At 64.0% G+C, this 449,559-nt stretch carries 417 protein-coding genes, 8 tRNA genes, 6 rRNA genes, 1 other RNA gene and 6 pseudogenes (1 of these 438 only partly in view); 246 read left to right on the top strand and 192 right to left on the bottom strand.

Annotation, left to right across the window (positions count from 1 at the left end):
- The 12 genes from dnaA to ACSKT0_RS00060 all read left to right on the top strand — a co-directional run bounded on the left by dnaA (window position 1) and on the right by ACSKT0_RS00060 (window position 13,253).
- On the top strand, window positions 1–1,422 hold the full coding sequence (gene dnaA / locus ACSKT0_RS00005; protein ID WP_345448260.1) for a chromosomal replication initiator protein DnaA: 1,422 nt from the start codon (window positions 1–3) through the stop codon (window positions 1,420–1,422).
- 525 nt (window positions 1,423–1,947) lie between these two features.
- Window positions 1,948–3,072, top strand: a complete 1,125-nt coding sequence (gene dnaN / locus ACSKT0_RS00010; protein WP_059388865.1) for a DNA polymerase III subunit beta — start codon at window positions 1,948–1,950, stop codon at window positions 3,070–3,072.
- Window positions 3,073–3,165: 93 nt separating this feature from the next.
- A complete protein-coding gene (gnd, locus tag ACSKT0_RS00015) occupies window positions 3,166–4,050 on the top strand; it encodes a phosphogluconate dehydrogenase (NAD(+)-dependent, decarboxylating) (RefSeq protein WP_437771960.1) in 885 nt (294 codons plus the stop codon).
- A 23-nt stretch (window positions 4,051–4,073) separates the two neighbouring features.
- The gene (gene recF / locus ACSKT0_RS00020) at window positions 4,074–5,267 is read left to right on the top strand and encodes a DNA replication/repair protein RecF (protein ID WP_437771961.1); all 1,194 of its coding nucleotides are present in this window, start codon (window positions 4,074–4,076) and stop codon (window positions 5,265–5,267) included.
- A complete protein-coding gene (locus tag ACSKT0_RS00025) occupies window positions 5,254–5,808 on the top strand; it encodes a DUF721 domain-containing protein (RefSeq protein WP_437771962.1) in 555 nt (184 codons plus the stop codon). Before recF ends, ACSKT0_RS00025 begins: the two co-directional genes overlap by 14 nt.
- A gap of 396 nt (window positions 5,809–6,204) precedes the next feature.
- Window positions 6,205–8,280 (top strand): DNA topoisomerase (ATP-hydrolyzing) subunit B, encoded by a 2,076-nt coding sequence (gene gyrB / locus ACSKT0_RS00030; protein WP_437771963.1) that lies wholly within the window; start codon window positions 6,205–6,207, stop codon window positions 8,278–8,280.
- A gap of 63 nt (window positions 8,281–8,343) precedes the next feature.
- On the top strand, window positions 8,344–11,076 hold the full coding sequence (gene gyrA, locus ACSKT0_RS00035; RefSeq protein WP_437771964.1) for a DNA gyrase subunit A: 2,733 nt from the start codon (window positions 8,344–8,346) through the stop codon (window positions 11,074–11,076).
- Window positions 11,073–11,768: a DUF3566 domain-containing protein gene (locus ACSKT0_RS00040; RefSeq protein WP_437771965.1), complete on the top strand. Its 696-nt coding sequence runs from the start codon at window positions 11,073–11,075 to the stop codon at window positions 11,766–11,768. Before gyrA ends, ACSKT0_RS00040 begins: the two co-directional genes overlap by 4 nt.
- Before the next feature lie 113 nt (window positions 11,769–11,881).
- Window positions 11,882–11,955 (top strand) — tRNA-Ile (locus ACSKT0_RS00045).
- Between the two features lie 57 nt (window positions 11,956–12,012).
- Window positions 12,013–12,129, top strand: coding sequence for a DLW-39 family protein (locus ACSKT0_RS00050; protein WP_437771966.1), 117 nt, complete (start codon window positions 12,013–12,015; stop codon window positions 12,127–12,129).
- Between the two features lie 72 nt (window positions 12,130–12,201).
- Window positions 12,202–12,277 (top strand) — tRNA-Ala (locus ACSKT0_RS00055).
- A 67-nt stretch (window positions 12,278–12,344) separates the two neighbouring features.
- The gene (locus ACSKT0_RS00060) at window positions 12,345–13,253 is read left to right on the top strand and encodes a DMT family transporter (RefSeq protein ID WP_437771967.1); all 909 of its coding nucleotides are present in this window, start codon (window positions 12,345–12,347) and stop codon (window positions 13,251–13,253) included.
- A 15-nt stretch (window positions 13,254–13,268) separates the two neighbouring features.
- Here the strand turns inward: ACSKT0_RS00060 and ACSKT0_RS00065 are convergent, their stop codons facing one another.
- Together ACSKT0_RS00065 and ACSKT0_RS00070 are read right to left on the bottom strand one after the other, a co-directional pair.
- On the bottom strand, window positions 13,269–14,153 hold the full coding sequence (locus tag ACSKT0_RS00065; RefSeq protein WP_437771968.1) for a glycosyltransferase: 885 nt from the start codon (window positions 14,151–14,153) through the stop codon (window positions 13,269–13,271).
- Window positions 14,154–14,275: 122 nt separating this feature from the next.
- Entirely contained in the window at window positions 14,276–15,256 is a 981-nt protein-coding gene (locus tag ACSKT0_RS00070) for a hypothetical protein (RefSeq protein ID WP_437771969.1), read from the bottom strand.
- A gap of 153 nt (window positions 15,257–15,409) precedes the next feature.
- Between ACSKT0_RS00070 and ACSKT0_RS00075 the strand changes: the two genes are divergently transcribed.
- On the top strand, window positions 15,410–15,952 hold the full coding sequence (locus ACSKT0_RS00075) for a peptidylprolyl isomerase (protein WP_234752982.1): 543 nt from the start codon (window positions 15,410–15,412) through the stop codon (window positions 15,950–15,952).
- Window positions 15,953–15,973: 21 nt separating this feature from the next.
- The gene (locus ACSKT0_RS00080) at window positions 15,974–16,843 is read left to right on the top strand and encodes a rhomboid family intramembrane serine protease (RefSeq protein ID WP_437771970.1); all 870 of its coding nucleotides are present in this window, start codon (window positions 15,974–15,976) and stop codon (window positions 16,841–16,843) included.
- Window positions 16,844–16,857: 14 nt separating this feature from the next.
- On the opposite strand, the gene ACSKT0_RS00085 is transcribed toward ACSKT0_RS00080, so the two are convergent.
- From ACSKT0_RS00085 to ACSKT0_RS00140, 12 genes are all read right to left on the bottom strand, one after another.
- Window positions 16,858–17,328 (bottom strand): SRPBCC family protein, encoded by a 471-nt coding sequence (locus ACSKT0_RS00085; RefSeq protein WP_437771971.1) that lies wholly within the window; start codon window positions 17,326–17,328, stop codon window positions 16,858–16,860.
- Entirely contained in the window at window positions 17,303–17,707 is a 405-nt protein-coding gene (locus ACSKT0_RS00090; protein WP_437771972.1) for an ArsR/SmtB family transcription factor, read from the bottom strand. Before ACSKT0_RS00090 ends, ACSKT0_RS00085 begins: the two co-directional genes overlap by 26 nt.
- A gap of 550 nt (window positions 17,708–18,257) precedes the next feature.
- Window positions 18,258–18,608 carry a hypothetical protein gene (locus tag ACSKT0_RS00095; RefSeq protein ID WP_437771973.1) on the bottom strand — a complete coding sequence of 117 codons (351 nt, stop codon included), beginning with the start codon at window positions 18,606–18,608 and terminating at the stop codon, window positions 18,258–18,260.
- A gap of 300 nt (window positions 18,609–18,908) precedes the next feature.
- Complete coding sequence (locus ACSKT0_RS00100) at window positions 18,909–20,264, bottom strand: FtsW/RodA/SpoVE family cell cycle protein (RefSeq protein WP_437771974.1); 1,356 nt, start codon at window positions 20,262–20,264, stop codon at window positions 18,909–18,911.
- A gap of 140 nt (window positions 20,265–20,404) precedes the next feature.
- The gene (locus ACSKT0_RS00105) at window positions 20,405–21,442 is read right to left on the bottom strand and encodes a cation diffusion facilitator family transporter (protein WP_437771975.1); all 1,038 of its coding nucleotides are present in this window, start codon (window positions 21,440–21,442) and stop codon (window positions 20,405–20,407) included.
- Window positions 21,439–21,801 carry an ArsR/SmtB family transcription factor gene (locus tag ACSKT0_RS00110; RefSeq protein ID WP_437771976.1) on the bottom strand — a complete coding sequence of 121 codons (363 nt, stop codon included), beginning with the start codon at window positions 21,799–21,801 and terminating at the stop codon, window positions 21,439–21,441. The genes ACSKT0_RS00105 and ACSKT0_RS00110 overlap by 4 nt, the downstream gene beginning before the upstream one ends.
- Window positions 21,802–22,107: 306 nt before the next feature.
- Window positions 22,108–22,710: a DNA-3-methyladenine glycosylase I gene (locus tag ACSKT0_RS00115; RefSeq protein WP_437771977.1), complete on the bottom strand. Its 603-nt coding sequence runs from the start codon at window positions 22,708–22,710 to the stop codon at window positions 22,108–22,110.
- A 56-nt stretch (window positions 22,711–22,766) separates the two neighbouring features.
- Window positions 22,767–23,462, bottom strand: a complete 696-nt coding sequence (locus ACSKT0_RS00120; protein ID WP_437771978.1) for an alpha-ketoglutarate-dependent dioxygenase AlkB family protein — start codon at window positions 23,460–23,462, stop codon at window positions 22,767–22,769.
- On the bottom strand, window positions 23,459–24,079 hold the full coding sequence (locus ACSKT0_RS00125) for a methylated-DNA--[protein]-cysteine S-methyltransferase (protein WP_437771979.1): 621 nt from the start codon (window positions 24,077–24,079) through the stop codon (window positions 23,459–23,461). Before ACSKT0_RS00125 ends, ACSKT0_RS00120 begins: the two co-directional genes overlap by 4 nt.
- On the bottom strand, window positions 24,076–24,582 hold the full coding sequence (locus tag ACSKT0_RS00130; protein WP_437771980.1) for an RNA polymerase sigma factor: 507 nt from the start codon (window positions 24,580–24,582) through the stop codon (window positions 24,076–24,078). The genes ACSKT0_RS00125 and ACSKT0_RS00130 overlap by 4 nt, the downstream gene beginning before the upstream one ends.
- The gene (locus ACSKT0_RS00135; protein WP_437771981.1) at window positions 24,582–25,091 is read right to left on the bottom strand and encodes a methylated-DNA--[protein]-cysteine S-methyltransferase; all 510 of its coding nucleotides are present in this window, start codon (window positions 25,089–25,091) and stop codon (window positions 24,582–24,584) included. The genes ACSKT0_RS00130 and ACSKT0_RS00135 overlap by 1 nt, the downstream gene beginning before the upstream one ends.
- Window positions 25,092–25,133: 42 nt before the next feature.
- Complete coding sequence (locus ACSKT0_RS00140) at window positions 25,134–25,385, bottom strand: cell division protein CrgA (protein ID WP_437771982.1); 252 nt, start codon at window positions 25,383–25,385, stop codon at window positions 25,134–25,136.
- Between the two features lie 310 nt (window positions 25,386–25,695).
- Here ACSKT0_RS00140 and ACSKT0_RS00145 point away from each other — a divergent pair, with 310 nt between their 5' ends.
- Window positions 25,696–26,424: a class E sortase gene (locus tag ACSKT0_RS00145; protein WP_437774107.1), complete on the top strand. Its 729-nt coding sequence runs from the start codon at window positions 25,696–25,698 to the stop codon at window positions 26,422–26,424.
- Window positions 26,425–26,594: 170 nt separating this feature from the next.
- Entirely contained in the window at window positions 26,595–27,236 is a 642-nt protein-coding gene (locus ACSKT0_RS00150) for an aminodeoxychorismate/anthranilate synthase component II (protein WP_345448282.1), read from the top strand.
- Here ACSKT0_RS00150 and pknB read toward each other — a convergent pair.
- From pknB to ACSKT0_RS00185, 7 genes are read right to left on the bottom strand one after another with little or no spacing between them, the layout of a single operon-like run.
- On the bottom strand, window positions 27,233–29,203 hold the full coding sequence (pknB, locus tag ACSKT0_RS00155) for a Stk1 family PASTA domain-containing Ser/Thr kinase (protein ID WP_437771983.1): 1,971 nt from the start codon (window positions 29,201–29,203) through the stop codon (window positions 27,233–27,235). The genes ACSKT0_RS00150 and pknB overlap by 4 nt on opposite strands.
- A gap of 6 nt (window positions 29,204–29,209) precedes the next feature.
- A complete protein-coding gene (locus ACSKT0_RS00160) occupies window positions 29,210–31,021 on the bottom strand; it encodes a protein kinase domain-containing protein (protein ID WP_437771984.1) in 1,812 nt (603 codons plus the stop codon).
- The gene (locus ACSKT0_RS00165; RefSeq protein ID WP_437771985.1) at window positions 31,018–32,475 is read right to left on the bottom strand and encodes a penicillin-binding transpeptidase domain-containing protein; all 1,458 of its coding nucleotides are present in this window, start codon (window positions 32,473–32,475) and stop codon (window positions 31,018–31,020) included. Before ACSKT0_RS00165 ends, ACSKT0_RS00160 begins: the two co-directional genes overlap by 4 nt.
- Window positions 32,472–33,839 carry an FtsW/RodA/SpoVE family cell cycle protein gene (locus ACSKT0_RS00170; RefSeq protein WP_437771986.1) on the bottom strand — a complete coding sequence of 456 codons (1,368 nt, stop codon included), beginning with the start codon at window positions 33,837–33,839 and terminating at the stop codon, window positions 32,472–32,474. The genes ACSKT0_RS00165 and ACSKT0_RS00170 overlap by 4 nt, the downstream gene beginning before the upstream one ends.
- On the bottom strand, window positions 33,836–35,530 hold the full coding sequence (locus ACSKT0_RS00175; RefSeq protein ID WP_437771987.1) for a PP2C family protein-serine/threonine phosphatase: 1,695 nt from the start codon (window positions 35,528–35,530) through the stop codon (window positions 33,836–33,838). Before ACSKT0_RS00175 ends, ACSKT0_RS00170 begins: the two co-directional genes overlap by 4 nt.
- A gap of 3 nt (window positions 35,531–35,533) precedes the next feature.
- Window positions 35,534–36,016, bottom strand: coding sequence for an FHA domain-containing protein FhaB/FipA (locus tag ACSKT0_RS00180; RefSeq protein WP_059390255.1), 483 nt, complete (start codon window positions 36,014–36,016; stop codon window positions 35,534–35,536).
- 5 nt (window positions 36,017–36,021) lie between these two features.
- Window positions 36,022–36,765, bottom strand: a complete 744-nt coding sequence (locus tag ACSKT0_RS00185) for an FhaA domain-containing protein (RefSeq protein ID WP_437771988.1) — start codon at window positions 36,763–36,765, stop codon at window positions 36,022–36,024.
- 362 nt (window positions 36,766–37,127) lie between these two features.
- On the opposite strand from ACSKT0_RS00185, the gene ACSKT0_RS00190 reads away from it, so the two are divergent.
- Window positions 37,128–37,210: transfer RNA gene (locus tag ACSKT0_RS00190), tRNA-Leu, on the top strand.
- Between the two features lie 127 nt (window positions 37,211–37,337).
- On the opposite strand, the gene ACSKT0_RS00195 is transcribed toward ACSKT0_RS00190, so the two are convergent.
- Window positions 37,338–38,021: a TetR/AcrR family transcriptional regulator gene (locus tag ACSKT0_RS00195; RefSeq protein WP_437771989.1), complete on the bottom strand. Its 684-nt coding sequence runs from the start codon at window positions 38,019–38,021 to the stop codon at window positions 37,338–37,340.
- A gap of 139 nt (window positions 38,022–38,160) precedes the next feature.
- On the opposite strand from ACSKT0_RS00195, the gene ACSKT0_RS00200 reads away from it, so the two are divergent.
- From ACSKT0_RS00200 to ACSKT0_RS00220, 5 genes are all read left to right on the top strand, one after another.
- Window positions 38,161–39,552, top strand: a complete 1,392-nt coding sequence (locus tag ACSKT0_RS00200) for a flavin monoamine oxidase family protein (RefSeq protein WP_437771990.1) — start codon at window positions 38,161–38,163, stop codon at window positions 39,550–39,552.
- A 160-nt stretch (window positions 39,553–39,712) separates the two neighbouring features.
- Window positions 39,713–40,471 (top strand): LamB/YcsF family protein, encoded by a 759-nt coding sequence (locus ACSKT0_RS00205; protein WP_437771991.1) that lies wholly within the window; start codon window positions 39,713–39,715, stop codon window positions 40,469–40,471.
- Window positions 40,468–42,093 carry a 5-oxoprolinase/urea amidolyase family protein gene (locus ACSKT0_RS00210; protein WP_437771992.1) on the top strand — a complete coding sequence of 542 codons (1,626 nt, stop codon included), beginning with the start codon at window positions 40,468–40,470 and terminating at the stop codon, window positions 42,091–42,093. Before ACSKT0_RS00205 ends, ACSKT0_RS00210 begins: the two co-directional genes overlap by 4 nt.
- Window positions 42,090–43,820 carry an acetyl/propionyl/methylcrotonyl-CoA carboxylase subunit alpha gene (locus tag ACSKT0_RS00215; protein ID WP_437771993.1) on the top strand — a complete coding sequence of 577 codons (1,731 nt, stop codon included), beginning with the start codon at window positions 42,090–42,092 and terminating at the stop codon, window positions 43,818–43,820. The genes ACSKT0_RS00210 and ACSKT0_RS00215 overlap by 4 nt, the downstream gene beginning before the upstream one ends.
- A 33-nt stretch (window positions 43,821–43,853) precedes the next feature.
- Entirely contained in the window at window positions 43,854–44,540 is a 687-nt protein-coding gene (locus ACSKT0_RS00220) for a GntR family transcriptional regulator (RefSeq protein ID WP_437771994.1), read from the top strand.
- Between the two features lie 46 nt (window positions 44,541–44,586).
- Here the strand turns inward: ACSKT0_RS00220 and ACSKT0_RS00225 are convergent, their stop codons facing one another.
- Both ACSKT0_RS00225 and ACSKT0_RS00230 read right to left on the bottom strand, forming a co-directional pair.
- On the bottom strand, window positions 44,587–45,204 hold the full coding sequence (locus tag ACSKT0_RS00225; protein WP_437771995.1) for a hypothetical protein: 618 nt from the start codon (window positions 45,202–45,204) through the stop codon (window positions 44,587–44,589).
- A gap of 150 nt (window positions 45,205–45,354) precedes the next feature.
- Window positions 45,355–45,804 (bottom strand): DUF5997 family protein, encoded by a 450-nt coding sequence (locus ACSKT0_RS00230; protein WP_236813998.1) that lies wholly within the window; start codon window positions 45,802–45,804, stop codon window positions 45,355–45,357.
- A gap of 133 nt (window positions 45,805–45,937) precedes the next feature.
- Between ACSKT0_RS00230 and ACSKT0_RS00235 the strand changes: the two genes are divergently transcribed.
- The 4 genes from ACSKT0_RS00235 (at window position 45,938) to ACSKT0_RS00250 (ending at window position 49,230) form a co-directional block, all read left to right on the top strand.
- Complete coding sequence (locus ACSKT0_RS00235; protein ID WP_437771996.1) at window positions 45,938–46,741, top strand: ABC transporter permease; 804 nt, start codon at window positions 45,938–45,940, stop codon at window positions 46,739–46,741.
- Window positions 46,738–47,802, top strand: coding sequence for a sulfate/molybdate ABC transporter ATP-binding protein (locus ACSKT0_RS00240; protein WP_437771997.1), 1,065 nt, complete (start codon window positions 46,738–46,740; stop codon window positions 47,800–47,802). The genes ACSKT0_RS00235 and ACSKT0_RS00240 overlap by 4 nt, the downstream gene beginning before the upstream one ends.
- Window positions 47,803–47,871: 69 nt before the next feature.
- Entirely contained in the window at window positions 47,872–48,606 is a 735-nt protein-coding gene (locus ACSKT0_RS00245; protein ID WP_437774108.1) for a LysR family transcriptional regulator substrate-binding protein, read from the top strand.
- Between the two features lie 3 nt (window positions 48,607–48,609).
- Window positions 48,610–49,230 (top strand): LacI family DNA-binding transcriptional regulator, encoded by a 621-nt coding sequence (locus ACSKT0_RS00250; RefSeq protein ID WP_437771998.1) that lies wholly within the window; start codon window positions 48,610–48,612, stop codon window positions 49,228–49,230.
- 80 nt (window positions 49,231–49,310) lie between these two features.
- Here ACSKT0_RS00250 and ACSKT0_RS00255 read toward each other — a convergent pair whose 3' ends face one another.
- Entirely contained in the window at window positions 49,311–50,810 is a 1,500-nt protein-coding gene (locus ACSKT0_RS00255) for a SulP family inorganic anion transporter (protein WP_437771999.1), read from the bottom strand.
- A 6-nt stretch (window positions 50,811–50,816) separates the two neighbouring features.
- Window positions 50,817–51,920 (bottom strand): GTP pyrophosphokinase, encoded by a 1,104-nt coding sequence (locus tag ACSKT0_RS00260; RefSeq protein ID WP_059388901.1) that lies wholly within the window; start codon window positions 51,918–51,920, stop codon window positions 50,817–50,819.
- Between the two features lie 152 nt (window positions 51,921–52,072).
- On the opposite strand from ACSKT0_RS00260, the gene ACSKT0_RS00265 reads away from it, so the two are divergent.
- The 4 genes from ACSKT0_RS00265 (at window position 52,073) to ACSKT0_RS00280 (ending at window position 55,295) form a co-directional block, all read left to right on the top strand.
- Window positions 52,073–52,882, top strand: coding sequence for an alpha/beta hydrolase (locus ACSKT0_RS00265; protein ID WP_437772000.1), 810 nt, complete (start codon window positions 52,073–52,075; stop codon window positions 52,880–52,882).
- Window positions 52,883–52,951: 69 nt separating this feature from the next.
- Window positions 52,952–53,920 carry a carbohydrate kinase family protein gene (locus ACSKT0_RS00270; RefSeq protein ID WP_437772001.1) on the top strand — a complete coding sequence of 323 codons (969 nt, stop codon included), beginning with the start codon at window positions 52,952–52,954 and terminating at the stop codon, window positions 53,918–53,920.
- On the top strand, window positions 53,917–54,441 hold the full coding sequence (locus ACSKT0_RS00275; RefSeq protein ID WP_437772002.1) for a YbhB/YbcL family Raf kinase inhibitor-like protein: 525 nt from the start codon (window positions 53,917–53,919) through the stop codon (window positions 54,439–54,441). The genes ACSKT0_RS00270 and ACSKT0_RS00275 overlap by 4 nt, the downstream gene beginning before the upstream one ends.
- A 44-nt stretch (window positions 54,442–54,485) precedes the next feature.
- The gene (locus ACSKT0_RS00280; RefSeq protein ID WP_437772003.1) at window positions 54,486–55,295 is read left to right on the top strand and encodes an HAD family hydrolase; all 810 of its coding nucleotides are present in this window, start codon (window positions 54,486–54,488) and stop codon (window positions 55,293–55,295) included.
- Window positions 55,296–55,324: 29 nt separating this feature from the next.
- Here the strand turns inward: ACSKT0_RS00280 and ACSKT0_RS00285 are convergent.
- Window positions 55,325–55,486, bottom strand: a pseudogene (locus ACSKT0_RS00285) (response regulator transcription factor); the annotation flags it as partial.
- Between the two features lie 206 nt (window positions 55,487–55,692).
- On the opposite strand from ACSKT0_RS00285, the gene ACSKT0_RS00290 reads away from it, so the two are divergent.
- Window positions 55,693–55,941, top strand: a complete 249-nt coding sequence (locus tag ACSKT0_RS00290) for a hypothetical protein (protein WP_078107057.1) — start codon at window positions 55,693–55,695, stop codon at window positions 55,939–55,941.
- A 38-nt stretch (window positions 55,942–55,979) separates the two neighbouring features.
- Window positions 55,980–56,765, top strand: a complete 786-nt coding sequence (locus ACSKT0_RS00295) for a glycerophosphodiester phosphodiesterase family protein (protein WP_437772004.1) — start codon at window positions 55,980–55,982, stop codon at window positions 56,763–56,765.
- Here ACSKT0_RS00295 and ACSKT0_RS00300 read toward each other — a convergent pair.
- Both ACSKT0_RS00300 and ACSKT0_RS00305 read right to left on the bottom strand, forming a co-directional pair.
- Window positions 56,707–57,996 carry an RNA polymerase sigma factor gene (locus ACSKT0_RS00300; RefSeq protein WP_437772005.1) on the bottom strand — a complete coding sequence of 430 codons (1,290 nt, stop codon included), beginning with the start codon at window positions 57,994–57,996 and terminating at the stop codon, window positions 56,707–56,709. The genes ACSKT0_RS00295 and ACSKT0_RS00300 overlap by 59 nt on opposite strands.
- A gap of 7 nt (window positions 57,997–58,003) precedes the next feature.
- Window positions 58,004–58,354 (bottom strand): YciI family protein, encoded by a 351-nt coding sequence (locus ACSKT0_RS00305; protein ID WP_437772006.1) that lies wholly within the window; start codon window positions 58,352–58,354, stop codon window positions 58,004–58,006.
- A gap of 132 nt (window positions 58,355–58,486) precedes the next feature.
- On the opposite strand from ACSKT0_RS00305, the gene ACSKT0_RS00310 reads away from it, so the two are divergent.
- Both ACSKT0_RS00310 and ACSKT0_RS00315 read left to right on the top strand, forming a co-directional pair.
- Window positions 58,487–59,629, top strand: coding sequence for a glycerate kinase (locus tag ACSKT0_RS00310; RefSeq protein WP_437772007.1), 1,143 nt, complete (start codon window positions 58,487–58,489; stop codon window positions 59,627–59,629).
- A 263-nt stretch (window positions 59,630–59,892) separates the two neighbouring features.
- A complete protein-coding gene (locus tag ACSKT0_RS00315) occupies window positions 59,893–60,357 on the top strand; it encodes a GatB/YqeY domain-containing protein (RefSeq protein WP_437772008.1) in 465 nt (154 codons plus the stop codon).
- A 76-nt stretch (window positions 60,358–60,433) separates the two neighbouring features.
- Here the strand turns inward: ACSKT0_RS00315 and ACSKT0_RS00320 are convergent, their stop codons facing one another.
- Window positions 60,434–61,720, bottom strand: a complete 1,287-nt coding sequence (locus ACSKT0_RS00320) for a uracil-xanthine permease family protein (protein WP_437772009.1) — start codon at window positions 61,718–61,720, stop codon at window positions 60,434–60,436.
- 188 nt (window positions 61,721–61,908) lie between these two features.
- Between ACSKT0_RS00320 and ACSKT0_RS00325 the strand changes: the two genes are divergently transcribed.
- Together ACSKT0_RS00325 and ACSKT0_RS00330 are read left to right on the top strand one after the other, a co-directional pair.
- Window positions 61,909–62,514: a malonic semialdehyde reductase gene (locus ACSKT0_RS00325; RefSeq protein ID WP_437772010.1), complete on the top strand. Its 606-nt coding sequence runs from the start codon at window positions 61,909–61,911 to the stop codon at window positions 62,512–62,514.
- 187 nt (window positions 62,515–62,701) lie between these two features.
- The gene (locus ACSKT0_RS00330) at window positions 62,702–63,202 is read left to right on the top strand and encodes a 2'-5' RNA ligase family protein (RefSeq protein WP_437772011.1); all 501 of its coding nucleotides are present in this window, start codon (window positions 62,702–62,704) and stop codon (window positions 63,200–63,202) included.
- A 6-nt stretch (window positions 63,203–63,208) separates the two neighbouring features.
- Here the strand turns inward: ACSKT0_RS00330 and pgm are convergent, their stop codons facing one another.
- Entirely contained in the window at window positions 63,209–64,873 is a 1,665-nt protein-coding gene (gene pgm, locus ACSKT0_RS00335; protein WP_437772012.1) for a phosphoglucomutase (alpha-D-glucose-1,6-bisphosphate-dependent), read from the bottom strand.
- A 207-nt stretch (window positions 64,874–65,080) separates the two neighbouring features.
- Between pgm and ACSKT0_RS00340 the strand changes: the two genes are divergently transcribed.
- Window positions 65,081–65,701, top strand: coding sequence for a DUF4190 domain-containing protein (locus ACSKT0_RS00340; RefSeq protein WP_437772013.1), 621 nt, complete (start codon window positions 65,081–65,083; stop codon window positions 65,699–65,701).
- A gap of 82 nt (window positions 65,702–65,783) precedes the next feature.
- Here ACSKT0_RS00340 and ACSKT0_RS00345 read toward each other — a convergent pair whose 3' ends face one another.
- The 3 genes from ACSKT0_RS00345 to ACSKT0_RS00355 are packed head-to-tail and all read right to left on the bottom strand — an operon-like array spanning window position 65,784 to window position 69,511.
- A complete protein-coding gene (locus tag ACSKT0_RS00345; protein ID WP_437772014.1) occupies window positions 65,784–67,262 on the bottom strand; it encodes a peptide MFS transporter in 1,479 nt (492 codons plus the stop codon).
- Between the two features lie 49 nt (window positions 67,263–67,311).
- Entirely contained in the window at window positions 67,312–68,769 is a 1,458-nt protein-coding gene (locus ACSKT0_RS00350) for an amidase (RefSeq protein WP_437772015.1), read from the bottom strand.
- Window positions 68,762–69,511, bottom strand: coding sequence for a Type 1 glutamine amidotransferase-like domain-containing protein (locus ACSKT0_RS00355; RefSeq protein ID WP_437772016.1), 750 nt, complete (start codon window positions 69,509–69,511; stop codon window positions 68,762–68,764). The genes ACSKT0_RS00350 and ACSKT0_RS00355 overlap by 8 nt, the downstream gene beginning before the upstream one ends.
- Window positions 69,512–69,750: 239 nt before the next feature.
- Between ACSKT0_RS00355 and ACSKT0_RS00360 the strand changes: the two genes are divergently transcribed.
- The 3 genes from ACSKT0_RS00360 (at window position 69,751) to ACSKT0_RS00370 (ending at window position 71,419) form a co-directional block, all read left to right on the top strand.
- The gene (locus ACSKT0_RS00360) at window positions 69,751–70,077 is read left to right on the top strand and encodes a rhodanese-like domain-containing protein (protein ID WP_437772017.1); all 327 of its coding nucleotides are present in this window, start codon (window positions 69,751–69,753) and stop codon (window positions 70,075–70,077) included.
- A 31-nt stretch (window positions 70,078–70,108) separates the two neighbouring features.
- Window positions 70,109–71,056 (top strand): prephenate dehydratase, encoded by a 948-nt coding sequence (gene pheA, locus ACSKT0_RS00365; protein ID WP_437772018.1) that lies wholly within the window; start codon window positions 70,109–70,111, stop codon window positions 71,054–71,056.
- Window positions 71,057–71,185: 129 nt separating this feature from the next.
- Window positions 71,186–71,419 (top strand): hypothetical protein, encoded by a 234-nt coding sequence (locus tag ACSKT0_RS00370; protein ID WP_345448327.1) that lies wholly within the window; start codon window positions 71,186–71,188, stop codon window positions 71,417–71,419.
- A gap of 27 nt (window positions 71,420–71,446) precedes the next feature.
- Here the strand turns inward: ACSKT0_RS00370 and ACSKT0_RS00375 are convergent, their stop codons facing one another.
- Window positions 71,447–72,493, bottom strand: a complete 1,047-nt coding sequence (locus tag ACSKT0_RS00375; protein WP_437772019.1) for a diacylglycerol/lipid kinase family protein — start codon at window positions 72,491–72,493, stop codon at window positions 71,447–71,449.
- 111 nt (window positions 72,494–72,604) lie between these two features.
- On the opposite strand from ACSKT0_RS00375, the gene serS reads away from it, so the two are divergent.
- The 3 genes from serS to ACSKT0_RS00390 all read left to right on the top strand — a co-directional run bounded on the left by serS (window position 72,605) and on the right by ACSKT0_RS00390 (window position 75,951).
- Window positions 72,605–73,885, top strand: coding sequence for a serine--tRNA ligase (gene serS / locus ACSKT0_RS00380; RefSeq protein WP_437772020.1), 1,281 nt, complete (start codon window positions 72,605–72,607; stop codon window positions 73,883–73,885).
- Between the two features lie 83 nt (window positions 73,886–73,968).
- Entirely contained in the window at window positions 73,969–75,003 is a 1,035-nt protein-coding gene (locus ACSKT0_RS00385; RefSeq protein ID WP_437772021.1) for a hypothetical protein, read from the top strand.
- A 102-nt stretch (window positions 75,004–75,105) separates the two neighbouring features.
- Complete coding sequence (locus ACSKT0_RS00390; protein ID WP_437772022.1) at window positions 75,106–75,951, top strand: HAD family hydrolase; 846 nt, start codon at window positions 75,106–75,108, stop codon at window positions 75,949–75,951.
- Between the two features lie 39 nt (window positions 75,952–75,990).
- Here ACSKT0_RS00390 and ACSKT0_RS00395 read toward each other — a convergent pair whose 3' ends face one another.
- The 3 genes from ACSKT0_RS00395 to ACSKT0_RS00405 form a co-directional block, all read right to left on the bottom strand.
- Window positions 75,991–77,073, bottom strand: a complete 1,083-nt coding sequence (locus ACSKT0_RS00395) for an FUSC family protein (protein WP_437772023.1) — start codon at window positions 77,071–77,073, stop codon at window positions 75,991–75,993.
- 69 nt (window positions 77,074–77,142) lie between these two features.
- Window positions 77,143–77,742 carry a hypothetical protein gene (locus tag ACSKT0_RS00400; protein ID WP_437772024.1) on the bottom strand — a complete coding sequence of 200 codons (600 nt, stop codon included), beginning with the start codon at window positions 77,740–77,742 and terminating at the stop codon, window positions 77,143–77,145.
- 246 nt (window positions 77,743–77,988) lie between these two features.
- Window positions 77,989–78,477 carry an inorganic diphosphatase gene (locus ACSKT0_RS00405; RefSeq protein ID WP_344789058.1) on the bottom strand — a complete coding sequence of 163 codons (489 nt, stop codon included), beginning with the start codon at window positions 78,475–78,477 and terminating at the stop codon, window positions 77,989–77,991.
- A 136-nt stretch (window positions 78,478–78,613) separates the two neighbouring features.
- Between ACSKT0_RS00405 and dacB the strand changes: the two genes are divergently transcribed.
- The 19 genes from dacB (at window position 78,614) to ACSKT0_RS00500 (ending at window position 100,773) form a co-directional block, all read left to right on the top strand.
- Window positions 78,614–80,161: a D-alanyl-D-alanine carboxypeptidase/D-alanyl-D-alanine endopeptidase gene (gene dacB, locus ACSKT0_RS00410; RefSeq protein ID WP_437772025.1), complete on the top strand. Its 1,548-nt coding sequence runs from the start codon at window positions 78,614–78,616 to the stop codon at window positions 80,159–80,161.
- A 68-nt stretch (window positions 80,162–80,229) separates the two neighbouring features.
- A complete protein-coding gene (locus ACSKT0_RS00415; protein ID WP_437772026.1) occupies window positions 80,230–81,342 on the top strand; it encodes a zinc-dependent metalloprotease in 1,113 nt (370 codons plus the stop codon).
- A gap of 104 nt (window positions 81,343–81,446) precedes the next feature.
- A complete protein-coding gene (gene tilS, locus ACSKT0_RS00420; protein ID WP_437772027.1) occupies window positions 81,447–82,484 on the top strand; it encodes a tRNA lysidine(34) synthetase TilS in 1,038 nt (345 codons plus the stop codon).
- A gap of 31 nt (window positions 82,485–82,515) precedes the next feature.
- Entirely contained in the window at window positions 82,516–83,067 is a 552-nt protein-coding gene (gene hpt, locus ACSKT0_RS00425) for a hypoxanthine phosphoribosyltransferase (protein WP_059388924.1), read from the top strand.
- A gap of 289 nt (window positions 83,068–83,356) precedes the next feature.
- Window positions 83,357–85,426 carry an ATP-dependent zinc metalloprotease FtsH gene (gene ftsH, locus ACSKT0_RS00430; RefSeq protein WP_345448338.1) on the top strand — a complete coding sequence of 690 codons (2,070 nt, stop codon included), beginning with the start codon at window positions 83,357–83,359 and terminating at the stop codon, window positions 85,424–85,426.
- Between the two features lie 10 nt (window positions 85,427–85,436).
- A complete protein-coding gene (gene folE, locus ACSKT0_RS00435) occupies window positions 85,437–86,105 on the top strand; it encodes a GTP cyclohydrolase I FolE (protein ID WP_437772028.1) in 669 nt (222 codons plus the stop codon).
- An 8-nt stretch (window positions 86,106–86,113) separates the two neighbouring features.
- On the top strand, window positions 86,114–87,019 hold the full coding sequence (gene folP, locus ACSKT0_RS00440; RefSeq protein ID WP_437772029.1) for a dihydropteroate synthase: 906 nt from the start codon (window positions 86,114–86,116) through the stop codon (window positions 87,017–87,019).
- 29 nt (window positions 87,020–87,048) lie between these two features.
- Window positions 87,049–87,408, top strand: a complete 360-nt coding sequence (gene folB / locus ACSKT0_RS00445; protein WP_236814085.1) for a dihydroneopterin aldolase — start codon at window positions 87,049–87,051, stop codon at window positions 87,406–87,408.
- Window positions 87,405–87,944 (top strand): 2-amino-4-hydroxy-6-hydroxymethyldihydropteridine diphosphokinase, encoded by a 540-nt coding sequence (gene folK / locus ACSKT0_RS00450; RefSeq protein WP_437772030.1) that lies wholly within the window; start codon window positions 87,405–87,407, stop codon window positions 87,942–87,944. The genes folB and folK overlap by 4 nt, the downstream gene beginning before the upstream one ends.
- A gap of 3 nt (window positions 87,945–87,947) precedes the next feature.
- Entirely contained in the window at window positions 87,948–88,469 is a 522-nt protein-coding gene (locus ACSKT0_RS00455; protein WP_437772031.1) for a DUF3180 domain-containing protein, read from the top strand.
- Window positions 88,450–88,962 (top strand): PH domain-containing protein, encoded by a 513-nt coding sequence (locus ACSKT0_RS00460; protein WP_437774109.1) that lies wholly within the window; start codon window positions 88,450–88,452, stop codon window positions 88,960–88,962. Before ACSKT0_RS00455 ends, ACSKT0_RS00460 begins: the two co-directional genes overlap by 20 nt.
- The gene (locus ACSKT0_RS00465) at window positions 88,959–90,473 is read left to right on the top strand and encodes a PH domain-containing protein (RefSeq protein ID WP_437772032.1); all 1,515 of its coding nucleotides are present in this window, start codon (window positions 88,959–88,961) and stop codon (window positions 90,471–90,473) included. Before ACSKT0_RS00460 ends, ACSKT0_RS00465 begins: the two co-directional genes overlap by 4 nt.
- The gene (locus ACSKT0_RS00470; protein ID WP_437772033.1) at window positions 90,466–91,416 is read left to right on the top strand and encodes a Rossmann-like and DUF2520 domain-containing protein; all 951 of its coding nucleotides are present in this window, start codon (window positions 90,466–90,468) and stop codon (window positions 91,414–91,416) included. The genes ACSKT0_RS00465 and ACSKT0_RS00470 overlap by 8 nt, the downstream gene beginning before the upstream one ends.
- Window positions 91,417–91,418: 2 nt before the next feature.
- Window positions 91,419–92,321: a pantoate--beta-alanine ligase gene (gene panC, locus ACSKT0_RS00475; protein WP_437772034.1), complete on the top strand. Its 903-nt coding sequence runs from the start codon at window positions 91,419–91,421 to the stop codon at window positions 92,319–92,321.
- Between the two features lie 138 nt (window positions 92,322–92,459).
- The gene (locus ACSKT0_RS00480) at window positions 92,460–93,908 is read left to right on the top strand and encodes a DHA2 family efflux MFS transporter permease subunit (RefSeq protein WP_437772035.1); all 1,449 of its coding nucleotides are present in this window, start codon (window positions 92,460–92,462) and stop codon (window positions 93,906–93,908) included.
- Between the two features lie 603 nt (window positions 93,909–94,511).
- Window positions 94,512–96,034 (top strand): 16S ribosomal RNA (locus ACSKT0_RS00485).
- A 562-nt stretch (window positions 96,035–96,596) separates the two neighbouring features.
- Window positions 96,597–99,734: ribosomal RNA gene (locus tag ACSKT0_RS00490) — 23S ribosomal RNA — on the top strand.
- 145 nt (window positions 99,735–99,879) lie between these two features.
- A 5S ribosomal RNA gene (gene rrf, locus ACSKT0_RS00495) occupies window positions 99,880–99,996 on the top strand.
- Together the 16S, 23S and 5S rRNA genes form the textbook arrangement of a ribosomal RNA operon.
- A gap of 351 nt (window positions 99,997–100,347) precedes the next feature.
- Window positions 100,348–100,773 carry a CoA transferase gene (locus tag ACSKT0_RS00500; protein WP_437772036.1) on the top strand — a complete coding sequence of 142 codons (426 nt, stop codon included), beginning with the start codon at window positions 100,348–100,350 and terminating at the stop codon, window positions 100,771–100,773.
- Window positions 100,774–100,923: 150 nt separating this feature from the next.
- Here the strand turns inward: ACSKT0_RS00500 and istB are convergent, their stop codons facing one another.
- A complete protein-coding gene (istB, locus tag ACSKT0_RS00505) occupies window positions 100,924–101,682 on the bottom strand; it encodes an IS21-like element helper ATPase IstB (protein ID WP_124090085.1) in 759 nt (252 codons plus the stop codon).
- A gap of 171 nt (window positions 101,683–101,853) precedes the next feature.
- Window positions 101,854–102,888, bottom strand: coding sequence for an IS21/IS408/IS1162 family transposase (locus ACSKT0_RS00510; protein ID WP_437772037.1), 1,035 nt, complete (start codon window positions 102,886–102,888; stop codon window positions 101,854–101,856).
- Between the two features lie 294 nt (window positions 102,889–103,182).
- Here ACSKT0_RS00510 and ACSKT0_RS00515 point away from each other — a divergent pair, with 294 nt between their 5' ends.
- The 5 genes and pseudogenes from ACSKT0_RS00515 (at window position 103,183) to rrf (ACSKT0_RS00535) (ending at window position 110,084) form a co-directional block, all read left to right on the top strand.
- The gene (locus ACSKT0_RS00515; protein WP_437772038.1) at window positions 103,183–103,305 is read left to right on the top strand and encodes a hypothetical protein; all 123 of its coding nucleotides are present in this window, start codon (window positions 103,183–103,185) and stop codon (window positions 103,303–103,305) included.
- A pseudogene (locus ACSKT0_RS00520) lies at window positions 103,292–104,019 on the top strand (acyl-CoA dehydrogenase family protein); the annotation flags it as partial. The gene ACSKT0_RS00515 and the pseudogene ACSKT0_RS00520, both read left to right, overlap by 14 nt.
- 580 nt (window positions 104,020–104,599) lie before the next feature.
- A 16S ribosomal RNA gene (locus ACSKT0_RS00525) occupies window positions 104,600–106,122 on the top strand.
- 562 nt (window positions 106,123–106,684) lie between these two features.
- Window positions 106,685–109,822, top strand: a 23S ribosomal RNA gene (locus ACSKT0_RS00530).
- Between the two features lie 145 nt (window positions 109,823–109,967).
- Window positions 109,968–110,084 (top strand): 5S ribosomal RNA (gene rrf, locus ACSKT0_RS00535).
- Between the two features lie 208 nt (window positions 110,085–110,292).
- Here the strand turns inward: rrf (ACSKT0_RS00535) and ACSKT0_RS00540 are convergent.
- Genes ACSKT0_RS00540 through ACSKT0_RS00550 form a run of 3 tightly spaced genes read right to left on the bottom strand, consistent with a single transcriptional unit; the run spans window position 110,293 to window position 112,898 of the window.
- Window positions 110,293–111,126: an alpha/beta fold hydrolase gene (locus ACSKT0_RS00540; RefSeq protein WP_437772039.1), complete on the bottom strand. Its 834-nt coding sequence runs from the start codon at window positions 111,124–111,126 to the stop codon at window positions 110,293–110,295.
- A 31-nt stretch (window positions 111,127–111,157) separates the two neighbouring features.
- Entirely contained in the window at window positions 111,158–112,012 is an 855-nt protein-coding gene (locus ACSKT0_RS00545; protein ID WP_437772040.1) for an alpha/beta fold hydrolase, read from the bottom strand.
- A gap of 4 nt (window positions 112,013–112,016) precedes the next feature.
- Window positions 112,017–112,898 carry an alpha/beta fold hydrolase gene (locus tag ACSKT0_RS00550; protein WP_437772041.1) on the bottom strand — a complete coding sequence of 294 codons (882 nt, stop codon included), beginning with the start codon at window positions 112,896–112,898 and terminating at the stop codon, window positions 112,017–112,019.
- 77 nt (window positions 112,899–112,975) lie between these two features.
- Here ACSKT0_RS00550 and lysS point away from each other — a divergent pair, with 77 nt between their 5' ends.
- The 9 genes from lysS to dhaM all read left to right on the top strand — a co-directional run bounded on the left by lysS (window position 112,976) and on the right by dhaM (window position 123,681).
- On the top strand, window positions 112,976–114,505 hold the full coding sequence (gene lysS / locus ACSKT0_RS00555; RefSeq protein WP_437772042.1) for a lysine--tRNA ligase: 1,530 nt from the start codon (window positions 112,976–112,978) through the stop codon (window positions 114,503–114,505).
- Window positions 114,506–114,507: 2 nt separating this feature from the next.
- Window positions 114,508–114,684: a hypothetical protein gene (locus ACSKT0_RS00560; protein WP_172465751.1), complete on the top strand. Its 177-nt coding sequence runs from the start codon at window positions 114,508–114,510 to the stop codon at window positions 114,682–114,684.
- A 174-nt stretch (window positions 114,685–114,858) separates the two neighbouring features.
- Window positions 114,859–115,185, top strand: a complete 327-nt coding sequence (locus tag ACSKT0_RS00565; RefSeq protein ID WP_236814113.1) for a histone-like nucleoid-structuring protein Lsr2 — start codon at window positions 114,859–114,861, stop codon at window positions 115,183–115,185.
- 373 nt (window positions 115,186–115,558) lie between these two features.
- Window positions 115,559–118,051: an ATP-dependent Clp protease ATP-binding subunit gene (locus ACSKT0_RS00570; protein WP_284980636.1), complete on the top strand. Its 2,493-nt coding sequence runs from the start codon at window positions 115,559–115,561 to the stop codon at window positions 118,049–118,051.
- 151 nt (window positions 118,052–118,202) lie between these two features.
- Entirely contained in the window at window positions 118,203–120,305 is a 2,103-nt protein-coding gene (locus tag ACSKT0_RS00575; protein WP_437772043.1) for a prolyl oligopeptidase family serine peptidase, read from the top strand.
- 28 nt (window positions 120,306–120,333) lie between these two features.
- A complete protein-coding gene (locus ACSKT0_RS00580) occupies window positions 120,334–120,843 on the top strand; it encodes an amino-acid N-acetyltransferase (protein ID WP_059388339.1) in 510 nt (169 codons plus the stop codon).
- A gap of 491 nt (window positions 120,844–121,334) precedes the next feature.
- On the top strand, window positions 121,335–122,336 hold the full coding sequence (dhaK, locus tag ACSKT0_RS00585; protein ID WP_437772044.1) for a dihydroxyacetone kinase subunit DhaK: 1,002 nt from the start codon (window positions 121,335–121,337) through the stop codon (window positions 122,334–122,336).
- Window positions 122,337–122,338: 2 nt separating this feature from the next.
- Window positions 122,339–122,989, top strand: coding sequence for a dihydroxyacetone kinase subunit DhaL (dhaL, locus tag ACSKT0_RS00590; protein ID WP_437773937.1), 651 nt, complete (start codon window positions 122,339–122,341; stop codon window positions 122,987–122,989).
- Window positions 122,986–123,681 (top strand): dihydroxyacetone kinase phosphoryl donor subunit DhaM, encoded by a 696-nt coding sequence (dhaM, locus tag ACSKT0_RS00595; RefSeq protein WP_437772045.1) that lies wholly within the window; start codon window positions 122,986–122,988, stop codon window positions 123,679–123,681. Before dhaL ends, dhaM begins: the two co-directional genes overlap by 4 nt.
- Before the next feature lie 63 nt (window positions 123,682–123,744).
- On the opposite strand, the gene ACSKT0_RS00600 is transcribed toward dhaM, so the two are convergent.
- Window positions 123,745–124,140 carry a hypothetical protein gene (locus ACSKT0_RS00600; protein WP_437772046.1) on the bottom strand — a complete coding sequence of 132 codons (396 nt, stop codon included), beginning with the start codon at window positions 124,138–124,140 and terminating at the stop codon, window positions 123,745–123,747.
- 274 nt (window positions 124,141–124,414) lie between these two features.
- Between ACSKT0_RS00600 and ACSKT0_RS00605 the strand changes: the two genes are divergently transcribed.
- Window positions 124,415–125,083, top strand: a complete 669-nt coding sequence (locus tag ACSKT0_RS00605) for a class I SAM-dependent methyltransferase (protein WP_437772047.1) — start codon at window positions 124,415–124,417, stop codon at window positions 125,081–125,083.
- A 22-nt stretch (window positions 125,084–125,105) separates the two neighbouring features.
- Here ACSKT0_RS00605 and ACSKT0_RS00610 read toward each other — a convergent pair whose 3' ends face one another.
- The gene (locus ACSKT0_RS00610) at window positions 125,106–126,074 is read right to left on the bottom strand and encodes an A/G-specific adenine glycosylase (protein ID WP_437772048.1); all 969 of its coding nucleotides are present in this window, start codon (window positions 126,072–126,074) and stop codon (window positions 125,106–125,108) included.
- A gap of 162 nt (window positions 126,075–126,236) precedes the next feature.
- Here ACSKT0_RS00610 and ACSKT0_RS00615 point away from each other — a divergent pair, with 162 nt between their 5' ends.
- Entirely contained in the window at window positions 126,237–126,956 is a 720-nt protein-coding gene (locus ACSKT0_RS00615; RefSeq protein WP_437772049.1) for a hypothetical protein, read from the top strand.
- Here the strand turns inward: ACSKT0_RS00615 and disA are convergent.
- Both disA and ACSKT0_RS00625 read right to left on the bottom strand, forming a co-directional pair.
- Window positions 126,953–128,029, bottom strand: a complete 1,077-nt coding sequence (disA, locus tag ACSKT0_RS00620; RefSeq protein WP_059388344.1) for a DNA integrity scanning diadenylate cyclase DisA — start codon at window positions 128,027–128,029, stop codon at window positions 126,953–126,955. The genes ACSKT0_RS00615 and disA overlap by 4 nt on opposite strands.
- 270 nt (window positions 128,030–128,299) lie before the next feature.
- Window positions 128,300–128,524: a hypothetical protein gene (locus ACSKT0_RS00625; protein ID WP_437772050.1), complete on the bottom strand. Its 225-nt coding sequence runs from the start codon at window positions 128,522–128,524 to the stop codon at window positions 128,300–128,302.
- A 334-nt stretch (window positions 128,525–128,858) separates the two neighbouring features.
- Between ACSKT0_RS00625 and ACSKT0_RS00630 the strand changes: the two genes are divergently transcribed.
- A complete protein-coding gene (locus tag ACSKT0_RS00630) occupies window positions 128,859–130,472 on the top strand; it encodes a peptide chain release factor 3 (RefSeq protein WP_437772051.1) in 1,614 nt (537 codons plus the stop codon).
- A 1-nt stretch (window position 130,473) separates the two neighbouring features.
- On the opposite strand, the gene ACSKT0_RS00635 is transcribed toward ACSKT0_RS00630, so the two are convergent.
- The 3 genes from ACSKT0_RS00635 to ACSKT0_RS00645 all read right to left on the bottom strand — a co-directional run bounded on the left by ACSKT0_RS00635 (window position 130,474) and on the right by ACSKT0_RS00645 (window position 133,707).
- Entirely contained in the window at window positions 130,474–131,097 is a 624-nt protein-coding gene (locus ACSKT0_RS00635) for a Pr6Pr family membrane protein (RefSeq protein ID WP_437772052.1), read from the bottom strand.
- Window positions 131,098–131,161: 64 nt separating this feature from the next.
- Window positions 131,162–132,535, bottom strand: coding sequence for a DNA repair protein RadA (radA, locus tag ACSKT0_RS00640; RefSeq protein WP_437772053.1), 1,374 nt, complete (start codon window positions 132,533–132,535; stop codon window positions 131,162–131,164).
- Between the two features lie 41 nt (window positions 132,536–132,576).
- Window positions 132,577–133,707 carry an FUSC family protein gene (locus tag ACSKT0_RS00645; protein ID WP_437772054.1) on the bottom strand — a complete coding sequence of 377 codons (1,131 nt, stop codon included), beginning with the start codon at window positions 133,705–133,707 and terminating at the stop codon, window positions 132,577–132,579.
- A 282-nt stretch (window positions 133,708–133,989) separates the two neighbouring features.
- Between ACSKT0_RS00645 and pstS the strand changes: the two genes are divergently transcribed.
- From pstS to pstB, 4 genes are all read left to right on the top strand, one after another.
- Window positions 133,990–135,111, top strand: a complete 1,122-nt coding sequence (gene pstS, locus ACSKT0_RS00650; protein ID WP_437772055.1) for a phosphate ABC transporter substrate-binding protein PstS — start codon at window positions 133,990–133,992, stop codon at window positions 135,109–135,111.
- A gap of 140 nt (window positions 135,112–135,251) precedes the next feature.
- Entirely contained in the window at window positions 135,252–136,184 is a 933-nt protein-coding gene (pstC, locus tag ACSKT0_RS00655; RefSeq protein ID WP_437772056.1) for a phosphate ABC transporter permease subunit PstC, read from the top strand.
- Window positions 136,184–137,293 carry a phosphate ABC transporter permease PstA gene (gene pstA, locus ACSKT0_RS00660; RefSeq protein ID WP_437772057.1) on the top strand — a complete coding sequence of 370 codons (1,110 nt, stop codon included), beginning with the start codon at window positions 136,184–136,186 and terminating at the stop codon, window positions 137,291–137,293. The genes pstC and pstA overlap by 1 nt, the downstream gene beginning before the upstream one ends.
- Before the next feature lie 48 nt (window positions 137,294–137,341).
- Window positions 137,342–138,121, top strand: a complete 780-nt coding sequence (gene pstB / locus ACSKT0_RS00665) for a phosphate ABC transporter ATP-binding protein PstB (protein WP_059388353.1) — start codon at window positions 137,342–137,344, stop codon at window positions 138,119–138,121.
- A 216-nt stretch (window positions 138,122–138,337) separates the two neighbouring features.
- Here the strand turns inward: pstB and ACSKT0_RS00670 are convergent, their stop codons facing one another.
- From ACSKT0_RS00670 to ACSKT0_RS00680, 3 genes are all read right to left on the bottom strand, one after another.
- Window positions 138,338–139,351 carry an anion permease gene (locus ACSKT0_RS00670; protein ID WP_437772058.1) on the bottom strand — a complete coding sequence of 338 codons (1,014 nt, stop codon included), beginning with the start codon at window positions 139,349–139,351 and terminating at the stop codon, window positions 138,338–138,340.
- 1 nt (window position 139,352) lies between these two features.
- Window positions 139,353–139,970, bottom strand: a complete 618-nt coding sequence (locus ACSKT0_RS00675; protein WP_345450326.1) for a DUF47 domain-containing protein — start codon at window positions 139,968–139,970, stop codon at window positions 139,353–139,355.
- Window positions 139,971–140,208: 238 nt separating this feature from the next.
- Complete coding sequence (locus tag ACSKT0_RS00680) at window positions 140,209–140,868, bottom strand: hypothetical protein (protein WP_078106945.1); 660 nt, start codon at window positions 140,866–140,868, stop codon at window positions 140,209–140,211.
- A gap of 240 nt (window positions 140,869–141,108) precedes the next feature.
- On the opposite strand from ACSKT0_RS00680, the gene ACSKT0_RS00685 reads away from it, so the two are divergent.
- Window positions 141,109–141,181, top strand: a tRNA-Lys gene (locus ACSKT0_RS00685).
- A gap of 73 nt (window positions 141,182–141,254) precedes the next feature.
- Here ACSKT0_RS00685 and ACSKT0_RS00690 read toward each other — a convergent pair.
- Window positions 141,255–142,646 (bottom strand): CoA transferase, encoded by a 1,392-nt coding sequence (locus tag ACSKT0_RS00690; RefSeq protein ID WP_437772059.1) that lies wholly within the window; start codon window positions 142,644–142,646, stop codon window positions 141,255–141,257.
- Window positions 142,647–142,742: 96 nt separating this feature from the next.
- On the opposite strand from ACSKT0_RS00690, the gene ACSKT0_RS00695 reads away from it, so the two are divergent.
- The 9 genes from ACSKT0_RS00695 to ACSKT0_RS00735 all read left to right on the top strand — a co-directional run bounded on the left by ACSKT0_RS00695 (window position 142,743) and on the right by ACSKT0_RS00735 (window position 149,986).
- Window positions 142,743–143,351, top strand: coding sequence for a DedA family protein (locus ACSKT0_RS00695; protein WP_437772060.1), 609 nt, complete (start codon window positions 142,743–142,745; stop codon window positions 143,349–143,351).
- 204 nt (window positions 143,352–143,555) lie between these two features.
- The gene (locus ACSKT0_RS00700) at window positions 143,556–143,858 is read left to right on the top strand and encodes an urease subunit gamma (protein ID WP_236814155.1); all 303 of its coding nucleotides are present in this window, start codon (window positions 143,556–143,558) and stop codon (window positions 143,856–143,858) included.
- A gap of 9 nt (window positions 143,859–143,867) precedes the next feature.
- Entirely contained in the window at window positions 143,868–144,254 is a 387-nt protein-coding gene (locus tag ACSKT0_RS00705; protein ID WP_437772061.1) for an urease subunit beta, read from the top strand.
- On the top strand, window positions 144,251–145,996 hold the full coding sequence (ureC, locus tag ACSKT0_RS00710) for an urease subunit alpha (protein WP_437772062.1): 1,746 nt from the start codon (window positions 144,251–144,253) through the stop codon (window positions 145,994–145,996). The genes ACSKT0_RS00705 and ureC overlap by 4 nt, the downstream gene beginning before the upstream one ends.
- Before the next feature lie 19 nt (window positions 145,997–146,015).
- The gene (ureE, locus tag ACSKT0_RS00715; RefSeq protein WP_437772063.1) at window positions 146,016–146,495 is read left to right on the top strand and encodes an urease accessory protein UreE; all 480 of its coding nucleotides are present in this window, start codon (window positions 146,016–146,018) and stop codon (window positions 146,493–146,495) included.
- A gap of 192 nt (window positions 146,496–146,687) precedes the next feature.
- Window positions 146,688–147,356 carry an urease accessory protein UreF gene (locus ACSKT0_RS00720; RefSeq protein ID WP_437772064.1) on the top strand — a complete coding sequence of 223 codons (669 nt, stop codon included), beginning with the start codon at window positions 146,688–146,690 and terminating at the stop codon, window positions 147,354–147,356.
- A 16-nt stretch (window positions 147,357–147,372) separates the two neighbouring features.
- The gene (gene ureG, locus ACSKT0_RS00725; RefSeq protein ID WP_078106937.1) at window positions 147,373–147,990 is read left to right on the top strand and encodes an urease accessory protein UreG; all 618 of its coding nucleotides are present in this window, start codon (window positions 147,373–147,375) and stop codon (window positions 147,988–147,990) included.
- A gap of 122 nt (window positions 147,991–148,112) precedes the next feature.
- Entirely contained in the window at window positions 148,113–148,943 is an 831-nt protein-coding gene (locus tag ACSKT0_RS00730) for an urease accessory protein UreD (RefSeq protein WP_437773938.1), read from the top strand.
- Window positions 148,943–149,986: a HoxN/HupN/NixA family nickel/cobalt transporter gene (locus ACSKT0_RS00735; RefSeq protein ID WP_437772065.1), complete on the top strand. Its 1,044-nt coding sequence runs from the start codon at window positions 148,943–148,945 to the stop codon at window positions 149,984–149,986. Before ACSKT0_RS00730 ends, ACSKT0_RS00735 begins: the two co-directional genes overlap by 1 nt.
- On the opposite strand, the gene ACSKT0_RS00740 is transcribed toward ACSKT0_RS00735, so the two are convergent.
- Entirely contained in the window at window positions 149,983–151,008 is a 1,026-nt protein-coding gene (locus ACSKT0_RS00740) for a PHP domain-containing protein (RefSeq protein ID WP_437772066.1), read from the bottom strand. The two genes, ACSKT0_RS00735 and ACSKT0_RS00740, sit on opposite strands and share 4 nt — an antisense overlap.
- An 87-nt stretch (window positions 151,009–151,095) precedes the next feature.
- On the opposite strand from ACSKT0_RS00740, the gene ACSKT0_RS00745 reads away from it, so the two are divergent.
- Together ACSKT0_RS00745 and malQ are read left to right on the top strand one after the other, a co-directional pair.
- Window positions 151,096–152,309 (top strand): IS3 family transposase gene (locus tag ACSKT0_RS00745; protein ID WP_437771182.1). Its coding sequence is split into 2 segments (ribosomal slippage): window positions 151,096–151,357 and window positions 151,357–152,309, totalling 1,215 coding nucleotides; the frame shifts between segments, so codons are not numbered across the junction.
- A 493-nt stretch (window positions 152,310–152,802) separates the two neighbouring features.
- Window positions 152,803–154,995 carry a 4-alpha-glucanotransferase gene (gene malQ, locus ACSKT0_RS00750; protein WP_437772067.1) on the top strand — a complete coding sequence of 731 codons (2,193 nt, stop codon included), beginning with the start codon at window positions 152,803–152,805 and terminating at the stop codon, window positions 154,993–154,995.
- Between the two features lie 75 nt (window positions 154,996–155,070).
- Here malQ and ACSKT0_RS00755 read toward each other — a convergent pair whose 3' ends face one another.
- Genes ACSKT0_RS00755 through ACSKT0_RS00765 form a run of 3 tightly spaced genes read right to left on the bottom strand, consistent with a single transcriptional unit; the run spans window position 155,071 to window position 157,947 of the window.
- Window positions 155,071–156,141, bottom strand: coding sequence for a lactonase family protein (locus ACSKT0_RS00755; RefSeq protein WP_437772068.1), 1,071 nt, complete (start codon window positions 156,139–156,141; stop codon window positions 155,071–155,073).
- A gap of 32 nt (window positions 156,142–156,173) precedes the next feature.
- Entirely contained in the window at window positions 156,174–157,004 is an 831-nt protein-coding gene (locus tag ACSKT0_RS00760; protein ID WP_437772069.1) for an aldo/keto reductase, read from the bottom strand.
- A gap of 19 nt (window positions 157,005–157,023) precedes the next feature.
- Window positions 157,024–157,947, bottom strand: a complete 924-nt coding sequence (locus ACSKT0_RS00765; RefSeq protein WP_437773939.1) for an NAD-dependent epimerase/dehydratase family protein — start codon at window positions 157,945–157,947, stop codon at window positions 157,024–157,026.
- On the opposite strand from ACSKT0_RS00765, the pseudogene ACSKT0_RS00770 reads away from it, so the two are divergent.
- Window positions 157,853–158,086, top strand: a pseudogene (locus tag ACSKT0_RS00770) (hypothetical protein); the annotation flags it as partial. The gene ACSKT0_RS00765 and the pseudogene ACSKT0_RS00770 overlap by 95 nt on opposite strands.
- On the opposite strand, the gene ACSKT0_RS00775 reads toward ACSKT0_RS00770, so the two are convergent.
- Both ACSKT0_RS00775 and ACSKT0_RS00780 read right to left on the bottom strand, forming a co-directional pair.
- Window positions 158,025–158,996 carry an aldo/keto reductase gene (locus ACSKT0_RS00775; RefSeq protein ID WP_437772070.1) on the bottom strand — a complete coding sequence of 324 codons (972 nt, stop codon included), beginning with the start codon at window positions 158,994–158,996 and terminating at the stop codon, window positions 158,025–158,027. The pseudogene ACSKT0_RS00770 and the gene ACSKT0_RS00775 overlap by 62 nt on opposite strands.
- 30 nt (window positions 158,997–159,026) lie before the next feature.
- Complete coding sequence (locus ACSKT0_RS00780; protein WP_437772071.1) at window positions 159,027–159,872, bottom strand: aldo/keto reductase; 846 nt, start codon at window positions 159,870–159,872, stop codon at window positions 159,027–159,029.
- Window positions 159,873–160,036: 164 nt separating this feature from the next.
- Between ACSKT0_RS00780 and ACSKT0_RS00785 the strand changes: the two genes are divergently transcribed.
- The 3 genes from ACSKT0_RS00785 (at window position 160,037) to ACSKT0_RS00795 (ending at window position 161,581) form a co-directional block, all read left to right on the top strand.
- Complete coding sequence (locus ACSKT0_RS00785; protein ID WP_437772072.1) at window positions 160,037–160,960, top strand: helix-turn-helix transcriptional regulator; 924 nt, start codon at window positions 160,037–160,039, stop codon at window positions 160,958–160,960.
- Window positions 160,961–161,105: 145 nt separating this feature from the next.
- Window positions 161,106–161,312 (top strand): hypothetical protein, encoded by a 207-nt coding sequence (locus ACSKT0_RS00790; protein WP_437772073.1) that lies wholly within the window; start codon window positions 161,106–161,108, stop codon window positions 161,310–161,312.
- Window positions 161,309–161,581 (top strand): hypothetical protein, encoded by a 273-nt coding sequence (locus ACSKT0_RS00795; protein WP_437772074.1) that lies wholly within the window; start codon window positions 161,309–161,311, stop codon window positions 161,579–161,581. Before ACSKT0_RS00790 ends, ACSKT0_RS00795 begins: the two co-directional genes overlap by 4 nt.
- Before the next feature lie 80 nt (window positions 161,582–161,661).
- Here the strand turns inward: ACSKT0_RS00795 and ACSKT0_RS00800 are convergent, their stop codons facing one another.
- From ACSKT0_RS00800 to ACSKT0_RS00810, 3 genes are all read right to left on the bottom strand, one after another.
- Window positions 161,662–161,871: a dodecin gene (locus ACSKT0_RS00800; protein ID WP_184740694.1), complete on the bottom strand. Its 210-nt coding sequence runs from the start codon at window positions 161,869–161,871 to the stop codon at window positions 161,662–161,664.
- Window positions 161,872–162,184: 313 nt separating this feature from the next.
- Window positions 162,185–162,886 carry a FadR/GntR family transcriptional regulator gene (locus tag ACSKT0_RS00805; RefSeq protein WP_437772075.1) on the bottom strand — a complete coding sequence of 234 codons (702 nt, stop codon included), beginning with the start codon at window positions 162,884–162,886 and terminating at the stop codon, window positions 162,185–162,187.
- Window positions 162,887–162,914: 28 nt separating this feature from the next.
- Window positions 162,915–163,739 (bottom strand): alpha/beta fold hydrolase, encoded by an 825-nt coding sequence (locus ACSKT0_RS00810; RefSeq protein ID WP_437772076.1) that lies wholly within the window; start codon window positions 163,737–163,739, stop codon window positions 162,915–162,917.
- 119 nt (window positions 163,740–163,858) lie between these two features.
- On the opposite strand from ACSKT0_RS00810, the gene ACSKT0_RS00815 reads away from it, so the two are divergent.
- The 5 genes from ACSKT0_RS00815 (at window position 163,859) to ACSKT0_RS00835 (ending at window position 169,153) form a co-directional block, all read left to right on the top strand.
- The gene (locus ACSKT0_RS00815) at window positions 163,859–165,346 is read left to right on the top strand and encodes a four-carbon acid sugar kinase family protein (RefSeq protein ID WP_437772077.1); all 1,488 of its coding nucleotides are present in this window, start codon (window positions 163,859–163,861) and stop codon (window positions 165,344–165,346) included.
- 25 nt (window positions 165,347–165,371) lie between these two features.
- Entirely contained in the window at window positions 165,372–166,271 is a 900-nt protein-coding gene (locus ACSKT0_RS00820; protein ID WP_437772078.1) for an NAD(P)-dependent oxidoreductase, read from the top strand.
- A gap of 101 nt (window positions 166,272–166,372) precedes the next feature.
- Entirely contained in the window at window positions 166,373–167,839 is a 1,467-nt protein-coding gene (locus ACSKT0_RS00825; protein ID WP_437772079.1) for a GntP family transporter, read from the top strand.
- Complete coding sequence (locus ACSKT0_RS00830; RefSeq protein ID WP_437772080.1) at window positions 167,839–168,714, top strand: class II fructose-bisphosphate aldolase; 876 nt, start codon at window positions 167,839–167,841, stop codon at window positions 168,712–168,714. The genes ACSKT0_RS00825 and ACSKT0_RS00830 overlap by 1 nt, the downstream gene beginning before the upstream one ends.
- A 46-nt stretch (window positions 168,715–168,760) precedes the next feature.
- On the top strand, window positions 168,761–169,153 hold the full coding sequence (locus tag ACSKT0_RS00835) for a DUF1304 domain-containing protein (RefSeq protein ID WP_437772081.1): 393 nt from the start codon (window positions 168,761–168,763) through the stop codon (window positions 169,151–169,153).
- A 50-nt stretch (window positions 169,154–169,203) separates the two neighbouring features.
- Here ACSKT0_RS00835 and ACSKT0_RS00840 read toward each other — a convergent pair whose 3' ends face one another.
- Entirely contained in the window at window positions 169,204–172,086 is a 2,883-nt protein-coding gene (locus ACSKT0_RS00840; protein WP_437772082.1) for an aminotransferase class I/II-fold pyridoxal phosphate-dependent enzyme, read from the bottom strand.
- Between the two features lie 249 nt (window positions 172,087–172,335).
- Complete coding sequence (locus tag ACSKT0_RS00845) at window positions 172,336–173,337, bottom strand: Lrp/AsnC family transcriptional regulator (RefSeq protein ID WP_437772083.1); 1,002 nt, start codon at window positions 173,335–173,337, stop codon at window positions 172,336–172,338.
- Between the two features lie 146 nt (window positions 173,338–173,483).
- Between ACSKT0_RS00845 and ACSKT0_RS00850 the strand changes: the two genes are divergently transcribed.
- From ACSKT0_RS00850 to ACSKT0_RS00865, 4 genes are all read left to right on the top strand, one after another.
- The gene (locus ACSKT0_RS00850) at window positions 173,484–174,911 is read left to right on the top strand and encodes an MFS transporter (RefSeq protein WP_437772084.1); all 1,428 of its coding nucleotides are present in this window, start codon (window positions 173,484–173,486) and stop codon (window positions 174,909–174,911) included.
- Entirely contained in the window at window positions 174,908–176,119 is a 1,212-nt protein-coding gene (locus ACSKT0_RS00855) for an amidohydrolase (protein WP_437772085.1), read from the top strand. The genes ACSKT0_RS00850 and ACSKT0_RS00855 overlap by 4 nt, the downstream gene beginning before the upstream one ends.
- A 143-nt stretch (window positions 176,120–176,262) precedes the next feature.
- On the top strand, window positions 176,263–177,609 hold the full coding sequence (locus tag ACSKT0_RS00860) for an acyltransferase family protein (RefSeq protein ID WP_437772086.1): 1,347 nt from the start codon (window positions 176,263–176,265) through the stop codon (window positions 177,607–177,609).
- Window positions 177,606–177,962 carry a GNAT family N-acetyltransferase gene (locus ACSKT0_RS00865; protein WP_437772087.1) on the top strand — a complete coding sequence of 119 codons (357 nt, stop codon included), beginning with the start codon at window positions 177,606–177,608 and terminating at the stop codon, window positions 177,960–177,962. Before ACSKT0_RS00860 ends, ACSKT0_RS00865 begins: the two co-directional genes overlap by 4 nt.
- 251 nt (window positions 177,963–178,213) lie before the next feature.
- Here ACSKT0_RS00865 and ACSKT0_RS00870 read toward each other — a convergent pair whose 3' ends face one another.
- A complete protein-coding gene (locus ACSKT0_RS00870; protein ID WP_437772088.1) occupies window positions 178,214–178,621 on the bottom strand; it encodes a hypothetical protein in 408 nt (135 codons plus the stop codon).
- A 121-nt stretch (window positions 178,622–178,742) separates the two neighbouring features.
- Between ACSKT0_RS00870 and ACSKT0_RS00875 the strand changes: the two genes are divergently transcribed.
- From ACSKT0_RS00875 to ACSKT0_RS00895, 5 genes are all read left to right on the top strand, one after another.
- On the top strand, window positions 178,743–181,373 hold the full coding sequence (locus ACSKT0_RS00875; protein WP_437772089.1) for a SpaH/EbpB family LPXTG-anchored major pilin: 2,631 nt from the start codon (window positions 178,743–178,745) through the stop codon (window positions 181,371–181,373).
- Between the two features lie 239 nt (window positions 181,374–181,612).
- Window positions 181,613–185,149, top strand: coding sequence for a SpaA isopeptide-forming pilin-related protein (locus tag ACSKT0_RS00880; protein ID WP_437772090.1), 3,537 nt, complete (start codon window positions 181,613–181,615; stop codon window positions 185,147–185,149).
- Between the two features lie 44 nt (window positions 185,150–185,193).
- Window positions 185,194–186,687 carry a SpaH/EbpB family LPXTG-anchored major pilin gene (locus tag ACSKT0_RS00885; RefSeq protein ID WP_437772091.1) on the top strand — a complete coding sequence of 498 codons (1,494 nt, stop codon included), beginning with the start codon at window positions 185,194–185,196 and terminating at the stop codon, window positions 186,685–186,687.
- 99 nt (window positions 186,688–186,786) lie between these two features.
- The gene (locus ACSKT0_RS00890; protein ID WP_437772092.1) at window positions 186,787–187,746 is read left to right on the top strand and encodes a class C sortase; all 960 of its coding nucleotides are present in this window, start codon (window positions 186,787–186,789) and stop codon (window positions 187,744–187,746) included.
- A 62-nt stretch (window positions 187,747–187,808) separates the two neighbouring features.
- Complete coding sequence (locus tag ACSKT0_RS00895) at window positions 187,809–188,018, top strand: YegP family protein (RefSeq protein WP_437772093.1); 210 nt, start codon at window positions 187,809–187,811, stop codon at window positions 188,016–188,018.
- Between the two features lie 313 nt (window positions 188,019–188,331).
- On the opposite strand, the gene ACSKT0_RS00900 is transcribed toward ACSKT0_RS00895, so the two are convergent.
- The 4 genes from ACSKT0_RS00900 to ACSKT0_RS00915 all read right to left on the bottom strand — a co-directional run bounded on the left by ACSKT0_RS00900 (window position 188,332) and on the right by ACSKT0_RS00915 (window position 194,569).
- The gene (locus tag ACSKT0_RS00900; RefSeq protein ID WP_437772094.1) at window positions 188,332–191,322 is read right to left on the bottom strand and encodes an alpha-mannosidase; all 2,991 of its coding nucleotides are present in this window, start codon (window positions 191,320–191,322) and stop codon (window positions 188,332–188,334) included.
- Window positions 191,323–191,390: 68 nt separating this feature from the next.
- Window positions 191,391–192,296 (bottom strand): carbohydrate ABC transporter permease, encoded by a 906-nt coding sequence (locus ACSKT0_RS00905; protein ID WP_437772095.1) that lies wholly within the window; start codon window positions 192,294–192,296, stop codon window positions 191,391–191,393.
- Complete coding sequence (locus tag ACSKT0_RS00910) at window positions 192,293–193,246, bottom strand: carbohydrate ABC transporter permease (protein ID WP_437772096.1); 954 nt, start codon at window positions 193,244–193,246, stop codon at window positions 192,293–192,295. Before ACSKT0_RS00910 ends, ACSKT0_RS00905 begins: the two co-directional genes overlap by 4 nt.
- A gap of 33 nt (window positions 193,247–193,279) precedes the next feature.
- Window positions 193,280–194,569 (bottom strand): extracellular solute-binding protein, encoded by a 1,290-nt coding sequence (locus tag ACSKT0_RS00915; RefSeq protein WP_437772097.1) that lies wholly within the window; start codon window positions 194,567–194,569, stop codon window positions 193,280–193,282.
- Window positions 194,570–194,732: 163 nt separating this feature from the next.
- Between ACSKT0_RS00915 and ACSKT0_RS00920 the strand changes: the two genes are divergently transcribed.
- Window positions 194,733–196,019, top strand: coding sequence for a glycoside hydrolase 5 family protein (locus ACSKT0_RS00920; protein WP_437772098.1), 1,287 nt, complete (start codon window positions 194,733–194,735; stop codon window positions 196,017–196,019).
- A 34-nt stretch (window positions 196,020–196,053) separates the two neighbouring features.
- On the opposite strand, the gene ACSKT0_RS00925 is transcribed toward ACSKT0_RS00920, so the two are convergent.
- Complete coding sequence (locus ACSKT0_RS00925; RefSeq protein WP_437772099.1) at window positions 196,054–197,076, bottom strand: LacI family DNA-binding transcriptional regulator; 1,023 nt, start codon at window positions 197,074–197,076, stop codon at window positions 196,054–196,056.
- Between the two features lie 151 nt (window positions 197,077–197,227).
- On the opposite strand from ACSKT0_RS00925, the gene ACSKT0_RS00930 reads away from it, so the two are divergent.
- Complete coding sequence (locus ACSKT0_RS00930; protein ID WP_437772100.1) at window positions 197,228–198,925, top strand: EndoS/ChiA family endoglycosidase; 1,698 nt, start codon at window positions 197,228–197,230, stop codon at window positions 198,923–198,925.
- Window positions 198,926–198,972: 47 nt separating this feature from the next.
- Entirely contained in the window at window positions 198,973–199,428 is a 456-nt protein-coding gene (locus ACSKT0_RS00935) for a hypothetical protein (protein ID WP_437772101.1), read from the top strand.
- Between the two features lie 40 nt (window positions 199,429–199,468).
- Here ACSKT0_RS00935 and ACSKT0_RS00940 read toward each other — a convergent pair whose 3' ends face one another.
- Window positions 199,469–199,804 (bottom strand): hypothetical protein, encoded by a 336-nt coding sequence (locus tag ACSKT0_RS00940; protein ID WP_437772102.1) that lies wholly within the window; start codon window positions 199,802–199,804, stop codon window positions 199,469–199,471.
- Between the two features lie 118 nt (window positions 199,805–199,922).
- Here ACSKT0_RS00940 and ACSKT0_RS00945 point away from each other — a divergent pair, with 118 nt between their 5' ends.
- On the top strand, window positions 199,923–200,717 hold the full coding sequence (locus ACSKT0_RS00945; protein WP_437772103.1) for an SDR family NAD(P)-dependent oxidoreductase: 795 nt from the start codon (window positions 199,923–199,925) through the stop codon (window positions 200,715–200,717).
- Here ACSKT0_RS00945 and ACSKT0_RS00950 read toward each other — a convergent pair.
- Window positions 200,665–201,747, bottom strand: coding sequence for an FUSC family protein (locus ACSKT0_RS00950; protein WP_437772104.1), 1,083 nt, complete (start codon window positions 201,745–201,747; stop codon window positions 200,665–200,667). The two genes, ACSKT0_RS00945 and ACSKT0_RS00950, sit on opposite strands and share 53 nt — an antisense overlap.
- Before the next feature lie 214 nt (window positions 201,748–201,961).
- Here ACSKT0_RS00950 and ACSKT0_RS00955 point away from each other — a divergent pair, with 214 nt between their 5' ends.
- The 4 genes and pseudogenes from ACSKT0_RS00955 to ACSKT0_RS00970 form a co-directional block, all read left to right on the top strand.
- Window positions 201,962–202,417, top strand: coding sequence for an SRPBCC family protein (locus ACSKT0_RS00955; RefSeq protein ID WP_437772105.1), 456 nt, complete (start codon window positions 201,962–201,964; stop codon window positions 202,415–202,417).
- Window positions 202,414–202,956 carry a GNAT family N-acetyltransferase gene (locus tag ACSKT0_RS00960; protein ID WP_437772106.1) on the top strand — a complete coding sequence of 181 codons (543 nt, stop codon included), beginning with the start codon at window positions 202,414–202,416 and terminating at the stop codon, window positions 202,954–202,956. Before ACSKT0_RS00955 ends, ACSKT0_RS00960 begins: the two co-directional genes overlap by 4 nt.
- Before the next feature lie 32 nt (window positions 202,957–202,988).
- Window positions 202,989–203,192 carry a hypothetical protein gene (locus tag ACSKT0_RS00965; protein ID WP_345447984.1) on the top strand — a complete coding sequence of 68 codons (204 nt, stop codon included), beginning with the start codon at window positions 202,989–202,991 and terminating at the stop codon, window positions 203,190–203,192.
- A 7-nt stretch (window positions 203,193–203,199) separates the two neighbouring features.
- Window positions 203,200–203,598 (top strand): annotated as a pseudogene (locus ACSKT0_RS00970) (Clp protease N-terminal domain-containing protein); the annotation flags it as partial.
- Here ACSKT0_RS00970 and ACSKT0_RS00975 read toward each other — a convergent pair.
- From ACSKT0_RS00975 to ACSKT0_RS00990, 4 genes are all read right to left on the bottom strand, one after another.
- Window positions 203,485–204,771, bottom strand: coding sequence for a DUF222 domain-containing protein (locus ACSKT0_RS00975; protein WP_437772107.1), 1,287 nt, complete (start codon window positions 204,769–204,771; stop codon window positions 203,485–203,487). The pseudogene ACSKT0_RS00970 and the gene ACSKT0_RS00975 overlap by 114 nt on opposite strands.
- An 88-nt stretch (window positions 204,772–204,859) precedes the next feature.
- Entirely contained in the window at window positions 204,860–205,261 is a 402-nt protein-coding gene (locus ACSKT0_RS00980; RefSeq protein WP_437772108.1) for a VOC family protein, read from the bottom strand.
- Between the two features lie 9 nt (window positions 205,262–205,270).
- Window positions 205,271–206,638 carry a sensor histidine kinase gene (locus ACSKT0_RS00985; protein WP_437772109.1) on the bottom strand — a complete coding sequence of 456 codons (1,368 nt, stop codon included), beginning with the start codon at window positions 206,636–206,638 and terminating at the stop codon, window positions 205,271–205,273.
- Window positions 206,635–207,354: a response regulator transcription factor gene (locus ACSKT0_RS00990; protein ID WP_437772110.1), complete on the bottom strand. Its 720-nt coding sequence runs from the start codon at window positions 207,352–207,354 to the stop codon at window positions 206,635–206,637. The genes ACSKT0_RS00985 and ACSKT0_RS00990 overlap by 4 nt, the downstream gene beginning before the upstream one ends.
- 168 nt (window positions 207,355–207,522) lie before the next feature.
- On the opposite strand from ACSKT0_RS00990, the gene ACSKT0_RS00995 reads away from it, so the two are divergent.
- Window positions 207,523–208,026, top strand: coding sequence for a hypothetical protein (locus ACSKT0_RS00995; RefSeq protein ID WP_437772111.1), 504 nt, complete (start codon window positions 207,523–207,525; stop codon window positions 208,024–208,026).
- A 107-nt stretch (window positions 208,027–208,133) separates the two neighbouring features.
- On the opposite strand, the gene ACSKT0_RS01000 is transcribed toward ACSKT0_RS00995, so the two are convergent.
- Both ACSKT0_RS01000 and ACSKT0_RS01005 read right to left on the bottom strand, forming a co-directional pair.
- Window positions 208,134–209,720 (bottom strand): MFS transporter, encoded by a 1,587-nt coding sequence (locus ACSKT0_RS01000; protein WP_437772112.1) that lies wholly within the window; start codon window positions 209,718–209,720, stop codon window positions 208,134–208,136.
- A gap of 255 nt (window positions 209,721–209,975) precedes the next feature.
- Entirely contained in the window at window positions 209,976–210,779 is an 804-nt protein-coding gene (locus ACSKT0_RS01005; RefSeq protein WP_437772113.1) for a putative protein N(5)-glutamine methyltransferase, read from the bottom strand.
- 368 nt (window positions 210,780–211,147) lie between these two features.
- Here ACSKT0_RS01005 and ACSKT0_RS01010 point away from each other — a divergent pair, with 368 nt between their 5' ends.
- Window positions 211,148–211,375 carry a hypothetical protein gene (locus tag ACSKT0_RS01010; protein ID WP_437772114.1) on the top strand — a complete coding sequence of 76 codons (228 nt, stop codon included), beginning with the start codon at window positions 211,148–211,150 and terminating at the stop codon, window positions 211,373–211,375.
- Window positions 211,376–211,447: 72 nt separating this feature from the next.
- Window positions 211,448–211,708 carry a hypothetical protein gene (locus ACSKT0_RS01015; protein WP_437772115.1) on the top strand — a complete coding sequence of 87 codons (261 nt, stop codon included), beginning with the start codon at window positions 211,448–211,450 and terminating at the stop codon, window positions 211,706–211,708.
- A gap of 57 nt (window positions 211,709–211,765) precedes the next feature.
- Here the strand turns inward: ACSKT0_RS01015 and ACSKT0_RS01020 are convergent, their stop codons facing one another.
- Both ACSKT0_RS01020 and ACSKT0_RS01025 read right to left on the bottom strand, forming a co-directional pair.
- Window positions 211,766–212,833 (bottom strand): IS110 family transposase, encoded by a 1,068-nt coding sequence (locus tag ACSKT0_RS01020; RefSeq protein ID WP_437770106.1) that lies wholly within the window; start codon window positions 212,831–212,833, stop codon window positions 211,766–211,768.
- Between the two features lie 410 nt (window positions 212,834–213,243).
- Entirely contained in the window at window positions 213,244–215,754 is a 2,511-nt protein-coding gene (locus ACSKT0_RS01025; protein WP_437772116.1) for an ATP-dependent DNA ligase, read from the bottom strand.
- Between the two features lie 38 nt (window positions 215,755–215,792).
- Between ACSKT0_RS01025 and ACSKT0_RS01030 the strand changes: the two genes are divergently transcribed.
- A complete protein-coding gene (locus ACSKT0_RS01030; protein WP_437772117.1) occupies window positions 215,793–216,683 on the top strand; it encodes a non-homologous end joining protein Ku in 891 nt (296 codons plus the stop codon).
- Window positions 216,684–216,733: 50 nt separating this feature from the next.
- Here the strand turns inward: ACSKT0_RS01030 and ACSKT0_RS01035 are convergent, their stop codons facing one another.
- From ACSKT0_RS01035 to ACSKT0_RS01050, 4 genes are all read right to left on the bottom strand, one after another.
- On the bottom strand, window positions 216,734–217,000 hold the full coding sequence (locus ACSKT0_RS01035; RefSeq protein WP_437772118.1) for a DUF7218 family protein: 267 nt from the start codon (window positions 216,998–217,000) through the stop codon (window positions 216,734–216,736).
- A gap of 27 nt (window positions 217,001–217,027) precedes the next feature.
- Window positions 217,028–217,282, bottom strand: a complete 255-nt coding sequence (locus ACSKT0_RS01040; protein ID WP_437772119.1) for a hypothetical protein — start codon at window positions 217,280–217,282, stop codon at window positions 217,028–217,030.
- Between the two features lie 66 nt (window positions 217,283–217,348).
- The gene (locus ACSKT0_RS01045) at window positions 217,349–217,525 is read right to left on the bottom strand and encodes a CsbD family protein (protein WP_234754057.1); all 177 of its coding nucleotides are present in this window, start codon (window positions 217,523–217,525) and stop codon (window positions 217,349–217,351) included.
- A gap of 97 nt (window positions 217,526–217,622) precedes the next feature.
- Window positions 217,623–217,793 carry a DUF2207 domain-containing protein gene (locus tag ACSKT0_RS01050; protein WP_139359614.1) on the bottom strand — a complete coding sequence of 57 codons (171 nt, stop codon included), beginning with the start codon at window positions 217,791–217,793 and terminating at the stop codon, window positions 217,623–217,625.
- A gap of 328 nt (window positions 217,794–218,121) precedes the next feature.
- Between ACSKT0_RS01050 and ACSKT0_RS01055 the strand changes: the two genes are divergently transcribed.
- Both ACSKT0_RS01055 and ACSKT0_RS01060 read left to right on the top strand, forming a co-directional pair.
- Entirely contained in the window at window positions 218,122–218,601 is a 480-nt protein-coding gene (locus tag ACSKT0_RS01055) for a Dps family protein (RefSeq protein WP_437772120.1), read from the top strand.
- 31 nt (window positions 218,602–218,632) lie between these two features.
- A complete protein-coding gene (locus ACSKT0_RS01060; RefSeq protein ID WP_437772121.1) occupies window positions 218,633–219,583 on the top strand; it encodes a DNA topoisomerase IB in 951 nt (316 codons plus the stop codon).
- Window positions 219,584–219,678: 95 nt separating this feature from the next.
- On the opposite strand, the gene ACSKT0_RS01065 is transcribed toward ACSKT0_RS01060, so the two are convergent.
- The 6 genes from ACSKT0_RS01065 to ACSKT0_RS01090 form a co-directional block, all read right to left on the bottom strand.
- Window positions 219,679–219,957 carry an HPr family phosphocarrier protein gene (locus ACSKT0_RS01065; RefSeq protein ID WP_059388405.1) on the bottom strand — a complete coding sequence of 93 codons (279 nt, stop codon included), beginning with the start codon at window positions 219,955–219,957 and terminating at the stop codon, window positions 219,679–219,681.
- 33 nt (window positions 219,958–219,990) lie between these two features.
- Entirely contained in the window at window positions 219,991–221,712 is a 1,722-nt protein-coding gene (ptsP, locus tag ACSKT0_RS01070; RefSeq protein ID WP_437772122.1) for a phosphoenolpyruvate--protein phosphotransferase, read from the bottom strand.
- A 34-nt stretch (window positions 221,713–221,746) separates the two neighbouring features.
- A complete protein-coding gene (locus ACSKT0_RS01075) occupies window positions 221,747–223,795 on the bottom strand; it encodes a PTS fructose transporter subunit IIABC (RefSeq protein ID WP_437772123.1) in 2,049 nt (682 codons plus the stop codon).
- A gap of 2 nt (window positions 223,796–223,797) precedes the next feature.
- Window positions 223,798–224,805 (bottom strand): 1-phosphofructokinase family hexose kinase, encoded by a 1,008-nt coding sequence (locus ACSKT0_RS01080; RefSeq protein WP_437772124.1) that lies wholly within the window; start codon window positions 224,803–224,805, stop codon window positions 223,798–223,800.
- On the bottom strand, window positions 224,802–225,614 hold the full coding sequence (locus ACSKT0_RS01085) for a DeoR/GlpR family DNA-binding transcription regulator (protein WP_437772125.1): 813 nt from the start codon (window positions 225,612–225,614) through the stop codon (window positions 224,802–224,804). Before ACSKT0_RS01085 ends, ACSKT0_RS01080 begins: the two co-directional genes overlap by 4 nt.
- 191 nt (window positions 225,615–225,805) lie before the next feature.
- Window positions 225,806–225,997, bottom strand: coding sequence for a hypothetical protein (locus tag ACSKT0_RS01090; RefSeq protein ID WP_437772126.1), 192 nt, complete (start codon window positions 225,995–225,997; stop codon window positions 225,806–225,808).
- Between the two features lie 720 nt (window positions 225,998–226,717).
- On the opposite strand from ACSKT0_RS01090, the gene ACSKT0_RS01095 reads away from it, so the two are divergent.
- Entirely contained in the window at window positions 226,718–227,455 is a 738-nt protein-coding gene (locus tag ACSKT0_RS01095; RefSeq protein ID WP_437772127.1) for an ANTAR domain-containing protein, read from the top strand.
- A gap of 9 nt (window positions 227,456–227,464) precedes the next feature.
- Here ACSKT0_RS01095 and ACSKT0_RS01100 read toward each other — a convergent pair whose 3' ends face one another.
- Window positions 227,465–227,896, bottom strand: a complete 432-nt coding sequence (locus ACSKT0_RS01100) for an SRPBCC domain-containing protein (RefSeq protein ID WP_437772128.1) — start codon at window positions 227,894–227,896, stop codon at window positions 227,465–227,467.
- Window positions 227,897–228,032: 136 nt separating this feature from the next.
- Here ACSKT0_RS01100 and ACSKT0_RS01105 point away from each other — a divergent pair, with 136 nt between their 5' ends.
- From ACSKT0_RS01105 to ACSKT0_RS01125, 5 genes are all read left to right on the top strand, one after another.
- Window positions 228,033–228,650, top strand: a complete 618-nt coding sequence (locus ACSKT0_RS01105; RefSeq protein ID WP_437772129.1) for an alpha/beta hydrolase — start codon at window positions 228,033–228,035, stop codon at window positions 228,648–228,650.
- A 154-nt stretch (window positions 228,651–228,804) separates the two neighbouring features.
- Window positions 228,805–229,815: a LacI family DNA-binding transcriptional regulator gene (locus ACSKT0_RS01110; RefSeq protein WP_437772130.1), complete on the top strand. Its 1,011-nt coding sequence runs from the start codon at window positions 228,805–228,807 to the stop codon at window positions 229,813–229,815.
- Window positions 229,816–229,832: 17 nt separating this feature from the next.
- Window positions 229,833–230,570 (top strand): HAD family hydrolase, encoded by a 738-nt coding sequence (locus ACSKT0_RS01115; protein ID WP_437772131.1) that lies wholly within the window; start codon window positions 229,833–229,835, stop codon window positions 230,568–230,570.
- A 40-nt stretch (window positions 230,571–230,610) separates the two neighbouring features.
- Window positions 230,611–233,016: a glycoside hydrolase family 65 protein gene (locus ACSKT0_RS01120; RefSeq protein WP_437772132.1), complete on the top strand. Its 2,406-nt coding sequence runs from the start codon at window positions 230,611–230,613 to the stop codon at window positions 233,014–233,016.
- Window positions 233,017–233,206: 190 nt separating this feature from the next.
- On the top strand, window positions 233,207–233,980 hold the full coding sequence (locus ACSKT0_RS01125) for a hypothetical protein (RefSeq protein ID WP_437772133.1): 774 nt from the start codon (window positions 233,207–233,209) through the stop codon (window positions 233,978–233,980).
- Between the two features lie 242 nt (window positions 233,981–234,222).
- On the opposite strand, the gene ACSKT0_RS01130 is transcribed toward ACSKT0_RS01125, so the two are convergent.
- The 5 genes from ACSKT0_RS01130 to ACSKT0_RS01150 form a co-directional block, all read right to left on the bottom strand.
- Window positions 234,223–234,633, bottom strand: a complete 411-nt coding sequence (locus ACSKT0_RS01130) for a DUF6855 family protein (protein ID WP_437772134.1) — start codon at window positions 234,631–234,633, stop codon at window positions 234,223–234,225.
- A 98-nt stretch (window positions 234,634–234,731) separates the two neighbouring features.
- On the bottom strand, window positions 234,732–235,370 hold the full coding sequence (locus ACSKT0_RS01135) for a hypothetical protein (RefSeq protein WP_437772135.1): 639 nt from the start codon (window positions 235,368–235,370) through the stop codon (window positions 234,732–234,734).
- A 31-nt stretch (window positions 235,371–235,401) separates the two neighbouring features.
- A complete protein-coding gene (locus tag ACSKT0_RS01140) occupies window positions 235,402–236,742 on the bottom strand; it encodes a macrolide family glycosyltransferase (protein ID WP_437772136.1) in 1,341 nt (446 codons plus the stop codon).
- On the bottom strand, window positions 236,720–237,382 hold the full coding sequence (locus tag ACSKT0_RS01145; protein ID WP_437772137.1) for a DNA alkylation repair protein: 663 nt from the start codon (window positions 237,380–237,382) through the stop codon (window positions 236,720–236,722). Before ACSKT0_RS01145 ends, ACSKT0_RS01140 begins: the two co-directional genes overlap by 23 nt.
- Window positions 237,383–237,466: 84 nt before the next feature.
- Entirely contained in the window at window positions 237,467–237,613 is a 147-nt protein-coding gene (locus ACSKT0_RS01150) for a hypothetical protein (protein ID WP_306960266.1), read from the bottom strand.
- A 133-nt stretch (window positions 237,614–237,746) separates the two neighbouring features.
- Between ACSKT0_RS01150 and ACSKT0_RS01155 the strand changes: the two genes are divergently transcribed.
- The 4 genes from ACSKT0_RS01155 to ACSKT0_RS01170 are packed head-to-tail and all read left to right on the top strand — an operon-like array spanning window position 237,747 to window position 240,843.
- Entirely contained in the window at window positions 237,747–238,550 is an 804-nt protein-coding gene (locus ACSKT0_RS01155) for a hypothetical protein (RefSeq protein WP_437772138.1), read from the top strand.
- Window positions 238,534–239,283: a LamB/YcsF family protein gene (locus ACSKT0_RS01160; RefSeq protein WP_437772139.1), complete on the top strand. Its 750-nt coding sequence runs from the start codon at window positions 238,534–238,536 to the stop codon at window positions 239,281–239,283. Before ACSKT0_RS01155 ends, ACSKT0_RS01160 begins: the two co-directional genes overlap by 17 nt.
- Complete coding sequence (pxpB, locus tag ACSKT0_RS01165; RefSeq protein WP_437772140.1) at window positions 239,267–239,914, top strand: 5-oxoprolinase subunit PxpB; 648 nt, start codon at window positions 239,267–239,269, stop codon at window positions 239,912–239,914. Before ACSKT0_RS01160 ends, pxpB begins: the two co-directional genes overlap by 17 nt.
- Window positions 239,914–240,843, top strand: coding sequence for a biotin-dependent carboxyltransferase family protein (locus tag ACSKT0_RS01170; RefSeq protein ID WP_437772141.1), 930 nt, complete (start codon window positions 239,914–239,916; stop codon window positions 240,841–240,843). The genes pxpB and ACSKT0_RS01170 overlap by 1 nt, the downstream gene beginning before the upstream one ends.
- A 52-nt stretch (window positions 240,844–240,895) precedes the next feature.
- Here ACSKT0_RS01170 and ACSKT0_RS01175 read toward each other — a convergent pair whose 3' ends face one another.
- Complete coding sequence (locus ACSKT0_RS01175) at window positions 240,896–242,257, bottom strand: DUF445 domain-containing protein (protein ID WP_437772142.1); 1,362 nt, start codon at window positions 242,255–242,257, stop codon at window positions 240,896–240,898.
- Window positions 242,258–242,307: 50 nt separating this feature from the next.
- On the opposite strand from ACSKT0_RS01175, the gene ACSKT0_RS01180 reads away from it, so the two are divergent.
- The gene (locus ACSKT0_RS01180; protein ID WP_437772143.1) at window positions 242,308–243,207 is read left to right on the top strand and encodes a glycerophosphodiester phosphodiesterase family protein; all 900 of its coding nucleotides are present in this window, start codon (window positions 242,308–242,310) and stop codon (window positions 243,205–243,207) included.
- A 60-nt stretch (window positions 243,208–243,267) separates the two neighbouring features.
- On the opposite strand, the gene ACSKT0_RS01185 is transcribed toward ACSKT0_RS01180, so the two are convergent.
- The gene (locus ACSKT0_RS01185; protein WP_437772144.1) at window positions 243,268–244,005 is read right to left on the bottom strand and encodes a fumarylacetoacetate hydrolase family protein; all 738 of its coding nucleotides are present in this window, start codon (window positions 244,003–244,005) and stop codon (window positions 243,268–243,270) included.
- Window positions 244,006–244,189: 184 nt separating this feature from the next.
- On the opposite strand from ACSKT0_RS01185, the gene ACSKT0_RS01190 reads away from it, so the two are divergent.
- Genes ACSKT0_RS01190 through ACSKT0_RS01200 form a run of 3 tightly spaced genes read left to right on the top strand, consistent with a single transcriptional unit; the run spans window position 244,190 to window position 245,741 of the window.
- The gene (locus tag ACSKT0_RS01190) at window positions 244,190–244,684 is read left to right on the top strand and encodes a DoxX family protein (RefSeq protein WP_437772145.1); all 495 of its coding nucleotides are present in this window, start codon (window positions 244,190–244,192) and stop codon (window positions 244,682–244,684) included.
- A complete protein-coding gene (locus tag ACSKT0_RS01195) occupies window positions 244,681–245,433 on the top strand; it encodes an AzlC family ABC transporter permease (RefSeq protein ID WP_437772146.1) in 753 nt (250 codons plus the stop codon). Before ACSKT0_RS01190 ends, ACSKT0_RS01195 begins: the two co-directional genes overlap by 4 nt.
- Complete coding sequence (locus ACSKT0_RS01200; RefSeq protein WP_437772147.1) at window positions 245,430–245,741, top strand: AzlD domain-containing protein; 312 nt, start codon at window positions 245,430–245,432, stop codon at window positions 245,739–245,741. The genes ACSKT0_RS01195 and ACSKT0_RS01200 overlap by 4 nt, the downstream gene beginning before the upstream one ends.
- A 55-nt stretch (window positions 245,742–245,796) precedes the next feature.
- Here ACSKT0_RS01200 and ACSKT0_RS01205 read toward each other — a convergent pair whose 3' ends face one another.
- Window positions 245,797–246,417, bottom strand: coding sequence for a TetR/AcrR family transcriptional regulator (locus tag ACSKT0_RS01205; protein ID WP_437773940.1), 621 nt, complete (start codon window positions 246,415–246,417; stop codon window positions 245,797–245,799).
- 70 nt (window positions 246,418–246,487) lie between these two features.
- On the opposite strand from ACSKT0_RS01205, the gene ACSKT0_RS01210 reads away from it, so the two are divergent.
- The 4 genes from ACSKT0_RS01210 to ACSKT0_RS01225 all read left to right on the top strand — a co-directional run bounded on the left by ACSKT0_RS01210 (window position 246,488) and on the right by ACSKT0_RS01225 (window position 249,037).
- Window positions 246,488–246,811, top strand: coding sequence for a thiamine-binding protein (locus ACSKT0_RS01210; protein ID WP_437772148.1), 324 nt, complete (start codon window positions 246,488–246,490; stop codon window positions 246,809–246,811).
- A 42-nt stretch (window positions 246,812–246,853) separates the two neighbouring features.
- Window positions 246,854–247,537 carry an O-methyltransferase gene (locus ACSKT0_RS01215; RefSeq protein WP_437772149.1) on the top strand — a complete coding sequence of 228 codons (684 nt, stop codon included), beginning with the start codon at window positions 246,854–246,856 and terminating at the stop codon, window positions 247,535–247,537.
- 15 nt (window positions 247,538–247,552) lie between these two features.
- Window positions 247,553–248,056 (top strand): N-acetyltransferase family protein, encoded by a 504-nt coding sequence (locus ACSKT0_RS01220; protein WP_437772150.1) that lies wholly within the window; start codon window positions 247,553–247,555, stop codon window positions 248,054–248,056.
- Between the two features lie 90 nt (window positions 248,057–248,146).
- A complete protein-coding gene (locus ACSKT0_RS01225; protein ID WP_437772151.1) occupies window positions 248,147–249,037 on the top strand; it encodes a spermidine synthase in 891 nt (296 codons plus the stop codon).
- A gap of 76 nt (window positions 249,038–249,113) precedes the next feature.
- Here ACSKT0_RS01225 and ACSKT0_RS01230 read toward each other — a convergent pair whose 3' ends face one another.
- Window positions 249,114–250,010, bottom strand: coding sequence for a LysR family transcriptional regulator (locus ACSKT0_RS01230; protein ID WP_437772152.1), 897 nt, complete (start codon window positions 250,008–250,010; stop codon window positions 249,114–249,116).
- Window positions 250,011–250,139: 129 nt separating this feature from the next.
- Between ACSKT0_RS01230 and ACSKT0_RS01235 the strand changes: the two genes are divergently transcribed.
- The 8 genes from ACSKT0_RS01235 (at window position 250,140) to ACSKT0_RS01270 (ending at window position 259,380) form a co-directional block, all read left to right on the top strand.
- On the top strand, window positions 250,140–251,519 hold the full coding sequence (locus tag ACSKT0_RS01235; protein WP_437772153.1) for an MFS transporter: 1,380 nt from the start codon (window positions 250,140–250,142) through the stop codon (window positions 251,517–251,519).
- Entirely contained in the window at window positions 251,516–252,259 is a 744-nt protein-coding gene (locus ACSKT0_RS01240) for a 3-hydroxybutyrate dehydrogenase (protein WP_437772154.1), read from the top strand. The genes ACSKT0_RS01235 and ACSKT0_RS01240 overlap by 4 nt, the downstream gene beginning before the upstream one ends.
- A gap of 45 nt (window positions 252,260–252,304) precedes the next feature.
- Window positions 252,305–253,447: a diguanylate cyclase gene (locus ACSKT0_RS01245; RefSeq protein WP_437772155.1), complete on the top strand. Its 1,143-nt coding sequence runs from the start codon at window positions 252,305–252,307 to the stop codon at window positions 253,445–253,447.
- Between the two features lie 154 nt (window positions 253,448–253,601).
- A complete protein-coding gene (locus tag ACSKT0_RS01250; RefSeq protein ID WP_437772156.1) occupies window positions 253,602–255,038 on the top strand; it encodes a GH32 C-terminal domain-containing protein in 1,437 nt (478 codons plus the stop codon).
- A 45-nt stretch (window positions 255,039–255,083) separates the two neighbouring features.
- On the top strand, window positions 255,084–256,418 hold the full coding sequence (locus ACSKT0_RS01255) for an ABC transporter substrate-binding protein (protein WP_437772157.1): 1,335 nt from the start codon (window positions 255,084–255,086) through the stop codon (window positions 256,416–256,418).
- 46 nt (window positions 256,419–256,464) lie between these two features.
- Window positions 256,465–257,346, top strand: a complete 882-nt coding sequence (locus ACSKT0_RS01260) for a carbohydrate ABC transporter permease (protein ID WP_059388447.1) — start codon at window positions 256,465–256,467, stop codon at window positions 257,344–257,346.
- On the top strand, window positions 257,343–258,248 hold the full coding sequence (locus ACSKT0_RS01265; RefSeq protein ID WP_437772158.1) for a carbohydrate ABC transporter permease: 906 nt from the start codon (window positions 257,343–257,345) through the stop codon (window positions 258,246–258,248). Before ACSKT0_RS01260 ends, ACSKT0_RS01265 begins: the two co-directional genes overlap by 4 nt.
- 121 nt (window positions 258,249–258,369) lie before the next feature.
- On the top strand, window positions 258,370–259,380 hold the full coding sequence (locus ACSKT0_RS01270; RefSeq protein ID WP_437772159.1) for a LacI family DNA-binding transcriptional regulator: 1,011 nt from the start codon (window positions 258,370–258,372) through the stop codon (window positions 259,378–259,380).
- On the opposite strand, the gene ACSKT0_RS01275 is transcribed toward ACSKT0_RS01270, so the two are convergent.
- The 3 genes from ACSKT0_RS01275 to ACSKT0_RS01285 form a co-directional block, all read right to left on the bottom strand.
- Window positions 259,358–259,588 (bottom strand): helix-turn-helix domain-containing protein, encoded by a 231-nt coding sequence (locus tag ACSKT0_RS01275; protein ID WP_437773941.1) that lies wholly within the window; start codon window positions 259,586–259,588, stop codon window positions 259,358–259,360. The genes ACSKT0_RS01270 and ACSKT0_RS01275 overlap by 23 nt on opposite strands.
- Window positions 259,589–259,590: 2 nt before the next feature.
- Entirely contained in the window at window positions 259,591–259,842 is a 252-nt protein-coding gene (locus ACSKT0_RS01280) for a hypothetical protein (RefSeq protein ID WP_437772160.1), read from the bottom strand.
- A gap of 214 nt (window positions 259,843–260,056) precedes the next feature.
- Complete coding sequence (locus ACSKT0_RS01285; protein WP_437772161.1) at window positions 260,057–260,407, bottom strand: hypothetical protein; 351 nt, start codon at window positions 260,405–260,407, stop codon at window positions 260,057–260,059.
- Between ACSKT0_RS01285 and ACSKT0_RS01290 the strand changes: the two genes are divergently transcribed.
- On the top strand, window positions 260,406–260,816 hold the full coding sequence (locus ACSKT0_RS01290; protein WP_437772162.1) for a hypothetical protein: 411 nt from the start codon (window positions 260,406–260,408) through the stop codon (window positions 260,814–260,816). The two genes, ACSKT0_RS01285 and ACSKT0_RS01290, sit on opposite strands and share 2 nt — an antisense overlap.
- A 27-nt stretch (window positions 260,817–260,843) precedes the next feature.
- Here ACSKT0_RS01290 and ACSKT0_RS01295 read toward each other — a convergent pair whose 3' ends face one another.
- Both ACSKT0_RS01295 and ACSKT0_RS01300 read right to left on the bottom strand, forming a co-directional pair.
- Complete coding sequence (locus tag ACSKT0_RS01295) at window positions 260,844–261,479, bottom strand: LysE family translocator (RefSeq protein WP_437772163.1); 636 nt, start codon at window positions 261,477–261,479, stop codon at window positions 260,844–260,846.
- A 71-nt stretch (window positions 261,480–261,550) separates the two neighbouring features.
- The gene (locus tag ACSKT0_RS01300; protein ID WP_437772164.1) at window positions 261,551–263,023 is read right to left on the bottom strand and encodes an amino acid permease; all 1,473 of its coding nucleotides are present in this window, start codon (window positions 263,021–263,023) and stop codon (window positions 261,551–261,553) included.
- Window positions 263,024–263,320: 297 nt separating this feature from the next.
- Between ACSKT0_RS01300 and ACSKT0_RS01305 the strand changes: the two genes are divergently transcribed.
- From ACSKT0_RS01305 to ACSKT0_RS01320, 4 genes are all read left to right on the top strand, one after another.
- A complete protein-coding gene (locus ACSKT0_RS01305) occupies window positions 263,321–264,124 on the top strand; it encodes an IclR family transcriptional regulator (protein WP_437772165.1) in 804 nt (267 codons plus the stop codon).
- Window positions 264,125–264,346: 222 nt separating this feature from the next.
- Window positions 264,347–266,080: a urocanate hydratase gene (locus ACSKT0_RS01310; protein WP_437772166.1), complete on the top strand. Its 1,734-nt coding sequence runs from the start codon at window positions 264,347–264,349 to the stop codon at window positions 266,078–266,080.
- Between the two features lie 8 nt (window positions 266,081–266,088).
- Window positions 266,089–267,681, top strand: a complete 1,593-nt coding sequence (gene hutH, locus ACSKT0_RS01315; protein WP_437772167.1) for a histidine ammonia-lyase — start codon at window positions 266,089–266,091, stop codon at window positions 267,679–267,681.
- 193 nt (window positions 267,682–267,874) lie between these two features.
- Complete coding sequence (locus ACSKT0_RS01320; protein WP_059388455.1) at window positions 267,875–268,123, top strand: hypothetical protein; 249 nt, start codon at window positions 267,875–267,877, stop codon at window positions 268,121–268,123.
- A 123-nt stretch (window positions 268,124–268,246) separates the two neighbouring features.
- Here ACSKT0_RS01320 and ACSKT0_RS01325 read toward each other — a convergent pair whose 3' ends face one another.
- The 5 genes and pseudogenes from ACSKT0_RS01325 to ACSKT0_RS01345 form a co-directional block, all read right to left on the bottom strand.
- Entirely contained in the window at window positions 268,247–268,468 is a 222-nt protein-coding gene (locus ACSKT0_RS01325) for a hypothetical protein (protein ID WP_437772168.1), read from the bottom strand.
- A gap of 98 nt (window positions 268,469–268,566) precedes the next feature.
- On the bottom strand, window positions 268,567–273,426 hold the full coding sequence (locus ACSKT0_RS01330; RefSeq protein WP_437772169.1) for an NAD-glutamate dehydrogenase: 4,860 nt from the start codon (window positions 273,424–273,426) through the stop codon (window positions 268,567–268,569).
- A gap of 176 nt (window positions 273,427–273,602) precedes the next feature.
- Window positions 273,603–274,127: pseudogene (locus tag ACSKT0_RS01335) on the bottom strand (phosphogluconate dehydrogenase C-terminal domain-containing protein); the annotation flags it as partial.
- A 173-nt stretch (window positions 274,128–274,300) separates the two neighbouring features.
- Window positions 274,301–275,266: a formimidoylglutamase gene (hutG, locus tag ACSKT0_RS01340; protein ID WP_437772170.1), complete on the bottom strand. Its 966-nt coding sequence runs from the start codon at window positions 275,264–275,266 to the stop codon at window positions 274,301–274,303.
- A 74-nt stretch (window positions 275,267–275,340) separates the two neighbouring features.
- On the bottom strand, window positions 275,341–276,783 hold the full coding sequence (locus ACSKT0_RS01345; RefSeq protein ID WP_437772171.1) for an NCS2 family permease: 1,443 nt from the start codon (window positions 276,781–276,783) through the stop codon (window positions 275,341–275,343).
- Between the two features lie 114 nt (window positions 276,784–276,897).
- Here ACSKT0_RS01345 and ACSKT0_RS01350 point away from each other — a divergent pair, with 114 nt between their 5' ends.
- Complete coding sequence (locus tag ACSKT0_RS01350) at window positions 276,898–277,596, top strand: copper resistance CopC family protein (RefSeq protein WP_437772172.1); 699 nt, start codon at window positions 276,898–276,900, stop codon at window positions 277,594–277,596.
- On the opposite strand, the gene ACSKT0_RS01355 is transcribed toward ACSKT0_RS01350, so the two are convergent.
- Complete coding sequence (locus ACSKT0_RS01355; RefSeq protein ID WP_437773942.1) at window positions 277,593–278,213, bottom strand: FAD-binding protein; 621 nt, start codon at window positions 278,211–278,213, stop codon at window positions 277,593–277,595. The two genes, ACSKT0_RS01350 and ACSKT0_RS01355, sit on opposite strands and share 4 nt — an antisense overlap.
- A 396-nt stretch (window positions 278,214–278,609) precedes the next feature.
- Between ACSKT0_RS01355 and ACSKT0_RS01360 the strand changes: the two genes are divergently transcribed.
- Together ACSKT0_RS01360 and ACSKT0_RS01365 are read left to right on the top strand one after the other, a co-directional pair.
- Window positions 278,610–279,659: a universal stress protein gene (locus ACSKT0_RS01360; protein WP_437772173.1), complete on the top strand. Its 1,050-nt coding sequence runs from the start codon at window positions 278,610–278,612 to the stop codon at window positions 279,657–279,659.
- 38 nt (window positions 279,660–279,697) lie between these two features.
- Complete coding sequence (locus ACSKT0_RS01365) at window positions 279,698–282,436, top strand: PEP/pyruvate-binding domain-containing protein (protein ID WP_437772174.1); 2,739 nt, start codon at window positions 279,698–279,700, stop codon at window positions 282,434–282,436.
- Window position 282,437: 1 nt separating this feature from the next.
- Here ACSKT0_RS01365 and ACSKT0_RS01370 read toward each other — a convergent pair whose 3' ends face one another.
- Window positions 282,438–282,797 carry a metallopeptidase family protein gene (locus tag ACSKT0_RS01370; RefSeq protein WP_437773943.1) on the bottom strand — a complete coding sequence of 120 codons (360 nt, stop codon included), beginning with the start codon at window positions 282,795–282,797 and terminating at the stop codon, window positions 282,438–282,440.
- 328 nt (window positions 282,798–283,125) lie between these two features.
- On the opposite strand from ACSKT0_RS01370, the gene ACSKT0_RS01375 reads away from it, so the two are divergent.
- Window positions 283,126–284,178: a LacI family DNA-binding transcriptional regulator gene (locus tag ACSKT0_RS01375; protein WP_437772175.1), complete on the top strand. Its 1,053-nt coding sequence runs from the start codon at window positions 283,126–283,128 to the stop codon at window positions 284,176–284,178.
- A 27-nt stretch (window positions 284,179–284,205) separates the two neighbouring features.
- The gene (locus ACSKT0_RS01380; RefSeq protein ID WP_437772176.1) at window positions 284,206–285,126 is read left to right on the top strand and encodes a carbohydrate kinase family protein; all 921 of its coding nucleotides are present in this window, start codon (window positions 284,206–284,208) and stop codon (window positions 285,124–285,126) included.
- Between the two features lie 32 nt (window positions 285,127–285,158).
- On the opposite strand, the gene ACSKT0_RS01385 is transcribed toward ACSKT0_RS01380, so the two are convergent.
- Window positions 285,159–286,067, bottom strand: a complete 909-nt coding sequence (locus ACSKT0_RS01385) for a DMT family transporter (RefSeq protein WP_345447907.1) — start codon at window positions 286,065–286,067, stop codon at window positions 285,159–285,161.
- A 264-nt stretch (window positions 286,068–286,331) separates the two neighbouring features.
- On the opposite strand from ACSKT0_RS01385, the gene ACSKT0_RS01390 reads away from it, so the two are divergent.
- From ACSKT0_RS01390 to ACSKT0_RS01410, 5 genes are all read left to right on the top strand, one after another.
- Window positions 286,332–286,404: transfer RNA gene (locus tag ACSKT0_RS01390), tRNA-Glu, on the top strand.
- A gap of 84 nt (window positions 286,405–286,488) precedes the next feature.
- Window positions 286,489–286,562, top strand: a tRNA-Asp gene (locus ACSKT0_RS01395).
- A 50-nt stretch (window positions 286,563–286,612) separates the two neighbouring features.
- Window positions 286,613–286,685: transfer RNA gene (locus ACSKT0_RS01400), tRNA-Phe, on the top strand.
- Between the two features lie 569 nt (window positions 286,686–287,254).
- Complete coding sequence (locus ACSKT0_RS01405; RefSeq protein WP_437772177.1) at window positions 287,255–287,605, top strand: Gfo/Idh/MocA family oxidoreductase; 351 nt, start codon at window positions 287,255–287,257, stop codon at window positions 287,603–287,605.
- A gap of 5 nt (window positions 287,606–287,610) precedes the next feature.
- Window positions 287,611–287,964 carry a Gfo/Idh/MocA family protein gene (locus ACSKT0_RS01410; protein WP_437772178.1) on the top strand — a complete coding sequence of 118 codons (354 nt, stop codon included), beginning with the start codon at window positions 287,611–287,613 and terminating at the stop codon, window positions 287,962–287,964.
- A 388-nt stretch (window positions 287,965–288,352) separates the two neighbouring features.
- Here ACSKT0_RS01410 and ACSKT0_RS01415 read toward each other — a convergent pair whose 3' ends face one another.
- Window positions 288,353–288,871 (bottom strand): MarR family winged helix-turn-helix transcriptional regulator, encoded by a 519-nt coding sequence (locus ACSKT0_RS01415; RefSeq protein WP_437772179.1) that lies wholly within the window; start codon window positions 288,869–288,871, stop codon window positions 288,353–288,355.
- 134 nt (window positions 288,872–289,005) lie between these two features.
- On the opposite strand from ACSKT0_RS01415, the gene ACSKT0_RS01420 reads away from it, so the two are divergent.
- Window positions 289,006–289,689 carry a GTP cyclohydrolase II gene (locus ACSKT0_RS01420; RefSeq protein ID WP_437772180.1) on the top strand — a complete coding sequence of 228 codons (684 nt, stop codon included), beginning with the start codon at window positions 289,006–289,008 and terminating at the stop codon, window positions 289,687–289,689.
- A 40-nt stretch (window positions 289,690–289,729) separates the two neighbouring features.
- Window positions 289,730–290,665 (top strand): dioxygenase family protein, encoded by a 936-nt coding sequence (locus ACSKT0_RS01425; RefSeq protein ID WP_437772181.1) that lies wholly within the window; start codon window positions 289,730–289,732, stop codon window positions 290,663–290,665.
- Window positions 290,666–291,184: 519 nt separating this feature from the next.
- Here the strand turns inward: ACSKT0_RS01425 and ACSKT0_RS01430 are convergent.
- From ACSKT0_RS01430 to ACSKT0_RS01445, 4 genes are all read right to left on the bottom strand, one after another.
- Window positions 291,185–292,435 carry an IS256 family transposase gene (locus ACSKT0_RS01430; RefSeq protein ID WP_437773944.1) on the bottom strand — a complete coding sequence of 417 codons (1,251 nt, stop codon included), beginning with the start codon at window positions 292,433–292,435 and terminating at the stop codon, window positions 291,185–291,187.
- 631 nt (window positions 292,436–293,066) lie between these two features.
- Window positions 293,067–294,110, bottom strand: a complete 1,044-nt coding sequence (locus tag ACSKT0_RS01435) for an ABC transporter permease (protein WP_437772182.1) — start codon at window positions 294,108–294,110, stop codon at window positions 293,067–293,069.
- Between the two features lie 37 nt (window positions 294,111–294,147).
- Window positions 294,148–295,707, bottom strand: a complete 1,560-nt coding sequence (locus ACSKT0_RS01440; protein WP_437772183.1) for a sugar ABC transporter ATP-binding protein — start codon at window positions 295,705–295,707, stop codon at window positions 294,148–294,150.
- A 107-nt stretch (window positions 295,708–295,814) separates the two neighbouring features.
- Window positions 295,815–296,945 carry a sugar ABC transporter substrate-binding protein gene (locus ACSKT0_RS01445; protein ID WP_437772184.1) on the bottom strand — a complete coding sequence of 377 codons (1,131 nt, stop codon included), beginning with the start codon at window positions 296,943–296,945 and terminating at the stop codon, window positions 295,815–295,817.
- 366 nt (window positions 296,946–297,311) lie between these two features.
- On the opposite strand from ACSKT0_RS01445, the gene ACSKT0_RS01450 reads away from it, so the two are divergent.
- From ACSKT0_RS01450 to ACSKT0_RS01510, 13 genes are all read left to right on the top strand, one after another.
- Window positions 297,312–298,337, top strand: a complete 1,026-nt coding sequence (locus ACSKT0_RS01450; RefSeq protein WP_437772185.1) for a helix-turn-helix domain-containing protein — start codon at window positions 297,312–297,314, stop codon at window positions 298,335–298,337.
- 151 nt (window positions 298,338–298,488) lie between these two features.
- On the top strand, window positions 298,489–299,679 hold the full coding sequence (locus tag ACSKT0_RS01455; RefSeq protein WP_437772186.1) for an acyl-CoA dehydrogenase family protein: 1,191 nt from the start codon (window positions 298,489–298,491) through the stop codon (window positions 299,677–299,679).
- Window positions 299,680–299,741: 62 nt separating this feature from the next.
- Window positions 299,742–300,317 (top strand): flavin reductase family protein, encoded by a 576-nt coding sequence (locus tag ACSKT0_RS01460; protein WP_437772187.1) that lies wholly within the window; start codon window positions 299,742–299,744, stop codon window positions 300,315–300,317.
- A 9-nt stretch (window positions 300,318–300,326) separates the two neighbouring features.
- On the top strand, window positions 300,327–301,391 hold the full coding sequence (locus ACSKT0_RS01465) for a maleylacetate reductase (protein ID WP_437772188.1): 1,065 nt from the start codon (window positions 300,327–300,329) through the stop codon (window positions 301,389–301,391).
- Between the two features lie 9 nt (window positions 301,392–301,400).
- Window positions 301,401–302,318 (top strand): dioxygenase family protein, encoded by a 918-nt coding sequence (locus ACSKT0_RS01470; protein ID WP_437772189.1) that lies wholly within the window; start codon window positions 301,401–301,403, stop codon window positions 302,316–302,318.
- A 28-nt stretch (window positions 302,319–302,346) separates the two neighbouring features.
- Complete coding sequence (locus tag ACSKT0_RS01475; protein WP_437772190.1) at window positions 302,347–303,387, top strand: alpha/beta fold hydrolase; 1,041 nt, start codon at window positions 302,347–302,349, stop codon at window positions 303,385–303,387.
- 212 nt (window positions 303,388–303,599) lie between these two features.
- Complete coding sequence (locus tag ACSKT0_RS01480; RefSeq protein WP_437772191.1) at window positions 303,600–304,043, top strand: nuclear transport factor 2 family protein; 444 nt, start codon at window positions 303,600–303,602, stop codon at window positions 304,041–304,043.
- Window positions 304,044–304,938: 895 nt separating this feature from the next.
- Window positions 304,939–305,412: an Asp23/Gls24 family envelope stress response protein gene (locus tag ACSKT0_RS01485; protein WP_437772192.1), complete on the top strand. Its 474-nt coding sequence runs from the start codon at window positions 304,939–304,941 to the stop codon at window positions 305,410–305,412.
- Window positions 305,409–305,600, top strand: a complete 192-nt coding sequence (locus ACSKT0_RS01490; RefSeq protein WP_059388473.1) for a DUF2273 domain-containing protein — start codon at window positions 305,409–305,411, stop codon at window positions 305,598–305,600. Before ACSKT0_RS01485 ends, ACSKT0_RS01490 begins: the two co-directional genes overlap by 4 nt.
- Window positions 305,597–305,980, top strand: coding sequence for a hypothetical protein (locus ACSKT0_RS01495; protein WP_437772193.1), 384 nt, complete (start codon window positions 305,597–305,599; stop codon window positions 305,978–305,980). The genes ACSKT0_RS01490 and ACSKT0_RS01495 overlap by 4 nt, the downstream gene beginning before the upstream one ends.
- Entirely contained in the window at window positions 305,977–306,672 is a 696-nt protein-coding gene (locus ACSKT0_RS01500; protein ID WP_437772194.1) for a hypothetical protein, read from the top strand. Before ACSKT0_RS01495 ends, ACSKT0_RS01500 begins: the two co-directional genes overlap by 4 nt.
- Window positions 306,669–307,280, top strand: coding sequence for a hypothetical protein (locus tag ACSKT0_RS01505; protein WP_437772195.1), 612 nt, complete (start codon window positions 306,669–306,671; stop codon window positions 307,278–307,280). The genes ACSKT0_RS01500 and ACSKT0_RS01505 overlap by 4 nt, the downstream gene beginning before the upstream one ends.
- A 199-nt stretch (window positions 307,281–307,479) precedes the next feature.
- Window positions 307,480–307,785 (top strand): hypothetical protein, encoded by a 306-nt coding sequence (locus ACSKT0_RS01510; RefSeq protein ID WP_437772196.1) that lies wholly within the window; start codon window positions 307,480–307,482, stop codon window positions 307,783–307,785.
- A 118-nt stretch (window positions 307,786–307,903) separates the two neighbouring features.
- Here the strand turns inward: ACSKT0_RS01510 and ACSKT0_RS01515 are convergent, their stop codons facing one another.
- On the bottom strand, window positions 307,904–309,826 hold the full coding sequence (locus ACSKT0_RS01515; protein ID WP_437772197.1) for an alpha-amylase family glycosyl hydrolase: 1,923 nt from the start codon (window positions 309,824–309,826) through the stop codon (window positions 307,904–307,906).
- Window positions 309,827–309,912: 86 nt separating this feature from the next.
- On the opposite strand from ACSKT0_RS01515, the gene ACSKT0_RS01520 reads away from it, so the two are divergent.
- The 5 genes from ACSKT0_RS01520 (at window position 309,913) to ACSKT0_RS01540 (ending at window position 314,619) form a co-directional block, all read left to right on the top strand.
- The gene (locus ACSKT0_RS01520) at window positions 309,913–311,193 is read left to right on the top strand and encodes an ABC transporter substrate-binding protein (protein ID WP_437772198.1); all 1,281 of its coding nucleotides are present in this window, start codon (window positions 309,913–309,915) and stop codon (window positions 311,191–311,193) included.
- A gap of 87 nt (window positions 311,194–311,280) precedes the next feature.
- On the top strand, window positions 311,281–312,300 hold the full coding sequence (locus tag ACSKT0_RS01525) for a carbohydrate ABC transporter permease (RefSeq protein ID WP_345449584.1): 1,020 nt from the start codon (window positions 311,281–311,283) through the stop codon (window positions 312,298–312,300).
- Window positions 312,297–313,172, top strand: a complete 876-nt coding sequence (locus ACSKT0_RS01530; protein WP_345449583.1) for a carbohydrate ABC transporter permease — start codon at window positions 312,297–312,299, stop codon at window positions 313,170–313,172. Before ACSKT0_RS01525 ends, ACSKT0_RS01530 begins: the two co-directional genes overlap by 4 nt.
- Window positions 313,169–313,441: a hypothetical protein gene (locus ACSKT0_RS01535; RefSeq protein WP_437772199.1), complete on the top strand. Its 273-nt coding sequence runs from the start codon at window positions 313,169–313,171 to the stop codon at window positions 313,439–313,441. The genes ACSKT0_RS01530 and ACSKT0_RS01535 overlap by 4 nt, the downstream gene beginning before the upstream one ends.
- A 119-nt stretch (window positions 313,442–313,560) precedes the next feature.
- A complete protein-coding gene (locus tag ACSKT0_RS01540; protein ID WP_437772200.1) occupies window positions 313,561–314,619 on the top strand; it encodes a LacI family DNA-binding transcriptional regulator in 1,059 nt (352 codons plus the stop codon).
- A gap of 29 nt (window positions 314,620–314,648) precedes the next feature.
- Here ACSKT0_RS01540 and ACSKT0_RS01545 read toward each other — a convergent pair whose 3' ends face one another.
- From ACSKT0_RS01545 to ACSKT0_RS01560, 4 genes are all read right to left on the bottom strand, one after another.
- Window positions 314,649–315,518 (bottom strand): hypothetical protein, encoded by an 870-nt coding sequence (locus tag ACSKT0_RS01545; RefSeq protein ID WP_437772201.1) that lies wholly within the window; start codon window positions 315,516–315,518, stop codon window positions 314,649–314,651.
- 32 nt (window positions 315,519–315,550) lie between these two features.
- Entirely contained in the window at window positions 315,551–316,357 is an 807-nt protein-coding gene (locus ACSKT0_RS01550) for an exodeoxyribonuclease III (protein ID WP_437772202.1), read from the bottom strand.
- Between the two features lie 63 nt (window positions 316,358–316,420).
- Complete coding sequence (locus tag ACSKT0_RS01555; protein ID WP_437772203.1) at window positions 316,421–316,987, bottom strand: HdeD family acid-resistance protein; 567 nt, start codon at window positions 316,985–316,987, stop codon at window positions 316,421–316,423.
- 66 nt (window positions 316,988–317,053) lie between these two features.
- Window positions 317,054–317,638: a dihydrofolate reductase family protein gene (locus tag ACSKT0_RS01560; protein WP_437772204.1), complete on the bottom strand. Its 585-nt coding sequence runs from the start codon at window positions 317,636–317,638 to the stop codon at window positions 317,054–317,056.
- A 109-nt stretch (window positions 317,639–317,747) separates the two neighbouring features.
- Between ACSKT0_RS01560 and ACSKT0_RS01565 the strand changes: the two are divergent.
- Window positions 317,748–317,918: pseudogene (locus ACSKT0_RS01565) on the top strand (heme-binding protein); the annotation flags it as partial.
- Window positions 317,919–317,931: 13 nt separating this feature from the next.
- On the opposite strand, the gene ACSKT0_RS01570 reads toward ACSKT0_RS01565, so the two are convergent.
- From ACSKT0_RS01570 to ACSKT0_RS01580, 3 genes are read right to left on the bottom strand one after another with little or no spacing between them, the layout of a single operon-like run.
- Window positions 317,932–319,149, bottom strand: a complete 1,218-nt coding sequence (locus ACSKT0_RS01570; RefSeq protein WP_437772205.1) for an acetyl-CoA acetyltransferase — start codon at window positions 319,147–319,149, stop codon at window positions 317,932–317,934.
- Window positions 319,146–319,838, bottom strand: a complete 693-nt coding sequence (locus ACSKT0_RS01575; protein WP_437772206.1) for a CoA transferase subunit B — start codon at window positions 319,836–319,838, stop codon at window positions 319,146–319,148. Before ACSKT0_RS01575 ends, ACSKT0_RS01570 begins: the two co-directional genes overlap by 4 nt.
- A 26-nt stretch (window positions 319,839–319,864) precedes the next feature.
- On the bottom strand, window positions 319,865–320,581 hold the full coding sequence (locus tag ACSKT0_RS01580) for a CoA transferase subunit A (RefSeq protein WP_437773945.1): 717 nt from the start codon (window positions 320,579–320,581) through the stop codon (window positions 319,865–319,867).
- Window positions 320,582–320,790: 209 nt separating this feature from the next.
- On the opposite strand from ACSKT0_RS01580, the gene ACSKT0_RS01585 reads away from it, so the two are divergent.
- The 7 genes from ACSKT0_RS01585 to ACSKT0_RS01615 all read left to right on the top strand — a co-directional run bounded on the left by ACSKT0_RS01585 (window position 320,791) and on the right by ACSKT0_RS01615 (window position 328,281).
- Entirely contained in the window at window positions 320,791–321,567 is a 777-nt protein-coding gene (locus ACSKT0_RS01585; protein ID WP_437772207.1) for an IclR family transcriptional regulator, read from the top strand.
- Window positions 321,568–321,716: 149 nt separating this feature from the next.
- Complete coding sequence (locus ACSKT0_RS01590) at window positions 321,717–322,388, top strand: fasciclin domain-containing protein (protein ID WP_437772208.1); 672 nt, start codon at window positions 321,717–321,719, stop codon at window positions 322,386–322,388.
- Between the two features lie 74 nt (window positions 322,389–322,462).
- Window positions 322,463–323,857 (top strand): cryptochrome/photolyase family protein, encoded by a 1,395-nt coding sequence (locus tag ACSKT0_RS01595; protein ID WP_437772209.1) that lies wholly within the window; start codon window positions 322,463–322,465, stop codon window positions 323,855–323,857.
- 146 nt (window positions 323,858–324,003) lie between these two features.
- Entirely contained in the window at window positions 324,004–325,503 is a 1,500-nt protein-coding gene (locus ACSKT0_RS01600) for a CoA-acylating methylmalonate-semialdehyde dehydrogenase (protein ID WP_437772210.1), read from the top strand.
- Window positions 325,503–326,549: an enoyl-CoA hydratase/isomerase family protein gene (locus tag ACSKT0_RS01605; RefSeq protein WP_437772211.1), complete on the top strand. Its 1,047-nt coding sequence runs from the start codon at window positions 325,503–325,505 to the stop codon at window positions 326,547–326,549. The genes ACSKT0_RS01600 and ACSKT0_RS01605 overlap by 1 nt, the downstream gene beginning before the upstream one ends.
- Window positions 326,542–327,462, top strand: coding sequence for a 3-hydroxyisobutyrate dehydrogenase (gene mmsB / locus ACSKT0_RS01610; RefSeq protein WP_437772212.1), 921 nt, complete (start codon window positions 326,542–326,544; stop codon window positions 327,460–327,462). The genes ACSKT0_RS01605 and mmsB overlap by 8 nt, the downstream gene beginning before the upstream one ends.
- 39 nt (window positions 327,463–327,501) lie before the next feature.
- A complete protein-coding gene (locus tag ACSKT0_RS01615; RefSeq protein ID WP_437772213.1) occupies window positions 327,502–328,281 on the top strand; it encodes an enoyl-CoA hydratase in 780 nt (259 codons plus the stop codon).
- On the opposite strand, the gene ACSKT0_RS01620 is transcribed toward ACSKT0_RS01615, so the two are convergent.
- From ACSKT0_RS01620 to ACSKT0_RS01645, 6 genes are all read right to left on the bottom strand, one after another.
- A complete protein-coding gene (locus ACSKT0_RS01620; RefSeq protein ID WP_437772214.1) occupies window positions 328,278–329,111 on the bottom strand; it encodes a sulfurtransferase in 834 nt (277 codons plus the stop codon). The genes ACSKT0_RS01615 and ACSKT0_RS01620 overlap by 4 nt on opposite strands.
- 178 nt (window positions 329,112–329,289) lie before the next feature.
- A complete protein-coding gene (locus ACSKT0_RS01625) occupies window positions 329,290–329,970 on the bottom strand; it encodes a TenA family protein (protein ID WP_437772215.1) in 681 nt (226 codons plus the stop codon).
- An 88-nt stretch (window positions 329,971–330,058) separates the two neighbouring features.
- Window positions 330,059–330,568, bottom strand: a complete 510-nt coding sequence (locus tag ACSKT0_RS01630; protein WP_437772216.1) for a MarR family winged helix-turn-helix transcriptional regulator — start codon at window positions 330,566–330,568, stop codon at window positions 330,059–330,061.
- Window positions 330,569–330,595: 27 nt separating this feature from the next.
- On the bottom strand, window positions 330,596–332,326 hold the full coding sequence (locus ACSKT0_RS01635; protein ID WP_437772217.1) for an AMP-binding protein: 1,731 nt from the start codon (window positions 332,324–332,326) through the stop codon (window positions 330,596–330,598).
- 245 nt (window positions 332,327–332,571) lie between these two features.
- On the bottom strand, window positions 332,572–333,393 hold the full coding sequence (nadE, locus tag ACSKT0_RS01640) for an ammonia-dependent NAD(+) synthetase (RefSeq protein ID WP_437772218.1): 822 nt from the start codon (window positions 333,391–333,393) through the stop codon (window positions 332,572–332,574).
- Between the two features lie 183 nt (window positions 333,394–333,576).
- Window positions 333,577–334,599 carry a LacI family DNA-binding transcriptional regulator gene (locus ACSKT0_RS01645; RefSeq protein ID WP_437772219.1) on the bottom strand — a complete coding sequence of 341 codons (1,023 nt, stop codon included), beginning with the start codon at window positions 334,597–334,599 and terminating at the stop codon, window positions 333,577–333,579.
- A 184-nt stretch (window positions 334,600–334,783) separates the two neighbouring features.
- On the opposite strand from ACSKT0_RS01645, the gene ACSKT0_RS01650 reads away from it, so the two are divergent.
- From ACSKT0_RS01650 to ACSKT0_RS01675, 6 genes are all read left to right on the top strand, one after another.
- Window positions 334,784–336,139 (top strand): ABC transporter substrate-binding protein, encoded by a 1,356-nt coding sequence (locus ACSKT0_RS01650; protein ID WP_437772220.1) that lies wholly within the window; start codon window positions 334,784–334,786, stop codon window positions 336,137–336,139.
- Between the two features lie 12 nt (window positions 336,140–336,151).
- A complete protein-coding gene (locus ACSKT0_RS01655; RefSeq protein WP_437772221.1) occupies window positions 336,152–337,147 on the top strand; it encodes a carbohydrate ABC transporter permease in 996 nt (331 codons plus the stop codon).
- 95 nt (window positions 337,148–337,242) lie between these two features.
- On the top strand, window positions 337,243–338,064 hold the full coding sequence (locus tag ACSKT0_RS01660) for a carbohydrate ABC transporter permease (protein WP_437773946.1): 822 nt from the start codon (window positions 337,243–337,245) through the stop codon (window positions 338,062–338,064).
- A gap of 2 nt (window positions 338,065–338,066) precedes the next feature.
- Window positions 338,067–338,912 (top strand): sugar phosphate isomerase/epimerase family protein, encoded by an 846-nt coding sequence (locus tag ACSKT0_RS01665; protein WP_437772222.1) that lies wholly within the window; start codon window positions 338,067–338,069, stop codon window positions 338,910–338,912.
- The gene (locus ACSKT0_RS01670; RefSeq protein WP_437772223.1) at window positions 338,909–340,132 is read left to right on the top strand and encodes a Gfo/Idh/MocA family protein; all 1,224 of its coding nucleotides are present in this window, start codon (window positions 338,909–338,911) and stop codon (window positions 340,130–340,132) included. The genes ACSKT0_RS01665 and ACSKT0_RS01670 overlap by 4 nt, the downstream gene beginning before the upstream one ends.
- Window positions 340,129–341,040 (top strand): sugar phosphate isomerase/epimerase family protein, encoded by a 912-nt coding sequence (locus ACSKT0_RS01675; RefSeq protein WP_437772224.1) that lies wholly within the window; start codon window positions 340,129–340,131, stop codon window positions 341,038–341,040. Before ACSKT0_RS01670 ends, ACSKT0_RS01675 begins: the two co-directional genes overlap by 4 nt.
- A 74-nt stretch (window positions 341,041–341,114) precedes the next feature.
- Here the strand turns inward: ACSKT0_RS01675 and ACSKT0_RS01680 are convergent, their stop codons facing one another.
- On the bottom strand, window positions 341,115–341,756 hold the full coding sequence (locus ACSKT0_RS01680; protein WP_437772225.1) for an NADPH-dependent F420 reductase: 642 nt from the start codon (window positions 341,754–341,756) through the stop codon (window positions 341,115–341,117).
- Window positions 341,757–341,883: 127 nt separating this feature from the next.
- Between ACSKT0_RS01680 and pyrE the strand changes: the two genes are divergently transcribed.
- A complete protein-coding gene (pyrE, locus tag ACSKT0_RS01685) occupies window positions 341,884–342,468 on the top strand; it encodes an orotate phosphoribosyltransferase (RefSeq protein ID WP_437772226.1) in 585 nt (194 codons plus the stop codon).
- 68 nt (window positions 342,469–342,536) lie between these two features.
- Entirely contained in the window at window positions 342,537–343,586 is a 1,050-nt protein-coding gene (locus ACSKT0_RS01690) for a thioesterase domain-containing protein (RefSeq protein ID WP_437772227.1), read from the top strand.
- Window positions 343,587–343,604: 18 nt separating this feature from the next.
- On the opposite strand, the gene ACSKT0_RS01695 is transcribed toward ACSKT0_RS01690, so the two are convergent.
- Window positions 343,605–344,282 (bottom strand): tyrosine-protein phosphatase, encoded by a 678-nt coding sequence (locus ACSKT0_RS01695; protein WP_437772228.1) that lies wholly within the window; start codon window positions 344,280–344,282, stop codon window positions 343,605–343,607.
- Between the two features lie 18 nt (window positions 344,283–344,300).
- On the bottom strand, window positions 344,301–345,131 hold the full coding sequence (locus tag ACSKT0_RS01700; RefSeq protein WP_437772229.1) for an HAD-IIA family hydrolase: 831 nt from the start codon (window positions 345,129–345,131) through the stop codon (window positions 344,301–344,303).
- A gap of 133 nt (window positions 345,132–345,264) precedes the next feature.
- On the opposite strand from ACSKT0_RS01700, the gene ACSKT0_RS01705 reads away from it, so the two are divergent.
- From ACSKT0_RS01705 to ACSKT0_RS01715, 3 genes are all read left to right on the top strand, one after another.
- Window positions 345,265–345,966, top strand: coding sequence for a TrmH family RNA methyltransferase (locus ACSKT0_RS01705; RefSeq protein ID WP_437772230.1), 702 nt, complete (start codon window positions 345,265–345,267; stop codon window positions 345,964–345,966).
- 190 nt (window positions 345,967–346,156) lie between these two features.
- Window positions 346,157–347,176, top strand: a complete 1,020-nt coding sequence (gene fbaA / locus ACSKT0_RS01710) for a class II fructose-bisphosphate aldolase (protein WP_236814513.1) — start codon at window positions 346,157–346,159, stop codon at window positions 347,174–347,176.
- The gene (locus tag ACSKT0_RS01715) at window positions 347,176–347,595 is read left to right on the top strand and encodes a DUF3151 domain-containing protein (RefSeq protein WP_437772231.1); all 420 of its coding nucleotides are present in this window, start codon (window positions 347,176–347,178) and stop codon (window positions 347,593–347,595) included. The genes fbaA and ACSKT0_RS01715 overlap by 1 nt, the downstream gene beginning before the upstream one ends.
- A 105-nt stretch (window positions 347,596–347,700) precedes the next feature.
- On the opposite strand, the gene ACSKT0_RS01720 is transcribed toward ACSKT0_RS01715, so the two are convergent.
- The 3 genes from ACSKT0_RS01720 to ACSKT0_RS01730 all read right to left on the bottom strand — a co-directional run bounded on the left by ACSKT0_RS01720 (window position 347,701) and on the right by ACSKT0_RS01730 (window position 351,771).
- Complete coding sequence (locus ACSKT0_RS01720) at window positions 347,701–348,768, bottom strand: IS110 family transposase (protein ID WP_437770106.1); 1,068 nt, start codon at window positions 348,766–348,768, stop codon at window positions 347,701–347,703.
- A gap of 425 nt (window positions 348,769–349,193) precedes the next feature.
- Window positions 349,194–349,826, bottom strand: coding sequence for a uracil-DNA glycosylase (locus ACSKT0_RS01725; RefSeq protein WP_437772232.1), 633 nt, complete (start codon window positions 349,824–349,826; stop codon window positions 349,194–349,196).
- A 253-nt stretch (window positions 349,827–350,079) separates the two neighbouring features.
- Window positions 350,080–351,771, bottom strand: a complete 1,692-nt coding sequence (locus ACSKT0_RS01730) for a phospholipase C (protein WP_437772233.1) — start codon at window positions 351,769–351,771, stop codon at window positions 350,080–350,082.
- Between the two features lie 435 nt (window positions 351,772–352,206).
- Between ACSKT0_RS01730 and ACSKT0_RS01735 the strand changes: the two genes are divergently transcribed.
- The 10 genes from ACSKT0_RS01735 to ACSKT0_RS01780 all read left to right on the top strand — a co-directional run bounded on the left by ACSKT0_RS01735 (window position 352,207) and on the right by ACSKT0_RS01780 (window position 361,322).
- On the top strand, window positions 352,207–353,496 hold the full coding sequence (locus ACSKT0_RS01735) for an adenylosuccinate synthase (protein WP_364541104.1): 1,290 nt from the start codon (window positions 352,207–352,209) through the stop codon (window positions 353,494–353,496).
- Between the two features lie 395 nt (window positions 353,497–353,891).
- Complete coding sequence (locus ACSKT0_RS01740; RefSeq protein WP_437772234.1) at window positions 353,892–354,446, top strand: RNA polymerase sigma factor; 555 nt, start codon at window positions 353,892–353,894, stop codon at window positions 354,444–354,446.
- Window positions 354,443–355,279 (top strand): hypothetical protein, encoded by an 837-nt coding sequence (locus ACSKT0_RS01745; RefSeq protein ID WP_437772235.1) that lies wholly within the window; start codon window positions 354,443–354,445, stop codon window positions 355,277–355,279. The genes ACSKT0_RS01740 and ACSKT0_RS01745 overlap by 4 nt, the downstream gene beginning before the upstream one ends.
- 12 nt (window positions 355,280–355,291) lie before the next feature.
- Window positions 355,292–355,717 carry a CoA-binding protein gene (locus ACSKT0_RS01750; protein ID WP_236814520.1) on the top strand — a complete coding sequence of 142 codons (426 nt, stop codon included), beginning with the start codon at window positions 355,292–355,294 and terminating at the stop codon, window positions 355,715–355,717.
- 71 nt (window positions 355,718–355,788) lie between these two features.
- Window positions 355,789–356,631 carry a polysaccharide deacetylase family protein gene (locus tag ACSKT0_RS01755; protein ID WP_437772236.1) on the top strand — a complete coding sequence of 281 codons (843 nt, stop codon included), beginning with the start codon at window positions 355,789–355,791 and terminating at the stop codon, window positions 356,629–356,631.
- A 43-nt stretch (window positions 356,632–356,674) separates the two neighbouring features.
- Window positions 356,675–357,076, top strand: coding sequence for an MmcQ/YjbR family DNA-binding protein (locus ACSKT0_RS01760; RefSeq protein ID WP_236814524.1), 402 nt, complete (start codon window positions 356,675–356,677; stop codon window positions 357,074–357,076).
- An 82-nt stretch (window positions 357,077–357,158) separates the two neighbouring features.
- On the top strand, window positions 357,159–357,788 hold the full coding sequence (locus tag ACSKT0_RS01765; protein WP_236814526.1) for a hypothetical protein: 630 nt from the start codon (window positions 357,159–357,161) through the stop codon (window positions 357,786–357,788).
- Between the two features lie 209 nt (window positions 357,789–357,997).
- Window positions 357,998–359,407: an N-acetylglucosamine/diacetylchitobiose ABC transporter substrate-binding protein gene (gene ngcE / locus ACSKT0_RS01770; RefSeq protein ID WP_437772237.1), complete on the top strand. Its 1,410-nt coding sequence runs from the start codon at window positions 357,998–358,000 to the stop codon at window positions 359,405–359,407.
- Entirely contained in the window at window positions 359,404–360,429 is a 1,026-nt protein-coding gene (locus ACSKT0_RS01775; RefSeq protein ID WP_437772238.1) for a carbohydrate ABC transporter permease, read from the top strand. Before ngcE ends, ACSKT0_RS01775 begins: the two co-directional genes overlap by 4 nt.
- A complete protein-coding gene (locus ACSKT0_RS01780; RefSeq protein ID WP_437772239.1) occupies window positions 360,429–361,322 on the top strand; it encodes a carbohydrate ABC transporter permease in 894 nt (297 codons plus the stop codon). Before ACSKT0_RS01775 ends, ACSKT0_RS01780 begins: the two co-directional genes overlap by 1 nt.
- A 101-nt stretch (window positions 361,323–361,423) precedes the next feature.
- On the opposite strand, the gene ACSKT0_RS01785 is transcribed toward ACSKT0_RS01780, so the two are convergent.
- On the bottom strand, window positions 361,424–362,281 hold the full coding sequence (locus tag ACSKT0_RS01785) for a DUF1206 domain-containing protein (RefSeq protein WP_437772240.1): 858 nt from the start codon (window positions 362,279–362,281) through the stop codon (window positions 361,424–361,426).
- Between the two features lie 81 nt (window positions 362,282–362,362).
- Between ACSKT0_RS01785 and ACSKT0_RS01790 the strand changes: the two genes are divergently transcribed.
- Window positions 362,363–362,656 carry a DUF503 domain-containing protein gene (locus ACSKT0_RS01790; RefSeq protein WP_236814542.1) on the top strand — a complete coding sequence of 98 codons (294 nt, stop codon included), beginning with the start codon at window positions 362,363–362,365 and terminating at the stop codon, window positions 362,654–362,656.
- Window positions 362,657–362,737: 81 nt separating this feature from the next.
- Here the strand turns inward: ACSKT0_RS01790 and purL are convergent, their stop codons facing one another.
- The 3 genes from purL to purS are packed head-to-tail and all read right to left on the bottom strand — an operon-like array spanning window position 362,738 to window position 366,061.
- A complete protein-coding gene (gene purL, locus ACSKT0_RS01795) occupies window positions 362,738–365,056 on the bottom strand; it encodes a phosphoribosylformylglycinamidine synthase subunit PurL (RefSeq protein ID WP_236814546.1) in 2,319 nt (772 codons plus the stop codon).
- Window positions 365,053–365,808: a phosphoribosylformylglycinamidine synthase subunit PurQ gene (purQ, locus tag ACSKT0_RS01800; RefSeq protein WP_437772241.1), complete on the bottom strand. Its 756-nt coding sequence runs from the start codon at window positions 365,806–365,808 to the stop codon at window positions 365,053–365,055. The genes purL and purQ overlap by 4 nt, the downstream gene beginning before the upstream one ends.
- A gap of 1 nt (window position 365,809) precedes the next feature.
- The gene (gene purS / locus ACSKT0_RS01805; protein ID WP_028265707.1) at window positions 365,810–366,061 is read right to left on the bottom strand and encodes a phosphoribosylformylglycinamidine synthase subunit PurS; all 252 of its coding nucleotides are present in this window, start codon (window positions 366,059–366,061) and stop codon (window positions 365,810–365,812) included.
- Window positions 366,062–366,413: 352 nt separating this feature from the next.
- Here purS and ACSKT0_RS01810 point away from each other — a divergent pair, with 352 nt between their 5' ends.
- From ACSKT0_RS01810 to ACSKT0_RS01820, 3 genes are all read left to right on the top strand, one after another.
- The gene (locus ACSKT0_RS01810) at window positions 366,414–366,599 is read left to right on the top strand and encodes a hypothetical protein (protein WP_437772242.1); all 186 of its coding nucleotides are present in this window, start codon (window positions 366,414–366,416) and stop codon (window positions 366,597–366,599) included.
- A gap of 136 nt (window positions 366,600–366,735) precedes the next feature.
- On the top strand, window positions 366,736–367,026 hold the full coding sequence (locus ACSKT0_RS01815; RefSeq protein ID WP_345449533.1) for a DUF1540 domain-containing protein: 291 nt from the start codon (window positions 366,736–366,738) through the stop codon (window positions 367,024–367,026).
- Between the two features lie 305 nt (window positions 367,027–367,331).
- Window positions 367,332–370,481: a S8 family serine peptidase gene (locus tag ACSKT0_RS01820; protein ID WP_437773947.1), complete on the top strand. Its 3,150-nt coding sequence runs from the start codon at window positions 367,332–367,334 to the stop codon at window positions 370,479–370,481.
- 239 nt (window positions 370,482–370,720) lie between these two features.
- Here the strand turns inward: ACSKT0_RS01820 and ACSKT0_RS01825 are convergent, their stop codons facing one another.
- The 4 genes from ACSKT0_RS01825 to ACSKT0_RS01840 are packed head-to-tail and all read right to left on the bottom strand — an operon-like array spanning window position 370,721 to window position 373,118.
- Window positions 370,721–371,092, bottom strand: a complete 372-nt coding sequence (locus tag ACSKT0_RS01825; RefSeq protein WP_437772243.1) for a serine protease inhibitor — start codon at window positions 371,090–371,092, stop codon at window positions 370,721–370,723.
- On the bottom strand, window positions 371,089–372,132 hold the full coding sequence (locus ACSKT0_RS01830; protein ID WP_437772244.1) for a 3-methyladenine DNA glycosylase: 1,044 nt from the start codon (window positions 372,130–372,132) through the stop codon (window positions 371,089–371,091). The genes ACSKT0_RS01825 and ACSKT0_RS01830 overlap by 4 nt, the downstream gene beginning before the upstream one ends.
- Window positions 372,029–372,598, bottom strand: coding sequence for an SSI family serine proteinase inhibitor (locus tag ACSKT0_RS01835; RefSeq protein ID WP_437772245.1), 570 nt, complete (start codon window positions 372,596–372,598; stop codon window positions 372,029–372,031). Before ACSKT0_RS01835 ends, ACSKT0_RS01830 begins: the two co-directional genes overlap by 104 nt.
- Window positions 372,599–372,614: 16 nt before the next feature.
- Window positions 372,615–373,118: a MarR family winged helix-turn-helix transcriptional regulator gene (locus ACSKT0_RS01840; RefSeq protein WP_437772246.1), complete on the bottom strand. Its 504-nt coding sequence runs from the start codon at window positions 373,116–373,118 to the stop codon at window positions 372,615–372,617.
- 124 nt (window positions 373,119–373,242) lie between these two features.
- On the opposite strand from ACSKT0_RS01840, the gene ACSKT0_RS01845 reads away from it, so the two are divergent.
- Both ACSKT0_RS01845 and ACSKT0_RS01850 read left to right on the top strand, forming a co-directional pair.
- A complete protein-coding gene (locus tag ACSKT0_RS01845; protein WP_437772247.1) occupies window positions 373,243–373,452 on the top strand; it encodes a hypothetical protein in 210 nt (69 codons plus the stop codon).
- Window positions 373,453–373,626: 174 nt separating this feature from the next.
- A complete protein-coding gene (locus ACSKT0_RS01850) occupies window positions 373,627–373,806 on the top strand; it encodes a hypothetical protein (RefSeq protein WP_437772248.1) in 180 nt (59 codons plus the stop codon).
- 143 nt (window positions 373,807–373,949) lie between these two features.
- Here the strand turns inward: ACSKT0_RS01850 and ACSKT0_RS01855 are convergent, their stop codons facing one another.
- The gene (locus ACSKT0_RS01855; protein WP_437772249.1) at window positions 373,950–375,296 is read right to left on the bottom strand and encodes an aspartate kinase; all 1,347 of its coding nucleotides are present in this window, start codon (window positions 375,294–375,296) and stop codon (window positions 373,950–373,952) included.
- Window positions 375,297–375,548: 252 nt separating this feature from the next.
- On the opposite strand from ACSKT0_RS01855, the gene ACSKT0_RS01860 reads away from it, so the two are divergent.
- On the top strand, window positions 375,549–376,505 hold the full coding sequence (locus ACSKT0_RS01860) for an ABC transporter ATP-binding protein (RefSeq protein ID WP_437772250.1): 957 nt from the start codon (window positions 375,549–375,551) through the stop codon (window positions 376,503–376,505).
- Window positions 376,502–377,683 carry an ABC transporter permease gene (locus ACSKT0_RS01865; RefSeq protein WP_437772251.1) on the top strand — a complete coding sequence of 394 codons (1,182 nt, stop codon included), beginning with the start codon at window positions 376,502–376,504 and terminating at the stop codon, window positions 377,681–377,683. The genes ACSKT0_RS01860 and ACSKT0_RS01865 overlap by 4 nt, the downstream gene beginning before the upstream one ends.
- A gap of 4 nt (window positions 377,684–377,687) precedes the next feature.
- Here ACSKT0_RS01865 and recR read toward each other — a convergent pair whose 3' ends face one another.
- From recR to ACSKT0_RS01885, 4 genes are all read right to left on the bottom strand, one after another.
- On the bottom strand, window positions 377,688–378,287 hold the full coding sequence (gene recR, locus ACSKT0_RS01870; RefSeq protein WP_028265726.1) for a recombination mediator RecR: 600 nt from the start codon (window positions 378,285–378,287) through the stop codon (window positions 377,688–377,690).
- 162 nt (window positions 378,288–378,449) lie between these two features.
- A complete protein-coding gene (locus tag ACSKT0_RS01875) occupies window positions 378,450–381,461 on the bottom strand; it encodes a DNA polymerase III subunit gamma and tau (protein ID WP_437772252.1) in 3,012 nt (1,003 codons plus the stop codon).
- Between the two features lie 33 nt (window positions 381,462–381,494).
- Window positions 381,495–381,591, bottom strand: an RNA gene (gene ffs / locus ACSKT0_RS01880) — signal recognition particle sRNA small type.
- A 185-nt stretch (window positions 381,592–381,776) separates the two neighbouring features.
- Window positions 381,777–382,100 (bottom strand): hypothetical protein, encoded by a 324-nt coding sequence (locus ACSKT0_RS01885; RefSeq protein ID WP_437772253.1) that lies wholly within the window; start codon window positions 382,098–382,100, stop codon window positions 381,777–381,779.
- A gap of 310 nt (window positions 382,101–382,410) precedes the next feature.
- Between ACSKT0_RS01885 and ACSKT0_RS01890 the strand changes: the two genes are divergently transcribed.
- A tRNA-Ser gene (locus tag ACSKT0_RS01890) sits at window positions 382,411–382,495 on the top strand.
- 25 nt (window positions 382,496–382,520) lie between these two features.
- Here ACSKT0_RS01890 and ACSKT0_RS01895 read toward each other — a convergent pair.
- Both ACSKT0_RS01895 and ACSKT0_RS01900 read right to left on the bottom strand, forming a co-directional pair.
- A complete protein-coding gene (locus tag ACSKT0_RS01895) occupies window positions 382,521–383,729 on the bottom strand; it encodes an IS481 family transposase (protein ID WP_437771122.1) in 1,209 nt (402 codons plus the stop codon).
- 238 nt (window positions 383,730–383,967) lie between these two features.
- Window positions 383,968–384,867: a LysR substrate-binding domain-containing protein gene (locus tag ACSKT0_RS01900; RefSeq protein ID WP_437772254.1), complete on the bottom strand. Its 900-nt coding sequence runs from the start codon at window positions 384,865–384,867 to the stop codon at window positions 383,968–383,970.
- 125 nt (window positions 384,868–384,992) lie between these two features.
- Between ACSKT0_RS01900 and ACSKT0_RS01905 the strand changes: the two genes are divergently transcribed.
- Window positions 384,993–388,472: a proline dehydrogenase family protein gene (locus ACSKT0_RS01905; protein WP_437772255.1), complete on the top strand. Its 3,480-nt coding sequence runs from the start codon at window positions 384,993–384,995 to the stop codon at window positions 388,470–388,472.
- A gap of 58 nt (window positions 388,473–388,530) precedes the next feature.
- On the opposite strand, the gene ACSKT0_RS01910 is transcribed toward ACSKT0_RS01905, so the two are convergent.
- Together ACSKT0_RS01910 and ACSKT0_RS01915 are read right to left on the bottom strand one after the other, a co-directional pair.
- Window positions 388,531–389,442, bottom strand: a complete 912-nt coding sequence (locus ACSKT0_RS01910; RefSeq protein ID WP_437772256.1) for an oxygenase MpaB family protein — start codon at window positions 389,440–389,442, stop codon at window positions 388,531–388,533.
- Between the two features lie 108 nt (window positions 389,443–389,550).
- Window positions 389,551–391,017 (bottom strand): MFS transporter, encoded by a 1,467-nt coding sequence (locus ACSKT0_RS01915; protein WP_437772257.1) that lies wholly within the window; start codon window positions 391,015–391,017, stop codon window positions 389,551–389,553.
- 97 nt (window positions 391,018–391,114) lie between these two features.
- Between ACSKT0_RS01915 and ACSKT0_RS01920 the strand changes: the two genes are divergently transcribed.
- The 3 genes from ACSKT0_RS01920 to ACSKT0_RS01930 all read left to right on the top strand — a co-directional run bounded on the left by ACSKT0_RS01920 (window position 391,115) and on the right by ACSKT0_RS01930 (window position 393,596).
- Entirely contained in the window at window positions 391,115–391,495 is a 381-nt protein-coding gene (locus tag ACSKT0_RS01920) for a MarR family winged helix-turn-helix transcriptional regulator (protein ID WP_364540001.1), read from the top strand.
- A 131-nt stretch (window positions 391,496–391,626) separates the two neighbouring features.
- A complete protein-coding gene (locus tag ACSKT0_RS01925; RefSeq protein ID WP_437772258.1) occupies window positions 391,627–393,015 on the top strand; it encodes a peptidoglycan DD-metalloendopeptidase family protein in 1,389 nt (462 codons plus the stop codon).
- Between the two features lie 95 nt (window positions 393,016–393,110).
- Complete coding sequence (locus ACSKT0_RS01930; RefSeq protein WP_437772259.1) at window positions 393,111–393,596, top strand: glutathione peroxidase; 486 nt, start codon at window positions 393,111–393,113, stop codon at window positions 393,594–393,596.
- On the opposite strand, the gene ACSKT0_RS01935 is transcribed toward ACSKT0_RS01930, so the two are convergent.
- Genes ACSKT0_RS01935 through ACSKT0_RS01945 form a run of 3 tightly spaced genes read right to left on the bottom strand, consistent with a single transcriptional unit; the run spans window position 393,593 to window position 397,452 of the window.
- The gene (locus tag ACSKT0_RS01935) at window positions 393,593–395,269 is read right to left on the bottom strand and encodes an amidohydrolase (RefSeq protein WP_437772260.1); all 1,677 of its coding nucleotides are present in this window, start codon (window positions 395,267–395,269) and stop codon (window positions 393,593–393,595) included. The genes ACSKT0_RS01930 and ACSKT0_RS01935 overlap by 4 nt on opposite strands.
- Before the next feature lie 49 nt (window positions 395,270–395,318).
- Window positions 395,319–395,957 carry a TetR/AcrR family transcriptional regulator gene (locus tag ACSKT0_RS01940; protein WP_437772261.1) on the bottom strand — a complete coding sequence of 213 codons (639 nt, stop codon included), beginning with the start codon at window positions 395,955–395,957 and terminating at the stop codon, window positions 395,319–395,321.
- Between the two features lie 22 nt (window positions 395,958–395,979).
- Window positions 395,980–397,452: an APC family permease gene (locus ACSKT0_RS01945; protein WP_437772262.1), complete on the bottom strand. Its 1,473-nt coding sequence runs from the start codon at window positions 397,450–397,452 to the stop codon at window positions 395,980–395,982.
- A gap of 609 nt (window positions 397,453–398,061) precedes the next feature.
- On the opposite strand from ACSKT0_RS01945, the gene ACSKT0_RS01950 reads away from it, so the two are divergent.
- Window positions 398,062–399,003, top strand: a complete 942-nt coding sequence (locus ACSKT0_RS01950) for a phosphodiesterase (protein ID WP_345449501.1) — start codon at window positions 398,062–398,064, stop codon at window positions 399,001–399,003.
- A gap of 5 nt (window positions 399,004–399,008) precedes the next feature.
- Here ACSKT0_RS01950 and ACSKT0_RS01955 read toward each other — a convergent pair whose 3' ends face one another.
- Entirely contained in the window at window positions 399,009–400,592 is a 1,584-nt protein-coding gene (locus ACSKT0_RS01955; protein WP_345449499.1) for a stealth family protein, read from the bottom strand.
- 52 nt (window positions 400,593–400,644) lie between these two features.
- Window positions 400,645–401,553, bottom strand: a complete 909-nt coding sequence (locus ACSKT0_RS01960) for a hypothetical protein (protein ID WP_437772263.1) — start codon at window positions 401,551–401,553, stop codon at window positions 400,645–400,647.
- Window positions 401,554–401,734: 181 nt separating this feature from the next.
- On the opposite strand from ACSKT0_RS01960, the gene ACSKT0_RS01965 reads away from it, so the two are divergent.
- Window positions 401,735–402,034 carry a type II toxin-antitoxin system VapB family antitoxin gene (locus tag ACSKT0_RS01965; RefSeq protein ID WP_059388531.1) on the top strand — a complete coding sequence of 100 codons (300 nt, stop codon included), beginning with the start codon at window positions 401,735–401,737 and terminating at the stop codon, window positions 402,032–402,034.
- Window positions 402,027–402,761, top strand: coding sequence for a LytR C-terminal domain-containing protein (locus tag ACSKT0_RS01970; protein WP_437772264.1), 735 nt, complete (start codon window positions 402,027–402,029; stop codon window positions 402,759–402,761). The genes ACSKT0_RS01965 and ACSKT0_RS01970 overlap by 8 nt, the downstream gene beginning before the upstream one ends.
- A 62-nt stretch (window positions 402,762–402,823) precedes the next feature.
- On the opposite strand, the gene ACSKT0_RS01975 is transcribed toward ACSKT0_RS01970, so the two are convergent.
- The 15 genes from ACSKT0_RS01975 to ACSKT0_RS02045 form a co-directional block, all read right to left on the bottom strand.
- Complete coding sequence (locus tag ACSKT0_RS01975) at window positions 402,824–403,465, bottom strand: TetR/AcrR family transcriptional regulator (protein WP_437772265.1); 642 nt, start codon at window positions 403,463–403,465, stop codon at window positions 402,824–402,826.
- A 114-nt stretch (window positions 403,466–403,579) separates the two neighbouring features.
- The gene (locus ACSKT0_RS01980) at window positions 403,580–404,278 is read right to left on the bottom strand and encodes a DsbA family oxidoreductase (RefSeq protein WP_437773948.1); all 699 of its coding nucleotides are present in this window, start codon (window positions 404,276–404,278) and stop codon (window positions 403,580–403,582) included.
- A gap of 71 nt (window positions 404,279–404,349) precedes the next feature.
- Window positions 404,350–404,880, bottom strand: coding sequence for an N-acetyltransferase family protein (locus ACSKT0_RS01985; RefSeq protein ID WP_437772266.1), 531 nt, complete (start codon window positions 404,878–404,880; stop codon window positions 404,350–404,352).
- Window positions 404,881–404,998: 118 nt separating this feature from the next.
- Complete coding sequence (locus tag ACSKT0_RS01990) at window positions 404,999–406,333, bottom strand: MFS transporter (protein WP_437772267.1); 1,335 nt, start codon at window positions 406,331–406,333, stop codon at window positions 404,999–405,001.
- 115 nt (window positions 406,334–406,448) lie between these two features.
- Window positions 406,449–406,922: a heme-degrading domain-containing protein gene (locus ACSKT0_RS01995; protein ID WP_437772268.1), complete on the bottom strand. Its 474-nt coding sequence runs from the start codon at window positions 406,920–406,922 to the stop codon at window positions 406,449–406,451.
- Window positions 406,919–407,803: a TolB family protein gene (locus ACSKT0_RS02000; RefSeq protein WP_437772269.1), complete on the bottom strand. Its 885-nt coding sequence runs from the start codon at window positions 407,801–407,803 to the stop codon at window positions 406,919–406,921. Before ACSKT0_RS02000 ends, ACSKT0_RS01995 begins: the two co-directional genes overlap by 4 nt.
- A gap of 102 nt (window positions 407,804–407,905) precedes the next feature.
- On the bottom strand, window positions 407,906–408,904 hold the full coding sequence (locus ACSKT0_RS02005) for a sugar phosphate isomerase/epimerase family protein (protein WP_437772270.1): 999 nt from the start codon (window positions 408,902–408,904) through the stop codon (window positions 407,906–407,908).
- Between the two features lie 47 nt (window positions 408,905–408,951).
- The gene (locus ACSKT0_RS02010; RefSeq protein WP_437772271.1) at window positions 408,952–410,136 is read right to left on the bottom strand and encodes a Gfo/Idh/MocA family protein; all 1,185 of its coding nucleotides are present in this window, start codon (window positions 410,134–410,136) and stop codon (window positions 408,952–408,954) included.
- A gap of 9 nt (window positions 410,137–410,145) precedes the next feature.
- Window positions 410,146–411,282 carry a Gfo/Idh/MocA family protein gene (locus ACSKT0_RS02015; protein WP_437772272.1) on the bottom strand — a complete coding sequence of 379 codons (1,137 nt, stop codon included), beginning with the start codon at window positions 411,280–411,282 and terminating at the stop codon, window positions 410,146–410,148.
- Window positions 411,279–412,028 carry a sugar phosphate isomerase/epimerase family protein gene (locus tag ACSKT0_RS02020; RefSeq protein WP_437772273.1) on the bottom strand — a complete coding sequence of 250 codons (750 nt, stop codon included), beginning with the start codon at window positions 412,026–412,028 and terminating at the stop codon, window positions 411,279–411,281. Before ACSKT0_RS02020 ends, ACSKT0_RS02015 begins: the two co-directional genes overlap by 4 nt.
- A gap of 48 nt (window positions 412,029–412,076) precedes the next feature.
- Complete coding sequence (locus ACSKT0_RS02025; RefSeq protein ID WP_345451599.1) at window positions 412,077–412,970, bottom strand: carbohydrate ABC transporter permease; 894 nt, start codon at window positions 412,968–412,970, stop codon at window positions 412,077–412,079.
- The gene (locus tag ACSKT0_RS02030) at window positions 412,970–413,932 is read right to left on the bottom strand and encodes a carbohydrate ABC transporter permease (RefSeq protein ID WP_437772274.1); all 963 of its coding nucleotides are present in this window, start codon (window positions 413,930–413,932) and stop codon (window positions 412,970–412,972) included. Before ACSKT0_RS02030 ends, ACSKT0_RS02025 begins: the two co-directional genes overlap by 1 nt.
- 10 nt (window positions 413,933–413,942) lie before the next feature.
- Window positions 413,943–415,259 carry an ABC transporter substrate-binding protein gene (locus ACSKT0_RS02035; protein WP_437772275.1) on the bottom strand — a complete coding sequence of 439 codons (1,317 nt, stop codon included), beginning with the start codon at window positions 415,257–415,259 and terminating at the stop codon, window positions 413,943–413,945.
- Window positions 415,260–415,393: 134 nt separating this feature from the next.
- Window positions 415,394–416,194, bottom strand: a complete 801-nt coding sequence (locus ACSKT0_RS02040; RefSeq protein WP_437772276.1) for a hypothetical protein — start codon at window positions 416,192–416,194, stop codon at window positions 415,394–415,396.
- On the bottom strand, window positions 416,191–417,288 hold the full coding sequence (locus ACSKT0_RS02045; protein WP_437772277.1) for a Gfo/Idh/MocA family protein: 1,098 nt from the start codon (window positions 417,286–417,288) through the stop codon (window positions 416,191–416,193). The genes ACSKT0_RS02040 and ACSKT0_RS02045 overlap by 4 nt, the downstream gene beginning before the upstream one ends.
- A 176-nt stretch (window positions 417,289–417,464) precedes the next feature.
- Between ACSKT0_RS02045 and ACSKT0_RS02050 the strand changes: the two genes are divergently transcribed.
- Window positions 417,465–418,685, top strand: coding sequence for an ROK family transcriptional regulator (locus tag ACSKT0_RS02050; RefSeq protein WP_437772278.1), 1,221 nt, complete (start codon window positions 417,465–417,467; stop codon window positions 418,683–418,685).
- An 83-nt stretch (window positions 418,686–418,768) separates the two neighbouring features.
- A complete protein-coding gene (locus ACSKT0_RS02055) occupies window positions 418,769–419,965 on the top strand; it encodes an MFS transporter (RefSeq protein WP_437772279.1) in 1,197 nt (398 codons plus the stop codon).
- A 201-nt stretch (window positions 419,966–420,166) separates the two neighbouring features.
- On the opposite strand, the gene aceB is transcribed toward ACSKT0_RS02055, so the two are convergent.
- Both aceB and aceA read right to left on the bottom strand, forming a co-directional pair.
- On the bottom strand, window positions 420,167–421,819 hold the full coding sequence (aceB, locus tag ACSKT0_RS02060) for a malate synthase A (protein WP_437772280.1): 1,653 nt from the start codon (window positions 421,817–421,819) through the stop codon (window positions 420,167–420,169).
- A 148-nt stretch (window positions 421,820–421,967) separates the two neighbouring features.
- Entirely contained in the window at window positions 421,968–423,284 is a 1,317-nt protein-coding gene (aceA, locus tag ACSKT0_RS02065) for an isocitrate lyase (RefSeq protein ID WP_437772281.1), read from the bottom strand.
- Between the two features lie 183 nt (window positions 423,285–423,467).
- On the opposite strand from aceA, the gene ACSKT0_RS02070 reads away from it, so the two are divergent.
- Window positions 423,468–424,952 carry a helix-turn-helix domain-containing protein gene (locus ACSKT0_RS02070; RefSeq protein WP_437772282.1) on the top strand — a complete coding sequence of 495 codons (1,485 nt, stop codon included), beginning with the start codon at window positions 423,468–423,470 and terminating at the stop codon, window positions 424,950–424,952.
- 61 nt (window positions 424,953–425,013) lie between these two features.
- Here ACSKT0_RS02070 and ACSKT0_RS02075 read toward each other — a convergent pair whose 3' ends face one another.
- Genes ACSKT0_RS02075 through ACSKT0_RS02085 form a run of 3 tightly spaced genes read right to left on the bottom strand, consistent with a single transcriptional unit; the run spans window position 425,014 to window position 426,573 of the window.
- Window positions 425,014–425,604 carry a dihydrofolate reductase family protein gene (locus ACSKT0_RS02075; protein ID WP_437772283.1) on the bottom strand — a complete coding sequence of 197 codons (591 nt, stop codon included), beginning with the start codon at window positions 425,602–425,604 and terminating at the stop codon, window positions 425,014–425,016.
- 38 nt (window positions 425,605–425,642) lie between these two features.
- Entirely contained in the window at window positions 425,643–426,197 is a 555-nt protein-coding gene (locus tag ACSKT0_RS02080; RefSeq protein WP_437772284.1) for a DUF6036 family nucleotidyltransferase, read from the bottom strand.
- A 10-nt stretch (window positions 426,198–426,207) separates the two neighbouring features.
- Entirely contained in the window at window positions 426,208–426,573 is a 366-nt protein-coding gene (locus tag ACSKT0_RS02085; RefSeq protein WP_437772285.1) for an iron chaperone, read from the bottom strand.
- Between the two features lie 457 nt (window positions 426,574–427,030).
- Between ACSKT0_RS02085 and ACSKT0_RS02090 the strand changes: the two genes are divergently transcribed.
- From ACSKT0_RS02090 to ACSKT0_RS02100, 3 genes are all read left to right on the top strand, one after another.
- Complete coding sequence (locus ACSKT0_RS02090) at window positions 427,031–427,732, top strand: queuosine precursor transporter (RefSeq protein ID WP_437772286.1); 702 nt, start codon at window positions 427,031–427,033, stop codon at window positions 427,730–427,732.
- Window positions 427,733–427,977: 245 nt separating this feature from the next.
- Window positions 427,978–428,664 carry an ABC transporter ATP-binding protein gene (locus ACSKT0_RS02095; RefSeq protein WP_437772287.1) on the top strand — a complete coding sequence of 229 codons (687 nt, stop codon included), beginning with the start codon at window positions 427,978–427,980 and terminating at the stop codon, window positions 428,662–428,664.
- 2 nt (window positions 428,665–428,666) lie between these two features.
- Entirely contained in the window at window positions 428,667–430,193 is a 1,527-nt protein-coding gene (locus ACSKT0_RS02100) for a DUF6297 family protein (protein ID WP_437772288.1), read from the top strand.
- A gap of 60 nt (window positions 430,194–430,253) precedes the next feature.
- Here the strand turns inward: ACSKT0_RS02100 and tgt are convergent, their stop codons facing one another.
- The 4 genes from tgt to ACSKT0_RS02120 all read right to left on the bottom strand — a co-directional run bounded on the left by tgt (window position 430,254) and on the right by ACSKT0_RS02120 (window position 434,087).
- Complete coding sequence (gene tgt / locus ACSKT0_RS02105; RefSeq protein WP_437773949.1) at window positions 430,254–431,588, bottom strand: tRNA guanosine(34) transglycosylase Tgt; 1,335 nt, start codon at window positions 431,586–431,588, stop codon at window positions 430,254–430,256.
- Window positions 431,589–431,639: 51 nt separating this feature from the next.
- Complete coding sequence (locus ACSKT0_RS02110; RefSeq protein ID WP_437772289.1) at window positions 431,640–432,365, bottom strand: SRPBCC domain-containing protein; 726 nt, start codon at window positions 432,363–432,365, stop codon at window positions 431,640–431,642.
- Between the two features lie 61 nt (window positions 432,366–432,426).
- Window positions 432,427–433,458 (bottom strand): DUF6707 family protein, encoded by a 1,032-nt coding sequence (locus tag ACSKT0_RS02115; RefSeq protein WP_437772290.1) that lies wholly within the window; start codon window positions 433,456–433,458, stop codon window positions 432,427–432,429.
- A gap of 89 nt (window positions 433,459–433,547) precedes the next feature.
- The gene (locus ACSKT0_RS02120; RefSeq protein WP_059388553.1) at window positions 433,548–434,087 is read right to left on the bottom strand and encodes an NUDIX hydrolase family protein; all 540 of its coding nucleotides are present in this window, start codon (window positions 434,085–434,087) and stop codon (window positions 433,548–433,550) included.
- Window positions 434,088–434,411: 324 nt separating this feature from the next.
- Between ACSKT0_RS02120 and ACSKT0_RS02125 the strand changes: the two genes are divergently transcribed.
- Window positions 434,412–435,014 (top strand): YdeI/OmpD-associated family protein, encoded by a 603-nt coding sequence (locus tag ACSKT0_RS02125; protein ID WP_437772291.1) that lies wholly within the window; start codon window positions 434,412–434,414, stop codon window positions 435,012–435,014.
- Window positions 435,015–435,024: 10 nt separating this feature from the next.
- Here ACSKT0_RS02125 and ACSKT0_RS02130 read toward each other — a convergent pair whose 3' ends face one another.
- Window positions 435,025–435,543: a hypothetical protein gene (locus ACSKT0_RS02130; RefSeq protein ID WP_437772292.1), complete on the bottom strand. Its 519-nt coding sequence runs from the start codon at window positions 435,541–435,543 to the stop codon at window positions 435,025–435,027.
- Window positions 435,544–435,552: 9 nt separating this feature from the next.
- Window positions 435,553–436,749 (bottom strand): glycoside hydrolase family 76 protein, encoded by a 1,197-nt coding sequence (locus ACSKT0_RS02135; protein WP_437772293.1) that lies wholly within the window; start codon window positions 436,747–436,749, stop codon window positions 435,553–435,555.
- Window positions 436,750–436,859: 110 nt separating this feature from the next.
- Here ACSKT0_RS02135 and ACSKT0_RS02140 point away from each other — a divergent pair, with 110 nt between their 5' ends.
- Window positions 436,860–437,651, top strand: coding sequence for an SDR family NAD(P)-dependent oxidoreductase (locus ACSKT0_RS02140; protein ID WP_437772294.1), 792 nt, complete (start codon window positions 436,860–436,862; stop codon window positions 437,649–437,651).
- Window positions 437,648–438,901, top strand: a complete 1,254-nt coding sequence (locus tag ACSKT0_RS02145; protein WP_437772295.1) for an acyl-CoA dehydrogenase family protein — start codon at window positions 437,648–437,650, stop codon at window positions 438,899–438,901. Before ACSKT0_RS02140 ends, ACSKT0_RS02145 begins: the two co-directional genes overlap by 4 nt.
- Before the next feature lie 116 nt (window positions 438,902–439,017).
- On the opposite strand, the gene ACSKT0_RS02150 is transcribed toward ACSKT0_RS02145, so the two are convergent.
- The 3 genes from ACSKT0_RS02150 to ACSKT0_RS02160 form a co-directional block, all read right to left on the bottom strand.
- Window positions 439,018–439,350, bottom strand: coding sequence for an L-rhamnose mutarotase (locus ACSKT0_RS02150; protein WP_437772296.1), 333 nt, complete (start codon window positions 439,348–439,350; stop codon window positions 439,018–439,020).
- Between the two features lie 65 nt (window positions 439,351–439,415).
- The gene (locus ACSKT0_RS02155) at window positions 439,416–440,810 is read right to left on the bottom strand and encodes an MFS transporter (RefSeq protein ID WP_437772297.1); all 1,395 of its coding nucleotides are present in this window, start codon (window positions 440,808–440,810) and stop codon (window positions 439,416–439,418) included.
- Between the two features lie 262 nt (window positions 440,811–441,072).
- The gene (locus ACSKT0_RS02160) at window positions 441,073–442,128 is read right to left on the bottom strand and encodes a LacI family DNA-binding transcriptional regulator (RefSeq protein ID WP_437772298.1); all 1,056 of its coding nucleotides are present in this window, start codon (window positions 442,126–442,128) and stop codon (window positions 441,073–441,075) included.
- Between the two features lie 169 nt (window positions 442,129–442,297).
- Here ACSKT0_RS02160 and ACSKT0_RS02165 point away from each other — a divergent pair, with 169 nt between their 5' ends.
- The 3 genes from ACSKT0_RS02165 to ACSKT0_RS02175 are packed head-to-tail and all read left to right on the top strand — an operon-like array spanning window position 442,298 to window position 445,517.
- Window positions 442,298–443,467 carry a Gfo/Idh/MocA family protein gene (locus ACSKT0_RS02165; RefSeq protein WP_437772299.1) on the top strand — a complete coding sequence of 390 codons (1,170 nt, stop codon included), beginning with the start codon at window positions 442,298–442,300 and terminating at the stop codon, window positions 443,465–443,467.
- Complete coding sequence (locus tag ACSKT0_RS02170; protein WP_437772300.1) at window positions 443,467–444,681, top strand: dihydrodipicolinate synthase family protein; 1,215 nt, start codon at window positions 443,467–443,469, stop codon at window positions 444,679–444,681. Before ACSKT0_RS02165 ends, ACSKT0_RS02170 begins: the two co-directional genes overlap by 1 nt.
- Complete coding sequence (locus tag ACSKT0_RS02175; protein WP_437772301.1) at window positions 444,678–445,517, top strand: sugar phosphate isomerase/epimerase family protein; 840 nt, start codon at window positions 444,678–444,680, stop codon at window positions 445,515–445,517. Before ACSKT0_RS02170 ends, ACSKT0_RS02175 begins: the two co-directional genes overlap by 4 nt.
- Before the next feature lie 63 nt (window positions 445,518–445,580).
- On the opposite strand, the gene ACSKT0_RS02180 is transcribed toward ACSKT0_RS02175, so the two are convergent.
- Both ACSKT0_RS02180 and ACSKT0_RS02185 read right to left on the bottom strand, forming a co-directional pair.
- Complete coding sequence (locus ACSKT0_RS02180) at window positions 445,581–447,686, bottom strand: DUF6807 family protein (RefSeq protein ID WP_437772302.1); 2,106 nt, start codon at window positions 447,684–447,686, stop codon at window positions 445,581–445,583.
- A gap of 119 nt (window positions 447,687–447,805) precedes the next feature.
- Window positions 447,806–448,642: a DUF1684 domain-containing protein gene (locus ACSKT0_RS02185; protein WP_437772303.1), complete on the bottom strand. Its 837-nt coding sequence runs from the start codon at window positions 448,640–448,642 to the stop codon at window positions 447,806–447,808.
- Between the two features lie 290 nt (window positions 448,643–448,932).
- Here ACSKT0_RS02185 and ppc point away from each other — a divergent pair, with 290 nt between their 5' ends.
- Window positions 448,933–449,559, top strand: the beginning of a protein-coding gene (gene ppc / locus ACSKT0_RS02190; RefSeq protein ID WP_437772304.1) for a phosphoenolpyruvate carboxylase. 2,172 nt of this gene lie beyond the right edge of the window; only the first 627 of its 2,799 coding nucleotides appear in the window; it begins with the start codon at window positions 448,933–448,935; the stop codon falls past the right edge of the window.

Below are 449,559 nucleotides of genomic sequence, written 5' to 3' on the forward strand. Positions count from 1 at the left end.
ATGACGGTAGACGAAGCCAACCACGCCAACACGGTCGGAAGTTCCTGGCGGCGGGTGCTGAGCCTGCTGGAACAAGACGATCGCGTCACACCCCGGCAGCGTGGTTTCGTCATCCTTGCGCAGGCGCAGGGCCTGATCGGCTCCACCCTCCTGGTGGCCGTACCCAACGAACTCACCCGCGAGGTCCTCCAGACGCAAGTCAAGGACGCCCTCGATGATGCCCTCCGCAGCGTCTTTTCCGACGACATCCGGTGCGCGATCGACGTCGACACGGATCTGGTGCCTATCCACGAAGAGCCGGCCCCCGCCGTCGAACTCTCTTCCGCGAACGACCTTGCCGTGGAATCCAAGCCACAGCCCACCCCGCCGAGTACTTCGCACGAATTCGGCCGGCTCAACCCGAAATACGTCTTTGACACCTTTGTGATCGGTTCTTCCAACCGGTTCGCCCATGCTGCCGCCGTCGCGGTCGCGGAAGCACCGGCCAAGGCCTACAACCCTCTGTTCATCTACGGTGACTCCGGGCTCGGCAAGACGCACTTGCTGCACGCGATCGGCCACTACGCCCGCCGGCTCTACAGCGGCATCCGGGTGCGCTACGTGAATTCCGAAGAGTTCACCAACGACTTCATCAACTCCATCCGCGACGACGAGGGCGCCAGCTTCAAGACCACGTACCGCAACGTCGACGTGCTCCTGATCGACGACATTCAGTTCCTGGCAGGCAAGGACCGCACGCTCGAGGAGTTCTTCCACACATTCAACGCCCTGCACAACAACAACAAGCAGGTGGTCATCACCTCGGACCTCCCGCCCAAGCAGCTCGCCGGCTTCGAGGACCGCATGAAGTCACGCTTCGAATGGGGCCTGCTGACCGATATCCAGCCGCCCGAACTCGAAACCCGTATTGCGATCCTCCGCAAGAAGGCCCAGAGCGAAGGATTGTCTGCCCCCGACGACGCCTTGGAATACATCGCTTCCAAGATCTCCAGCAACATCCGCGAACTCGAAGGCGCGCTGATCCGCGTCACTGCGTTCGCCAGCCTCAACCGCCAGCCCGTGGATGTGGCCCTCGCCGAGATGGTGCTGAAGGATCTGATCACCGACGACGGTGCCCAGGAGATCACGGCCGACCAGATCCTGAAGCAGACGGCCGAGTACTTCAAGCTCAGCATGGAAGAGCTTTGCAGCAAGTCCCGTACGCGAACTTTGGTGACCGCGCGGCAGATCGCCATGTACTTGTGCCGCGAGCTCACGGACATGTCCCTGCCGAAGATCGGCCAGGAGCTTGGCGGCCGCGACCACACCACAGTGATCCACGCGGACCGCAAGATTCGCGAACTGATGGCCGAGCGCCGTGTGATCTACAACCAAGTGACTGAGCTGACCAACCGCATCAAGCAGCAGCAACGCGATTCCTAAGCGGCCACTACATACCTTATTAACAGGCACATGTGGATAAGCCTGTGGATACTTAAGGGGACAAACACGGTTAATGGGCTTAAAACCCTTAAGCCGTCTGTGGATCGTTAAAAACGGGCCTGGGGGTTATCCACGTCCACACCCTGTTTAAAACCCTTGTCACCCACATATGGTGAACAGGGCTTAACCGCGGAACTGCGGGTCCAGAGGCGGTTATCCACAGTTTCCACAGGGGTTGTTAACACTACTAATCCCAAAAAAATGAATTCCCTCAAATAACAATCTCCTTCCACCCACCCAGCGACGCAGCCCGTGGCTGCTTCGAACCACAAGCCAGCAAGCCGGGGATGGGTTAATGCCCGAAGTTCCGGCTAAGCTGTCTGCATCGCGTCCATCCTTGGCGCTGCTTTGTAGTTCGCTCGCTGCGGACCATGCAGCTTTTGGGTTCCGGGCGCTGGTTTTCGGGACTCCTGGGGGAGTTTCCGGTGGAACACTGGCAGCAGCAATGAAAGGCGGCACCCTTCCGTGAAGTTCAGAGTCGAGCGGGATGTCCTGGCAGAAGCCGTCACATGGACAGCCCGGTCCTTGTCTCCGCGGCCGCCCGTCCCGGTACTCTCAGGGCTCCTGCTCAAGGCAGAAGCCGGAACAGTGAGTCTCTCGAGCTTTGACTACGAGACCTCCGCCCGTCTTGAAATTCCAGCGGACATCACCACCGAGGGAACCATCCTGGTTTCCGGGCGCCTTTTGGCAGATATCTGTCGCAGCCTGCCCTCCGCTCCCGTCGACATCGAAACCGATGGAAGCAAGGTCACTCTCACGTGCCGTCGAAGCAGCTTCCATCTCGCCACGATGCCGGAATCCGAATACCCGCCGCTTCCGGCGCTTCCCGCCATCAGCGGAACCTTGCCCGGCGACGCCTTCGCCCAGGCTGTTTCCCAAGTCATCATCGCCGCAAGCAGGGATGACACACTGCCGATCCTCACGGGTGTCCGGATGGAGATCGAGGATGACATGATCACCCTCCTCGCCACGGACCGGTACCGCCTCGCCATGCGCGAAGTGCCCTGGAAGCCCGTCACTCCGGGAATTTCCACAAGTGCTTTGGTGAAATCAAAGACCCTCAACGAGGTTGCAAAGACCCTCGGTGGCAGCGGCGACATCCATCTCGCCCTCGCCGACGACGACAGCCGTCTGATTGGTTTCGAAAGCGGCGGACGCACCACCACTTCCTTGCTCGTCGACGGCGACTACCCCAAGATCCGGTCGTTGTTCCCCGACTCCACCCCGATCCACGCAACGGTCCAAACCCAGGAACTTGTAGAGGCCGTTCGCCGTGTGTCCCTGGTCGCCGAACGAAACACCCCGGTTCGCCTGGCGTTCACGCAGGGCCAACTGAGTCTCGACGCCGGTACCGGCGAAGACGCGCAGGCATCCGAGGAACTGGAAGCCCAGCTCAGCGGCGAAGACATCACAGTAGCCTTCAACCCGCACTACCTGGTGGAAGGCCTGAGCGTGATCGAGACCAAGTTCGTGCGTTTCTCGTTCACCACGGCACCGAAGCCGGCCATGATCACCGCCCAGGTCGACGCCGACGGCGATGACAAGGGCGACTACCGCTACCTCGTGATGCCTGTCCGCCTCCCCAACTAACTCGCACTTGTTGTCGTTCTGGGCGCCCAAAACGACAACTACTGCGAGTCAGTCGGGACAACACAACAACCAACGCAGAAAAGAGTTCACACCGTGCACATCGGACTGATCGGCCTTGGAAAAATGGGTTTCAACATGCGCGAACGCATGCGCAAAGGCGGAATCGAGGTCACTGGCTTCGACCGCAATCAGGACATCGCCGACGTCGCGTCCGTTGATGAACTGATTGCCGCCCTTCCGAAGCCGCGCCTGGTCTGGGTCATGGTTCCCTCCGGCGACATCACCAATGCGGTGATCAGTGAACTCGGCGAAAAGCTTTCTGCAGGTGACATGGTGATCGACGGCGGCAACTCACGCTTCACTGAAGACCAGAAACACGCGGCATTCCTGGACTCCAAGGACATCCGCTTCGCCGATTGCGGTGTTTCGGGAGGTGTCTGGGGCCTGCAGAACGGCTACGGGCTCATGGCAGGCGGCGCGGACGAGGACATCGAACTCGCCATGCCGGTATTCGACGCCCTCCGCCCTGAAGGCGATCGTGCCGACAGCTTCGTCCACGTGGGCGGCGTCGGAGCGGGCCACTACGCGAAGATGGTCCACAACGGCATCGAATACGGTCTGATGCAGGCCTACGCCGAAGGCTACGAATTGCTCGCGGCAAAGGACATCATCAAGGATCTTCCCGGCACCTTCCGTGCTTGGCAAAAGGGCACGGTTGTTCGCTCCTGGCTGTTGGACCTCATGGTCAAAGCCTTGGACGAGGACCCGGGCCTGGCCTCCATCGGGGACTACGTCGAGGACTCCGGCGAAGGCCGCTGGACCGTAGAAGAAGCCATTGCCAATGCGATCCCGGCGCCGGCAATCACCGCTGCGCTCTTCGCCCGCTTCTCCTCCCGTGAGGACAACTCACCAGCCATGAAGATGGTGTCAGCGCTGCGCAACCAGTTCGGCGGACACGCCACCCGTCCGGCCAACTAGGCCCCGGCCGACCAGCAGTACGCGTGTACCTCGAACATCTTTCGCTGACCGATTTCCGCAGCTACGCGCAGGTTGACCTCAAACTCGGCCCCGGTGTCACGGTCCTGGTGGGGTCCAACGGCATCGGCAAGACGAACCTCATGGAAGCCATCGGGTATCTGGCTACCCTGAGCTCGCACCGCGTCAGTACGGATGCGCCGCTCCTGCGCTTCGGGGCGGACCGGGCTTTGATCAGGGCGAAGCTTGTCCGCGGTGAACAATCGACGGTGGTCGAGCTCGAAATCAATACCGGCCGTGCCAACCGTGGCCGGATCAACCGCGGAAATCCTGTCCGCGCCCGCGACATCCTGGGCATTTGCCAGACGGTGCTTTTCGCCCCTGAGGACCTTGCCTTGGTCAAGGGCGATCCGTCCAACCGCAGGCGGTTCCTCGACGAACTGCTGGTCAGCCTCATGCCGGTGCACGCGGCCACCCGCAGCGACTACGACCGCGTGCTCAAACAGCGCAACGCCTTGTTGAAATCGGCCCGCACCGGGAAATTCACCACGGGCCACGAAGCAACGCTCGATGTCTGGGACCAGCATATGGCGCGGGCCGGCGCGGAACTCCTGCATGCGCGGCTGGAACTCGTGGAACGCCTCCGTCCGCATCTCAAGAGTGCCTACGCGCAACTAACGGATGGATCCAAGGAAGCGGGAGCGGTCTACCGCTCCACCATCCAGGGCGTGTTGGACGACGACGGCGGGCCCGCCGAGGGTCTCACTGAAGGTTCAGAGGGGGTTGAGGACCTCCGTTCGCTGTCCGTGGAGCAACTCACCGAGCGCTACGTCCAGGCCTTCGCAGCCTCGCGCCGCAAGGAGTTGGAACGCGGGATTTCCTTGGTCGGACCCCACCGTGACGAACTTGAATTGGTTCTCGGCCAGGCTCCGGCAAAGGGGTACGCCTCCCATGGCGAAACATGGTCCATGTGCCTCTCCCTGCGACTTGCCTCGTACTATGTCATGCTCGATGACACCCGTACCGGCGGTTCGGCTCCCATCCTCATCCTCGACGATGTCTTCGCCGAACTGGACGTGCAGCGCAGGCGTAAACTGGCTGGAATAGTGGCCGGCGCCGAGCAGGTTTTGGTGACGGCCGCCGTCGACGCCGACATTCCCGAAGAACTGGCGGGACGACGCGTGAAGGTTGTGCCCGGAGGCATTGATGGAGAAGGATAGCCCCGGCGGACGCCAGCCGGGCAGGGACCCTGACGAGATCGACGCTGCCCAATCAGCTTTGAACCGGATGCGCGACGCCGCTGCCGCGCGCGGCGAAATCCGCCGCGCTGCCCCGCGGACCGGCGCCGCGCCTAAACGCAAGGGCGTCCGCGACACCCGAGGATTCAGCCAATTCCACGGCACGGGCCGGGATCCGCTCGGCCTGGGGAAGGTCGTCGGGAGGCTCGTGGCCGAACGCGGCTGGACGTCACCCGTGGCCGTCGGCTCCGTGATGGCCGAGTGGGATGCCCTGGTGGGACCGGAGATTTCCGCGCACTGCACCCCGGAGAGCTTTACCGACACCACGCTTCATGTCCGTTGCGATTCCACCGCCTGGGCAACACAGCTCAGGCTCCTGAGCACCAGCCTCCTGGACATGTTCCGAAGGGAACTCGGAGACGGCGTAGTGACGTCGATTCAAGTGCTCGCGCCCACCGCACCGAGCTGGCGCAAGGGCGGCCGAAGCGTCAACGGGCGGGGCCCCCGGGATACTTACGGGTAACTTCCCGGGCGCCCGTGTCTGCGCATTTGCTTGAACGGCGCACAGGGGCGAGAAACCTCCCCGGACCGTACAGCTCCCTAGAGGGTGCCGTTTTGGCAGCTTGCAGATGGGGCCAGCGGCCTCCCAGAGCTACTTTCCTGATCATAAGGGCCGGGTTTTGCAAGGAACTGCGCCCAGTCACGATAGAATCGGCATAGACAACTGGGCGCCGGTGAACGTTGATTGGCTCCGCTGAACAGCAATGTAAAAGCGGATCCGCCAATCACGAAGTAGCCGGCGTTAGCAGTGACGTCCCTGTTGGCGGCTGCCGTATCCCTGTGGTGTGTCCTGACGGACGTGCTTCCTTGGTGCGGTGACGGCCGGCGACCATCGAACACGGAGGAGTCGAAAGCGCCTGTGGCTAACGACAATGCAGAGACCTTGGCAGTAGATCCCGCGAAGGAGAACGCCCATAAGCCTGACACCCCCTCGGGGTCGAAGGAGTACGGTGCGAGTGACATTACCGTTCTTGAAGGTCTCGAAGCGGTGCGCAAGCGCCCGGGTATGTACATCGGATCCACAGGCCCGCGCGGCCTCCACCACTTGGTGTACGAAGTGGTGGACAACTCGGTGGACGAGGCCCTTGCCGGGTACTGCAGCCACATTGAAGTGACTCTCCAGGCCGACGGCGGCGTTAAGGTCGTGGACGACGGCCGTGGCATCCCGGTGGACATGCACCCCACGGAGAAGAAGCCGACAGTCGAAGTTGTCATGACCATCCTGCACGCCGGCGGCAAGTTCGGCGGCAGCGGCTATGCGGTCTCCGGTGGACTTCACGGAGTGGGTATTTCCGTTGTCAACGCGCTTTCCCGCAGGGTCGACACCGAGGTGCGTCGCCAGGGCCACGTTTGGCGGATGACCTTCGCCGACGGCGGCAAGCCACAGGGCGGACTCGTCCAGGGCGAAGAAACGGACCGGACCGGAACGTCCCAGACGTTCTACCCGGACGGCACCATCTTCGAAAGCACCGATTTCGATTTCGAAACCCTCCGCGCGCGATTCCAGCAGATGGCCTTCCTCAACAAGGGCCTGCGCATCACCCTCACGGACGAGCGTCCCGTCGCGGGAGCAGCCGACGATGACTTGGATCTTGACGCGGTTGCCACCGACGGCGAAGTGGCGGCAGAACACCGCACGGTGGTTTACCAGTACGACGACGGCCTGCTCGACTACGTGAAGCACCTGAACTCGAACAAGAAGGTGGACGTCGTCCACGAGGACGTCATCGCCTTCGAAACCGAAGACACCGAGCGGCACATCGCCGTCGAGGTCGCCATGCAGTGGACCACGGCCTATTCCGAGAGCGTGCACACTTACGCCAACACCATCAACACGCACGAGGGCGGAACGCACGAAGAAGGTTTCCGTGCCGCGATGACGTCGCTCATCAACCGCTACGCGCGCGAGAAGACCATCATCAAGGAAAAGGAAGACAATCTCACTGGTGACGACATCCGGGAAGGCCTCACGGCCGTCATCTCCGTGAAGTTGTCCGAACCCCAGTTCGAGGGCCAGACCAAGACCAAACTGGGCAACTCCGAGGTCAAGGGCTTCGTCCAACGGGTCGTTACCGACCAGCTTGGCGACTGGTTGGAACGAAACCCGGGCCCGGCCCGCGACGTCATCCGCAAGGCTGTCCAGGCGGCCCAGGCCCGTATGGCCGCCCGAAAGGCACGTGACAACGCACGTCGCAAGAGCCCCCTGGAATCCTTCGGCATGCCGGGCAAGCTGTCCGACTGCTCCTCGAAGGATCCCGCGCGCTGCGAGGTCTACCTCGTGGAGGGTGACTCCGCCGGTGGTTCGGCCAAACGTGGCCGTAACCCCGAGACCCAGGCCATCCTGCCATTGCGCGGCAAGATCCTGAACGTGGAGCGTGCACGGCTGGACAAGGCCCTCGGCAACAATGAAGTCCAGTCCATGATCACGGCCTTCGGCACGGGAATCGGCGAGGACTTCGACATCTCCAAGCTGCGGTACCACAAGATCGTCCTCATGGCCGATGCCGACGTGGACGGCCAGCACATCACCACGCTGCTGATGACGCTGCTGTTCCGCTACATGCGTCCGCTGATCGAGAACGGCTTTGTCTACCTGGCCCAGCCGCCGCTGTACCGCATCAAGTGGTCGAACGCCCCTCACGACTACGTGTACAGCGACCGTGAACGTGACGCCAAGCTGGTCTCCGGCCAAGCCGCCGGCCGTCGCATCCCGAAGGACAACGGCATCCAGCGCTACAAGGGCCTCGGCGAGATGGACTACACCGAGCTCTGGGACACCACGATGGACCCGGACCACCGCACGCTGCTGCAAGTCACCATGGATGATGCCCTGGCGGCGGACCAGACCTTCTCCGTACTGATGGGTGAGGACGTGGAATCGCGCCGGAACTTCATTCAGCAGAACGCCAAGGACGTCAGGTTCCTGGATATCTAGAGACTTCAAAGCCCCTAGGAATATTCCAGTACTGACATATACCTGAAACGGAAATCATAAACTATGAGTGAAGAAACACCCGAGGTTCCCGCCGAGTCGGCCGGCATTCCGGAACCCGTGCTTGAGGGCGCTGTGCTGACAGACCGCGTAGACCAGGTGGACCTGCAGACGGAAATGCAGCGTTCCTACCTGGACTATGCCATGGCCGTTATCGTCGGCCGTGCGCTTCCGGACGTTCGTGACGGCCTGAAGCCCGTCCACCGCCGAGTGCTCTACGCGATGTTCGACGGCGGCTACCGCCCGGACCGCTCCTTCAACAAATGTGCCCGCGTGGTGGGCGAGGTCATGGGCCAATACCACCCGCACGGTGACACCGCGATCTACGATGCCCTGGTCCGCCTCATCCAGGACTGGACGATGCGCTATCCGCTGGCACTGGGCCAGGGTAACTTCGGTTCCCCGGGCAACGACGGCGCCGCGGCTCCGCGATACACCGAAACCAAGATGGCCCAGCTCGCCATGGAAATGGTCCGCGACATCGACGAGGAAACTGTCGACTTCCAGGACAACTACGACGGCAAGAACCAGGAACCCACCATCCTGCCGGCGCGTTTCCCCAACCTGCTGGTCAACGGTTCCTCCGGCATTGCCGTCGGCATGGCCACCAACATCCCGCCGCACAACCTTCGCGAAGTCGCCGATGGCGTGCAGTGGTATCTGGCCAATCCGACGGCGAGCCGTGAAGAGCTGCTTGAGGCGTTGCTTGTGCGCATCAAGGGTCCGGACTTCCCGACCGGTGCCACCATCCTCGGCCACAAGGGCATCGAGGACGCATACCGGACGGGCCGCGGCTCCATCACCATGCGTGCCGTAGTGAACGTCGAGGAACTCCAGGGCCGCACGTGCCTGGTAGTCACTGAGCTTCCGTACCAGGCAAACCCGGACAACCTCGCCATCAAGATCGCCGAACTGGTCAAGGACGGCAAGATCCAGGGCATCGCTGACCTCCGCGATGAGACGTCCGGCCGTACCGGACAGCGCCTCGTGATCGTTCTCAAGCGCGACGCTGTGGCCAAGGTGGTGCTCAACAACCTCTACAAGCACACCCAGCTGCAGGACAATTTCGGTGCCAACATGCTGGCGATCGTCGACGGAGTGCCCCGCACCCTGAGCCTGGACGCCTTCATCCGGCACTGGGTCGCCCACCAGATGAGCGTCATCGTCCGGCGGACCCGCTACCGCCTGCGCAAGGCCGAGGAAGAGGCGCACATCCTGCGCGCACTTCTCAAGGCCCTGGACATGCTGGATGAGGTTATTGCGCTCATTCGGGCCTCCAACACCACCGAGGCTGCCCGCGACGGCCTGATGGGGCTCCTGGACATCGACGAGCTCCAGGCCCGCGCCATCCTTGACATGCAGCTCCGCCGTCTTGCCGCGTTGGAACGGCAGAAGATCCAGGACAGGCACTCCGAGCTGGAAGCCATGATCACCGAGTTCAACTCGATCCTGGCCTCCGAGCAGCGCCAGCGCGACATCATCAGCCAGGAACTGGCTGAGATCGTGGCCAAGCATGGCGATGACCGCCGGACCCATATCCTCATGGGCTTCGACGGTGACATGTCCATGGAAGACCTCATCCCCGAGGAAGAAGTGGTGGTCACCATCACCCGCGGCGGATACGTCAAGCGCACCCGCAGCGACAACTATCGTTCGCAGCAGCGAGGCGGCAAGGGTGTCAAGGGTGCCCAGCTTCGCGGCGACGACGTCGTGGAGCACTTCTTCGTCACAACAACGCACCACTGGTTGCTCTTCTTCACCAACTTGGGTCGCGTGTACCGGGCCAAGGCGTACGAGCTTGCAGAGGCCGGCCGCGACGCCAAGGGACAACACGTGGCAAACTTGTTGGCCTTCCAGCCGGACGAGCACATCGCCCAGGTCCTGGACTTGCGCGACTATGAGCAGGCTCCGTATTTGGTGCTCGCCACCAAGAACGGCCTTGTGAAGAAAACGCGCCTGGAAGACTACGACACCAACCGCACAGCCGGCGTCATCGCCATCAACCTTCGCGATGAGGACGAGCTTGTCTCGGCGCAGCTTGTGTCCGAGACGGACGATCTCCTCCTGGTTTCCCGCAAGGGCCAGTCGATCCGCTTCACGGCAACCGACGAGGCCCTACGTCCCATGGGGCGCGCCACCTCGGGTGTGACCGGCATGAAGTTCCGCGAAGACGACGAACTCCTCGCGGCCGACGTCGTCCAGGACGGCTCGTTCGTGTTCGTGGTGACCGAAGGCGGATACGCCAAGCGCACCGCCGTGGAGGAGTACCGGCTCCAGGGCCGTGGCGGCCTGGGCATCAAGGTGGCCAAGCTTCAGGAAGAGCGCGGCGACCTTGTCGGTGCGTTGATCGTCAACGAAGAGGACGAAGTTCTCGTGGTCATGGAGGGTGGCAAGATTGTCCGCTCCGCCGTGGCCGGTGTACCTGCCAAGGGCCGTGACACCATGGGCGTCATTTTCGCGAAGCCTGACAAGAACGACCGCATCATCGAGGTGGCCCGCAACAGCGAACGCGGCCTCGAAGAGTCCGACGAGCAGGGCGAGGGCTCAGACGACGCCTCAAGCGTCAATAGTGTCGAAAATCCCGCCGGAGGAACGTCCGAGGCGGACGATGACGTAACGTTGGCTGCAAACGGCGGCGCCGATCAGGCGACCGCGACGGCCGAATCGGGATCGGCCGCAGGATCCGGCAATGGGTCCGGCGTCGAGCTGAACGAAGACAACACCGGAGGTAACGAGTGAGCAATTCGGACTCATATCCCAAGCCGAGTACGGGTGTCCCTGGAGGATTGCGGCAACCGTCGGCTACTCCGCGGGTAGACGCACCGGCCCGTCCCCAGCAGCGCCCTGCGGCATCCGCTTCCGGTGCGGCAGGAACTGGCGCGGAGAGGGTTCCGGGTCAGCGCCCGGCCGTCCCCGGTCAGCGCCCCGCCGTCCCAGGCCAACGTCCCGCAGCGAGCCAGCGTCCGGCGGGCCAGCGCCCCGCAGCGCCCGGCCAGAGGCCCGTGCAGGGCCAGCAGCGGCCAGCCCCCGGGGCTCCGGGGCTTGTGAAGCCGGCACCCAAGGCGAAAGTCCGCCGCGCCCGGCTGCTCGTCAGCAAGGTTGATCCGTGGTCCGTCCTGAAGATGGCGTTCCTGTTGTCCGTTGCCTTGGGCATTGTGACTGTGATCGCCGCAATCGTGCTTTGGACCGTCCTGGACCTCACCGGCATTTTCAACCAGGTGGACAGCCTTCTGGGCACTCTGGCAGGCTCGGAAAGCGGTGGCTTCGAACTCAAGAAGGTCGCATCGCTCGGACAGGTTGCCTCCTTCGCCACCATCATTGCTGTGGTGAATGTTGTTCTGCTGACTGCCCTGTCCATGTTGAGCGCAGTGCTTTATAACATTGCCGCAACACTCGTGGGCGGCATTGGCGTGACCCTCACCGACGACTAGCCCAAACGGTCGGAAAATGAGGGAAACTGCTGGAAAACAGTGGTGAAAATACCTCGATTTGAGATCGGGCCGGGATGTGCTGTAAAGTCATGTCTCGGCCCGAAGAGGTATCGGGGCGTATAGCTCAGGCGGTTAGAGCGCTTCGCTGATAACGAAGAGGTCCCAGGTTCAAGTCCTGGTACGCCCACGGAACCTGCACAGGTTTTGCTAAAGGTTCGGGAAACTGAACCGGAACGGGGTGCGTGTGAAGAAGTTGCTCGTAGTCGCAGCTGCAATCGCAGGCGTCCTGCTCTACAAAAAAGTGCAGGAAACCGAAGCCCGGAAAACGGTCTGGAGCAAGGCAACCGACACGGTTGACTAGCGAAGGCGCCCAGTCTGGAAATGGTGAAAACCATCGAAGGAACTAGGGTAGTATGGATGGGTTGCTTCTTATGGGGGCATGGCGCAATTGGTAGCGCACCTGCTTTGCAAGCAGGGGGTTCGGGGTTCGAGTCCCCGTGCCTCCACCATAAGAAAGAGTCCCGGTCAGAAATGGCCGGGACTCTTTGCTTTAAGCCGCCCCACTAAGGTTGTAATGTGAACTTCATTGTTGCTGCTTTGGGTGTGCTCGGCGTCGCATCTTCCGGACCCCTCATCGCCGGAACTCTTGGAGCTACTTCCGTGACCGCACTGGCCATCGCCTTCTGGCGCAACGCAATCGCCGCCGTCGTGATGGCCTCGCCGGTCCTGATCCGTGAACCGCGCCAGTTCCGCAAGATCACCCGCAAGGAGTTCACCTGGTCTGCTGTCGCAGCGGTGGCACTCGCCTTCCACTTCGCCTGCTTCATCACCGCGCTCCAGCTCACGTCAGTCGCTGCCGCCACCGCCCTGGTCTGCCTGCAATCAGCATGGATCGCCGTCTTCCAGCTCCTCCGCGGCACCAAGCACCGCTGGCCGGTCCTCGTGGGCCTGGGTATCGCGCTGGGCGGCGTCGCGGCCATCACGGGCTTCGATATGGGATCCTCCCCGAAAGCCCTCCTTGGTGACATCCTGGCCCTCGCCGGAGGCGCGCTGGCCGGCCTGTATACCTTGGCCGGAGGCAAAGCCCGCCAGAGCATGGGCATTGGTACGTACACGACGCTTTGCTACGGGATCTGCGCGGCCATCGTCGCCGTGCTGGCCCTCATGGGCGGCCAGCCGCTTGTAGGGTTCGACGCCGGCGGCTGGCTGGGGATCGTGGCCATCACCGTGTGCGCACAACTGGTGGGCCACACCGCCTTCAACCATCTACTGGCGACCATGAGCCCGCTTCTGGTTTCCATGATCATCCTGCTGGAGATTCCGGGCGCAGCCCTGCTCGCTGCAGTCTTCCTGCACGAGACCCTGCCGGCCGGTACTTACGCAGGACTCGCCTTGATCCTGGTTGGACTCGCGGTCGTCGTCGCTGGTCAGCGGCGCGGCAAGGGCGACGCTGAGGGCAAGATCGCCGAACTCGGTGCTGACTGAGCTGTATTCGCGCAGCTACAGGCCGCCGCGGCGGACGCCCTGACCTGCATTGGCCGTGTGGATGGCCCGGAGCAGCTTGGCCGGAAAGTAGACGGAGAAGAACACCACCATGGGGGCCTTCAAGGCCATCTTCTTGACGTTGTGGGCCTTGTAGGTCCGGTCGAAGCGGGTCACGTAATAGCGGTAGTCGCGCGGTGAATCCTCGAGCCTGCGCGCAGACATGCCCGACACCATCTGCGGCCAGTACTGCACCCTGAGGTCGTGGTCGGCAAGATGCAGGGAAAGATCGATGTCCTCATGCATCTCGTCCCTCTCATCCAGGCAGGTTTCCCCGCGGATGGTTTCCCAGGCGGAACGGCGAAGGGCCATGTTTGATCCAAAAAGGAAGTGGTACTGGTGCTTCGCAAGCCGAAGCATGAGCTGGCGCATTTTGTCGTCGGCCTTGAGTCCGAATCGACGCATGGGCATGTCGTAGTAGACCACCGGACCCGTTGCCGCCTGCACGGAGGGATCGGCGAAAGCCTTTTGCACCTGCTCAACCCAATCGGGTTCCACAACGGAGTCGGCATCGATCCGGCCGAGGATTTCCGAGGTGGCGCTATTGAGGCCAAAGTTGCGTGTGGGGATGAGTCCCTGCGCCTCGTCCTGGCTCAACAGGATGATGGGGCTTTCCGGGTATTCCTGCTGCATCTGCTGGACGATCTGTGCAGTGCGGTCCGTGGACCTGTTGTCCACCACGATGATCTCGTCCGCAGGTACTGACTGGTAAATGGCCGCGATCAGGCATTGCCGTATGACGCTTTCCTCGTTGTACGCCGGGATGATGATTGAAACGCTCGGCTTCACGGGTGCGACGGCTGCGCTGGTGGCTGCATCTACGAAAGATCTATCGGCTGGCATCTCCATAAATCTAACATCAGGGCGGTGTTCCTGGAGGAAGCCTCCGGTGACAAGTGGCCAAACAATTGAAGGGACCCCGGCGAACCGGAATCCCTTCAACGTGGAGCGAATATGGCCTTCGCCTAGGCCTCGTGCTTGCCGGCTTCGTCCGTGGCTGCCTGGTCCTTGGCCGCTTCGTCCTTGTGGAGGCTGGCGGCGATGTTCTTAACCGCGGTCTTGGCGTCGGTTGCCACCTTGGCTGCGGTGTCCGCAGCGTCCTCGACAACGTGCTTTGCCTTCTCAGCTACGATTTCGGCTTTGTCAGCTACGTTGAGTTTCACGTCGTCAACCGTGTCAGCTACCTTGGTGGCGGCCTCGTTGGCCTTGTCGGCAGCTTTCTCGGCTGCCGCTGCGGCCGGGACAGGTGATGGCGTAACCGGAACCGGAGTCTTCCACGGGTCCTCCACCGGGCGGCTGGCCTTCCACGCGGCGACGCCGGCCGCGGCAGCTGCTGCCACAATCGTGAAGATCAGAAAACCCCGCTTTTTGGGCTTGCGGGTCTTGGCGAGCTCTTTCGAGACTGTTTTTGACGCTTCCCCGGCAGCGGCTTTCAGCTGGGCCCCTGTGGCTTGTGCTTGTTCCTGCAGATTGTGAACCACTCCCGAGTCCACCAGCTTCTGGGCGACGGCGTCCACCTGCGCGGGCGCATTCTCAAGGGCTTGGTGGACCACCACGGAGGCTTGCCCGAGCTGCTCTGAGAGCTTGGGCAGGTACTCCTCAACAACTTTGTCCCGGGCATGGCTGAGCGCCGGGGTGGCTTTGTTAAGGGCTTCCTGGATCTTGGGTGAGGCGTCCTCGACAACGTCGTGGATCCTCGGTGCGAGGTTCGCCAAGCCTTCCTGGAGCTTCGGTGTGACGGTTGCAACGCCGTCGGCGAGGTTGTGCGCAGCCGACTTCAGGCCTTCCTGAAGCTTCGGCGAAGCGGTGTCGATTCCGTGCTGGATGCGGGGAACCGCCCAGTTCACAGCTGCTTCGACGCGCGGTGTCGCCCAGTCCTTGGCATTTTCGACACCATTCACAACGGTGTGTTCAAGTTCGCGGGCAATCCGGTCCGATTTCTTCACAACTACCTCCCGATCAACATGCTCGTTTGTTGTTAGCCTACGTCGCTTGTTCGGCACCGGCTATTCATCCAGCGGATTCATGGAAGATTTCACCTAGCGCGGAACCGCCTTCCTGGCCGCCCTGGCGTTGACCCTGCGTGAAACAATGGCGATATGACCATCGCAACCGCAAAAGCAACTTTCCACACGAGCCTCGGTGACATCGTGGTTGACCTCTTCGGCAACCACGCGCCCAAGACGGTCGCCAACTTCGTTGGCCTGGCCACAGGCGAGAAGTCCTGGACGCACCCGGAGACCGGTGAAGACAAGACCGGTACCCCGCTGTACGACGGCACGATTTTCCACCGCATCATCAAAGACTTCATGATCCAGGGCGGCGATCCCCTCGGTCGCGGCATCGGCGGACCGGGCTACAAGTTCGACGACGAGATCCACCCGGAACTCAACTTCAACGCCCCTTACAAGCTGGCCATGGCCAATGCCGGCGTCCAGATGGGCAAGGGCACCAACGGTTCCCAGTTCTTCATCACCACGGTCAACACCGACTGGCTTTTCGGCAAGCACTCCATCTTCGGTGAGGTTGCTGACGAAGAGTCCAAGAAGGTTGTGGACGCCATCGAGGCTGTCCGCACCGGCATGGGCGACCGCCCTGTTGAAGACGTCGTCATCAACAGTATTGACATCGTCCAGCTCTGATCCCCGGAGCCTGAACAGCATATGAGTTACGGAATCCCGGCGGCAGAGCCGTCAGCAGACATTCCGGTGTGCCCCAGGCACCCGGACAGGCCCTCCTATGTGCGGTGCCAGCGTTGCGGGCGTCCTGCATGCCCCGAGTGCCAGCGGGCGGCCGCCGTCGGGTTCCAATGCATAGACTGCGTCAATGAAATGAAGCGTTCGACGCCGGCAGTGCGTTCCGCCTATGGCGGCGCCGTCGCGACCGGCCGCCCCTTGGCGACGTACGTACTTATCGGGCTGTGTGCCCTGGTGTACGTGCTGCAATGGCTGATTCCCGGCGATGTCGTGGAGAATCAACTCGCTTTCGCGTCTGTCTACGCCGCTCCGCAATACGGGGCCTTCGAACCCTGGCGGATGCTGACCAGCGCTTTTGTCCACTCACAAGGCTTTGTGCTGCACATCGTTCTTAACATGTACATGCTGTGGATTTTTGGCCAGGTCCTGGAGCCCGTCCTGGGGCGTATCCGCTTCCTGGCCGTTTACCTGTTGTCCGCCATTGGCGGCTCTGTCGGTTTCCTGCTCCTGACGCCAGTCTTGCCTCCCACTGGAGTGGAAGGTGCGTCCGGTGCGATCTTCGGCCTCTTTGGCGCACTGCTGGTAGTTCAAAGCCGGCGCGGCGGAGACACCCGGCAGCTATGGATCCTTATTGCCATCAACGGGGTGATTGGCTTTGTTGTCCCCGGCATTGCCTGGCAGGCCCACTTGGGCGGCCTTGTCACGGGAGGCCTGTGTGCCGCCGTGATCGCCTTTGCTCCGCGTGGACCGCGCCAGGCGCTGCTGCAGTCCGCCGGCATGGCCCTGGTTGCCGGAATCCTGGTCCTGGCCACGGTCTTTAGGGCCACGGCGGGCTAAGAGTTCCCTAGCTTTTACCCCAGGAGCTCCTCCAAGCGGTCCATCGACTCTTTGATGCCCGCATCCATGCCGCTGGCTACTGCCATGTCCCGGGCCTCTACCGAGGGAAACACGGAACGCTGCACCACTCGTGTGCGGCCCCCGAGGTCGTCAAACCTGGTGGTATCCAACGTGACTTGCCCCGGGGCGCCGTCGAACTCGAAGGTCTGGATGATCCGCAATGGTTCCTGGACCTCGTGGAAGACCCCGCGGAAACCGAACTCGTTGCCCTCGCCGTCCACATGCGTGTAGCGGTAGCTGCCGCCGGTCCGAGCGTCATAGGACTCCAGTCGCATTTCCAGGCGACGCGGACCCAGCCATTTGACGACGAGTTCGGGATCCGTGAAAGCCCGGAACACGCGCTCCGGTGCGGCGTCGAAATCGCGGCTCGTGTCGATGAACGGCGTGCCCGCCGCGACGTCAATGGTTGTTGTGTTGGTCCTCATTGTCCTTCTCCTTTTCCGGATTGTCCTTTTGGGCTGTGTTGGCCAATAGTTCGTCCAGCCGGGCGAAACGTTCCTCTGCCTGGAGTCGGTAGTTCTCGATCCACCCGGCCAAGGGACCCAGCGCCGCGGTGTTCAGGTGGCAGGGACGGCGCTGCGCTTCCCTGCTCCTCGTGATGAGCCCTGCGCCCTCGAGCACTTGAAGGTGCTTGGAGATGGCTTGGAGGGTGACGGTGAACGGCTGGGCGATCTCATTGACCGTGGCATCGCCCAAGGCCAACCGCGCCAGGATCTTGCGCCGGACAGGATCGGCGAGGGCCATGAATGCCCTGTTGAGCTGGTCTTCCTGATCCAGCACCGCTGTACCCGTCGTGTTAGGCATATGTCTCCCCTGCCTGGCTCCTGGCTCAAGCATTGCGGGGTTTCCGAGCCTTCCACAGTACTCAAGCAAGTGGTTTATCAACTAGTTCATTGAATAATGTCAGCTTAAAACTGCGCGCTGAGTCCGTCAAGACCCCTTGGATATGTTTTCCACAGGGGTTATCCACAATGTGTGTAACTTACAAGCGTGTAGTTCGATGCCGGATGGACTCTTTGGAGCGAGATGGCAGGCGCTGCGTTTTCCTCTGGGGATTAACGTCCACATGTGTGGATAACTTTTGCCCACGTGCCTGTGGGTATGTGGATAAGGAGTGCGTTTTCCGGGCGCGTGTGGACAACTTCAGTATTAGGAGCTGCAACAGCGCAGTATCAACAGAGTTATCAACATTGTTAATAACTCACAAGGCTGTAGTTCGGTGTCTTTCCTGCATCTTGAGGCCCGCCGTTCTGGGAGTTTTCCACTCTATGGGCACAGCTTTTCCCCAACTGTGGATAACTTGTGGGTAGCTGCCTGTTGTTAAGTGTGTAACTCCGGTGACTCGTGCGCCGAGTCACCATAGCACCGTGAAGTCGCCACCCTCGGCTAAGTCGGACCAGAACTCGACACGAAGCCGGGTCTCTTCGATGGTGCGACGGGCTTCGCTGAGGAACTCGGTGGCGCAATATTCGGCCAGGTTGTTGCCGTAGCAAATGACGTCGGTTTGATAGACGGAAAATACGGGACTTCCGCTGGCTGCCGGGCTGGCGGGCAGAAATCGGTGCACGAAAAACGGGACGAGCACCGGCACGTCCGCAAATTTCTGTTTTGCAACCGCCACCGCAGCGGTCCGCGATGGTGGTCGCTCGCCCCACGACGCAGGCCAGAAGGCATTCTTCTCAACATCGAATAGAACACCCTCCAAGGGCCAATCCAAACGCCCGCGAATGATGTCCGGATCTCCGAGCCAATCGACCCATCCCTTTCCCCTGGGGACAGCGCTTTAGCAGGTCGGCATGATCTGGGTTGAAACGAATGCCAAAACGGCGTTCAACTTTGGCCAGCTGGGTCTCTGAGAGGCATGGGCCAAGATCAACGTGAGCACGGTGGAGGATGCCGAGAACCTCGTCGACTATAGATACCATTCCCAGATAATGCCACCGCTTTCAAGCCAATCCTGAACGCTCGCCGAGGCACGCACGGCAGCCTGGGTAGCGGGAGGGCGTCAGACCGGAACGTGTTCGGTCTGGGAAGCGACCGTCTGGGGCCTGCGGGCTGCGTCGCTGATCCGCAACAGCAGGGCGACGATGATCCAGTTGGCAAGGAGGGAGGACCCGCCCGCGGAGAGGAACGGCGTCGTCAGCCCCGTGAGGGGAATAAGGCGGGTGACGCCCCCGATAATGATGAAGCACTGGAGGGCCATGGAGAACGCCAGCCCGCAGGCAAGGAGCTTTCCAAAGGCATCCCGGATGCCCAAGGCGGCCCGGAATCCCCTCGTGAAAAGCAGCAAGTAGAGGAGAACGATCGCGAACAGCCCGATCAGGCCGAGTTCTTCACCAAGGGAAGCGATGATCATGTCGCTGTTCGCGAAAGGCACCAGGTCCGGGCTTCCGAGCCCTAGGCCTTTGCCGATCAGGCCGCCGTCGGCCATTCCGAAGAGCCCCTGGACAATCTGGGCGCTACCTCCGGGGAAGCGGGTGAAGACCTGGGGGTCGAAGGCATTGATCCAGGCGTCAATGCGCAAGCCGACATGGGAAAAGATCTTTGCTGCCGCGTATCCGCCCACAAGCATGAGCACGACCCCGAGGACGAGCCAGCTGGCCCGGCTCGTGGCAACGTAGATCATCACGATGAACAGTCCGAACAGCAGGATCGACATGCCGAGATCGTGCTGGAAGACCAGTACGCCCACGCTTGCTGCCCAGGCGGTGATCATTGGCCCGGTGTCCTTGATCCTGGGGAACTGGAGGCGTCCGAATTTCCTGCCGGCCAGCAGGATCAGGTCCCGGTTGGAGGACAAATAGCCCGCGAAGAAGACGGCCAGCGTAATCTTCACGATCTCGCCGGGCTGGAACTGCAGTGAACCGAGGCGTATCCAGACATTCGCGCCGTTGATGTCGCCGGCCGAAATGCCCGGCACGAGGGGAAGGATAAGGAGGGCGGCGCTGACCGCAAGTGCAATGAAGGTGTACCGGCGCAAAAGCCGGTGGTCCTTCAAAAGCCACAAAACGGCGGCCGCGACCAGGACCGAGACGATCGTCCATGTGAGCTGATTGGCCCCGGCAGTCGTACCGTTTGAGGCGTCCAAGCGTTTGATCATGGCGATGCCGAGGCCGTTCAAGGCCACGACAATCGGGAGGATCACCGGATCCGCATACTTTGCCTTGAACCGCAGGACGACGTGGAAGATCCCGGCCAGCGCCGTCAAGGTACCCGCCTGAAGCCAGAATCCAACGTCGAGGGCTTCCTTTTTGTCCACGCTGGTCATTGCAAGGGCACCAATGCCGACGCCAAGTGCCAGCACCAACAGCACCATCTCCACGTTTCGGCGAGGTTTCGCCAGAATCGCTTGCTGGCTCATGGGCATCTTCTTTCGTGGATCTCGGGCGGCCGGCAGGTCCGGTTCGGTGGCTCAAGATCGGGTCAGTGGCTCAACTTAAGGTTCAGTGGGCCATCTTAGCCGCAGCGGCTGGGCGGCGGTTGGGAACAGGATCCGGTCGATCAGCGGCCAGCTTCTGTAACGGTTTGTATCACCATGTCGTCGAGCTTAGGGAGCGCGTGCTCCAGCCGATGCCTGGCCTCGCTGACAGTTTCTTCCACGGCTGACAGTGGCGCGTTGGCGACAACGACAGTGGCGGCGCCCTGCAGGCGATGGCCGACCCAACGCAGTTGCAGCTTCGGCACGGAGAGTACTCCGGGTGTCGTTTCCAACGCCGCCTGGGCGCTGTCGAGCAGTTCGGGTTCTATACCGTCCATCAGGCGTCGTCCGATGCTGCGTACCGTGCCCCAGAGCAGGACGATGATGGCCGCCGAAATCATCAGGCCGACAATCGGGTCCGCCAAAGGGAAGCCGAGCATCACGCCGCCGGCGCCAAGCACCACAGCGAGGGAGGTGAATCCGTCAATGCGTGCATGCACGCCGTCGGCAACGAGCGCAGCTGACCCGATCTGCCGGCCGACCCTGATCCGGTAGACGGCCACAATTTCATTGCCCGCAAAGCCAATGAGTCCGGCCGCAAGTACCCACCACAGATTGTGCAGGGGTTGCGGATGGAACAGGCGATCGATGGATTGCCACGCGGCGACTACTGCGGAAAGCGCGACCACGCCGACAATGAACAGTCCGGCAAGGTCCTCCGCCCGCCCGTATCCATAGTTGTAGCGTCGGGTTGCCGCGCGACGTCCCAGAATGAATGCAATCCATAGTGGCACTGCGGTGAGTGCGTCCGAAAAGTTGTGGATGGTGTCGGCCAGCAATGCGACGGAGCCGCTGATGAGGACCACAAGGAACTGAAGGACGGTGGTTCCAAGGAGTATGAAAAGGCTGATCTTCAGGGCCCGGACGCCCTGTGTGCTGGACTCAAGCGCGTCGTCGATTGAATCGGCGGCATCGTGGGTGTGCGGGACGAAAAGCTCATACAGCCACCCCTTGAGCCCCTTGTGGTGCTCGTGCGAGTGTCCGTCGTGGTCGTGGTCGTGGTCGTGGTCGTGGTCGTGCACGTGGTCCTCGTGATGACCAACTTGCTGGTGACCGCTCATGCCGATTCCTGTTCTGCGCGGTGGTGTGCAGGGGTACCGCCCAGGGCGTGTTCTGCCTGGAATATTGCATCCGCGACCAACTGGCGGGCGTGCTCGTTCTCGAGGCGGTACATGACCCGGGTTCCGTCCTGCCGCGTGGAAACCATCCTCGCCAAGCGCATTTTGGCGAGGTGCTGCGATACTGCGGCGGGCGACTTCCCGACGATTTCCGCCAGCGCTCCCACGGCCATTTCGCCATTCCGGAGCGCCAGTACGATCCGGACCCTCGTCGCGTCAGCCAGCATCGCGAACACTTCCACAGCCAATTCAACATACTGGCTGTCGACGCCCAGCGAGCAAGGACTCTTATCTGCATTCATACGCAGATTCTTTCACATATCCCAGCCAAACCCACATCGAGGGCCTAGGATGGCGAATCGGAGGTCGATGAGGCGCAGCGTTCGGCGGGTCAGAATGAAGTTCTCAATACCCCGGGAGTGAACTCTCAGTGAACCCGCGGACACTATCCACAGCCTTGTGCACACTGGGTAAAACCTGAGGTCCAAGGCGTGAAGGCCCCGTTTTCACCTGAAAGTCGGGGATCCTGGCTTCATGTACATGGATGTCCACATGAATTGTCCACAGCTGTGGATAAAGTTACGCACTTCTGTGGAAAGCGGTGGGTATCAGAGCCAAACTCCGGAGCTGCCCCGACGGTGGCTGTCAAGAAGATGGGTATCGATCATCCCGATCGCCTCCATCAGCGCATACATGGTGGTGGGGCCTACGAAAGCGAAGCCCTTCTTACGCAGGGCCTTGGACAGAGCAATTGACTCCGGCGATTGGGTAGCGACGTCGGCAAACGTACGCGGTTCCGGGGTCGACGCCGGTTGAAACGACCACACGAAGTCCACCAACCCGCCCTCGCTCCGCAAGGCGATGGTGGCCTTGGCGTTGGTGATGGCCGCACGGATCTTAAGGCGGTTGCGCACGATTCCCGAATCCTGCATCAGCCGTTCGACGTCGGCCTCCGCGAAAGCCGCGACGCTTTCAGGGTGGAAGTCCAGGAAAGCGGACCGGAATGCCTCCCGCTTGCGCAAGATGGTGGCCCAGGACAGGCCCGCTTGGAATCCCTCGAGGCTGATGCGCTCATACAAGCCCCGTTCGTCCCGGACGGGCATGCCCCACTCGTGGTCGTAGTACTCGCGCATGAGCGGGTCAACGGATGCCCACGGCGGACGCGCAAGGCCGTCGTCGCCAATGATGGTGCCGTTCTCGGGCGGGTTCATAGTTGTTCCTCCACAGGGAGCCGGGCAAAAGCTGTTGTTGACATTGTGCCCCCGTCCTACGACATTCCCGTGACACGCATGGTGATGTTGATCCGCCCCCGCGGCAGCCCGCAGCCTTCGGGAGCGGTTCCGGGGAGAACTTTGGTGACTCCGTGGTACGCAAAACGGGATGCTCCACCGAACACGAAGAGGTCTCCTGAGGAGAGTTCGACGTCGGTATACGGCTTGGTGCGCGTCTCCGTGTTTCCGAAGCGGAAGACGCAACTGTCTCCGATGCTGAGGGAGACCACAGGGGCCCGGGACCTTTCGTCCTTGTCCTGGTGCATCCCCATCTTGGCGGCCCCGTCGTAGAAATTCACCAGCGCAGTGTCCGGCGTGTAGCCGGCGGCTTCGGCGGCGTCGCCGTCGGCCTCGAAGAGCGCTTTGCGGCCCAGACGCACCATCCAGTCAGGAAAGTCGAGGACCCGCCGCCCGTTGACGTCAAAGGCCTCGCGTGTGTATCGATAGGGCTGCCAGTGCCAGCCGAGGCAGACCGTCCGGACGGACATCGGGTGCCCGCCTGGAAGGACGGCGGCGCGCAAGGGGACGGGACCCCGCGTCCAGTCTTCGAAACGGGCTGCGATCCACTGTTGCTGCTCAAGGCTCAACCAGCCCGGAACGTGCACCGCGCCGGGCGCGATCTCCCGGGGACCGGCGTCGGGCGGGTCCGGCAACTCAAGCGGAAACAGCGGCTCTGTCCACCCTGAACTCATGCGGCCTCGAGCGCCAACAGGGCTCGTTTGGCTTCCATGCCGCCGAGGTAGTTGCCAAACGATCCATCGGATTTCACCACCCGGTGGCAAGGAACAATCACCGGCAGCGGGTTGGTGGCGCAAGCAGTGCCGACGGCGCGCACGGCTCGCGGACTTCCGGCCGCCAAGGCCACTTGCGCGTAGCTTTCCGTGTGGCCGTAAGCGATTTGGGGCAAATGTTCCAGGACGCTGAGCCGGAACCCGCGCGAAAGGCTGAAATCCAGGGGGAGGTCGAACTGGTGCCGGGTCCCGGCGAAGTATTCGTCCAGTTCGCGGGCAGCCGGATCCAGGCGGCTCGCTGAGAAAAGGATCCGCGGACTGAGCTTTTCCGCGAGCAGCTGCAGTACGGCGTCGTGGTCTTCCACTTCGAATGCCACGCGCACCATGCCCCGCTCGGTGGCCGCAAGGAGCAGTTTGCCGAGCGGGGAGTCCACCGTGCGGTAGGCAATGTCGAGGGCGTGCTGCTCCGCTGCAGCCGCTGCGAGGCGGTCGTGGAGCCGCCGCATGACAGCCGGCTCCACGGAATCGAGGGGTGCGAGGAGTTTGGAGACGTCCGGTTCGTCGTGGTTGATGGTCATGGGGTTTCTTCTTTCACGTTGCTCAAGGAGCTGTCGAGGAGAATGGCACGCAACGCCTTGACGCCGTCGGCTCCCGCTCGACGCGCGGCGTCGGGGGTTCCTCCGAGGAGCCCGGCGACATCCTTGTAGGGGAGCCCGGCGAGGTAGTGGTACGCCACCGCCAGGCGCTGCTTCGGCGGAAGCTGCCCGACGGCGTCGAGCATCTCCCGGTGACCGTCGCCGGGGATTCCGAGACCCGACGGTCGCACGGGCAGTTCCTCCACGGGAACCGGCTGGCGGTTCCTGGAGCGGACGATGTCGATGGATTTGCGGTGGGCGATGGTCACGAGCCAGGCCTGGACGTTGGCACCGGCCGGAAGTTCCGGGTAGGCCTTCAACGCGGAGAGGAAAGTCTCGGACCAGCCGTCTTCCGCGTCGTGGACGCCGAGAACCGCTCCGCACACGCGTAGGACCGTGGGTCCGTGCTCCCGGACGACCAGCTCGAACGGCTTCTTGGGCTCCATTAGAAGAGCTTGCTTTCCTTCGCCGCTGCTGGTTCTTCGAGTTCCAGGAGGAACCGTTTGTTATCGAGGCCGCCGGCGTATCCGGTGAGCTTCCCGTCGCGCCCCACCACCCGATGGCACGGGATGATGATGCTCAATGGATTGCGGCCAACTGCCGAGCCGACGGCCTGGGAAAGGTTGCGATCGCCCAGTTCAGTGGCCAGTTCTCCGTAGCTGACGGTTTCCCCGTACGGAATTTCTTCGAGCCTTGCCCAGACCCGCTGCTGGAACGGGTTCCCTGAAGCCTTGAACGGCACGTCGAACACGGTCCGCTCGCCAGCCAGGTATTCGCCGAGTTCAACGGCAGTTTGCTGGAACAGGGGATCCTCGGCCGGGACGGCTTCACCGAAGAATTCCGAAGGCGGCATATGCCAATGACCCTCGAAGAAAATGCCGGTCAGCTGATCGTCCTGGGCAGTCAGTGTGAGCCGGCCCAGCGAGGAATCAATTGTTGTGTGCCTGGTGGTCATGTCTAGTAGACGCTGCAGGCGGCGGAAATGTGAGGTCGCCGCTCAGGAACGCCAGCGCGTGGTCATGAGGAAGCCGACAATCGCGATGCCGAAACCTGCCACGATGTTCCAGGACGCCCATGCGGCCACGGGAAGCTGGCCGCTGGTGATGTAGAAGGTGATGATCCACAGCAGGCCGATGATCATGAGACCGAACATGACGGGCTTGTACCAAACGGGATTCGGCTTGTACTGCTGTGCGGTGGCCGCTTCGGTGGGGCGGGCAGCCCTCTTGCGGGGCTTGGACTCGGGCACGGATCCTCCTTGGCCGGCTGAATGAAAGGCCACGCGCCAGCTTGATATCCTGCAGGAAGGAAAATTCCAGCGGTCAACGCGCACGCGGCAATTCCGGGGTTCGTTCTAGCAGTCAAGTCTAGCCGGATTTCGGAGGCCGCTCGTCGTCGGGCATCCGCGCCTGCAAAGAGGAGATCCAGTGGCGCAGCAGCAGACGCAGCAAGCCGCTGCCGTGCCGGACGACGGCACAGGAACCGGCGCGGAGGGTCGCCGCACCAGGGGACACAAGCCGCGGTCGGCGAGGCGCAAGGGACGGTCGAGCACGGGCGACATTGTGCGCAAAATCGTCCAGATCGTGGGCGAGTTGCTCGTCACCGCGGGACTCATCCTGCTGCTCTTTGTGGCTTGGGAACTGTGGTGGACAAACGTCGAAGCCGACGCCAAGCAAAGTCAGGCCGTCCAGGGTTTTGCGAAGAGTTTTGCGGGACCGGTGGCGCCTGTTGCCCCTGCCAACCCTGCTGCACCGCCGGACTACGGGAAGCCCGTGGTTGGCGAGGCTCCCGAGCACGGCGGCATGATCGGCATCATGTACATTCCTCGATTCGGCCCGGATTATTCGCGGCCCATCATCGAGGGAACCGGTTCCGACATTCTGGACACGCTCGGCCTTGGCCATTACGGGACCACAAGCATGCCGGGAGCCCCGGGCAACTTCGCCGTCGCGGGGCACCGCCAGACCCATGGCGCAGTGCTGGACAACATCCATCTCCTGGTTCCGGGCGACAAGATATATGTGCAGACCAAAGACGGTTACTACACGTACGTTTTCCGCAACAACCAGATCGTGCTGCCTTCCCGGACGGACGTCCTTCTTCCGGTTCCCACACAGCCCGGTGCGACGCCCACCGAAAGCTACCTGACCATGACCAGCTGCAATCCGCGCTTCGGTGCGCAAGAACGCATCATCGCTTACTCCGTTCTGGAAAGCTGGCAGCCGGCATCCGCCGGGCCACCACAGGACATCGCCAAGCAAGTCGCCCAGACGGCCGGAAAGGGTTAAGCCATGTACGGATGGATCTTCCGCCACCTTCCGGGACCCCTCTGGGTGCGTATCCTGACATCAGCGGCCCTCGTGGCATGCGCGCTTGTCTTGATGGTCCAGTTCCTGTTCCCCTGGATGTCACAGTTCACTACTTTCACCGACTCAACGATTGGTTTAGCACAGCAGCCATGAGCACAACAAAAATCCTCGTCGTGGACAACTACGACAGCTTCGTCTACACCCTGGTCGGCTACTTGCAGGAACTCGGTGCGGAAACCACAGTGGTCCGGAACGACGACGTCACCCTCGCCGAAGCGATCGAGCTCGCGGATGCGCGCGACGGAGTGCTGATCTCCCCCGGCCCCGGAACCCCGGCCGACGCCGGAGTCTGCATTGAGTTGATCAGGTGGTGCGGAGACAACAACAAACCGATGTTCGGGGTCTGCCTCGGGCACCAGGCACTCGCCGAGGCCTACGGCGGGACCGTCACGCACGCGCCAGAGCTGATGCACGGCAAGACATCACCTGTGCAGCATGACGGCAAAAGCGTTTTCGCGGGTCTGCCTTCGCCGGTAACGGCCACCCGCTACCATTCCCTGGCGGCTGTCCGGGAAAGCATTCCCGACGTCCTGGAAATCACCGCCGAAACCGCCAGCGGGGTGGTCATGGGCCTGCAGCACCGTTCGGCGCCGCTGTGCGGTGTGCAGTTCCACCCGGAATCGGTGCTCACCGAAGGTGGCTACCTTATGCTCGGCAACTGGCTTGAATCACTCGGGATGTCCGGGGCGGCCGCCCGTGCAGCCACCCTGAGCCCCCTGATCCAGCGCTAGCCGCCCAGTCCGCCCAGGCCTCCGCCGCCCTTCGTGTCGCTCGGAGACGGCGTGGGGGTCGGAGTGGGACTCGGGGGCGGGGCGGGAGCCTTCGCGACAATCACGCTGATGGTCTTGCCCTGCTCCACGAGGGAATTGAAGGCATCTCCCTGGCCCGTCACCTTTCCAGGGGCTACTTGCGAATTCTCCTGTTCGGTGACCGCGATGGCCAGGCCGTTTTGCTTGAGCAGTGCCTCGGCATCGGCCTTGAACAATCCAATGAGTTGAGGCACGGCTACTTTGCCCGTGGACACCACCAAGTCAACGGTGCTGCCCACGCCCACCACGGCCCCGGAAGCCGGCTTGGTGCTGATGACGGAGCCCGCGGGGACCGTGGCACTATTGGCCAAGGTACTTGACCCGCCTACGAGTCCAGCCTGGCGCAGGAGGTCGCGGGCAGCGGCCTCGGTGAGTCCGCTCAGGCCTGCCGGGACGGTCGCCGAGACCGGCCCGTCTGAAACGTTCAGCGTGACTTGTGATTTCGGCGCCACTTGGGACCCCGCGCCGGGGTCGGTGCTGATCACTATCCCCTTGGGTACCTTGTCATCCGGGACATGATGAGACTCCGGGCTGAGATTGGCGCTGTAAAGCATCTGCAATGCCGTGGCCTCGGTCATGGTGGTGACCGCCGGTACAGCGATCAACGGGGGCGGGGCCGGCTTCTGGTTCACCGTGGTGTACACCCAGAATCCGCCGCCGGCCAAGACCAGCAGCACCAAAATAACCACCACTGCGGTCCACGCACGACGGCGGGACTTCTGCCTGGCGGTCCGCTCGCGTTCAAGGGCGAAACCAAGCGGCATGGCGCCGTCGTGCTCAGCGTCAGACTCCGATTCGGCTGCCTCCCGGGCCAGCATGTCCTGGTCGCCGGCGGCCTGGCCGTTGCCTGGCTCTCCGCTCAGGGTGCTGTCCAGGAATTCTGCGCCCATCAGGCCGCGAGCCAGGCCACCCTCCGGAATCTGCTGTGTCGACGGCACCGCCTCCTGAACGTCGGTGGGCGTTCCGGCGGCAACTGCCGGAACAGAAACGCCGTTCTTGGCCGCACGCAGGGCGCGCCGGAAGGCAGCAGCATCCTGGAAACGATCCGCGCGATTCTTCTGCAGGCCCTTGGCCAGGACACTGTCCAGTGCCTCTGAAACGGCCGGATTGAAGGTGCTGGCGGGTTCCGGGATCTCGCGGACGTGCTGGTAGGCCACCGAGACAGGGCTATCGCCCGTGAACGGAGGACGCGACGTCAGCATTTCAAACAGGAGGCACGCCGCAGAGTACAGATCACTGCGGGCATCCACGGTCTCGCCGAGGGCCTGCTCGGGCGACAGGTATTGGGCAGTACCAACCACGGCCTGCGTCTGGGTCATGGTTGCCGCCGAATCGGCCATCGCCCGGGCGATTCCGAAGTCCATGACCTTCACATCGTTTGACTCCCCGGTCACCATGACGTTGGCCGGCTTGATATCGCGATGGACGATTCCGGCCTTATGGCTGTATTCCAGAGCGGCGAGGACGCCAAGGATGAATTCGATGGCTTGATCGATGTCCAGTTCCTTGGCTCGGATCAGGTCGCGGACAGTCCGGCCGGACACGTATTCCATGACGATGTAAGGGACCCGGACGTCCTCGCCCGGGCCACCGGGCACGGTGTACTCGCCGGTGTCGTAGATGGCGACGATAGAGGAGTGGTTCAGGGCCGCCACCGCTTGCGCCTCGCGCTTGAAGCGGGCATGGAACTGCGGATCGCGGGCAAGATCGGCACGGAGCAGTTTCACCGCGACAGTTCGTCCGAGCACCGTGTCGACGCCCTTGTAGACATCGGCCATGCCACCACGGCCGAGCAATTCACCGAGTTCGTACCGCCCGTTGAGGACGCGGTGGGATGTCATTGGAGTGCTGTCCTCTCTGTGGGCAGGGGTGGAGCGTCCGGTTGGCATGGTGTCCTACGGGGTGGTCTTAGGGGAAGGAGACGACGGGTTCGTGGTCGGCTTGGACAGGTGATAGGTCACGACGGACCCGGCCGGTACTTTCTGCCCGGCTGCAGGATCGGAACTGACGAATGTTCCCGGCGCCTGGCCGGTTGCTCCGTCAACGGGGGCTCCCGTGACCCAGCGCAGGCCCGCACCTTCGATGGTGGCCTGTACTTGCGATTCGGTGGCTCCCTTGCCGATGGTCGGCACCGTGACCATCTGCGGTCCCTTGGAGTAGTTGACGGTGATGGTCGATCCCTTGGCCACGGGACCGGAAGGATTGATGTCGATGACAGTGCCGGGCGTGGATGGATCGAAGACCTGGACGCCGTTGACCGCGAGGCCGAGTGCATTGAGGTCCGAGCGCACCTTGTCGTACGGCTGTCCCTTGTACTGCTCCGGGATCAGGTTGATCGTATCGGGGGTGGACGTGGTGGGCGTGGGGCTGGCCGAGGTCTCCGTTGGGCTCGGAGTTGCCGAGGTTGGCGGTGCGCTAGAGACCTGGGCCGGAGGGGTGGTGCTCGCCGGTGCCGGCCTGCTGGGCGAGAACAGCCCGGATTGGGTCAGGATCGCCCCCACCACGGCGAGCAGAACGAGCACGATCAGTGCAATGAGCGGCCACGTCCACGGGCTGCGTTTCTTCCGCTGCGGCTCCTCCTGGTACTCCTCTTCTTCATGGATGTACTGGTTGTGCTCGCCGGCCTGATCCAAACTGCGTTCGGCGGCCAGGGCGTTGGCACGGGCCAGCGAATTTCCACCTTCGGCTGCGGCCCCTACCGCTGCGGCTCCGGCGGCTGCGGCGCCGACCACGGGGAGCGCCGACGTCGACGTCGACCGTGCTTCCCTCCCGTACGGCGAGGTGACAATGCCGGTGGGCGCGGTGGCGATGTCCGTGGGTGCGGTGATGGGGCCCGTGGCCGATTCGAACAGCAACATCCCGGGCACGGCGGCGTGTGCCTTGGCAATGTCGCCGGCACGGATCGCCTCTGCGGCTTCAGCCAGCTTGATGGCATCCGCAGGACGGTTCCTCGGATCCTTGGCGAGCATGGACATCAGCAGGGCGCGTACCGGGGTAGGCAGGCTTTCAGGCAGCGGCGGCGGGGCGTCGTTGACCTGGGCCAGAGCAATGGCGATCTGGGATTCGCCGGAGAACGGACGATGCCCTGTGAGGCACTCGTAGCCGATAATCCCGAGGGAATATATGTCCGAGGCGCCTGTTGCCGTTTGTCCGGTGGCCTGCTCCGGAGCCAGGTACTGCGCCGTACCCATGACTTGGCCGGTCTGCGTGAGCGGAACCTGGTCTGCCAGGCGGGCGATACCGAAGTCGGTGATCTTGACACGGAAGTCCGGCGTGATCAGCAGGTTGCCCGGCTTGATGTCCCGGTGCACCAGGCCCTGGGCATGCGCGGGGGCCAGCGCCCGGGCTGTCTGGGAAATGATGGACAGGGTGCGGTCCGGGGAAAGGACCTGCTCGTGTTCCAGCATGCTGCTCAGCGGCTGACCTGGTACCAATTCCATGACCAGGTAGGCGGAGCCGTCTTCCTCTCCGTAGTCGAAGACGTTGGCTATTCCCACGTGATTAAGCAGCGCAGTGTGGCGGGCCTCGGCGCGGAACCGCTGGAGGAACCCGGGGTCACCGGTGTATTCCTCCTTGAGTACCTTGATGGCGACGATCCGGCCGAGGATCTGGTCCTTTGCCCTCCAGACCTCTCCCATGCCGCCAATCGCAATGCGACTGGTCAGCTGGAACCTGCCGCCGAGGGTGATTCCTGACGTAGGCCTCACTTGTTCAACACCGCCTCAAAAATCTTCTTCGCGTTCGGACTGGTTAGCTTTGCGCCTGTAGACACATCAACGCCTTCCATGACAATGGTGACGGCTACCTGCGGGTCGTTGGCCGGGGCGAACCCGGTAAACCATGAGTTGTTCAAGCCTGAATCGCCGAGTTGCGCCGTACCGGTCTTGCCGGCCACCTGGACTCCCGGCACCGCGGCACCGCTCGCAATGCCCTTGGATACGACGTCGGTCATCCACTGTGTGATCTGGCTGGCGATATCGGGCGTGGTGGAAGTGCGCAGCGCCTCGGCCTTGGGCTCGCTGATGACGCGCAGGTCAGGTGCCCGCACAGTCTTGACAAGGTTCGGCTTCATCTGGACGCCCTTATTGGCAATAGCGGCGGTCATCATGGCGATTTGCAGCGGAGTGGCCCTGACGTCACGCTGCCCGACGGCGGACTGGGCCAGGGCCGCCTGGTCCAGATTTTTGGGGAAGACACTGACCGCGGACTGCAGCTTGAGCTGGTCCCCGAAATCCTGTCCGAAGCCGAACTTGCTGGCCTGGTCCGCGATGGCGTTCTGACCCAGGTCCAGGGCGATGCTCGCGAAGGGCGTGTTGCACGACTGTTCCAGGGCGAAAGGGAAATCGGCTGTGTTGCGGGTTGAGCAGTTGCCGCCGGCATAGTTCGGCAGCGAGGCGTTCGAACCGGGCAAGGGCAGGCTGTCCGGGTTCGGCAAGACACTGTCCTTGTTGTACTTTCCGGAGCTCAATGCAGCCGCGGTATCGACGAGCTTGAACACGGAACCGGGCGCCAACAGTTCGCCGGTGGGCCCGCTCACGGACTGGTTGAGGTTGATGCCGGGGACCTGGTTGATTTGATCGTAACCGGCCTTTTCCTTGGCGGGATCGTGCGTGGCGATCAGGTTGGGGTTATAGGACGGCTTGGAAACCATCGCGATGATGGCACCCGTCTTCGGGTTGGTGACGACAATTGAGCCGCGCTGACCGTCAGGAATGAGGTCGTATGCCAGCTTCTGGATCACGGGATCGAGGGTCAATTCCACCGAGGCGCCCTTCGGCTGGCTCCCGAGGAAAATCTGGCTCACACGGTCAAGGAAGAGCTGGTCGGAGCTGCCTGCCAACTCATCGCGGAGCTGCTGCTCGAGTCCGGTGGACCCGTAAGTCCTGGAGAAGTAGCCTGTGATCCCGGCGTAGAGCTCCGGTTGGGCGTAACTGCGCTGGTACTTGCAGGTTTCGTCTCCGGCGACGGATTCGGCGATCGGCTTGCCGCCCACGATGATGGCACCGCGGTCGTTGCAGTAGTTCGCCAGGACGGCGCGCTGGTTCCACGGATTGTCATTGAGGTCGCCGGCGCCGATGACCTGGACATAGCTGATCGCGCCAAAGAGCAGGGCGAACATGGCAACTGCTGCCATCCACGAATTGCGTATGGAATGGTTCATGAGGTCTGCACCGCCTCTGTGGGGGCATGGGTAATGGGCGTAGTGTCCACCGGGCCGCGCGCGGTGTTCGAAATCATGAGCAGCAAGCCCACGATGATCCAGTTGGCAAGCAAGGAGGAACCGCCCGCAGCAAGGAATGGAGTGGTCAGCCCCGTCAGGGGGATGAGCCGCGTGACGCCGCCGATCACTACGAAGCACTGCAGCGCTATGGCAAAGGACAGGCCACAAGCCAAGAGCTTGCCGAACGCGTCCCGCGCGCCAAGAGCCGCGCGGAACCCGCGCGTGAAGAGGAGCATGTAGAGCATCACGATGGCAAAGAGACCGATCAGTCCGAGTTCCTCACCGATGAGGGCCACGATCATGTCGCTGTTGGCAAACGGCACCAGATCCGGCCTGCCCTGTCCGAGCCCTGTGCCTCCGAGGCCGCCATCGGCCATGCCGAAGAGGCCTTGGACGATCTGTCCGCTGCCGCCCGGGGATCGGTCGAAGACTTCGGGGGTGAAGGCGTTCCACCAGCTGTCCAGGCGGAACGCGACGTGCGAGAAGAACCTGGATGCCAGGAATCCACCGCCAAGGATCAGCGCGACTCCGATGACGACCCAGCTGATTCGGCTTGTTGCCACGTAAATGATGACGATGAACAAGCCGAAGAAAAGGATTGACGTGCCGAGGTCCCGCTGGAACACGAGGATGCCGATGCTCACGAGCCAAGCCGTGATCATCGGTCCAAGATCCTTGAAGCGCGGCAATTGCATGGGGCCGATTTTTCGCCCGGCAAGCAGGATGAGGTCCCGGTTGGAGGAAAGATAACCTGCGAAGAATATAGCCAGGGTGATCTTGGCGATTTCGCCTGGTTGGAAAGTCATGGGACCGATCCGGATCCAGACGCTGGCGCCGAGCACCTCGCCAGCGGAGATACCGGGAACGAGCGGCAGCACAAGGAGAACTGCGCTGGCCGCAAGCGAAATAAAAGTGAAACGGCGAAGGAGGCGGTGGTCCTTGAGGAACCAAATCACGACGATTGACACGGCCATGGCCAGGAGGGTCCAGCGCAACTGGTTGTTACCCGTATCCTCGCCTGGCTGGTCCATGCGATGGATGAGGGCCAGTCCCAAACCGTTGAGGGCAACGACGATCGGAAGGATGATCGGATCGGCATATTTTGCGCGGAACCTGAGGATCATGTGAAAAGCGAATGCCGCCACGATCAAGAGACTCGACTGGAACCAGAAATCGCCGTCGAAAGCGGCCGGACTGTTGAGCCCGACCATGGCGCTGGCGCCGATTCCCACAGCGAGGGCAAGGACCAGCAGGACGAGCTCGACGTTGCGGCGGGGCTTGGGTGTGGTGATGGCCAGAATCATCGCGACACCGCGCACGTAGGGGCAGCCGTGGCCGTGGGTGACGATGTTGGCGGGTTCGAAGGACCCGGGCTTGCCGGACTCGGGCTTGCAGGCGTCGGGCTTGCCGTGGGGGTGGGACTCGCCGTCGGCTTGGCTGTGCCCGTGGGGCAATTGACGGGCAGCCCCGTGGTGCCCTTTTCCTGCAGGTTTTTCACAATTTGCTGGGCATCGGCGAGATCCCGCGCCGGAACGGTCTGGCGAACGACTTGTTGCGTGAATTCAGGCAAAGAATCCATGCGGATGCCCGTCGTGGCCTCTACTTTCGAGAGCTGGAACGGGCCAAGGCTCTGTGAAATGCCGTTGAAAATCGCGACGTGCTGGTTGAATTCACCGACGTAGTAGCGTGTTTGGGTCCACGCATAGCCGAGCCACAGCCCGGCGACCACGAAAATGGCCAAGACCGCGGCAATGGCCGGCGTCAGCCAGCGCCGTTTCCGGACGGCAAGCGGTTGCGGATCCTGGCGGTCCTGTTCAGCCTTGTGGGTCAGCACCGTGGCAGCCCGGCGTGCAACGCTGCGTCCGGCTATGGTCGGAATCGAACCCGTATCGGCCGCGGTCGCGGCGGCACCGACCAGTTCGTGGGGACGGCTTGCGAGTTCTTCGCGGAGGATCTCGGCTGACAGGTGCTCGCCAAGGTGCGGGTCCGTCGCCGTCGGAGGCTCAGGGGTCCCGGCGGCTTTTGCCGAACCCGCTACGGGACCCGCCGCTGCGGTGGGATTTGCCGCGGCTGCGGGGCTGTTGGCTCCGGACTCTTTGACCTGGGCTGCCGCATCGTTGCCGTGCGCGCTGTCCTTGCTCTGCGCGGACTTTCCGGGATCGGCCGCTTTCGGCGGCACTGGTGCTTCCCGGACGACGTCGACGGCGGCCGTGCTGAGGTTGTCGCCGGTCTCTTCCACGATTTCCAACAGCACCACGGTGACGTTATCGGGAGCGCCGTTGGCGAGCGTGAGCTCAACGAGGAGTTCAGCGCACTCGGCGAGGTCCTTGGTTTCGCGGACGACTTGCTCCACGACCGCGCCTTGGACGTAGTTCAGGCCATCGGAGCAGAGGAGCCAGCGTTCGCCCGGTACGACGTCGAGCTCGTCCAGGTCCAGCTCGGGGCTCGCGTCCACGTCGCCCAGAACGCGCATGAGGACGTTTTTGTGCGGGTGGGTCTCGGCTTCCTCGGGGCGCAGGCGGCCTTCGTCGATCAGCCTCTGGACGAAAGTGTGGTCCACGCTGATTTGCTCGAATTTGCCATTGCGCAGGCGGTAGGCGCGGGAATCGCCGATGTGCGCGAAGTGCAGCCGCCTGCCTTCGAGGAGCAGGGCGGTGACCGTGGTGCCCATGCCTGCGAGCTTCGGGTCCACGTGGACGAGCTCGGAGAGTAGGGAATTGGCAGTCTGGATTTCGTCTGCCAGGACTGTTTCCGCGCCGTCCGGGTAGGAATCGTGATCGAGGTGGATCATGTCCAGCACGGTGGATGCCGAGGCGACGTCCCCGCCCGCGTGCCCGCCCATTCCGTCCGCCACGACGGCAAGATGCCGGCCGGCATACGCAGAGTCGTCGTTCTTCGAGCGGACACGCCCGACGTCGGACCGCGCCGCGTAACGCATGATGAGGGGGAGGTCCGGAGGCAGAGCCTTGCCCTCGGAAGCTTGGGGGGAAGCCATGGGCTACGCCCTCAATTCGATGACCGTCTTGCCGATCCTCACGGGGACACCAAGCTCCACCGGCAGGGCGCGGGTCAGTTGCTGATCGGCGAGGTAGGTGCCGTTGGTGGAGCCAAGATCTTCGATGAACCATCGGCTGCCCTGGGGGAACAAGCGCGCGTGCCTGCCCGAAGCATAATCATCCTCGAGGACCAACGTGGCCTCTTGTGCGCGGCCCAGGAGAATCGGGCTCGCGGCCAAAGGAAGCGTGGTCCCCTTGAGCGGGCCTTCGACGACGACGAGCTGGTGCGCCTGTTGCTTCACGGGCTGGGGTGGCGCGGGGGCGAGCTCCGGGTGCTTGCGTACTTCGCGCGCCGTCGGAGTTCCCATGGCTGCTTTGCGGCCGATCACGAGATCACGACGCATGGTCGAGACGATGCTGAAGATCAAAATCCACAGCAACAGCAGGAAGCCGAAGCGGAGGGCGGTGATGGTCAGTTCACTGATGTCGCTCACGGGCGCCCACCAGAGGGCTGGGGGAGAAGTCTGAAGATGATCTTGGTCCGTCCCATGGTGATGGTGGATCCGTCAGTAAGTTCCACACTGCCGTCCACTTTATGGCCGTTGACGTAGCTTCCGTTGGTGGAACCGAGGTCGACGGCGCGGATGACTCCGTCGGCCGTCTGGATTTCCAAGTGCTTGCGCGAGACGCCGGTATCATCCACCAGGATGTCGGCCTCGGATGACCTGCCCAGCACGATGGAAGGCGCGTTGAGGGAATAGCGTTGTCCGCCGATGTCCAGGACAGGCTGGAGCCGGGTGGGCTCGCGGCTCGGCGCCGCGGGGACAACGGGCCGAGGAGCAGCCGGCGCTGCCGCCCGGTCGGATTTCTCCGTGCGGGACGTGATTTCGAAATGGCCTTCGCGCTGGGCTTCGTCGTGACGGAAGGAGATCCGTACCGGACCCTGCAGGATGTAACCCTGGCTGCGCACGTGCTGGATGACGACGTCGCACAATTCTTCGGCCAGGGGAGTTCCCCAGTCCTGGGCGCGCGCGAAGTCTTGATCGCTCAAGAGGACATCGAAGACGTTGGGAGCCAAGGTGCGGCCGGCCGAAATAGTGATGGACTGGTTGTCCAGTTCTCGGCGAAGTTTGCTCGCTATCTCCACCGGCTCCACCCGAGCCCGCGAACCGGTGGAGAAGACGCCGCGGACGGCCTTTTCGATGCCGCGCTCAACCCTGTCAAGCAAGCCCATGGTCTTTCTCCTTCCGCTTCGTTGACCCTGCAGTATCAGTAGCCAAGACGAATCCCCGCAGTGGCCGGAGCGCACGCGAGAAGCCTGTCTTCAACCCCGATACTACTGGGCAAGACTGTGAATGGCCTTATTCCACAACGGCTGGAACGCCGGAAAAGTTCGCCGGCCTGCATCATTTCGGGATGCTCCTCGCCGGATTTCCGTATGCTGTGGGCAACCGGCAATCCGTGGCGTCCCGGGGTTTTACGGCCTCGTTCTTGGTCGATTGGTGTTTTCAGCGGGTTGTCCGTTATGCTTGATCTCGCTGCTTTCGCAGGGGTAAGGCCGGGGAAACCAGGTACGGCCCGGGCGAAGGAAGTTGCGCGCGAGTGGCGGAACGGCAGACGCGCTGGCTTCAGGTGCCAGTATCCGAAAGGGTGTGGGGGTTCAAATCCCCCCTCGCGCACGCAATTCAAGGAACCCCGGTCTCTGACCGGGGTTCCTTTGTTTAACACCCAACTGACCCGTGTTGAACACCCAACTGACTCGCATTTGTTGTCGTTTTGACGGCTCATAACGACAACAACTGCGAGCTAGTTGGGCGATGCCCGGAGCGCGCCGAGCCCGGTGATCAGGGCATCCAAGCCCATGCTGAACGCGAGGTCGGACGGGTAGTTGTTCCGTTCAGGTCCAAGGCTGCGGACCGCCGAAGTGAAGTGCGGCGTGGAGTCGGCCAAGCGGCCGGAATCGAAAATGTCCGCCGGCGCGTTCGCGTCGAAAGCAGCACCGAAAATATAGGCCTCGAGGGCTACGATGCTTGGGATGATCTGCTTCTCCGGGAAACCCGCACGGAGGAATCCCTCCGTGACGGCTTCGTACATTGCGAGCGTCTGCGGGGCGTCCGTCACGGGAAGGACCGCGATCACCGAGATCAGCGGGGTGTGCCTTGCGAAGATACCGCGGTAGGAATATGCCCATTGCCTGACGGCCTCCTCCCAGGGGAGCGTGCTGAAACCGCCGAAGTCGACCTTGGACATCAGGTCTTCTTCCACGAGCTTGAGGACCTCATCCTTGGAGGACACATGGTTGTAAAGGGCCGACGGCGCTACACCTAGGGATCGCGCGAGGGCCGCCATGGTGAGGCCGTCGTAGCCCTTCTTGCTGATCAGTTCCAGCGCCGCTGCAGTGATTCCATCCTGGTCCAGGACCGCCGCCATTGGCCGTCCTGCCCTGCGGCGCGCTTTGGTCTCGCCCGGGGCGGGGGTGGGTTCAGGCATCGCTGACCTTTCTGGAGGCTGTGTCAATGCATTATTCCATTTGGGTCTTCACAGCCGGAGCCAAGCCAGCTACAGTTGAGATAAATGAACGTCATTCATTTATTGGTCAGCCAACGGGGACGGCCACAGAAAGGACATCATGTTGAATCTTGATCGCGACGTTGTAATTGTCGGTGCCGGTCCGTCGGGGTTGACGGCCGCCCGCGAATTGAAGAAGGCCGGACTCAGCGTTGCCGTACTCGAAGCACGCGACCGCGTCGGTGGGCGCACATGGACCGACACCATTGACGGGGCCATGCTGGAAATCGGCGGACAGTGGGTGTCCCCGGACCAGACCGCCCTCATGGGGCTCCTGGACGAACTGGGCCTCACGATGTACTCCCGCTACCGCGACGGCGAATCTGTCTACCTCGCGCCGGACGGCAGCCGCACCCGCTACACCGGGGCTTCCTTCCCGGTCAGCGAAACCACTGCAGCCGAGATGGACAAGCTCATTTCCATCCTGGACGGCCTCGCTGCCGAGATCGGCCCGGAGGAGCCTTGGGCCCACCCCAAGTCCCGCGAACTGGACACCATATCCTTCCACCACTGGTTGCGCCAGAACTCCACGGACGAGGAAGCCTGCAACAACATCGGCCTCTTCATCGCCGGTGGAATGCTGACCAAGCCGGCCCATGCCTTCTCTGCGCTGCAAGCAGTGCTGATGGCGGCTTCGGCAGGTTCCTTCTCCAACCTGACGGACGAAGACTTCATCCTGGACAAGAGGGTTATTGGCGGCATGCAGCAGGTCTCCCTGTTGATAGCCGCGGAATTGGGTGACGACGTCGTACTTAACAGCCCGGTCCGCACCATCAATTGGGAGCCGGCCGGTGAAGGCCATCGCGTCACCGTCGAGTCCGAGCGTGCAACCGTCAACGCGCGATTCGTCATCATGGCCGTCCCGCCGAACCTGTACTCCCGCGTGTCCTACAACCCGCCGCTGCCGCGCCGCCAGCATCAGATGCACCAGCACCAGTCCCTGGGCCTCGTCATCAAGGTGCACGCTGTCTACAGCACGCCGTTCTGGCGCGAAGACGGACTGTCCGGCACGGGCTTCGGCGCCGACGCCCTGGTCCAGGAGGTCTACGACAACACCAACCACGGGGACACGCGCGGCACCTTGGTGGGCTTCATTTCGGACGAAAAGGCAGACGCCGTCTTCGAGCTCAGCGCCGAGGACCGCAAGAAGAAGGTCCTTGAGTCCATTGCGAGCTTCCTGGGCGAGAAGGCCCTGGATGCCGAGGTCTACTACGAATCCGACTGGGGTTCCGAGGAATGGACCCGCGGAGCCTATGCGGCCAGCTATGACCTGGGTGGCCTGCACCGCTACGGCAAGGACCAGCACGCCAACGTCGGACCCATCTACTGGTCCTCCTCCGATCTGGCTGCGGAAGGCTATCAGCACGTTGACGGAGCAGTCCGGATGGGCCAGGCAACGGCCGCCAGGATCGTCACCGCCAACAACCGCGTCGCTGCGGTACCGGTGGCGTAGTCGATCCAATCCAAACGTGAGGTCTCGGCTCTTTCGCTCGTTGAAAGGGACGAGACCTCACTCTTGGAATCAGGGCAACCGGGCCCATGGGCAAGATTGTTGAACAATCTTGATGTTTCAGGCATGATAGTGAGGTATTCAACCTGAGACGGGGATCACAATGCCTTTTATTGACCTCAACAGCGACGTCGGAGAATCGTTCGGCAACTGGATCATGGGCGACGACGCCGCAGTCTTCCGTTACGTGTCGAGTGCCAACGTCGCCTGCGGATTCCACGCCGGAGATCCCAGCACTATCGCCAGCACCTGCCGCGAGGCCGTCGCTGCCGGGGTGACCATCGGTGCCCACGTGGGTTATCGGGACCTCGCGGGTTTCGGCCGACGATTCCTGGACTGCTCCGCCACGGAACTGGCCGACGACGTTCTGTACCAACTCGGCGCACTCCAAGCTTTGGCCCACGCGGCCGGTTCTGAGATCAAGTACGTCAAACCACACGGCGCCCTCTACAACGCGATCGTCCACCACGAAGTCCATGCCCAAGCAGTGGCCGACGCCGTCCATGCCTTCAGTCCCGGACTCCCGCTGCTTCTCCTGCCGGGCTCCGTCGCACTCGCCAAAGCCGAAGCGAAGGGGCTCCGCGGAGTAGCCGAGGCATTCGCCGACCGGGCCTACAACGCGGACGGTACCCTCGTGTCGCGCCGCGAAGAAGGCGCGGTGCTCCACGATCACGCTGCCATCACCGAGAACATGGTCCGCCTGGCAACGCAGGGCAAAATCGTGGCCCGCGACGGTTCTGTGCTTAACGTCCACGCCGAAAGCATCTGCGTACACGGAGACACTCCCGGCGCCGTGGCCATGGCAGCCGCCGTCCGTGAAGGACTCGAGGCAGCGGGCGTCACCGTACGGAGCTTCGCGTGAGCCTTACGGGAATACGATGGGCGGGCCCGCGCGCCCTGCTGGTGGAACTTTCCGACCTCCCTTCCGTGCTGGCGTTTCATTCCAGCTTGCTTGCCGAGCCCCTGCCCGGCCAGCTCGATGCGGTCGCCGCGGCAGCCACCGTACTTCTCAAGTTCGGCACGCATGCCGAGGCACTCGCGGCACGCACCGCCGTCGGGCATGTCGACCTGGGAACGGTGCCACGCGACAGTTCCCGCGACGTCACCATCGAAGTGGTGTACGACGGCGAGGACCTCGCCGAGGTGGGCATCCTCACCGGTCTGGGCCGGGACGGCGTCGTGGCCGCGCACACTGGACAGCTCTGGACCGCGGCTTTCGGCGGTTTCGCCCCGGGCTTCACGTATTTGCTCGGCGAGAACCACACCCTCGACGTTCCGCGCCGGAGCTCGCCACGCACCGCCGTTCCGGCCGGTTCCGTGGCGCTCGGCGGAACGTTTTCCGCCGTTTACCCGCGGCAATCCCCGGGCGGCTGGCAGCTGATTGGGCGTACGACGGCGGTCCTCTGGGATCTCGGGCGCGAGTCACCGGCGCTTGTTCGACCGGGAGACACTGTCCGGTATGTTGCCGTCCGCGAGGCCGTTGCGCTGACTCCAACTGGGCACGCGGTCCGCGAAGTGACCGGACCCGCGCTGGTGGTGGACTCACCCGGACTGCAATCGCTGGTCCAGGACCTCGGCCGCCCGGGACTGGGAGATCTGGGAGTTTCAGCCGCGGGCGCTGCGGACCAGCAGTCGATGCGCCAGGCCAACCGCTTGGTGGGCAACGAACCCGGTGCGGCGGTTGTGGAAACGGTGCTGGGCGGACTCTCGGTCCGGGCCGTCGGCGACCAGGTGATCGCTGTTGCCGGAGCGGTGGTGCCCTTGGAAACCCGCGATGCGTCGGGGACTCCGGCCCGCCGCGCGGCGATGTGCGCGCCCTTCGTTCTCCTGGACGGCGAAACCCTCAGCCTGGGAGAGCCTACGCTCGGGGCCCGCAGTTACCTTGCCGTCCGCGGCGGAATTGATGTGCATCCGGTGCTCGGCAGTCGCTCAAGCGACTCGATGTCCGGAATCGGTCCCTCGCCGTTGTCGGCCGGGACCCGCCTCCCCGTAGGGAAAGCGCCTATGTTCCAGATGGTCGGCGCTCCCGAGGAATCCACGCTCCGTCTGGGAAAGGGCTCCGCGGAACTCCGGATCACCTTAGGCCCTCGGGACGACTGGTTCGATTCCCGCGCCCTGGAGACGCTTACGGGGGAGGACTGGATCACCACCGAACAGTCGAACAGGATCGGTGTCCGGCTCAGGCCCGGAAGCAACCGTGCGCTCGAACGAAACCCCGACCGCGGCGCCGGCGAGCTCCCCAGCGAAGGTGCCGTTGCCGGCGCACTCCAAGTGCCACCCAGCGGACACCCGGTCCTGTTCCTGGCCGACCACCCGGTGACCGGCGGGTATCCGGTGATTGCCGTCGTCGTACCCGAAGACCTGCCGACGGCGGCGCAATTGCCGCCCGGCCACAGCGTGCGGTTCAGGATCGTGGACCCCGCAACCCTTGAACCACTTGAATCTGCCGCTACCGGCGCTGTCACCGAAGGAAACCAGCCATGAAGAAGGTCCTGATCGCCAACCGCGGCGAGATCGCCGTGCGGATTGCCCGTGCCTGCTCGGACGAGGGCTTGGAGTCTGTCGCCGTGTATTCGGATCCCGACGCCGATTCCCTCCACGTGCGGTTTGCCGGCGAGGCCTACGCACTGGGCGGTTCCACCGGCGCGGAGACATACTTGGACATCGCCAAGCTGATCGACGTCGCGCGCCGCTCCGGTGCCGACGCCGTACACCCCGGATATGGGTTCCTCTCGGAGAACGCGGATTTCGCTCAAGCCGTGATCGACGCCGGCCTCACCTGGATCGGCCCGGCACCGCAGTCCATACGGGAGCTGGGAAACAAGGTGGTCGCCCGCGAGATTGCCGTCCGCGCGGGGGCTCCGCTCGTTCCTGGCAGCGACGGTCCGGTGGCCAACGCCGCTGAAGTACTTGCATTTGCCTTGGAATACGGAATGCCGGTGGCGATCAAGGCTGCTTTCGGCGGCGGCGGACGCGGGCTCAAGATTGCGCGGCGCCTGGAGGACATCGAGGACGCGTTCGAATCGGCCGTGCGTGAATCCAAGGCGGCCTTCGGACGCGACGAATGCTTCGTGGAACGCTTCCTGGACCAGCCACGGCACGTCGAGGCTCAGATCCTGGCGGATATGCACGGCAACGTGGTGGTTCTGGGAACCCGCGATTGCTCGCTGCAGCGCCGCAACCAGAAGCTTGTGGAGGAGGCCCCCGCACCCTTCCTGAGCCCTGAACAGCGCATGCTCATCCACGAATCGGCCAAGGCCATTTGCCGCGAGGCCGGATACTACGGTGCCGGGACCGTGGAATACCTCGTGGCCGTGGATGGCACCATCTCCTTCCTGGAGGTCAACACACGCCTGCAGGTAGAGCATCCCGTCACCGAAGAAACGTCCGGGGTGGACCTGGTCCGCGAACAATTCCGGATTGCCGCTGGCGGCAGGCTTTCCCTGGTGGAAGACCCTGAGCCCAAAGGACACGCCTTCGAGTTCCGTCTCAACGCCGAGGATCCCGCGCGCGGCTTCCTGCCGGGGCCCGGCACGGTGGAGGTCTTCGAAGCACCCACCGGTCCTGGTATCCGCGTGGACTCCGGGGTTCGCTCCGGCTCGGTGGTTCCCGGAGAATATGATTCCCTCCTGGCCAAGCTGATCGTCCGGGGCGAGGACCGGCAGCAGGCCCTGCGCCGCGCCCGGGCCGCCCTGGACGAGATGCAGATCAAGGGTTTGCCCACCGTGCTTCCCTTCCACCGGGCGGTGGTCCGCCACGGGGCCTTCACCTCGGAGGACAAGCTCGGCGTGTACACGACGTGGATCGAGACCGAGTTCGCCGAGGAGTTGGCCGCGTCTCCCGAGATCGCCCGCGTGGCCCCCGGCTCCGAACGCAGCACGTTCACGGTGGAACTGGACGGCAAGGCGGTGCAGCTTGGGCTCCCCCTTCGCTTGTTCGAAGCGCTGATGAGCGGAGGTGGCGGTTCCGTCGCTGCTGTTTCGGCTCCGGTGGCCGACGAATCCGGTCTGGCATCGCCGATGTCCGGCTCGCTGGTGAAGTGGCTGGTTGAGGACGGTGCGGTCGTCGAAGTCGGACAGCCCGTGGCCGTGTTGGAGGCGATGAAGATGGAAACCACCGTCCCTGCCCACCGTTCCGGCACCGTGGCGCGTGGTCCGCACGGGCCGGGCACCGCGGTCGGGCGCGGGGAGGTGCTCGCGAGCATCGGCTGAGCTTGCCCGGTCGCCGTTCGGTAGATTTAGGGCATGCCCATGAACGCTGCGCTTCAAGGAATCGCCGACGCCGGCCACGCAACCCACGCCCACACTGGAGCGTGGGTTGCCGCCCAGCTTCGCCAGCGCATCTCCGATGGCTTGTTGCCGCCCGGCACGAAGCTCTCCGAGCAGGCTTTGTCCGAGGCGCTCGGCGTTTCCCGGAACACCCTGCGGGAGGCCTTTACAGTGCTCGCGGGTGAATCCGTGGTCCAGCGGATTCCCAACCGCGGCGTGTTCGTGGCAGCCCCCGGAGCAGACGACGTCCGCGAAATCTACCGGGTGCGCCGCCTGATCGAGCCGGCTGCGGTGTTGTGGGGCGACGTCCCGTCGGGAGCCCTGGACGCTATGGACGTCATCGTCGACAAAGCCCGGACCGCCCTTGCCGAGGGATCCGTGGCCGGCATGGCGGATGCCAACCAGGAGCTGCACAAGGCCTTGGTGTCGTTGTCCGGAAGTGCCTCCCTGGACGCATTGATGGAGAAGGTGCTGGCCGAGATGCGATTGGTCTTCCACGCCATGGCCACCACTCCCGACTTCCACGGCCACTACGTGGAACGGAACGCCGCTTTGGTTGCCCAGATCCGTAGCGGACAGCGTGAAGAGGCTGCTGCCGAATTGCGCCGCTACCTCGACGGTGCCGAGCACGAACTCCTGGTGCACATCGGGGCTGTTCCGTAAGGCGCCTGCGCCACCACACAATGCGACCACGCAAGGCGTGAGCCAGCTATGGAGCAGAAACGCCCGCCGCCGCTTCGGCTTCGGCCATCGCAACATCCAACTGCTCGACGGCGCGGGCATAGTCCGTCCCCGCTGTCGGGCGGCAGCGTTGGGCTTCCTGCAGCGCGCGCACCAAGGCCGCGGTCTGCGGAACGTTGACGTCGCTCATTCCGGGGAAGTCGATGCCCTTGGCGGGATCCAGTTCATATCTTTGCCAGCGGGCCAGGAGGGCATCGTGACGGGTCGCCGCTTCCGTGAAGCCGCTGCGGCTTTGTCGCTTTTGCTCCAGTTTCCGGCCGACGGCAAATGCCGCAACGCCCGAACCCATGCCAAGGAAAAGCATCGAGAGCCCGACGGCGGGCGAGGCCAAGGCGGGAATGACGACTGCGGGGACAATCACCACGAGTCCGGCGAAGATGTTCCAGAAGGTGGCGTCCGGCTCTTTGACGAGGTCCCGATCACGGTGGCCGAGGGGCCCCTGCAAGGCGGGGCGGCCGCCGTCGGGGGCTCCATGGATGACCCCTTTGCGGACGGTGTTGACGGTGAAGGCCACCGCGCACATGAGCAAAATTGCCCACAGCCCGATCTCCCAGACCGGCAGCTGGATTCCAGTTGTGGCGGGCAATCGGACCACCTCCACGCGAATGCGCACCCCTTTGAAATCAGTATGCGCCGAGGAAGACGCGGAGGCGAGAGCCCGAATCGCGCTTAAAAGCAGCAAGGCAGGACACCCTGTCCGGGGTGTCCTGCCTTGCTCGGCAAGTCCGGTTGGAGCTTAAGCGTGGTCCCGCTTGGAAGCCTTGGGCGCGTCCCGCTTGGCAGTGGCGTTGGTTTTGGCTTCTTTCGTAGCTTCCTTTTTGGCAGCTTCTTCCTTGATGCGCTTTGCCTCGGAGCGTACGGCTGCGTGCGTGGCGCGCTCGACGACGAGCCACTGCGGAGGAGCTTCGAGCAGTTCGGTGATTTCCGCCGTCGTCAGAGGTTCGGTGATTCCGCCGCGGGCGAGGCCGCTGATGGAGATATTCAGCTTCTGTGCCACCACGGGACGGGGGTGCGGACCCGTCCGGCGGAGCTCGGCGAGCCACTCCGGCGCGTTGGCCTGGAGCTCGGCGAAATCGGCGCGGGTGATTTCCGAATCCTGGAACTCCTGGGGTGTTGCAGGCAGGTAGATGCCAAGTTTCTTGGCAACGGTGGCCGGCTTCATGGACTGGGAGTTTGCAGAGGTCATGGTTCAAGGGTATCCGCCACCGCAGCGAAGTGGCACAGCCGCTGTTCTAGGATGAATCCATGCCGCACATAAGAGTCGCCGGGGCCGCCCGGAAAGTCCTGGTGACGCAAGCCTCGGCGTACCGCGGGCGTTGATGAACTTCAGCGGGATTCCACGGTGGGTCTATGGCCTTGCGGTACTGGGCGGTTTGTTCGTCCTGCTACCGCTGGCTGCCATGGTCGCAAAGGTCAATTGGGCGCAATTCATCCCGCTGGTGACCTCCGAGTCCTCGATTACAGCGTTGGGGCTCAGCCTTCGTACCTCTGCCGCGAGCACCGCGCTCTGCGTTGTCCTGGGCATCCCCTTGGCGCTTGTCCTTGCCCGCCGGCCCTTCCGAGGGCAGCGGCTACTCCGCGCCTTCGTCCTCCTGCCCCTGGTGTTGCCGCCGGTGGTGGGCGGCATCGCGCTGCTCTACACGTTCGGGCGGCAGGGGCTTCTGGGGAAGAGCCTTGAGGTCGCGGGCATTCAAATCGCCTTTTCGACGACGGCGGTGGTCCTGGCCCAGACGTTCGTCGCCCTGCCGTTCTTGGTGGTCAGCCTCGAAGGTGCCTTGAGGACGGCAGGCAACCGCTACGAAGCTGTTGCCGCGACGCTCGGCGCCCGCCCTACCACCATCCTGCGGCGCGTGACCGTACCTATGGTCCTCCCGGGACTCGCGTCCGGTGCGGTGCTTTCCTTTGCCCGCAGCCTGGGCGAGTTCGGGGCCACGCTGACTTTCGCAGGGAGCTTGCAAGGTGTTACTCGGACCCTGCCGCTGGAAATCTACCTCCAGCGAGAGACCGACGCAGACGCTGCCGTCGCCCTTTCACTCGTGCTCGTCGCGGTGGCGGTGATCGTCGTCGGGCTGTCTTACCGGCGTCCGCACCGCGCGGACATTCCGGCGGAAGCAGCCGCATGAGTTTCCACATCGACGCCACCGTCCGCGCCCGCAACCTGGACGTGTCCTTGAGCCTCGGACAGGCGGAGACCGTGGCGATCCTCGGACCCAACGGTGCCGGAAAGTCGACGTTCCTTTCCGTTGCGGCGGGGCTCTTGCGGCCGGACGCCGGCTCTGCCCGACTGGGGGACCAGGTCCTCTTCAATCTCGACGGCGGCAGCCGGGTATGGACCCCTCCGCACCTTCGCGGTACGGCGCTGTTGGCCCAGGAACCGTTGCTTTTCCCGCACCTGAGCGTCCTCGACAACGTGGCTTTCGGCCCGCGCAGCGCCGGCGCCTCCCGGACGGAATCACGCGAGACTGCGCGGCATTGGCTTGTCGAAGTCGACGTCATGGAGTTTGCCGGGCGGAAGCCCGGGCAGTTGTCCGGGGGACAAGCCCAGCGTGTTGCAGTGGCCCGCGCGCTGGCGGCCAGTCCCGAGTTGTTGCTCCTCGATGAGCCGATGTCCGCGCTGGACATCCACGCCGCCCCGCACCTGCGTCGGCTCCTCAAACGCGTGCTGTCCGGACGTCGCGCCCTGATCATCACCCACGACGTCCTGGATGCCCTCATGCTCGCGGACCGCGTGATCGTCATGGAAAAGGGCAGGATTGTGGAAGAAGGCGCCACCCGTGAAGTGTTCCGGCGTCCGCGTAGCCAGTTCGCAGCCGGCCTGGCCGGGGTGAACCTCATGGCGGGCACGGTCACGGAGGACGGACTCAGGACGTTCGCCACAGAGGAGCTTCCCGGACTGCACGTCGCGGGACATCTCGATGACGAAGCGGAACCGGGCCAGCCCGGCGTCGCGGCCTTCCCGCCGTCGGCCGTTTCCATCTTCCTGGACGCCGCCCACGGAAGCCCGCGCAACTCGTTCCCGGTTGCAATCACCGATCTTGAACCGCACGGGGACCACATCAGGGTCCGGGCCGGCGATTTGGCAGCGGACATCACGCCCTCAGCCTCCGCCGAGCTGGGACTCGAACCCGGCTCGCGCGTCCACTTCGTGGTCAAGGCCACGGCGGTCCAGGTCTACGCGGCGTAGCCTGGACCGGCGCTGCGTTGGCTACCGCCCGCGCGGTACTGTGAACTGGTGCCATCCGATCAAGAATCCCTGCCCGCCGTCGGTGCCCCCGACGCCTCCGAAGCTGAAACAAGCGCTCCCGAGGGGCTGACATTCGCTTACGTTGCCGGCGTGACGCCCGGGAAATGGATCCGGCGCTGGGAAGAGCGCATGCCCGATGTTCCGCTGCACTCGTTCATGTCCGACGACGGCGCGCAGCTGGAGGTTCTGCGCGATGGTTCCGCGGATCTCAGCTTTGTGCGCTTGCCCGTAGATCGCGATGGACTCCACGTTATTCCGCTCTACGAAGAGCAGCCGGTGGTGGTGGCCCCGAAGGGTCACGAAATCTCAGTGTTCGAAGAGGTCGCTCTGGAGGACCTCGTGGAGGAGAACTTCCTGGATGTCGCCGGTATGGGCGGGCCGGAGATGGCCATGCAAGTGGTGGCCTCGGGCGCCGGTCTCGTGATCCTGCCGATGTCCGTGGCCCGGCACTTCAGCGTCAAGGACACGGTGGCGCGGCGCTTGACCGGGGCCGAAGGTACGCAGATCGCCCTTGCCTGGCCGAGCGACTCCACGAGCGAGGTCATCGAGGAATTCATCGGCATTGTCCGGGGCCGGACCGCCCAGAGCTCGCGGCAGCCTTCGGCGCAGCAGGAGAAGCCCAAGAAGGCACCCAAGCCGGACCGGCGCGGCACCGGCGCCAAAAAGCCGGCGGTGGCTCAGCGCTATGCGCCGAACCCCGACAAGGGCCGGGGCAAGGGCTCCCGCAAGAAAGGAAAGCGCTAGGCGATGGGACTTGGAGCGAAGCCGACCATCCGGGACGTCGCCAAGAGTGCGGGCGTCTCCCTCACCACGGTGTCCTATGTCTTGTCCGGACGGCTTGGTGGGACCACCCGGATCAGCGAAGCAACACAAGAGCGTGTCCAGGCCGCGGCCAAGGAACTGGGTTACGTACCGAACCAGGCGGCCCGCGGAATGCGCCGCGGCAAGACCGACCTCGTGGCGATTGCCATCGGCGACCTGGAATGGCCGTGGGACCGGGCCTTGGCAACGGCCGCTGCACGCATTTTGCCCCAGCACGGCTACCTGCCCGTGATCCTCATCGGCGAAGGGTGGCGGCGGTTCATGCTCTCCGGCGGTGCCGACGGTGCCATCATCGGGGCTCTTCCGCCCGGGACCCTTCTTGACCTCACGGTGGGCGAGCTGGCCCGGCGCGGAGTAGCACAAGTCATCATTTCGGACACCATGCAGCCTGCCGGATTCGATGTCCTGGCACCTGGATCCGCGGGTGGGACTCCGGAACCGGAAGCCCTCGAAGGCGCCATCACCCTGCTTCTGGATCGGCTCGCCGGCCGCACCATTGGCGCGGGAACCATCAAGGCCGCGCCTTGGGAGTTCAAGACTCCGTAGCGCCCAACTAACTCGCAGTTGTTGTCGTTTTGGCGGCTCATAACGACAACAAATGCGAGTCAGTTGGGGGTCCGGGGACGTTAGTTTGCGTTGAGCTTGCCTGCCAGCCGTTCGCGCATCCGGATGCTGGCCGCGTTGAGGCCAATCAGCTCCACCTCCCGGCCGTGCTTGCGGTATTTCTCGGTAACGGAATCAAGTACGGCAACCGTGGAGGCATCCCAAATGTGCGAAGCGTGCAGGTCGATGACCACGTGGTCGATTCCCTCCGAGGAATCCTTCGCGTAGTCGAACTGTGTGTAGAGGTCGTTGGAGGAAGCGAAGAACAACTCGCCATCCACCGTGTAGCTCGCCACGGTCCGGCCGTTGAGCCCGAGTTCGCTCCGCTCGACCGTGGCGAAGTGGGCCACTCGGCGGGCAAACAGCACCATGGCCGTGAGCACGCCGGCCCCGACTCCGATGGCCAGGTTGTGCGTCGCCACCACTACAGCCACGGTCACGAGCATGACGCCGGTCTCGGATTTCGGGAGTCGCTTGAGCGTTGCCGGCCGGATCGAATGCCAGTCAAAGGTGATGAGGGAAACGAAGATCATCACGGCCACCAAAGCGGCCATGGGAATCATGCCCACCACGTCCCCGAGGACTACCACCAGCACCAGCAGGAACGCGCCGGCCAGGAACGTCGACAGCCGGGTGCGGGCACCCGAACCCTTCACGTTGATCATGGTCTGCCCAATCACGGCGCAGCCGCCCAAACCACCCAGGAAACCGGTGACGATGTTGGCAATCCCCTGGCCCCATGAGACCCGGGTCTTGTTGGAGCGGGTATCCGTGATGTCATCCACGAGCTTGGCCGTCAGGAGGGACTCCAGGAGGCCCACGAGCGCCATGGACAAGGCGAATGGGGCAATCGTTTGGAAGGTTTCCCAGGTCAAAGGCGCGTTGGGCAGGAAGAAGCCGGGAAGACTGTTGGGGAGTTCGCCCTTGTCATGCACAGTGGGGACGCGGATGCCGGCCAGCGCCGAGACGATGGTGAGGGCGACGACCGCCACCAATGGCGCGGGCACCGCCGTCGTGATTCTGGGCAAACCGAAGACGATCAGCAACCCCACGGCCACAATCGGGTAGACCATCCAGGGAACGCCGATCAGCTCGGGCAACTGGGCCATGAACACCAGAATGGCCAAGGCATTCACGAATCCGATCATCACCGAACGAGGAATGAAGCGCATGAGCCGAGTGACACCCAGGACCGCCAGGACGATTTGGAAGACCCCGGCCAGGATGACCGTGGCAATCAAGTAGTTGAGCCCGTGATCCTTCATGACCGGGGCAATGACGAGTGCTACGGCGCCGGTGGCCGCGGAAATCATGGCCGGACGGCCACCCACGATCGCGGTGGTGACTCCCATGGTGAACGACGCGAAGAGCCCGATCCGTGGATCCACGCCGGCGATCACGGAGAACGCGATGGCCTCTGGAATGAGCGCAAGCGCCACAACCAAGCCGGCCAATGCTTCCGTCTTGAGCCTGCGGGGCGAGCGCAGGGTGAAACGGAGGGACTGGAGCTGCTCGGGTGTCATGGGTCCTTAGCTGTTGGTTAGGCGGTACCGCTCAATCTGCTTGAGACGCCGCTGGAGGCTGTCCCTCCGGGGGTGGGGGACGACGTCGGGCGCCTCAGCGGTGAGGTCGATGTGTTCAGTGCCGTACTGCCACAGCAGGAGGTCATCCAGGAGGCGGTCCGGTCCGGGGGAGTAACGGTGGTCCAGGGCTTTGCGGACCTCGGTGATCCGGTTGGCGCTGAGGAGCCCGGCGAGTTCCACGGTCTTGTTCAGTCCGTGGGCCGCAAGAAGCTCCGCAGCCCAACCCCAGTCGTCATCAACTTTACGGTCAACATGCGGAAGCAGCGTCCGCCAAACGTCCCGCACACGGTTGGGCGTGAGGGGCATGGAACCTTCACCATCGAGATCCCAATAGCCGCGGACTTCCTCGTAGCGTTCGTGGAGGTCGGCGAAGGCGCTCTCGACGGTTTCCAGCATTGCCGCTGTGGCGGTGAACTGGCGGTCGAAATGCGGCGTCCAAGCGCGCGGATCCTCGGCCTTGAAGCGGATGTCGTGTTCGATTTCGCTCCAGGCGTGCGCAAAGACCGTACGGATCTGACATTCGAAGAAGTAGCTGCCGTTTGGCGGAATGTCCGGATTGAAGACCTGCTGGTACGCCTTCACGGACTCGTTCTGGATGGTACGGAGGATAAGGTGTCGGCTCGAATATCCGTAGGTGCCGGACTCGATGGAGCCGATGTCCTTCTCAAGGTCGCCGCGGCAATCGAAAAGCTGGCGCTGGCGCTTGATCAAGTTGGCAACCGCGGCGTTCTCGGCCGGAAGCTTGGTGATGACGCGCAGCCCCACCATGTCGTTCAGGGTCCGGAACGGGTCCGGGAACTTCAGTACCCGTGGACCCCCCTCCAGGGGCACCTCGGTGCGGGAAATCTTCTCCCGGAAAGATTCGACCGTCTTGGTGCGTCCCGTGACGAAGAGGGGCACGGACTCGCTGTTCTTGAGCATGTCCCGCAGGGTCAACAGGACGTCGCGGGTGACGAGTTTCAGGGCAGGACGGACGCGTTCGTAAAGCTCAACGTTCGCCTGTACTGATTCGCGCAGCTGAGGATCCAAGCTGTCCCAATTGCTAGCCATGCCTCCAGCTTACGGTGGAGGGACGACAGTGAAGCGGAGCCGGACCCGCTGGCGTTACCAGGCGCTCCTTTTGCCTGTGTCCGCGCGCAAACCACGACGGCTCCCCCTCCGCGGCGCTCCTCCGCGATAGGCTCGGCACAAAGGAGGACACGATGAAGCGGCACAAGTACTACTACGGTCAGCACTCCAGCCAATGGGGCGAGCTGTTCGTACCAGATTCGCTGCAGCCACACCGCACTCGACCCGACGGAGTGGTAGTGGTGATCCACGGAGGCTATTGGCGCTCCCAGTACGGCGCGGAACTCGGTGAGCCGATTGCCAGGGACCTCGCTGCGCATGGAATAGCCGCCTGGAACCTTGAATACCGGAGGGCGGGAAACGGTGGCGGCTGGCCGCATACCTTCGAAGATATCCTCGACGGGATCGACCATCTGGGCGAGATCGCCGGCAAGCATGAACTCAATCTGAACAAAGTGGTGGCGCTGGGACACTCCGCAGGCGGCCATCTCGCGGTCTGGGCAGCCGGGCGGGACAAGCTCTCCAAGATCGGCGCCCCGGACGCCGACCGGCAGCTCCATCGGCATGACAACGGCGCGGCAGTGCGCCTGACCGGCGTCGTGAGCCAATCCGGCCTGCTGAACCTGGCCGACGCCGAGCGGCTCAACCTGAGCAACGGCGCCGTCGACAACCTCATGGGTGGCGACTCGGTCAGATACCCCAAACGGCATATCTATGCCGACCCCATGAGGTCGCTGCCTATCGCCGTTCCGGTCTTCGCGGTCCACGCCGCATCGGACGAGGATGTCCCGTGCAGCCAGTCCGAGGCTTATGTTGCCGCAGCCACGGCTTCCGGGGGTGCGGCCCAGTTCCTCAAGGTGCCCGGCGACCACTTCGACCTGATCGACCCCAGGGCCGTTGCGTACAAGAAGTGCCGGGAGTTGGTGCAGCGGCTGCTGGTGTGACGGTTTGCTGAAAAAGTCACCGGCTGTCATCGCGAGACGCGCACCACATCCGCGTGGCAGAGTTGTCCCATGCTGACAGTCATAGGTGAAGCGCTGGTTGATGTCGTCCAGCGTTCCTCGGGAGTCGACGCCCACGTGGGCGGAAGTCCGCTCAATGTCGCCGTGGGCCTGGCCAGGCTGGACCACGCAGTCCAGTTCATAGGCCGCTTCGGCAAAGACGCCTACGGGGAATCGATCGCGGCCCATCTTCGCTCCAGCTCCGTCATGGTTCCGCTGCCGCCCGACGATAGTCCCACCAGCGTGGCCACCGCCCTGATCGACGACGACGGCGCTGCCAGCTACACCTTCGACCTCGCCTGGGAGCTTCCCGGCATCGCTGCGCGCCTCCCCTTCATGCTTCAAGGGACATCGCTCCTGCACACGGGCTCCATTGCCACTATGTTGGAGCCGGGCGCAGCGGATGTCCTTGGCGCCGTCGAGCATGCCCATCCGAACGCGACTGTCAGCTTCGATCCCAACTGCCGGCCCAGCATCATCAAGGACCGCGACTATGCGCGCGCCCAGGTGGAGCGTTTCGTGGCGCTTTCAGACGTCGTCAAGGCATCCGACGAGGACCTCGAGTGGCTCTACCCCGGCGTCGACGTCTTGGAATCGGCCCGGCGTTGGCTCGGTCTCGGCGGCAGTGGGGGACCCGCCGTCGTGGTCGTCACCCGAGGCGCAGACGGCCCCTGGGGTGTCACGGCCGCGGGCGAGGCCCACGTGGACACCCCAAAGGTAGAAGTGGCGGATACCGTGGGTGCGGGTGATTCCTTCATGGCCGCCCTGCTCTCCGGAATCGTTGATCGCGGACTGGCAGGGGCCCAGAACCGCGACGAACTGCACGCCATGCCCGCCGAAGTGCTCGAAGGACTCCTCAACCATGCGGCGCGCGCCGCGGCAATCACGGTCTCCCGGCCTGGCGCGAACCCGCCGACCCGTGCCGAACTCAACGCCCTAGGCGTCCCGGAGCCGAAGGCAAGCGTCGAAAGGCAGCCATGAGCTACGCCGACCTTCCACATGTCCCATCCTTCGATGTCACCAGCGGCTCGCTGAAGGACGGCGACGCACTCAGCCCGGCCCAGACCAGCAAGCGCTTCGGCGTGACCGGCGGCAAGGACGAATCCCCACAGTTGAGCTGGAGCGGAGCCCCTGAGGGCACCAAGGGTTACGTCGTCACCGTCTTCGACCCCGACGCCCCCAGGGCGGGCGGCTACTGGCACTGGGCCGTGGTCAACATCCCCGCCAGGACGAACTCCTTGCCGGCCGGCGCCGGCGTTCAGGGCAGTTCACACTTGCCGGCCGGCGCGGTTCAACTTAAGAACGACGCCGGGTTCCCCGGTTACCTGGGTGCCGCGCCTCCGCCCGGGCACGGACCGCACCGGTACATCGTGGCCGTGCACGCGGTCGACGTCGAACCACTGGGTCTCGACGCCCGCGCCTCCACGGAAGCGCTCGTCCGCAAGCTGGCAGCCCACACGCTGGGCCGGGCCGTCATCACGGGCCACTTCGAACGGCGCTAGCTTTGGGCAAACCCGCCGTCGACCGTCCCACGTAGACTGACATAATGCGGCTCGTAGCAAGTGACATTGACGGCACCATCCTCGGCCATGACGGCAAGATCAGCAGCCGCACCATCCGCGCATTCCATGCCTGCCGCGACGCGGGCATCGAGGTGGTGTTCGTGACAGGGCGGCCGCCGCGCTGGCTCTACCCCCTCCGCGAGCAGATCGGCCACAGCGGCATCGTTATCTGTTCGAACGGGGCAGTGGTGTGGGACCTTGAGGCGGACAAGCTGATATCGGCCAATGCCTTGAGCATCGAGTCCGTGCTCGAGGCCCGCCGGATCATCAAGCAGCTCCGGCCCGACGCACTGTTCGCGGCCGAAACACTCACTGGATTCCATCTCGAGCCTGGGTTCATCGAGAACGAGACGAGCGAGCTCCTGGCCGAGTTCACCCCCGCATGGTTGGACGAAACGCTGACCGCGGACGACGCCGTCGTGAAGTTCCTAGCCGTGACGCGCAGAGGTACCCCGGATGATTTCCTGGCAAGTGTCCAGCCCGCCGTCGCGCATCTGGTGGAAACCACCCACTCGGCGCCGCGGACCGCACTCCTGGAAATGTCGGCGCCCGGTATCAACAAAGCCGTCACACTCGCCGAATATGCGGCATCCCGGGGCATCGAGGCCGCCGAGGTGGTGGCTTTCGGTGACATGCCCAACGACGTCGAGATGCTGCGCTGGGCGGGCGACGGTTACGCGATGGCCAGCGGCCATCCTGAGGCGATCAGCGCAGCCGGCCAGCAAGCCCCCCATTTCGACGACGACGGCGTGGCCCAGATCCTCGAAGCGAAGCTCGCGTCACTCCGGGTCTAGCCCTGTACTTGGCCCACGTGCACCGGCCGTTAGTTCGGCGCACGTAGCCCGTGGCTGTGCGCCAGGGCAATGGCCTCTGTTCGTGAGCCCACTCCAAGTTTCCTGAAGATATTCCTGGCATGGAATTTAACCGTGTTTTCGCTGATGTGCAGCTTGGTGGAGATGGCCCGGTTGCGCTGTCCGGCCGCCAAGCAACTCCGCGCCGCCATCATCTAAGGCCCACTTTCCGGCCGGGCGCTCCCAACTAGCTAACAGTTAATGTCGTTTTCAGGCCTCTAAACGACAACAATTGCTAGTTAGTTGGGAGCGCTCACCCATTACACAGCTTCAGTCCAACTGCCGTTCAACTACTCCCCGTAGTCTCCTGTCGTATTCGATGCCGATCACAGGGGACATGATGGCCAAGAGAAAGACGACGGGGTGGCCCGAGGCCCCCGTTCGCCGCGCAGTGCCGGCCGAACATTGGAAGCAGTTGCGCCGCGGAGACCGCGTGAGCGTCAAGCTTGCGCCGGGGTTTGAGAACCCGGGCCAGGTGGACGCCGTGTCGAGCGACCATAGCGTGGTCTGGGTAAACCTCGACGGCGGCCGCGGCCGTACGCTGGTGCACTGCGGCGACGGCGTGGAGATCGTTCCGCAGGAATCCTGACGGGCTCGCGGGAGGCACAGCCGGGTTACGCTACCCGTGTGAGCCCGCATTTGCCCTTCTTCAGCCGCCCGGACGGACTATCCGCTCCGCTTGCCTTCGCGCATCGCGGATTTTCACCGGACGGCCTTGAGAACTCGGGCGCGGCATTCACGGCCGCGCTTGAGCTTGGCTTCACGCACCTTGAAACCGATGCCCGCACCACCGCCGACGGCGTGGTGCTCCTTTTCCACGACGACACCTTGGACCGCGTCACAGACTCCCACGGCCTCATCTCCAGTCTTAGCGCTGCCGAGATTGCCAAGGCCCGGATTGGCAGCCGCGAAGCAATTCCCCGCTTGGCAGACGTCCTGACGGAATTCCCCGAGGCCCGGCTGAACGTCGACGTCAAGGATTGGCATACCGTCAAACCCCTCGCCGCAGTCATCGACCAACTCAATGCACACGACCGGGTGCTGATCGCGAGCTTCTCCGATCGACGTCGTCGGACGGTCCTGCGCCTGCTCCGCCGCCGCACGGCGTCTTCAGCTGGAATCGCCTGCAACGCCGCCTTTACTCTTTTGGGACCGCTTCTTCCTGAGCGCTGGCTCCGGAAGATCCTGCACGACGTCGATGCCCTCCAGGTGCCGGTCCGCTACGGACCCCTGACGGTAGTGACGCCCGGTTTCCTGCGGCGCGCGCATCGGCTTGGGCTGCAGGTTCATGTCTGGACGGTCAACGATTCCGCCGAGATGGCCAGGCTGCTGGACATGGGCGTCGACGGTCTGGTCACCGACCGCGCGGATCGTCTGAAGTCGGTGCTGCTGGGCCGGGGGCAGTGGTGGTGAGCGCCCGGATGCGTACCGCCAGGAAGTCTCGCTCGGCGTCGTTATCCGTGCGCCCCTGCGCTTCCCGGTAGGCGGCGACAGCTTCATCGTTGCGTCCCAGGCGCCTCAGGAGCTCCGCCCGCACTGCGTGGAAAAGATAGTAGTTGTCCAGTTCAAGGATGTCGACGGCGGCAAGTCCCTCGGCGGGTCCTTCCACCTCCGTGAGGGCAATGGCCCTGTTCAAAGCGACCACCGGCGTCGGCTCCATGGCCAGGAGTTGTTCGTAGAGCGTGAGGATTTGGCGCCAGTCCGTTTCCGCTGGCCGTGCGGCATCGCTGTGCACCGCGTTGATGGCAGCTTGCAATTGGTACGGTCCGGGCTGGTTCCTCTTCAGGCATTGCCGCACCAACAACTGCCCTTCGGCAATTAAATCGGAGTCCCAGTGGCTGCGGTCCTGGTCCGCGAGGAGCACCAAGCCGCCGTCGGGAGTCGTCCGGGCCACGCGGCGGGCATTAAGCAGAAGCATGAGGGCCAGGAGCCCTTTGGCTTCGGGCTCATCAGGCATGAGTTCCATGATGAGCCGGCCGAGGCGCATGGCCTCGTGGCAGAGGCCTTCGCGCACCAGCCCCGCGCCCGAGCTCGCGGTGTAACCCTCGTTGAAGACCAGGTAGACCACGGTAAGCACCGACTTCAGCCGTTCCGGGAGCTCGGCGCCAGTCGGTACCCGGTAGGGGATATGGGCGTCGCGGATCTTTCCTTTTGCCCGCACCAGCCGCTGGGCCATGGTTGGCTCGGGGACCAGAAAAGCATGGGCGATTTCGGCGGTGCTGAGCCCGCCCAGGAGCTTGAGCGTCAGGGCCACTTGCGCGGCCCGGTTGATGGCGGGGTGGCAACACGTAAAGATCAGCCGAAGCTGGTCGTCTTGCACGGCGTCCACCTCGATTCCTTCGGGTTCATCGCTGCTTTCATCGCGGGGTTCATCGCGGTGCAGGAGGGCAGCCTGGGCGAGTTTCTCCCTGCCGGAGGCCTCGCGGCGGAACCGGTCGATGGCGCGGTTGCGGGCGGTGGTGATGATCCAGCCGGCCGGGCTTGGCGGCAGCCCGGCGTCGGGCCAGCGCGCTACGGCCTCGGCGAAGGCGTCCTGGACAGCGTCTTCGGCGGCGTCGATGCTGCCCAAAACGCGGACCAGGACAGCCACGGAGCGTCCATACTCTTCGCGGAATACTTGTCCGATCTCTGAGATATGGACCATGGGGAAACTATTCCCGGTAGCCCGCGAACGGCCGGACCTCGATAGGCAGCGTAGTGGCTCGGGCGGCTTTTCGTCCCCAGACAAGTGCCACGTCCAGGTCCGGGGCTTCGATCACCCACAGGCCGCCCACGTGTTCCTTGGCCTCTGCGAAGGGGCCGTCCGTCGTGAGTACTTCGCCGTCGTTCACCCGCACCACCGTGGAGGTGCTGGCCGGGTGCAGGCCACCCGTGAAAACCCAGGCGCCGGCGTCGCGCATCTCCTGGTTCAGGACGTCAAGATCGGCCATGATTTTGTTGAGGACTTCAGGCTCCGGGGCGGGGCCATCGGGCTGGTAGATGCTGAGCAGATAGCGTGACATGACTGTTCCTCCTTCGGATGTGGCGCCGGCACCTTGCCCGCGTCTCACCCTCTATACGAACGGCGTGGGCTGTTTTCGACATCTCCGCACACGAATCTGCGAAAAGCTTAGCCCCGCTGGCAGGATGGGAGCATGCGCATCCTGATTGCCCCGGACAAGTTCAAAGGTTCCCTCACCGCCGCCGAAGCGGCTTCGGCGATGGCCGAAGGGGCACTGCGCGTCTATCCGGATGCGGTGGTGACGCAGTTTCCCATCGCCGACGGTGGCGAAGGAACGCTGGAGGCAGCCGTGGCGGCGGGCTACGAAGAGCGGATCAATGCCGTCGTCGGCCCCATTCTCAAACCGGTGGGCGCCGCGTGGGCCATCCGGCAAAATGCATTCGGCGGAGCTACTGCGGTGATCGAAACTGCGCAGGCGTCCGGACTGGCACACATGGAGCCGACGCCGGAAAACGCCTTGCGTGCCCACAGCTATGGTTGCGGCCAGCTCATCGCCGCCGCCCTCGACGCCGGAGCCACCGAGATTGTGCTTGGCGTCGGCGGTTCCGCAATGTCCGACGGCGGCAGCGGCGCGCTGCGTGCGCTCGGACTCAAGCCCCTGGACGCGGCCGGAAACGTGGTTCCGCTCGGCGGTGGCTCGCTCGCCGAGGTCGTGTCCCTCGACGTCTCCGGTCTCGATCCGAGGCTGACCGCGGTGAGGTTCCGGATCGCCGTCGACGTCCAGAATCCCCTCTTTGGCAGCGACGGTGCGGCGCATGTTTTCGGCCCGCAGAAGGGCGCGGACCAGGACGCGGTGGAACTGCTCGACGCCGGCCTGCGCAACTGGGCGTCCCTGCTGCGTGACGCGGGCGGACAGGACGTCAACGTTCCGGGAGCCGGGGCGGCTGGCGGATTCCCGGCGTCGTTCCTGGCCTTCACCCAAGCGACGCTGGAAGGCGGGTTCGCACTCGTGGCGGGACTGACGGGGCTGCCCGAGCAGCTCGACGGCGCGGACCTGGTGATCACCGGCGAAGGATCCATGGACTCGCAGTCCCTGACAGGCAAGGCACCCATCGCTCTCGCGGATTCGGCGCACGGTCAAGGCATTCCGGTGATTGTGGTGGCCGGCAGGATCCTCGTGACCCCAGAGGAACTAGCCGGCCACGGAGTGGTGGCTGCGGCGCAGCTGCTCGACGTCGCGCAGCGTCGGGATGGCGTGCCCGATGCCGCGGACGCCGTAGCGAATGCCGCCAAGTACCTGGCATGGGCTACGAGCCAGGTTCTGGAAGGGGCCTAAGCTCCCCGTCCACCAAGGGACATGCCCCGCGTTGGATGCGAGGAGTGGACATAGTGCGAATATGCCCACTCGTGAGCGCCAGGGGGCATGCACAGAGTTTGATTGCGGGGCTGCTCGGCGTCGTCGGGCAGATAATTAACGTACAAAGCATGGCTCTGACCTCTGCCATGCACCTACGATGCGACGACCCCGCCCGGGACGCCGTCACCGCCCGCCGGGCTGGCAGCCGGCCAGCGCGGCACCATCGAATCGAGGAGCACATCATGTCCACCTTGAAAGAGCGGCTGCACGCAGACGTCGTCAGCCATATGAAGGATGGCAACCGCATCGCCCTGAACGCCACGCGCAACGTCCTCAGCGAGATTGACACCCGTGAGAAAGCCGGCCAGACGCCGATCCAGCTGGACGACGCCCAGATCACCACCATGTTGCAGAAGGAGGCTTCGCAGTATCACGAGGTCGCCCGACTTTACGAGGAGGCCGGAGAGTCCGAGCGCGCAGCCACGGAGATCGCGGACGCCGGGGTAATCGAGGCCTACCTGCCGGAACCACTGGCCGTAGGGGAAGTTGAGTCCATCGTTGACGAGGTCATCGCCTCGCTCAAGGCCGACGGCGTGGAGTTGTCCCTTATGCACATGGGTTATGTCATGAAGCCGGTCACCGAAAAGGTCGGCGGCCGCTTCGACGGTAAGGCGCTCAGCGAGATTGTCCGCACGCGCCTCTCATAGCCGGCAATGAGTCTGTACAGATCGTGTCCTTTAAACGTGCGCTTAGGGGACACGATCCGTACACAAACTCGAGAGGCTAGTGTTCCATCTCCGGCTCGGCAACCGTCCCGCGCCAACGGGCGAGACCCTTCATGCCGTGGTAGACCGCCAAGGCAGCGGCCGAACCGAGCGCGATGCCGGTGAACTTGAGTTCGCCGATGGTCCAGGTGTAATCCGCGATCCCGATAATCAAAGCGACGGCGGCAGTGGTCAGGTTGATGGGGTTGGAGAAGTTGACCTTGTTCTGCACCCAGATCTTCACGCCCAGAACGCCGATCATCCCGTAGAGCATCGTCGCTGCACCGCCCAGCACGCCGGGCGGAACGGTGGCAATCAGTTCACCGAACTTAGGCGAGAAGCTCAGCAGGATGGCAAAGGCGCCGGCAACCCAGTAGGCCGCCGTCGAGTAGACCTTCGTGGCTGCCATGACGCCGATGTTCTCGGCATACGTCGTGGTGCCGGAGCCGCCGCCGAATCCGGCGAGGACAGTCGCGACGCCGTCGGCCATCAACGCGCGGCCGGAGACGTCGTCGAGGTTTCGTCCGGTCATCGCCGCCACGGACTTCACGTGCCCCACGTTCTCGGCCACGAGAACCAAGACAACCGGTACGAACAAGCCCACGACCCCGAGGTGGAATTCGGGAGTCTGGAAGTGCGGAAGACCGATCCAGGAGGCCGAGTCCATCTTGGAGTAGTCCACCTCGCCGCGCGTCATGGCGGTGAGGTAGCCCACCACCACGCCCACGAGGATGCTCAGGCGGCCCAGAATGCCGCGGAAGAGGACGCTCACCAGGATGATCGTCACCAGCGTCACGAGGGCGGTGACCGGGGCCTTGTCGAAGTTCGCCTTTGCGGCCGGCGCCAAGTTCAGGCCGATCAGGGCGACGATCGCGCCCGTGACGATAGGCGGCATTGTCCGGTTGATCCACTCAGCGCCGAACTTCTGCACCACCGCGCCGACAAGCGCCAGTACGACGCCGGCAAGCACCACTCCGCCCAGCGCGCCGGGAACGCCGAACTGCTGTTGGGACGCCAGGATGGGGGCGATGAAGGCGAAGCTCGAACCAAGGTAGCTGGGTACGCGGCCCTTCGTGATGACCAGGAACAGCAGGGTGCCGATGCCGGAAAAGAGCAGTGTGGTGGCCGGTGGCATGCCCGTGATGATGGGCACCAGGAAGGTGGCTCCGAACATTGCGACGACGTGCTGCATGCCGACGCCGATGGTCAACGGCCACGCCAGCCGCTCCTCGGGTGCCACCACGTGTCCCGGCCGGATCGTCTTGCCGTTGCCGTGCAGCTTCCATTTGGTTCCGAGCATGCTCATCTACGGGAGCCTTCCCTGAAAGTTGTGATTGTCCGGGTGCAACCTTACCGCCCGGACGGCCTGCCGATTCCGCTGTGTGGAACGTCACGTGCCTTCATGGGAAGAGGCGCGGCGAAGTTGAAGTTGCAACCATGGAAAGCATAAGCGCCCGGCCGTCCACGGCTGCGGGCACAGCGAAAGGTACGCGAATGACGATCGCACACGAAGAAGCAGTGATTGACGCCGCAGCAGTAGACGCCATCTTTGCCGAAGCCCGCACCGCCAACTCCTTTGCCGGCGAGGTCTCCGAGGAGCAGGCACAGGCCATCTACGAACTGACCAAGTTCGGACCGACGGCGTTCAACTCCCAGCCGCTGCGCGTCACGTACGTCCGTTCGGACGAGCCCCGCGCCAAGCTCGTCGAGACACTCTCTCCGGGCAACAAGGCCAAGACGGCCTCCGCTCCGTTGGTCGCCGTGCTTTCCTACGACACTGCCTGGCACGAGCAGTGGGACAAGTTCCTCCCGGTCTACTCCGCGCCGAAGGCCATGTACGACGCCAACCCCGAGTTCACCGCAACCACGGGCAACAACAACGCCCACCTGCAGGCCGGCTACTTCATCCTCGCCGTCCGCTCCCTCGGCTTCGCCGCCGGCCCCATGACCGGCGCCGACTTCGCTGCGATCGACGCCGAGTTCTTCCCGGCCGGCGACCAGAAGAGCTTCCTCGTGGTCAACATTGGCCAGCCGGGTCCGGACGCCTTCGGCGAAGCCAAGCCGAAGTTCGCGTACGAGGACGTCGTCCGCACCGTCTAACCCTCGCTCACTTTTGACGTCCTTTTCGCCGACGCTCGCTCACTCTTGTGAGCGAGCGTTCGCGTTTAAGGCGGTATATCTGAGCGGGGGTTTTCGTTGACAACGCTCGCTCACTTTTAGGGCCTTTTCCGCCGACGCCCGCTCACTACTGTGATTGGGAGCGGCGTCACGGTGGCAAAATTTCCTTATGCGGAACCTGATTCTGGTGGCGTTTGTCGAAGCCGTGGCTGACGGCCTGGTCTTCCCGCGCAGTGACTGGCCGTTGCACATCACCTTGTTGAGGTTCGACGTCGAGCCCTCCGATGACAACGACGTCGCCGCGCGCCTCACCGAGCTTGTTACGGCTCCCGCGATGGGCGCCTTGGGGGCGGATCTCACGGTAGGGCCCGACGCCGGATTTGGTCACCAAGGCTCCATCCCGGTCAGCCTCGTGGAACACCATCCCATTTTGCAGGGCCTCCACGAGGAATTGTTCGACGCCGCGGCAAGCATCGGAGGCCGCGTGGCAACCCCGCACTACGTCATGGAGCATTACCGCCCGCATATTTCGCATCACGATGGCAAGCGCCCCAAGCCGGGTGACGCCGTCGTGCTCGACCAGATCGCGCTGGTGGACATGGCGCCGGAAGGCAACCACACCATTCGCCGAATCCTCAAGCTGTGGCGCCTCCCGGCGGAGCCAAACTAGCTTGGACTAGGAAATCACGCCGTCCACGAGCGCCTTTGCCTCGTCCTGGACCTGCTTGAGGTGGTCGGCACCCTTGAAGGACTCGGCGTAGATCTTGTAGACGTCCTCGGTTCCCGACGGGCGGGCCGCGAACCAGGCGTTCTCCGTGACAACCTTGAGGCCGCCGATCGAGGCGCCGTTGCCGGGAGCCTCGGTCAGCTTGGCAGTGATGTCCTCGCCCGCGAGCGTCGTGGCTGTGACATCCGCGGCGGAGAGCTTGCCGAGCTTGGCCTTCTGCTCACGCGTGGCGGCGGCGTCGATCCGGGCGTAGACGGGCGCACCGAACTGGTCCGTGAGGCCCTTGTAAAGCTGGGACGGCGATTTGCCTGTAACAGCGGTGATCTCCGATGCCAGGAGAGCCAACAGGATCCCGTCCTTGTCGGTGGTCCAGACGCTTCCGTCGCGCTTGTTGAAGGAAGCGCCCGCCGATTCTTCGCCACCGAAGGCGCCCTCGCCGGAGAGCAGGCCGGGGACGAACCACTTGAAGCCCACGGGGACTTCCACGAGCTTGCGGCCCAGTCCGGCAGCTACGCGGTCAATGATGGAGGAAGACACGAGGGTCTTGCCGACCACCGACTCCGGATTCCACCCTGTGCGGTTGCGGTACAGGTAGTCGATCGCGACGGCGAGGTAGTGGTTGGGGTTCATCAAGCCGCCGTCCGGCGTCACGATGCCGTGGCGGTCGGCGTCGGCGTCGTTCCCGGTAGCGACATCGAAGGCACCCGTGCCGGCCGAAGCACTGTCGGACATGCGCTTGATGAGCGAGGCCATGGCCGACGGCGAGGAGCAGTCCATGCGGATCTTCTCATCCCAGTCGAGGGTCATGAATGCCCACTGCGGGTCCACGGTGGGGTTGACCACGGTCAGATCCAGCTGATGACGCTCGCCGATCTCACCCCAGTAGTCCACTGAGGCGCCGCCCATAGGGTCCGCGCCGATGCGCACGCCGGCGGTGCGGATCGCATCGAGGTCCAGGACGGACGGGAGATCGTCCACGTAGCTGCTCAGGAAATCGAACTTGCCCGTGCCATCCGCCTTGAGGGCGTCGTTCAACGGAATCCGCTTGACGCCGCGCAGCCCGTTTTCCAGAAGCTCGTTGGCGCGGTTGGCGATCCAGCCTGTGGCGTCTGTGTCGGCAGGGCCGCCATGCGGGGGGTTGTACTTGAAACCGCCGTCGGCCGGAGGGTTGTGGCTCGGGGTGACCACGATGCCGTCCGCCTGGGGCTGCCCAGGACCGGCTTCGTTGTTGTACTTGAGGATCGCGTGGCTCAGGGACGGGGTGGGCGTGTAGCCGTGGCGCGCGTCGATCAGCACATTAACGCCGTTGGCGGCGAGCACTTCGAGGGCGGAATTCTGCGCTGGTTCACTGAGCCCGTGGGTGTCTTTGGCCAGGAAAAGAGGGCCGGTAATGCCCTGCCCGGCGCGGTATTCCACAATCGCCTGGGTGATGGCGAGGATATGCCCTTCATTAAAGGAGGCCTTGAGGCTCGACCCCCGATGCCCGGAGGTGCCGAAGGCAACGCGCTGGGCGGGATCACTCAGATCCGGCGTCACGTCGTAGTACGCGTCAAGAAGAGCGGTGATGTCTACAAGGTCCTGGGGAAGGGCAACAGTGCCCGCACGGCTAGCCATTGACCCAGCATGCCAGACCGTCAGGTGAGCTTGAAGTGAAAACCCACTATTGCGGTGCCTGTGACTTCGTATTTCCGCCAGACGGACGAAGATTCACTGCCCGTTTACCGGAGTGCGGCATGGGGTTGGGAAGCCGGGGCTCCGGAGCTTATGTGTGCCTTCGCTCGGCGGTAGGCTGAGCACAAAGACTCGCAAGGGGGATATTCCATGACTGACCAGCCAGCCAAGCCCGAGAACGCTCCCGAGGGCGACGAACCGCCCAAGGGCTACGAACCGCCGTCGTACATTCCGCCCGCATCCCAACCCGGCGAAAACCCGTACGGCGAGCAGCCGTTTGCCTCGCCGGCGGCTTCCGGCCCCTACGGCCAGCCGCAGCCGCAAGCGCCACAGTCGCAGGAACCGTACGGCCAGTCCCAGGGCGGTCAGGCTCAATACGGCCAGCCCGCCTACGGCCAGCAGCCTCCCAGCCCCTATGGACAGCCTGCTTCGCCGTATGGGCAATCTCCCCAAGGGCCTCCTGCATACGGTCAGCCGGCCAGCCCTTACGGACAGCCCGCGTACTATGGCATGCCTGTCGAGCCCAAGGGCTTGAGTATTGCGAGCATGTGCTGCGGCATCGCGGTCTTCGTGGGCTTGGGCTTCTTCGTCCTGCCCCAGATTGCCGCCGTGATCCTCGGCCACATGGCCCTCAAGAAGGAACCGGCCGGCAAAGGCATGGCCATTGCCGGCCTTGTCATGGGCTACCTCGGCATTGTTGGCGTGATCATATTCTGGGTCTTTATCGCGATTTTTGCCGCGACCGCTTCGCGTTACAACTACAACTACTAGCAACAACGACGGCGGCCGGTGCGCCTGGCGGAAAACCCACCAAACGCACCGGCCGCCGTCGCGGTTTAAACCGGCTACGTGACTAGCGCACGCCGCCCATCAATTTCTTGATGGCGGGGGAGCCGGCTGCCAAGGCCACTGCGATGACCACGGCCGTGCCGCCGACGCCGAGGAAGTACGGCAGTTCGTTGTCAGGGTTGTATAGTCCGGCCAGGATGCCGGCCAGCGCGGTGCCGAGGGAAACCGAGAGGAAGAACAGGGCCACCATCTGGGTGTGGAAGGCCTTGGGGGCCAGCTTGGTGCTCACGGACAGGCCGATGGGGGACAGGAACAACTCCGCCAAGGTGAAGAGGAACAGGATTCCCACAAGCACCAGCAGCGGGGTCTTTCCGGCCCCGGTCAGGGGGATGAAGGCCAGGAACGCCAGGCCCATGACGAAGAGTCCGGCAGCGAACTTGATGGGGGATCCAGGCTGCTTCGGACCAAGTTTTGTCCACAGGGCAGCCATGACGCCTGCAAAAACGATGATGAATACAGGGTTGATGGACTGTACCCAGGCTGCCGGCATTTCCCAGCCGAACAGGTTGCGGTCCAGTTTTTCCTCCGAGTACACGGCAATGAACGTGAACTGCTGCTGGAAGAGTGCCCAGAACGCTGCCGATGCGATGTACAGCGGAATGAACGCGACAACACGCTTGCGCTCAAACGGGGTGACCTTCTTGCTTCGGAAGATCAGCGTGAAATAGATCACCGAGGCGACAATGGCGGCGTAGGCCATGCTGCGGGCCAGGTTGCCAGGGTTCACCACACCGGTCATCAGCAGCACGGCGATCACGACGGCGATGCCCAGGAAGATGAGCCCGTAACGGCTCCGCTGTGCGGAGGGAAGGGGGTTGGGGACGCGGTGGGCTTCTTCCGGGAGCTTGTTTCGGCCCAGTGCGTAGATGGCGAGGCCGATTGCCATGCCGATTGCGGCTGCGCCGAAGCCCCAATGGAAGCCGCTGCTTTCCTGCAGCCAGCCGGTAACAAGCGGTCCAATGAGGGCGCCAAGGTTGATGCCCATGTAGAAGATGGAGAAGCCGGCGTCACGCCGTTCGTCCTTCTCCCCATAAAGGGTGCCGACCAGCGCGGTCGCGTTTGCCTTGAGGCCACCGGAGCCGATGCCCACCAGCACCAAGCCTGCCACCAGGCCCGGGATCCCGGGCAGGAGGGCAAGGGCGATGTGGCCGGCCATGATCATGATGGCGGAACCGAAAAGTACCCGTTCGGATCCGAAAAGCCGGTCCGCCAACCATGCGCCCAGGATCGTGGAGAGGTATACGCCTCCGCCGTACGCGCCAACCAGTCCGGCGGCGAGCGATTTGTCGATCGAGAGTCCGCCGTGGTCTGCGGTGAAGTACATGTAGTAAAGCAGGATGCCCTGCATGCCGTAGAAGGAGAATCGTTCCCACATTTCTACGGAGAAGAGGCTGGCCAGCATCTTTGGGTGGCCGAAAAATGACGTATCGCCCGCGTTTTTGGCGGGCGTCCGCGTGTCAAGAGTTGTGCTCATCTGATCCATGGTGACATTGACTTAGCGCATTGTCACATCATTTAGATGCCTAGGGCAACTATTCGCCGCGGTGGAGCGTCGGTTTTTGCTGCCCCTCAAGCTGCCTTGCGAGCCGCAGGAGAAGGAGCTCGGATCCCTGTTTTCCGATGAGCTGGATGCCCATCGGAAAGCCCGTTCCAGGCGTCGGGCCGGTCCAATGAACGGGCACCGTGATCGCCGGCAGTCCGCACACGTTCACCATGGAGGACCATGGCGCAAACTCGCATTGCTTGCGATAGTCGTCGTCTGCGTCGCCCGGCCAGTCGGGGGCCGGCCACTGTTCGCCTCCGGGAATTGTCCCGGTGAACCAGCCCACGGGCCGTGGCGTCTGTGCCAGTGACGGCGTCAGGACGAGGTCCCACTGCGCGTACTGGGTGACGGTGTCGTGGGTGAACTGCCGCAGGAAGCTGAGCGCCTCGTTGACCTTGCCTGCGCTCCGCTGTTGCGCCCGACGCCGGAAGGTCCGGGTCAGGGGCGTCAGCAGGGCTTCACGCTGGGGCAGGATCCGGGCGCTCCCGACGCCGGCGGTCCAGGCGGTCGTGAACGCTTCCGGATAGCGGTTGTCGTAGCGGATCTCGGCCTCGAGTACTGAATGGCCCGCTTCCGTCAGTAATTCGATGCCCTTGTCGAGGGCATCCAGGGCCTCCCGCTCAGGGGCAAGCGGAAAGGCGGTGGACCACGGGCTGTCGAGGCTCACGCCGATGCGCAAGGCCGTGGGCGCTTCCTCGAGGCCCGCGAGGTAGCCCCGGTTCGGCCGGATTCCGTGCGGGACGAGGGCATCCATCATGAGAGCGGCGTCGGCTGCGGAGCGCGCCAGGGGCCCAGCCACCACGAGTCGTGGCGCGTCTCCGACGCTTTCCCCGGACGGCACCAAGCCCCGGCCCGGCTTCAGCCCCAGCAGTCCACATGCCGCAGCGGGAATACGTATGGACCCGCCGCCGTCGCTCCCGGGCGCGAACGGAACCAAGCCCGCGGCAACCGCGGCTGCGCTGCCTCCCGAAGACCCGCCGGAGCTGCGGCTCAATGCGTGGGGATTGCGCGACGGCGGTGCGATGCGGTTTTCGCTGTAGGCCGTGAGTCCGAACTCCGGAACCTGAGTCTTGCCCAGTGAGATGGCACCGACGCCTCTAAGCGTCGCGGCAAGGGCTCCGTCCTCCGGAGCGGGCTTACGGTCCAGGGCTCCACTGCCGTGAGTGGTCACGACTCCCGCAACATCGGTGAGGTCTTTGAAAGCCAACGGCACGCCGTGCAGGAGGGGAAGTTCGGGACCTGCGTTGCGCTGGCGAACGTACGCTGCGTCCGCGGCCCGGGCGTCGAGCAGGGCCTGGTCTGCCGTCACCGTGACGAAGGCCCCAAGCGTATGGTTCAGCTGGCCGATCCTCGCAAGGAAGTGCTCCGTCGCCTGAGTTGCAGAGAGTTGACCGGCGGCCAAGGCTTGGCGCAACTCGACCGCGCCGAGTTCGTGGATGTCAGCCAAGGAAGCGGGACTCCAAGCGCTCCTCCACGGCGACGGAAACGGCGTCGGCCGAATCGCCGGGTGCAGCGGTGACGCGATAAGCAGCCTTGTCCCTGACTTCAGCAACCACGTCCACAAGTTCCGTGCCTCTGTAAACGAGCCCGACGCCGTCGTCGGTGCAGTGCGTTTCCCCCAGTGCGCCCTCTGCCACCAGTTGGTGGACAAGCGGGCGGCGGCCCGGCTCGGAGTCATAGTGGACACCGTTGGCGTAGGGGAGGAACCCCAGTCCGTTGGTCACGGCGCGCAATTCAGGGCCGTAGGAATCCGTGGTGCCGCCCTGGTACCAACAAATCGAGCCAGCGGACACTCCGGCCAGGACTACACCGTGTTCCCAGACACGCCTCAAAATACCGTCCAGTCCGTGCGCACGCCATACGGCCAGAAGATTGACGACGGAACCGCCGTTGACCCACACCACGTCCTGTTCCAAGAGGTACGCCTCGGGATCGCCGTAGTTGGGCATCGTGAAAAGGTTCAGGTGACTGAAATCGAAGCCCGAAACCCTCGCGGCTTGGTCCAATTCCGCGGCGAACCAACGCTGGTCTCCGGAGGCAGTGCCGATATGCGCCACTCGCGGCGCCCGTCCGCTCACTCCGGAGAGTTCGACGGCGTGGTGAACCAGGAGGTCGAACTCCAGCCTGGTGCGATGACCGGACTTATAGCCACCGGAGGTTGCCAGGATGGTGGGCTCGCCAGCAGCCATGGTGCCTCCTTTCCGCCCGTGGTCGGTCTCGATCGCCACAACAGCGAACATTTAGCGCCAACACTAGTGCCGCAGGGGCGGAGTGAGAAAGTGCCGACGGGCCCACGCCGCGAGGGTTCCTGCGGTGATGGTCCCGTAGCCGGCTGGGCCCACGCCGCGAGGGTTCCTGCGGTGATGGTCCCGTAGCCGGCGCGTACTAGGCTTGATTTGGAGATCTGAATCAACTGGAAGGGACCCACGTGAGCGATATCGAGACCGTGCCCGTCGGCGATGTTCCGGCGGACGCGAAAATCCTGGACGTCCGGGAGGATTACGAATGGGTGGCGGGCCACGCCGAGGGTGCGCTGCACATTCCGCTTGACCAGATTCCGGCCCGGCTTGACGAGCTTGATCCTGACGATGACCTGTATGTGATCTGCCGTACGGGCGGACGGTCCTACAGGGCGGTCCAGTGGCTGGTGGGACAGGGCTATACCGCCACGAACATCGCCGGAGGCATGGACATGTGGTTCGAGACCGGCCGCCCGATGGTTTCGGAGAACGGCCTCAAGCCGGTTGTCCTGTAGCCATAACGTATAACACCTAAGGAATATATACATGTCGGGATCCGCGCTCACCTACACCTTCCTCGGTCCTGAAGGCACCTTCACCGAGGCTGCCCTCCTGCAGGTACCCGGCGCGGCCGATGCCAACAGGGTGCCCTGCACCAATGTGAACACGGCTTTGGAGAGGGTTCGCCAGGGCGAAGCGGATGCGGCCATGGTGCCGATCGAGAACTCGGTGGAAGGCGGCGTGACCGCCACCCTGGATGCCATTGCCACCGGAACCGAACTGCGGATCATCCGTGAAGCCCTTGTTCCCATCACGTTCGTGCTGGTTGCCCGCCCCGGCGTGAAGATCTCGGACATCCGCCGGATCTCCACCCATGGCCATGCCTGGGCCCAGTGCCGGCTATGGGTCGATGAAAATATCCCGAATGCGGAATACGTGCCGGGATCCTCCACGGCGGCAGCCGCCGTCGGACTTCTCGAAGGCGAGGCGCACTACGACGCCGCCATCTGCGCCCCCCTTGTCGCGGCGGAACGGCCGGGCCTGAATGTCCTTGCCGAGAACATCGGCGACAACCCCGGCGCAGTTACCCGCTTCGTCCTTGTCAGCCGTCCCGGTGCACTCACAGAACGCACCGGCGCCGACAAGACCACCGTCGTCGTGCCCCTTCCCGAAGACCGCCCCGGCGCCCTGATGGAAATCCTGGACCAGTTTGCCACGCGCGGAGTCAACCTCAGCCGCATCGAGTCCCGGCCCACCGGCCAGTATCTGGGTCACTACTTCTTCAGTATCGATGCCGACGGCCACGCCTCCGACGCACGGGTAGCCGATGCCCTGGCAGGCCTGCACCGGATCAGCCCGGCCACCCGCTTCCTCGGATCCTACGCCCGGGCGGACGAGCAGAAAGCCTTGGTGGCCCCGCATACCTCCGACGCCGCGTTCGCGTCCGCACATGCCTGGGTTCGGGGCATTCTGGGCGGCGAGCCGGGCGCTTGACCGGCCCGAATCCGCTCCGCAAAGCGTTGGATAATTGACTCTTCAACCCCTATCGCGTGGATAAAACTGTGCGTATGCTTGCTTGATCCACAATTGATGGACGCATGCCCCTAACGGAGGGAGCGGGCCATGTCAGGAAATAGCAATGACACCAGCGGCCAGGGAATGATCGTCAACCCCAAGCCCAAGGCGGACAACCAGGACTGGGACGGCGACGACGCCGACCGCGCTGATCGGCTGCGCTTTGAGGAAGAACAGGCCATGATTCGCGAGCAATCGGAAGCGCGCGCAGCCGCCAAGGCATTGGCAGAACACAAGTTGGCCGAACACAAAGCAACGGAAGCGGCGAAGAACGCCAAGTAGCGCGTCGCGCTATTGCAAGGGCACTGCTTATTGCACGCGCACGAGGAGCGAACGCGGCTCCACCTTGACGGTGACCTTTGTGGCCTCGCCCGAGGGATCACCGTCAAGTTGCGTGGCCATAGGTTCGCTGCTGCTGATGACCACTTTGCCCGAGCGGTAGTAATTCATGACCGGCAGGTTCCGGTTGTGCTTGAACAGGATCTTTGTGTATACGGCGATCCAGCCGATGGCGCTGCGCGGGCTCATGACCACAACGTCAAGGACACCGTCGTCGATCATCGCACCGGGGATGAAGTCGATGCCCCCTGGAATCAGGCCGCAATTGGCGAACAAGACGCTTCGGATTTTCCGGGATTGCTCGGGCTCGTCGTCCATGGCAATGGTGACCTTTTTGCGCCGGCCGGGTAGGTGGCGGACGCCCGCCTCAGTGTAGGCGAGCCAGCCGACTGCCTTCTTGAGGCCGTCGTTGGTATCGCCCACAACCTCGGCGTCCAGGCCCATTCCGGCGATCACCAGGAAAGCATGCTCGGAAGAGGCGCCTGTCCGGTCGTTGTGGATCGCCATCCTGGCGGTGTCGATGTAGCGCTGGTGGCCGAAGAGCGCTGTGTGGACGTTGCCGCGGAGATCGTTGACATCCAGATTCACGTTGCGTGCCAGCAGGTTTCCGGTTCCCAGGGGAATCAAGCCCATAGCGACGTCGGTGTGCGCGAGGGTCTCTGCCACCACGCGCACGGTACCGTCGCCGCCGCCGACGAGTACGACGTCGGGCTTATACGCGAGTGCCGCCCTGGTCTGCGAATGGCCGGGGTCCGCCGCGGTGGTGTCGAAGAAACGGGGTTCGTCCCAGCCCGCAAGATGGCAGGCATCCCGGATGATCCTCCGCGCGTCCTCGGCCTTCGCCTTCACCGGGTTGAGGATCACGGCCACCCTTTGCAAGCCGGCTTCAGGCTTGTGAGCGTCTTCGTGCACAGCGCTGCGGGTATGCCTGGCCCTGAGCCGGCGCACGCCCCACCAACTGGAGACGGCGAAGACCACGCCCCCAGCCAGAATCACGTACAGGATCCAGTTGCTCATGGTGCTTCAACCCTATCCCGCTGCAGGTGCGGCCGTGCACGCCCGAAGGGGGTGCCTGCCGCCGTCGGGGGCTGGCCGCGGAGCTGCTCGCTCATTCGATACTCTTGTCTGGTGATCGACGTAAAAGACCTCAGCGAAAACCCGGACAAGTTCCGTGCCAGCCAGCGCGCCCGCGGCGCCGACGAGTCCGTGGTGGACGCGATCATTTCCGCCGACGCAGACCGCCGCGCGGCCCTGATCCGCTACGAAAACCTCCGTGCCGAGCAGAACGCCTTCGGCAAGAAGGTGGCACAGGCCAAGGGCGAGGAAAAGCAAGCGCTGCTGGCCGAGGTCAAGGAACTGGCGAACTCCGTCAAGGCTGCCTCTGCCGAAGCCGATGCCGCCCAGGCCAAGCAGGAAGAGCTGCTCCGCGTCATCCCCAACCTGATTGAGGACGGCGTGCCCGAGGGTGGCGAGGACGACTTCGTGGTGGTCAAGACGGTCGGCACCCCGCGCGAATTTACTGACTTCGAACCGAAGGACCACCTGGAAATCGGTGAACTCATCGGCGCGATCGACATGGAACGCGGCGCCAAGGTCTCCGGTGCGCGCTTCTACTTCCTCCGCGGCGTCGGTGCCCGGCTGGAGATGGCACTGTTGCAGATGGCCATGGACCAAGCCATCGAGGCCGGCTTCGTACCGATGATCACCCCCACGTTGGTGCGTCCGGAGATCATGCAGGGCACCGGTTTCGATGTAAAGCACGACGCCGAGATCTACCGTCTCGCCGAGGACGACCTTTACCTTGTGGGAACCTCTGAAGTGGCCCTCGCGGGCTACCACTCGGACGAGATCCTCGACCTTTCCGCAGGCCCCATCCGCTACGCCGGGCAGAGCTCCTGTTACCGCCGCGAGGCCGGTTCGCACGGCAAGGACACCCGCGGGATCATCCGCGTCCACCAGTTCAACAAGGTGGAGATGTTTATCTACACCACTGTTGAAGAGGCCGCCGCCGAGCACGAGCGACTCCTGGCCTGGGAAGAGGAAATGCTGGCGAAGGTCGAGCTCCCGTACCGCGTGATCGACACCGCGGCGGGCGATCTCGGCATGTCCGCGGCCCGGAAGTTCGACTGCGAAGCCTGGGTCCCCACCCAGAACGCTTACCGAGAGCTCACGTCGACGTCCAACTGCACCACCTTCCAGGCCCGCCGCCTCAACATCCGCGAGCGTGCGGTCAACGAGGAAGGCGTAGCGAAGGGCACCCGCGCGGTCGCCACCCTCAACGGCACGCTGGCCACCACCCGCTGGATCGTCGCCATCCTGGAGCACCACCAGAACCCGGATGGCTCGGTCAACGTCCCTAAGGCACTCCAGAAGTACATCGGCGGCCTCGAGGTCCTCCCCGTTCTGTAGCCGGCCTACCGGTGCACACCTGTCCTCCACAGCCGGGCTTGTCCACATAGAGCCAAAGCGCGGCTGACGCTGTGGAACGATCCATGGATAGTAATTCCATGGACATCCCTCCGCAGCTCATTGTCTCCGCCGAGCGGCTGGCGCTCACCGGCTCCACGGCCGTGATTCACCGGCCGTTCAGGGCGGGACGCCTTGTCCGGCTGAGGCGCGGGTTCTACGTGAAAACCTCCACTTGGGTGGAAGCGACGCCTGCCCAGAGGTTCGAGTGGTCCGCAGCAGCGGTCGGGCTGGCATTCGACCGGGCCGTCTTTTGCGGTGAGTCCGCAGCTGTCGTGCTCGGCGTCCCTACGCTTCGCCCCCCGGAGTTCGTCGATCTAGCCACTTCCTCGGAGCGAATCACGGGACGGCGGCCAGCAACGTTTGCGGTCCACGGAGACAGCGCGCTTGCCGAAAAGGCGCGGAATGCAGGCAACCATCCCATGCGCTACGTCCTTCGACGCGACGCGCAGCCCGTAGTTTCCGGCCAGTTTTCCTGCACAAGTCCGGTGCAGACGGCCATGGATGTCATGTGTTCCTCGTCCTTCAGCCGCGCGCTCGTTGTAGCCGACGGAATCGCACGAATGCTCTGGGAACAGGGTTTGCTGGGGCAGGATGCCTGCTTGATCGAACACCCTGGGATCGCCTTGGCGCTGGACGGGATCGTGGCTGATGCTACCAGGCACCGGGCAGTCCGGATCGCGAGCTTGGCTAACACGAAGGCCGAATCGGCAGGGGAGTCGTTCAGCAGGGCTGTCATCGAGTTGCTGGGCTTTGAGCAACCGCTCCAACAGCACATGATTGTTGACTCCGGCGAGTTCGTTGCCCGGACCGATTTCTGGTGGCCAGAGGAATTGATCGCGGGCCAATTCGATGGCAAGCAAAAGTACCCGGACGAGGACGTGCAGGGGGATTGGAGCGCGGAAGACGTCGTGAATCGGGAGAAACTGCGTGAGGACAGCATCCGTGCACTCGGGTTCACCGTCGTCAGGTGGAATTGGGCGGATTTGGAGCAGCCAGGCCGTCTTCGGCAGAAGCTCGTGCGCGCCGGACTGCGCCCTCGCGCCAAGGCTTCAGGTTAACACTCACACTGTGGACAAACGTGGGAGTATTCACCGCGTGTTAATCCGTTGCTGTGGTCTGCGTCCTAGCTGGTGTCGTGTGGGGTCTGCTTCACTGGAGGCATGACTATTTTGACTGGTACCTCAGTCGCTGGCATCGATGACCAGCGGAATTTGAATCACAAACTCATGATCGCGTTGGACGTCGACGGAACTCTCGTCGATCATGATGGCCACATGTCGCCAAGCGTCCGCGACGCCGCACGGGCAGTCGTCGACCACGGACACGACGTCCTGATCGCCACCGGCCGCTCGTTGAACGCCACCTTGCCCATCATTGAGCAGATCGGACTGGAAAGCGGTTATGCCGTGTGCTGCAACGGCGGCGTCACGTTGCGGCTCGACCCCCAGCTGGACACAGGCTACGAGATCATTCACAAAGCCACTTTCGATCCCGCCCCGGCATTGATGGCACTTCGCGAGCAGCTTCCGTCCGCCAAGTACGCGCTCGAGGACGAGGACGGGAACTTCCTCTCAACCGAGCGGTTCCAGGACGCCAGCTTCGGCGTGGAGGCAATCGGTGTCGATTTCCAGACGATGCTCGATGCCACTGCGGTGCGCGTCGTGGTGTTCAGCAGCGAGAACACGGCCGAAGAATTTTCCACAGCCATTCGCAAGATCGGGCTGTCCGGGGTTACCTATTCAGTAGGCTGGACGGCTTGGCTGGATATCGCCGCCGCCGGGGTCACCAAGGCCAGCGCCTTGGAGCAATTGCGCCAGCGGCTCGGCACGCACCCCCGCCACACGGTGGCAGTAGGGGACGGCCGCAATGACATCGAAATGCTCAGCTGGGCCGGGCGCGGTGTAGCCATGGGCCAGGCGCCTGAGGAAGTCATCGCCGTCGCTGATGAGGTCACCGCTTCGGTGTACGACGACGGTGCTGCCCTCATCCTGCGTCGCTTGCTGTAACAGCCCCGCGCAGCAGGCCGGCCGAGGCCGTGTCGTAGCTCAGGCGGCCTCGGAGACTGCGGTGATCATACGCCGCAAGCTCATGGCCACGGACGCGGTGGCGTTAACGGGCGCCTGGCTGGACGCCGCCTCCGCGACGGTGTCACTTAGTTTTGCCACACTGTCCCGGGCTTCGTCCAGGGCGCTCTTGAAATCATCGGCGTCCCCATGCCTCCATTGCCGGATCATTGCCGCAACGTCCTCCAGCGCCTCAGCCAAATTTGGTGGGACACCCTCCGGAATGACCGTTCCCGCGTTTTCTTCCCAGATCACGCTTGCCAGGACGTCAGTGACGTCCTGGACGTGGAAGGTCAGACGTTCCACCGTGCGCAAACCGGCCAGGTCGCCGGGCAGGCGCCCGGCTCGACGGCGGGATCGCGGGTTCGCTTTGGCACTCAACTTCGCCGCCTGGACGGCCGTCCGTACCGCGGTTGCGGTGCGTGCGAGCTCGCCGCTGCGGCTCGCCCAATCCTCATGGTTCGGCGGCCAGGACTCCGTCATGGCGCTTGCCATGTCCCTGAGCTGTTTTGAAAGTGCCCGCTGGTGTCCGTCGATGGCCGGATCGATGCCTTCAAGATGCAGGGGAGGAAAGACCAGCCAGTTCACCGCGAAACCGACCGCCACCCCCATCGCCATTTGCAGGACGTACGCGAAAGAGAATCCCTGCGCATTTGAATAACCCAGGACCAAGACGAACAGCGCCGCCATGGGAACCCATTCGGAGGCGCTTCCAAGCCTTGGCAGGCCGCCGATCACCACGCCCAGGCCGACGACGACGGCCACCGCCAGTGCGTTCGGGGTGGTGACTGTGGTCACTGCGAAGGCCATGGCAATGCCCAATCCGAGTCCCAGCAGGCTTTGCAGCCCGTGCTTGGCGGAAGCCGCGACGGTGGGGTGCATGCTGACCAAGACGCCCAAGGGCGCATAGTAAGGATAGGAAGCGGCTGTCCCAGGCATCAGCGGCGCAAGGTACCAAGCCAGCCCGGCCGCGACGGCCGTCTTTGCGGCAAACAGGAGGCGGTGGCCTGTGACAGCCTGTCTGAGAGCGGGAAGAAGCCTCCCAAGCTGTTGCTTGGAGATCATGGACTCAAGGTAGGCCGGGAGGAATGGGTGTGTCGAGGACAAGATGGCTGAAGGCGTGCCGACGCAAAATCAGTAGACCTCGAGGATCAACTGCAGCAAGCGTGCTGCGGCCGGCCTGGCGGCGTGCTCCTCCACCCATTGGGCGCGGGCCAGGGCCTTGCTCACGGCCTGGGTGCTGATCCCCAGTTCCTGGGCCACGGCCTTCTGTTGTCCACGCACGCCCGGCGTCAGCAGGTCCAGGACACGCCACTCGGCTGTGCTCCGATGCTGCACAATGTGCCCAAGGAGCCGCAGTACAGCCTCCGATTCGGCAGCGAGGGCAGCGATCGGCCCCTCGACGGCCACAGGGACGCGCTCTTTGCCATTCCGCAAGCGGTCCACGGCGCGGCGTGCGTAGACCAAGCCGTGTCCGGAGGCGTCTTTGATTTGCCTGGGCAGGGGTTCGTTGACCGGTCCGACGCCGATTCCCACGTACCACTGTCCGCTCCTCAAGGCGATGAGCGCCGAATCCACGGCCTCATGCGGGAATTCCACGATGCCCTGGACTTCGTCCTCCACCGAGCGGTCAAAGTCCAAGCACGCCGGGATGTGGCGCAGGTCTTTGAGCAGCTGCGGTACGAGGTCTCCGTTGCCGCGGCTGTCGCGTTGGTTGATGGTCAGCGTGAACATGGTGGATCAAACATTACCGGCAGGTAGCTGACTTTCAAGCGGTTAATCCAGAGCCAATTTCTCGTTACGAAGCCGGGTGCCCGGCGATTTTGAGCCGGACGGTTGCGCGTAGGGACCTACCCGTTAACGACGACGGCGGCGGGTGCGGTTCGCATGGAACCGCACCCGCCGCCGTCGTGCACGTGGGGGGCCCACGCCGCCAGGGTTCCCTGACCGAGCGGAGCGAGGTTAGGGTGGCGGTGGGGACTAGTGGGAGACCGGAACGTAACGCTTGATGGAAGCTTCCAGCTCAGCTTCGGCCGCGGCGCGGTCGGCCCACCCTTCAGCCTTGACCCACTTGCCGGGCTCAAGGTCCTTGTAACGGGTGAAGAAGTGCTCGATTTCCTTGATCAGGAATTCGCTGACATCGGTGATTTCCTGGATGTGGTCGAAACGCGGGTCGGCCGGAACGCAGAGAACCTTGGCGTCTCCGCCGCCGTCGTCGGTCATGTTGAAAACGCCGATGGGCCGGGATTCAACGATGACGCCCGGGTAGAGGTCGAAGTCCTGCAGGAGGACCAGTGCGTCCAGGGGGTCGCCGTCCTCGCCAAGGGTGTTCTCGAAGAACCCGTAGTGCGTGGGGTACTGCATGGAGGTGAACAGGACGCGGTCCAGGCGAACGCGGCCGGTCTCGTGGTCAACTTCGTACTTGACGCGCGACCCCTTGGGGATCTCGATCGTGACGTCGTGCTTCATGGAATGCTCCTTGACGGTATTGGCATGGGCGCGGCAACAGAGCAGCCGACGCCGCCGACTACTATTGAGGATATAGCGAGAGGCCCAAGTTTCTTGAAACGGTGGGGACATTCAAGACTTTGAGGACTAAAGCTGCATGAAGGGCGTTGACGAGGCGGGGGCTGAAAAGCAGGCTCCGGAACAGCAGGAGACTCCCGTTCTCAGACCCAGGAAGCCCAAGCCCGCGAGGCCTGCGTCGAAGGGCGTCGTCCGCTTTCTGCCGCTGGTCTTGTTGACCTTGGTCATTGCGGCATTGGCGCTGCCGATGGGCCTCGGGGTCGCACCCGGATTCTTCGGTCCCGGCTCTTTCGGGGCCGCCGCTACGCCCGCACCCAAGGTGCCGGCCTGGCAACAGGTCCCCAAGCAGTTGAGCCGCATCCAGGTCGTTGCCCCCTTGGACGCTTCCGCACCTGTCCCGCTGCCGGCCGATGTCACAAGCCAGCTCAATGCCCTCCTGACGCCCGACGGTGGGGGAGACTTCACCGGCGTCGTAGAGGATGCGTTGACCGGACTTCCGCTTTACGATCGTGACGGCGCCAAGAACCGCGTGCCGGCGTCCAACATGAAACTGCTCACGGCAGTCGCGGCGCTGCGGGCGATCGGGCCGGAGACACGGTTCAGCACGCGGGTCCTGGCTGGACCTTCGGCGTCGACCATCATCCTGAACGCCGGAGGTGATGTCCTGCTCGGCGACGGACCGTCCCAGCCGAGCGAGGTGCTTGGCCATGCCGGCCTGGATACCCTCGCGGCGGATGCGGCCAAAGCGCTCCAGGACCGCGGCGTGAAAGGCCCGGTCACCGTGCAATTGGACGATGGACTATTCACCGGTCCGGCTTTGAATCCGGCGTGGAGCCTCGACGACGTCGCTGCGGGCGAAACCGCGCCAATCTTTCCGCTCGCCTTGAACTCCGCCCGGACAAGCCCGGGTGCGACCACCGGTCCGCGTCCACAAGACGCCGCGCTCGCTGCCGCCGCGGCTTTCGCCGGGAAGCTCCAAGCCGCGGGCGCCGCTTCCGGATTCACGGTGGTCCCCGGTGTGGAACGCGCCACCGTTCCAGCCGGAAAGCAGGACGTCCTCGCGAGCGTGGTGTCTGCCACGGTCCGTGAGCAAGTGGACTTGATGCTGGAAACCTCGGACAACTACCTTGCCGAGGTATTCGGCCGGATGGCCGCGCTGTCCGCGGGAAAGCCGGGATCGAACGACGGCGCGACGGCGGCCGTGAGCGCCCAGGTGGCGGAACTGGGGATCGCCACGGATTCCATGCACTTGGCGGACGTGTCCGGCCTAGCTTTGGGCAACCAGGTGTCGGCACGGCAGTTCGCGGATGTGGTGCGGGCGATCACCTCGGGACCGGACACCCGTCTCCGTGCCGCCCTCGCCGGGTTCCCGGTGGCAGGGCTGACCGGGACGCTCGGCGACCGCTACGCTGACGCCAACACCTCCCAAGGGGCGGGACTGGTGCGCGCCAAGACCGGCACCTTGAATTCGGTGATCGCCTTGAGCGGCTACGTGGTGGACGCGAACGGCCGTCTTCTGGTCTTTTCCTTTATCGGCAATGGGCTGACGCCGGGCGCGGCGGGGAACAAGGTAGCGCTTGACCGGTCCGCCACGGCACTCGCGTCATGTGGTTGCCGGGCCGGCTGACGTTCGCCGCTGCCCGACGTTCGCCGCTGAGCGAACTTAAGGGTGCAGATTCAGACTGTTGTGTTCTGATGGTTCGTATGGAGTCTCAGCAGCAAGCCCAGTCCCTCATCAACTGGGAGCTGGCCGCCTCCACGGCCGCCCGGCTCGCTCCCCCCGGCCCGGTACTTAGTCCGGCCCAGATCGGCAAAGCCGTGGACAGCCTGCGTTTCAGCGCGGACATCTCGGTACCGCATGTGCATGACATCACCGGTTTGGAAGCCGCACGCGATCTCCGCGACTCCCATGTGCTGGTAGTTGACCGGGCGTCGTGGGCAAAGGCCAACACCCAAAGTTTTGCCGTGATGCTTCAGCCGGCCCTTAAGCAAATGCTGGATTCCCGGCGGGGCCCGGCGATGACACCGGCCGCGGCGGCCGCGAGCGGCGCCATCACCGGCAGCCAGCTCGGGGCTGTGCTTGCCTTCTTGTCGAGCAAAGTCCTGGGCCAGTACGATCCCTTCGCCGCGCTCGCCCCGGACTCGAAAACGCCGCCTGCCGGCCGGCTCCTGCTGGTGGCTCCGAACATCATCTCCGTGGAGCGTGAGCTCAACGTCGATCCTGACGATTTCCGGCTCTGGGTCTGCCTTCACGAGCAGACCCACCGGGTGCAGTTCGCCGCCGCACCCTGGCTCCGGACCCACATGCTCGAGGAAATCGAACGCCTCAGCGCCAATCTCATCGGCAATGTGGACTCCATCATGGACCGTGCCACGGCCGCCGCCCGGTCCCTGCGCGACCGCTCCACCGGTGCCGTGCCCGGCCGCGGAGCCATCCTGGACCTGCTCCAAAACCCCGAGGAAAAGGCCTCGCTTTCGCACCTCACAGCTGTCATGAGCTTGCTGGAAGGCCACGCCAACGTGGTGATGGACGCCGTCGATTCCTCCCTGATCCCTTCGGTGAAGACCATCCGGCAGCGCTTCAACGCGCGGGGCAAGGACCGCGGAATGATCGAGAAATTCATCCGCAACATCCTCGGCCTGGACGCCAAGATGCGCCAGTACAGCGACGGCGCCAAGTTCGTCCGCGAAGTGGTTGCCGTGGCCGGCATGGAGGGCCTGAACCGGGTCTGGGAATCGGCCGAAAAACTGCCCACCGAAGCCGAAATCCACGACTCCAAGCTGTGGCTTGAGCGGATGGGGCTGTGACCGGAGGCACTACATCGGGCCGGAGTGCAAGCATTAGCAACTCACCAAGCAGCGGACGACGGCGTCCCGGGCGTTTGGCGCCGGTCGTCGGCAAAGCACGGAATATGTTGCAGGACGCACTGGCCTCCGCGGGCTATCCCGAACGAATCCTGGTGGCATGCAGCGGCGGGCCGGACTCCTTGGCGCTTGCCTCAGTGGCGGCCTATTTTGCCCGTCGAGGGCATGTACACGGCCGCCCCGTGAGCGTAGCCGCCGTCGTGGTCGACCACCAGTTGCAGGAAGGCTCGGCTGAGGTTGCGGCACGAACCGTGTCGGTCCTGAAGGGCCTGGGACTCTCGCCCGTCCAGCTGCGGACCGTGGAGGTGGCAGCTACCGGGTTCGGGCCGGAGGCGGCAGCCCGGGACGCCCGGCACGCGGCGCTCGAAGCAGCCGCCACCGAACTCGATTGTGGAGCAATCCTGCTGGGGCACACCCTGGACGACCAGGCCGAGCAGGTCCTGCTGGGCCTGGCCCGGGGCTCGGGAACCCGTTCCCTCGCCGGGATGCGGCCAGCACGCGGCAAACTCCTTCGTCCTTTCCTCGGGCTTCACCGCGCAGAAACGCTCGAAATCTGCGAGGTCGAGGAACTCGAAACCTGGCACGATCCCAGTAACGCTGACCCTGCCTTCGCCCGCTCGCGGACCAGGGTTGAGGTGATGCCTTTGCTTGAGGACAAGCTGGGGCCCGGTGTGGCCGAATCACTCGCCCGCACCGCCGCGATCCTCCAGCAGGATGCCGACTTCCTGGAGCAGCTTGCCGCAGAGAGCTATGCGCGCCTCGTCAACCGGACCGACGACGGGGTCTGGCTTCCCGAAGACGCCTTGAGGGATTTGTCCCCCGCGCTGAGGTTCCGGGTGATTGCCAAAGCGGCTGCCGACGTCGGGGGCCAACAGCCCGGCTACGGGCGGCTTCAGGCGGCCGAAGCCTTGCTCCGCCGGCAGGGATCTGCGGGTCCCGTGCAGCTTCCCGGAAGCGTCAGCGCCTACCGCGTATCCCTGAGCGAATTGGAGCGGGAGGCCTCAGCCGGGGGAACTGCCGTTCCCCGCGAAGGGGGCGGCTGTGGGAAGCTAGTATTCCGGCATCAAAGATCGCCCCAACAGTAGCCGCACCCACGCATCAACACAGGAGCCATTGGTGGATTCAAACGACGTCCAGGCAGACCTCAAACACGTTCTCTACACCAAGGAGCAGATCCAGCAACGGATCGCCGAACTTGCTGCACAGATTGACAAGGACTACGAGGGCCGTGAGCTGCTGATCGTTGGCGTGCTCAAGGGCGCTGTCATGGTCATGGCGGACCTCGCGCGTGCGCTGCACAGCCACGTCAGCATGGACTGGATGGCGGTGTCTTCGTACGGCTCCGGTACCCAGTCCTCCGGCGTCGTGCGCATCCTCAAGGACCTTGATACCGACCTCATGGGCAAGGATGTCCTGATTGTCGAAGACATTATCGATTCCGGCCTGACCCTCTCCTGGCTCAAGACCAACCTCGAATCACGAGGCACTGCTTCCGTGGAAATCTGCACGGCTTTCCGCAAGCCAACGGCTGCGAAGGTCGAGATCGACGTGAAGTATGTCGGCTATGACATTCCCAACGAATTCGTCGTCGGCTACGGCCTGGATTACGCCGAGAAATACCGCAACTTGGACTTTGTGGGAACCCTCGCCCCGCACGTTTACGAATAACTCCTCTCGCAGCGAACCACCGCGGCATGGTTCGCGGAGTGAAAGCGGCCTCCTGTTCGGGAGGCCGCTTCTCGTTGTGCAGTGGTCCGGGGATCCTGAAAGAACCATGGATTTCCCCCGGGAGTTTCCGGAATTCCGCGATCATGTACGCCTAGAGGGAACTTTTGCCTCTCACTGTGCGTGAATCACTCCGAACGGTGTAAAGCTAGAAACTGACGCAGCACCACACGCGCGCAGAAGCTGCGCCGTGCAGCACTACCAGGAGGGACGGGGCGGAGCCCCCGAACAGATGAAAGCTAAGAGTTTCTTCAAGGGCCCGGGCATCTGGATTGTTGTCGTAGTCGGCTTGCTCCTGGTGGCATTTGCAACCCTTGCCCCCGGCGGATCCACTCGTATCGACACCGACAAGGGCCTCGCGATCCTCGCGCAGAGCGGCAAGGTGGACCAGGCCAAAATCTACGATGCCGAGAACCGCGTTGACCTGACACTGAAAGACAACCTTGTCATCGATGGCCAGGACAAGGGTAAGAACGTCCAGTTCTTCTACGTCACCGCGCGAGCCGGGGACGTCGTAAAGGCCGTCACCAACGCCCAACCGTCCGGTGGCTTCACGGACCAGCCCGTCGAGAACAACTGGTTCTCCGGACTGTTCTCGCTCCTCATCCCCGTCCTCCTGCTGGGTGTGCTCTTCTGGTTCCTCCTCTCGCGCATGCAAGGCGGCGGTTCCAAGGTGATGCAGTTCGGGAAGTCGAAGGCCAAGCTGGTCAACAAGGACATGCCGCAGGTCACCTTCTCGGATGTCGCTGGTGCCGATGAAGCCGTCGAAGAGCTCCAGGAAATCAAGGAATTCCTCGCGGAACCGGCAAAGTTCCAGGCCGTCGGCGCGAAGATCCCCAAGGGCGTGCTGTTGTACGGCCCTCCGGGCACAGGCAAGACACTCCTGGCCCGCGCCGTCGCAGGCGAAGCCGGCGTCCCGTTCTTCTCCATCTCGGGCTCGGACTTCGTCGAAATGTTCGTAGGTGTCGGTGCATCGCGAGTGCGCGACCTCTTCGAGCAAGCCAAGTCCAATGCGCCCGCCATCATTTTCGTTGACGAGATCGACGCGGTCGGACGTCACCGTGGCGCCGGTATCGGCGGCGGCAACGACGAGCGCGAGCAGACCCTTAACCAGCTCCTCGTCGAGATGGACGGCTTCGACGTCAAGACCAACGTCATCCTGATCGCTGCAACCAACCGTCCGGACGTCCTGGACCCTGCCCTGCTTCGTCCCGGCCGCTTCGACCGCCAGATCACTGTTGAAGCACCGGACCTGATAGGTCGCGAACAGATCCTGAATGTCCACGCCAAGGGCAAGCCCATGGCCCACGGCGTCGACCTCAAGGGCGTCGCGAAGAAGACCCCGGGCTACACGGGTGCCGACCTCGCCAATGTGCTCAACGAGGCCGCCCTCCTGACGGCAAGGTCCAATGCAAACCTGATTGACGACCGCGCCCTGGACGAGGCAATCGACCGTGTTATGGCCGGCCCGCAGAAGCGCAGCCGCGTCATGAAGGAAATGGAGCGCAAGATCACCGCCTACCACGAAGGCGGCCACGCCCTGGTGGCGGCAGCATTGCGCAATTCGGCCCCTGTCACGAAGATCACCATCCTGCCCCGAGGCCGCGCACTCGGCTACACGATGGTTGTCCCCGAGGACGACAAGTACTCGATCACGCGCAACGAACTCCTCGACCAGATGGCCTATGCCATGGGTGGCCGTGTCGCAGAGGAAATCGTCTTCCACGACCCCTCCACGGGCGCCTCGAACGATATCGAAAAGGCCACCGGGACGGCGCGCAAGATGGTCACCCAGTTCGGCATGAGCGAGCGCATCGGCGCCGTGAAGCTTGGCGCAGGCGGCGGCGAGCCGTTCCTGGGCCGGGACATGGCACAGGAACGCAACTACTCCGACTCGGTGGCGTACATCGTTGACGAGGAAGTGCGGCGCCTGATCGATCAGGCCCATGACGAGGCCTATGCGATCCTGACCGAGAACCGGGACGTTCTGGACCAGTTGGCGCTCGAACTGCTTGAGCGCGAAACGCTGAACCAGGCGGAGATCGCCTACATCTTCCGCGACATCCGCAAGCGTGACTTCCGCGAGGTGTGGCTCTCCAAGGAGTCCCGTCCGGTCCAGACCATCCCGCCGGTGGAATCCCGCGCAGAGAAGGCTGAACGTGAGGCACAGGAAGAGGCCAAGGCTGCTCGTCTCGAAGAGCCTTTGGACGCTCAGTCCCCGCATCCGCAGGGAGTCGGCAGCCAGGAGTCATTTACCGGCCAAGGACCGGACGCGGGCACCGACGTTTCGCATCAAGGCTAAGCTTTCTGCTGTGAATCACATCGACGACGACGACTTCAGCGGTGCCGCCAGTGACGACTTTCGCCGCACCTCCGGGGGGAAATCAGGTGGCCACGGCCACGGCCACCACTCATATAAGGTCGACCGCCCCCGCATCGAGGCGGCCGTCCGCGAGATCCTCATTGCAGTGGGCGAGGACCCGGACCGTGGCGGCCTGGTGGATACGCCGAAGCGCGTTGCCAAGGCTTACGCCGAGGTCTTCGCGGGCCTGCACCAGGATCCCGAGGACGTCCTGTCCACCACGTTCGACCTCGACCACGAGGAACTCGTGCTGGTCAAGGACATCCCGTTCTATTCCACGTGCGAGCACCATTTGGTGCCGTTCCACGGCGTCGCGCACGTTGGATACATCCCTTCCCACGAAGGCAAAGTGACGGGGCTGAGCAAGTTGGCCCGCCTCGTCGACATTTATGCCCGCCGCCCCCAGGTGCAGGAACGCCTGACCACCCAGATCGTCGAAGCGCTCGTGACCCACCTCAAGCCCAGGGGCGCGATCGTCGTCGTTGAATGCGAACACATGTGCATGTCCATGCGTGGCATCCGCAAGCCCGGCGCCAAGACCGTCACCAGCGCAGTGCGCGGGCAACTTCATGACCCGGCCACCCGCGCCGAAGCCATGAGCCTCATACTCGGAAGGTAACAAAGACCATGGATTCCCTCGCAGCAGCACCAGGAACGGGCCCGGCTACAAGCCCCCTGCCCATTCTCCGCAAACCCCGTCCAGCGGCCCGCTTCGCGGACCTCCCGGCCGACCGCACGCTCGTTATGGGAATTCTGAACGTCACGCCGGATTCTTTCAGCGACGGCGGCAAGCACCCCACGGCGGACACCGCCATCGCCCACGCATTGCGCATGCTGTACGCGGGAGCGGACATCATCGACGTCGGCGGCGAATCGACCCGCCCGGGCGCCGAGCCTGTCTCCCCGGAAGAAGAACAACGGCGGGTCTTGCCGGTGATCCAGGCACTCGTTAAGGCCGGGGCGCTCGTCAGCATCGACACGACGCACGCATCGACGGCGGCTGCGGCCGTGGAGGCCGGAGCCGCGATCATCAACGACGTTTCAGGGCTGAGCCTCGAACCTGAGATGGCCGAACTCGTCGCTCGTACCAAAGTGCCCTATGTCCTGACGCATCGCCGGGGCGACGCCGAGACGATGAACAGCCTTGCCGACTACGGCAATGTCGTGGAGGAAGTCATCGAGGAGCTCAAGGGCGTCCGGGACAAGCTCTATGCGGCAGGCGTCACGGAGGAGCAAATCATTGTGGATCCCGGCCTGGGCTTCTCCAAGGACGAGGACCAGAACTGGCAACTCCTCAAGTACATCGGCAAGCTGGATGAGCTTGGCCACAAGGTCCTGATCGGCGCTTCCCGCAAGCGATTCCTCGGGACGCTCCTGACAGTGGCCGGCAAGGCGGCAGCTCCTGAGGAGCGGGACCATGCAACCGCTGCCATCACGGCTATCAGCGCCGCGAACGGCGCCTGGGCTGTGCGCGTCCACGACGTCGGCCCCAGTCTTGACGCCGTCAAGGTCGCCGCGCGCATCAGACACTAAGTTTCGTGAACAAAGGGGGAGGAACCGGTTTGGACAAGATCACACTGACCGGGGTGACCGCCGTCGGGCATCACGGCGTCTTCGACTTCGAGCGCCGGGACGGACAGCCCTTCGTCGTCGACGCTGTGCTGTACACCGATTTCAGCAAGGCCGCGGAAACGGATGACCTGCAGTTCACGGCTCACTACGGTGAAGTGGCCGAGTACATTACGTCACTCATTTCGGGCGAGCCGCTGAACCTTATCGAGGCCCTCGCGGTGCGGATCGCCGAGGGGATTCTGGCGGGCTTCAACGTCGCCGCCGTCGATGTCACGGTCCACAAACCCAAAGCTCCCATCGAAGTCCCCTTCGGTGACGTCACTGTCAGTGTCCACAGGGAGCGTGCATGAGTTCCGGTTTCACGAAAGCCATCCTGGCCCTCGGCAGCAACCTGGGCGAGCGGAACGACACCCTGTCCACCGCCGTTGCCGACCTCGTTGATCGCCCGGAAATCCGCCTGCTCGGTGTCTCTCCCGTGGTGCAGACCAAAGCCGTGGGCGGGCCCGTGGGGCAACCGGATTTCCTCAACATGGTGATCGCCGTTGAGACCACCCTTGCGCCGCTGGAACTCTTGAAGCACTGCCACGACGTCGAACAAATGCACCACCGGGTCCGCGAGGTCCGCTGGGGCCCCCGCACATTGGACGTGGACATCATCCTCTACGGCGAACTCACGAGCGACGACGAAACGCTGACCCTGCCCCATCCGCGTGCTGCGGAGCGTGCCTTCGTGCTCTATCCATGGGCCCTCCTGGACCCTGCGGCGCGGCTCAACGGTGAAAGCGTCGCCGAGCTGGCCGCCAAGGCAGAGGACTTTCCCGGGCTTCGGCCTTTTGACGGGTTCGACGGATCCGGCAGCGTCGCTGCCGCGGGAGCGGTGGAATAGTCCATGAAGGCAATGCGTCCGCTTTTGTTGGCGATCATCGCCGTCGTTCTTGCCGCAATTGGTTGGCTGACCACCGTGCTCACAACGCGCTACAGCATGGCGACGCCGGTGCTTCCCCCTTCCGCGTTGGTGACTATGGGCTTCATTGCCGTGCTCACCTTGATCATGGGCATCCGGGTCCTGCGATGGCGCAACGGCAAGAAAAAGACCATGCTGAACCCTATCCTGGCCGCGCGAACCCTGATCCTGGCCCAGGCCTGCGCTTATGCGGGCACCGTGCTGCTGGGCTGGCATGCGGGAATCGTGATTGACCAACTCCGGCTTTGGAGCTTCCGCAGTGACCAAGGCATCTTGTGGCTCGCGCTGATCATGGGCGGCGGCGGGCTCATCATGACCGTCGTGGGGCTCGTGGTGGAGCGGTTCTGCCGAATCCCTCCGGAAGACCTGGAAGGCGGCCCCGGCGTCAGGGATTCACGTCGTGGCGAAGCCAAGGGCGAAGGCGAATATGCCTACCGCGGCGATTGATCCTCCGGGCATCCAGTGGCTGCGCGTATCGCCGAAATACGTGACGGTGCGGCTCGTCGAGTGGGCCATCCGCAACGTGATCACGATCGGCCTGTTCAGCCTGCCCTTGCTTTTCGTGGAACTCGGATGGTGGAAGTGGCCACCGCTGTGGCTAGCCGTCGCCGTTCCCGCGGCCTTTCTGCTGCTTGGCCTGTGGCGGCTCGTGTTGATCCCGAGGCAGGTCAGGGCCATCGGCTATGCGGAACGCGACGACGATCTGCTGATCCGCCGCGGCATCTTCTTCCAGCGGACCATGGTGGTTCCCTACGGCCGGATGCAGTTCGTCGATGTGACGGTTGGACCCGTCGAGCGGCTCTTGGGGCTGTGCACCCTCAAACTCCACACCGCCTCGGCTGGAACCAATGCCCACCTGCCTGGACTTCCCGCCGCTGAAGGCGCACGGCTGCGCGAGCAGCTTTCGGCCCGCGGTGAAGCGAGGCTGGCCGGGCTGTGACCCAGGAACAGACCGTGGCCGACGGCGACTGGCACCGCGTCCACCCGGCGTCGCCCTTCGTGCGGGGATGGGTGGCGCTTGCGGCGATCGTTTATTTCTTCGGCCGCGATACCTTTGAACGAGCCCTGCAAGGCCGCGGGACCATTGCCGACAACTTCAACGAACGCACGCTTTGGCTTCTGGCCGGCGGCGGCGTCGTGCTGTTGCTGGCTTTGGGGTCCTTCGTCCTCAGCTGGTATTTCACCCGGTATCAGCTTGCCGAAGGCTATGTCCGGGTCAACACCGGATTCCTGTTCAAACAGCAGCGCCAGGCTCGGCTTGACCGCGTCCAGGCCATCGACATCGTGCAGCCCCTGCTTGCCCGTATTTTCGGTCTCGCGGAGCTGAAGTTCGAGGTGGCCGACGCCGGCCACTCGGCGATGCGGCTCTCCTACCTCAGGCTCGCGCAGGCCAAACAGCTCCGTGCCACCATCCTGGGCCGGGCCGCCGGTATTGCTGACGGGAGCGAAACGGTCGATGTGCCCGAGGCGCCCGAACAGGTGGTGCTCTACGTGCCGCCTGGGAGGCTTGTCGGTTCGCTGATCCTGAGCGAGCAAAGCCTCTTCATTGTGCTCAGCGCCGTCGCTTCGGTCCTGGTGTCAGTGCTGACCGAGTCCCGGGCCTTCATCCTCTACCTGATACCAGCAATCCTCGGCTTGGGGACCGCCTACTGGCGCTCGTTCAACACGGGCTACAACTTTACGGCGGCAATTTCCCCGGACGGCATCCGGGTGCGCTACGGACTCCTGGATACCCGGGCCCAGACCGTGCCTCCCGGCCGCATCCAGGCCCTCAAGGTCACGCAGCCGCCGTTGTGGCGCATTCTCGGCTGGTATCGGATCCATGTGAACGTTGCCGGCTACGGTGAACACCACCGCAGCGAAGGCGAGCACCGGACCACGCTGCTCCCCGTCGGCCGGAAGCCTGAAGTGATGATGATGCTCTCGCTCGTCCTGCCCGATCCCGGTATCGCCGACCCTGAGCAGGTGTTCACAGCCGGGTTGACCGGCCTGGATTCCGGCGCCGGCTTCGTCACCACTCCCAAGCGTGCCTGGATTCTTTCCCCGCTGGGCTGGCGACGCAACGGCTTCCTTTCAACGGACACGGCCCTGCTGCTGCGCTCCGGCCGCTTGTGGCGGAAGTTGGTGATGGTCCCGCATCAACGAACCCAGTCGATCGCCCTCCACCAAGGTCCGTTGGCCCGGCTGTTCGGCGTGGCCGACCTCGTGCTGCATACGACGCCGGGGCCGGTGGCGCCCCGGCTCATCCAGGCAGCCACAGAGGAAGCAGTAGGTTTGTTCGACCAGCAGGCGGCCCGGGCCCGGAAAGCCCGCAAACTGCAAAACCTGGCACAGGGCAATTCCGAGCAATGGCTGGCGCAACTTCCGCCCGTGGCCATGCCGGCCCCGGCCCCGCCGACCACGCATGCCATGCAGCACGCACCGACCCAGGAGGAACCCCACCATGGCTAGGCCAGGACGACTCGGCGTAGGAATCATTGGCGCCGGCAAAGTAGGTGCCGTATTGGGTGCGGCCCTGCGCGGGGCCGAGCACGCCGTCGTCGGGGTTTCCGCAGTCTCGGAGGCGAGCCGGGAGCGGGCAGAGACGCTGCTGCCGGGGGTCCCGATCCTCGAAATCCATGAAATCGTGGAGCGGTCCGAGTTGGTGCTCCTTGCTGTTCCGGACGATGCCCTCGGCGAACTCGTGGCAGGACTGGCCAAGCTCGGAGCATGGCAGCCCGGTCAACTCGTGGCACACACTTCCGGCCGCTTCGGCGTCGGAGTGCTGAAGCCGGTCCGGGCGGCAGGTGCCATTCCGCTCGCCCTTCACCCGGCCATGACGTTCACGGGCATGAGCCTGGACCTGACCCGGCTCCTGGACTGCACCTTCGGGGTCACCGCCGACGCAGCGATGTTGCCCATCGCCCAAGCCCTCGTGGTGGAGATGGGTGCCGAACCGGTGGCCATTGCCGAGGCCGATCGCACGCTTTACCACGCAGCCCTCGCGCACAGCTCGAACCACATGGTCACCCTTGTGGCCCAGTCATCCCAACTGCTTCGGGACATCGGCGTCGACGCGCCCGAACGCATGCTCGGCCCGTTGCTCCGCGCCACCTTGGAAAACGCTCTGGCCTCAGGCGAGTCCGCGTTGACCGGGCCCGTGGCCCGCGGTGATGTGGGAACGGTGGCCGCCCATACGGAGGCCCTCAAGGAGTACGACGGCGGTGCCGGCGGCGATGTCCTCGTCGCCTACCGGGCCATGGCCCGCGCCACGGCCCGCCGGGCGGTCAATCGCGGACTGCTGAAGCAGGGCCAGTTTGGCGACATCAACAATGCCTTGGACGGCTCAGGCACGCCGGACAACGGTGAGGACCGTCCAGGCAACGACGCTGCCGGGACGCAGGAAGGAAACTGAGAATGGCCATCAAACTTGTGACCACCGCGGCGGAACTGCGGGCCGAAAGCGCGCGGTTGCTCGCGGAAAAGCGCGGCAGCTCGCAGGGCCTCGTCCCGACGATGGGAGCGCTGCACACCGGGCACGCAACGCTGGCCCGCACCGCCGTCGAGCAGAACGACGTGGTGGTGGCCTCCATCTTCGTGAACCCCCTGCAATTCGGCGAGGCCGCGGACCTCGAACGCTACCCGCGCACGCTCGATGCCGATATGGCCCTCCTGGACGCCGAGGGCGTGGATCTCGTCTTCGCCCCTTCCGTCGATGAGGTTTATCCCGGCGGAGCGCCGCTGGTCCGGGTGACCTCGGGACCGCTGGGCGAGAAATGGGAGGGTGCCTCGCGTCCCGGCCACTTCGACGGCGCCCTCACTGTGGTCGCCAAACTGCTGCACTACGGCCTGCCTGGCGGTCCAGCCGCCGACGGCGGTGCTGCCGCGTACCGTGCGTACTTCGGCCAGAAGGATGCCCAGCAGTTGGCCCTCGTGAGGAGGATGGTGGCCGATCTCAGCTTTCCAGTGGACATCGTGGCCGTGCCGACCGTGCGCAACGCGGAAGGGCTGGCGCTTTCCAGCCGGAACCGTTTCCTTTCCGAAGAAGAGCAAGAAGCGGCATTGGTGCTCTCCCGTGCTCTCCGCCTCCTCGAGTCCCGCGCCCTGGCGAACGAACCGCTCGAGCTGGACTCCGCCGTCGCGCTCGTTGAATCCCAGCCCCTGGTGAAGCTGGACTATTTCGACGTCGTCGACCCCCGCACGCTCGAACCGCTCGCCGAAAACTGCAAGGAAACTCCTTTCCGCGGTGAAGGGCTTGCGATCATTGCAGCGAAGGTCGGGCCCGTGCGCTTGATTGACAACGTGCCGCTGAGTTCCTGAACACTCTTAACTTTCGGATGCCCGTACGCAAACGTTTGGATTAAGCTGCTGACGGGAATGCGGCTGAGGCTTAGACTGTTGCAATCTTCACCGGTGCCGAGCACCGGAAACCATCGCACGCAAAGCTGAGGGATCCTCATGTCTACCGACGTCACATCAGACGCGCACGGCAAACCCAGGCCGGAAACGGCGACACAGCAAGCCAGTGACAGGATGTCGCGCGAGTCTGTCACCGTCATCGTCACGCTGCTTGTGGCCACCTTCGTGGTGATCCTCAACGAGACCATCATGAACGTCGCCTTGCAGCGGCTCATGACGGACCTCAACGTCGACGCACCCACAGTCCAGTGGCTCTCCACCGGATTCATGCTGACCATGGCCGTGGTCATACCCACCACCGGCTTCATCCTTCAGAGGCTCACCACTCGAGCTGCGTTCCTCCTTGCGATCGGACTCTTCAGCAGCGGCACCCTCCTCGCGGCGCTAGCCCCGGGTTTTGGAGTGCTCTTATTGGCGCGGATCGTCCAAGCGGGCGGCACAGCGATCATGCTCCCGCTGCTGATGACAACCATTTTGACCCTGGTGCCCCTGTCCCGCCGGGGTGCGGTGATGGGTAACGTGACCATCGCAATTTCGGTTGCGCCGGCGCTGGGCCCCACGGTTTCCGGCATCATCCTTGACCACTTCTCGTGGCGATTCATGTTCGTCTTCGTGCTTCCGGTGGCCTTGCTGGCCATGGGCATCGGTGCCAAGTTCCTCACGAACGTTGGCGAGCGAGGCAATGTGAGGCTGGACTTCGTCTCGGTGGTCCTGACCGTTCCTGCGTTCGGCGGGTTGGTCTATGGGCTGAGCCAGATCGGTGGCCACGCGGGAGCAAGTGCCGTGCCGATCGTTGCGCTGGTGATCGGTGTCTTGTGCATGGTGGCGTTCGTTTTCCGTCAGCTCAAGTTGCAGAAGTCCGACGCGCCCTTGCTGGACCTCAGGGCATTCAACTTCCGCATGTTCACGGTGTCGGTCCTGCTCATGGTGGTTGCCATGATGGCCCTGTTCGGCGGAGTGATCCTGCTGCCGCTCTACCTCCAGAACGTCCTCCACCTGCAGCCGATGGAGACCGGCCTGGCTCTCCTTCCGGGCGGGTTGGCGATGGGTCTGCTCGGGCCGGTTGTCGGCAGGTTGTTCGACAAGATAGGTCCGCTCCCGCTGACTGTGACAGGTTCCGTCCTGCTGGTAGTCACGCTGTGGCAGTTCTCGATGCTCACCGCGGATAGCCCCTTGTGGTGGGTCGTGGTCCTGTACGCAGTACTCAGCCTGGGCTTGGCTTTGCTGTTCACGCCGGCGTTTACCACTGGCCTCAACCCGCTCCCGCCCCACCTCTACTCGCATGGCTCGGCCATCATGAGCACGCTGCAGCAGGTGGCGGGAGCCGCTGGGACGGCACTCCTGGTTTCAATCTTCGCCGTGGTCTCGGCCTCGTCCGGCTTTGTCGCAGGGATGCAGGCCGCCTTCCTGACAGCCACTTTGATTGCGGTGCTTGCCGTAGTGCTGTCCACCATGATGCGCAAGACCGAGGGCGAAGCCGGGCACTAGTCCGCTTTGTTTGCTGGTGCGGCGCGTTGTTTGTGACGCACGGCATGTTTGTGGCTTGCGGCCCTAAAGGCTTTCAACCAGGTGGTGCTGGGCCCGAAATCGCCGTGTTGTAGCGGGTTTTGGAGCGCAGGATGGTGGTGCGGGGGTGATTTGCGCCGAGTCTTCGGGGTGTGTAAAGTAGTTCGAGTCGCCGCCGCTGATGCGGAAAAATTGCGACAGACTCCCTTCCAAATGGAAACCAAATTTCTGGTTCGCTTTTGTGCGTTCCGGTGTGGTTTCCGGGGGTCACGGATGATGTTTTGTCCGTTGCAGTTCCCGGGATCGGGAGTTGTGCGGAGAGAGCGCGTCTGGTAAGTTTGGGAAGTTGCTCCGGAGCGATCCTGGACCCTGTGGGGTGTGGGTGGTGCCGGGTGTGTCTGTTGTTTGAGAACTCAATAGTGTGCCAAGTTTGTTGATACCGATTTTTTATTAAATTGGTTGTTTTGGCTGGTTCTGTGTCGCTTTGGTGGCGTGGGGCTGGTTTTTTACAGCTGGTTTCAAATTTTGTGCAGCTCTTCTGCCGTTATTTCCGGTGGTTGTGGTTGTGTCTGTTTTTGTTTTACTTCAACGGAGAGTTTGATCCTGGCTCAGGATGAACGCTGGCGGCGTGCTTAACACATGCAAGTCGAACGATGATCTCCAGCTTGCTGGGGGGATTAGTGGCGAACGGGTGAGTAACACGTGAGTAACCTGCCCTTGACTCTGGGATAAGCCTGGGAAACTGGGTCTAATACCGGATACGACTGCTCCGCGCATGCGGTGGTGGTGGAAAGCTTTTGCGGTTTTGGATGGACTCGCGGCCTATCAGCTTGTTGGTGGGGTAATGGCCTACCAAGGCGACGACGGGTAGCCGGCCTGAGAGGGTGACCGGCCACACTGGGACTGAGACACGGCCCAGACTCCTACGGGAGGCAGCAGTGGGGAATATTGCACAATGGGCGAAAGCCTGATGCAGCGACGCCGCGTGAGGGATGACGGCCTTCGGGTTGTAAACCTCTTTCAGTAGGGAAGAAGCGAAAGTGACGGTACCTGCAGAAGAAGCGCCGGCTAACTACGTGCCAGCAGCCGCGGTAATACGTAGGGCGCAAGCGTTATCCGGAATTATTGGGCGTAAAGAGCTCGTAGGCGGTTTGTCGCGTCTGCTGTGAAAGACCGGGGCTCAACTCCGGTTCTGCAGTGGGTACGGGCAGACTAGAGTGATGTAGGGGAGACTGGAATTCCTGGTGTAGCGGTGAAATGCGCAGATATCAGGAGGAACACCGATGGCGAAGGCAGGTCTCTGGGCATTAACTGACGCTGAGGAGCGAAAGCATGGGGAGCGAACAGGATTAGATACCCTGGTAGTCCATGCCGTAAACGTTGGGCACTAGGTGTGGGGGACATTCCACGTTTTCCGCGCCGTAGCTAACGCATTAAGTGCCCCGCCTGGGGAGTACGGCCGCAAGGCTAAAACTCAAAGGAATTGACGGGGGCCCGCACAAGCGGCGGAGCATGCGGATTAATTCGATGCAACGCGAAGAACCTTACCAAGGCTTGACATGAACCGGTAACGCCTGGAAACAGGTGCCCCGCTTGCGGTCGGTTTACAGGTGGTGCATGGTTGTCGTCAGCTCGTGTCGTGAGATGTTGGGTTAAGTCCCGCAACGAGCGCAACCCTCGTTCTATGTTGCCAGCGCGTGATGGCGGGGACTCATAGGAGACTGCCGGGGTCAACTCGGAGGAAGGTGGGGACGACGTCAAATCATCATGCCCCTTATGTCTTGGGCTTCACGCATGCTACAATGGCCGGTACAAAGGGTTGCGATACTGTGAGGTGGAGCTAATCCCAAAAAGCCGGTCTCAGTTCGGATTGGGGTCTGCAACTCGACCCCATGAAGTCGGAGTCGCTAGTAATCGCAGATCAGCAACGCTGCGGTGAATACGTTCCCGGGCCTTGTACACACCGCCCGTCAAGTCACGAAAGTTGGTAACACCCGAAGCCGGTGGCCTAACCCTTGTGGGGGGAGCCGTCGAAGGTGGGACCGGCGATTGGGACTAAGTCGTAACAAGGTAGCCGTACCGGAAGGTGCGGCTGGATCACCTCCTTTCTAAGGAGCACCATTATCGCTCCCTGTCCGGCCGCATGGTTGGTTGGGGGGTGTGTGGAAGCAAAGCCCATTGCGCAGGCGTCTGTTCTGCGGTGGGTGCTCATGGGTGGAATATCAGCAGATAGCGGCCGGTTGGTTCTTGTCCGCCCCTAGTACGGATGCTCTTTGAGTGTCTTGGAACGGTGCGGGTGGGGGGTGGCCGGTTTTCGTGTTTGGCACACTGTTGGGTCCTGAGGCAACAGGGCCGTGGCGTGGGGTGCGTGGCCTGTGAGGGTTGCGTGGTTTCCGTGGTGCGGGTTTGTGTGTTTCTGGTTTCCTGGCTGCATGGTCTTCGTGCGTTCGTGGTTGTTCTTCGTCTTTGGTGGCGGGGGTGGCCGGGTGCGGGGGGGTGTGGTACGGGGTTGTTGTTTGAGAACTACATAGTGGACGCGAGCATCTGATACGGGCCGGCCTTCGGGTTTGGTTCGTGTCATACAGCAATTTCTTTTTATGAACCTGGATCCGGCCATGCTTTGGTGTGGCGGTTTCTGTGGTTCTCTCGAGAAGTTTTTTGATCTTGTGTGGTCAAGTTTTTAAGGGCACACGGTGGATGCCTTGGCATTAGGAGCCGAAGAAGGACGTAGGAATCTGCGATAAGCCTGGGGGAGTTGATAACCGAACGGTGATCCCAGGATGTCCGAATGGGGAAACCCCGCCAGACGCGCTTGCGTGATCTGGTGACCCGCATCTGAACACATAGGGTGCGTGGGGGGAACGCGGGGAAGTGAAACATCTCAGTACCCGCAGGAAGAGAAAACAAGAGTGATTCCGTTAGTAGTGGCGAGCGAACGCGGATGAGGCTAAACCGTTCCATGTGTGATAGCCGGCGGGCGTTGCATGGGCGGGGTTGTGGGACTTTCCGTACTGGTTCTGCCGGACCGGTGGGGTGAGAGCATGGACATAGGTGAACGGTCTTGAAAGGCCGGCCGGAGAGGGTGTTAGCCCCGTAACCGTAATGTTGTGTGCCGCCTGGAGAGGATCCCAAGTAGCACGGGGCCCGAGAAATCCCGTGTGAATCTGTCAGGACCACCTGATAAGCCTAAATACTTCCTAATGACCGATAGCGGACCAGTACCGTGAGGGAAAGGTGAAAAGTACCCCGGGAGGGGAGTGAAACAGTACCTGAAACCGTGTGCTTACAATCCGTCGGAGCAACCTTGTAGTTGTGACGGCGTGCCTTTTGAAGAATGAGCCTGCGAGTTAGTGTTACGTCGCGAGGTTAACCCGTGTGGGGTAGCCGTAGCGAAAGCGAGTCTGAATAGGGCGAGTGTAGTGGCGTGATCTAGACCCGAAGCGGAGTGATCTACCCATGGCCAGGTTGAAGCGACGGTAAGACGTCGTGGAGGACCGAACCCACTTCAGTTGAAAATGGAGGGGATGAGCTGTGGGTAGGGGTGAAAGGCCAATCAAACTCCGTGATAGCTGGTTCTCCCCGAAATGCATTTAGGTGCAGCGTTGCGTGTTTCTTGCCGGAGGTAGAGCTACTGGATGGCCGATGGGCCCTACAAGGTTACTGACGTCAGCCAAACTCCGAATGCCGGTAAGTGAGAGCGCAGCAGTGAGACTGTGGGGGATAAGCTTCATAGTCGAGAGGGAAACAGCCCAGACCACCAACTAAGGCCCCTAAGCGTGTGCTAAGTGGGAAAGGATGTGGAGTTGCGAAGACAACCAGGAGGTTGGCTTAGAAGCAGCCATCCTTGAAAGAGTGCGTAATAGCTCACTGGTCAAGTGATTCCGCGCCGACAATGTAGCGGGGCTCAAGTACACCGCCGAAGTTGTGGATTTCAGATAGTAGACAAGCCTTCGTGGTTCAGTCGTCTGGAGTGGTAGGGGAGCGTCGTGTGGGCGGTGAAGTCGCGGTGTAAACCAGCGGTGGAGCCTACACGAGTGAGAATGCAGGCATGAGTAGCGAAAGACGGGTGAGAAACCCGTCCGCCGAATGATCAAGGGTTCCAGGGTCAAGCTAATCTGCCCTGGGTAAGTCGGGACCTAAGGCGAGGCCGACAGGCGTAGTCGATGGACAACGGGTTGATATTCCCGTACCGGCGAAGGACCGCCCATGCCAAGCGGGGGATACTAACCGCCCGGAGCCTGCCCAATCACCCTTGTGGTGTGCGGGTTTTGGCCGAGCGCGGGACCTGATCCCGGGAGGTAAGCGTATTAACAGGTGTGACGCAGGAAGGTAGCCGGGCCGGGCGATGGTTGCCCCGGTCTAAGGATGTAGGGTCAGCGATAGGCAAATCCGTCGCTGTGTCTTTGATGACGTTCCTGAGATCTGATGGGACCCCCGTCATGGGGGGATCCGGTGATCCTATGCTGCCTAGAAAAGCATCGGCGCGAGGTTCCAGCCGCCCGTACCCCAAACCGACACAGGTGATCAGGTAGAGAATACCAAGGCGATCGAGAGAATTATGGTTAAGGAACTCGGCAAAATGCCCCCGTAACTTCGGGAGAAGGGGGGCCCCAACCTTGAACACCACTTGCTGGTGGGAGGGGATCGGGGCCGCAGAGACCAGGGGGAAGCGACTGTTTACTAAAAACACAGGTCCGTGCGAAGTCGCAAGACGATGTATACGGACTGACTCCTGCCCGGTGCTGGAAGGTTAAGAGGACCGGTTAGCCGCAAGGCGAAGCTGAGAATTTAAGCCCCAGTAAACGGCGGTGGTAACTATAACCATCCTAAGGTAGCGAAATTCCTTGTCGGGTAAGTTCCGACCTGCACGAATGGAGTAACGACTTCCCCGCTGTCTCAACCATAAACTCGGCGAAATTGCAGTACGAGTAAAGATGCTCGTTACGCGCAGCAGGACGGAAAGACCCCGAGACCTTTACTATAGTTTGGTATTGGTGTTCGGAGTGGCTTGTGTAGGATAGGTGGGAGACGTTGAAGCCCGGACGCCAGTTCGGGTGGAGTCATCGTTGAAATACCACTCTGGTCACTTTGGACATCTAACTTCGGCCCGTGATCCGGGTCAGGGACAGTGCCTGATGGGTAGTTTAACTGGGGCGGTTGCCTCCTAAAAAGTAACGGAGGCGCCCAAAGGTTCCCTCAGCCTGGTTGGCAATCAGGTGTCGAGTGTAAGTGCACAAGGGAGCTTGACTGTGAGAGAGACATCTCAAGCAGGGACGAAAGTCGGGACTAGTGATCCGGCGGTACATTGTGGAATGGCCGTCGCTCAACGGATAAAAGGTACCTCGGGGATAACAGGCTGATCTTGCCCAAGAGTCCATATCGACGGCATGGTTTGGCACCTCGATGTCGGCTCGTCGCATCCTGGGGCTGGAGTAGGTCCCAAGGGTTGGGCTGTTCGCCCATTAAAGCGGTACGCGAGCTGGGTTTAGAACGTCGTGAGACAGTTCGGTCCCTATCCGCTGCGCGCGCAGGAAATTTGAGAAGGGCTGTCCTTAGTACGAGAGGACCGGGACGGACGAACCTCTGGTGTGTCAGTTGTACTGCCAAGTGCACCGCTGATTAGCTACGTTCGGATGGGATAACCGCTGAAAGCATCTAAGCGGGAAGCTCGCTTCAAGATGAGATTTCCATGCACCTCGTGTGTGAGAGGCCCCCAGCCAGACCACTGGGTTGATAGGCCGGATGTGGAAGACAGGACTAAAGACTGTTGAAGCTGACCGGTACTAATAGGCCGACAACTTACACCACACAAACACGATCACTGCTTGCGTCCACTATGTGGTTCCCGAACAACAAACCCGTTGCTCCAGGAACCAAACAACTGAACAACAACACCACAATGTTGTAACCACGTATCTTCCCACCCCGCACCTGCGGGGACGGGTAACAGGGTTACGGCGGTCATAGCGTGGGGGAAACGCCCGGTCCCATTCCGAACCCGGAAGCTAAGACCCACAGCGCCGATGGTACTGCACCCGGGAGGGTGTGGGAGAGTAGGACACCGCCGGACAACCATTAACGGCCAGGCCCCGACACCACGTGTCGGGGCCTGACCCATTTAACCACCCCCGACCCCAAACCCCGGCCCGGCTGACGTGAGCGGGGGTTTCCGATCGGGACGCATAGGTGAGCGGGGGTTTGGGATATCAAACCCCGGCTCACCTATGGGCCGGTTCCCACGATCGCCCGCTCACCTATCACCCGGTTCCCACCAACGCCCGCTCACCTATGAGCGGGAAATCCCAAACGCCGGCTCATCTATGAACCTCCCCGAGATACAGGTTCGCGGCACCCGTAAATATCCGGCGCCGGCGCAGATTTGCCCGGCCATGACCTGCTCGTGCAGGCGCTTGGCGGTCTGATGAGTATCACCGGCCATCCGGAAGGAGAACCCAGCAAGGTTGGGGTTGCCCTGGTTGACGTCCTCACCGGGCAGAATGCCCTAGCGGGGATCCTGATGGCGCTGCGGGTACGCGACGCCACAGGGACTGGCCAGCAGGTACAGGTCAACCTCCTCTCCTCGCTCCTGGCAGCATTGGTGAACCAGGGCGCGGCCACCTTGGCCACCGGCAATTCGCCTGGCAAGCTCGGCAATGCACACCCCAGCATCGCCCCATATGAGACATTCCGCACTGGCGGCGGCACGCTCGCCATCGCGGTCGGCAACGATCGGCAATTTGCTGCGCTGGCGTCAGTCCTAGGGCTCTGGGGCTCGCCCGAGCAAGCGAGATTCCTCACTAACGAACGCAGAGTAGCGTCCCGTGAGGAGCTTCGTATTGTGATCTAGGCAGCCCTTCATGCTGACACTGCTGCGAATTGGCAATGGAAATTCCTCGTTGCAGGCGCTCCTGCGGGCAGGGTAAACAGCGTCATGTTAACGCCAACCGAAAATAGGGCCATTAGTGCCAATTGAAAACGGGGCCACGGGGTTGTGGTTCTATTGTGCCGTACTGGCGGCGGGTTGGTGTTTTTTGAGCCGGTAGCTGTTGCCTTTGAGGCTGATGACCTCGGCGTGGTGGACGATCCGGTCGATCATGGCCGAGGCGATGGTCAGGTCTCCGAAGACGTCGCCCCAGCGGGCGAACGGGAGGTTCGACGTCAGGATCATGGAGGCGTGTTCGTAGCGGCTGGAGACGAGCTGGAAGAACAGGTTCGCGGCGTCCTGATCGAACGGGATGTAGCCGACTTCATCGACCACCAGGAGGCTGTAGCGGCGGAGTTTGACCAGTTCCTGGGCGAGTTTCCCGCGTGAGTGGGCTTCCTGGAGCCGTGCGACCCAGCCGGTCGCGGAGTCGAAGAGGACCCGGTGCCCGGCCTTGGCTGCCTTGATGCCGATGCCAACCGCGAGATGGGTTTTGCCCGTGCCGGGTGGCCCGAGCAGGACCACGTTTTTGGCTTCGGAGAGGAACACCCCGGTGCCCAGGTGCGCGATGAGGTTCCGGTCCGCGGAGGGCTGGTGGTCGAAGTTGAACTCTTCGAGGTCCTTGTGGGCTGGGAATCTCGCGGCCTTGATCCGGGTCGCCGCGCCGGAGGCTTCGCGTTCGGAGACTTCACGGGAGAGGACCGCGGCCAGGTACTCCTCATGGGACCAGCCGGCGTCCCGGGCCTGGTCCCCGAGCCGGCGGAACCCATCACTGATCCGTGGTGCGCGCAGGGCGCGGGCGTAGTACTCGATCTGTGACGGTGTCCCGCTCATGAGGCCACCTCCAAGACCAGGTCCGGCTGCTGGCCGAGGTCGATGCCGAAGATCTCGTCATAGGCGCCAGATCCCGCACCTCTACTGCTTCCTCGGGCTCGGGGCGGTGGACTCTTTGGGTTCGGAAGTCTCGGCGCATCACCGCCGCGCGGGCCACATGGACCGGATCAGTCACCACGAGATGCCGGGCCCACGCCCGGACATGGGTGGCGATGATGACCCGTCATGGGTGACCCAGACGGTGTCCAGATCAGCGACGACATCAACGATCCGCCCAATGAACGAAGGGTCCACCGAATAGTCATTGGAGAACACCCGCACGTAGTAATCCCGCGGCAACCGCACCGCGTTGCGGAACACCGACTCCGGGCTCACCGGCGGCAGTTCCCGCATCCTTTCCCGGTCCAGGACGATCAGCTCGTCAGGGCGGCCGTGGCGGGACCGGGAGTACCGGTGGTTGGCCTTGGGCAGCCAGTCCTCGAGCTGGCCGTTGAAGTCCGCTGGTGAGCGGAAGTCCCGGCCCGGCATGAAGCATTGGCGGAAGAACCTGTTCATACGTTCGACCATGCCCTTGGACTCCGGATCCCGCGGCGGAAGCAGCTTGATCTCCACCCCCAGGGAACCCGCGAACGCGGCCACCGGCTCCGTCGGTTTGCGCCTTCCGATGCCGGACTCGTTGTCCCACAACAGCCGCGACGGAACCGCCTGCGCATCCTGCAGCAGAGTCCACATTCCGCCCAAAAGGTCCGGCGTCGTTCGCGACGGCAGCATCCGCGCCTGGATGAAACCCGAGAACGCCGAGGTCATCACCAGCACCGGCGGCGTATCGGACTGCCCCTCACCGACGGGCAGCGGCTCGTGCGGGAACCCCGGCTCGTGGACCAAACGGTCGGCCGGGTCCGGCGGCGCATATTCGGGCCGGATCGCCGCGACCTTCGCCCGGAACAACGACGCGGAACCGGACCAGCCAACCCGCTCCGCCAGCGTCGCGGCCGGCATCGTCGGCGTCTTCACCAACAACTCCCGCACCCTGGGAGCAAACGCATCAAAACTCGACACTCCGGATGCCCGCTGATACTTCGGCGCCCGGTCCGCCTCCAGCGCCCGGTCCACCGTTCCGCGGGAAACCCCCACGATCCTGCCGATCTCACGCTTCGAGTGCTTGCCTGTCGAAAACAGGTGGCGTATCTCCGCCCAATCATCCAAATTGATCACCTTCCATAATGGTCGGTGGCCCTATTTTCAGTTGGCGTTCCTGGCCCTATTTTCGGTTGGCGTTAACAGCGTCAGCGAGGCTTTCGATTCGGCTGAGAGCCTGGGACTGGAGCCGTCAATCGTTGTCACTGATCCCGCCACAGGCCGGGAATCCCGGCAGTGGGCCGATCCCATCCGGCTGTCCGCAGCAGCACCGAGCTACCGGCAAGTTCCCCGGCCCTTGGCGAGCACCAAGGGGCCACCTTCGCTGGCCATTCCCCAAACACATCCGTGAAAGGCGCATGAATGTCCGATATCAGCGATCTGATTGACTTTGATTCCCTCCTTAGCGCGGACGAACGTGCGCTGCGCGATTCGGTGCGCGCCTTCGTGAAGAGCGAAATCAAACCCCACATACGGTTCGGGTGAACAGAAGGCGGAATGGCTACAGGCGATGGCCGCGGGGGAAGCGATCGGCTGCTTCGGACTGACGGAACCCACGGCGGGATCAGATCCGGGTGGCATGACTACCTTCGCGCACCGCGACGGAGGCGACTGGATCCTCAACGGATCAAAGCGCTGGATCGGCCTGGCGTCGGTGGCCAAAGTCGCCATCATCTGGGCCCAGACCGACGACGGCGTCCGCGGCTTCGTAGTCCCAACCGAGACCCCTGGATTCACGGCTACCCCCATCGAGCCGAAACTGTCCATGCGAGCCTCCATCCAATGCGACATCGAATTGTCCGATCCGCGACTGCCCGAGAGTGCGGTACTGCCGAACGCCGTCGGGCTCAAGGGGCCCTTCCCCTGCCTGGACGAGGTGCGCTATGGAATCATCTGGGCGCCGCCGGCGATGCGTTCGAAGTAGCACTCGACTATTCCAAGGAACGCCTGCAGTTTGGCAGGCCGCTGGCCGGTTATCAGCTAACGCAGCAGAAGTTGGTTGACATGGCCCCGGAGATCAACAAGGGATTCCTCCTCGCCCTGCACCCCGGGCGCATGAAGGACGGCGGCACGTTGCAACCGGACCAGATCTCGGTCGGCAAACTGAACAACTGCCGCGAAGCCATCAAAATTGCGCGGGAAGCCAGGACCATCCTCGGCGGTGACGGAATCACGCTGGACCACTCACCTTTGCGGCATCACGGGTATGGCCGCCTTCCGTTAGGCGGGGCCCGACGGCGGAAACCGAGTTCCGTCGTCGCCGTGGCGTACCGATCAGGTTTGTCGGTCAGCTTGAGCGGGGGAATAGCAGTGCGTCAGCGCTGGATTTGCGCGGGGTGCGGAAGCCGTGTAATGTCTTCTAAGTCGCCGCGAGGGAGACAGCCTAGAGCTGGGAACCACGGGTGGCCAACCCCTTCGAATTGAGCCTAAAACGGCAGGTGCTTTGTGCGCTGAAATTCGAGGGGAATTCGAATTATTACCCTGAAATTGGTTGAGATACTGATTTGCAAAGTGGTAATGATTCGGGTAACTTTGGGAAGTTGCTCCGGAGCGATCCTGGACCCTGTGGGGTGTGGGTGGTGCCGGGTGTGTCTGTTGTTTGAGAACTCAATAGTGTGCCAAGTTTGTTGATACCGATTTTTTATTAAATTGGTTGTTTTGGCTGGTTCTGTGTCGCTTTGGTGGCGTGGGGCTGGTTTTTTACAGCTGGTTTCAAATTTTGTGCAGCTCTTCTGCCGTTATTTCCGGTGGTTGTGGTTGTGTCTGTTTTTGTTTTACTTCAACGGAGAGTTTGATCCTGGCTCAGGATGAACGCTGGCGGCGTGCTTAACACATGCAAGTCGAACGATGATCTCCAGCTTGCTGGGGGGATTAGTGGCGAACGGGTGAGTAACACGTGAGTAACCTGCCCTTGACTCTGGGATAAGCCTGGGAAACTGGGTCTAATACCGGATACGACTGCTCCGCGCATGCGGTGGTGGTGGAAAGCTTTTGCGGTTTTGGATGGACTCGCGGCCTATCAGCTTGTTGGTGGGGTAATGGCCTACCAAGGCGACGACGGGTAGCCGGCCTGAGAGGGTGACCGGCCACACTGGGACTGAGACACGGCCCAGACTCCTACGGGAGGCAGCAGTGGGGAATATTGCACAATGGGCGAAAGCCTGATGCAGCGACGCCGCGTGAGGGATGACGGCCTTCGGGTTGTAAACCTCTTTCAGTAGGGAAGAAGCGAAAGTGACGGTACCTGCAGAAGAAGCGCCGGCTAACTACGTGCCAGCAGCCGCGGTAATACGTAGGGCGCAAGCGTTATCCGGAATTATTGGGCGTAAAGAGCTCGTAGGCGGTTTGTCGCGTCTGCTGTGAAAGACCGGGGCTCAACTCCGGTTCTGCAGTGGGTACGGGCAGACTAGAGTGATGTAGGGGAGACTGGAATTCCTGGTGTAGCGGTGAAATGCGCAGATATCAGGAGGAACACCGATGGCGAAGGCAGGTCTCTGGGCATTAACTGACGCTGAGGAGCGAAAGCATGGGGAGCGAACAGGATTAGATACCCTGGTAGTCCATGCCGTAAACGTTGGGCACTAGGTGTGGGGGACATTCCACGTTTTCCGCGCCGTAGCTAACGCATTAAGTGCCCCGCCTGGGGAGTACGGCCGCAAGGCTAAAACTCAAAGGAATTGACGGGGGCCCGCACAAGCGGCGGAGCATGCGGATTAATTCGATGCAACGCGAAGAACCTTACCAAGGCTTGACATGAACCGGTAACGCCTGGAAACAGGTGCCCCGCTTGCGGTCGGTTTACAGGTGGTGCATGGTTGTCGTCAGCTCGTGTCGTGAGATGTTGGGTTAAGTCCCGCAACGAGCGCAACCCTCGTTCTATGTTGCCAGCGCGTGATGGCGGGGACTCATAGGAGACTGCCGGGGTCAACTCGGAGGAAGGTGGGGACGACGTCAAATCATCATGCCCCTTATGTCTTGGGCTTCACGCATGCTACAATGGCCGGTACAAAGGGTTGCGATACTGTGAGGTGGAGCTAATCCCAAAAAGCCGGTCTCAGTTCGGATTGGGGTCTGCAACTCGACCCCATGAAGTCGGAGTCGCTAGTAATCGCAGATCAGCAACGCTGCGGTGAATACGTTCCCGGGCCTTGTACACACCGCCCGTCAAGTCACGAAAGTTGGTAACACCCGAAGCCGGTGGCCTAACCCTTGTGGGGGGAGCCGTCGAAGGTGGGACCGGCGATTGGGACTAAGTCGTAACAAGGTAGCCGTACCGGAAGGTGCGGCTGGATCACCTCCTTTCTAAGGAGCACCATTATCGCTCCCTGTCCGGCCGCATGGTTGGTTGGGGGGTGTGTGGAAGCAAAGCCCATTGCGCAGGCGTCTGTTCTGCGGTGGGTGCTCATGGGTGGAATATCAGCAGATAGCGGCCGGTTGGTTCTTGTCCGCCCCTAGTACGGATGCTCTTTGAGTGTCTTGGAACGGTGCGGGTGGGGGGTGGCCGGTTTTCGTGTTTGGCACACTGTTGGGTCCTGAGGCAACAGGGCCGTGGCGTGGGGTGCGTGGCCTGTGAGGGTTGCGTGGTTTCCGTGGTGCGGGTTTGTGTGTTTCTGGTTTCCTGGCTGCATGGTCTTCGTGCGTTCGTGGTTGTTCTTCGTCTTTGGTGGCGGGGGTGGCCGGGTGCGGGGGGGTGTGGTACGGGGTTGTTGTTTGAGAACTACATAGTGGACGCGAGCATCTGATACGGGCCGGCCTTCGGGTTTGGTTCGTGTCATACAGCAATTTCTTTTTATGAACCTGGATCCGGCCATGCTTTGGTGTGGCGGTTTCTGTGGTTCTCTCGAGAAGTTTTTTGATCTTGTGTGGTCAAGTTTTTAAGGGCACACGGTGGATGCCTTGGCATTAGGAGCCGAAGAAGGACGTAGGAATCTGCGATAAGCCTGGGGGAGTTGATAACCGAACGGTGATCCCAGGATGTCCGAATGGGGAAACCCCGCCAGACGCGCTTGCGTGATCTGGTGACCCGCATCTGAACACATAGGGTGCGTGGGGGGAACGCGGGGAAGTGAAACATCTCAGTACCCGCAGGAAGAGAAAACAAGAGTGATTCCGTTAGTAGTGGCGAGCGAACGCGGATGAGGCTAAACCGTTCCATGTGTGATAGCCGGCGGGCGTTGCATGGGCGGGGTTGTGGGACTTTCCGTACTGGTTCTGCCGGACCGGTGGGGTGAGAGCATGGACATAGGTGAACGGTCTTGAAAGGCCGGCCGGAGAGGGTGTTAGCCCCGTAACCGTAATGTTGTGTGCCGCCTGGAGAGGATCCCAAGTAGCACGGGGCCCGAGAAATCCCGTGTGAATCTGTCAGGACCACCTGATAAGCCTAAATACTTCCTAATGACCGATAGCGGACCAGTACCGTGAGGGAAAGGTGAAAAGTACCCCGGGAGGGGAGTGAAACAGTACCTGAAACCGTGTGCTTACAATCCGTCGGAGCAACCTTGTAGTTGTGACGGCGTGCCTTTTGAAGAATGAGCCTGCGAGTTAGTGTTACGTCGCGAGGTTAACCCGTGTGGGGTAGCCGTAGCGAAAGCGAGTCTGAATAGGGCGAGTGTAGTGGCGTGATCTAGACCCGAAGCGGAGTGATCTACCCATGGCCAGGTTGAAGCGACGGTAAGACGTCGTGGAGGACCGAACCCACTTCAGTTGAAAATGGAGGGGATGAGCTGTGGGTAGGGGTGAAAGGCCAATCAAACTCCGTGATAGCTGGTTCTCCCCGAAATGCATTTAGGTGCAGCGTTGCGTGTTTCTTGCCGGAGGTAGAGCTACTGGATGGCCGATGGGCCCTACAAGGTTACTGACGTCAGCCAAACTCCGAATGCCGGTAAGTGAGAGCGCAGCAGTGAGACTGTGGGGGATAAGCTTCATAGTCGAGAGGGAAACAGCCCAGACCACCAACTAAGGCCCCTAAGCGTGTGCTAAGTGGGAAAGGATGTGGAGTTGCGAAGACAACCAGGAGGTTGGCTTAGAAGCAGCCATCCTTGAAAGAGTGCGTAATAGCTCACTGGTCAAGTGATTCCGCGCCGACAATGTAGCGGGGCTCAAGTACACCGCCGAAGTTGTGGATTTCAGATAGTAGACAAGCCTTCGTGGTTCAGTCGTCTGGAGTGGTAGGGGAGCGTCGTGTGGGCGGTGAAGTCGCGGTGTAAACCAGCGGTGGAGCCTACACGAGTGAGAATGCAGGCATGAGTAGCGAAAGACGGGTGAGAAACCCGTCCGCCGAATGATCAAGGGTTCCAGGGTCAAGCTAATCTGCCCTGGGTAAGTCGGGACCTAAGGCGAGGCCGACAGGCGTAGTCGATGGACAACGGGTTGATATTCCCGTACCGGCGAAGGACCGCCCATGCCAAGCGGGGGATACTAACCGCCCGGAGCCTGCCCAATCACCCTTGTGGTGTGCGGGTTTTGGCCGAGCGCGGGACCTGATCCCGGGAGGTAAGCGTATTAACAGGTGTGACGCAGGAAGGTAGCCGGGCCGGGCGATGGTTGCCCCGGTCTAAGGATGTAGGGTCAGCGATAGGCAAATCCGTCGCTGTGTCTTTGATGACGTTCCTGAGATCTGATGGGACCCCCGTCATGGGGGGATCCGGTGATCCTATGCTGCCTAGAAAAGCATCGGCGCGAGGTTCCAGCCGCCCGTACCCCAAACCGACACAGGTGATCAGGTAGAGAATACCAAGGCGATCGAGAGAATTATGGTTAAGGAACTCGGCAAAATGCCCCCGTAACTTCGGGAGAAGGGGGGCCCCAACCTTGAACACCACTTGCTGGTGGGAGGGGATCGGGGCCGCAGAGACCAGGGGGAAGCGACTGTTTACTAAAAACACAGGTCCGTGCGAAGTCGCAAGACGATGTATACGGACTGACTCCTGCCCGGTGCTGGAAGGTTAAGAGGACCGGTTAGCCGCAAGGCGAAGCTGAGAATTTAAGCCCCAGTAAACGGCGGTGGTAACTATAACCATCCTAAGGTAGCGAAATTCCTTGTCGGGTAAGTTCCGACCTGCACGAATGGAGTAACGACTTCCCCGCTGTCTCAACCATAAACTCGGCGAAATTGCAGTACGAGTAAAGATGCTCGTTACGCGCAGCAGGACGGAAAGACCCCGAGACCTTTACTATAGTTTGGTATTGGTGTTCGGAGTGGCTTGTGTAGGATAGGTGGGAGACGTTGAAGCCCGGACGCCAGTTCGGGTGGAGTCATCGTTGAAATACCACTCTGGTCACTTTGGACATCTAACTTCGGCCCGTGATCCGGGTCAGGGACAGTGCCTGATGGGTAGTTTAACTGGGGCGGTTGCCTCCTAAAAAGTAACGGAGGCGCCCAAAGGTTCCCTCAGCCTGGTTGGCAATCAGGTGTCGAGTGTAAGTGCACAAGGGAGCTTGACTGTGAGAGAGACATCTCAAGCAGGGACGAAAGTCGGGACTAGTGATCCGGCGGTACATTGTGGAATGGCCGTCGCTCAACGGATAAAAGGTACCTCGGGGATAACAGGCTGATCTTGCCCAAGAGTCCATATCGACGGCATGGTTTGGCACCTCGATGTCGGCTCGTCGCATCCTGGGGCTGGAGTAGGTCCCAAGGGTTGGGCTGTTCGCCCATTAAAGCGGTACGCGAGCTGGGTTTAGAACGTCGTGAGACAGTTCGGTCCCTATCCGCTGCGCGCGCAGGAAATTTGAGAAGGGCTGTCCTTAGTACGAGAGGACCGGGACGGACGAACCTCTGGTGTGTCAGTTGTACTGCCAAGTGCACCGCTGATTAGCTACGTTCGGATGGGATAACCGCTGAAAGCATCTAAGCGGGAAGCTCGCTTCAAGATGAGATTTCCATGCACCTCGTGTGTGAGAGGCCCCCAGCCAGACCACTGGGTTGATAGGCCGGATGTGGAAGACAGGACTAAAGACTGTTGAAGCTGACCGGTACTAATAGGCCGACAACTTACACCACACAAACACGATCACTGCTTGCGTCCACTATGTGGTTCCCGAACAACAAACCCGTTGCTCCAGGAACCAAACAACTGAACAACAACACCACAATGTTGTAACCACGTATCTTCCCACCCCGCACCTGCGGGGACGGGTAACAGGGTTACGGCGGTCATAGCGTGGGGGAAACGCCCGGTCCCATTCCGAACCCGGAAGCTAAGACCCACAGCGCCGATGGTACTGCACCCGGGAGGGTGTGGGAGAGTAGGACACCGCCGGACAACCATTAACGGCCAGGCCCCGACACCACGTGTCGGGGCCTGACCCATTTAACCACCCCCGGACAAAAACGAACCGGCTATCACCCGGGACCCCCTGTATGTGAGCCGGCGTCCCGCCGGGACCCCCTGTATGTGAGCCGGCGTCCCGCCGGGACCCCCTGTATGTGAGCCGGCGTCCCGCCGGGATCCCCTATAAGTGAGCCGGCGTTTAGCCCGAGAAGAAGTCGGAGAGCTCGGCGATGAGCTTGTCGGGAGCGCGGATCACGCCGTCGTGCCCGTGGCCGGGGAGGATGGTGTAGCTCGATCCGGAGAGCACGTCGTGGATCTGGCCGCACGCCACACCGAAGTAGGCGGGGCTCTTTTCCCCCACCACAATGAGCGTTTCCAGCGGCAGCTCAAGGAACGGCTCCGCGGGCATGTCCGCGGCGATGACTGCCTTGATCTCACGCACGCCGGCCTGCATGAGCTCACGCATCTGCTTGCCCATGGGAGTGCCCGCCGTCAGCTTGGTGACGAGTGTCAGCATGGACAGCGGCATCCGCGCGAAGGCGCCCTCCGTCTCGACGCCCTTCACGAGCACAGCGAGCCCGCGGTCAAAGTCTCCAGCCGCCGTCGCGCGCTCGTATTCGCTCGTCCACTCGGCCTTCACGCTGTGGTTGACGGAGACTGCGGGGTCGTAGACCGCCAGGCGTTCCACCGGCAGCGTGCGCGCCGCGTGCAGGGCCACTGCGCCTCCGAAGCTGTGGCCGAAGACATCGGTGCTGGCCGTGTGCTTCATGACTTCGGAAAGATCCCGGATGTCGACGTCGAGGGTGTAGTCCTCGGGCTGCGGCGACGATTCACCACGGCCGCGGCGGTTGAAGGTGTGGACCGGGCGGCCAAGGGCGGCACTGAGTTTCTGGGCAAACTTGGAGTAGTCTGCGGCGGTCACCATCGAGGCGGGCACGACGACGACGCCGGAGCCGCCATCGGCAAGCTCACCGCCCGTCGTGAAGAGCTCGAGGGTTCCGCCGTCGGCCGTTGTGATGTTCTCGCGCGTCATGCTTCGAGCCTAACGGAGCCGCGGGGTTCCGTCAGTCCTTGAAATAGCTGGAAAGGTCCGTCACGAGTTCCTTGACTGCGGCAGGAATGGATCCGTGGAAGCCTTTTGGCGATACCACCAGCGTGCTTCCGGGGACGGCTGCGTACAGCCGCTCTGCAGTGACCTTGTAGTATTCGGGGCTTTTGCTGCCCACGATAAATCGCGTGCTTCGGGGGAGGACGGAGAAGTCCCGCGGGCGCGCAGCTTCGTCGTAGGCGGCTTTGAGTTCCGCCACGCCCGTTGGCATGAGTCCCCTGAGGACCTTGTTGACCTTGGTGTGGGAAACGAGGGCCATGAGTCCGGCCAGGATGGGCTCCGGGATTCGCGCCAAGGCGGTGCCAGGCTGCATGCCCCTCTTCATCCTGGCCATGGCACGCCCTACATTTCCGCTATCCACGGATTGGGCAAAGCCGTCCAACCAGCCCATGTCCATGCTCCCGTCGATGTTCACGGCGGCGTCGTACACGGCAAGTTTGTGAGGTTCGTAGCTTGTCCCCGCAAACTCCTGCACGGCGTTCAGTGCCACGGATCCGCCAAGGCTGTGACCAAGGAGGTTCCTGGCGCCTGTGGCGTCCATGATGCTCCGCACGTCCGCAATCTCCGTGGCCATGGAGTAGTTTGCGGGTAGTTCCGTCGAGCTGCCGCGGCCCCTGCGATCGTAGACGTCGACTGCCCAACCTTCGCCGAGTCCGTTGGATAACGCCATGGAAAAAGGCCTGTAGATGAGCGCGGTCAGGAATGCGCCCCCGATGAGCACCACGCGGCGCTCTCCCGGAGCATCCACCGAGCCGTAACTGTACAAGGCGAGCTTGCCGCCGTCTGGGGTGGGGACCTCACGTTCTATCACCGCTTCATCCTAGGGTGACGGCGCCTTGTGCCAGGTAGCGGGCAATCCTCACGGCGAGCTGCTTGCCCGGCCGGAGGGGACCCTCGTGGAACTGGAGCGGCACTACCGAGAAGTCCACCGCCGGTATTGCAGCTGCAAGTTGCCGACCGGTTTCGGCAAAGTACGCCGGACTCCACCCGCCACTCAGCATCAGCGTTGGCGTTTTCAACTCCGCATAGTCCTGGATATGCGAGTCTGCGTCAATGATCGCGCGCATCTCCAACACCGCCGTCGGCAACAGTTCCCGCATCTCGGATCCCAACCTCGTCTTGGCGGAGAGGATGCTGATCACCCGCAGCGCCCCGAGCGGCAAATAGGAAATCGGGCCGGCCGTGCCCAGCCCCTGGACCAAATGCGCCCAGGCGTTGTCGAGCTGGCCCGCGGTGACGGCCTCCTCCAATTGCGGTCGCCAGCGTCCGTTCAAGTTACCGGAGAGGGAAACCGCGGCGTCGTAAGTGACGAGGCGGGAAATTGGTGCGCGCAGCGCCGCCTGGAGCGCGACGAATCCGCCATAGCTGTGGCCAACAACATCGGTGGATCCGCTCGCCTCCATGACGGAAAGCAAGTCGCTGGTCTCCGTCGCAGCAGAGTAGCCGGGCGGCTGCGGTGCCGACCGGCCGCGGCCGCGCCGGTTGTAGGAATGCACCGGCCGGCCGAGCAGGACGCTCAGGTTCCGGGCGAATGGCCAGTAAAGGGAATCGGTCACCAAGGTGCCGTGAACGAGCACGACGCCGGGCTCCTCCGTAGCGCTCGAAGCGCCGGGAATGGACGCTTCGGCTACCGGCCGGAAGGAGTGCACCTCGAGGTGGCCGCCGTCGTCGTCCGTTTCAACTGTCCATGTCTCCACAGCCCGAGTCTATGTTGCCGCAGGGGCGGGAGGGGAAGATAGGGAACTCTAAGGAATCCCCGGTAAACTTGTGGATTGTGACTTCCGCAAACACCCCATCCCCGCACCCCGCCTCCGAGCCAGCCGACGCCAGCGAACAGATGCGCATCCGCATGGAAAAGCGCAGCAAGCTGATTGAGCGCGGCACCGAGGCCTACCCGGTGGGTGTTGAGCGGACGCATTCCCTCGCTGAGATCCGCGAGAAGTACGCCCATCTCCAGGCTGACGAAACCACCGGCGACATCGTGGGCATCACCGGCCGCGTCGTGTTCGTGCGCAACACGGGCAAGCTCTGCTTCGCCACCCTCCAGGAGGGCGGTGTGGACGGGAAGGGCGTGCGCCTGCAGGCGATGCTCAGCCTCGCGAATGTCGGCGAGGAAACCCTCGCGGACTGGAAAGCGCTGGTGGACCTCGGAGACCACGTCTTCATCAAGGGCGAAGTCATTTCCTCCAGGCGTGGCGAGCTGTCCGTCATGGCCGACTCCTGGTCCATGGCCTCCAAGGCCTTGCGCCCGTTGCCGGTGCTGCACGCCGAACTCAATGAGGAAACCCGTGTCAGGCAGCGCTACGTGGACCTCATGGTCCGCGACGAAGCCCGGGAAATGGTCTACACCCGCGCAGCGATTACCCGCTCGGTCCGCGACACCCTGGACCGCCGCGGCTATGTGGAAGTGGAGACCCCCATCCTGCAGCTCGTCCACGGCGGTGCCACGGCCCGCCCGTTCGAGACGCACATGAATGCCTTCGACCAGAAGATGACGCTGCGTATCGCCACCGAGCTCTTCCTCAAGCGCGCCGTCGTGGGCGGAATCGACCGCGTCTACGACATGGGCCGCGTCTTCCGCAACGAAGGCGTCGACTCGACGCACAGCCCAGAATTCACCACGTTGGAATGCTACGAGGCGTGGGCGGACCAGTTCGTCATGGCCGAGCGTATGAAGGAAATCATCCTTAACGTCGCCGACGTCGTGGGCACCCGCACCATCCAGACTGACGCCGGAGAGATCGACCTCGACGGCGAATGGGCCTGGGTTGCCGTCTATCCGGGGCTCTCCGAGGCGATCGGCGAAGAGATCACCCCGGACACCACGGTGGCGGAACTGCAGGCGATTGCCGCCAAGCACGAGGTCAAGGTGGATCCCAAGTGGGACGCCGAAAAGCTCGTAGTAGAACTGTTCGGCGAGATCGTCGAACCCACCCTGCTCAACCCGACCTTTGTCTACAATTACCCTCCCTCCGCGCAGCCCCTTGCCCGGCCGCATCGGGAGGACGGCCGCCTGATCGAGGCCTGGGACCTCATCATCGGCGGCATGGAACGCGGCACGGCCTTCTCCGAACTGATCGACCCGGTCATCCAGCGCGAACGCCTCACGGAGCAGTCGCGTCGTTCGGCAGCCGGCGATGTCGAGGCCATGCAGCTGGATGAAGACTTCCTGCGCGCCCTTGAATACGGTGCTCCGCCCATGGGCGGCATCGGCCTAGGCATCGACCGCTTGGTCATGCTGTTCACCGGAGCAGGCATCCGGGAAACCATCCTGTTCCCACTCCTCAAGCCCGAAGGGCACTGACCATGGAATACATTGCCGTTCTTGCACCGTCCGTCGTTGTCGGACTTCTCTTTTGGTTTGCCATGAAGGCTATCTTCAACGCGGACAAATCAGAGCGCCAAGCAGAAGCCCGCGCCCAGGAAGAAGCCGGATTCGGAATTGCCAAGCCGGCGGGCGACGGCTCAACCCCTGCCAAATAGCTCTTTCTCCGGCCGCTCCAGAAGATTTAATAGTGTCTTTGGCGATCCCTTTGAGGATCCCTTTGAGGATGCCTTTGACTGAGCCTTTGACGGAGTGCCATGCGCTGGACGATAATCTTTAATTAGTAGTCTAGCTATTCTGCATATCCGACCCCTCCAAAAGAGAGTCTTTTCATGGCACAGAAAGTCAAAATTATCCTCGTTGACGACCTGGATGAGGGCTCCGCGGATGAAACTGTCCGCTTTGGCCTTGATGGAGTCAGTTACGAAATGGACCTGTCCAGTGCCAACGCTGCGAAGCTGCGGGACGCTCTGGGGCCATTTGTAGCTAAGGCGCGCAAGACATCGACCGGCCGTGCAACGCGTAGCCGCGTTGCCGCAGGCAGAAACCAGGACTCCGCACAGATCCGTCAATGGGCGCGCGACAACGGTTATACCGTAAACAGCCGCGGCCGCATTCAGGCCGAAATTCAGGAAGCCTACCAGAAGGCCAATTCCTGACACCAAGTATCAATACCCCGGCCCTACGGCCGGGGTATTGTTTTTTAACCGCAGGGCTTGCCGGGATAAGGATGTCGTTTGGCAGCATGGCGCCACTATTCCCAGAAGGTTTGGAGCCGACTGGGCATATCCGGTGGACAGTCACCACGTTTGCCGGGAAGAACGACGGCGGCCGGCCCGTGGGGGCATCGAGGGAAGCGCGGCGTGACCGTGGAAAGCCCTGGATTCGGTCTCCGCCGTGGTCCCGAGGTCCACGGACGAGTCGAGCGGACTTATTCCCGGAGCGGCCATGTTTCCCCTGTGGCGAACACGCCCCAAAATTCCAGCGTTGCCACGTAGCATCAAAGTACGTCGTAGCTAGGAGTGTGGCGAAATGTTTGAGAGATTTACGGACCGTGCCCGTCGCGTTGTTGTGCTTGCCCAAGAAGAGGCACGCATGCTCAACCACAACTACATCGGTACCGAGCACATCCTCTTGGGTCTGATCCACGAGGGTGAGGGCGTTGCCGCCAAGGCGCTGGAGTCCCTGAGCATTTCGCTCGATGGCGTCCGCGAGCAGGTACAGGAGATCATCGGCCAGGGCCAGCAAGCCCCGTCCGGCCACATCCCCTTCACCCCGCGCGCCAAGAAGGTGCTTGAGCTCTCGCTCCGCGAAGCCCTGCAGCTCGGCCACAACTACATCGGCACCGAGCACATCCTGCTCGGCCTCATCCGCGAGGGTGAAGGCGTTGCCGCGCAGGTCCTGGTCAAGCTCGGCGCCGACCTCAACCGCGTCCGCCAGCAGGTCATCCAGCTGCTTTCCGGCTACCAGGGCAAAGAAACTGCGGGTCCCGGCTCAGGTCCGGGCCAACAGGAAGGCACCCCCGCCGGTTCGGTAGTGCTCGACCAGTTCGGCCGCAACCTCACCCAGGCCGCGCGGGAAAACAAGCTTGATCCCGTGATCGGCCGCGAGCTGGAGATGGAACGCGTCATGCAGGTCCTCTCCCGCCGGACCAAGAACAACCCCGTGCTGATCGGTGAGCCCGGCGTCGGCAAGACTGCCGTCGTCGAGGGCCTTGCCCAGGCGATCGTCCGGGGAGATGTGCCGGAGACCATCAAGGACAAGCAGCTCTACACGCTTGACCTTGGTTCCCTTGTTGCCGGTTCCCGTTACCGTGGTGACTTCGAAGAGCGCCTGAAGAAGGTCCTCAAGGAAATCCGGACCCGCGGGGACATCATCCTCTTCATCGACGAGATCCACACGCTCGTGGGTGCCGGCGCTGCAGAAGGTGCCATCGATGCCGCCTCCATCCTCAAGCCGATGCTGGCCCGTGGTGAACTCCAGACCATCGGGGCCACCACACTCGACGAGTACCGCAAGCACATTGAGAAGGACGCCGCCTTGGAGCGCCGCTTCCAGCCGATCCAGGTCAAGGAGCCTTCCGTCGCGCATGCGATCGAGATCCTCAAGGGCCTGCGTGACCGCTACGAGGCGCACCACCGGGTGACCATCACCGACGGCGCCCTTGCTTCTGCTGCAACGCTGGCCGAGCGCTACATCTCGGACCGCTTCCTGCCGGACAAGGCGATCGACCTGATCGACGAAGCAGGTGCACGGCTCCGCATCCGCCGCATGACCGCCCCGCCGGAGCTCAAGGCCATGGATGAGCGCATCGCCGAAGTGAAGATGGAGAAGGAATCCGCCATCGACGCCCAGGACTTCGAGGGCGCCGCCTCGCTGCGCGACAAGGAGCAGAAGCTCATTGCCGAGCGCGCCGAGAAGGAACGCAACTGGAAGTCCGGCGGCATGGACGATATTTCCGAGGTGGACGAGGAGCTGATTGCCGAAGTTCTCGCGAACTCCACCGGCATCCCGGTCTTCAAACTCACCGAGGAAGAATCCAGCCGTCTCCTCAAGATGGAAGACGAGCTGCACAAGCGGGTCGTCGGCCAGGACGAGGCCATCCGTGCCCTCTCCCAGGCGATCCGCCGCACACGTGCAGGCCTGAAGGACCCCAAGCGTCCGGGTGGCTCGTTCATCTTCGCCGGCCCCACCGGCGTCGGCAAGACCGAGCTCGCCAAAGCGCTGGCCGAATTCCTGTTCGGTGAAGAGGATGCACTCATCACGCTGGACATGTCCGAATACTCCGAGAAGCACACGGTTTCGCGTCTCTTCGGTGCCCCTCCGGGCTACGTCGGCTACGAAGAGGGCGGGCAGCTGACCGAGAAGGTCCGCCGCCGTCCGTTCTCCGTGGTGCTGTTCGACGAAGTTGAGAAGGCCCACGCCGATCTCTTCAACTCGCTGCTGCAGATCCTGGAAGACGGCCGCCTGACCGACTCCCAGGGCCGGGTGGTGGACTTCAAGAACACGGTGATCATCATGACCACCAACCTGGGTACCCGCGACATCTCCAAGAGCGTGGCGACCGGTTTCCAGTCCGGCACGGACACCACCACCGGCTACAACCGGATGCGGGCGCGGGTCACCGAGGAGCTCAAGCAGCACTTCCGCCCCGAGTTCCTCAACCGCGTTGACGACGTCGTGGTGTTCCCGCAGCTCACGCAGGACGAGATCATCGAGATCGTGGACCTCTTCGTCACGCGCCTCGAGGGCCGCCTCAAGGACAAGGACATGGGCATCGAGCTCACCACGGCCGCCAAGGTCCTCCTGGCGACCCGGGGCTACGATCCCGCCATGGGTGCGCGGCCGCTGCGCCGCACCATCCAGCGCGAGATCGAGGACCAGCTCTCCGAGAAGATCCTCTTCGGCGAGCTCCACCCGGGTGACATCGTGGTGGTCGATGTGGACGGCGAAGGCGACGACGCCAAATTCACCTTCGCCGGCAACGCCAAGCCGCGCATCCCGGAAATCGCTCCGAGCGCCTAGGTTCAGGTTCCGCCGACTCAAAGGCCCCGCCCGCTCCCTTCAAGGAGCTGGCGGGGTTTTTGCGTTCCCGAGGTTCGTAATTTCTGAAATAACTGTTTCACTCTTAGTGAACCTTTTGTGATCTGGGGCACATCGCGTGTTGAATCAGAGCATGGATTCGAATGCCTCCGAGACCCCGAGCACGCAACCCGAAACTCCTTTCCACGATCTCGACTACTACCTCGCCATCCCCAGGGTCGGCGGCCTGGCTCTCAGTACGGACGGAAGCCGCCTGGTCACTACGGTTTCCACGCTCAACGCCAAGGGCACTGAATACGTCACGGCCCTTTGGGAGCTTGATCCTGCCGGAAAGAAGCACGCCCGGCGCATCACCCGCAGCGCCAAGGGAGAAACCGGCGCGGTGTTTGCTGCCAACGGTGACCTCTTCTTCACCTCAGCCCGGCCCGATCCGGACAGCCCCGAAGCGGATCCCGTGAGCGCGTTGTGGCTCCTGCCTGCCGACGGCGGTGAGGCCCGGGTGGTGCACTCCCGTGCAGGCGGAATCGGGGGCGTCATGGCCGCGTCAGCCGCGGACGCAACCTTCGTGACGGCCTCGGTCCTTGCCGGTTCCACCGATGAGGAAAATGACGAGGAGCGCCGCAAGAGCCGCAAGGACAACAAGGTGGCGGCCATTCTGCACACCGGCTACCCGGTGCGTTACTGGGACGCAGACCTGGGCCCGGCCCAGCCCAGGCTGTTCGCGGTGGAAAACGGAGGCGCGGCCGAGCCCGGGAAGCCCGCGACCGTGGACGCAACCGCACCCCTGAAGCTGCGCAATCTGACGCCCGACGTCGGCGGCAACCTCCGCAACACCCACGCGGTGGTCAGCCCGGACGGTAAGACGATCTATACGAGCCTGGCCAAGCCGCTCGCGAAGGCGGACACGCGCTTTGTGCTCGCCGCTGTCGATGTGGCCTCCGGCTCGATCAAGGTGCTCCTTGACCATGAGGGAATGAGCTATTTCCCCGGACCGGTCAGCCCCGACAACAAGATGCTCTCGGTAGTCAGCGAAAGCGACAGCACCCCCGGGCAGGCACCCCAGGTCAAACTCCACCTCTTGAATGTCGGGGCGGGAGAAACCCTTGACCTAGAGCCCCTCGCGCCCGCTTGGGACCGCTGGGGCAACCCCGCGGCCTGGCTGCCGGACGGGCACTCGCTCCTCGTCACAGCCGACGACGACGGCGCGACGCCGGTCTTCCGGGTCGCCGTCGGGGACGGTATGGTCACCAGGGTGACGCAGGACGCGGCGGCGTACACCGACGTCGTGGTTTCGCCGGATGGGCTGAGTGCGTTCGCGCTGCGCAGCTCTTATGAATTCCCGGCGGAAGCCGTCCGGATCGAGCTCGCCTCGGGCGACGTCGAGCGGCTCCCCGCGCCCGCTGAGCGCCCCGCGATCAAAGGCACGTTGGAGCGGGTGGAGACGAGCGCGGCTGATGGTTCGAGGGTTCCGGCCTACCTCGCGCTCCCGGAAGGCGCGTCGGGGGCGAATCCGGCGCCCTTGCTGTTGTGGATCCACGGCGGGCCGTTGGGCTCGTGGAATGCCTGGACCTGGCGGTGGAATCCATGGCTGCTCGTGTCGAAGGGGTATGCCGTGCTGCTGCCCGACCCGGCACTGTCCACCGGGTACGGCCAGCAATTCATCCAGCGCGGCTGGGGCGAATGGGGCAAGGCGCCGTATACGGACCTTATGTCCATCACCGACGCAGTGGTCCGGCGGCCCGACATTGACCAGACGCGGACAGCCGCCATGGGTGGGTCGTTCGGCGGATACATGGCCAACTGGGTGGCCGGGCACACGGATCGTTTCAAGGCGATCGTGACGCACGCCAGTCTGTGGGCCATGGACCAGTTCGGGCCCACAACGGACGCTTCGCAGTACTGGCTCAAGGAAATGACCGCAGAGATGGCACTGGACAACTCGCCCCATCTCCATGTCGGGAAGATCAAGACACCCATGCTGGTGATCCACGGTGACAAGGACTACCGAGTGCCGATCGGCGAGGGCCTGAGGCTTTGGTACGAACTGCTTTCCAGTTCCGGGCTGCCCGCCGATGAGAACGGTGAGACCCAGCACCGCTTCCTGTACTTCCCTGACGAGAACCATTGGATCCTGCAGCCGCAGCACGCCAAGGTCTGGTACGGCGTCGTGGAGCACTTCCTTTCCAGGCAGGTACTTGGACGGGACGTTCCTCTTCCTGAGGACCTGGGGCTTTAGGCGCCTTCGGCCTCGTAAGATTGTGGCTGTGACTTCGACGTTCAGTATCCGCCCTGCCCGCACCGGCGATGTTGCCGCGATCAAGCGGCTTGTAGCGCCTCTGGCGGAGCAGCGAATCCTGATGGCCAAGGAGACCGTGGCCTATTACGAGAGCCTTCAGGAGTTCCGGATTGCCGAATCTTCCGATGGCGAGGTGATCGGTTGCGGTGCCCTGCACGTCATGTGGGAGGACCTGGCCGAGGTGCGCACATTGGCGGCGGACGACAACTGGCGGGGCAAAGGCGTGGGTCACGTCCTTGTCCAGCAACTCCTGGAGGACGCCCGGGCCTTGGGGGTTGCGCGTGTCTTCTGCCTGACGTTCGAAGTGGACTTCTTCAAGCGCCACGGATTCGAAGTCATGGCGGACCAAACCGCCGTCGATCCCCAGGTCTACTCGGAATTGCTGCGTTCCCATGACGAAGGCGTGGCCGAGTTCCTGGATCTGGCCCGCGTGAAGCCCAATACCCTGGGCAACACACGCATGATCAAGGTCCTTTAGCTCCTCTTCTTCCCCTTGGCTCCTGTATGTGCCAGCCCGCACCTCTTTACGTATATCAACTTGATGGATAAACTAGTTGAGGCTCGGTTGCGGCGGGCCAACCATACTGTGGAGGCGAGAAATGAAGTACCACGTTATGTTTCCGGACTTTTCAGGTTTCCAAATTGACATGCCGCGTCCCGGCGCCACGCCGGAGTCGCGCAAGCAGGGCACCGGAGGTTGCATGCGGTCCGGGTGCACGGATCTTTGGCCCGACTCGATGGCCAAAGACGCAACACCCCAAGACTTCAGCATCGGTCGTTTGACGGTGGGCGGGCCGCCGCACTGACCGGGCGGATGCCGGAAGGTTCTTCAGAAGGGACAACCATTGGGGGTTGTCCCTTCTGCGTTTCCGGGTTCCGGAGTGTCCACGTACGGACCGTTCCCCTACCGTGCCCGGGGCGCTGGTAGTAGGGTCAAATCACCTACCAGCAACGCCCCAGGAGCGCGCCATGAAAAAGCTCATCAACGATCCCCGCTCGGTGGTGGACGAGTCTGTCGAAGGTTTCGGCATGGCCCATGCCGATCTCGTGGACGTCCATACGGACCCCATCTTCGTCGTTCGAAAAGGAGCGCCCGTGGCCGGCAAAGTGGCGCTTGTGTCGGGAGGTGGGAGCGGCCACGAGCCGCTTCATGCCGGCTTTGTGGGGCACGGAATGCTCGACGCCGCCGTGCCGGGTGCGGTGTTCACGTCGCCCACTCCCGACCAGATCATTCCGGCGACCGCCGCAGTCGATTCCGGCGCCGGCGTCATACACATCGTGAAGAACTACACCGGTGACGTGCTGAACTTCGAGACCGCGGCAGAGATGGCCCAGGCTGAAGGAATCAGCGTCCGCTCGGTTCTCGTCAACGACGACGTCGCTGTGGAGGATTCCCTGTATACGGCAGGCCGCCGCGGCGTGGGGGGCACTGTGCTGGTCGAAAAGATTGCTGGTGCGGCAGCGGAGCGTGGGGATTCGCTGGAGGCCGTCGCGGGTGTGGCGGAGGGAGTCGTCCGCAACGTGCGCACCATGGGCGTCGCCTTGTCCGGCTGCACCGTGCCGCATGCCGGGGTACCCAGCTTTGAGCTCGCTGACGACGAAATCGAAATCGGCATCGGCATTCACGGCGAACCGGGCAGGCACCGGATCGCCATGGAGGGAGCCGACGCCATCACCAGCCGCCTTTTGGACCCGGTCCTGGAGGACCTCGGGATCAAGTCCGGTGAAGAGGTGCTGCTCTTCGTCAACGGAATGGGCGGTACGCCCCTCAGTGAGTTGTACATTGTCTACCGCCGGGCGGCCCAGATCCTCGCGGAAAGAGGAGCCAAAGTGGAGCGCTCACTGGTGGGCAACTACGTCACGTCGCTTGAGATGCAAGGCTGCTCCATCTCGGTACTGCGGCTCGATGACGAACTGACCGCCCTCTGGGACGCACCCGTCCATACTCCGGCCCTGCGTTGGGGGATGTGACAGTGGGCCTGGGGGTCGAATGGGCGGTTCAATGGTTGACCCTCTCCGCTCGGCTCATGTCCGAGCATAGGGAGGAATTGATTGCGCTGGACCGTGCGATAGGCGACTCCGACCACGGTGAAAACATGGACCGGGGATTCCAGGCCGTCATGGAGAAACTTGCCCAGACTCCGCCCGAGACACCTGGCGCAGCCCTGAAGCTGGCCGCGATGGCGCTGATGTCAAAGGTGGGCGGGGCAGCCGGACCGCTGTATGGAACCGCGTACCTTCGGGCGGCCACGGCTCTGGGAGAAAGCGCGGACATTGACGCAGCGGCGCTCGCCGGAGCACTGACCGCGGCCCGGGACGGAATTGTTGCCCGCGGCAAGGCGGAGCTCGGCGACAAAACCATGGTGGATGCCTGGTCTCCGGCTGTGGAAGCGGCGGACGAGGTCCTGGTGGCCGGTGGAGATGCTGTGGCTGTGTTGGCTGCGGCGGCCGAGGCTGCCGAGGTGGGTGCCGTCACGACAGATCCGTTGGTAGCCCGCAAGGGCCGCGCAAGCTACCTCGGTGAACGCAGCGCAGGTCACCGCGATCCCGGGGCTGCGTCTTCTGCCCTGTTGTTGCGCGCAGCGGCTACCGCTGCGGGATTCCCTGAAGGGGCCGCTGAATGACGGTGGGCTTGGTGGTGGTCTCGCACAGCCGGAAAATCGCGGAAGGCGCGGTGGAGTTGGCTGCGCAGATGGCTACCGATGTGAAGTTCTACGCCGTCGGCGGCACGGATGATGGCCGGATTGGCACCGACCTGGAGAAAACGATCGCCGCATTCGAGGCAGGACTTGGGGAGGCTTCAGGGGATGGAGTGGTGGTCCTGACGGATCTTGGTTCGGCGGTTATGACGGCAGAATCAGCTGCCGAGTTCTGCAGCGAGCCGGAAAAGGTCCTCATTGCCGACGCTCCCTTGGTTGAGGGCCTGGTTGCCGCCGCGGTGGCCACCCAGGGTGGTGCCTCGGCGGCCGCAGTGAAGGCCGCCGCCGAGGCGGTGCGTTTCGGTCAGGAGCCCGTTTTTGAAGCGGCGGGGCCGGCAGAATCCCAAGGCAGGGGCGAACCAGCGGAAAGCGGCGAGTTCGAACTCGTAAACCCCATGGGAATGCACGCCAGGCCTGCGGCCAAAATCGCGGGCGGACTCGCCGGCATGGATGTCGAAGCAACGGTAAATGGCGTCGATGGCACCTCCATTATGGAACTCATGAGCCTCGCCGTGGGCAAGGGTGGCAAGCTCAAGGTCGAGGCGTGGGGCAAAGATTCATCGAAGGCCGTGGATTACGTCAGGCGGCTGGTGGAACAGGGATTCGGCGAGATTTGACGCCGCGCCGGGATGTCGCTTCGCGCCAGGATTTACCGCGCCGCGGGGGTTTGCGCGCGGTGTTCAGGACTGCCACAGGCCGCGGGCATCGAGCACGAGGCTTGCCGTGATGGCGGTCTGGCACTGCTCGCCCCACGGTTTTGCGCTTTTCGGCGTGAAGTTGAGTGTCCTGACGGGCAAGGTCTCGCCGTTTGTGTCCGCGCCGGTCACTTCGGCATCGATGGGCGAGGACGTCAGCGTTCCCATGTTGAGGAAGCCATAGCGGGTGCCATCCGGTGACGCGACGGCAGAGCATGACCCTTCGGGTTCCGGCCCGCAGGATTGAGGGAGCGGCACGCTGCCCGGGCGCAGCTCCAAATCGGCCTCGCGGCATTTCCCGTCCTGGCATGCCTTCAAATGGATGGCCTTGACCGTTGGCGCGTACTCTGCCGTGATTGTCAGGGAGACCACGGGGGCCATCGCAATTGCCGGACAAACGGTGACTTGAGGTTCGCATGCCGACCAGAGCGTCGCCGTCGTGGTCAATGCTATGGCGGCCCACAACCTGCGCATACTTGAGAATAATCCCGCACCGGGGACCCGGAACGGGATATCTGCAACTGGCAGGCACATCGTTACCGACATCTACGGATCGTTGCGGCTCCGCGACCTCAAGGCCTGGCCATGGGCGGGTTCGGCAGGGTTTTCGCAGGGCGCAAGGAATGCGCCGGCCGCAGAGAATAGGGTTCTTCGCATGACTGAACCCTCGGATCTGCTTGCCACTCGCGCCGCCTACAACACGGTAGCCGCCGATTACGCTGAACTCCTGCGCAACGAGCTCGACACCAAACCCTTTGACCGGGCCATGCTCGGTACGTTCGCCGAGCTCGTGCGTTCCTCCGGAGGCGGGGCGGTTGCCGACATCGGTTGCGGGCCCGGACGGATCACGGCGTACCTGGATTCCCTCGGGCTGGCGGCTTTAGGCATCGACCTGTCGCCGGAGATGGTGACAGTAGCCCGCAAGGACCACCCCGGCCTGCAGTTCGATGAAGGGTCGATGGAGGCCCTGGAGCTGGCGGACGGCACTCTGGGTGGCATCGTTGCTTGGTATTCGATCATCCATACGCCGCCGGCCCGTTTGCCGGGAGTGTTCGCGGAGTTCCACCGTACCCTCGTGGGCGGCGGCTTGCTGTTGCTCGCGTTCCAGGCCGGCGACGAGCCAAGGCATTTGGACTTCGCGTATGGCCACGAAATCGACCTTGACGCCTACCGCTTGCCCCCTGAACGCATCATGGAACTCCTCCTTCAGGCTGGCTTTGTCGTTGAAGCGCAGCTTCTCCGCGAGCCGGACGGCAGGCACGAGAAGACCCCGCAGGCGTATCTCCTAGCCCGCAAGCCAGCGCGCAAGCCAGCCACGTCGTAGCGGAAGCGGCGCAAAAGGAGGCCTAGGCCGGGAGCCGCAGCCCGCCGTCGTGCATCTCGGCCAAGCCGTCGCTCAGTAGCCCCTGGAGAGCGCGCTCCAGCTGCTCGGGGGCCGAATTCAAGCGGTGCAGGGCCGCCAACGGGACGGCCGCGCCCTCGGCGGCGAATCCGAGGTCAGCTGCGGGTCGTTCGAACAGTTCAGGAGCTACCGGCGACTCTGCCACTCGCAATACGGCCATGACGGCACCCCGCAGCTGCCGGTCTGTGCCGTGCCACGCCTGGCCCTTCGGCGTATACGTGGGCGGCGGTTCACCTGCGGCAAGCCACGCGCAGGAACCGCGGACGGGGCAGTCCAGGCACTTGGGGGAGCGGGCGGTGCACACGAGCGCTCCGAGTTCCATGACGGAAGCGTTCCAGCGGACGGAGAGCCCGACATCGTCGGGCATGAGTGATTCGGCGAGGCGCATCTCCGCCGCGCTGAGCGACGGCGCCGGAAGCGCAAGTCCCGAAACGAGCCTGGCATGCACTCGCCGGATGTTCGTGTCTACGACCGTTTCGCGGCGACCGAAAGCAAAAGCAGCCACGGCCGCGGCCGTATAGTCGCCGACGCCGGGAAGGCTCAACAGCGATGCATGCGTGTCCGGCACCCTGCCTCCATGCTGTTCCACGATCGCGACGGCGGCCGCGTGGAGCCTGAGCGCGCGGCGGGGATAACCGAGCCTTCCCCAATGTCGCACGGCGTCGCCCGAAGGCTGCTTTGCGAGATCCGCGGGTTCCGGCCAGCGTTCCATCCAGTCTCTCCACACCGGCAGGACGCGGACTACCGGAGTCTGCTGCAGCATGACCTCGCTGACCAGGATCCCCCACGGGCTGCAGTCCGGCGACCTCCACGGCAATACGCGCGCCACCTCGGAGAACCAGCGGTCCATGGATTGGTGCAAGTCCGTGAGGCGATGGGTGCCGGCAAGTTCAGCGGCGCCTGGCAGTGACATGGAGATCCTTGCTGCGGTTCGTGGCGGGCCCTGTTGGCGGCCGATTCCTGCCATCCACTGTAGTGGAGCCGGCCGGGAATGACGTAGGTCATACTGGCTCCGATCAGGCCCCGGCGGCGTGGTGCGGCACCATCCACGCCTTGCGTTGCCTAGCCTAGAAGCATGGTCAACAAGGGCAAGCAACCGCCGAGGGCGCGCACGTCGCCGTCGGCGAAAAGTGCTGCCCGGGCCGGAGGCGCAAACCGTTCGGCGAACGGGGTCCGGCCCCAAAGGCGACGGACGAGCCCTGCCGTTTACCGGCGTCGGAGGCTGGTTGTTTTCGGCGCGCTCCTGGTGGTCCTGGCGATGCTCGTGGCCGGTGCTGTGGCTATGAGTTCATCTCTTGCGGGCAAGGCTGATCCCGGCGCATCCAAGACCCAAGCGGTCGGAGCCGCCCCGGCGAGCCAGGCCCCTACGACGGATGCCATCGCGGCCACCACAACGCCCACGGCCACGCCGGTGTGCGACCTCAATCTGGTGACGGTGACGGCGTCCACGGACCAGCCTGCGTATCCGGCCGGGCAGAACCCCGTGCTGAGCATGAAGATCACCAATGGCGGGGCAGCACCGTGCCAGGTCAACGTCGGCACATCCCAGATGGAGTTCCTGGTGATGAGCGGCGAGGACCGGATTTTCTCCTCCAAGGACTGTCAAGCGAAGGGCGATGACCTCGTGAAGCAGATTGATCCGGGCAAGAGCGAGATTGCCAACTTCCCGTGGCAACGCAACCGGACGACCGAGGGCTGCGGCGTAATCTCGGCCAAGCCTGCCACCGGCACCTACACCTTCAAGGCCGTACTGGGAAACAAGGCGAGCACCAAAGCGGTCTTCCAGCTGGGTTAGAGGAACCTGTCCAGCAGGCTGGCTTCGGCCATGCGGCTGAGCCCTTCGCGGACGGTCCGGGCGCGCTGGTCGCCGATGCCGTCCACGGTCATGAGATCGTCGATAGTGGCGGCCATGAGGTACTGGAGTCCGCCGAAGTGCTCCACCAAACGGTCGGCCACGGCTTTCGGAACCGACTTCAGCCCGGACAAGAGGCGGTAACCGCGCGGCTGAACACCCGCGTCGAGCACGTCCATGCCCCCGGCGAATCCGATGATCCCGGCGATCTTGCCCAGATCGATCAGCTCCGCCGGGCCAAGATCCAGAAGGGCCTGCACCGCACCGTCGATGTCCTCGGGCGAGGCGTCGGCGCCGGCGTAGTCGCGGATGATCACGTCGCTGCCCGGGCCGCGGCCGGTGGTGAGCTCTTCCAACTGCAGCGAGAGCAACCTGCCGTCCTCACCCAACTCCAGGACATACTGAGCGATTTCCTCGGCAATGCGCCTGACCATTTCCTGGCGCTGGAGGGTGACAGCCACATCCCGGACGGTGACCATGGCCTCGATTTCGAGGGCCGATAGGGCGCTAGTGACCTGATCCAAGCGGGCGCTGTAACGTTCCAGGGTTGCGAGAGCCTGGTTGGCGCGGGCCAGGACCTTCTCGGAGCCCTCAAGCACGTGGCGCAGGCCGTTGACATAGAGGGCGATGATCTGCATGGACTGGCTGACCGAAATCACCGGAACTCCGGTCTGGATGGCCACGCGCTCGGCCGTCCTGTGACGCGTTCCTGATTCCTGGGTCTCGATGCTGGAGTCCGGCACAAGCTGTACCGCGGCACGAAGGATGTTCCCGGCGTCCTTGTCGCAGATGATTGCACCGTCCATCTTCGCGAGTTCACGCAGCCGCGTCGGGGAGAAATCGATGCCGATTTCAAAGCCGCCGGAGCAGATGGATTCGATGGTCCGGTCTGTTCCGAGCACAATCAGGGCGCCGGTGCGCCCACGGAGGATGCGTTCCAGGCCGTCGCGCAACGGTGTTCCGGGGGCCACCCTGCCCAGAGTCGCCTTGAGCGAATCTTCGGGGCTCCGAGCCATAGGTGTTCCCTTCAAAGGTGCACGCAGGCGCGCCCGCAAGTGTGCCGGTTTTCAGCAGTGAGTCGACGGGAGCAAAATGCCAGGTTTCCCGCAAGCTCAATGATAGAGGTATAGACCGGCAACAACCGCACGGGCAAGCCTTAAAGTGCCCCAAATTAGCTTATGTGGCGGGACCTTCGAAACGCGTTCGAAGGCGGCCGCGGCACCGCCATTTTCAGCTCGGTCCCTGGACCCTCAGTTCGGTCCCGGAACCTCGGTGACCCTTGACCCTCAGGGAGCCGTCCGAAGGTGTGCGAGCCGCTCAAGGTCGCGTCGCACGCTCTGCAGCGCCGCTTCCCGGGCGGCAGCCCTTCCCGTGTCCGGATGCGCTTGCCTCGCAGGAGGGTTGACTCCACCTCTGCCGGCGTTCGGCCGGTGCCCTTGCTGGTTCGCAGCGGGGTTCCCCGCGGGGGAGGGGCCGAAGGGATCGTAGAACAAGTCATTCCCTGGATTCATTGATGCCCTGTTCCTTTCATGCCATCGTCGGCTGCCTGGTTTTTCCTGGCGGATGGCTCCAATCCGGGCCGGACGCGTCCGCTATGCGTTCAAACTATCGGCAGGTGATTTCGGAGGTTTGTGCACTTCGTTTCGATCCTGTTAAGCGCTGGCCCGGGACCCTGCCTCCGGCGTGGTCCCGGGCTGCGATAAACTTGGTATCTTGGCTGGCGCGCAAATCGTGCCGCTCCCTGAGTTGGCCCCGGCCGGCGCGGGGCCAGTATCCAGCCTCCATCCCACGTTCGGCCCGTCGTTCCAATGCGGGCAACGCCCAGATCGCAGCGAAAGTAGCACCGTGTCCCAAGAAGTCCTGAGCCCCGCCCGAGTCCAGGAAATTCACCATGAGGCCTCCCGGCGTCGGACTTTCGCGGTCATTTCGCACCCTGACGCCGGCAAGTCCACGCTCACGGAAGCCCTCGCCTTGCACGCCAAGGTCATCGGCACCGCCGGTGCGTCCAGCGGCAAGGCCAACCGCAAGGAAACTGTTTCCGACTGGATGCAGATGGAAAAGGACCGCGGTATTTCCATCAGCTCCGCGGCATTGCAGTTCTCCTACCGGGATACTGTGATCAACCTGCTGGACACTCCGGGCCACGCCGACTTCTCCGAGGACACCTACCGCGTCCTGGCCGCCGTCGACTGCGCAGTGATGCTGGTGGACGCCGCCAAGGGCCTGGAAACGCAGACCATGAAACTCTTCGAGGTCTGCAAGCAGCGGAACCTTCCCATCATCACGGTCATCAACAAATGGGACCGCCCGGGCCTCGACGCCCTCGCGCTGATGGACGAGATCACGGAACGCACCGGACTCCAGCCCATGCCCTTGACGTGGGCCGTGGGCATTTCCGGCGACTTCCGTGGAGTCTGGGACCTGCGAAATGACCGCTTCGCACGGTTCGCGCGCAATAATGCCGGTGCCAACATCGCCATCACCGAGTACTTCACTCCGGAGGAAGCAGCCGAAACCCAGGGCAACAACTGGAGCGACGCCGTCGACGAAGCCGGACTCGTGATCGAATCGAACCTCGAGTTCAACATTGAGAGCTTCCACGCCGGAACGGCAACACCTATCCTCTTCAGTTCGGCGGCCCTGAACTTCGGGGTCAAGGAAATCCTTGACGCCCTGGTGGACTTCGCGCCTCCAGCCGCGCCCCGCCCCGACGTCGACGGCGAGCCCCGTTCGGTAGACGCTCCCTTCGCGGGGTTCGTCTTCAAGGTCCAGGCAGGCATGAACAAGGCCCACCGCGACCACGTCGCGTTCATCCGTGTGTGCTCCGGCGTCTTCGAGCGCGGCATGGTTGTTACGCAGACACGCACCGGAAAGTCCTTCGCCACGAAGTACGCCCAGCAGGTGTTCGGGCGCGAACGCGAAGTCATCGACGAGGCCTATCCCGGCGACGTCGTTGGCCTGGTCAACGCGTCCTCGCTGCGCGTAGGGGACAGCCTGTTCCTCGACGAGCCCGTGGAATTCCCCGCCATTCCGCTCTTTGCCCCCGAGCATTTCCAGGTGGCCCGGTCCCAGGATCCCAGCCGGTTCAAGCAGTTCCGGCGCGGCATTGAGCAGCTTGAGCACGAAGGCGTCATCCAGGTGCTCCGTTCCGACGTCCGGGGCGACCAGGCACCCGTGCTCGCGGCTGTCGGTCCCATGCAGTTCGAGGTTGTGGAAGACCGCATGGCCCACGACTTCAACGCCCCGATGCGCCTGGAGCGCCTTCCGTACTCGATGGCAAGAATCTCGACGGCGGAGGCCATGCCGGCGCTCGCCAACGTCCCGGGCGCAGAGGTGCTGCTCAGGTCCGACGGCGAATACCTCGCGTTGTTCAACGACGTCTGGGCACTGCGCCGGATCGAGAAGAACCACCCGAAGCTCACGCTGGTCCCGATCGGAACGCACAACCCGGCAAAATAGTTCAGTAACTCACTTGGCGTTCGAGCTTGTTTCCCAGTCCCAGCATGGCGAGGCTCACCGCAAGGAATCCTATGGAGATCGACACTGCGAAGACCGCCACACCGCCCCAACCGCCTGCGCGCATCGGGTCGATGAACCAGTAGGCGTACCAGTTGACGAAAGAGCCGCGGATCAGACTGTAGACGAGATACGCAACGGGGTAGAGCAGCCAGTACCAGAGGTGCTTGATGGCCAGCCTGGATCGCGGAGGCTGGAACAGCCAATCGGCAACCATGACAACCGGCATCAGGTAGTGGACCACGAAGTTGACCCAGGGGAGCAGGGAGCCGAGGTCCTGCCCCGCCAGGAGTGCGCCGAAGACGAGTCCCACGACGGCCATGGCGATCGTCGCAGTGCCCCGGGTGGCGTCGTCGAGCTCGCTGGGCCGCTTGCCAACCAGCACGCGGTAGCCGCTGATCAGCAGCACCACCGACGCGAAGATGTTGGACAGATTGGTGAAGTAGCTGAAGAAGTTCCACGGATCGAAGCCCAGACCGATGTGGACCGTGAGCTGCGTCCCCACCGCAACAAGGGTCAAGAGGCCAAAGAAGAGGCGTCCCCCAATGAGCACATTTCTTTTTGTCATGGGGACAATCTTCCGGTGGACGAGGCCAACCCATGCACCCGACACTCCGAAGCCAAGCCGGCCGCTAGGTGATCAGCAACTCCAAGGCCTCCGCCAGGTGTGCCACTTCGCGGACCGAGAAACCCTCCGGGACGGGGCCCGGTCCGTTGGGACTCGCCGGCACCACGGCGTGGGTGAACCCAAGCCGCTGAGCCTCGTGGATACGCTGGTTGATCCCGGGAACCGGACGGACCTCGCCGGCCAGGCCAACCTCGCCGAAGGCAATGAGCCGCTGCGGCAGTGCCTTGCGCGCCTTTGCCGAGGCCACGGCAAGCGCCACAGCCAGGTCGGTTGCCGGTTCGCTCAATTTCACTCCTCCGACAGTGGCCACGTAGGAGTCGTCCTTGTGCAGGATGCAGCCAGCCCGCTGTTGGAGCACGGCCAGGAGCATGGCGACGCGCGAGCTGTCCAGGCCGCTCGTTGCCCTGCGGGGTTGTGAGCTGGTACTTTCGGCCAGCAGCGACTGCACCTCGGCCAGCAGCGGGCGCCGGCCTTCCATGGTCACCGTGATGCAGGTGCCGGACACCGGCTCGCGTGTCCGCGATACAAAAAGCCCGCTGGGATCGGCTAGGCCTTCGATACCGGCCTCATTGAGGTCGAAGCAGCCGACGTCGTCAGTGGCACCGTAGCGGTTCTTGACCGCGCGCAACAAGCGCAAGCGCGAATGGCGCTCGCCTTCGAACTGGCACACAACGTCCACCAAGTGCTCCAGAAGACGCGGACCGGCAATGGAGCCGTCCTTCGTCACGTGGCCAACCAGCAGCGTGGTCATGTTGCGGCGCTTTGCGGCGGCGATGATGGACGCCGCGACTTCCCGGACCTGTGAGACTCCGCCAGCGCTACCTTCGACATCCGCGCTGCTGAGGGTCTGCACCGAGTCCACAATCAGCAGCTTCGGCTCAAGCTTCTCCACTTGCCCCAGCGCCTGCCCGAGGTCCGTCTCAGCCGAGAGATAGAGGGTGTGCGCGACCGCGTCGATCCGCTCCGCACGTAGCTTGACCTGGGCAGCAGATTCCTCGCCCGTCACGTAAAGGACGTCCTGCCCCGTGCGGGCGAACTTCGCAGCGACGTCCAGCAGGAGGGTGGATTTCCCGACGCCGGGTTCCCCGGCAAGCAGGATCACCGCGCCGGGAACCAGGCCTCCGCCCAGGACGCGGTCCAGTTCGTCGACGCCGGTGGGCAGGAAAGCGGCCGTGGTGCCGTCTACCTCGGCAATCCGGCGGGCCGGCTCCAAAACCGTTGTTGCCGCCGTCGTACGCGCAACCGTGGCGCCTGTTTCCTCCACGGTGCCCCACGCCTGGCACTCACCGCAGCGCCCCACCCACTTGACCGTGGTCCACCCGCATTCGGCACATTTGTACGCGGGCGTCTTGGAGGTGCGTGAGGTCTTGGAAGCCATGCGTACAAGGCTAATGGAGCAGTCGGACAGTCAAGTGCGCCTCACTGCAGGGGAGGAAGAACGTCCCGGGCTTCCCGGGGGTCCATGCCCGCTGCTTCGAGCAGGTCCACCATGAGCGGGCGGAAGAGCATCACCACTGTTTCACCCTCAAGCTTCTGGACGTGCAGCATTTTGGGGTGCAACCGGGTGGCAATGTCGGCCAAGTCCTGCCGCGCACCGCGCAGGTGGGCGCGGCGGGCGCCGTCGTGCACTTCGGCGAGGCCGAGCGAGAGCTCCTCGACCCCTGCGGAAGTGTCCTGCAGGACCTCCGAAATGCTGTCCGTCGCCTCGTCAGTCAACGCTGCATGGTTGATGGCGCTCGTGAGCCGCCGCGCGAACACCCGGCTGTTGCGGAGGGCAAGGTCGATGGAATCCAGCGACTCCTCAAGCATGGTCAGCTCGTCGCGGTGCCGACGATACGCCGGTGCAAGCGTGGCCACTTCTCCGGAGGCCTTGAGGGATTGGCGCATCCGGTCCACGAGGGGCTGGCAGTTCCGCCCCCGGATGAGGGCATGCCAGGCCTGGGTGGAGTCGCTGTTGATCAAGGCGTCGGCGCACTCACGCAGGACTTCCGAGAGTTCGTGCAGGAGTTTGCGGACGTCCTGGCGCGGCTCCCGGCGCGGGTCTTTCGGGACCAGCATTGTGACGAGGAGCGCGAAAACTCCGCCCACTACGGCGTCGATGCTCCGGGTGAAGGGTCCCCCGGACGGCGCGGGCAGTAAGACCACGAGAAGCGATTGCAGGCCCAGTTGGGTGGTGAAAATGGAGCCACCGTCCAGGAAACGTGCCAACAGGATCGAGAAAAGAAGGACGACGGCGGCTTGCCAGATCCCAGAACCCAGCCAGTGGAGCAGCAGATCACCGACGACGATCCCGAGGGTGCAGCCAAACCCGACTTCCACCACCCGGCGAAGCCGTGGATCCCGGGAGAAGCCGAGCGCGATCAGGGACGAAGTCGCGGCGAAAAGGGGTCCCGAGTGGCCCAGGATGTATTCGGCGAACGCGTAGGCACCCACTGCGCACACGGTCATCTGGACGGCTGGAACCAACGAGTTCCGGCTGCGGACGAGGCCGGTGCGCAGCCGCGCCCGCAGGAATTTCTTGCTTGCTGAAAGTCCTTGGGGGGCGGCCATGGCTCAAGTCTATTCAGGAGAGGCTTACGGAGTGCGGCTCGCGGGGGGAACCCCAAAGTGAGGGGCGTCACTTAATCCCTCATGATGCGCCAAGCGCAAGGGCGACGCTGTACATGTAAGCCAATGGTCCACAGCCGTTCACCTCCTGTTCACTTTGGACGGCCGATCCCGTTACCTGCGGCTCCTACCGTCAATAAAGGTACAAACACGTACGCAAATCTTTCGTATGCCGACTTTCTCCCTCGGCACGCATCAGAGAATCCCTGGAAGGGGTACATCCCAGTGAAGGCAACTCGCTTCGGCCGCAACGCGGCAATCGCGGTCCTCGCCGTCGGCGCCCTTGCGCTGACCGCTTGTGGTTCAGACAACGCAACCGGCGCCGCACCGGCAGCCACCCAGAGTGCCGCAGGCGTCAAGGTCACCGGCACCCTGACCGGCATCGGCTCCTCGGCGCAGGGCGCCGCAATGGACGCTTGGAAGACCAACTTCGCTTCCGCGAACTCGGGTGCCACGGTCCAGTACTCCCCCGACGGCTCGGGCGCAGGCCGTAAGGCCATCCTTGACGGCTCCGCACAGTTCGCAGGCTCTGACGCCTACCTGACCGACGCTGAGCTGGCCACTTCCAAGACCAAGTGCGGCACCGACGGTGCCATCAACATCCCGGTGTACATCTCCCCGATCGCCGTTGCCTTCAACATCCCGAACGTCAAGGACTTGAAGCTCGACGCCGACACCGTTGCGAAGATCTTCCGCGGCCAGATCACCAACTGGAACGACCCGGCAATCGCCGCCCTGAACACTGGCGTCACGCTTCCGGACCTGAAGGTCACCCCGGTCAACCGCTCTGACGACTCCGGCACCACCCAGAACTTCACCGACTACCTGGCGTCCGCTGCACCCTCCGTCTGGACCGACAAGGCAGCCGGCGTTTGGCCTGCTTCCCTGAAGGGCGAGAACGCCAAGGGCACCTCCGGCGTCGTAAAGACCGTCACCGACACCCCGGGTGCCGTGACCTACGCTGACGACTCCGCAGTCTCCGGCAAGCTCGGCACCGCGCAGATCAAGGTTGGCTCGGACTTCGTCAAGATTTCCGCTGCCGCTGCCGCCAAGGCTGTCGAGCTGGGCAAGCCCGTTGCAGGCCGCCCGACCGGCGACCTTTCCATCAAGCTCGACCGCACCACCACGGATTCCTCTGCCTACCCGGTAGTCCTGGTTTCCTACCACGTCGTCTGCACCACCTACGACAAGAAGGAAACCGCTGACCTGGTCAAGGCATTCGAGAGCTACGTAGTCTCCGACGCCGGCCAGCAGGCTGCTGCCGGCTCCGCCAAGTCCGCTCCGCTCTCCAAGGCGCTGCAGGACAAGGCAAAGGCCGCTGTTGACTCCATCAAGGCCAAGGCCTAAGGACCACAATGGAGTAGTGGTGCCGCGGACCGCCGCACCACTACCCTTGAATATCAACGTTCCCCGTCCCGCGCTGGTGAAACATCACCGGACGGGGCGGGGAACTTGGCCATTTTTGAGTGAATCTGAAGGATCGTGAAGTGACCACCAACTCCTTGACCACTTCCCAAGGTGCCGGACGCGCCGGGGACAAGGTCTTCTCCGGAGCCACCCTGGCCGCGGGATGCCTGATCCTCGTGGTTCTCTTCGGCGTCGCACTTTTCCTTGTAATCCAGGCCATTCCGGCGCTTGTGGCTCCGCCCGCGGACATCGAAGGCGGGCACGGCTTCTTCGCCTACATCGGGCCGATCGTGGTGGGGACCCTGATTGCCGCCTTCATCGCGCTTGTGATCGCAACCCCGGTTGCCATCGGCGTCGCGCTGTTCATCTCCCACTACGCGCCCCGCAGGCTTGCCTCGGGCCTTGGCTACGTGGTGGACCTCCTCGCTGCCATTCCTTCAGTGGTCTACGGCGCTTGGGGCGCGGCGTTCCTTGCCCCCCAGATTTCGCCCGCCTACGGCTGGCTGGCCAGCAACATGGGCTGGTTGCCGATTTTCCAAGGCCCGGCCTCCGCTACCGGCAAGACCATCCTGACCGCGAGCATCGTCCTCTCCGTCATGGTCCTGCCGATCATCACCTCACTCTCGCGTGAAATCTTCCTGCAGACCCCGAAGCTCCACGAAGAAGCCGCCCTGGCCCTCGGCGCGACACGCTGGGAAATGATCAAGATGGCTGTCTTGCCGTTCGGCCGCCCGGGTATCGTGAGCGCCATCATGCTGGGCCTCGGCCGCGCACTTGGCGAGACCATGGCCGTCGCGCTGGTGCTGTCCTCCGGCGTTTTGACCGCGAGCCTGATCCAGTCGGGCAACCAGACCATCGCCGCGGAAATCGCCTTGAACTTCCCTGAAGCCAGCGGACTCAAGGTCAGCACGTTGATCGCGGCCGGCTTGGTATTGTTCGTCATCACCCTGGGTGTCAACATGATTGCACGCTGGATCATCTCCAGGCACAAAGAATTCTCGGGAGCCAACTAATGACTGTCACAGCCCCTGTGGCGCGCAAACGCTCCGCACTGACCAAGGGCCAGTTGCCCGCTTTCGCACCGTACGTCGTCCTTGCGGTCGCCCTGGTGCTCGGCGCGGCGATCCTCGCGCTGATCGGCTTCAACGCCTTCGGCTGGGGCATAGTGTCCGCCATCCTCTTCGCGGTAGGCCTGGTCGGCTGGAGTGCCGTCGTCGAAGGCGGCCGCAAGGCGAGCGACAAGCTCGCCACGTGCCTGATCGTGGGCTCCTTCCTTGTGGCGCTGCTGCCCCTGATTTCGGTGATCTGGACCGTCCTCGTGAACGGCATCCCGGGCATCATCACCCCCGGTTTCCTGACGACATCCATGAACGGCGTTACAGGCACCCTGGACAACAAGAGCGTCGATGAAGGCACCAAGGTCCTTGGCGGCATTTATCACGCGCTCCTGGGCACCGTGCAGATCACCTTGCTCGCCACGGTGATCTCGGTTCCTGTGGGCCTGCTGACCGCCATCTACCTCGTGGAGTACGGCAACGACCGGGCCCTCGCCCGCGCCATCACGTTCTTCGTCGACGTCATGACCGGTATCCCGTCGATCGTCGCAGGACTCTTTTCCGCAGCCTTCTTCTTCGCCGTGGTCGGCCCGGGCACCAAGACCGGTGCGGTCGCCGCCGTCGCGCTTTCAGTCCTGATGATCCCGGTGGTGGTCCGCTCCAGCGAGGAGATGCTCAAGATCGTCCCGAACGAGCTCCGTGAGGCGGCTTACGCGCTCGGCGTCCGCAAGTGGCGCACCATCCTCAAGGTGGTCATCCCGACGGCGATTTCCGGCATCGCGTCCGGCGTCACCTTGGCGATCGCCCGAGTGATTGGTGAGACGGCTCCGATCCTGGTCACAGCAGGTTTCGCCACCACGATCAACAACAACGTGTTCGGCGGCTGGATGGCCTCACTTCCTACGTTCATCTACACGCAGATCCTGAACCCGACCTCGCCGTCCAACCCGGACCCGTCGAGCCAGCGGGCATGGGGCGCCGCACTGGTCCTGATCATCCTGGTGATGCTCCTGAACCTCGGCGCCAGGCTGATCGCCCGGATCTTCGCCCCCAAGGCCGGCCGTTGAGCCGCCAGGCCACGCGCAAACTTCCAACCACAGCACCGAAGGAACACCATGTCTAAGCGGATCGACGTCAAGGATCTGAACGTCTACTACGGCAGCTTCCTGGCCGTTGAGGGCGTCAACATCAACATTGAAGCCAAATCGGTCACGGCATTCATCGGCCCGTCCGGTTGTGGCAAGTCCACCTTCCTGCGCACCCTGAACCGCATGCACGAAGTGCTTCCCGGTGCGCGCGTTGAAGGCGAAGTCCTGCTCGACGGCGACAACCTCTACGGCCCCGGCGTGGACCCCGTGACGGTCCGAACCCAGGTTGGCATGGTCTTCCAGCGGCCCAACCCGTTCCCCACGATGTCCATCCGCGACAACGTGCTGGCCGGCGTGAAGCTGAACAACAAGCGGATCAGCAAGGGCGCGGCCGACGCACTCGTGGAGAAGTCCCTGCGCGGAGCCAACCTGTGGAACGAGGTCAAGGACCGCCTTGAGAAGCCCGGCTCCGGACTCTCCGGCGGCCAGCAGCAGCGGCTCTGCATTGCCCGTGCCATTGCGGTGGAACCGCAGGTCATCCTCATGGACGAGCCCTGCTCGGCGCTGGACCCCATCTCTACTTTGGCCGTCGAAGACCTCATCAATGAGCTCAAGGACGAATACACCGTGGTGATCGTGACCCACAACATGCAGCAGGCCGCACGCGTTTCCGACAAGACCGCGTTCTTCAACATCGCCGGCACCGGCAAGCCGGGCAAGCTCATCGAGTTCGCGGACACCACCACGATCTTCAACAACCCGTCCCAGAAGGCCACGGAAGACTACGTCTCCGGCCGGTTCGGATAATCCCCAGCCGCCCCCCCTGGCTCGCAAGCTCGGCCAGGGAACCCTGGCGGTGTGGGCCCAGTCGCCGGCTCCCCCGTCGATTGCTGAGTAACGGTCGTTTTGGGGCCCAAAACGACAGTTTTGGAGCAACGGATGCCAGAAAAGCCCGACGGCGACGGTCACCTTCTGAGGTGATTGTCGGCGTCGGGCTTTTGCGTGCCGGGACGATTCCCCAAGTCAGTGCGACAGCGGCGAGAGCGCCAGCCCAAGGACGAACGCCACTGCGGCGGTGACGATCGGCGTAGCGACCCAGAACCCCAGGATCCGCAGCACCATCCGACGGTTGGTGACGGAAAAGTTCTGGTTGGTTCCTGCGCCGAGCACTGCCGACGTCACAGTGTGCGTGGTGGAAAGCGGCAAGTGGAAGCCAATGGCCCCGACGAACAACATCAGCGAGGTCAGGCTTTGGGCAATGAATCCCCGCATCGGGTCTACCCGCGTCAGTTTGTAACCCAGGGTGTACGAGATGCGCCAACCACCACAAAGCGTTCCCGCTGTGAGCATGACAGCAGTCAGCAGGATGACCCAGAACGGGAGGTCGTTGGAGTCGGACACCCCGGCCGCCACGGCTCCCAACAGGATCACCGCTACGGATCTCTGCCCGTCCTGTAGGCCGTGGCCGAACGCGACGGCAGCGGCCGAGACAGACTGCGCGTGGCGGAAGCGGCCATGCACAACATCGGGCTGGGTGTAGCGGGCCGCCCACGTGACAGGCCACACGAGCAGATAGGCGCCAAGGAAGGCAATCAGGGGGGACAGCAGCAACGGCAGGACTACTTGCGCCAGCAAAATACTGTCCACCCCGCTGATCGAGCTGCCTCCCATCAACGCGCTTGCGGCTCCGGCGCCAACGAGGCCTCCCACCAAGGCATGGGTTGACGAGAGCGGCACACCGCGCCACCAAGCGTAGATTCCCCAAAGGATGGCGCTGCACAACCCCGCGGCGAGTATTGTAAGCCCGTTCATTCCCGAGGGGAGAACCACCCACGACTGGCTGAAGACCAGTGCGAAACCGCCGCTGAGCAGCACGCCGGCAAAGTTGAAGACGGCTGCCAACACGACGGCAACCGACGGAGTCAGGGCACGGGTCCGCACAGAGAGTGCGACGGCGGTGGAGACGTCGCGGAAGCCGTTCAGGAATGCGAAGCCAGCCGCCAGCACCACCACCAGGGCGAAGAACGCGACCGCCACCTCATGCTTCCTTGACGATGATGCTGCCTACCTGGGTCGCGACGCGGCGCATGTCCTTGGTAGCGTCCACTAGTTGATTGGCTACGTCGCGGTTCCGCGAAAACTGGGTGGACTTCATGTCGCGGAGCATCTCGGCCACCCAGGTCCGATGGCTGCGCTCCGCACGCTTGGCCAGCCGCAAGACCTCGATCCAGTAGTCCTCGAGTTCGTCCAGATCGTCGAGCTGACGCATTGCATCAACCGTGAGTTCCGCCTGGCGGCTGATGATCTCCAACTGGTCCGCCGCGCGCTTGGGCACCCGGTCCAGTTTGTAGAGGGCCACGAGCTCACCTGCGGCATCCAGCTTTTCCATCGCCTCGTTGAGGAAACGGGAGAGGGCGTACATGTCCTCGCGGGGGAGCGGGTTCACGAAGCTCGTGCGCATGTGGGTCAGGAGGGCGAAATGCAGATCCGTGGATTTCGCCTCGTGTTCGTGCATCTCCTCCACAAGCCGTTCGTGCTCCGCGACAGGAGCTCCGAAGATCTCTGAAAGCGTCCCGGTTGCCTCAAGAATCTGGCGGGCCATTTGCGACAACAATTGCAACCCGGCGGGTTCTTGGGGGAAGAGACGCAGCTTCATTTGGCTTCCGGTAGTCGGGAGGGATAGGGGTGGGGCGGCGTCTTCGCCGAAGGGCATAAAAATGGTGCCGAACCGGATACGCCTCTCGGCGGTAGGCCGCTCGAAGCGGCTATAAGTTGAAGCCCGGGGGTTTCGCGGTTCGACACCAGTTTCAGTTTTCTACGTCGCCCGAGCTAAGTCAATCTTGACAGCTGGCGCCCGGGGTGGTTGTGACTGTCCCTCGCCCCTATATTTCATGTCAGTCCAGCTCTCCCAGGCGCCACGCATTGGCCGCGTGCTCTAGATCTTCCGCGGTCTTTACGAGCTGGTGGGAGTTCCGGGTCAGCTTGCTTGCGTGGCCTTCATTGGAATGCTCCGCACTGTCTGCCAGGGTGGCTTGGCCCAGCGCGACGACGCGGCAAAACGCGGCTGAGCGTTCCAGCGCGACGTCGAAATCGCCGTCGAACGCTCCCGAAAGAATGGCGTCGGCCATTTGCTTCATTTCGTCGGCTCCCGGCGGCTCGGCAGCGCCCGCCACAACGTGGGAAACCTGGGCCGTGTCCCGGCCGGCCTTGAAGTACACGGAGATGCGCTCCGAGTTCTGCATGGTGGCCGCGCGCAATGCATAGAGCCGCCACAAGGCGCCGGGCAAGGACCGGGCGGGGCTCTCGGCCCACATTTCGGCGATGGCCTCCAGGCCTTGCTCATCAGCGAGCTTCACGAGGCGCCTGGTGATCTTGGGATCATCGCTATCTCGGCCTCGCCGTACGAGGGCCTGAGCGGCAAGGTGCGCGGCTTCGGACACCCGCGCGGGATCCGCTCCGCCGGCAAACGGCTCGAAGTCAACCGGCGCGAACGGTTTCGGCTTGTGGTGCCTATTTGCTCCGCCGTACACAGGAGGTCCCGATTGTTCGCTCATGCCCCAACGCTACTCCTGTGTTTTCGCTCGTGCACCCTTGACTGGGGCTTGTTGCAACCTCCCCATGTTTGGATCCGTGGGAGCCGCGAATCGCCTTAGTCTCCGCGCGTCGTCGTCGGGGCCTGGTTCAAAAGTGGGGAGAAAGGTGCGGGTGCCGGCTTGGACGGCGCGGGTGCCAAGCGTGTCAAAACGGCCTTGAGCTTGAGGTACAGTGTTTATGGCTGTTTCTACAGTCGGCAGGGGCCTTTAGCTCAGTTGGTAGAGCATCGGACTTTTAATCCGTGGGTCGTGGGTTCGATCCCCACAGGGCCCACTCTAGAACCCCCGGAACCGCACGGTTCCGGGGGTTTACTTGTGCCAAGCGGTTTACTTGTGCCAAGCGAAAACTAGGCCGTGCCCCACGCGGCCGGGTGGCGGCCGAGCGGTCCGGCTTGCTGCGACCAGTGCGCTGGGGCGCCGTCGATTCGCCCTGGAAGCGGCACGCGGCGCGCCGGCCCCCAGTCTGTGGTGGTTTCCACGAGAGTGAAGTCATTCGGTGTCGGTACCGATAGGTGGTCGTTCGGCGGGGTCATCGAGTACAGCAGGTTGGCCGTGCCGATGAGTGAGCCTTGGATGCGGGTCGTCACCGAGTGGGTGAGGCGCCGGGTCAAGGCTCGGGCGACGGCCGCGGCCAAAAGCCAGCCTGTCGCGTGGTCGAGGGCTTGAACGGGAAGCGGGGCCGGCTCCGCTTGGCCCGTGGCGGTAGCGCCGTCGTCGGCGATCCCGCAGCTCATCTGGACCAGGCTGTCGAACCCGCGACGGTTGCGCCATGGGCCATCCCAGCCGTAGGCGTCCAGGCTCGCGATGATCAGGCCGGGGTTCACGGCGGCCAGGGCCTCGTCGTCGTAGCCCATGCGTTTCAGGGCGTCGCCGCGCAGTCCCGACACGAGCACATCGGCACCCGCGAGCAGTGCCTCGAAAGTCGCGCGGTCGCTTGGGGCAGTGAGATCCAAAGCGGCGGTACGCTTGCCGAGCGTCGTCTCAGGCAGCAGCGACGGCACCTCTTCAAAGCCGGGCGGATCGATCCGAAGCACCTCCGCACCGTAGCCGGCAAGGAACTTGGTGCAGACCGGTCCAGCGATTACCCGAGTCAGGTCGAGCACGCGCACGCCGTCGAAGGGCAGTTTCCCGACGGCGTCCGGCGTGCGGGCACCGGATGAGCGGCGTTCGACGACGGTCAAGGGCGGCGCGTCCGTGGTCGCCGCCCCTGGAGCCGAGGCGAGCCACTGGACGCGGCTGTGCATGACGGCGGCACATCCGCCCGCCTCCACGATGGCCGTCTCCAATTCCTCGGCACGCAAACCGCCCACTGCGGCCTTAACTGTTTCGCGGTCATGGGCTCCAAGCACCCGCTCGACGGCGGCGCGGTGGCCGGCGTAGTTGGTGTGCAGCCTGATCCAGGCGTCGGCCGCACGATAGTTGCCGGCGATGGGGTCCCAGAGCGGTGGCCGGTTCCAGCCGACTGGAGTGAACAGCCCCTCGGACGCGAACGCGGCGCATGACTCCCGACTGCCTACCGTCACGGCCGGCTGCCGTGACTCTCGGCGAGCTGCCAGAAACTGTGCTGCCGCCACCGTTGCGACGGCCACCGCCCCCGTCGCGAGTCCTGTCACGTCGAAAGCGGCCGGGAGAACAGCCCGCGGCCCGGTCGTCGTTAGATGAGCGGCCGCCAAATCCGCATCTTCTGCACCGAGCGCGTGCCACAAGCGGGAGGTCGCATCAGCGAAGCTGTTGTTCACACTCACCATTCTCAACGGGCCTGCACGGAACGGGCAATGGTGCCCGGATCTGGTGCCTCCTGCCCAAGTGGGCCTTCAACTGCCAGACTGTTCTTCATGCATGCGCTTTTGGACGGACTCCTGAATACCAGCCCGCTCGTGATCGCGTGCATCGTTTTCGCCCTCGTGTTCGCTGAGGATGCAATCTTTGTGGGGTTCGTGATTCCTGGTGAAACGGCGGCGGTGGTCGGCGGGGTGATTGCGAGCCGCGGGCTCTTCGAATTGTGGGTCATGATCGCCATAGTGGTGATTGCAGCGATCACGGGAGACACCGTGGGCTACGAAATAGGCAAGCATTTCGGCCCACGGGTGATGGCCTTGAAAATCCTGGACAAAAGGCGCGCCCAATTGCAGAAGGCCGAAGACTTCCTCAAAGACAAAGGTGGCGTCGCGGTGCTCCTTGGGCGCTTTACCGCCTTCTTCCGTGCCGTCATGCCCGCGCTCGCCGGACTTAGCCGAATGCCTTACCGGCGTTTCGCGTTCTGGAATTTCAGCGGCGGCATTATCTGGGGGTCCCTGTTCGTGACGCTCGGTTTTGTGGCCGGAAATTCGTACGAAGAAGTGGCCCGTGTGGTGGGCCGGGGGGCAGCGGCTGTGGTGGCAGTAATTGTGGTGGCGATTGTGCTTGTGTGGCAGGTCAGGAAGCACCGCGCCAAGAAGGCCTGATGCCGCGGGAGCACGGAAATCTGGCGGAAACCTCAAGGCTTTAGGCTGGTCACAATTCGTTCGGGAGAGGCGGTGAATGGTCGAACTGGATATGTCTGATGTTTGGCGTTATAACCGTAGTAGCTGCCCCGATGTCCTCGGCTTATCTGAGCCTCGAGTGATCTGATGTCCGCTTTCTGCAGCACAGAACTTTAAGGAGAACCGATGCATCTTTTGCCCCGTGAGCAGGAAAAGCTCATGATCGTGGTCGCGGCCGACCTCGCCCGCCGTCGGCAATCCCGCGGTCTGAAGCTCAACTTCCCCGAAGCCGTGGCGATCATCAGCTACGAACTGATTGAGGGGGCCCGTGACGGGAAAACCGTGGCTGAACTCATGAGTTACGGGACCACCCTACTTGGTCGTGAGGATGTCATGGAAGGCGTGCCCGAGATGATCCATGACGTCCAGATCGAGGCTACATTCCCCGACGGGACCAAGCTCGTCACCGTCCACGACCCGATCCGCTAGGAGGCCAGCATGATTCCCGGTGAATACCGTCTCCAAACGGAGCCCATTGCCTGCAACAGCGGACGCGAGGCAATCGCCGTCGACGTCGTCAACCGTGGCGACCGCCCTGTCCAGGTGGGCTCGCACTACCACTTTGCCGAATCGAATCCCGCGCTCGATTTCGACCGTGAGGCCGCTTACGGCCGCCGCCTGGACATCCCCGCCGGAACAGCCGCGCGCTTCGAACCGGGCGATTCGAAGACGGTCAAGCTCATTGCGCTCGCGGGCAGCCGCGAAGTCTACGGCCTGCGGAACGCCGTCAATGGTCCCCTTGACGCGGATGCCGGAAAGAACGACGGCGGCGCTGCCGCCCGCACTGAAGGGCCCGGAGCCAGGAAAGAAGGGACAGCCCAGTGAGCTTTGAAATTTCGCGCAAGCAGTACGCAGACCTTTATGGCCCGACGACGGGAGACTCCATCCGCTTGGCGGACACCGAACTCTTCCTCGAGATCGAGAAGGACTACACGGTCTACGGAGAAGAGGTCATGTTCGGCGGCGGCAAAGTGGTCCGGGACGGCATGGGGCAGAACGGCCAAGTGACCCGGGATGAGGACGTCCCGGACACCGTCATTTCGAACGTGGTGGTCCTCGACTACACCGGAATCTACAAGGCCGATGTGGCGCTCAAAGACGGCCACATCTTCAAGATCGGCAAGGCCGGAAACCCGCAGATCGCCGACGGCGTGGACATCGTGATCGGGGCCAGCACCGAGATGATCGCCGGCGAGGGCAAGATCCTCACCGCAGGCGGCGTCGACACCCACATCCACTACATTTCCCCGGACCAAGTCCCCACGGCCCTGTGCAGCGGCATCACCACAATGGTCGGCGGCGGTACGGGACCGGCGGAAGGAACCAAGGCCACCACCATTACTCCCGGCAAATGGCACATTTCACGGATGCTGCAAGCCGCGGAAGGGCTGCCGATCAACATCGGCCTCTTCGGCAAGGGCCACGCGTCAGCCATCGAGCCGCTCGCCGAACAGATCCGCGCAGGCGCCGTAGGCCTCAAAGTCCACGAGGACTGGGGCGCCACGACCTCGTCGATCGACATGTCCTTGCGCGTAGCTGACGAATACGACGTGCAGGTAGCCATCCACACGGACACCCTCAACGAGTGCGGATTCGTGGAGGACACCATCAAGGCCATTGACGGCCGCGTGATCCACACCTTCCATACCGAAGGCGCCGGCGGCGGGCACGCTCCGGACATCATCAAGATCGCCGGATTGCCGAACGTGCTCCCGGCGTCCACCAACCCGACGCTCCCGTACACGCGCAACACCATCGAAGAACATCTGGACATGCTCATGGTGTGCCACCACCTCAACCCGGACATCCCGGAAGACGTGGCGTTCGCCGATTCCCGCATCCGGGCCGAAACCATCGCCGCCGAGGACGTGCTCCAGGACCTGGGCATCTTCTCCATGACCTCCTCGGATTCCCAGGCCATGGGCCGTGTGGGCGAAGTCGTCATCCGCACCTGGCAAGTGGCCGACGCCATGAAGCGGCAGCGGGGCGTCCTCAAGGACGCGTCAGGTGCGAGCCACGGCGCTCCGAACGGGTTGGGCGCGGAAAGCGACAACTTCAGGATCAAGCGCTACATCTCCAAATACACCATCAACCCGGCGATCGCGCAGGGCATGGCAGACTCCATCGGCTCCGTGGAGGTGGGCAAGTTCGCCGACCTCGTCCTCTGGAATCCGGCCTTCTTCGGCGTGAAGCCTGAACTGGTCCTCAAGGGCGGCCAGATCGCCTACGCACTCATGGGCGATTCCAACGGCTCCATCCCCACACCCCAGCCACGCACCATGCGTCCGATGTTCGCCACCCACGGCAAAGCGCTGCAGCAGTCCTCCATTACCTTCCTGTCCAAAGCGGCCATCGAGGCCGGCGTCCCGGAAGAGCTTGGACTTGAACGCGTCATCCGGCCGGTATCCGGTATCCGGAACCTGAGCAAAGCGGACCTCAAGTTCAACGGCGAAACCCCCGACATCGCCGTAGACCCCGAAACCTACAAAGTGACGGTCGACGGCGAAGATGTCACCTGCGAGCCATCCGACGTGCTGCCCATGGCCCAGCGCTACTTCCTTTTCTAGACCGCCGGAGGAGAACCACATGATCATCGAAAAGATTCTCGGCAACCTGCACGAACTGCCCGATCCCGAACAATACGCCGGCCTCCACAAGGAGAAAGTCGTGCTGCCCAGCGCTCAACTGGTCAAACGCATCCAGCGCGTCACCACGGACCACGGGAAGGAACTCGGCATCCGCCTCCCGGCCGGCTCCGGAGACCTGCGCGACGGCGACATCCTCGCCGTCGAGGATACGAACCTGATCGTGGTGTCCGTGCTGCCGAGCGATGTCCTGGTCATCGCCGCCCGAAGCATCTACGAAATGGGTGTCGTGGCGCACTCCCTCGGCAACCGGCACCTGCAGGCCCAGTTCTTCGACGCTGCGTCCGAGTACGGGGCCGAAGTCATGGTGTGCCAGTACGACCACACGGTCGAGGATTACCTCAAACACGTCGGTGTGCCTTACGACCGCCAGGAACGCGTAATGCCGGTGCCTTTTCGCCATGCTGAACACACGCACTAGGCCGGTCCCGGCCGCTGTTAACCCGGTCGGCAAGCCTCCGGTGGGTGATAGGGGCCGTGCCCGTCCCCAGCCGCTCCCAACCCTCGCAAGCTCGGGTCGGGGCCCTCGCGGCAGTGGGCCCCCCGCGGTGCCCGCCACGCCGCGGCCCCTATCACCCACCTACGCCGCGCAGGTCACCTTTGGGGGGCAACAGTGAGCACTTATCAGCTGGCGCTTCAGCAGCTGACTGACTCTGCGTTGCCTACTGGGGCGTTTGCTCATTCCTTGGGGTTTGAGACGTACATCGAGCGGGGGTTGGTTCACGATGAAGCCTCATTCGGCACTTGGCTGTCTGCGTTTGTGGGGCAGCAGTTGACTTATTCCGATGGGCTGGCCGTTCGGTTCCTTTATGAAGGGGTGGATTTGGGGGAGTTGGATACTCATTTGAGTGCCCAACTCTTGCCGCGGCAACTACGGGAAGCCAGTACCAAGATGGGCGGGCGGCTGATTGAGATCGGGACCGAAGTCTTTCCTTCGGCCCAGCTCGAGGCGTACCGGACTCTCGTGACCACAGGCCGGGCTGCCGGTCATCAGCCGCTGGCGTTCGCCGTCGTCGCGCGCTCGCTAGGCGTGCCGTTCGAAGAAGCGCTGGCCGGGTACCTTTTCGCGGCGGTCACCTCCCTGACGCAGAACGCCGTGCGTGCCATCCCGCTCGGCCAGAACTCCGGGCAGCGGCTGCTGCTCAGGGCGCACGACGACGTCGCTGCCGCCGTCGAGCATGTCCGGCACCTCAGCTGGGACGACTTCGGAGCCGTCAGCCCCGGGCTGGAAATTTCGCAGATGCGGCACGAATGGCAACGCGCGCGCATGTTCATGAGCTAGAACCATAGGAGGACACATGTCTGAACCCATCAAGATCGGCATCGGCGGCCCGGTAGGAGCCGGCAAAACGCAACTCGTGGAGCGCCTAACCCGCCACATGAGCCGGGAAATCTCCATGGCTGCCATCACCAACGACATCTACACGATCGAAGACGCCAAGATCCTCGCGGCCAACGGCATCCTGCCCGAGGACCGCATCATCGGCGTGGAAACCGGCGGCTGCCCGCACACCGCCATCCGCGAAGACACCTCCATGAACACGGCAGCCATCGAGGAACTCAAGAAACGGCACCCCGACCTGCAGGTCATCTTCGTCGAATCCGGCGGCGACAACCTCTCGGCCACGTTCAGCCCCGAACTCGTGGACTTCTCGATCTACATCATCGACGTCGCCCAGGGAGAGAAAATCCCCCGCAAAGCCGGCCAAGGCATGATCAAGTCGGACCTCTTCATCATCAACAAGACCGACCTCGCCCCGTTCGTCGGCGCAGACCTGTCAGTGATGGAACGGGACTCCAAGGAATTCCGTGGCGACAAGCCCTTCTGCTTCACCAACCTGAAGACCGACGAAGGGCTGGACAAGGTCATCGCATGGATGCGGCACGATGTCCTGATGCTCGACCTGGCGCAATGAGTTCACTCGCGAACGCTCTCATCTCACCGGGGCCTGCGCCCGCGGATAAAGGGGGCCGTGCCCGCTTCGCGGTGCCCGCCACGCCGCGGCCCCCTTCATCCGCGTCCGCTGATCGGCCCGAGATGGGTCGCCTTGCGCTCGTCGTAGGGAAACGTGCTGGTCGTTCCGTGGCCGTGCGGCAGTTTCATCAGGGTGCCTTGCGGGTTTTGAGGCCGCATTACTTGGATCAGAGCGGGCAGGTTTGTTATGTCGTGGTCAATCCGGGCGGGGCGTATTTGGGGGCGGATCTCTATGTCGTGGACGTGGAGGTCGAGGCGGGGGCTTCGTTGCTTTTGACGACTCAGTCGGCCACGAAGATCTATCGAACGCCAGGGTCGTTTGCGGAGCAGCGGATGACCATACGGCTGGGGGAGGGGGCGGAACTGGAGTTGGCTCCCGACCAGCTCATCGCCTACCGGGAGGCCAGCTATCGGCAGAATACGCACATCACTGTGCATCCGACGTCGAGCCTCATCATGGCGGAAGTCATCACTCCCGGCTGGTCGCCGGACGGGGCCTCCTTCCGGTACCGGGAACTGCGGCTCCGGAACGAGATCCAGGTGGAGGGCGACGACGGCGCAGCGCTGCTCGCGCTCGACAACCTCCTGATCCGGCCGCCCCTGGGCGATGTAACCGGAATGGGCTTCATGGAGGGGTACAGCCACTTGGGTTCGCTCATTGTGGTGGATTCTCGGGTTGACCAGGCGCTCGCCGATGAACTGCACCGGCTGACGGCGGAGTACGACGCGTACCCGGGCTTGTCGCTGACCCGCACCCTTGCGGGCACAACGGGCCTGGTTCTGCGGTCCCTCTCGAACAGCACCGAGGAACTGAATCGATTGCTTGGTGCCTGCACCAGCCTTTTGCGCGAACGCTGGTACGGCAGGGCGCCGCTGAACCTAAGGAAATACTGATGACCTCACTCGCGGAGTTCGCCTCGATGTACCGCCGGCGCGAGCATCTCCCGATGAGGTCGCGCCTCGCGTTCATGTTCGGTTCCGTCGTCCTCTTGCACCTTGCCGCCGTCGTACTCCTGCTGGTGGGTGGCGCCGGTGGCGGGCAGCCGCTGGCGCTGGGCCTTGTGCTGACGGCCTATGTGGCCGGCATCAAGCACAGCTACGACTGGGACCACATCGCCGCGATCGACAATTCCACTCGTAAATTCGTGGCACAGCGCAAGGACCCCGTGAGCGTCGGTTTCGCCTTCAGCCTGGGCCACAGCTCCGTGGTGATCCTGGCCGGTGTGATGGTGATCGGTGGCGCCAGCCTGGTGGGCCAACTCATGGAGGACGGCACCACTGGGCACCTAGTGCTGGGGCTGATCGGCAGCGGCGTTTCCGGGCTCTTCCTCCTGGCCATGGGGGTCTTCAACGGGTCTGCGTTCCTCCGCACGATGCAGCTGTATCGCGCCGCCCAGGCCGGTGGCGCGATCGCCGTCGAGGACCTCGAAACCAAAGGGCTTATTGCGCGGCTCCTGGCCAAGCCGCTATCCAAGGTCCAGCGTCCGCGGAACATCTATGTGATCGGCTTCTTGTTCGGACTCGGCTTCGACACCGCCACCACCATCGGGCTCCTGGTGCTCACGACGGCGGCGTCGCTCGCGGGCGTGTCTGTTCTGGCCCTCCTGGCGTTGCCGTTGGCCTTCACCGCGGCGATGACACTCTGCGATTCCGTCAACGGCGTGGCCATGATGCGAATGTACAAATCCGCCATCCACGATCCCCAGCGCAAGCTTGGATTCAACGCCATCATCACTGGCATCTCGGCCTTCTCGGCGTTGTTCATATCGGTCATCACGCTGGGCGGTTTCCTCAACGCGGCTTTTGGCCTGACGGATCCCGTCACGACGTGGCTGGGCGAAATAGACCTCGGCGACGCCGGGTTGGTGCTGATTGCCCTATTCGCCGTCGTATGGGTGGTTGCGGCCCTGCGGTTGCGGGTGGCGCGGCGCCGCTAGGCTGGCTGGAGCCACCCCAGGAGTCGATCCAAAGGCCACGTCGTGATGATCCGGTCGGCGGGAACACCATTGGCTTCTGCCCGCTCCGCTCCGTATTGCAGAAAGTCGAGTTGGCCGGGGGCATGGGCGTCGCTGTCGATGCTGAAGAGGCAGCCGGCATCAAGGGCAATCCGAATCAATTCGTCCGGTGGGTCCTGGCGTTCCGGCCTCGAATTGATCTCGACGGCGACGGAGTGTTCCGCGCACGAGGCGAACACCTCTTCGGCGTCGAACTCCGACGGCGGCCTTGTTCCGCGCGATCCCCTGACTAAACGGCCCGTGCAGTGCCCGAGGACGTTCGTGTGCGGGTTTTCGATGGCGGCGAGCATGCGCCGGGTCATAGGCCGTTTGTCGGATCGGAGCTTCGAGTGGACGCTGGCCACCACGACGTCGAGTTGGCTCAGCAGCTCAGCGGACTGGTCCAGCTCGCCGTCTTCAAGAATGTCTACTTCGATACCGGCCAGCAACCGGAACCCGGGCTCCTGCCCGTATCGCTCGTTGATCCCATCCACAACGCTGAGTTGCTCCATCAAGCGCTCGGGGCTGAGTCCGTTCGCGATGGTGAGGTTGGGGGAGTGATCGGTCAAAGCGAGATATTCCCGTCCGAGAATATTCGCAGCGGTGACCATGACCTCGATCGGTGAGCCCCCGTCGGACCAGTTGCTGTGGCTGTGCAGATCGCCCCGCAGCTCGGCGTTTAGCTCGTGTCCACCCTTGACCAAGGGTTCGGCCCCACGACGGCGGAGGTTCTCAAGGTATTCCGGAACAGCTCCGCCCAGGGCCTGGCTGATCACCTCGAAGGTCCGGCTGCCGATTCCCTTGGTTCGCTTGAGGCGGCCGTCCATGAGCCGGGCAACCAGTTCCTCCTGGCTGAGTCCGGCGACGATGCCTGCAGCCCGGCGGAACGCCTGGACCTTGAAGCTGTCCGCGAGTTCCCGTTCCAGCCAGAAGGCGGTTTCGTTGAGCGCATCCACGGCGTCCATAGCTCAATCATGTACCACGCCGTGCCCAGGCGTATGTGTGCGGCCGTATGGTTTTGTGAGACAGCTTGATGGGAGCCTCAGTTTCAGATGACCACCCGCAGAAAGACATACGACGCCGCGTTCCGGGAGGAATCGGTTCGACTGGTTTTGTCTTCGGACCGGCCGGTGAAGCAGATCGCGCAGGAGATCGGGGTGAAGGAAAGCACGCTGGGAAACTGGGTACACAAGTCCCGGGACAAGCAACCGGACACCCCTGCCCAGCCCGAGGACCGGGGGCCGGTGGCGTGGGATGAACACCAGAAAGCGCTGGCCGAAAACGCCAGGTTGAAGGCCGAGGTCGAGTTCCTGGGAAAAGTCAGCGCCTTCTTTGCCGCGAAGCAAAAGTAGAGGATTTCTACGAGTTCATCGAAGCGGAGAAGGCCAACCATCCCGTGGTGTGGCTATGCCGGAAATTGAACGTCTCCCGGGCCTCCTATTACCGGTGGCGCAAACCTGCCGGCCCTTCACCGCGCACCGTGCGGCACGGGGAGCTGGTCACCGCGGTCACCAAGCTCTACACGAAGGAGTCCGGGCGTGCCGGGCGGGACCAGCTGACCCGGCTCCTGAACGCGGCCGGGACCAAGGTCTCCGCCCCGACCGTGGGGGCCATCATGCGCGAGCACGGCCTGCGGGCCATCCGCACCCAGGCCTGGAAAAAGACCACGCTCCAGGACCCGCAGGCCAAGACCGCCCACATCCAGAACCACATGCTCGATGACCAGGGCAGGCGCGACTTCACCTCCGCGGTGCCCGGGACCCGGCTGGTCGGGGACATCACCTACCTGCGCACCGGCGAGGGCTGGCTCTACCTGGCCACGGTCATCGACCTGTTCTCCGGGATGGTCATCGGCTGGGCCATGGCCGAACACATGCGCGCCAGCCTGTGCACCGCGGCCCTGCGGATGGCCCGGAACCACGGCCACCTCATCGGCGGCCCAGTCGTCTTCCACTCCGACCGGGGCACCCAGTACACCTCGGAGGAATTCCAACGATGGTGCGCCCAGAACGAGGTCACCCAGTCCATGGGCAAGGTGGGGGTGTGCTGGGACAACGCGGTCGCCGAGAACTTCTTCTCACACCTCAAGACCGAGTTCTACCACCACCACCGCTTCGGTTCCAGGCTCACCGCACGGACCGCCGTGATGGACTACATCGAGGGCTGGTACAACCGCCGCCGACCCAACCGACGGGCCGGCGGCATCCCGCCAGCCACCGCCCACGCAAACCACCACACCAGCGTCCAGGAACCCCTGGCCGCCTAACCAAAACAAACAACGAAAATGTCTCAAAAACTTGACGACCGCAGTGAGCGAGGGTTTCCGGTTTGGGGCTTATATGTGAGCGAGCGTTTCCGGTTTTCCGACGCTCGCTCGGATATGTGGGTTCCACGACCGACGCTCGCTCACGTATGTGGGTTCTACGACCGACGCTCGCTCACGTACGTGGGTTCTACGACCGACGCTCGCTCGGATATGTGGGTTCCACGACCGACGCTCGCTCACGTATGTGGGTTCTACGACCGACGCTCGCTCGGATATGTGGGTTCCACGACCGACGCTCGCTCACATCTTGTGAGCGAGCGTTTCCGGTTTGGGGCTCATATGTGGGCGGGGGTTTCGGGTTGGGGGCGTCATGCTGTCGGAATAACTGGGTCGGCCCCCACCGCCCTGCAATAATCGGAACCAGTTGCCTCGCTCGAGTTGCACGCGGGGCGGTATGCACCTTCGGACGAATCACATCGCAGACGAGGCGGACATGACCAACACTCCCATCCAGCAGGACTCCGACACCACGGCGATGCCACCCGCCCCGAACATCGCCATCGACGAGGATCTGCTTCACCGGCTCTCGGACGCTCATGGCGTCGGGACGTCGTTCCACGGCTGGGACGGGTTGCAACACGATGTTTTACCCACCACGCTGATCCAAGTGCTGGACGCACTGGGAGTCGCCGCTCATTCCGACGAGCAGATCGAGGCGGCCCTGGCTGACGCGGAAGTGGCGCCGTGGCGGCGGATGCTGCCGCCCGCCGTCGTCGTCCAAGAGGGAACGAACGCGGCCGTGCACGTCCACGTCCGCGACGGTTTGCCGGCCAGTCTGACGATCTCACTCGAGGACGGAACGGAACTCGCCGCCACCCAGCAGGAGGATTGGGCGCCGCCGCGCGACGTGGATGGAGTGCCCACAGGCCGTGCCACCTTTGAGGTGCCGGCCGGCTTGCCGCTCGGCTGGCATTCGCTCACGGCCGAGTCCGACGGCGTGACGGCCACTGCCGCGCTGGCCGTGGTTCCAGCCAAGTTGCAGACGGCAGCACAGCTGGAGGAACGGCGCGGGTGGGGACTCGCAACGCAGCTGTATTCGGTACGCTCGAAGCGCTCATGGGGTATCGGGGATTTCGCGGACTTGGCCGATTTGGCGGCGTTGGCCGGCGCACGCGGTGCAGACTACGTCCTGGTCAACCCCTTGCATGCCGCAGATCCGGTGCCTCCGGTTCAAGCGTCGCCGTATTCTCCGTCCACCAGGCGATTCTTCAACCCCCTCTATATCCGGGTCGAATCCATTCCCGAATTGGCATATGTGAAGCCGCGGAAGCGCGCCACGGTGGACCGGCTGTTGGATCACGTCCATGCCCTCAACAAGGACGCGGAACGGCTGGACCGGGACCAAATCTTCGCCGCCAAACTCGCTGCCCTGGAACTCCTTCACACAGTCAAGCTTTCTCCGGCCCGGCAACGTGCCTTCGAGGAATTCTGCCGCGAGTCCGGCCCGGGCCTGGACGATTTCGCCCTTTGGTGCGCCATCCGCGAGGACCGGTCGCCGGACGACCCCTTCTGGCAGGACCCCGCGGCCACCCTCGGTTCGCCCAAGGTTGAGTCGATGCGCCAGGCATTGGCCGACCGGATCGGTTTCCACCGTTGGCTTCAGTGGATCTGCGATGAGCAGCTCGAGTCGGCCCAGGTCGCGGCAAGGCGATCCGGCATGCGGCTGGGAGTAGTGCACGATCTCGCGGTCGGCGCGGATTTGAGCAGTGCCGACGCCTGGACCCTGCGCAGCAGCTTCGCGCCGGGTGTCAGCGTGGGCGCACCACCGGACATGTATAACCAGCTCGGCCAGAACTGGAATCAGCCACCGTGGCACCCGGTCCGTTTGGCAGAGGCGGGCTACGCGCCGTTGCGCGCGATGCTCTCCACAGTCCTTCGCCATGCCGGCGGAATCCGCGTGGACCACATCCTGGGGCTGTTCCGCTTGTGGTGGGTGCCCGCCGGGAATTCCGCCCGCGACGGCGCCTACGTCCGGTACGACCACGAGGCCCTCATCGGCATCCTCGCCTTGGAAGCGCACCGCGCGGGCGCGGTGGTCATCGGCGAAGACCTGGGCGTCTTCGAGCCTTGGGTGCGGGACTACCTTGCGGCCCGCGGCATCCTTGGCACGTCGATCCTCTGGTTCGAGTACGACGGCGACTCGCCCCTCCCGCCCGAACGATACCGAGTGCAGGCCCTCGCTAGCGTCAACACCCACGACCTCCCGCCGACTGCCGGGTACCTTGCCGGCGATCACGTGGAACTCCGGAGCCAACTGGGCTTGCTCGAACGAAGCGTGGCCGAGGAACGGGCCGAGCACGAGGCCAGCTTGGACAAGATGATGGGGTTGCTCCGGGAACGGGGCCTCCTGCCGGTCAACGGAAAAGCGCTTGGCGAGGAGCAAGTCATTGAGGCGCTCCATCGCTTGCTGGCCCTTGCTCCGTCGGTCCTGCTCGGTGTTGCCCTAGTGGATGCCGTGGGGGAGCGGAGGGTGCAGAACCAGCCCGGAACGACGTCGGAGGTCTACCCCAACTGGCAAGTACCACTAGCCGACGAACGAGGACGGGCGGTCCTCATTGATGACCTCGACGCGAACCCGCGGTTCAACTCCCTGCTGGCGGCAGTTGACGAGGCCGTACGGGGTTAGGCGCCGCATCGAGACGTGAGATCTCACCTCTTTGGGGTCGCGAAAGGGGCGAGATCTCACGCCTCGATCAACGGCTCAGGGAGCTACGACCAAAGCGGTGGGGGAACCCGCGTTCAGCTGGTCGAGGACTTCGCCCGGGATGCCGGTGGAAGGGTCCAATGCGAACGTGGTGACTTGGTTGGAACGCTCGTGCGCGACGTGGAGCCAGCCGTCGCGGACCAGGTGGTGGCGGGGCCAGTCTCCTTCGCTGGGCACGTCAGCGACGGGTCGGAGCCGGGTTCCGCTGCCTTCGACGGCCAGTACCGAGATCCGGTTGGAGCCGCGGATGCCCGTGTAGACGAAGCGATTGTCCGGGGACAGCGCGATTTCGGCGGCTGCGTCGCCGTCGGCGGCCCCACCTGCAGTCGCGGGACCGCGACGGTGGAGCACAAAGCGGCCGTCGGCGCCGGGCAGGAGCACCACCACTTCGATCGAATATTCGGTCACCACGAATACGGCGCCGGCGGAGGGGTGCTGGACCAGGTGCCGCGGACCGCTGCCCATCGGGAGTGCGACTTGGTGGTCAGGAAGCAGGCCGGTGTCGGGGAAATAGTTCCACACCCGTACAAGGTCGAAGCCGAGGTCGGTGGTCATGATCCGGCCGTCCTCGAGCATGAGGCTTGCGTGGGCGCGGCTCACCCGGGCGCCGCCGGTGGCGATGTCGATCGCGCCGTCGACGCCGGCGTGCGGATCCTTCGCCGGCGGCGCCACAAAGCGCGATGTGATGCCGCCGTCGTCGTCGAGCCCGTAGAGCAGCACGTTGCCGTCGCCCCAACAGTTGACCACGATGAAACGGGCGGAGGGGTCGACGGCGACGTGGCAGGCCGCAGCTCCAGCAGGCCAAGCCTCGCCCAGGGGTTCAAGGCCGAACAGCCCGGCCCGTCGGTATGCCCGGACCGTCTGGGCGGCCTCGGCTACCGCGTAGACCACCGGCAGCGTGGGGTGCACGGCAAGGAACGACGGCGAGGGCGCTTCGACGGCCGTGCCCAGCCAACTGAGGCTGCCATCTTCACGCGCGGAAACTGCCCCAATGCCCGTTCCGTTCCCGTCGCTGTCCGTGGTGTAAGCGCCTGTCCAGATGAGCGTTCCGTCGATGTTCTCTGCCATGCCGTCCTTAGTGTTGGTGATGGAGTGCGGCCTCAGTGGCCCTGTACATCCGAGTCGACGCCGGCGTCGGCACCCGCGTCCAAAGTGGCTATCGCGGACAGATCGTCGTGGTCCAAAGCGAAGTCGAAGACGTCCAGGTTTTCCTTCATGCGCAGCGGATTTGCGGACTTCGGGATAGCAACGAGCCCCTCCTGGACGTGCCAGCGCAGCACAATCTGACCCGGAGTCTTTCCGTGTTTCTTCCCGATCGCGGCCAACACCGGGGCATTCAGGAGATCGCGGCCGGCCCCCAACGGACTATACGATTCCGTGGCGATGCCATGGCTTCCGTTGAAGGCACGCTCATCGATCCGAGTGATTGACGGCGAGATCTGGATTTGGTTGACGGCCGGCACCACCGAGGTTTCCTCCAGAAGCCGTTCAAGGTGCGATGGCTTGAAGTTGGACACGCCGATTGAGCGCACCTTCCCCTCAGCTTGGAGTCGCTCGAAAGTCTCCCAAGTGGACACGAATTCATTCCGTTGGGGGAGCGGCCAATGGATCAACAAGAGGTCCACGTAGTCCAGCCCGAGTCGTTTGAGGGAGCCCTCGAGCCCGTCGACGGCGCGATCGCGGCCTTGGTGCGTGCCGTCCAGTTTGGTGGTGATGAACAGTTCCTCGCGCGGGATCCCGCAGTCCCGCACGCCTTGCCCGACGCCGGCCTCGTTACCGTAGCGGTAGGCCGTGTCGACGTGCCGGTAGCCGAGCCCGACGGCGGACACTACCGCCGCGGCGACCTGGGCGTCGTCGAGCGGCCAGGTTCCGAGGCCGATCTGCGGAATGGCATTACCGTCATTGAGCCTGACGGTCGGAGCAAGTGCCATGGTCCTGTCCTTTCGGTTGCTAGATCGGCCTCCGTGCCCATTGGACCAGTTGATCGCTGAGTTTCATGAAGTCCTGATCCACGTGCTTGATGCCCGGATGTTCATCATGCCACCGGACGATCTCCCGTGCGCCTGCCGCGAACGGAATTTCTGCCCGATACCAAGGCACCAGAGTCTTGATTTTGGTGTTGTCGAAGACCACGGAGTGGGATCTGTCCCCGAGAAGCCCGGGACCAAGCTCCGGAGAGTGCGCGGCAATGGTTTCCGAGGCGACGTGCACCAGTTCGGGTTCCGGGGCCCCTGCGGCCGTCGCGAAGAGCCGGTAGACCTGGTCCCACGGGAGCGCTTCGTCCGAGGTGATGGTGTAGCTTTCACCAACGGCCTGCGGCCGGCCGAGGAGGCCGACGAAGGCCACCGCAAAGTCATCCGTATGGGTGAGCGTCCACAGCGAGGTACCGTCGCCGTGGACTACCACAGGCAGGCCTTCCCGCATCCGATGGATGTCCGTCCAACCGCCCAGAAGGGCGATCCGCGTGCGGTCATAGGTGTGCGAAGGCCGGACGATGGTCACGGGGAATCCCTGGTCGCGATAGGCCCTGACGAGAAGGTCTTCGCACGCGATCTTGTCCTGCGAGTACTTCCAGAAGGGGTTCCTTAGCGGGGTCGACTCGAGGATGGGCAAATGTGCGGGCGGCTTCTGGTAGGCCGAAGCCGAGCTGATGAACACGTACTGACCGGTCCGGCCGCGGAACAACTCCACGGCGGCAGAAACGTGCTCCGGCGTGAAAGAGATGAAGTCCGCGACGGCGTCGAACTCGCGGCCGTTCAGCACCTCCGCCACCTCGGCGGGGTTGCGGATATCTGCCTGGAGCAGTTCCGTGCCCGGAGGGACCGGCCTTTCTGAGCTCAGTCCGCGGTTGAGCATGGTGAGCCGGTGGCCCAGCGCGACGGCGCGCTCCGCCGCCGCCGCGCTGATGGTCCCGGTTCCGCCGATGAACAGCAGGTGCAACGGTGCCGACGTCACCACGCGTAGTCCTCCGGCGCGGTCCGGTGGCCCGGGAAGATGTCGTCGAGCCGCTTGAGGGCATCGGCGTCGAGGGTGACGTCCAAAGCCCTGATGGCAGCGTCCAACTGCTCCTGCGTGCGCGGACCCACGATCGGTGCGGTCACGGCCGGCTGGTGCAGCAACCAGGCCAGGCCGACGTCGCCGGGCTCGTAGCCAAGGTCGTCGGCGAGGTCCTCGTACTGGCGGATCTGGTCCTCGTGCTTCTTCAGGGTCTCGGCCGCGCGGCCCTCAAGGCGACGGACGCCGTCGCGCTCCTTCTTGAGCACCCCGCCCAGAAGCCCGCCGTGAAGCGGCGACCACGGGATGAGCCCGAGGCCGTACTGCTGGGCCGCCGGGATGACTTCCAATTCGACGTTGCGGGTGAGCAGGTTGTAGATGGACTGCTCGCTCACGAGGCCGTTGTAGCTGCGCCGCGCCGCCGCCTCCTGGGCCTGGGCGATGTGCCAGCCGGCGAAGTTGCTGCTTCCGGAATACAGGATCTTGCCCTGCTGGACCGCTACCTCGATGGCCTGCCAGATCTCGTCCCACGGCGTGTTCCGGTCCACGTGGTGGAACTGGTACACGTCGATGTAGTCGGTCTGCAGGCGCTTGAGGCTGGCGTCCAAGGCGCGCCGGATGTTGAGGGCGGAGAGCTTGGACTCGTTGGGACGGTCCGTCATGGTCCCGTAGAGCTTGGTGGCCAGGACGACGCGCTCGCGGCGCTCGCCGCCCTTCGCGAACCAGCGGCCCAGGATCTCCTCGGTCCATCCACGGTGCTGTGTGCCGCCGTAGACGTTGGCGGTATCGAAAAAGTTGATGCCGGCGTCCAGCGCGGAATCCATGATGGAATGCGCTGCGGATTCCTCCGTCTGCGGGCCGAAGTTCATGGTTCCGAGGCACAAGCGGGAGACGCTGAGGCCTGAGCGGCCCAGGTGGGTGTACTGCATGGTTTCGGTTTCCTTACGCTGTGGTGGTTTCTACATCTGGCTGAAGGACGCGACGGCGGGGTCGGCGCCGAGGCGGGCACCGGCGTCGAGCGCGCTGATGGCTGCCAGTTCGTCCTGGGTGAGCTGCAACGACGCCGCCGCGAGGTTCTGGCGAATCCGCTCCGGATGGACGGACTTAGGGATGACGATGTTGCCGGTTCCGAGGTGCCAGGCCAGCACGATCTGCGCCGGGGTGGCATCGTGCGTTTCGGCAAGTTCGGTGACCGTTGGCGACCCCAGGTCCGCGCCCTGCCCCAGCGGGCTGTAGGCCTCGACGGCGATCCCGTGCGAGCGGCTCTTCGCCGCCAGTTCCCGCTGTTGGAAGGTCGGGTGCAGTTCGATCTGGTTGACGGCGGGAACGACGTCGGCGAACTCCAGGAGCGTGTCGAGGTGTTCGGGCAAGAAATTGGAGACACCGATCGCCCGGGCGCCGCCGTCGGCGTGGATCTTTTCCAGGGCCTTCCACGCATCCACGAACAGGCCCTGGGACGGCACGGGCCAGTGGATCAGGTAGAGATCGATGACGTCGAGGCCGAGTTCGCGCCGGCTGTGGTTGAATGCCGCCGCGGCCCGGCCCTGTTCGCCGTTGCGGAGTTTGGTGGTGATGAAGAGTTCCTCCCGGGCGATGCCGGAAGCCTTGATTGCGGCGCCGACGCCGGACTCGTTCCGGTACGCCGCGGCGGTGTCGATGTGCCGGTACCCGGCTTCAAGTGCGTCCTCGACGGCCTTCTGGGTCTCGGCAGGCGGGACCTGGAAGACGCCGAAGCCGAGCTGGGGGATGGTGACCGAGTTGTTCAGGACGAGCCCGGGAACGGTTGAATTCTGAGCGTTGGACATGTCCGGCCCTTTCGTCGCTGGTGGGTGGATTGCCTGACTGGCTTTTTCGAGCCTATGCACTTTCGGCACAACAAGCAGTAGTTTTGACGCCCCCTGTTTTTCCTAGGACTCGCAGTCCTACCTTGGCCGTAGAAACAAGCCCCCAGGAAAGGAAGAATGGGGACATGGGTCAAAGCGCCGAGTTCGGAAAATTCCTCAAAGCCATGCGTGCCCGGATGTCGCCGGAGGATGCAGGTTTGCCGGAGGCATCGGGCGCGCGCCGGGTTCCGGGGCTGCGCAGGGAAGAGATTGCACGCTTGGCCGATGTCAGCACGGACTACTACACCCGCCTCGAACAGGGCCGCCATATCCATCCTTCACGGGCAGTCCTTGAATCGGTGTCGAGGGCGCTTCGCCTGGACTCAAGCGAGCACACCCACATGATGGACCTGCTTGAGCACTGCGCGTCGAGCGCCAAGGCGCCGACTCCGGCGCCACGGGTGCGGCCGGCCTTGCGTCAACTTCTGGACGCTGTTGGCGACGTTCCGGCCCTCCTGCTTGGCCGGCGCAGCGACGTGCTGGGCGCCAACCGGATGGCGGTCCTGCTGTTCGCCGACTTCCCGGCCATGCCTCCCGCCGAGCGAAACCTCACGCGCTGGCTGATCCTGGACCCCCAGGCACGCGAACTGTTCCGGGACTGGAAGACGGTTGCCGCGGAAGCCGCCGGCTCCCTGCGTGCGGATACCGGGCGGCACCCCGACGATCCCCAAGCCAACCAGCTCGTGGGCGAACTCGCTGTGAACAGCGAACATTTCCGCCAGTGGTGGGCAGGGCATCGCGTGGCGGCACGTTCAGCCGGCACGGTCCGACTGCACCACCCCACCGTGGGGGACGTGGAACTGAACTTCGAGAATCTTGCCCTGCCGGAGGACCCGGACCAGGTCTTGAGGGTCTACTCCGCGAAGGCGGGTTCGCCGTCGGACGATGCCCTGAAGTTGCTCGGCAGCTTTGGTGCGGGAACGGCGTTTGGTGCGGGAACGGCGTTTGGTGCGGGAACGGCGACGACGAGCCCGGAGTTGTCCGAGCGTCATGCAATGGACGAGAGCTGAACCAGTTTCAGCCAAAAGTGCCCCACGTCACTGTGCTGCTGCATAGTGAATCGGCATGAGTTTGTCTATGTGCCCATTGGGCGGCTTTTGAATCGCGTTTACGCTGAATCCAGACCTTTTCGCATATCAAGGATGGAATTCAACGATGAAACGCATCGCGCTGCTGAGGGAACGGGCATCCACCGCCGGGTCCGCGGGATCCACAGGCTCGCACTGCCCGGCATCCGGTCAGTGGAGCCCTGAAGGCGAACCCCACGTGGTGCACACGTTCTTCGAAGGCCACGTCTTCCCGACCCACAACGGGGCGGCAACGGTCTGGCACCGCCAGTACCTGGCCGCAGAGTCCCGATGAGTCCCGAAACATTGGGCGCCTGGGGCCCACGCCACTTCACGACGTCGGCGCAACGGCCCGCTGGAGCGGCACTTCGTCTGCCGCCGTCGAAATGGTCGGAACTCAGCCGCGGCGAAACCGTCTGGATCCACGAGGACAAATGGGGCTTCGACGCCGGCCTTGTGGACGAAGTTTCCTCCGACCACGAATTCCTGTGGATCGATTTTGCCGGCCGTGGCCGGCGACTCCTCTGTGGCGGTGACCCCGTCCAAGTCTGGACCCGCGGGTGAGTCCAGCCTCGCAACTGATGGCCGCCAGCCTTTCCACAGAAAGGCTGGCGGCCATCGTCGTTTTGGGGTTTGGGGGCTTCTTAACGCTCCAGGCGGAATCCGAGCTTGATGGTTACCTGCCAGTCGGCAACGGCGCCCTCGCTAAGGTGGCCGCGGATTTCCTTGACCTCGAACCAGTCGAGGTTCCGGAGGGTCTGGCTAGCAGCCGCAATCCCGTTCTTGATGGCGGCGTCGACGCCCTCGGACGAGGTTCCAACAATTTCGGAAACGCTATATGTGTGGTCAGCCATTCTTGCTCCTCATGATCGTCCTTGATGCCTGAACTGCGGGCCTGGCAGGCCGTGAAAGCAGACTAGCCGACCCAGGGCCGGCGGACTAGGGGTCTGGTCCCCGCCGACGCTCGCTCACCTATGAGGCCTTTCGGGCCAACGCTCGCTCACCTATGAGGCAAAGTGGCGGAACGCCACTGCAGATGATGTGAGGGAGGGTTTGGGAATTGGCCCGGATATGTGAGCGAGCGTCCGTGAAGTGGCCCATATGTGAGCGAGGGTTTGGGAATTGGCCCGGATATGTGAGCGGGCGTCCGTGGGAGGGGGCCGGGGGCTAGGCCTCTAGGACGTACGTCCTGAGATCGTCGAGCGTCTGCTGCATGTGTGCGTCCATGGCCTCGCGGGCACGGGGGGAGTCGCCGGCTTCGAGGGCTTTCAGGATGGCCCGGTGATGTCCGATCGCGTGCCTCTGGATATCGGGGATTTTCGAGGTCTGGGTGCGTCGGGCTTCCAGGACGCGGTGCAGGGGTTCGAAAAGCACGGCCACGAAGACGTTGCCGGAGGCATGCAGGATGACATCGTGGAAGCCCAGGTCCGCCTCGACGAATGCGCTCACATCATTGGAATCGTGGGCCTTCTGCATCGCGGACACATGAACCTGCAGCTGGTCGATTTCCTCGGGGGAGATCCGTGAAGCGGCGAGTTCGCAGGCGCCGGTCTCGAGCATGCGGCGCAGCTCAATGAGCTGGACGGACGCTGCTGCGTCGTTCTTTCCCTCGGAAGCCGCACGCAACACAGCTTCCAGGGATGCCCAGCGGTTCAGAGGGTTGACGAACGTTCCCCGGCCGCGCTCCACGCTGAGGATTCGCTGGGCCTCGAGGGTCTTCATGGCCTCGCGGACGGTCATGCGGCTGACTTCGTGCTTTGCGCTCAATTCGAGTTCGCCGGGAACCACCGTGCCCGGCGGAAATTCGCCCGCGACGATGCGGTCCAGCAGCTCGTCAGCGACCACGCCGACCAGCGACTTGCGTGCCATGGTGCTCCGTTCTTAGATGTCTGACATCTTACGCTGGCGGTTGCCGGCTTTCGTTCCAAAACGCGCCGAGCGCGAGGGCGCAAGCACGTGGTTGCTCCCAATGGACGCTATGCCCGGCGTCGGGGATTGCCGCGAGCCTCCGCAGCGGGCTCTCTGCCACGAAGGCTTGCGCCTGCTCCGGCGAACGTAGTCGGTCCCCGACGCCGGCAATCACCAGCGTCGGTGCCGTCACCTTTTCGGGGACGCCCGCAGCCACCCCGGCCATCGCCGCGAGGCCGCTGGGGCCGAGGACCTCGAAAGGCAGTTCAAATCCTCGGCTCAACAAGCGATGGTCCTCCGGGGACAACGCCCCGAACCAGGCCTTCATGCACTTGGCGCGCGTCGCGTCGTCAATGAAGCCTTGCCGTAGTTGGGATTCGAGCATCGATCTGAAGACTTCGTTCGGCGGAGCCGGGACCATGCCGATCAAGGCCACGCTCGCCACTAGCTCCGGATTCGCGGCCGCTAACGTCAGCGCCACACTGCCGCCCATTGAGTGGCCCACAATGTGGACCGGCGATGCGTTCCGGACAGCAACGGCAGCGACGGAATCGGCCGCTGATTCCAGGGTCCACTGGAAACCCGGAGGCAATACGTCCCCGCGGTGATACCCGGGCAAATCGACGATCCAGACGGTCCGCCCGGCGTCGAGCAGTTCGGTGGCGAGTGGCTCCCAATAGGCGGATGTCGAGGCCCAGCCGTGCAGCAAGAAGACGGGAGGCTGGGACGGTTGTTCCGGGTCCGTGCTAACGGCAGCCGCTGGAAGGCGCATGTCCATATGTAGTGCTGCCGCGGCGGGAGGCTCTTGAAGCATGCGCCAAGCATAGTGACGACTGACACTTGCACAGCCGAAAGGGGGTGTGTCACACTAGCATTCAAATATTAGATGTCTGACATCTTACATTTACTTTCGAAACCACGATGGAGTGCATAGTGACCCTTGAAGCCGATGTTCTGGCTGCCTTCCCGGCTGAAGTCCAGATCCCCGCTCAGCTGGTTGCCGACGCAGTAGCGACGTCTTCCGCAGCCTCGCCCCGCGTCCTGGTAGTCCTCGACGACGACCCAACGGGCACCCAATCAGTGGCCAACCTGCCGGTACTCACCCGCTGGGAGGTTGTCGATTTCGAATGGGCGTTCGCTCACATTGCGGAAAGCCGGTCCCAGCCCGCGGTCTACGTGCTGACCAACACGCGCAGCCTGGACCCGGTTGAGGCCGCTGCCCGCAACGAGGAAATCGTGCGCAACGCCCTTGCCGCAGCGGGCGACGATGTGCGCTTGGGGTTCGTCAGCCGCTCCGACTCCACCCTCCGCGGCCACTACCCGCTGGAACCGGACGTCATTGCAGCCACCGTCGCTGACGTGACCGGCGAAGCGACAGACGGCGTCGTGATGGTCCCGGCGTTTCCCGACGCCGGTCGCGTCACCATCGGCGGCGTGCACTACATGCGCGGTACCGGGCACGACGCCGGCAAGCTCACCCCGGTTGCCGAGACCGAGTTCGCCAAGGATGCGAGCTTCGGCTTCGCCAATTCCGAGCTGGCCAAATATGTGGAGGAAAAGTCGCAGGGCCGTTTCCCGGCCGGCGATGTGATCGTCCTCGACCTGAACATCATCCGCGCCGGCGCCTCGGCTCAGGACCCTTCAATTTCTGCCAAGGCCATCGCCGACGCCATCGAACCTGCCACGAACTCCACGCCCATCGTCGTGGACATCGTCACCGAGAACGATTTCCGCGCGCTGGCCCTTGGACTGGAAGAAGCCGAACGCCGCGGCAAGAAGCTGCTCTACCGCGTGGGCCCGCCCTTCGTCCGTGGCCGCATCGGCCAGGAAATCCACGAGGCACTTAGCGGCGAGGAGGCCTACGAAGGCAACACTCCCTCGACAGCCGGTGGCTTGATCGTCGTTGGCTCGCACGTCGGCCTCACCACGCGCCAGCTCAACGTCCTGACCGCCCAGCACAGCGCCGCCCGCATCATCGAGATCGACGTCGAGAAGCTTCTCGCCAGCGGCGCGGAGGCCTACCTCGACGAAATGGTCGCGGCCGTCGTCGACGCCCTCCACACGGGCGACGTCATCGTCCACACGAGCCGCCTGCTCATCAAGACCGACGACGCCGCGGCGAGCCTGAAGATTGCCCGCACCGTCTCTGCCGCCGTCGTCGCGATCGTGAACCGGACGCTCAAGACCTTCCCGCCGCGCTTCGTCATCGCGAAGGGTGGCATCACGTCATCGGACGTGGCCGCGCACGGCCTGGAAATCCGCCACGCGATTGTCCGCGGCCCGATGCTGCCCGGCATCGTCTCGCTGTGGGAGCCGGTGGACGGACCCGCGAAGGGCATCCCGTACATCGTTTTCGCCGGCAACGTGGGTGACGACGAGTCCCTCGCTCAAGTCACGCGCAAGCTCAGCAACAACTTTTAGCCAACCGCATTCAATGGAGAACACCATGACCAGCAACTACACCGTCGCCGTCCTCGGCCTGGGCGCCATGGGCCTGCCGATGGCCACCCGCCTGGCAACCCAGCTCACCGTCCACGGCTTCGACATCGCCGAACCGCGGCTGAAGCTCGCTGCCGACGCCGGGATCCGCACCTTCCCTTCGGCGCGTGAAGCTTCCGAAGGCGCCGACGCCCTGCTCCTTGCCGTGCGCAACGGCGAACAGCTCGACGACGTCCTCTTCGGCGAGAACGGTGTTGCCTCGGTACTCAAGCCGGGCGCCGTCGTGATCCTGGGCAGCACCGTCGGTACCGAAGCCATTCCGGCCACCGTGGCGCGCCTGGCCGAGTACGGCGTCGAACTCGTTGACGCACCCCTTTCAGGCGGCCCCAAGCGTGCCGGCGAAGGCGATCTTCTGATCGTGGTGGGTGCGACGCCGGCTGCCCAGGAAAAGGCCCGACCCGCCCTGGAACTGCTGGCCTCCACGCTAAGCATCGTGGGCGACAAGCCCGGCGACGGCCAGGCACTCAAGACTGTCAACCAGCTGCTGTGCGGCGTGCACATCGCCGCTGCCGCCGAGGCCATGGCACTCGCGGACGCCCTCGGACTGGATCAGGCGAAGACCCTTGCGGCCCTGGAGGCAGGCGCCGCCGGCTCGTTCATGCTGTCCAACCGCGGCCCCCGCATCCTCGAGGCCTACACCGAAGACGGGGCCGAGGTCCTCAGCCGTTTGGACATCTTCGTCAAGGACATGGGCATCGTCGGCAAGGCCACGCGCGCTGCCGGCCTGGCCGCACCGGTTGCCGCCGCTGCCGAACAGCTCTACCTCCTCGGCCAGGCCCAGGGCCTCGCCGCCGCCGACGACTCCGCCGTCATCAAGGTCGTCGCGCCCACCAGGCGTACCAACTAACCCCTCGCACAACGTGCGACGACGGCGGTCCCCCCTCCGCCGTCGTCGCCTCTCTTGCCGGCCTCGAGTCGAGGCCGGCTCTGTCAAAGGAGACACCCCCGATGAATCCCCTCATCAATACCTTGGCGGTCCGGGCAGCTGATGCCCCTGCCATCAAGCCGGCCGTGGACCTTGGGACCCCGCTGCTGCTGACCATCGCCGTTGCCGGCGTCGCACTCCTGCTGCTGATGATCATCCGCTTCAAGATCCAGGCCTTCGTGGCATTGCTGGCCGTGAGCATCCTGGTTGCCGTCGCCGCGCAGATCCCCTTGGCGGACGTCTTCACCGTTGTGGCCAACGGTGTGGGCGGAACCATGGGCAAAGTCGCACTGCTGATTGCCCTCGGCGCCGTGCTGGGCCGGATGATCGAAGTGTCCGGTGGCGTACAGTCGCTGGCCAACCACTTCACCGCGAAGCTCGGTGCCAAGCGAGTCGCCGTGGCACTAACCGCCGTCGGCTTCCTCGTTGCCATCCCGGTGTTCTTCGAAGTGGGCATCATCGTCCTTGTGCCGATTGTTTACGCGTTCGCGAAGATCGCCAAGCTGCACCCCATCAAGTTCGGCCTTCCCATGGCCGGCATCATGCTCTCCATCCACGTCGCGGTTCCTCCCCACCCGGGCATTGTTGCCGGGGCAGGCGTCATGGGTGCCGACATCGGACTCATCGCGATGATTTCACTGATTATCTGCGTACCGCTGGGTTTCCTGTCCTACTGGGTCGCCAGCATCATGAACCGCAAGGACTACGAACTGCTTCCGGGTGTCCGTGACCAGATTGAAGAATTCGGCTCCGATTCCCTCGTGCGGGTGGGCCACGACGGTCCCGGTGCCAGCGCAGTCGCCCCGCCGCGTCCGGGCCTGATCATGTTCCTCATCGCCGCCCCGATCGTCCAGATCCTGCTCGGCACAGCCGGTACCCTCCTGATCAACAAGAAGGACTACTGGTACGGCGTCGCATCTTTCGTGGGCAACCCGTTCTTCGCCTTGCTGGTGGCCGTTGCGCTCGCTTTCTTCCTGCTGGCAGTCCGCCGCCAGTGGTCGCTCAAGGAAACCGGCGAGATCTTCGAAGGCGCGTTGCCTCCCATCGCATCGATCCTGATGGTTGTAGCTGCCGGCGGCGTGTTCGGCGGTGTCCTGCAGGTCTCCGGCATCGGCGCGGCCCTGTCCCAGACGCTGGATTCCCTGGGCGTGCCGATCATCCTGCTCGGATTCATCATCTCCCTCGCATTGCGTGCCGCACAGGGTTCGGCCACGGTTGCGATCGTCACCACCACTGGCCTCCTCTCGGCTGCCGTCGCCCACGGCGGCTACACCCCGGCGCAGATCGCGGTGATCGTGATCGCGATCGGCTTCGGCGGACTGGGTCTGTCCCACGTGACCGACGCCGGCTTCTGGGTGGTGGTGCGCTACTACGGCCTCACGGTGTCCGACGGGCTCAAGACCTGGACCGTGCTCACGACCATCCTGGGCATCGCCGGCTTCCTGCTCAGCTATGTCGCCTGGATCCTGGTCGGAGGCCTGGCCCACTGATGCGTGTCCGCCTTGACGATCTTGTAGGGTCCGCACTGGAGCGAGGGGCAGCGCGCCCGGCCTTCACCTGCTACGACTTCACCACTGCGCTGGCCGTGGTGGCAGCAGCTGAGGAGTCAGGCCGCGGGGTCATCCTGCTGGTCGCGCCGAAAACGGCCGGCACTCAGAGCGGACTGCGGCTGATCACGGCGCTCCGCACTCTGGCCGACCACGCCAGTGTTCCGGTTTCGGTACAGCTGGACCACGCCTCGGACCTGGATGTCATCCGTGATTCGGTAGCTGCCGGTGCCGACGCCGTCCTGGCCGACGGCTCGTCCCTCGCGTTCGAGGAGAACATCGCCCTGGTCCGCGAAGTCCGTGCTGCGCTGGACGCCCAAGGCGCCTCCGACGTCGTCATTGAAGCAGAACTCGGCGGACTTGCCGGCGACGAAGACAAGGCTTTCGGTGCTGATGTTCACGCTCATCCGGCGGGCGTCCATCCCGCAGGCCTGACCGATCCCGGCCAAGTGCAGGAATTCGTCTCCCGCACAGGCGCCCAGCTCCTGGCCGTGGCGGTCGGAAACGCGCACGGCCGCTACGCCGGCGAGCCCAAGCTGCACTGGGACGTGCTGGAAGACATCGCCTCGCGCACGGAGCTTCCGCTCGTGCTCCACGGCGCGTCGGGCATCCCCGCTGCGGACCTGGTCAAGGCGACGTCCATGCGCGTGGGCAAGGTGAACTTCAACACCGAGCTCCGCACCGGCATCCTCGCCACGCTCGAAGCCGAGACCACCATGCACCGGGCCGACGGCGAGAACCTCCAGGGCCTGCTGGGTCGCTGGAGTTCCTCCGCCTCGACGTTCGCCGGGGCAACGCTGGACATGCTCAGCAATTAGGGGCGGCTGGCGAACCCACACAACGCAGGGAGGCTACGATCAGCACATGATCGTAGCCTCCCTGATTTTCGCCCTCCTTGCCGGCTTGTTGCACGTCTACATCTTCAGCATGGAGTCCATCACCTGGACCCGCCCGGCCACGTGGAAGCGCTTCAGCGTCGCTTCCCAGTCCGACGCCGAAACCACCAAGCCCCTCGCGTACAACCAGGGTTTCTACAACCTCTTCCTTGCCATCGGGGCGCTCGCCGGGATCGTCTTCGTCGCGATTGGTCATCCGCAGGTGGGCTGGACCCTCGTCTTCAGTTCGTGCGGCTCCATGCTGCTGGCGGCAATCGTGCTTGCCTTGAGCGGCAAAAAGTACCTCCGCCCCGCGGTTCTTCAGGGCACGACGCCGCTACTCGCCGTCGTGCTCGGCATCCTGGCCGTGGCGCTCGGCTAAACCGGAACCCTCGCTCACTTATGTGCCGTCCAGGCCCGTCGCTCGCTCACTTATGCGGGCTTTTGGCGTGACGCTAGCTCACCCGAGGGCTTACCCGTCAACACCCTGAACCCCAGTTCCGCATCGAATCCGTGGATTTCCCGCGTATCCAGTGCCGACATGAAGGCCAGGATTTCCTCTGTGATCACCTGCCCGGGGACCAAGACGGGGAATCCGGGCGGGTAGGGGGTGACGAACGAGGCAGACACCATTTCCTCTCCCGCGGCCACCCTTCGCGCAATTTCGGCCGCACTGAAGTATTCGCAGGATCCGGCTTTGTAGCTCTCGAAGTAGGCTGCACGCATGTTGCCGTCGGGAGTTTCAGGGTCTTTGCGGAATCGTTCGGCGAAGCGGCTGAAATCCGGCAGGGGTGGCGGCGTGCTGGTCAGTGCCGCGATGCGCGCGCGGCGGGTCCGCTGGCCCAGGCCGCTCAGGCCGGATTGCTCGTCTTCGAAGGTCTCGGCCAGCTTGACCAGGACCTCGACGAGGTAGGCAACGGCACTTCGCGAGGTGCCGATGTTGGTCATGAAGAGAACGCTGTTCCTTGACGTCTTGTTGACCTGGATCCCGTACTTGTCCATCAGGTAGTCGTGCTTGAAGGTATCGCCGTCCACGCCGGTGAGGCCGATGTGCAGGGTCAAACGGCTCGGATCAACAACGAATTCGTCCTGCTCCCAAGCTTCCGACATGGCCGCGAGCCCGTCGCGGAGCGGCATTTGCCGGCTCGTTTCGCGGTACTGCGCAGGGATGAGGTCCCTGGTGCCGAGGACGCGGAAGTACTTCTTCAACAAGGGATGCCTCGCCACGGCCTGGGCGATGCTGACGGCCAGATCTGCCTGCCGTTGCACGAGCTCGTAGCCTTCGAACTCCACCTGCCTCCGTCCCATGTCCAAGGAAGCCAGGATCTGGTAGTTGGGCGACGTGGAGGTGTGCGTCATGTACGCCTCTCGGAAGCTCTCCTCGTTCAACTGACCGAAGTCCTGGTCATGGATGTGGATCATGGACCCCTGTCGGAGCGACGTCAGGGTCTTGTGCGTCGACTGCGTTGAGTAGACCCTCAGGCGGGCCTTCGCCGGATCGGGCAGAAGCCGCGTCTTCAAGAGCAGCTCAACGCTGACGTGCCCGACGCCGGAACCCGGGCCGCCGTCGTCGGGCTCGCCGCCCGCTTGGCCGTCCGCCGCCCCGCCCGCCGCAGCAAGGTCCCGCAATTGCGCGGCGTGGCGCCTGGCGTAAGCCGGATCTGCAAACTTTGCCTCGAGCGACCGGGCCGAAGCCATGGCCGTGCGACGGCGGTAGATGTGGTGGAATCCCGCGAACGCGAACCAGGCCTCGTCCCACAGGAACACCAGGTCAGGTTTGATGGCGAGGCACTCCTCCATCACTCGTTCGACGTCGTACACAATTCCGTCGAAGGTGCAGTTCGTGAGTGCAAGCATCTTGACCTCGTGGAGCCTGCCCGCCCGGCGGTAATCCAGCAACATCCGTTTGATGCTTTCCAAGGGAACGGCGCCATAGAAGGAGAAATCGTTCAAAGGGTAGGCGTCCAAATATGAAACCTGCGCGCCGGCCAGCATGAGGGCGTAGTGGTGCGATTTGTGGCAGTTCCGGTCCACCAGGACCACGTCGCCCGGAGCCAGGATCGATTGGTGCACGATCTTGTTGGCCGTCGACGTTCCGTTGGTGACAAAGAGCGTCTTCTGGGCACCAAATGCCCGGGCCGCCAGCTTCTGGGCCTGTTTGAGGGAGCCATGCGGATCCAAGAGCGAATCGAGCCCGCCGGACGTAGCCGAGGTTTCTGCCAGAAGCAGGTTGAGCCCGTAGAACTCGCCCAGATCGTTGATCCACTTGGAATGGATGACCGATCCGCCTCTGGACACCGGCAGGGCATGGAAAACACCGGCGGGTCTGCGGCTGTATTGCTGGACCGCGTGGAAGAACGGCGCTTCATATCGTTCCGCGATGCCGGCCAGCAAGGACAAATGGAGCTCCAGCCCGTCCTGGCGGCGGAATATCCGGCGGAATTGACGGGTCAAGGAACCGGCGAGTTCTTCGATCCCCACCCCCGCTACCAGATAGAGATCGAGTTCGGGGCGGAGTTGCGCCAGTTTCTCCGCCAAGCTCAGGATGCGGTCCAACGGTCGCTGGGGGAGCGATTTCCCCAAGAACCGGTCCAGGAAGCTGCGCACGTCCCGGCTCATGCGCTGCCTGCTCTTGGGGACGAATCCCGGCCGCAGCACACACGCCTGGATGTCCGGGTTGAGCAGGACGGCCACGATGGCGTCCTCGAAGCTCGGCACGAACACGAGCTCGTAGTTGAAGGCGTCGGCGGGGCGGCGCTGGCTGAGCAGTTCCGTTTGAAGTGCTTCACGGTCGGCGCTGGAGACGTCATCGATCACGAGGACCTCGAAACGTTTGCGCGATTCGGTGGGTTCATCAACCCGGTCGGCTTCGCGTTCGGGATCCTGTGCGGGTTCCTGGGCGTGCTGGTTGTGGCCGGCAACGCGTCGCGCGACCGGTTCGATGAGGCTTAGCGCCTCGGGGTATTCTCCAGCCTCCAGGATTCTCCGCAATTCCATGACATATTGCTGCCCCGGCGACGCCCAATACATTTCGAGGGATTCCAGCAGCGGCAACAGCCTTCGAACCTCCTGCGGCAGGGCGCCCGCGAGGGGCCGGGCGGCGGCAGAGAGCTGTTTGACGGCGTAGCCAAGGAACTCCCACGCGTCAGCGCGCACCCGCCAGGCGCTGCTCGGGACCTCGCCGCCGGACCCGGATTCGTCGTCGGCGTTTGGTCTTGCCGCCAAACCGAGGCCAAGCGATGCGCCGCCGGCAAGGGCATCCGGAGCGAGGGGAATTGGGGCTGACTGCACTGTCGCGAAATCGGCGCGTGCCACGATGACTCCTTTGTCATGGATTGATAGCACTCTCTACTAAACGCCGCGAGCCGTCGCGCCGCACGGCAATTGTCCCGGTTGCCGTCTGGGTGTCCAGATGGGATGCGGCCTTTCCGGTCATAGGTGAGCGAGCGTCGTGGGATTTGGCGCCATAGGTGAGCGAGCGTCGGAGAAAACACCGCCATAGGTGAGCGAGCGTCGGAGAAAACACCGCCATAGGTGAGCGAGCGTTCGGGGCGAGTCGGGCAGCTACCCTTCACGCCACAGGGGCAACGGGACGACGCTGCGGCTTCGTCCGGACTCGTCCAACACGTGCCCGAGGCGTTTGTAGTTGCGCACCACGGCTTGCCGGGAGATCACAGCGCTCCCTGGCGCGCGCTCCGCCAGTTCGCGCTCGTGGCCTTGGACCTCCAGGTAGTCGCGGACCCAAAGTGTCACGAGCAGATTCTGGGCACCCAGAACCTGGGCGCTGAGCCTGCAATTCGGCAGGGCAGCGAAGTACCGCCCGACGGCGTCAACATGGTGGGCGGGCACGTTGAGGATCAGGCTCACTTCCCTCAGTCCTTGTTGGGCGGAAACGGAGGTATCGCACCTCAGCGTCATGTAGCCGGACGCGAGGAACCGTTCCACCCGCCGTCGGGCCGTTTGGGGAGAGACGCCGCAGGCGGCTCCCAGTTCCGCCCAGCTGGCCCGCCCGTCCTTGGCCAGTTCCGCCAAGAGGGACGCATCCAGCCGGTCGGGAGCGTAGGCGGCCGGGGCAGGCAGGGGTTCTGCCGACATGAGCCGGGCCCGCGCAGGTTCGAGGGTGCCGCTGCGCCAGTCGGAAGCCTGCCGGTACAGCTTGGTGACGAAGACGACCTCCCGGTGGGTCACTCCGGGGAGGCCTGCGAAGGAGCCGGTGACGATGTCCATGAGCTCTTCGTGGCTGGAGGCGAAGCAGTCCACGAAGAGGTCGTGCGAGCCGGACACCAGCGAAACCGTTCCGAATGCCGGCTCCGCGCACAGCTTTTGGACCAGGGCTTCGTTCTCGCTTGGAAGTGAAGAAAGGCTGATGAACGCCGACCAGCCAGCACTCAGATAGCGCGGACCCGGGGCCGGGGTGATCCACGCCAATTTCTGCTCGGCAAGGGAGTTCCAGCGGCGCGCGACGGTAGGCCCGGACAAGCCCAGGACATCCCCCACGCGGCTCCAATCGGCACGGGGATTGATCTGTAGGGCATTGACGATTTCAAGGTCAGTTTCGGAGATCATGGCTGATTCCTTCAAAATTCGCGATTCTCAGAGGATTTCAAACAAATTCCTAGCCAGTGTAGACGGTGGACCTAGCGTTGTGACTCGCATCACCCACTCGCATCCCAACGCCCAGGCAACTTCGCCCCCAACACTCAAGGAAGCACATGGCAAGCAAGACAGCACCTCCAGCGACGGCGGCGGTCGCTCGCCGGACCATCACGGGAATGATCGTGGCGATGGCCCTGATCGAGTCGCTCAGTGGAGTCACCCAGGGTTACCTGAACCCGATCCTCCCCGCCCTCGGGCCCAGCTTTTCGATCGACGACCCCACCATCAACGGCATTTTCCTGATCTCCAACGTGAGCTTTGCCGTGCTCACGCCGATCATCTCGCGGCTCGGCGACAGCTACGGCTACCGGCTCGTACTCCGGTGGTCGACGGTGGTAGTCGCGGCCGGTGTCCTCATAATGGCGTTGTGGCCCTCGGTGTGGACGGTGACAATCGGCGTCGTCATGCTCACGTGCGTGGTCGGCTTCATCCCTCTCATGATGGGCATCCTGCGGGTGAGCAGCCCGGCGCAGACGCGCACCGGCGTTAGCGTGATGATCGGAATGCTCATGATCATGGTTGGCGCAGGGGGCCTGCTTGCCGGGATCATCGGCGTCGACGATCCCACCCTCGGTTTCTGGGTTGCTGTGCCGTTCGCGGTTGTGGGGCTGCTTTGCTCATTCGTTCTGCCCGACGCCGGAACCCCCACCCGCGAGGGACTCGCCCTGGTGCCGCTCCTGGCGTGTTCCCTCGGACTGATCGGCTTTGTCGTGGCTCTTTCGATGGGACCTGACTGGGGTTGGCTGGATGTCAAGACCCTCGGATCCGGAATCATCGGCCTCGCGCTGTTGGCCTACTGGGTGGTCCTGGACGCCCGCAACGTCAGCGGGATGCGCTTCATGGACCTACGGATGCTTGCCATCCCGCGCATCCGGACGGTCTCGCTCGCCACCTTCTTCTTCGGTTTTGCCTCCATCAGCTACTTCGGTACGAACGGGATCTTCCTGTATTCAAACCCGGACAAGACAGGCTACGGCTTCGCGCTCAGCCCGCTCATGATTGCCATCGTCCTGGCCGTCGCATCCGTGCTCTCACTGCTCGCCTCCCTTCTGACCTCAAAGGCACTCAGCCTGTTCGGCGAACGGGCCACCCTGGTTTTTGCCGGGCTCCTGTTGGCGGGCGGCTTCCTGGTCATGGCAGCTGCGCACGGCTCCCTGGCCGGCTACTGCACCGGATTCGCCATGTTCAACCTAAGCCTTGGCATGTACCAGGCAGGAACCCGGGCTCTGTCCGTGGAAGGCGTTCCGCTGGAGGAAACTGCGACGGCGGCCGGCCTCAACGAACTGGCGCTGTCCGTGGGCATCGCGGTGGGCGCCGCCGTCGTGAAGCTCATCTCTTCGTCTTCAGTCCAGTCAGGGCACATCAGCGAGGGCGGGCTCCTTTCCATCTGGATTGCCCTGGCCATCGCAGCCCTGATTGCTGCGGCAGCAGCGGCCCGTTACCCGAAGGTGCAAACCGCGGCGGCCGCAGGGGTCGCCGCATGAAAGCTGCTGCCGCGAAAGCCGCTTCCCTGGAAACCGCAACGCCCGCCACCGCCTCCTTGACCGCCGTCGAGCGCTCCGTTTCTGCCGCTCTGGAGCGCTGGGAGCCGGAAATCCTTGGCCTGAGCCACGCGATCCACGCCGATCCCGAACTCAGCGGGCAGGAGTTCCGGGCCGCCAAGCGGGTTTGCCGCCTGCTCCGGAGCGCGGGGTTCAACTTTGACGGTCCGCAGCCGCTGCTCCCTGCTTCCTTCAGCGCGAGGTTCGGGACGGGTGAGCTGGTGGTCGCGTTGTGTGTTGAGTACGACGCGTTGCCCACCATCGGGCATGCCTGCGGACACAACGTGAACGCGGCCTGTGCTGTGGGGGCGGCACTCGCGCTCGCTTCCGTCGCCGATGAACTCGGGATCACAGTCAAGGTCCTTGGCACCCCCGCGGAAGAGACCAGCGGGGGCAAGGTGGACCTCATTGGCGAGGGTTTCTTCGAGGACGTCTCCCTCGCGATGATGGCCCATGCCGGCGCCGAAGATGTCATCGGCGGCTCATCCCTGGCCATGGGTATGTGGGACGTGCTCTACGAAGGCCGCCCTGCGCATGCCGCGGCCGCTCCATCCGAGGGGGTCAATGCCCTCGACGCGCTCGTGATTGCACAGACCGCCATTGCGTTGGCGCGGCAGCAGCTTCCGCCCGGCACGGTTGTTTCGTTGATCGTGACGGAAGGCGGGAGCGCCGTCAACGTCATACCCGAGCGGGCACGGGCAAACGTCGAAATGCGTTCACCCAGCATCAAGAAGCTGCGCGTGATCGAGGAACGCGTGCGGCGCTGCCTGGAAGCGGGCGCCCTTGCCAGTGGGAGCACGCTCAAGGTCACGCCGAAGGGCAATGCCTACGCTGAGCTCAGGCAGGACCGGTACCTTTCCGAGGCCTACCGCGAAGCGATGTCCGCGCGAGGGAGGGCCGTAGCGTTCAACGAAGAGCCAGTGGCTTCCACGGATATGGGCAACGTCTCGCAACTGGTCCCAAGCATCCATCCGCTGCTCGGCTACGACGTTGGCGGGGCCGCCCACCACACCGCCGAGTTCGCTGCCCACGGCTCGTCGGCCTCCGCGGACCGGGCGGTCCTGGACGGTGCCTTCGGCCTGGCCCTCGCCGCCAGTGCTGCGGCAATCGATCCGCGGCAACGGGAACGGCTGCTGAACGTCCATCGCTAAACGCGGTGATGGTGGGTGCGGCTCTACCGCTGCGTTCCGGAACGCAGCCCACGGGCCGCACCCACGAATTCACACCGTCGCACGGTCTGGTTCCCGCCGTCGAGCGGGCGGACAATGATCTCAGCAGTTCGCGAAGGAGTGCGATGGGATTCTCGAGGCAACAAAAGACGTCGGCGGGTATGGCCGCATTTGGCCGCTCACGTGATCCCGTGATCGATCTCGCCCGGTTCTTCTGCCTCATTCTGGTGGTGCTCTCGCATTGCATGATGGTCAGCCCGGTCCTGCACGCGGACGGCACTGTCACCACCGAAAACACGCTCATGGAACAGCACTGGTTCGAACCCGTCTTGTGGGTGTTCCAAGTGATGCCGCTGTTCTTCGTCCTTGGCGGCATCACGGGACTGGAGTCATGGCGTCGCCTGCGCGCGCGCGGCGGCTCCGGCGTCGATTATGCGCAACTGAGGCTTTTGCGCCTCATCCGTCCGGCAACTGCGTTGCTGGCCTCGATGTTCGTGGGGTTGTGGGCCGCAAGACTGCTTGGCGTCGACCCGGAAGTGGTCCAGCTCATCGCGACTGGGGCGGGCATGCCCCTGTGGTTCCTAGCCGCGTACCTCGCAACTCAACTCAGCGTTCCCTTGCTGGCCCGGCTGCACGGACATTCCCCTTGGTTGACCCTCGGCGGGCTCGTGGCCGCCGTGATCACCCTTGACTCCCTGCGCGGGGCGTTTCCGATGCTCGCTTTCGTCAACATGCTGTTTGTGTGGTGTGCGGTCCAGCAATTCGGCTTCTTCATTGCCGATGGCATCTTCGCCGGACGCAGCCGGGGCTGGTTCGCGGGGTTGATCGTGGGAAGCAACCTTCTGCTGGGGTTCGTGACCGGGATCGGGGTCTACTCCGGAAATATGATTGTGGACCTGAATCCGCCCAACTTCTGCATGCTGCTCTTGGGTCTGTCCCAGGCGGCAACGCTCCAATTGCTGCGTCCCGCCCTTGCCTGGGTGGCTGGGGTGCGCTGGATCCGTTGGGTCGTGGCCGTGGCGGGCCGGCGGTCCATGACGGTCTATCTGTGGCATTTGCCGCTGCTCGCAGCCATGGCGGGGCTGCTTCTCCTCACGGACTTCCCCAAACCGGCGGCAGGTACGGCCGAATGGTGGTGGGCCCGCCCATTGGTGCTGGTCGGCGTCCTCCTCCTCTTGCTCCCGGTCCTGCTGCTGTGCGGCAGGCTTGAAGAGCGCCCGACGGCGGCCAGCCACGCGCGCGGCAGGACGCACGTCGCGGTGGTGACTGCCGGCGTCGTGGTCTTCATTCCGGTGGTGGACGCCGCCTTCAACGGACTCACGCTGACCCTTCTTGGTGGGGGAGCGGCGTGCTTCGCGCTGGGTGTGCTACTGCTGGGACGGGTGCCGGCCGGAGTCCTTTCCGCAGCGGTTCCCGATGCCCCTGCCGTGCCATTGCCAGAGCCCGGTTTACGTGCGAATCTCGACTCATGACTGAGTTCACGGATTCAACCGCAGAGTCGTTCAGCCCGGACGTGACAACGGTCCGGAACGACAAATTCCACCGCTACGAGCTTCTTGTTGACGGTGAAGTAGCCGTGATCTCGCAGTTTATGGACAAACCCGGCCACATCGACTTCCTCCACACCGAGACGCGCTTGAAGTTCAAAGGCCGCGGGCTGGCAAAGGTCCTGGCGCACTTTGCCCTGGACGACGTGGTCGCCTCCGGCAAGCGGATCATTCCGCATTGCCCGTTCATTGCCGCCTATCTGCGCAAGCATGAGGGCTACGAGCTCGACGTCGATTGGCCGCCGGAGGCGCCGGTGGGGGAACCGGACAACGAATAGTCAGTCCGCCGGGCTGTGCTGCCGCAGCACACCAGGCGCGTGCCCGTGCGCGTGGCAAAGGCAATGGCATACAGCGCACGCCGCGTGAACCCCGTCCCTGCAATCAAGGGTCACATAGAACACCCTGGAACTGCCGTCGCGGGCCCGCGGCGTGCGTTGAATCATCTGAACTTCCCGTCGAGTGCATTGAGTGGTCGGGTCATTAGTGAGTGGGCGCAGACGCGGGATCGTGACGCAGTTTTGCCTAAGATCTATCGTTTGAGGGCGACAATGGCGTCGTGTTCGTCGCGGATTGCCCGGCCGCGGGACATGCCAGTGACTCCCATGGCGCTGATAATTTCGCCGCCGTGCAGGTGATCGGAGGCACTGACCAGGTACGAAAAGCTCAATATCGCTGATTCCCCGGCGGACAACGTTCCGATGTGCAGGTCACCGTCTTGTGGCCTGGACGTGTAATCAAGGCTCTCCATTCCTTCATTGGTAAAGGAGCGAGGAATGAGGCACACATTGCGGAGTTGGACCTTGGAATCGTTGATGATCCAGGCGGAGAAGGTAATGGTCTCCCCTGGGGCCGCCGCCGACTTGTCTGCCCCGTAAACGAGGACAATATTCCCGACTTCCTTCTTTCGGGCAAGCGTTCCTGAGCGGAGTCGGGTCATGCCAGTTGAGTGTGGCTCGGGGCGGAATCGTGTTGCCGCGGGTGAAAGTCGCTGCGGTTGAGAACCTGTCCCTGCGTAAGAATCAAGTCAAATGCAATTTCGGATGTCACACTGGATGGTTATGGGGCAGGTTTCAGAGGACGGTTCGAATGGCGGAGACGCGTCGATGGCCGTGCGGCACAGCGACCCTCAAATCATGGCCATGGTGCGTGACGGCGATGTTTCCGCCTTCGATGTGCTGTTCCAGCGGCATTTGGCGGCAGCCCAGTTCGTTGCCCGGGCCCAGACGGACAATGTCAGCGACGCCGACGACGTCGTGTCCGAGGCGTTTGCCTCGATTTTCCAAGCCCTGACTGAGGGCAAGGGACCCGACCAGTTCTTCCGCTCCTATCTTCTGACTGCAGTGCGGCGAATTGCCTACGACCGGAACCGGAAGGCCAGGCGTACCCAGAGCGTGAGCGACGTCGACGCCTTGGATACCGTTGCCCTCGACGCGGACACCGTTCTGGACGCCTTTGAATCCAGCACCATGGCGAAGGCGTTCAAGTCGCTTCCGGAACGCTGGCAGGCGGCCCTCTGGCACGTGGACATCGAAGGCCTGAAACCCGCCGCAGCCGCACCATTTATAGGATTGAGCCCCAACGGCGTCTCCTCGCTCGTGATCCGGGCGCGCGAGGGGCTCAGGCAGGCCTACCTGCAAAACCACATCAAGGTGGCCAGCGACGACTCATGCGTTGAATTTTCGAGCCAGCTGGGAAAGTACGCCCGCGGCGGCCTGAAACGCGCCTCGTACGAAAAGGTCAAGGCCCACCTGGAGGAGTGTCCGAAGTGCATGGCTGTACTGGTGGAACTCAACGACGTCCAGGCAGGCATGCGGGCGCTTGTCTTCCCCTTGGTGGTCGGGGTGGTCTTTACTCCGGCAGTGACCGCCGGATTTTTCCCCGGAACCGTACTCCTGGAGTCGCTTCTTCCTGGAGGGGTTCTCCCGGAGCCATTCCTTTCCAAGACGTTCCTTCCTAAGACGTTCCTTCCGGCAGGGGCCGCACCGATCGCCGCCGGACTGCGGTCGGTGGGTGGATTTTGGACGATGGCAGCTGCCGCGTTGGTCATGGGCGGCCTCGTGATTGGGGGCATCCTCGCGTGGCTGGGACAGACCGGCCCGACGCCACTCGCTGAAGCCGATGTTGCGAGCGGCGCGCCGTCGGTCCAACAGTCCTTGCCGCAACCGGCCCCGACGGCCCCGATGGCACCCGCACCGAGCCCGGCGCCGACGGCGGCCCCGTCCGCCATCGCGGCGCCGCAACCCCCGGCGCCCGCGCCAATCGTGCCAGAGGCGGTTCCTGTGCCGCAGGAGACGGTCAGAGTGGTTGATTCAGGAACCGTCATCACAACCCCGATCCGGCAGACGGGTTCGTTGACGATCCATAAGTATGAGAAGCCGGCGACGGCGACCGGCTTGCCCAGCGACGGAACGGTTTTGACCGCCGCGCAGTTGCAGGGACTGACCCCGATGGCTGGGGTGACGTTCACGGTGCAGAAGGTGAACGACATTGACCTGGCGACGAATGCGGGCTGGGCTGCGGCGGCTGCGCTGACTCCGGCTCAGGCCGCGGGGCAGGCGGCGGGCCCGGGTTCGACGGCCACGACCGGCGCGGCCGGGACGGCGACCCTGGGGAATCTCCCGCTGGGCCTGTATCTTGTGACGGAAACCGGCTACCCGGCCGGTGTGACTCCTTCGGCCCCGTTCCTGGTGACGATTCCCATGACGGACCCCGCTGGTGGGAACGGCTGGATGTACGACGTGAACGTCTACCCGAAGAACGCCGTGACGACAGCGACGAAGACCGTTAACGATGCGTCGGTGGTCAAGCTCGGCGACAACGTGCAGTGGACCATCAGCTCCGACATCACGAATGTCAACCCGATCGATGGGTACCGGGTGGTGGACAAGCTTGATTCGAAGCTGAGCTACAGCGACTCGACGGTGGCGCTCTCCAACGGGACTACCCTAACCCTGGGCACGGACTACACCATCGTCCCCGACGCGGCCACGAATACCCTCACGGTCGACTTCACCGTCAGCGGCCGGGCCATCCTGGCCGCCAACCCCACCGCGAAAGTCATGGTCACGGTGAACACCACGGTGAACGCGGTCGGTGAGGTCGCGAACACGGCCCTTGTCTACCCGAACGCGGCCAGTTTCGCGATCACCCCGGGCCAGCCCGGCGGTCCGGTGGCCACGCCTCCGGTAGTGACCAAGTGGGGCAACATCGTGCTGCACAAGAAGGATTCCCAGAGTTCGGCGGCCTTGGCGGGTGCGGTGTTCTCGGTGTATCCGAGCCGGGTCGATGCGCTGGCGGGCACCAACGCTATCAGCGTCGGAGGTGCCAGTTCCTGGACCACCGATGCCACTGGCAACCTGGTGATCTCCGGTCTGCGGTACTCCGGCTGGGCCAACGGGGCGGCCGTGGGCACGGGCGAGGCCGGCTACCAGTCCTACTGGCTGGTGGAGACGAAGGCCCCGGCCGGGTATGCGCTGCTCGCGGAGCCGGTCGAGACCGCGGTCACCGGCACTGACCCCTCGACCGTGACGGTGACGGTCGAGAATGTCCTGGCGAACGCCGCCGGATTCCGGCTGCCGCTCACCGGTGGCGTGGGAACCTGGGCCCTGACCGCGGGCGGGATCCTCGTGCTCGCAGGCGCAGGCCTGTTCACGGTCACCGGCCGCCGGAAGCGCACCGAAACAAAATAAGCACTCCGCGGTGCTGGCTGCCCGGAACCTGAGCGAGCGATGTCACGTTCTGAAAATATTTTCTGATTTTCGCGTCACGATCCGCGAATAACTCCTACTACTTTAGTGGGTGGCCGTTTTTCCCCACTTAATTCAAAAAAATTGAATCTGTTTTCTGCGACACGAATCGTGGGAAGCGCGCACTTGAAGGCTAGAGACCATCTGCGTGCCTGCTCCCGAAAGTGATGCAAGAAAAGCCTATGAAGCAGTCCCTTCCAGCCAAGCTGCTGGCAATTCTCCTCGCCGCCACGATCGTCTGCCTTGGCCTGGGCGGCGCCCTGCCTTCACCCGCGAATGCGACGCCGGGCACCCCGGGCGTGCCCCAGGCAGCTACACCGGTTTTTACGGAAGACTTCAATGCTTCTCCGGATACAACGGCATACGGGGCGAAGTCGTACTCTGCAGCCGGGTCAACGCTCTATCTCAGTCAGACCGGCCAGACCTACACCGGATCGCCTAAATGGATCAACGGAAACCGCTGCAACGGTATCATTCTGAACTACTCCAATTCGGCGGCTCCCTCTTGGGCTCTGTCCGGTACCGGGCCCTCGGACTCCGGCGCCAACGGTCGGTGCTCGGAGGCCCCCTGGGCTAACGGTTACCAGTTCCTTCGGATGCTGGCTTTGGCGATGGGGCAGCAGTTCGATCCAGGCTCGCCGTCGACCTACAACGTGGTGAGCTCGTACACGGAGTGCCCGACCACCTTGAGGGATACCGGCGACTGTGACGTCTTGCCGGTCGGCCCGAATGTCGCCACTGGCAGCGTCATGTTCAAAACTGCCCAGCCAATCGCGACGGTCCCCGGCCACTACTACGCCTTCAGCGTCAACACCGCGTACATAAACTGCGGTGCGCCAAGCACTGACCCGGGTTACCAATTCGCCACCGTTGATCCCCTCACCGGCGCGGTCATCAGGAACCTGGGTACTCCGCTCAACGGCTGCTCGTCAGCCAGCACCCCGAACGTACAGACCTACACGCAGACGGTGACGAGCAATGTCGGCGGAAACTTCGGCACCGTCACCAGGAACGTGAAGATCGCTTCCATGACCACAAACCAGGCATTCCAAGCGACCGGCACGAGTATCGGCCTGGAGATGTATAACACGAACGGGTCCACCGTCGGCAACGACGGGGCGTTCAGCAACATCAGCCTCGTGGACGTGACGCCGCAGTTGGACAAGTCGTTCAGCCCGGCGCTGATCGCTCCGGGCCAGACCTCGACGGTGACCCTGACGGTGACCAATACGAGTGAGCTGAACACGAAGAACGACTGGAGCATCACGGACACGCTGCCTGCCGGTGTCGTGATCGCCCAGAACCCTGCGATCGGCGGGACGTGTGTCCAGCAGGGGGGTGCGGCGTTCGTCAGGACGGGGGTTGCTGGGTCGAATGTCTTCACGGCCACCGGCGGGGATCTTGCCTTGGGGCAGGCGTCCTGCACCACCACGTTCAATGTGACGGCATCCGCGGAAGGGACGTATGTCAACGGTCCGGCCAACATCGTGACCAACCTCAGCCCGCCGACGGACGCCACTTTGACGGTCCGGGCGCCGCGGATCACGTTGACGAAGGCGCTCGGGGCGCCGCGTCAGGCGGCGACGGATCAGTTCACGATGCAGATCCGCACCGGCGGCCCGAATGGCACCGTGGTCAACAGCACTGCGAGCTCGACCACGACTGGTACGGGATCATCAGTAACTGCGGGATCCGGCACCACCGGCGCTTACGCGGCCACGGCCGGAACAACGTACACGCTCACCGAAGCGGCCGCCGGGACCGCGAACCTGGCGAACTATGCCAGCACCATCGCCTGTACGGACTCGTCCGGATTGCAATCCGGTTTGCCGAACGGTGCAATTTTCACCGGATCGCTGGCCATCACGCCGGTGGCCGGGGCCAACATCGCCTGTACCTTGTCAAACAGGGCTCTCGCAATGCCCATCATCAATGCGGCCAAGCAGGCAGGCGCGGTCACCGGTCCGGATACGAACGGCAATTATGTCGCCAACTACACCGTCACCGTCTCCAACACGGGCTCGGCCGCCGGCACCTACGGTGCCCTGACCGACACCCCGGCATTCGCGTCGAACCTGGCTGTCACGCGTGCTGCCTGGACAACGTCCGGGGCCGGGGCCCCTGCCAGCGGCTCGTCCCCGACCCCCGGCCCATATTCGCTGACCCAGCCGGGTGTCGCCATCGGCCCGGGAGTCACGCACAGCTTCAGCCTCGCGGTGACGTTCCACTACACGAACACCAACCAGCCAACGGCCTGCGCCGGCCCCGGGACCGGCCTGTTCAACTCCGTCTCCCTGCCGGGAGGCCAGGAACAAGGCCCGACGACGGACAACGCCGCCTGCGGTACCCTCCTGCCCAATTTGGTGGCCTCCAAGAGCGTGGATCCGGCGGCCGGGATCATGGTCCAGTCCGGGCAGGCTCTGACGTACACGCTGGCCTTCGACAACACGAACGGCACCGCCCCGGCCCCTGTCAGTTACACCGACTGGCTCGGGGAGGTCCTGGATGCCTCTTCCTTTGTGGCCAACTCCATCAACGCGACCACCACGGGAGGTGTCGCACTCTCCGTTGCCGACACCTCCGCAGCGGCAGCACCGACCCTGGCCATCACGGGCACCGTGGCTGCCGGCGCGAAAAGCGTGGTGACCTATCAAGTGAAGGTCAATAGCACCGGCTCCCTGGGCAACGCTTCGCTCGAGAACTACCTGACGCCCTCGACTGACACCACCCCACCAACGAGTTGCGCGGCCAGCAGCACCACCTGCACTGTTAATCCCGTGGGCTCGTGGAGGCTCGGCAAGTCTGCGTCCCCGGCCTCGGGAACGTCCATCAACCCGGGCGACCCGGCTGCAAACAGGGTGATCACCTACACGGTGACAGCCACCAGTTCCACCGTGAATCCCATCTCTGGTGTCATCCTTAGCGATGACCTGGGCCAGGTACTGAACAACGCCACATTCACCGCAGGTTCGGTGGGACTGACCATCGATGGCGGCACCCCACTCGCAGTTCCTGATCCCGGTGCTGACAGCAAGCTGGTCACCCTGCCATTTACTCTGCCCGGCAATGGCACGGCGGTTTTGAGCTACACGGTCACGGTCAACCCCACTGCGTGGCTCGTCACCCTGAAGAACGGGGTAACCGGCAACGGTGTCATCCCTCCGGCACGGTGCGTCACGGACAGTGCGGCGCCGCTGGACCCGGCCTGCTTTACCACGAATCCCACTACCGGCCACCTGTTCGTGCAAAAAGCAGGAGCCGGGTCAGTCCAGGGTTCCACCGTCCCGCTGACCGGCTCGAGCTTTGAGATCCGCAATGATGCTGCCGGGCAAATGGGCACGACAGTTGTCGGAGTGAACAGCGATGTGTCCGGGTCACCCGGACTGGTCGAGGTCAGGAACCTGACCCCAGGAACGTACTGGCTGCTCGAAACCAAAGCCCCGAACGGTTACTCGCTCCTCGCGACCCCCGTGAAGTTCACCGTTGCGGCGAACGGCGCCATCGTCTTGGACACGGCCACCGCGGGAACGTCAGTAACAGTCAACGGCTCGACCATCACCGTTCTTGACATGGCCGCCGTCAAACTCCCATCGGCCGGCGTGCCAGGCACTCCCGGCCTCTTCGCAGCGACCCTCGCAGGACTACTGCTCCTCATGATTTCCCTCGCCCTCATCATCTTCGGGCGAGCGAACAAGTCCCCACAAACCCAAACTCCGTAGCGCAGATCGGCGCAAATCAATGGGGGAAACAAGAAAGGAACACGATGAAATCATCGAAGGCGAGGCGCAGCATAATAGCCTCCCTGGCCGCAATAGCCTCAGCGGGCATGCTTGCTCTCGGGGCGGGAGGTGCAAGCGCGGCAAATACCGCGAACATCGATCCGTCCAAGACAGGTTCTCTGACCATCCATAAGTATGAGAAGCCGGCGACGGCGACCGGCTTGCCCAGCGACGGAACGGCATTGACCCCGGCCCAGACCGCGGCACTGACCCCGATGGCTGGGGTGACGTTCACGGTGCAGAAGGTGAACGACATTGACCTGGCGACGAATGCGGGCTGGGCTGCGGCGGCTGCGCTGACTCCGGCTCAGGCCGCGGGGCAGGCGGCGGGCCCGGGTTCGACGGCCACGACCGGCGCGGCCGGGACGGCGACCCTGGGGAATCTCCCGCTGGGCCTGTATCTGGTGACGGAGACCGGCTACCCGGCCGGTGTGACTCCCTCGGCCCCGTTCCTGGTGACGATTCCCATGACGGACCCCGCCGGGGGGAACGGCTGGATGTACGACGTGAACGTCTACCCCAAGAACGCCGTGACGACAGCCACGAAGACCGTTAACGATGCGTCGGTGGTCAAGCTCGGCGATACCGTGCAGTGGACCATCAGCTCCGACATCCCGAATGTCAACCCGATCGATGGGTACCGGGTCGTGGACAAGCTTGATTCGAAGCTGAGCTACAGCGACTCGACGGTGGCGCTGTCCAACAACGCGGCGTTGACGGTGAATGCTATGTCAACGCCGCCGCGGACGGACTACACCATCGTCTTCGATGCGGCCTCGAACACCCTCACTGTCGATTTCACCGCCAGCGGCCGGGCCATCCTGGCTGCGAACCCCACGGCCAAGGTCCTGGTCACGGTGAACGCCACCGTGAACACGGTCGGTGAGATCACGAACACGGCTCTTGTCTACCCGAACGCGGCCAGCTTCACCATCGCCGCGGGCCAGGCCGGCGGCCCGGCCGTGACCGCGCCGGTGATCACCAAGTGGGGCAACATCGTGCTGCACAAGAAGGATTCCCAGAGTTCCGCGGCACTGGCCGGTGCGGTGTTCTCGGTGTACCGGACCCAGGCTGATGCGCTGGCCGGCACCAACGCTATCAGCGTCGGAGGGACCAGTTCCTGGACCACCGATGCCGGCGGCAACCTGGTGATCTCGGGCCTGCGCTACTCCAACTGGGCCAACGGGGCGCCAGTGGGCCCGGGCCAGCCCGGCTACCAGTCGTACTGGCTGGTAGAGACCAAGGCCCCGACCGGGTATGCGCTGCTTGCCCAGCCGGTCGAGACCGCGGTCACCGGCACTGACCCCTCGACCGTGACGGTGACGATCGAGAACGTCCTGGCGAACGCCGCCGGATTCGCGCTGCCGCTCACCGGTGGCGTGGGTACCTGGGCCCTGACCGCCGGCGGGGTCCTCGTGCTCGCAGGCGCAGGCCTCTTCACGGTCACCGGCCGCCGGAAGCGCACCGAAGCAAAATAAGCACTGCGCGTGACCTGCTCCCCTTGATGCAGGGTATGGGGCATCCACCAACTGGTGGATGCCCCATACTGCTCCCGTCCATCAAAGCAAGAGGCCCAAATGACTCAAACCCTCGAGGAATTCATGGAGGGTTCCGAAACCGGCCCGAAAGACCACCCCGGGCGCACCAAGACCCGCAAGGTGTTACGTAGGCGCACGAGCATGCGGCGCGGCCGTGCTGACCGGAGATTTGTGACGATGATGGTCATCGCGGCCGTCGGGTTTGGCCTGATCCTGTACCCCCAGGCAGCCGACTGGTTCAGCTCAATCTCGCACAACAGCAAACTTTCCGGCTACGCGCAGGAAGTCGATCAACTCGAGCCCTCGGCCCGGACGAAAGTCTTGGACCGGGCACGCGAATACAACTCCCGTGTCCCCGCTGGTCAGCTGCGGGACCCTTACTCCCCGCACGCCCCCGCGACGGCTTTGGAAGAGCGACTGAAGGACTATCGGAGCCAGTTGAATGTCGCCAACGACGAGGTGGTCGGCAGATTCCGGTACCCCTCCGTGAAAATCGACCTGCCGATCTTCCACGGGACCAGTGACGAGGTCCTGGCCAAAGGCGTGGGCCACCTCTACGGTTCCTCCCTTCCCGTAGGCGGCTCCGGCACTCACAGCGTTCTGACATCGCACTCGGGGATCCCGAACGCGGAACTCTTCAACCCCCTCCACAGTGCGAAAACGGGTGACATCTTCTCCACCGAAGTCATGGACCACACGTTCCTCTACACGGTGAACAGGATCGACGTGGTCAAACCGGATGACGTTTCCTCACTGAAAATCACCCCGGGCCAGGACTCCATCACCCTGATCACGTGCACCCCCATCGGAGTGAACTCACACCGGCTCCTCGTCCGCGCCTCCCGGATCGCAGACATCCCCAAAGACGCCCCGGAACAGAAAACCCTCGCTGGACGCCAAGCCGACACCGGATTCCCGTTCTGGGCGGCGTATTTCGTCGGCGGACTGCTGGCGTTCTACCTGGCTTCCCGTGCGTGGAACCACCGACGCAACCGATGATTCAAACGCTCCGGGCACGCAAGGGCCTGAGGGCGCCTACCTCCAGACAAGGAAGCACCACAATGGCCACACAATTCAATCTCTACGTTGACGCGGATGCCTGCCTGAGGTTCCAGCTCGTCACAGGAAATGGGGACGTGCTGCTCACCTCCGAGCCTTTTGAGGACGAGGATGCGGCAATTGCTGCGATCTGGTCAGTGCGCGAGGCAGCGCTCCACGGGCACATCGTTGATCTCACCGCTTCGATGCCGGAGAACCACCCAACGGACTGAGTCATGACCCAGCATTTCGACGGACTTCCGGAAATATTTTGCGAAGTTCGCGACACGATTCACACCACTGCGACACAAAGTTAGTGCCTGGCATGCGAAGGAATGAGAATCCTCGCGGACCTGTTGGGGGCCGCTACGGAGGCGTCCATTCTCGATGGACCGCATGTCAGGCCGTGCCCACATGTGGTCGTGTGCCCCCATGCGACCCACGGCCAAGGGCATGTGCAGGGGTCCAAGGATCCCTGCACGGCGTGCGGCTGGATCTGAGACCCCCAGCCGCACGCCACTCCGGGCGTCGGCCGATGGACGCCCCTCAGCGCACGACGCGCAGGGTGCGCACCTCGAACGGCCGCAGTCGCAACTCGCCACCGAGGCGCGCACCGTCCAAGGCGTCCTCGATGAGGCTCACTTCACGCACCTCGCGGTGCGGGAAGTCGACCGACAGCTCTCCGTTCGTGCGACGACCAAGCGACTCGTAGACGCGCACGATAAGGTCGCCCGAGCTATCTTCGGCGAGTTTCACGCAGGAAACGACGATCCCTTCGCCCTGGACCGAGACCAGCGGCGCGACGTCGTGACCGCCCCGGACTACGGTCCCTGGGGCGTTCAGCTCGACGCCCGCTTGAGTGGCCTCGGCAGGACCAGCGCCGATCACCATGCCGATCGTGATGACGTGGCGTCCGTGGTCGGCGTCGGGGTCAGGGAAGCGCGGTGCCCGAAGCAGCGAGAGCCGCACGGTCGTCGTCACCGAATCGTCCGCCACCTCGCGGGAGGTGTCGTAGCCGTAGATCGAGTCGTTCACGAGGGCGACGCCGAAGTCGGCCTCGCGCACCAGGACGAAGCGGTGCATCGACGTCTCGAACTTCGCCGCCTCCCAGCTCGTGTTCGTGTGCGTGACGCGCGACTGATAGCCGAACTGGGTCTCGGCCTCGGAGTGTGGCGCCTGAACGTCGAGCGGGAACGCGAGTTTGAGCAGCTTTTCGGCCTCGTTCCAGTCGATGTCGTTGACGATCTGCAGCGTCCGCGAACCGGGTGCCAGCGTGATCGTCTGGGTGATGGCCGACTTGGAGAACGTGCGATCGATGACCACTTCGGCGCCGGCCTGGGTGAGCCGCGAGCAGATGCAGGTAACATCGCGCAGCTCGGTGACGCTGTTCCGGTAGTAGCGGTCAATGTCCCAGGCGTCCCACATGTTCGGGAAGTCCTGGTGCAGCTGCAGCAGGTTCGCAGCGCGGCCATCGGCGACGGCGTCGCGTCCGGTCCGCAGATCTACCGCGGAGACCACCAGGCCCTCTTTGGAGATGTGCACGCGCACGAGCGCGTTCTCAAGCACGATGCCGTCGCTCGAGTCGTCGAGCGTGACCCGGTCATCCGAGGCGACGGCCGCGGTGGCGCCGAGCGGCAGCGGACCGGCAACCGACGCCGGCGAGAACACGAGCTCACGGTCGCCGTCTCCGGCGAGCGATTGGCGCGCAGCATCCGCGATAGCCCGGGCCCTGGCGATCACGTCGTCGAGGACGGCGACCGCCTCGCGGTGCACCCAGGCGATGGAGGTACCGGGAAGGATGTCGTGGAACTCGTGCAGCAGCACCTGCTGCCACAGCTGCTCGAATTCAGCGTGAGGGTACTCGGTCCCCGTGCGGACGGCAGCCGTCGCCGCCCACAACTCGGCCTCGATGAGTGCGTGCTCGGCCCGGCGGTGGCGTGACTTGGTCCCGTGCTGGCTGGTGAGAGTGCCGCGGTGCAGTTCGAGGTACAACTCGCCGACCCAGACAGCCGGGTGCGGGAGCTCTGCCTTGGCGGCGTCGAAGAAGACGTCGGGATGTTCCCAGACGACTTGGGCGCTGCCCTCGAGGTTCTGAAGGCGTCGGGCGCGGCCCGTCATCTCGCGCGTCGTGCCGCCGCCGCCGTCACCCCAGCCCACGGGCGCGATGGACCGGGAGCTGACCCGGTTCTCTTTGAACTGGCGCGACGCCTTGGCGACCTCCATCCCGCTCAGCTGCGAGTTGTAGGTGTCCATAGACGGGAAGTGCGTGAAGATCCGCGAGCCGTCGATGCCCTCCCACAGGAACGTGTGGTGCGGGAAGACGTTCTGCTGATTCCAGGAGATCTTCTGCGTGAAAAACCACTCGAAGCCGGCGCGGCGCATAAGCTGCGGCAGTGCCGACGAGTAGCCGAAGCTGTCGGGCAACCAGACGCCCTTCGAGCGGAAGCCGAACTCCCGCTCGAAGAACCGCTGACCGTGCAAGAACTGCCGCACGAGCGACTCACCCGTCGGCATCACCGTGTCGGACTCGACCCACATGCCGCCAAGTGGCAGGAAGCGACCGTCGGCCACAGCTACCTTCACTCGTTCGAACACTTCGGGGCGGTGCTCCTTGAGCCACGCGTACTGCTGCGCGCTGGACATGCCGAATTGGAACTCCGGCTGCTCTTCCAGTAGCGCCGTCATTGACGACGAGGTACGGGCGACCTTGCGGATCGTCTCGCGGACCGGCCACAGCCAGGCGGAGTCGATATGTGCGTGTCCGATGGCCGAGATGCGATGGGCGCTGGCCTCGGCGGGAGCCGCGAGCACGTCGGCGAGCTTCGCGCGGGCGTCCGCAGCGGTCGCGGCGATGTGCTGAAGGTCGAGCACGTCGAGGGCATCATCCACGGCCTGCAGGATTCTCATGCGCCGCGGGGAGGTGGGTGGAAGCTCGGCCTGCAGCTCGAACAGGACGTCGACGTCGAGCGAGAGCTCGAAGACCTCCTGCTCGAAGACAACGAGATCCATCCGGCGCGTGCGGTAGAGCGGCTCCGCAGACGAGGTGAGGATGTCGCCCTCCTGCGTCGGGAGGAAGGGATGGTAGTCGAGCAGCACGGGGTTGGATGCCGCTTCGAGGTACAGTTCGACGGCCTCGTTGCCGTCGGCCGCCTCGGTGACCGGGATCCACTGGTTGCGGGGGTTGATGCTCTTCACCGGAGTGCCGTCGGCGCGATAGACGAGCGCCTCGCACTGGAAACCTGCCATGTTGACATCGAACCCGAGGTCGATGATGGCTTCGACCGTGCGCCCTGCCCACTCGGCCGGCACACGACCGGTGAGCCGGAACCAGGTGGTGCCCCAGGCGGGACCCCATGGCACTCCGACGGCCCCCTGCGCGTACTCGAGCGCGAGCCCGTCGGCAGGACTGATCGGCTCGCCGGCGAGCTCGTGGATCTCGACGGCCAGAGGCACGGATGCCGAGTGGATCGCCGGACGGATGCGCTCCTCGAGGACGCGCTTGACGCGACCGATTGTGAGCGGGGTGTCATCATGCATAGTCGGTTCTCCGGGCTCGACGCTGATGGTGTACTAAAACGCTCAAGAGAGTTGGATCGTCGGGTCCGTCATCCCTTAACGCTTCCCTCCTCGACGCCCTTGAAGAACCACTTCTGCAAGACCGCGAAGAGCAGGATGATCGGCACTAGAGCGATCATCGTTCCCGCTGCGATCACGCGTGGATTCGCGGCGAAGTTGGAGCTGAGATATTGCATCCCGACGGTCAGTGTGTAGTTCGCAGGATCTGAAAGCACGACGAGAGGCCAGAGGAAGTCGTCCCACGCGCCGATGAACGCGAATAGGGCAACGACCGAGACCATGCCCCGCACGTTCGGCCAGACGATGTGGCGCAGGCGCTGCATCGTGTTCGCGCCGTCGATAGTCGCCGCGTCCAACGTGTCCGCGGGGATCATACGGCAGGCGGCCGTCATCAGCAGTACGTTGATCGCCCCGATCGCTCCGGGGAGAAACACGCCCCAGAGCGTATTCGCGAGCCCCAATGATTTCACCGTGAGGTACTGGCTGGTCAGGGTGACCTCGGCCGGGATCAGCAGCGTGGAGAAGAAGATCGCCAACACGACCCACTTGAAGCGGAACTTCATCGTGCCCAACGCGTAGCCGCCGAGTGTCGCGAACAGGACGTTGGTAATCACCGTGCCCACGCCGACGAGCAGGGAGTGCCAGGCGTAGTCGACCACCGGAATCGTACGGAACACCTCGGCGTAATTGTCCAGGGTCGGCGCCGCCGGGATCAGCGCCGGCGGGAAGTCGTAGATGTTCTCCGACGCCCCTTTGAGCGAGGTCGACATCTGCCAGAGGAAGGGAAACACCATGAGCGCCAGCACGCCGAGAAGCAGCGCGTACTTGCCGATCAGGCCACCGAGCGATGGCTTCATGATGTCCGCCGAACCCCGGGTGCGGTAGGGATTCTCCCGCGGCGGCTTCACCGTGCGGCTCGTCTGCGTCGCTGTCACCGCGGTACCTCCTGAACCTTCGCCTCGCGCTTGACCTTCGCGGCCTTGACCGCGCGCCTGCTCGCCAATGCTTCGCGGATGGTGTCTCCGTTGTTCGCGATCCCGACGATCAGCAGCGGAACAAGGGTCAGCAGGAACAACACCAGCGAGATCGCGGACGCGTAGCCGATCTGACCGTTCAATCCCTTGCCCATCGACTGGATGAGCATCACCATGCTCATTGCCCGCCCGCCAGGTCCCCCCGAACCATTGGAAAGCACGTAGAGCTCGGTGAAAACGCGCGTCGCCCCCACGCACACCAGCACCGACACGAGCATCATGGGTCCGCGCACTCCGGGGACGGTCACCGACCAGAATCGGCGCCAGCGCCCGGCACCGTCCATCGCCGCCGCCTCGTGCAGCTCGCGGCCGACGTTCCCGAGGGCCGCCAAGTAAACGACCATGTAGTAGCCGAGCCCCTTCCACACCGTCAACCCGATGGCACATCCGATCAGCAACCAGCGGTCGGAGAGGAATTCGACCGGGCGGTCGATGAGGCCGAAGAAGTTCAGTGCGGAGTTGATGGTGCCGCTGCCGGAGAAGAGGAACTCCCAGACGATCGCCACGACCACGGCGGAAGCGATCACCGGGAAGTAGAACGTGGTGCGGAAGAACCCGATCGCGGGCACCTTGTTGTGCACGAGCAGTGCGAGCAGCAGAGGGAGGAACGTCAGCAGCGGCACGCACACGACGACATAGATCATCGAGGTCGTCAGCGCGTAGCCGAAGCGGTCGTCCTCAAGCATCTTGTCGAAGTTCGCGAAGCCGACGAACTCCGCTGGACGAAGGGGTCGGGCATCCGTGAACGCGAGTGCGATCGTGTTCAGGAACGGCCAGATTGCGAACACGACCATCCAAATCACACCGGGCAGCACCAGCAGGTACGGTGTGTACCAGCGCTGTAGTCTCACGGCGAACGCCCCCTTCATCTCGTCGTCGCCGCCTCAGCTGGCGACGTTCTGCTTCGCGTACTCGACGGCCTTGTCCAGCGCCTCCTGGGCAGAGATTTCCCCCTTGACCGCGAGGGCGATCTGCTGTTTGGCGTAGGTCTCCATCGCCTCGGTGAACTTCGGGGCTCCCATCATCCGGGCCTTGTCCATTTGCGAAGCTGCCAGGTCGGTGGCGACGCCCTGCATCTTGTTCTTCGCCGTCTCGGTGAACGCGGAGGGGTCTTGGTTGGCGGCCCTGGTTCCGGGGAAGAATCCGGGGGCGAGCTTGACGAACGCGATCTGGTTCTTCGTGTTCGTTAGGAACTCGGCGAAGGCAAGCGCCGCGGCGGAGTTCTTCGACTTCGCCGAAACGCTGATGCCCTGCACGAACAGCGGCGGGTTGCCGAAGCCGTTGGTCGCCTCGACGCTGGGCAGGATCGACGGGGCATTCACGGAGACGTCCTTGTCGATGTAGTTCGGACCCGAGGTGGTCCAGGCCACGGTGCCTTTGTTGAAGTTGTTGACGTTGGCATTTGCGGTTCCGGCGTTCTGCAACGCTTCTGGCGTGATCGCCCCCGCCTTGTAAAGCCCGGCGTAGCTTTGGATGATCGCCGCGGCTTCGGGGGTGTTGAAGACGAACTTGCCGTCCTTGTAGACGTCGAGCTTCCCGCCCCGGTCGGACACCATGATTTGCAGCGACTTGGGGCTGGGCACATCCGAGATCGTCTGCACGCCGGCTGCCGCGAGCTTGGCCGCGGCGTCCAAGGTTGCGGCGTGCGTCTTCGGCGGCGCGGTCACTCCGCCTTTGGCGAGCAGGTCCTTGTTCCAGTAGTTCAGCTCGGTGCCCAGGTACCAAGGGAATCCGAAAGAGCCATCGATGCCGTCGAACTTGTACGCTCCGACTCCGCCGTCGACGTAGTCGCCAAGGATCTTCGAGTTCTTCTTCAAGTCGACGAGTTGCCCAGCCGAAGCGAGGGAGTAAGCGTACTCCGGCGGAAGGTTGACCACGTCCGGTAGTTCACCGGATCCGGCCTGCTGCAGGATCTTGTCCTCGTAGCCATCGCCGGGCTGGTCGATCCACTTGACCGTGACGCCCGGGTGCTCCTTCTCGAACGCCTTGACGACGCCCTCGAAGTAGGGGGTGAACTTGTCGTTCTTCAGCGACCAGGTCTGAAACGAGATGTTCCCGCTGATCTTTCCATCGCTACCGGAAGCGGCGGGCGAGGAGGGGCCGCCGGTACAGGCGGTGAGGGCGAGTGCTGTGGCCACCGCGATGCCTGCGGCGGCAGTCGTTCGGATCTTCATGGACAGTCTCCTTCGAAGGGTCCAGGCTGCTACGTCTCGGGATGGGTCGCAGTCGCAACCTATTACTAAAACGATATAGTGGCGATAGCTTGCCACACCGAGCGCCGAACCGTCCAGTGCCGGACGACACCGGCCAGGCATTGATTTTCCGGAAAGGACCGCGATGACCCGCCCCGTTGCCCCGCTGCGCTTTGGCGCCAACTACACCCCGTCGTCCCAGTGGATGCACGCATGGATGTCACTGGATCTCGACGAGGTCCGCAGGGATTTCGCCTCGCTAGCAGCGATCGGCCTCGACCATGTGCGGATCTTTCCGCTGTGGACGCTGCTCCAGCCCAACCGCACGCTGATCCGCGAGAAGGCCGTGGACGACGTCCGGGCAGTGGTTGACACGGCGGCGGAATTCGGACTGGATGTCAGCGTCGACGTCATCCAGGGGCACCTGTCGAGCTTCGACTTCATCCCGTCGTGGCTGCTCACCTGGCACGACAAGAACATGTTCACGCATCCCGATGCCCTGAGCGGACAGGCCGAGTTGGTCACCCGTCTCGGCGAGCGAATCGGCGACGCCGCCAATTTTCTCGGTTTTACCCTCGGCAATGAGACCAATCAGTTTTCCGCACCGAGCCACCCGTCCCCTTGGCCCGTCACCGAGGCCGAGGCCGCGAACTGGATCACGACCCTCCTGGATGCCGCGCACACTTCCGCCCCTGCGCAGCAGCATGTGCACAGCGAGTACGACGCCGCGTGGTACATGGACGGGCACGGTTTCACGCCCGCCCTTGCCTCCCGCCTCGGCGATATGACCACCGTGCACTCATGGATCTTCAACGGCACGGCCCAGCGCTATGGCGGCCGCTCCGTGGCCTCCGATCGCCACGCCGAGTACATGATCGAACTCGCCCGCGGCTTCGCCACCGACCCCACCCGTGCGATCTGGCTGCAAGAGGTCGGCGCCCCGTCGAATTGCCTGACACCTGCGCAGACCCCGGGCTTCTTGGAGGCCACGCTGCGCTCCGTCGCACGTACCGAGAACCTCTGGGGCGTCACGTGGTGGTGCTCGCACGACGTAAGCCGCAGCCTCGCGGACTTCCCCGAGCTTGAATACACGCTCGGGCTCGTCGACCAAAACGGCGCGGCGAAGCCGATCGGGCGCCGCTTCGCCGAACTCATCCCGGAGCTTCGCGAGCGGCAGCCCACTCCCGCACGCACCCTCGGCATCGTCGTCGAGGTCAACGAGAACGCAACGCCGATCAGCCGCGGTGCGATGAGCCCGGGCGGCGCGATCTTCCAGGCCTGGGTGGACGCCTGTACAACAGGCGCTGACCCGGCCATCGTCACGTCGATCGACGCCGCGAAGCCCGAGGTTCTCGCCGCGCGCGGCATCACCGAGCTCATCCGCCCCGCGGTCAGCCGGACCGCTTACGCCTCCCGGAACACGGTCGTCTGAGAAGCTTCCCCGCCTGCCGTCGCAGGTACTGACCTCAACGCGGGACGGCGGTGCTCTCGCGGACGGTGAGCTGCGGCATGGCGCCGATCCGGTCCGCCAGCACGTCCGGGGCATCGATCTGTTCGAGCAGGAATTTTGCCGCCTCCGCTCCGAGCCCGAACGTATCGCGGGTGATGCAGGTGATCGAGGGGTGCACGAGCCCCGCGACGACCGAGTCGTCGAAGGAGGCGACAGAGAGATCCTTCGGCACGGGAACCCCCATCTCCTGCGCGACACGAAGGCCGGCGATCGCCATCACGTCGTTGTCGAAGACCACGGCCGTTGGCCGTTCCAGCCGACTCAGGACGCGGCGCATGGCCGTGGATGCCTCGGCTGGCGAGAAGTCGGTGGCGATCACCTCTCCGCGCACCCCGCGATCGCCGAGGCCGGCAAGCACCTCGGTGCGCAGGCGCGTGTGCTGGAACTCCGCAGGACCTGCGACGTATGCGATCGAGCGATGACCGAGGGCGCCGAGATAGTCGAAGAGAGAGTGCGCCACCTGACTGTCGTCGAGCCAAATCGTCGCCGGGTGGCCCTCGGGGGACGCATGGCTGCCGAGAACGACCGCGGGGAGGGCGAGATCGCGCAGCACGGGGAGGCGCGGGTCGTCGTCACGAGGATCGATGACGATGACTCCATCGACCTGCTTGGCGCTGTGCCAGCGGCGGTAGGTCGCCACTTCCTCCTCGACCGAGGAGACGAGCACCATCTGCATCGCGATGCGTTTCCCCGCAAGGGCCGACTGGACGCCGGCAATAAGGTCGGTGAAGAACGCCTCGGCACCGAGGGTCCCTGCCGAGCGGTTGACGGCGAAGCCGATGACCCCGGCATGCGAGCCGACGAGCGCCCGGGCCGCCGAGTTCGGAAGCCATTGGCTCTCCGCGGCGATGTCGAGGATGCGCTGTCGCGTCTGCGCGCTGACGCCCGGCCGTCCGTTCAGCGCGAACGACACCGCCCCCGGTGACACCCCGGCGAGCCGGGCGATGTCCGTGATGGTCACGCGCTTCGCTTTGTTCATGCTTCAACTGTAGCGATACAGGGTCATCCCAAAACTTTTTCTGTGCATGGCAGTCTCCGCCTGTTACCGTTTTACTAAATCGCTATAGTTGCACCCCGCCCGGGTATCTTCACGGGGATTTTGAAGATGCCTCTTCAAAGAAGAGAGAGCAATGAGACGAACAACAGCATTCGGTGCTGGGCTACTACTCGCCGGACTCGCCGCCTTCGGCCCGCAGTCTGCAGTGGCCGCTGAGACCCCCAAGGCATCAGTGGGGAACACTACGCATTGCGAGGCCGAGCCACTCACGATGGCGTACTACCGGACCTGGCGCGACGTCACCGTGCCGCAAAGCGCCAACTCAAACTTGCCCGACCCGAACGTCACGCGCATGAGCGACCTCCCTCCGGAGATTGATGTGGCGATGGTCTTCGACGCCGGCGCCACGGCCAACACCGACTATTGGGCCACCCTGCGCGACACCTACGTGCCCGCATTGCACGCGCAGGGCACGAAAGTCGTCCACACCCTGTGGATCGAGCGCCTCGCCCGGGCCAAGATCCCGCTGACCGAGGATGCCTACCGTTCCTACGCGCAGGAACTCGTCGACACCTTCGTCACACCATACGGCCTCGACGGGATCGACATCGACGTCGAGTCCCATCCGGAGGGCGACGAACTCACTCGCGCGATCGGAGTGTTCAACGCCCTCGGCAAACTGATCGGCCCGAAGTCCGGCACCGACAAGCTTTTCATCTTCGACACCAACCTGGACGGCAATACCCCGCTGTTCAAGGCCGTGCACGGGAACATCTCCTTCGTGCTCCTGCAGGCCTACGGCCGGGGCACGTGGGGGATGCAGGGGACCTGGAACACTTTCGCGGACAAGATCGCCTCCTGCCAGTTCCTGCCGGGCTTCTCCTTCCCCGAGGAGCGGGATCTGACGCGCTGGGGTGACGCCGAAGGCATTTACGATCCCGCCACGGCGCCTCGGAGCAAGGCGTACCAGTACGTGACCTGGCAGCCCGAAGGCGGCTCCCTGAAGGGCGGGTTCTTCGCATACGCCGTTGACCGCGACGGAAAGGCATGGGGCGATGACACCATCACGCCCACCGCGTTCTCTTGGATGAAGAACCTGTCCGCAGTGCAGGACAAGGCCGCGGGCGTCGTGCCCAAGGGCACATGGTCGCTGGCGGTGGCGTCCACTCCGGCGCACGGGAGCAAGGTGGGTCCGGGCGACACGGTCGCGTGGACGGTGTCGGCGACCGCCGGGCCCGTCGACGTGCCGGGAGCGGTGGTGGCTGTGGACCTCACAGACCTCGTCGACGACGCGACCGTCGAAGGCCTCACTGCGTCGACCGGTACCACCGAGCAACATGGCGGGGTCGCGGGGTGGAGGACGGATCTGCCCGCCGGTAAGAGCGCGACCCTGACTGTTTCAGCGCGAATTAGCGCTGCCGATCCTGGGCTCAACGCGGTGCCAGCGGCTGCCGAGGGGCCTGTTCCGGGCCGGGTCTCGGTGGCGGTCGCCGGCTTCGCGCCGCGTGCCGAGCTGACGGCCTGCAACGGCTGCACGGGCATTTCCCTCACAGTGGCGCGTTCCGGGCCGACGCCGACGGTCACCGCCACACCGTCGCCGACGGCGACGGTCACGCCCACCCCGACGGCGACCGGGACCGCCACGCCGACGCCCTCGGCCACGTCCAGCGTGACGGCGACCGGGGCCGGCATCAATTCAGGCGCGGGGCCAGGTTCTCCCCTCGCCTTCACCGGCGGGCTTGATCCGTTCCGCTGGCTGGGCGTCGGCGCATTGCTCGCCGCGATCGGCGGAGCGATGGTCGTGTGGCATCGAAGGGCGCGCCGTAGCTGACCGCCGGGAACCCCGTTCCTGAACACACTTTTCTGACGGAGGGTTTGGTGTCGCAGATCTCAAATAGTCCGCCTGAACAGAGGCATCCATTGGATGCCTCTGTTCAGGGAACCTTCCCGACGTGCCTGCTTCACGCCACCGGAGTGCGGCTGGTTCATTATGCAGACAAGGCAAGCGCGGCTCCGCACGACACCTTGATCTATTCCGCCTGGATCATCAATGATTCAGGCGAAAAGCTCACCAATGTCACTCTCGTCTTGCGATCGTTTACCAACGCGGGCATGGAGGATCTGAAGTACGCGAGCGGTCCCTCCATCTTGACCTTCGGCCCGGTGCCGCCCGGAGGGGAAATTGAGCTGGTCTTCACGTATGTCGTCACCGAAAACGACCAGCGCCATACAGGAGAGCTCATCAGCGCCATGGCCGTCCGGGCCGTGACTGCCTCGGGGGCGAAACTTTGGGACGAACACGACGCGATCACACCCGTTTCCTTGCCCTCATAGCCCAATACCCGGGGGACCGCCTCAGTCGCAATGCAGGCGCCTACCTCGATGCCTTCCTTTTCTGCCATTGCCAGGCGTGCCAGAACAGCAGTGTCGCCAGAATCAGAGCGGCGGCCTGGAGAAGCTGTGGGGTCATGTTCATCAGGACGTACGCGAACGGCATCGAATTTCCCGGACTGGGGATGAACGGGGCCATAGCCTCATTGATGATCACCATGATCGCAATGACGAGCGCCAGCTCCAGCACCCACAGCCCGATGATGAACGGATTCACCGCAACTCTCCGAGCCGCTTCAGGGGACTCTACGTGATGCTCCAACGAATGACCGTGCTCGTCGATTTCGCGGAATTCGATCCTGCCCTGAGCCTCATCCATTGTCTGTTCCCCCGGTTTGGCGCGCCGCGGCCCCTCCAGAAACTCGAAAGGCGCACTTTTGAGGCACTCTACCGCGTGCGCCGGGAACACACGAGAGTCAACGGGCTAGTCTGGGCGCATGACAACTCGTGCCAACGAACTCACCGCCTTGGTCACCGGGGCTACTGCCGGACTCGGCGCTCAATTCGCCCGCCAGCTGGCCGAATCCGGCCACCACCTCGTCCTCGTGGCCCGCGATGAAAGCCGGCTGCGGGCAAGCGCGGAGGTGCTTGAACGGGACTTCAGTATCTCGGTGGAGGTCCTGCCCGCAGACTTGACCTCCGACGTCGGGGTTGCAGCTGCCGTGACCAGGCTGCGGGACGCTTCGCGGCCCGTGGACGTGCTGGTCAACAATGCCGGAATCGGGCTGCTGAACTCTTTCGAGAAGAACGATGTGGAAGACGAAAAGCGGCATTTGCGGCTGCATGTCCAGACGCCGATGGAGCTGTGCCACGCGGCGTTGGAGGTCATGTTGGCGCGAAAGTCGGGCCGGATCATCAACGTCGCCAGCGTTGCGGCGTTCGCGAACCGGGGTAGCTATTCGGCAGCCAAGGCTTGGCAGGTCAGCTTCAGCCGTTGGGCGAACACTGCGTACGCGGACAGCGGTGTGAAGGTTACCGCGGTGTGCCCGGGCTTCACCCACACGGAATTCCACGATCGGATGGGCATGGACAAGTCGGTGGCTCCGCGTTTTTTGTGGCTGAAGGCTGAGCGCGTTGTCCGGGAAGGCTTGGAAGACAACGCCAAGGGCAAAGGGGTATCCATCCCGACGAAGCGCTACAAAGCGATCACCGCAGTCATGCGCTTCCTGCCGGCGAAGCTTACGTCGGGTCCGCCTCGCCTCGCCGCGAAGCAACCCGGGCCCGCGAAGTAAACCGGGGCGCCTGGACCAGCACCGCCACCGCAATCCCGATCACGGCTCCCACGAACGTCTCCACCCCGCGCTCCAGGACGAGCACGCCAGGATCCGCGGGCGCCGCCAACTGGGTCATGAGCAAGATGACCGGGGTGAAGAAGACCATGGCCCAGCCGTAGTGCCGAGCCATGAACAACTCGGTGGGGAACTGGAAGCCGATCACCAGCAGGGCCAGGATGATGGTGGTTTGCCCGGGGAAATACTGCAGCGGAGACAGTGGTCCCGGAAAGAGTACGACGGCGACAATCGCCAATCCGAGGAACGTCCCCACGATGCGGTGGATGCCGCGGTGCAGGCGGCTGGGCATATCGGCTCCGGCCAGCGGAACGGCTGCCGCAGCCATGGCCCAGTGAGGGTGTCCGCTGCCCGTGAGCACTCCGCAAGCACCGGCCGCGCCAACGGCAAGCACATACCGGGCCGCGTGCAGTCCGGCTGCCCGGCGCAGCTGCGCCGAGGACACCGGAATGTCCCGCACTGCGCCGCTCTCCCACACCCGGTACCGAAGCCACCCGATAAAACCCACCACTATCGAGAACGCTGCCGATGCCGCGCAGATCAGGACCGCAGCAAGGAACGGGATGTGCGCGGGAACGGAAGCACATGCGCCCAGGGCCAGGATTCCGAAGAACGGGCCATTGGGCTTGAGCCGTACCTTGTCCGAGAACAGCGAACCCACACCCGCCAGGAGCGCCTCGATCACCACCAATCCCCATGAATGGATATGTGAGACGGACAAGAACGTGCCCACCGAGACGCCGGCTAGGAGTACCGCCGCGGCCTGGGCCTGGTGCTTGAGCCGCAGTTGATGCGACTCAGCACGGCCGTACATGCCGGTCAGGGCGCCGAACACGGCGTAGATGATGAGGTCTGCACGGCCAACCGCGAGAAGCACAAGTGCCGGGACGGCGACGCTCAGTGCGACGCGGACGGCAGCAAGGTGATCGTCGCTTGCCGGCGGGATCCTATGAAGGGCGCGTGCATGGGCCAAGATTGATCGCAACGGGACACCACCAATCAATTCAGCCGATCAATTGGGAAGTTATCAGCACCCCAAGATCCGCGCCATTAGCTGGGTCACAACGTTTCTCTGTGCGTCCCCACCCAACTGACTCGCAGTTGTTGTCGTTTTGGCGCCTCATAACGACAACAACTGCGAGTCAGTTGGGTCGACGGGTGTTTCGAAACGGTGGCAGGATCGAAGCATGACTGTGTCGTTCACATGCCGTACGCATATCGGAATGGAGCCCGGGGAGCTCTTCGACCTCGCCCGCAATGTCGACGCGCACGTCGGCTCCATGGCCAAGTCCCGGGAACGTGCTGTTGCCGGCGTCGTGTCCGGGCTGCTCTCGGAAGGCGACGAGGTCACCTGGCAGGCTTGGCATTTCGCGGTGCCCCTGCGGATGAGTAGCCGGATCACCCGGTTGCGCTTTCCGGATTCGTTTACGGACGAGCAAGTGCGGGGTCCCTTCCGTTTCTTCCGGCACGTGCACGAGTTCCTTCCCGACGACGGCGGCACACTCATGATCGATCGCGTCGAGTTCGCGGCGCCCTTCGGCGTCGCGGGCAGGCTTGCGGAGAAAGCTTTCCTGGGGCGATACCTGCAAAACCTCATCGAACAGCGCAACGAATACCTTGCCTGCCACGGTGCCGCCGCATGATCAGGGCGGCCCGCGCGGACGAATTGGAATGGCTTCGCGGAATCGAATTCGCCGCCGGGGAGATATTCCGTTCTTGCGGAATGGACGCCATCGCAGACGACGAGCCGTTGACCGTCACGGAGCTAGCTCTCTACCAGGCGCGCGGCGGTGTTTTGGTGTTTGCCGACGCATCAGACGTACCCGTGGCCTATCTCCTGCTTCAACACCTCGACGGAAATGCGCACGTGGAGCAGTTGAGTGTCCACCCATCGCATGCGCGGCGAGGCCTCGGGAGCGAGCTGCTGGACGTCGCCGAAAAGTGGGCACACGCCGAAGGCTTGGAGTGGCTTACCCTGACCACTTTCCGCGATGTTCCGTGGAATGCGCCCTACTATCGCAGGCTGGGTTTCGAGGAACTGGATCCGGAGATGTTGGAGGACGGACTCCGGGGCATCCTGGAATGCGAGGGCTTGGTGGGCCTGAGCCGTTGGCCGAGGATCGCTATGCGGCGGCGTGTCAGATCAATCCTCACCCAAGGGAATTCTGTCAGTCTGTATTGACACCGTTCATGCTGTCAGTTCAAACTGACAGCATGAATGGTGATGAGCTGACTTCCCACATCCCTGCGACGGACCCGGCAATCGGCCTCCGCGCGGTGGGTGCCCTGCATCGCTTGGCCGAAAAAGTCGAGGCCACCAACGTGGCCATTGCGCGGCAGCAGGGCTGGTCCTGGGAGCAAATCGGCGATGCTTTGGGCGTCTCCAAGCAGTCGGTCCACGCCAAATACGGAAAGTGAGGCTGCCATGTTTGAACGATTTGCCGGCGAAGCCAGGACCGCTGTCCATGCCGGCGCCGAGGAAGCCAAAGGCCGCGGAGACCGCAGAATTGGCACGGACCATTTACTGCTGGGATTGCTCCACGACCCCGAGAGCTGCCGGACTTTGGAGACGGACCTGGAGTCGGCCCGCGCCCAGCTCGATGCCCTCGACCAGCAGGCGCTGGAAGCCGTGGGCATCACGTTGGGGGACTTCGGCCCGCTGGATGCGCCCAAGGGAAGCAGCCGAACCACCTTCACGTCGGCCGCCCGCTCAGTCATTCAAGACTCCTTGGTATTGACCACCCGGGAGAAGGCCCGCAGGATCACCACCCGGCACCTCTTGCTCGCGCTGCTGGAACGGCACGAACCCGATCCGGCCGCCGTCCTGCTCAATAAGCTGGGCGTGGACACGGCGGCACTGAAGGCCCGGCTCCAGGACCCGGGATCCTAGGCTGACTGTCGTTGCGGGCTCCGATAGTACAGCTCCCCGAAGTAGTGTTCCGCCGTGGCGGGTGGGTCCGCGCCGGGTGAATTGCTGGTCAGCCGGCTGGCAGCGGACAGGTGGAAGCCTGGCAGGGGCGGGGCTGTGGATCGGTAGGTATGTCCCGTTGGGGCGCGGATGTCCAGGACATGCCGTGTCCCGGGGCGTGTTTGTGTTGTCTTGGTTTGTACTGTCCAGCCGGGGAGTTCCTTGGTGTGGTTGCAGGGTGCGGTCGGTCATGACGAGCTGGACTTCCACGCCGCTGATGCCTGCGGGGGTGCCGGTGGTGCGTTCGACGAGGGTGTCGGCCATGATCTGGCCCCGGGACCGGGTCTCCCCGGAAGAGCGGAGGGTGTCGGCCTGCCGGGACAGGGCCGCATGCACCGCGACGCCCTGGGCAACGGGAAGCAGGGCGGTCAGATAGGTCATGGTGTCCGGTGCCGGGCGGAGGCTGACGTGCCGTTCGGTGGCGGCGTGGCTGGCGCGCTGGGTGACGGAGCGGGGGTCCCGGCGGTAGGCCGCGGTCTTGGCCGCGGCGATGATGGCCTTGTCCCCGGCGCCGTCGAAGGTCCCGGTGTCGGCGGCGAGTTCCTCGTCCACGGCGCAGCGGTCTTCGGCACTCAGGCAGGCTGTTTCCTTCACGAGCAGGGTTGCCCGCCACTCGTTCAACTGCCCGGTGTCGAGGGCGGCGAGGGTGTGCGGCATTTCGCTCACGAGGGCTTTGGCGAGTCCGTGGAGCCTGGATCCGCGGGCCGGTGATTCCCGTCGGGCCAACGCGATCTGCGCTCCGACGCCGCGTCCCTGTTCCTCGGCCGGTACACCCGCCGCGGCGTCGGCGCTGCGTTGGGCGGCATCGAAGGCGACGGCGATTCGGGCCTGCGCGGCTGCGGCCGCGGACTTGAGATCCTCCAGGGCACGCAACTGGCTGATCAGTTCGGTGCCGCCGGCGCCTGGCCGAAGCGATTTCACGGCATTGATCAGCTCTGGCACGCGGACGCGCAGAACAGCAGCCTCCGGAACCGCATCGCCGGACGGCGCGCCCGTCCCCATCAGCTGTGTTCCCCGGTTCCCGGCCATAACCAAAGCATTTCAGGGACCTACGACAGTATTAGGTCGAAGATCACATGCCAGCCGAAAGACCCTGAAATCTGCAGATCGTCGACCCCTATCCCGCAACCAGCTCAACCTCGTAGCCGTCGGTATTCACCAGATAGGCAGCGTAGTGGTCGGGCCCGCCGGCGTGCGGATATTTGCTCTCGAACATCTCGTACCAACCGGAATCCGCGCCGAGCTCCCTGAGCCGGTCCACGTTCTCCCTGGTGCCGGCATGGAAGGCGAGGTGGTTGAGCCCGGGCTCCGTCCTGCGGTGCGTGCTTCCCGTGAGCGCCGTGGACTGTTCAATCACGATGTACGTGCCTCCGAGTTTCCAACTGCAGCCATCGGGCCACTCCTGGAATTGTTCGTAGCCCAGTTCGGCCAGCAGCCAGCCCCACTCTTCCTGCGCCCGGCCGACGTGAGGCACCCAAATTTCTACGTGGTGCAGCGAACCCACCGGAACATCAGCCATGCGCAGAGTCTACGTTTGCCGGGAGTCCACGGGAATGCCGGGCAACTCCACCACAAATGCCGCGCCGCCCTCAGGCGCAGCGCGCACGCTGATGCGGCCACCCATCCGCTGCACGATCCTTGCGGCGATGGACAAACCCAGTCCGCTTCCAACAGGCCGTTCTCCGCTGTATCTGGCAAAGAGCGCACCGCGTTCAAACGCGACGGCGGCATCCGCCTCCGTGAGGCCAGGTCCGCCGTCGCGCACTTCAACGGTGAGCCCGCTGCCGGAAAGGTAGGCGGCGAGCACAACGGGAGCCCCTTCCGGTGTCACGCGCAGGGCGTTCTCCAGCAAGCCGTCCACCACTTGGCGCAGCCGCTGGCCATCGCTGCGGACCGGCAAGGGCCCAAGAGGCAGTTCGAGCCGTCCCGCGACCCCGTTCTGGACGCATACCGCTTGCCAGGCCTGCCAACTCTCGCGCAGGATCAAGGATGCGTCCACGGGCTGCAGTTCCACGCGGAAATCGTCGGACTCGAGCCGAGCCAATTCCAGGAGATCGCGGACAAAACGGTCCAGGCGGTTGGTTTCGGCCACGAGGGTCCGCCCGACCCCGACCACGTCGTTTCCGCTGACCACGCCATCGGCAAGCGCCTCGGCGTAGCCCCGCAGCGCGGTCAGGGGTGTCCGGATTTCATGCGAAATGGAAAGCAGGAACTCGCGTTGGCGCCCCTCGCTGGTCCGGAGCGCGGCGTCGAGGGCCGCCAGCGCTTGCGAAACCTCCACCACTTCGGCCGGGCCGCCTGGCGCCACAGCCACGGATCGTTCACCGGCCGCGAGCCGATGGGCCGAATGTGCCGTTCGCACCAAGGGCCGGCTCAACCATTGGGCCAACAGGCCGCCCGCCACGATGGCGAACACGAGGCAGACCGCGAGGGCGATCAGCATTCGGCTCAACAGGGGAGCGGCGGCGGCGCGGATCTCGGACACGGGCTGAGCCAGAACAACGCCACCGCCGGCCGCCAAGGGCCGGGCCTCGAGGACCACGGTGTTCTGCGGACCGTTCACCGACGTCGAGACCGACTTTCCCGCGAGGACATCCGCCACTGTCCTGGCATCCACCAGCCTTGCCCCGCCGCCTGTCACGCGACCGTCGGTGCTGATTTGCGCTAGCCTCGCGCCGTGCGTGAGCAGATCCGCGCGAAGGTCCTGCAGGCTTCCAATGCTTGACTGCTTGCTGAGGGAATCGGCCTCAACCGCGAGGTACTTCTTGGCTTCGTCCACGGCCGTGGCGTTGACCAGTTGCGCGGCCAAAAGGCCGGCAAGTACGACGGCGACAGTCGCGACGGCGGCGATCACCGCCGTCGTGCGACCGGCCAGTGTGCCGAACCAGCGCCTCACGTGGCTCCCCCGGCAGAGGGGCGGGGGCCGGACGATTGGGAAGCTGCGGCGGAATAGCCGACCCCGCGGCTTGTCGCGATGGGGGAGTGCTCGCCGAGCTTGGCACGGAGCTGCGCGATGTGCACATCCACGGTCCGTCCGGCGGCGTAACTGGCCTGCCCCCACACGGCGGACAGGAGCTGCTCACGGGAAAAGACCCGGCCAGGCTGGGCCATGAGGTATGCGAGGAGGTCGAATTCAGTGGCGGTCAGCGTGAGTTCCTCGGTGCCGGCGCGTGCGGTCCGGTTCAGCGGATCCAGTTCGACGCGGCCCAAGACCAGTGGTTTGGGACGCGGGGATCCTTCAGTCCGGCGCAGGACGGCCTTCACCCGGGCGACCAGTTCGGAAGGCGAAAACGGCTTGGTGAGATAGTCGTCCGCGCCCAATTCCAGGCCAAGGACGCGGTCCACTTCCTCATCGCGGGCCGTGACGAACAGCACGGGCGTCCAGTCCTCTGCCTGCCTCAATTGCCTGCAGAGCTCGATTCCGTCCATGCCGGGCAGCCCGACGTCGAGGATCACCGCGACCGGTTTGAGCCGTTTGATCTGTGCCAGCGCCGAAATCCCGTCCCGCTCAACGTGTACGCCGAACCCCGCGCGGCCCAGATAGAGGCGCTGGATATCGGCAATCGCCTGTTCATCCTCGGCAATCAGCACCAATCCGCGGCTGTCTTCCATGCGTCCATTCAACAGCACGGACGGAGCCCTTGGAGCGTCGTTGTCAGCCGGTGGCGACGGTTTTACATTCCTCGAACATTGGCCGAACAATCAGTTCACGCGGCGGGACCAGAGTGTGGTGAAGAGCGCCGGAGGATCGACCGCCGGCCGGAACAAAGGACACGGACCATGAACAACAGCACCCCGAACTCCAGTACCCCCGCTGAAGGCCGCAAGCGCACCAGGGCCCGCACCGCCGTCGTCGGCGTCCTGGCAGCCGGCCTCCTGCTGGGCGGCGGCGTGATCGCCGCCAACGCGGCCACCTCAAACGGCACGAGTACGACGGCGGCAGCCACCTCCCAGCCCGCGGCGACGGCGGCCAAGACGGCTCTAGGGCGCCACCCGCTCGCGGCCGGCCTGCGGTTCTTCGTCAACGGCGACAGCAGCAAGCCGGGTTACGGTCAGCGCGCCGCGAAGATCGCCACCTTCATCCTGGACAATCGCCCGAAGCTGGCCGCAAAGCTTCCAGCAGCCCTGCAGACGGACTTGAAAGCGCTCAAGGATGCTGCGGACGGCGACCGGGTCGCGAAAGCCACCCACATCAGGGACACCGCGCTGAACGGCGGCTACGGCCCGAAGATCCAGGCGCAGGCAAAGCGGATTCAGGAGCAGAAGGCCGACCGTAAGGCCTAAGCGACAAGGCTTAAACGACGGCAAGGCTGGTTATTTGTAGCGCCGCTACGAATAACCAGCCTTGCTCTGCTGACGCGGGCCGCCCGCAGCCCGCGCCCGCTGTGTGCCTAGGCCGGGACGGGGTCCCGGTCCGGCTCCGTTGCTACGAGGGTGCCGTCGTCGAACGGCATTTCGTCCAGGTCGATCAACGGGTTGGTGTCCTGGGTGGCCACCAACTCGCGAGCCTCGGCCGGGGTGTCCACACTCGGCATGGAGCCCGGGAGCGGACGCTGCGCGGATTCGCGCAGGAAGTATATGGCGATTGCGCCAACAACGGACGTTCCCATGAGGTAATACGCAGGCATCATGTCGTTGCCGGTGCCCTGGATCAACGCGGCGACAATGAACGGCGTGGTGCCGCCGAAGATCGCAACGGAGAAGTTGTAGGCGATGCCCATTCCTCCGTAGCGGCTCGAGGTTGGGAACAGTGCCGGCAGCGCGGAAGCGAGGTTGGCTACGTAGAACGTGACCGGGAAGGCGATCAGGGCCAGGCCGGCAAGCGTGGACCAGATATCGCCGATGCCGATCAGCAGGAAGGCCGGAACGGCGAATACGACCGTGCTAATGGCGCCGATCCACAGTACGGGCCGGCGGCCGATCCGGTCGGAGAGCTTGCCCGTCAGCGGGATGCAGACAGCCATGATGACCAACACGGGGATGGTCAGCAGCGTGCCGTGAACGGGGTCGTAGCCCTTGGACTCGGTCAGGTACGTGGGCATGTAGGAAGTCAGCATGTAGCCCACGGTGTTGGCGGCGGCGGCAAGGATCATAGCGAGGATGATCTGGCGCCAGTAAGCCTTCACGATGCCGATGGGGCCCTTGGCTACCGCGGCGTCGCCTGCTGCGGCGTCGGCGGCGAGGGCTTCCTGGGCATCCAAAGTGGCTTGGAACTGGGGTGATTCTTCGATCTTGCTACGGAAATACACCGCAATGACGCCGAGGGGACCAGCCAGGAGGAACGGCAGCCGCCAGCCCCAGTCCTCCATGGCCGACTGGCCGATGGTGAGCTGCAGGATCGACACGAGGGCCGCACCAAGGGCGAAGCCGATGTAGGAGCCCATATCCAGGAAGCTCGCGAAGAAACCGCGGCGCTTGTCCGGAGCATATTCGCTCACGAACGTCGTGGCGCCGGCGTATTCGCCGCCGGTCGAGAAACCCTGGACAAGTTTCAGGAGGACGAGCAGCACAGCCGCCCAGATGCCGATTTGTGCGTATCCAGGCAGGAGTCCGACGGCGAAGGTGCTGGCAGCCATCAGCAAGAGTGTTGTGGCGAGCACCTTCTGGCGGCCCACCTTGTCACCGAGCCAGCCGAAGATCACGCCGCCGAGTGGCCGTGCCACGAAGGTTGCGGCGAATGTTCCCAGAAGGAACAGGGTCTGCACGGACTTATCGGCCTCGGGCAGGAAGACCGGCCCCATCGTGGTGATGAGGTAGCCGAACACGCCGACGTCGTACCATTCCATGGTGTTGCCGACGATCGTGCCGCCGAGTGCTTTTTTCAGCATGGGCTGGTCAACGACGTTGACGTCGGATACCTTGAGTCGACGGCGTGTTGGAAGTTTCAATTTTGAGGCACCGCGTGGCGCGGTCTTGCTCGTTGCAGCGGCGTTCCTAGCGCCTGCTGAAGAGTCGGTAATGCTTCGGTCTGTGGGCATTTGTGTTTCTCCTAGGGAGATCATTTGCTTGCGACATACAGCTGCTCCGCTCTGGGCAGGGTGTCAATTTTACGCGAGAATCGCCGGAACCGAGAGTCGGAGTCCGAATTTCAGGGCTATTCCACCCCCTTTTCGGGGCAAATGTCTGACATCCATTTGCCCCCTACAGCCCCGGAATCACGCGGATTTTGGCGCGCTCCGGGCGTGCGTTACCAAATTGTTTGGTTCAGGGGCCCGAAACGCACAGTTTGCTGATCATTTCCGGTGGGTTTCCCGTAGTTTCCCGAGCACCACCGTGGCATCGAATTCTTCGGAATGGACGACAAGGGCGGACAGCCCGGCGTCCCCGAACAAGGCAGCCGTCGTCGGGGCCTGCCAGATGCTCGTTTCGATCAGCAGCCGGCCCCCGGGAGCCAGCCACGACGGAGCCTCTCTGGCGATCCGGCGCTGCACATCCAAACCATCCGAGCCGCCGTCGAGCGCCACCCGCGGTTCATGCAGCCGGGCCTCCGGCGGCATCATCCCGATCGAGTCCGTAGGGACGTACGGGGCGTTGGCCACCAGGACGTCCACCCTGCCGCGAAGAGTGTCCGGCAGGGCCGAAAAGAGGTCGCCTTCATGCACTTGGCCGCCCGCCAGCCCGATGTTTCGGCGGGCGCAGCGGACCGCCGCGGGGTCGACGTCGGCCGCGTGAAGCTCAATGCCGCCCACTGCGGCAACCAAGGCGGCACCCACGGCACCCGAACCACAGCAGAGATCGACGACGACGGCGCCCGGCCGGGCGAGGCGGGCCGCCTCCTGGACGAGGTGCTCGGTGCGGCGGCGGGGGACGAAGACGCCAGGTTCCACCGTGATGTGTTGGCCGCAGAACTCAGCCCACCCCAAGAGGTATTCAAGGGGCAATCCTGAGGCGCGTTGTCCGAGCAACCGCTCAAGATCCTCGGGGGTGTGCGCCGCGGCGATGAGGAGCCGGGCCTCGTCTTCGGCGAAGACACAACCGGCAGAACGGAGCCGGGCTGTGACGGCGGAATGGGAAGGCTGGAACGCGGGTGCTGACATGGGAGAGTCTTTCGGGGTACCGAGGGGTGCTCTCCGGGCCATGCTAGCCGAGAGCGAAGGCGGAGGCCATGCGTGAAACAGCCTCGACAAAAAGCCGGGGTTCACAAACACGGCGAGGAGTGTCTAGGGTGGGTGCATGGGAACACTGATTTTTGAATAGACCAGCCGATCCCGGTTCGTCGCAGATGCCCGCAAGGCACTGACGACGTTTACCGGCACCGCTGAGTTTGAACCGACAAAAATCCACGCCTGTTGAGGCTTCGCCTCCGTGCCGTTTCTGTTGCTTTTGTTAGACCCAGGGTCTCGCAGCGGACGTCGCGTCCCGATACCTCCTCCGGCAAATCAAGAGCTTCAAAGGAGTCCACTGCATGACACCGAATACACCCGAAACCGAAGCCGGGCAGGAACCAGTAGCGCAGGAAACCGACGCCCCGGCTGCCGGTGTCCGATCCAAACTGACTGACGCGCAGAAGGAGATGCTGGCCAGCAAATCCCGTGGCGGGGCAGCGAACAGCTGGCAAAGCACCGGAAAAGGACACAAGCCCACTCAAGCGAGTGGCAAGCTGGCCAAGTCCGAGAAGAAAGTCCGCTGGTAGATCCTGCAGACAAGCGGACCGCTCCCACCTAATATGGAAAATCCCTTCGTTTCAATGCAGAAAGGAAGAACAATGGCTGCGAAGCACGTTGAGCAACAAATCAACTCCGAGGTGGCCAGCCACTTGGTCGAGTCCATGGATAAGGAGCCCATGCCGGCCCCTGCAACTGTGGCCATGGCCCTCGGCTCGACCCAAGGACAGGCCTGGCCGGATGGTAGCGGCAAGATCAGGCACCCCAAGGATCGCGGCGCCAGCCACGGCCGCGTCGGCCAACAGGCGGCGGTCACCGCGGTCCACCGCACCAGCCGTCCCCAGCTGCCGCACTCCTCTTAGGAATATTCGCCCTCCTCAGCCCAACTAGCTCGCACTTAATGACCCTTCTATGGTTCGTCAAGCGTGGCTGGGTGTTGGGTTTGTGTTGTTGAGTGTTCGGTAGATCCGTCGGGCGAGATAGCGTTTCACGCACCGGCGGATCTCCCTTTTGGTCCGTCCTTCGGCTTGTCGTTTCTGGACGTATCCGATGGTCTCGGTGTCGAAGGTCATCCTGCTGAGGGCGATCATGTGCAGGGCTTTGTTCAGGGTTCTGTCGCCGCCGCGGTTGAGCCGGTGCCGGACGGTGTTCCCGGAGGAGGCCGGGATCGGGCTGACCCCGGCCAGGGAAGCGAAGGCGGCCTCGGAACGGACCCGGCCCTGATGGGACCACGCGGTCAGGCAGATTGCGGCGGTGACGGGACCGAATCCGGTTTCCTGCAGCAGGGGCGCGGCTTCGCTGATTTCGACCAGTTCGGTGATCCGGGAGCCGTTGGTTTTGATGTCCGCGTCGAGTTCGCTGATGTGTCTGGCCAGCCGGACCGCTTCGGAGCGGGCAACGGACAATGCCAGCGGTTCTTCGCGGGCCCGCCAACGGGAGACCTCGGCGATCTGGGTTCCGGTCAGGGGTTTGCGGGCGTCCAGGCCCAGATCGTTCACCCTCAGGAGCGCGGTCAGTGCGTTCACGGACCGTGTGCGCTCGGTGGTCATGGACTCCCGCGCGGTGACCAGGACCCGCAAGGCTGCACGGATCCCTTCGTTCAGCCGCGGGCGGCGCAGCTGCTGCTCCCGGAGGGGCAGGACGGCCGCGGCGATCCGGTGCGCGTCCAACACATCGGACTTGCCGACTCCGCGGTGGGTGCGGGCGTCCATCCGGGCGGCTTCGGCGACCTGGTAGCCGGCGGCGCCGACGGCACCGGCGAGCAGGGCGCCATAGGACGCGGCGCCCTCGATCACCCACAGGGTCCCCAGATCGGCGCCGGTGCGGCGCGCGACCCAGGCGATGGCCCGGTTGATGCCGGCGCTGGTGGTCGGGAAATCCCGGGTCTGGAGCAGTTCCCCGGTAGCGGTGATGATGGCGTAGACATGGTTTTTGGCGTGGGTGTCGACGCCGACGACAAACGGGTGGGAATGCGCAACGATAGTCATAGCGGTTCCGGCACTTTCCTCTATTTCGCGGATATGGTCAGGGCCGCAAACGGCCGGTACCAGTCCGGGTAGAGGTCACTTCGGAACAGCACTGTGACGAGCCACGCCCCGTCAAACAGGGCGGGCAACCTTCTGATCAAGTCACCGAGGTGGGCCGGGCAGGTACCGGCCGCCCACCCCGCGGACGGACAAGTCACTAAAATGGCACCCCGACGGGGCCAGCCGTTATGTGAGTCACGACCGCAGGGCGGAACGGCCAGCACCTACTCTGCCAGCCAGTCCCAGACCAGCCACTCCAATCCTCACAGTCGTTATGAGCCCTCATAACGACATTAACTGCGAGTCAGTTGGGCTGAGCTACGTGCGCGGGCGTGCGGGGCGTGCGCGGGCGTGCGCGCGTGGGGGCTGAGCTAGGCGCGCTCGACGTCGGCCGGAGACTTGTCGGGGCGCCAGCCGCGCCAGACGGGATGGCGCATCCTCTCCGTGCCGGTCCAGTCGCCGAACGTCACCTCTCCCACGAGCTCGGGGGAAACCCAGTGCGCGGTGGCGGCGTCCTCGGCGGGGATGTCGCGGAAGGGGGAGTCCGGGCGGTCGAGCCCCTGCATGCGCTTCAGGATGTCGCGCAGCTGCCAGTCCTTGAACCCGGTGCCTACCCGGCCGGCGTAGCGCAACTTGTCGCCGTCGGGAATCCCCACCAATAACGCCCCGATGGTTCCGAGCCTCGCCCCGGCGCCGGGCCGCCAGCCACCCACCACCACTTCCTGCGTGCGTTCCAACTTGAGTTTGATCCAGGACCTGCTGCGCCGTCCCGGTTGGTACCGGCTATCCGCGCGCTTGGCCATGACCCCCTCCAAGCCAAGCTCGCTGGCGCTCGCCAGGATGTCGTCGAGGTCATGTTCGAGGATCTCGGATACATGGATAGGGGAGCCCTGGGCCGGCAGCTTGGCACTGAAGGCCGCCAGCCTGTCCCGGCGCTCGCTGAGCGGCAGGGAGGCGAGGTCGGCGCTGCCTTGGGATCCGGCGTCGTACAGGAGATCGAACACCATGAGCTGCACGGGGACTGCGGCCCGGGCGCGTTCGACGTCGCCGGGTTTGAAGAGGTTCATCCGCTTCTGGAGCAACTCGAAGCTGGGCCGGCCGTCCTTGCTGAGTGCGACGATTTCGCCGTCTGCCACGAAGTCGTGGTCAGGCCAGTAGCGCGGATCCGCCAGTTCGGGATAGGTGGGAGTCATGTCGATCCCGGAGCGGCTGGTCAACCTGATCTTGCCGCCCGAACCTGAAACAATGGCCCGGAATCCGTCCCATTTGAGCTCAAACAACCAGTCGCCGGAGGAGACATCGGCGGGGGCTCCGGATGTTGCGAGCATGGGCGCGTAGCTGGGGGTCCCGTTCGGTTGTGGCTGGGCGTCGGGCAACAGCACCGTCCGGTGGCCCGTTTTGTCCTTCATCAGGTGGATCAGCCACTGAGACGGCGACTCCCCGGTGTGGATGAGCGCAAAGCGCCGGGTGCCGTGCAATCCGCCGCCGGGCTTGCCTGTGAGGGTGGCGATGACTTCCTTGCCGTCACGCCATTTTTCGCACTCGAACTTGCCGCTGTCCCAGATGCTGACTGTCCCGGCCCCGTATTCGCCCTTCGGAATGATGCCCGCGAATTCCGCATACTCCATCGGGTGGTCCTCAGTCCGCACCGCGAGATGGTTCTTGTCCGGAGTGTCCGGCACGCCCCGCGGCAATGCCCAGGACGCAAGGACTCCGTTGTGCTCCAGCCGGAAGTCCAGGTGGAAACGGCGGGCATGGTGCTCCTGGATGACAAAGATTCCGCCGGGCGGATTGGGTTCCGCGTCCGCCTGGAGCGGGCGCGAACCGGGTTGGTGCTCGACGGCGGGAAATGGTTCGGGCGTCCGCTGCGGGTTGCGCTTCTCCACGTAGCTGGCCAGCCGCGGGCTTACCGCGGTGCTCCCGACGGCGGTGCTCCCGACGGTGGTGCCCCCGCCGCCGGTGCCCCCGCGCTCGGGCGCATGCCCCGACCGCCCGGCCGCCACCGCGGCGAAGGGGTCCTTTCCCTCTTTGACGCGCTTCATGACGGCCGTGAAGTCCAGATGCTCGAGTTTGGGGGAGGCGAGTTCATGCCACGTCCTCGGTGCAGCGACCATCGGGTGGGCACGACCGCGTAGGGAGTACGGGACGATGGTGGTCTTGTTCCCGCTGTTCTGGCTCCAGTCCACCAGCACCTTGCCGCCGCGCAAGGTCTTCTTCATGTCGCTGACCACGAGGTCCGGATGGTCAGCCTCGAGCGAGCGCGCCAACTCGTGCGCGAACGCGGAGACCTGCTCCCATTTGCGGGTGCCATCCAGCCCGGCGTAGAGATGGATCCCCTTGCTGCCGCTCGTCACAGGGACCGGATCGAGGCCGATGTCCTCCAGGATGCTTCGCGCCAGCTTGGCGACTTCCACGCATTCGGGAAGGCCGGTACCGGGACCCGGATCGAGGTCCAGGACAAGGCGGTCCGGCGGCAGCATGGTTCCGTCGGCGTCCACTTGCCATTGCGGCACGTGGATTTCCAAGGCCGCAATCTGGGCCAGCCAGGTGAGCGTAGCGAGGTTATTGACGAGCGGGTAGACGTTGCTGTGGTCCCTGTGCTGGATGGTGACCCGGGGAACCCACGACGGCGTCGAATCGTCCAGGTTCTTCTGGAAGAACATCTGTCCGGGATCCGATGTGGTCCCTACTCCGTGCACCCAACGCTTCCGGGTGGCGGGCCGGTTGGCGGCAGCCGGGATCAGGAACGGGGCTACGGCGGCATAGTATTCGAGCACTTCGGCCTTGGTGGTGCCAGTCTCCGGGTAGATGATTTTGCCCAGGTTGGTGAGCGTCAGTTCGTGGCCTTCGACGTTCACGCGTTCCTTCTGGCTGATTGCCACCTCTTCACCTCCGCCTTGTTGTGATGTTCACTTAGTGCATGAGGGCCATATGGAAGGGTTCTATCGCGTTCGGGCTGGTCAACGTACCCGTCAAGCTCTACAGCGCCACCGAGGACCACGATGTCAGTCTCCATCAGGTCCACAACAAGGACGGAGGCCGCATCCGTTACCAGCGGAAGTGCGAAATCTGCGCCTCTGTTGTGGATTACGAGGATATCGACAAGGCCTACGAAGAGGAAGGCCGTACCGTGGTGCTGTCCGCGGCCGATTTGAAGTCGCTGCCCGCGGAGAACAGCCGCGAAATCGAAGTGGTGGAGTTCGTTCCGGCCGAGCAGTTGGATCCCATCATGTATGAGCGGCCCTACTACCTCGAGCCGGATTCCAAGTCGCCCAAGGCCTACATGCTGCTTCTGCGCACACTGCAGGATACTGAGCGCGTGGCCATTGTGCAGTACGCCCTCAGGCAGAAGACCAGGCTGGGTGCGCTGCGGGTACGTGGCGACGTGCTGATGCTGCAATCCCTGCTCTGGGACGACGAGGTCCGCGAAGCCAACTTCCCGTCGTTGGAAACCGACGTCAAGATCTCGGACAAGGAGCTCGAGATGTCCTCGGCCCTGGTGGACTCCATGGCGCGCGACTTCGAGCCCGAGCAATACACCGACAACTACCAGGTTCAATTGCGCCAACTGATCGCGGCCAAGCTCGAAAAGGGAGACTCCATCGACACCGAGGAGACGTTCGGTGTAGCAGCCAGCGAAGGGGAAGGCGGCGAGGTCATCGACCTCATGGAAGCCCTCAAGCGGAGCCTCGAGAAGAAGCGCGGCAAAGAGGCCAGCGGGTCGTCCGCCGCCTCGTCCACCGAAGAGTCCGACGACGGCGCCACCGCCAAGGCGGCCAGCAAGCCGAGGGCGAGGGTCAAGAAAGCCTGACGCGCCGCCGTCGTGCGCTCGGCGAAAAACGGACATGTCCTTCGGAGAGCCTAGTGGTTTCGCAACGCCGAGATCAGCGCGGATTTCTTCTTGCTTGAGTACCCTGTGAGCCCCAGTTCCTTGGCCCGGGACCTCAATTGGGGCACGGTCCAGTCCTCATAGTCACCCGAGATGCCACCACGATGGCCGATTTCCTTGCGGCCCTCCTTGGCGGCGGCATTCGAGATTCTGGCGGCCTTTTCCTTCGAGGCGCCATCCTCCCGGAGGCTTTCGTAGAGTTCCGGATCCTTGAGGCTGGGATTCTTCTTGTTCGGCATGCGTTCCTCTTTGGGTCAGGATCCTGGCTAAGACGGCAGCTCCATCCGGAACCCGCAGCGGCACTGCAACACCTTTGTGGCCAGGTACACATCGAGCAGATCGACAGCGGGGTCCTCAGTGGACATTGGCGCATACACGCTGTGGAATCCGGTTCCCGAAATCTGCATGGGTTCGCCGCAATGGATGAATTCGCCGCCGAATTGCAGCACGCCGCACTTTATTCGTTCCGCTCGGGGGCGAGGCGCGCCGTCGGGAACAATGGGGTCAGAGACAGTCGGCATCGACCTAACTCCTTGAACCGGGAAGTGCGGCTCCCGCGCGAGGCAGAAGCCGCACTTCGGGCTGATTTAGTCCTTCTTGAAAGCGTCCTTGACCTTTTCGCCGGCCGACTTCAGGTCGCTCTTGCTCTGATCCATCTTGCCTTCGGCTTCGAGCTTCTCGTTGCCCGTCAGCTTTCCAGCCGCTTCTTTGGACTTGCCTGCAAGCTTTTCTCCGGCGTTCTGGATCTTGTCATCTGCACCCATGGAGGTACTCCTTTTGCTGGTAAATGGATTACTTCATTTCGCCAAGTCATGTGGGGCCTGGCCGGAAGGGGCCAGGCGCCCTAACTGCCGTTGTCGGTCAAACGCCGTGTGACCGGCGGCCGGACATAAAGCTAAGGAGCCAGCCGATGGCCGCGACGATCAGGAGGACAACGCCGACCCAGAGGAGCCAGCTCACGGCCTGCGAGAATCCGCCGACGAGCAGAAGAACGATTGCCACAACGCCTGCAATGATCAGAAGAGTGTTCACAATGACACATTCCTTACTTCAGCGGGACCGCCGGCAAGCGCCCGGGTCCCTTGCGATGTATTCGGTTATCGGTTCGCTTGCGAACCGTGGTTCCCCGCCAGGCCCCCAGGCCCCGTGCAAGGTCTTTCTATAGCGGATGCCGCCCCGATTTTCGGGGTTTTCATCCGGAGGGACCGGCATCGACTTCCTCCATGGTACTACTAAGCACCCTTATCAAATCAAGTACTAAGTACACTTATGAAAATTTTTGGATATCGTCATAGGGTGAATGGAAGGGCGTGTGCCGGTTCCAGCGCACGCATCGGATGGTCGTCTAGGAGGAGAAAACGTGAAGGCATCGCAAACTCTGGCAGATAATCTCCAGCTGGTCCTGACGGATCTGATTGAACTCCAGCTCCAAGGAAAACAGGCCCATTGGAACATCGTTGGCGCAAATTTCCGGGATCTGCATCTGCAACTTGACGAACTCGTCGCGGCCGCCCGGGAGTTCGCCGACGAAACCGCCGAAAGGATGCGGGCGCTCCATGCCCTTCCCGACGGCCGGAGCAGCACCGTCGCTACCTCAACCAGGCTGGAGCAATTCCCCGCGGGATTGACCAAAACCAAGGACGCCGTGAAGCTGATCACGGACCGTCTGGAGCGGACGGTCCAGACCATGCGTGATGTCCACGACGAAGTAGATGAAGAAGACCCCACGACGGCGGACCTGCTCCACGCGTTCATCGCCCGTTTGGAGCAGCTCGCCTGGATGATCAGTGCCGAGATCATGTCCGCGAATGCGTCCGTGGCGGACCCGCAGGAAGCCTAGAAAGCCGGGATCCAGGCAAAGGGCGGCAGGCATGCCACGGCTCCGCCGCAGCAAACCCGGCACTCCCGGCATTTCCCGGCGAAGGTCCGGCCGCGGATTCAGCTACTACCATCCGGACGGATCGCTTATCGCGGGTTGGGAGCGCAAGCGCCTTGACTCGCTGGCGATTCCTCCTGCGTGGTCCGATGTCTGGATATGTCCGTTCGAGAACGGGCACATCCAGGCAATGGGAGTGGACGACGCCGGCCGGAGCCAATACATCTACCACCCGGAATGGCGTGCCCGCCAGGATATTGAAAAGTTCGCCCGGGCTGCGCGGCTCGGGGCCCTCCTGCCGCAGGCGCGCCGTATGGTCTCCCGGCATCTGCGGGAGTCAGCTTCGGAGAAGACCAAAACCTTGGCAGCGGCCGTGCGGCTCATGGATCTCGGTGCCTTACGCGTTGGATCTGATGGCTACACGCGCAGCAACGGCTCATATGGGCTCACCACGCTCAGGTGCAAGCACGTGAAGGTCAGCGGGGATACGGTTTCCCTGCATTTCCCCGGGAAAAGCGGTCAAACCTGGGATTCCACCATCGAGGACCCTGTGCTGGCCCGATTCCTCGGACCCTTGGCGGGCAGGCCCGGCAAGGAGTCCCTGCTGGTCTTCCATGAGGGTGAGGGCAGCGTCTGCCTGAATGCCGCGATGGTCAACGAGTACCTTCGCCACCTCACCGGCGGCGACTATACGGCCAAGGACTTCCGCACGTGGAAAGGGACCGCGGCAGCCGGCATGGCGCTCGTTGGCGGATCGAAAGTGCCGGCCCGCCAACGAGTCCTCGAGGCGATCAAGCAAACCGCCGGACTGCTCGGCAACACGCCCACGGTGGCGAGGGCGGCCTACGTCGATCCGCGCGTCGTCGAGGGTTTCCTTGCCGGTGAACTCGAACAGCTCAAGGCCACCGAGTCGGAAATTGCGGCCTACCTGAATAATCTGCCCTGAACTAACAATGAGCATGCTCCCCGTTGGCTGCGAGGGATGGACAAATTAGGAATATGTCCATCCCTGAGTGCCAAAGGAGAGCATGCTCAGTGGGGTTACTCGGCGTCGTGGTCCGTTTCGAGGATCTTCACGAGACGGTCCAGGGCTTCGTCGGCCCCGGCACCTTCGGCGCGCAGCACGACGACGTCGCCGAATGACGCTCCAAGGCTCATGAGGGACAGGATGCTGGCGGCGTCCATGGCGTCGTCGGCGGGCTCGCCTTCGCGGGCGATGGTGACCTCGATGTCCAGCTCGCCGGCGGCTTCGGCGAAGATGGCTGCCGGGCGGGCGTGCAGGCCGACGCGGCTGGCGATGGTGGCGGTACGTTCGGACATTGTTGCTCCTTCGATTGTGGGCTTGGGGAAAGTCTAGAGACCCAGCTCGTCCAGGATAGGCAGCTGGGCGCGAACGGCTTTGCGCGCGGCGGATGCACTCGGGGCGGCCAGCGCCGCGGTCGCGAGCTGTTGGGCCTGTGCCACGGTGACGGTTGCCAGGACAGCGGAAACGGCCGCCAGGGCGCGTGCACTCATGGAAAGCGTCGCGACGCCCAGTCCAACGAGTACGACGGCGAGGGCGGGGTCCGCGGCTGCCTCGCCGCACACTCCCACAGGCCGGGCGGTGCCACCCGCGCTGGCGGCAGCAGCGCCGTCGGCGGTCAGCTTCACGAGCTGCAGCACGGCGGGCTGCCAGGGATCATTGAGCGCGGCCAGCGGGCCGAGTTGGCGGTCCGCGGCCATGGCGTACTGGGTGAGGTCGTTGGTTCCGAGCGAGGCGAAGCTGACTTCGCGCAGCACGGAGGCGGCGGTCAGGGCAGCTGACGGGACTTCGACCATGACGCCGGGGGTCTTCAATCCGGCGGCTGAGCAGAGGGCTGCGAAATGCGCGGCTTCCTCGGCCGTGGAGATCATGGGTGCCATGACCCACACTTCTGCCTGGTTGTTGATCTCAGCTGCCGCGATCGCCGCCAGCTGGCGTTCGAGGACCCCGGGGGAGGTGAGGTCGGTGCGGTACCCGCGGACACCCAGCGCAGGGTTGGGCTCGTCCGCGTTGGTGAGGAACGGCAGGGGCTTGTCAGCGCCGGCGTCGAGGGTGCGGACCACTACCTTCTTGCCCGGGAACGCGGCGAAGACGGCGCCGTAGGCGGCAATCTGTTCCTCGACGGTGGGTTCGTCGTCGCGATCAAGGAAACAGAATTCGGTGCGCAGCAGACCGACGCCCTCGGCGCCGGCGTCGGCGGCTTTGACCGCGTCGGCGCCCGTACCGACGTTGGCGAGCAGCGGAACCCGGAACCCGTCGGCCATGACGTTGCTCCCGCTGAAGGCGGCAATCGTAGACGCCTGGTTGGCCCAAGCCTTGGCCGCAAGGCGGAGTTCTTCGCCGGGGTCAACAGTGATGGTGCCGGCGGCGCCGTCGAGGTAGACCTCGGTGCCGTCCCGGATCTCGTCGACCCCCGGGGCGGCGACGATCGCGGGAAGCCCGAGGGCGCGGGCCAGGATGGCGGTGTGGGACTGCGGGCCGCCGCTTGAGGTGATCAGCGCGATCACCTTGGCGGGGTCCAGGGTGGCGGTGTCTGCCGGGGCGAGGTCCTCGGCGGCCAGGATGAACGGAACGTCCGACGCCGGGATCCCCGGCGCGGGCAGCCCGCGCAGTTCAGAGACGATGCGGGCGCGGACGTCCAGGACGTCGGCCACGCGCTCTGCCATGTAGCCGCCGAGGGCCTTCAACGAGTCTGCAACCGTGGCAGCTGCCTCCCAGATGGCCCGTTCGGCGGTACGTGCGCCGCCCGGAGCCTCGGGGGAGAGGAGCCTGATGGCCGATTTCACCAGCATGGGATCGGCGGCCATCAGGGCGGTTGCTTCCAGGACCTCTTTGCCTTCGCCGGACGCTGTGGCGGCTCGGGCACGGAGTTCCGCCTGCACGGCCTTGGCGGCATCCTTGATGCGCTGGCCCTGCGATTCGACGGTTACGTCCGCAGGAATATTGGCTGCTCGGGACAGCTGCGCTGAAGGCTCTTGAACCGGCTTCGGCATCTGCCGCACCGGCCCCAGAACACGCCCGGGGGCAACGCCTACACCTGAAAAGGTCTGCATGGATTAGTCCTCTATTTGCTTACTGACGGTGGGGTCAGGCTGCGACCGGAACAGGAGCTTGCTCCGCCTCAACCGGCGTCCGGACTGCCCAACGCTTGAGCGCGAGCAGGACCAGGGCGGTGATGACCACGCCGACTGCGATCGCGGCGAAGAACAACAGGAAGTTGTTCATGGCGAAGAAGACGAAGATTCCGCCGTGGGGAGCCTGCGAGGTGACCCCGAACGCCATGCTCAAGGCGCCTGTCACTGCGCCGCCAACCATGCTGGCGGGGATGACACGCAGCGGGTCTGCAGCGGCGAACGGAATCGCCCCTTCCGAGATGAAGGAAGCCCCCAGCAGCCAGGCGGCCTTGCCGTTTTCACGCTCGGCCAGGCTGAAGCCCTTCTTGTTGAGCACGGTTGCCAGTGCCATGGCCAACGGGGGCACCATGCCGGCTGCCATGACGGCGGCCATGATCTGCCACGGAGCCTGGTTGGCTACGCTTCCGGCTCCGAGACCGGCCACGGCGAAGGAGTAGGCAACCTTGTTGACGGGACCGCCCAGGTCGAAGCACATCATGAGGCCAAGGATGATGCCCAGAACGATGGCAGAAACGCCGGTCATGCCGGAGAGCCACGCGTTGAGGCCCTTGGTGATTGCAGCGATGGGGCCGCCGAGAACCAGGAACATGAGCCCGGATGCAACGATCGAGGCCGCGAGCGGGATGATCACCACGGGCATGAGGCCGCGCAGCCAGCGCGGAACCTTGAAGGTGCCGATCCAGTGTGCCGTGACACCAGCCAGCAGGCCGCCTACCAGACCGCCCAGGAAGCCTGCGCCCATGTAGCCGGCAACAGCGCCGGAGACAAAACCAGGAGCGATGCCGGGCCGGTCCGCGATGCCGTAAGCGATGTAACCCGCCAAGGCGGGGACGAGGAAGCCAAGGGACAATGCGCCGATCTTGAACAGCACGGCGCCTAGGTATGCGCCCAGTGGGCCCCAAGCGTGCGCGGGGAAATCGGTGGGCAGGTTGCCAAGCGTGTTCGCTCCGAGGATCTTGTCGGCGGCACCGGCAATCTCGTAACCGCCCAGGAGGAAGCCCAAGGCAATGAGCAGGCCACCGCCGGCGACGAACGGGATCATGTAGCTGACACCGGTCAGCAGGACCTTCTTGACCTTGGTGCCGAAGTGCTCGCTGGCGGCCTCTGATGCGTGTTCGGCGTTCTCTTCGGCGCCGAAGTGCGGAACGCGGTGGGCGTGCGGGTCGGAGGCGGCGGCAATGGCTTCGTGAACCATCTTGGCCGGCTCGTCAATGCCACGCTTGACCGGCGCGTTGATGACCGGCTTGCCGGCGAAGCGTTCCTTGCCGCGGACATCGACGTCTACTGCGAAGATCACGGCGTCAGCCGCGGCAATGACAGCCGGGTCCAACGCGGTGAATCCACCCGAGCCCTGGGTTTCCACCTGGAGGTCGACGCCCATCTCCTTGGCGGCAGCCACGAGGGAGTCGGCTGCCATGTAGGTGTGGGCGATGCCGGTGGGGCAGGCCGTGACGGCGACGATGCGCCTGGGGCCAGCCGACGAAGCGGCACGGGCCGAAGCCGGTGCCTCGGCGCCGGGTGCTGCCGATTCTGCCGCATGCGCAGCCGGCTTGTCGGCCAGCGCGCCTTCAACCAGGTCGACAATGTCCTGCTCGGTGGCAGCCGCGCGGAGGGCCGCCGTGAAGTCCTTCTTGATGAGGGAACGGGCCAGCTTGGAGAGCAGTTTCAGGTGCTCCTGGTCCGCTCCTTCCGGGGCAGCGATGAAGAAGATGATGTCCGCGGGGCCGTCCTTGGCACCGAAGTCCACTTTCTGGGAGAGCCGGGCCATCGCCAGGGCGGGTTCGGTCACTGCGATTGAGCGGCAGTGCGGGATGGCGATGCCGCCGGGTACGCCTGTGGCAGTCTTCTGCTCGCGGGCGAAGGCGTCCGCGAAGAGCCCTTCAACCTCGGAGGCGCGCCCGGCTGCGGCAACCTTGCCTGCCAGGAAGCGGATGACATCGGCGGGGGAATCGCCGAGGTTCTGGTCAAGGGAGACCAGTTGGGGGGTGATGAGCTGGGTCACTGTTAGTCCTTCTGAAGGGCCGTGATGGTAACGGCGTCGGGAGTTGTTTGGTGGACCGCCGGGACAGTGGAGCCCGGCAGCGAAGCAGCGGCGGCACCATGTGCCACAGCCTGACGGAGGCAGTCCTGCGAGGTTCCGCCGTTGGTGGCGGCCAGCAGATAGCCAGCAAGGGATGAATCGCCGGCACCAACTGTGCTGACGGCTTGGATCGGCGGATGCGTGGCGAACCACGCGCCGTCGGCGGTTACCAGGACGGCGCCCTTGGAACCGAGTGTTGCGAGTACTGCACCCACACCCCTGCCGACGACGGCGGCGGCGGCCCTGGCGGCAAGGCCCGGATCCGCTTCCAGTTCGTCAGCCGTGTGGACGTCTGTGAGGCCGGCTGCGGCGGCCAGTTCGGCCAGTTCTTCCGCGTTGGGCTTCAGGAGATCGGGTTTGCCGCTGATGTTGCCGAGTGAATCGCCACTGATGGCGGCAACCAGCGGGGCGCCGGAGGAATCGATCGCTATAAGCGGCGGTCTGCCGTTTGCAGGATCGTCGTGCGTGGAACGGATCCGGCGGGCGACCGTGGCGTAAAAATCCGCCGGAACTCCTGGTGGGAGCGATCCAGCGAGTACCACCCAGCTCGCGCCACGGGAGCGGTCCAGCAGCAGCCCGATCAGGGCTTCCTGCTCGTCCAGGCTCAACTCCGGGCCGGGTTCGTTGATCTTGGTGGTGACGCCGTCCGGTTCGGTGAGCGTCACGTTGCTGCGCAGCGGCGCGCTGATGGGAAGCGCTGCGTAGGGGACGCCGTCGTCGAGCAGTCCGGCGAGGACGGGATCGGAATCCCCGCCCGGCAGGACGGCGACGGTGTCCAGGCCCGAGGCGACCAGGGCCCGGGAGACATTGACGCCCTTGCCACCGGAATGCTGGTGTACAGCGACGGCGCGTTGCACCTCGCCGCGGGCCAAGGGGGCCGGGAGCTCTACTGTGCGGTCCAGGCTCGGGTTGGCGGTCAGGGTGACGATCATGCGATCACCACGTCGACGCCGGCCTCGGCCAAAGCGGCGGAGAGCTCTTCAGAGGGTTCGTGGTCAGTAATCACGGTGTCCACATCTTTAAGGGCGGCGAACTGGACGAGGGTTTCCGCGTCCAGCTTGGAGGAATCCGCGAGGACGACGACGCGCCGTGCGGACGTGACGAAGGCGGCCTTGACGGCGGCTTCTTCGGGGTCAGGGGTGCTGAGCCCGAACGTGGCGTGGATACCGTTGGCGCCGACGAAGGCGATGTCCGGGCGGAGCCGGGAAGCGGCCTCGACCGTGGACTGCCCGACGGCGGCCTGGGTGAGGCCGCGGACGCGGCCGCCCAGGATCTGGAGGCCGATGTGGGGGTTGCCGGAAAGGCGTCCGGCAATGGGGATGGCGTGGGTGATAACCACCAGTTCTTCCCGCGGGGCGTTCCCGTTGGAGGACGCCGTGCGCTGCGCGGTGCGCTGGTCCAGCAAGCGGGCGAGGGCCTCGGTGGTGGAGCCGGCGTCGATCAGGATGCTGCCGGCCGCGTTCTCGGGGATGAGGGCGAGGGCGGCCTCGGCGATGCGGAGCTTTTCCGGTTGGCGCTGGATGGCCCGCTCAACCACGCTTTCCTCGCGGGTGCTGAGGCGGTCCGACGGAACTGCCCCGCCGTGGACGCGGCGAAGACTGCCGGCGGATTCGAGGGCAGCGAGGTCACGGCGGACGGTCTCCGTGGTGATGCTGAATCGATCCGCAAGGTCCGTGACGCTGACCCGTCCACGCTCGGCGACGAGCTCGGAGATCAGCTGTTGGCGCTCCTCGGCAAACACATACCCTCCATCGCGTACAAGCTCTAGGTACACCAGTGACTGTGATCACATGATGTGGAATTGCTTGACTCTATCTTTGTTCATGTTGGTCTGTCAACAGAAAACAACATAAACAAAGATATTGGGTTGGTTTGGGTTTGTTTGGGTTTTGTTGAGGGGCTAGCAGCCCTAGCGCCGGACCGGAGGGTTCCCTACGGCCACTCGATCTCCCGGTGACCGGGGTAGTCGATGGGGAGGTTGTCCGGGTCGGGAGGGTCAGGCAAGCGGGACTGGTGAGAGGAGTCCGTTTCGTGCCGGTTCTTGTTCCTCTCTTGGTCCAGCCCATCCGAATCTTTCCGGGAGTCGTCTTTGGGTCGTCGCTGCTGTGTACTTTCAAGCTTCATAGTGCTTCCTTCGGGTAATGCTGCATGTCGTTGGCTAAGCAGGAATTTCCAACTCGAACCCGCAACTGCATCTCAAGACCTTGATGTGGAGATGGGCTTCCGGGGGAGAGCTGCGCGATCGGGGCCTGCCCGTCTGCGGTGCCCTGAAGCTTCGCAGTGCGGTTTTCACTTCATGGAGGGGTTCACCGCAGTGGAAATAGTGGCTTCCGAACTCCAGGAGGCCATCCTGAATCCCCCGACGATTCAGGATGGCCCCCGCCTGCTGGACAGTGGCTGCGTGGCTATAGGAAAACCCGCAAGAAGTGCACGTGTAAAACACGGCAAGCTGTTGGGAAGACCTTGGAGTCTGGGCCTGGATGGATTCGATGATCAGGTGCTTGTCTGTTCCGCAAACGGCACACCAAAGGCGGGCAGCCCGGGGCTGGTGTGGTTCATGGGGTATAGCGGATTCGGAGAGGGTCGACATCGACTAGCTCCGCGCCGGTAACAGGCATTTGCTCATCAGGCAGCACCTTCACGTTGAGTGAAATGGCGCCCGGCTGCTTGAGCGAAAACAGGCCGAAGGCTCGGCCCTTTGTCCGGAGTTCTGCACGGACTGTAGAAGAATTCTGCACTCTGTATTCCCGGCGCGCAAGACCGTGAGAGCGTTTGTCCATGTGGTGGACGATTTATCGCACGCCTGTTTCCGCCATTGCCGCGCTTCTGCTCCTAGACTGAATCATGGACGAAATGGGCCTGAATGCCTCGGTGGTGGGGCAACTCCAGGATCTGATCATCGACAGTGAAGACGTCAGTGGCTTCCTCGAAGACCTTGCGATCTTCACTGCGTCCTCAGTGTCCGCCGCGCGCGAGCAGGACGTATTGTGCGGTGTCACGTTGAGCCGACGCCGCCGATCGATGACAGTCGCGGGAAACAACCACGAGGCCCGGCTCATTGACGAGGTGCAGCAAGCCTACGGAGACGGACCTTGCCTGGAAGCGATGAGAACGGGGAAAACTGTACTCATTTCAGATACATCCAGGAACTCGCAATGGCCTGACTACTGCACCACCATCGCGGAACGCGGCCACCTGGCCGTGCTTTGCGTCCCGTTAGGCTTGGAAGAGGGCGCGACGGCTGCGATCAACCTTTTCGCCCGGCAGCGCGATGCCTTCGATGAAGCCTCCATCCGCAGCTGCGAACTATTCGCAAGCCAAGCGGAAAAAGCACTGAGACTGGCGGTTCGGATCGGTGCCAGGCAACAACGTGCAGAAGACCTCGAGCAGGCCATGCGTTCCCGGACCGCCATCGATCTGGCCACCGGCGTGATCATGGGCCAGAACAGATGCAGTCAGGAAGAGGCCTTCAGAATTCTGAGCAAGGCCTCGAACGGCAGGAACCAGAAGCTGAGGGATGTTGCGGAGTCCCTCCTCCAATCCTTGACTAACGAAACGCCGGCCTCCCACTTCGAAGCGTAAGGGACTTCGCTAGCTGCGCTCCGCGATTCTCTTCACGCTCTCCACGAGGCTGTCCCACATGGCCTTCGAATGCGCCGCTTCATCCGCGCTGGCGTTGTTGTCCTGCGCCAAGGTCAGCTTGGTCAGCCCGTCTCCCGGCTCCAAAGTCCACGTCAGCGTGTGGTAGTTCTCCGGGGCATCGTCTTGGCCGGACAGCGGACTGAAATGGGTGTATACCAGCCGCTTCCTGGGCTCGGATTCGAGGATGACACCTTTGTCCTCATACTCTTTGCCCTTCCAGACCCCCCGCCAGGCAATCGGTCCGCCAACCGACCAGTTGGTGAGAACATCTGTCCCGAACATGAACTCCTTGATGGCCTGGGGGTCGGTGAGCACCGACCACACCCGATCGGCGCTTGCATGGATCGTGATGGTTGAACTCGCGATGAAGTTGCCCGTCATGTCCTTCTCCTTTTGCAGCCTGCTCGGCGTCGTGAAGCTCGCGAAAGAGAGTCTACGCGGGGCGGAGAGGCCAACGCAGGGCTGCCGTTGAGCGCGAGCTCGCGGGCAATGGAGATAGGGCGCATAGGCTCTTCCCATGGAAACAGTCGTCTGGTCCAAGCCGGAAAACGAGCGCGCAGGGACGCCGCTCCTCGTGATGATGCACGGGTATGGCACGGACGAGCAGCGAATGGTGAATCTCTTTCCCCAGCTTCCCGGTGAATTCACCTGCGCCGCGCTCCGTGGGCCTATGGCGATCGGGGACCATTACGGTTGGTTCTTGCTTGACTACTTCCTCGCCAACGACTTTGCGGACGTCATCACCGCCACCAACAAGGTGTTCGCCTGGATTGACTCGGTCAAGCGCAACCACAGCAGCGTGAGCCTCCTTGGCTATTCACAAGGCATGGCCATGGCGAGTACGCTTCTGCGGCTTCGTCCGGAAGGCTTCAAAGCGACCGTGGGCCTCTCCGGATTCGTGCTGGATAACGACCTTCTGGCCCTCAGCGAATCCTTCGACTCCCCGCCGCCGTTCTTCTGGGGCAGGGACAAAGCCGATCCCGTGATCTTCAGTGATGCCATTGAGCACACCGAGGAATGGCTCAACAAGAATATGGCTCTGACCGCGAGGACCTACCCCGGCATGGGCCACCGGATCGAGCCCCGGGAGATGGCGGATGTCAGCGCGTTTCTACGCTTTTACGTCCTCCGCTGAGGTGAGGTCCGCGTCACATTCGAGGGCGCTGAAAAACAACTCTTGATTGCCAAAATTGTAAGCGCTTACACTCTTCTTCGGCGGTGCAAGGATGTGCTGCTAAATCCAGAAGATGAAAGGGTTGAGGCCGTGTTGAATGGTTAAGGCTCACCGCGTGACAATCCAGGACGTTGCGGTCCTCTCGGGCTTGTCCATCTGCACCGTTTCACGCGCCCTGCGGAACCTGCCGAACGTGTCCGAAAAAGCGCAATCCAAAGTGGCCGACGCCGCCGCCAAGCTCGGCTACAAGGCATCTTCGGCGGCAGCCCGGCTGGCCGGCGGAAATACCGGTTCCATCGCCATCATCGCTCCCACTGCCACGGCCTGGTTCTTCGCCCAGGCCGTTGAAGCGGCCGAGGAGGTGTTCGGAGACAGCGGTTTCGACACCGTCCTGATCAGCCTGCGCGGCAAGTCGAGCGTCAAGCGGAAGATCTTCGGCGATCTCCTTGGCCTGTCCCAACGCGTGGACGGCGTGCTGCTCCTCAACGTCGATTTGAGTGAGTCCGAGGTTGCCCTCCTGGCCGCGTCCGGCCTTGCAGTTGCGAGCGTGGGGATGACTTCCGTACCGTGGGATAACGTAGGGATCGACGACGAACTCGCGGCTTGGCAAGCCACCTCGCACCTGCTGGGGCTGGGCCATTGGGATCTGGCGGTGCTTTCCGGCCGAGAAACCCAAGAGAACTCAGTGTTGACGTCCAGCGACAGGCTCAAGGGATTCAGCCGGGCATTGAAAGACCATCACCTGACCGTTCATCCGGACTTGGTCATCAACTCGGATTCCACCATCGACGGCGGCCGCAAGGCCATGAACGAACTCATCGCCCACCGGAGCCTTCCAACGGCGGTCTTTGCGGACTGCGACGAGGCGGCTTTCGGAGCTTTGATGGCCATGCGCGAGCACGGACTGTCCGCACCGAAGAATGTCTCCGTGATTGGAATCGACGACCACCCCATGAGCTGGTTCCTTGGCCTAAGTACAGTGGCACAGCCGGTGGCCGACCAAGGTGCCTTCGCTGCCAACCTGCTGGTGGACCGGCTCCAGAACGCCGACGCCCCCAACGAACCCTCCAACCACTTTCTTGACACGAAACTCATTGAACGCAAAACCACGCGCCGCCAGCGCTGAACGGACTACTCCACATCATGACTGACACCCGAGCAACCCAGAAGACCGCCTGGACGGGCGCTACTGCGCTCCTTTTCGACCTCGACGGCGTGCTGACGCCGACCGCCGTCGTGCATGAGCAGGCTTGGCAGGAACTCTTCGACGGCTACCTGGCGGAAACCGGGCATCCGGACGGCTACCAGGAGAGCGACTACTTCGACCACATCGACGGCAAGCCGCGCTTCGATGGAGTACGGGACTTCCTCACCTCCCGCGGAATCACGTTGCCGGAAGGACCTACCGACGACGATCCGGCCAACACGAGCGTGCAGGGCCTGGGCAACCGCAAGAACCGGATCTTCAACGAGATCGTGGATTCTCACGGCGTCGAGCCTTACGCAGGCTCTGTCCGCTTCATCCACGCAGCCTTGGAGCTGGGACTCAAGCTCGCCGTCGTGTCTTCTTCGCGCAACGCGCCCGCCGTCCTGAAGGCGGCCGGACTCGATGGCTACTTCCCGGTGGTGGTCGACGGCCAGGTGGCGGCCGCCGTCGGGCTCCCCGGCAAGCCGGATCCTGCCACGTTCCGTTACGCCGCCGCGCTGCTGGACGTACCCGCCGAGGGCTGCGTCGTTGTCGAGGACGCCGTGTCCGGCGTGCAGGCCGGGAGCGCCGGCAACTTCCGCGCGGTGATCGGGGTGGACCGTGGGGCCGGCCACCAGACCCTGCTCGACGCCGGTGCAACGTTCGTGGTCGACGACCTCGACGAACTCCTCTAATCAAGCCGTTTCACCAGAAACAGAAGGAACCCAACAGTCCATGGCACTCATCAGCTCCGACAGGCTGCGCTTCCCCTGCGAACCGTGGAAGCTCGTGGAGAGCATCCACGTTCCCGGTGACGCCGGCACGCTCGAAACCCTCTTCAGCCTCGGCAACGGCCACCTGGGCATCCGCGGGGCCCACTGGGCTGGGGCGGACGCCGAACTCCCCGGCACGTTCATCAACGGTTTCCACGAAACGTGGGACATCAAGCACGCCGAGAACGCCTATGGCTTCGCCCGCACGGGACAAAGGATCGTCTACGTTCCGGATGCCAACAACTTCAACGTCGTCATCGACGGCGAGCAGCTGAGCCTCACCGAGTCAACGGTGCAGAATTACCGCCGCAGCATCGACTTCGCCACGGGCGTCTACGAATGCGCCATCACCTGGGAATGCCGTTCAGGCGCCATGGTCACTACGCTGGAGCGCCGCGCCGTCGGGATCGATTCCAGGGGTTCCCTTGGAATCGAGCTGCGCCTCACCGCAGACCGCCAGGTGTCTGCGGACATCACGTCGCTCGTGATCAATCGGCAGGACCAGCCTGTGGAGGACCACTCGGCCCACGACCCCCGCCGCTCAGGCCGCCACGCCGGCCGTGTGTTGCTCCCGCTCCACCTCCAGGGCTCCGACGGATCCCTGCGCATGGCCTGGGAAACCGCCGAATCCCGGCAGCGCATCGGCATGGCCGTGGACCACTGGATTTCCGCAGAAGGCCAGCCCTTCGAAACGGTGGTGGGGGAGGACGAGTCCACGGTCCGCTACGTCATGGCCGTGAATGAGGGCGAAACGTTCCGCTTGGAGAAGAGCGTCAGCTACGTCGTGAACACCGCCGACGCAAACTCAGCAGAGCCCGGCGAGATCCTCGCGTCCGACGCCGAATTGGGACTCGTGCCGTTCGACGCGCTCCTGGCCGAAGGCGCGGCCCACTACCGGGATTACTGGTCCACTGCGGATATCACTATTGGTGGCCAGCCAGAACAGCAGCAGGCCGTGCGGTGGAGCCTGTTCCAGCTTGCCCAGGCCACCGCGCGTGCCGGCGTCGCCGGCATCCCGGCCAAGGGCGTCAGCGGCTCCGGCTATGAGGGCCACTACTTCTGGGACCAGGAGGTGTACCTGCTGCCGTACCTGACGTACACCAACCCGGGCGCCGCCCGCCAAGTGCTGGAATCCCGCCACGCCATGCTTCCCGAGGCGCGAATCAGGGCCAAGGAGCTGACGGTCGAAGGTGCACTGTTCCCCTGGCGCACCATCAACGGACTCGAGGCTAGCGCGTACTACGCCGCCGGCACCGCACAGTTCCATATCGCTGCGGCCATCGCGTTCGCCGCCAACCGCTACCAATGGGCAAGCGGCGACGTCAGCTTCCGCGCCGAAGTGGGCGCCGATCTGTTGATCGAGACGGCTCGGATGTGGGCTTCGCTGGGCTTCTTCGGCAAAGACGGATTGTTCCACATCCACGGCGTCACCGGCCCCGACGAGTACACGGCTGTGGTCAACGACAACCTCTACACGAATGTCATGGCCCGCTTTAATCTGCGAGCCGCCGCGGCACTGGAACACCCGGACGTCCCGGATACCGAGCGGATGGTGTGGCAACAGGCCGCCGCGCGCATGTCCCTACCCTACGATCCGGACATGGAGATCTACAGCCAGGACAACGACTTCATGACCCTGGAGCCGTGGGACTGGTCCACGCCGCGCTCCAAGTACCCGCTTCTGCTCAACTTCCACCCGCTGGTGATCTACCGGCACCAAGTCCTCAAGCAAGCGGACACGGTACTGGCGATGTTCCTGCAGTGGCAGGACTTCACGGCCGAGGAAAAGCAGCGCGCATTCGACTTCTACGATCCCATCACCACCGGCGACTCCACCTTGTCCGCCTGCGTGCAGGGCATCATGGCGGCCGAGGTGGGCTACTCCGACGTCGCGCTCAAGCACTTCACCGAGGCATTGTTCATCGACCTGGACAACACGCACGGCAACACCGTTGACGGCGTGCACATCGCGTCCACCGGCGGCATCTGGAGTTCGTTGGTGTGCGGGTTCGCCGGCATGCGGGACCAGGGCCAGGTCCCGCACTTCGATCCGCGGCTGCCGGCCGAGTGGGACAGCCTGTCCTTCCGGCTCAAGATCCGCGGGCGGCTCCTGTCCGTCGAGCTGCGCCCGGGGTCCATCAGCCTTGCGCTGGTTCTGGATGCAGCATCAGGTTCAGCGCCCGACGCCGGTGCCGCGCCTCTGGAAGATGCCGCGCCTTTGGAGGTCAGCGTGCGCGGGCAGCGGGTCGTCGTCGGCGTCGAGACGGTCACTGTGCCCCTCGACGACGTGCCGGTCCCCGCGCCGTCGGTCTTCCCGAGCCTTTTCCCGACGGCCGGACTTCCCGTGATCGGGAGCGCGCGGGTCTAACCGGCCCCCATCGATTGCTCCGTAACTGTCGTTCTGAGGGTCCAGAACGACAGTTACTCAGCAGTGGATGCACAAATGGCGGCCGGTGGGTGGGGCACAGCGGTTTCGGAGTTATTCGGGAACGGTTCATTCCTGATTCACGGGACGTAGATACGGTCTCCGGAGACCTCTCTGGAAAAGGACCCTTCCCATGGATCGACGAACATTCGCCTCCGCTGCCTTGCTGACCGCGGCGGCACCGCTGCTCACCACTACTCCGGCCCTCGCGGACTCTTCCGGGAAGGGTAAGGATGCCAAGCTGACACGCACTATGTTGGACGCTTTGGAAGGTGAACTGGACGACCGTGCCACCGCCGCCGTCGTGGAGCCCCACCTTGAAGACATCGGATTCAACTGGCATCCGCCAACCAAGCCGGTCGAGAGCATTGATTTCATCATCGCCTATGGTTTCGGCAACCGACGGCCGGCAGGTGGCGGAGATCCCAGCCGCGTGCTCTACGAGCCTGGCCCGGTCAACGAAGCCCTCGCGGACACGGTTGCGAAGGTGCGGGCGAGGCGCAACGTTCCCGTCTTTGCCCAGTGGGAAATCGCCAGGTTCCTCGAGTCCAAGTACCACATGAGCGGGGTGACCTCGATTGAACCGGTCATTTCGGCGGACGGCACCATTGTGTATCTGAGCACGGACGGCGTTGCAGCCCAGGTCAAGGAGCTGCGCGCCTCTCAGCCTTCGGGGATCGCCGGCATTGTTGGATTCCGGGACCACATTAAGCGCTGTGTCCAGACCACCCAAGACCGCGGGATGGACGCTTTCGCACCCCAAGGCATCGACATGCCTGGCACCTATGATCCGCAGTCGGGACAGCCGTGGACCCGGCGTCGCGATCTCTATCTTGTACACGACATGTACGCCCAGATCGCCGTGCTCCGCGGGAAACTGATCGCACAGGCCTATCCCAACGGCTGATTCCCGAGTGGCGCAGGGGGTGCTTTGCCAGAGCGAACTTCGGCGCCCGGGCCGTTTCCTCTGCATCCCAGTCGATGTGGTGGCGATAGACCCAGTGAGGAACTCCGCGTCATCGCGGACTATTCCTCCAAAGCCGCACGGATCCAGCAGGACGCGGCGGGGCGGTTGGGTGCCGAACCCAGCCGAGACGCGCACGACGACGGCGGCTCCGCGCCGTCGTCGAACCCCGCCTGCTTCGCTCCCTACTTCGGCGCTATGCCCCGCATGCTGTTGTTCCGCTTCTCATGGGTGAGTTCTGCGAGGCCAAGAGCCTCCAGGAGCGGTGGCATGTACATACCGAAACGGCCGCGGTATCCCTTGCGCAAGCCGTACCAACCGCCCACCGGATTGCCGTCGTCGCGGCCCCAGGCCTCAACTGTGCCTTCGGCGGCGGGCTTGTTCTCGTCGGCGGCCCCGAGTGGCACCCAATCGCCTTGCTGGAGTAGCCACGCATGCAGGTCCTTGACGGCCCTCAAATGGTATTTGAGGGTGGTGGATCCCACCTGGCAAACGATCGCCGGCGGGTCACTCGCTTCGTCCCGATACATCGTGTAGTCGGAGGAGCCTGGCGGGGTGGTGAGCTTCCAGGGGTCTTCCTTGGATCCAGCGGCCATGTGACGGTGTCCTTCCTGGGCCTTGCAGCAGGCGTTGCGCGGATGTTGGCTACACGCTACACAGGGTCGGACCGAATGTCTGCGGGGTCCGCGCTGACTTAGCTGCCCTCGGCTAGCCGGACCGCCAATGCCCGGCTGTAGCTCGCGGGCTCGCTCCGCGTCACCGCCGAAACAACTAGTTGCCGCCGGCTGATGCGTTTGGCGTAGAAGTCGGCGTAGGGGAGAACGATGATCTCCTCCAGGCCGCTCTCCCAGGCCGGAATCAAGGCCTGCAGGCTATCGCGTTCCGCAGTCGGCGGAACTGTAGGGACCAGGGAATTGTGCCAGGCTTGGAAAGCCGCCTGGTCCACGCCCTCGCTGCCGTACTCAGAACTCCACAATGGGGGAATGAACGGGTGGAGCGGTTGACCCGGCCGGGTGACCTGCCGGATCACCTCGGGTGTGGGCCTGTTTTCCGCGGTCCGTTCCCTGATCTCGTACCAGTCCCAGGCGCGCTTCCAGGCAGTTTGCCACCTGCCCTCCCACTCGGCGGCGCTCGCCGAACCAGGGGTCCGTGAGGTCCCCGGATCAGGACGGGGTGAGAGTGCCGGAATGTCGGCGTCGGAGGCCAAGCCCCAAGCGTGCCGGATGAACAGAAGCTCGTTCAGCGGCAGGGAGCGGTCCTCGACGCTGATCACCATGTCGTGCGGCCACGGGTTGTTCCACGGCATACCCGCGGGAGCATTGATCCAGCGCATCAGGCCCTCCCGTCGCGATGATGGCTACACGCTACACAGCATCGGGCGGCGCTGGAAGGCGGACGGTGCGGCCGCGCAGGAAGTCTTCGATGGCGTCGGCGGCTGCGGGGGCTCCGCCGGAACCGCGGACACGGGCACTCATCGCTTCAAGATTGTCCAGGATCGCCTGGTCGCCGCTGACTTCAAGGACCGTTTCCCGGATCAGCTCGGGGGAGAGCCCCTCAAGGGGGAGACGGCGCCCGAGTCCCAGGTCCTCCACCCGGCGCGCATTGGCTCCCTGTTCGGGCTGAAGCGGGAAAGCTACCAACGGCACTCCGAAATAGAGCGACTCCATGGTCGAGTTCATCCCAGTGTGGGAAAGGAACGCATCGGCGTGGGGAAGGACTTCAAGCTGCGGAAAGAAGGGCCGTACCTCAACGTTATCCGGGACATCCCCCAGCTCGGACTCCTCGACGCGCTCGCCGATTGCCATGGCCACTTGCCAGGCTGTGCCTGCAAATCCTTCCAAGCACATTCGGAAGAAGTCCGGCCGGTCATTCAACGGCGTGGTGCCCAGCGAGACGAACAACAAAGGCCTGTCCTTCTCCCGGGGCTGCCAGGCTTCCTCGTTGCCCCGCAGGCCGAGGCAAGGACCCACGAAGTGGAACCTGCCATCGAATGTTTCTCCCGAGGGCTGGAATTCCCTCGGGATGAAGGAGATGTTCAGCGACGCAGGAGGGCCTCCCATGAATTGCAGATGACCCACGCCATGCTCCGCGGCGAAATCGTTGATCCGTTGGCTTACCTGTTTCCAGGCCTCGACCATCCCCGGCGACGGCGGGCCGGGCATGAGATCCCGCATGGAGAAATGCTCATTGGTGGCATAGCTCGGAAGCAACGCAATATCGGGCAACGCCAACTTCGCCGCAGCCATCTTCCCCGAGAGCGTCATGGCGTCGTAAGCCACCCCGTCCGGCGGGTCCTCGGCCAGACGGGCCAGCAACGCCGGGAATTCCTCCCGTGCGCCCTTGAGAATCCGCTCAAGCAGTCCGGACATCATTCCGGACGGCATTCCGGCAAACATCCCCGTCATCGGTGACGGCGCAGGGCCGCCCTCTCCCGGGGGCGGACCACCTTCAGCGGAACGCTCGCGCGGCGGGAGGAAGGCCGCCAGGTCCTCTCCACTGGGAAAGAACGCGGCGCCGGCAGATTCGACCGCTTTCGCGTACTTCGCCGACGTCGCATAGGTGACCCTGTGGCCTCTGCGAACCAGCTCGGCGACCACTGGCAACGTCGGGTTCACATGGCCCGCGGCAGGCAGACAGATGAAGGCTATGTGCATGGCACCACCCCCAAGAACAGTGGAGGCTTCATTTGGAAAGTTCCGCGCCATGAACGCTGCGTCGGCGCGATTTCAGCCCGGTCTCCAACTTGGTCCGCACCTCGCGCTTCACGCGGGCGGCAAGCTCAGTCTCATGCATTTCAAGGAAGGTGCGGACGGCGCGCGGATCCCATGGCACCAAGGACCGCAACGCCCAGCTGACCGCCTTGACCACAGTGTCGTCGCGATCGTTGATCAAGATACCGACGACGGCGAGCGTCCGTTGCGTATCACCCGTTCCCCAGCGTGATCTCGTATTGAGGACGGTAGTGGAGACAAGGGCTATGCGCCGCCACCAACGGTCCGGGCTCCGCGCCCAGCGGTCGACGTCGGCGTCCGAGATGAGTCCTTCGCGCCACGCCGGCCCCACCAAGTCGGCCGCGAAGGCATCGGCCTGGCCCCACGTAGCGATGCCTTGTCCCAAGTATTCAAGCCGGGCCGGCGTCAGCTCAGCGAAAGCTGCCCGATGCGAATTGATGAACTCCCATCCCTCCCAGTCAAAGCCCGCTTGTACGAGTCCTTCGGCGAGATTGAAGACGACGGCGGCGTCCATCGTGGCGATTTCCGCGGAAATCCTGCGTCGGACGGCGCGGAAGCTCGCGGCGTCGTGCTTCTCCAAAGCGTGCAGTTCGTCGAGGACGCGCGCCAACAATTGGCCCGGTTGAGTATCCCCGGGAGGGACGAGTAATCCGTGCGAAGCCACTTTCGGGCCCCCGATTTCGCAGGCTGAACGCTACTACGCGGGGGCGTCGTCGGTATCCGGCCCTTCGGCAGGTTCCTGGCTATGAAGGCCGGTATCGTGCGACACCCAACCCTCCGTTTCCCCTTCGGCAGGGGCGTCGCTGTGATGGCGGACTTCGTTGGGATCTGGTGCCTTGTTCATTCCGGATGCTTCCTGTCCTTCGTTGGACTGTTCCCGCGAACGCCTTAAAGTCTACGCCGGGGAGGGGGCGTGTGGCCTAGGCTAGGCCAAGGAACTACCGAACGAATCCAACGGCTGAATGCAGAGGTGAAGAATGGCAAAGCGACCCAACCAGGCAGTAAAGATTGCGCAGGAAACGGCCCACAACGCCATGTTCGACGCCAGCGGCAATGCCAAGCCCGGTGTCCACAACGTGCTCCTTCGGGCTGTCGAGGTCCAACGTCCCCTTGTCCTGGCGAACCTGCGTCGCTTGCAGCGCAAATACCCGCAAGCCACGGCGGCGCAGCTGGCCGCCAAGCTGGAGAGGGACTACCTCGCCGCGGTCACCGGCGGGGGTGCCGCCGTCGGGGCAACCGCCGTCGTGCCCGGTATCGGTACGGCAGCCTCGCTAGGCCTGTCCGCGCTTGCCACCATCGGCTTCCTGGAAGGAACCGCGCTTTATGCCGCTTCCCTGGCCGAGCTCCACGGCATCCGCCTAACGGATCCGGACCGTGCACGAACCATGGTCATGGCCATCATGCTCGGAGAAGAAGGCACCGCCCTGCTGGGTGCGCTGAGTGGACAATCGCTCGGCAAAGGCAAAGGCGTCACGCAGGCCTGGGGCAAGACCCTCACCAAAAAGCTGCCCGGCGGAGGATTCGGGGTCATTCGCGACGCCATCCAACGCGCCTTCCTCAAGCGCCTCGTCCAGCGCCAAGGCGCCGCCTTCCTCGGCCGTGCCCTGCCTTTCGGCGTGGGGGCCGTGGTGGGCGGAGTCGGAAACCGCGTCATGGGCCGTGCCGTAGCGGCCTCGGCGAGGGAAGCATTCGGTCCCATGCCGGACATCATTCCGGGCGAGCTGCTTCCAGCCGCCCGCCAGAACGCGCTGGAAGGCGGCAATAGTGGATCTCAACGCTGATTCGGGGGAGTCGTTCGGCTCCTGGACCATGGGAAACGACGCCTCAATGTTCCGGATTGTCAGCAGCGCCAACGTCGCGTGCGGCTTCCATGCCGGGGATCCGGTGACCATGCTGGACAGCTGCCGTGCCGCCTTCGAGCTCGACGTCAGGGTCGGCGCCCACGTCGGCTACCGGGACCTGCACGGCTTCGGGCGCCGAGCGATGGACATGTCCTTCGATGAGCTCTTTGGCGACGTTCTGTACCAGCTCGGTGCCCTGGACGGCATGGCGCACGCGGTGGGCGCCTCCGTGGACTACGTCAAACCCCACGGCGCCTTGTACAACAGGATCGTCCAGGACGTCGAGCAGGCCGAAGCCGTGGTGGCGGCGATTCACGCCTACGATCCCGGGCTTCCTGTCCTCGGCTTGCCGGGCTCGGCGTTGCTGCGCCTCGCCGAAGAATCCGGGCACCCGGTCTTCCGGGAGGCTTTCGTGGACCGCGGCTACCTGCCGGACGGCACCTTGGTGCCGCGCTCGCAGGAAGGCGCAGTGGTGCACGACGCCGCCGCGGTAGTCGAGCGGGCCGTACGCTTTGCAGTGCGGGGCGAGGTGCTGGCGGTGGACGGCACAGTGGTGCGGGTGAAGCCCGATTCGTTGTGCATTCATGGCGACACTCCGGGTGCTGTTGAGCTGGCTGCGGCGGTGCGCGCTGGCCTTGAGGAAGCTGGTGTGGAGATTGAGTCCTTCGCCTGAGCGGATCCTTCTGCCCTGCGGCGACAGCGCTTTCTTGGTGGAACTGCCGGAACTGACCGCAGTCGTCGCGTACTACCGCGGGCTGACCGGCGCCGGCGCGTCGGCTGGCCTTCCAACGCCGCTGGGGATCATCGACGTCGTGCCCGCCGCCCGCACCGTCCTCGTCACCTTCGATCCCTGGACGATCCGTCCCTCCGACGTCCGCGACTGGCTGGAGTCCGCGGAACCGGCATACGACGTTGCCGGCTCCGGCCGTGAGGTCACCATCGAGGTCTCCTACGGCGGCCCCGACCTCGCCGAGACGGCACAGTTCCTCGGCATGAGCGAGCCCGAAGTGGTCAAGCTTCACACGGGCTCGGAGTGGACGGCCGCCTTTTCCGGCTTCGCGCCCGGCTTCGTGTACCTGGTCACGACGCATGAGCTGCTCCGCGTTTCGCGTCGGAACACACCGCGCACTGCCGTGCCGGCCGGCTCTGTTGGCCTCGCAGGCGAGTTCAGCGGCGTCTACCCGCGATCCTCTCCAGGCGGTTGGCAGTTGATCGGAACCACGACGGCGGCACTGTGGGACGCGTCCAAAGCCGAGCCAGCGCTGATCCGGCCGGGTGACCTGGTCCGATTCGTGGAGGGCTGATGGGGATCGTAGTGGTGAACCCCGGCCCACTCACCGTGGTGGAAGACCTTGGCAGGCCGGGCTGGGCTTCGTTGGGGCTGAGCCCTTCCGGCGCCCTCGACCGGCAATCACTCCGGCTTGCCAATTTGCTGGTGGGGAATCCTACAGAAGCGGCCGGATTGGAGATATTGCTTGGCGGGCTTCGCTTGAGGTTCGTCACAGCGTCGACGGTCGCGGTGGCAGGCGCTGAGGGAATCGTCACACTCAACGGCGCCGAGATTCCGCTGAACCAAGCCATCCGCGTGGCACCGGGTGCGGTGCTGGACTTCGCTGCTCCAGTGTTCGGACTGCGGTATTACCTGGCTGTACAGGGCGGAATCGACGCGCCCAAGCTCCTCGGTTCAAGCAGCACGGACATACTCTCCGGTGAAGGCCCCGCGCCGTTGAAATCGGGTGGGCAGTTGGGAATCGGGCATGTTTCCGCGGGCAACGGCCTGGTTTCCGGTATGGGTTCCGTTCCCGGACCGGGATCTGGGGCCAGTGCGGGCATGGGCACCCTCAACAATGCGTATGCCCTCCCTGCCGTCCGCCGCGCTCCTGATCCTGGGCGCGCCATCACAGCCCGAGTGGACCGCGGCCCCCGGGCAGCCTGGTTCGACGACGACTCCTGGCGCCGCCTTGTCAGCCAGGAATGGACTCTGTCGCCCGAGTCGAACAGGATCGGTGCCCGGCTGGTGGGCCGACCGCTCACCCAGACCCGGCTCGAAGAGCTGCCCAGCGAAGGCATGGTGCTCGGTGCACTGCAAGTGCCGCCGTCGGGCCTTCCCACGGTATTCCTGGCTGATCATCCCGTGACGGGTGGCTACCCCGTGATTGCCGTGGTGCGTCGCACGGATCTGGACTTGTTGGGACAAGCCCGCCCCGGCCAGCGGATTCGTTTCCTGGGCTGAAGGTTCTCCTCCACCGGGCATGTCCCTTGCTGTCTGCCCGACCGGACCAGCGTCAGCCGAAAACCAAGTGCGCCACAGTGAAGATCGCGAGCCCGGCCAGTGATCCCACCACGGTGCCGTTGATGCGGATGTATTGCAGGTCCTTACCCACCTGGAGTTCGATCTTTTGCGAGGTTTCCTCGGCATCCCAGCGTGCGACGGTGTCCGTGATGACCCCCGCGATATCGGAGCGATAGGTTTTGACGAGGTACCCGGCGGCGTCACCGATCCAGGCATTGACCTTTCCCGCGAGCTCGTCGTCGTTGACAAGCCGTGAACCGAAGTCCCGGACGGCACTCTTGAAACGCTGTGTCAGTTCGCTGTCGGGATCGTCGACGGCGGTGAGCAGCGCGTCCTTGATGGTGCCCCACGTGCGGGAAGCGAGTTCGCGGACCTCGGGATCACCGAGGACCTGGGTCTTGATTGCCTCGGCCCGGGCAATCATTGCGGGATCGTGCTGAAGATCCTGGGCAAGATCGCCGAGGTATGTGTCGATCGATTGGCGCACTTGATGGTCGGGATCCTGCTGTACCGCCCGGACGAACTTGGCGATTTCGTTGTAGACCCTGTCGCCAACGATGTCGTCCACGAAGGACGGAACCCAGAGGGGTGAACGGTCGGACACGAGCCGGTTCACCGTAGAGTGGTTCGCTTCCACCCAATCCGCCGCACGGTCAACCAACAGATCGACCAGCTTGTGGTGGTGGCCGTCGGCAAAGATCCGTTCGGCCATCCGGCCCACGGGCGGTCCCCATGGCGGAGTGAGCAGGTGCTTGCGGACCATGCCCTCGATCACTGCCTGGACGTCGTCGTCGTTCAGCACGGTGAACGCTCCGCGGATCAGTGCGGAACCTTCCTTTGCGACACGCTCCGGGCCGCCGGGGGAAGCGAGCCACTTGCCGGCTTTCCGGGCGATGTCGATGCTCGCGAGCTTCTCCTGGACCACCTGCTCGGACAGGAAGTTGGTCTCCACGAATTCCCCGAGCGAGGCGCCGATCTGGTCCTTGCGTCGCGGAATGATGGCCGTGTGCGGGATTTTCAGGCCCATGGGGTATTTGAACAGCGCAGTGACGGCGAACCAGTCGGCCAATGCTCCCACCATGCCGCCCTCCGCAGCTGCCCGCACATATTCCAGCCACGGATACTGCCTCTGCAAGGCGAAAGCAGCGGTGAAAACCACCGCCATCACAATCAGGAGCGCCAGCGCCACCGATTTCATCCGACGCAGGGCAGCGGCCTTTTCGGCGTCACCGTTTCGTTGCCCGACGCCGGCCGCAACCGTAGAGCTGCTCCCGGCAGCTGCGCGCTGGGTAGCCTCCGCCGTCGGGTCGCTATCGCTCTCGGTCACCGGGATTTGTTCAGAGTTCACCTGCATGTGCCCAGCGTAGCCCCGTCGCCGTCGTGGGCGTGGGCTACCGTATCCCCATGACGAATGACGAGCCCGGTCGCCCAGACCAAAGCACGGAGCAAAACACGCGGCCCATGGTCTACGCCCACCGCGGAGCGAGTGCCGCATTTGCGGAGCACACACGCGCCGCATACCTGAAAGCAATCGCCGACGGCGCCGACGGCGTCGAGTGCGACGTCCACCTGACCAGGGACCAGCACGTTGTCCTGCTTCACGACGCGAACTTGGACCGTACCTCGGACGGCACCGGTCCCGTGGCTGAGAAGACGCTCGAAGAGCTGCGGCAGCTGGATTTCTCTTCCTGGAAGGGCGCACGGATTCCGGACCAGTACGGTGCAAAGTCGGACCAGCTCCTGACGCTCCCGGAGTTGCTGGAGATCCTGCGCGATGCCGGCAGGACCATCGGCCTGGCCATTGAGCTCAAGCACCCCAGCCCGTACCAGCTCAAGCTTGAAGACCGCGTGCTCGAGCTTCTGGGCAACGAAGGGTGGAACGCAGAGACCTCCATGCTGGACAACATCCAGGTTTCCTTTATGAGTTTCAGCCCGGATTCGATCAAGCACCTGCTCCGGTTCGTTCCCGCGGAGCACATCTGCCAGTTGGTGGACGACGTCACGGTGGAGGAAGTCCGCGATGAACTCGGCCTTGGCGTCATCACCGGGGGAGCGGTGGCCAACGTGATGAAGGCAGCCCAGCAGGAAGGCGAACGGATCCTGGACGACTGCGAGGTTGGACTGGCGGGCCCGGGCATCGACTACGTCCGCAAGCACGCCCGCACCGTTCAGCGCTGGCTTGAATCCGGCCGCCGCTTCCGGGTGTGGACCGTCGATTCGGAGAACGATGTTGCGTTGTGCCAAGGCCTTGGCATCCACGAGATCACCACGAACAAGCCGGCGCAGGTCCTGGCCCAGCTTTAGGCTCCCAACTGACTCGCAGTAGTTGTCGTTCTGGGGCCCCAAAACGACAACTACTGCGAGTCAGATGACCGTGTTGCTGAGGGTTCCGATGCCGCCCAGCGTGATGTCCACCCGGTCGCCGGGCTGGACAGCCACGAAGGTGTTCGGGGCTCCCGTCATGATGATGTCTCCCGGTTCCAGCGTCAGCCATTGGGTGACGTAAACGAGGCAATCCGTGATGGAGGATGGCAGGTTGAAGGAACCGGACCTGGCTTTGACCTCGCCGTTGACCACTACCTCGGTGCTGACGTTGTCCGGGTCCTCGATCCCGGTTTCGATCCACGGTCCGAGCGGCGTGTAGTTGGTGCCGGACTTGCCCTGGAAGAGTTTTTCGTCGACCTGGTTTTGGTCCACATTGGTGACGTCATTGACCACCGTGTAGCCCAGGACGTGGCTCAAGGCGTTCTCGGCCGTGAGCTTCTCCGCACGCTTTCCGATGACGGCGGCCAGTTCGCCTTCCACGTTCACTGTGCCCGCGTTGCGCACGGCCACGATGTCATCACCGGGGCCGGCGATGCTGTGGACCGACTTGTGCCAAGCCTGGATGGGCAGCACGTGGTTGTTGTTGCCCAGGTTGTGCCCGATTCCTAGCACCACTGAGGGTCGGACCGGGGCGAGGAACAAGGCGTCGTCCGCGGAACTGGATTTCCCGGTGAAAGAAAGAACCTCGGCAAAGGGGTCCTCGATATGGTCCCAGCTTCCGTTGCGCAGGACTGCGTGCGTCGGGCCGGAAGGGGTTTGTAGTCGGGCGATGCGCATTGAACTCCTCGTTGAATTTCTTGTGGCGGTGGACGGTAGCGGTGGACGGCGGCAGGCACGGCCTAAAGAAGAACATACATCATGCTGAACTGAGTCCAATATTCTGAACGGACAAGAATTGCACCCGACCGCCGCGGCAACCCTCCGGTTACCGCGGCGGGCAGGGCTGTGGTTGCATGAATACATGCCTTTTTCATGGTCCGCCCGGACAACCCAGACAATCTCCGCGGCGGCCCTGAGTGCACTGTTACTCGTGAGCGCCAGGAAGCACTTCCAGCAGCCCAAGTTCTTTGCCCCGGTCGTCCCGGATTATCTGTGCCGCGATGACAATCCGAGGGAAGTCGCCGAACTCGAACCCGGCCAAGGCAAGGCCGCCGCGGCCGCACCTCGGAACGGCGCCTTGGCGGTCATGTCCCGGGAGGAATGGATCGCGGTGAGCGGACTGCTTGAGGCGGTTGCCGCCGTCGGGCTCCTCATTCCTGCCACGCGCAGGGCCGCAGCCCGCGGCACCACGCTGATGTTCACGGTGTTCCTGGCCGGCCACGTGGACGCGCTCCGCCGCGCATACTCTCCCGCCGGAACGTCGTCCGCGCGGCGGATTCACACCCTGCGCCTGCCTTTACAGCTCCCTTTGATCCTGTGGGCATGGAGTCTGGCTGGAGCGAAACGGGGCGCATGAAACTCCTCGAATCCCCGGCGGTGAAGGTGGGCCTCTCCATCAGCATCGCAACGGGCCTCTACGGCATCTCGTTCGGTGCATTGGCCTCAGCCTCCGGGTTCAGCTTCTGGCAGACCATGGCGTTCAGCCTGCTCATGTTCAGTGGAGGATCGCAGTTCGCCTTCATCGGCGTCGTGGCTGGCGGCGGTTCCGGCATTGCGGCCATGACCGCGGCCGCGCTGCTGGGCTTGCGCAATGGCATCTACGGGATGCAGATGAACGCGCTGTTGCGTCCCAGCGGATGGCTCAAGTACCCGCAAGCACACATCACCATCGACGAGTCCACCGCCACTGCCTCGGGACAAAGCGATTCGGACGAACAGCGACGTGGCTTCTGGACGGCCGGACTCGGCATTTTCGTGCTGTGGAACATCTTCACGGCTGTCGGAGCCTTGGCGGGCGATGCCTTGGGCGATCCCAAGCAGTGGGGGCTCGACGGCGCCGCCGTGGCAGCGTTCCTGGGCCTGCTCTGGCCTCGGCTCAAGGGCCGTGAACCCTGGGCGATCGCCGCTGCTGCTGCTCTGGCGACCATTATTACGGTTCCGTTCGTTCCGGCGGGCGTGCCCATCCTCGTGGCCGCCGTCGTGGCCGGGGCCATTGGCTGGTTCAGCCACGGACGCAGTGACGAAGGCATGGAGCCCGACGTCGATCCCTACCCGCGCGGTCATTCAAACGCTGAAGCTTCCAGCCGCGAAAGGAACGCCGAATGACCCTCTGGCTCTGGATCCTCATCGCCTGCGGACTGGCGTACCTCACCAAGCTTTCGGGCTATTTCGTGCCGGCGAAGCTCCTGCGGAGTCCGCGGATGATGCGCGTGGCCGGCACCATGACCATCGGCCTGCTTGCGTCCCTGACCGTCGTCAACGCGGTGGCGTCCGGGCAGTCCCTCGCCCTCGACGCCAGGCTCGGTGCGCTCGCAGCTGGGGCCGTCGCGCTGTGGCTCCGGGCCCCGTTCCTTGTGGTGGTGATCGTGGGATCGGCGGCGGCCGCCTGCCTGCGGCTGCTCGGCTGGCGCTGAACCACCGCCCGTGGTTCCGACCGTCGCCGCGGTGAGCGACGCCGTCGTGCGCTGGTTACTCGAAAGCCATCCCGGGGATGGGGGTCTGCTGTGGCAGCGGGCGCGACGGGCGTTCGGTGCGGATGGCATCCTCAAGCAAGGCAACCGGCCGTTCCCAAGCGCGGGACCCCGGCTCCATGGTGTCCACGGCGCCGATCAGCATGGCAACAAGGCGCACCATGTCCTCGATGGAGATGTCCCGGCGCAGCGAACCCTGGCCCTGGCCGCGGCTAAGCAGTTCAGCCATGGAATCGATCAAGCCGCCAGTGATGCCCACCAAGAGTCCGCGGCGGCCGGCGACGGCGCCCAGCAGGTTCGCGTCTTCGCTGGCAACCTGCACCACGGCGTCGATCACGTTGATGAGCCCGACGGCGGCATCCATGCCCGCGAGGGCATCTTCCACGACCGGGTCCACATGAAGCCTGAGTTGCCGCGACAGGGCGGCCAGGACGAGTTGTTCTTTGTCAGCGAAGTTGCGGAACAGTGTAGCCGGGCCAACACCTGCGGTGGTGGCGATCGTCTGGAGTGGAACCTCCGGGCCCAGCTCGCGGAAGCACTGGCGCGCTGCCGTGATGATCTTGTCTACATTGCGCGCAGCATCAGCTCTAAGTGGCTTGCGTTCCAAGGGCCGGTCCATGCTGCTCACAGTAGCAACGGAGGGGCTCCAATCACTTTTGTGACATTCTTGCCCGTGAAAGACTGGATTCATGTTGCTTGCCTTTTCAGTTGCCCCGTCCGGCCAGCCCGCTGCTGGCGCCGTATCCGTTGATGGCTCGGTGCACGACGCCGTTGCCGAGGCCGTGAAGATCGTCCGCGAATCCGGGCTCCCCAACCAGACGGACTCGATGTTCACCACCATCGAGGGCGAGTGGGATGAAGTGTTCGACGTCGTCAAGCGCGCCACCGAGGCCGTGGGCAAGTACGGAAACCGGGTGTCCTTGGTGATCAAGGCGGATATCCGGCCGGGATACACGGGGGAACTCACGGGCAAAGTTGAGCGGCTGGAGCGTGCGATCAACAAAGGCGAGTAGCCGGTCCTTCCCTCTGTCGGTGCCCGGTGCCAGACTTGGGCCATGTTTGAACAAAAGGCCCAGCCCGGCTGGGTGGCCGTCGAGGAATACTTGTCCAACGCCGTCGTCCGCCCGAACGCCGCGCTCAAACACGCGGTGCAGTCCGCCCTCGACGCCGGGATGCCGCCCATCGAAGTGGCGCCCAACGCCGGGAAGCTGCTCAAGATGCTGGTGCAGCTGTCCGGTGCGCGGCGCGTGCTGGAAATAGGCACTTTGGCCGGCTTCAGCGCGATCTGGATGGCCCAGGGACTGCCCGACGACGGCCGACTGGTCACGTGCGAATACCTCCCGAAACACGCTGAAATCGCCCGGGCGAACGTTGACATGGCTGGGATCGGCCACAAAGTAGACATCCGGATCGGCCCCGCGCTGGAGACTCTTGCGGCGCTGGCCAAAGATCCCGAGCGGGACGGCCCGTTCGACTTCGTCTTCATTGATGCCGACAAGGAGAACGATTCCAACTACCTCGACTGGGCTATCCGGCTCGGGAGGCCGGGCACGGTGATTGTGATGGACAACGTTATCTGGGAGGGCGCCATCCTGGATCCTTCCATGGACGAGGTGAACGCTCCGGGCATCGTGGGTGCGTTGGAAATGATGGGCAAGGATCCGCGCCTCGACGCAACGGCCATCCAAACGGTTGGATCCAAGGGATGGGACGGTTTCGCGATAGCCCGGGTGGTGTGACGCTAGGCTGTGCGCATGGAATTTACCCTCCGTCCGGCAACGGTGGATGACGTTGAACCCTTGACCCGCATGCATTTGGCTGCCTGGCGGGAAAGCTACGGGCGCCTCTTGCCCGAGGAGTTCTTCGCCTTCCGTGAGGCCACCATCAACACGCGGATCGAGAGGCAGCGGGAAGCCTTGGCGGGCTCGTACAAGCCGATGCTCGCCCACGATGCTGACGGCGCCTTGGTAGGCATCGCTTCTGCCGGTCAGGCCCGGGACGAGGACCGGCCATCCGAGCTGGAATTGCAGATGATCTATACCTTGCGGCGCGTGCACGGGTTGGGCGTGGGGCAAGCATTGGTCGACGCTGTGATCGGCAACGCCGCCGCCTACCTGTGGGTGCTTGAAGACAATCCACGTGCCCAGGCTTTCTACCGCAAGAACGGCTTCCGCCCCGACGGTACACGTCAGCTTTTGCCGCCGGACTGGTACGAACTGCCGGAGATCCGGATGGTGCGCGCCGCCGTCGGGGGCTGACCGCAAGATGGTGCGCGCCGCCGTCGGGGGCTGACCGCAAGGCAGCGGCGTCAACTAGGGTTGAAGCATGACCGGAAGAGGGCGGCTGTAGTGGCGAAGCGTGGCAAGGGCAGGGGCGCCGGACAAGCTGCCGGGGTTATCGAGGTGCCCGCGGGCACGAAGCCGAACGGTCCTGTGGAGGGCGTCTACTACATCGACACCGGGGACTGCGAACTCGTTGCCGACCCGGACAACTCCAACGGCTGGCTCCTGAAAATCAACGGTGTCATGAGCTCGCACATCGATGTTGCAGAGCCGTTGTTCCTGGACTTCGAGTACATGCGCTGGATTGCGGCCCTGGTGGAATCCAAATGGCCGCCCGAGTCCAAGCCGAAGCTGCGTGCCTTGCACCTCGGCGGCGGAGCATGTTCCCTGGCCCGGTACTTCCACGCCGCCTACCCCGACGCGCGCCAAGTGGTGGTGGAACTCGACGGCAAGCTGGCCGAATACGTACGCGGCTGGTTCGACCTGCCGAAGGCCCCATTGATGCGGATCCGGGTGGGCGAAGCCAGGGAAGTCACGGAAGGCCTCACTCCGGACACCCGGGACCTCATCATCCGGGACGTCTTTGCCGGCGCCCTCACTCCGAGGGCGCTCACCACCCGCGAGTTCAACGACCACGCGTCGAAGGTGCTGGCTCCGGGCGGCCTTTATGTGGTGAATTCCGGAGACGCCCCGGACCTCAAGAACGCCCGCGAGGACGCCGCCACCATCGCAGACACCTTCGCGCACACCATGATCATTGCCGACCCCGCGATGCTCAAGGGCCGGCGGTACGGGAACATGATCATGGCCGGCAGCCACGAGCCGTTCGGCGACGATCCGCAACTGGCCCGGAAGCTGCTCGGCGGGGCCGTTCCCGCGCATATCTGGAACGATGCAAAGGTCCGGGCATTCGCCGTCGGCGCCCAGATCCGGCACGACCCTCAGCCGGCCGCCTGACCGCAACTCGCCCTCGGGCCTATATGTGAGCGAGGGTTGGCCGGGGAGGGCGTATATGTGAGCGCGCGTCGGAACTTCAGCGGCGCGCCAGCAGCAGCTCGCGGTGTGCGGCAGTCTCCTCTTGAAGGGCGTGCACGACGGCGGCAACTGCGGGGCGGCGCATCGAGTCGGGCCGCAGGACCATCCAGTAGGGGAGTAGCTCCGCGAAATCCGAGGGGAGCAGCCGTACGAGGTCCGGGTGCCGGTCCGCCATGAAGCACGGCAGGAAGCCGATACCGGCCCCGGCGCGCGTCGCCTCGACGTGGACGAAGACATTGGTAGAGCTCAAGCCGTCGCGCATGGACGGGACCAGCCGGCGAGGGGCATCGAGGTCGTCCACTTGCAGCATGGAGTCCACGAAATAGACCAGCTGATGCCGCGTCAGCTCTTCCACGGTGCCGGGTACGCCGTGAAAAGCCAGGTACTCGCGCGAGGCATACATTCCCAGCATGTACTCGCCCAGCAACACAGCCTCGGCCCGGTGCACCTGGGGTTCGCCCACCACCACCTCGAGGTCCAGGCCGGAACGCTGCTGGAGCGCCCGGCGGGTCACGGTGATGATCTCCACCGTGAGGCCGGGATGCGATCGCCGCAAGCGCGCCACGGCCGGTGCCGCGATGTAGGCGCTGAATCCGTCGGTCGCGGTCATGCGTACGACGCCGGCAATAGGGTCCGGCGCGCGGTCGTCCGGTCCCAGCGTGCCCACCGCCGCTTCGATCCGCTCGGCCACGCCCACGGCCTCGGCTCCGAGCTCCGTGACTTCCCAGCCGCCCGCCGCCCGCGCGAGGACCCGGCCGCCGAGCGCCTTCTCGAGCGCGGCGATCCTGCGGGAAACAGTGGTGTGGTTCAATCCCAAGGCTTGGGCCGCCGTCGTGAACTTACCTGAGCGCGATACCGCGAGAAGGACCAGGAGATCGTCTGGATTCGGATTCATATCTGCAATTCTGCACACACTTAGTGCCATTTTGGTTATTGAAGCCGCAGTAATGTGCGGCAATACTCATTGGAGCATTTCGTGTTGTGGATCACAACGCGTGTCAGTGTGGACACTAAGGAGATGGACATGGCCGTAGGACAACGCTCCGCAGCCGGCGCCGCCGCGACCGGCAAAGGCGCAGGCCTCAAGAAGATCGTCGCCGCCTCGATGGTGGGCACCGTGGTGGAATGGTACGAATTCTTCCTCTACGCCACCGCCGCAACGCTGGTTTTCGGCAAGTACTTCTTCCCGCCCACCGGCAACGACCTCGACGGCATCATCCAGGCGTTCCTGACGTACGCGGTGGGCTTCGTGGCCCGGCCGCTGGGCGGCATCGTCTTCGGCCAGATCGGCGACAGGCTCGGCCGCAAACCCACCCTGCAGCTCACCATTGTGATTGTCGGCGTATCCACTTTCCTCATGGGTTGCCTCCCTGGCTTCGCCGACCTCGGCTACTGGGCGCCGGCCATGCTCGTGGCGCTCCGCTTCATCCAAGGCTTCGCACTGGGTGGCGAATGGGGTGGTGCGGTGCTGCTGGTGGCAGAACACAGCCCCAAGGAGTCCCGCGGATTTTGGTCAAGCTGGCCGCAGGCCGCGGTTCCCGTCGGCAACCTCCTCGCCACGCTGGTCCTCTTCATCATGTCCACCACCCTCAGCAGCGCAGCATTCCTCAGCTGGGGATGGCGCGTGGCGTTCTGGCTCTCCGCCGTGATTGTCTTCGTGGGCTACTACATCCGCACCCACGTGACCGAGGCCCCGATCTTCCTTGAGGCGAAGGCCCAGGTGGAGAAGGAACAAGCCGTCAGCTACGGCGTCGGCGAAGTCATCCGCAAGTACCCCAAGGGCATCCTCCAGGCCATGGGACTGAGGCTCGCGGAGAACATCATGTACTACCTCGTGGTGAGCTTCTCCATCGTGTACCTCAAGAGCGTGGACAAGTACGACACCTCCTCGTTGCTGCTCGCGCTCCTGATCGCGCACGTTGTCCACTTCGTGGTCATTCCGCAGCTGGGCCGGTTGGCTGACAACTGGGGGCGCAAGCCGGTTTACCTTATCGGTGCCATAAGCGGTGCGACCTGGCCGTTCTTCGCCTTCCCCATGTTCGACACCAAGAACCCCGTGGTAATCGTTGCCGCCGTGACCATCGGCCTCTGCCTGCATGCCTTCATGTACGCAGGGCAGCCGGCCATCATGACCGAGCTCTTCCCCACCCGGATGCGCTACTCGGGCGTCTCCCTCGGCTCGCAAGTCACCTCGATCTTCGCTGGTTCGCTGGCCCCGCTCTTGGCGACGCAGTGGCTCAAGGACACCGGTTCCTGGATGCCCACGGCGATCTACCTGGTGATCGCCTGCGCCATCACCGCCGTCGTCGTCTTGACGCTCAAGGAGACCCGCGGAGTGGCGCTGGAAGACGTTGACAAGGCCGACGCCGTTCGCCACGGCCTCCCCATGGGTGCCCGCGCATGAGCCTGGAGGGCCGCAAGGCCCTAGTCACCGGCGGGGCGAGCGGCATCGGCGCAGCATGTGCCACGGCCCTCGCCGCGCGGGGCGCGAAGGTTGTAGTGGCCGACGTCGATGCCGCCGGTGCCGCCGCGCTCGCCGACAAGCTCGGCGGCACCGCCTGGGCCGTCGACTTGCTCGACGCTGAGGCCCTGGCGGGACTCAGCCTGGATTGCGACATCCTCGTCAACAATGCCGGCATCCAGAAGGTTGCCCCCATCGAAGAATTCGAACCCGCAGACTTCCGCCGCATCCTCACCCTCATGCTCGAAGCCCCTTTCCTCCTCATCCGGGCAGCACTTCCGCACATGTACGCCAACGGATTCGGCCGGATCATCAACATCTCCTCGGTCCATGGGCTGCGGGCGTCGGCATTCAAGAGCGCGTATGTCTCGGCCAAGCACGGGCTCGAGGGGCTCAGCAAGGTGACGGCCCTCGAGGGCGGCCAGCACGGGGTCACCTCCAACTGCATCAATCCGGGATACGTGCGTACGCCCCTCGTCGAGAAGCAGATCGCCGACCAGGCACTGCTGCACGGCATCCCTGAGTCGGAAGTCCTGGCGAAGGTCATGCTGACGGAATCCGCGGTGAAACGCCTCGTCGAGCCGGAGGAAGTAGCGTCGCTGGCCGCGTGGATAGCGTCCGACGACGCCGGCATGGTCACCGGAGCCAGCTACACGATGGACGGGGGCTGGTCCGCCCGTTAACTTACCCCTCGATGTCGTAGGCTGGTGCCCACGAGGGGAGCGCATATGGGTCTCGATCCGGTCAGCCTTAAGATAGCTCTGGGCATTGTCGCTTTTACGCTCTGCCTGCTGTTTTTCGGATCGTTCCGCCGGACCCGCTCCGCGTACAGCGGGTGGTGGTGCCTCGCCCTCGTTTTCCTGCTTTCGGGGAACATGGCGTACCTGCTCGCCGGGACTCCCCAGCAGATCTGGGCGGGGCCACTCGGCAACGCTTTGCTGGTGGCCGGTGCGTTCAGCGTGTGGGCGGGCTCGCGCTCCCTGCGCTTGCTTCCGACGCCGCGATGGCAGCTCCTCGCCGGACCCGTCGCCACGGCTGTGGCCGCCACGCTGGAGAACCCGGCCACCAACGCATGGTCCGGCGGCCTGGTGTATTTGGCCATGATGTCCTTGGGCATGGGTTTGGCAACGGTTGAACTCTGGCGGTTGAAGCCCAGCGTTTCACAGGCCCATCGCTCCTTGGCGCTCGCCGCAGGAGTGCTGGCGTCGTTCTTCTTCTGCCGCGGGATCGCATATGTCGTTGAAGGACCCGACGGTCCGGATTTCGGCACCTTTCTCAGCTCGGCAACCACCAGCGTGGTCACCATCGTCCTTCTTGTCACCGTGTCCTTCAGCATGACTGCGCTGAGTAACGAGCAGCTCATCAACGGGCTCAACGAACGCGCCACCCGGGACGGCCTGACGGGGCTCCTGAACCGTACCGCCTTCATGGAGCTGGCCACCCAGGAGATCGGCAGGCTGCACTCGGCGGGATCGATCTCCACGTTGATCCTCGCCGACCTCGACCATTTCAAATCACTCAACGACAGTCATGGCCACGCTGCGGGCGACACCGCCATCCAGGCCTTCGCCGCGGCGTGTCAGGCCTCGGTCCGCCACACAGACCTTGTCGGGAGGTATGGCGGAGAGGAATTCACCATCCTGCTTCCCGGGGCCGATCTCGAGAGTGCAGAAATCATTGCTAACGAAATCAGCCGCCGTTTGGCCTCGGCAGAACCGCCGGACGGCGTCACCTTCCCCACGGTGAGCTATGGCATCGCCCCCAGCACCCTCGCCGACGCCGATGTGGCCCGCATGATCGTGGCCGCCGACAAGGCCCTGTACCAGGCCAAGTCCCTTGGGCGGAACCGCGCGGTCTGCGCAACTGCCTAGCCGCCGTCGAGCGCTGACTCACGCGGCGCTGGACCGATCCTGCAACGCTCAAATCAGTCCGTCAAAACAATCTGCTTAAACGCTTGATCAAAAGTGTGACCTCGGTTACGCTTGCAGTGATCAAACGCTTTAGCAGAAATGGACATCAACGCCGATGACTTACTCAGTCTTCTTCCAACCCACCGATGGATGGGTCGGAGACGTGATCCCGTTCCAGAAGGACGGGGAGTTTTGGCTTTTCTATCTGCACGAGGTGCGGAACGACCCGAAGCCGGGAACGTCCTGGAATCTTGTGACCACCAAGGACCTCACCCGGTTCGAGGACCATGGAGTGTCGCTTCGTCATGGCGGGGAGGACGACGCGGACTTCAATGCATACACGGGCAGCGTTGTGTGCGACGAGTCCGGAATACACCACCTGTTCTACACGGGACAGAATCCGCGGCACCCCGGCTCCGACGGGGCCCCGCTCCAACTTGTCATGCATGCCACGAGCACGGACGGAATGCTGACGTGGGTCAAGCATCCGGAGTTGACCTTCGGCGCCCCGGCCGGCTACGAATCCGGCGACTGGCGCGATCCGTTCGTCTTCAAGGACGAGGCAAGCGGTTTGTGGCGGATGCTGCTGGCCGCACGGCACGCGGACGGTCCGGACCGCCGCCGCGGAGTGATTGCCCAATGCGTCTCCCCGAACCTGATGGATTGGGAGCATACAGAGCCGTTCTGGGATCCTCGCCGGTACATCACGCACGAATGCCCCGACGTCTTCGCCTGGGGAGACTGGTGGTACCTGGTCTATTCGGAATTCTCCGAGTCCTTCACCACCCGCTACCGTATGGCGAAAAGTCCCGACGGGCCATGGATCGTGCCGGCGCGGGACAGCGTTGACGGCCGCGCCTTCTATGCCTCGAAGACGGCCGAGCGGGATGGCCGCCGGTTCTTCTTCGGCTGGATCGCCAGCAAGGAGGACAACCGCGACGACGGCGCCTGGCAGTGGGCGGGCACGATGTCCGTCCTCGAGGCCCGCCAGAACGACGACGGCACCCTCGCGTTTTCGTTTGCCGACGAGCTGGTCGAGAGCTTCTGGGACGAGATCCCGGTAACCTTCGGCAGCGCCCTTCCGGAGGCGCTGAATGCTCCCGACGGATACAGGGCCTTGGTGTCCGATGAGGTCCTCCCGCGGCAGTTCTACGCCCGGGCGGTGCTGCAGATAGAACCCGATACCACCGAATGCGGCCTGCTGCTTCGCTCAAGCCCGGACGGAGACGAGTCCTACATCATCCGCCTGGAACCGAAGCGCGGACGCATGGTGTTCGACCGATGGCCCCGTCAGATAAACGGCGACGCGCAATGGCACGTCTCGGGGGACGTTCCCTTCGAGATCGAACTCGAACGCCCCTGCGAGCTCGTCCCCGGAGAACACACCCTCGAAGTTGTCGTGGACGGGGACCTCTGCGTCGCCGTCGTCGACCGCCAGGTCGCCTTGAGCACCCGGATCTACGGGCTGCCGGACGGCCGGATCGGCGTTTTCGCCGGTGAAGGCACCATCGCTCTCACTGACCTTGAGATACGTAAGCGCACAGACAACTAAATACCCAGCGCCAGACCTCCGTTCAAATCAAAGGAGATTTCCCCCATGAAGAAGCTCATACGAACGGCCGCCGTAGCAGCGGCCGCAGCCCTCGCACTCTCCGCCTGCGGCAGTGGAGGGGCCGGCAGCGCCTCCAACGTCAACCCCACTGGAGACATCAAACCGCGGCAAATCTCGTGGCTTCTGTCCCGGCCGGCTGACGGTGCAGTCATCAACGTCATGAAGAAGGTGGCCGACGAGTACGCCCAGACCCATCCCGGCTTTTCCCTCAACCTGATCACGACCCCTGACCGGCCCTCGTACATTCAGAAGTACGAAACCCTCGCCGCCGCGAACAAGCTCCCGGAGCTGTTCGACACGGACGCCACGCCGTTTGCCCAGCAACTCGCCAAGCAAGGCAAGATGGTCGACGCCGAGAAGCTGCTCAAAGACCTCGGTGTCTACGACACTTACCGGACGAACGCGCTGAATTACCAGCGCTTCGACGACGGATCCCTGTACATGATCCCGTTCCAGTTCGAGCTCGAGTACTTTTGGTACAACAAGGCCCTTTTCCAGCAGGCTGGAGTGTCCGTGCCGAAGTCGCTCGACGATATCCCCGCGATGTGCACGGCCCTGCGCAAGGCCGGCATTACGCCCCTCGCCCTTGACGGACAGGACCAGTGGCCGCTTGAGCGCTACGTCTCCTACCAGCCCTTCCGCGACGCCGGGCCCGACTTCGTGCAGAAGCTCAAGAAGGGTGACGCGAAGTTCAGCGACGCCACTGGCCAGAAGACAGTCAACTGGATAAGCCAGCTCGGCGGGGCCGGCTGCTTCCAGGACGGCTTCTCCTCGCAGGGCTACTCTGATGCCCAGAACCTCTTCACCTCCGGCAAGGCCGCCATGTACAACATCGGCACCTGGGAACTCCCCAGCCTCGCTACCGACAAGCTGAATCCGGCGGTGCGTAAAGACGTCGACTACTTCACGCTTCCGGCCACGCCAAGTTCCGCCACGGCCGCCAACGAGTACGTGGCAACCTCAGGCATAGGCATGGCGGTCAACTCGAAGACCTTCGACCCGCTCGTGAGCGACTTCCTGAAATTCGCCCTCGCCAAGTACCCCTCGGAGTACGCGGCCACGGGTGCCCTCTCGCCGACGACGAACGTCCAGACGACGATTCCAGCCAACGCCACGCCACTGTACAAAAAGGCAGTTGACCAGGCGAAGGATCTCGGGTCGAAGCTCGCGATGCCTTGGGACACGCAGCTCGATCCGACCACCAACAGCAGGCTGCAACAAGAGCTCGTGCTCTTGGCCCAGGGCAATGTCAAGCCTGCCGAGTTCACCAGCACGATGGATAGCACCATCGCACAGAACGCTCCCAAGTTCTTCAAATAACACGCAGCGGTGGGGGGCCCAGGCCCCCCACCCGAAAGGCACTCCCATGCTTCCCAATCGATCACGACTCTCGGTCCTGGTCTTCCTGCTTCCGCCGCTGCTTCTCTACGGCGTCGCGGTGCTGTTCCCGATACTGCAATCGCTGTTCCTCAGCTTCTTCTCCTGGAACGGCATCAGTGACATGGAGTTCGTGGGCTTCGCAAACTACGTGCACATGCTCACCGGCGACGGCGTGTTCTGGCGTTCCTTCTTCAACGCCCTCGGCTACCTCGCCATCTGCCTCGTCCTCCAATTGGGCGGCGCGTTGTTCGTCGCAAGTCTCCTGACCTCGCTGCGAAGAGGCCGCGAGCTCGTCAAAACCCTGTATCTCCTGCCGGCGGTGATTTCGACGGTTGCCATCGCCTTCCTCTTTGTGAGGATCTACTCGATCGATCCGGTGGGGCTTCTCAACCAAGTCCTCGGCTGGATCGGTCTGGGCAGCCTTGAGCGCCCCTGGCTTTCGGACGTCAATACTGTCCTGGCGGCAGTTTCAGCCCCCGAAGGCTGGCGATTCACGGGGCTCTACATGCTCATCATCTACGCCGCGCTGCTTGCCGTCCCGCAGGAACTCGAAGAGGCGGCACGCCTGGACGGCGCCAACCGGTGGCAGCTGTTCACCAAGATCAGGTTCCCGCACATCCGGCCCGTGTGGATCACCACCACCATCATGGCCACGACCTACGGCCTACGTGGATTCGATATCCCTTACCTCATGACGAACGGCGGCCCCGGCCAGTCCTCGGAGCTCCTGACGACCTACATGTACAAAACCGCGTTCACCAGCACCGACTTCGGCTACGCCAGCACCATCTCGGTGTTCATCGTGGTCGAGTGCCTCGTCGCCGTCGGATTCATCTTGCTCATGCTCAAACGAAAGGCTGACGCATGACCGCGCAAACAGCCCCGGTTACCCGGCCGATCCCTGCACCGCCAAGCAGCCCGGCTCCCCGGCGTCGGCGGCGCAAGCCAAACGTCTTCCGAAGCTTGTCGAGGGTGCTGATCGTCCTCATCGTCGTCGTGCAGGTCTACCCCCTCGCCTGGCTGTTCCTCACGAGCCTGCGCAACGACCACGACTTTGCCACGGGTGATCCCTTCGCGCTGCCGAGTTCCATCAGCTTCGACAACTACGCCCGCGCTTTCCAGACCGGCAACCTCGGCCAGAACATCCTGAACAGTTTTATCGTCACGATGGGTGCCAACCTCCTGATCGTCTTGCTGGGCATGATGGCGGCGTATGCGTTGCAGGTCCTCGGATTCCGCTTCAGCAAATTCGTCCGCGGCCTCTTCCTGATCGGCATCATCGTGCCCGTGCAGATCGCGCTGGTGCCGCTGTTCATCGACTACTCGTCCGTGAACCTGCTGGACACCTACCAATCGATGATCATCCCCTTGGCGGGGTTCGCCCTCCCCATGTCGATCTACCTCTTCTCGTCATTCTTTGAATACATTCCCCGCGAGACCTATGAGGCAGCCTCCCTGGACAGCGCCGGACCGTACCGGATCTTCGGCCTGATCACCCTTCCGCTCTCCACCAACACGGTAGTGACTGTGGTCCTGGTGAACAGCATCTTCATCTGGAACGACTTCATCTTCGCGAACACGTTCGTGCTTTCCGAAGGGCTCAAGACCATCCCTCTGGGGCTGCAGAACTATATCGGCGCAATGGGCAAGGTCGACTGGACCGCGACGTTCGCCGCTGTCTGCATCACCATCACTCCTTTGCTGCTCGTGTTCCTTGTCCTCAACAAGGCGATGATCCAAGGCCTCGAGAGCGGGGCGACGAAGGGGTGAGGACGAGGCCACTGGATAGACTGTGAGGGGAGGGCCAATGACGTCTGAAAAAAGCTTGAGAGAACCCGAGGTTAACCCCTCGCATCCACCGGCGACTCCGAGGACGAGTCATCCGGTCACGATGCGGGACGTGGCGGAAGGGGCTGGAGTCTCCGTTGCTACGGTTTCCCTGGTTGTTAACAACAAGAAAGACGCCAGGATCGGCGCCGGGACCCGCAAGCGCGTCCTGGACACCATCCGCGAACTGGGATACCGCCCGAACGCCCTCGCGAAGAACCTCGTGAGCGGCAGTTCACGGTTCATTGGCCTCGTCGCTGACGCGATCGCCACGACTCCCTTCGCGGGGCAAATCATCCACGGCGCCCAGGACGAAGCTTGGAAACACGGATTCGTGCTTCTGGTCGCCAACACGGAGGGCGACGAGCCTGTCGAAAAAGACGCCATCTCGATGATGCTCGAACACAAGGTTCGCGGCATCCTGTACTCCACCTGGTTCCACCGCCCAACTGAGATCCCCGCAGCGTTGCAAGAGACAGACTTCGTACTGGTGAACTGCTTCTCCCCGGACTCCGACGCCTTGGCCGTGGTCCCGGATGAAGTCCATGGCGGACGGGAAGCCACCGACATCCTCCTCCGCAAGGGTCACCGGCGGATCGCCTTTATCAACGCCACGATTCCTGCACCCGCGAAGGACGGACGCCTCCAGGGCTACCGGGAAGCGCTCGAATCCGCGGGAATCGCATTCGATCCGCACCTCGTGTTCGACGCCTATCCTGACCAGGAAGGCGGGTACGGAGCAGTTGAGGAACTCCTCAAACGCGACGTCACGGCAGTCTTTTGCTACAACGACCGCATGGCCATGGGTCTCTACGACGGGCTGAAGCAACAGGGGTTGTCCATTCCCGATGACATGGCCGTGGTGGGTTTCGACAACCAGGAAGTCATCGCCGCCCACATGCGGCCACCGCTGTCCACCGTCGCGCTGCCGCACTACGAGCTCGGCGCCGCGGGTGTGCGCTTGCTTCTCGGCGTCGACGAACCAGCGCGGAGCCCGGTGGTTAAGCTTGAATGCCCGCCGGTGGAGCGTGATTCCGTTGGACCGATTACCCTCACGGCTCCCCGGCTGCCTTAGGGGGATTCTGCTCAGCCTCGTCAACGGCGGAATGCTCAATGTAGGACTCCACCGCCGACTCCGGAACGCGGTATGACCGCCCGAACCGCACGGCGTGGATGGCGTGCGAGTTCACGAGGCGGTAAACGGTCATTCTGGATACCCGCAGCGCCTGGGCAACCTCGGCGATTGTCATGAACCGGTTGCCTGGAATGCCGGCGGCGGACATATTCACCACGGCCTCCGCAATTGGCGGTAGTCGTAGTAGACCAGGGTGCCACCCGTTGGCACGACGGTTCTCAAGCCAATCGATGGGCCTTTGATGACGACCACCACGCCTTCCTTGGACCCGTTGAAGGGATCGTCTCCAGCCACGTAGTCTCCCACCTTAAAAGGGGAGACAGTCGATTTGGCCTGCTTGGATGCCCGCGAAAATACCTGGCAAAGTCGCAAAGCCAGCGCACGGCGGCGTTGCTTGCGCATCCGAGCAGAGTGCCTTGAGTAAGGATCGAACATCGGAATCACTCCTTTGCAGTCGCGATCTTCCAACGGTAGGCGCCGACCACACGCAACACATGAGTGCCTTGCACCCGTTATGGCACATGGGCCACTCACGTCACTTGGACCACTACTCGGACAAGCACCCCAGCGCAAGCAAGTGGTGACCCGAGTAGTCCGGGCAAAAGACGGGTAGGGGTTACGCATGCCAGGCCGGGCGAACAGTCCATACGCTCAAAGCAAATGTTCCGTCAGGTCTGGGAGGGGGAACAATGCAACGAGCGGCAAAAGCAGGAATTGTCGTTGCGGGGGTGGTGGCGGTCGGGTTGGCGGGGGCGATCACGCTCAACGCCACGCAGACATCATCAAATTCGATGGCCGGCGCCGCGCCGTCGGCCATTGTCAGTGCAGCGGCTTCTGCACCCGGTGCCACCAGGACACCGGCAACGACGCCGAGTGCCACCGCTTCAGCGCCAGCCGCCAGCGCTTCCGCCAGCGCTTCAGCGCCAGCCGCCAGCGCTTCCGCCAGCGCTGATTCAGCCAGCTCCATGCCTTCAAGTCAGGCCCCGGTCCCTGCCCCGGCGAGCAGTGCCAAGCCCGATGCCCCGGTGCCGGCCCCCGCTGCGCCAGCTCCGGCTCCCGCGGTGCCTGCTCCTGTGCAGCAGGCCCTCGACGCAGCCGGGATCCAACGCATCAAGGACAGCTGCACGGCGCGCCTGCAAAGCGATGCGGCACACTCCTCAATTGTGACCGGAACGGTGGTGCCCCGGCCATTCACTGTGGTCTCCATCGCCTTCTCCGGGAACCCCGTGCAGTCAACGGCGGCCTCCGGTCTGGCGTCGTACGACATCCTCATGAAGATCACCCTCAAGCTTGTCGATGGTCCTGCCCAGGACAGCGTGCGGGTTTGCCGGGTCTACGACTCGGACTCGCACGTGGATTGGCTTCCTGCCGGCTGAGTCCGCAGTTGCATCTGGTCCCAGCCCCTAAGACTTGGTGCCTGTAAGCGCCAAGGTTCCGCCGAGCCCGATCATCATGACCCCGCCCGTGGCACCCAGGGTGGAGATCCGCCGCGGGGAGCGGGCAAACCAGTGGCGTGCGGTGCCCGCTGCGAGGGCCCAGATACTGTCGGAGATCAGGGCGATCACCAGGAAAACACTTCCGAGTTCGGCGAGCTGAAGCGGAATACTGCCGCTCGAATATTCCACGAACTGGGGCAGCACGGCCACGAAGAACACGATCGATTTCGGGTTGCTGGCACCGACGACAAAACCCTCGCGGATGAGCCGCCACATGGACCGCGACGGTGCGGGGCCAGCCGCCGTCGAACGCCCGCCGCGGTGGCGGATCGCCTGCACCCCGAGATAGACCAGGTACGCCGCGCCACCGAACTTGATGATCGTGAAGAGCACGATCGATTGCGCCAGGACCGCACCAAGCCCGAACGCCACAGCGATGATCTGCGGAACCATGCCAAGCGCGTTTCCGAGCACACTCAGGAGTCCGCCTCTGCGGCCGAGGGCGAGGGAGCGTCCAATCACGAACAGGACGCTGGGACCGGGGATGGCGATGAGGACCAGTGCGGCCAGCGCAAACGCCAGGAGGTTGGTGAACGGAACCATGCCTGATGATAGCGCTGGCCGGCGGTGACGGTCGATGGCTAGTGGGAGCAGCCGCCGTCGGGCAGTGTCCGCTAGTGCCGCGGGGCGATCACGGGAATCGAAGCTGTTTCGTCAACGAGATCCGCACGAACGCGCCCGCCGCCGCGGACCCACAGCTTGTAGGCCAGCACCAGCAGTCCGAGCCACACGGCGCCCACGTACAAAGCCACTCGGGTGTCCTCGAAGACGCCAAGGATGACGATCACCAGGGCCATGAAGGCGATGGTCAGCACAGATGCGGCCGGCCACCATGGCGATGCGAATTCCGACGCCGGGAGTCCCTTGCGCTTGATCTCGCGCTTCATGGCGACGTGGGAGGCGAGGATCATGACCCACACCCACACTGTCGCGAAGGTGGCGATGGAGGCGATCACAAGGAACACGTCCTCGGGGATTACCGCGTTGAGCAGCACGCCCACCAGCAGGATGCCCCCCATGAGGACCACAGTCATCCAGGGAACACCGTGCCTTGAGATCTTGCCGAAGCTCTTCGGAGCATGTCCTTGCTGGGAAAGCCCGAAAAGGATGCGTCCGGCGCCGAAAATGTCGCTATTGATGGCGGACAGCGCAGAAGTGATGACCACGGCATTGAGGATGTGGGGCGCCGCGGGGATGCCGAGGCCGCTGAAGATCTGCACAAACGGGCTGCCGTTGTTCCCGATTTCATTCCAGGGGAACAAGCTCATGAGCACGCCGAGCGTCAGGACGTAGAACAGCAACACGCGCACCGGGACGGTGTTGACGGCCTGCGGAATGACCTTCTTGGGGTCGGCGGCCTCGCCTGCCGTGATGCCGATCGTTTCGATCCCGCCGAAGGCGAACATCACGACGGCGAACGAGGCCAAGAGCCCGCCGAAACCGTTCGGGAACAGGCCGCCGTGGTCAACGAGGTTCCCCAGCCCCGGTGCCGCGCCGCCATTTCCGGAGTGGAAGCCGAACACGATGATCGCAGCGCCGCCCGCAATCATGGCGATGATGGCCACGACCTTGATGAGCGAGAACCAAAACTCAAGCTCGCCGAAGACCTTCACGCTCAGGAGGTTCATGGCGCCAAGGAGGAGGATGATCGCCAGGACCCAGATCCATCGGTCCACCTGCGGGAACCAGAAGCCCATGTAGATACTGAACGCCGTCACGTCCGCGATCGCCACGATGGCCATTTCGAAGACGTAGGTCCACCCGGTGATGAACCCGGCCAGCGGTCCGAGGTAGCGGCTGGCGTACTGGCCGAACGAGCCGGAGACGGGGTGGCGGACGGCCATTTCGCCAAGGGCGCGCATCACCATGAAGACGGCGGCGCCACCGATCATGTAGGCGAAGAGAACCGACGGGCCGGCCTTTTGGATCGCAGACGCGGAACCGTAGAAGAGACCTGTCCCGATCGCCGATCCGAGGGCCATGAAGCGGATGTGGCGGACATTGAGGCCGCGGCTGAGAACGGTGGTTACCGCGCCTTCGACGACTTTGGCGGCCGGCGTTCTGACGGCTGTTGGGGCTTGCTGCATGCGAATACCTTCTCGTCATTGGGAGGGGGGCTGTTAACCAGCAGAACATTCCGGAGTGGGCTGTGATGGGTCTCACGGCACATCGTTGTCTCGGTTCTCAGACGCTTCGCTCTTGAGTGGTTGATGACCAGGCGGCTTAGGCGCAAATGTCTGGTATTCCAGACAGCTTAATGTTCTGATTGGCTTTCCGATCCACTCCATGGGGCGCACGCTTAAGTACGGGATCCCGGACACCCGCCTTGCCGCCTTGTGGCGGAAGGGGTGGGCCGGGCGTTACCGTGCACTCGAAGAGGAGCCATGTCCATACAGCCGTCCACTCAAGGCCGGGCCGCTTCCAAGGTCCCGGCCGCCGAGAACACCCTACGCATCCTGAAGTTGCTCGCTTCCCGTCGTGGCCCGATGGCAGCGTCCAACATCGCCACAGCTCTGGGCCTGCCCCGGTCCAGTGTCTATCACCTGCTTGGCGTCATGGAGGCCAATGGCTTCGTCCTGCACCTTCATGAGGAGCAGCGCTACGGGTTGGGAATCAGCGCCTTTGAACTCAGTTCCGCATACTCGCGGCAAGAGCCCCTGTCGCGGCTCGGCCGCCCCATGCTGGCCGCCCTTGTGGATGCGATCGGCGAGAGCGCGCACTTGGCCGTCCTGCACGGCCGCGATGTGCTCTACATCGTGGAGGAACGGGCCAAGAACCGCCCGTCCCTCGTGACCGACGTCGGGGTCCGGCTTCCCAGCCACCTCACCGCCAGCGGGCGAGCGATCCTGGCCGCACTGCCGAAATCGCAGGTCAGGGCCCTGTACCCGAATGCTGCCGCTTTTACGGCCCGGCACGAGATGGAATCGCCCATCATGAAGTACTCGGCCTTGTCCTCGCACTTGGACCAGGTCCGGCAGCGCGGCTACGCCACCGAACACGGCGAAGTCACCCCCGGCTTCGGCTCGGTGGCCGCAGCCGTCACCGACCATTTGGGATGGCCGACGGCGGCAGTCGCCGTGACATTCCTCGAGGACCGGGTGCCGGCTGAGGAATGGCCCGCCCTGGCCGCCCGAATCCAGAAAACAGCGGACGAACTGTCGATCCGCATCCACGGCCGCCCTTCCTAACGCGACCCCGCCCAACCGACTCGGCCCACCAACCCGGCCCCCGCCCAACTGACTCGCAGTTGTTGTCGTTTTGGGCGCTCATAACGACATCTACTGCGAGTCAGTTGAGTCTGGTATTCCGGACAGCACCCTCCATAAAGCCATTCCAAGACCCTTGCGGAGGGGCTCTACTGGATACAGAAGCACTTCCACCTAACAACTTCCAGAGACGAAGGAGTCATCATGGCACCCGCCGATTTCACTACCGGAGCCCGTCCGGTCAAGGCCGCGCGCGGCACGGAGCTGACCGCGAAGAGCTGGCAGACCGAAGCGCCGTTGCGCATGTTGATGAACAACCTGGACCCCGAGGTCGCCGAACGCCCGGATGACCTGGTCGTGTACGGCGGCACGGGCCGGGCCGCCCGGTCCTGGGCCGCGTTCGACGCGATCACCCGGACCCTGGAGACCTTGGAGAAGGACGAGACCCTCCTGGTGCAGTCCGGCAAGCCCGTCGGGGTGTTCCGCACCAACGAATGGGCGCCGCGGGTGTTGCTGGCGAACTCGAACCTCGTGGGTGACTGGGCGACGTGGCCCGAATTCCGCCGCCTCGAGGCCGAGGGACTGATGATGTACGGGCAGATGACGGCCGGGTCCTGGATATACATCGGCACCCAGGGCATCCTGCAGGGCACGTACGAGACCTTCGCCGCCGTCGGGAACAAACTCGCGGCCGCTAGGCATGACGCTGGCCGCATCCCCGCGGGAGCCTCCTCCGCGGAGGGTCCTTTGGCCGGGACCCTGACCTTGACCGGCGGGTGCGGCGGCATGGGCGGGGCCCAGCCGCTCGCCGTGACCCTGAACGACGGGGCCTGCCTGATCGTGGACGTCGACGAGTCCCGGCTGCGCCGCCGCGTGGGCAAGCGCTACCTGGACGAGGTCGAAACCGATCTGGACACCGCGATCGCCAAGGTCCAGAAGGCCAAGGACGAGCGCCGCGGCTGGTCCGTGGGCTACGTGGGCAACGCCGCCGAAGTCTTCCCCGAACTCCTGGCCCGCCACAAGGCCGGCCAGTTGACCATCGACGTCGTGACCGACCAGACCAGCGCGCACGACCCGCTGTCCTACCTGCCCGAAGGCATCACCGTGGCCGAATGGCACACCGAGGCCGAAGCCGACCCGGAAGGGTTCACGAAGAAGGCCCAGGCCTCCATGGCCAAGCATGTCCAGGCCATGGTCGAGTTCCAGGACGCCGGCGCCGAGGTCTTCGACTACGGCAACTCGATCCGCGACGAGGCCCGCAAGGGCGGCTACGACCGCGCCTTCGAATTCCCCGGCTTCGTCCCGGCCTACATCCGTCCCCTGTTCTGCGAAGGGCTGGGCCCGTTCCGCTGGGTCGCGCTCTCCGGTGACCCCGAAGACATCGCCGTGACCGACAAAGCCATCAAGGAACTCTTCCCCGAGAACACCCACCTGCACAAATGGCTCGACGCCGCCGCCGAACGCGTCGAGTTCGAAGGCCTCCCGGCCCGGATCTGCTGGCTCGGCTACGGCGAACGCGCCAAGGCGGGCCTGCTGTTCAACCAGCTCGTGAAAGAGGGCAAGGTCAAGGCCCCCATCGTGATCGGCCGGGACCACCTGGACTCCGGCTCCGTCGCCTCCCCCTACCGGGAGACCGAGTCCATGAAGGACGGCTCCGACGCGATCGCCGACTGGCCTTTGCTGAACGCCCTGACCGCAGCCTCTTCCGGCGCGACCTGGGTCTCCATCCACCACGGCGGCGGCGTGGGCATCGGCCGCTCCATCCACACCGGCCAGGTCTCCGTCGCCGACGGCACCGAACTCGCCGCGCAGAAACTCGAACGCCTCCTCACCAACGACCCCGGCATGGGCGTCATCCGCCACGCCGACGCCGGCTACGACCGCGCCATCGAAGTCGCCCACGAACGCGGCGTCCGCATCCCCATGAACGAGAAGTAGGAACTACTGTGACCATCACAACCCACGAACCGCTGACCGTTACCCTCGGCTCCAGCGGAGTCACGCCGGAGGACGTCGTCGCCGTCGCGCGCTACGACGCCAAGGTGACCATCTCCCAGGAAGCCCTGGACACGGTTGCCAAGGTCCGCGCCCACATCGACGGCCTCGCGCACAGCGAAGTTCCGGCGTACGGCGTTTCGACGGGCTTCGGTGCCCTGGCCAACCGCCACATCCCTAATGAACTCCGCACCCAGTTGCAGAAGTCGCTCATCCGCAGCCACGCCGCAGGCATGGGCCCGGCAGTGGAGCGTGAAGTGGTCCGCGGCATCATGTTCCTGCGCGCCAAGACCCTGGCCTCGGGCCGCACGGGCGTTCGTCCCGTGGTCCTGCAGACCATGGTGGACGTCCTCAACGCCGGCATTACCCCGGTAGTCCGTGAATTCGGCTCGCTGGGTTGCTCGGGCGACCTCGCCCCGTTGTCCCACTGCGCCTTGGTCCTGATGGGCGAAGGCGAAGCCACCGGCCCCGACGGCGAGCTGTACGGCGCCGCCGGAAAGAAGCCGGTTTCCGAGCTCCTCGCCGCACACGGCATCGAGCCGGTGGTCCTCGCGGAAAAGGAAGGCCTCGCGCTCGTCAACGGCACCGAGGGCATGCTCGGCATGCTCCTGATGGCCATCGCCGACCTGCACCTGCTGCTTACGACGGCGGACATCACGGCGGCGCTCAGCGTCGAGGCGCTGCTCGGGACGGACCAGGTGTTCCTGCCTGAGCTGCACGCGGCCCTGCGGCCCCACCCGGGCCAGGCTGCAAGCGCGGACAACATGCTGCGCGTGCTTTCGAACTCGCCGATCGTTGCTTCGCACCGCGTCAACGACACCAAGGTCCAGGACGCGTATTCGCTCCGCTGCGCACCCCAGGTTGCCGGCGCGGTCCGCGACACCGTGACGCACGCCGAACTCGTGGCCTCCCGCGAGTTGGCCGCAGCCATCGACAATCCCGTGGTGCTCCCGGACGGCCGCGTGTCCTCCAACGGCAACTTCCATGGCGCTCCGGTTGCCTATGTGCTGGACTTCCTGGCCATCGCAGTGGCGGACTTGTCCTCCATCGCAGAGCGCCGCACGGACCGCATGCTGGATCCGGCCCGCTCACACGGACTCCCGGCCTTCCTTGCCGACGATCCCGGCGTGGACTCGGGCCTCATGATCGCCCAGTACACCCAGGCCGGGCTCGTCTCGGACAACAAGCGCCTGGCCGTCCCGGCGTCGGTGGACTCCATCCCGAGCTCCGCCATGCAGGAAGACCACGTCTCCATGGGTTGGCACGCTGCCCGCAAGCTACGCAAGGCCATCGAGAACCTGCGCCGTGTCCTGGCTGTGGAACTCGTCACGAGCGCCCGTGCCCTCGACATCCGCACCCAATTGTCCGGTGGCGAACTCACTCCGGGGCCGGCTGGCACCGCCGTGATCGAGGTGCTGCGCGGCGTCGTCGACGGCCCCGGAACTGACCGTTTCCTCTCACCTGAGCTGGAAGCTGCGGACCGTCTTGTAGGCGCCGGCGATGTGCGATTGGCCGCCGAATCCGCCGTCGGAATTCTCGCCTGACGCCGAACAAAATACTGTTCGAGTGAACAATAGGAAGCGCCCCGGAAATGTTTGGCAATACGCGCCCCGGGGCGCTTTCTGTGTAGTAGAACTTATGGGGTACGGCATGTCCACGCCGACGATGTCGTGGGCCTGCCGGGGAATATCCGTTCACAACTGAAGTAACGAACATCCACAAAGGGGTAGAAGTTCAATGAAGGCACGCGGGACAGTCCTGTCCAGGCGAATCGCACAGTCCGCCGTCGTTTCCAACTGGGGAACGTTGAAGGTGGGGGAGCGGATCGAAGTCGTAAGGCACGCACATGTGGTCGCGGCGGGGGAGGTGCAGGAAGTCTCGGGCAGCGGCAACGTTGTGTGGCTTGAACCCGCAGGACCTGGCGCCGATGAAGCCGCCAAGCAGCTTTTCATGAAGTCCGACGGCGTGGAGTTGCGCCGGGTGTAGTGACCTGCAAGAAACCGAGTTAAAGAACCGGGGCTTGTTTCCCATTCCACGCCTTCTTTGCGTGGTCTGGAAAACAAGCCCCGGTTTTGTTGTCCGTACCTGTTACTAGGCTTCCTAGGTTTCCTAGGCGGCGAGGACCTCTCGGGTCTGGCCGAACGGGACCGACTCGTCCAAGGCAACCGTGTAGCTTCCTGGCTCCCGGCGGGTCACCAGGATCCCGCAGCGGCCGCTGTCGGCAGCGGCTTCGATGAGCGTGCTGACGGCTTCGTCAAGTCCTGCATGGACTTCGTCGACGGACGCAAAGGACAAATGGATCTCGTTGTTTTCTATTGTGGCAGTGCTCATTGGGGGCTCCTTCTGCAGGGTGCCGCAGGGGGGAGCGGCAATTCCTGCATAAAAAGATAGCAAAGTGTCATGGGATGTCTGTCATTCTGGGATCTGGATCACCGGCGGACCATAGCGCGCAAGAGCTTCAGGGCCACGGCGAGTGCCGCGATATCCACCGGACCGGGCTTGATGGCTTCCTTGATGGTGTCCTGGATACGGGCGAGTTGTTCGATGTTTCCGCGTTCCCAATTCTCGATCCTCGCTACGGGGTCGGCGGTCGCCTCCGAGGAGCGGGGAGTGTGCCGGACCACGGCCTTGGTCATGTCGGCAAGGACCAGGTACATGTCGTCGCGGAGGGCTGCCCGGGCCAAGGCCTCCCAGTGGGTGTCCCGCGGCAACAGCGTGATGTGTTCCAACAAGGGGATGGCCGAGATCCGTTCGAACACGGCGAAGTAGACCTCTGCCACGTCCTCAACAGGCTCCTGCAATTCCTCGGCAATCGCGGAAATATCCAAAAGGCCGTAGCTGACCAGGAGCTCGGATGCCCGGATGCCCAGATCGTGCGGCAGGCCGACAGAATCGGAGTGGGCAAGGCGCGTCACCGAGTGTTGCAGGTTGATCCCGTGCAGGAAGCGCGTGAAATCTAGACGCATCAGCGACATGGGCCGTTCGAGCCGCGCAAAGGCGTCCGCAATGGGCTTGTCCCGGAAATCGTGGGTGACATACCAGCGGGTGGACCGGTCGAGGAGGCGGCGCATATCCAGGGCGACGGCGCACCCATGTTCGCTGGGGATCCTTGCCGGCACCCGGGCGATGGCTTCAGTGACCGAATCGAAATCCCAGATTCGGCGCATGACCACGAATCCACGCGCCACAGCGGCCGCCGAAACCGTGGTTTCCTCCATGGCGCGGAATGCGAACGCGATGCCGCCGAGGTTGATCATGTCGTTGGCCACCACTGTGGCGACGATTTGGCGGCGCAAAGGATGCGTGGAGAGGTCCTCGCCGAACCGCTCCGAGAGTTGGCGGGGGAAATACTCGCGCAGCGTTTGCGAAAACCATGGATCGTCCGCAAGCCCGCCCTCCGTCAGTTCCCGGGCGAGCTCGATCTTGGCATAGGCCGCCAGCACGGCCAGTTCGGGCGAGGTGAGTCCAACTCCGGTCCCTACGCGAGCCTGGATTTCCTCGGTAGCCGGCAGGCATTCGAGCTGCCGGTCCAGGTCCGTGGCTGATTCGAGCCAGTCCATGGTCCGTTCGAAGCTCGGGCTCCACTCAAGGACCAGTTGCTTGTCATTGAGGAGGAGGACGTTTTGGTCAACGTTGGTTTTCAAGACGAGCCGCCCCACCTCGTCCTGGAGTGAGTGGAGGAATCTCGTCCTTTCGTTCGGGGACATCTTCCCCGCGGCGATCATCCGGTCCAGGAAGATCTTGATATTCACCTCGTGGTCCGAGCAGTCCACGCCGGCGGAGTTGTCGATGGCATCGGTGTTCACGAGGATTCCGGCCAGGGCGGCCTCGATCCTGCCGCGTTGGGTGACGCCGAGGTTGCCGCCCTCAGCGATGATCCGGGTACGCAGTTGGACGGCGTCCACCCGGATAGCATCGTTTGACTTGTCTCCGACGTCGGCATGCGTCTCGGCGGAGGCCTTGACGTAGGTGCCGATTCCGCCGTTGTACAGCAGATCGACGGGGGCCGTGAGGACGGCCCTGAGCAGCTCAGGCGGGCTCATCGCCGTCGTGCCCTCATCCAATCCCAAGGCGAGGCGGACCGGTTCGGTGATGCTGATTGACTTCTCGGCCCGGGAGAACACTCCTCCGCCCGGACTGAGCTTCGCGGGGTTGTAGTCGGCCCAGGACGAGCGGGGGAGCTTGAAGAGCTGTTTCCGCTCGGCGAAGGACGTGACTGGGTCCGGGGTGGGATCCAGGAAGATGTGCCGGTGATCGAATGCTGCCACCAGCTTGATGTGGTTCGAGAGCAGCATGCCGTTGCCGAACACGTCGCCGCTCATGTCGCCGATGCCCACCACGGTGAAATCCTCGGTCCGGGAGTCGATGAGCAGTTCGCTGAAATGGTGCCGCACAGACTCCCAGGCGCCGCGGGCCGTGATGCCCATCTGCTTGTGGTCATAACCCACTGAACCGCCGGACGCGAACGCATCGCCCAGCCAGAATCCGTACTCCGCCGCGAGGTCGTTGGCAATGTCGGAGAACGTGGCCGTGCCCTTGTCGGCAGCCACCACGAGGTAGTAGTCGTTGCCGTCGTGCCTCACCACGCGGGCCGGCGGGACAACCCGTTCGGCAACCAGGTTGTCCGTGATGTCCAGCAGTCCGCGAACGAAGATCCGGTAGCTTTCCTGGCCTTCGGCCAGCCAGGCCGCACGGTCTTCGGCCGGGTCCGGGAGCTGTTTGGGATAGAAGCCGCCCTTGGCTCCGGTGGGAACAATGACGGCATTTTTCGCCGTCTGGGCTTTCACGAGCCCCAGGACTTCCGTGCGGAAGTCCTCGCGGCGGTCGGACCAGCGCAAGCCGCCGCGGGCAATCGGGCCGAAACGCAAATGGACGCCTTCCACCCGCGGCGAGTAGACCCAGATTTCGAACTGCGGCCGGGGTGCCGGTGCGGCGGGAATGGAAGAGGGATTGAGCTTGAAACTCAAATACGGCTTGTTCAGGTAGAAGTTGGTGCGCAGGGTGGCCTCCACCAAGCTCGCCAGGGAACGCAAAAGGCGGTCGGCGTCGAGGACCGGTACGGCGTCGATCGCTTCCGCCAGTTCCTTGCGCGCGGCGTTGGTGGCTTGCGTCCGCGAGCTGTACTTGCCGCGGTCCGTTTCGAACAGATCGCTTCCAGCTGGAATCTGCTCAGCGGGCGTTGGTTCGGGCGTCGGCGCACGCAGTTCAGGATCGAACAGATCGGGTTCGAACCGGTCCGGATCGAACTTCGCCTCGAAGAGCGAAAGCAAAGCGCGGGTTGCACGCGCATTCTCACGAAGGGTATCCGCGATGAACCCGTACGAATTGGTGCTCCCCAGCTGCCGAAGGTACTTCGCATATGCCCGCAGGATGGCTGTCCGCCGCCAGTCGATCCCCTCCCGGATGACGAGGGCATCGAAGGCGTCGGACTCCGCATCTCCCCGCATCGCGGCACAGAACGAAGCGGCCAGGAGCTCGCCGGTTCCCACGGGATCAACACCGCGCGGATAGACGAGGCCGAGGTCGTAAAGGAAGAAGGACCGCCCATCGGCACGCTGCACATCGAAGGGCCGCTGGTCCAGGACGCGCAAGCCCAGGTTGTGGAAGAACGGCAAAATCTGGCTCAGGCTTTGCGGGCGGGTCAAATAGAGCCGAATCCGCGCATCCTCGGCGAGGACGGCAGTTCCCGGGCGCTTGTAGACGGCGAGCAGCGGGTCCGCGGTGTCGCCGTCGGGCAGGTCCGCTTCCGGGGGTGCGAAACTCTCGAACCGGACGATGTCCTGAACGGCGTCTTCCACCTCGTAATCGGCCTTGTAGCTGGCCGGAAAGGCGGCAGCCCATTGCCGGGACAGCCGGGCCGCCTCGTTCGCGGGGAACCTTGCCCGCAAGGCTTCGTCCAGGCCTTCAGCCCAGGACCGCGTCGCGGCGATAATCCGCTGCTCCAGTACGGCAGGGTCGACGACGGCGGGTGCCGCCTCGCGTGGCAACAGGACCCGGAAGAACACGCGGGCCATGGCGGATTCGCCCAGGCGGAGCTCGAACTCGATGGCCCCGGAGCCGAAGGCCTCGCGAAGTTCGCGTTCAATGTTGAGCCGGACGGCCGTGCTGTAGCGTTGCCGCGGCAGGAAGACCAAAGCCGTCATGAAGCGGTTATGCGAGTCCGGACGAAGGAACAACCGAGTGCTGTGCCGTTCTTGGAGACGCATAATGTCCCGCGCGTGCTCCGCCAACTGCCTGGCGTCGATGTGGAAGAGCTCGTCGCGCGGATAGGCCTCCACCACGGCCAGGAGTTCCTTGCCACGGTGTGACGCGGGCGGGTAGCCGAACGTCCGCAGTACCTCGTCCACAGTGACCCGGATGACGGGAATCTGGAGTGCCGAACGGGACGCCGAGCTGGGAGCGAAAAGGCCGACGAAGGTGTGCTCGCCGATCTTGTCAGCCCCGGCCAGGGTAATTTCGTCGAGGTAGGCACGCCGGAGGACCGTCGAGCGGAGCGTCGACTTGGTGAGCGTGAGGAAGGGCTTTTCGGACGGCCCACCCTCGGACGCGTCGACCGCCACATTCCGGAGCAGTCCGAGATCCCTCCCGCCACGGTAGCCGAGGAACACGAAATTCCCGTCGTCCAGCCAGCGCAGCAACTCCTGGACCTCCTCGCCGCCGGACAAGCCCTCCAAGCCCCTGATCTCGTCGGCAAGCTCCTGGCGGATGGCAGCAGCGTCTTCCGCCGCAGCCCGGACATCGCCAAGGACGTTTCGCAGCCGTTCAACGAGGTGTTCGGCACTGGTTTCGTCTGGAAGCCTGGAAATCTCGACGGCGATCCACGCCTCCGTGAGCGGCCCGCCGTCGTCGTGGTCCATTGGGGTGACCGGGGCGGAAGGCTCGACGCCGGACGGCAGTCCGGTCCGCAGGGGGCCGCGGCGCACGTCGGTCAGGCGATGGGTGGCTGGATCCCGGGTGACCGTAAAAGTGGAGTGGACCAGGAGCCGGATGGAGGCGTTATCCCTGGCGATTTCCGCGGTGACCGACGGCACGAGGTAGGGCATGTCCTCAGTGACGATCGCTACGAGGCTCGCATCGGCCTCGTTCAGGATGCCGATCACCGCTTGCCCGGGAACTCGCCGTTCCGCCAATGAGCGGTGGTACCGCGCACGCTCCACGAGTGTGTCCGTGGTGTAGTTGCGGACATCATCATCGGCCACGTGCTCGTAGTAGTCGGTGAGGAATCGATCCGGGGCGCCGGGGGAAGTGCTTCCCAAGGCGTGATCCGCGGGCTCGATCCTGGGTGACATGTCGCTGCACCTCCGCCGCGCAAGGAGCGGCCGTGCTGTAGCGGTCGGCGAAGTCCTGCGCCTGATTTCATGATGGCTGGCGCGGGGCGGGGCGTAAACCCCTGGAATGCGCCGCGAGATGGCACTTCGCGGCAGTATTGCCGTGATGTGCCATCCCGCGGGTGGTGATGATGTGCCTAGCGCTTGACGGCGTCCAGCTTGAGCATCTTGGCGATGACCCCGTCGAGCTCGGAATCGTCGAAGATCTTCTTCCAGTCGTCCTTGATGATGGTGTCCTTGCCGTACTGGATGGCGATTTCGCAGGCCTCGGAAAACGGGTTGGAGCCGCGCAGGGCGTTGGTCAGGGCGATCTGCACGTGGCCGAACAGCATGGCCTTGGCTGCTTCTTCGGGGACGCCCGCGGTGTGCACGGTTTCGTGGAGGGCTTCGTTGAGCAGGGTGCCGATCATGCAGGCCACGGTTTCCACGAGGGTGGGTTCGAGGATGGCGAGCTGCTTCACGGTGACCCAGTGGACGTCGATGACGGGGGCGTAGATGGTGCGGATGGTCGCCTCGGCTGCGTCGCGGGTCGCGGACGGTGCGTCCTCGTCGATCGCGGCCACGACGTTCTGCGGGGCGCCCTGGCCGCCGAAGGTGTCGGCCCATTCTTCCTTGGTGGTCCGCTCGAGGAACACCGAGGGGTGGCACGGGTGGGCGACGGCCGGACACGGTGGAAGGACGCTTCCGCCTGGAACTCCCCGGCCGCCAGTTCATCGCCGTCAGGCTCCGCGCCGTCGGCTGAGCCCCAACTGACTCGCATTTGTTGTCGTTTTGAGTGCCCAAAACGACAACAAATGCGAGCTAGTTGGGTGGGCGCGGCACCTGGGACGCGGCCCTACGCCAGCAGCGTGTTCACCAAACGCGCGGCCACCTTGGCGGTCCGGGAGTCGATATCGAACTCGGGGTTGAGCTCGGCAACGTCCAAATGAAGGAGTTTCCCGCTCGCGGCAAGTTGCTTGCACACAGCGATGATGACGGGCAGCGGCACGCCATACGCTGCGGGGGCGCTCACTCCGGGAGCCACCGACGCCGGCAGCACGTCCAGGTCAATCGTCAGGTAGAGCACGTCCACGGTGTCCAGGAACCGCCCCACGAATTCCTGCACGGCCTCCGCGGAGCAGTCTTCGTCCAGCAGGTACTTCACGCCGAGGCGGTCCGCCGTGTTGAAGAGAGTGCGCGTGTTGTTGGGCTCGGAGATTCCGACGACGGCGTAGTTCAGTTCGCGGCCCTCGGCGGCTTCCGCCCGGGCCATCTGAAGGAACGGCGTGCCCGAGCTTGGCACCGGCTCGTCCCGCAAGTCGAAATGCGCGTCCAGGTTCAGGACGCCGAGGCGCTTACCGCTTGCCACAGCCTCCGAGCCGGCCACGCCCAGGTAGCTCGCGAAGGCGGTTTCGTGGCCGCCGCCGAGCAGCACGGTGAGTGTGCCGGCGTCGAGCAATTCCGAAATCACGCGGCCCGCGCGCTCCTGGCCCGCCTCCAACGAGCCGTCCTCGACGACGACGTCGCCGGCGTCGAACACGTCCCGGTCCAGATGGAAAGCCAGAGGGCCCAAGGCTTGGCGGATAGCTCCCGGCGCGGCCGCCGCGCCAATACGGCCCTTGTTGCGCCGCACGCCTTCGTCACTGCGGAAGCCCACGACGACGGCGGGCCGGGAGCCCGCTTCCGTCCCGCCGGGGGCGGCTACATCGGAAGTGTGGGGCGCCACGGCTTGCCACCAGCGGCGGTGCTCATCGCCGTCGCCGTCGAAGCGGCCGGTCCACGGCGTCGGGCGGACATCGGCAACAGCGGGGGAAATCTCCATGATTCAAGCTCAACGCATGACGGCACCGAAAAGTACCGCTTGTAGGCGGCAGGTGTCCGGTATTCCGGAAAGGCTTATTTGACGCCCAGGATTTCCTCGACGGGACCGATCCCGAAGAACAGCAGGAATGCCGCGGCCACGGCCCACATGAGCGGATGGACTTCGCGGGCCCGGCCCTGGAACGTACGGATGAGTGCGAAGGAAATGAACCCGGCTCCCAGGCCGTTGGCGATCGAGTAGGTGAACGGCATGAGGGCCATGGTCACGAACGCGGGAATGCCTACGCCCCAGTCCTGCCAGTGGATCTTGCCCACCTGGGACACCATCATGAAGCCCACCACCACCAGGGCGGGGGCGACGGCTTCGAACGGGACCAGGTTGATGAGCGGGGTGAAGAACATGGCCACCAGGAACAGCAGACCAGTCACGATCGAGGCCAAGCCGGTCCGTGCACCTTCGCCGATCCCGGCGCCCGATTCCACGAAGATCTGGTTGGAGGACACGGATGAGCCGCCACCGATGATCGCACCGAGCGCGTCCACTTGCAGGACGCGATCCACGTTGGGGATATTTCCGTGCTTGTCGATGTTTCCAGCTTCCCTGGCGAGGCCCACCATGGTGCCCATGGCGTCGAAGAAGATGCTGAGCAGGATCACGAACGCCAGCAGCGTGGCGGCGATGATGCCAAGGTGCTGGAACGCCCCGAAGGGGTTCGCCTTGCCGATGAGGGACAAGTCCGGCGCGGCCCACTCGGTGAACTTGGGCGCCACCAGGGACCAGCCACGCGGGTTGTAGGTCTTGCCGTCGAAGCTCGGGCCGATGTGCAGGGTGAATTCCAGGATGGCCGCGAGGGCCGTGGAGACGATGATGCCGATCAGGATGGCGCCACGTACTTTGCGGACCACCAGTGCGATGGTCAGCACCAGGCCAACGACAAACACCAGGGTGGGCCAGCCAAGCAGCTTGCCGTCGACGCCCAGTCCCAGCGGGACCGTGGTGCCTGCAGCGTCTGGGATGCGGCGCACGAAGCCGGCATTGACGAGGCCGATGAGCGCAATGAAGAGGCCGATGCCCACCACGATCGCGGTTTTCAGGGCCTCAGGCACGGCTTTGAAGACCGCGGTCCGGAAACCGGTAAGCACCAGGATCAGCATGGTCAGGCCCGAAAGCATTACCAGGCCCATCATGTCGGGCCACGTCAGGCCGGGGTGCGAGGCAATGGTGACTGCCACGAAGGCGTTGACGCCCAGCCCGGTAGCTATGGCGAAGGGGTGCTTGGCCCAGGCTCCCATGAGGATCGTCAGGATGCCAGCTACGAAGGCCGTGGTGGCGGCGACCGCGGCGAAGCCAAGGGAAGCGCCACTCGAGTCCGTCCCGGAAAGGATCAAAGGATTGAGGACCACGATGTAGCTCATGGCAAAGAACGTCGCGAAGCCGCCTCGGATTTCTCGCGAGTAGTTGGATCCGCGTTCCGAAATCTTGAAGTAGCGGTCGATGGCTGAGCCCTGCTTGAGCATGGAAGTCTCCGGGGATCGGGGAAGTGTGCTCTCAAATCCTATGCCTGCGGCTTCGGCCCTCCCGCGAATTCGCCTAGTCTGTAAGGAATCCAACACCAAGGGAGTCATTCGCTCATGCGCCCTATCCGCCAGCTGCTGGCCGTCGTCGTCGCTTTCGCAGCGGTTCTTTTCTCTGCCGCGCTGCTCTCGGCGGCACCCGCCTTCGCGCACGACGTCGCCGAGTCAACGTCACCGGCAAACGGCTCAACGGTTGCCAACGTCCCGGGCTCCGTGTCCATTACGTTCAACAACCGGCCGCTCCTGCTCGGCTCGCAGATCCGGGTGAACGACGCCTCAGGTCAGAACTGGGCCGATGGTTCCGTCGAGATTGTGGACGCTGTGGTGTCGCAGAAGCTGCGGCCGGGCGCGCCTGCCGGCGCCTTCACCGTCATTTGGCGAGTTGTCAGTTCGGATTCGCACCCCATCGAAGGCACCTTCACATTCACCGCCAAGGCAGGGAGTACGACGGCGGGCAGCGGCTCCGCGAGCACGGCACCATCTGTGGAGGTGCCCACCGCAGGCACTGCCGCACCGGGTTCCACGGCGACGCCGGAGAAGGTACCCGATGCCTCCCAGCCGTTCCCTTGGAGCATTGTGGTGTTCGCGGTGGTTGCCGCGGGCCTGCTGGTCTTCCTGGGCATCACGGCACGACGCCGGCTCGCAGGCGGGGGTTCTGATGATTCCGCCGATGCCGAGGATTCTGACGATGCCGAGGATAACGAGGACAAGGACAAGGACGAGGACGAGCCCAGCAGCCCAGAGAAGATGCCCTAGGCCAAGGCAGGAACAGCTGCAAAGGTGCCGGTGAGGGCCCCGTGCACGCTGTCCGGGTAGACCTTGGCGGATATCGCCTGGCCTACCACCTTGGCTTGGCGCAGGACTTCCTTCGGGGTGGGCGTGGCAAGTTCGCCGACGCCAACAAGGTACATTCCAATCGCGCGCATGGCTGCGACGAGGTTCTGGCCGATCGCGATGCCGAGCTCGGCAAGCATCCGCCGCAACTGGCTTTGTCCACAACGGGTGACAACGACGTGGTCGGCTAGGAGAACTCCGTTGGCAGTGTGGACGGCCCACTGGGTCCCCACGGCAACTTCGTCCAGGCGATCGAGCCGGACGGCTCGCGTCGTGTTTCGCACATCGAGCCCGTGACTGGCTGCGTAATTGCGCAGGTGCCGCAGGATTTCGCTGCGCTCCTGGAGGCACGCTGCGTCCGCGGCGTCGCAGCGCTGCAGGATGCCGGTGTTGAGCGGCTGTAAGGGTGCGGGGATATACATTCCGTCCACCACGATGGCGTCTACGCCGTAGCGGCTGAGTTCGCTGGCCACGGCCAAGCCAGGCATACCGGCACCGATGACCACAGCAGTGGTGCGTTCCGTACTCGCAGCAGGCATGGTTGACACAGCTTGGCTCCTCTTTGAAGGTGCGTTGCCGAGGCAACAGCGGGGTGGCGTCCGGGTCCCCAAGCGGTCGCAAATGATGGCCGTTGATGTGTTGCAAAACACGATCCCCGGTCACCAGTGCCTCGAACATTACAGAAGAAATCGCGTGGTGGATAGCCCCGGCACCGGCATGTCCGCCGATGCGTTTTTCGCGCCCCGATTCGGCGGATTTCCACGCCCTCGGCCCGGTTTCCACATGCGCTTCTTCCGGCTTGATTCGGCCCTTGCAAACGAGAATAGTGAGCATTGGAGACCGCAACTCACGGCAGTCAAGCGAGAAACACGTTGTGGGCGCGGCCTCTGGCAGAATAGCCGCAACATCAGCAGCAGTGCGAGGAGGCAGGCCCCATGGACCAGCACGGCAAACACTCTGAGAGCCATCGACCAGAGACCGAAGGCAACAGGGAGGAACCATCCATTGCCCCAGGCGGGATTGTGGTGGGCGTTGACGGCAGCGAACACGGCCAATGCGCCCTCATTTGGGCCGCCCGCGAGGCTGAACGCAGGCAGCTTCCCCTGCATGTAGTCACGGCCTACTCCGTGCCCATCTTCGCGGCTTCCGGCCTGGACGGCGGCTATGCAACAGTGGATGACTCCGTTATCCGGGACGGCGCCGAAGCAATCGTCAAGCAGGCCCTCGAGAAGGTTTCCGGCTACGCCATCGACGTTGATGGATCGGTGGAGAACGGAGATGCCTCGGGCGTGCTGCTCGATCTGTCCGAAACGGCCGAGCTCCTGGTCTTCGGCACCCGGGGACGCGGGGGGTTCGTCGGCAGGCTCCTGGGCTCCGTGAGCAGTGCCCTGCCGGCGCACTCCAAGTGCCCCACCGTGACAGTCCCGCTCTTCTGCGCGGACCGATTGGGCGAGACCACAGAGGACAAGCACATCAAGGCCGAGCGCGCGAAGGCCGGTTCCCGTGTGATCGAAAACGTCGTCGCAGTCGGCGTGGACGGCTCCGAGCAGGCCCGCGTTGCGGTCCTGGAAGCCGCAGAGCAGGCCGAACGCATGGGCGCCAAGCTGCGCGTCATCTGCGCCGTACCCGAGTACAGCGGTTCCTTGGCGTGGGTTCCGGCACCCCTGGACCGGGAGGCACTCTTCAAGGACATCAGGGTTCAGCTCGATGCAGGCCTGGCGTGGCTCAAGAGCCACTTCCCCAAGCTTCCAGCGGAAACTCAACTACTTGATGGTTCGCCCGTGGAAGTTCTCGTGGAAGTGAGCCGAAGCGTCGAACTCGTGGTGCTGGGCACGCGCGGGCGGGGAGGCTTCGCAGGAATGCTCCTCGGATCGACGTCGGATGGCGTCCTGCACCATGCCAAAGGGCCCGTGCTGGTTGTTCCCGACCGCGAGGATCCCAGGCTGGCGGACCGCGCCAACTTCGGTCCGATGCTCGCCGCATAACAGGCAACCCAAGGACCGGTGGACGCAGGCGGACGACAATGGCGGAGCACGCACAGCCCGGTGAGGCATCGCGCTTGATCGTCGAGCTGCGCCGGATCCGGGCAACCATGCTTCCAGAGGTCGGCGGCAAGGCTGCCAATCTCGGCGAGCTGATCTGGGCGGGGCTTCCGGTCCCGCCCGGGTTTTGCCTGACCACCGAGGCTTACCAGCGAGCGCTTCAGCCCGATGGCAGCTCAAGGTCGGCGTTCCCGGACATCCTCCGCGGCCTTGAGGCCGTGGAGCCCGGCGACCTTGAGGGGCTCGCTTCCCTCGCGGCCCGCGCCAGGAAAGCGGTGCTCGACGCCGGGATCCCGGCCGACGTCGAAGACGCCGTTCGCTCGGCTTACTCGGCGCTGGGCTCGGAAGTCGCGGTGGCCGGCAGGTCCTCGGCCACGGCCGAGGACCTGCCCTTTGCGAGTTTCGCCGGCCAGCAGGACACCTACCTGAACGTCGTGGGGGCCGACGCCGTGCTGCAGGCCGTCCGGAAGTGCTGGGCGTCCCTGTGGACCGACCGGGCGGCCAGCTACCGCGCAAGCAACGGAATCGACCACGCCACGGTGACGCTCGCCGTCGTCGTCCAACGGATGGTGGAGGCTGAAGCTGCAGGGGTGTTGTTCACCGCCAATCCGGTGACCGGGCGGCGCCGCGAAGCTGTCATCGACGCCAACCCGGGGCTCGGTGAGGCCGTGGTCTCCGGCGCGGTGAATCCGGACCACTTTGTGGTGGACTCCCTCACCGGCAGGATCACGGAACGAAGGATCGGCGACCGGAAGCTCGTGATTCGCTCCATTCCCGGCGGCGGGACCGAAAGACTCGGCCCGGCGGCGCAGGCCGAAGACGGAACAGCCGGGGATGCCTGCCTTGCCGACTCCCAGGTCAGGGCGCTCGCTGTCCTTGGCCAGCGCGTCGAGGAGCATTACGGAGCACCGCAGGACACTGAATGGGCCATCGATGGCGAGGGCAAACTGTGGCTCACCCAAGCCCGGCCTATCACCACGCTCTACCCCCAAATGACCCGCCAACCCGCAGTCCCCGGGCCCCACGCGTACCTTTGCTTCAGCCTCGCCCAAGGGCTCACCCGTCCCCTGACTCCCATGGGCCTCGCGGGCATCCGGCTCATGGGGTCCTCGGTAGCCGACGCGGCGGGATTCCGGGTTCCGGAACCGCGGGACGGGCCTTCGCCCTACTACGAAGCAGGGCAGCGGATCTATTTTGACCTCACTTCCGTGTTCCGAAGCGAGGCCGGGCGGGCCATCGTGCCCAGGATCTTCGACGTCATGGAAGCACGTTCCGCGGCCATTGTGCGCGGCCTGTTCGAGGACCCGCGTTTTGCCGTCACCAGCAAGACGCCCTTCAAACTGCTCAGGCACGTTGGCCCGATCGTGCTCCGCTTCCGCCTTCCGGAGATCCTGCTGCGCGCCCTCTTTCGGCCGGACGTTGCCCTCGACAAGGTGGAACAGCTGGGCGGGAAACTGAAGGCCATACATGAAGTTCCCGCCGATGTCGCTCCCCGTGAAAAGCTGGACAACGCCGAGCGGATACTTCGCGAGGGATTATTCCCCATACTGCCCAATATCCTGCCTCCGGTAGCCCTTGGCTTCGCGATGATCGGGGTGGTCCGGAAGATACTTGGCGAGCAGGCCTCCTGGGGTGAGCTTCAAACCATCATCCGCGGCCTGCCCAACAACGTCACCACCGAAATGGACCTCGCCCTGTGGCGGCTCTCGGCCAGCATCCGCCACGATCCCGCTTCCGCGGAGGCCTTTACCGATGGCGATCCCGCTGCGCTCGCGGAGCGCTACCGCGGCGGCGGGCTTCCGGTCGTCGCGCAGGCGGGATTGGCCTCGTTCCTGCGCGACTACGGGCACCGGGCCATCGCGGAAATCGACCTGGGCATGCCCCGCTGGTCCGACGACCCCACCCACATCATCGGAGTCCTGGTCAATTACCTTCGCCTCGACGATCCCCGACTGGCGCCGGACAAACAGTTCGAAAAAGCTGCCCACGACGCCGAGGAGCAAGTCGCCGTGCTGGTGGCCCGTGCACGGTCCAAGGGTCCGTTGCACGCGAGGATCGTCAAAATGGCGCTTGAACGTACACGCATGTTTGCGGGACTGCGTGAGCTCCCCAAGTACCACCTCGTGCGGGGCTTCGCTGCGGTCCGCGCCCAACTTTCGGAAGTAGGAGAGGCCTTGGCGGACGCGGGAGTCATCGATGACGCCGGCGACGTCTTCTTCCTGGATTTCAATGACGCCCACCGCGGCTTGGACGGCAAGCATTTCCACGATCTGGTAGCGCAGCGGCGCGAGGCTTACGAACTTGAACTCAAGCGCCGGCACGTGCCGCGCGTACTGCTCTCCGACGGCACCGAGCCGGAAGCCCTGCCTGGTTTCCTGAGCGGCGGGACGGGGGCGCCGGCGTCGGACGGCATGCTGCTGGGAACTCCGGCTTCGGCGGGAGCGGTGACGGCGGTAGCAAGGGTGATCATGGACCCGGTGGGCGCGCATCTCGAACCAGGAGAAATCCTGGTCGCGCCCTCCACGGATCCCGGCTGGACGCCCCTGTTCCTGACCGCCGGGGGACTCGTGATGGAGATGGGCGGTCCCAACTCACACGGCGCCGTCGTGGCCCGTGAGTACGGGATTCCCGCAGTCGTCGGCGTCCCGGATGCCACGTCCCGGATCAGTTCCGGCGACACGATCACGGTGGATGGCGCCGCGGGGACGGTGGCTATCTAGCCTATCCCCAGCCGAGCTCGTGCAAACGGTCGTCACCGATGCCGAAGTGGTGGGCGATCTCATGGATCACGGTGATGGCCACCTCGTCGATTACTTCCTGGCGGGATCCGCAGATATCCAGGATCGGCTGCCGGAAAATGGTGATCCTGTCGGGGAGGGAACCGGCATCCCACCAAGAGTCCCGTTCCGTCAACGGCACACCCTCGTACAGGCCCAGAAGTACGGTGTCCGGATCCTCTCCAGGCTGCGGGGTGTAGTCATCTTCGATGAAGATGGCCACGTTGTCCATGGCCCGGGCCGCTTTGTCGGGGATCAGGAGCAAGGCATCGCTGACGGCCGCCTCGAAGTCTTCCGGCGACATCGCGAACGGAACGGTATTGGACTGCGCAGCCCCAGCGCTAGCGCCAGTGCCAACCCCCTCGCCAGCACCAGGGAGCCGGGAGGAAATGAGCTGGCCGCCAGGGGTATCGCCGTCGGGAACAATCGGCAGGCCGGGAGGTAGATTCGCGGGCATGATCTGACTCTAGTCCGTGGCCCGGTCGTTGACGCCGGATGTCGTGGCAGCTAGAGTTTTCCGCGTTGGTAATTCGTATAACTCGCCCCCAGGTTAAGCCCGGCCAGCCGTGCGGATCCGGTGCAAGGACCCCCAGTTCATTCAACAGAAACGCATTCAAGAGACAGGCCGGCCCATGACCCGCCCCGGAAGCCGCTCCGGCACGACGATGAACGACGTCGCTGCCGCTGCCGGTGTTTCCCAGGCCACGGTCTCCCTGGTGCTCAACGACGCCGCGGGAACCAGGTTCTCGGAGGAAACCCGGCGCAGGGTCCATGCCGCCGCCCACGAACTCGGATACCGGACCAACGCACACGCCAAAGTGCTCCGCGACGGAGTGGCGGGCATGATCGGCTTCGTGGGCGACTTCGTCGCCACTGCGCCATTCGCGGGCAAGATCATCGAAGGCGCCCAAGCAAGGGCTTGGGAGGCCGGGCTGCTCCTCCTGACCGTCAACACCGGCGGTGACAAGGACCTCGAGGCCGCTTCATTGGAGGCCATGCTGTCCTACAAGGTGGCCGGAGTGGTCTACGCCGCCATGTACCACCGGGTCCTTGACGTGCCGGACGTCCTGGCCGAGGTGCCCTCCGTCGTGCTCAATTCGCGAGACCGTTCCGGGCGCTTTCCGAGCATCGTCCCCCGAGAGGAGCTGGGTGGGTACACCGCTACCAAACACCTGCTCGACGCCGGTCACCGCCGCATCGCGATGATCAACATCGGCGCAGTGGACGGTGAGCTTCCCGCCGCCGTCGGACGCCATGCGGGCTATCTCCGCGCACTCGAGGAAGCAGGCCTCAACCCGGACCCCGGGCTCCACAGGATCGGCGACGGTCATGAGTCCGGCGGTTTCGACAATGCCCTTGCACTCATGATGGCTCCGCAGCCACCCACTGCAATCTTCTGCGCGAACGACCGCACAGCCTGGGGCGCCTACCAAGCATTGGGCCAGCTCGGGCTGTCGATCCCGCACGACATGTCACTGGTGGGTTTCGACAACCAGGAAACGCTCGCCCCGCACTTGCGGCCGGGGCTGACCACGCTGGAACTGCCCTTCGTTGAGATGGGCCGGCGCGCCATCGAACTGCTGCTGGCCGGCGCGGAACGTGACGGCAGTACCGAATACTTTGAATGTCCCCTCATCGAACGCCATTCCGTGGCGGCGCCCCTGAAAACCACAAGTAGCCACTGAAACTCCCCAACCAAGGAACAGGAACCTATGAACCACTCGCCCCTTGCGTCCGAGCCGCTCGACGTCGTCGTGGTCGGCGAAGCCCTCATTGACATCGTCAATTCGCCCGCAGGCCAGACCGAATACCCCGGCGGCTCGCCTGCGAACGTCGCCTACGGCCTCGGGCGGCTCGACGTGAAGGCCGGGCTACTGACCGCCGTCGGGCGTGATTCCCGCGGCGAGTCCATCGCCGCCCACTTGGCAAGCGCCGGTGTGGTTGTCCTACCGGGCTCGCAATCACTCGCGAAGACCGCGACGGCGACGGCGGAGATCGCCGCGGACGGTTCGGCCGAATACACCTTCGACATCGAGTGGAAGCTGGGTCCCGCCGCGCTCCCTTATGCCCCGAAGGTGCTCCACACGGGCTCGATCGCCACGTTCCTTGAGCCCGGTGCCGGCGTCGTCAGGACCCTTCTCGAGCAGGCCCAAGGCGGGTGCATTGTCACGTACGACCCCAACATCCGCACCGACCTCCTGGGCAGCCACGGCGAGGCGCTCCGCATTTTCGAGGAACTCGTGCCGTTGACCAGCGTGGTGAAGCTCAGCGATGACGACGCCTTCTGGCTCTACCCCCGCAAGTCCCTGGAAGAGACTGCCAATCACATCCTGGGCCTCGGTGCGGGCCTGGCCGTCGTCACGCGCGGCGCCCAGGGTTCCCTCATGGCGACGCCGCACACCCAACTGACGGTTCCCGCGGTGACCTCGGTGGTGGCGGACACCATCGGCGCCGGTGATTCCTACATGTCGGCACTGATCCTCGGGCTGCTGCTGCGCGGCAGCCAAGGGCTTGCGCCCACGGTTCTCGAACGCATCGGGCAGACGGCTTCCATGGCCGCCTCTATTACCGTCGGACGCCCGGGAGCCAACCCGCCCACGCACCGCGAGCTTCTCGCCGGGATGGCGAGGTAGCTGCGGCGGGGGTTCGACGGCGGGACGTGATCCTAGCGGGACCGGCGCCGCGTCAACCCGACGCCCACGAGGCAGATGACGCCGCCCACGAGGCCCCAGATGGTGGGGATCTCCTTGAGCACCGCCCAGGAAATCAGAATCGTGGCGCCCGGGACCAGGTACGTCGTGGCGGCAAGTTTACCGGCCTCAATGAGGGACAGCGCATAGGCCCACGTGGTGAAAGCGATGGCTGTCGGAAAGATCCCCAGATACACCAAGCCGAGAGTGGCCGGAAGAGGTGCGGCCTGCACTTCGGCCACCAGTTGTCCGGCCCACGGCAGGCAGCACACGGCGCCCACCATGATGCCAAACCATGTGGCCTGTGCCGCCGAGAACTTGCGCAGCACGGGTTTCTGAACAATCACGCTCACCGCGGCGAGCACAGCGGCAAGGAGGCACAACAGCACTCCGGCGACATCCGCCGTCGAGCGCTGTCCCGAACCGAGCGCGATGAGCGCAACGCCGCCAAACGCCACGAGGCTGCCGATGATCAGCCACCGCGGAAAGCCTTCTTTCAGGATCACGCCGGCGAGGACGGCGATCAGGATCGGTGAGACGTTGATGAGCATGGCGCTGGTTCCGGCATCGAGCATGTGCTCGGCGGCGTTCAGGGCGAGGTTGTAACCCGCGAACCACATGACACCGTAGGCCACGATAGGCAGCCATTCGCGGCCTTTGGGCCAGCGTTTGAGCCTGGGCAGGGCGACAATGCCGAGCGCGACGGCGGCAACCACCAGCCGTCCGAGCGTCAGGGAACCGGGGGAGAAGCTGGGTCCCACGGCCCGGATGCCCACGAAGGCGGATGCCCAGAGGACAACGGTGACGATGACGGCGGCGATGCCGAGCTTACTGATGGTCCGGGAGGGGGTGGTCGCCGGAGAGATTGGGGTGCTTGTGGCCATGATGCCAATCTAGCCCGGGATGGGCTCGACGGACTGGCGGAATTCGGACGTCTTTCAACAAGAAACCGCCAACTCTGACGCAGTGGATTTGAACGGCGGTTTGAGGCCCGGTTTGCGTCCTCGTTTGCGTTCTGGTTTGCGTTCCGCAGGGCGCGATTTGGGAATATCCCCGACTATGCTCTAAAGTTTTAGAGTCCAGTTCGGACGAGCGAGAAGCGGTAAACGCATAGCGTTGTTGACCGTCGCGAATTCGGATTGTTCCAGGCCCCCATCGTCTAGCGGCCTAGGACACCGCCCTTTCACGGCGGCGGCACGGGTTCGAATCCCGTTGGGGGTACGCAAGGAACTGGTCAGGCCGGACTGGAAAGTCTGGTAAGCTGGAAGCCTTGAAAAAAGCGGTAGAGATACTGCAAACAAGCAAGGCCCTGTAGCGCAGTTGGTTAGCGCGCCGCCCTGTCACGGCGGAGGTCGCGGGTTCAAGTCCCGTCAGGGTCGCTCTGATTGCCGGAAGAAATTCCGGCAATCATGGTGACATTGTCACCTAAGGCTCTGTAGCTCAGTTGGTAGAGCGTTCGACTGAAAATCGAAAGGTCACCGGATCGACGCCGGTCGGAGCCACCTTAAACCCCCGATAATTCGGGGGTTTTTTCGTTTCTTGGGGGTGCAGTGCATCTAGGTGTAGCTGAAACTGTAGCTATTGGCATTGCGGGACGTGATGGGCGCGACGCGGCGGTTATCGGACAAGAATTTGTAAGCGAAACACGGAGCACCGACTTGGAATTTTCGCAGGACGAAACGCTGCCGGACTCGAATACAGCATGACCGACGTCTAGATCCGCAGTCCCATGTCCCGTGTCGAAGCGGACAGCTGGGAGGGGTCCACCGTTGCCGTCGCGGGACTGGTGCGGGTCTGGATAACAGGGGGAGAACTTCGTCTGGAGCCGTTGGCGTTGGTGTTGCATGTCAGGCTCGTCCCAGCTGACAGGGGTTCCGAGCGGGGTGGTGGTGTCGGTGATGGCCTAGCGGTCCCGGTAGATGAGGATCTCCTGGAGCGTTCGCCGTCGCCGGTCAGGGTCCGGGATGTTCTGGAGTTGTGAGGTCAGGTCTTGCATCCATGGTTCCTGGCTGGTGGGGATGCGTGCGGCCACGAGTTTGGCGCGGTTGCGGAAGAAGGCGGAACTTGCCTCATGACAGCCGTACGCTGGGGAGCGCTCACGACCGCCCGCATCGCCCAGGATAGATTTCTCCTCGCCATGAAGAAGGCCCGCAACGCCGCGGCCTCGGCAGTCTCCAGCCCCAACGGGAGGGCTGCTGAAATAGCTGATCGGTTCGGGGTCCCGGCGTCCTACTCATCGCATGAAGAACTCCTCGCCGACCCGAACATCGAAGCTGTCTACCTCCCAATTCCAATGGCCTTCACGCAGAGTGGATCATCGCAGCGGCAAATGCCGGCAAGGACATCCTGTGCCAGAAGCCGCTGGTATGCAGTCTGGATGACTAGCGGCGGGTGGCGGAAGCGTGCGAACGGAACCAGGTAAGCCTCATGGAGGAGTTCACGTACCGCTTCCACCCACAGCACCATAAAGTCCGGGAGCTCCTGGATGCAGGCAGGATAGGCGACGTCGTCTCCACGCACGCCCGCTTCCACTTCAACATGGACCGGGTCCCCGGCGAGGTCCGGCTCCAGCCCAACCTGGAAGGCGGGGCAGTCAACGACGTCGGCTGCTACGCCATCGACATCATGAACATGGTCATGGGCGGCCCTCCGACCAGCGTTTACGCCAAAGGAACAAGCTCCTCGGATCCCGTTGAAACAACCGTGGCACCCATCCTCGACTACAAAGGAGTCCTGGGAACGTTCGACTGCGGCTTTGAAGGATTTCAAGGTCGAGATTGAACGCTTCAGCAGCATCCTGGCACGCGGCCATGCAGCAGGCATCATAAACAGGGAATTAACCGAACAAAACCTCGCTGTGCGCCTCGCCGTCCACGAATCGCTCGCTACCCGCCTGCCATGCAAGGTCAGAACCAGCGAAGGTGGCTGAACACCATCTGTGCCGGAAGCAGTTCATGCGGATCGCGACACGTCGCAACGGCCAATCACTCTGCGGAAACTCACAGCTCTAAGTTCGAGCTTGGCGCCCGGCCCTTCCTGGCTTCCGCCTCGGTTTCCAAGGCAGCCGGCAGCAGCCCTTAACACAAACGCCTTCGGGCACCGCCACATCTTCCCGAATTACCCCTGAAGTCGAGCAGCACCCCTGGTGGTTCATCACCAACGGGCTGGGCTAATCGGAACTGCGGAGACAACGATCTTCAGGGTCTATGGCCCGCATAATGCGTCGGCCAATGTCGGTCAGCTGGCGTGTTTGGACCTTCGTGAGGGGGTCGAAGACGAGGCTCCTTACTTCTTCTACATGTCCAGGTGCGGTCTGAACGATTTTCCCCCAGCCGGCTGCGGTTAGCTTAGCCATAGTGATGCGCCCGTCGGTGGGGTCGGATGAACGACTTACCCAACCACGCTTTTCAAGGCGCCCGACGACCTGGGACAGACGAGGAAGTGCTGATTCCGCGAACTTGGCCAAATCGCTCATCCGAAGCGTGCGGTCCGGGGCCTCTGAGAGGCCCGCGAGGACCTGGTATTCAAAGTGGCTGAGCCCGGCATCCCGCTGAAGCTGCGCGTCCAGTGCAGAGGGAAGCCGAATCATTATTCCCACAAGAGCGAGCCACGCCTGGCTCTCTTCGCTGTTTAACCATCGCGGTTCCCCGGAAGCTTCCATGCGACAAGCATAGCCCGTTAACTTCATGCTTTAACTTATAGCCGGTCCAAATTACTTGCATCTTGAACTAAGCACCCCTACTATTAACTTCAAGGTTGAACTATTCGACGACTTGGACTGTCGTCTTACCCGCATGACCGCCCTACTCCTGAGGACCTGAGATGACTGTTCTAACTGAAACCCCCGCCCCGCCGGCGGGACTAGTGGCTGGGGCCACCGTACGCAGCCAGGTCACCGTGCCACTGCACTTCCCGGACGGCCTCAGCGCCACCGCCCAGGTGATGACTTTCCATGGCCTGGTCGACGGAAAGGAACACCTGCTGCTCGCCCTCGGCGAGTGGGAGCAGGCCATGCTGAACCCGAAGCCAGAGGATCCGGCGCCGCTGGTCCGGCTGCACAGCGAATGCCTGACCGGCGACGTGTTCGGGAGCCAGCGCTGCGACTGCGGGCCCCAACTGCGAGAAGCCATCGAGAAAATTTCCGCCGCCGGTGGGTTCCTGCTCTACCTCCGCCAGGAAGGCCGCGGCATCGGCCTGTATTCCAAACTCGATGCCTACGCACTGCAGGACACCGGCCTGGACACATACGAAGCCAACGTCGCGCTGGGCCACAGCGAAGACGAGCGCGACTACACGCCCGCCGCCCAAATGCTCGGCGCCCTCGGCATCAACTCCGTCCGCCTGCTCAGCAATAACCCCGAGAAGGCCGGCCAACTGACCGCCCGCGGCATTACCATCACCGAACAGCTTCCCACCGATGTGCACCTAACCCCCGCCAACCACGCCTATTTGAGCGCCAAACGCGACCACACCGCACACACCCTCACCATCCCGCCGGCCGAGTGAGACCAACCAAACCTGGCCACGGACTAGAAAGAGGACAGCCATGAGAACGCCCAACCCCGGCAACACCACAGCGGCCCCTGCCGGAAGATCTCGGAGCACGGCGGCCGCTGACGCCCTCATTCCTGCCAGTCATCCGCTCGCCGCGCACCTGCGCCGCGCAGCACTGGCCAACGAGAAAGCGCCGCATCAGCCATGGAGCGCCCAGGATGGACCGATGCCCAGCCTGTACATCAGCCACGGCGCACCCAATACCTTCGAGGACACCGCCTGGATGCAGCAGCTCCACGGATGGGCGCGATCAATGCCCAAACCCAAAGCAATCGTCGTCATCAGCGCCCACTGGGAATCCGACAGCCTCGGGATCACCAGCACCACACCCGCCGAACTGGTCTACGACTTCGGCGGCTTCGCCCCCATGTACTACGGGCTGCGCTACGATTCTCCTGACCCCTCCGACCTCGCACAGCAGATCATGAACGTCCTTCCCACAACGGAGCACGTATACGAACACCGCGGCCGCGGGCTCGACCACGGCGCTTGGGTGCCCCTGAAAGCCATGTACCCCGCTGCGGACATCCCCATACTGCAACTGTCACTCCCCACCCACGACACCAGACGGCTATTCTCCCTCGGGCAGCGGCTCAAAAAGCTGCGGGAAGAAGGAATTCTCGTCATTGGCTCCGGGTTCATGACTCATGGCTTGCAATACGCCGACGCCTCCCACCGGACCACCCCACCCACATGGTCCATCGAGTTCGACCAATGGGCCGCAGACGCCCTCGCCCGCGGCGACGTCGACGAACTTGCGCGCTTCCGCACCCACGCTCCAGGCGCCCAACGCTCACACCCCACCGTCGAGCACTTCACCCCATTGTTCGTCACCCTCGGCGCAGCAACGGATCCCACCGCGCCCGTCACTACCACCATCGATGGCTTCGTCATCGGATTATCCAAACGATCCTTCCAGACCGCCTGATGGACCAGTAAGAGTCGCCCGTTTTCCGGTTCTTTAGTCCGGACCGGGACTGGAAGCGCTTCGGAAGGACTGCGCCAGGTCCTTTGAGCGGTAGCGGCGATAGGCAACGAGAATTGTGCTAGGTTGTGAGCTAATTACCCGGCCATATTTTGGCCTGCGTGGCCTGAAAAGGGCGAACGGGGGAGTGGTGCCGCATCTCCCGCTTGGCCTTGCGTCACGAGGGCTTTCAAGTCGCTTCTGGCAGACGCCGTCCCGGAAGCAGCAGGCTGTGAGAGCTGCACAACGACCATGTCATCTGACGCCAGGACCCGGATATTAAGTCCCGGAGAGAGCTGAATCAGGCGGCGATGGTTCAGGGCGTCCGGCTTTAGCCACAAGACGGAACCATCAGCAGTTATGCAGTCGACCACACCCGCGTCGATGATGCGATCGTACCGGCCTATCTCAACTTCTCTCCCCTGTAGCTGCTCCGGGTCAGGGACTGTCCGATAAACGGTGTGTGGGTCCGGCCGGTTTTCATTAGTGAATGGTTCTTTCGAACCGGCCGGCGAAGGTAATCGCGAACGCGTTCAGCGCAGGCTTCCACCTCATGACCCAGCGTGCCCGACCTCCGCCGGTGGGATCAAGGGACCTGGTGACCAGATACAGGCATTTCAGGGCGCCGGCCTCGTTTGGAAAGTGCCCGCGGGCCCTCACGGCCCTCCGGTAGCGGGCGTTGATCGACTCGATCGCGTTTGTTGTGGAGATCACCCGCCTGATCTCCACGTCGTACTCCAGGAACGGCACGAATTCCGCCCAGGAGGACTCCCAGAGCCGCACGATGGCCGGGTATCGCTGGCCCCACTCGGCCGTGAACTCGGCGAACCGGTCCTTCGCCGCTTGCTCGGACGGGGCCGTGTAGACCGGCTTGAGCGCCTTGACGATCCCGTCGCGGTGCTGGCGGCCGGCGTAGCGGAAGCTGTTGCGGATCAGGTGGACAATGCACTGCTGCACGACCGTCCGCTCCCACGTGGTCGTGATCGCCTCCGGCAGGCCCTTGAGCCCATCACAGACAGCGATCAACACATCTTCCACGCCCCGGTTCTTCAGCTCGGTAAAGACCTGCAGCCAGAACCGGGCACCCTCGCCGCCGTCGCCGGCCCAGATCCCCAGGATCTCCCGCTCCCCGTTCACGGTGACGCCCATGACGACATAGAACGCGGTGTTGCGCACCTGCCCGTCACGGACCTTGACCACGACCGCGTCGACGAAGAGCACCGGATAGATCCGGTCCAAAGGCCGGGACGACCATTCGGCCAGTTCGCCGGCGACTTTCTCCGTGATGCGGCTGACGGTGTCTTTGGAGACCTTGGCCCCGTAGACCTCCTCGAAGTGCGCGGCGATCTCCCCGGTAGTCAGCCCCCGGGCGGAGAGCGAGAGCACGATCTGGTCGATCCCGTCCAGGCGCCGTTTCCGCTTGGGCACGATCACCGGCTCGAACGAGCCCTCCCGATCCCGGGGCACCTCGATCTCGACCGGGCCGATCTCGGTCAGCACGGTCTTGGGCCGGGTGCCGTTGCGCATGTTGGCTGCGATCGGCCTCTGGCCGTGCTCGTGCCCGAGGTGCTCGGTAAGTTCCGCTTCCAGAGCGGTTTCCAGCACGTTCCTGGTGAGCTGGTTCAGCAGCCCGCCCGGGCCCACCAGGCTCACGCCCTGTTCCTTGGCCTGCGCGAGCAGCCGCTCCGCAAGCTCCTTCTGATCGATGATCTCTCCCGTCACAGGATCGATCATCACCCCTGTCATCTCGGTCGTGGATTCAGACACGGCCGTCTCCTTTCGGATCAGGCCGGAGCCACACACCGTTATTCAGACAGTCCTCCGGGTCAAGGACCGGGATAGCTATCCCGGGAGTCGCGCCGCACGAGGGCTTGTGGATGTACAAGGTGTTCCTTTTCAGTCGCAGTCGGCTTGGGCCATAGAGTTCCTGATAACACTGCGGATATCGGTGCAAAAAAGTTGATAAGCGTAGACCATCCTTGTGCCGCCAGGGGCTGCTGCCTCTATGCCAAGCGCCTGGGATTTACGGACTCCTAGTGATGGCCGCAGGGCTCGTAATCCCATCCAGCCCAGGCTGTATGAATCAGGGTTAGCGGGCAGGAATGCCAGTCATCGGGTGTGTCAGGTAGTGGGGTCGCCCAGTTTGGCGTTTGGACGCCGGGTTCCGTTACCTGCATGGCGTTTCCTCTGTGGGTATCTAGGGGCTTACATAGGTTGAGACTGTTCATTCGGGTCGGCCTTCCGTTCAACATGTGCTAAGTCCTTACTGATTGGCTGATTCGATTGGCTGTGAGGTGGGGCTGTATGCATCCATTGCGGCGGCGACGTGCAGAGGCTGGTGCTTTTGTGCTAGCTACTAAGTCTCCTAACTGACCCCTACCGGGGCGCCGCTCTTGGATTTGGTTGCGACGTCCGGTTTTGTCTTCTTCTTTTTGCGCTGGACGAGTGTGGCTGCGGAAACAGCCACGAGGAGCGCGATGCCGTTGAAGATATTGATCACCCAGGTTTGCGCTCCGAGGATGACGAGTCCGTTGGCGCCCACTGCGAGCAGGTATACGCCGATCACGGTGCCCCAGACGTTGAAGTAGCCGGCCCGGATGGCGGTGGCACCGAGGAATGCAGCGGCGTATGCGGGAAGGAGAAATTCAGGACCCAGGTTGGGTGTGGCGCTGCCGGACCGCGAGGCCAGGAGCATTCCGGCAAGTCCACCAAGGAAGCCTGCGCCGATGAAGGCCGCGGCGAGGTAGCGCTTAGTTCGGACACCGCTGAGCTGGGCCGCATCGCGGCCCATGCCTGTGGCGCGGAGATAGCGGCCGAATGGTGTTTTTTCCAGGACGAACCAAAGGCCAATTGCGACGGCGGCAAAGAAGACCAGGACGGTTTGCAGGCCGAGAACCTTGGTACCAGCCAAGGAGGTGAACACCTTGGAAGCGTGCGTGATCAGGGTGCTGTTCGTCAGGAGCAGGTTGAGGCCACCCAGGATGGTGGCCATGCCGAGGGTCGAGATGAAGGCATTGACTCCGACGACGATGTTCATGAAGGCATTCACCGCGCCGATCAGCGTTCCCAGCAGGATCGGGAGCACAATCAACAGCACAAGGGGGAGGTCCTGGCCAGCGAGAATGATGCCGAAGATCGCACAGATGCCGAGGTTCGCACCGACAGAGAGATCGAATTCCCCGACGGCAAGGGGAAGTACAACCGCAAGTGCCAGGATTCCCGGGATGGCCTGGTCTGCGAGGATCATCCGCAGGTTTCCTTCGGTGGCGAAGGTTGCGGGCATGAGGATGGAGAACACGATGATCATAAGGGCCAGGAAGAGCGCGATGCCGTAGTTCTTCATAAGTGCGCCGGGGGAAGGGAAGCGGAGGGCGCGTGGCCGCTGTAGGTCCCTGCTGCTGGGGGTCATGTTTTGGTACCTCATGGGTTTCTTTGCAGTTGGAGTGTTAGTTGGCGTGCACGGATGTGGTGCAGGCCAGGGCGAGGCGGTCGCCGGTGATGTCGCTGCCTTCGAGTGCCGCGACTTCTCGTCCTCGGTCAAGCACCACGACACGGTGGGCGAGGTCGATGAAGTCGTCGTAATCCGTGGAGGCAATGATGATGGCCACGCCCGAGGCGGCGAGGGTTCGCAGCAGCTGGGAGATTTCGTGTTTCGCCGCAGCGTCGACGCCTTGGGAGGGCTCGTCCAGCAGGAGGACCTTAACGTTGCCGCTGGCGGCACGGGCAACGACGACTTTCTGTTGGTTTCCACCGGAGAGGGCACGGATGGGCATCTGCAGCCCGGCAGCCTTCACGAGATAGTCCTTCGCCAGCTGTGCGGCGTCTGCCTGTTCCCTGCGCCGGTCGATGGCGCCGTTCGTGGTGTAGTGGTGGAGCCGGCCCAGGGTGAGGTTTTCGCCGACGGTCATCTCCAGCACGCACCCGTCCTTGCGACGGTCTTGCGGTACGCAGGTGACGCCGGCGGCAACGGCGGAGGCGGGGTCGTGTGGGGAATACGGGGTGCCCGAGAGCTCCATTTCACCGTCATGCCGGTGTTGTGCACCGGCAAGGATACGGATGAGTTCGCTTCGCCCGCACCCGATCAGGCCGGTAATCCCGAGGATTTCTCCGGCCCGGACGTGCAGGTTCACGCCGGCGAGCCGGTTGCCGTGGAGGTTTGTCGCGGACAGCACCACGGCGCCCGTGCTGTTGTTGAGGGTTTTGTCCTGCCGGGCCTGGAGTTCCCTGCCAATAACCAGGGACACGATGTCACTGCCGAGTTTGGTCCCGAGCGGTTCCTCGGCCACCATCTGGCCGTCGCGGAGGACCACGAGCTGGTCAGCGATTCGGCGGACTTCGTCGATGCGGTGGCTGACGTACATGGCGGTCCCGCCGTTGTCCCGGAGTTTCTCGAGGATCCCGAGGACCTTGTCCACTTCGTCCGACGGGAGAGAGGCTGTGGGCTCGTCGAGCACGAGAATGTTCTGGCGGAGCGCTCTGATGCCGCGGTCGCGGTCCTGAAAGGCGCGGGCTATGCCGATCATGGTCCGCGCCGACGGCGAGAGCGATCCAACCAAGGCACCGGGGTCCTGGTCGATATCGAGCAGAGAGAGTGTCGCGGCAACGTGTTCGTGCTGCCGGCGCAGGTTGATCCGTCCCAGCGGCCCGGCTGCGAAGAACCTGTCCACCAACGCGAAGTTGTCGGCGACCGTGAGGCTGTCGACAAGCCCGATGTCTTGATGGAGGAAACGCAGTCCCGCCGTGTCATGCGCCTGGGCCGGGGTAAGGGGGAGCCGGAGGTCCCGACCCCGGATGCTGAGCGTCCCTCCCGGATCCGGGACATAAATCCCCGCCAGAATCTTGATCAACGTTGATTTGCCGGAGCCGTTCATTCCGAGCAGCGCGGTGATTTTCCCCGCAGGAACATCGAAGGAGACATCGTCCAAGGCACGCTGGCCGGCAAAGGTTTTGCTGATGTTCCGGACGCTCAACGCGGCAGGAAGAGGGATTTCAAGGGTGTGGGTCATGGACTGCATCCTCAGTGGTCGGATCTTGTGGGAGCTTGTGCGCCCTCAACTCAACTGCTGCCGGGCTTGAGGCTGGAAGCAGCATCAAGCCCGGCGGCAGGCGCGTTCTACTTGGCGGAGGTCCAGAGCTTGTCGAAGGCGCCTTTCCAGTCCGTATCTCCGGTCCAGGGAAGTTTCGGCATGGAGGCAGCGTCAACCAGACGCTCTGGCATTAGCACGGTCTTGGCGCCTTTGGTTTCGCCCGCGAACAGGCTGTTCAGCTCATGGACAGCGAGGTAGCCGGTGTATTCCATGGGCTTGATCACATCGAATGCCTGACTTTTTCCCTGGGTGATGAAGCTGAGGTTCGCGGAGTTTCCATCGAAGGAAAGCATGCGGATGGCATCGCCGTTGGCGCTGCGTTCGACGGTCGGCTGCAGCGCGGCGACGGCGGCACCGGTGTAGGTCCAGATGTAGTTGACATCGGGCTTTGCAGTGAGCGTCGCCTGGACCTGGGCGGGCAGGTTGGTCTGCATCTGGGAGAACTGTGTCTCGATGGTCTGGACAACCTTGCAGTCGGGGCACAGCTTCGGCAGCCATGTTTTGAAAGCCTCGGTACGGAGCTTGACGGAGGGGTACTGCGGATCCGTGACCACGATTACCTTCGCAGCTCCCTTGCTGTCGGAGGCGATGGCTGCGGCGGCCATCTTGCCGGCGAGATCCTCATCGGGGGCGATAGTGACATCGAATCGTTTGTCCGCCGGTTCCATGGTGCTGACGGTAAAGATTCCAGCCTTCCGGGCAGCCTGGAGGTTGTTCTCGATCAGGTCGCCGACGCCGGCTGTAAAGACGATGCCGTCGGCGTGGAGTTGCACGGCCTGGTCCACGGCCTGGCGCGACTTCTCGGGGTCACCGCCGGGATCGATCATGCGGGCATTCCAGCCGAGGAAGGCCGCTGCTTCCATGGCGGCGTCGGCGCCGCGGGCACACGCCTCCGAAGCGTAGGTGCAGGGAATGACCACGATCGATTTGTTGGACGCGATCTTGGCCGATGAGGCGGGGATCTCCTCCTTAAGCGGTTGCTTCATCTGTCCGGCAAGCGCCGTGGCCTCGGCCACGGAGGAGGCGTTGCCCGCGGAACTGGAGCCGGAGCCTGCGTTTGCAGCGTCAATTTGACCGCCACAGGCGGCCAGCGATACCAGGAGTGCCGGGACGGCCGCCAATGCCAGCAGGTTGCGGCGGCGTTGTCGCAAGATCATGAGGTAGGCCTTTCGGAAGGACGCAAGGTGAAGGTGCGAGGCATGGAAGGCCTCTGTGTGGGTGGTTACAAAATCGGTTGCGTGTGTTTCATGGGTGGAGTTCGTTCCGTCGGTGGCCCGGTTGCGTCCCCAGATGCCTAAGGCCGAAACGACAACTCTGTGATGCAGGTCTCATCGTGGCCTTATAGGGAGCGAGTGGGGCGAAGTTGTCCGAACTGGACATGAAGTCTGGCCGGGACGGTCAAATGGCCGCGGGTGCGGGCCCAGGGCGACGGTTCCAGTGGGAGGAATAATCCGAGGGGACGTACAATCCCTAGACAGGACGGCGGCCCCATTGGGCCGCGGGCGTTGTATCTAAGGAGTCCGATGACGAACTCTAACCCTGCGGGCATCCCGCCGAACGGGGCATCCGATGGGCCTGCGCCCAGGGCAGGGTCGGCAGTTCCTGCGGTGAGTGTTTTCTCCACCGGGAAGGCTCCCGTGAGCCACCGGGTGGGGTTGTGGGAGGAACGCAACCAGCAGTCGCTGATCGGCCTGAACGTGTCGACACTGGCCAGGGACAGTGTGGTCAGCACCATGTACAACCTCAGTCTGGAACGGCTGAGGTTCACTGAGATCTACGGCAACGACCACATCATCGAACGTGCTGCCTCCAATATCAGGCAGCTGCCTGCCGACTCTGTCCTGTTTTGCCTGCTCCTCGAGGGAAACGCCTTTTACTACCATCAGGACGGGTTTGACACTCTGGGGGCCGGTGACGCGATCCTGTACGACGCCGACCGGCCCTTTATGTATGGGTTCCACACGCCCATGAGGCAGCTCATCCTCGAAATGCCCCGCGACGTCTTCCGGGAAAACACCGGTAGCAGCAGCCCGGGAAAGCCCCGCGTGCTCAGGGGCAGGGAGAGCGTCGCGGCCGATCAACACGCGCGCACACTGGCCCGAGTCATTCAAGGGACACTCCGGTCCACCACTGCCCCCGAACCGTTACTGGAGGACGAAGCCCTCGATCTTTTCGGGATCCTTGTCGGGTCGAACGCCGGGTCTTCGGGCCAGGCCTACCTCTTGGCGGCCAAGGGCTTTATCCGCAGGAACTTCCACCGGCCGGACCTCAGCACCTCAAGCATTGCCCGCGCCGTGGGCATCAGCGACAGGCACCTCGCCCGGGTCTTCGCAGCGGAGGAATCCTCCGTCGCCCGGTTCGTCATGGACACCCGCCTCGAGCGGGCGCACCAGCTCCTGACAGAGACGGGTTCCAGGCACCTGCAGGTCGGTGACGTTGCCCTCTCCGTGGGATTCATCTCGGCGGCGCATTTCTCCAGGGCCTTCAGGAACAAGTTCGGGTTCACCGCACGCGAGGCCAGGGATCGGGGCCGGGCACACCAGCCGTAGCCCGCGCGCTGGGACCGCCCACCCGGGTTTCCGACCCCCTTGTCTCGTTCTGCCATGCACTTTGCCCGTTCGCGCCATGCCAGACCAGCCCAGACTGTGACCTGCAACACTCATGGAAACGCCCCATTCACACTGATGTGAGGAAAACACCATGACGCAGGAACTCGTCGAAGAGACAACCCAGCTGCACGAGATGAGCGATTTTTCCGATCTGCTCGAACGGCTCCACGCCATTGCCCCGGTGCTCAAGGCCAACGGTGCGGCCAACGAGGCCGGGCGCCAACTCACGGACGAAGTGACCGCGGCTCTCCACGAATCGGGCATCTTCCGCTTGGGAATCCCGCGGTCCGTGGGCGGCTACGAGGCCTCGCCCCGGCAGGTGATCGAGGCCATTGAAACCGTGGCCTACGCCGACGCCTCCTCGGGCTGGGTAGTTATGGCGCTGCAGATGATCACAGGAACCACGGCCGCCTATCTGGGCGCCGAGGCTATCGGGACGATCTTCCCCGACGGCGGCTATTCGTTGATCGCCGGGCAGGGCACCCGCATGGGCAAGGCCAACGCAGTAGAAGGCGGTTACAAGCTCACCGGATCGTGGAGCTTCGCCTCGGGCATGCCCCAAGCCTCCTGGATCCACACGGCCGCAATCGTGGAGGAAACGGGTGAGGCCCTCATCTTTACCCTCCCCAAGGAGCAGGCCACGCTCATCGACAACTGGGATGTCATGGGCTTGAAGGCCACCGGCAGCATCGATTACGTCTGTGAGGACGTCTTCGTCCCGACGGCGTTCACCTACACAGCTACCACAATGGAACCCCTCAACGGCGGAGCGCTTTACAAAATGGGCTTGGCGAACATGTCCGGCATCAACCACGCCGGGTGGGCCCTGGGCGTCGCACGCCGCCTGCTGGACGAGATGCGCGAACTGGCGCAGAAGAAAACAGGCAATCCCGGCGCCAGCGTGGACACGGAGCAGTACTACGCCGAGTATGCGCAGGCCGAGGCGAAGCTCCGCTCCGCAAGGGCGTTCGTTTTCGAGGTCTGGTCAGGCAACGAGGCCACCCTCGGCCGCGGCGAAAAACTCACCCGCGAGCAAGAGACACTCACCCGGCTGGCGCTGAACAACGCCACCTGGTCCGCGCACGATGTCTGCATGACCGTCTATAAGTGGGCGGCCACCGCCGCCCTGCGTTCGGGAGACCTACAGCGCTTTTTCCGCGACATGCACGCCGGCACCCAGCACGTCACCTCCGGTCCGGTAGTCCTGCAGAACTGCGGCAAGATCCTGACCGGCCTGGCCGAGGATTCCAAGTGGAGCTACTTCAGCCTGGTCAAGAAGTAGCCACCACCCTGCACACGCAAAACCCACACAGCGCACCGACCCCCGACTTTCCAGGAGCCACCATGACATCTCAATCCGCACACCAAGTCCGGCCCACAGCCGGTCCCGCCTCGGCGTTTCCCGAAACGGTCAGCGCCGAGGACTTCAAGGCCGCCTTCCGCAACCATCCGGCCGGCGTGTCCATCATCACCACCCAGGGCGTCAACGGGCCCGTAGGGCTCACCGCGAGCTCGGTGTTCTCCGTTTCGGCGAACCCCCCGTTGCTGGTTTTTTCGCTCTCCACACATTCCTCGTCCACACCAGCCATCCGCGATGCGGAGACCATCGTCGTCCACCTCATGGGAGCCGGCCAGCTCGAACTGGCCAAGACGTTTGCCACCAGCGGCATCGACCGTTTCGCCGACACATCGACCTGGTCCCGACTCGTCACAGGAGAACCGGTACTCCACAGCGCCAACGCCTGGCTGCGCGGCAGGATCGTCAACCGGATGGAGGCCGGGGACTCCACCGTCGTGGCCGTCCAGGTGCTTCAGGTCAGCGTTGCGGACCAGATCGAACACGATGCGGAAAGCACCCACCCGCTCGTCTACCACAATCGCGCCTGGCATTCGTTGAGTGAAGCCTCGGTCGTTGGGTAGGAAGCGGAAATGAGTTTGACGTTTGAGCACACCACCATCGGGCAGCGTGTGCTGTTCGGGACCGGGCAGGCCGAGGAATATCTGGCCTCCGAGATCGCGCGGCTGGGGGCGCGAAGGGTCATGGTCATTGCATCTCCATCCCAGTCTGCGGTTGCGGAAGACCTCACGAAGGACGTCGACGTTGCCTTGAACTACGCCGACGTGGCCCCGCATGTCCCGCTTGAGAAGGCGCAGAAGGGTCGCTCCGCTGCAGCCGACCTCGGGATCGACCTGTTGGTCTGCGTCGGCGGCGGATCCACCATCGGCCTGGCCAAGGCCATCGCGTTGACCTCCGGCCTGCCCATCGTCGCGGTACCAACCACCTATGCGGGTTCCGAAGCGACCAACGTTTGGGGTCTGACCGAGGGCTCACGGAAGACCACCGGCGTGGACGACAAGGTTTTACCGGTCACCGTTATTTACGACGCGCGCCTCACGCTGGCATTGCCCGTGGAGTTGTCGGTGGCGTCAGGCCTGAACGCACTCGCGCACTGCGTGGACTCGATGTGGGCTCCCCGGACCGATCCTATCAACCAGACGCTGGCCGCGGAGGGCATCCGGGCCCTGAATCGCGGGCTGCGCACGATCAAGCGAGATCTCCACGACCGCGACGGGCGGGAGGAGACGCTGTATGGCGCGTACCTCTCCGCCGTGGCCTTCGCCTCGGCGGGATCGGGGATACACCACAAGATCTGCCACGTCCTGGGCGGGGCATACAACATGCCCCACGCCCAGACCCACGCCGCCGTGCTTCCCTACGTGCTCGCCTTCAACGCACCCTTCGCACCGGAGGCCGGGTGGCGGATCGCAGCGGCGTTCAGCTCTGACACCGCCGTTGACGGGCTCAACGCCCTGCGCACGGCTCTCGATGCGCCCACGGCGCTGAAAGATCACGGCTTGGCCGAGGAGAACATCCCCGAAGCCGCACAACTCATCCTGCCCTTCATACCCGCTTCGAATCCGCGGGCCGTCACGGTCGAGAACCTCGAAGCGCTCCTGACCGCTGCCTGGTCCGGCACCACACCGGGACTCTAAGGAACCGCTATGACTGCACCCTCATCAACTCAACCGATCTCTTCCGAGCAGTCCGCCGTTGAGCTGCAACTCGTGGACACCGTCGTTGCTTCTTTCGAAAAGACTGAAGATCCTCGCCTTAAAGAGCTCATGCAGTCCCTGACCCGGCACCTGCATAACTTCGTCCGCGAAGTCCGCCTCACCGAAGACGAGTGGAACACCGGGATCGAATTCCTTACCGCCTCCGGCCACATCACCGATGACAAACGCCAGGAATTCATCCTGCTCTCGGACGTGCTGGGCCTGTCCATGCAGACCATCGCGATCAACAACACCACGTACACCGGCGTCGCCGCCGCCACCGAGGCCACAGTCTTCGGGCCCTTCTTTGTGGAGGACGCACCCGAAACCCCCCTGGGTGGCGACATAGCCGGTGGTGCGGCAGGCCAGCCCTGCTGGGTCGAGGGAACCGTCACCGACACCGACGGTAATCCGGTTCCACGGGCGCGCATCGAAGTTTGGGAAGCGGACGACGACGGCTTCTACGACGTCCAGTACTCCGACGGAAGGGTCGCCGGACGGGCCCACCTGTTCGCCGATGAGGACGGCAAATACGCGTTTTGGGGACTCACCCCCACCCCCTACCCAATCCCGCACGACGGGCCGGTAGGGAAAATGCTTGAGGCCGCCGGCAGGTCCCCCGTCCGTGCCTCCCATCTGCACTTCATGGTCACCGCCCCCGGCCTGCGGACACTTGTTACCCACATCTTCGTTGACGGCGACCCGCAGATTGAGATTGGCGACTCCGTGTTCGGCGTCAAGGAATCCCTCATCAAGAAGTTCGAACAGCAGACGCCCGGCAGCCCCACCCCCGACGGCCGCGACCTCGGCAATCAGTCCTGGGCCCGTACCCGCTTCGACATCGTCCTTGCCCCCCAAGACGCATAGAAGCAACCCGACCGAAGGAAGTTTCTCCATGGGACCTACACCTGCTCCCCATAATGCCGCCAACCCGCTCATCACCTCAAGACGGGGTCAGATGTGGATTGCCGGCGAAAAGACCTCCAGCGCATACGGCACGGTCCAACGCGCCCCGCTCTTTGCATCGTGGGAGGCACCCGAGAGGGTAATCCATCCCTACCCGCTGATCCTCATCCACGGAGGGGGTGGGCAGGGAACGGACTGGACCGGCACGCCCGATGGACGGCCAGGCTGGGCGACCAGGTTTGTCGAGGCCGGTTTCGTTGTGTACGTGGTTGACCGCCCAGGCCACGGCCGATCTCCGTATCACCCCGCCGTGGTCGGCGAGATGGGCGCACCGTTCCCTTACGAAGGAGCCAAGTCGCTCTTCTATCCCGACGACGCAGCCACCGAACAAACCCAATGGTCATGCGCCCGTACCAGTGATTCGGACGAAATCGACCAGCTGGTCGCCGCGATGGGCCCCCTGCCCGAGGACCTCGCCGAGTCCCAGAGAATGGATGCCGAGCGTCTGGGCCGCCTCCTGGACCTGACAGGCCCCGCCGTCCTGGTCACGCATTCCGCCGGCGCACCCGCGGGCTGGCTTACCGCCAACGAACGCCCGGACCTCGTCAAGGCGATCGTCGCTGTGGAACCGATAGGGCCGGCCTTCGCCGAGTTCCCTGGAATCGGCCGCCTGGACTGGGGACTGACGGCCGCCCCCATAACCTACGAACCCCGGCGCGCAAGCGCCGACGAAGCCGCAAAGGCGCCGGCCCGGACCCTACGCATCCCAGCCCTGGAAGAGACGCCCATTGCAGTCCTCACAGGCGGAGCATCCGTCTTCGCGACCTTTGCCCCGCAAGTCGTCGACTTCCTCAAGACCGCAGGCGCCGCCGTCGAATGGATCCACCTGCCCGAACACGGGATCGAAGGAAACGGACACGGACTAATCTTCGAAGCGAACTCCGACGAAATCGCCAGGATCGTTGGAGACTGGATAGTCACCAGGATCGCAGAGTCAACACTGACGCGAGAGACATCACTCAAGGCGTAGCCCAAGCCAGCGCCGCAGTACAAGGCCGGAGGCCCAGTCGAACGCCTCTCACGTGCGCCTCAGCAGTCAAACGACAATCTAGTTGCTATCGCGACTATGGCTTTTGACCTCACAGACTTTCAGGCAGCAGGCCCTCACCTCAAAGTTGAACGGCATAGCTCCACACGACCGACAGATATACACCAGCGGGAACCGCCAAGGAGCATTACAGATTGAGTACCACGTTAGACACGGGCCACGCCGTCATCCACGAGCTTGAAAATAAGCGCTATAAAGCTGTCCTCGACCAAGATTACGACCAATTCGAAGGTCTCTGTCACGCAAAACTGACATACGGGCACACAGGCGGAAACCGGGACTCACTGGCCACCTATTTAGGAAAACTCCGAGGTGGCACCCTTCGCTACCACCGCATCGAGCATGCCATAGCGGACATCGTGCGGGTAGGAGATGTGGCTCTCGTGACAGGCCAGATGAGCGCTGAGATCACTGTCAGCGGCTCACGTAGGACGCTGAAGAACAGCTACCTCGCCGTATGGGTTACAGACGCGGAAGCCTGGAAGTTCCTGGCCTACCAACCGACACCTCTCACCGCCGCTGCCGCGGCAAGTCCGAGGCCGGCGCAGGTGCGTCAAGAAATGGACACCAAGTCATAAGCAGGCTTTCGTGCACGACGGCGCACGGCGGAAGAGGAACCAGAATCAACCCCCTCTGCGCGTAGGGAAAACCAGCCCAGAGTGGATGTTCCGTCAACCTGCATTGTTCTTGCCGGCGCTTCATACGAGTCGCCTACGGTTCCCTGATGGTCCCCAGTGACGGAACCCCGGCCAAGAGCGGTCGGCCGGAGTTCCGTGTCCAAAGGACACCACGCCGTTGTAATTCGCTCGGGATGTCACCCGCAACGCAAGCAGGCGAACGAAACAAGGGGGCACCAAGAGTGCGTGGCCGCCGGGCCTCCTGTCCCTTTGGGATTGCCCCTTTGAAAACGGCCGCGCCTGCAGTGGCACTGCAGTATTTGAATGCTGCCTTAGCCAAGAGTGCGCTTCTTGATGCTCCTATCCCCTCCCGGTCCTCATAGACGTGGCGGGTCGCGGAATCAGTCTTGATGATCCAAAGGAACCGGGAATCATCAGATTTTTCGTCTATGCCCCCTGAAAACCTCCCGAGGAGCGGGTGGGCGACGTGGAGCTTGTCCCCGCGCTGAAATTCGTGCCAGTCCTGCGACCCCGCGCGGCTCTCTGACTCCACGGAGTTTAAAACATGAGGCATTGGGTTTACTCCTCCTTGTTCCGGTGGCAGTGCTCGTTAGCGGCGGCGGTGGGGCGGGATGGATGATGGTTTCCATCGCGCCTGCTCCGCGTCGCTGTCTGGCAGTGGGCGCTTTTCTTCATTTAACCTGCAGTTGAAAAGCCCGGGTTTTTCGGTTTGTGCCCAAAAGTCGAACATTTCCGTGCACGCGCATCATTTTTCTGCCTGCGACGGATTCTGCTCTTGTCTCCGCCTTGTCTTGGCCAAGCGCTAGGGTGGTACTCAAGAGAAGGGGAGGGCTAAATGGACCAGCAGGAAAGCTACTTCGCGCCTGAACCGGAAGCCGTTGGGGCTCCGGTATCCGAGGACCGGCAAGCGGTGGCAGGAAGAGGCCGTACAGTGATCTCGGATTCCGCTGTCGCTAAGGTTGCCGGCATTGCCGCCAGGGCTGTTCCGGGCGTCTATTCCCTCGGCTCGGCTCCGTCGCGCGCCCTCGGAGCCATTCGCGATGCCGTCGGCAGCCAGGACCATGCTGCGGGTGTCCGCGCCGAGGTCGGAGAAACCCAAGTGGCCGTGGACCTCAATCTGGTGGCCGTCTACGGATACCCTTTGCATGATGTCGCCAACCAGGTCCGCGCGGCCGTCTATCGCGCCGTCGAATCGTTGGTGGGCCTTGAAGTCATTGAGGTCAACGTCGAGATCAACGACGTGTACGTTGCCCCTCCAGCCAAAGCCGGAACAAGAGGCGCATTATCGGAAAGGGAGCCACTCCAGTGAACTTGACCGTTGTCGGAATCGGGATCGGCGCCTTCGTGGCGTTCATGGCCTTCCAATTCGGATTGTGGGGTTTCATCATCGCCCTTCTCTTCATGGGAATCGGTGCACTTCTGGGCCGCGCCGCGGACGGAAAGCTTGACCTGCGCAGCGTGCTGGATGCCCTCACCGGCCGCCGCTCGTCGTCATGAGTTCCACGGCTGAGGCTGTGCAGCCCGCCGTCTCCCTGGCTGGCCACAACCGAATCAGCACCCAGGCCCTCACCACTTTGGCCCAGGCGGCCGCCGCGGAAGCGCTCGGTGTCTCGGCGCAGGATGTTCGCGCCGAATGGTCGGACGACGACGGCCTCCTGGCACTCTCGATTGCCGCCCCGATCCGTGTGCCCTCGCTGACCGAAGTCCTCAGGGACCCCCGGCGGGTAGAAGGATACGGTGGAACGGTCTGGGACCGGGCCGTCGCTGCCAAGACGGCCATCCTTGAGCGCGTCACCCAACTGAGCGGTTCCACCCTGAGCCGCGTGGATATCCGGATCAGCGGCGCACGCGTCAGCGAAGGAGCCCGCGTCCAATGAGCCACGCCCAGACCCCGCACGCCCGGCGCAGCCACCCGGACACAGCGCACGCGCAGACCGCCGACGGCGACACCCCCAGCGTCCAGACACAGGGGACCCCTGACGTCGGCGACCGGATCGACGTCGGACTCCAGCGCATCCTCAAGCGCGAGACCCGTTCCTCTCGTGCGGGAATTGCCGGGCTGGCCGCGGCCCTTGTGATCGCGGCGTGTGTCTACGCCCTCCTCGAATCCGCCTTGCGCGCCATTGGCCAACCACCGTGGCTCATCGAGCCGCAAACGGCTGCCGAACGGCTCACGGCGCTTCCTGCAGGTATTTCGCCCTTGCTGCTCGGTTCCCTCGGCGGGGTCGTGACAATGGTGGGCCTGATTTTCTTCTTGAACGCGGTCCTGCCCGGCCGAAAGTCCCGCCACTTGCTTGAGGACTCCCGGGCCGGAGTAGTGGTGGACGACGAGGTCATCGCTTCGGCACTGGCCAGGGTAGCCCGGACCGCAGCGAACGTCACCCAGGAGCAAGTCATGGTGGTGGTTTCGCAGCGGCTGGTTGTGGTCAACGTCCGGCCCACCTCGGGCGTGCCCTTGCACGAGGAACGGATCCTTGCCGCCGTCGAGGATGAACTTCGAAAAATGGCCCCTTCGCCCATGCCTTCAGTCCGTGTTAATGTCGCTACGTCCGGGGTGATCGGTGCATGAACGGCACTCCGCACGTCCTCAATCGCATCCTGATCGGCATCCTTGGCCTGAAGCTGCTGGCCATCGGCATTCTCCTGATGCTGCTCGCCACTGTTCCCGCGGTGGGAAGTTGGTGGCAAGGCTGGTCCACCGGGCTCTGGGAACACGCCAAGTACCTCTCAGAGCAGACCCGCATTCCCGGCCGGGAGGAAAGCTGGCTCTGGGTTGCCGCAGCAGCGGTGCTTGTGGTGCTGATCGTGCTCATGGTGGCCTGGGTGTCGCAGCAGGGCAAAGGCCGCGCCAACCTCATCGTGTCGGAGTACGACGACGCCCGGACGCCTGGCGACGTCAACCTCGGCGGGAACCTTGCCGAGCAGGCTCTCAAGGCGGCCCTCGCAGAACGTACGGATCTCGCGGGTGTGACGGTGGCAACCTACGAGGTCAACGGTCGTCCCGGGCTCCGGGTCAGGGTCCAGCCTCGTCAGGGCGTTTCCCCGCACCTGCTGGCCGCGGACGTCTCCCGGCTGGTGGAGGCGTTGGACGTGGTGGTGGGACGCAGGACTCCAGTTTTGATTCATATCGGGGCAGGCGCGCGGACCCGGTTCAGCAAGGCCGAGCGCGTTCGTTGAACTGATAGCAACCCGTGTTAATCGGATAGCCACGTTACCTCCCAGGCATTTTGCGTTGCAGAGGCGTCCGTGTGGGCCATAGTTTGAAGGGTAGGGGGGAACTCTTCCCTTTGGTTGGGCTTGCCCGGCCGACACCGGACCTAGGGTCCGAGTCAAGCCGATGGACCAAAAAACTTGGGCCAGGAACAAGGAGAAAACCATGAGCGAAGAAGTCAACAACATCAAGCAAACCGCCGAAGCCGCGGCTGAACAGGCCAAGAACGTCGCAGGCGATGCCGCGGAACACGTCAAGGAATTCGCCGGCGAAGCGGTCGGGAACGCGAAGGAATTGGCCGGCGATGCCGCTGAGCACGTCAAGGAGTTCCTCTCGGGTGACGTGGCTGAGAAAGCCAAGGACCTCGCGGGCGATGTTGCCGGGAACGCCAAGGAAATCGCGGGCGACGTGGCCGAGAACGCCAAGGGCCTCGGCTCCAAGATCGTCGGTTTCTTCAAGGGCGGTAAGTAGGCTCCTCGCCATTACGGCGCCTTCTTGACCCTCTTTGGCTACAGAACGGGGCCGACACGCAGCAAGTAGTGCGTGTCGGCCCCGTTTTCGCGCCAAAGAAGGTCGGGGAGGGAAGGCCCTACTCCGCCACGAGGTACGCCCCGCTGTTCGGGACAATCGAAGCCCCGCCCGAGCCGCCGTCGCTGGAGAGTTCCACCCGGAACCCGGCCGGCACGGGGAGGTCGGTAGTGCCCATATTGACCACTACCAGAACGTCCCGGTTGTGGAAGGCCAGGACGCCGTTAGCGGGATCGTGCTCTTCAGCCCACTGGAACGTGCCTGAGCCCAGGCGGTGCGAGCGGCGGAATGCCAGGACGGAACGGTACAGCTCCAGGGTGGAGCCCCCGACGCCGGCCTGGACGTCCGCCGCCAGCTCGCCGAACGCTTCGGGCTGGGGCAGCCAGGGCGCTGCGGGTGCTATGCGAGCCGCACCGGCGCCGCCCGGACCAGCCGACGGCTCCGAGAACCCGAAGCCGGGCTCGTCGGATTTCCAGGGCAGCGGCACGCGGCACCCGTCGCGGCCGCGCTCCACGCCCTTGGTGCGGAAGAATGATGGGTCCTGACGCGCCTCGGCCGGCAGGGACGTGTGCTCCGGCAGGCCGAGTTCCTCGCCCTGGTAAAGATAGGCCGAGCCGGGCAGGGCGAAGGACACCATGGAGGCGGCCCTTGCCCGCGCCAGGCCTAGAACGGCGTCGGGCTGTTCGTCTTCCGCTGCGATTCCCTTGGGGAAGGTGGTGGGATCTGCCAGCCCGAAGCGGCTGGGGTGCCGGACAGTGTCGTGGTTGCTCAGGACCCAGGTGGAGGGCGCCTCGACGGATCCCGCCGCGTCCAGCGAAGATTCGATTGCCTCCGCCATGCGCTCCGCGTCCCAGCCTGCCAGGAGGAAACCAAAGTTGAAGGCCTGTTGCATTTCATCCTTGCGGACGTACCGGGCCAGCCGCTCCGCAGGCTCCACCCACGCCTCGGCAACCAGCATGCGGTCGCCGTCGTATTCGGCGAGGACCCTGTTCCATTCGCGGTAGATCTCATGGACGCCGTCCTGGTCGAAGAAAGGCGACGGCGGGTCCAGGGGCGGTTTGACCTTGTGCTCGACGGCGGTCGCGACGGCGGTCGCGGCGGTGGCCGGGTTCTCGGCCGCCGGGTTTTCGGCCGCGGGGACAATGTGAAGCCTGGCGGTGTGCGGTTCGACCGCTTCGCTGTGGGCGCCTGGCGCGGACAGACCACCTTCGACCATGGCGGCAGAGCCTTCCCAGTCCGGCAAACCGGCTTCTTTGACCAGGCCGTGGGCAACATCCACCCGGAAGCCGTCAACTCCGCGGTCCAGCCAGAAGCGCAGTACCGAGCGCATCTCTGCGTGGACTTCCGGGTTGTCCCAGTTGAGATCGGGCTGTTTCGTATCGAAAAGGTGCAGATACCACTCGCCGGGAGTGCCGTCGTCGTTCGTTAGCCGCGTCCACGCAGGGCCGCCGAAGATGGATTTCCAATTGTTCGGGGCCAAGGCCCCGTCCCCGGAGCCCGGTTTGGAGTCTTTGCCCGGGTGGAACAGGTAGCGCTCGCGTTCAGGGGAGCCGGGGGCGGCGGAGAGGGCTTCGCGGAACCAGGCGTGCTCGTCCGAGGTGTGATTGGGCACGAGATCGACGATCACCTTGATGCCCAGGCTGTGTGCCTTCTCCAACATGGCGTCGAAGTCAGCCAAGGTGCCGAAGAGGGGATCGACCACCCGGTAGTCCGCCACGTCGTATCCGGCATCAGCCTGCGGCGACTTGTAGAACGGGGAAAGCCACACGGCATCCACGCCCAACGATTGGAGATAAGGCAGTTTCGCGGTGACCCCGGCAAGGTCGCCCATTCCGTCGCCATTGGCGTCGGCGAACGAGCGGGGATAAATCTGGTAGGCGACGGCGCTTGCCCACCACGCGGAATTGCTGGAACCGGGGGTTGGGATCGGGGAGTGCGGCACTGGATTCCTCTCGATGACATATTTTTGTGTAAACGCTTGCATTACTACCGGGAAGCTTACTAATGTGAGGCTCACCACATCAACCGCACTGCGGAAATACCTGGTCCACTCACTGAGGAGTTCCCAGCATGAACACACGCAAGTACCTTTTGCCGGCCGCTGTTGCCGGCGTGCTAGCCATGTCCCTGTCCGCCTGTGGTGGCGGCGGTGGCGGCAGCACAGCCTCAAGCGGCGGAGATGCCGCAGCGAACCTCGACGGACGCGGTCCAATCACCTACGTCCAAGGCAAGGACAACAGCAACGTTGTCCGCCCGCTCGTCGATAAGTGGAATGCGGCGCACCCGGACCAGAAGGTCACTTTCAAGGAGCAATCCGACCAGGCGGACCAGCAGCACGATGACCTCGTGCAGCACTTCCAGTCAAAGGATGCCAACTACGACGTGGTTGACGTGGACGTCGTCTGGACGGCGGAGTTTGCCGCGAAGGGTTGGCTGCAACCGCTCTCGGACAAGATGAGCATCGATACCTCCAAGATGCTGCCGGCCACAGTCAAGACGGCAACGTACAACAACACCCTTTTCGCCGCACCGCAGACCTCGGACGGCGGCATTCTGTTCTACCGCAAGGACTTGGTGCCCACCCCGCCCAAGACCTGGGACGAGATGATGAGCATGTGCTCCATCGCGAAACAGAACGGCATCGACTGCTACGCGGGACAGTTCGCCAAGTACGAAGGCCTCACGGTGAACGCGGCTGAAGCCATCAACACGGCAGGCGGCACGATCGTTGGAGACGACGGCAAATCGAGCGTGAACTCCACGGCGGCCAAGGCCGGCCTTAACAACCTGGTCACGGCCTACAAGAACGGAAACATCCCCACGCAGGGCGTCACATACCAGGAAGAACAGGGCAGGCAGTCCTTCGAAGACGGCAAACTCCTCTTCCTACGCAACTGGCCTTACGTCTACAACCTCGCGAAGACGGACGGCTCATCCAAGGTGAAGGACACCTTCGGCATGGCTCCGCTCCCGGGTAAGAGCGGCCCTGGCGCTTCATCCCTCGGCGGACACAACCTTGCCGTCAGCGTCTACTCGCAGCACAAGGCCACGGCCAAGGACTTCCTGACCTTCATGACCAGCGAAGAAACCGAGAAGTTCTACGCAACACAGGGATCGCTGGCCCCGGTGCTGGGTTCCTTGTACGACGATCCGACGCTGGTCACGCAGCTGCCGTACCTTCCGGTGCTGAAGACCTCGATTTCGAATGCCGTGCCGCGCCCGGTCTCACCGTTCTACCCGGCCGTCACCAAGGCCATCCAGGACAACGCCTACGCTGCCATCAAGGGCGACAAGTCTGTCGATCAGGCATTGAAGGATATGGACACGGCCATCAACTCGGCCAGCCAATAGCGACACTTCCAGTGAACCTCGGGCGGCCGACGCATAAGGCGGACGGCCGCCCGGGGGGCACACTATCAATTTCCGGAAGGAGGGGAAATGTCCACCCTTGCGCAGCCTAAGCGGGCGCCAGAGACACCAAGCCCCAAAACCAAAAAAGTTCAAAAAGAAGTAGGACAGGACCGGGCAGCCACGTCCCAAGGCCGGTGGGCGTTCTGGTTGATTTCCCCCGCCTTGGTGCTGCTCGCCGTCGTGATCGTTTACCCGGTGGTCAACGCCATTATCATGGCGTTCCAGAAGGACCAGGGCCTCGACCCGGCGACCAAGCTATTCGTTCAGGGTGGACCCGCGGGCTTCGATAACTTTGTCCACTGGTTGGCCCAGCAATGTGGCCCCGCCGCCTGTGCTCCCGGCACTCTCGGTTCCCAATTCTGGAGCGCCGTTGGGACGACGTTCTTCTTCACTGTGGTCACGGTAGTCTTGGAGACTGTCCTCGGGTTCTGGATGGCCATCATCATGGCGAGGACGTTCCGCGGCCGCAGCGCCCTTCGCGCTGCTGTCCTGGTTCCGTGGGCCATTCCAACGGCCGTTACCGCGAAGCTGTGGTTCTTCATCTTCGCCTTCGACGGCATCGCCAACAAGCTCTTTGGCACGGCGATCCTGTGGACCGGAAGCGAATGGCCGGCACGCTGGGCGATCATCATTTCCGACGTCTGGAAGACGACGCCGTTCATGGCCCTGCTGATTTTGGCTGGACTCCAGATCATCCCTGCGGAAGTGTACGAAGCCGCGAAGGTCGACGGCGCCTCGGCATGGCAGCGTTTCACCCAGATCACCTTGCCCTTGGTGAAGCCTGCGCTCATGGTGGCTGTCCTGTTCCGCGTCCTGGACGCATTGCGCATGTACGACCTCCCGGCCATCATGACCCAGGGCTCGAACAACACCACAACGTTGTCCATCCTGGTGGTTGAACAGATCCGTCAGGGATTCAACTCAGCAGCGGCCTTGTCCACCATCACGTTCCTCATCATCTTCCTCGTCGCGTTCATCTTCGTTCGCTTCCTGGGAGCCAACGCGGTCGCCTCAGCCACACCCAAGACCAAGGGGCAGGAAAAATGACAGCCGTGAGCATTGACGCCGCGCCCAAGACAGCCGCCCGACGGCGGGAACGCTTGGCGAGCAGTCGCACGTACATCAGCGCAGCGCTCATCTTCATCTGGTGCCTGATTCCCTTCTACTGGATGATCGTGACCGCGTTCCGCGACGTTGGATATACCTTCGACTCGACTCCGTTCTTCACCCACGTCACCTGGGACAACTTCACGACGGTGTTCTCGGAGAACCTGGGCAACCACTTCGGCCGGAACCTCCTGAACTCGCTTTTGGTAGCAGGGGTAACCACTGTGGTCGCGCTGCTTTTCGGGGTATTCGCGGCGTACGCCTTGTCCAGGCTTGAATTCCGCTTCAAGTTCCTGGTCCTCGGCTTTGTCCTCGGAGCGTCGATGTTCCCGGGCGTGGCCTTGGTGACGCCGCTGTTCCAGCTGTTCACGAACATCGGCTGGTACGGCACATATCAGGCGCTGATCATTCCGAACATCTCGTTTGTGCTGCCTCTGACGGTTTACACCTTGACCTCCTTCTTCCGGGAAATGCCTTGGGAGCTGGAGGAGTCGGCTCGAATTGACGGCTGCACGCAGGGCCAGGCATTCCGCAAGGTGATCATGCCGCTTGCTGCGCCGGCTGTTTTTACCACCGCAATCCTGGCGTTCATCGCTTCGTGGAACGAGTTCCTCATCGCGAGCCAGCTGTCTAATGAGCAAACCAAGACCGTTACGGTGGCGATCGCCTACTTTGCCGGTGCCCAGGCCCACCAGGAGCCGTACACCGCCGTCATGGCGGCCGGAACGGTTGTGACGATTCCGCTGGTGATCCTTGTGCTGGTCTTCCAGCGCAAGATCGTGGCGGGCCTGACAGCGGGCGCTGTCAAATGACGCAGACTCCGGATTCGGCCGGCCCGTCCCTCGGCGGGCCGGCCAAGGAGCAGCACTCGCGAGTGAAATCGGCGGAAGATTTCGATCTCGTGATCGGTTTTCTCGGCTTTTGGGCCTTGGTCCTGTTGGTCATCACTGTGGCCGCCGAGCTCACGGCCCAGCCCGCATTGGGCTGGGCCCTGGGCCTGCTGGCGGTGTTACTGGCCCTGTGGGGGATGCTCCGGCTTCGCCGGCGGCTCCCAGCACGGACAACCAGGCGCATCAGGTGAGCAGCGAACCGAAATAAGTAGCGCGGAATCGGCGGAGGACAACCAGGCGGAATACGCTGGTTATCTGCCGTCTGGGAAGGAACCCCCGGCTTCCGCACGGAATCTTTGAGGGGGCTTGAGTGGCAAAAACGAGTGAACGGTCCCAGCGTGGCGGCCACGCAGGAGCCAGCATTGAGGACGTCGCACAGGCCGCGGGTGTTTCCACCGCCACCGTTTCCCGTGCAGTGCGCGGCCTTCCCCGGGTATCTCCTGCAACCCGGGAGAAGATCCTCAGGGTCGCCGGCGAGCTTGGGTATGTGGCGTCGTCGTCCGCTTCGGGACTGGCCACGGGCCGTACCAGGACGATCGGTGTCCTGGCACCTTACGTGGACCGGTGGTTCTTCTTCAAGGCCATCGAGGGCGTGGACCGCGAGCTCCATGCCCGCGGCTACAACCTATCCCTGTTCAACCTGGGCGGGCAGCGCGGAGCGCGGGAACGGCTCTTCAGCAAGACGATGGTCTATAAGCAGATCGATGCGCTCCTGGTCCTTTGCATGTCCCTGACGCCCGAGGAAATCGCAGATCTCCAAAGGATCGAAATCCCCTTGGTCATTGTCGGCGGTCCGGTGGAGGATTGCCCCAGCATCGGCATCGACGATTACGCCGCCTCGGTCGAAGCCACCATGCATCTGTTGAACCTCGGTCACCGGGAGATCGCCCTGCTGCATGGCCAGGACGATTCGGACCTGAACTTCACCGTCCCGCGATTGCGCGTTGATGGCTTCACGGATGCCATGACGAGCGCGGGTTTCTCCATGCCTCCGGAATGGGACATTTTCGGAAACTTCACGGTGGGCAGCGGCCAGGAAGCCTTCGACGAGCTCTGGAGCAAGCCCGGGCCTAAACCGACGGCGATCTTCTGCGCCTCCGATGAAATGGCCATGGGAGCCATGTTGCAGGCGCGGCGCCGTGGCGTTCGTGTACCGGAGGACTTGTCCATCATCGGCATTGACAACCATGAATTCGCCGAGGCCATGGGCCTGACAACCGTGGCGCAGGACCCCGTTGAACAAGGCCAACTGGGCACGCGCATGCTGTTGGACGAATTGGCCGGGGCCGCAGGTTCCGTGCGGTCCATGAAAGCACCCCACCGGCTGATCGTCCGCGAAACCACCGGTCGGCCTCGCCCCAAGGGCTAACTCGCCCCAAGAGCGAGGAAGCACAGAAGCTAGGAAGCCCGGGCCAGCTGCCTGATGGGGATCCAGCGGGAAGCCAGCCTGCGATAAGCCGCGGCCGCTCCTGTCATGTCCCCCTCGGCCAGGCATTCGATGCCGAGCCTGACATCCATGGGCGACTCGTCCGGGTACACCTTGTCCGCCACGGCGCCGTAGTCCAGTTCGACCATTGACTGCACGTGGAACAATTCGAGCCACTCGGTGAGCTGGGTGAGGTCGTCCAGCATGTCCAGGTCCGGGGCGGCGAGGGCAAGGTTGGCTACGGCGAACCGGGCCCGGTCCAAGGCGTCCGTCAGCGAGGCCCAGACCCTGACCGTCAGGATGCGTCCGCCGGATTCCACGACATCCTTACGGTCCGACTCCTGGAACAGCGAGAACCAGCTGAAGGGGATGCCCCAAGTGGAGGCCCGCGTGTGCACGCGTTTCGCGTCGTGGCTGGCGTTGATGCGGTCAATGCGTGCTTGGTGCCGGTCGCGCTGGTCCACGGGGATGAGCAGGTCCGCGAGGGGTCCGTGGATACCTTCCATGAGGGCATTGGCCGCCAATCCTGCCCGGATGACCAGTTGGCTGGGGCAGTAAAGCAGCCGGCCGGCGTCGGGGTCGTTCGGCTCTCCGGAAGGAACCCGCGTAATGCGGACCAAATCGGTGCTGCCGGTGGGGAACGGGTCCCCGCCTTTACGGGTGACCCGTCCGAGGGAAGCGAGCAGCTCGGCAGTTTCGACGGCGGCCCGCGAACCGCTGCGGGTACCGCTCGCCACGAGCTGCTGCCGCTGGTCCTCGGGGAATGCCTCGAGTGGTTCGTAGACGCGCAACGCTGAAGAGAAGGGCAGCCCTGCCTGGCTCCCGTATAGCTTTCCGCTCATCGCGGGCCCGCCTCCTCCGTCATTGTTGTTGCTCAGTCCGTAAGCTCCACGATCACCGGAGCGTGGTCCGAGGCGCCCTTGCCCTTGCGTTCCTCGCGGTCGATCGAGGCCCCGGTGACACGCGCGGCCAGCGCGGGGGAGGCCATGACGAAGTCGATGCGCATGCCTTCCTTCTTGGGGAACCGCAGCTGCGTGTAGTCCCAGTAGGTGTAGACGCCGGGACCCGGGGTGTAAGCGCGCGCGACGTCGGTGAAACCGGCCGCTTCGAACGCCCGGAAGGCCTCGCGCTCAGGTTCGCTGACGTGAGTGAGCGCGTTCGCCCGGAAGTAATCGATGTCCCAGACATCCTCGTCCAGCGGCGCGATGTTCCAGTCGCCCATGAGCGCCACCTGGGTCTCGGGGTTCTCCGTGATCCAGCCGGCGGCGTGGCCCTTGAGGGTGTCCAGCCACTTGAGCTTGTACGGCATGTGTTCGTCGTCCAGGGAACGGCCGTTGGGAACGTACAAGCTCCACACCCGGACCCCGCCACACGTTGCGGCAATCGCACGGGCTTCCTGGACAGGATCCTTGCCGGCTTTTCCGAAGGCGGGCTGGTCAACAAAGGTGCGCTCGACGTCGTCGAGCCCTACACGCGAGGCGATCGCCACGCCGTTCCATTGGCTCAGGCCGAAGTGGGCAACCTCGTAGCCCATGCGTTCGAAGAGCTCCCACGGGAAGTTGTCGTCCTTGCACTTGGTTTCCTGCATGGCGAGGACGTCGCAGTCATTGCGCTGCAGCCATGCCTCGACGCGGTCGGCACGTGCGCGGAGCGAATTCACATTCCAGGTAGCTATCTTCACAGCCACTAACTTACCGAACTTGGGACCTGGCGCATCCCCCCGCAGCAGATTGCTGCCACCGGGCTAGTGGGCGAGCATCACCGAAGAAGAGGCACGCCTGCGTAGTTTGATGCCGGAGGCGATCAACAAAACGCCACTGACCGCGGCATATGTCGCGAGGAGAGCCACCACGCTCAGGAATCCCGCGCCCGGATTGACGAGCACAAAGAGCCCAAACAAAGTGGTGACCAACGCTGTCAACATCCAGATCCACCAAGCCCTGACCGTCGTCCTGGTGTCCATGGCAAGGATGATCTGCGAAATGCCGAGGACCAAGGCCCATGCTCCTATGAGGACGCCCAGTGCTGCGGCGGTGATGCCTGGCCACGAAACGGCCACGATGCCGGTCGCGACGGAGATGAAGCCGCCGATCAGGCTCCAGCGGGAGTGGCGCGCCGGGTCGTAGAAGTGGTGGGCCATATTGGTGAGCCCGTCCGTCATGGCGAAGACGCCGAAGACGTAGACGAGCGCAAACACCGTGGCGACTGGCAGGGAAGCGACAAGGAAGGCCAACAGAAGGGCCAAGGCTCCCCGGAAGATGAGCGCCGTTCCTGAATGCTGGAACAACTTGCGTCCTGCGGTGTCGGACATAGGGTCAGTTTAGACCCGGGGCGGCAGCTGGGGAATGGGCCAGCACGCGTGAGGCCGCCTCTTTCGTTATCGGCGGGTGTAGTGGGCGATGATCACCCCCTTGGTGGTCGTGACGGAGCCGGTGAGCTCGAACTCGGTCAGCGGGGCTGGGCCTTCGAACAGCCGCGTCCCGGTACCCAGGGTGAGCGGGTGGATCAGCAGAGTGAAGTTGTCGATGAGGCCGGCGGCGTGCAGGGAGCGGACCAGCGACGCGCTGCCGATGATCGTCAGATCGTTGCCAGGCTCGGCTTTGAGCTTGGCCACCGTCTCGGCGGCCTCGCCGGACAGCAGGATGGAGTTCTGCCAGGCATCGGCGTTCTCCAGCGTCCTTGACACAACGAACTTGGTCGCTGCGTTCATGTACACGGTGAACGGGTTGTCGTCGGCGCGGGTGCTCCAGGCGGTGATGAAGTCGGTCCAGGTGCGGTGTCCGAACAGCATGTCCGTGCGTTTCGCCATGCCCTTGCCCATCTCACGGCCCATGACCTCGTCGTTGTACCTGCCGCCCCACCCACCGTGGGTGAAGCCACCGCGGGTGTCCTCGTCCGGACGGCCCAGTCCCTGGATGACTCCGTCGAGGGTAATGGACAGCGTGGCATTGATCTGGCGCATGACATGCTCCTTTGCTTCTGCGGACCGCTCTCTGCGGCCCGGTCACCCCCTATACGAATGGCGACCGGCCAAATCGACACCTGCACCCCAATTTTTTCTTCGCCCGCCGTCACGTGGCCCGTCGATCGCCGACCTCCCGGGCACCCTCTTCCTCCCTGGCGGGGTGCCGCTCACGGTGAACGGCGTCTCCGTCGCCGGGATCGGCGTCGGCGGCGCACCGGACGGCGTCCTGGACGAAGCCTGCGCGGCGGCTGGTGCGGCGGTGCTTGCGGCGAAGTAGGGCATTCGAGGGGCTAGACCGACTCCAAAACTGAGACGTAGTTCGCGATGCCTACGCCGCCCATGTTCTGCACGGCTCCGCGGCGGGCGTTGGGCAGTTGCATGGCTCCCGCAGTGCCCGTGAGCTGCATGGCTGCGATGACGTGCTGCGATACGCCCGTTGCGCCGACGGGGTGGCCCTTGGCCTTGAGGCCGCCGGACACGTTGACGGGCAGCCTGCCGTCCTTGTAGACCCAACCTTCCTGAACCGCCCGGGAGCCTTCGCCACGCGGCGTCAGCCCCATGGCCTCGTACATGATCAGTTCGGCGATCGTGAAGCAATCGTGCACTTCGGCGAAGTCCAGTCCGTCGATCCCGACGCCGGCCATCCCCAGCGCGCGCTCCCAGGAGACCCGCGTGGCGGCGAACTCGGTGGGGTCGCGGCGCTCCGCCGGGAAGAAGGCGTTCGCGTGCCCGAAGCCCGCCAACCGCACGGGTTCGGTAGCAGCGCCCGACGCCGGGCCGAGGGAAAGCACGACGGCGGCGGCGCCGTCGGACACGGGAGAGCAGTCGGTGCGGCGCAGCGGTTCGGCAACCATGGGATTCTTCTCGGAAACCGTCCGGCAGAACTCTTCGCCGAAGTCCCTATGCATCTGCGCGAAGGGGTTGTCCATGCCGTTGCGGTGGTTCTTAGCGGCGATGGAACCGAGGATGTCGCCTAGGCCGCCGGCAAATCCACGGCGCTCGAGGCCCGCTCCGTAGCGCTTTTCGTAGTGCTTGGCCACCTCGGCGAACAACCCCGTGAAACCGGTGGTGGAGGCCTTGCCCGCCATTTCGTAAGACGCTCCCAGAAGGGCTGCGCCTACGACGTCGGCTCCGGCGTCGGTCATTTTTTCAGCCCCGATCACCAGGACGTTGCGGGCAGTGCCGGCCAAGACAGACTTCACGCCCTGCTGGAACGCTGCAGAACCGGAAGCGCAGGCGTTCTCCGTCCTCGTAGCCGGCACGTTTGCCAGGTCCTCGGACAGTTGCAGCGCCAGTGAGGACGTGAAGCCAAGGGGCTGCATGCCTGAGTTGAACTGGCCGAGGTAGATTTCGTCGATGTCCCGCGGCTCAAAGCCGGAGTTCCGGATGGCCTCCGCGGACACCTGGACGATCAAGGACTCCAGCGTCTCGTCCGTGAGTTTGCCGAACTTGCTGTGTCCCCATCCGGTGAGGAGGACATCTTTGCCGAACTGCTCTTTCAGGCTCATGCCAGTGTTCCTTCCAATGCAGGAGTGGTTTCCAAGGCGACGTCGAACGCTGCCCCGGTCTTTTCGCGGAGTTCCTCGACGGTGACCCCGGGGGCGAGGCGCGTCAGCGTGAGCTGCCGCCCGCCGTCCGTTTCTTGTGCGTTCCGCACAAGATCGAACACCGCGAGGTCACTGACAATCCGGTCCACCACCCCCAGTCCGGTCAGCGGCAGGGTGCATTCCCGGACGATCTTGGCGCTCCCGTCCTTGGCATTGTGCTCGGTGAGGACCACGACGCGCGGGGTGCCGGCCACCAGGTCCATGGCGCCGCCCATGCCCTTGACCATCTTTCCCGGAATGGTCCAGTTGGCGAGGTCGCCATTGCCGGAAACCTGCATGGCGCCGAGGATGGCAACCTTGACGTGTCCACCGCGGATCATGCCGAAAGACGTTGCCGAGTCGAAGATGCTGCCGCCGGGCAGGACCGTGACGGTCTGCTTGCCGGCGTTGATCAGGTCGGCGTCTTCCTCGCCCTCGTAGGGGAAAGGTCCCATGCCGAGGAGGCCATTCTCGCTTTGCAGAACAACCCGCACGCCGTCGGGCAGGTTGTTGGCAACGAGGGTGGGAATGCCGATCCCGAGGTTGACGTAATCGCCGTCGTTGAGCTCCTGGGCCGCAATGGCGGCCATTTCGTCGCGGGTCCATGCCATGGTGGTTCTCCTTGTCGGGTGGGTGCTTAGCCGGCCAGGGCTTCAGTGCGGGGCCGGACGGTGCGCTGCTCGATGTCCTTGGTCCGGCCGCTCGCCTGGACCAGACGCTGGACGTAGACGCCGGGCGTCACGATGTGGTTCGGATCCAATCCGCCGGGCTTCACGATCACTTCGGCCTCCGCGATAGTCACGATTCCCGCCGTCGCCACGACCGGGTTGAAGTTCCGTGCCGTGTAGCGGTAGATCAGGTTGCCGTCCGTGTCCGCGGTGTGCGCGTGGACCAGTGCGACGTCGGCGACGATCCCGCGCTCGCGGACGTACGTGACGCCGTCGAACTCTTCGAGGGGCTTGCCTTCGGCGACCAGGGTGCCGACGCCGGTCCGCGTGTAGAAGGCGGGGATGCCTGCACCACCGGCGCGGAGGCGCTCGGCCAAGGTGCCCTGGGGAGCGAATTCGACCTCGAGCTGGCCGGAGAGGTACTGCTCGGCGAAGAGCTTGTTCTCGCCCACGTACGAGGCGATGACCTTGCGGACCTGTCCGGCTTCGATGAGGACGCCAAGCCCCTTGCCGTCAATGCCCATGTTGTTGGAGACCACGGTCAGGTCCTTGACGCCCGAATCGCGGACGGCGTCGATCAGGTCCGCGGGGATGCCGCTGAGCCCGAAGCCGCCGACGGCGATCGTCTGGCCGTCGCGCAGGACGTCCTGAAGTGCAACGGCGGCGCTGGGCTGGATTTTGGCCATGGCTTTGTCCTCGTCTTTGAGTAGGATCACTCAGCGGCCATCCACTTTGTGGACACTGGGCTGAGTTAGCGGTCTGAAAAGGAGCTTAGGGCGGCTCTGCGCGGAGGGTCAACGGCCCCACGCGGCCAGTAGGGCTGAACTCGCACAGTGTGGACGCTAGTCTTGGAAGTGTCCACATTGTGGAGGAAATCTTTGGGAAAGAGGTAGTGTTGCCAACTCAGCAGCCGCAAACCGCGCCGGTCCAGGGCGCCCAAGTCGTCGCTCGGGTCGCCGCGCTCCTCCGGCTCGTGGGGCGCAAGCCGGAGGGCATGTCCATCGCTGGCCTGGTCCGCGAGTCCGGACTAACCCGCCCTACGGTGCACCGCTTGCTCGCGTCCCTCGCCGCCGAAGGCCTGCTGGACCACGACCAGCGGACCGGCAACTGGATCCTGGGACCCGAGATCTTCCTGCTGGGGTCGGTGGCGGCTGCGCGGTTCCCGTTTGAGGACTTGGCCCGGCCCAGTCTGCGCCGCCTGGCCGAGGAGAGCGGGGAGAGCGCCTTCTATTCGATCCGTCGTGGCGACGAAACCGTGTGCGTGCTCCGCGAGGAAGGCAGCTTTCCGGTGCGCTCGTTTGTCTTGCACGAGGGCGTCAGGTTCCCGCTCGGCGTAGCGTCGGCTGGCACGGCAATCATGGCCTTCCTGCCGGACGAAGAACAGGAAATGATCCTGTCCGGCTGGGAACGGCATGCGGGGGACTTCGCCGCCGGCCACACCGAGAGTGTGGTGCGCCGGAACCTTGCGCAGACCCGAATGGCCGGGTACTCGGTGAATCCCGGTTTGGTCCTCGAGGGCAGTTGGGGAATGGCGGCTGCCGTCTTCGACCAGCTGGGCCGGCCAATCGGCGCATTGTCTCTCACAGGCATTGAGCCGCGGTTCCGTCCTGAACGCCAGGAATTCCTCGGCAAGTTGCTCATGGAAGAAGCGCACCGCATGAGCCCCGCTTGAGGGGCGCCAAATTAAGTTTTGAAGATCTACCCATCCACCCGGCCCGCACCTCCGAATAGCTGGCATAAGGACTTAGCCCGCAAGGGTGAAGTGCTTTCACGCCGGAATCAACCGGCACCGAATGTCAGTCCGTTTGAAGGAGAAATGTCATGCTTGCTACAAAGCGCACGTCTTTTGCGATCGCCGGCCTCGCCGCTTCCGCCCTGCTGGGCCTCACTGCCTGTGGCGGCTCCGCTTCCACGGCCTCATCGTCGTCGGCCGCTCCGAGCTCGTCGTCCACCATGGCGGCGACCCCCTCCGCCTCGGCAAGCGCCGCGATGGACCCGACCAAAGACCTGGTTGGCCCGGGCTGTGCAGGTTACGCCTCCCAGGTTCCCAGTGGTGCAGGTTCGGTTGCCGGAATGGCTCTCGACCCCGTAGCCGTGGCCGCTTCCAACAACCCGTTGCTCAAGACCCTCACGGCCGCGGTGTCCGGCAAGCTGAACCCCAAGGTGAACCTGGTGGACACGCTTAACGGCAGCCAGTTCACTGTCTTCGCTCCTGTGGACAGCGCCTTCGCCAAGATCCCCGCCGCCACCATCGATACCCTCAAGACGGACGATGCTCTCCTGAGCAAGATCCTCACCTACCACGTCATCCCCGGCCAGCTGACCCCGGACCAGATCGTGGGCACCCACAAGACGGTTGAGGGCGACTCCGTGACAGTTACGGGAACCAAGGACGCTCTCAAGGTTGACGGAGGCTCCGCCGTGATCTGCGGTGGCGTCCACACCGCCAACGCCACGGTGTACCTGGTTGACTCCGTCCTGATGCCCAAGTAAATCTCAGTACCGGCCATGCCCCTTAAGATTCGTCTTAGGGGGCATGACCTTTGCACGAAATCCGAGGGGGATGAGTGAAGCCGTCGATCGTGTGGTTCCGGGACGACCTCCGGGCCGCGGACAACCCGGCACTGCGGGCGGCAGCCGACGACGGTTCCGCCGTCGCGCTCTACGTCCTCGATGAGGAATCACCTGGTATCAGGCCGCTCGGCGGCGCCTCCCGCTGGTGGCTGCATCATTCCCTGCTTGCCCTTCGCGATGACCTTGCCGCCCTGGGTGTTCCGCTTTTGCTGCGCCGCGGACCGGCAACGGAGGTCGTCCGGGAAACCGCGACGGCGGTGGGTTCGGAGTCGCTGTACTGGAACCGCCGCTACGGCAAGCCGGAGCGAATGCTCGACGCCGGCATCAAGACCTGGGCGCGCGAATCCGGGATGCATGCGGAGAGTTTCCAGGCCTCCCTGCTGCACGAGCCGTGGGCTGTGACCACGAAGCAAGGCGGACCCTTCAAGGTCTTCACGCCTTTTTGGCGGACCGTGTCCGGCTTGGATTTCCGTGAACCGCTAGAGGCTCCGGAACCGGGTCGGGGATTCTCCGGCCGGCTCCCTGAGTCCGAGGAATTGGACACGTGGGGATTGCTGCCGCGAAACCCCGACTGGTCGGCCGGATTGTCCGAAAGCTGGCAGCCGGGTTCGGCCCAGGCGCGTGAGCTTCTTGACGACTTCGTGGAGCACGGGCTTGCGGACTATTCGGTGAACCGGGACCGTCCGGACGTGCCGGGCAGCAGCCGGTTGTCGCCCTTTTTGCGGTGGGGGCAACTCAGCCCGTTCGAGGTATGGCATGCCCAGCAACGCCGGCGTCGGGAACTCGGCGACGGTGCGGCTGTCTTCGCCGCGGAACTCGGTTGGCGTGAATTCTGCTGGCACCAGTACTTCCATCATCCGGATCTGGCAACGGCCAATTTGCGGCCCGGGTTCGACCACTATCCGTGGGCTTGGCCGGGTGGTCGGGGTGCCGGCTCGCACGAACCAGCCGCCCAGGAAGCCGCAAATCTCCTTCGCGCGTGGCAGGAGGGCCGCACGGGATTCCCCATGGTTGACGCAGGCCAGCGGCAGTTGTGGCACACAGGATGGATGCACAACCGGGTCCGCATGGTTTCCGCCAGTCTCTTGGTGAAAAACCTTGGAATCCACTGGCAAGTGGGCGAGCAATGGTTCTGGGACACCCTGGTGGATGCCGATCCTGCGTCCAATCCCGCGAACTGGCAGTGGGTAGCCGGTTCCGGTGCGGACGCCTCGCCCTTCTTCAGGATCTTCAATCCGGAGACCCAGGCCAAGAAATTCGATCCCCATGGCGGCTACGTCGGCCAGTGGATCCCGGAACTGTCCACGGCGGACTATCCGGAGCCGGTGGTGGACCTTAAGGCCTCGCGCCGGGAGGCTCTGGATGCCTACGGCAACCTGCCTCGCTGAGCGGGCTCACCTGAGCACCAGCTGGTGTGCTCTAGAAATTAGTAGGAAGTCCGAGTATATTCGGGATCAAAGACGTCCCGGAGCGCAGTTGGACATGTGCCTTCGAGGCCGATGGCGGGCATTCCCCATATGCAAAGGAGCATTCCATGGTGCGCGAACTTTCCCACTACATTGACGGCCAGAGGATCGACGGGACCTCCGGGCGCTTCAGCGATGTCTACGATCCCTGCACCGGCGAGGTCCAGGCAAAGCTCCCCTTGGCCAGCGCCGATGAGGTCAGGAACGCGATCGCGAACGCGGAAAAAGGCCAGCTCGAATGGGCTGCCATGAACCCGCAGCGGCGCGGCCGGATCCTGCTGAAGTTCGTGGACCTCGTCAACGAGAACATGGACGAACTCGCTACGCTGCTCTCTTCCGAGCACGGCAAGACCTTCCCCGATGCCAAGGGTGACATCCAGCGCGGCATCGAGGTGGTGGAGTTCGCCGCAGGTGCGCCGCACCTGCTCAAGGGCGAATTCTCGGACAACGCCGGCACCGGCATCGACGTCCACTCGCTGCGCCAGCCACTCGGCGTCGTCGCGGGCATCACGCCCTTCAACTTCCCGGCGATGATTCCGCTCTGGAAGTCCGGCCCCGCGCTGGCGGCCGGCAATGCCTTCATCCTCAAGCCCTCGGAGCGCGACCCCTCGGTGCCGCTCCGCCTGGCCGAGCTCTTCACCGAGGCTGGATTGCCGAACGGTGTCTTCAACGTCATCAACGGCGACAAGGAGGCCGTTGACGCCCTTCTCGAGGATCCGCGCGTGAAGGCCATCGGCTTTGTCGGTTCCACGCCGATCGCGCAGTACATTTACGCCACGGCAGCGGCCCACGGCAAGCGCGCCCAGTGCTTCGGCGGTGCCAAGAACCACATGGTGATCATGCCCGACGCCGATCTCGACATGGCCGCGGACGCACTCATCGGTGCCGGCTTCGGCTCCGCCGGCGAGCGTTGCATGGCGATCTCGGTGGCCGTACCGGTCGGCCAAGAGACGGCCGACGAACTGGTTTCCAAGTTGCAGGACCGCATCAGGGGACTGAAGGTCGGCCCGAGCCTGGCCAAGGATTCGGACTTCGGCCCGGTGGTGGCGGCCTCGGCGAAAGAACGCATTGAAGGCTACATCCAGGCCGGCGTCGACCAAGGCGCCACGCTCGTCACCGATGGACGCGGCCTCAAGGTCGATGGATACGACGGAGGTTTCTGGGTTGGCCCGACCCTCTTCGACAACGTCACGAAGGACATGTCCATCTACAAGGAGGAGATCTTCGGGCCGGTCCTGAGCGTCCTCCGCGCGTCCGACTACGAAGAAGCGCTGCGGCTCTGCTCCGAGCACGAGTTCGGCAACGGCGTCGCGATCTTCACCCGCGACGGCGACGCCGCCCGCGACTTCGCCAGCCGCGTCGAAGTGGGCATGGTCGGCATCAACGTTCCCATTCCGGTTCCGATCGCCTACTACACCTTCGGCGGCTGGAAGGCCTCCGGCTTCGGCGACCTCAACCAGCACGGTGCGGACGCCTTCCGCTTCTACACCAAGACCAAGACGGTCACCACCCGCTGGCCTTCGGGCATCCGCCAAGGCGCCAGCTTCGTGATGCCGGCCGGCAGCTAATGGCCGAGGTTCTGTTCGAGAAGCGCGGCCACCTCGGCGTCGTCACGCTGAACCGGCCCCAGGCCGTCAACGCACTCACCGCCGGGATGGTGCACGCCATGCTGGAGCAGCTCACCGCGTGGGCGGACGACGACGCGGTCAAAACGGTCTTGGTGCACGGCTCCGGGGACCGCGGACTGTGCGCGGGTGGGGACATCGTGGCGATCTACGACGACATGCTGCGCCACGGGGACCAGACCGCGGACTTCTGGGCTGCGGAATACCGCTTGAACTCGCTCATCGCCCGGTACCCGAAGCCCTACGTGGCCTTCATGGACGGGCTGGTCCTCGGCGGCGGGGTCGGCATCTCGGCCCACGGCTCCGTCCGCGTAGTCACCGAGCGGACCCGTACCGGCATGCCGGAAACCACCATTGGCTTTGTGCCCGACGTCGGCGGAACCCTTCTGCTGTCCTGCTCACCGGGCGAGTCTGGCACCCACGCAGCCCTCACGGGCGCCCACCTGAGCGGGGCCGACGCCTTGTTCCTGGGGCTAGCGGACCACTTCGTCCCGTCCGAAAGCCTGCCCGCGCTTGCGGAAGCGCTGGAGAGCTCGACGGCGGAGGCCGCCGTCGGGCGCTTCGTGCAGGAGCCGCCGGCCTCGGCACTGTCCCGCCAGCGCGATTGGATCGATGAGGCCTATGGGTCCGACGACGCCGAGGAAATCGTCGCAAGGCTGCGGGACGCCGGAGGGGAAGCCGCTGCAGCCGCGGACACCATCGAGGCGAAGTCGCCTACGGCCGTGAAAGTCACCCTGGAATCGTTGCGGCGCGTCGGGGAGCTATCCCTCGAGGAGGCCTTGGAGCAGGAATACCGCGTCGGCGTGCGCTGCCTGGCTGGCCCGGATTTCCGCGAGGGGATCCGCGCCCAAGTGGTGGACAAGGACCGCAACCCACAGTGGAAGCCAGCTTCCCTGGCGGAGGTGTCGCGGGCCGCCGTCGAGGGCTTCTTCGCGCCGCTCGGCGACCGTGAACTCAAACTTCATTCAAAGGAGTCCGACCATGTCTGACGCAGTTTCCGGCACCATCGCTTTCCTCGGCCTTGGCCACATGGGCGGCCCCATGGCCGTAAACCTTGTCAAAGCGGGTCATCAAGTAGTCGCGTACGATCCCGTGCCGGCAGCACTCGAGGCAGCCCGTGAACATGGCATTGCCACGGTGGATTCCGCTCCGGAGGCCCTCGCTGACGCCTCCGTTGTCCTGACCATGCTGCCCAGCGGCAAGCACGTCCTTGACGCCTACCGGGGAGTGGACGGAGCGCCGGGCCTACTCTCGGTGGCTGCGCCGAACACGCTGTTCCTGGACTGCTCCACCATCAATGTCGACGAGGCCCGCGAGGCCGCGGCCATTGCCTTGGAGGCCGGCCACCGCTCCGTGGACGCGCCCGTTTCCGGAGGCGTGGTGGGTGCCGAAGCCGGAACCCTGACCTTCATGGTGGGGGCGCTGCCGGAGGACTTCGAAACGGTGAAGCCGATCCTGGAGCTCATGGGCCGGAGGATCGTGCACTGCGGTGACCACGGAGCCGGCCAGGCCGCCAAGGTCTGCAACAACATGATCCTGGGGGTGTCCATGATTGCCGTCAGCGAGGCATTCGTCCTGGGCGAGAAGCTGGGCCTTACGCACCAAGCGCTGTTCGACGTCGCTTCCAACGCCTCGGGGCAGTGCTGGGCGCTGACCACCAACTGCCCGGTTCCCGGCCCGGTCCCCACGAGCCCGGCCAACCGCGACTACCAACCCGGATTCGCCGGAGCGCTCATGGCGAAGGACCTCCGGCTCGCGGTCAACGCGCTGGAGAGCACAGGAGTCGACGGGCAAATGGGGCACCTGGCATCGCAGATTTACGACGCCTTCGCGGCCGAAGGCGGAGCCGGACGCGACTTCTCCGGCATCATCACGGACATCCGGGACAAGTCCGCCAAGTAGCCTTGGCGGGTAAGTCATTTACGACAAAAGGGGCACGGCTTGGCGCAGCAGTACGAAAACATCCTGGTGGAACTCCGTGGACGCGTGGGCCTGGTGACCCTGAACCGGCCCAAGGCGCTCAACGCGTTGAACCAGGCCACCATGAATGAGATCGTGGCGGCCGTGTCGGACATGGATGCGGATCCCGCCGTGGGGGCCGTGGTGATCACCGGTTCGGAGAAAGCCTTCGCCGCCGGCGCCGACATCAAGGAGATGGCATCCAAGGGGTACATGGAAATGTATGCCGCCGACTGGTTCCGCGCCTGGGAAAACCTCACGCGCCTGCGCATTCCCGTGATTGCCGCGGTGTCCGGCTTTGCCCTCGGTGGGGGCTGCGAACTTGCCATGATGTGCGATTTCATCATTTCCGGGGACAACGCCAAGTTCGGCCAACCTGAAATCAACCTCGGTGTCATTCCGGGCATGGGCGGCTCGCAACGGCTGACCCGGGCCGTGGGCAAGGCCAAGGCAATGGACATGATCCTCACTGGGCGGTTCATGGACGCCGAAGAAGCCGAGCGGGCGGGACTCGTTTCCCGCGTCGTGCCGGCCGACTCCGTGGTGGAGGAGGCGCTGAAAGCCGCCGAGGTGATCTCGTCGAAGTCCAAGCCGGTTGCCATGGTGGCCAAGGAGGCCGTCAACGCAGCCTTCGAAACCGGCCTGTCCCAAGGTGTTTTGTTCGAGCGCCGGATCTTCCACTCATTGTTCGCCACCGAGGACCAAAAAGAAGGCATGGCGGCATTCACCGAGAAGCGCCAGCCGGAGTTCAAGCACCTTTAAGGTTTCGCGGGCCCGAGCTCGACCGGGAATTCTAGCGCATGGCCGTATTGGGACCACCCGCCCGTGAAGAGTCTGCCGTGTCCAAGGCCCGCATATTCCAAGGCCAGAAGATTGTGGCAAGCCGTTACTCCGGACCCGCAATAGCTGATCACGTTCTCGGCCGATGTGATGCCCGCCGTAGCGAAACTGCGCAGCAACTCGGCCTTGCTGCGCAGTTTCCCGTTGGGGTCCAGGTTCTCCCTGCACGGGACGTTCCGCGCGCCGGGCACATGCCCGGGCCTGGGATCGATGGGGTCCTGCCTGCCCTCGAATCGGTCGCGGTTGCGTGCGTCCACGGCGAGGTTTGATTCGATCGAGAGCTCGTGGATCTCCGCCAGGCGGTTCCTGGGCCACGGTTGTGCGGTGAAATCACCTGCGGGCCTCGAAGGATGTTCGGTTTCCAAGGGCCCTTCATAGCTGGCCAACCCGCCATCCAGAATGGCGGAGCTGTGGCCTGTGGCGCGCAGCATCCAGACCAAGCGTGCGGCGATGACTCCGCCGGCGTCGTCGTAAGCCACCACGATGTCGTCGTCGCTGATTCCCACTTCCCGCATCCCAAGGGCAAAATCTTCCGGCGGGGGGAGCGGGTTTCTTCCTTCGAGTGGCGATCCCTTAGCCGAGAGCCAGCGATCCAGGTCGACAAAGACCGCCCCGGGGATGTGCCCGCCGTCGTACGCCGCCCGGCCTGAGCGCCCGTCGAGGTACCAGCGCACATCGGCCAGCACCACGCGGCGACGGTTTTGAGCCAACCAATCGAGATCGACAAAGGGTTCTATCGCTGCACTCTTCATGGCCACAATGCTACGTGCCTGTCTCATTATTTGATACACGAATATCACAATGTGATCATGCGACGAGCGTGTCACACAGCCAAGGGCTTATGGACATCCTTGGTCCGGCGTAGAGTCCAGCTGGTTGTCCAGGAGTTCGTAACGGCGGACGGTTTCGGCGCCGACGCCAATAACGATTTCACAGCCCACGAATTGCACCATTGCTGTCCGGCCGGACCAGCGCCGCGTCGAAGAACGTGCGCTCGAGCCGGACTGCCTCGGCGAACGTCCCGGCCACGCGGGCACGGTCTTCGGCGGAGACGGGCTCGACGGCGTCGAACTCCGCCCGCAACCACTCAACCCACGTGTTGTACTCGGGGTTGTTGTGCAGGCGGATCCACTCCGAATGCTTTGCTGCTGACGGCCATGGAGCGGGGTCGCCGGCCCGGGATGCCCAGTCGCCGTACAGCCATTCCGCCACCAGTACCACGGCCAACACGTCCGCGTAGGAGCGCGTGGCGATAGCGCTCCGCATGAGGGCATCGAAGTCACGGGTCGCAGGACCCAGTGAAGGCGCTATCCGGTCGGCCTCAGGTACGGATAATTCCTCAAAGCAATCCTGGAAGTACGTGTTCTCGTCCGAGGCGAAAGCCCCGAGCACCCGTGCGAACACGAGTCGAGAAGGAAGCGACGGTGCTGAGGCAACCGCCTGGCCTAGGAGCGCTGTGAACGCATCGCAGAACTGGTAATCCTGCACGAGGTAGCGGCGCAGGTCGTCATCGGGAAGGCTCCCGCCGAAGAGCTGATCCACGAACGGATGGTTGACCGCTGCGTCCCAATCTGCGGCGCAGTTGCTCCTTAGTAGTTCGGCAAAGCCCACGGTGTTCCTCCTGGAAGTTCAGAACCGCAGCCTAGCAGCCGGCGCCGGCAGGCAAGCCTGGATGACGCACATGATCGACGATTACGCGTTAGCCGTCCGTAAAGTCGCCCGCGGCCTTGCGGAAGTCTCCCAGTACGCGGATCAGGTGCTCGACGTCTTCCTCCCCGAAGCCGGACTGGCCGAACACCTCGTTGTTGAGTGCCGTCGTCGCGCGCTTCGCGAGGGTGCGGCCCTCCGCGGTGAGCTCGATCAGCGTGGTGCGCCCGTCGGTTGGGTGCGGCGAGCGGACCACGAGGGCTGCCTTTTCAAGGCGGTCGACGGCGTTCGTCACCGACGTCGGATGCACTTGGAGCAGCGCGCTGGCTTTGTTCATGGGCAGAGCGCCGCTGCGGGCGAAACTCAGCAAGGCCAAGAGTTCGTAGCGCGCGAAGGTCAGGCCGTACGGCTTCAGCACGCCCTCGATCCGCGCCAGCAGGATCTGCTGCGTGCGCATGATCGCGGTGATGGCGGCCATGGGCGCGGCGACTTGGCCCCAGCCGTGGCGTTCCCAGTTTCGCTGGGCGTCGGCGATGGGGTCGCGGGGGAGCGGGCTGCCCACGGTTCCTCCTGACATTTGCTTGGCTGCCTATTCTTTCAGACTCGGGAACTCGTCCTCGGTGTACTCGACACCCAGGCCGGCAGGCAGCGGACCGTCGCCGTGACGGGCCACCTCCGTACCTCGAAGTTCGACACGGCGGATCTTGCCGGAAATCGTCTTGGGCAATTCGCCGAATTCGAGTCGACGGATGCGCTTGAACGGCGCCAGGTGCTGCCTGCAGTACCTGAGGATGTCCTCGGCCACGGCCGGACCGGGCTCGTAGCCGGCGGCGAGCACCACGAAGGCTTTCGGCACCGAAAGCTTGACCGGATCCGGAGAGGGCACGACGGCGGCCTCCGCCACTGCGGGGTGTTCGATCAGCACGCTTTCGAGTTCGAAAGGGGACAAACGGTAGTCGGAGGACTTGAAGACATCGTCGCCCCGGCCCACGTAGGTGATAACGCCGTTCCCGTCCCGGCTGGCCATGTCGCCCGTGTGGTAATAACCGTCACGGAAAGCCTCGGCCGTCTTTTCCGGGTCGCCGAAGTAGGACTTCATGAGCCCCACCGGGCGAGGGTCCAAGCGCAAGCACAGCTCGCCGTCGTCGGCCTCTTCACCTGTGGTTGGGTCTACGAGTACGACGTCGTAGCCCGGCAGGGGCCGTCCCATCGAGCCGGTCTTGACCGGTTGCCCGGGAGTGTTGGCGACCTGCACGGTTGACTCCGTCTGGCCGAAGCCGTCGCGTATGGTCTGGCCCCAGGCCCTCTCCACTTGCCCGATCACCTCGGCATTGAGGGGTTCGCCCGCCGAAACAACCTTCGTGGGCGGCGTTTTGAGCAGGGTCAGGTCCGCCTGGATGAGCATGCGCCATACGGTGGGCGGGGCGCAGAAGCTCGTAACGCCTTCCCGGCCCATCTGTTCCATGAGGGCCTTGGCATCGAAACGATCGTAGTTGTAGACGAAGACGCAGGCCTCGGCGATCCACGGCGTGAAAACGTTGGACCACGCGTGCTTGGCCCAGCCGGGAGAAGCCACGTTGAGGTGGACGTCTCCGGGTTCCAGGCCGATCCAGTACATCGTGGAGAGGTGTCCCACGGGGTACGAGGTGTGGGTATGCTCCACCAGTTTGGCGCGCGACGTGGTGCCCGAAGTGAAGTAGAGGAGCATGGTCTCGTCGGCGGCGGTGGGGGCGTCCGGGACGAACGTCGTCTCGGCGGAATCCGCTTCGGCGTACTGAAGGGCGCTCTTGTTCTGGTGGCCAGCCGTGGCGCCGTCGCCCACTTCAATGAGGGTGTAATCGCCCGGCACCTCTGCGAACTTGGCTATGTTGGCGCTCCCGACGGCGGCCCAGCGGGCGCCGCCGCGCTCCACGCGATCCGTGATGTCGCGAGGACCCATGAGCGTGGTGGTGGGGATCAGGACCACGCCGAGTTTGATCCCGGCGAGCATGAGTTCCCACAGTTCAACTTGGTTGCCGAGCATGATGATCATGCGGTCGCCACGGCGGACGCCCCTGGTACGGAGCCAGTTGGCAAGCTGCGAGGATCGTGCGGAGAGATCGGCGAAGCTGCGACGGGTGGAGCTGCCGTCCTGCTCGACGATGACCAGCGCAGGGTTGTTCGCCGTTGCGGCGTGGGCCGCGATCTGGTCGAACCAGTCGAGGGCGAAGTTGAACTCGTTGAAGCGGGGCCACTGGAATTCGCCGTGTGCGCGGGAGTAGTCAGTGCGCAGCTCGAGGAGCCGGTCGCGGGCTGCACGGAAGTCGTCGGTGACTGTCATTGTCTGCCTTTCGCCCTGCGTGAATGGGGTCAGTGCGGACCGGGAACCAGCTGGCCGTGTGATCCGCCTCACTGCAATATACTAGGACATCCAAGGGTTTGGAAGGGGCGGTGGGGGCTTCGTCCCGTCACGACGGGCAGACTTTTGCGGAATCACGAAGGCGGCGCCCCCGCCACGGCGCGGTAGACCGCCGTCGTGCGCTGCAAAAGTTGCTCAGCGTGACGGCGGCGCCCTGGCTTACGAGGCTACTTCCACCACGTGTCGAAAATCGTGACTGGAACAGTGCGCTTGTGGCGCGTGCGCAGGTACTTCTGCTCGATGGTCTCTGCCACCTCGTCGGAGACCTCCCGGCCTTCGAGGTAGTCGTCGATCTGGTCGTACGTGATGCCGAGCTCGTCCTCGTCGGTGCGGCCGGGCTTGCCGTCCAGGAGGTCGGCCGTGGGGACCTTGTCCCAAATGCGGGACGGGGCGCCGAGCTCGGCGAGGAGTGCGCGGTTCTGCCGTTTGTTGAGGCCGAAGAGCGGCAGGATGTCCGCGCCGCCGTCGCCGAACTTGGTGAAGAATCCGGTGACGGATTCAGCTCCGTGGTCGGTGCCGATCACTAGGTAGTTGTGCTCGCCGGCTAGCGCGTACTGGGCGGTCATACGGGCCCGGGCCTTCGTGTTGCCCTTGTGGAAATCCGAGATGCGCGCGCCCGTGGTCTTCTCGAACTCGTCCTCGAAACCGTCCACTGCGCGGGAGATGTTGAAAGTCCATTCCGTCTTGGCCTGGATAAAGTCGAGCGCGGCCTGGGCGTCGTCCTCATCGTGCTGGGTGCCATAGGGGAGCCGGACGGCCACGAAATTCGCCTCCACGCCCTCGGCCTCAAGCTCTTGGACAGCCAGTTGGGCAAGCCGCCCGGCGAGGGAAGAGTCCAGTCCGCCGGAAATGCCCAGGACAAAGCCCTTGGTGTGCGTGGCTTTGAGGTATTCCTTCAGGAACGTGACGCGTTTGCGGACCTCCTCGGCAGGGTCGATCCGGGGCTGGACGCCCATTTCCGCAATGATCGTGGCCTGGAGTGTGCGCATGTCCCCAACACTAGTAACCAGCACTTGAAACACTCAACTGTGTCACTTCCCGTGTTGTGGCCCGGAACGCCGGTCCCCACCCAACTAGCTCGCATTTGTTGTCGTTATGAGGCTCCAAAACGACAACAACTGCGAGTCAGTTGGGCGGCCCGGGCTGGTTCAGTTGGGCGGCACGGAGCCCATTCAGCGCACCGGCGCCGTGCCCGTCGATGCCCGGACCGTGAGGTGCGTGGGCATGACGGCCAAGCGCCGGCTGGTGCCGCCGTATTGGGGATTCAGCCGGGACAGGAGCATGGAGACGGCCACGCGCCCGGCTTGTTCGATGGGCGACGCCATGGTGGTCAGCGGAGGGTTGCAGAAATCGGCTCCGAAGATGTCGTCGCAGCCCACAATGCTCATGTCGTCGGGCACCCGGATACCGCGTTCGCGCAGGCGCTGCAGCATCCCGATGGCCAGTAGGTCATTGAAGACGATGCACGCGGTGGCCCCCGTATGCACTGCGGCGTCCGCTGCGGCCGCTCCGGATGTGGTCTTGGGCGCGAACGGCCCGACGCTGAATGTGGTCAGCTTCCGTTCGGTGGTTTCGTCCTGGAACGCTTGCCACCGCTTGGCATTGGACCAGGAAGTGGCCGGGCCTCCGACGAAGCAAATCCGTGTGTGCCCCAGCGAGACCAGATGTTCCAGCGCCTGGATGATGGCCGACGGCGTATCGATCACCACAGTGGGTGCAATTGCCGGAGCCCGGTTGATGGTGACCAGGGGCTGCTGTGCCGCAGCCTCGGCCAGTTGTGCATCCGTCAGGCGGGACGCGGCAAGAATGAATCCGTCTGCTGAGCGGCGCATTTTCTGCAGGGCATCTGCTTCCATCTCCGCTGATTCCTCGGTGTCTACGAGCAATTGCGTGTATCCGGCGGCCTTCAACTGATGCTGCGCCCCACGGATGATGTCGAAGTAGAACGGATTGGTGATGTCCGGAACCAGGACGGCAACAGTCTGGGTGCGTCCGGAGCTGAGCCCGCGGGCCTGGGAGCTTGGAATGTAATTCAGTTGCGCGGCCGCTTCTTCGATCCGCTCGCGCGTTACCCGGTTCACCCTGCCGGGATTGCTCAGGGCCCTCGAGACTGTTGATGTTGCCACTCCCGCAAGCTCCGCGACATCGCGGATCGTGGGCTGCCTGCCCGGTGACTCGAGCTGGAGTTCTGCCATCGCCTAGGTGTTCCTCATCTGCCGCAGCCGCTCTTCAACGAGTGACTTGTCCCACAATTGCAGCACCGATGACAATTTTTGGCAATCGCTTGTCATCGCTGTTGCGCTTGCCTAGACTCGGAGAAATCACCCGATGTGACGCGCACCACGCCAATGAGGCCATCGGGCTCCAGGGAGGAAAACAATGAAGTTTGCATCGTCCGCCAAATTTGCCGCTGTTGCCCTAACAGCAGCCCTAGCTTTGACCGCCTGCGGAGGCGGCAGCACCAGCTCCGGGGGGAGCACCGGCCCCGTTGACGGAAAGGGCAAGAAGTTGAGCGTCCTGGTCAACTCCAGCGCCGCCTATCCCGCCCAGCAGAAGCAATGGTTCACCGACATTGCGGCCAAGTTCAAGGCGCAGACCGGTGCCGACGTCCAATTCGAAACCTTCGCTTCGGCCAACGATGAACTGACCCGCATCCAGACGTCCGTCGTCTCCGGACAGGGACCCGACGTCTACAGCCTCGGTACCACCTTCACGCCCACCGCTTATGCAACCAAGGCCTTCGTGACGTTGTCCGACGACGACTGGAAGAAAGTAGGCGGGAAAGACAGGTTCAACCAGGCTGCCCTGGGAATTTCCGGCCCGGACGCCCAGCACCAAGCGGGCATTCCCTTTGTCAGCCGGCCGTTCGTGATGGCCTACAACAAGGACATCTTGAAAGCGGCCGGGATCGACAAGCCCGCCACCAGCTGGGACGAGCTTGCAACCCAGGCCAAGAAGATGACTGACCCGTCCACGGGCACCTTCGGCCTCGCCACGGGGTACAAGGACAGCTTTGACCCCTGGAAGTTCATCTGGGCCATGTCCGTCCAGGCAGGAAACCCGCTCGTGGACGGCAAAACGCTCAAGCTTGATGACCCGGCCGTCAAGAAAGCCTATGAAACCTACTTTGGCTGGCTTACCAAGGACAAGGTAGTCGATCCGGCTTCCATCGGGTGGAGCAACAGCAATGCCGTTGCCGCCTTTGCCTCGGGCAAGGCTGGATACCTCATGATGACGACATCGAGTTCCCTCCCGACTCTCGACAAGTCGGCGGTCGCGGGAAAGTACGCCTACACGGCCATGCCGACGACGGCCCCGGGCCAGTCGTCTCCGCAGGGCGATGCCGCGAATGCGGCCAGCATCCTGTCCGGTGACAACGTGGTTGTTGCCGACTACTCGAAGCAGAAGGACCTTGCCTTCGCTTACGTCAACCTGATCACCTCGAAGGACGAGCAGTTGAACTACCAGAAGATCTTCGGAGACCTGCCGGCCAACGCCGAAGCCCTGAAGGCTTTGAACAACCCTGTCCTCCAACCGGTTGCCGACACCGCAGCGAAGTCCAAGGCAACGCCTTTCACCGGAGCTTGGGGCGACATCCAGCTCGCTCTCCTCAACGTAGTGGTCCAGTCGATCCCCGATCTCTCCAAGGGTTCGGTGGACGACTCCAGCCTCCAGGCGCGCCTCAAGGACGCACAATCCAAGGGCCAGGCCTCACTTGACCGGGCATCGAAGTAAGTAGGAACTGACATGTCCACCGATTCATTGACTGCGGGGAAGTCCGCGCGCCGCAAATCGTCACGCGCTGCAAAGCCGGACCCGCAGTCGCCGGACAACACGCCCCGGCGCCGCAAGGGGCTGAGCGAACGTAACCGCCCCTTGTGGATGCTGATTCCAGGCGGCCTGCTGATGGTGATCATCATCGTAGTGCCGCTCCTCCTCGGCATCTTCATGTCGGGGCTGGACCTGGACCAGTATTCGCTGCGCCAGTGGGTCAGCGCTCCGTTCATCGGAGTCCAGAACTTCGTCGAAGCGCTGACCGCATCGCCTTTGCTCCACGCCATCTGGCTCAGCGTCAGCTACTCCTTGCTCGCCATGGTTATCACTATCCCGCTCGGCATCGCCGGCGCCGTCGCGACCCAGAACGCCTTCAAGGGCCGGGCCGTGATCCGTTCCATCTTCCTGGTCCCCTACGTCCTTCCCTCCTTCGTGGTGGCCACGGTGTGGCGGACGATGTTCCAGCCGGGCAGCGTGATCGATTCGGCGCTGCATTCGGTAGGCATCGACCCCGGACTGTGGCTCAACGGTCCCCAGTCTTATTGGACCTTGATCCTGGTCCAGATCTGGGCATCGTGGCCGTTCGTCTACCTACTGGCATTGTCCGGGCTCCAGTCAGTGGACCATGAGGTCCACGAGGCCTCGGCCCTTGACGGTGCGCTGTGGTGGAACAAGCTCCGCTATGTGGTCTTCCCGTACCTGAAGGGCCCGCTCTCCTTGGCGTTCCTGATCGGCATGCTGCACCACATCAACAACTTCACCTTGCCGTTCGTCCTGTTCGGGGTACCTGCTCCGTCCGATGTGGAGCTGCTCCCGATCCTCACCTACGTCACGAGCTTCCAGAGCTTCAGGTTCGGGCTCAGCGCAGCCATGGCCTTCATTTCGCTGATCCTGATCGCGATTCCCCTGTTCGTCTATCTGCGGGCCGTCAAACTCGACGACGCCGAAACTCCCGGAGGCAAAAAGTGAGCACCGCAACTACCGCCGTCGGACGCCAATCGAGCGAACACTTCCGCCCGGGCTCCAAACGCCAGCACGAAGTCACCAAACTCTTGCCAGGGCCCATGCTCGCCATCATCCTGACACTGTTGTGTGCCCTGGTGCTCATCCCGGTGGCGTACATCTTCCTCGCGTCCGTGAACTCGGACATCGGCGTGGCCCGGGGCGAGTTCTTCCCGTCCAGCTTCTCCTTTGAGAACTACTCGACGATCTGGACGAGCGTTGGACTGGCTACTGGCTTGGCGAACAGCGTGCTCGTGGCCGGTTCCACCGCGGTGGTCTCCGCGCTGATGTCGATCGCCACCGCCTACGTCCTGGTCCGGTACCAGTTCCGCGGCCGTCTGACGATCCTTCGCGGGCTCCTCGGACTCCAGTCGGTTCCCGGCACCCTCATGGTGCTTCCGGTCTTCGTGCTGTTCTCTTCTTCCGCCACCTACCTGGGCATCCAGGTCATCGGCACGCAGTGGGGCTTGTTTATCACCTATCTGACGTTCGCGATGCCGTTCTCCACCTGGGTGATGGTCACCTATCTGCGCGGCCTGCCGCGCGAACTCGAAGAGGCGGCAAGGATCGACGGCGCCAGCAACCTGGGCGTGCTGGTGCGGATTATCCTTCCGCTGAGCTGGCCCGGCGTCGTCGTCTCCGGTATTTTCGCCTTCCTGCTCGGCTGGAACGACGTCCTGTTCGCCTCAGTCATGACGCGGCCCGAAAGCCAGACGGCCGCCGTCGCGCTTCAAGTCTTCGGTGCTTCGCAAGAAGGCGGCGCGATTCCCTTCTACGGCCAGATGATGGCAGCCTCCCTTGTGTGTGCTGCCCCGGTGGTCATCCTGTACCTCATTTTCCAGCGTTACCTAGTGGGCGGCCTGACCGCCGGAGGAGTCAAGTAACTATGAGCACGCCAGCTGTTGAATGGGAGCTCTCGGGCTTCGGTGACGAGATCGACGACGACCCCAAGATCCAGATTGCCGTGATGCAGGCATTGGGAGCCAACCACATTGAGGTCCGCAGCGCATGGGGGACCAACATCGTGGACCTGGATGACGCGCAGCTTCGTGAATTGAAGTCCTTGCTGCATGCCGCGGACATGAAGGTTTCCGCAATCGCTTCGCCGATCGGGAAAGTGGACGTTTCCCTTCCCGTGGAGCACGAGGTAGAACGGCTTCGCCGCGCCATCAACGCCGCAAAGGTCCTGGAATCCCGTTACATCCGGATCTTCTCCTTCTACTACGGCGAGGACGTCGCGGTGGAGAGCATCCGGGACGCGGTCATCGAACGCATGCGTGCCCTCGCGGACGTCGCGGAAGAGTCCGGCGTCGTGCTTCTGCACGAAAACGAGAAGGACATCTATGGGGATATCCCCGAACGGGTTTTGGACATCATCGAATCCGTGGCCTCTCCCGCCCTCAAAGTCGCTTGGGATGCGGCCAACTTCGTCCAGGTAGGCGTCAAGCCTTTCGACGACGGCTACGCCAAGCTCCGCCCGCACCTTGAATACCTGCAGGTGAAGGATGCCTTGTTTTCGAACGCCACGGTGGTCCCGGCGGGCGAGGGCGACGGCGATGTCCTCCGCACCGTTGAGGCCTTGAAGGCCGACGGATACACCGGTTTCGCGAGCCTCGAGCCACACTTGGCCGGCGCCCATGGACTGGGCGGTTTCTCCGGCCCGACGGCGTTCGGCATCGCAGCGAGGGCGTTCGCGAAAGTCCTCAACGAAGCAGGAGTGGAGACGAAGTGAGCGAAACCTCAAATGCTCTAGGCGCTCCCGCGGAGATCCGGGCCGCAATCGTAGGGTGCGGAGTCATCGGCCGCACCCACTCGGCCGCGGTCCGCGAGTTCCCGGAGGTCGTCATCACGGCGCTGGTGGATGTGGTTCCCGAGGCTTCGGAGGCGCTTTCCGCCAAGATCGAAGCCCAGGGCGACCCGAAGCCGGCAGTCTTCCTGACGCTGGCCGAGGCCCTCGCCGCCGCACCGGTTGATCTGGTCATCATCTCGACGCCGAGCGGGCTGCACATCCAGCTGGCGCTGGAAGCGCTCGAGGCCGGCAAGCACGTCGTGATCGAAAAGCCCCTTGACGTTGACTTGAGCAAGGCAGACGAGATCCTGGCTGCCGCCAAGGCTGCCGAGGCCAAGGGCCTGGTGGTCACGGTGATCAGCCAGCACCGCTTCGATCCCGCCAGCCGGGTGGTGGACGAGGCCCGTCGCGCCGGACGCTTCGGCACGCTGACCTCCGCCGTTGCCTCCGTCAGCTGGTGGCGAAGCCAGGGCTACTACGATTCGGGCGCGTGGCGTGGAACCTGGGCGATGGACGGCGGTGGCGCCATCATGAACCAGGGCGTACACACCGTTGATCTGCTTTTGTGGTTCCTCGGCCGGCCCCTTGAGATCAGCGCCAAAACCGCGCTTCTCGCCCACGAAGGCGTTGAGGTGGAGGACACGGCCGTAGCTACTGTTACCTTCGAGTCCGGTGCCCTTGCCGTGTTGCACGCGACGACGGCGGCGTACCCCGGGTTGACCGTCCGTCTCCAGGTGATGGGCAGCAAGGGTTCCGCAGTGATCGACAACGACGACCTCGCGTACTTGCACGCGTCCGACGCCGCCGACCCTTCGGAAAGCAGTGCCATGGGCATCCTCGGCGGCGGGAACCAAGCCGCCGTCGAGCTCGCAAAATACCCGGACGACACCGTCGAAGCACTGGATCCCACGGTGTACCCGGCCGGACATGTCCGGCAGTACCGCGACATCATCGCGGCGATCCGGGAAGGACGCCCCGCGGGCGTTACCGTCCGGGACGCCGTGACCGCCTTGGCCACGGTGCGTGCCCTGTATGTCTCGGCAACGCTGGGACAGCCCGTCCTGATCGCCGACGTCATAGCGGGCAAGTACAACGACGTGGAGGTTCGCACCGGCGGGGCCCCTGCCCACCCCGGGACCAATCTCGAAGAGGTATCGGCATGAAGTTCTCCGTCTTCACCGCATCCACCCCCGAATGGTCGCCGCAGGAAGCCGCCACAAAGCTTGCCGCCCAGGGGTGGGACGGCATCGAATGGCGCGTCACGGACCAGGCAGAGGCGGCAGAGCCCGGCTTCTGGGCAGGGAACCGGGCCACCTGGCCCATGACGGGCCTGGAAGATTCGATCCCGGAGATTGCCCGGCTCACCGCTGACGCAGGGCTGGAATTCTCCGGCCTCGGCGGCTACGCACGCTGCGACAACCACGACGACGTCGATCGCGTCCTCGCGGCGACCGCAGCCTTGGGTGCCAAGCAGGTCCGCGTGAACGTGCTGCCGCTGGGCAACTCGAATATGGGCGGCCCGGAACCCACAGGGCTGCCCTATCCGGAACTCTTTGCCGCCACCCGGGAACACTACGAGTGGGTTGCCTCCCGCGCAGCACACCACGGCGTCAAAGCCCTCGTGGAACTGCACCATGGAACAGTGACGGCGTCGGCCTCGTCGGCCCGGCGATTGCTGGAGGGCCTGGACCCGCAGCATGTCGGCGTTATCCATGACCTCGGCAACCTGCTGATCGAGGGCTGGGAATCACCGTTGCCTGCCCTCCAGCTCCTGGGCCCCTATTTGGCTCATGTCCATGTGAAGAACGCCCGCTGGGTACGCACCGACTCGAAGGACGAATCGGGTGCGGCTGTGTGGGTCAACGAATGGGCTCCCTTGGCCGAAGGCCAAGCAAGCGTCCTCGCCTACTTCCGCGCGCTCGCAGAAGTCGGCTACGACTCCTGGGTCACGCTGGAAGACTTTTCCACCGAGCTTCCGTTGGAGGAACGGACGGCGTCGAACCTGGCGTATGTCCGCAAGGCGGCCGCGTTGGCCGGGTTCGCCGTCGTGGATCCCGCCTCGGCACCCTGACGGCCTCGCTCCGCGCCGGTTAACCACAGCAGCCGCTTGCCTTTCCAAGGCAAGCGGCTGCTGTGTTGTGGGCTCTAGATCGTGCGCGTTGCTTTGGCTAGGTTGTCCTTGAGTTCGGCGGCATTCTGCCGCACCACGTAGGCCGGGCGGTCACGCTCCACGCGCCAGCTCTCATCGAGCGGCCCGATGTTGACGGTGTCGAAGCCGAACTCGTCGTAGAGCTTCGCCACGAGTTCCGCGGCCTCGGGGTAGTCGCTGGCGGTGGCCAATGCGCGGCGGTTCTCGGTGCCCGAAGGGGTGCCGTCGGTGCCGATCTCCTTTGCCATGATGTGGTTGAAGCCCTTGGCCACCTTGGACGTGGGCAGGTGCTTCTGCAGCAGGCCCGACGTTGTGGCCTCGCCCTTGTCCAGCTCCGGGATGCGGCCATCCCGCTCCCAGTAGTAGTTGTTCGTGTCGATCACAATCTTGCCGGCGAGCGGCTCCACGGGAATGTCCTGGTAGCTCCTCAGGGGAACGGTCACGACGGCGAAATCGCCTGCCGCCGCTGCCTCGGCCGGTGTTGCGGCCCGGGAATGCGTGCCAAGCTCCGCCACCAGTTCCGCCAGCGTTTCCGGGCCCCGCGAGTTGCTGATCACTACGTCATAGCCAAGCTCAACCGCTTTGCGTGCGACTTGGCTGCCAATGTGTCCTGCACCGACGATTCCGATTGTTGTCATATGTGCGGCAACACCGACTCCGAAGCAGATATTTCACAGGTTACGGCGAGTGACGTGCAGGCATCGTGGACTTTCCATGACGCCGGCCATTCTCTTGCCTCCAGCGGCTTTACGTAGAATAGGCACCATGACTGTCGCCTCTGATGCTGCCACCGCCACTGCTGCTGCCCGTGCCCGCCTCCTTGAATTGATCAAAGAACTGGCGGTCGTCCGCGGCAAGGTGATCCTTTCCAGCGGTGCCGAGGCGGACTACTACATCGACCTGCGGCGCATCACCCTCCACCACGAGGCTTCGAAGCTGGTTGGCCAGGTCATGCTCTCCATGATCGACGACGCCGGAATCGCCGTTGAGTGCGCCGGTGGCCTGACGATGGGTGCGGACCCGGTCGGAACCGCCGTCATGCACGCCGCTGCCGACGCCGGCCGTGCCGTCGACGCCTTCGTGGTGCGAAAGGCACAGAAGTCCTACGGCATGGGCCGCCAGGTGGAAGGTCCCCCGGTGGAGGGCCGCAACGTCGTGGTTCTCGAGGACACCTCCACCACCGGCGGTTCGGCGCTGACCGCCGTCGAAGGCGTCCGCAAAGCCGGCGGCAACGTGGTGGCCGTGGCCGTCATCGTTGACCGCAACACTGGCGCCAAGGAAAAGATCGAGGCCGAAACGGGCGTGCCGTACCTCTTCGCCTTCGGCAAGGACGAGCTGGGACTCGACTAACTCGCCCAAGCCTAGGCGGGTTTGATGGGGATCGTGTGCCCGTCGGCCGAAGAGCCTAAGCTGGCTGCGTGAACCTTCAGGCCGGGAAATTTCCCCGGAAGCAGCAGCGCTGGCAGGACCCGGGCTCTCTCGCCCGGGTACTCCGGCAAGCCGCCGAGCTGAAGAGTTTTTCACGCCGCTCCTTCCTCATCGGAGCGGGTGCTTCCACGGCCCTCGCAGCCGACATGCTGCTCACCCGCCAGGTCCAGGCAGAACGCCGCGCCACCAAGATCCTCCCGGTGGGGGATGATTTCGCAGAGTCGTACTACCCCAACTCGAGCTGGATCCTCTTCCCTGGGTACAAGACCAGTTGGGAAGAGGCCCAATGGATCCTCAACTCGCTCCGTGGTTCGCTCCGGCAGCGCGGCCAGATGGCCGCCGTCGGATACTCCAATCTGGGCCTGGAGGTGGCCGAGGTGGTGGACTCCGTGCTCGCCTACGTCAATGAGCGGAAGCTGAACACGCTCTACTTCTACGGTCACAGTTTCGGCGGGATGTTGGCCACTGAAGTGGCCGTACGCCTGCGTGAACGGAACGTCGCCGTCAAGCTGATCCTGTTGGATTCTTCGCCGTTCAGCAAGTACGACATTCTCGACCAAAGCTGGTTCGACGGCGTGGTGTTCTTGTACGAGAGTGGCTTCCAGGTTCCGTCGGTCCTCCGCGGCGGCTACGAGCTGGGCGAGCGGGTGGTGAACAAGAACGAACGCACCTGGGGGCAGATCTGGAACCAGACCCTGGAGCAGCTCTCGCCGATCGCGCCGTCGAGCGTCCTGATCCAGAGCGAATCGGACTACATCTACCACTTTGACGGCACAAGGTTTGTCGACGGGCTGGGAGATACCCGCATGGCCTTCATCGGAAACCCGAACGATGACACGGTGAACTATGGAACGGCCCGGGTTGCGTGGGCCAAGGCCTTCCCCCTCAACATCGCATCCACGGGCCGCAGGACCGACGGTGCCCGACCCGCCCACGCTAGCCCGCAGTGGAATCCCTTTATCTACAATCCGATCATCGAGGGCCTGGAGAACGAGCTCTTCCCGCTGCCCCGCTCCGGCTCGCGGGTGGTGTTCTACTGACCGGTGCTCCGAACGCCCCTACCTGAGCCGTAGTCCATCCAGTTCGGAGCCACTGAGGCCGGCGTCTCGCAAGTAGTCCGCCGCGCTGCCGAACTCGTGCCCGAAACGGTCGAGGAAGTATTCCATCGCAGCTTCGGGGGATTGCAGCAGCATGAGTGAGGGACTGAATGCTTCCTCCGGAACCTCAGGGACAGCCAGCCGCCAGGCTGCCGACATGGTTTCCAGCATCGTGGGGAGGGCAACGGTGCTTGCGGCGTAGTCCGCCACGACAGCGGCGCGGTCAGCGCCCGTCGCGAGGAGCGCCAGAGCGGATACTACGCCGGTGCGGTCCTTGCCGAGCGAGCAGTGGATGAGCGTGCGCTTGCCTTGGGCCGCGGGACGCAACGATTCGGCCACCCAATCCGGGCGGGTGCGAACCCAGCCAAGGTACAGCTCGCCAAGATCTTCGGCCGTGTGGATCGACTGGAGCCCCGCGGAAGCGGTACGCGGATCGAGAGGGTTCTCCACGAGCTCCACCTCACCATTGGCCAGTTGCCAGGGCACGATGGCGCGCTCGTACTCGCTCCGGAGATCCACAACCGCCTGGATGCCATGAAGTTCCAGAAAGGCGGCCGTCGCAGCGGTATCCATGCCAAACGGCTGGCTGCCCCTCAGGATGCGGCCACCGGCCAGGGCCCGGAGGTTCAGAACAGCCATGGCACCAGCCCCTTTTTCCTAGATTTGGTTCTTGAGGTCCGCTACCGAGTTCAGGACCTGGTTTGGCCGGAACGGGAAGGCCGCGATGTCCTCGCGTTGGGTGATGCCGCTGAGCACCAGGACGGTGTGCAGCCCGGCTTCCATGCCCGCGATGATGTCGGTATCCATGCGGTCACCGATCATTGCCGTGGTCTCGGAGTGGGCGTCGATCTGGTTCATCGCGGAACGGAACATCATAGGGTTCGGCTTGCCCACGATGTATGGCTCGCGGCCGGTCGCCTTGGAGATGAGCGCTGCGATCGCGCCGGTGGCGGGCATCGGACCATCCTTCGAGGGGCCGGTGGCATCCGGATTGGTGGCGATGAAGCGCGCCCCTGCAAGGATCAGCCGGATGGCCATGGTGATCGCTTCGAAGGAGTAGGTACGGGTCTCGCCGAGCACCACGAAGTCCGGGTTCTGGTCGGTGAGAATGAAGCCGGCCTCGTGCAGCGCCGTCGTGAGCCCCGCCTCACCGATGGTGTAGGCGCGGTTCCCAGAGTCCGAGCCCTGCACCTGGTCCTTGAGGAACTGTGCCGTGGCCAGGGCCGATGTCCAGATGTTCTCTTCCGGGATTTCGAGGCCGGAGGAGCTCAGTCGGGCCGCCAAGTCCCGCGGGGTGAAGATCGAGTTGTTGGTGAGGACGAGGAATCGCTTGGACGTGTCCACCCAGCGCTGGATCAGTTCAGCCGCTCCGGGAACCGCTTGGTTTTCGTGGACCAGGACGCCGTCCATATCGGTGAGCCAGCATTCGATTTCGTGGCCGTTGCGGTAAATGGCTGAGCTTTTCGGGGCTTCGGTTGCGTTCTCCATGCTTTTCCTCCGCGTATTGGCTGTTTCTCGTCCCAAGTCTTTCATCTTTCGGTCTCCGAGACACCCGGGTGTCCTGCGTTACGGCACTGGGTTTCGGCGCCGCGGTCGGCACCGCCCGGGCTAGGGTTGAAGAGTGACTGACCGGCCCCAGAACCCTGCCCCTACCGACTCCGCTGCTGTCCCGTCCATCCTCTCCCCTACCGAGGGGGAGTCCGAAGCGAAACCGGAGGTCGGCGTCGGGCCCTGGGAAGGCGACTGGCCGGAAGGCGAGCAGTGGGACCCGGACCTCCTTGCGGACGGCGACCGCCGCAACGTCATCGACAAGTACCGCTACTGGAAGCACGAAGCGATTGTCGCTGACCTGGATGCCCATAGGCACGATTTCCACATTGCCATTGAGAACTGGCAGCACGACCTCAACATCGGCACTGTGGTTCGCACCGCCAACGCCTTCCTCGCCAAGGAGGTCCACATCATCGGACGACGCCGGTGGAACCGTCGCGGGGCCATGGTCACCGACCGTTACCAGCACGTCCGCCACCACCCCACCGTGGAGGATTTCGTGGAGTGGGCGCAGGGGGAAGGGCTGGCCATCATCGGCATCGACATCTTCCCCGATTCCGTGCCGCTGGAAACATACGAACTTCCCCGCAACTGCGTGCTCGTGTTCGGGCAGGAGGGCCCCGGCCTGACTCCCGAGGTGCACGACGCCGCCGTCGCGACCTTGTCGATCGAGCAGTACGGTTCCACACGCTCCATGAATGCGGCGTCGGCTGCGGCCATCGCGATGCACGCGTGGATCCGCAGGCACAACTTCGGCCAGCGGGTCTCCTGAGCGGACCCCCTCTCCTTGGAGGACCCCGGCTCCTAGCAGGACCCCTGGGACAAAAGATCCGCAAGTGTTACCCGCCTCCGTGACCGGAAACACGGTGCCGGATTCTTCAGTCGCTAGGATGGTGCCTAGCCGTATAGGTCTACTCCAGGGTCAACAAAACCCACAGACGAAAATCAGCATAGGAGTCAGCATGCCCATCGCAACCCCAGAGATTTACTCCGAGATGATCGACCGCGCGAAGGCCGGTGGATACGCGTTCCCGGCAGTGAACGTCACCTCGTCGCAGACCCTGAACGCCGCCATCCGCGGCTTTGCCGAGGCCGAGTCGGACGGCATCATCCAGGTCTCCACCGGTGGTGCGGCTTACTGGTCCGGCGCCTCCGTCAAGGACATGGTTGCCGGCTCCCTGGGCTTCGCGGCTTTCGCCCGCGAGGTCGCCAAGAACTACAACGTGAACATCGCCCTTCACACGGACCACTGCCCGCAGGACAAGCTGGCTGATTTCGTCCTCCCGCTGCTGGCTGCTTCCGAGGAAGCCGTCAAGGCCGGCAAGGACCCGATCTTCAACTCGCACATGTGGGACGGCTCGCACGAGACGCTGTCCGAGAACCTGCGGATCGGCCGCGAACTCCTGGGCCGCGCAGCTGCGGCCAAAATCATCCTCGAGGTTGAAATCGGCACGGTCGGCGGCGAGGAAGACGGCGTCGAGAACGAGATCAACGAGAAGCTGTACACCACCACCGAAGACGCCCTCGCGACCATCGAGGCACTCGGCGCCGGCGAGAACGGCCGCTACCTGACTGCCCTGACCTTCGGCAACGTCCACGGCGTGTACAAGCCGGGCAACGTCAAGCTCCGTCCCGAGCTGCTCAAGCAGATCCAGGCCGAGGTCGGTGCCAAGATCGGCAAGACCAACCCGTTCGACCTCGTCTTCCACGGCGGCTCCGGCTCCACCGAGCAGGAAATCGCGGATGCCGTTTCCTACGGTGTCATCAAGATGAACATCGACACCGACACCCAGTACGCGTTCACCCGCCCGGTTGCCGGACACATGTTCTCGAACTACGACGGCGTCCTGAAGGTCGACGGCGAAATGGGCAACAAGAAGACGTACGACCCGCGCGTCTGGGGAGCCTCCGCCGAAGCCGGCATGGCCGCCCGCATCGTGGAAGCCGCGAAGCAGCTCGGTTCGGTAGGCAAGACCTTCTAATGTCCGACGAATTCCGCAAGAACCTGATGGGACCGGAGCCGACGCTCCTCCCTGCAGAGACCGAGATCTACCAGCACCTTGCCTTGGGGCAGGAAGCACTGGACCTCGTCGCCAAGTACCCCACGTCTTCACTGCTGTGGGCGATCCTGGCCGAGGAAGCTTGGGCTGACGGCCGGACCATCGATTCCTACGCGTATTCCCGTGTGGGATATCACCGTGGACTGGATTCGCTGCGCCGCAACGGTTGGCGCGGCGTCGGGCCCATCCCGTGGGAGCACGAGCCCAACAGGGGATTCCTGCGCGCTCTTTACTCCCTCGGCCGGGCATCCTCTGCCATCGGCGAAGCCGAGGAACCGGAGCGGATCGAGAAGTTCCTGAACGACTCCGATCCCGCCGCGAAGGCAGCGATCGAAGGCTAGGAAAACTTAGTTAAACGCCGACGGCGGCCGCCCACTCAGGTGGGCGGCCGCCGTCGCGCTTTCCCGGCCCAACTGACTCGCAGTTAATGACCCTTCTATGGTTCGTCAAGCGTGGCTGGGTGTTGGGTTTGTGTTGTTGAGTGTTCGGTAGATCCGTCGGGCGAGATAGCGTTTCACGCACCGGCGGATCTCCCTTTTGGTCCGTCCTTCGGCTTGTCGTTTCTGGACGTATCCGATGGTCTCGGTGTCGAAGGTCATCCTGCTGAGGGCGATCATGTGCAGGGCTTTGTTCAGGGTTCTGTCGCCGCCGCGGTTGAGCCGGTGCCGGACGGTGTTCCCGGAGGAGGCCGGGATCGGGCTGACCCCGGCCAGGGAAGCGAAGGCGGCCTCGGAACGGACCCGGCCCTGATGGGACCACGCGGTCAGGCAGATTGCGGCGGTGACGGGACCGAATCCGGTTTCCTGCAGCAGGGGCGCGGCTTCGCTGATTTCGACCAGTTCGGTGATCCGGGAGCCGTTGGTTTTGATGTCCGCGTCGAGTTCGCTGATGTGTCTGGCCAGCCGGACCGCTTCGGAGCGGGCAACGGACAATGCCAGCGGTTCTTCGCGGGCCCGCCAACGGGAGACCTCGGCGATCTGGGTTCCGGTCAGGGGTTTGCGGGCGTCCAGGCCCAGATCGTTCACCCTCAGGAGCGCGGTCAGTGCGTTCACGGACCGTGTGCGCTCGGTGGTCATGGACTCCCGCGCGGTGACCAGGACCCGCAAGGCTGCACGGATCCCTTCGTTCAGCCGCGGGCGGCGCAGCTGCTGCTCCCGGAGGGGCAGGACGGCCGCGGCGATCCGGTGCGCGTCCAACACATCGGACTTGCCGACTCCGCGGTGGGTGCGGGCGTCCATCCGGGCGGCTTCGGCGACCTGGTAGCCGGCGGCGCCGACGGCACCGGCGAGCAGGGCGCCATAGGACGCGGCGCCCTCGATCACCCACAGGGTCCCCAGATCGGCGCCGGTGCGGCGCGCGACCCAGGCGATGGCCCGGTTGATGCCGGCGCTGGTGGTCGGGAAATCCCGGGTCTGGAGCAGTTCCCCGGTAGCGGTGATGATGGCGTAGACATGGTTTTTGGCGTGGGTGTCGACGCCGACGACAAACGGGTGGGAATGCGCAACGATAGTCATAGCGGTTCCGGCACTTTCCTCTATTTCGCGGATATGGTCAGGGCCGCAAACGGCCGGTACCAGTCCGGGTAGAGGTCACTTCGGAACAGCACTGTGACGAGCCACGCCCCGTCAAACAGGGCGGGCAACCTTCTGATCAAGTCACCGAGGTGGGCCGGGCAGGTACCGGCCGCCCACCCCGCGGACGGACAAGTCACTAAAATGGCACCCCGACGGGGCCAGCCGTTATGTGAGTCACGACCGCAGGGCGGAACGGCCAGCACCTACTCTGCCAGCCAGTCCCAGACCAGCCACTCCAATCCTCACAGTCGTTATGAGGCGTCATAACGGCAACAAATGCAAGTCAGTTGGGCCGGGCGGCCAGGGTTCCCTGGCCGAGCTTGCGAGGCGAGGGTGGCGGTGGGGACAGTTGGGCCGGGCGGGTCCTAGGAGACGGGGGTGAGCCCGGTCCGGGCCATGGCCTCGGCGTAGGCGCCATGGATGAGGTCCAGGTACTCCTGCTGGCGCGTGGGGGAGCCAGCGAAGGAGCGTCCACCAAGCGAGCGGACCTTGAATGTCTTGAAGCCCCTCCGGTGGATGCTCTGCGGTGCGGCCTTCATGAGCTGGTCTGCCAAACGATGGGCTTCGTTGCCGTGGGCTACCAGCACGGAGGTGCGCGGCACGATCGCCAGGAGACGCAGGAGCGGCTTGAGGCCTTCGGTGATGTTGGCGGGAGTCAGCTTGCCCGGCTCGCCGTCGGGCTCGATCCACGGGTAAACGTTCCACGGCATCATGAGTTCCGGACGCAGCCCCAACTGCCACTGCATGCCCACCATGCGGGTCGCGGCATCCGCGTCACCTGGGATGATGAAGCCCGAGCCCTCAGTGGTGCGGGTGTTGGAGAAAAGGCTGATGATGCGGCACTCGTCGACGCTGTGGACGGGGTCCACGTAGAGGACTTCGCTGCCCGGCTTCTGTTCTTTGAGGGAATCGCAAAGCCCCGTGACCTCGGCGATGTGGGGTTCGAAACGTCGGTTCCAGAGCTGCTCTTCGAGTGTTTCAGTCGCCAGGTCTTGCATATGGGCTTTGGTCTCCTAGGTGTAGCGAGGCGCACTTATCCGGCCGGGAGCGGTTTGCCGCGACCGGTCAGATTGGATGCAGTGTTGGGGGCTGGTTAACTCTACCGGAACGACGGTGAGCTGTGGGGTGAATCGGGACTTCTGTGTTGGGTCTCTCGATGGCGGGAGCCGGATTTGGCATAAAGCGGCCGTGCATTAACGGAAACGGCACCGTCCCGATGGATTCGGGACGGTGCCGTTTCGGAAGCGCCTGCTACTGCTTGTTCTCGTTCTGGTCGTCGCTTTCCTTGGTCCGGGAAACCACGGTGCCGTTCGATTCGTTGAGGATGAGCTTCACGTCCCGCCCGTTGTCGAAGTTGAACATCGCGTTGATGGAGCCGGCCTTGGCGTCTGCCGATGAGTCGCCGATCTGGCCGGTGTGCCAGTTGTCCTCGATGAAGCGAAGGATGGATGACTGGTCCGTCTGGGTGTGGTCCACGAAGTTCTTCTTGGCGAACGGGGAGATCACGACGAGCGGCTGGCGCGGGCCGGGGCCGCAACGGTCGGCATAGCCTCCGGCCATCGGCACACCCTTGTTGTAGGCGTTGAGGCACCACGCGGCGTCGTCGGTGGTGTTGGAGGAGTTCTTCACACCGGCAGCGACGTGGTCATACCAGCCGTCCGAGTCATCGTAGGCGAGGACGATGGCAGTGTTTTCCCAGTTCTTCGAGTTCTGGATGGCGTTCACTTGCTGCGTGATGAACTTCTGCTCGTCCAGGGGATCGGAGTAGCCGGCGTGGCCGTCCTGGTAGTTTCCCGCCTTCAGGAAGGAGACGGCAGGCATGTTGTCCGAGTTGACCACCTTGGCGAAGTCCGTGGTGTCGTACTGGTGGTTCGCCTGGCCGTTGTGTCCGATCTCGTCCACGCTGGCCGGAGCCAGGTGGTGCGGGTTGGACGTTGACTTGTAGTACTGGAACGGCTGGTGGTGCGGGTTGTAGTCAGTCACCGTAGCACCCGCAATGTTGGTGTGGGTGGTCATGCACGCAGCCGGGGTAGTGTCCGTGGCCGGCGTCGTCGGTGCAAAGCCGCCCTGGAACCAGCCCCAGCTGACGCCCTTGTCGTTGAGCAGGTCGCCGACGTTCTTGCCCTGCATGCCCGCGAGGTTGTTTTTGCTTGCGTGGCTCTTGTTGGAGCAGTCGTCGTAGACCGGATCCGGGTCTTCCGTCATGGTGCCGACGCCGTTCGCGTCCGGGAACTTGACCGTGTAGTCGCTGCTTGCCGGCTTGACCGGTTGCCCGGCGGCAGTGAATTCGGTGACGCCGTGGGTCTGGCCGGACACAAGGTTGAGCGCGCCCGGGCTGGACGGGCCGAACACGGTGCTGAAGTGCGAGTCGCTCATGGCGAAGTTCTGGGCGTAGTTCCAGATCCCGGTAACGGTGTTGCCGTCGTAGTAGTCCATGGTGAGCCCGGGACGGCCAAACTGGCCACCCGAACAGGTATCCATGCTCGTGTTTTCGACGAACTTGTTCATCAGGCCACCGTTGTAGGCCTTCTGCTCCGCGGTGTATTCGTGGTCCTGGTCGCACGTAATTGCCTGGCCCGGAGTCAGCCGCTGGGGCTGAACCGAGTTGGGATTGTTAGGTGCCAACAGCTTGTCGTGGGCGAGGGTGGCGATGTTCTTCGGCGTGTTCTTGGCCGCCGTGAACACGGGAGCCGCTGCGCCGCTTCCTTGCTGGGTTTCGCCGGCGGTGTTGGCAGCCTGCGGATAGGTCGCGAAGTAGTGGTCGAAGGAGACGTTCTCGCCGAAAATTACGACGACGTGCTTGATGGGCGTCGCGGTATCTTTGTGGTCGCTATTGGCCGAGGCCGGCGTCATGCCGAACCCGATCATGCCGGCAGCGATCGTGGAGGCTGCGAGTGCGCTCATTCCCGCCGTTGACAGGAGTCGCTTGTTGCGAAAATTCATGGATTTCCCTTCAGGTTCACGGAAAGTGCCCGCCCAACTGACTCGCATTTGTTGTCGTTTAGAGGGCTCATAACGACAACAAATGCGAGTCAGTTGGGGGTGAGGATTCACAAAGAATGTAGCCGCTCGCTTGGAGCCCAAGGGCCGTTTTCGGCGCTCAATGCGGACTGTTTGGGAAGAGTTCACATTCTGCTCACAGGGAACTTCGAGGGCGCTGTGCCTGTTTTCGTGTCGTCCTCCGACCGTGTGACAACAGGTCCAAGAGCCGCATCGGCTAAACTTGGCTGGTAAGAGCCCCGGAACTCTTGCTGATCCCGCCGGTGAACTTTTGCGAAAGTCTGCGGGCAGGGCCGAAAGATTCGGGGCGTTCTCATGTACGGCGCTGAGCCTTGGTGATCCCGCCAGGACCGGCCCGAAAGAATGGGGGAGGATCCCATGCCAGCTATCGTGATCGTCGGAGCCCAGTGGGGCGACGAAGGCAAAGGCAAAGCAACCGACCTGCTCGGTGGCCGCGTTGACTACGTGGTCAAGCCCAACGGCGGCAACAACGCCGGGCACACCGTTGTGGTGGGCGGTGAGAAGTATGAGCTCAAACTCCTTCCTGCCGGTATTCTGAGCCCGAACGCGATTCCGATCATCGGCAACGGCTGCGTGGTGAACCTTGAAGCGCTGTTCCAGGAGATCGATGGCCTGGAAGCACGCGGTGCCGACACATCCCGTTTGCGCGTCTCGGCCAATGCCCACCTCGTAGCGCCATACCACCAGGTTCTGGACAAGGTCACGGAGCGCTTCCTCGGCAGCCGCGCCATCGGCACCACAGGTCGGGGCATTGGTCCGGCTTACATGGACAAGGTGGCCCGCCTGGGTATCCGCGTCCAGGATGTCTTCGACGAATCGATCCTCCGCCAGAAGGTGGAAGGCTCGCTGCGTCAGAAGAATGAGCTCCTGGTCAAGGTCTACAACCGCCGCAACGTGGTGGTGGACGAGATCGTGGAGTACTTCCTGTCCTACGCAGAGCGCCTGCGGCCGCTGGTCATTGACAGCACCTTGGTCCTCAACAACGCTCTCGACGAGGGCAAGGTGGTCCTCATGGAAGGCGGCCAGGCCACGTTCCTGGACGTAGACCACGGCACGTACCCGTTCGTGACGTCTTCCAACCCGACTGCCGGCGGTGCGTCTGTTGGCTCGGGCATCGGACCCACCCGGATCTCGCGTTCCATCGGCATCATCAAGGCCTACACCACGCGTGTAGGCGCCGGTCCGTTCCCCACGGAGCTCTTCGACGAGATGGGCATGTACCTGCAGAAGACAGGCGGCGAGTTCGGCGTCAACACCGGCCGCCCGCGCCGCTGCGGTTGGTACGACGCCGTCCTTGCCCGCCACGCATCCCGCGTCAACGGCTTCACGGACTACTTCGTCACCAAGCTGGACGTTCTGACCGGCATCGAGCAGATCCCGGTCTGCGTGGCCTACGACGTCGACGGCGTTCGCCACGACGAAATGCCCATGACCCAGACCGAGTTCCACCACGCAGTGCCGATCTTCGAGTACTTCGACGGCTGGACCGAGGACATCACCGCAGCCAAGACGCTCGAAGACCTCCCCGAGAACGCCCGCAGATACGTGCTGGCCCTCGAGAAGCTCTCCGGCACGCGGTTCTCCGCGATCGGCGTGGGCCCGGACCGAGACCAGACGATCGTGGTGCACGACCTCATCGAGGACTAGTCACCAAAAGCGAATTACGACGACGGCGGGTCGCCCTTTCGGGGGCGGCCCGCCGTCGTGCGTTCCGCGCCAAAAAGGCACAAAGAACGCCGTCGAAAAAACTTTTTTGGAATCCGCGTAACCCTTTGGAGTGCCTCGACGATTACCTCTTTGAAAGGCCGAGCTGAAATTTGTCCCCCATCAAGTTTCAGCTCGGCCCTTTTCATGTCTGAAGGGGTTTCGTGGATGTGCAAAAAGTCCGGGAGAGGCCAGCCCCCGGAACCGAAGGCTGGTCCTTGGGCATAGCGGGAGCAGCGGTTAAGCTAGGTGAGGTTGCCCGGCCCTGCCGCGTCTGGGCGGCACCGAGGATCTCGCATGGGTCCGGACATTCGCTCCCCAATGAAAGCCACGCTTCAGTGACCGACGCCTTGACCGATGCAGCATTGCTGGCCCTTCGCGGCCGGGAAGCTGAACTGTTCAGCGCCGTCTACCAGGCCTTTGCGGGCCAAGTGCTCGGCTACCTGACGGCAAAAGGTGTTTCGGATCCCGAAGCTGTCACACAAGACGTCTTTCTTGCCGTCCTGCCTCGCGTCGAGACGATTACGGGCGGTGTCAGTGGTCTGCGGACGTTCGTGTTCTCGGTGGCCCATGCCCGGATGGTGGATGACCATCGTCGGCAAAGCAGGGCACCTGAGCACCACGAGTTTGAACCTGAACGTGACACGCGCCAGTCGAGTTCGGCGGAAGCCGAAGCGATGAACCGCGTGGCGCCCGGGGAAGTCATGGCGCTGTTGGACTTCCTTGGGGAAGATCAGCGGGAAGTCCTGACGCTTCGTATTGTTGCCGGTCTGACCGTGGACCAAGCAGCCGAAATCATGGGGAAAAGCCAAGGCGCAGTCAAGCAACTCCAGCGCCGGGCGTTGAATGCGCTCCGCGAGCACTCGGTAGTAAAGGAATACGTGGCACCATGATGCGTTGGGATTGCAAGGACATTGACCGCGATGCGGTCATCCTCGAGCTCATGCTTGAGGCTGGCCTAACGGACGCCCCCGAAGTCACGGACTCGTTGAAAGCACTGGAATCCTTTGCGTCCATGCCGGCGCCTGTCCCAGGGCCTGCACTCGCGGCGATGCTGGCTGGCTCGACGCCGGGTGACGGCTCCGCCACGACCGCCCGTGACTCTGCAAACAATCTTCCGTTCGACGAGCTCGGCAAACGGCGTCAGTTGCGCAAGCATCGCCCCGTCGTCATTGGTGCCGCCGTCCTGACCGCCATGGGCCTGGGTGTTGGTGGCGTTGCGGCCGCGAGCGGCGGATTCAGCAAAGGAACCCCGGAATTCATGCAGACGCTGATCTCCGGCTGGGCGCCCGCTTGGACCACAGCTCCGCCGTCGCTGGTACCTCCAGCCCCCGCCCAGGACTCCCCGAAAGTCGCGACGCATCCGGCTCCCGCCGACCTGCCGCCGGCGGTGCCCCCAGTGACAGGCGCTTCGGCGGACCCCGTGGTCACTGCCCCAGCTGGCATCGGCGAGGCGCCGCACGAGCCCGTGACGCCAGCGGCCGTTCCCGCCCCTGCAGGCCGGCCAAGCGACGAGCAATCCGAAGCGCCGAAGCAACCGCACACCGAGCCTAAGACCGACTCGCAGGGAATCCCTCCGCAGCCCAAACCGGCCATCCCCTCGGCCCCGACGGCGAAGGACCTCCAAAACGGCGTTCAGCAAGCAGTCGAGAACGCCCAGGACGACGTGTCCCTGAAGCCTGCCGGGCCGTCGCTGCGTTGGCTCCTTGGACTGCTGTCCCGCTAGTAGGCTGAAGCTATGACACACGTCAACGATCCGGCAGTCATTGACCGGCTTATGCGAACAAAGGGCCGCTGGGCAATCGTGGGACTCAGCACGAATGAGTGGCGCTCTGCGTTCGAGGTTGCTCTCTACGTTCGCGACACGATGGGCATGGAGATCATCCCGATCAACCAAAAAGGCGAAGACGTCCACGGTGAAACCGGCTACAAATTCCTTGCCGACGTGCCCTTCGAGAAGCAGCCGATCGACGTCGTCGACTGCTTTGTGAACTCCTCGCGCGTCGGCGCCGTAGTGGACGAAGCGATTGCCGTGGGGGCGAAAGCCGTTTGGCTCCAGCTCGGAGTAATTGACGAGGACGCAGCGGAACGGGCCAAAGCTGCGGGCCTGGACGTCGTCATGAACGCTTGTCCGGCACAGATGGGTTGGCGGAGCGGCATCTAGCCGTCGTTTTCCGTTAACCGGACGCTGGTATGTTTTTGGGGCAATCACCCTTTCGAGATTAGGGAATTTCCATGTGTGACGACCACCCTTCCACCGCCAGCCGACGCACCGCGCTCGGTTTCCTCGGGGCTTCCCTCGTGGCTGGGCTGGGGGCATGCGCGGTCCCGGGAAACCCGTCTCAAGATAGCCCGACGGCGGCTCCCCGCACGGCGGGACCCTCGCCGTCGTCGTCCGCAAGCGGCGCGATGAGTCCCACACCAAGCCCAGCGGGTCCTGTGCGGCTCCGGAACCCCTTCACCCCCGACTTCACGCTGCCGCCTATCCAAGGCGGACTGGCTCCCGTGATTACCAAAATCCCCACCAAACATCCCGTGGTGTTCCTCACGATCGACGACGGACTGGTCAAGTCCCCGGAAAGCGTCCGGCTCCTCGCGGAGAACGGCTACCCGGCCACACTGTTCCTCACGAGCAACACGGTCCGCGACAACCCTGCATTCTTCAAGGCGTTCATGGCGCAGGGGAGCCTGGTTGAAAACCATACGGTCAGCCACAACGTCAACATGACCACGCAATGGGGCTACCAGCGTCAGCTTGACGACATCGCAGGCATGCAGGATTTCGCCCTTCAGCAGTACGGCCGCAAGCCCACCCTGTTCAGGCCTCCCGGAGGTGCCTACTCAACCGCCATGCGCCAAGCCGTTGCCGCCGCCGGCTTGAAGGCGATCGTTACGTGGGAGGCCAAGGCCAATGCCGGGCGCATGGACTACCAGTACGGCAATTCCCTCCGACCAGGCGACATCGTCCTGATGCACTTCCGCCCCGAATTCGCGGCGGACTTCGAGGCATTCCGCTCGGCGCAAGTGGCTGCCGGACTGGAAGTGGTGCTCCTCGAGGACTTCCTGGACGTTGCTTGAGGCGGTCGGTCCGCTAGTCATCGCACTCCGCTAGTCTCGCTACATGGACGCTGCCACACTCCGCCAAATCTGCCTTGCCTTCCCCGGGACCTATGAAGACTTCCCGTTCGGCCCGGAAACCTCGGTTTTCAAAGTCCGGTCCGCTGTGTCCGGCGGATCCAAGCAGGAAGGCAAGATGTTCGCCGCATCCGCCATGGACGACCAGAACTTAGCAGTAAGCCTCAAATGCGATCCCGCCTTGGCTGTGCAACTCCGCTCGGCCCATCCGGAAATCACCGGCGCCTGGCACATGAACAAGACGCACTGGAATGGCGTCCGCTTGGACGGCGCCCTCCCCGACTCCATGGTCCGGGACATGGTGGAGGATTCCTATGACCTCGTGGTTTCCTCGTTGAACCGCAAGCAGCAGGAGCAGCTGGGCTGGGCCCGGCTCGCCAAGGACTGACACGCGGACCCCGTCTGCTGCTTCGGCTAGATTGTGAGTGGACCGCACCTTCCATCGCCTCGAAGCAATCAGGAGGAGCCAGATGCTGGAACAAAAGACCCTCGATGAGCTGTGGAATTTTGAGGACCCCGCGTTGTCGGAAGCCCGCTTCCGCGAAGCCATGGCGGATCCCGCCTACGATGCGTTTGAGCGGGCCGAGCTCGCTACCCAATTGGGCCGGGCGATCGGCCTGCAAGGCCGCTTCGAGGAAGCAGACGCTCTCTTGGACGGGATTGACGCCGAGGAGGAGCCCACCATCGCCGTGCGGATCCTCCTGGAACGTGGCCGCCTGCTCAACTCCGCCGGCCACCCGGCCATGGCCGTTCCGCTCTTTGAACAGGCCGCCGAGATGGGCGACCTCTTGGGCGAAGATTTCCTCGCCGTGGACGCACTTCACATGCTGGCCATCGCGGACTCCGGCCACCAGGAATCATGGACGCGCAGCGCGCTTGAGTACGCCTCCGCCGTCGACGATTCCCGCACCAAACGGTGGATGGTTTCCCTGCACAACAACCTCGGTTGGGCGATGTACGACGACGGTCGCCGCACCGAGGCGATGGTGGAATTCCAGCTCGCTGAGCAGTGGGCCGAGCGGGTAGGAACCGAGCAACAGCAGCAATGGGCGCGCGAGGCCATCGCTCAGTGCGCAAAATCCCTGAATTTACGGGGTTAAAACACCCAAATGACCCCTTCGGACGGCAGGATCGTCAGATCACATTTTGACAAAAGTTGATCGAAACTGCCCTCAAATATTGCTTTTCAATCACTCGTGGTGAAGTATGTCACACGAAGGGCGCGTCGCAGCGGCGGTGCCCGGACCGATCGACTGCCGGCCAAGACGCCGTCAGAGTTCGGTACAACGAGTCTCTGGAGGGTTTTAGGATGAACGTTCAGCAGCAGTCCCTTGCACGCCGCGGTTTCCTTCGCGGCGCGCTGGCCGCGGCCGTGCTTGTGCCGTTGGCCGGTTCGATGGCCTCTTGCGCCGGGGGTGGCGGCGGAGGAACCACTGGTCCAACGGGGACCGTTTCGGATACCAATCCGTTCGGCATGGCAGACAAGTCCACCGTTGACGCCGTGATCTTCAAAGGCGGGTATGGAATCGACTACGTCGACTTCGCGGGCAAGGGCTTCGAAAGCGCACATTCAGGTTCCACCGCCAAGATTTCCCCGTCCACGGACATCGCGCAGGAACTCCAGCCGCGATTCGTCGGAGGCAACCCGCCTGACCTGATCGACAACTCCGGTGCCAAGGCCATCGGGTTCAGCACCATCCTGGCCCAGCTCGAAGACCTCACCAGCGTAGTCAACGCAAAGAACCTCGAGGGCAAGGTCATCAAGGACACCCTCTACGGCGGAGTCCTCGCGCCGGGTACCTTCGAAGGCAAGCTGGCGGCCTTGAACTACGTCCTGACCGTCTACGCAATGTGGTACTCCGACGCCCTGCTCAAGGACAACGGCTGGTCCGTTCCCAAGACTTGGGATGAGATGTACGCACTCGGCGAGCAGGCCAAGGCCAAGGGCAAATACCTCTTCGTGTGGGGCAAGGAAGCCGCCACGTACTACCAGGAAATGGCGATCGCTTCCGCCATCAAGGAAGGCGGACACGACGTCCGCCTCGGATTGGAAAACCTCAAAGCAGATTGCTGGTCCCACCCTGCACTCCAGAGCGTCTTTACCGCCCTGAACAAGATCGTCAAGGCAGGCCACTTCAAGCCCGGCGGTTCAGGCACCCAGTTCACGGCAGCACAGGCACAGTGGAGCAACGCCCAGGAAGCAGTGTTCTACCCGTCCGGTTCGTGGATCGAAAACGAAATGAAGGACCAGACCAAGGCCGGCTTCAAGATGACTGGTGCGCCCGTCCCATCGGTGACCACTAGCTCCAAACTGCCGTACGCGTCACTGCACAGCGCAGCGGGCGAACCCTTCGTGGTTCCTTCACAGGGCAAGAACGTGCCGGGCGGCAAGGAACTGCTCCGCATCATGCTGTCCAAGGACGCTGCCACCAACTTCGCCAAGACGAAGCTCGCGCCCACCATCGTCAAGGACACGGTTCCCTCCGATGGCTTCGGCTCCACGGCACTCGTCTCCCAGACCAAGCTGCTCAGCGACGCGGGCGACAATATCTACACCTGGAACTTCATTGACCTTTACGGCACCAACAAGGACCAGCTGGTTGTGTGGAACACGTTCCTCGATGGAAAGTCCGACGTCGCCACGCTGACATCGGACCTGCAGAAGATCACCGACAAGGTCCGTAACGACAGCTCGGTCAAGAAGATTGAAGTGAAGTGACTTCAGTGAAAGCAAAAACACTCCGGGTCGACGGCGGCGCCTCCGCCGCCGTCGTTCCGGATACCGCACCACCCGTCTACAAGAGGCGGCGCAAGCCCCTGACATTCGACAAGGTCAGTTTCTTCGTGGTCTTCCTGGGCCTGCCCCTGGCGATCTACCTTCTGTTTGTGATTTGGCCTTTCATCCAGGCGTTCGGCTACTCCCTGACGGACTGGAGCGGTTTTTCACCTGACCAGAACTTCATCGGACTTGAGAACTACCGGAAGCTCTTCACGGATGACATCTTCATGAAGGCCATGGGGAACAACATCCTGTTGGTCATCTGCCTGCCCATCATCACGATCATCCTCAGCCTTGTGTTAGCAACGTTGGTGACCGTGGGCGGCAGCAGCAAGGGCCAGATCAAGGGCCTGCGCAATTCCAGCTTCTACCGGGTTGTCTCTTTCTTCCCCTACACGATTCCGGCGATTGCCATCGGCATCATGTGGGGCCAGATCTACGATCCCTCGGGTGGCCTCCTGAACGGCATCCTCACTTCCCTCGGGATGGACCAGTTCAAGTCCTACGCTTGGCTTGGGGATAAGAACACGGCCATGATCGCCACGATGTTCGTGATCGTGTGGGGCTTCATTGGCTTCTACATGGTGCTTTTCGTGGCGGGCATTAAAGGTATCCCGGCCGAGCTGTTTGAGGCGGCCCGGATTGACGGGGCGGGGCGTTTCCGCACTGCCGTGTCGATCACCATCCCGTTGATCCGGGACAACATCCAGACGGCCTACATCTACATGGGCATTTTGGCGCTGGATGCCTTCGTCTATATGGCAGCCCTGAACTCCGGCGGTGGCCCGGACAACTCCACCCTGGTGATGTCCCAGCAGCTCTTCTTCACCGCCTTCACCAAGGGCCAGTTCGGACTGGCCAGCGCCATGGGCGTTGTGTTGGCCGTAGCCACCCTGATCTTCTCCGGCCTCGTGTTCCTGGTCAACAGGCTCACTGGTGGCGACAAGGATGTGTCCCTCTGATGACTACCAAAATTGCCAGCCAGGAAATGAAGTCGCTGCACTTCAACCCTCGCAAACCGGCCACGACTCCCGGAGACAAAGTGGTGGGTGCCGTTTCTCATACGGCCCTGACCATCTGGTCGCTCATCGTGATCCTGCCCTTGTTGTGGACTTTCATGTCCTCCTTCAAGACCTCCAGCGAGATCTTCGCTTCGCCGTTCGCCTTGCCCTCCCAATGGCGCTTCGACAATTACGTCAAGGCCTGGACCGAGGCAGGCATCGGAAGCTACTTCCTCAACTCCGTGATTGTGGTGGGGTCGGCCTTGGTGATCGTCATGGTCCTCGGAGCCATGTGCGCCTATGTCCTGGCGCGCTATGTCTTCTTCGGCAGCAAGGCGATCTACTACCTCATGCTGGCCGGGCTCACGTTCCCGATCTTCCTCGCCATGGTGCCTTTGTTCTTCGTCATGAAGAAAATCGGCCTCCTGAACACCCTGCCGGGTTTGACCTTGGTGTACGTCGGCTTCGCGCTGCCGTTCACGGTCTTCTTCCTGTTTTCCTTCTTCAAGTCGCTTCCTCACGAAATCACGGAAGCGGCTGCCTTGGATGGGGCCGGCGAGTGGCGGACGTTCTTCCAGGTCATGTTGCCGATGGCCAAGCCGGGACTCGCCTCGGTTGCCATCTTCAACTTCCTGGGCTTGTGGAACCAGTTCCTGATTCCGGTGGCCATCAACGCGGCAGGGCCCCGCGTGCTATCCCAAGGACTGGCCGCCTTTGCCGGCCAAATGGGTTATGCGGTGGACTTCGGGGCCTTGTTCGCGGCCGTCACGGTCACCGTCGTTCCCGTGCTGATCGTCTACGTCATCTTCCAGCGCCAGCTTCAGGGTTCGGTGTCGCAAGGCACGTCCAAGTAGCACGGCCAAGCCAAAAAACGCCGACGGCGGTTCCCACCATTGGTGAGGGCCGCCGTCGGGCGTTTCTGCCGGCTGCTCCGTGCCAACCGGCGCGGCCCGAGTCAAAGGCGCTGGTAACGGGAACGGAACAAGGAATAGATACCGTAGGCAATGAGTCCAAGGCTGACGAACCCCAGCACCCATCCGCCGAAGGGTTGTTTCAGGAAGGCCTTGAGCGCCGAGTCGAGGCCGCCTTGTTGGGAGGGGTCGTGCGCCGCTGTGGCGATCAGGATGAGCAAGCCGACGGCGCCGAGCGCCACCCCTTTCGCGCAATAGCCCACCACGCCAAGCACCGTAAACGCATCTCCCAAGGCCCCGGACGGTTTTCCCCTCAAGTTCTTTTCGTACCTGCGCGTGATTCCCATGAAGACGTATGTGCCGGCGGCTGCCAGCAGCGCCACCCCGATGATCACCAGGAGGACGGTGCCGGGAGTGCTGGACATGAGGTCTGCGCTGGTCGAACGGGATTTCTCGCTGCTGCTGCTTGGACGGCTGAGCGCAAAACTGCCGAAAGTCACTGCGGCCACAGCGAAGACGATCGCCTGCCCGGCCGCCTTGAGCCGATTCATCCAGCGCTTGGAGCTGTCGCGCCCGCTCCACCCCATCACGGCGTCGCTCGCCATGTACAGAGCGAGGGCGCCGCAGGCCACAAGTCCCGCCCACAAAAGAACGACGCCGCCGGGCGTGGCGGCCATCTGGCCGACCGCACCGCTTTGGTCGGCTTGGCCGGATGAGCCCAGCGCGATTCCGAGGGCGATGATCCCGATCAGAAGGTGTATCAGCCCTAAGGCGACAAAGCCGGCCCGCGCCACGATCCTGACGGTCCGTGAATCCTTGGCGTCGTCTACGGCATCTCCCACCGAATCGGCGCCCCGGGATACGGCATTGCCAGCTTTGTTCATATGATCGTCCGCGCCCATGGAGCTCCTTTGGTCTGTCCTCATCTTGCCACCGTGGGCTCCCAAGCGGGAGGGCGCGCGACCACTGGATACGATGGGCGCATGTGGATCGCGTGGATCGAGTTCGACATCCTCCTGGGCGAGGTGCACAGCCTCAAGGAGAAACGCTCTCTCGTGCGCCCGCTGATCGCCGAGTTGAAACGGCGTTTCGAGGTCTCTGCCGCCGAGACCGGGCACTTGGACCAGCATCGGCGTGTGCTCATCGGCGCAGGCGCAGTGGCAGCAGACAGGGCGCATCTCGTGGAGGTGCTCGACGCCGTCGAACGCTTCGTTGCCGCGCGCCCCGAACTGGAGCTGCTGAGCGCCCGACGCCGGGACCTCCACAGCGAAGACTGAAAACACAACGCGGGGTCACTTACGGCCCATCCCGAGGGGATTCTTGGGCCGTAAGTGACCCCGCGTTGGGGTTACCGGAGCTTAGCCGAAGTACTTCGGCAGGGTGGCCTCGTGGGCTTCGTTGAGGGCGTCCAAGGAGAGCTCGTCGACGCCGTTGATCTCCAGCTTGCCGCCGGCAGCGTCGACGACGCCGATCCGGAGGTGGGCGAAGCCGCGGGCAGTGCACATGTCCTTGAAGCGGATTTCCTCGGAGCGCGGAACGGACACGATGGCCCGGCCCTGGGACTCGGAGAACAATGCGGTGAACAGGTCCACGCCGTCCCGCTCCACGAGTTCGTCCAGCGCAATCCGGGCGCCCACGCCGTAGCGAAGTGCGGACTCCACCAGCGCAGCGGCAAGGCCGCCCTCGGAGAGGTCGTGCGCGGCGTCGATCATGCCGTCGCGCGAAGCGTTGATGAGGATTTCGCCGAGCTGGCGCTCGATGGACAAGTCAACCTTCGGCGGCAAGCCACCGAGGTGTCCGCGCAGGTTGGACCATTCCGAACCGTCCAGCTCTGCAGCCGTGGTGCCCAGCAGGTAGATGGCCTGGCCATCTTCCTTCCAGCCCGAAGGCGTGCGTCGCGCGACGTCGTCGAGCTTGCCCAGCACTGCAACCACGGGGGAGGGGTGGATCGGCACGGTACCGGTCTGGTTGTACAGCGAGACGTTGCCGCCTGTGACCGGGACGCCCAGCTCCATGCACGCATCGGACAGGCCGCGAATAGACTCGGCCAGCTGCCACATAACATCCGGGTCCTCGGGGGAACCGAAGTTCAGGCAGTCGCTGACGGCCATCGGGACGGCGCCGGAGGTTGCGACGTTGCGGTACGCCTCGGCCAGTGCCAGCTGTGCGCCGTGGTACGGGTCGAGGTACGTGTAGCGGCCGTTGGCGTCAGTGGCCAGGGCAACGCCAAGGCCGGTTTCCTCGTCCACGCGGACCACTCCGGCATCGTCCGGGAACGCCATGGCGGTGTTGCCGCCGACGTAGCGGTCGTACTGCTTGGTGATCCAGGCCTTGCTGCACATGTTCGGCGAAGCAATAAGCTCGGTGATGGCGGCAGCCAGTTCCCCGGACGTCGAAGGGCGCCCGGCGTCCTGCACGGAGCCCGTGAAGGTGTCGGCCTGCACGGAATCCTGCCATGAGGGGCGGGCGAACGGGCGGTCGTAGACCGGTCCGTCGTGGGCAACAGTGCGCGGGTCGACGTCGACAATGACTTCGCCTTCCCACGTGATGATCAGCCGGCCGGTGTCGGTCACTTCGCCCAGCCAGGAGTACTCCACGGCCCACTTGTCCATGACCGCTTCGAAAGCGGCGATGTTCTCAGGGGTGACTACCGCCATCATGCGTTCCTGCGACTCGGACATCAGGATTTCGCCCGGGGTCAGGGTGGGATCGCGGAGCAGCACGGAGGTCAGCTCAACCTGCATACCGCCGTCGCCGTTGGAAGCGAGCTCGGACGTGGCGCAGGAGATGCCAGCGGCGCCGAGGTCCTGGATACCCTCAACCAGCGAACCCTTGAACAGCTCCAGGCAGCACTCGATGAGCACCTTTTCGGCGAAGGGGTCGCCTACCTGGACGGCGGGGCGCTTGGACGGCTTGGTGTCGTCGAAGGACTCCGAGGCCAGCACCGAGGCGCCGCCAATGCCGTCGCCGCCGGTGCGCGCACCGAAAAGGACTACCTTGTTGCCCTTGCCGGAGGCGTTGGCCAGGCGGATGTCTTCGTGGCGCATGACGCCGACTGCCAGCGCGTTGACCAGCGGGTTGCCCTGGTACACGGAGTCGAACACCATTTCGCCGCCGATGTTCGGCAGGCCAAGCGAGTTGCCGTAGCCGCCAATACCGGCAACGGCACCATGCATGACGCGGGCCGTGTCCGGGTGGTCGATGGCACCGAAACGCAGCGGGTCCATCACGGCTACCGGGCGGGCGCCCATCGAGATGATGTCCCGCACAATGCCGCCGATACCGGTCGCGGCACCCTGGTAGGGCTCCACGAACGACGGCGAGTTGTGGGACTCGATCTTGAACGTCACGGCCCAGCCGTCGCCCAAGTTGGTGACACCGGCGTTTTCGCCGATGCCTACGAGCATGTCCTTCTTCATCTCCTCGGTCACCTTTTCGCCGAACTGGCGCAGGTGGTTCTTCGAGGACTTGTAGGAGCAGTGCTCGCTCCACATAACGGAGTACATGGCAAGCTCGGCGCCGGTAGGCCGGCGGCCCAGGACCTTCACGACCTCGTCGAACTCGTTCTGCTTCAAGCCGAGTTCGGCCCAGGGAAGCTCGGTGTCCGGCGTCTTAGCCGCGTTCTCCACCGTGTCGATGTTGAACTTCTTGCCGACGGTTTCAGCTGAGGTAGTCACTGTGCGCCTCCCACGATCTTGTTCAGGACGGAGGTGAAGAAGCCCAAGCCATCCGTGCCGGCGTTGGACTCAGGACCGAATCCGGGCTCCACCGCGTGCTCCGGGTGCGGCATGAGGCCCACCACGTTGCCGGCGGCGTTGCTGATGCCGGCAATGTCGCGGCGAGAACCGTTCGGGTTCCAGCCGACATAGCGGAACACGACGCGGCCCTCGGCCTCAAGGGCGTCCAGGGTCTTGTCGTCGGCGATGTACTGGCCATCCTGGTTCTTCAGCGGAACCGTGATTTCCTCGCCCGCCTCGTAGTCCGAGGTCCACACCGTCTTGTTGTTCTCCACGCGCAGCACCTGGTCGCGGCACAAGAACTTCAAGTGGTCATTCTTGATCATGGAGCCCGGGAGCAGGTGCGACTCGGTCAGGATCTGGAAGCCGTTGCAAATACCCAACACGGGCAGCTTGGCGTCGCTGTTGGCGGCATCGATGATCCGGGACATCAGCGGAGCGAAGCGGGAAATCGCGCCGGCGCGCAGGTAGTCGCCGTAGGAGAAACCGCCCGGGATGACGACGGCGTCCACGTCGGCCAGGTGGGTGTCCGCATGCCAGAGCGCGACGGCGGTGCCGCCTGCGAGGCGGACCGCGCGGGCGGCGTCGCGGTCGTCAAGGGTGCCGGGGAAGGTGACGACGCCGATCTTGGCCCCAAGCAAATGGGGTTCGACGGCCACAGGGGCTCCGCCGATCAAAGGAAGTTCAGTCATGTCAGGCCTCGACGACCTCGACGTTGACGACGTCTTCGATCACCGGGTTGGACAGCAGGGTCTCGGCGGCCTCGCGAGCCTGGGCGAGGATGGCATCGGTCACCTCGCCGTCGACGGTCAGTTCGAAGCGCTTGCCCTGGCGGACTGCGCTAAAGCTGGTGAAGCCGAGGCGGGGCAGTGCGCCCACGATGGCCTTCCCCTGAGGGTCCAGAATCTCGGGCTTGGGCATGACGTCGACGACGATCCGGGGCATCCGGTAACTCCTGTGCGTGAGCGTTGGTTAAACCTTGGTTAAAGGCTGCCGCGGAGTGGTGCCGTCTCACGCCGGAACTGCCTCCAAACAGCGTTCAGCAACAGTGTTTAGCGGCAGGGTCTTACGGAATAAGGGGGGCGCTCCGCGAGCTTGCATGCCCATTCTACCGGCCAAATCGCTACATACCCTATTTGCGGGAGATCGGTGAAGAGGTGGCTACCAAGCAAAAGGTACGCGCCAATTCGCGGCGGCGCCCCGCCGTCGTCGGGGGTATTCAACGCCCGACGGCGGCTCCGGGCACTGAACGACGGCGGCTCTGGCCGGGGGTGGTTTGCGTCACTAGGATTGCGGCATGGCCGAAAACGCTAAGTCGATGGTTTTGCCCGTAGTCCTTGCCGCTGTTTTCGCCGGCCTGGGCAGGGTGGTTTTCCAAAGGATCATGGCGGACCGGGCTGCCCGGGAAAACCGCATTTCCGTCCCGCCGGATGCTTCGACAAGGGCCAAAATCAGCGACGCGCTGAGAGGGATCCATTCTTAGCGCGGCCCGGGCCGCTGACACCGTCTGGGGCGCAATAGGGTACGCGCAAATGCGCTAATCCTCCGGGTTAAAGGCGCGTATTCGGGAGTAGCTTGGAATTACTGTCTAGGAAATTCCCCGTCCAACAGGAGGAGCAATGACCGAACACGTCGCCGAAGTGTCCGCATGCAGCGTTGGCAGCTGCGGATTCAACCATCATGGCTGCACCGCCTACGGGATTACGATCGGCGGAACCGCGGATCACGCTTCCTGCGCCACCTTCATTGACACCGCGCTCATGGGAGGACTCCCCAAAGTCCTGGCGCATGTCGGTGCCTGCCAGCGCTCGGAATGCACCCACAACAACAACCTCATGTGCGAGGCCCACGATGTCCGGATCGGCCCCGGTGCCGAAGCGGCTGATTGCTTGACGTACCAGCACGCCTGAGGCTCCTTTCAGGCCGCCTTCGTGATCAATATCTGAATGTCCGCACGGCGGGCACGTCCCCTTCCGACGGGGGCGTGCCCGTTGCTGCGTGCGGATGTATTCTGATGCCGAATGACATGACAAAAAACGTGAAATGTGTCCTATGTCATATTCAGCTATCACTCTGTACTCTTTGAGTCGGCTGGGCTTTAGCTGATTACAGGAACTGTCAATCGGTGCCCGTCCTAAGTTGATTGATCTTGACATGACCGCCACGATCGCCCGGAAAGGTGCAATCACTCGTGAATTCACAAGGAAAGAGCTTCATTAGAAGCGGGGGGCTTCGAAAAGCTGCGGCGTTGGCAGTTGGACTACCGGTTCTGCTCTCCTCGGTGGCTTTGACACCCGCTCATGCTTCGCCCGCTTCCGGCTCAACGGCCTTCGGATCAACGGTTGCGGGGGTTGCCCGGAATGTCGACCCCAAGTCTTATCAGGATGGGCGCTACGTAGTGGTGCTGGCAGAGAAGCCGGCGGCCACTTACGACGGCGGAACTCCCGGCTATGTGCCCACCAAGCCGCAATCCGGCAAGAAGCTTGACGTCGGCAGGGCCGAAGTGAGGCAGTACCAGGCCCACTTGCAGCAGAAGCAGCAGGACGTGGCCAAGCAGCAGGGCGTGAGCATCAATCGCGACTACACCACAGCCATCAACGGCTTCAGCGCCACCCTTTCCGCGAACCAGGCCGTCAATCTCGCGAAGAACCCCGACGTCCTCCTCGTTGCCCCGGACACGCAGTCCGCTCCTGACTACTCCACCACCGATTTCCTCAACCTCAGCGGACCGAACGGCGTGTGGAATACCCAGTTCGGCGGCCAGGATCAGGCCGGCAAGGGCACTGTGGTGGGCGTCATCGACACCGGCTACACGCCCACAAGCAAGTTCTTCGCCGGCGATCCCGTCCAGCCGCTGGTCGGGGACCCCCAGGTGGGCGTCCCGTACCGCACGAGTGACGGCAAGATCGCCATGCTGAAGGCCAATGGAGATACCTTCGTAGGCGAGTGCCAGAAGGGCACGGACACAGGGGCAGCGTTCGACGGAACTGCCTGCAATTCCAAAGTCCTCGCCGCGCACTACTTCGCAGATGCCTTCCTTAAGACGGTTCCGCCAGCCCAACGGGCACCCCAGGAACAGATCTCGCCCATCGACGTCGTGAGCCACGGTACGCACACGGCCAGCACCGCCGCTGGCAACTCCGGTGTGGAAACATTCGTGGATGGCCGCAGCTTCGGCAAGACAAGCGGAGTGGCACCAGCTGCCAAGCTCTCGATCTACAAGGTCTGCTGGGAAGACACCGACCCCAATACGGGCGGTTGCTACAGTTCCGCGGCCATCGCCGCCATTGACCAGGCCGTTGCCGACGGCGTGGACGTCCTGAATTACTCCATTTCCGGCGCTACGGACACCACCACCGACCCTGTCTCGCTCGCGTTCCTCTCTGCTGCGTCGGCCGGGATCTTTGTGGCGGCGTCCGCCGGTAACTCGGGTCCGCAGGCCAGTACCGTCAACCACGGCGCACCCTGGATGACCACGGTTGCGGCTACTTCCTTCTCCCAGGAGCTCCAGGGAACCGTCGAATTCTCCGACGGCACCAAATTCCGCGGAGCGAGCATCATGAACCACCAGGTGAGCGGGGCCGGCGTCGTGCTCTCTGCCAACGCCGCCTCAGGTGCCGGTAACGCGGCACTCTGTGCGCCTGGATCCCTGGACCCGGCGAAAATCGCCGGCAAGGTAGTGGTGTGTGACCGCGGGGTGGTTGACCGCGTCGCCAAGAGCGCCGAGGTGCTCCGCGGTGGCGGCGTGGGCATGATCCTCGTGAACCTCGCCAACTCCTCCTTGGACACCGACAAGCACGCGGTGCCCACCGTCCACGTGAATCCTCCGGCCTCGCAAGCCATCAAGGACAAGGTCGCGGCAAGGCCGGGACTTACTGTTTCCCTGGTTGACCACGACACCACCGGTCTTCCGCTCGAGGCCCAGCCGCAGATCGCCGGATTCTCCTCCCGCGGCCCGCTCCTCGCCACCGATTCGGATCTCCTCAAGCCGGACGTCTCGGCTCCCGGCGTTGCCGTGCTGGCGGGTGTTTCGCCGATCGGCAGCAAGAGTGATGAGTACGGATTCATGTCCGGTACCTCCATGGCATCCCCGCACATTGCAGGTTTCGGAGCCTTGATCCTGGCGAAGAATCCCGATTGGTCACCGGCGATGGTCAAGTCGGCCATGATGACGACGGCGAGTGACGTCAAGCTCGCCGATGGAAGCAAGAACCAGGACGTCTTCGCTACCGGTGCAGGAGAGATGAACCCTGCCAGCGTGCTGGAACCGGGCCTGGTCTACGATGCCGGAACCGAGGACTACCTGAAGTTCATCCAGGGCACCGGCGTTGATCTCGGCAAGCCGGGACTTGGCTCGACACTGCCGCGCGACATGAACCTTCCGTCGTTCGCCCTGGGAAACCTCGCGGGCAAGATCGCGGTCACCCGCACTGTCACGGCCCTGACCCCGGGACAATACCGGGCAACAGTCAACGTCCCCGGGGTTGACGTCAAGGTCACCCCGTCTGTGCTGAACTTCAACGAAGTCGGCCAGGAGAAGACCTTCACGGTGACCTTCGAAAACAAGAGCGCGCCACTGGGTGCTTTCGCGATGGGATCGTTGAAGTGGGAAGGCGCCAACAAGTCGGTGGTCTCTCCGATTGCGGTCCGTCCGCAGTCGGTGGTGGCCTCCAAGAGCGTCGCCTTCACATCGCAGCAGGCAAGCGGATCCGCGGACATCAACATCGTCTCCGGTTCCGATTCTCCGACGGCCGTGACCGTTGACGGCCTCTCGAAGGCTGACTCCTCGGCCGCGGAGCTGGTTCCAGGTCCAGTGAATGTGGCGAACGATGCTTCGAACTTCGTCAAGACCGCCACCGTTCCCCCTGGAACGGCGTTCGCGAAGTTCTCGGTGATTTCTTCCGATCCCACCGCGGATTTCGATCTGTATGTCCTGTCGCCGTCGGGTCAGTTGTTCACGGCAGCGACACCGAGTGCCAGTGAGTCGCTCTCGCTCGACAACCCGCAGCCTGGGACCTACACCATCATCGCGAACCTGTTTGCCAGCCCCAACAACCGGCCCACCAAGGCCAGCGTTGATGCCGCGATCCTGGGCGCAAACCAAGGCAACGCCACCGTCACGCCCAACCCGATCAAGATGAAGAACGGCAAATCCGGGAAGCTCACCTTCGCGTGGAACAACCTGACACCGGGTTCCTACATCGGCCGACTCACCTTTGCCGGCACCAGCTCGCCGACGTTTGTGTCCGTCCTGGTCTCGGCAAATGGCAGCGTTTCCGTGGTGCCGAAGGATGACCAGGAAGGCGAGCACGGCAAGGCCAAACTGCAGAATGACGGGGAGGACCAGTCAAACAACGCCCTTTAGTGCGGCAATGATCGTCTGACAGAAATGCAAGGCAGCGGCCGGCGGGATATCCCGCCGGCCGTTTTCTTCGTGACCCCCGGACGCCCGCTCACTTATATGGCCCTTTTGGCGGACGCTCGCTCACTTTTGAACCTTAACGGTGGAACCCTCTTGCAGATGATGTGAGCGGGCGTCCGGCCCGGGATGGTTATATGTGAGCGGGCGTCCGGCCCGGGACGGTTATATGTGAGCGGGCGTCGTTAGATGTTTCCTGTGGATCCTGCCACGCCGCCGAGGAGTGCTGCCATGGTGCGCCAACGGGCGATCTCACAGCCGTCAGTCCGGCTGAAGCGGCTACTCACTTCGCGCCCGCGGAAGCTGCCCGTAACCGTTGCCACCTGCGGACCGCCGTATTGCTGGGTGCAAATACGGTCCGGCCGGGGAACCGGAAAGAAGATCTCTTCGCCGAATTGCTCGACGGCGGCAAGTGCCGCGCGGGGGTCCGGAAGGGTCGAGCCTTCGGAGACTTCGCCGCCGGAGCCGAGCAGGACGAACTCATAGTCCGCCGCGCCTGGTGCCTCCGTCAGCGTGATGGTGAGTTCGACGTCGTACTTTCCATTGCTTGAAGTCATCGCTGTCCTTCGTGAGACGGTGTTGGTACGAGGAGTTCCAGGAGCGGTTGCACTTCGTCGAGGACCCGCGCACGGAGCGCCTGGGCCTCTGCGGCGAATGCCCTCTGATACTCAACGTACTCGGCCTTGCCTTGTGGTGTCTCGATCCTGATGGCCGGATATCCCCACTCTTCGAGGTCATAGGGGGAGGCCTGCATGTCCATGGCCCGGATCCGCCAGGACAGTTCGAAGCAGTCCATCACCAGATCGCTCGGCAGGGCCGGTGTCAGTTTGTACGCCCATTTGTAGAGGTCCATGTTGGCATGAAGGCAGCCGGGCTGCTCCATGGTGCGTTGGTTGTTCCGCGTGGGGGTGAGCTCATTGAGCGGGATGGCGTCCGGAGTGTAGAAACGGAAGGCGTCGAAGTGCGAGCAGCGGATCCGGTTGTCTTCCACCACGGTGTCTGTGCCTTCGGCGCCGAGGCGCAGCTTGAGGTACTCGTGGCGAAGATCGAACTTGTCCTGGCGGTAGACCATGGCCCACTCGTGCAGTCCGAAGCAACCAAACTGGGCGGGCCGCGCGACGGTTCCGGAGAGGATGATGCCGGCGAAGCGGAGGGCTTCGGTGCGGTCGGCCGCGAACTTGCGGCGATCGAAGATGACCGCAACGGTACGGGCGGGCAGACCCGCGGCCGCCAGCGCGCCGTCGTCGAGCGCTCGGTAATACTTCCACCCGGCCCGCTCCGCCGCTTTCGGGCCGGAGAGCGCGACGCCATCGCCCGGGTGCCAGCGCAGCAGCTGGCCGGGCTTCTGGGTGTAGTAGGTGAAGAGGAAGTCTTCGACGGGATGCTTCTGGCCTGCGGAGCGGCGGGCCAAGTATGGCTTGGCGTAGCGTTCGACGCGGGCGTGGTGGGCGGCCTCCAGCGCGAGCCATTTCTCTTGCGGGAGGTGCGTGTATTTAAGCTCCGGCACCGCTTGAACCAATGATGTCGGCGACGGCGGCCCAGGCGGAAATTTCGCAGCCGTCCGTGAGCTTGTAGGAGGACTCGACGCCCACGCCATCAACGGCCCCGGTGACTATTGCCGTCTGGGGTCCGCCGTAACGCTGGTCGCAGACCTGGTCGCTAGAGCGCGGCGTTCGCGTGAGGAGGGCGGGGTTCTTTTTCAGGGCGGCGCACGCAGCGGCTGCGGTGGGGTGGTGGCTCTCCGCGGAGGGGACACCGCCGGTGCAGACGAGCGTGTAGCTTTCCGGGGCTGCCGTAGGGGAGAGCTTGACGATGATCGAAAGCTCGGCTTCTCCGCGGCCGGGTGAGCTGGGCGCGGTGGGGGAGAACGAAGGGGTCGGTTTGCCGCTGGGAGACGCCGTTTCGTCAGGCAAAAGTCCGGTAGGGCTGCTCGACGGCGAGGACGACGCGCTGCTGCCAGGCGCCGGGCTGGTGGGCGAACCGCCTCCGGCGCCGGGCGTGCAGGCGGCAAGACCAGCGACAGCGAGGATGGCCAGCACTGACCGGACTATTCGCAGACGCATGGGGGTTCTCCTTGATTTATGCCAGTTTATCGCCCGTACCGGCAGCAGGGTGTTGCGTGGCTGCGATGAGGCCCGTCATCGCCCGGTGCAGTTCCGCTACTTCGGCGCGCGTGAGTTGGAGCCGCTCCATGATGGTTCCAGGCACAGCCGTCGCCTGTTCCCTGAGGGCGGCGCCGGCTTCGGTCAAGGTGATGGCGAGGGCCCGTTCGTTTCCGTGGATGCGGTTCCGGGTCACGAATCCTGCTTCTTCGAGCCGGCGCAGGATCGGTGAAAGAGTGGCTGGCTCGTGCAGGAGTGCCTCGCTGATTTCCTTGAGCGTGCGCGGGCTGCGTTCCCATAGGGCGAGCATCACGAGGTACTGCGGATGGGTCAGCCCCATCCTTTCAAGCACCGGTTTGTAGACGCCCACCACGCTCCGCGACGCCACGGTCAGGGCGAAGCACAATTGACGCTCCAGCAACAGATCGTCTTCCGGCGGGGCGGTGGTTTCAGGGGCAATGGGTGTGCTTGCGGCAGCCATGGTTTGCTCCGTTCCGTGTGGGCGACCGATCCGTACCGGCCGATAGTTAGTGCACTAATTGTTAGTGTACTCTTAAACCACAACATCCTTTTGAGAGAGGGTAGACCAGGTGGCCAAAGAGACCATGACCCAGAGATTCATGCGTGCAACCGGCAAGCTGCGGATCATTTTCGGTCCGGCGCACAGCAGTTCCCTGAATCATGAAATGACCGAGGAGAACAAGCGCCTCCTCGCGAGGCGCCAGGCCGAAGCGCAGCAGTGGGAGACCGTCCGCCGCCCGGATGGCAGCACCTACGTGGTCCCCAAGAACCCGGACGACAAATCCCTTCGCTAGTCCCTTGCCGGTGTGGGCCCAGTTCCTGCCTCTCACCGATCGACGCCGACCCGGGCCTTTTGCGGGTTCCGGGCGTAAAATTGGCCTCACTGGAACCACTCAGCTCCAACCGTACGGCTGGACCTCGCAGCGGGGAAGGAGGTGGGAATTGTGGGACATGCACTCGATAGTTTCATGAGGGTAACCGATCGGCTTCGCTTCTGGTTCGGCCCGGCAACCCGGGGCGACATTGATACGCCCGTAGTCCACAAGCATGACGACTTCGAGACGGCGTCGGAAGAAGACCTGGGGCATTTCGTCGTCGAAACGGACGACCAGGGCCACCACTACGGAGTCCGCAAGGAAAGCGCCTGAAGCCGCGTGCGGGACCAAAAGCCGCGGGAAAGCAAAAGAACCGGAGCCAAAGCTCCGGTTCTTTCACGTTAAAACACTTCAGATTTAGACGGCGGTGCCTGGCTGTGCACTCCCGACGGCGTCCGCTAGACGGCGGAGGGCGTCTAGCGGCCGGTGCCGCCATAGACGGTTGCCTCGGCGTCGCCGTCGAGATCGAACGCCTTATGGATGGCGCGAACGGCATCATCAAGCAGATCGGCGTGCGTGACGACAGAGATGCGGATCTCCGAGGTGGAAATCATGTTGATGTTGATCCCGGCGTCGGAGAGTGCCTTGAAGAAGGTCGCGGAGACGCCCGGGTGCGAACGCATCCCGGCACCGATCAGCGAAAGCTTGCCGACGTTCTCGTTGTATTCGATGCTTTCGAAGCCGATTTCAGGCTGCGCCGCACGGAGGGCAGTGAGGGCGTCGGCGCCTTCGACGATGGGCAGGGTGAATGAGATGTCCGTGCGGCCGGTACCGTGCGTGGACACATTCTGGACGATCATGTCGATGTTCGAGTGCGCCTTGGCGATGACCTGGAAAATTGCGGCGGCCTTGCCCGGGATGTCCGGGACGCCGACCACGGTGACCTTGGCTTCTGAACGGTCGTGTGCAACACCGGAGATGATTGGCTGCTCCAAGGCAACTCCCTCTTGAATCGTGATCTTGTCATCGGCGCTGGGCAGGACCCAGGTGCCTTCGTTCTGGCTGAATGAGGACCGGACGTGCAGGGGCACGCCGAATCGGCGGGCGTATTCCACGCAGCGCAAGTGCAGGATCTTGGCGCCGGAAGCTGCCAGTTCCAGCATTTCCTCGCTCGAGATACGGTCGATCTTCGTGGCGGTGGAGACCACGCGGGGGTCCGCGGTGTAGATGCCGTCGACGTCGGTGTAGATTTCGCAGACGTCCGCTTCGAGCGCGGCGGCGAGGGCCACAGCGGTGGTATCGGATCCGCCGCGGCCAAGGGTAGTGATCTCCCTTGTGCTGCGGGTCATGCCCTGGAAGCCGGCCACGATGGCGACGTGCCCTTTGTCCAATGCGGTTCGGATGCGGTGGGGGTCGACGTCGATGATGCGGGCCTTGCCGTGGATGCCGTCCGTGATCATGCCGGCCTGCGAGCCGGTGAACGACTGGGCGGAGGCGCCGAACTTGTTGATGGCCATGGCGAGCAGGGCCATGGAGATGCGCTCGCCTGCGGAGAGGAGCATGTCCATCTCACGAGCGGGAGCAGAATCGGTGACTTGGGCGGCGAGATCCAGGAGTTCGTCCGTGGTGTCTCCCATGGCGGAAACCACTACGACAACCTCGTTGCCGGCCTTTTGTGCGTCAACCACGCGGCGGGCGACACGCTTGATGCCTTCTGCATCGGACACCGAGGAGCCACCGAACTTCTGCACGATCAGCTGCTTTGTCTTGGCAGCCGGCGCGGTCAGGTCTTCGGTTTTCACATCGGTAGTGGGCAAACTCATGCGCGCACCCTCACTGCATCAATTGGGGATCGTACGTTGCGTGGCCAGGTAGCGGCATAGCTACGTGGCTTATGTGGCCAGTTTATCGCCGGGCGCGGCGGGCGGGGGAATTGTGACCAAATCTCGGCCTTTGCGTGCATGCCCGGCGGTTTCGGCTTGGCGTACGATCAAGAAATACGCAGCCTGCGGGCATGTGGGCTCACGGGAATTGAAGCGTACTTGTTCTGTTTGGGGGAAACAGGTGAGTAGAGCATGTCCATAGCTGAAAGTTCAAACGTTCCGGGCAGTGGCGCCCTCGGAGTATCCGCCGAAGGCGTCTCACGCCGCTTCGGTACGGTCCACGCCGTCGAACACATCGATTTCCATGCGCCGCCAGGGAAGGTCACGGCGCTCATTGGTCCCAACGGGGCTGGCAAGACGACGCTCCTCCTCATGCTTGCCTCGCTTCTGCGGCCCGACTCCGGGACCATCCGGATCAACGGGCTGGACCCCGTTCACGACAGCGCGGCCGCGCGGCTCCGGATCGGCTGGATGCCGGACACACTCGGTGTATGGGAGTCCTTGACCGCCCGGGAAATCCTGGTCCAGATGGCGCGCTTCTACCGTCTGCCCAGGGTCGGTATCGCCCCGCGTGTTGCCGGGTTGCTCGAGCTTGTCAGGCTGGACACCCTTGCCGACCAGCCGGCCCGCGTCCTCTCCAGGGGCCAACAACAACGGCTCAGCCTGGCCAGGGCCCTCATCCACGACCCCTCTGTGCTTCTGCTCGACGAGCCTGCGTCCGGCCTCGACCCGGGATCCCGGGTGGAGCTCCGAATCCTGCTGCGCCGCCTGGCCGGGGAAGGAAAAGCCGTGGTGGTTTCCTCCCACGTGCTCAGTGAACTCGATGAAATCGCGGACGGAGCGGTGTTCGTCAGCCAGGGCCGCACCGTGAAACAGCAGACCCTCGAGGAGGCCGCCCTGCAGGGCCGGCGCTATGCCATCACAGCCCTCGACAACGAGGCCCTCACCGCAAAGCTCAACGAACTGGGGCTGGAACACCGCGTTGAGGCGGGCCGCCGCCCGTCGGTCACCTTGCTGCTGACGCACGACGACGGCGCTGCCGCCCTCTTGGGCGAACTCGTCCGGTCCGGCATCGGCGTGGTTTCCTTCGCCCCGGCAGCCGGTGCCCTCGAAGAGACGTACATGAACCTGGATACGGAGAGGCCATGAGCAACGTGAATGACACCGTGCCGGGACCAGCGGAACCGCAGGGAGCTACGGGTGGCGGAAACGCCGTCGTCGGCTATCTTAGCGGGATCCGCGACGTTGTGGTCCTTGAGATGAAACAACGCTTGCGCTCCCGCGGCTGGTACATCATGTTGGGCATCTGGTTCTTTGTGATCGCAGTAGTGACATGGCTGACCTGGCTAGCCTGGAACGCCAGCATGGAAGCGCGTCGTTCGACGATGCCGCCGTCGGCACTGGCGCAGCAGGACGGTGCCGGGTCCATGATCTTCGAGGTCGTCTTGGCTTTCGTGCTCCTGTTTGCCCTGCTTGTGGCGCCCGCGCTGTCCGCCAATGCCATCAACGGCGACCGCGCCGGAGGCACGCTCGCCATCCTGCAGATCACTTTGTTGACCCCGGGCCAGATTCTCTGGGGCAAGTTCTGTGCGGGGTGGCTAGCGGCACTCGCCTTCCTCGCGACGAGTGCCCCGTTCCTTGTCTTCGGAATGTTCCAAGGCGGGCTGACCCCGGGGCACGTGGTGGTTTCCTTGCTGATGCTGGCGGTGGAACTGGCCGTTGTCTGCGGGATCGGAGTGGGGATTTCCGCGCTTGCAGGGCGGCCCTTGTTCTCGATCGTGGTGAGCTACTTGGTAGTTGCCGCACTGGTGGTCGGATCGTTGATTTCCTTCGGACTGGGAACGCAACTGGCGCAGGGCACGGTATTGGCCAACTCTCCCGTTGGCCGTGGTGTCTTGTATGCGCCGGTGCAGCCGAGTCAGCAGGGGCAACCGCTTGAACCGGCGCAGCCGGCCTATACCTGCGAGGGTCCCTTGGTGGAGCACCCGGCCGCCCGGACCGAACGCGTGGCGTGGATGCTCGCGTTGAATCCCTACGTGGTGGTGGCCGACGCCATTCCGTATCCGGACCGGAACGGGTCGGCGTTCTATTCGGTCGGCATGATCGAAGGCATCAGCCAAGGCGCCAGGTCCGCGCTTGCTGGCCCGGACCACTCCTACCTATGCGCAAACGGCGTGCCGCAGCCGCAGTACCTCAAGCAGACGACGCCCTTGTGGCCACTGGGACTCGGCCTGCAACTGGTCCTGACGGGGCTGCTCATGTGGCTCGGCTGGCGTTCGCTGCGGACGCCCGCAGGCCGGTTGGCCAGCGGGACGCGGATCGCCTAAGCCGCTACATGAGGGCGTTGCGGCGACCCTCGAAGGCCCTTCCCAGGGTAACTTCGTCCGCGTACTCCAGGTCTCCGCCCACCGGGAGGCCGGACGCAAGCCTGGTGACGGTGATGCCGATCGACTTCAACATGCGGGCCAAGTAGGTGGCCGTCGCTTCGCCTTCAAGGTTGGGGTCGGTCGCGATGATGATTTCCTGGATGGCGCCGTCGTTGAGCCGGGTCAGAAGCTCGCGGATACGGAGTTGCTCGGGCCCGATTCCGGCGATCGGATTGATGGCGCCGCCGAGGACGTGGTACCGGCCGCGGAAGGACCGTGTGCGTTCCACCGCCAGGACGTCCTTGGATTCTTCGACCACGCAGATCACGGAGGGGTCGCGGCGCGGATCGCGGCAGATGTTGCACAGCTCCTGCTCGGTGACATTGCCGCAGACCGTGCAGAACTTCACGCGTTCCTTGACTGTGGTGATGGCCGCGACCAGCCGCTTCATGTCCTCGGGATCGGCCTCAAGGATGTGGAAGGCCAGGCGCTGCGCTGACTTCGGCCCGACGCCGGGGAGCCGGCCGAGCTCGTCGATCAGCTCTTGTACTGCGCCTTCGTACACAATGTCCTCGTTCGTTTGGTGTGGACGCCGTCGCTGTTCGGCGGGCGTCGCGGTTTGGTGGCACCTTACTCGGGCGCCGGCGGGCTCTTAGACAGGGTTCCTTGAGGTTCCCCGCCGAACACCTTGCGGGCCCACGCAGGGTGTTGGGACGGCGTCTCGTTGTTAGCGGCGCATGCTGTCCAGTGACCGTTCTTCCAGTAGCTTTCCGCCCAGAATACGCTCGACGGCTGCGCGTCCAAAGACTCCCGACTCCTCGATGGTTTCATCGTCGGCACTCGGAATGTCCTCCACCACGCTGCCAGGCGCGACGGTTGCCCGTGCCGGTGCTTTCTCACGGCCGGCCATGGCTTCCGGGCTGTTCGAAAGCCGTTGGTAGAGGCTCTGCTTCCCGGTTCCCGAAGGCACCGGCACTGTTGCGGGGGTTGATCCTTGGGCAGGGGCGGGTGCAGGCGAAGGCGCGGGTTCGGCCGCCGGCGCGGTGGCCGGTGCCGGCACTGCAGCCTGCGGCTGGTTTGGAATCTGCGCTGCGGCAGGTTCATAGACGGGACTGGGTGTCGTCGGGGCAGATGAATTGGCGTGACCGTCAGGATCGGCAGAGATGCCCGAAGCTGTGGAGCCAACGTTGGACTCCGTGCCGACCACCCAGGAACCCGGCGCGTGCTCGACAGCCTTCGACCATGGATCTTCCGGGGCCTTGGACTTCTTCTCCGAAGATGCTTGGGTGGAGCGCTTGCTCGTGGGGGCAGAGGTGGCGGGGGCTGAGCTGTTCTGCGCCGAATCAGCGCGGGGCGAAGGGGCTGGCGAAGGTGCGGCCGGCTCCCAATCCATGGGCGGTTCTTCGTCAAGCGGGGGAGCGTCTTCGTCCCGCGGGGGACCCCAATCATCGTCCGAGTACGAGTAGTCCGCGGCCAGGTCTGTCGGTGCCGTTGGGGACGACGCAGTTGCTGCGGCGGACGATGCCGGGGCAGCTGCCGAAGCGGAAGCCTGCGCACGGGAAACGGTTTGGGTCGGAGCGGCCTCGGGGGCTGGTGCCGGGACGGCCCTTTCGGCTTCCTGGGCGGCAGGGCTTTGTGCCGCAGGGGCAAGTCCCCATGCGCTGTCCACGGCGGATGACACAACGGGAGAGGCGCCACCGCCTACAGAGGGCGTCGGGTCAGCCGGTGCTTTTGGGTTTGGTTCAGAGCTACCTGAGCTGTTGCCGCCGACGACCGAAGTGATCTGGCAGTCGATGCCGATCGTCTTGTGGATTGCCTGGCGAAGGTTCTCGGCATGGTCTGCTCGGCTGAAAGCGCTCGCAAGGCCGTCAGTGCTGAATGCCAGAGTCAGAAGTTGGCCGTCGAACTGCGCCACCTGTGCGTTCGCTCCGACCAGAGCCCAGCTGCTGCGCTTGATCTTGGTCAGCGTCTGGAGGATCTCGGGCCAAGCCCGCCGGATCACCTCGACATCGGCGCCCCCGGTGGCGGGCCGGGAGGGTTGTGCGGGGGCTGACGGTTGTGCGGGGGCTGACGCCTGGGCCCGGGCAGGCTCGGGCGTTTGGCTAGGCGCGGCCGTTTGAGCTGGTGCGGCCAGGGACTGGGTCCGGTCCTGATCTGCCGCTGGTTGAACGGATGGCGCCTGGGCAACCGGGCGCGCAGGGGGAGCTTGAGCAGGAAGCTGACCAGGAGCTTGGGCAGCTTTTTCGGGAGCCGGACGGCTGGCCTGTTGCCTGGATTCATCCACGGGCCAGTCAGTAGTGGAGACCTGTGGCGGTGTCAGTTGTTCCTTGGACGGTTCGCCGGAGGCAGGCGAACGGCCGGGCGCGGGAGCCTCAGCGACCTCGGATGGCGAGGGCGCCGGTGGCACGGGCGCTGGTGAGCCGGGCGGTGGTGAGGCGGGAGCGGGACTGGCGGCCGCCGTCGGGCGCTCCACTGCTTGATCCGCCGGGCGGGCGGGCGGCGCGGCGACAATCGAAGGAGCCGCGGCAGCTTCCGGCGGCGTTTGGGCTTCCCCGGGAGGAAGTGCCCCGCCGTAGTTGAGGCGGCGTTCGACGCGGTCGATCCGGGCGGCGATGCCACGTTCGGTCTGCTCGGAACTGGGCAGCAGGATGCGGGCGCAGAGCAGTTCGAGATGCAGGCGGGGCGAGGTGGCGCCGGTCATCTCGGTAAGCGCGGTGTTAGTGACGTCCGCGGCACGGGAGAGCTCAGCGGCACCGAGGTTGTTGGCCTGGCTCCGCATGCGGGCGATCTGGTCCGCCGGCATGCCGCGGAGGATGGCTTGGGCGCTTTCCGGCATGGCCTGGACGATGATGAGGTCGCGGAACCGCTCCAGCAGGTCCTCGACGAAGCGGCGGGGATCGTGCCCGGTTTGGATGACACGGTCCACGGCACGGAAAACGGTGGCGGAATCGGACGCGGCGATTGCCTCGACGACGTCGTCGAGCAGTGAAGCGTGGGTGTATCCAAGAAGCGCGACGGCGAGTTCATAGTCCAGGCCGTTGGGTCCGGCGCCGGCCATGAGCTGGTCAAGTACGGAGAGGGAATCGCGCACCGACCCGCCGCCGGCCCGGATGACGAGGGAGAGCACACCGGGAGCGACGGGCACATTCTCCTGTTGGCAGAGAAGCTCGAGGTACTGCATCAGCGGCTCGGGCGGCACCAGCCGGAAGGGGTAGTGGTGCGTGCGTGAGCGGATGGTGCCGATGACCTTGTCCGGCTCCGTGGTGGCGAAGATGAATTTGATGTGTTCCGGCGGCTCTTCGACGATCTTCAGCAGCGCATTGAAGCCGGCAGATGTGACCATGTGGGCTTCGTCAATGATGAAGATCTTGTAGCGGTCCCGGACCGGGGCGAAGGTGGCGCGTTCGCGAAGATCTCTGGCGTCGTCAACGCCACCGTGGCTGGCGGCGTCGATCTCGATGACGTCGAGCGAGCCGGAGCCGCCGCGGGCCAGCTCAACGCAACTGTTGCATTTGCCGCAAGGAGTGTCTGTGGGCCCTTCGGCGCAATTGAGGCAGCGGGCGAGGATGCGGGCGGAGGTGGTTTTTCCGCAGCCGCGCGGGCCGGAGAAGAGGTAGGCGTGGTTGACCCGGTTTTTGCGCAGGGCCGTCATGAGCGGCTCGGTGACGTGTTCCTGCCCGATAACGTCCGCGAAAGAATCGGGGCGATATCTGCGGTAAAGCGCAGTAGTAACAGTCACAGGGGAAACCTACCTATAGGGACTGACATTTAAATAAGAGACCCCTCATGCACCCGCCAGAGCCCATCTACCCTTGCTACCTTCCGGTCCTGGGGGAGTTCAACAGGATGACGCCACATGAGGGGCCGTCGACAAGCTTACCCGAAGTTTTCGAGCCCTCCGAATTTGCGGACATGTGCCTTGTGAGCGCCAAAAAATGGACATGTCCCCTTGATGCTCGGTGGTACCAAGGGGCATGTCCCTTGTGTGAGCCAAGGACTGGACATATTGGGATTATGTCCAGTGCTCGCTAGCAGGGGAGGGCATGTCCAGTGGTTAGCGCCAACCGTTCACTGGCCACGTCATGAATGCGGGCTCCTCATATGGGTGGGCTGAGCGTAGGGCCTGCACTACGGCGTCGAGCATGTCCGCTTCAACTACGCACTCGACCCGGATTTCCGGTACGGTCTCGCCTTGCCCCACGGCTCCGACGAACGGCTGTGCCCCTGGCAATGGAGTGAAACGTCCTGTGCCGGGAGTGGTGAAGGAGCAATGCGAATAGTCGCCGATTCTGTCCGCCCCGGCATCGCCGATTGCGGCCAGCAAGGTCTCGCTGTGTGACACCGGGACGTAGACGACGAGGGCGTGTATCTGGCTCATGGCACCATCCTGCCAGCGGCCGCCCAAAAACAGGTCAAAGGATGGTTTCTGATCTCCATTGCCAAACCGCTGAACGCAGCGGACTATGGGTATGTACACCGATTGGGGCAATCTCAAGATTGTGAGCTGCAGGGCCTGGTTTCAGGGGCTGGACCCAGCAGCTCAACGGAGTGCCGGAGGAATGGACGCATTGGGGGCGTCCATTTTTACGTTTAAGCGCAGGGTGGGGCGGCTCGGCACGATGAAAGTCCCGATTGGGCGATGCTGAAATTCTCGGGTACAGTGGAGTCTGCTTTTGATTCAGAAGCATGGAGAATTCGCCTAGCGGCCTATGGCGCACGCCTGGAACGCGTGTTGGGTTAACGCCCTCGGGGGTTCAAATCCCCCATTCTCCGCGTTTGTGGTGAGTCGAGACATCCTTCATGGATGAGTCGGGTCATCGGTAACACCCCGGTCTTCGGACCGGGGTGTTTTTCTTTGTCTGGGTTGGTAGCCGCGGGCGGGGTCGATGGTGAGTTCGCGGATGATCTCTCCGGTGGCCGTGTCGCTGATCGTGACGTCCGTGTCGTGGATGAGCATCAGGACGTGTTTGCCGGCGTAGGCCCGCCCGATGCCGATGTGGCGGAGCCGTCCGGCGTGGCGGAGGGTGAGTTTCCCGAACCGGTCGACGCGGTCGATGCGGCGGCGCCAGTGGTCTCCTTGTTTCGCTCCGGACGGTGCTGCTTTGGGGGTCGCGGTGTAGGCCTCGTGCGGTGTTCTGCGGTTCAGGGCCCGGTGGGGGCGTTCGTGGTTGTAGATGTGGCGGAACTTGTCCAGTTGTTCGTACAGGTCCGCCAGGGTGTGGGCGCGGGGCTGGCCGGTGAGCCATTTCTTCAGGGTCTGATGGAAGCGTTCGATCTTTCCCTGGGTCTGCGGGTGGCTGGGTGAGCCGTTTTTCTGGGTGATGCCCAGGGCGTGGAGCTGGTGTTCGAAGGCGTTGCGCCCCCCTTTTCCGCCGGCCAGGCGGGTGGTGTAGACCATGCCGTTATCGGTCAGGGTCCAGGCCGGCAACCCGTGTTCCGCGGCGGCGGCCAGGAAGGTGGACACCACCGCAGTGACGGTGACGGGCGTGAACGCGGCGCAGGCGAGCAGGTAGCAGGAGTGGTCATCGAGGAAGTTCAAAATCTCGGTATCGGTCCCGTCGGCCAGGGCCCAGTGGGTGAAGTCGGACTGCCAGGTTTCGTTGGGCTGGTGCGCCTCGAAGCGGTGCAGGGAGGACTTCGGGCGTTTCTTCGGCTCCGGGGCGATCAGGCCCGCGGTGTGCAGGATCCGGCGGATCGTGGAGATCGACGGCGCGTGTAGTCCTTCACGTCCAAGGTGCCAGGCGATCGTCACGGGCCCGGCGTCCAGGCCGGCAGCGTCCAGTTCCCGCCGCAGGGCCTGGACCCGGCCGGTGACAGCGTCGGTGGTTCGGCGCGGGTTGCTCAGCGGGCGTTTGGACCGGGGCTCGACGGCGTCGATGCCCCCTTCGGCTTCGCGCCTGAGGAGTTCATGGACCCAGCGGCGGCTGACTCCATAGCGGCGGGCCGCATCCGCGACGCTCAGGCCCTGGTCACGGACTGCAAGGACGATCACTTTCTGCTTCGACATGAAACATGCTCGCCGCGCCCGGGGCGTGAACGATGTCCCGACTCACCGGTGAAGCGTCAACCGGGAACGATGACCCGACTCATGTGTGAACTATGTCGTGAAACTACACACCCCATTCTCCGCGTTTGGCCCCGGTCTTTTGGACCGGGGCCTTTTTGCGTTCCGGCTCTATTCGAATTGCCCCTGCGGGCAGAATGATCGTGCAGAATCCGAGGGCGCCAGCCAATCAACCCCTGCCCTACATCCGTTCCGCAGCCACCCGTTCCAGCACTTCGCGGCACGCCAGGATTGCCGGGTGGATCCGGCCGGCGGTGCGCGTTGAGGTGAAGACTGTCCGCTTCGGGAGTCCCGGCAGGTCAAGCAGTTGGACCGGCGTGGTCCGCCCCGTCCAGACGAGGTCCGGCATGAGGGCCACGGCATTGCCGGACTCGATGAGCCGGATTTGCGCTTGGAGGTCGGCGGTTTCGTAGCGGACGTCGGGCTCGAAACCGGCGGAACGGCATGCTTGCTCCGCCCAGTGCCGGGACGCCGCGCCATGCGGTTCCATGACCCATGGCAGCGCAGCCGTGTCCGCGAGTGAGGAGATCGATTCGCCGCCAAGGCCAATCGGGGGAGTGGCCAGCCTGATGGCGTCGCTGGTCAGGGTTGCGCGGTCCAGGCCGGGATGGTGCGGTGCCGCGTGTCCGGGGTATTGCTCGGCCACCACGATGTCGAAGTCGCGGGCCCACGTTTCATAGAGCGCAGTCTCGGGTTCGCGTTGGATCATCTCTACGCGCACTTCGGGGTACTCGCCCTTCATGATGGTGAGGAAGTCCGGCATGAGGGCCAGGGCGGCGGTTTGGAACACGGCCAGCCGCACTGTTCCCGTCACTGTGGAGAGAGACGCCGCGAGATCCGTCTCTGCCCGCTCGAGGGTGGCCAGCAAGGATGCCGCGTGCTCCACAAGGATCTCGGCCTGCGCCGTCAGCTGCACGCGTCGCCCCGACTTTCGCAGCAGTTTCACGCCGGCTTCCTTCTCCAGCAAGGTCAGCTGCTGGGACACCGACGACGGGCTGTACTTCATCGCGTCGGCCACTTCTGCGAGCGTTCCGCGGATCTTCAATTCGTGCAGCAGGCGCAGCCTGCGGACATCCAGCATTCGGCTCTCCAGAAGGGTCGAGAAATCTAATGAATATTCTTCAGAAAAGATCGCTTTTCCTAATCTGATTGTAGATCCATACTGATGGAAACAAAGCCCTCTCCGCACCAAAAGGAACGAAGCGCATGAGCACACCAACCCGGGATTCGAGCATCGACGCCAGGACGCAGTCCACCCCGGAATCCGGACACCTCCAGGAGTTGGCCCACGAAGCCATCCAACTGGTTCGACACTGGCTCACCGAAGCCTCGAAGGTGCCCGTTGACGTTTCCGCCCAGCGCCTCGCCGGCGTCCTCAAGGACCCGAATGGCCTGGACTTCACGGTGGGATTCGTCGACGGCGTCATCCGCCCAGAGGATCTGACCGTCGCCGGCCGCAACTTGGCGAAGCTTGCCCCGAAGGTCCCGGCCTTCCTGCCCTGGTACATGCGTGCCGCCGTGCGCACCGGCGGTGTCATGGCTCCGGTTCTTCCGCAGGTAGTCATTCCGATCGCCCGCAAGGTCTTGCGCGACATGGTGGGCCACCTGATTGTGGACGCCACGGACGCCAAACTGGGCCCGGCCATCGCCAAGATTAAGCAGAACGGCGTCCACCTGAACGTGAACCTGCTGGGCGAGGCCGTCCTGGGCGAACGCGAAGCCAGCCGCAGGCTTGAGGGAACCCTCAAGCTCCTGGCGCGTGACGACGTTGACTACGTCTCCATCAAGGAGTCCTCCACGGTGGCCCCGCACTCGCTGTGGGCCTTCGATGAAGCAGTGGACCACGTGGTCGAGAAGCTCACGCCGCTCTACAAGCTGGCTGCATCGTTTCCCAAGCCCAAGTTCATCAACCTGGACATGGAGGAATACAAGGACCTCAGCCTGACCATGGCCGTGTTCACCCGGATCCTGGACAAGCCCGAATTCAAGAACCTCGAGGCCGGGATCGTGCTCCAGGCCTACCTCCCGGACGCGCTCTCGGCCATGCAGGAACTGCAGGAATGGGCTGCGGCACGCCGGGCAAACGGCGGCGCTCCCATCAAGGTGCGCGTCGTCAAGGGTGCCAACCTGCCCATGGAGCAGGTCCAGGCGTCCATCCAGGGCTGGCCGCTCGCAACGTGGGGCACCAAACAGGATTCGGACACCAACTACAAGCGAGTCCTCAATTACGCGCTCACCCCTGAGCACATCGATGCGGTCCGCATCGGCGTCGCAGGCCACAACCTCTTCGACGTTGCCTTCGCGTGGCTGCTGGCCAAGGAGCGCGGGGTCACGGAGGGCATTGAGTTCGAAATGCTCCTCGGCATGGCCACGGGCCAAGCCACGGCTGTCCGCAAGGACGTCGGCAGCCTCCTGCTGTACACACCGGTGGTGCACCCGGGCGAGTTCGATGTCGCCATCGCCTACCTGATCCGCCGCCTCGAAGAAGGCGCCAGCCAGGACAACTTCATGTCCGCCGTGTTTGAGCTCAGCGAGAATGAAACCCTGTTCGAACGCGAGAAGCAGCGCTTCCTCGCCTCCCTCGCGGAGCTGGACGACGCCGTTCCGGCCCCCAACCGCACACAGGACCGCAACAAGCTTGCGGCCGCCATGCCAAACCATGGTTTCGCCAACACGCCGGACACCGATCCTGCCCTGCCCGCCAACCGGGCCTGGGGCCGTGCCATCCTGGAGCGCATTACGGGCTCCACCGCCGGCAACGCGATCGTTGAAGCCAGCAAGGTCAGGGACGCCCAGGAGCTGGACCGCATTATTGCCACCGCCGTCGAACACGGCAAAGCTTGGGGAGCCATGCCGGCCGCCGAGCGCGCAGCCATCCTGCACCGGGCAGGCGACATTCTGGAATCCCGCCGCGCCGAACTTCTTGAGGTCATGGCCTCCGAGACCGGCAAGACGATCGAACAGGGCGACCCCGAAGTCAGCGAAGCAATCGACTTCGCGCACTACTACGCCGAGCGTGCCAAGGACCTGGAAACGGTCGACGGCGCCACGTTCGTTCCAGCGAACCTCACCGTCGTGACCCCGCCGTGGAACTTCCCGGTGGCGATTCCCGCAGGCTCCACGCTGGCGGCACTCGCGGCGGGATCCGCCGTCGTGATCAAACCGGCAAAGCAGGCCCGCCGCTCCGGTTCCGTCATGGTGGACGCACTTTGGGAAGCTGGTGTGCCGCGCGAAGTGCTGGCGCTCGTGCAGCTCGAAGAACGCGAGTTGGGCACCCAACTGGTCTCGCACCCCAGCGTTGACCGCGTGATCCTCACCGGTGGCTACGAGACCGCCGAGCTCTTCCGCTCCTTCCGGCAGGACCTCCCGCTGCTCGCGGAGACCTCGGGCAAGAACGCCATCATCGTCACTCCGCACGCGGACCTCGATCTCGCCGCCAAGGACGTCGTGTACTCGGCTTTCGGGCACGCCGGACAGAAGTGCTCCGCCGCTTCGCTCGTGATCCTGGTAGGCTCCGTTGCCACCTCCGAGCGCTTCCACAACCAACTCGTGGATGCAGCCCGCTCGCTCAAGGTGGGCTACCCGGAACAGGCAACCACCCAGATGGGCCCGATCATCGAGCCGGCCAACGGCAAGCTCCTCAACGCCCTGACAACCCTCGGCGACGGCGAGACCTGGGCCGTGAAGCCGGAGAAGCTCGATGAGAGCGGCCGGCTGTGGTCCCCGGGCATCCGGTTCGGCGTCAAGCGCGGATCCTACTTCCACCTGACCGAATTCTTCGGCCCGGTCCTCGGCGTGATGACCGCGTCCACCTTGGAAGAAGCCATCGCCATCCAGAATGAGATCGAATACGGCCTCACCGCCGGACTGCACTCGCTCGATTCCGATGAAATGGGCGTCTGGCTGGACACCATCCAGGCCGGCAACCTCTACGTGAACCGCGGCATCACGGGCGCCATCGTCCAGCGGCAGCCATTCGGCGGCTGGAAGAAGTCGGCCGTGGGCGCAGGCACCAAGGCCGGCGGACCCAACTACCTGGTCGGACTTGGCAGCTGGCTCCCTGCCGAGCCCGCCGCGAAGCGCGGTGCAACGCTCAAGGGTGCGGCGGCTTCGATCCTGGCCGCGGCCAAGGCCGCAGGCCCGCTTGTTGAGGCCAGCGACGCGGAGGCCCTGCAGAAGGCGCTCTTCAGCGACGCCGCGGCATGGGCCACGGAATTCGGCACCCGCAAGGACGTCTCCGGCCTGAGTGCCGAGCGCAACGTCTTCCGGTACCGGGCCTTCCCCGTGACCATCCGCTTGTCCGAGGGCGGGAAGCTCGTGGACCTGCTTCGCGTCGTGGCAGCCGGGGCAGTGGCGGGTTCGGCACTCACGGTGTCTACCGCCGTCGAGCTTCCCGAAGCCGTTATCGCAGCGTTCGCGGGACTCGGGGTGAGCACCCGCATCCAGAACGACGCCGAATGGCTGGCTTCCGCGGCAGGCATCAACGGTGGCCGCATCCGCCTGATCGGCGGGGACAGCAGCGCGCTGAGCGCCGCCACCGGCGGTCGTCCCGACGTCGCGATCTACCACGGCACGGTGACCCCGGCCGGACGCATCGAGATGCTGCCGTTCCTGCACGAGCAGGCCATCAGCATCACGGCGCACCGCTTCGGCACGCCGAACCACCTGTCGGACGCGCTGATCTAGCGATTCCTCAAAAAGCCCGGCGGGACGGCACCAGCCGCTCCGCCGGGCTTCTTTGCGTCTAAGCCTCGTACCCCAAGCGCCGCAACCGCTGACGGGCGGCCTGCTCGCTGGGGCCGCTGCGTCCCAAAGTGAGGCGTACAACGGCGAGGACCACCCGCGCGGCAAGAATCGACGGCAGCGGGATGGGGCCAAAACGGGCCTTTTCCAGCCCCAACAGTTCCCGGTACCGGGGCTCAAGGCTGGACACGGCCGCGGCGAACAAAATCCGGTAACCGGGTTGCAGCGACGCTTTCAACGGGGGATATCGGATGAAATCGATGGTTTCCCGGAGCCGCTCGTCGGCGCGGAGATGTCCGGAGGCGTACCAGCGGTCCATTTCCGCCGTCACTTCCGCGAGGCTCAGGGGAGGGTCCTCGACTCCCATCAGGCGGCCGGCCTGGGCCCACTCGCGGATGTAGGCGTCGGCGCCGCCGGGGACCGCACCTCCCCAGATCCGGTGCGCGGCCACGAAGGAATCCGCGTAGGCAACGTGGACCCAGCGGAGAAGCTCGGGGTCGTTGGCTGAATACTCGCGGGCCTGTCCGTGCGCGTCAACGTAGCTGCCCTTGACGGAATCATGGACCCGTCGCACGAAATGGGTTGCCGTGTGGGCTGCGTCCATGGAGCCGTAGCTCACGGTGAATATCCAGCGGATGGTATTTGCCAGCCGGCCGAGGGGATCCCTTTTGAAGCCTGAATGGTCGTATACGCCCGCCAGGGCACCAGGGTGCAGGGACTGCATGAGCAGCACCCGGATTCCCGCGACGATCGTGGACATGGACCCGTGGACGGCCCAGACGGCCGAGCCGGGAAGGTGGTATCCGGGGTCGTTTCCCTCCGCAAGCCGCAGCACCCAGTCAGGCGTGGACTGCGGGTGACCCGTAAAAGTCATCCGCAGCTCCGCTTGCCACTTCTTCAGGAAGTTGACCATGGTCCATTGTTGCGCAGCATCCTGTTGGCGCAAGGGGCCGACGTGTTAACGCAAAAAGTGCCGGCCAGCTGTGGAAACAGCGGGCCGGCACCTTTTACGCGAGTCCGCTTAGGCCGCGGGTTGCTCGGCAAGCGCCCGACGGCGGCGTGCCGGGGACGCTGCCACCAGCAGCGCCGCGATTGCCACGGCAGCGCTCAAGACCAGGCCGGGCCGGTACTGATCGAGCATGGCCGCGGCGCTGAGCGTGTTGCTGGTGCCTGCGCCGGTGTCATGCCCGCTCACCAGGGCCGTCGTCACGGCAAGGACAAGGGCTGCACCAACCTGCGTGCTGGTCTGGATGAGTCCGGCGGCCAGCCCCTGCTCCGAATCCCGGATTCCAGCGGTGGCTTGGACGTTGATGGATGGGAAGGCCAAGGCGAACCCGATGCCCAGCAGGATCACCGAGGGCAGGATGTCCAGGACGTAGTTGGGTGAGGTTCCCACGCGGAGGAACAGGACGTAGCCCAGTCCCATGGCGGTCAGGCCGGTGAGGATGAGCTTCGGAGCTCCGAATTTCTCGATGAACCTATCCGCGAAGGGTGCGCTCGTTGCCACCAGGAGCCCGGTGGGAAGCAAGGCAAGTGCCATGCCCAGGGGAGACCAGCCGAGGACCGATTGCAAGTACATGGTGAGGATGAACTGGAAGCTCAGATAGGAACCGAACAGTCCAACCGCACTCAGGTTGGCGCGCGCCACCCAGCCTTCACGAAGGATGCCGAAGCGGATGAGAGGGTGCTTGACGCGGTTTTCGATGACGGCGAAGGTTGCCAGCACGGCAGCAGAGATGGCGAATCCGGCGATTGTTGCCACAGATCCCCAGCCCTTCTCCGGAGCCGAAACCAGGGTGTACACGAGGCCAAGCATGCCGAGCGCGAGGGTGACTGCGCCCCAGACATCATGGCCACTCTCTTCCGTGGACGGCTTGTCCCGGGGAATGAACAACATGCCGAGAAGCACGACGGCGACGGCGATCGGTACCGATACGAGGAAGGTCCAGCGCCAGCTCAGGCTGGTCATGAGCCCGCCAACCACCAGCCCGAGTGAGAAGCCGCTCGCGCCGAACGTGGTGAAGATGGACAGCGCCTTGTTGCGCTCACGGCCTTCATCGAAGTTGGTGGTGATGATGGAGAACCCGGTAGGGGCGGTGAACGCTGCGGCCAGGCCCTTGACGAAGCGCGTCGCGATCAAGAGGGTGGGATCGTTCACGAGGCCGCCGAGGAGTGAAGCCGCAGCGAACACGGTCAAGGCGATCAGGAAGATCCGACGCCGGCCCAGCAGGTCGGCGAGCCGCCCGCCCAGGAGCAACAGGCTCCCGTAGCCCAGGACGTAAGCGGAAACGATCCACTGCAGGGAATCGGTTCCGAGGTGGAGTTCGTGGCCGATGGAGGGAAGGGCCACGCCCACCATGGAAACGTCCAGGCCGTCGAGAGCCAGGACCGTGCACACCACCATTAGCAGCAGCCACTGGGCCCGGGTCCAGCGGACGGCTGTATGGAGCTGCTCGGCAGATCTAGTGAGGGTGCTTGGGGAAGTCATGGAAATCAATCTATATGACGCGTCATTCAATGACAAGGAATATGACTAGGAATCTTATGACGTGGACTTTATTTGGGGTTTCGACTAGAATCGCACCATGGCAACAACGCAGGATCGCCAGCTGGTTGAGCAATGGCGCAGCATCCAGAACTCGTACTTCCGCACCGCGGCCGCCATCGACCGCGCCCTCGAAGCCAAGTTCGACATCGGCCTCAACGAATTCGAAATCCTCGATCTCGTTGCCGAAAGCGTCGACTCCGCCTGCCGCATGAAGGCACTCGGGGAGCGGACTCCCATGACCCAGAGCGCCGTCTCCAAGGTTGTCGACCGCTTGGAGAAAGCCGGACTCGTCTCGCGCGTAACCTGCGCGGATGACCGCCGCTCGTTGTACCTCGAGCTCACCGACGCCGGCCGCGCGCTGCATTCGGATGCCGCCGTCGAGCACCGCGCGCTGCTGAAAGAGAACCTCGGCGAGTAGCCCGCTACGGTCCGGCGAGTGTTTCGCGGACCGGCCAAGTATGAAGTCGAGTGTTCCCAATCAATTTCATAGCGGCCACAATGGGACAAGCGCGCCCGTACTGGGGATGAGCGCCTGTCTCAGGAGCCGCTGTGGGAAAGCATCATGAGTCTGACCGGATTGTCGATCTGGTGCTCACAAGAAAATTTGGACGGGTCCTTTCGGCCTGCTTCCTCGCTGTCGTGGTGATCCTCGCTTTTGGTTTCCAGGGCCCGGGCTTGGGCGGACCGGCAAGGGACAGATCCTTGGCCACGGGCCAAGTCGAACCCGGCATGCTGCCCACCGATGGTGCCGCGTCCAGCGCGCAGGAGGCCGCGCCTCAAAGCGTGACATCGGCCCCGGTCCAGGCAGGTGACAAAGCCACGGTGTCTTTTGAACGTTCCCCGGTCCAAACCCTCGACAAGAACGGCGTCGGCACTCTCAACGTCTCGTCGAGTTCCCTCGACCGGCCCCCTGCCGGTAAACTCTACGCGCCGCTGGAAACGCTGCTTCCGAGCTCTCCCTTCGGGTTGAGGATCGATCCTTTCACCGGATTACCGGGTGAGTTCCACTGGGGCCAGGACTTCGCCGCGGCTTGCGGCACGCTCGTCTACGCAGCCGACTCCGGCGTTGTCCGGGCCGTGGGTTGGCACCCGTGGGGTGGCGGCAACCGCGTGGAAATTGATCACGGCAACGGCCTTGTCACCACATACAACCACCTGCAGGGAATTGCAGTGACCAAGGGGCAATCGGTCCGGGTAGGCGAGGTCATTGCCAGAGTGGGAACCACGGGTTCCTCGACCGGTTGCCACTTGCACTTCGAGACGATCCTCAAGGGCGTTTACACCAACCCTATGAACTGGACGTTCCTGCCAACCAATCAGGTGGATCCCCTCGGCGATATCCCGATGGTCAGCTACCAGCCAGGTTCCGCCACCGCGACCTCGGCGGGGTCTGTCTGGTCCATCCCCGGGGCCGTGCCGACTGACCCGGGAGCCGTGCCCTCGAGAGAGGCGGTGACCGGCGGAGTGCAGGAAGCGAAGGTTGTGCCGCCGAGCCCGTCTGCTACAGGCAAGCAAACGCCGACGGCGTCACCCACTGGTAGTCCGACGGCGAGTCCGACTGGCACCCGAACGGGGACGCCGAGCCCGACCGCGACGCCGACTGCCACCCCGAGTGCGCCGCGGACTGGCACCCCGAGTGCGCCGCGGACTGGCACCCCGACCGCGACGCCCTCGCCGAGTGCCACTCCCACTCCAAGCAAGACGCCGAGCCCTACCGTGACTCAGGCTCCCACCGTGACCGCACCGCCCACGGTGACGGTACCGCCCACGGTGGCGCCGACGTCGAGCCTTCCCGCGCCGGTACCGACCGTGACACACACCCAGTCGCCCCCGCCGGCGCCCACGACGCCGGCACCCATCAAACCCACGCCGTCAGCGCCCGCCAGCCCCAAGCCGTCGGCTACCGTAACTACCAAAACCACCCCTACGGCCCCTTAGCCGTAGAAGTCATCGCCTTCCTGGAGCCCGTCCAGCCGCGCGTAGACTCGAATGCGGCAGTTTGCCAAGGTTCCACGTCGTAAGGAAGCGATTCAATGTCCCCGATCTATAGCATCCCCTTGACGTTCAACGACGGCTCCCAGGCCGACTTCGGGCGTTTCGAGGGCAAAGCCGTACTGGTAGTCAACGTGGCTTCGAAGTGTGGTTTCACGCGCCAGTACTCGGGACTTGAGGAGCTCTACGGCAAATACCGCGACCGTGGATTCGAGATTCTGGGTGTGCCGTGCAACCAGTTTGCCGGCCAGGAACGGGGTTCCGACGCCGAGATCGCGGACTTCTGCCAGCGCAATTTCGGAGTCTCGTTCCCGCTCGCGAGCAAGTCCAAGGTCCGGGGCAAGGAGCAGCACCCCCTGTACGCCGAACTCACCCGGACGGCCGACGGCTCCAAACCGCAGAAGGTGAAGTGGAACTTCGAAAAGTTCCTCGTGAGCCGCGAAGGCGAGGTAATCGCCCGCTTCCCGTCCGTCGTCGAGCCCGATTCCCAAGAGCTCATCGAGGCACTCGAAGAGGCTCTCGCTTAAGCAGGCTGGAAAGATTCCTCACCAAGGTCGGCGATGCCACTGGCGAGGGTCTGACGGTTGTCAACAACGATTTCTCCGTCAACAACCGTCAGGATCACCGGCGTCTGCGCGAATTCGTCCGGCGCGGTGGTCAGCGGATTGTGTAGGACCACCGTCAGATCGGCGCGGGCTCCGCTCTCTACGATTCCGCCTTCCTCGCCGACCGATCGCCAGTATTGGCTCGTGTAACCTTCGAGAGCGGCACGCGCGGACAGCGCCTGCTGGGGCTGGACGGGCTCGACGTCGGGCCGGCCGGCCGGTCGGCGCGTCTGCGCTGAGGCGATGATCGCCCGCGGGTCGAAAGGCGCGATAGGCCAGTCCGATCCGAGTGCGACGATGGCTCCGGCGGCGCGGAGATCGCGGGTCCGCCACGCGTGGTTGGCCCGTTCGCTGCCAAGCCTGCGGGACCAGTTGTCGGTGTGGTCGGCGCGGCTGTAGAGGGCGCAATGCGTCGGCTGCAGGCTCGTTGCGGCACCCGCGCTGATGATTTCCGCTAAGACCGAATCCGGGATGGACTCGATGTGCTCGATCCGGTGGACCGTGCCGTTCTTGGGAAGGGCGCCGATGGTCCGCGCGACGAAGGACACCGCCCGGTCGCCGATGGCATGCGTGGTGGTGGGGATGCCGTGTTCGTGGAAGAACTTCATGGCTGCGGCAAGGGCCTCCGGATCGTGCCAGAGCGGGTGGAGTGATTCTCCGTGGGTGTCGGGTTCAAAGAGCCACGCCGTGCCGTTGTCGATGGTGCCATCCATCATGAGCTTGATGCCGTGAACGTGCCAGCGCCTCCCGTGCCGGCCCTGCATCGTCAGCATGGCTTTCAGGTCCTCCTCGGTGGCGCCGGGCATGACCCACGGCGAGATCCGCAGCCGGATGGCGAGCTCGCTTTTGCGCTCCAGGGCCTCCAGCACTTCGAGGGTGTCCGGGGCCCCGAAGTCCAGCATCTGGCCCGCTACGAGCCCGGATTCTGCCATGGAACGCAGGAGCTTCCCAAGTTCGTTGACGCGCTGCTCGAAGGAGGGCTGGGGAAGGACGCGGCGAACGAGCTCCTGGGCGGCCATTTCGTAGAGCATGCCGTTGGGCTTGCCGTGCTGGTCGAGGCCGACGTAGCCGGTGCTGGGCAGTTCTTCCGTTCCGGTGACGCCGGCGAGCTTGAGGGCGGCGTCGGACACAAGCGAGGCATGGCCGTCGAACAGGGTGATGAACACGAGTTCGTCGTCGAGGATGCCGTCGAAGAGGGAGTTGTCGAAGACCGCATCCCCGAAGATGGCAGGGTCGAGGCCCCAAGCGAACAACCAATCGGAGCCGACGGCGTGCGGCGTGGAAGCTGCGTACCACGCAAGGGCTACGCGGACGTCGTCGAGCTCGGTGATCCCGCCCAGGTCAAGGCCACGGGCTATTTCCGCTCCATGGATGGGGTGGATGTGGGCGTCGATCAGGCCGGGGCAGACTGTTGCGTCACCGACGTCGATCACCTGTTTGGCTCGTGCGGTCCATTCATCGGCAGCCTCGGCGCGGCCGACGTACGCGATGCGGCCATGTGAGATGGCGACGAAACCGGCGGTCTCAGTGAGCGCCTCACCGTCGAGGATGCTGGACGAGAAGATGACGAGATCGATGGGCTCGGGCGTGGTCACGATGTAACTCCTTGTTGTGTTCGGGTTTCCGACGCCGGCCCGGTGAGGATCAGTCGTCGTCGATGGCCGCCTTCAATCCGGCCGAAAGGACATCGGCCAGGAACGCGAAGCGGTCTACGGGGTGCTCTGCCACGGCTTTTTTTGCCGCAAACAGATGGGGATAAGTGCGTTCCTCCTCTTGGTTGATGCTCCATGCGGATTCCATCGTCATTGCGTCGAGGCTCGCGCCGATCGCTGCGCTGTCGAGGGTTTCCAACGCGGGAATGATGAGGTGCCGGGGTGCCCCCGCGATCTCGAACGCTTCGACAAACTGGTCGTATCGCTCCAAGGCCGCCGGGTGTGACACCGGCTGCGTGAGCAGGAGGGGAAGGAGTGCCGGGACCAGGCTGTAGGCCTTGCGGAGGGAGTCGAAGATCTCGCGGATGACGTCGTCGAGGCTGCCGGACGGCAACTCGGGCATCGGAGCCCTGTCCACGAGCGCGCCACGGGCCAGCTCGATGATCTCTTGGCGACCCGTGACGTGCTTGTAGAAAGATGACTGCCTGACGCCCAAGCGTTCCGCGAGCCGCGGGATCGAGAGGCTCTCTTCCTCCTCGAACATCTCCAGGGCCGCGCGGCCGATCGCCTTCCGCGAGAGCCTTGGTGTCCGGGGCCGTCCTAGCTGGCTGGTTTTGCTGGGAGTCTGCATTCCTCAAGACTAGGCTCCGGGATCACTCGGCGTGGCCGATGCGCTGGTAGGCCGCCGGGTTGACCTTACGTAGCACGAGGGCCAGCACGGTTCCTGCCGCAAACAAGAGCGGTGCAAATACGAGCAGTGTGGTGTTGACGGGGTCCCCGGCCGGGAGGCCGGTGAGCAATTGGGCGTTGTTGGCCATCAGGTAGGTCACCGCGCACATGATGATCGTGGCTGCTACGGCGGAAGGCATGACGTACCAGCGAAGGCCGTGGTCCTTGAGGCGGGTGAAGAAGACCACGACGCCGACGCCCGTGAGTGCCTGCAGGAGGAGGACGCCGATCACTCCCGGGGTGTTCGTCCAGATCAGGAACTGGGTGAACGGGTCCAGCTGGAGCAGGGCCGCGCCGATCACGAGGGCGAGCGCGAGGAGGGTCTGGTCGAAGCCGGCCACCGAGGGGGTGCGGTATCGCGGGCTGATCCGGCCTGAGCGCTTCGGGAAGATGCCCTCGCGGCTCAGGGACAAGGTATAGCGGTTGATGGTGTTGTGGAAGGAGAGCTGGGCGGCGAAGATGCTGGTGACGATCAGCACGCTCATCAGGTTCACGCACCAGCCGCCCGCGAAGTTGCCCGCTGCGATGTAGGCGGTGTCCCCGGCGTCGAGGTGGCCGGCGGCGAACGCTTGGACGGCGTCAGCTCCGAAGGCCTGGACGATGATCCAGACGGCGAAGGCGTAGAACGCGCCGATGAAGGCGACGGAGATGTAAGTGGCACGGGGGACGCTGCGGTCCGGGTCCCGGGCTTCTTCCCGGTACAGGGCTCCGGATTCAAATCCCATGAAGGCGGAGAAACCCAGGCCCAGGACCGCGGCGAACTGCGGGGAGAAGATGGCCTGCGGGCTGAATGATTCAAAGCTGATGCCGTGTGCGCCGCCTTGGGCCAGGACGAACGCGGCGACGATGGCAACGATCGCGGTTTCGAGGGTGAGCAGGACGGCGAGGACCCTGGCGCCGACGTCGATCCCGCGCCAGCCCAGGTACCAGACGGCCCCGATTGAGACGATCGCGTAGAGCCACCAGGGAAGTTCCACGCCGGTGAAGGATTTGACGGCGAGGTTGGCTTGAATACCGAGCAGTCCGTAGAGGCCGATTTGCAGGCCGTTGTAGCTCATCCAAGCGGTGAGGCCGGAGCCGAGGCCGACCACGCGGCCGAGGGTTTTCGATATGTAGCCGTAGAAGCCGCTGTACGAGCGGACGTGGCGGGTGAGCGCCATGAAACCGATGGCGAACAGGCCCAGGCCGATAGCCGCGGCGATGTAGATGGAGGGAGCGCCGACGCCGCCCACCGCGAGGGCGAGCGGGGCGATGCCGACGACGATGGTCAGCGGAGCGGCCGCTGACACCAACATGAACACAATGTCGCGAGTGCCGATTGCGTTCTTCTTCAATCCGCCGTCAACGCTGACGGGCGCGGACGGCATGAGGGCCGCCTCTTCTTTAGTGAAAGCCATTCGCTTATTGTGAGGGGCGGCACATGTTTCAGTCAAGAGGGTCTGTTCCGGGGCTTGTTCCCCGGACCACGCAACCCCGACGCTCGCTCACCTATATCGCCTTTTTGGCGAACGCTCGCTCACTTATGTCGTCGTTGGTGAGTGCTGGGCTATCGGCTGCTGGAGCCCCGCATGATAAAGGGTCCTCCTGGGTAACCACGCCAGGCATCGAAGTCCGGGCGGCCGAGGTCTTTGCCGACCGTGAGCGGGGGGATTCCTTCGGACTGAAGCAGATCGATGACGAGCCGGCTGAGCGTACTTCGGCGGGTTGCGGCACTCCGATGCGGCAGCCCGCCGTCGGGCGCTAACCCCGGACGCTCGCTCACCTTGGGTGAGCGAGCGTTGGGTGGGATGGCCTTATTGGTGAACGAGCGTTCGGTGGAATGCAGTCAAAGGTGAGCTAGCGTCGTCGAAAGTGGCCCTGTAAGTGAGCGAGGATCGCGGGGGCAACGCGAGTAATTTTCCAACATTCCGACCGTAAGTTACCCTGCGTTAGCCTTTTGTCTGGTTGGATTGGGTTTATTGGGGCAGACACTGGAGGCGCCGTCTCCTACCGACCCGAAGGTAGTAATGGAGCTCATCGAGGCCGAGTACCCGCGGCCAGGACACGTACTTCTGCACCTTAGCGACTCCCATCTGTTGGGAGGGTCGGAACCCCTTTACGGCGCGGTTGATAGTGAAGCCCACCTCAGGCAACTCTTTTCGGAAGTGCATGCGTCGAAGGTCCGCCCCGACGCCGTAATCTTCACCGGGGACCTCGCCGATCAGGGTGAGCCCGGTGCCTACGCCAAACTCCGGTCGATCGTCGAACCTGCCTGTCGAGAGATGGGAGCGCGGGTGATCTGGGCGATGGGAAACCACGACGATCGGGCGAATTTCCGTGCGGGCCTCTTCGACCAGAGTGACAATAACGCGCCGGTGGATCACAGCTACTTCGTCAACGGGCTGCGGATCATCACACTGGATACCTCCGTGCCCGGCTTCCATCACGGTGAGCTAAGCCAGAGCCAGCTCGACTGGTTGGGATCGGAGCTTGCGACGCCGGCTCCGGACGGCACGATCCTTGCCCTCCACCACCCTCCGGTCCCAAGCGTCCTCGATCTCTCGATCCTCGTGGAGCTGCGCGGCCAAGCCGCGCTGGCCGACGTCGTGCGCAATTCGGATGTCCGCTCCATCCTGGGCGGCCACCTGCATTACTCCACTACGGCCATGTTCGCCGGTGTCCCCGTATCGGTGGCTTCCGCGAGCTGTTACACGCAGGACCTCAACGTTCCGCAGGGCGGGACCCGCGGCCGTGACGGTGCCCAAGCGTTCAACCTTGTCCACGTTTACGAGCAGACGATCGTGCATTCGGTGGTGCCGTTGGGCAAATCGCCGACTGTCGGTGAGTACGTCAGCCCGGAAGCCACGAGGCGTCGGCTCGCCGAAGCAGGCATCCGGATTCCCCAGAGAGCTACCCACGAACGCGGTTCCAGGGTCGACGCGAAGAGCCCGGAGATGACTCGACGCTAGGGGGCCTACTTCTCCCAGGGCGCCTTGACCGGAAAGTACTTCTCCATGAAGTCCGTCACGAGTCCGGCCCTTTCGTCGGCAGCCACCTCGGGGAAGCTCCCATCGTTGAGGCAGAAGAAGTCCACATTGCGTTTGGCGAGCAAGGTGGGCAGGTAGTGCAGCCCGGACCACAGGGTTGTGTCCACATACCTGACCTTGGCTGCCGTCTGCGTCACGGCCCGGCCCGTGAGCAACGAGTAGTAGTGGTAGAACGAGTTGGTCACGGAGATGTTGTCCGCCGCACGGAACCTGCTGGCCGCTGTCTTGGTGAATTCGGCCGGAAACTCGCGCTCCATCTCTGCGATCACGCTGCGCCGAAGGGGCGCTGCGGTGTGCTCCAGGTGGCGCGTAGTGATGCGCCCGAACCGCTCCCAGAGAAGCTTCCTGTTGACGCGGGCAGCGTTCTCGAAGCCGCTGCGTTCGGCGTCGTTCTCTCCCAGTCCGATCCGGGTGGAGGCTTCGATGAACTTGGTGATGCCGCCGGGAGTGAAGAACATGTCCGGTGCAACGGGCCTGCCGAAAAACATGTCGTCGTTGGAATACAGGAAGTGCTCGGAGAGGCCCTCAATGTGGTGCAGCTGGGATTCCACGGCCTGGGAATTGTGGGTTGGCAGCACTGTGGGGTCCTTGAAGAATTCCTCGCTGCGCATGATCCTGACGCTCGGGTGCTCGGCCAGCCACTCCGGGGCGGGGGAGTCCGTGGCGATGTAGATCCGGCGAATCCAAGGCGCATACATGTACACGGAGCGCAGGGCATACTTGAGCTCGTTGATCTGCCGGAAACGGGCCTCGTGGGCGTCGCCCTCGCCCACGATTGCGTCTTTCATCTGCTCGCGACGGGCCGCGATGTATGCGGGATCGTTGCCGTCCACCCATGAAAAGACGATGTCGACGTCGAAGTCGATGTCGCTCGCGTGGTCCGCGAACATGTTCTCGATGGTCGGCCAGCTCAGCCCGTGGCGTTCCACTGTGCCCCGGACAGCGTCCTGGCGCAGCATGGTTCGCCGGGTCAGGGAGTTCTCCACCGGCAACACGAGCTGATCGCCGTCGAACTCCCACAATTCCAGTTGCACGCCCAAGGAAGGACCGTAAGTCAGCCCGCCCCCGGGTTCCACGCGTGGACGGAAGAGCCGGAAGATCCTGGCCTTCCGGTTGCTTGAGAGTTCGCCATCGGCTACGAGCAACGTGGATTTCTTCCGCGCGTCAACGGTCATGGAGTAGAACGGCTCGTTCCGGAAAGCAGAGACCAGAGCCTGGCGCAGTTTCTTCCGGAGCTTCCAATCGACGGCGATCACAGGCCGGTGGTCGTTGCCGCGGACCAGGATGAAGTCCAGCCCTGCCGCGTCCAGCGCGGCGCGGATGACGAGGAGGTCTTCGACCATCACCTGCTGCGGCGTGCGGTTCTGGTTCAGCAAGCTGTAGCGGCCGCGGTGGCGGACGACGTCGGGGCGGTGCTTGAGGCGCGCGTCGACCGCGGGCGATGTTGGTTCAGGAACGACCGCATCGTCGTCGGACGGGGGGCTACCGAAGTAGATTGCTTGCTGGTCCATGTCTGTGATGGCTTTTCTCCGAAAGGTTGTGGTTCGCGCGAGCTTGGTGGACCTAGCCCACTAAGGCTTCACGCCAACTGCGCAGGAATGCGCCTCCGGCGTCGTCGTGAATGATGTCGTCGCCCAGGCCGAGGTCTGTGGCTGTAAGAACATCGTAGGGCTTGTTGGGCACGCCGTCGGCGGGCCGGACGTCGACGTGCTTGACGCTGTGGTCATTGTGGTGGAGCCAATCCGCCATGGCGTAGTCCGTGCGCGAATCGCCCACTGTCCGCCAGGCCTGCGGGGTGATTCCCTGGGCTGCGAGGAGCTCCACCGCGCGGCTCGCGCCGAGGTCCTTGCCGAGCCGGATGGACTCGATGTCCGTGGAGATGATGGTGGGATCCAGACGGTAGTCGGCGGCGTCGTCGGACTCTGGCGCGTGGTGATCCAGGAGCGCGGCGGAGAGCCCGTGCCTGCCCATGAGCTCCAAAGCATCCGCGTCGAAGAGCTTCTGTTCGGCCAGGTAATCGTCACTTGAGACGTCCAGATGCTGTTCCACCGACACCATGGCGCGCTTTGTCTCATCGAAGAACATGTGCGTCGCGTAGTCCTCCGCCACCATACGGCGGACGTCGTCGCCGTAGGCCTTCGGAACAGCAAGGGCGTGGTCCACATGGATGGGTCCCGGGCCGCCCGAGGTGTAGCTGAACCACACCGCGCCCTTCTCGCAGATCGCATGGACCACCGTTCCCGCGGGCATTCCGGCGGCAATCATGGGTGCCATGACCTGTTCGCGGATGAAAGCGTCTGAACGGCCGGTGTTGAAAATGACGGGGATGCCTGCGGATGCCAAGCTCACGAGGTCGGCGATGATTTCCGGCTTCACGTCGCGCGTCACGGGACTCGCGACAGGGCCGTCGACGTCGAGGAGGAGTGCGAGGGCGGGAGCAGCCGGGTGCGTGCCTGGCATTGAAGCAGTCATGAACCCATTCTGTCAGCCCCGCGTCTCTGTTAGTCCGTGGCGGCAGCGGTGTGAAGGCCGACGGCGGCCGCCGGCCCTGTTTCAGCTCGCACCGTCCGTCAACGGTTACCTTTTGGCCACAACCTTGGTGACCGACTTCTCATAAGTTCCCTTGGACGCCTTACTTCTTTAGGCTTGCAAAGTGATATTCAAAGCTGTGGGCGAGGGACGCCCGTACCCCGACCATGGTTTTTCCACGCCCAAGGACTGGGCCTCGCTGCCGCCCCGTCCTGTCCGGCTCGATGAACTCGTCACCACCAAACGCACGCTTGACCTGGAAGCACTGTTGGCTGAGGATTCAACCTTCTTCGGCGACCTTTTCCCACATGTAGTGCAGTACCAAGGCCTGCTGTATCTCGAAGACGGGCTCCACCGTGCAGTCCGTACTGCGCTCCACCAGCGTACGGCCATCCACGCCCGGGTCTTGGTGATAGATGGTTAACGAAACAATCCCGGAGGAGCAAGTGGCAGTGTCCGAAAATGCGGACCCGAGGAAGCGCCGGAAACGTCCCGGTCGTCAGAAAGACGTGGCGATCCTGCACGGGCATCGGGTTGTCACCGGGCCGGAACTCCGGGCAACTTTTGCCGAGACTCCTGGACCCGAGAGCCATCCTGGGTGGTTCAGCCGCCGCCTCTTGCATGGGATCGTTCTCGCGCTGCTCGTCGGATTGGTGGTTGCCGGACTCGTGGGCGCCTGGGCAGTCATCAACGGCGTGATCCGTTTCCCTTCCGCCGTTGCAAGCCAGGTGCCGGCGGCAGTGTGTCCTGCCACTGTTTTCGACTACATGCCCAACAACAAGATCAGCGTGAACATCTACAATGCCGCCGGCAGGGCCGGTCTGGCCAAGAACATTGCGGACCAGTTGAAGGCCCGGGGATACAACGTCGGCACGGTCGATAACTCCACCACCAGCTACACCGGCCCGGCCATGGTTGTTTCGGGATCGGGCGGTCAAGCGGCGGCTTTCAACATCCAGCGGAACATCGCGGGCACCGACTACTTCCAGGACCAACGGACGGATGCCTCCGTGGACCTCATCCTCGCGCCCGGCTTCTCGGCACTGGTGCCGCCGGAGCTCGTGGACAACACCCCGGGCAAGCTCAGTTGTCCCCGTCTGGAGCAGCGGATCGCCGACAACGCGAAGCTGCCGGTAATGCCGACGCCGTAGCGTTGGCCTTCCATGGACTGAGCCAGCTACCGCCGGCCCCGCGGCAAGGCCCCGCGGCAAGGTCATGCCAAGCGCGCGGGCCGGCCGTCGTCGTCGAACCTTGCTCCTGCGCCCAACTGGATGAACCGCACGGTCTGGACTAACCGCTCCTCAAGCTCGTTCAGCTCTGTTCCGATCGCGGCATTGCCGCGTGCCGCGCTGGAGGAAAGAGTTCCGTGGATGAGCCTCGCCAGCTGGCCGACGTCTGTGGGCGGGAGGTAGCCGGCTGCGATTCCGTCGCGCAGGATGTCCTGGAGCAGCAGGTTGAGTTCGCCGACGTGATCTGCCAATTTGGCAAAGGAAGCGGGAGAGAGGACAGCCCCCATCGCAGGGCCCGGCGGGAGGTGCCGGCGGCTCAGGTCTTCCACCTGGGCGCGCACGTAGAGGGCCAGGCGGTCCACCGGGTTCTGCAGTGCGGCGAGGGATTCGCGCAGATCGCCCAGGAATCGCTCGGTCTCGTCGAGCGCGTACGCAATGAGGAGCTGTTCCATGTCGGCGTAGTAGTTGTATACCGCCGTCCGGCCGACGCCGGCGTGCCGCGCGACGTCGGTCATGGTCAAGCCGGGCAGGCCGTGGGTGAAGAGCAGTTCCCCGAAAGCTGTCAGGACCCGGCGTCGGGTTTCAGCGCGTTGCGCCGCATTGCTGGCGGCCGTAATCCTAGGCATACAGACACTTTACAGGGATCTGTCAGCAAAGTTGGGTGTGTGCGGCGCGAGCTGGCAGCAGATGACCTTGCAACGCGCCGTTGGGGTCGCCTGCTGCCAGCTCGCGCAAAGGTTCTAGATCGCGCAGCCGTCCGGGCCGCAGGCGTCGGCGTCGGGGCTGCCGACGGCGACCAGGGGATTCGCTTCCTGCCATGCCTGCGCGAGGGCCTGCGTGAAGACCTCTGAGGGCTGCGCGCCGGAGAGTCCGTACTTGCGGTCGATGACAAAGAACGGCACGCCGGTGACGCCGAGCATCCGGGCTTCGGCGATGTCGCCGCGGACGTCCTCTGCGTACTTGTCGGTGCTGAACAGCTCCGCGACCTCGGCTTGCGGCAGGCCCAACTCGCTGCCGAGCTTGGCCAGGTATTCCTGGCTTCCGATGTCCTCGCCGTGTTCAAAATGGCCGCTCAGGAGCTGCTCTTTGGCTTCGTCCTGCTTGCCGTGGGCGGCAGCCAAGTGGATGAGGCGGTGTGCCGTGAAGCTGTTGGCCACCACGACGTCGTCGAAACGGTAGTTGAGGCCCTCGCCCTTTGCCTGCAACGCCACGTGCTTGAACATCTGGCTGACCTGCGCGGGGTCCATGCCCTTGCGCTTGCTCAGGTAATCGAGCTCTGTGCCGTCGTAGTGTTCCGGGATGCTCGGATCCAACTGGTAGCTGCGCCACTGGATCTCGACCGAGTCGCGGTGCGGGAATTCAGCAAGGGCTGTTTCGAACCGGCGCTTTCCGATGTAGCACCACGGGCAAGCGACGTCTGACCAGATCTCAATCTTCATGGTGGCGACAACCGGAAGCGGGGCCCGGGCATTCCCGGAAGGGGCTGTTGGACTGGTCACAGCCCGGCGTCCTAGACCGCCCGCTCCATCACGAAATCGTGCTCCACGGTATCGCCCAGGCGGAACGACTTGGTCCCGACCTTCCTGAATCCACTCTTCCCATAGAAGCGGATGGCCTTGGCGTTCTGGCTGTTGACGCCCAGCCACACCCCGGCCGCACCCGAGCCGGCAGCGCGGTCCAACGTGGCCTTCATGAGTTCGGCGGCAGCACCGAGGCCGTGGTGTTCCGGATGCACATAGCATTTGCTCAGCTCTGTGGAGGGGTTGAGCGTCAGGGCCGACGCTACATCGGTATCGGTTGTGGGCCGGGCCACGAGCATGCTGTAGCCGCGGAGTTCCCCGGCGGCGTCGACGGCCAGGATGGTGACGTCCGGATCGGCAAGGTATTCCGTGAACTTCTCCGCACTCAGCGTCCTGCGCAGGTGCGCGGCGATGTCTTCGGGCGAGGAGTCCGGCGGGCAGGCGAGCGGAAAGGTGACGGCGGCAAGCTCCGCCAGCCGTCCGGCGTCGTCCGCTGTTGCTTCACGGATTGTCTGGCTCATGCGGTCCTCTCTGGCAATCGGGCGCAGAAATGCCCCTCAAGACTGATCTTAAGGGGCATTTCAGGAAAGATTACGACGGCGGTGGCCCGCCCGCTTTCCGCTCGCGGAGCCGGGCTGCTTAGGCGCGGGCTTCCGCAAGCAGGCGAAGATCCTCATCCGGCTCGGGATCCCTGCCCAAAGCGAGGCCGACAATGGTGACGACGGCCGTGGCGAGCAGGTATGCGGCGATCAGGATCCAGTTACCGGTGGCGGCGTAGAGGGCGGTGAAGATCAACGGTGCCACAGCTCCGCCCACTACGCCCGCCACCGTGTATGCGAGGGAACTTCCGGCATAGCGGAGCCGGGCCGGGAACTGTTCCGTGATGAAGGCCGCCTGCGGACCGTACATGAAGGCGTGCAGCCCGAGGCCGATCACGACGCCGACAGTCAACAGGAGGACGGAGCGGGACTGGATCATGAGGAAGAACAACGGGATGTACACGGCTGTGGCAGCAGCGGTGATGCCGTAGACGAGCCGGCGGTTGAACCGGTCCGTGACAGCTCCTGCGGCCGGGATCAGGAACAGCTGGAATGCCGAGCCCACCAGGACTGCACCCAGGACGTTGCCGGTGGTCATCCCCAGTTCCTTGGTGGCGTAGACCGCGACAAAGACGGTGAACAACGCGTATAAGACGTCGGGGCAGATCCGGCACAGCGCGGCGGCGAGGAGGGGACGGAACTGGGTGGTGAGGACTTCCTTGATGGGAGCCTTGGGCCGTTCGCCGGTGGCTTCGATGGCCTTGAAAACCGGGGTTTCCTCGAGCTTGAGCCGGATGACCAGGCCGAAGGCAACCAGGATGGCCGAACTGAGGAAGGCCACGCGCCAACCCCAAGCGATGAAGGCATCGTTGCTCATGACGGCAGCGAGGACAGCCAGTGCGCCGTTGGCCAGCAGGTTGCCCGCGGGCGGCCCGATCTGGGCCGCGGACGACCAGAATCCGCGCTTGCTGGGATTGGCGTACTCGCTGGACAGCAACACGGCGCCGCCCCATTCGCCGCCGACGCCGATGCCCTGGGCCAAGCGAAGGAGGACCAGGATGATCGTGGCTCCAATGCCGATCGTGTGGTAGTCCGGCAACGCGCCGATGAGGACCGTGGCCGCGCCAATGAGGATGAGGGTGATGACCAGGACGTTCTTGCGTCCGATCTTGTCTCCGAGCCGGCCAAAGACAACGCCGCCAATGGGCCGGGCGAGGTAACCCACCGCGAAGGCCGAGAAGGAGAGCAGGAGGCCCGTGGTTTCGTCGTTCGTGGGAAAGAAAATCTTGGGGAAGACGAGCGCGGAGGCAACGGAGTAGATGGCGAAGTCGTAGTACTCCAGGGAGGTGCCTGTGACGCTGGCAATGAAGGCCTTGATGGCGCCTGCCGAGGGTTTGCTGCGCCTTGTTGGACTTGGCGAAGTGGTCGCGGACATGGTTCCTCCATGGAACGTTGGGCGGGCTTTGTGATCCCGATCTCAATCGGGGTCTACAACCAATGATGCATCACATGGAAGAATTGTTCAACAATTTTTTGGCGGAAGTTCTTGCCTAAGCGGTGAGATGTTGGCGGATCCCTTCGACAATTAGGTCATGATCCTCCTGCGATGAAAGGCCTGACGCAGTGACAGCCGCGACCACGCCGACGCCACGGACCCGCACGGGAAACGAGCCGCCTGTCACGGCATAGTCGGCGCCGAGCCACCCGCTGGCTACCGGATCGATACCGGCGGAGGACAGTCGGGCTTCGACAAGTGCGCTGCTTGTTTCCATTCGCAAGACGAGTGCGGATTTCCGTGCGATCCACGATTCCTGGTCCGGTGTGATTCCGGGCAACGCAGCTCGGAAAAGAATGAGCCCGGGGCGCCGGATATCGATGCCGATCGCGTGACCGGCCTCCTGGGCCATGTTGGTCAACAGTGAGCCGAGCCTCCAGGCGTCTCCGTGATCGAAGGAAGTGAAAATCAGCTCCTCTTCTTGGCGCTTGAGCGCTGCCAATGCTTCAACAGCGGCGATGTCGGTCATGAGACCCCTTCTGAGAGATCGCCTGGATAGGCGATATAGGCGAACCTAGTTGAGTCGGGTGACCAACTGTTGACATTGAGGGTTCCCTGGCCGCCGAAGAGGGGCCACGTGTGGAGCGGAGTGGCCCAGTCGCTCGTGGAAACAACGACGACGTCGACCCGCAAGTCCGCGGGGTGGCCCACCGTGCCGCCGGGGAAACGGATGTAGCTGGCCAGGCGCCCGTCGGGCGAGAGGTGCGGGAACCAGTCAACGGTGCCGCTTTCAAGCAGGCGCTCTGGCGTGCCGCGGTGACTGGCCCGCACCCTGGCAAGTTGGGCGTGGCCCGGCCGATCCGTGAAGGCCTCGGTATTGAAGTACAGCCATTCGCCGTCGGGCGAGTACTCGGGGCCGTCGCAGTGGCCGTCGACGTCGATTGCGGACGCTGGTCCGCCCCCTGCTGGAATCGTGATGAGCCGGCCCGGCTGGGTGAAATCCCCTGCTTCTATTCCCACGTAGGCGAGGGTCTGTCCGTCGGGGCTGACGCCGTGGAGGAAATGGAACCACCCGTCGTCGTCCGTGATCTTCGTGGCCTCACCGCCGTCGAGGGCTGCGCTGTAGATGTGGCCGTCATTCGCCGAGAGGTAAATGGTGGTGCCGTCGGGCGCGAGGACGTGGTCGTTGTTGAGGTCGGGGATGCCGGTGATGGCTACCTTTTCGAGTCCGCCGGAAAGATCCAGCCGCCACAGGGCGCCGTCACCATTGAGGATGAGGGCCTGGCCATCGAGCGTCCAGTTGGGTGCCTCCAGGAGCAAATTGTCCGTGTTGAAGGCCAGCTCGGACGTGCCGGTCGCAGAGGCGATCCATACTTCGCAGCGCTGGCCGGGTTGGAGGGTTCGTATCACAGTGCTTCCTCGGGAGAACTCGGGGCGCGAGTTGGCAGCAGATGCCCGCAAAATCGGATTTTGGGGTCATCTGCTGCCAATTCGCGCTAACCGCAGGGGTGGTTAGTCCTGGCTGAAGGCGGCGTCGAAGGAGGTCTGCGAGGGCGGGAAGTCGAACTTCTTGAGGGCGGCGAGGGCTTCCGGGGCGCCGTGGAGGCGGTCCATGCCTGCATCTTCCCATTCCACGGAGATCGGGCCGTTGTAGCCGATCGCTGTGAGGGCGCGGAAGGAGGATTCCCAGGGGACGTCGCCGCGTCCGGCGGAGACGAAGTCCCAGCCGCGGCGGGGGTCGCCCCAGGGCAGGTGGGAACCCATGACGGTGTTGCGGCCGGTGGGGCGCAGCTTGGTGTCCTTGCAGTCCACGTGGTAGATCCGGTCCTTGAAGTCCCAGATGAAGGAGACGGGGTCGATGCCTTGCCACATGAAGTGGGAGGGGTCCCAGTTCAGCCCGAACGCTTCGCGGTGCCCGATCGCTTCCAGGGTGCGCACGGTGGTCCAGTAGTCGTAGGCGATCTCGCTCGGGTGGACTTCGTGGGCGAAGCGGACACCGCATTCGTCGAAGACGTCCAGGATGGGGTTCCAGCGGTCGGCGAAGTCCTGGTAGCCGGCTTCGATGACCTTCTCGGGGACGGGCGGGAACATGGCGACGTACTGCCAGATGGAGGAGCCGGTGAACCCGACGACGGTGTCCACGCCGAGGGCTTTGGCGAGGCGGGCGGTGTGTTTCATTTCCTCGGCGGCGCGTTGGCGGACGCCTTCGGGGTCCCCGTCGCCCCAGACCTTGGCGCCGACGATGGCTTGGTGGCGGAAGTCGATGGGGTCATCGCAGACGGCCTGGCCTTTGAGGTGGTTGGAGATGGCCCAGACCTTGAGGTTGTATTTGTCCAGGATGGCGAGCTTGGATTCGACGTAGCCGGGTTCGTCCCAGCGCCAGGCGTCCAGGTGGTCGCCGGACACGGCGATCTCCAGGCCGTCATAGCCCCAGCCTGAGGCGAGGCGGGCGACTTCCTCGAAGGGCAGGTCGGCCCACTGGCCGGTGAACAAGGTATACGGGCGGGGCATTGGTTCTCCTAGGGAAAAGTTTCGGGGCGTGCCTCAGGCCAGGGCTGTCAGTGCCCGGCGACCTGGATGATCGCGGACTTGGCATCGGCGGATTCTTCGATGGCGGCCAGGACCTGTTGGACGGCGAGCCCGTCCTCGAACGACGGCGACGGCGGGGTCCCGGCGTCGATGGCTGCCAGGAAGTCGCGGATTTCGTGGGTGAAGGTGTGTTCCCAGCCGATGACGTGGCCCTGGGGCCACCAGGCGTCCATGTAGGGGTGTTCGGGTTCGTTGACCAGGATGCGTCGGAAGCCCTGCTCCCGGACGGGCACCGTGGCGTCCATGAAACCCAGTTCGTTGATGGATTCCAGGTCGAACAGGAGCGAGCCCTTGTCGCCGTAGATTTCCATCGTGAGCGAGTTCTTCTTGCCCGTGGCCATGCGGGAGACTTCCACGGAGGCGACCGCCCCGGAGGCGAGGGTCAGCGTGGCCCAGGCGGCGTCGTCGACCGTTACTTGTTCCGGACCGTCCGCGCCGGGGCGGCTGTCCACGAAGGTGTGCAGCCGGCCGGAGACCTCGGTGACTGTGTCCCCGAGCAGGAAGAGGACCTGGTCGATGGCGTGGGAGGCGATGTCGCCCAACGCGCCGGATCCGGCGGTTTCCTTGTTCAACCGCCAGGTCATGGGGGAGTCCGGGTCCACGAGCCAGTCCTGCAGGTAGGCCGCACGGACGTGCCGGACCGTGCCCAGCCGGCCTTCCGCGATGAGCTCGCGGGCCAGCGCGAGGGCCGGTACCCGGCGGTAGTTGAAGCCGATCATAGACTGGATGCCGCGCGAGCGGGCTGCCCGCGCGGCATCCGTCATGGCTTCGGCCTCGGCCAGGGTGTTCGCGAGGGGCTTCTCCACGAGCACGTGCTTGCCCGCTTCCAACGCCGCGATGGCGATTTCGGCGTGCATCCAGCCCGGGGCGCAGATATCCACGATGTGGATGTCATCGCGTTCCAGGACCTGGCGCCAGTCCGTGGCGGACTCGCTCCACCCGTACCGGGCCGCGGCCTCGGCGACCTGTTCCGGGTCCCGGCCCACGAGCACTTTCTGCTCGAAGGCCGGAACATCGAAGAAGCTGCCCACGTTCCGCCACGCGTTCGAATGGGCCTTGCCCATGAACGCGTAGCCGATCGCGGCAACACCCAGGGTTGTCTTAACCGGTTCGCCGTCGTGAGGGGTGGTGGGGGTAGGGGCGGAGCTAGTCATGAGTGATTCCTAGAGGGTGGCGGCCATCGGGTCCCAGTCCTCGGGGAGGGCTTGGGAGGTCACGGCGGAGCTGTCGACGCCTACAAACGTGCCGGTTTCGGCGGACTCGGAAATGGAAACCAGGGTATCGACCACATGATAGGCGAGGGCTCCCTGGGCGCGGTGCGGAACACCGGCGCGCAGGGACCGGGCCATGTCCAGCACGCCCATACCGCGGCCGTTGGCCGGTCCCGTGGCGGGAATGATTTCCGCTTCCTCGGCTCCGGCGCGCCAGAGCTTGAGGTCGCCGTCGAAGTAGTTCGGATCGGGCAGCTCGAGGGTGCCCTCGGTGCCGGTGATCTCCACGAAGCCCATCCGCAGGCGGGGGGATTCGAAGCTGAAGACGCTGTGCGAGGAGGCGCCGCCCTCGAACTGGAGCATCGCGGAGACATGGGTGGGGACCTCGACGGGGAATTCCTCCCCTGCCTTGGGCCCGGAACCGACCACGCGGACGTCTTTGGCCTTCGACCCGACGGCGGCGACCTTGCGGACCGAACCGAAGGTCTGGACCAGCGCGGTGACATAGTAGGGGCCCATGTCGAAGAGCGGGCCTGCGCCGTGGGCGAAGAGGAACGACGGGTTCGGGTGCCAGGATTCCGGGCCGGGGGTCTGGAACATGGTCAGCGCGGTCAGCGGGGTGCCGATGTCGCCGCGTTCGATGATCCGCCGGGCGGTCTGCAGTCCTGCGCCCAGGAAGGTGTCCGGTGCGCAGCCCAGGCGGATGCCCGCGGCGTCGGCGGTCTTCAGCAGCGCCAGCCCGGATTCGCGGTCCAGGGAGAACGGCTTCTCGGTCCAGACGTGCTTGCCGGCGTTCACGGCGGCCGTGGCCACCTCGACGTGCGCGGCCGGGATGGTCAGGTTCACGATGATCTCGACGTCGGGATGGTTCAGGGCCGCGTCCACGCCGCCCCACTCGGGGATGCCGTATTCCTTGGCCCGCGCTTCCGCGGCTTCCTCGAACAAGTCCGCGATGACGTGGACTTTCAGGTCAGGGAAGACTGTCAGGTTGTCCAGGTAAGCCTTGCTGATGTTGCCCGCGCCGATCACGGCGACGCCCACGGGCCCCCGCCGGGTGGACGGTGTGGACTGGTGCGTTGCGGCGCTCATGCGTTCACTTCCTGTGCTGCGTTGTCCTGAAGGAAGGCGAGGCTTTCGGCGATGCCTTCAAAGATGTCTCCGGCGTAGTCGTCGAACTCCACGACGCCGACTTCCAGGGACTTGGCGGCAGCAACGACGTCGAGCACCGGGATGGTGCCCTGGCCTGCCGGCAGCTGGGCCTTGGTGTCCGTGGTGCCGGGGCCGTCCTTGATGTGGATGAACTTCACGCGGTCACCGAGGCGGGCGAGCAGTTCCACGGGGTTCTGGCCGCCGACGGATACCCAGTAGGTATCCACTTCCAGGACCAGTTCCGGGTCAAGGAGGCCTTCGAAGTACTCCAGGGCGGTCTGGCCCTCGATGGTGGACTCAAGTTCCCAGGCGTGGTTGTGGTAGCCGACGCGGATGCCGTATTCGGCGCCCTTCTTGGCGGCGGCGTTGAGCTTGGCCGCGGTGGCCTGGATGTCCTCGGCCTTCTGCCAGTGCTCGGCAGGCAGGTAGGGGTCGATGACCGTGCTGATGCCGAGTTCCTTGGCGGCTGCGAAGATCTCGTCCTGGTCCTGGCTCAGCAACGGCGCGTGACCGGACGGGGCGCTCAGCCCGTTCTCCTTCAGCGCAGCGCCGAGCTCCTTCGCCGTGGCCACGAAATTGTAGGGTTCAACCTGCGTGTAACCGATCTCGGCAACCTTTTTGATGGTGCCCGGCAGGTCTTCCTGCATGGCATTGCGCAGGGTGTACAGCTGGATGGAGTAAGACATGGTTTTCCTTTGCGTTGTCAGTTGCGTGAAAAGTTCGGGTACCGGCTGTTAGCGGCCGGCGAGGGATCCGCCGATGCCGCCGACGCTGAAGTACTTGTTCAGGGTGGCGAAGACGATGATCGGCGGGAGCATCATGATGACCGCGAGGGCCATGACGCCGGACCAGTCGGTCTGGTTTTGCTGGAAGAACGACTGGACGCCCATGGGGAGGGTGAAGATTTCGTTGGAGCGCAGGAACACGATCGCTACGAGGTAGTCGTTCCAGGCCAACAGGAAGGCGAAGATGGCCGTGGACAGGATGCCCGGCAGGGAGTTGCGCAGCACCACCTTCGTGAACGATCCGAAGACCGAGCAGCCGTCGATCCAGGATGCTTCCTCGAGGCTGACCGGGATGGAGTCGAAGTAGGCCGCCATCATCCAGGTGGCGACTGTCATTGTCGAGCCGACGTAGATGATGATCAGTCCCATGAGGTTGTCCACGAGTCCCAGGTTTGCGAACAGGATGAACAGCGGCACCACGGACGTGATGATCGGCAGGGACTGCATGACGAACAGCAGCAGGGAGTAGCCGGAAACGGCCCTGGACCGGCCGCGGGAGAGGACATAGCCGGCAGGTGCGGCTACGGCGACGGCGACGATCACGGTGCTGACGGTGGTGATGAGGCTGTTCTTGAGCCAGGTGGCCGCCAGGGTCTCGGAGAAGACGTTGCTGAGGTTCTCAAAAGTGAGGCCGGTGGCGGTGCTGTTGGGGCCCGGGGTCAGGGCCAGGACCACGGTGACCATGATGGGGACCAGGACGATGGCAGTGATGGCCAGGATCAGGACGAACCGCCACCAGCGTCCGCGCATGCCTGCTTCGGAGAGGACGCGGCGGGATTTCTCGGGTCCTGCGACACCGAGCGCGGGTCCGGATTCGGGGTGGGCGTGGAGTACTGCGCTCATTATTCGACGCTCGACTTTCGGATCTGGCGGTACAGGAAGACCGACACGACGACGAGGGTGAGGGTCATGAGGAAGGCGATGGCAACGCCGGGACCGGTCTGGAAGTCCTGGAAGACCGTGCGGTACGCCAGGACCACGAGGGAGGTAGTGGCGTCCACGGGTCCGCCGCCGGTGAGGAGGTAGATCGTGGGGAAGTCGTTGACGCAGAAGATCGTCATCAGGATCCAGCTGATGTAGGTGGAGCGGGCGATCAGCGGCAGGGTGATCTGGGTGAACTGCTGCCATTTGCTGGCACCGTCCATGCTGGCGGCTTCATACACGGTGGTGTCTACCGAGGCCAGTGCTGCCGAAATCATCATCATCATGAAAGGGAAGCTGACCCAGACCTTGAACACCATGACCATGACCGCGGCCAAGTGGGGGTCCGCCAGGAACAGGGGCGTGCCCAATCCAAGGTTGCGGAAGATGGAGGGGATCAGGCTGTCCGGGGTAGCGACGAGCCAGTTCCAGGCGGTGGAGGAGACCACGATCGGAACCACCCAGGGCAGCAGGAGCAGGACCTTGAAGGTCCCGCCCGCCGGGATTTTGGTGCGCAGCAGCAGGGCCAGGCCAAGGCCAACCAGCCACGAGCCGAAGACGCCGACGATCGTGAACCACAGGGTGAACTGGGCGGCCTTCCAGAAAGCCGGGGAGGTCAGGACATGGCCGAAGTTGTCGGCTCCGACGAAGTTGCCGGTGTCGATCAGGGAGCCGTCGTGGGTGGCCTGGACGCCGGCATAGACCAGCGGGTAGCCGTGAATCAGGACGAGCAGGATGACCGAGGGCAGCAAGAGCCAGAAGAACGTCCGCTTGGTCTGCCCCGAAAGTTTGCTCTTGCGGTTCAGGGACCCGCCGCCGGACCCGCCGGGAGCGAGCCCACGACGGGCCCGGGCGAGGCCGGACTGTGTTGTGGTGGTTGACATGGCGACGGCTTTACTTCTTCATGACGGACTCGAGGCCGGTCTTGAAGGCCGTGAGCGCCGTCTTGGCGTCGGTCTTGCCGGTCAGGATGGTCTGGGTGAACTGGTTGAGTGCCTGGCCGCCGTCGAGGACAGCGAGGTTGGCATTGAGCGAGGTTCCCTGCGCCGCGAAGGTCTTGGCGATGGGCTGCCATTCCTTGACGATCTTGACGTTGTTGGCGTCGCTTGTGAATTCGGGCATCTCCGTGATGGATTTGAATACCGGCAGGGCGTTCATGAGCTTCTGGCGCCACAGCTCCTTGAGCTGTCCCATGTAGTAGGTCAGGAAGGCCTCGGAGGATTCCTGGGACGGGGTGTTCTTGTACATCATGATGTTGTTCGGGAAAACGAGTCCGTGCTTGTCGCCGTGCGGGCCCGCAATCGGGCTGGCAACCATGATGTCGCCGGAGGTGTCGCCGACGCGAGCCGGCACGCCCAGGACATACGGGCCGAAGGCGGCTTTCTTGTCCTTCCACTGCGCGTTGAGGTTGTCCGTCGTGTAACTGACTGCAGCAGGGTCGATGATGCCGTTGGAGACCAGCTCCAGAAGGTACTCCGTGGCTTCCACATTACGGTCGTTCATGACGTCCAGCTGGCCGTCCTTGGTGAAGACGCCACCGCCGTTGTTGACCATCATCATGATCATCGAGTGGTTGCCGATGTTGTTCCCGGCGCCGGATCCGGTGGCGAAGCCGAAGGCGCCGATCTTCTTCAGTGCCTTGCCTGCGTCAAGCAGCGAGGCCCAGTCGGTGGGCAGCGCGACGCCGGCCTGGTCGAAGAGGGACTTGCGGTACCAGAAGACGCGCATGTCCAGCTGCCACGGAACGGCGACGTAGCCCTTGTCGGACTTGAACGGGTCCAGCACGCCGGGCAGGAAGTCGTCGAACTGGCCGTTCTTCTTGAGCGCGTCGATGACCTTGTCCGCGTACGCGATCTGACCCTGCTGGTCGAACTGGAAGGCCTGGAAACCGCCACCGGTGGACACCGCAGGCCCGGTCTTGGACGCGATGGCCGAGGAGAAGGTCTGGTAGAAGTTGTTCCACTGGATGATCTGGTAGCTGGCCTTGCCGTTGCTGCCTGTGGGTACGTAGCTCTCTGCGATCTTCTTCGCGGCATCGTTATAGGCCGGGGTGGCCCACGGCATGTCCCAGAACTTGATGGCGCCGCCGGCGGAGCTCGAGCTGGAACCGCCTCCGCAGGCTGCGAGCAGGGGGACAGCCGCTGCCGCCGCCGTGAGGCCGAGGAAACCCCTGCGGGAGAAATTGCGGCTGGCTTCGGACTGAACATTCATGATTATTCCTTTCGGGACCGCTGCGTGGTCTTCGCGTTCGGTGCGGTCCGGCTCGTCGTCGAGAAGGCTGATGATTGCTTTTGGTGCTGTTTTGCTCGATGGTGCTGGTTGCGTAGTTGAGGAGAAGTGCGGGTTCAGGTCAGGTGCGCTATGGATTCCGTCAGCCGCCCGAAGCCAGCCAGATCGGAGGTGAGAGTACCGGCGTCGAGGTGTTCCTTGAGGCGGCGCCAGGTGGTGCGGTGGGCGGATTCGTAAAGCGTGGGCAGGAGGATTTCTCCTTGGGGCCCGGTGGCCCGGACTTCCGCCGGCCAGGCAGCAAGCGGTTCCGGGACCGCGATGCTGACACCGCCGTCGTCGGTGTAGAGGCGGAAGTCGACGCCGGCGGGCCGGGAGTTGCTCAGTACGCCCTGGATCGAAACCGGAGCGCCGTTGGCGAGGCGCCCGGAAACTGTGTAGCCGTGCGTGCCGCGGCGGAGGACGCGAAGCGCGTCCAGCTGACCGGTGACGCGTACGACGGCGGCGAGATGCTCGGTCAGCAGCCGTTCCGGATCCGTGCCTGCCGCGGCCGTCGCGACCGTGTCCAGCATGGCGGCACGACCAGCTACCGAGCGGACGGCGTCTTCGGCACCGGCCAGACCGGGGTTGGATGCCCAGCGCTGGTCCAGGACAACCGCGACGCCGGCTGCCCCAGCGGCGTTGAGCAGAGCGGCGGTGTTTTCCGGAACCGGGTTGACGACGACGATGCCCGACGCGCCGCCGTCGATCGCCTTGACTGCCTCAGTAGTCCAGCCAGGAGCGCCGTCGATCGCGGATACCCGTGCGGCCTCCCCGATTGCCACCGGGCCGAAGCTCGCCGGAAGCGAAGCGACCGCGAGTGCCACGGCGCCGCTCTCTTCCGCCTGCGGAGTGGCAGTGACGGTGTAATGGGGGCTCATGAGCGGGCTCCTGCATGGCTGTTCGCGTGCTCGGCCGCGGCGATGTCCACTGTGGCGTCGGCGATCGCTATCGCGAAGGTGAGGTCATTGATGAGGCTTTCGGCGGACGGCGGTTGCTTGGTTCCGAGGGCCAGTTGGGCGAGTTCGCGCCATTCGCCCTCATAGCCGTTGTGCTCGAACGGCCCGTACGTTGTGCTTGTGGTGCCGCGGGTGATGGTTGCGACGGCGGAACCCGCCTGCACGTAGGAAGGGGTGAAGTCCACGCGAAGGGCTGCCTCGTCCGAGATCGCCTCGAAGGCCCATTCCGGCTTCCACGTCTTGTTCATCGCTGCCCTGAGCTCGATAATCCGGTCACCGGCTCGCAGGGAGATCACATACCCGAAGGGGCGTACGTGGCGTGCCTGCAAGACCTCCAGGTCTTCGAAATCCGGGGTGAAGCGGCGGATGAGGGGAAGGTCGTGGATGGCGAGTCCCATGATGCCGCCGCGGAGGGCGTTCTTGATGACCTCGACGTCGCTGTAGTCAGGGGTGCCCCCTGCAGGACGCGTGATGATTTCGGTGGCGAAGTCTTCGAAGCGGGCGTTGGGCGGAAGGACGATGGAGGAACGGATGGTGTGGACGTTCTCGGGGAGATCGCCCCATCTGGCTTCGGCTGCGAGCCAGCCTGGATCGAAAGTGTGCATGGCGCCCACGATGATCGGCACGCCGGTCTCCTCGCTGACCGCCGAAATCCGGGCCGCTTCCTCACCGCTCATGGCGAAGGGCTTTTCGCAGAGGACGGCCTTCTTTCCCGCGCGGCACGCAGCGATCACTTGGTCCGCGTGGAACTGGTGGGGGCTGCAGATGGCGACGATGTCGACGTCGGGATCGCCCAGGAGCGCGTCCATGCTGGTGCTGTGGTTGGCGCCGACGCGTGCTGCGACCGATTCGGCAACCGCGGCGTCGACGTCCATGATGTGGCGGACTTCCAGGATGTTCCGGAGCCGGGCCAGGGAAGGAAGATGGATTGCTTGGGTGACCGGGCCGGCGCCAAGGATGCCGACACCGAGGGGCTGTGGTGATCCTAAAGGTGCTGCCTGTGACTGGCTGGACAAGATCAGTTACCTCTTCGTAAACGGAGTCTCTGAGTGTCAGCGTGGCTTTGTGGGCTACGTGACCCTTCTCACAAACAACCTACGACTACTTTTGACGATGAGCAAGCAAAAGTTGAAAATCAGTCGACAATCTTTTGCTGCGTGACACCCATAAGCAATCGTGCTATCACTGATGCATGACCTCAGCACCCGGAAAAGACCCCGGCAAGGACGGCGCCGTACAGGACGCCGGGAGCCTTTCGCGTGCAGGAGACCTGTTTCAGCTTCTTCGCGACGGCCAGGCACGAACCCGCGCCGAACTCGCCCTCACTACCGGACTGGCCCGTTCCACGGTCGCCTCGCGCATCGACGCCCTCATGAATTCGGGACTGGTGGGCCCTGCCGGTGAGGCGAGTTCCAGTGGCGGCAGGCCGCCGTCGCGCTTTGCCTTCAACCCTGCGGCCCGGGTTGTCTTGGCGGTCGACGTCGGAGCGACGCACGTGATCGTCGCGGTCACCGATCTCGGCGGAACAGTCCTGGCCGAGCGGCGCCTCGCGCAGGAAGTCGCAGACGGTCCCGACGTGGTGCTCGGCAGGGTGGTGGCGGCAGGGCGGGAGCTTCTCACCGAAGCCGACCGCAACCTTGAAGACCTTGCCGGGATCGGCATCGGACTGCCCGGCCCCGTGGAACACGACACCGGCAGGCCGATCAAACCGCCGATCATGCCCGGCTGGGACGGATTCGATGTAGTCCGTTACATGCAGCGCTCACTGCCCGTTCCCGTCCTGGTGGACAACGACGTCAACATCATGGCCCTGGGCGAACGCACGGCGTATTGGCCGGACCACGACAATTTGCTCTTCATCAAAATCGCGACGGGCATCGGCGCGGGCATCATCAGCAGCGGTGAACTGCAGCGCGGCGCCAACGGAACGGCCGGGGACCTAGGCCACGTCCGGGTTCCCCGCGGCGACGACGTCCTGTGCCGTTGTGGGAACTATGGCTGCCTTGAAGCACTCGCCTCCGGACCCGCCGTCGCGCGCCAGCTGCAAGCCCAGGGCCTGGCGGCTACCAACGGCGGCGACGTGCTGCGGCTCGTAGCCGAGGGGAACCTCCAGGCCATCCAGGCACTCCGGCAGGCGGGACGCGACGTCGGCGATGTCCTGGCAACCGTGGTCAACCTGCTCAACCCCTCCATGATCGTCATCGGCGGCAGCGTGGGGGAGGCTGGCGAGCACCTCGTGGCCGGCATCCGCGAAGTTGTCTACCGGCGCTCCCTCCCCTTGGCCACCTCGCATCTGCGCATCGGCATCTCGATGGCGGGCGACCAGGCCGCGATCCTCGGTGCGAGCCAGATGGTCACCCAACACGTTTTGTCCCCGGCCGTGATTGAAGCCACGCTCCAAGCAACGGGCTGACGGGCGTCTTATGGCGTTCGGCCGCGGCATGCCGTGATAGCAATGAAGGTGATGCCTACTTTCCCTGCCCTTCACTGCGCCCCATGACCGGCCAATTCCTCGCCAAGGTCCCGCGAGGCTGGCTGATCCTCGCGTGCATAGGCCTCATCGCCCTCAACATGCGGGGACCGTTCGTCGCGGTGGCGCCGGTGGTGGATTCCCTGAAACGGGATCTTGGATTCTCGCCCGTGGAACTCGGGCTGCTGACGGGCATTCCCGTGCTCTGCTTCTCGCTCGCCGCGCCGTTGGCCTCAATGGCCGGACGCAGGCTCGGAGCCGAATTCGCGGTGATGCTCACGCTGGTGGGTGTCCTGGCCGGCGTCGTGATCCGCTCCAGCGGCGGAGGTGTTCCGGTCATGGTGGGCACCGTCCTCATCGGCCTTGCCATCACTATCGGCAACATCGCAGTGCCGCTCATCATCCGCCGGGACTTCGCGCCGCGACGCCAGGCAACCGCGATGGGTGTGTACACGGCTGCGCTGAACATCGGGTCCTTCCTGACTTCGGTGGCCACTGCCCCGCTCGCCGAACTCGTAGGCTGGCGGCTTGCCCTCGCGGCGAGTGCCCTCCTGGCCTTGGCGGCCATCCTGTTCTGGATCCCCACTGTCGGTGCCCGGCAAGCTTTCGTTCCCGCTGCGGTGCCGGCCGCCTCGGGCTCGCGGGGCGGCAAGGCTTCCGGTGTTGGCTGGCTGACCGTTGGCCTGACGCTCGGCTTCGCCGGCCAGGCGTTTTCGTACTACGGCGTGACGGCGTGGCTCCCAAGCTTCCTGGCCGATGAGCTTGGCATGGGCACAGCGCAAGCCGGCGCGGGATCGTCGCTGTTCCAGATTTTCGCGATTGTGGGCGGGCTCGGCGTGCCGCTGCTCGCCCGTTTCGCCAGTACGACGGCGGTGGCGGCCACCTTGGGTGCCTTGTGGCTCACGGTTCCCCTGGGTTTGTTGTTGGCCCCGGGCTGGTGGTGGCTATGGTCGTCCCTCGGTGGAGTAGCGCAGGGTGGCGGCATCACGGTCATCTTCATCGCCATCATCAAGTTCGCCCGCGACCAAGCCTCGGCAGGCAAGATGTCCGCCGTCGTGCAAGGGGTGGGTTACTGCTTCGCGGCCCTGGCGCCAACCATCATCGGCTACGTGCACGGCATCTCCGGCAGCTGGACCGTGCCGCTCCTGGTGATCCTTGGCTCGGTCGCCGCGTTCTGCGTCTGCACCACCCTCTCGGTGCGCTGGGTGGCCCGTCAACGCTAGGTCCGCTCACGACGGTAGGCGAGTCTCGCCGTCGTACCCAACTAACTCGCAGTTGTTGTCGTTATGAGGCTTCAAAACGACAACAACTGCGAGCCAGTTGCTTGGTGCGGGGTTCCGTCGCTGGGCTGCCTCCCCGACCATCGGGGTCACTTGTTGCGAAGAGTGCAGGCAGCCCAGCGGCGGGGGCTTTTGTCTGCTGTTCTAGGCGGCGACGAGTTCTTCCTTGGTCGCTTCCTCGCGGGCTTCGGTGAGGTAGCGGGCGTAGGCCGGGATGGTCAGGAAGGTGGGGAACTCCTCGGCGAGGGTGACTTCTTCGAAGATGCTGCGGGCGTCGTTGAAGCGGTCGTCGTCGAAGCGTTCCAGGCGTGCGAACTCTTCGTCCAGGAGATCGTTGATCCACTCGCGGGTGATGACTTCACCGGTGTCGGTGATGGCGTGGGAGTAGATCCACTGCCAGAGCTGCGAGCGGGAGATCTCCGCCGTGGCTGCGTCTTCCATGAGGTTGTGGATGGCCACGGCACCGTTGCCGCGCAGCCAGGACTCGATGTAGCGGATGCCCACTTCGATGTTGTTCCGGATGCCCGTCTCGGTGATGGTTCCCTCGGTGGAGGCGACGTCGATCAGCGCGCGGTCGTCTGGCGTGACGTCCTCGCGCCAGCGGTCCAGTTGGTTCGGACGCTCGCCGAGTACGCCGTCGAACACTTCGCGGCACACCGGAACCAGATCCGGGTGCGCGACCCAGGAACCGTCGAAACCGTCGCCGGCTTCGCGGGTCTTGTCAGCGCGGACCTTCTCGAACGCTGCCGTGTTGGCAGCCTCGTCCTTGCGGTTCGGGACGGCAGCGGCCATGCCGCCGATCGCCATGGCGCCGCGGCGGTGGCACGCCCGGACGAGTTGCTCGGTGTAGGAGCGCATGAACGGCTGGGTCATGGAGACCTGGGCGCGGTCCGGCAACACGAAGCGGGGGCCGCGGGTGCGGAAGTTCTTGATGACGGAGAAGATGTAGTCCCAGCGGCCGGCGTTCAGTCCCGAAGCGTGATCGCGCAGCTCGTAGAGGATCTCTTCCATTTCGAAGGCCGCGGTGATGGTCTCGATCAGCACCGTGGCGCGGATGGTGCCCTGCGGGATGCCGAGGAGGTCCTGGGCCTGGATGAAGATGTCGTTCCAGAGGCGGGCCTCGAGGCGGTTCTCGATCTTGGGCAGGTAGAAGTACGGGCCCTTGCCCTGTGCGAGCAGGCGGCGGGCGTTGTGGAAGAAGAACAGGCCGAAGTCGACCACGCCACCGGCAACGGGCTTCCCGTCGATGAGCATGTGCTTCTCCGGCAGGTGCCAGCCGCGGGGCCGCACCACGATGGTGGGCAGCTCCTCGGCGGCACGGAGCTTGTATTCCTTGCCTTCCGGTGACGTGAAGTCGATCCGGCGTTCCAGCGCATCGGTGAGGTTCAGCTGGCCCTGGATGACGTTGCGCCAGGTGGGGGTGGAGGAGTCTTCCATGTCGGCCAGCCACACCTTGGCGCCCGAGTTCAGCGCGTTGATGGTCATCTTCCGGTCAACCGGTCCGGTGATTTCCACTCGGCGGTCTTCCAGGCCCGGGGCCGGGGGAGCGACGCGCCAGTTCGGATCGTTGCGGATGTCCGCCGTCTCCGGGAGGAACCGCGGATCCTGTCCGCTCGCGATCTGGCCGCGGCGGGCGTGCCGCGCCTGCATCAGCTCCTGGCGGCGCTCCGCCGTCGCGCGGTGCAGGGTTGCCACGAACTCGAGGGCATCGGGAGTAAGGACCTCGTTCTGCCGGTGAATGGGCTGGGCGGTCAGCGTGATGCCGTTGATCGTGTAATTGTCGGTGAAGCTGTTCATGGGAGTTCTCCTCTTGAGGGTCCCAACTGACTCGCAGTAGGTGTCGTTTTGGGGGCTCAAAACGACACCTACTGCTACCTAGTTGGGGAGTGGGCCCACGGCCGCCGGGTTCCCTCGCGAGCTTGCGAGTGGAGGGGGCGGCTGGGGATTAGTGGAACTGGCCTTCTTCGGTGGATCCCACCAAGGCCAGGGTTGATGCGTTCGGGTTGAGCGCAGTTGCGATGTCGTCGAAGTAGCCGGTGCCGACTTCGCGCTGGTGCTTGGTTGCGGTGTAGCCGCGGGACTCGGAGGCGAATTCCTTTTCCTGGAGTTCGACGTAGGCGCTCATGCCTTCGCGGGCGTAGCCGTGGGCGAGGTCGAACATCGAGTAGTTCAGGGCGTGGAAGCCGGCCAGGGTGATGAACTGGAACGTGAAGCCCATGGCGCCGAGTTCGCGCTGGAACTTCGCGATGGTGGCGTCGTCCAGGTGCTTGCGCCAGTTGAACGACGGCGAGCAGTTGTAGGAGAGCATCTGGTCCGGGAAGTCGGCCTTGACGGACTCGGCGAACTTGCGGGCCAGCTCAAGGTCCGGGGTGCCCGTTTCCATCCAGATGAGGTCGGAGTACGGGGCGTAGGCCTTGGCTCGGGCGATGCAGGGTTCGATGCCGTTGCGGACCTTGTAGAAGCCCTCCGCGGTACGTTCGCCGGTGATGAATTCCTGGTCGCGCTCGTCGACGTCGGAGGTGATCAGCGTTGCTGCCTCGGCGTCGGTGCGGGCGATGATCACCGAGGGCGTGCCCGCGACGTCGGCCGCGAGGCGGGCGGCGTTCAGGGTGCGGACGTGCTGCTGGGTGGGGATCAGCACCTTGCCGCCGAGGTGGCCGCACTTCTTTTCGGACGCGAGCTGGTCTTCCCAGTGCACGCCCGCGGCGCCGGCCTGGATCATGGATTTCATGAGTTCGTAGGCGTTCAGCGGGCCGCCGAAACCGGCTTCGGCGTCGGCGACGATCGGGACCAGCCAGTCCTCGACGGTCTGGATGCCCTCGGAGAATTCGATCTGGTCGGCGCGGAGCAGGGCGTTGTTGATGCGGCGGACAACGGTGGGGACCGAGTTCGCCGGGTACAGCGACTGGTCCGGGTAAGTGTGGCCGGAGTTGTTGGCGTCCGCGGCTACCTGCCAACCGGAAAGGTAGATGGCCCGCAGCCCGGCCTTGACCTGCTGCACGGCCTGGTTACCGGTCAGCGCACCGAGGGCGTTGGTGTAACCGCCAGTGGCAGCCTCCTCGCTGAGCTGCTTCCACAGCTTCTCGGAGCCACGCCTGGCCAGGGTGTGTTCTTCGGAGACGCGGCCGCGGAGGCGGACGACGTCGGTGGCCGAGTAATCGCGGGTGACGCCTTCCCATCGCGGGTTGGCAGCCCATTCGAGCTCCAGTGCGGCGGCCTGCTGAGCGGAGGTGGGCTGCTCTGGTTCAAATGCTGCGGTCATTGTTCTGTCTCCTTTGACGCTACTTTGGCGTGTTGCGGTGTATGTAGCCCCGGCCGGTCTTCGCTGCGCCTTTGCAGTTCAGGCCGGCCGGGGTTTCCGTAGTTCTTACTTTTCAGTACTTCCAAGGGGCTTGCTAGATAAAAAGCATGGAAAGAAACGCACTTCTTCGCGTATCCTCAAGAAATGCCACCTGTGAGCTGGAACCGCGAAGTACCGCCGCCGTCGTCGTCCGCCTCCGACGCCGAACTGGACGTCATCAGCCTCGGCCGCCGCGTGCGGTATCTGCGCAAGCAGGCCGGGCTGACCCTCGACGACGTGAGCGCCGCCGTCGGGACCGCCCCCAGCCAGCTGAGCCTCATCGAGAACGGTAAGCGGGAACCCAAACTGGGCTTGTTGAAGCAGCTTGCCGCGGCTTTGAATGTCGGCATCGAACAGTTGCTCGGAGCGGAACCGCCCAGCCGCCGCGCGGCCCTGGAAATCGAGCTGGAACGGTACCAGCGCGGGCCGTTGTATGAGTCGCTGAACCTGCCGAAAATCCGCGTCAGCTCGCGGCTCCCGCTCGATGTACTGGAGTCGCAAGTGGGCCTTCTGCAGGAGCTTGAGCGCAGGCTCAACGAGCAGGTCGCGACGCCGGAAGAGGCCCGGCGCGCGAACGGTGAATTGCGTGCCATGATGCGTGAGCGCGGCAACTATTTTCCGGAGTACGAGGCCGAAGCGCAGAAGGTCCTCAAAGGGGTTGGGTACACGACCGGTCCCTTGAGCCAGCACGTCATTGCAGACATCGCGGACCACCTCGGATTCACCCTGCACCACGTGGGCGACCTGCCCCATTCCACCCGTTCGGTGACCGATCTTAAGAATCACCGAATTTATCTCACGCAGAGCCAGCGGCAGGACCACGATCCCCGTTCGGTCCTCCTGCAGGCCCTGGGCCACTACGTGCTCGGCCACGAAACGCCCAAGAACTACGGCGACTTCCTTGCGCAGCGCGTCGCGACCAACTACTTCGCCGCGGCGCTCCTCCTGCCCGAACACGCCACCCTGGAGTTCCTCCAAAAGGCGAAAGCCGCCAAGGAGATCGCGGTCGAGGACATCCGCGACGCCTTTGCCGTCTCCTACGAAACCGCGGCGCACCGCTTCACCAACCTCGCCACGAAACACCTGGGCATCACGACGCACTTCCAGAAGACCCACCAGAGCGGCATCATCTACAAGGCCTACGAGAACGACGGCGTGGCCTTCCCCCAGGACCATACCGGCGCCATCGAGGGCCAACCGGCGTGCAAGGCGTGGACTTCGCGTGCCGTATTCGACGTTCCGGACAAGTTCAGCGCCTACAGCCAATACACCGACACCGTCTCCGGCACGTATTGGTGCACGGCCCGAACCGAGCGCTCGGCGGCGGGGGAGTTTTCGCTCAGCATCGGCGTGCCGTACCAGCACGTGAAGTGGTTCCGCGGGAGGGAGACGACGGCGCGGGCTACTTCGACGTGCCCGGACCCGAACTGCTGCAAGCGCCCGCCGGCGTCGTTGGCTTCATCCTGGGCAGGCAACGCCTGGCCGTCCGCCCGGGCCCACTCGCATCTCCTGGCCGCCATGCCGCCGGGCGCGTTCCCCGGCGTCGACGAGACCGAGGTGTACGCGTTTCTGGAGGCGCACTCGGGGTAGTTTCGTGCGAGGCGCGTCACGCTACGCAACTTTTTGGATTCCGGCAGCTTGGACAGCCCCGCTACTTGAGGACCGGGTAGCTCAAGTGCGTGGCGCCAACACCCTCGACGACGGTCGGGTCGCCCAAAGTGACCGGCGCGTTCTCAACCCGATCGAACAACCGGATGCCGGATCCAAGCAGCAGTGGAACCAGGTCGATGCGGATCTCGTCGAGCAGGCCGGCGTCGAGGCACTGCCGAATGGTGTCCGGCCCGTGCATGACGACGATTTTGTCGCCGGCCGCGGCCTTTGCCTGCGCGACAGCGCTTTCCAGACCGTCGGTGACGAAATGGACGGTGGAGTCGGAACGGGGCCACCCCTCGGGCATCCGATGAGTCACGACGTACGCGGGCACGCCGAACGGGTGCTGGCCGCCCCAAGCGTCGGCCCGGTCTGAGGTGCGTCGCCCGGTGAGCATCGCGCCCACATCGCCTATTAGGGCACGCAGGTATTGGGCACTCGCTTCAGAAACATGGAATGTGAAACCCGGGTTGAAGGTAGGGACGTCGACGTCGCCTGCGAAGTACCAGTCGAAGACCTCGTCGACGCCGTCCTCGAGATCCGCCACATAGCCGTCGAGGGACATCGACATGAACGCCACTACCTTGGTCATTACCTTGCTCCTGCGGTTTCGGACGGGTTTGGCCCGGGTCAAACGGACATGGCCCAAGACAAAGCCGCAGCGCGGCGAGGCTCGGAGGGGTCTATCAGCCTGATTCTGTCGACGAGCCGGACGCGGTCGATGAGGGATGACTCGATGAGTGCCAGAACGAACGCGTGGTCCTTGGGGCGTGCCGCAATGAGCTTCGCCGCGCAGAGATCGTAGGGATCCAAGCAAAGCCCGGTGCTGTTCCGGGTCCGCTCATTGCGCACACCGACAAGGCGGTACTCCCAGTCCTCCGGGAGCACCGCGGTCTCCCTTTCGGCTGCCTGGACATAGAAACCGAACTCCTTGTGGAAGGGTGACCACTCACCAAGGGCGGAGTCGATGCTGTCAGCAAGTGTGCCGGCGTCGTCGTCGGAGAACGGGGCGATGTCGACGGCATCCGACATGGTGATGGACGCAGGCAACTGGTCCTCCGTGAAGGATCCCAGAATTGACTGGCTGCCGATCACGATCACCCGGTCGCCGTGGATGATATCCGTAGCGGCCCGGATGGCGTGCTCGAGCTCATCGCGGCGCATGGCTGTACCGTACCCCCGCACCGGCCGATTGTCAGTAGCCGCCCCGCTGCCGCTCGCGCTCAGCCAGGAGCGTTGCTACTTTTTCGATGAGCCCATACGGCATCGGCTTCCCTAGGGGGAACTTCAATGTGCCCTTGGCCGCCCGGAATGGGGCGATTTCCCGCTCAAAGTTCGCGTCGCCGTCGGGCACTGGGTAGACGGAAATGTGGTGCTTCCACGCCGCGAAATACAACACATAGTGGCCGTCGAGCGTGATGGTGGGGATACCGTAACTGATCCTGTCCCCGGCTCCGGGCACCGCTGCCAGGGCCCGCCGTCGAATCTCGTGAAGGATGGGTCGAACCTCGTCTGGACGCGACGCGATGTACTCGTCCACCGTGTCAAAGTGCTCCGCCATGCGCGTCCCTCGTTCCGTCCCAAATCCCGCCGGTCAGCCCGTCTTGGACCAAGCTTGCCTTAGCCCGCGCCGCCCCGCCAGAGGGGGTCGAAGACGTTCCGGGCGACTCCCACGCTCGCTCACGTATGTCGGGTTTTGGCCGGACGCTCGCTCAGGTATGTCGGGTTTTGGCTGGACGCTCGCTCAGGTATGTCGGGTTTTGGCTGGACGCTCGCTCAGGTATGTCGGGTTTTGGCTGGACGCTCGCTCACGTATGTCGGGTTTTGGCTGGACGCTCGCTCACCTGGGGAGATGAGTATCGTGGGCGGTGGCGAGTTTGCCTGACAATTCTCGATTCCTCGATGCGAGAATGGGGGAGGCTCCGCGGTTTTGCAGGCGGGTCCACCACCAGTGCTAATACAGCGGGGCGCCGTGCCAACTCCGGCCGCCTGCGCGAACCACTATGAACGGACAAGCGATGACGTCATCATCAGAATCCCAGACCCTGAGTAAACCCGCGCCGCGCTTCGCGTCGATAGGCTCTCCGTACTTCGGCATCATGCTGGCATGCATGGCGGTCGTGCTGATCCTGTCCAATATTGGCGCTGCCAAAGGCGTCGTCTTCGGTCCGATCATTACCGACGGCGGATTCTTCCTCTTCCCGCTTGCCTACATCCTCGGCGATGTGATGAGCGAGATCTATGGATTCAAGGTTGCCCGCAAAGCGATCGTCACCTCGTTCGCCCTGTCAGCATTCGCGTCGCTCTGCTACTGGATCATCATCGCGCTGCCCGGTTTCAATGACGACTATGGCACCGCCAAACAGGCAGCCATCGAGGGAGCGCTGGGCCCCGTCCCGTTGATCGTCCTAGGTTCGTTGCTGGCGTTTTTCGCCGGTCAGACCATCAACTCGTGGATCCTCGTCAAGATGAAAGCCCGTTCGGGTGAGAGAACCCTCTGGGCCCGGCTCATGGGGTCATCCGGGTTGGGGGAATTCGTGGACACGCTCATCTTCTGCAGCATCGCTGCCTCGGTTATCGGCATCACAGACTTTGGAAGCTTCATCAACTACTTACTGACCGGGTTCCTGTACAAGACCGGTGTCCAATACATCCTTGTGCCCGTGACGTCCTTGGTCATTGGCTGGATCAAGAAGCGCGAGCCAAGCTACTGGGCCTGAGCAGTGAATCCGGGACGCGGGCCGCATATGTGAGCGAGCGTCGGCTCGGGACGCGATATATGTGAGCGGGCGTTGGGTCGGGACGCGATATATGTGAGCGGGCGTTGGGTCGGGACGCGATATATGTGAGCGGGCGTTGGCCCGGGACGCGATATATGTGAGCGGGCGTTGGCTCAGGACGCCATATATGTGAGCGGGCGTTGTTGGCTCAGGTGAACCGCAGGGAAGTCCGGTAGTTTCAGAGGATGAAGCTGGGAAACGCCGTGCTCACGGCCGAGAATCTTGTTGCAGGCTATGGCGAGCATGCAGTGTGCGGGCCGCTCGACGTCGAGGTTTTCTCCGGGCAAGTGCTCGGGATGGTGGGCGAAAACGGTGCCGGCAAGTCCACTCTGCTGCGGACGATGATAGGCGCGCAGGCTGCCATTGAGGGCGATGCCCACGTTCTTGGCTTGATGCCGGACGACCGCTCGGCCCTCTTTCGCAGCAAGGTCTCGGTCCTGCTGGACGAGGATGCCTACTTTGATTCACTCACGGTCCGCGAGCACCTTTCCTTGGTGGCCCGGGGGCATGGCCTCGCCAACCCCGATGCTGCCGTAGAGGGAGAGATCGGCTTCTTCGAGCTCCAAACGGTGGCGGATGCGTTTCCCGATCAGCTTTCCTCGGGACAGCGCCGCAAGCTCCTGCTGGCCTCGGCATTTATCCGCCCCTTCGAGCTGCTGGTCCTGGACGAACCGGAGCAGCGGCTCGATACCCGCATGCGCGGCCTGCTCGCGCAGCGGATCGCGCGGACTGCCAAGAAGAGTGCCGCCGTCGTCATGGTCACTCACGATGCGGACGTCGCCCAAGCGGCGTGTACCCGGGCGGTAATAGTAGACGACGGCGGGGCACGCGTGGTTAGCACCGACGAGGCTGTGGCGAGGATCCGCAGGTGAGCATGTCTACTGCTGCCGTAGCGCAGCCGGAGTTCGTGGACTTCGACCCCGAGAGTGCCACGCGCAAGGTCATCCGCCCGCGCGGCCAGTCCTTGCTTTCCAGGCTCAACGAGCTATACATCCAGTTCCTGACGTTCGGCGTCGGCTTGATCTATGCGACAGGCCTCCTCAATGGGCTCACTGCCGCAGCGGAGCATGGCTTCGGCGGTCACCTGATTTCGGCTGGCTACGGTGTCGTCTCTGTTGAATACGGCCTAGTGGCCGGGTTCGGGCTCTTGGGCCTCGCGGCCTATTGGGTGGCGGGCAGGCTCGGGCCACTGGCCATCACGGCGAATCAGCGGCACTGGTGGTACTCGCTGGCTATCAACCGCGAGCCGCTTCTAGCCCGAGGCTTGCGCCGCGCAGTCTGGGCTGCCGCCGTTGTCGGGGCCCTCACCACAATTCCGGTAGCAGTCATCAGCGGCTCGAACGCGGTGGTGTTTGCCGGACGGGTCCTGGCAGGGGCACTGACAGGCGCGGCTATCCTCGCGCTGGCCGCGTTCGCCCAGACCCGCTTGGCAGCGCCGGGCCGGCCGCAGACGCCCGCCCGGCCGCAAGGCCGGGCAACCTCGTGGCTGTTGGCTGCCGCTTCGGCCGCACTCGGAGCAATGCTTTTCGGGACGCTGCAAGGAAACTGGGTCTTCGCCGTCGCCCCTGCAGTCGCTTTGATGGCCGCGGCGCTCGCCATGCGAAACAAGCTCTCCAGCGTCCGCACGACATCGCTGCTCAAGGCAGGGTCCGCGAGGGGACATGTCCAAGCTGCGCTCACACTAATGGACACGGGGGAGCTCAGTGCCTCGCTTTCCAGCGGCGGCAAACGGAGCCGGGTGAAGCTCCCGGGGACGCCGCGCACGGCAGCGGGCGCGCTCTTTCACGCGGAGGCAACCGTGCTCGCTCGACAACCCGCCCGGCTGTGGCGCTGGGGCCTGGGCCTCGCCGTCGTTCCCTTGACCGGGCTGGTCCGGACGTTCGATTCACCTATCATCCTGCTTCCTCTGCTGCTTGCCGCAGCGATATTCTCTTCCACCGCGGCGGCCGGGCCGCTTTGGCAGTTGCGCATGGCTCCCAGCCTCGACGCCCTCCTGCCGATCTCCAGGACGGCCTCGCGCTGGGTCCACGTCGCGCTGCCGGTCATGCTGATGGGTTTGTGGACGACGGCGGCTGCCGGATTCTTCGTGCTGGCGGGCGGCTTCCGGGTGGAGCTCCTCGTCCTAGGCGCGGCGGCGGGCGGTGGTTTGGGCGCGGGGATGCTGCGACGAGCCTTCCGCCAGCAGGAAGACCTGACCAAGCTGGTGTACCTGATGCAGCTTGGACGGAGCGGACCCGCCATGCTGGGAACCAGGATCCGAGGCTACGTTCTGTGCCTCTTCGCCCTGGTCCCTTTGGCTTTGGGCATGCTGTTCAACGCCCCGGAGCTGCTGGTCACGCCCGCCGTCGTGCTCAACGTGGTGCTCCTGGTGATCGGAGTGACGACCGCGGACCGCCCCTGATGTGGTTCCAGGCGCGAGGGCACGGTTCCAGCGATCTCGACGGCGGGAAGCGACCGAGACCTACGAGTAGTACTGCCCTAAGGTCTCGGCCTTGAACTCGAAAAAGTCCCCGGATTCGATGGCCAAGCGGGCGTCGTCCACCATCTTCACCACGAAGCGCTCGTTGTGGATGGAGATGAGCGTATGCGAGAGCAATTCATGCGCCTTGTACAGGTGGTGGATATACGCGCGCGAATAGTTGGCGCAGGTGTAGCAGTCGCAACCATCCTGCAAGGGTCCGAAATCCGATTTGTAGCGCGCCCCGGACAGGTTGTACCGACCGGACGGAGTGTAGAACGCCGAGTTGCGGGCCACGCGGGTGGGGGAGACGCAATCGAAGGTGTCGGCGCCGTTTTCGATGGACGTGAAGATGTCGTCCGGCTCGGAGATGCCCAGGAGGTGGCGGGGCTTGTCCTCGGGAAGTTCCTCGTTGCACCAACGCACAATGGTGCCGAGGTTCTCCTTCTCCAAGGCACCGCCGATGCCGAAACCGTCAAACGGCATGCCGCCAAGGTCCCGGCAGGCCTTACGGCGAAGGTCCTCGTACTGCGCACCCTGGATGACGCCGAATAGGGCTTGGTAGGGTTTGCCCACCCGGGAAGCTGTCAACCGCTCATGCTCCACCACGCAGCGCTCAGCCCAGCGACGCGTCCGCTCCAGGGATTCCTCTTGGTAGCCGCGCGAGTTCTGCAGCGTGGTCAGCTCGTCGAAGGCGAACATGATGTCGGCGCCGATCTGGTGTTGCACCCGCATGGAGATCTCCGGGGAGAAACGGTGCCGGTCCCCGTTCAAGTGCGACTTGAACCAGACGCCGTCCTCGTCCACGTGGGCCAGCCTCTCCTTGCCCGGGGCCACGGCGTCGTCAGGCCCGGACGCATCCACGGAGGTCATGTCGATGACCTTCTTGAACCCCGAGCCGAGGCTCATCACCTGGAATCCACCAGAGTCCGTGAACGTCGGCCCGTCCCAGTTCATGAACGCGCCGAGTCCGCCCGCCGCGTCCAGAATCTCCGGTCCAGGCTGCAGATATAGGTGGTAGGCGTTGGCCAGCAAAGCCTGCGCGCCGAGCTCCTTCATGGATTCGGGCAGCACGGCTTTGACCGTGGCTTTGGTCCCGACGGCGATGAACGCGGGCGTCTGGATCTGGCCGTGCGGTGTGGTGATGGTACCGGTGCGGCCCAGGAACTCCCCGCGCTTGCCGCCGCCGTGGCGGCTGTCGCCGTCGGCGTTCAAAGGGCCCGACGACGGCGGGCGCGTTTCGCTGAGCCGCGTACCTACCTCGAAGGAAAATGCGGACTGAAGGGCAGCCCCGAGCGCGGAAGGATCGGACTTGGAGTTAGACCCGGAAGCAGGCAGTGAAGAATCGGCTGGCACCGTTACAGTCTGCCAGCCCCGGAGCGTGAATCGTCAGTGCGAATGCACCTCTGTGGGGTAGTTCTCAGCCTTCCAGCCGTCCCAGTGGGAGCGGATCGAGTCCAGACTGGCCGCGCCCAGGTCGTAGGTCGAAGCGATCACGATAGTGCCGCCGTCGGGCCTCTTCTCCGGAATCACCGGCTGGTCAGCCACAATCAGCAGCCCATCCCCGTGTTCCGCATAACCGTGAACGGTGAGGCCAACCTGGTGGTTGCTCCGGAACCAGACCTTGCCGGAAAGGGCCTCGCCTGTGGGGAGCGTGAGTGAGTATTCCTCCCCGGGAGCCGGGACGTTGGCCAGGCCAAGTTTCTGGATCCCGGAGCCGCTACCGCCGGGCAGGGAGACAAAATGCGTACGCCGGTGCCCGTGTGGATGGCGTTCCAGGGCGAATCGGAGCTGGTGCAGGAAGGTCAGCCAGCCTTGGGTGATGTCCTCGTCCCACGCGGCCCATTCGGAATCGTGGTCCAAGGCGGCCCGCGTCACGCGGACTTCGGTGCCTCCGCTGACCGGGGTCAGTTCGAAGACGTCCCCGCCGTTCACCGTGAGGCTTGTGTGGTCAGGCCCCTCGACCACGGCGGTGCTGAAGTAGATCTGGTTGATTTCGTCGGCAAGCTCGTCGGCCTCCCAGCCGTGCCATTGAGCCACGAGCGACGGTTCGCGCAGCGAAGTCCAAACTTGCTGCGCGTCGGCATTAACAACAACGCTCAGATTGTTCGTCATGGCCCGAATCTACCGCCCTTGGCGCGAACGCGACAGGTCTTGCGAAATCCTCCGATAGCGCCTAGGCCCGCACGGCCTCGAGTTCGTTCGCGATCCGGTGATCGAGTTCACCTACGCCAAGGGTGTTCGAGCCGCCGTGCGAACGGAGGAACAGCAGGGTTTCGAGCCGGAGCAGCCGCCATTCACGCTCGGCATCGCGGTTGCCGTTGTCGATGGAGCGGAAGATTTCCTTGTCGTACAGGTTCGGTTCGTTGAGCCCGCGCTGCCGGACCTTGGCGGCGATCCGGGCCTTGAACGGGTCTGTCTCCACGGTGTCCGGCGCTTGCAGGAGTTGATCGTAGACTTCCGCGCGTTCCGTTTGGCCGAGCTCGCGGCAAATGAAGCTGGAAAGTGCGAGGGAACGTTCAACGGACATCCACCGGTCGCGGTTTCCGTCGTAGGGGAGCACGTTGAGAATATCGGCCACCGCGAGGGCGTGGTCCGGATCCCGCAGTTCGATGAAAACATCGTGGGCCAGGTCGCTCAGATCCCGCAGGCAGCTTCCCGACTTCGTGTTGATGCCCTTGATGAGGCGTTCGCTCAGTACCGCGACGCCGTTCCTGCCCGGGTGCGCTTCGGCAGCGGCGGCCACGACGTCCTCCGGCGAGTCGGTCGGTTCCGGGATCAGCGCGAGCTGCTCGGGGTCCGGCCCCGCAGGCCGGCTGACAGTCGGTGCCACCGGAGGCAAGGGAGGTACGACGACGGCTGGAACGGCTTCCGCGGGTGAGTCACCGGCGTCGGAGGTACCGGCGTCGGGCGCGTCGCCGGAAACCGGCTCCGCAAGCGTGGCCGGATCTTCCGTGGGCAGCGCGTGGTCGTCGGGAACGACAGCTGCTTCGCCCACCGGGACGCTGGACCCGATCGCGATCCGCACTTTTCCGCCGTCGAGCGTGGTCACCAGAATGAGTGCGGGCACGCCGAAATCGTCGTGTTCGAGCTCGACGTGCGTGATTTCCTCCGCGGGACCCTCCCCAGGGAGGAACAGGTAGTCCCCGATTTGCAGGGCCCCAGCCTGCTTTTCACGGTACTGCTGGCCGGCCGGGCTGTGAGTCATCGGAAGTCCTTTGGTTCTCTTGGGGTCCGCCCAACAGTCTATAAAACCCACCCGACAAATCGGGGAGGTGGCTACTGCCCGCGCTGCCGCTACTGTCCGACGCCGGCAAAAGCCAAGGCCTGGCGTACCAGATTGCCTCGACCGCCGCTGAATTCCTGCTGGACGTCGTCGCTGAGGATTTCCTGCGGCGTCATCCACGTCAGCTCGAGGGCGTCCTGGCGCGGTTCGCACTCGCCCGTCACGGGGATGACATAGACCAGGGACACTGCGTGCTGGCGGTCGTCCGTGAAGCCGGTCTGCGACGGCGCCGGGAAGTATTCGGCCACCGTGAACGGCACGGGACTGACGGGCAACTGGGGGAAGGCCAGGGGCCCGAGGTCCTTTTCCATGTGCCGCAAAAGCGCGGCCCGGATGGTTTCGCGGTACAGCACGCGGCCGGACACGAAGGATCGGACCATGGTGCCGTCGGCGTCGCCCTGGAGCAGGGTACCTACCTCGTTGACGAATCCGAGTGGATCCAGGCGCACGGGAACCGCCTCCACGTAAACCATGGGGAGGCGGCCGCGGGCTTCGAAGAGGTCTTCATCGGAAAGCCAACCGGAGTACGGGTCAGGGGTACGAACACTCATGGTTAAGTTCTACCCCATCCCATGCAGTTCCATGCCGTACGAATCAGACAGCCAGGATTGCGTCGAGCCCAAACCCCGGAACGCTCGCTCACCTATATCGCCCATTCGGGCGACGCTCGCTCACGTATGTGGCCAAAATCGGGATCCCGCGCTCAGATGAGGTGAGCGGGCGTTTCGGGAAAGGCCAGTATTGGTGAGCGGGCGTTTCGAGAAAGGCCGATATATATGAGCGGGCGTTTCGGGAAGCGCCCATATAGGTGAGCGAGGGTTGGGCATGTAGTGCGTGGGCTTTCGTCACAGCCTAGCTGGCACCAGAATGGGGCCATGGCTGTTGAACTTGAAGAATTGATCGTCAAAGACGCTGCCGAGTGGCGGTCCTGGCTCGAAGAGAACGGCGCCGATAGCCCTGGCGTGTGGCTCGTGCTGCACAAGAAGGGCGGCAACGTGACGGAACTCGATTACGCCGCTGCCTTGGATGAGGCCCTTTGTTTCGGTTGGATCGACGGCCAAGGCAGAAGGCGCGACGACGAAAGCGTCTTCCAGCGTATGACCCGGCGCGGCCCCAAAAGCCCATGGTCCAAAAGGAACGTGGGGCACATTGCCCGTTTGGAAGCTGAAGGCAAGATGACCCCGGCCGGATGGGCCGCCGTCGACAGCGCCAAAGCGGACGGGCGTTGGGAAGCCGCCTACGTGGGCCAAGCGGACGCGGAAGTCCCGGAGGACCTCGCGGCCGCCATCGCCGCAGTTCCCGCGGCCCAGGCGATGTTCGATGTGCTGACCGCGGTCAACCGCTATTCCCTGATCTACCGCACCAACTCTGTGAAGAAGGCGGAAACGCGGGCCAGGAAGATCGCTGGCTTTGTCGAGATGTTGGCCCGGCAGGAGACACCGTATCCGCAGAAGAAAAGGCCCGCGGTGGCAGAGTAACCGCGGGGATCTACTCGGGCTTTTCGGGCTTCTCTCGGGATAGAGCGACGATCCAGCCTGGAGTGTCTTCCCCGAGCCGCTGGTCCAGCAAGACCCTGGCCTTTGCTGCGGCGATCTGGACCTTGCGGTCTTCAGCGCTCACCGAATCGGGACGCTGCGAGGGGGCGACGGCGCGGGTTTCGGATGCTGTGGCAGCTGCCAGGAGCTCATCCTCTGTGCCCACTTTGAGGAGGGCGAGTTCCTCCCGTGACGCGAGTTCGCTTTGGCCCAGAATCTCGATGGCTTTCTGGCCCATTTCGGCCTCCGAGCGGCTGCGGGACAGGGAAGCGTCCAGCGCCCATTGAGCTCGACGCCACCATTCGGACCTGTTATCCGCCCGCGCCTTCTGCCGCAGCGACAGGAGGCCAACGATCGCGGCAACGATCGCCGCAACCAGGACAGCGAGCGGGCTGAGCGCGCCAACGATCTGCCACCATTCCGGCGGTGCACCGACCACGGTGACAGGTATCGGGCTCGGGATCGGGTTCACAGCTCCAGACTAGGCCCCGGCACTGACAATTTGCCGGACGCGCGTGGCGGCTTCCAGCAGCATCCACGCCTGAAGTTGGCTGGAGAGTTCGACGGCGGTGCCCTCCGGATACGTCTCGGCGGCCGGACGCTGGGGTTCCGTCGAGAAGATGAGCCAGCCGTCGTCGTCTTTCACGGACGTCCAGTTGGCAGCGTCGGTGCGCACAGTCCGCCCCGCCCAGACCGCCTCCGCGGTGTTGAGCACGAGATGCCCGGCGGTAATGCGGGTAACGGAGGGCAACCGCACGTCTCCGGCGGCGAGCGCCAGGTAGCGGACGAGGATCCCGGTGAAGAGTCCGCCGTCGCCGGTGCCTTCGCCGCGAAGAACCAGCCTCCCCGGCCCGTCAGACGGACCGGGGACGGTCAAGTGTTCGGCCACCGAGGCCACCAGGGCGGCCGCGCGTCCCAGGTTCGCGTCTCCACCCAACTCCAACAAGGCGCCGAGCACGGGGCCCTGGTTGTAGGTGTAGATCTCTTCTGCGAGGACGAGCTTGCCCTCCTTGATCCAAACGCCGTCGAGATACAGGCCGCGGGTGGGTTCGAAGAGCGTGGCATCAAGCCAGTCCAGGAGCCTTTGGGCCCGGTCCTGCTTGCCGGTCCGGGCGAAGTGCAGGGCCACCGGCGCTGTGGCCGGGGTGTTCTTGAAATCGCGTTTGGTGCTCCAGAAGGTGCCTCCGCCCATGTCGTCCGTGGAGGCCAACTCGAACCGCGGTGAGAGGATTTTCTGCAGCCGGGCGTTGCGTCGGCGGCCCGGCTTGTGCGCCCGCCCGGCCAGGGAGTCCAAACGCAGGACGGCGAGGGCGAGCCATGCCATGTCGTCGTAGTAGCTGTTGACGTAGCGCACGAAATTGCGCAAGCGGATAGTGGTGACCAGGCGTGAAGCGAGCTCGCCAGCGCTAGGGCGATCACCGCCGTCGAACCTTGATCCCGAGGCCAGTTCGCGCAACCCGGCGTCCACGAGGCAATCGACGTAATGCGCCTGCCACCAGTAGTTCCAGGGCTGACCCGGAAAACGCGTTGACGGCCGGACCGACGCCGCAAGATGCGTTCCGGGAAGCAAGAGGAGGCGCCGTCCGAAATGCCGGGTCACCGAACGTGCGGCGTGGTCGGCTCGCGCGGCCCAATCCGGTGTTCCGGAGGAGCGGTGCGGCGTCTCGGGGGCGGACATGGTGACAGCCTAACGCCGCGCGCTTGGCCGCAGGCCCCTCTCCAGTGCACAATCAAAGTGATTCAGTTAACATTCATTAACGGATTTTGGTTCTGCATCGAGGAGGATGGATGGACATCAAGGGCGCAGTTGCGTTGATAACCGGCGGGGCTTCGGGATTGGGGGCCGCAACCGCAAGGCGATTGCTCGACGCCGGAGCATCCGTGGTGCTGCTTGACCTCCACTCATCTCCCGGGGAGTCCCTCGCCGCCGAACTCAATGCCTCGGGCGCCGTCGGCAGGGCCGTGTTCGTCCCCGCCGACGTCACCAATGAAGAGCAGGTGCAGGCCGCCGTCGACGCTGCCGTCGCGCTGGGCCCGCTCCGGATCCTGGTCAACTGCGCCGGCGTGGCAACCCCGGGCAAGGTGCTCGGCAAAGACGGCGTGCTGCCGCTCGAGAACTTCAACAGGGTCGTCCAGATCAACCTCGTGGGCACGTTTAACGTGATCCGCCTGGCTGCCGCCGCGATGGCCGAAAACGAACCTGCGTCTACCGAGCTCGGTGGGGAGGAGCGCGGTGTCATCATCAACACGGCCTCCGTGGCGGCTTTCGACGGCCAGATCGGGCAGCCTGCGTATGCCGCGTCAAAGGGAGCCGTGGCCGCGATGACGTTGCCCCTGGCCCGTGAATTTGCGCGCTCGCTGGTGCGTGTCGTGGCCATTGCACCGGGCATCTTCGAAACACCCATGCTGGCCGGCTTGCCCCAGGACGCACAGCTCTCCCTCGGCCAGCAGGTACCGCACCCGGCCCGTCTTGGCCGCCCCGCCGAGTATGCCAACCTCGTGGCGCACATCGTGGAAAACGCCATGCTCAACGGCGAAACCATCCGCCTCGACGGCGCGATCCGGATGGCACCGAAGTGAGCCAGGCCCACAAGCTGGCGGCCGCCGTCGAACCTTCGGCAGGTTCCCTGCCTTCGGCAGATTTTTTCGATTTCGAGTCTCTCCTCAGCGTCCAGGAACAGCGCAAGCTCAACGAGCTCCGGGAATTCCTGGCCACGGAAATCGCGCCGTATGCCAAGGACTGGTGGGACAAGGCCGAGTTTCCGGCGCACATCCTGCCCAAGCTCGCCGCGCTTCGCCTGAGCACCCCCACGCACCGCGGCTACAGCAACCTGTTCGCAGGGTTGGTGATCGCGGAAATGACCCGCGTGGACACCTCCATTGCCACGTTCTTCATGGTCCACCACGACCTCTTCATCGAAGCGCTCTACGAGTTCGGCTCCAAGGACCAGCAGGACCGCTACCTCGACGACGCCTCCAACCTCCGGACCACCGGAGCGTTCGCGCTCACGGAACCGGACCACGGCTCCGACGTGGCCGGCGGCCTGCAGACGGTGGCCCGCCGGGTCGCCGGGGGAGCCGACGACGGCGGCGACTACTGGGTGCTGAACGGCGCCAAACGCTGGATCGGCAACGGGACGTTCTGCGACCACATGCTGGTATGGGCCCGGGACGAAGCCGACGGCGCTATTCGCGGCTTCATCGTGGACGGCACGCTGCCCGGGGTGACACGGACCAAGATCGAAAACAAGATTGCCCTGCGCACCGTGCAAAACGCCGACATTGTCCTCAAAGACGTCCGGATTGCCGAGGCGGATCGTTTTTCCGGGATCAACAGTTTCAGCGACACCAACCACCTGCTGCGCGGATCAAGGCTCATGGTGGCCTGGCAGGCCGTGGGGCAGCAGTTGGCGGCATTCGACGTCGCCCGCCAGTATGCGCTTGACCGCCAGCAGTTCGGCCGCCCGCTTGCGAAGTTCCAACTCATCCAGCAGCAATTGGTGGACATGCTCGGCAACGCCGTGGCCAGCATGGGCATGATGGTGCGGATCGCCCAGCTGCAGGAGGACATTTACACGGACAGCAAGGGAGTGCGGCACGGCGGAGCCCAGATGGCCCAGGTGGCACTGGCCAAGTCGTACTGCAGCGCCCGGATGCGCGAAACCGTGGCGATGGGCCGGTCCATCCTGGGCGGGAACGGCATCGTGACCGATTACCGGATGGCCAAGATCTTTGCCGATGCCGAGGCGATCTACACGTATGAAGGATCGTTCGAGATCAACTCGCTCATCGTGGGCCGGGCCGTGACAGGGGTCTCCGCGATCGTTTGAGGGGTTTCCGGGACGCCGCTTTGACGGCGGCACAGGGCGCCATTCCGGGGCTCGTTTCCCAGGCCGGAGCTTGAAGCGCGGCGATGGGAAACAAGCCCCGGTTTGAGCGTGAGGCCTCAGTCCCTGGACAACTGGTCCTCGAGATTGAAGATTTCCGTGAGTTGGACGAATCCCTGGTCCGGCGCCCGTGCGTCGTCTTCGAACAGCAGTGCCATTTCTGCCTGCCAACGGGCATTCACATCAGTCAGGGCCATGCGGGCTCGTGCCGCGTCGAAATCGTCGCATTCCACGTATCCCACTAGCAGCCCGTCGTCGGCGAGGAACAACGAATAGTTGTTCCAGCCGGCCGCCTTGAGTTCTCGGAGCATCTCCGGCCATACGACCGCATGACGGCGTCGATATTCGGGAATCTGGCTGGGTTTGACCGAGGAACGGAAGCAGATGCGCATGTGGGTTCTCCTCCTACTGTGAATCGTTTCATTCAAAGCCCGCGAATCACCGCAAATCGCGCAGCTTACCGGGTGCCGCTCCTGAGCCGCCGGTACTCCTCGCGGGGAACCGGCGTCGCGTCCGGCGTGCCCAGCTGATTGAGGGGGATGCGGTACGTTTCCCGGGCCGACCAGGCAGCCACGGCTCCGATGATGCAGATTCCGAAGCAGATGGACCCGATGATGAGCGGTACGTTCGCGGACCCCGGCGGGGCGATTGCCGTGAAGATGCTCGGAAGGAACGCGGTGATGACAAGGCCAATGTTCTGCGAGATGGCGAATCCCGTGACTCGCGTGCGGGCGGGGAAGAGTTCCTGGAAGTAGCTGGCGAACGTTGCGTTCCAGACTTGGTAGAGCGTGCCCCACATGAGGATCGAGAGGATGATGGTGAGCAGTACGTTGTTCTGGCTGACCGCGTACAGGTAGGCGTAGGCCAGCACCCCGGAGCTCAATGAGCCGAAGATCATCAACGGCCTGCGGCCGAAACGGTCCGACAGATCTCCGAACAAGGGGATGAGGGCCAGCGCGACGACGTTGGCCAGGACCGGGATCCAGAGGTAGACGGTAGTGCTCATGCCGACGCCGTAGCCCGGCTGGGTGGCGTAAGCCGCACCGAACACTGCCACCGTGACGCCGACGACGTTGACCAGGGTCATGCAGATTGCGCGAACCACGTCGAGACCGCTTTCGCGCAGCACGCGGACGATCGGCATCTTCGGGATCTCTTGGTGCGCCTTTTCTTCGGTGAAGATGGGGGTTTCTTCGACCCGGCGGCGGATCATGTACCCGGCGAACACCACAAGGGCGCTGAGGAGGAACGGAATGCGCCAGCCCCAGGATTTGAACGATTCACTGGAGAGCATGGCAGAGAGCGGGAGGAAGACCGCGGCGGCGATGATCTGCCCGGCCTGGGTGCCCTGGAGCGCGAAGCTTGCGTAGAAGCCCCGGCGGCCGAAAGGTGCGTGCTCCACGATCATGGCGCTGGCACCGCTCAGTTCGCCGGCCACCGCGAAGCCTTGGATGAGCCGGACGGCAACCAGCAAGACGGGTGCCAAGACGCCGACCTGGCCGTAGGTGGGCAATAATGCGACTGCGAAGGTCGACGCGCCCATCATCAACATGGCCAAGACCAGAACGTTCTTGCGGCCATGTTTGTCGCCCCACTGTCCCAGGACGAATGCGCCGATGGGGCGGGCTACATAGCCCACGGCGTAGGTGCCAAGCGAAGCGATCAGCGCAACGGTCGGGTTTCCCGAGGGGAAGAAGACGCCGGGAAACACCAGCGCGGCGGCCTGTGCATAGATAAACCAGTCGTAGTACTCAAGGGCGCTGCCGATCCAGCCGCTGGCTGCCGCCTTCCTCGTGGTGCTGGACTGTCGCGGTTCGATTGAACTTCGCTGCCTGCTCGCGTCGATCTTCATATTGTCCTCCTTTGGACAAGTCGTTGGGGCCACTGGAAGGGCCTTCCCGCCTTTGGGTGTGGTTTCCAGTAGGAGTGCAGCGCCATCGCAAGAATCGGAGTGAACTTCCGCTTGGTATGCGCTTTCCCATCTGGTAAGCGCTTTCCATCAGACACCCGCACAGCCCCGCTGTCAAGGTTAAGTTGTTGCGCCGGTCACACCGGCGGGACCTATCGGCCCGGCATGATCGGGTCATCGGTAGAGCCGCCGCGAACCCGGGGAACTAGGGCGAACTCGTGCTCCTGCGGAGGGTGACGCTGCCCGCGACGGCGGAAGGATCGCCGTCGTCGTCGGAAAGGGCCGCCATGGTTGCCAGTCGTCCGATTTCTTCCAGCGGCAGACTTACGGTGGAGAGCGCCGGCCGGAAGTCCCGGAGCCATTCGATGTCGTCGAACCCTGCGAGGCCGGCGTCATGGGGGACTCTGAGCCCCTGGTCCCTCAATGCGGCGGCCACGCCGATGGCCATGACATCGTTGGTCGCGAAAATGCACAAGCGTTGATCCGACCCCGATCCGTCGGACGCCTTGATCCGCCAGGCCAGTTCAATGCCGGCGTCGAAACCGCCGTTCCGGTTGAACGCGACGTGCACAACATCCGCGGCGGGCTGGCCGGCGTCGGACAAGCCTCGTTGGAATCCCATGACGCGCTCATCCGAAGTGGTCAGCCCCTCCGGCCCGGCCACAATGACGAACGGCCCTTTGTGGGTGCGCGCCAATGCGCGCGCCAGATCCCGCGCAAGTTGCTCGTTAGGGACCGCGATGGTGCGGTAGTTTGCCGTTTCGGCGACGCCTAGAATCGCTTGCCCGACGACGCCCACGCGCCCGCCGTTGCGGCAGTAACGGTCCAATTCGGCGGCTAGCTCGGTGTTCGCGCGGGCGTCTTCGGAACGTGTTGAACGCGATCCTGCGATGACGATCGACTCGGCCCGCCGTGCAGCGAAGGCGGCGACAGCTTCCTTCTCCTCGGCGGGTGTGCCGTTGGTGGTGGCGAGCAGGACCATGCGGCGCTCCTGCCGCGCTGCGGCCTGGACGCCCTGCGCTATGGCGGAAAAATATGGGTCCGCGATGTCGTGCACGATCAGGCCAATGAGCCCCGTGCTCGATTTCGCCAGGGCCTGGGCCTGGGCGTTCGCGATGTAGCCGAGGGTGTCTGCCGCCTGCCGGACGCGCTCGGCGATCTCCGGTGCGGGTGTCCTGGCGGAACCATTGAGCACCCGGGAGGCCGTGGCGGGGGAGACGCCGGCCAGTTTGGCCACTTCGGACAGCGTGCTTGCAGTCACGGACAACTCCTCTTCAAAAGCCTCAGCCTCGGCACTTTCAGCAACATCCGATTATTGCAGTGCTAACCGGCCTTGGGAAAGCGATTGCCAGACCTCGAGCTGCGTGTCATCATGAATGCATTGGGAATGCGCTTTCCCATCTCATAACTTTCCACCTGAAGAAGGACTCATGGGCTACGAAACAAAGACGATAAGAATCGCCATGAACGGCATCACCGGCCGGATGGGCTACCGCCAGCACCTGCTGCGTTCCATCCTCCCCATCCGGGACGCCGGGGGCTTCACCTTGGCGGACGGCACGCGCGTCCAGGTCGAACCGATCCTGGTGGGCCGCAACGAGGCGAAGATCCGCGAACTCGCCGAACTCCACAAGGTTTCCGAGTGGTCCACCGACCTCGACGCGGTCATCAGCGACCCCACGGTCGACGTCGTTTTCGATGCGTCAATGACCAGCCTCCGCGCCGCGACGCTGAAGAAGGCCATGCGCGCCGGGAAGCATATTTTCACTGAAAAGCCGACGGCGGAGACGCTGGAGGAAGCCATCGAACTGGCCCGTATCGGCAAGGAATCCGGCGTCACGGCCGGCGTGGTGCACGACAAGCTGTACCTGCCTGGCCTGGTGAAGCTGCGCCGCCTCGTGGACGAGGGCTTCTTCGGCCGGATCCTCTCGATCCGCGGCGAGTTCGGCTACTGGGTCTTCGAAGGCGACGTCCAGTCAGCGCAGCGCCCGTCCTGGAACTACCGCAAGGAAGACGGGGGCGGCATGACAACGGATATGTTCTGCCACTGGAACTACGTTCTTGAAGGCATCATCGGCAAGGTCAAGAGCGTCAACGCCAAGACCGCCACCCACATCCCGGCCCGCTGGGACGAGCAGGGCAAGGAATACAAGGCCACGGCCGACGACGCCTCCTACGGCATTTTCGAGCTCGAGACCCCGGGCGGGGACGACGTCGTCGGACAGATCAACTCCTCCTGGGCCGTCCGCGTCTACCGCGACGAACTCGTGGAGTTCCAGATCGACGGCACGCACGGTTCAGCCGTCGCGGGCTTGAACAAGTGCGTGGCGCAGCAGCGCGCCCACACGCCCAAGCCGGTCTGGAACCCGGACTTGCCCGTCACGGAGTCCTTCCGCAGCCAGTGGCAGGAAGTCCCGGCCAACGCCGATCTGGACAACGGCTTCAAGCTGCAGTGGGAAGAATTCCTGCGCGACGTCGTCGCCGGCCGGGAACACCGCTTCGGGCTCCTTTCCGCCGCCCGCGGCGTGCAGCTCGCCGAACTCGGACTGCTGTCCTCGGCCGAGCGCCGCACCATTGATATCCCGGAGATCGTGCTCTGATGACTTCCCTTCTGCTTCCAAACCACGACGGCGGGACCCGCCTCTACAAGGTGCAGCCGGCCACGTCGTGGTCCAGGCCGACGGCACCGCTGACGTCCCGGCGCGCCTACGCCGCGGCACATGTCATCCCAGAAACGACGGCCGACAACACCCCGGGCGCCCCGGCGCACTTGGACTGGGACGCCACGATGGCGTACCGGCACGAGCTGTGGTCCTACGGCCTGGGCGTTGCCGATGCCATGGACACCGCCCAGCGCGGCATGGGCCTGGACTGGGCCGCCACGCAGCAGCTCATCAAGCGAACCGGCGTCGAAGCTGCGTCCGTCGTGGTGTCCGGCAACGCCGCCACTGCCGGCAAGAGCGTCCAGGACCTCGTCTCCTGCGGCGCCGGAACGGACCAGCTGGACCTTGACTCTGTTCCCGAGGGTCCCGCGGGCATCAAGGCAGTGTTGGACGCGTACCGCGAGCAGATTGCCGTCGTGAGCGAAGCCGGACCGAAGGTCATCGTCATGGCGTCCCGGGCGCTGGCCAAAGTGGCTGCAAGCCCCGAGGACTACCTGCACGTCTACTCCACGCTCCTCAGCGAAGTGGACCAACCGGTCATCCTGCACTGGCTCGGGACGATGTTCGACCCCGCACTGGCCGGCTATTGGGGCTCGGACGACGTCGCCGAGGCAACAGACACCTTCCTTGGCCTCATCCGCGATCACGCGGACAAAGTGGATGGCGTGAAAGTCTCGCTTCTGGACGCTTCCCATGAAGTTGAACTGCGCGCAGCCCTGCCGGAAGACGTCCGCCTCTACACCGGCGACGATTTCAACTACCCGGAACTGATCGACGGCGACGGCGTCCACCACTCGGACGCGCTGCTGGGCATCTTCGCCGCGATCTACCCTGCCGCTTCGGTGGCGTTGCAGAAGTACGACGCCGGCGACGCCGCGGACGGGCGCGCCATCCTGGACTCCACCCGCGAACTCGGCAAACACATCTTCAGTGCACCGACGTTCTACTACAAGACCGGGATCGCCTTCATGTCCTGGCTCAATGGCAAGCAGCCCGGATTCCAAATGGTCGGCGGACTGCACTCGGGGCGCTCCGTGGTCCACCTGGCGCGCACCTTCGAACTCGCCGACCAGGCCGGGCTCCTGCGCGATCCCGCACTGGCAGCCTTCCGGATGTCGGATTACCTCCGCATCAACGGAGTTGGCGCATGAGCGACTTTTCACGGCTGTCACTTAACAGCGCCACCACCAAGAAATGGACCCTCGCCGAGGCCGTGGACGGTTGCGTCCGGGCCGGAATTCCTGCGATCGGACCGTGGCGGGACATCGTCGCCGACACCGGCCTGGAGAAGGCGGCCAAGCTGATCAAGGACGCCGGACTTCGCGTCTCGTCCCTCTGCCGGGGCGGCTTCCTCACAGCGGCCGACGCCGAAGGGCAGGCGGCTGCGCTGGCGGACAACCGCACGGCCATCCTGGAAGCCGTGGCGCTCGATACGCGGGAGCTGTTCCTGGTGGTCGGCGGGCTCGCCCCGGGCGAGAAGGACGTCGTCGCAGCCCGCCAGCGCGTTGCCGATCGCCTCGAGGACCTGGTGCCCGTCGCCGTCGAACACGGGGTCCGGCTGGTGCTCGAACCGCTGCACCCGATGTACGCCGCGGACCGGGCCCTCATCTCGACGCTGGGCCAGGCACTCGACCTCGCCGCACCGTACGACGCGAAGGCGGTTGGCGTCGCCGTCGACACCTTCCACGTGTGGTGGGATCCGGAACTGAAGCAACAGATCCAGCGGGCCGGCCGCGAAAACCGGATCGCCTCCTACCAGGTGTGCGACTTCAACCTTCCGATCGCTGCCGACGCCCTGCTGTCCCGCGGCATGATGGGCGACGGAGTGATCGACTTCGCGACGATCGGCACCTGGGTGCGCGACGCCGGTTACACGGGCGACATCGAAGTGGAAATCTTCAACCAGGACATCTGGGACGCCGACGGCGATTCGGTCCTGGAAACCATGAAACAGCTCTACGCGGAACTCGTGGTTCCGTACGCCTAGGCACCCAATACAAAAGGCGGGGACTCAGTTTGAACTGAACTGAGCCCCCGCCTTTCTGCGTGCTTATCCTGCGGCGGAACCTCCGGCCAGCAGCTCGGCGACCTCGGCCGGAGACAGCCTGCCGTCGACGATCCACACCGCGAAGGTGCGGACCAAGGATTCGCCTGCCGCAAGGTCCACCGGCCGCTCCCAAGCCAGGGCCGAACCCACTGCTGGGTAATTCGCCATCCGAACGAACCAAGGATCCTGCGCCTCGGCCGGGGCGGCGAACACCAGTGTGGCGGGACCTTCAGGGAAGTCTGCTGCCCAGGCCAGCCATGGCGACGCCGAGCCGTGGACTTCGGGTTCACCGCGACTTTCCGCTGTGAAGACTTCTGCCCCGGCGGAGGCGGGCAAACGCCAGAAGAAGCCGCCGTAGCCGCTTGCGAGGGCGCCGTTCGAGCCGGGACTGCCAAGTGAGGAGTCGACGACGGCGGTCAGCTCCGTTCTTAGCTCCAGTTGCCACGTGCGGTGGTCAAGCTGCCGGGAGCGGGTGGCGCGGCCTTCGCGGAGAAGTTCTGCGCCGTCCGGTGCCTGCCAGCTCAATTCCTGCTCCAGATGGCCTGGACCGGACGTGGTGAACACCTCGATGATGCGCCCGTGGTCTTGCCGTTCTTCGTAACGGCCGGCAGCGCGGGTATACGTCTTGCCGCCCCAGAAATTGGTTCCGTTCACATCCTGCAAGGCGAATCCCGCGCCGAGGTGCCAGGAGTGGTCCGCTGGCAGATGGTCGGTGACGGTGACTCCGACGAGGGTTCGGACCGGGTGCAGATAGGGCCGCGGGGAGAGCCGCGCGGCGAGGCCGGCGCCGCTCTGCAGGGTTGCCAATGCGACGGCGGCCTGGCCGCTTTCAATCGCAAAGGCGCCAGGCTCGCCGCCGTCGGACAGGCTCAAAACCGGCCTTCCGGCGTCGACGGCTGGCCGCGCCCAAGGCAAGCAAAGTTCGCTGAAGGTGGCGTGCGCCGCCGTCGCGCGTTCCAGGGCGTCTTCGATTCCGTCGACCACGGCACGGGCGCCGTCACCTTCGCCCTCCCAAGTGACGTACTGCTCCGGGATCAGTGCGGGAGATTCCGCGGTGCGGATGGCCTCCAGGACCTGCATGAAGGCGCCGCTGTCCGCGAGCGGGCTGATCAGCGGCGCGCCGGTTGCGGGGCTGATCGTTCCCGTAACCGGCGTCGAGCGCTGCTGGTGGCGATGCTCCAGCAGGTCCTCGGTGAGGTCCACCCGGCTGTACACGGTTTCGCGCGTCCCGGCGGCAGAGCTGACCGTGAGGCGGTCTTCGGTGTAATAGAACTTCGCCGTGCCCTCGCTGCCCTGCAGGGTGATGTACGGTTCCACGGATTCGGCGGCGCAGAGGGTGAGCGCGCACGTGATCGGCAGGCCCGCAGCCGTGCGGATCCGGATCACGGAGGTGTCGTCGGATTCGATGTCATTGGCGCGGTACAGGTCCGTTTCCACAGAGGCAAGATCGTCCACCGTCCGCGCTCCCGCGATCCTCAGGGCGGTGGCGATGGCGTGGGCCAGCGGGTTGGTCGCTACACCGTCAACGACGTCGATGCCGTCAAGGCTGCGTTTGCCCGCCCAGCGGGAGCGTTTGTAATAGGCGCGGTCACGCACCCAACGCCCGGTGGCCGAGATGCCCAGAAGCGTGCCGATCTCTCCTTCCGCAAGCAACTCCTCTATGGCCTGGAGGCCGCGGGATCCGAGGCTCTGGAAGCCGACTTGGACGCTCCTGCCGGCCGCAGTGGCGGCTTCCTGCAAACGATTGAAATCGGCGAGGGAAGCGACCGGAGGCTTCTCGAGGTACAAATCGGCATAGGCGAGCGTTGAGAGGGCGAGTTGCGCGTGCGTCTGGATCGGAGTGGCCACAATGACGAGGTCCAGCGCCGGGGTTCCCGCCAGGAGTTCGTCCAAGGTGCCGAATACAGCGGTTCCGGGCGGGAGGGCGCCGGGGGCAGGCGGATTCGGATCTGCCACGGCAACAAGGCGGACGACGCCGTTGGCCTGGAGCCTTTCGAGGTTCTGCAAGTGGTGCGCGCCGAAGCCGTGGACCCCTATAAGGGCAACCCTGCTGGGCTCATGGCCGGGCTGTTTGTATTCTGCCGGGACGGGCGTGGACAGGGTGCCCATGGCTCTCCTCATCTGTCCCCGGGAGGCGGGGCTGCTGACGTCGGTGTCGTTTCAGGGCGCTTGGTAAGCGCTTTCCAAGAAGAGTGTACCGTGCATCGGGGGAGATGTAACGCGTTTGGTTAGACGATCCGGCCGGCCGGCAGTTTCTCTCCGGCCTCGACCGCCACGTCGATCGAATTTCCTGCCACGGGCATGGGGCACGTGCCATACGGGGTGAAGGCGCTCGGGTAGTTGATGGCGCGGTTGAAGTCGAGGACTACGGAACCGTCGGGCCGGGGGCGCGAGACGGCCAGCTTGCGCCATTCGTCCGTCGTGTTGCCGTTCGTTTCGTCGTGGAAAGTGACGGTGAGGGCTCCGAGCTTCTCGGCCTCGGCGTGCAGGCGGATCTCGTGGGGAAGGCCAGGCGCCCGGAATACGACCTCGCCGACGGATCGATGCACCCCGTCCACCAAAGGGTTGGCTGTTCCGATGGGTACATCCACCGGCTCAGGGTAGGCCTCGAAGCGGCCCTCAAGCACCCAGTCCGGGTTGTAGTCAAAGGTGGGAACGGCGTCGAACTCCGTCAGTACGGGCGAGGAGTTGTCCCTCGTGCGGATCGCGTACTTGTCCGCCCGCATGGCAAGTTCCACCACCACTTCCGTGCCATCCGAGCCGCCGAATTGCACCCACATGAGCGATTCCTCGTCCTGGAGGGTGGCCGAAATCGTCCCGTCCACAGGAGCTCCCGTCTCCACGAGCGTGAGTCCGTCGGCCGGGCCCGCGGTGAGTGTCGCCGTCGTGCCGTCCGTAGACCAAAGCCCCGGGACGAGCTCGACGGCGGCAGGTTCGGATTCGAGCCACTGGAAGGAGGTGAGGGTCAGCCAGCCGTGGTCCGCCGCGAGGGCGGCGTTGCGGCCGTTGCGGAAACGCTGCCAGCGTTCCAGCTGGACGTTGCTTGCGGGGGCTGTTGCACTCATGGTTCCTCCAGCGGCTCGGGATCTGTCGTTGCCTTAACCATGCACCGGCCACCACCATTCCCGGAACCCAACTGACTCGCATTTGATGTCGTTCTGAGGGCTGATAACGACAACAACTGCGAGTCAGTTGGGGCGGGCAGGGCGGAAGTGCAGAGTGAGCATGACAACATTTGAGACGGATTGCCACCCCCGCAAGAGCTTTGGGTAAGATTCCCTAGGAATATTAGTAATCCGGCTCACAGTATCCAGCGCAGTGTACGGGCCACACCCAACGCCAGAAGGTATTTTTCATGGTTGACACTGCACATCTCAGCACCGACCTTGCCGCGGAATTGCGGGCCGATGTCCGTCGCGTCTCCACGCTTCTCGGAGAGTCGTTGGTCCGCCAGCATGGCCCCGAGTTGCTCCAGCTTGTCGAGCAAGTGCGCCTGCTCACCAAGGAATCCAAGGAAGCCGCCCGCGGCGGCGCTGACGCCACGGGTCCGTGGAGCGCGCACGACGTCGTCGCCCAGGTCCGCGAGTTGCTCGCCTCCTTGCCCCTTGAGGAAGCCACTGAGCTGGTCCGCGCCTTCGCGTTCTATTTCCACCTCGCCAACGCCGCCGAGCAAGTGCACCGCGTCCGCGGACTGCGCACCCGCCAGGAAAAGGACGGCTGGTTGGCCAAAGCCGTGGCCGAGATCGCCGACGAAGCTGGAACCCAGGCCCTGCAGGACGTGGTCAACGAACTGGACGTCCGTCCTATTTTTACGGCGCACCCCACCGAAGCCTCGCGGCGTTCAGTACTGGACAAGATCCGCAAGCTCTCGGACGTCCTGGCCGAATCCACTGTTGAGGGCACGGCCGCGCGCCGCCGACAGGACCGCCAGCTCGCCGAGATTATCGACCAGATGTGGCAGACCGACGAACTGCGCCAAGTC

Source organism: Arthrobacter sp. KNU40 (genome assembly GCF_051515115.1).
Lineage (GTDB): Bacteria > Actinomycetota > Actinomycetes > Actinomycetales > Micrococcaceae > Arthrobacter.

Bases quoted from the DNA above. Each gene is read 5' to 3' on its own strand.
- ACSKT0_RS00315 (WP_437772008.1), top strand. From the start codon at position 59,893: ATGTCCACCTTGAAAGAGCGGCTGCACGCAGACGTCGTCAGCCATATG.
- ACSKT0_RS01945 (WP_437772262.1), bottom strand. From the start codon at position 397,452: ATGGCTTTCACTAAAGAAGAGGCGGCCCTCATGCCGTCCGCGCCCGTC.
- pheA (WP_437772018.1), top strand. From the start codon at position 70,109: ATGTCGGGATCCGCGCTCACCTACACCTTCCTCGGTCCTGAAGGCACC.
- ACSKT0_RS02030 (WP_437772274.1), bottom strand. From the start codon at position 413,932: ATGTCAACCACCACAACACAGTCCGGCCTCGCCCGGGCCCGTCGTGGG.
- ACSKT0_RS01260 (WP_059388447.1), top strand. From the start codon at position 256,465: ATGCTTCCCAATCGATCACGACTCTCGGTCCTGGTCTTCCTGCTTCCG.
- fbaA (WP_236814513.1), top strand. From the start codon at position 346,157: ATGCCCATCGCAACCCCAGAGATTTACTCCGAGATGATCGACCGCGCG.
- ACSKT0_RS01825 (WP_437772243.1), bottom strand. From the start codon at position 371,092: ATGACTTCAAGCAATGGAAAGTACGACGTCGAACTCACCATCACGCTG.
- ACSKT0_RS00675 (WP_345450326.1), bottom strand. From the start codon at position 139,970: ATGAAGCTGCGTCTCTTCCCCCAAGAACCCGCCGGGTTGCAATTGTTG.
- ACSKT0_RS01780 (WP_437772239.1), top strand. From the start codon at position 360,429: ATGACTACCAAAATTGCCAGCCAGGAAATGAAGTCGCTGCACTTCAAC.
- ACSKT0_RS00135 (WP_437771981.1), bottom strand. From the start codon at position 25,091: ATGACCACCAGGCACACAACAATTGATTCCTCGCTGGGCCGGCTCACA.
- ACSKT0_RS00390 (WP_437772022.1), top strand. From the start codon at position 75,106: ATGACTATTTTGACTGGTACCTCAGTCGCTGGCATCGATGACCAGCGG.
- ACSKT0_RS00775 (WP_437772070.1), bottom strand. From the start codon at position 158,996: ATGCAGTACACCCACCTGGGCCGCTCAGGCCTCAGCGTCTCCCGCTTG.
- ACSKT0_RS01950 (WP_345449501.1), top strand. From the start codon at position 398,062: ATGGAGCTCATCGAGGCCGAGTACCCGCGGCCAGGACACGTACTTCTG.
- ACSKT0_RS00625 (WP_437772050.1), bottom strand. From the start codon at position 128,524: ATGAATCCAGGGAATGACTTGTTCTACGATCCCTTCGGCCCCTCCCCC.
- ACSKT0_RS01060 (WP_437772121.1), top strand. From the start codon at position 218,633: ATGCCACGGCTCCGCCGCAGCAAACCCGGCACTCCCGGCATTTCCCGG.
- dnaA (WP_345448260.1), top strand. From the start codon at position 1: ATGACGGTAGACGAAGCCAACCACGCCAACACGGTCGGAAGTTCCTGG.
- ACSKT0_RS01745 (WP_437772235.1), top strand. From the start codon at position 354,443: ATGATGCGTTGGGATTGCAAGGACATTGACCGCGATGCGGTCATCCTC.
- ACSKT0_RS00320 (WP_437772009.1), bottom strand. From the start codon at position 61,720: ATGAGCATGCTCGGAACCAAATGGAAGCTGCACGGCAACGGCAAGACG.
- ACSKT0_RS01915 (WP_437772257.1), bottom strand. From the start codon at position 391,017: ATGACTTCCCCAAGCACCCTCACTAGATCTGCCGAGCAGCTCCATACA.
- pstB (WP_059388353.1), top strand. From the start codon at position 137,342: ATGTCTAAGCGGATCGACGTCAAGGATCTGAACGTCTACTACGGCAGC.
- ACSKT0_RS01960 (WP_437772263.1), bottom strand. From the start codon at position 401,553: ATGACTGCTTCAATGCCAGGCACGCACCCGGCTGCTCCCGCCCTCGCA.
- ACSKT0_RS01170 (WP_437772141.1), top strand. From the start codon at position 239,914: ATGGGGATCGTAGTGGTGAACCCCGGCCCACTCACCGTGGTGGAAGAC.
- ACSKT0_RS00120 (WP_437771978.1), bottom strand. From the start codon at position 23,462: ATGAGTTCAGGGTGGACAGAGCCGCTGTTTCCGCTTGAGTTGCCGGAC.
- ACSKT0_RS01635 (WP_437772217.1), bottom strand. From the start codon at position 332,326: ATGACAGTCACCGACGACTTCCGTGCAGCCCGCGACCGGCTCCTCGAG.
- ACSKT0_RS01725 (WP_437772232.1), bottom strand. From the start codon at position 349,826: ATGCAAGACCTGGCGACTGAAACACTCGAAGAGCAGCTCTGGAACCGA.
- ACSKT0_RS01370 (WP_437773943.1), bottom strand. From the start codon at position 282,797: ATGTCGCCGGAAGACTTCGAGGCGGCCGTCAGCGATGCCTTGCTCCTG.
- ACSKT0_RS00915 (WP_437772097.1), bottom strand. From the start codon at position 194,569: ATGAAGATCCGAACGACTGCCGCCGCAGGCATCGCGGTGGCCACAGCA.
- ACSKT0_RS01190 (WP_437772145.1), top strand. From the start codon at position 244,190: ATGCCTTTTTCATGGTCCGCCCGGACAACCCAGACAATCTCCGCGGCG.
- ACSKT0_RS00025 (WP_437771962.1), top strand. From the start codon at position 5,254: ATGGAGAAGGATAGCCCCGGCGGACGCCAGCCGGGCAGGGACCCTGAC.
- ACSKT0_RS01355 (WP_437773942.1), bottom strand. From the start codon at position 278,213: ATGCCTGCTGCGAGTACGGAACGCACCACTGCTGTGGTCATCGGTGCC.
- ACSKT0_RS00880 (WP_437772090.1), top strand. From the start codon at position 181,613: ATGAAGCAGTCCCTTCCAGCCAAGCTGCTGGCAATTCTCCTCGCCGCC.
- ACSKT0_RS00280 (WP_437772003.1), top strand. From the start codon at position 54,486: ATGCGGCTCGTAGCAAGTGACATTGACGGCACCATCCTCGGCCATGAC.
- ACSKT0_RS01750 (WP_236814520.1), top strand. From the start codon at position 355,292: ATGACACACGTCAACGATCCGGCAGTCATTGACCGGCTTATGCGAACA.
- ACSKT0_RS01245 (WP_437772155.1), top strand. From the start codon at position 252,305: ATGGGTCTCGATCCGGTCAGCCTTAAGATAGCTCTGGGCATTGTCGCT.
- ACSKT0_RS01850 (WP_437772248.1), top strand. From the start codon at position 373,627: ATGAGGGTAACCGATCGGCTTCGCTTCTGGTTCGGCCCGGCAACCCGG.
- ACSKT0_RS01290 (WP_437772162.1), top strand. From the start codon at position 260,406: ATGCCTTCAAGTCAGGCCCCGGTCCCTGCCCCGGCGAGCAGTGCCAAG.
- ACSKT0_RS01555 (WP_437772203.1), bottom strand. From the start codon at position 316,987: ATGTCCGACACCGCAGGACGCAAGTTGTTCCAGCATTCAGGAACGGCG.
- ACSKT0_RS01990 (WP_437772267.1), bottom strand. From the start codon at position 406,333: ATGTCCGCGACCACTTCGCCAAGTCCAACAAGGCGCAGCAAACCCTCG.
- ACSKT0_RS02100 (WP_437772288.1), top strand. From the start codon at position 428,667: ATGTCTACTGCTGCCGTAGCGCAGCCGGAGTTCGTGGACTTCGACCCC.
- ACSKT0_RS00240 (WP_437771997.1), top strand. From the start codon at position 46,738: ATGAGTTTCCACATCGACGCCACCGTCCGCGCCCGCAACCTGGACGTG.
- ACSKT0_RS00130 (WP_437771980.1), bottom strand. From the start codon at position 24,582: ATGGAGCCCAAGAAGCCGTTCGAGCTGGTCGTCCGGGAGCACGGACCC.
- ACSKT0_RS00830 (WP_437772080.1), top strand. From the start codon at position 167,839: ATGCGTGTCCGCCTTGACGATCTTGTAGGGTCCGCACTGGAGCGAGGG.
- ACSKT0_RS00845 (WP_437772083.1), bottom strand. From the start codon at position 173,337: ATGATCTCCGAAACTGACCTTGAAATCGTCAATGCCCTACAGATCAAT.
- ACSKT0_RS02125 (WP_437772291.1), top strand. From the start codon at position 434,412: ATGGCTGTTGAACTTGAAGAATTGATCGTCAAAGACGCTGCCGAGTGG.
- ACSKT0_RS00470 (WP_437772033.1), top strand. From the start codon at position 90,466: ATGGCTAGGCCAGGACGACTCGGCGTAGGAATCATTGGCGCCGGCAAA.
- ACSKT0_RS01080 (WP_437772124.1), bottom strand. From the start codon at position 224,805: ATGATCGTCACCCTGACCGCCAACCCGAGCCTGGACCGCACAGTAGAG.
- ACSKT0_RS01115 (WP_437772131.1), top strand. From the start codon at position 229,833: ATGACTGACACCCGAGCAACCCAGAAGACCGCCTGGACGGGCGCTACT.
- ACSKT0_RS01500 (WP_437772194.1), top strand. From the start codon at position 305,977: ATGAGCCACGCCCAGACCCCGCACGCCCGGCGCAGCCACCCGGACACA.
- ACSKT0_RS00960 (WP_437772106.1), top strand. From the start codon at position 202,414: ATGATCAGGGCGGCCCGCGCGGACGAATTGGAATGGCTTCGCGGAATC.
- ACSKT0_RS01410 (WP_437772178.1), top strand. From the start codon at position 287,611: ATGGAGGAGTTCACGTACCGCTTCCACCCACAGCACCATAAAGTCCGG.
- ACSKT0_RS01590 (WP_437772208.1), top strand. From the start codon at position 321,717: ATGCTTGCTACAAAGCGCACGTCTTTTGCGATCGCCGGCCTCGCCGCT.
- ACSKT0_RS01450 (WP_437772185.1), top strand. From the start codon at position 297,312: ATGACGAACTCTAACCCTGCGGGCATCCCGCCGAACGGGGCATCCGAT.
- ACSKT0_RS01675 (WP_437772224.1), top strand. From the start codon at position 340,129: ATGAAGTTCTCCGTCTTCACCGCATCCACCCCCGAATGGTCGCCGCAG.
- ACSKT0_RS01520 (WP_437772198.1), top strand. From the start codon at position 309,913: ATGAACACACGCAAGTACCTTTTGCCGGCCGCTGTTGCCGGCGTGCTA.
- ACSKT0_RS01330 (WP_437772169.1), bottom strand. From the start codon at position 273,426: ATGTCACCCAGGATCGAGCCCGCGGATCACGCCTTGGGAAGCACTTCC.
- ACSKT0_RS01570 (WP_437772205.1), bottom strand. From the start codon at position 319,149: ATGAGCCTGAAAGAGCAGTTCGGCAAAGATGTCCTCCTCACCGGATGG.
- ACSKT0_RS00890 (WP_437772092.1), top strand. From the start codon at position 186,787: ATGACTCAAACCCTCGAGGAATTCATGGAGGGTTCCGAAACCGGCCCG.
- ACSKT0_RS02085 (WP_437772285.1), bottom strand. From the start codon at position 426,573: ATGGCGGAGCACTTTGACACGGTGGACGAGTACATCGCGTCGCGTCCA.
- ACSKT0_RS02005 (WP_437772270.1), bottom strand. From the start codon at position 408,904: ATGCCCCGCCCGTATACCTTGTTCACCGGCCAGTGGGCCGACCTGCCC.
- ACSKT0_RS01385 (WP_345447907.1), bottom strand. From the start codon at position 286,067: ATGGCCACAAGCACCCCAATCTCTCCGGCGACCACCCCCTCCCGGACC.
- ACSKT0_RS01310 (WP_437772166.1), top strand. From the start codon at position 264,347: ATGGCACCCGCCGATTTCACTACCGGAGCCCGTCCGGTCAAGGCCGCG.
- ACSKT0_RS01235 (WP_437772153.1), top strand. From the start codon at position 250,140: ATGGCCGTAGGACAACGCTCCGCAGCCGGCGCCGCCGCGACCGGCAAA.
- ACSKT0_RS01220 (WP_437772150.1), top strand. From the start codon at position 247,553: ATGGAATTTACCCTCCGTCCGGCAACGGTGGATGACGTTGAACCCTTG.
- ACSKT0_RS01320 (WP_059388455.1), top strand. From the start codon at position 267,875: ATGAAGGCACGCGGGACAGTCCTGTCCAGGCGAATCGCACAGTCCGCC.
- ACSKT0_RS00785 (WP_437772072.1), top strand. From the start codon at position 160,037: ATGGGTCAAAGCGCCGAGTTCGGAAAATTCCTCAAAGCCATGCGTGCC.
- ACSKT0_RS01150 (WP_306960266.1), bottom strand. From the start codon at position 237,613: ATGAACAAGGCACCAGATCCCAACGAAGTCCGCCATCACAGCGACGCC.
- ACSKT0_RS02075 (WP_437772283.1), bottom strand. From the start codon at position 425,604: ATGACCAAGGTAGTGGCGTTCATGTCGATGTCCCTCGACGGCTATGTG.
- ACSKT0_RS01910 (WP_437772256.1), bottom strand. From the start codon at position 389,442: ATGGTCAACTTCCTGAAGAAGTGGCAAGCGGAGCTGCGGATGACTTTT.
- ACSKT0_RS00700 (WP_236814155.1), top strand. From the start codon at position 143,556: ATGCATCTTTTGCCCCGTGAGCAGGAAAAGCTCATGATCGTGGTCGCG.
- ACSKT0_RS01230 (WP_437772152.1), bottom strand. From the start codon at position 250,010: ATGAATCCGAATCCAGACGATCTCCTGGTCCTTCTCGCGGTATCGCGC.
- ACSKT0_RS01885 (WP_437772253.1), bottom strand. From the start codon at position 382,100: ATGAGCCAGATACACGCCCTCGTCGTCTACGTCCCGGTGTCACACAGC.
- ACSKT0_RS00290 (WP_078107057.1), top strand. From the start codon at position 55,693: ATGGCCAAGAGAAAGACGACGGGGTGGCCCGAGGCCCCCGTTCGCCGC.
- ACSKT0_RS00345 (WP_437772014.1), bottom strand. From the start codon at position 67,262: ATGGATCAGATGAGCACAACTCTTGACACGCGGACGCCCGCCAAAAAC.
- ACSKT0_RS01995 (WP_437772268.1), bottom strand. From the start codon at position 406,922: ATGACCGACATCGCCGCTGTTGAAGCATTGGCAGCGCTCAAGCGCCAA.
- ACSKT0_RS01460 (WP_437772187.1), top strand. From the start codon at position 299,742: ATGACATCTCAATCCGCACACCAAGTCCGGCCCACAGCCGGTCCCGCC.
- ACSKT0_RS01495 (WP_437772193.1), top strand. From the start codon at position 305,597: ATGAGTTCCACGGCTGAGGCTGTGCAGCCCGCCGTCTCCCTGGCTGGC.
- ACSKT0_RS00260 (WP_059388901.1), bottom strand. From the start codon at position 51,920: ATGGCTAGCAATTGGGACAGCTTGGATCCTCAGCTGCGCGAATCAGTA.
- ACSKT0_RS01815 (WP_345449533.1), top strand. From the start codon at position 366,736: ATGACCGAACACGTCGCCGAAGTGTCCGCATGCAGCGTTGGCAGCTGC.
- ACSKT0_RS01695 (WP_437772228.1), bottom strand. From the start codon at position 344,282: ATGGCTGTTCTGAACCTCCGGGCCCTGGCCGGTGGCCGCATCCTGAGG.
- ngcE (WP_437772237.1), top strand. From the start codon at position 357,998: ATGAACGTTCAGCAGCAGTCCCTTGCACGCCGCGGTTTCCTTCGCGGC.
- ACSKT0_RS01175 (WP_437772142.1), bottom strand. From the start codon at position 242,257: ATGCAGGTGAACTCTGAACAAATCCCGGTGACCGAGAGCGATAGCGAC.
- ACSKT0_RS00310 (WP_437772007.1), top strand. From the start codon at position 58,487: ATGCGCATCCTGATTGCCCCGGACAAGTTCAAAGGTTCCCTCACCGCC.
- ACSKT0_RS02110 (WP_437772289.1), bottom strand. From the start codon at position 432,365: ATGACGAACAATCTGAGCGTTGTTGTTAATGCCGACGCGCAGCAAGTT.
- ACSKT0_RS01415 (WP_437772179.1), bottom strand. From the start codon at position 288,871: ATGAAGTTAACGGGCTATGCTTGTCGCATGGAAGCTTCCGGGGAACCG.
- ACSKT0_RS00965 (WP_345447984.1), top strand. From the start codon at position 202,989: ATGAATGGTGATGAGCTGACTTCCCACATCCCTGCGACGGACCCGGCA.
- ACSKT0_RS01345 (WP_437772171.1), bottom strand. From the start codon at position 276,783: ATGCTCAAGCAGGGCTCAGCCATCGACCGCTACTTCAAGATTTCGGAA.
- ACSKT0_RS02140 (WP_437772294.1), top strand. From the start codon at position 436,860: ATGGACATCAAGGGCGCAGTTGCGTTGATAACCGGCGGGGCTTCGGGA.
- ACSKT0_RS01280 (WP_437772160.1), bottom strand. From the start codon at position 259,842: ATGCGCAAGCAACGCCGCCGTGCGCTGGCTTTGCGACTTTGCCAGGTA.
- mmsB (WP_437772212.1), top strand. From the start codon at position 326,542: ATGTCTGACGCAGTTTCCGGCACCATCGCTTTCCTCGGCCTTGGCCAC.
- ACSKT0_RS00885 (WP_437772091.1), top strand. From the start codon at position 185,194: ATGAAATCATCGAAGGCGAGGCGCAGCATAATAGCCTCCCTGGCCGCA.
- ACSKT0_RS01000 (WP_437772112.1), bottom strand. From the start codon at position 209,720: ATGCCCACAGACCGAAGCATTACCGACTCTTCAGCAGGCGCTAGGAAC.
- ACSKT0_RS00230 (WP_236813998.1), bottom strand. From the start codon at position 45,804: ATGACCTCTGCAAACTCCCAGTCCATGAAGCCGGCCACCGTTGCCAAG.
- ACSKT0_RS00405 (WP_344789058.1), bottom strand. From the start codon at position 78,477: ATGAAGCACGACGTCACGATCGAGATCCCCAAGGGGTCGCGCGTCAAG.
- ACSKT0_RS02015 (WP_437772272.1), bottom strand. From the start codon at position 411,282: ATGAGCGCCGCAACGCACCAGTCCACACCGTCCACCCGGCGGGGGCCC.
- ACSKT0_RS01575 (WP_437772206.1), bottom strand. From the start codon at position 319,838: ATGGCATGGACCCGCGACGAAATGGCCGCCATTGCGGCCCAGGAGCTC.
- ACSKT0_RS01940 (WP_437772261.1), bottom strand. From the start codon at position 395,957: ATGCAGACTCCCAGCAAAACCAGCCAGCTAGGACGGCCCCGGACACCA.
- ACSKT0_RS01140 (WP_437772136.1), bottom strand. From the start codon at position 236,742: ATGGCGCGGAACTTTCCAAATGAAGCCTCCACTGTTCTTGGGGGTGGT.
- ACSKT0_RS00820 (WP_437772078.1), top strand. From the start codon at position 165,372: ATGACCAGCAACTACACCGTCGCCGTCCTCGGCCTGGGCGCCATGGGC.
- radA (WP_437772053.1), bottom strand. From the start codon at position 132,535: ATGGCTTCCAAGACCTCACGCACCTCCAAGACGCCCGCGTACAAATGT.
- ACSKT0_RS00760 (WP_437772069.1), bottom strand. From the start codon at position 157,004: ATGGCACTTGCTCCGACCGTCAGGCTCAATGACGGTAATGCCATTCCG.
- ACSKT0_RS01210 (WP_437772148.1), top strand. From the start codon at position 246,488: ATGTTGCTTGCCTTTTCAGTTGCCCCGTCCGGCCAGCCCGCTGCTGGC.
- ACSKT0_RS00825 (WP_437772079.1), top strand. From the start codon at position 166,373: ATGAATCCCCTCATCAATACCTTGGCGGTCCGGGCAGCTGATGCCCCT.
- ACSKT0_RS00300 (WP_437772005.1), bottom strand. From the start codon at position 57,996: ATGGTCCATATCTCAGAGATCGGACAAGTATTCCGCGAAGAGTATGGA.
- ACSKT0_RS01185 (WP_437772144.1), bottom strand. From the start codon at position 244,005: ATGCGCATCGCCCGACTACAAACCCCTTCCGGCCCGACGCACGCAGTC.
- ACSKT0_RS01215 (WP_437772149.1), top strand. From the start codon at position 246,854: ATGTTTGAACAAAAGGCCCAGCCCGGCTGGGTGGCCGTCGAGGAATAC.
- ACSKT0_RS02180 (WP_437772302.1), bottom strand. From the start codon at position 447,686: ATGGGCACCCTGTCCACGCCCGTCCCGGCAGAATACAAACAGCCCGGC.
- istB (WP_124090085.1), bottom strand. From the start codon at position 101,682: ATGAGCGGGACACCGTCACAGATCGAGTACTACGCCCGCGCCCTGCGC.
- ACSKT0_RS01255 (WP_437772157.1), top strand. From the start codon at position 255,084: ATGAAGAAGCTCATACGAACGGCCGCCGTAGCAGCGGCCGCAGCCCTC.
- ACSKT0_RS00265 (WP_437772000.1), top strand. From the start codon at position 52,073: ATGAAGCGGCACAAGTACTACTACGGTCAGCACTCCAGCCAATGGGGC.
- ACSKT0_RS00075 (WP_234752982.1), top strand. From the start codon at position 15,410: ATGACCATCGCAACCGCAAAAGCAACTTTCCACACGAGCCTCGGTGAC.
- dhaK (WP_437772044.1), top strand. From the start codon at position 121,335: ATGAAAAAGCTCATCAACGATCCCCGCTCGGTGGTGGACGAGTCTGTC.
- ACSKT0_RS00270 (WP_437772001.1), top strand. From the start codon at position 52,952: ATGCTGACAGTCATAGGTGAAGCGCTGGTTGATGTCGTCCAGCGTTCC.
- ACSKT0_RS00800 (WP_184740694.1), bottom strand. From the start codon at position 161,871: ATGGCTGACCACACATATAGCGTTTCCGAAATTGTTGGAACCTCGTCC.
- ACSKT0_RS01445 (WP_437772184.1), bottom strand. From the start codon at position 296,945: ATGATCTTGCGACAACGCCGCCGCAACCTGCTGGCATTGGCGGCCGTC.
- ACSKT0_RS00170 (WP_437771986.1), bottom strand. From the start codon at position 33,839: ATGATTCTGGCCATCACCACACCCAAGCCCCGCCGCAACGTCGAGCTC.
- ACSKT0_RS01200 (WP_437772147.1), top strand. From the start codon at position 245,430: ATGACCCTCTGGCTCTGGATCCTCATCGCCTGCGGACTGGCGTACCTC.
- ACSKT0_RS00930 (WP_437772100.1), top strand. From the start codon at position 197,228: ATGAGACGAACAACAGCATTCGGTGCTGGGCTACTACTCGCCGGACTC.
- ACSKT0_RS02025 (WP_345451599.1), bottom strand. From the start codon at position 412,970: ATGAGCGCAGTACTCCACGCCCACCCCGAATCCGGACCCGCGCTCGGT.
- ACSKT0_RS00855 (WP_437772085.1), top strand. From the start codon at position 174,908: ATGAAAGCTGCTGCCGCGAAAGCCGCTTCCCTGGAAACCGCAACGCCC.
- ACSKT0_RS01285 (WP_437772161.1), bottom strand. From the start codon at position 260,407: ATGGAGCTGGCTGAATCAGCGCTGGCGGAAGCGCTGGCGGCTGGCGCT.
- aceB (WP_437772280.1), bottom strand. From the start codon at position 421,819: ATGAACAGCTTCACCGACAATTACACGATCAACGGCATCACGCTGACC.
- ACSKT0_RS01265 (WP_437772158.1), top strand. From the start codon at position 257,343: ATGACCGCGCAAACAGCCCCGGTTACCCGGCCGATCCCTGCACCGCCA.
- ACSKT0_RS01700 (WP_437772229.1), bottom strand. From the start codon at position 345,131: ATGGAGAACGCAACCGAAGCCCCGAAAAGCTCAGCCATTTACCGCAAC.
- ACSKT0_RS01270 (WP_437772159.1), top strand. From the start codon at position 258,370: ATGCGGGACGTGGCGGAAGGGGCTGGAGTCTCCGTTGCTACGGTTTCC.
- ACSKT0_RS01980 (WP_437773948.1), bottom strand. From the start codon at position 404,278: ATGAAGATTGAGATCTGGTCAGACGTCGCTTGCCCGTGGTGCTACATC.
- gyrA (WP_437771964.1), top strand. From the start codon at position 8,344: ATGAGTGAAGAAACACCCGAGGTTCCCGCCGAGTCGGCCGGCATTCCG.
- dhaM (WP_437772045.1), top strand. From the start codon at position 122,986: ATGACGGTGGGCTTGGTGGTGGTCTCGCACAGCCGGAAAATCGCGGAA.
- ACSKT0_RS01650 (WP_437772220.1), top strand. From the start codon at position 334,784: ATGAAGTTTGCATCGTCCGCCAAATTTGCCGCTGTTGCCCTAACAGCA.
- ACSKT0_RS00940 (WP_437772102.1), bottom strand. From the start codon at position 199,804: ATGGATGAGGCTCAGGGCAGGATCGAATTCCGCGAAATCGACGAGCAC.
- ACSKT0_RS00645 (WP_437772054.1), bottom strand. From the start codon at position 133,707: ATGGCCGCCCCCCAAGGACTTTCAGCAAGCAAGAAATTCCTGCGGGCG.
- nadE (WP_437772218.1), bottom strand. From the start codon at position 333,393: ATGCGCACACTCCAGGCCACGATCATTGCGGAAATGGGCGTCCAGCCC.
- ACSKT0_RS00810 (WP_437772076.1), bottom strand. From the start codon at position 163,739: ATGCTTCAAGAGCCTCCCGCCGCGGCAGCACTACATATGGACATGCGC.
- ACSKT0_RS00305 (WP_437772006.1), bottom strand. From the start codon at position 58,354: ATGTCACGCTATCTGCTCAGCATCTACCAGCCCGATGGCCCCGCCCCG.
- ACSKT0_RS02090 (WP_437772286.1), top strand. From the start codon at position 427,031: ATGACGTCATCATCAGAATCCCAGACCCTGAGTAAACCCGCGCCGCGC.
- ACSKT0_RS00400 (WP_437772024.1), bottom strand. From the start codon at position 77,742: ATGTTCACGCTGACCATCAACCAACGCGACAGCCGCGGCAACGGAGAC.
- ACSKT0_RS00115 (WP_437771977.1), bottom strand. From the start codon at position 22,710: ATGAACCCGCCCGAGAACGGCACCATCATTGGCGACGACGGCCTTGCG.
- ACSKT0_RS00415 (WP_437772026.1), top strand. From the start codon at position 80,230: ATGGTTCGTATGGAGTCTCAGCAGCAAGCCCAGTCCCTCATCAACTGG.
- ACSKT0_RS00455 (WP_437772031.1), top strand. From the start codon at position 87,948: ATGAAGGCAATGCGTCCGCTTTTGTTGGCGATCATCGCCGTCGTTCTT.
- ACSKT0_RS00110 (WP_437771976.1), bottom strand. From the start codon at position 21,801: ATGAATGCAGATAAGAGTCCTTGCTCGCTGGGCGTCGACAGCCAGTAT.
- ACSKT0_RS00615 (WP_437772049.1), top strand. From the start codon at position 126,237: ATGGTCAACAAGGGCAAGCAACCGCCGAGGGCGCGCACGTCGCCGTCG.
- ACSKT0_RS00795 (WP_437772074.1), top strand. From the start codon at position 161,309: ATGAGTCCCGAAACATTGGGCGCCTGGGGCCCACGCCACTTCACGACG.
- ACSKT0_RS01835 (WP_437772245.1), bottom strand. From the start codon at position 372,598: ATGCGTCTGCGAATAGTCCGGTCAGTGCTGGCCATCCTCGCTGTCGCT.
- dacB (WP_437772025.1), top strand. From the start codon at position 78,614: ATGAAGGGCGTTGACGAGGCGGGGGCTGAAAAGCAGGCTCCGGAACAG.
- ACSKT0_RS01425 (WP_437772181.1), top strand. From the start codon at position 289,730: ATGAGAACGCCCAACCCCGGCAACACCACAGCGGCCCCTGCCGGAAGA.
- ACSKT0_RS01295 (WP_437772163.1), bottom strand. From the start codon at position 261,479: ATGGTTCCGTTCACCAACCTCCTGGCGTTTGCGCTGGCCGCACTGGTC.
- ACSKT0_RS00275 (WP_437772002.1), top strand. From the start codon at position 53,917: ATGAGCTACGCCGACCTTCCACATGTCCCATCCTTCGATGTCACCAGC.
- ACSKT0_RS00780 (WP_437772071.1), bottom strand. From the start codon at position 159,872: ATGTCCAACGCTCAGAATTCAACCGTTCCCGGGCTCGTCCTGAACAAC.
- pstA (WP_437772057.1), top strand. From the start codon at position 136,184: ATGACTGTCACAGCCCCTGTGGCGCGCAAACGCTCCGCACTGACCAAG.
- ACSKT0_RS01975 (WP_437772265.1), bottom strand. From the start codon at position 403,465: ATGCCTAGGATTACGGCCGCCAGCAATGCGGCGCAACGCGCTGAAACC.
- ACSKT0_RS01735 (WP_364541104.1), top strand. From the start codon at position 352,207: ATGCCAGCTATCGTGATCGTCGGAGCCCAGTGGGGCGACGAAGGCAAA.
- ACSKT0_RS01985 (WP_437772266.1), bottom strand. From the start codon at position 404,880: ATGAGCCAGACAATCCGTGAAGCAACAGCGGACGACGCCGGACGGCTG.
- ACSKT0_RS01120 (WP_437772132.1), top strand. From the start codon at position 230,611: ATGGCACTCATCAGCTCCGACAGGCTGCGCTTCCCCTGCGAACCGTGG.
- ACSKT0_RS01605 (WP_437772211.1), top strand. From the start codon at position 325,503: ATGGCCGAGGTTCTGTTCGAGAAGCGCGGCCACCTCGGCGTCGTCACG.
- ACSKT0_RS00540 (WP_437772039.1), bottom strand. From the start codon at position 111,126: ATGACGCGCGAGAACATCACAACGGCCGACGGCGGAACCCTCGAGCTC.
- ACSKT0_RS00090 (WP_437771972.1), bottom strand. From the start codon at position 17,707: ATGCCTAACACGACGGGTACAGCGGTGCTGGATCAGGAAGACCAGCTC.
- ACSKT0_RS01090 (WP_437772126.1), bottom strand. From the start codon at position 225,997: ATGAAGCTTGAAAGTACACAGCAGCGACGACCCAAAGACGACTCCCGG.
- aceA (WP_437772281.1), bottom strand. From the start codon at position 423,284: ATGACCGCAGCATTTGAACCAGAGCAGCCCACCTCCGCTCAGCAGGCC.
- ACSKT0_RS00610 (WP_437772048.1), bottom strand. From the start codon at position 126,074: ATGTCACTGCCAGGCGCCGCTGAACTTGCCGGCACCCATCGCCTCACG.
- ACSKT0_RS01430 (WP_437773944.1), bottom strand. From the start codon at position 292,435: ATGATCGATCCTGTGACGGGAGAGATCATCGATCAGAAGGAGCTTGCG.
- ACSKT0_RS01095 (WP_437772127.1), top strand. From the start codon at position 226,718: ATGGACGAAATGGGCCTGAATGCCTCGGTGGTGGGGCAACTCCAGGAT.
- purQ (WP_437772241.1), bottom strand. From the start codon at position 365,808: ATGACTGAACTTCCTTTGATCGGCGGAGCCCCTGTGGCCGTCGAACCC.
- ACSKT0_RS00125 (WP_437771979.1), bottom strand. From the start codon at position 24,079: ATGACCATCAACCACGACGAACCGGACGTCTCCAAACTCCTCGCACCC.
- ACSKT0_RS01105 (WP_437772129.1), top strand. From the start codon at position 228,033: ATGGAAACAGTCGTCTGGTCCAAGCCGGAAAACGAGCGCGCAGGGACG.
- ACSKT0_RS01010 (WP_437772114.1), top strand. From the start codon at position 211,148: ATGACACCGAATACACCCGAAACCGAAGCCGGGCAGGAACCAGTAGCG.
- ACSKT0_RS01810 (WP_437772242.1), top strand. From the start codon at position 366,414: ATGGCCGAAAACGCTAAGTCGATGGTTTTGCCCGTAGTCCTTGCCGCT.
- ACSKT0_RS00355 (WP_437772016.1), bottom strand. From the start codon at position 69,511: ATGGCTGCTGGCGAGCCCACCATCCTGGCAACCTCCGGTGGCTATAAG.
- pyrE (WP_437772226.1), top strand. From the start codon at position 341,884: ATGACTGTCGCCTCTGATGCTGCCACCGCCACTGCTGCTGCCCGTGCC.
- ACSKT0_RS00185 (WP_437771988.1), bottom strand. From the start codon at position 36,765: ATGGGCTTGCTTGACAGGGTTGAGCGCGGCATCGAAAAGGCCGTCCGC.
- ACSKT0_RS01455 (WP_437772186.1), top strand. From the start codon at position 298,489: ATGACGCAGGAACTCGTCGAAGAGACAACCCAGCTGCACGAGATGAGC.
- ACSKT0_RS00560 (WP_172465751.1), top strand. From the start codon at position 114,508: ATGGAATACATTGCCGTTCTTGCACCGTCCGTCGTTGTCGGACTTCTC.
- ACSKT0_RS01545 (WP_437772201.1), bottom strand. From the start codon at position 315,518: ATGAGCGGAAAGCTATACGGGAGCCAGGCAGGGCTGCCCTTCTCTTCA.
- ACSKT0_RS01790 (WP_236814542.1), top strand. From the start codon at position 362,363: ATGTGGATCGCGTGGATCGAGTTCGACATCCTCCTGGGCGAGGTGCAC.
- ACSKT0_RS02020 (WP_437772273.1), bottom strand. From the start codon at position 412,028: ATGTCTTACTCCATCCAGCTGTACACCCTGCGCAATGCCATGCAGGAA.
- ACSKT0_RS00740 (WP_437772066.1), bottom strand. From the start codon at position 151,008: ATGGACGCCGTGGATGCGCTCAACGAAACCGCCTTCTGGCTGGAACGG.
- ACSKT0_RS01005 (WP_437772113.1), bottom strand. From the start codon at position 210,779: ATGTCAGCACCCGCGTTCCAGCCTTCCCATTCCGCCGTCACAGCCCGG.
- folK (WP_437772030.1), top strand. From the start codon at position 87,405: ATGAGTTCCGGTTTCACGAAAGCCATCCTGGCCCTCGGCAGCAACCTG.
- ACSKT0_RS02135 (WP_437772293.1), bottom strand. From the start codon at position 436,749: ATGTCCGCCCCCGAGACGCCGCACCGCTCCTCCGGAACACCGGATTGG.
- ACSKT0_RS01845 (WP_437772247.1), top strand. From the start codon at position 373,243: ATGACCCAGAGATTCATGCGTGCAACCGGCAAGCTGCGGATCATTTTC.
- disA (WP_059388344.1), bottom strand. From the start codon at position 128,029: ATGGCTCGGAGCCCCGAAGATTCGCTCAAGGCGACTCTGGGCAGGGTG.
- ACSKT0_RS02150 (WP_437772296.1), bottom strand. From the start codon at position 439,350: ATGCGCATCTGCTTCCGTTCCTCGGTCAAACCCAGCCAGATTCCCGAA.
- ACSKT0_RS00150 (WP_345448282.1), top strand. From the start codon at position 26,595: ATGAGCACAACAAAAATCCTCGTCGTGGACAACTACGACAGCTTCGTC.
- ureG (WP_078106937.1), top strand. From the start codon at position 147,373: ATGTCTGAACCCATCAAGATCGGCATCGGCGGCCCGGTAGGAGCCGGC.
- ACSKT0_RS01920 (WP_364540001.1), top strand. From the start codon at position 391,115: ATGGCAACAACGCAGGATCGCCAGCTGGTTGAGCAATGGCGCAGCATC.
- ACSKT0_RS01275 (WP_437773941.1), bottom strand. From the start codon at position 259,588: ATGTCCGCCGCCGGCATTCCAGGCAACCGGTTCATGACAATCGCCGAG.
- ACSKT0_RS01135 (WP_437772135.1), bottom strand. From the start codon at position 235,370: ATGCGCTGGATCAATGCTCCCGCGGGTATGCCGTGGAACAACCCGTGG.
- ACSKT0_RS02120 (WP_059388553.1), bottom strand. From the start codon at position 434,087: ATGAGTGTTCGTACCCCTGACCCGTACTCCGGTTGGCTTTCCGATGAA.
- pgm (WP_437772012.1), bottom strand. From the start codon at position 64,873: ATGGCTAGCCGTGCGGGCACTGTTGCCCTTCCCCAGGACCTTGTAGAC.
- ACSKT0_RS01405 (WP_437772177.1), top strand. From the start codon at position 287,255: ATGACAGCCGTACGCTGGGGAGCGCTCACGACCGCCCGCATCGCCCAG.
- ACSKT0_RS01600 (WP_437772210.1), top strand. From the start codon at position 324,004: ATGGTGCGCGAACTTTCCCACTACATTGACGGCCAGAGGATCGACGGG.
- ACSKT0_RS00730 (WP_437773938.1), top strand. From the start codon at position 148,113: ATGGGTCGCCTTGCGCTCGTCGTAGGGAAACGTGCTGGTCGTTCCGTG.
- ACSKT0_RS00200 (WP_437771990.1), top strand. From the start codon at position 38,161: ATGTTGAATCTTGATCGCGACGTTGTAATTGTCGGTGCCGGTCCGTCG.
- ACSKT0_RS02050 (WP_437772278.1), top strand. From the start codon at position 417,465: ATGACCTCAGCACCCGGAAAAGACCCCGGCAAGGACGGCGCCGTACAG.
- ureE (WP_437772063.1), top strand. From the start codon at position 146,016: ATGATCATCGAAAAGATTCTCGGCAACCTGCACGAACTGCCCGATCCC.
- ACSKT0_RS00370 (WP_345448327.1), top strand. From the start codon at position 71,186: ATGTCAGGAAATAGCAATGACACCAGCGGCCAGGGAATGATCGTCAAC.
- ACSKT0_RS00460 (WP_437774109.1), top strand. From the start codon at position 88,450: ATGCCTACCGCGGCGATTGATCCTCCGGGCATCCAGTGGCTGCGCGTA.
- ACSKT0_RS00195 (WP_437771989.1), bottom strand. From the start codon at position 38,021: ATGCCTGAACCCACCCCCGCCCCGGGCGAGACCAAAGCGCGCCGCAGG.
- ACSKT0_RS00375 (WP_437772019.1), bottom strand. From the start codon at position 72,493: ATGAGCAACTGGATCCTGTACGTGATTCTGGCTGGGGGCGTGGTCTTC.
- ACSKT0_RS02035 (WP_437772275.1), bottom strand. From the start codon at position 415,259: ATGAATGTTCAGTCCGAAGCCAGCCGCAATTTCTCCCGCAGGGGTTTC.
- ACSKT0_RS01440 (WP_437772183.1), bottom strand. From the start codon at position 295,707: ATGACCCACACCCTTGAAATCCCTCTTCCTGCCGCGTTGAGCGTCCGG.
- ACSKT0_RS00995 (WP_437772111.1), top strand. From the start codon at position 207,523: ATGAACAACAGCACCCCGAACTCCAGTACCCCCGCTGAAGGCCGCAAG.
- ACSKT0_RS01900 (WP_437772254.1), bottom strand. From the start codon at position 384,867: ATGCTGGATGTCCGCAGGCTGCGCCTGCTGCACGAATTGAAGATCCGC.
- ACSKT0_RS00215 (WP_437771993.1), top strand. From the start codon at position 42,090: ATGAAGAAGGTCCTGATCGCCAACCGCGGCGAGATCGCCGTGCGGATT.
- ACSKT0_RS01250 (WP_437772156.1), top strand. From the start codon at position 253,602: ATGACTTACTCAGTCTTCTTCCAACCCACCGATGGATGGGTCGGAGAC.
- pknB (WP_437771983.1), bottom strand. From the start codon at position 29,203: ATGCCAACCGGACGCTCCACCCCTGCCCACAGAGAGGACAGCACTCCA.
- ACSKT0_RS00895 (WP_437772093.1), top strand. From the start codon at position 187,809: ATGGCCACACAATTCAATCTCTACGTTGACGCGGATGCCTGCCTGAGG.
- ACSKT0_RS01830 (WP_437772244.1), bottom strand. From the start codon at position 372,132: ATGGCGTGGGCGTCGAGTCCTCCTACAAGCTCACGGACGGCTGCGAAA.
- ACSKT0_RS01155 (WP_437772138.1), top strand. From the start codon at position 237,747: ATGGCAAAGCGACCCAACCAGGCAGTAAAGATTGCGCAGGAAACGGCC.
- ACSKT0_RS02115 (WP_437772290.1), bottom strand. From the start codon at position 433,458: ATGACTCACAGCCCGGCCGGCCAGCAGTACCGTGAAAAGCAGGCTGGG.
- ACSKT0_RS00945 (WP_437772103.1), top strand. From the start codon at position 199,923: ATGACAACTCGTGCCAACGAACTCACCGCCTTGGTCACCGGGGCTACT.
- ACSKT0_RS01840 (WP_437772246.1), bottom strand. From the start codon at position 373,118: ATGGCTGCCGCAAGCACACCCATTGCCCCTGAAACCACCGCCCCGCCG.
- ACSKT0_RS01895 (WP_437771122.1), bottom strand. From the start codon at position 383,729: ATGTCGAAGCAGAAAGTGATCGTCCTTGCAGTCCGTGACCAGGGCCTG.
- ACSKT0_RS01530 (WP_345449583.1), top strand. From the start codon at position 312,297: ATGACAGCCGTGAGCATTGACGCCGCGCCCAAGACAGCCGCCCGACGG.
- ACSKT0_RS01510 (WP_437772196.1), top strand. From the start codon at position 307,480: ATGAGCGAAGAAGTCAACAACATCAAGCAAACCGCCGAAGCCGCGGCT.
- ACSKT0_RS01300 (WP_437772164.1), bottom strand. From the start codon at position 263,023: ATGCAGCAAGCCCCAACAGCCGTCAGAACGCCGGCCGCCAAAGTCGTC.
- ACSKT0_RS00080 (WP_437771970.1), top strand. From the start codon at position 15,974: ATGAGTTACGGAATCCCGGCGGCAGAGCCGTCAGCAGACATTCCGGTG.
- ACSKT0_RS01515 (WP_437772197.1), bottom strand. From the start codon at position 309,826: ATGCAAGCGTTTACACAAAAATATGTCATCGAGAGGAATCCAGTGCCG.
- ACSKT0_RS01485 (WP_437772192.1), top strand. From the start codon at position 304,939: ATGGACCAGCAGGAAAGCTACTTCGCGCCTGAACCGGAAGCCGTTGGG.
- ACSKT0_RS00805 (WP_437772075.1), bottom strand. From the start codon at position 162,886: ATGGCACGCAAGTCGCTGGTCGGCGTGGTCGCTGACGAGCTGCTGGAC.
- ACSKT0_RS00925 (WP_437772099.1), bottom strand. From the start codon at position 197,076: ATGAACAAAGCGAAGCGCGTGACCATCACGGACATCGCCCGGCTCGCC.
- ACSKT0_RS02040 (WP_437772276.1), bottom strand. From the start codon at position 416,194: ATGAGCCCCCATTACACCGTCACTGCCACTCCGCAGGCGGAAGAGAGC.
- ACSKT0_RS01130 (WP_437772134.1), bottom strand. From the start codon at position 234,633: ATGGCCGCTGGATCCAAGGAAGACCCCTGGAAGCTCACCACCCCGCCA.
- purS (WP_028265707.1), bottom strand. From the start codon at position 366,061: ATGCCCCGGATCGTCGTCGACGTCATGCCCAAGCCCGAGATTCTGGAC.
- ACSKT0_RS01125 (WP_437772133.1), top strand. From the start codon at position 233,207: ATGGATCGACGAACATTCGCCTCCGCTGCCTTGCTGACCGCGGCGGCA.
- ACSKT0_RS01505 (WP_437772195.1), top strand. From the start codon at position 306,669: ATGAACGGCACTCCGCACGTCCTCAATCGCATCCTGATCGGCATCCTT.
- ACSKT0_RS01365 (WP_437772174.1), top strand. From the start codon at position 279,698: ATGGCGGAGCACGCACAGCCCGGTGAGGCATCGCGCTTGATCGTCGAG.
- ACSKT0_RS01785 (WP_437772240.1), bottom strand. From the start codon at position 362,281: ATGGGCGCGGACGATCATATGAACAAAGCTGGCAATGCCGTATCCCGG.
- ACSKT0_RS00385 (WP_437772021.1), top strand. From the start codon at position 73,969: ATGGATAGTAATTCCATGGACATCCCTCCGCAGCTCATTGTCTCCGCC.
- ACSKT0_RS01665 (WP_437772222.1), top strand. From the start codon at position 338,067: ATGAGCACGCCAGCTGTTGAATGGGAGCTCTCGGGCTTCGGTGACGAG.
- ACSKT0_RS01360 (WP_437772173.1), top strand. From the start codon at position 278,610: ATGGACCAGCACGGCAAACACTCTGAGAGCCATCGACCAGAGACCGAA.
- hutG (WP_437772170.1), bottom strand. From the start codon at position 275,266: ATGGAGATTTCCCCCGCTGTTGCCGATGTCCGCCCGACGCCGTGGACC.
- ACSKT0_RS00835 (WP_437772081.1), top strand. From the start codon at position 168,761: ATGATCGTAGCCTCCCTGATTTTCGCCCTCCTTGCCGGCTTGTTGCAC.
- ACSKT0_RS00340 (WP_437772013.1), top strand. From the start codon at position 65,081: ATGACTGACCAGCCAGCCAAGCCCGAGAACGCTCCCGAGGGCGACGAA.
- ACSKT0_RS01195 (WP_437772146.1), top strand. From the start codon at position 244,681: ATGAAACTCCTCGAATCCCCGGCGGTGAAGGTGGGCCTCTCCATCAGC.
- ACSKT0_RS00220 (WP_437771994.1), top strand. From the start codon at position 43,854: ATGCCCATGAACGCTGCGCTTCAAGGAATCGCCGACGCCGGCCACGCA.
- ACSKT0_RS01420 (WP_437772180.1), top strand. From the start codon at position 289,006: ATGACTGTTCTAACTGAAACCCCCGCCCCGCCGGCGGGACTAGTGGCT.
- ACSKT0_RS00605 (WP_437772047.1), top strand. From the start codon at position 124,415: ATGACTGAACCCTCGGATCTGCTTGCCACTCGCGCCGCCTACAACACG.
- ACSKT0_RS00565 (WP_236814113.1), top strand. From the start codon at position 114,859: ATGGCACAGAAAGTCAAAATTATCCTCGTTGACGACCTGGATGAGGGC.
- ACSKT0_RS01100 (WP_437772128.1), bottom strand. From the start codon at position 227,896: ATGACGGGCAACTTCATCGCGAGTTCAACCATCACGATCCATGCAAGC.
- ACSKT0_RS00570 (WP_284980636.1), top strand. From the start codon at position 115,559: ATGTTTGAGAGATTTACGGACCGTGCCCGTCGCGTTGTTGTGCTTGCC.
- ACSKT0_RS02095 (WP_437772287.1), top strand. From the start codon at position 427,978: ATGAAGCTGGGAAACGCCGTGCTCACGGCCGAGAATCTTGTTGCAGGC.
- ACSKT0_RS01205 (WP_437773940.1), bottom strand. From the start codon at position 246,417: ATGGACCGGCCCTTGGAACGCAAGCCACTTAGAGCTGATGCTGCGCGC.
- ACSKT0_RS00680 (WP_078106945.1), bottom strand. From the start codon at position 140,868: ATGAGCGAACAATCGGGACCTCCTGTGTACGGCGGAGCAAATAGGCAC.
- ACSKT0_RS01865 (WP_437772251.1), top strand. From the start codon at position 376,502: ATGAGCAACGTGAATGACACCGTGCCGGGACCAGCGGAACCGCAGGGA.
- ACSKT0_RS00100 (WP_437771974.1), bottom strand. From the start codon at position 20,264: ATGAGCCAGCAAGCGATTCTGGCGAAACCTCGCCGAAACGTGGAGATG.
- ACSKT0_RS01905 (WP_437772255.1), top strand. From the start codon at position 384,993: ATGAGCACACCAACCCGGGATTCGAGCATCGACGCCAGGACGCAGTCC.
- ACSKT0_RS01475 (WP_437772190.1), top strand. From the start codon at position 302,347: ATGGGACCTACACCTGCTCCCCATAATGCCGCCAACCCGCTCATCACC.
- ACSKT0_RS01855 (WP_437772249.1), bottom strand. From the start codon at position 375,296: ATGAGTTTGCCCACTACCGATGTGAAAACCGAAGACCTGACCGCGCCG.
- ACSKT0_RS01470 (WP_437772189.1), top strand. From the start codon at position 301,401: ATGACTGCACCCTCATCAACTCAACCGATCTCTTCCGAGCAGTCCGCC.
- folP (WP_437772029.1), top strand. From the start codon at position 86,114: ATGGATTCCCTCGCAGCAGCACCAGGAACGGGCCCGGCTACAAGCCCC.
- ACSKT0_RS01720 (WP_437770106.1), bottom strand. From the start codon at position 348,768: ATGACTATCGTTGCGCATTCCCACCCGTTTGTCGTCGGCGTCGACACC.
- ptsP (WP_437772122.1), bottom strand. From the start codon at position 221,712: ATGCAGACCTTTTCAGGTGTAGGCGTTGCCCCCGGGCGTGTTCTGGGG.
- ACSKT0_RS01305 (WP_437772165.1), top strand. From the start codon at position 263,321: ATGTCCATACAGCCGTCCACTCAAGGCCGGGCCGCTTCCAAGGTCCCG.
- ACSKT0_RS00250 (WP_437771998.1), top strand. From the start codon at position 48,610: ATGGGACTTGGAGCGAAGCCGACCATCCGGGACGTCGCCAAGAGTGCG.
- ACSKT0_RS00065 (WP_437771968.1), bottom strand. From the start codon at position 14,153: ATGCCAGCCGATAGATCTTTCGTAGATGCAGCCACCAGCGCAGCCGTC.
- ACSKT0_RS01680 (WP_437772225.1), bottom strand. From the start codon at position 341,756: ATGACAACAATCGGAATCGTCGGTGCAGGACACATTGGCAGCCAAGTC.
- ACSKT0_RS02165 (WP_437772299.1), top strand. From the start codon at position 442,298: ATGGGCTACGAAACAAAGACGATAAGAATCGCCATGAACGGCATCACC.
- ACSKT0_RS00395 (WP_437772023.1), bottom strand. From the start codon at position 77,073: ATGATCTCCAAGCAACAGCTTGGGAGGCTTCTTCCCGCTCTCAGACAG.
- ACSKT0_RS01730 (WP_437772233.1), bottom strand. From the start codon at position 351,771: ATGAATTTTCGCAACAAGCGACTCCTGTCAACGGCGGGAATGAGCGCA.
- ACSKT0_RS01240 (WP_437772154.1), top strand. From the start codon at position 251,516: ATGAGCCTGGAGGGCCGCAAGGCCCTAGTCACCGGCGGGGCGAGCGGC.
- ACSKT0_RS02155 (WP_437772297.1), bottom strand. From the start codon at position 440,810: ATGAAGATCGACGCGAGCAGGCAGCGAAGTTCAATCGAACCGCGACAG.
- ACSKT0_RS00205 (WP_437771991.1), top strand. From the start codon at position 39,713: ATGCCTTTTATTGACCTCAACAGCGACGTCGGAGAATCGTTCGGCAAC.
- ACSKT0_RS00990 (WP_437772110.1), bottom strand. From the start codon at position 207,354: ATGGAAGACAGCCGCGGATTGGTGCTGATTGCCGAGGATGAACAGGCG.
- ACSKT0_RS01660 (WP_437773946.1), top strand. From the start codon at position 337,243: ATGCTCGCCATCATCCTGACACTGTTGTGTGCCCTGGTGCTCATCCCG.
- malQ (WP_437772067.1), top strand. From the start codon at position 152,803: ATGACCAACACTCCCATCCAGCAGGACTCCGACACCACGGCGATGCCA.
- ACSKT0_RS01955 (WP_345449499.1), bottom strand. From the start codon at position 400,592: ATGGACCAGCAAGCAATCTACTTCGGTAGCCCCCCGTCCGACGACGAT.
- ACSKT0_RS01375 (WP_437772175.1), top strand. From the start codon at position 283,126: ATGACCCGCCCCGGAAGCCGCTCCGGCACGACGATGAACGACGTCGCT.
- ACSKT0_RS00860 (WP_437772086.1), top strand. From the start codon at position 176,263: ATGGGATTCTCGAGGCAACAAAAGACGTCGGCGGGTATGGCCGCATTT.
- ACSKT0_RS00870 (WP_437772088.1), bottom strand. From the start codon at position 178,621: ATGACCCGACTCCGCTCAGGAACGCTTGCCCGAAAGAAGGAAGTCGGG.
- ACSKT0_RS01580 (WP_437773945.1), bottom strand. From the start codon at position 320,581: ATGGCCAAAATCCAGCCCAGCGCCGCCGTTGCACTTCAGGACGTCCTG.
- ftsH (WP_345448338.1), top strand. From the start codon at position 83,357: ATGAAAGCTAAGAGTTTCTTCAAGGGCCCGGGCATCTGGATTGTTGTC.
- ACSKT0_RS00790 (WP_437772073.1), top strand. From the start codon at position 161,106: ATGAAACGCATCGCGCTGCTGAGGGAACGGGCATCCACCGCCGGGTCC.
- tilS (WP_437772027.1), top strand. From the start codon at position 81,447: ATGTTGCAGGACGCACTGGCCTCCGCGGGCTATCCCGAACGAATCCTG.
- ACSKT0_RS00515 (WP_437772038.1), top strand. From the start codon at position 103,183: ATGTCCGATATCAGCGATCTGATTGACTTTGATTCCCTCCTTAGCGCG.
- ACSKT0_RS01535 (WP_437772199.1), top strand. From the start codon at position 313,169: ATGACGCAGACTCCGGATTCGGCCGGCCCGTCCCTCGGCGGGCCGGCC.
- ACSKT0_RS01035 (WP_437772118.1), bottom strand. From the start codon at position 217,000: ATGCCGAACAAGAAGAATCCCAGCCTCAAGGATCCGGAACTCTACGAA.
- ACSKT0_RS01620 (WP_437772214.1), bottom strand. From the start codon at position 329,111: ATGAAGAGTGCAGCGATAGAACCCTTTGTCGATCTCGATTGGTTGGCT.
- ACSKT0_RS01435 (WP_437772182.1), bottom strand. From the start codon at position 294,110: ATGACCCCCAGCAGCAGGGACCTACAGCGGCCACGCGCCCTCCGCTTC.
- ACSKT0_RS00235 (WP_437771996.1), top strand. From the start codon at position 45,938: ATGAACTTCAGCGGGATTCCACGGTGGGTCTATGGCCTTGCGGTACTG.
- ACSKT0_RS00105 (WP_437771975.1), bottom strand. From the start codon at position 21,442: ATGAGCGGTCACCAGCAAGTTGGTCATCACGAGGACCACGTGCACGAC.
- ACSKT0_RS00635 (WP_437772052.1), bottom strand. From the start codon at position 131,097: ATGACAAAAAGAAATGTGCTCATTGGGGGACGCCTCTTCTTTGGCCTC.
- ACSKT0_RS01040 (WP_437772119.1), bottom strand. From the start codon at position 217,282: ATGCCGACTGTCTCTGACCCCATTGTTCCCGACGGCGCGCCTCGCCCC.
- ACSKT0_RS02010 (WP_437772271.1), bottom strand. From the start codon at position 410,136: ATGACTAGCTCCGCCCCTACCCCCACCACCCCTCACGACGGCGAACCG.
- ACSKT0_RS00705 (WP_437772061.1), top strand. From the start codon at position 143,868: ATGATTCCCGGTGAATACCGTCTCCAAACGGAGCCCATTGCCTGCAAC.
- ACSKT0_RS00575 (WP_437772043.1), top strand. From the start codon at position 118,203: ATGGATTCGAATGCCTCCGAGACCCCGAGCACGCAACCCGAAACTCCT.
- ACSKT0_RS02185 (WP_437772303.1), bottom strand. From the start codon at position 448,642: ATGAGTGCAACAGCCCCCGCAAGCAACGTCCAGCTGGAACGCTGGCAG.
- ACSKT0_RS00165 (WP_437771985.1), bottom strand. From the start codon at position 32,475: ATGAACCATTCCATACGCAATTCGTGGATGGCAGCAGTTGCCATGTTC.
- ACSKT0_RS00255 (WP_437771999.1), bottom strand. From the start codon at position 50,810: ATGACACCCGAGCAGCTCCAGTCCCTCCGTTTCACCCTGCGCTCGCCC.
- ACSKT0_RS00920 (WP_437772098.1), top strand. From the start codon at position 194,733: ATGACCCGCCCCGTTGCCCCGCTGCGCTTTGGCGCCAACTACACCCCG.
- ACSKT0_RS01765 (WP_236814526.1), top strand. From the start codon at position 357,159: ATGCTGGAACAAAAGACCCTCGATGAGCTGTGGAATTTTGAGGACCCC.
- ACSKT0_RS00735 (WP_437772065.1), top strand. From the start codon at position 148,943: ATGACCTCACTCGCGGAGTTCGCCTCGATGTACCGCCGGCGCGAGCAT.
- ACSKT0_RS01030 (WP_437772117.1), top strand. From the start codon at position 215,793: ATGAGGGCCATATGGAAGGGTTCTATCGCGTTCGGGCTGGTCAACGTA.
- ACSKT0_RS00980 (WP_437772108.1), bottom strand. From the start codon at position 205,261: ATGGCTGATGTTCCGGTGGGTTCGCTGCACCACGTAGAAATTTGGGTG.
- ACSKT0_RS02170 (WP_437772300.1), top strand. From the start codon at position 443,467: ATGACTTCCCTTCTGCTTCCAAACCACGACGGCGGGACCCGCCTCTAC.
- panC (WP_437772034.1), top strand. From the start codon at position 91,419: ATGGCCATCAAACTTGTGACCACCGCGGCGGAACTGCGGGCCGAAAGC.
- ACSKT0_RS01715 (WP_437772231.1), top strand. From the start codon at position 347,176: ATGTCCGACGAATTCCGCAAGAACCTGATGGGACCGGAGCCGACGCTC.
- ACSKT0_RS01930 (WP_437772259.1), top strand. From the start codon at position 393,111: ATGTCCCCGATCTATAGCATCCCCTTGACGTTCAACGACGGCTCCCAG.
- ACSKT0_RS01970 (WP_437772264.1), top strand. From the start codon at position 402,027: ATGGTTAACGAAACAATCCCGGAGGAGCAAGTGGCAGTGTCCGAAAAT.
- ACSKT0_RS00955 (WP_437772105.1), top strand. From the start codon at position 201,962: ATGACTGTGTCGTTCACATGCCGTACGCATATCGGAATGGAGCCCGGG.
- ACSKT0_RS00500 (WP_437772036.1), top strand. From the start codon at position 100,348: ATGAGTATCACCGGCCATCCGGAAGGAGAACCCAGCAAGGTTGGGGTT.
- ACSKT0_RS00175 (WP_437771987.1), bottom strand. From the start codon at position 35,530: ATGGCTTCCCCCCAAGCTTCCGAGGGCAAGGCTCTGCCTCCGGACCTC.
- ACSKT0_RS00325 (WP_437772010.1), top strand. From the start codon at position 61,909: ATGACGATCGCACACGAAGAAGCAGTGATTGACGCCGCAGCAGTAGAC.
- ACSKT0_RS01065 (WP_059388405.1), bottom strand. From the start codon at position 219,957: ATGTCCGAACGTACCGCCACCATCGCCAGCCGCGTCGGCCTGCACGCC.
- ACSKT0_RS02055 (WP_437772279.1), top strand. From the start codon at position 418,769: ATGACCGGCCAATTCCTCGCCAAGGTCCCGCGAGGCTGGCTGATCCTC.
- ACSKT0_RS01645 (WP_437772219.1), bottom strand. From the start codon at position 334,599: ATGGCAGAACTCCAGCTCGAGTCACCGGGCAGGCAGCCCACGATCCGC.
- ACSKT0_RS01525 (WP_345449584.1), top strand. From the start codon at position 311,281: ATGTCCACCCTTGCGCAGCCTAAGCGGGCGCCAGAGACACCAAGCCCC.
- ACSKT0_RS01350 (WP_437772172.1), top strand. From the start codon at position 276,898: ATGCGCCCTATCCGCCAGCTGCTGGCCGTCGTCGTCGCTTTCGCAGCG.
- ACSKT0_RS00695 (WP_437772060.1), top strand. From the start codon at position 142,743: ATGCATGCGCTTTTGGACGGACTCCTGAATACCAGCCCGCTCGTGATC.
- ACSKT0_RS01045 (WP_234754057.1), bottom strand. From the start codon at position 217,525: ATGGGTGCAGATGACAAGATCCAGAACGCCGGAGAAAAGCTTGCAGGC.
- ACSKT0_RS00480 (WP_437772035.1), top strand. From the start codon at position 92,460: ATGTCTACCGACGTCACATCAGACGCGCACGGCAAACCCAGGCCGGAA.
- ACSKT0_RS01020 (WP_437770106.1), bottom strand. From the start codon at position 212,833: ATGACTATCGTTGCGCATTCCCACCCGTTTGTCGTCGGCGTCGACACC.
- ACSKT0_RS01380 (WP_437772176.1), top strand. From the start codon at position 284,206: ATGAACCACTCGCCCCTTGCGTCCGAGCCGCTCGACGTCGTCGTGGTC.
- ACSKT0_RS00850 (WP_437772084.1), top strand. From the start codon at position 173,484: ATGGCAAGCAAGACAGCACCTCCAGCGACGGCGGCGGTCGCTCGCCGG.
- ACSKT0_RS00875 (WP_437772089.1), top strand. From the start codon at position 178,743: ATGGGGCAGGTTTCAGAGGACGGTTCGAATGGCGGAGACGCGTCGATG.
- ACSKT0_RS01465 (WP_437772188.1), top strand. From the start codon at position 300,327: ATGAGTTTGACGTTTGAGCACACCACCATCGGGCAGCGTGTGCTGTTC.
- ACSKT0_RS00755 (WP_437772068.1), bottom strand. From the start codon at position 156,141: ATGGCAGAGAACATCGACGGAACGCTCATCTGGACAGGCGCTTACACC.
- ACSKT0_RS01325 (WP_437772168.1), bottom strand. From the start codon at position 268,468: ATGAGCACTGCCACAATAGAAAACAACGAGATCCATTTGTCCTTTGCG.
- ACSKT0_RS00085 (WP_437771971.1), bottom strand. From the start codon at position 17,328: ATGAGGACCAACACAACAACCATTGACGTCGCGGCGGGCACGCCGTTC.
- ACSKT0_RS01560 (WP_437772204.1), bottom strand. From the start codon at position 317,638: ATGCGCCAGATCAATGCCACGCTGTCCATTACCCTCGACGGAGTCATC.
- ACSKT0_RS00865 (WP_437772087.1), top strand. From the start codon at position 177,606: ATGACTGAGTTCACGGATTCAACCGCAGAGTCGTTCAGCCCGGACGTG.
- ACSKT0_RS01655 (WP_437772221.1), top strand. From the start codon at position 336,152: ATGTCCACCGATTCATTGACTGCGGGGAAGTCCGCGCGCCGCAAATCG.
- ACSKT0_RS01015 (WP_437772115.1), top strand. From the start codon at position 211,448: ATGGCTGCGAAGCACGTTGAGCAACAAATCAACTCCGAGGTGGCCAGC.
- ACSKT0_RS00600 (WP_437772046.1), bottom strand. From the start codon at position 124,140: ATGGCCCCCGTGGTCTCCCTGACAATCACGGCAGAGTACGCGCCAACG.
- ACSKT0_RS00330 (WP_437772011.1), top strand. From the start codon at position 62,702: ATGCGGAACCTGATTCTGGTGGCGTTTGTCGAAGCCGTGGCTGACGGC.
- ACSKT0_RS01755 (WP_437772236.1), top strand. From the start codon at position 355,789: ATGTGTGACGACCACCCTTCCACCGCCAGCCGACGCACCGCGCTCGGT.
- ACSKT0_RS02070 (WP_437772282.1), top strand. From the start codon at position 423,468: ATGCCACCTGTGAGCTGGAACCGCGAAGTACCGCCGCCGTCGTCGTCC.
- ACSKT0_RS01760 (WP_236814524.1), top strand. From the start codon at position 356,675: ATGGACGCTGCCACACTCCGCCAAATCTGCCTTGCCTTCCCCGGGACC.
- ACSKT0_RS01860 (WP_437772250.1), top strand. From the start codon at position 375,549: ATGTCCATAGCTGAAAGTTCAAACGTTCCGGGCAGTGGCGCCCTCGGA.
- ACSKT0_RS01180 (WP_437772143.1), top strand. From the start codon at position 242,308: ATGACGAATGACGAGCCCGGTCGCCCAGACCAAAGCACGGAGCAAAAC.
- ACSKT0_RS00975 (WP_437772107.1), bottom strand. From the start codon at position 204,771: ATGGCCGGGAACCGGGGAACACAGCTGATGGGGACGGGCGCGCCGTCC.
- ACSKT0_RS00900 (WP_437772094.1), bottom strand. From the start codon at position 191,322: ATGCATGATGACACCCCGCTCACAATCGGTCGCGTCAAGCGCGTCCTC.
- ACSKT0_RS02175 (WP_437772301.1), top strand. From the start codon at position 444,678: ATGAGCGACTTTTCACGGCTGTCACTTAACAGCGCCACCACCAAGAAA.